The organism is Brucella sp. IR073, assembly GCF_049065735.1.
In the GTDB taxonomy this organism is placed as follows: domain Bacteria; phylum Pseudomonadota; class Alphaproteobacteria; order Rhizobiales; family Rhizobiaceae; genus Paramesorhizobium.
The window spans coordinates 1-449612 of sequence record NZ_JBAKHD010000003.1; the positions used below are offsets into that span (position 1 = coordinate 1).

Consider the following 449612-nt stretch of genomic DNA (forward strand, 5'->3'; position numbering starts at 1 on the left):
CTTCCATATTCAACTGTCAAAGAACCGACACACATCTGTGTCAAACAAGAACCGGAACGAACCGCTCGACCGCCAATCTCAGGTCAAACCCAAGAAGCTTCCGGAGCCTCAAAACCGAACCGGCGAGGCGCGGCTTATGATCGCTTTCGCTTCCGCTGTCAACTCTTTTTTTCAGAGCCGACCGACCTTTCAAGCTTTCGCCACCAGGCCTAAATTCTCAAGTCTTTTCAGACCGTTACGGCAAAACAAGAAACCAGTTTCTCATCCCACCCAAGAGACGAAACATCCGGCCGCCAGTGGCGCCGCCGCCGTCGTTGTGGCGCTATATAGGCCCCACTCCCCGAAACTGTCAACACCGAAAAACACGATTCTTGAAATTTTTTAGGTTACGGAACGGAAGCTCTTCCCTCCCCTCAAAAACAAAACGGACGGGCCCTCGCTGCCCGTCCGTTGTTTCATCGCCCCTTCCCGCCGGCTCGCCACCCGCTAGCTGAGCCGCCCCCTTTTATACAGGATTAGGCGATGACCTGCCCCGCCGCATCGAACCGATAAGTTCTGGCCGGATCGGGCGTCGCATAAAGCGTCGCGCCCGGCTGAGCCTGATATTCTCCGAACAACCGCACCGTGATGAGCCCGGCTTCCTTGCTGTCGAGATAAAGATTGGTATCGGCACCCAGATGCTCGACATGCATGACGCTGCCTGACCAGGTCCCGGATTTGGAATCCACCGTAATATGCTCCGGCCGGACGCCGATGGTCTTCACGCCGTTCTGGCCGAGACGCTCGGCATCGATGAAATTCATCTTGGGCGAGCCGATGAATCCGGCGACGAACAGATTGGCTGGCGCATTATAGAGCTCCATCGGCGCGCCGACCTGCTCGATCTTGCCATTGTTCAACACCACGATCTTGTCCGCGAGCGTCATCGCCTCGACCTGATCATGGGTTACATAGATCATCGTCGCCTTCAGTTCGCGGTGGAGCTTGGCGATTTCCAGCCTTGTGTTGACACGCAGCGCCGCGTCGAGATTGGAGAGCGGCTCGTCGAACAGGAACAGTTTCGGCTCGCGCACCAATGCCCGGCCGATGGCGACGCGCTGGCGCTGACCGCCCGAGAGTTCCGCCGGGCGGCGCGCGAGATATTGCTCGAGCGACAGCATCGATGAGGCCTTCGCCACCCGCGCGGTGATTTCCGCTGCCGGCGTGCCTGCCTGCTTGAGACCCAGCCCCATATTGTCGCGCACGCTCAAATGCGGATAGAGCGCATAGGTCTGGAACACCATGGCGATGCCGCGCTTGGCCGGCGAAATATGCCCGGCAGCCTCGCCGTCGATCAGCACCTCGCCCGAGGTCGCATCCTCAAGACCGGCGATGATTCGCAGCAGGGTCGATTTTCCGCAGCCGGACGGTCCGACGAAAACGACCAGCTCGCCATCCTTCACGTCGAGATCGATGCCCTTCAAGACATCGACCGAACCGAAGGATTTGCGGATATTTTCGAGTTTCAACGTACCCAAAACGATGTTCCTATTTTAAAGCTTGACGGCCTTGCCCGTGCGCACGCTTTCATCCGCCGCAAGGCAGATAGCGAGCGACTGCACGGCGTCGTCCATATGGCGGGTAAGGTCCAGGTCCTCGCGGATCGCCTTCAGCATATAGGCCTGTTCCAGATCGCAGAGCTTCTGATGGTCCGGCTCGCCTTCCATCGAAAGATGCCGGTCGGTTTCCGCCAGATTGCCCTCGCTATCCAGCTTCGCCGGATGGACCCGGATGACAGATGTTTTCGTATGCGTGTCGATATCCGCGGACTTCGCCCGCTCGTCCATGACGATGGAGACGGAGCCGTTCGGCGAGATGACATCCTTCACGAAGAAGGCCGTTTCCGACATCATCGGCCCCCATCCGGCCTCATACCAGCCGATGGAACCGTCATCGAATAGCACCTGCAGATGGCCGTAATTATACATAGCCTCGTCGATTTCCGGCGAGAGCCGCAAGCCCATGCCGCGCACTTCCACCGGCTTGGCATCGGTGATCTGGCACATCACATCGACATAATGCACGCCGCAATCGACGATCGGCGAGGTGCTCTGCATCAACTGCTTGTGCGTCCGCCAATGGTCGCCGCTCGATTGCTGGTTGAGGTTCATGCGGAAGACATAGGGACCGCCCAGCGCCCGCGCCTCGGCGATCAGCCGCATCCAGGAGGGATGATGGCGCAGGATATAGCCGACCACCAGCTTGCGCCCCCTCGCCTTCGCCACCTCCACCACGCGCTTCGCATCGGCGACATTGGGCGCCAGCGGCTTTTCCACGAACACATCCGCGCCCGCTTCCATCGCCTTAATGGCGTAGTCCGCATGCGTGTCGGAATAGGTGGCGATGCAGGCGAGCTCGGGCTTCAGTTCCTGCAAAGCCTCGTCGAAGGAATGGAAGAAAGGATAGCTCCGCAGCTCTTCGGGCAGATCGAGTCGCGAGCGGTTGACGAGGCCGACGATCTCGAAGCCGGGATTGTTGTGATAGGCCAGCGCATGGCTGAGGCCCATATGGCCAAGCCCGGCGACCAGCACCCGGATGGGTTTCGCGTTTTCTCCACTCATTTGACCGCTCCAGCCGTGATCCCGCGAATAAGCTGGCGGGAAAAGAAGAAATAGAGGATCAGCACCGGCAGGATCGCCAGCGACAGCGCGGCAAGCACCGCGTTCCAGTTGGTCACATATTGGCCGATGAACATCTGCGCCCCGAGCGTGACGGTCTTCGTCTCTTCAGCCGGCGCGAGGATCAGCGGGAACCACAAATCGTTCCAGATCGGGATCATGGTGAACACCGCAACCGTCGCCATGGCCGGCCGCACCAGCGGCAGCACGAGGCGGAAGAAAATCCGGTATTCGCTAAGCCCGTCAATGCGCCCGGCATTCTTCAGATCGTCCGAAACCTGCTTCATGAATTCCGACAGGATGAAGACCGCGAGCGGCAGCCCCTGCGCGGTATAGACGAGGATCAGCGATGTCAGCGTGTTGACGAGCCCGCCCGCCACCATCAGTTCCAGAATGGAAACCGTGCCGAGGCGGATCGGGATCATGATGCCGAGCGCCAGATAAAGCCCCATCAGCGTATTGCCGCGAAAGCGATATTCGGAAAGCGCGAAAGCCGCCATTGCGCCGAAGACCAGCACCAGCGCGATGGAGACGACCGTCACGATCAGGCTGTTCTGGAAATAAAGCAGGAAATTGCCCTGGCTTATCACCGTCTCGTAGCCGATGAGGCTGAATGTCTCCGGCGTCGGCACCTGCATCGGCATGCGGAAAATCGCATTGCGCGACTTGAACGAGTTGATGATGACGATGAAGACAGGAAACAGCGCGATCAGCGTATAGGTGATGAGGATCGCGTGGGCGGCGATGGTGCGGGGGAGTGAATGAGTGGCTTTGCTCATCGCCTGCCCTCCTAGAACTGATACCGGCGCAGGCGCCGCTGGATGCCGAAAAGATAGAGGCAGACGCCGACGAGGATGATGAGGAACATCACGGTCGCCACCGCCGCGCCCATGTTCCGGTCGCCCACCTGCAGCTGGAAGCCGAAGAAGGTGCGGAACAGGAAGGTGCCGAGAATATCAGTCGAATAATTCGGCCCCGCCAGCGCGCCTTGCGTCGTGTAGATCAAGTCGAAGGCATTGAAATTGCCCACGAAGGTCAGGATCGAGATGATGCCGATGGAAGGCAGGATCAGCGGCAGCTTGATCTTCCAGAACTGCGCGGGACCCGTGATGCCGTCACATTCCGCCGCCTCGATGATCTCATCGGGGATCGAAAGCAGCGCCGCATAGATCAGCATCATCGGAATGCCGATGAACTGCCAGACGGAGATGAGGCTGACCGCGATGAGGGCAGAGCGCTCCTGTCCGAGCCAGGGCGAGAACAGGCTCTTAAGGCCGACGAGATCGAGCATGTTGGGGGCGATGCCCCAGAGCGGCGAGAGGATCAGCTTCCAGATGAAGCCGACGATGACGAACGACAGGATCGTCGGAATGAAGATCGCCGACCGGTAGAAGGCGCTGAACCGCAGCTTCGGATGGCTCAGCAGCGCCGCCAGCAGGACACCGATGGGGTTCTGCACGATCATATGAATGATAAAGAACCAGACATTGTTGACGAACGCATTCCAGAAGCTCGCCGCCCAGCGCGGATCGCCGAACAGCGTGCGGAAATTGTCGAGGCCGACAAAGGTGGAGACATTGTTTTCGGCCCGGAACAGCGACAATTGCAGCGTGCCGAACAGCGGCAGGATCATCACCGCCGTATAGATCAGAACCGCCGGCGCGAGAAAAACCGCGATATGCCATCGCACGGGCCTGCTCTTTGCGGTGGGTGTGGTCATGCGTTCTGTCAGCCTTCTGACTGTATTTTCATTGGGATGCGGGCGGCGCGTTCGCGCTTCCCTCCCCCTTGCGGGGAGGGTGGCCCGAAGGGTCGGGTGGGGGTGGTGGCGTTCCGCCAAGGTCTCAAGCAGAGGCGCAACGTCACCACCCCCATCCGCCCGCTAACGCGGGCACCTTCCCCGCAAGGGGGAAGGAGGGCACCCTTCCGCGACCCTCCCCGCAAGGGGGAGGGAAAGCGCTCTTCCGCCACCCTCCCCCCGGGGAGAAGGAGGGTGCATCATCACTTCGCCGGCTTATACCAGCTATCCAGACCCTTCTGCAGCTTCTCAGCCGCTTGTTCCGGCGTATCGGTCCCGTTGATCACATTCGCCGACTCGATCCAGGTCTCGTTTTCGAGGTTTGGCGTACCGCGCGACAGGATCTGGTAGGTGGAGCGGATCGTGGGCTTGCACTTCTCGCGCCAGGAGACGAATTCCTGCGCCAGCGGGTCCTGCATCTTCACCGGCGTGGAGGACAGGCTGAAGAAGCCCGGCAGCGCGTTGGCGTAGATTTCAGCGAATTCAGGCGAGGCCACCCATTCGAGGAACTTCTTCGCCGCTTCCGGATGCTTGGTCTTGGCGTTCATGCCGATGCCAAGGTCCGTATGGTCGGAGATGTAGCAGGTGTCGCCGGCTTGTCTCACCGGGGGCGGGAAGGCGCCCATCTTGAACTGCGCTTGCGTGTTGAAGGTCGAGATTTCCCAGGAACCGGCCGGGTAGATCGCGGCACGGCCGAGCGTGAACAGGTTCTGGCTATCGGGATAGGTTTGCGCCTCGAAGCCGTCGCCGAGATAATCCTTCCAGCGGGCGAGCGTCTTGAACGGCTCGACCCATTGCGGATCGGTCAGCTTCTCCTTGCCTTCGATCAGCGCCTTGCGGCCTTCCTCGCCCTTCCAATAGTTCGGGCCGATATTCTGATAGCCCATGGTCGCGGCTTCCCAGAGATCCTTGGTGCCCATCGCCATCGGGATGTAATTGCCGTCTTTCTTGATCGCGTCGAGCGCGGCGAAGAACTCTTCCTCCGTCTGCGGAACCTTCAGGCCGAGCTTGTCGAAGGCTTCCTGGTTATAGATGAAGCCGTGGATGACCGACGCCACCGGCACGCAGAATGTGTCCTTGCCATCGTCAGTGATCCAGGCCGACTTGGCGACAGGGCTGAATTTGTCGATGCCGGGCAGATCGTTGAGCGAGGCAAGCTGTCCCTTCTGGAACAGAGCCAGCGACTTGTCGAACGGACGGCAGGTGATGATGTCGCCCGCCGAACCGGCATCGAGCTTGGCGCCCAGCGCGGCATCATATTCCGTCGGCGCGGACGGGTTGAACTTCAGCTTGATGCCCGGATTCTTCGCCTCGAAGGCCGGAATCAGCTTTTCATTCCAGATCGGCAGGTCGTCGTTACGCCAGCTTTCGATATTCAGCGTCACGTCTTCCGCATTAGCCGCCCCGGCAAAGCCGAGCGTGGCGGAGGCCAGCAACACCGCGATCATTGTCTTGTTCATGATATTTCTCCCCTTTTGCGCCTGATGGCGCGTTGTTCCCGCATAAGCCTAAAATTATGCAGCACACTCTAATAGGAACCGAAATTCCCCTCTAATTCGACAAGCGCCGGACGCAGTTTCTGCCCGTTGCCGTCGAGAAGCTTTTGCGCGGTGCCGATATCCGCCGCGCCCGCCGCCAGAAGAACCGCAGGCTTGACCGCGCCGCCCGCCTCATCGAGACAGGCCACGGCTTTTTCAAGGCCGCAATTCGCTATGGAGGCGACGATATGCGCCGCCCTCGCCTTCAGCTTCTGATTATCCGCATGGAGGTTGACCATGTAGCCGTCATGGACATGCCCCAGCCGGATGGCCGCGAGCGTCGACAGAAGGTTCAGCGCGATTTTCTGGGCGGTCCCTGCGCCCATGCGGGTGGACCCCGCTATGATTTCCGGCGGCGTCGCCAGGAGAATGCCGATATCGGCCTCCTCAAGGATCGGCGCGCCGGGATTATTGGCCATGGCGATGGTTTTCGCGCCACGGCTTTTCGCAGCCTGAAGCGCACCGACCGCATAGGGCGTCGACCCGCTGGCTGAAATGGCAATGAGGCAATCATTCGCGCCGGGATCGGCGGCAAGGACGTCTTCGCGCCCTTTCTCCGCATGATCCTCCGGCGCGCCGGTCAGATTGATGAGACTGTCGACCCCGCCCGCAAGCAGAATGACGATACGGTCACGCGGGATGCCGAATGTGCCGGGCAGTTCCAGCGCGTCGGCCAGCGCCATCAGTCCCGAGCTTCCGGCAGCCGCATAGATGATCCGCCCGCCCTTTTCGAGCGCGTCGGCCGCCAGACCGGCGGCAAGGGCAATGTCACGGGAAACACCGGAAACGACAGCGGCGGCCTCTTCCTGCGCTTTCGCAAGCAGCGAAGCGATCTCATGCGGCTGACGGCAATCGAGGCCGCGCGCCTCCTCATTGAGCTGTTCGGTCCGGTTGAGGGCCATTTTTGTTCTCCCACGCCTTGATAATGCCAAAAAAATACCACTTGTCCAGAGACCTTAACGGTTTCTTGCGATGAAATTTCACCCCACAGAAAAATATCCTTAATTTCCAAAGATTTGTGAATTTGACGCGGCAAGCGGGTTTTGGCTCTTGGCTATTGGTACTTTATTGGTATCATTGGGGAGCAGGAGGCATCAGCGCGTGGAACTATTTCTCGGAATTGACGGCGGCGGCACCGGATGCCGCGCAGCGCTGGCTGACGACACGGGCCGGATCATAGGTCGCGGCAAGAGCGGCGCGGCCAACATTATGACTGATATCGACAGGGCGCGGACGAATGTGCTCGCTGCGGCCGGGCAGGCTCTGGCGGAAGCCAGGCTTGACGAGAGCGCCTATGGCTCGATCTCCGCCGTGCTCGGCCATGCAGGGGCGAACGTCAACAACAATGGCGCGCGCTTCGAAGAGATGCTGCCCTTCGCCCGCGCCACCGTGAAATCCGATGTGATCATCGCGCTGCATGGCGCGGTCGGGGACGGGGACGGCACGGTCGTCGTTCTCGGCACCGGCTCGGTGTTCGTCACGCGCGAGAAGGGCCATATCCGCACCATCGGCGGCTGGGGCTTCAAGGTGAGCGATCTTGCCAGCGGCGCCCGCCTGGGCCGCGATCTGCTGGAGGAGGCGCTGCTGGCCCATGACGGCGTCCACCCCGCCACACCGCTTGCCGAAAAGACCATGGCGCTGTTCGAGAACAATCCGGACAGGATTGTCACCTTCGCCCGCGACGCCCTCCCCAACGATTTCGGAACTTATGCCCCCCTCGTTTTCGAATATGCCGACAAGGGCGATCCGCTCGGGCGTCAGCTTATCGAGCGGGCGGTGAAGACCATCGAGGAAGCGCTCGACGCCATCATGCCCGCGGATAAGGTGCCGCTCTGCCTGATCGGCGGCCTCGGCCCTCTTTACGCGGAGAGGCTTTCGCCCAAATATCGCGAGCGCATCCGCCCGCCCCTGGACGACGCCCTCGGCGGAGCGGTCAAGCTTGCATTTCAACTCTATGGGCGCGAGGCGGGCCATCATGGCTGACTCCATGCAATCCGTTTTCGCCGGCATTGCGGCGCAATCGCCCGGAAGCGGCCCGCTTTACGTTAAATTGAAGCGGATCATCGAGGGCGCCGTGGAGCGCGGACTGATCAAGTCGGGCGACGCCCTGCCGCCCGAGCGCGAGATCGCCAGCATGGCCGACGTCTCGCGCGTCACCGTGCGCAAGGCGGTGCAGGAGCTGGTGAAGGAAGGGCTGCTCATCCAGCGCCACGGCTCCGGCACCTTCGTCGCCTCGCGGGTCAAGCCCGTGGAGCAATATCTGACGCAGCTCACCTCTTTTACCGAGGACATGGCGCGGCGCGGCATGATCGTGCGCTCGGTCTGGCTCGACCGGGGCCTTTATGTCCCCTCCCCCGAGGAAATGGTGACGCTCGGCCTCACATCAGGCGAAAAGGTCGCCCGCATCAGCCGCCTCCGCGTCGCCAACGATACGCCCATGGCCATCGAGCGGGCGGCGCTTTCGCCCGCCGTTCTGCCGCGCCCGGAGGATGTAACCACCTCGCTTTATGCGGTGCTGGCGGAAAACGGCAACCGGCCGGTGCGCGCCATCCAGCGCATATCGGCGGCGATCCTCAGGGAAAACGACGCCCGCCTGCTCGACGTGCAGCCGGGCTCCGCCAGCCTCAATATCGAGCGCATTTCCTATCTCGAATCCGGCAAGGTGGTCGAGTTCACCCGCTCGATCTACCGCGCCGATGCCTATGAGTTTATTGCCGAGTTGCGCCTGAGCGAAGCCTCGGGCCAACAGGCGGAAGCAGCAGGAGCAGTTCTTTGACGAGTGAAGCCACCCTCATGCGTGCCGAAATCAACTCCATTCCGGATGTGGTTGCGCGCTTTCTCGATGCGTCAGACGAAACGATGCGCAAGGCGGGCGACCGTTTGCGCGAGAAGAACCCAGCCTTCCTCGCCTCCATCGCCCGCGGCTCCTCCGACCATGCCGCGACCTATCTGAAATATGTCGCCGAACTCACCGCCGGCATTCCCGTCGCCTCGCTCGGCCCTTCCGTCGCCTCGATCTATGGCGCGAAGCTGAAACTGGAGGGCGCCGCCGCCATCGCCATTTCCCAATCCGGCAAGAGCCCTGACATCGTGACCATGGCGACCATGGCGCGGGAAAGCGGTGCCCTCACCTATGCCATCAGCAACGCGCCCGATTCCCCCTTGGCGCAGGCGAGCGATGTCGCCATCGACATTCTTGCCGGACCGGAAAAAAGTGTCGCGGCGACGAAGACCTTCATCGCCTCCGCCGTCGCCGGTCTTTCCCTTCTGGCACACTGGACCGGCGACACGGAGCTTCTCGCCGCGCTGAAGCAACTGCCGCAATCCTTGAGCGATGCGCTCCATTGCGATTGGTCGCCTCTGGCTGAAGCGCTGGAAGGCCGCGACTCCCTCTATGTTCTGGGACGCGGCCCCTCCTTCGCCATCGCCAACGAGACGGCCTTGAAGTTCAAGGAAACCAGCTCCATCCACGCCGAAGCCTATAGCGCAGCGGAGGTGCTGCATGGCCCCGTCGCCATCGTCGGCGAGGCTTTCCCGGTGCTGGCGCTCGCCGCCCGCGACCAGGCGGAACAATCCGTCTTGGAGACCTGCGACCGCATCGCCGCGCAGGGCGCAGCCGTCTTCGTCACCTCGACGAAGAAAACCGCCGCAACCGCCCTCCCCTTCGTCGCCACGGCGCATCCGCTGACCGATCCGCTGGCGCTGCTCGTCTCCTTCTACGGCTTCGTCGAAAAGCTCTCGCGCCATCGCGGCTTCAACCCGGACCAGCCCCCCCACTTACGCAAAGTGACGGAAACCATATGAGCGAACGATATGCCCTGACCGCGCCGCGCCTTTTCGATGGCGAAGAATGGCACGACGACGCGGCCCTCATCGTCAATGGCGGGCTCATCGAGGACGTCGTACCCGCGGATACGGTTCCCGCAGGTTTACATACAGTCATGTATGAAGGCGGCATGATCGTCCCCGGCTTCATCGACCTGCAGGTCAATGGCGGCGGCGGCGTGCTGCTGAACGAGCAGCCCGATCTCGACGGCATCAGAACCATCTGCGCCGCTCATGCCCAGTTCGGCACGACTGGGCTCTTGCCCACGCTTATCACCGACACCCCCGAGATCACTGCCGCAACCATCGCCGCCGGAGAAGCCGCAACACGCGAAAACCTGCCCGGCTTCCTCGGCCTGCATCTCGAAGGCCCGCATCTGTCGGTGGCGCGCAAGGGCACGCACCACCCCGCCCTCATCCGTCCGATGGAGGATGCCGACCTCGCGCGGCTGATCGAGGCGCGAAAGCACCTGCCGGTGCTGCTGACGACCGTCGCACCGGAAAACACCACCGCCGGGCAGATCAGGACGCTTGCCGAGGCCGGCATCATCGTCAGCCTCGGCCACTCCGATTGCTCCTATGCCACGGCGCGTGAGGCCGCTGCGGCCGGCGCGTCCATGGTGACCCACCTCTTCAACGCCATGAGCCCGCTCGGCCACCGCGAGCCGGGCATGGTCGGCGCGGCGCTCGATATCGGGAGCCTCAATGTTGGCCTCATCGCCGACGGGTTCCATGTCGATCCGGCGGCCATGCGCGTCGCGCTTCGGGGCAAAGCGGGACCGGGCCGTATCTTCCTCGTCACCGACGCCATGTCGACCATCGGCACCGATCAGACGCACTTCACCCTCAACGGCCGCACCATCCATCGCGCAGGCGGCCGCCTCACGCTTGCCGACGGAACGCTGGCGGGCGCGGATCTCGACATGATCTCCGCCGTCCGCTTCATCCACGAGACTATCGGCCTGCCGCTCGCGGAAGCCCTGCGCATGGCCTCGCTCTATCCGGCTGAAAGCATCGGCCTCGGCGGCGAGCTGGGTGCCCTCCGCCCCGGAATGCGCGCCAGCCTCCTGCATCTGGACGATACGCTTGCCGTGACGAGAACGATCATCGATGGAAAAATCGTCTTCGGCCAGCCCCTGAAATAGAATATAAAACACTTGCGGCCAGGCAGTCGAGTTTCTAGGGTCCCGGCAAAATTTGGCGGGAAGCGCATGCTGACGAAGAAGGGTAAGTACGGCCTCAAGGCGATGGTGCATCTGGCCGAAATCGCCGATGGCCAACTGGCATCCGTGCAGGAAATCGCGGCCATGCGCCGGATTCCGCGCAAGTTTCTCGACAATATCCTCGCGGAATTGCGCAATGCCGGGCTGGTGACGAGCCGCAAGGGCAAGGGCGGCGGCTTCCGTCTTGCCCAGCCCGCCAATGAAATTCACATCGGCAACATCATCCGCGTCCTCGATGGGCCGTTGGCGCCGATTTCCTGCGCCAGCAAGACCGATTACCGCCCGTGCGAGGACTGCACGGAAGACGATTGCGAAGTGCGCCGCATGATGCTGGAAGTGCGCGAAGCAGTCGCCGCCATCCTCGACAATAAGACGCTGGCGGAAGCGGGCGCCCCGGTGGTGGATGCGCTGGTGGGGGAGTAGATTTAGTCTTGTAATCTTGGCGCTCTACGGCGCCCGGCTCGCGCCCCCTTCCCCCTTGCGGGGAAGGAGGGTGCGAGTCCCCGTACCCCTATTTCGTCAAACAATTCTTCATCGAATCCGCCAGATTCCGTATCAGCTGCGGATAAAGCTCCGGCCCATCCTTCAACGTAGACCCCAGCGGATCGAGCACGCCGGACTTCGCCTTGGTCCCCTCGATCACCGTATTGACCAGACGCGGCTCGAACTGCGGTTCCGCGAAGACGCAGGTCGCGCCCAGCTGCTCGATCTTGTTGTGGATCTCCTCGACGCGCTGCGCACCGGGCGTGTTTTCCGGATTGACCGTGATCGAGCCCGCCACGTCAACGCCGAAGCGCTTCTCGAAATATTGATAGGCGTCGTGGAAGACGATGAACGGCTTGTCCTTGACCGGCGCAAGCTCAGCAGCCACTTCTTTCGTCAGCGCGTCGAGCTTCTTATTATATGCTGCCGCATTGCTCTTATATTGCTCCGCATGGGCAGGATCGGCTTTTGCAAGCGTCGCTGCGATATCGTTCACCATCAGCTTCGCATTGTCAGGATCGAGCCAGAGATGCAAATCATATTCGCCGTGTTCGTGATCATGATGCGCGTGGCCGGCCTCGCCCTCCTCTTCATGCGCGTGATCGTGGCCCTCGCCGCCATGGTCATGCGCTTCGAACGGGCCGCCTTCGCGGAAAGGAAGCTTGGTCAGGCCAGGCGTATTTTCCAGCGCGACGACCTCCGCGCCTTCACCCAGCGTTTCCAGCGGCTTTTTCAAAAAATTCTCCATGCCGGGCCCCATCCAGAAGATGACCTTGGCGTTCTGGATCGCCTCGGCATCGGAAGGCTTGAGACTATAGCCATGCTCCGAACCCATGCCCTGCACGATCACCGTGGGCTTCCCGACGCCTTGCATCACTGCAGCGACCAGCGACTCCACCGGCTTGATCGAAGCCACGACGCCTTCCCGGCCGGCTGCGAAGGCAGAGCCTGCCGACGCGCACATAGCGGAAGCGAGCAGAAAGGAACGGAAAAGTCTCATGATATCCTCCTTGGTTTGCATGGGACGTGGGGACCGGACACACTGATATGTTATTAAATAACATCAGTTGCGTTACGCTATAACGTCTGTCATAAGGCCTGGCAAGTGTTCGCAGGGGAAAATGTCATGTCAACCTTACCCCCCCTTATTGAGATCCGGCACGCCGGCGTGGTGCGCGGCGGCAGGCGGCTCGTGCGCGACATCAGCCTGCAATTGGCGCGAGGCGAAATCGTGACCCTGATCGGGCCGAATGGCGCGGGGAAAAGCACCACCGCCAAGCTGGCGCTGAAAATCATGAAGCCGGACGAAGGCGAAGTGATCCACGCGCCGGGGCTGCGCGTGGGCTATGTGCCGCAAAAGCTGGCAATAGACTGGACCATGCCCTTGACCGTGGCGCGGCTGATCACCCTGACTGCCTCGCGGACGCAAGATGAAATTGCCGGGGCGCTCGAGGCGGTCGGCATCCCGCATCTGGCGAAGGCCGAGCTGCGCCATCTCTCGGGCGGCGAGTTCCAGCGCGCGCTGCTGGCCCGCGCCATCGCGCGCCGGCCGGATGTGCTCGTCCTCGACGAGCCCGTGCAGGGCGTGGATTTCGCCGGGGAAGCTGCTCTTTACGAGCTGATCGAAAAGGTGCGCGACGCCATCCATTGCGGCATTCTTCTCGTCTCGCACGATTTGCATGTGGTGATGGCCGCGACCGACCGCGTCATCTGCCTCAATGGCCATATATGCTGCAGCGGCACGCCCAAGGATGTGGCGGCAAGCGAGGAATATATCCGGCTCTTCGGTCCCCATGCGGCGGGATCGCTTGCGGTCTATGAGCATCGTCACGATCATACACATCTTGCCGATGGCCGTGTCCGCCACGCCGATGGCACCATTACCGACCATTGTCACGAGCATGACGGGCATCATTCATGAACTGGCATAGCTCACAGCGGGGGACATCATGCTTGACGATTTCTTCGTCCGCGCGCTCATAGCCGGCGTCGGCCTCGCGCTCACCACCGGGCCGCTCGGCTGTTTCATCATCTGGCGGCGCATGGCCTATTTCGGCGACACCATGGCCCATTCGGCGCTGCTGGGCGTCGCGCTCGCCTTCTTTTTCGACATCAACCTGATGATCGGCGTCTTCGCCGTCGCCCTGCTGATCGCCGTGCTGCTTCTGTTCTTGCAGCGCCGCGAATCGCTTTCCACCGATTCGCTCCTCGGCATCCTCTCCCATTCCACGCTGGCGCTCGGCCTGGTCATGGTCGCGTTCATGACCTGGATAAGGGTCGATCTGCTGGGCTTCCTGTTCGGCGACATCCTCTCGGTCTCGAAATCCGATATCGCCTTCATCTATGGCGGCGGGCTTTTCGTGCTGCTGGTCATGGCATGGCTCTGGCGGCCTCTGCTTGCCGCGACCGTCAATGAGGATATCGCCCAGGCGGAAGGCCTCAATCCCGATCGTTCGCGCATGATTTTCATGCTGCTCATGGCCCTCGTCATCGCCATCGCGATGAAGATCGTCGGCATCCTCCTGATCACCGCCCTTCTCATCATCCCCGCGGCGACGGCGCGGCGCTTCTCGAGCACCCCGGAGCAGATGGCCGTCTTCGCCTCGCTCCTGGGCGCGGGCGCGGTCATCGCCGGGCTGTTCGGCTCGCTGCACTTCGACACCCCCTCAGGCCCGTCCATCGTCGTGGCCGCATTAGGGGTTTTTATTTTGAGCCTGCTGCCACTACATATACTTTATCAACCACAACATGCGAGGGACGCGCATTCCAATGACGAGCAGACCTGAGCTTACCCGTAATCAGAGCCTGGTCTTCGATGCACTGGCCAAGGCCGAGGGGCCGATGAGTGCCTATACGATCCTCGACAAGCTGCGCGACGATGGCTTCCGCGCACCGTTGCAGGTCTACCGGGCCCTCGACAAGCTCATGGATTTCGGCATCGTGCATCGCGTCGAAAGCCTCAACGCCTTCGTCGCCTGCGCCCATCCCGAGTGCGGCCAGCACGGCGTCGTCGCCTTCGCCATCTGCGACAAATGCGGCCATGTCTCGGAATTTTCCGATGAGGTCATCGAGGGGCAAGTCCGGGGCCGCGCGAACAGCAACGGCTTCAAGCTTTCCAAAACCACCATCGAAATTCGCGGCACCTGTGCCAACTGTTTGAGTAGCTAGGGTATTTGGTTTTTGGCGGGAGCGATTTGCTTTTCTCTAACCTAGCGGCGGCGGCAGCGTCGAGGCATGGATTCCTGTGACAAGCACAGGAATGACGAATTGCTTGAATGTTCTTGATAACCTTCAACCTCAGTGCATGCACAACGGCTTACATTGGTGAGCCGCCATCCCCACTTCCGTCATTCCTGTGCTTGTCACAGGAATCCATGCCTCGACATTTCCATCGCTACAACGGTGTAAAGGGTTTGAGTGATTCCGTCTGAAAAGCAATTTACTTCAGGATATTTTTTGCGGGCAGAATCGCCCCTCATCCGGCCTCCCGTGCCTCTTCATCTCCTCACGATTGATAGACAATGACCGCCCCAATTCCGGAGCGCCGGGCTCGCGACAGACCCTTCCCCGCCCTGCATTTCCGGAGCAAAACGCACCCCACCGCAGCCACTCCAAGTATTTCAAAACATAAAATATCGCTCCCTATAAATTGGGAGATATTATTTGGAGTAAATATGCGCAATATGAACAAAAACCATTTGCCAACCATCAGTTTATCCGCAAGTTTTATCATGAATTACTACAAATTTAAGAATCCACTTAATTTCGATTTCACTAATGGACGCAACTATCCGCCGCGGGGCGGATAGACCGGTTTTATTGTCGGTATTCCACTAGGCATGACTCGTCGATTTCGCCTCAAGAAAGTCTTAAGGCGATTGAGGAGCAATCATGCTACACTATGTCCACCCCAACCAAAGATTACAATACCGTTCATTGCTTGATGATTACTTTAGGCTTCGCAAGAAAATATTTCATGATAAGCTTGGATGGAGCGTAAAAATTACAGGAGACATGGAAAAAGACGTCTACGACACGATGGACTGTCTTTATATTCTTTCCACTGATGCAAAGGGGAAACTGCTGGGCGGCCTGCGCCAGATGGTCACGACAGGCCCGACCCTGACATGGGAAGCCTTCTCCGATCTCGTTCCTGATCGCACTAGCATCATGTCGCCGCGCGTGTGGGAAACGACCCGATTCTGCGTGTCGCCGGAAGCCTCGCATCTCAAATTCAACAGCGGCGTCAACCGCGTGGCCATCGAGCTTTCGCTTGGTGCCATCGAGTACGGCATCGAGCGCGGCGTTCACCGCCACATCGCCGTCTGCGAGCGCACAGTATTCGAACTGTGCCGCTCATTCCGCGTCCCCTCGGAAATCCTCGGCTCGCGCATCGAGCCTAACGGTTCGGAAATTCTTTGTGTGGCATGGGAGGTCAACGAAGAATCCGCTGCGAGGCTGAAATGGGCAGGATCGATGGCACAGGTGGCATAAAGACAATTTCCCCCGCCGTTTCAGCGCGGGCATCGCTCCGTGCGTGACCCCTCGACAACTGAGAAACGCCGCTCTGAGCGCCGCCGTACGCGGCTGCGCTCGGGCAAGCTCGTCGATTTGAACGGTCGTTTCCTGATCGAATGCCAGATGCACGATATCGCGGGCGAAGGCGCGAAACTGCGCGTCGCCGACCCGCGCAAGGTTCCCGACCGCTTCTGGCTGTTCGACGATTTCTACGCCCGCGCCCTCATCGCCGAAACCGTCTGGCGCAACGGCCTGGAACTCGGCGTCCGCTTCCGCCACAACCCGGAAATCCCCCCGCTCAGCGAGACGCGCCTGGCGGAACTGGCGGGGAAATATTATTCGCTTTGAGCCTGGCTCAGCTTCTTGCCGATCGATTTCATGTTCATTTCGCGGATTTCGTCCGACGACATATAGGTGAACTGCTCCACCAGGAGGTCGCGCACGACAGGCTCGGGGAAATGCCTGTTGATACCGTCGATGACGGATTTCTTCACCGTCTCGAAATGCACCTTCTCGACCTGCTTGGTGTCGGAATAGCTGCCGTAGAATTGCCGGAAGATCTCGTCCTTGACGAAATATTCCAGGGGAACGGTGATGCGTCCCTTCGCCTTTGAATCGATGGTGTAGACGAACTGCGCGATGACATAGCCCGCCACCGCCCCGTCGCTCATGACCGGCACGCTGAACACGTCGGTCTTGTCATATTCCATCCCGCCGAGATAGCTCGCCTTCTCCTCTTTCGCCTCCGATGGCACGCGGCTCTTCACCGTGAAGAACAGCGAGCCGAGCGCGACGGCGCAAATCCACAGGCCGATCAGGACGATGCGGATCATAGGGTTTGACCGGCCCTTGCATCCCGCAGGGTATAGGTCCCATCCGCCTCATGCGTTTCGATGGCGGTGCGGATGATGTCGGAGAGTTCGCCCACCGCGCGCAAGTGCAGTTGCAGCGCCTCGCAATTGCGCTCCAGCTTCTGCCGCAGCCGGTCGAGCAGCGGTTGCAGCGTCCGCAGCGCCGACGCCTCGGCCCGCGCCGATGCCTTGTTCATCGCCCGGGTGAAATCATAGAGCCCCCTGCTCTTGCGGGCGTTGATGTCAGCGAGGTCCGGATGCGCCCCTTCGAGCAGCAGCTGCGTCTCCGTCTCGACCACGGTTTCCAGCCGCTCGATGGCATTGACGACCGGCTTCAGCACGGCTTCGACCTCCGCCTGCTCTTTAAGCGTATCCGCGGGTTCGATGATGGCAAGCATGTTTTCAGATGTCATCAGACGTTTCCTTGAGCTGTCCGCGGCGTCGATTCCGTATCCGCGTCGGTATCCAATTGTTGCTTGATGAGCGCGCGCTCGGCCTGGTGCAGAATGGCGGCTTGCGTGGTTCCGTCAGCCGCCCGCCTGCCCTGCGCCTCAAGCATGCGCGCGATGCCGATGCCGCCCGCATCCGCCATTTTCTCGGCAATCGCTTCGGCCATCATCGATTTCCAATATTCCCCGGCAATGCCCTTCCCGAACACGGCGTTCGCATCCTGCGGCAACATCGACTGCACGAAGGTCTGCAGCATGAACGCCTCGAACTTCGTATAGGCGGAAGCCGGATTGGCGCTTTTCGGCCTAAGCGCATCCGCGGGCACGGCTTCAACGGAGAAGGCCAGCGCGGACGGATCGGCCGTCATCCGCGATGCCGCGATGCTGCGCAGCCGCTCCACCGACGCCCGGTAGGTTTCCGGATCGGCGGCATTGGCCACATCGAGCACCAGATCTGACGGCGGGCTTATCGCCATTGATATCCTCTCATCATGTTTCGCAGCACCTTAAGCGTCCAAACTTACGGCAGGCTTGAGTGAGTTTGTTTCGCCGCAAATTCCTCGATGAGAAGCGCCAGTGTCTTTTTCTCATCCTCGCGCCGGCAGTCCGCCATGCGCCCCTGCAGCATCTCGGTACGGCGCGAGGTCTGGAGCAGGTGCTGCCGCTCCCGCGCCAGTTCCTTTTCCAGTTCCGCCTTCCGGCGCATATTGGTGTTGATCCGCGTCAGGATCGCCGCCGGGTCGATGAACCGTGCCTGCCCGTCATAACGCCGGTCGAGCATCGCGATGAGTTCGCCATTCTCCGCCTCGGCCTCTGCCAAGGCAGCGGTGAGACGCGAGATCGTCATCTCCTGCCGCGCCTTCATCAGCGATTGCACCGCAATCATTTTCTTCAAGCCTTTGGTGTCCATGAAAATCGTCTCTCAAAAGCTGCGCAGATGCTGGCCGATCTCGGCGTTGAAGAAACTCAGCAGTTCCGGCAGCAGGAAATAGATGAGCGTCAGCCCGCCCGCGAGAACGAAGGGCAGCGAGATGAAATAGACCGGAATCGTCGGCGTCAGCTTGTTGATGAGGCCGATGGCGATGTTGACGAGAATCGCGAACACGATGAACGGCGCGGCGATGCGCAACGTCCCTGTGAACGCAGCGGAAAATGCGTCCGTAATATCCACCAGCGCCGCACTGGGCTTGAGCCCGCTATCGATGGGAATGACCGAATAGGAGGCGATGAGCGCGCGCAGCACCTCCAGATGCAGATCGGTGACGAAGAACAGGAACAACGCCGAGAAGGTGATGATGCTGGCGATGATCGCCTGCGGCTCCGTCTCCTCGATGGCGGGGCTCGGGGACCCCGAATAGCCGATGGCCATCGCTACCACATGGGCCATGAATTGCAGCGCCCAGAAATAGATCTGCGCCAGAATGCCGATGAGCCCGCCGACCATGCTTTCCGTCACGATCATCCTGAGCAGCGTCCACGATTGCGTATCCGCCAGCGACCCCGCCATGCGCGGCCCGATCAGCGGCACAACGGCCAGCGAGCAGGCAATGGCGAGAAACAGCCGCACCGACATGGGCACGCGCGGGCTCGACACGCCCGGCATGACCATGAGACACGCCCCGACACGGGCGAAGACGAGGAAGGCGGCGGGGACCATCTCGTTGATGGGGAGGGAGAGGAAGGAGGGCATGGGAACGTTAGCGCTCTACGCGCCCCCCCTATACATTTTGAGCCGCCTCACGAAATCGTCCCCAGCGCCTTCACCTCGACCCCGCGCGCGATTTCCACATGCGACAGCACGGACAGCGTGGCGAACAGGCGCTCGATGATCATGCGGATATAGGGCCGCGCCTCGGGCGAAGCCACCAAGACGAAGCGCTCGCCGCTGTCCATATGCTTACGGATCGCGGCGCTTGCCTCCGTGCCGAACTGTTCCAGCAGACGCGGGTCGATGTCGAACTCGATCACCTCGCCCTTGGCGTCGCGCTTCAGGCTCTGGTGGAACACCATGTCCCAGCGATTGCCGAGCCTCAGCACGTTGAGCACGCCATTTTCCGACAGATCGCCGCAGATCTGCTGCGCCATGCGCATGCGCACATGCTCCACGATCAGCTCCGACCGGCGCACATGCGGCGCGATTTCCGCGATGGCCTCCAGAATGAGGTGCAGATTGCGAATAGACACCCGCTCCGCCAAGAGGAGCTTCAGCACCGCCTGCAAACCGGAATAAGACAGATGCGCCGGGCAGATATCGTCGAGCAGCTTGCGATATTCCGGCCCGAGCCGGTCGAGCAGGATGCGCATGTCCTTATAGGACAGAAGCTGCGCCAGATTGTTGCGGATGATCTCGCTTAAGTGAGTCAGCAGCACCGAGAGATTATCGACCGTCATATAGCCGTCGCGCTTCAGCTCCGCCGCAAAGGTTTCCGGCACCGAATAGGCGCGCATGCCGAAGGCCGGCTCGCGCATTTCCTCGCCTGGCACGGCAGGCGGCGTACGCTCACCCAGCACGACAAGCGTCTCGCCGACGCGAAGCTCATGCGATGCCACCGCCGTGCCATGGATCTTGATCCGGTAGACCTTAGGCGGCAGGCCGATATCGTCGGTCACCTTGATCTCGGGGATGACGAAGCCATATTCCAGCGCAAATTTCTTGCGCATCTTGTTGACGCGGTGGGCGAGCTCCTCCTGCTGCGCCAGGAGCCGGGTGGAAAGCTGCTTGCCGAGGCAAAGCTCGATCTGCGCGGTCTCCAACGAAGCCTTGACGGAGTTGCGCTCCTCGTCCTCCTTCTGCCTCGCCTTCTGAGCCACCTCAGCATCCTCGGCGGCGCGGCGGCGGGCCGCGCGGCGCGGAATGGCGAAGCCGACAAAGGCCATGCCTGCCGCAAGCACGAAGAACGGAAACGCCGGCAGCCCCGGCATCACGCCGAGCACGAAGAGGAGGAGCGCCGCGATAAACAGCGCCTTCGGATAAGCGCCGAGCTGACCGAACACCGCCTGGTCGGTCGAGCCGCGCGTGCCGCCCTTGGAGACGAGCAGACCCGCCGCCAGCGACACGATCAGCGCCGGGATCTGCGTCACCAGGCCGTCGCCAACGGAAAGCTTGGTAAAGACGTCCGCCGCCTGCCCGATGTCCATACCATGCCGGGTAACGCCGATGATGATGCCGCCGAAAATATTGACCGTCGTGATGATCAGGCCGGCAATGGCGTCGCCGCGCACGAATTTCGACGCGCCGTCCATGGAGCCGAAGAAGGAGCTTTCCTCCTCCAGTTCACGGCGGCGATGCTGCGCCTCCTTCTCGTCAATGAGGCCGGAGGAAAGGTCGGCATCGATCGCCATCTGCTTGCCGGGGATGGCGTCGAGCGTGAAGCGCGCACCTACTTCCGCGATACGGGTCGCGCCCTTGGTGATGACAAGGAAATTAACGATGATCAGGATGCAGAAAACGACGAGGCCGATGACAAAATCGCCGCCCATGACGAATTGCGAAAAGCCATGAATGACATGCCCCGCCGCCGTATAGCCTTCATTGCCATGGGTGAGGATGACGCGCGTCGTCGCGATATTGAGCGACAGCCGCATCATGGTCGCGATCAGCAGCACGGTCGGAAAGGCCGAAAAATCGAGCGGCCGCTGAATCCATAGCGCCACCATCAGGATCAGCACCGAAAAGGCGATGGAAAAGGCAAGACCGATATCGAGGATCAGCGCCGGGACCGGCAGGAACAGGACGGTCAGAATAATGACGATACCAGCCGCGAATCCGATATCGCTGCCCGTCAGAAAGCCATTCCCGAACGTTTTCGTCGCGCTCTGCTGCACATCATTCTCCCATGCTGTGAGAGGAGAATAGACAGCGAAGCTTGCGCGAAGGATTTGCTTACAAACGCCGCAATTCGCGCCTTGCATGGCTGCGCGGCGGAGATCACGGGGCCTTGGCTTGGAAAGGATAGGCCATGAAATCCGGTGGCATTTGTCTTCTGTTTGTCGCCCTTGCGTGTCTCGGACAGGCCCATGCGGCGGAAAATCCGGACAGAAATGACCTGTCGGGCTATCTAGATAACCGCGGCGCTGTCATCATGCCCTATACGCTTGACCCCAACGGGCAGATGGAGATCGATGCGGTTCTATGCCCGGCGCGGGAACAATGCCTTGGCGTGCCGCTTCAATTCGATTCCGGCGCTCCGGACAATAATATCAACGCAGCGCTGAAAGAGCGGCTGTCGTTGAAAGGCGATGAAAAAACAATCGCGAAATTCTACCTCGGCGCCCTGCCGCCGGTCAGCGCTTTTCCGGTTTCTTTCAGCAAGGAAGGGATGCGCGGCAGCTATATCGGAGCCGGGTGGATCGAAAAGCTGGGCTTGTGGTTCAATTTCGGAACCCGCGAAGTTTATGGCAAGGTTCCCTCCGGCGCTGTCGCGGATTATGTGAAGGGAAGCGCCCTCAAATACAGAGTGATTCCGCTGAAATCACTCGATGCGTATCGCTATGTCACCGTCTCGATCAATGGAAAGAAGCCGGTGAATTTTCTCATCGACACCGGGGCCGCCGTCAGCCTCATCGACAAGGACTACGCGCAATCATTGAGCCTAGGCTTCAATGACAGGCACTGCCTGACGATGGGCAGTCAGGCGGGCGAGAGCAAAACATGCCTCACGCACGATATTCTCTCCCTCAAGGCCGAAGACGAACCGCTCCCCGCCTATCTGCCCAAGGGCTTCGGCTATCTCGACATGAGCTTCGTCATCCCGCCGCTTAAGATCAAAGGCATTCTGGGACTGGACTGGCTGGAGCGAACCGGCGCTATCATGGCGCTGGCGGAGAACAGGCTGTATGTGCCGGTGACGGATGGTTCGGCGTAAGGGCGAGACAGGACGGTCAGAATAATGACGATATCGCTGCTCGTCGGAAAGCCTTGCAGGGTGTTGCTTTTAACGTGGGGGCTCTACGGCCCCCCCCCTCTGCCCTGCCGGACACCTCCTCCGCAAGGGGGGAGATTAGGCTCTCATAAACGTCCGGCGCCAATAGCCCTAAAATCCCTTCTCGATCCGCGAATAGGCCAGCAGCGTGAAGGAATTGATCTGCGCGCCGACAAAGGGTGCAGTGAAGGCGAGGACGACGAAGATTACCACGATCTTCGGCACGAAGGTCAGCGTGATTTCCTGCACCTGCGTCAGCGCCTGGAAGAGCGCGATACCGATGCCCGCAAGCATCGCGGCCAGCACCGCCGGGCCGGACGCCGCGAGCACCGTCCAGATAGCCGAATTGATGATGTCGAGCGCATCGGCTTCGTTCATTGCTATTTTAAGGGAGTAAGGGAATAGGGGAATAAGGGAGTATGCTGGTCGTGCATATTCCCTTACTCCCCTACTCCCTAATTCCCCTACTCCCTCAACTAATCGTCACTCCGGCGGTGATCGGCAGCTCTTTCCCGTCGGCAAGCTTGGCGAGGAGGCTGCCGTCCTGCTGGATGAGTACGGATTTCACTTGGCCGCTCGTCTTGCCATCGGCGCTGGTGACGGTGTGGCCGATGAGGCTGTCCGCCTGCGAGAGCATGGAATTGCCGAGCAGCTTCTCCAGCTTGCTGTTCATCTGCACCGCCTGCTCGACATTCGAGAACGTCGCAAGCTGCGAGACATATTGCGTCGAATCCATCGGCTGCGTCGGGTCCTGGTTCTTCATCTGCGCCACGAGCAGCTTGAGAAAGGACTGGTAATCCGCCGACGCCGCCCCTGATGTCGCCTCATTGGTCGTCTTGGGCGTGTTCTGCGTGGTGGTGCTGGTATTCGTCGTCGGGTTATAAACGCTTGGTGTCGTCGTCATGCCATTGCCTCCGCGGGCTGAGCTTTCAATTCCGGTTCGCGCTTGCTTGTCCCATTCATGATACGCGCTTCGCCGGGATAGAGCCCGCGCAGCGTCTTCAGCGCCTCGAAGATACGGTCCTGATGGACGAGCTCATCGACGATCTTCAAGCCCTTGAGGATTTCGGCATCCTCGAAGGCATTGAGCGTCGCCTTGAACATGATCTTGAATGTCTCGCGCGCCTTTTCGGCAAGGGCCGGCTCGATCAGCATCGTCTGCGCGGCGAAATAAAGCTGGCGCAGCGGCGTCGTCGTCTGCTCCGGCTGCAGCACATGCGCTTCCAGCAGGAATGTCGCGTTGTTGAGCAGTTCCAGCGAAACCTTGCGGTCGGCGCGCAGCACAGCACCATTGATATAAATCTTCTCGCCCGCCCGGAGCGAAAGGCGAATGGTATTCCTCGGCGTGGGTGCCATTTAAAGACTGTCCCTGATCGTGCGGGTGATATCGATGATCGTGTCGTAATCCTCGGACTGCCCCTGCCTGATCCGCTCCAGCTCCTTGAGGATAAAGATACCGATGGAGATGATCGCGGCGCGCAGCTCCTTCGGCAGAGCGTTCTCGGCGCTGCCCAGATCCTCGATCAGCGTGGTCCACAGCCGCATCGTGTAATAGCTGGCATCGATCGCCTCGTGCGACGATGTGCCTTTTTCGCGCGCCTCCACCAGCATGTCGATGCAGCGGTCGAAGAGCTGGCGCTCGCGCTCTTTGGCGCTCCCTGCATCCTCACTCATCACATCTTCATAGCTCATCTGGTACATGGCATCTCCCGGGACATTTGATAAGAAAACTTGATTCAATACTTTAAGTTACTTCAAGTTTTACTGCAGAATTCATGCAAGTATTACTTATATGACTTGACTCTATATTTCAGGAACTACTTCAAGTAATTGAGAAGACTCAATCCCATCAGCCGCGTGGTCATCGCATAGGAACTTTCGATCTGGGAGGTCAGCGCATTGACACGTGTCGCCGCCTCGTAAGGGTCGACGGCCTCCAGATCGAGAACCGAGCTGTTCAGAATGTTGAGCTGGGCGGCTATGCGGGTATTGGCGCTGTTGGTGCGGTCCTGCGCGATGCCGAGGGTCGATTGCGACTGTGAGACGCCGGTAATGGCTTCGGTCGTGCTCGTTAGGGCCTTATCGACAAGCGCATTGAAGGCCCCGTCGCTGAGGCCGATACCGCCCAGTTCCGCCACCATGGCGAAGCTCATCGCCGCCTTGCGGAACCCTGAATCATTGGCGCTGACGGAGGTTTCGGCGAGTTCCGTCGGGGCGATACGGCTCTTGATCACATCGCTCGATGCCTGCGACCAGTTCTCGCTCCAATTGGCCTCGCTGAACGCGTCCGCAAAGGCCCCGTCGAGGAATTCCGTCATCTGCTCGCCCGTGATGCCGGCCACCTGCGGATCGTCCATGCCGAAGCCGAAATGATCCTCAAATGCCTGCTGGACAGATGCTCGCGCGGTGCTGCCATCGGCATAATAATCAGCGACCGGCTTCACATCCGTATTGACGCCGGAGAAGATATATTCGCCGTTGAAGCTGCTGTTGAGCAGGCCCGTCATCGTCTGCAGCCCCGCCTTGGCGCTTTGTACAATGGCGTTCTTGCCCTCGGGCGTGGAGGTCGCGCCGGTCAGATTGGCGAGATATTTCTGCGATTCCTTGATGACGTCGCTGATCGCCGTCTGCGAGGTCTTCATGCGCTCGCCGGTCAGCTTGTTCATGTCGCTGAGCGAAGTCAGCCGATCATATTCCTTGCGCAGCGAAATGGTCTGGCTGGAACGCGAGCCCAGCGCCAGCCCCACATCGAAGACGGTGCCGGTCGTGGCTTCCTTCTGCGCCTTCAGAAGCTCCGCCTGCGCCTTGGAAACCACCGAGCGAAGGCTGTTGTTGAGTGCGTAGGTGGAGACTGATTGAGCCTTCATGGGCCTTACCTCACCGCATTGAGGAGATCGTCGAGCATCGCGCCGACGGTTGAAAGAATCCGGCTTGACGCGCTGAACGATTGTTCGATTTCGAGCATCAGCGCCATCTCTTCGTTGATATCGACGCCCGTGGCGTTGGAGAGCGCCTCTTCGGCGCGCGAGGCAACGATCGCGTTGTAGTCCTGGTTCTCCGTGACGATCTTGCGCTTGCCTTCAAGCCAGCCGGAGGAGGCAGCGCTGTAATCGACGATGCTCAAATTCGTACCAAGGCCCGCCGCCGGATCGAACGGGCGCTTCTCGCCCATGAGGCCGATCAGCTGCTGCAGCCGCCCGGAGAAGCCAGCCGCGTTGTCCTGGTTGTATATGTCGCCGTGACCGTCGCGCAGCAGTTCCGGATTGCCGCCTTCGGAGCGTATATAGTCTGACGGGACATGGATCGTCCCCGCGACGCCCGGCTTGGTCAGGTCGCCCGTATGGCTGAAAAGCCCGGTCTGCCCGCCCTCCTCCGAGAAGATGCCGACGAGGCCGCGCGCTATTTCATCGAGCTGGCTCTGATAATCAGGCGCGATCTGGTCGCGCAGTTGCAGAAGGCCGGAGAGGCGGCCCGTGCCATAGGGCTGGTCGAACGTGCCATGCGAGAGCGGCACGCCATCCACATAGACATTGTTGCCGCTCGTGCCCGGCGCGAAGCCCGGCGTCGGCTCGAAGCTCACCTGGCGCGCCGTTTTCTCGAACAGCGTCACCCCATTGTCGGCGAAGATCACCATGTCATTGTCGCTGCGCGTCATCGTGGTGATGCCGATTTCGCCCGAGAGGTCCTTCAGGATCGCATCGCGCTGGTCGAGATAGTCGGAAACATCCGCCCCGGCGCGCGTGCCGCTGACGATCTTGTTGTTGACCTCTTCGAACCGGGACAGCAGCTTGTTGATGTCATCGACCGAGGTGGCGATATCCTGGTCCGCATCGGCGCGCAATTGCTGGATCTGCGTCGTTCCCTCATTGAGCGCCTTGGCGAGGTCCACGGCCTTGTTGATCGCCGCGTCGCCCGTCGTCCCCTGCCCCGGCTGCGCGGCATAGGTCGTAAGCGCATCGCGCAGATCGCCGATGAGCGCGGCGGGCGATCCGGCATAGTCGTTGGCGGAGTAGAGCGAGGAGAGACGGTCGAGCCCGGCGGCGAGCGTGTTCGAAGCCGTGGTCTGGCTGTTGGCCTCGATATAGCGCGTCAGCAGCGCCTCATCCGCCGCGCGCCCGGCATTCACATAGACCGAGCCGTATGGCCCCGACACCACCGACGAGATGCGCCGGACATAGTTTGGATCGCTTGCGCCCGCGATGTTCCGGGAGACGACCGCCGTCTTCTTCGACGCAGCGGCCAGGGAATTCTGGGCCGTAAGCAATGCAGAACTAAGTGACATTTTTGATCCAATTCCCGCCAGTATTGGAAGCGTATTGTGGCGAAATCCCGGTATCTGATGGCAAAATCCCGGAGAAATCGTGTCTATAAGAAGGCCGGGCGCCCGCACCCCCGACCTTTAAGCTGTAAAACTATCGCTTGAGGTTCACGAGCACATCCATCAAATCCGCCCCCGTCTGGAAGGCCTTGGAATTGGCGGTGTAGCTGCGCTGCGCCTCGATCATCTCGGTCAGTTCCTCGGCGATATCCGCGTTCGACTCCTCGAGCGCGCCGGAGGAAATGCTGCCAAGGCCGTTATCCCCGGGAAATCCGAGCTGGATGTCGCCGGAGTCGGCGCTCGGCGAATAGACATTGCCGGAAAGCACTTTCATATTGTCCGGGCTCGCCACATTGCCGAGCGGAATGCGGTAAATCTCGCGCTGGCTGCCGTTTTCGTAGAGCGCGATCACCGAGCCGTCGTCGCCGATATCGACGCTCTTGATGGCGCTGGGGCCCTGCCCGTCGATCTTCGCCTCATAGACCGTGTATTTGCCGCTGAGCTGCTTCGTCGCGGAAAGATCGAGATTGAGCGTCTGGCCGCCCGGAATATCGATCTCAAGCTTACCGTCGCCGCCCGTCAGCTTGCCCGAGTTGGCGTCGAACGTCATGGTGGAGGTTGCAAGCGCCGCCTCCGAATAGGGAAACCCGCCGCTGGCCGATGCCTTCGACTGGTCATAAACGGCGACCTGCCACTGATTGTCCGCGGTCTTGCTGAAATAGACGTCGAGGATCACCGCCTTGCCGAGATTGTCGTAGGCGACGAGCGAGGTCTTGTTGGTGTATTTCGAGTTCGCGTCATTGGCCCCGGCCGCAGGCGGCGGCACGATATCGGCATCGGCAGGCAGATTGACCGTGAACTTGCCGTTGCGGCTTGGATCGGCGACCAGATCCATCTGCGCGATGTTGATCTTTTCCAGCCCCTGGAAGCCGTTGGCGACGTTGCTGACCTGCCCGTTCACGACAGGATAGCCCATGAGGTAATAGCCGGCGGTGTTGTAGAGAAAACCGTCCGGGTCCTTCACGAACGAGCCCGAGCGCGTGAGATAGGGCGTCCCGTTCGCATTGCTGACGACGAAGAAACCATTTCCGTCAATGGCAAGATCGGTCGGCGAGTCCGAGGGACGAATGCCGCCCTGTTCGGAAATCCCGTAGCGCACATCTGTCTTCACGCTGCCGGAATTATACTGCCCGTCCGTCGACGGCAGCACCAGCGAAGAGAATTGCGTGCTGGCGCGCTTATAGCCTGCCGTGGAGGAATTGGCGATATTGTCGGCGACTGCCGAAAGCCGGTTCACCTGGGCATTCATGCCCGAAACGCCGGTACGCATCATTCCATAAAGGCTCATAGGTGTCTCCTGGAGCATTCGCGGGCCAGGCAGCGCCTGAGATCGCGGAATGCGGTAAAACCAAATTTGGGAATCCCGGAATCCGAGGCTAGTCCACGGCGCTTGCGTGAACCTGATGCCCCCTCGGGGATTACTCACGATTTACTGGGAAAGCGGTACACGGGCAGGCCGGGAATCCGGCCCGGCGAATTACTCGATGTTGATGCAGTAGCCGAGGAAGCGCTTGGAATCGATGGGGTCGTAACCGAGCCGCTCCCGAAGCTTCTTGCGCAGCTTGCTGATATGGCTTTCGACCACGTTCTCCTCGACATCAGCGTCGAAGATTCCGTAGATGGCGTTGAAGATTTGCGTCTTGTTGAGCCGGCGGCCGCGATTGGCGATGAGATATTCGAGAATGCGCCGCTCGCGCCGGGGCAGGATGAACTCGACGCCGTTGACCTGCGGGTCGCGCCCGTCGGAGAACACCCGGATCGGCCCGACCTGCGTGCCCAGCGCCTCGCCCTTTGCAGCATCGACGCCCGCCCGGCGGCGGATGGCGTTGATGCGCGCCATGATCTCGCGGACATGCACGGGCTTGCGCACCACATCATCGACGCCCGACTGGAACAGCTCCAGCGTATGCTCCAGCGATTGGGTCTCGTTAACAGCGATCACAGGCGCGGGAGAACGCTCGCGGATCTTGGGTGGAAGATGGTTGCGATTGGCGCACTCGCCGATCAGGAAGGCTTCGACCGCCAGAATATCGCTCTGCGCGACGCTGTCGACCCACTCGCCGAAATCATCGGGAGAAAAACCTGTCGTTGAAATGCCTTCACGTCCGAACCACGCGGAATATCCGCTGGTCACAAGGTTGCGTTCGTCCACAACCACAATCATCGGCCCGCCTCCGAATCAGTCTGTGCCCCGTATGGTTAACGGATAACTGGCGCGATGACTCGCCAGCAATCACAATTTATTAGGGGCACTGATTTGGAGAGGTGGGTGAGTCAAAAATGCCACAGGGTCGGAAGGCCGGGAACAAGAAGCACCCGTCATCCTCCCTATATAAAACTGTAACGCGGGATGGAATTCACATTTGTTGACAAATGGTTACCTGACTATCCGAAGCAGAATTTGCGCGCCTGCGCCGTCCAGTTCCCGAAGCCGGTGGCCACCATATTTTCCATCACCCGGCACACATATTTCTTCTGCGCCGGGTTGTTGTTGGGTCCGGCGTGGTAGCGGGCCACCGCCAGCGTCCAGCTTCCCTCGCGTGCGCGGAGCTCCCTAAGGAAGCGCGCCGCGTAATCGACATTGGCGTGCGGCTCCAGCATCTGCGCCACCGAGGGGAACTTGTTCCCGTGAAAGTAGTGGTTGATCTGCATGCAGCCGAGGTCGATCAGCTTCGCCCCCTGCCGCTGCGCTTCGCTAAAACCCATGAGCGCCGCCGAGGCTGAGGGAAAGAATTTAGCCTTCCCCTCGATATTCATCGCATAGGGCTGGAGCGAATTTTTGCGCCCCGTTTCGGTCAGCCCCACCGCATAGAGAATGCCGATGGGGATGCCATATTTGGCCGAGGCCTTGTGCATCTCCCGCTCGCAGGAATTCTCCGCTCGCGCCGGAACCGGAACCAGCAGGCTAGACGACAAGACCGCGAGACAGGCGGCGGCCCTGAGGCGCCTCCACGGTCGCGGACGCCCCGCCCCGCTGGCCCTGCTCGTCATCCATCCATGACCCGCGCTGATCCCTGTTGCCATTCCTCTCTCCCTGCATCTGGGTCTGCGGTTGTCCGCTGCTCCGCCCGCCGGACTGGTCCTGCGCGGCGAAATTCTGCTGCCCCGGCTGACCGTTGCCCATATTCGCCGTGGAAGAATTGGGCCGCTCCGTTACCGTGATGGCGACGACCGCATTGTCGCCGAGACCCGCCGACTGCAGCGCCTTGCCGAGCATGTCACGGTCGGCGGCAAGCCGCTCCGCCGTGTCGCGCCGGTCGGCCATCAGTTCCACCTGCAATCCCTCGGGAACGAGCCGGAGCCGCGCATTGACGGTCCCAAGCTCTTCCGGCTGCAGACGGATGTGAAGCGTTCTGGCGACGCCATAGCTGCGCTCCGAGACGACATCCACGCCCGTGATATGCATGGGCTGCCGCACCGGCTGAGCCGCGCCTGCCGGCGCGTGCGGAGCGGCGGGCGGGCTTGGTGCATTGCTTGTGCCCTGCGTTGCCGGCTGCGCCCGTTCCGCATTGGGGGCCGGCTCGCTGCGTTGAGGCTGGCTCGGCGCGTCCGGCTGCTGCGGAGCCCGCGGCTCGCCCTTCGTCTCCATCTGCGGGCTCGCCGCCTCCGCCTTAGGGGACGCTGCGCTATTCACCGCGGGCGCGTTTCCGCCCGGCTGTTGCGGAGCGACAGCCGTATGGCTGGCCTGCTTCTGCTCCGCCTTTGGCTCTGCCCGCTCCACTGGCTTCACGCGGTCTGCCTTGGGGGCATCAGCGCCCACCTCAATTGCCGCGTCGACAGGAATTTCATCGCCCGCATCGTCGGCGGTGGTCTTCTTCTCCCCTGCCTTCGTTCCCTCTGCCTTCGGCATAAGGGTATCCGCTTCCGCGCTTGCCGCCGCGGTTTCCGTGCTTTTCGTCAGGAACGGATCGAGCGCCAGCATGGCCTGCGCCGCGAACTCCGAAAGCGGATCGGGCTCCCGCGTCTCACGCTTGCCTTCGTCCGTATCCGCCTCCTCCGGCTTCTCAACCCGCTCGCCGCGCGGCTCGATCTTCTCCGCCAACTCGCGCACCAGCGCCTCGAAACCGGCCGCTTCCTTCGGATCGGCCTCCTTCTCATTGGCGTGAAGCGCGTGCTTGCCGCCCATGCGCGCGACGTGAACAGAAGACTGCGTCATCTGCGGCAGGATATCCTTGATTGTCATTGTGTTTTTCCGAGCAGCCGGTCGATTTCGGCCAGCTTCTTCCTTGTTTCGTCCACGGTTTCCGCTACCGCGGGATCAGCGGGCTGGGTTTCAATGCCGGGCTCGATCCATTCGGGGCTCGCCTCCTCCTTGTCAGCCGAGGCCGGAACCGGCTTTGCGCTAGGCTCGCGCACGACACGCCCCGCCATCGCCTCCGCCGCGTCGAGCAGCCGCTGGTCGCGCTCATGCAGCCGGTCCCTCGGTATTTCCGAGAGCGTGCGGATCGCCTCGCCCGCGCCGGTGGAGGCCGCCGTGCTTGCCGCAGAATAAAGCCGTGCCTGCGCGTCGTCGAGGCCCAGTTGCCGCGCCAGTTCCACCGCCTTGGCCGAGGTGAAGCGGGAGCGCTCCATCTGCCCGTCGAGCAGCGCGCCGCGTGCGACGCGCAGGTAAAACGCCCGCTGCGCCATGGGGCTTGCAAACCGCATCAATTCCGCGATGTCGTCGTTGGTGATGCCGTCCTTCAGCTGCATCAGTGCATCGACGAATTGCAGGTAAAAATCCTCCGCATAGGGCGAGCGGGAGAATCGCTGGAGGTAATTGCGCGCCAGCAGCTTCACCTTGTTCGCATCGTTCAAGCGCGCTGCAGTCTTGAGGCTGCGCCGGATCGCCGCCTCCTCGAAAAGCGAGCCCGGCATCGAGACGCGGATCGTATCGAGCCGCTTCATCGCCAGCGCCGGATCGCTGGACGCAAGCGGCGGCGAAGTCACCAGATAGATCGAGGCCACCAGCTCCGGCGGAAGGCCTGGCGGCAGCGGCTCGGCGAACTGCTTCACCGCCTCCGCCGTGTTGGCGTCCGTATAGGCGAGCGCGCCAGCCACCAGCCGGGGCGCAAGCACCTCCGGCGGCGCGGCCTTGAGGATGTTCCGCACGATCTCCGGATTGCCGCCATTCAGGAGGTAAATCACCGCCGCATGGAGGTTATCTGGCCGCGACCACACATCCGAAGGACTCGCCTGCATCTGCCCCGCAATACGCGCCAGCACGCGGTTCAGCATCGCGAGCGCCTCGGGCTTTCCCGCAACGACCTGATCCTGCAGCATGCGCAGCGAGCGGACGAGCTGGTACGGCTCGAGCTTGGGCAAAGGTGACGCGGCGAACGCGCCCGTGGGGAGGAGCGCGGTGGAGGCGGCGAGGAGAAGAATGCGTAGAGGGATAACGATTTTAAGGGAAGCGCTAGGCGCCCCCCTCTGCCCTGCCGGGCATCTCCCCCGCAAGGGGGGAGATTGGCTGTCCCGGCCCAGGGCGCTTGCCTTACAAAGTTGGCGATTGGCGAAAGCGGAGATGAGGGCGTAATCTCCCCCCTTGCGGGGGAGATGTCCGGCAGGACAGAGGGGGGCGCTGTCCCGCCGACCTTCCCGTTTTAATAAGAAATACGCTAGCCAGTGTATTCTCATCACGGCGCCGTCTTCAAAAATATATCGATCCGCCGGTTCTCCGCCGCGTTGGGATCATCAGCCTTCTTCGGCTGCCGGTCCGCATATCCCTCCACGCGCAGCACGCGCTTTTCATCCAGCCCGCCACGCACCAGCATGTAATAGGCCATCTGCGCGCGGGCGGAGGAGAGTCGCCAATTGTCATAGGTGGCGCTCTTGAAGGGGCGCGCATCCGTGTGGCCGCTGATGATCACGTCGCCCTTGCGCTCCGAGATGATCTTCGCGATCTTCTCCATCACCTCGACCACGCGCCGGTCCGGCTTGGCGGAGCCGATGGCGAACATGCCGTAGTCGATCTTGTCGGTAAGCTGGATCATCACACCGCCTTCGGCAGGCACGACGGTGATATCGGGGCTGTTCCCCGTCTTCGCGCCGGCGGTGGCCTCGGCGATGTCCTTCGCCAGCTTTTGCGCTTCCGCCCCACCAGCAGCGTCCGCGCCCTCCTGCGCCGCTTTTGCCGGGCCGGCTTCCCCCTTGGCTTCCTTCGCGGGCTCGTCCTTGGGCTTTTCGGCAGCGCCGTCCTGTTTCTCAGCCTTGTCTTTCCCGGCCTCGCCCGCCTCCTTGGCAGCCTTCGGCGGCGCGGGCTCGGCGATGGCGGGGAAGAGCTCGTCATCGGCGCGGTTCGACCAGTAATCCGGGTTGAACGGGTCGCGATAGGCCTTGCCGCCTTCCGATCCCGTCAGCGGTCCGGCAATGCTCGCGCCACCCTCGCCCGCCTTCGACTGGTTCTGCAAGACGCCGCTCTGATTGGCGATGTCGGCGAGCACCGCATAGGGCTCTTTGAACATCAGCCGCTCCTCAGCCTCCGTCGGCACCTGGGCCTTCTGGTCGTTGATGACCTTGGTGCCGTCCTCGGTCTTGGTGTCGCTCTCGAAGCGGACCTTGCCCTCATTCTGGTCGATTTCCTCGACGCCCTTGCGGCTCGAATGCCGGTCCACCAGCTTGACCGGGTTGAAATAGCTCGCCACCGCCGCCTTGGTTTCCTCATTGGTGGCGTTGATCAGCCACATCACAAGGAAGAAGGCCATCATCGCCGTCATGAAATCCGCATAGGCGATCTTCCACACGCCGCCATGATGCTCGTCATGGTCGTCGCCATGGCCCCGGCGCACGATGATGATTTCACGATCGGTCTCGGGATCCCGGTTCATCGGATCAATGCTTTCAATTCTGCGAGGATAGGCGCGAGCCGCGTTTCGATGATGCGCTCGTCAAGCCGCAGGCTGAGTTCCGCCGCATCCGCCTCGATGGGAATGAAATTTTCGGACGCGAAGCCCTCAAGGCTATGCAGCGCATCGAGAAGATCGCGGGGGCCCCGGATTTCCATGCCCATCGCCGCAGGGAGACAGGCCGTGACCTGCCGCGCGAAATCGGCGACCGCCGCCCGTTCGATATGCGCGGCGATGAGCGGCTCGAGCAGCTCCGCCAACTGGCGCGAGAACGAAGCCTCCAGTGTCTCAAGGGCAGCCTGCATCTGCGCCGTCAGCCGGTCTGCCGTTTCGCTTAAGGCAGCCGCCCTGATTCCGGCGATTTCTTCTTCATGCGCCCGCTGTACGCGCTGCTTTTCCGCCTCGTAGAGCGCATCCGCCTCCGCCCGGCCCGCTTCACGCCCTGCCTCGAAGGCCTGCTTCACCTGCAATTCGGCATCGACCGCCGCTTCGAACGCCTGTTCGGGGCTGGCCTCGTCCAAGGGTTCCGGTTCAGGCTCTTCCTCGCGCAAGGCGGGCAGGATCACCACCCGCTCATCGGGAATCCGGCGCGGCGAAAAGTCGGTGAGAAAGCTGGCGATGGAAACGGCGCTCATCGTCAGGCCGCCTTGCGCTCGGTGGCCTCGGGTTCGAAGCGGCGCTCGACCGGCACCTCCTCATGCACCCATTGCTTCAGCACTGCCGCCACGCGCTCCTCATCCATTTCGATCATCTGCTCCAGCCGGTAGCGCGCCGGAGCCCGCATCCGCTGGCGAAGGTCGCCGAGGCTCTCCTGCGCCTGGGCGGCATAATTCGCCGGGCTCGGCAGCGCCGCCTCACCGGCATTGGCGAGTTGCCCCGTGCCGGTGAAATCGGGAATGGCGACATCGCTGCCCTCGCGCTGGGCGACGGCCTTTACGTTGGAGACGGCCATCTCACGCATCAGCGGCCGCGCGCCGAACCAGAGGATCAGCACCACCGCGCCGATCAGCGCCGCGGCATTGATGAGGCTGCCCGCCTGCGACAGCAGCATCTCCGACACGGGCTTCGACAGCGGCTGCATGTCCTCGCCATTGGCGTCGAGGAAGTTGAGCGCCGTGACATTGACCACGTCGCCGCGCTCCGTGTCGAGCCCCGCCGCCGTGGCGACGAGATCACGGATCTTCGCCACCTGGTCCTCGACGAAATTGGCGGGCGGCGGGTTGGTGCCCGCCGAGGCAAGCAGCCGCGCTTGGTCGACCACCACGGCGATGGAGAGCCGCTTGACGGAATAGCCGTCGCTGACAGTCGAGACCGTCTTGCTGTTGATCTCGTAATTGGTCAGTTCCTCGCGGCGCTCATTCTTTTCCGAAGAGCTTTCGCCGTTCCGGCTCTGGATTTCCTCCTGCGGGATGTTCTGCTCCACGCCGGTGGCATTATCGTCCTTGGAGTTCTGCGAAGCGGCATTCTCCCGCACCACGCGCACCGAGCGCTCCACCCGCGATTCGGGATCGTACACCGTCTCGTTGATCTGCTTGCGGTCGGTGTCGAGCGCCACCTGCACGCTGGTCTGGAAATGGCCGACGCCGAGATAGGGCGCAAGCGCCTTGCGGATATTGTCGTCGATGGACGCCGAGACCTGCGCCTCGAGCGTCGCTGCCGCCACCGCCGCGCCATTGGCGTGATCTTCGCTGGAGGCAAGCAGCCGCCCATTGGTGTCCATCACGGTGACGGAGGAGGCGTCGAGCGAAGGAACCGCCGCGGCGACGAGCTGGCGGATCGATTGCGCCGATTCGGCCGCGAAGCCGCCCTCGGTGCGGATCACCACGGAGGCGGAAGGCTTCTGGTCGCCGCGCCGGAAGCTGCCCTTTTCCGGAAGCACGATATGGACGCGCGCAGCCTTGATGCCCCGGATCGCCTGGATGGTGCGGGCGATCTCGCCTTCGAGCGCGCGCACGCGGGTGATCTCCTGCATGAAGGAGGTGAGCCCGAGCGAGCCCATATTGTCGAAAAGCTCGTAACCGGCATTGTTGCTGGTCGGGAGGCCCTTTTCGGCCAGATGCATGCGCGCCTGCTCCGCCTTGCCGAAGGGAACGAGGATGGAGGTGCCGTCCGATTTCACGTCGAAGGGAATCCCCGCCTCGCCCAGCGCCATGCCCATGCGGTTCACATCGTCGCGGTTGAGGCCGACATAGAGCGTCTCATAGGCGGGCTGGCTGAAATAGAAGCTCGAGAAAAGGATCGTGCCGAAAAGCGCCGCCCCGACGAGGCCGAGCGCGATCAGCCGCTTCGTCCCGAGCCGGGCGAGCGCCCCTGAAAATTGTTCGAGAAACTGCCGGAAATTCTTCTGCATCGCATCCTGCCGCCATATTGCGAGGCCGACAGTAGAGCGCGAAGCTTGCGCGAAGGTGGTTTCGGCAGAAATAGAAAAGGGACCGTGCCCCCCGCACGGTCCCCCGCCCCCCGCTTTAGCCCCCTAAATCCGCAGCTTTAGCCGCGGAACAGCGAGAGGATCTGCTGGTTGCTCGAGTTGGCGATCGACAGCGCCTGGACGCCCAGCTGCTGCTGGACCTGCAGGGCCGAAAGACGCGCCGATTCCTTGTTCATGTCAGCATCGACGAGCTGGCCAACGCCACGATCGATCGAGTCGCTGAGCGAAGAGAGGAAGCTCTTCTGGCTGTCGATGCGATTCTTGGCGGCACCGAGCGTTGCCGCGCCGGTCGTCAGCTCGCTCAAAGCGGTTTCCACCGCAGTCAGCTTTGTGGCGAGTTCCGTGGTGGTAAGGGCAGCGGCGCCCGGTGCAAAGAAGTCAGCTGCAAGCAGGTCGCCAACCATGCCGCCCGTGCCGTCGGCAGCCAAAACCTGGATGTCGGAGGCTTTGACGTCGATCGTGCCGAGCGTCACGGTGTTGTCAGCGGCGCGGCTATAAGATGAAACAACCTTCAAGTCCGACGTGGCGGCACCGTCGCTAACCAGCAGGTTGCTGCCCGCATAATTCGCGCCGTTCGCGAACGACTTGATCTGCTCCTGGATCGCCTTGATCTGCGTGGCGACCTGCTTCTGCTCTGCCAAACCGCTCGGAGCGTTGGACAGAAGGTCTTTCATCTTGTTGACCTCATCCTTGATCTTGTTGATCGCGGAATAAGCCACGTCGACCTTGCCGGCGCCAAGGCCGAGCGAATCCTGAACGGCGGAGACCGCGCCATTGTCGGACTTCATCGTGGTTGCGATGGACCAGTAGGCCGCATTGTCCGAGGCTTCGCTGATGCGCAGGCCGGTGGAAATGCGGTTCTGGGTGGTTTCGAGCGACTTGTTGGTGGAAGCCAGCGTCTGCAGCGCGGTCATGGCTGCGGAATTGGTCAGAAGACTCATGGGTATTGCCCCTGTTCACAGGCATGACCTTCCGAAAGCCATAAGACTTTCCGGACAAAATCATGCGATTTATGGAATGGTTTTCGGGACAGGCCGGATTGATACCGGCATGAGCGGAGCGGCATCATGCCTATTTGCCGGCAACAGCGGCAAATCCGTCATGCCGCTACCCTAGCCGCCAGTTCTTACCAATCATTTAAGCCAGATCAAGAAAACGACCGGATCAGGCTTCCCACCAGAATATTCCAGCCGTCGATCAGCACGAAGAACAGGATCTTGAACGGCAGCGACAGCACGGTCGGCGGCAGCATCATCATGCCCATGGACATGGTGAGCGTGGCGACGACGAGATCGATCACCAGGAACGGCAGCACGATCAGGAAGCCGATTTCGAAGCCGCGCCGCAATTCGGAAATCATGAAGGCGGGAACGAGGATGCGCAAATCCACCACGCCGTCCTCGCCGGTGCGGAAGGATGGATCGGCCAGATCCTCGAACAGGCGCAGATCCTTGTCGCGAACCTGCCGCAGCATGAATTCGCGGAAAGGCGCGGAGATTTCCCGTAGCGCCACCTCCTGGCTGATCTCATTGCGCATCAACGGCTGCACCCCGTTCTGCCACGCCCGGTCGAAGGCCGGGGCCATGACGTAGAACGTCATGAACAGGGCAAGGCTCACCATGACGAGATTGGCCGGTGCGGTCGGCAGCCCCAGCCCCGAGCGCAGCATGGAGAAGGCGATGGTGAAGCGCGTGAAGCTCGTCACCATGATGAGCAGCCCCGGCGCGATGGAAAGCACCGTGAGCAGCCCCAGCAATTGCACGATCTGCCCGCTCGCCGTCCCGCTGCCGGCGGGAAGCAGGCTTTGCAGGGAGGGGGCGGCTTGGGTCTGGGCGGCCGCGGCGGAAGCGCCGAGGAGTAGGAAGGTGGCGAGGAGGGTTAGGGTGGAAGCTGTTTTGGCGAGGGTGCCCGCCCTCTCACCCCCCTCTGCCCTGCCGGGCATCTCCCCCTCAAGGGTGGAGATTGGCTGGCGCGACGCTCCGCTTTCATTCTGCAACGTCAGCGATTGGTGCCGAACGTTGATGAAAGCGTGATCTCCCCCCTTGAGGGGGAGATGCCCGGCAGGGCAGAGGGGGGTACTGTCCCGCCGACATTTCCGTTCCACCATCACTCCACCACCAGCGAGTAAATAAACACCCGCTCCACCTTGCCTTCGGAGCGCATCTTTGCGCGTTCTTCCAGATCGGCCCGCAAATAGGCGAGGCCTGTCGCGCCCTGCAATTGCAACAGACTGGCGCTACGCAGGAAGGCCATGAAATCGTCGGAAATCTTCATTGTCATGTCGGGCGGGATTTCCTCGCCGGGCTTGGCGACCAGCCCCGCCTCCAGCCTGATCCAGGTCGAGGACGGCACGGCGAGATTGGTGAGGATCGGCTTCAGCGCCACCACTGCCCCGAGCGGCTGCGTCTCGGGCTTTTTCTCCGGCGCTTTATCAGCGCTCGCACTGGCCGGCTCTGCGGCCCCGCCGATAAAGCCGCCGAGAACCCAGCCGCCCCCTGCCGCGACGGCGGTCAGCAGCGCCACCGCCGCGATGAGACCAACGAGCGAGCCGCCCGTCTCGCGTTCATCCGATGATTTCGTCGCGCTTGCCATAACTCGCCTTAAAACGGAGAAACCTGGTCGAGGATCTGCTGGCCATAGGGTGGCTGCATGACCTCGCTAATCCGCCCGCGCCCGCCATAGGAAATGCGCGCCTCGGCGATCTTGTCGTAGGAGATGGTGTTATAGCCGGAGATATCGCGCGGCCGCACCACGCCCGCCACATTCAGCACGCGCAGTTCATTGTTGACGCGCACCTCCTGCGAACCGCTGATAACGAGATTGCCATTGGGCAGGATGTCGGTCACGATGGCGGCGATGGAGAGCTTGATCTCCTCCTTGCGCTCCACCACGCCCTTCCCTTCCGAACGGCTGTCGGAATTGGATTTGAGCTGGCCGGCGAAATCGCCCGCCGAGCCGCTGCTCGTCGAGAATTCCCCGCCCAGCCCGTAAAGCCCCGAGGAAACACGCTGGCGGTTACTCTTATTATCGAGATTGGCCTTGTCGTTGATCGAGATGTTTACGGTCAGCACATCGCCAGGGCTCGACGCGCGCGGATCGCGAAAGAAATTGGTCGAGCGCTTGTTCCAGAGCGAGTATTTGCCGCCGCCCGGCTGCGCCGGATAGCCGGCACTTGCGCCATAGCCGCCATAGGACGAGCCGATATCGGTCCTGACGGGCGTCAACTCCGGCGTGCGGTTGACTTCTTTCAGCGAATTGGCGCAGCCGGAAAGCCCAAGCAGCCCGGCATAAACTAATATCATTGTCTTTTTCATTGGATCCGGCCTGCCGTTTCAGGCTTCGTCTTGCTGCTGCGTTTTTCCGTCGATTGCGCGCCGACGATGACGCGCGCCAATTGCGCGGATTTCTCCGCCGGCATCTCGTTGAGGATCACGCTCGAGGTACGCGGGCTGAGTTTGAGAAGCAGCGCTGCCGCCGCCTCGTCATCGATCAGCGTCAACTGCGCCGCCGCCGCATCCGGCTTCATCTTGGAGATGATTTGGACCAGCGAATCCTGCGCCTTTGCGATGAATTCGTTGCGCCGTTGCAGCCAGACCTCATATTCTTTGCGCTTTTCCTCCAGCGCCTTGACCCGCTCATCCACCTGCTTGCGCAGATCGTTGAGTTCCTTCGTCTGGATCGCATGGCGCGCATCGGCGGCATTGTCGGTCAGGTTGCTGCAATATTTCTGAATTTCCTCAACGCTGGAGGGAACCTGTGGAATGGCGCCGGTTTGCTGGGCGTGAGCAGCGGGCGCGAGGGCGAGGAAGATGGCGACGACAGCGCCAAACACCCCCCTCTGCCCTGCCGGGCATCTCCCCCTCAAGGGGGGAGATTGGCTGACACGATTCCCGCTGCCTAATCTCCAACGCCGAGGATTGGTAGATACGTTGATGAAGGCGCAATCTCCCCCCTTGAGGGGGAGATGTCCGGCAGGACAGAGGGGGGTGTCCCCGCGCCAACGTTTCCGAAAATCCACCATCATTGCACCACCAATTCCGCATGCAGCGCGCCTGATGTCTTGATCGCCTGCAGGATGGCGATGATGCCGGTCGGCTTCATGCCGATCTGGTTGAGGCCCTTGACGAGATTCTCCAGATTGGTGCCTGAGAGCACGCCGATCTTCGATTGCTGCTCATTGGCCTCGATATTAGTCGTCGGCACCACCACCGTCTCGCCATCGGAGAACGGCTCGGGCTGCGAGACGACAGGCGTTTCGGTGACGCGCACCGTGAGGCTGCCATGGCTGATGGCGACCTTGGAGATGCGCACCTTCTCGCCGATCACAACAGTGCCGGTGCGCTCATCCACCACCACGCGGGCGATTTCGTCGGTCGCGACCGGCAGCCCCTCGATCTCCGCCAGGAAGCGCGCGGCGGTGATGTTCTTCGGCTTCCGAAGCCGGATCGACTTCGCGTCGCGCTCCTTCGCCACCGGCTGGCCGTAGCGGCGCTTGGCGAAGATGTTGATCGTATCCGTCACCCGGATGGCGGTGGTGAAATCCGGGTCGCGCAATTCGACGACGAGTTCGTCCCGGCCGAAATTGCCCTTGACCTCGCGCTCCACCAGCGCGCCGTTGACGATGCGTCCGCTGGTCGGCACGCCCTGGGTCAGGCTTTCCGCCTCACCCTCCGCCGAAAAGCCCGATACGATCATGTTGCCCTGCGCCACCGCATAGATTTCGCCATCGGCGCCCGCGAGCGGCGTCATGACAAGCGTGCCGCCCTGGAGCGAAGTCGCATCGCCCAGCGAGGAAACCGTCACGTCGATGCGCGAGCCTGCGCCCGCGAAGGCCGGCAGATTGGCGGTGACGATCACCGCCGCCGTGTTTTTGGAGCGCGTCGCGCCGCTGGGCGCGCTGATGCCGAGATTATCAAGCATCGCCCGCATCGACTGCTCGGTGAAGGGCGAGTTGCGAAGCGAGTCGCCCGTGCCCTTGAGGCCGATGACGAGACCGTAGCCAACGAGCTGGTTGTCGCGCACGCCCTGGATGGTAGCGATGTCTTTCAGCCGTGCCACCACGCCGCCCTTGCCGAGATCGGAATAGGCCATTTTCGAAGGCGAGCCGCCCGAGCCGAGCCAATCGGCATCGGCCTCCGCGGCGGTGGCGTAATCCTTGTTGTTGCGCGCCGATTCGTCCGCAGCCAGCGGCGAAATACCCATCAGAAGCGCAAGGCTGGTGGCGACGATCCGCTTCACTGCATTCCCACCTGTATCCTGCCGTCGGAAAGCACGGTTCCCGAAACGACGAGGCCGCTATCGATATTGCGCACCTTGATGAAATCCCCGGCGGCGCCCGGCTCGAGCGGCGCCCCCATCGCCGTAATGGTGAGCCCGCCCGCCGTATAGACGAGCGGCGCGGGCACGCCGCGCTTGACGAGCGAGGGCTCGCTGACCGCGCCGATGAGGATCGGCTTCCCCGGCAGCAGCGTGCGCCGTGCGACCTTGCCCGTCACCTGTTCCGGCGTTTGGGCATATTGCTGGGCGGCTTCGGCGCGGATGGTGAAGGTCTTTTGCAAGAGCGCGGTGTCACCCACCGTCTGGCCGGGGTAGATAACGGTCGAGGGCACGACGAAGGAGATGCGGTCGGCATGGGCCATGGGGATGGCAGTAAGCATTGCCACGCCGATGATCGCGGCAAGCACCCCCCTCTGCCCTGCCGGGCATCTCCCCCTCAAGGGGGGAGATTGGCTGGCATCGCTGCCCCACCCACCCCGCAAACGTCTGCGATTGGCGGTCACGCTGATGACAGCGTAATCTCCCCCCTTGAGGGGGAGATGCCCGGCAGGGCAGAGGGGGGTATGCAAGCGAATTCGCTCAAACATCAGGCGCTACCGCAAATTCTTCGAAACGACCGCCGCCATTTCGTCCGCGGCCTGGATGACCTTCGAGTTCATTTCATAAGCGCGCTGCGCCGTGATCAACTCGGTGATTTCCTTGACCGGATCGACGTTGGAGGCTTCCAAATAGCGCTGTTGCAGCTTGGCGAAGCCGGGGTCGCCGGGGACGCCGACGATGGGCGCGCCGGAGGCTTCCGTCTCGCGAAAAAGATTGTTGCCGAGCGGCTCCAGCCCTGCCTCATTGGTGAACGTGGCGAGCGTCAGCTGGCCGAGATTGACCTGCTGCACCTGGTCCTGCAGCTTGGCGAACACCTGCCCGGTCTCGGTGATCGTCACCTCCACCGCCTCGGGCGGAATGGTGATGGCGGGCTCCACAGGACTGCCGTCGATAGTGACGAGCTGGCCGTCCGGATTGCGGTTGAACGCGCCGGCGCGGGTGTAGAACGTCTCCCCCGTCGGGCTCTGGATCTGGAACCAGCCATTGCCTGAAAGCGCCACGTCGAGCGGATTGCCGGTCTGGTTGAAGCTGCCCTGGATATGCAGATTGCGCACCGCCGCCGTCTGCACGCCAAGGCCCACCAGCGCGCCCTCCGGCACGATGTTCTGGTTCGCCTGGTTTGGCACCCCCGCCGACCGCTCCGCCTGATAGATGAGGTCCGAGAACTCCGCCCGCGCGCGCTTGAAGCCGGTCGTGTTGATATTGGCGATGTTGTTGGCGATGACTTCCAGATTGAGCTGCTGGGCATTCATGCCCGTGGCGGCAATGGTGAGCGCTTTCATGTCTGATCCTAACCCCAACTACAGTGGGTTGAGATTCAGGTCAGGGCGAGTCGAAAATGGTGGCTTTCGAGAACCGGAGCGCAGCGTACTTTAGTACGTGAGCACCGGAAGCGCAGAAAGACGCCATTTGCAGGCCGCCCTCACCTGAATCAGGCCTAAATCTGCATCCGGCTGATTTCGAGATATGCCTGCACGATCTTGTCGCGGATGGCGATGGCGGTTTGGAGCGACTGCTCGGCCTCCATGATTGAGCTGACCACTTCACGCGCCGGCACGTCGCCGGTCATCGAGGAGATGGACGTGGCCTCGGCGGCCCGGAGCTTGTCGCCGGTGGCGCTCGTCAGTTGCGAGAGCACGTCGCCGAAGGAAGCGCCGCTGCCGGATTCAACCGGCTTGGGCGCGACCGCGCCGGTTTGGCCGCCATTGACGACCTCGCTGAGGTTCGACAGCGCATTGCGGGTGGAGACACTCAACAGAGAATCGATCATCACGAGTTCCTCAATAGGTCGATGGTCATGGCGATCATCTCGCGGGCCTGCTTGATCACCTGAAGATTGGCTTCATACGAACGGTTCGCCTCCCGCATGTCGGCCATTTCGACCACCATGTTGACATTGGGATATTTGACATAGCCGCGTGCGTCCGCCGCCGGATGGCTCGGGTCGTACTGCTCGGTGAAAGGCGAGGAGTCGGTGCCGACCTCGGCGACGCGCACCTCCTGCGTGCCCGTCGTATGTTCGAGCTCGGTGCGGAACGAGACGGTCTTGCGCCGGTAAGGTTCGGCCTCCGGCGTCTTGCCCGTCGATTGCGCGTTGGCGATATTCTCGGAAACGATGCGCAGGCGCGTCGATTGGGCCGAAAGCCCCGACGCCGCCACCTTCAACGCGCTGACGATTGGATCGGCCATGGCCCCTACCCCCTTACCGCCGCCAGCATCATGCGGTGAAACGCCTTGACGATGCTGGTGTTGAGCGAGAATTCGCGGTTCACTTCGCCGGCCTTCATCATTTCCTGTTCCAGGTCGACGGTGTTGCCGGAATGGGTCGTCTCGCTTACATCCTCCTGGCGCATCTGCACCGCGCTGATGCCGCTGGCATTGACTTCCAGATGGTGCGGATCGGTCGCGGCCATGCTGAGCTGCGTCTTTTCGAGCACGTCGGTGAAGGGATCGACATCCCGCGCGCGAAAGCCCGGCGTGTTGGCATTGGCCACATTGCCCGCAATCGCCGCTTGCTTCACGGACAGCCACTGCGCCTGCCGCGACGCGAGATCGAAGAGATGGATGGGTCCCATAGAGATATCCCGCCAGTTACCTCATTTACTAAGCGTTAACCTACGCCCCGAATCTTGTGTGAGGCTTGCGCTGAGCTGACGGGCGGTATAGGCAGGGTTCATCTTCACCGCCGACCAGGGAGGTGCGCCGATGTTCAAGGCATTCGAGATGACCGCGCTCGCTGGTTTCGGGCCGAACGGCTGACCGCTTCAGCGAGCATTCCCAATTCATCAAGGCATCAGCTTCACGCCCATCGGACGCGTGAGCCGCCTATCCATTGGAACTGTTACGATGAAACAGAATGAACAGCCTCGCGCTGCGGATACGCCCGTTGTCACCCTCGAGAAAGTGCGGTGGGAAGATTACGAACACATCCTCGCACTCCGTCCCCATGCCCATCAGGCATCTTTCGTGGCGACCAATGAGGAATCACTGGAAGAAGCGGAAGACAATCCCGCCTGCGTTCCGCTCCTCATCCGGGCTGCGGGCGAGCCGGTGGGATTTGCCATGTACGCCCTCGACGCCGACGATGGAAATTACTGGATTTACCGCCTCATGATCGACGCCCGCCACCAAGGCAAGGGATACGGGCGCGCCGCCCTGATCCAGATTCTGGAGTTGCTTTCAAAGCATCCCGATTGCCCCTTCGTCATCCTCGGCCTGCACCCCGACAACACGGACGCGCGCAAGCTCTATGAGCAAATCGGATTCCGGATGACGGGCGAAATCATCGGCGGGGAACTGGTGATGAAATACGAATTCTAGCTGGAGCTTCCAAGGGCGAAGGCGCTGGGCGCGATTCTGAACAAAAGTCTACTGCGCCAGCTCGATCACATCCCCCGCCGATGTCTTGAGCTGCCACGTCCCAGCGCCCTCGCTTCGGCTTACAGCGACAAGCGTGCTTCCATCAGGCAAGAGTGAGCCCTTTTCGACGAACCAATAGCCCGAGGCGTCCTCGATCATTGCCATGCCGCCCACCACCTCGCGCAGGTAGAAGACCGGCTTTTCCGGATAAGGCTGGTTCTCGGGCGACGCCTCGTCCACGCCCGGCGCGCGCGGCTGGCCCTTGCCGTTGGACATGGTGGAGCCGGTCGGGTTGGTGTCGAGCTGCGGGGTGGCGGCGATGGTCTCCGATGGCAGGAATGGTCCCGGCTTGCGGAAAACCGTCTGCTTGGAGCGGTCGAGCGGGTCGCGGATGTTCTTCGGCTCAGCATTCTGCGGCGGTGTGTCCGCACGATCCCAATAGACGATGAAGGGCAGCATGGCGCAGCCCGCCGCCAGCGCCACGCCCGCCGCCTTCAGATAGCCATCGATCACCTTCGCCGTCCCGAACAGACCGGTCACGGAATCGATGGCTGGCTTGATGTTCTCTTCCTCACGGCTCATGCGGCGGACTCCTTACCACGTAAAGCGGCAGCAAGATCGTTATAGGGATCGGTGGAAACCGGCGTTTCCGGCGTCTGCCGCATCGCCTCGTAAATCTTCGGCACCAGCGCCACCGCCTGGTCGAGCAGGCCATCGCTGCCCGCCTGATAGGCGCCGATGGCGCGCAGGTCCCGCGTTTCCTCGAAGCGGGCGATCATTCCGCGCAGCTGGCTGACCAGCTTTTTCTGCTCCGGCGTCCAGCCATATTGCGCCAGACGCGAGACAGAGCCGGGAATGTCCACCGCCGGGAACCGCCCCTGCGCCGCGATGCCGCGCTCCAGCACGATATGTCCGTCGAGCGTGCCGCGAATGGCGTCCGAGACGGGGTCATTATGATCGTCGCCATCGACCAGCACCGAGTAGATGCCGGTGATCGTGCCGCTGCCTTCCAGCCCCGGCCCTGCCCGTTCCAGCAGGCGCGGCAGCTGGCTGAACACGCTCGGCGGATAGCCGCGCGAGACCGGCGGCTCCTCCGCCGCAATCGCCACTTCCCGCGCGGCATGGGCGAAGCGCGTTACCGAGTCGACGATCAGCAGCACATTCTCGCCCCGGTCGCGGAAATATTCGGCGATGGCCGTCGCGGTGTTGGGCGCAAGCCGCCGCATCATCGGGCTCTCGTCGCTGGTGGCGACCACCGTGACTGTCTTGCCGAGCTTTCCGGCCATGGTGTCCTCGAGCATGTCGCGCACTTCGCGTCCGCGCTCGCCCGTGAGCGCCAGCACCACCGTATCGAAATCCGCGGCCTTCGCCATCATGGCAAGCAGTGTCGATTTGCCGACGCCCGACCCTGCAAAGATACCGAGGCGCTGGCCGAAACAGATCGGCGTAAAGATGTCGATGACATTGACGCCGGTGCGCAAACGCTTGTCCACCCGCGCGCGGCGCATGGCGGCGGGCGGCGCGCTGTCGGCAGGCATGGGGGCATCGCCCGGCGTCAAAGGCCCCTTGCCGTCGAGCGGGCCGCCCAGCGCATCGATCACCCTGCCCTTCCACTCCGGCGAAGGCGCGATGCGCCATGCCCCATCGGGAAACACCGGCGCGCCCAGCGCGGGCACCACGCGGTCGTCGAACGGCTTCACCAGCACATGGGTTTCGGCCACGCGGATGACCTCGCCGCGATAGAGCCGCTCGCCGCAGCGCATCATCACCCCGTCGCCCAGCGTCGCCGCCCGCGACAGGCCGCGCACCGCCACCGCCGAGCGCGAGACGTCGCTGACCGTTCCGCCCATGCCGGTAAGCGGCGACGGCGCGGCGCTCTCGCGGCGCATGAAGGCCGCAAGCCGTTGCAAGGGGAGCGAAGCCGCCGTCGTCATTACGCCTTCGAGCCGAGCGTCTTGACCGCTTCGGTCAGGGTGTTTTCCTGCTGCCGGAGCAGCGCGTCCACCTGCTCGAAGGCGCGGCTGACGGCGATGAGCCGCGTCATCTCGGTGACGCCATCGACATTGGAACCCTCGATGGCGCCCTGCACCACACCGACGCTGGAATCGTCCACCACCGCCTGCGCCGGAATATCGGAAATGACGGCGGAATTGCCCGCATAGGTGAGATTGGCTTCCTTCGGAATGGAAAACAGGCCGATGCCGCCCACCTGCGCGCCATTCTGATAGATCACGCCATCGGATGAAATTTTCGGCGCACCGGCATTGGGATTGATGGCGATAGGCTGCCCGCCTGCATCCAACACCGAGTGGCCCATCACGGTGACGAGCTGCCCGTCCGGCGTCATCTGCATGCGCCCGTCGCGGGTGTAGGCTTGCCCCTGCGGCGTCAGGATCGACAGCCACGCCTCGCCCTTGACAGCCACATCGAACGGATTGTCCGTCTGGATGACCGGCCCGCCTTCGGTGCGGATATAGCTCTTGCCGGCGGAAGCGAAAGCGACATCGTCGCTCGCCTTCATGGAGACGAGCGAGTCGAACTTCGTGCCCTCGCCGCGAAAGCCCACGGTGGACATATTCGCCACATTGTTTGCGATGGCGTCCATCCGGCGCTCCAGCGAAATCTGCGCGGAAAGCCCGACATAGATGGAATTTTGCATGGTTATTGCCCCTTTTGTTTAAAGGGAAGCACCGAGAGGTCACCCCCCTCTGCCCTGCCGGGCATCTCCCCGTCAAGGGGGGAGATCAGGCCTTCATCGGCGTTCAGCGCCAATCGCTGACGTTGCAGGACGAAAGCCGAGCCTCGTGCCAGCCAATCTCCCCCCTTGAGGGGGAGATGCCCGGCAGGGCAGAGGGGGGTAATCGGATGAACGCAAACGGTTCCCATGATGCGATTACCTCCCGCCCGGCTTGAAACTTTGCAGCGTGGTGAGAATGTCCATGGAGATCCCCACCGATGATGTGCCGCCCAGAAGTAGCGAGGCGATGGATGAGGTGCTGCCTGCCGATGGATTGTTCATCTCGTACATTGCGGAGAAGCGGGTAAGGAACTTCTCCATTTCCTTGGGGTCCGACAATGATGCGATGTCGAGCCGGTCCTCGATCATCTTGGCCTGCTTGTCGATATCTGCATTGGAGACGAATGAGGGAATGCCGAGCGCCGTCTGCACCACCTGGAGCAGCGCCTTGTCGCCGAGGATTTCATAGGCATTGGTAAGCTTCCCGGCCTTGCGCTGGAAATAGAGCGCCAGCCGCACGCCCTCGTTCTGCTCCCCTGACTCTTCCTCCAGCGTCTGGCGGATATATTTGTCCACCACGCCCTGCTGCGCCTCCTTGGAGGCGGTGGCCTTGTCGCCCAGCCCGGCGAAATCGAAGGTGGTGGCGAATTCCTTGTAGCGCTTGTCGACAAGAGTATTCGCCATGCTCTCGCTGTCCGTGACGCCTTCGGTCAGCACCTTGCGGATGAACGCCTTGGCATAGGCCATGTCCTCCAGCCCATAGGCCTTCATGGCATAGCGATAGAGCCGGTCGTCGGCCATGAAATCATCGATCGTTTTCACATTGCCGATATTTTCAAGATAATAGGCCGTCTCGCGCTCGACCAGCGGCTCCTTCGATACCCGCGTCAGCGACCGCGTCATATTGGACGTGATCATGCGATAGCTTGTCAATGTATCGACCATGCCGCTGCTCCCTTGTGATCGTTTGGGAGCGTTTATCGCCCGGAAAGCTTGCCCGAAGCTGGCTTTCGCATTCAAGCGTCGGCGCTCTACGTCGCCCCCTCTGCCCTGCCGGACATCTCCCCCGCGAGGGGGAAGATTACGCCTTCAGAAGCGCGGCGCCCAATCTCAAACGGTGCAGAGTGAGCGCCGTGAGCCATGCCAGCCAATCGCCCCCCTTGCGGGGAGATGTCCGGCAGGGCAGAGGGGGGCGACGTAGAGCGCCGAGGTGTACCCTTTAAGGCCGCCGCCCCGCGAACAGGTCCGCCTTGCTCTTTATGAACTTCACCATCCGGTCGGCCACGGTGCGGATTTCGCGGCGGTGGCGGTCCTCATTGTTCATGACAAGCCATTGGCTATGGCGCAGCTCACCAATTTCCTCGCCGGCCCGCTCCAGTCGCATGTCCTGATCGCCGATAAAGCAGGGCAGCACCGCCGTCCCCGCGCCCGCCAGCGTGAGGTCGCGCAGCGAGCGGGGCCGGTTGACCGTGACGGTGAGACAATCCGCCCGGTTCTCATGCGGCCAGCGCAAATAAGAGGAGATGGCGTCCTCCTCGCCAACCGCCAGCCATCGGTCCGCCATGGAGGGATGGGCGCTGCGGGCGCGATAGGCGGCATAGGCGACCTCGCCCAGCCGCACCGCCGCCAGATTGGGCTCCTGCGGCTCGAAAGCGCGGATACCGATATCGCTTTCCCGGTGCGCGAGGCTCGCGCGCCGTTCCGCGATGTAAAAGTCGAGGCGGAAATCGTCGCGCTCGGTGCGAATCACCGAGAGGTTCCGCGTCAGGATCCAGGCCAGCCATGTGCCGCAGGCAATGCGCACCAGAGGCGAGCCGCTGCCCTCGCGCCGCCAGTTCTCGATCCGCCGCGCTGCGCCCTCCATCTCAAGGATCTGCGAAAACAGCGCCGAACCGTCAGCGGTGAGCTGATAGCCGGTGCGGCTGCGGACAAAGAGCGGGCGCCCCACCGCCGCCTCGAAATCGAGCATCCGGCGGCTGATCGTGGCAGGGCTGAGACCTGTGACCCCAGCCGCGCCAGACAGCCCGCCATGGCGCGCGACATGCATGAAGAGTTCGTATGCATCCCAACCGGTGTTTTTCATGGATGAAAAACATAGCCGGATTTGCCAGGTACAAAAAGAAGATTTTGGCGCATAGGAAAGACGACGGCTTTTCCAAAAGGAGTTTCCCATGCGTGAGAATGTCGTCGCCTCCCTTCTTAATACCGGACGCCAGCGGGTGAAGAGTGAAATCAGCAATCTACAGGCGGAGGATGCGTTTTATAAAGAGTTCGGCGATCCCTTGCCGCGGTGGTTGAGGGTTTTGGGGCGGTTGCTGGCGAGGCGGTGCTAAAATGATTCCAGATGGAACTGTCGGCGGGACAGTACCCCCCTCTGCCCTGCCGGGCATCTCCCCCCTCAAGGGGGGAGATCGGATATCAGGTCCGCTTTCGCCAATCACAGACGTTGCAGAATAAAGAACCGCCACCGATGCAGGCCAATCTCCCCCCCCCGGGGAGATGTCCGGCAGGACAGAGGGGGGTGAGCGCCGTACGCCTCCGCCAGACTCCCCCGACAAGCTTCGCGCAAGCCGCCCGCTCTATCACTGCGCGTGACCATACCCGCAGGAGAGAAAAGCTTTGGGCATTATCATCGGCCTCGTTGTCACCCTCGGCTGCATGCTCGGCGGCTTCATCGCCATGGGCGGGCATATCAGCGTGCTCATCCAGCCCTGGGAGTTCGTGATCATCCTCGGCGCGGCGCTCGGCACCTTTCTCGTCGCCAATCCGTTTTCTACCGTCAAGGACACGGGCAAGGCCTGCATGGAGGCGTTCACCAATGCCGTGCCGAAGCAGCGCGACTATCTGGATATTCTGGGCGTGCTCTACAGCCTGATGCGCGAACTGCGCTCCAAATCGCGCAACGAGGTCGAGGTCCATGTCGACAATCCGCAGGAATCGCCGATTTTCCAGGCCTTCCCCAGCGTGCTTAAGAACCAGGACCTGACCAACTTCATCTGCGATTATTGCCGCCTCATCCTCATGGGCAATGCCCGCTCGCATGAGATCGAGGCGCTGATGGACGAGGAAATCCAGACCATTTCGCGCGACAAGCTGAAATCCTACAGCGCCATGGTCTCCGTCTCGGAGGGCCTGCCAGCCCTCGGCATCGTCGCCGCCGTGCTCGGCGTCATCAAGGCCATGGGCGCGCTCGATCAGTCACCGGAAGTGCTGGGCCATCTGATCGGCGCGGCGCTGGTCGGCACCTTCGCCGGTATTTTCTTCTCCTATGCCGTGATCGGCCCCATCGCCACCAAGATCAAGACGACGCGCGAGAAGAACAACCGGCTCTATATCGTCGTCAAGCAGACGCTGCTCGCTTATATGAACGGCGCGCTGCCGCAGATCGCCCTCGAATATGGACGCAAGACCATCTCCTCCTACGACCGCCCCTCCATCGACGTGGTCGAGCAGGAGACATTGACCAGCGTTCCCACGCAGCAGGCGGCATGAGATGACCGAATTTGCCGGCACCTCGCCTCAAGGATCGAAGCCCGACGTTCTGGCGGAAAGCATTCTGCGCGCCGCCGGCATGTCGGTGGACGACCTGAAATCGCTCGGCCACGTCTTCAAAGACGCGGCCAGCAGCTTCTCCATCAGGATGAAGGAACTGACCCCCATCGCCGTCGAAACCGAGATATCGGGGATGGAAAGCGTCGAGCGGGCACAGGTTGAGGCGCTGCTTGCCCGCCATGGCATGATCGTACCGGTTGACGTCGCCTCCTGGGGCAGCACGATCCATATGGTCGGCGACCGCGCCTTCGTCTTTACCGGGCTGGAGGCTCTCTTCGGCGCCGGCGCCAATTTCGGCGCTGTCGAAAGCTTCAAGCCCTTCACCAGCATAGAGCGCAAGGTCGCGCGCGAGCTTTTCACCAATCTCGGCGCGGCGCTGGATCACGTCTTTTCTGGCGCGGACGAGCGGATTTTCCGCGTCGGCGAGCCGGTGGACACCAACGCCTTCGACCCCGAGGAATTCGGCCAGTCGCGCATCTTCGCCTGCGCCTTCACCATTCGCGCGGCGGGCAAGACCGGAACCGTGCGCCTGCTGATACCCCGCGCCTGCCATCGTCCGATGCAGGAGGCGATTGCCGAATTGCTGCGCAAGCCCTCGGCGCATTCGGACCCGGCCTGGGCCAAGAAGCTGCGGCTGGAAGTCAGCCGCGCCAAGATCGGCATCGAGGCTTTCATTCATCAGGGCACGATGACGCTGGACGAAATCGCCCGGCTGAAGCCCGGTCAGGTGCTGAAGCTGCCGAAGGACGCCATCGAGCAGGTGCGCCTGCGCTCAGGGAGCCAGGCGCTGTTCAAATGCACGCTCGGCAAGGCCGGCGCAAATTTCACCGTGCGGATTGGCGATCCCGTCAATCAGGAAGAGGATCTTATCGATGAACTTGCTGCTGGTTAACGCGATTTCGGCGGGGCTCTCGCTCGTCTCCATCGCCATCGTCGTCGTGGCGCTGCGCAAGGCGGCGGAGACGATCCGCCTTGGCCGTGCGCTCGCCGATGGCATCGCCGCCTCCTCCGCCGGGCTGGAAAAGGCGCTCGCCGCGCTGCAGGCCGAGCGCGACGACCTGCGCGACGAAAGCCGGAAGCTGAGCGCGCGGCTGGAGGAATCCGCGAAGGCGCAGCGCGAGATCAACCGCTCGCTCGACCTGATGGAGCGCATCCGCGCCGAGTTGCAAGGCGATGTCCGCGCGCTGCGCAGCTCGATAGCCGCACGCCCGGTTGCCACGTCATCCGTGCCGCAGCCTTCGACCGTTCCAGCGGCTCCGGCAAAGCCCGCGCAGGCGCAGCCGTCGAAGCTGCCCGTCTTCGTGCATCGCCGGGTGCAGTCTGCCGCGCCCACGATTGGGGCCGTGCGTTCATGACGGCGTAATCTCCCCCTTCGCGGGGGGAGATGTCCGGCAGGACAGAGGGGGGCGCTGTCCCGCCAGCATTTCAAATTCAGGAAGGTCACGACCATGAACGACGAACTCGACGAAGCGATCGAAGCGCTGAAAAGCGACCAGCCTCGCTCCGGCCGCCAGACGGGCGCGCATCACGGCGCAAGCGGCAAGCCCAATCTCGATCTCATCATGGGCATTCCGGTGGATGTGCAGGTGGTGCTGGGCGGCACCACCATGCCGGTCGCCAATCTCATGAAGCTCGGGCGCGGCGCGGTCGTCACCCTCGACAAGCAGATCGGCGACCCCGTCGACATCGTCGTCAACGGGCGCGTCATCGCCCGCGGCGAGGTGATCGTGCTGGAGGACGATTCCTCTCGCTTCGGCGTCAGCCTGACCGAAGTCATCGGCAAATAAGATGTACGAACAAGAAACGGCAGACGAAGCAGGCGCAAGCGAGGCGGCACACGCCTTGTCCCTGTCCGGCCCGCAGAAGGCGGCGGCATTGCTGGTCGCCATCGGGCGGCCGGCGGCGGCGCGGCTGCTCAAGCATTTCCAGCAGGAGGATCTGCGCCTCCTCGCCGCGCACGCGAAGAAGCTCGACCCGATTTCCGCTGCCGATTTCGAGGAACTCGTCAAGGAATTCGAGGACGCCTTCGCCGACGGCGCATCGCTTTCGGAAGCCGGTTTGCGCTTCGAAGGCCTGCTGCGCGAGGCTCTGCCGCAGGAGGAGGTCGAGGCGCTCTTCGACGACCGTCCGAAGCCCGCTCTGGTCCAGGAATCCGTTTGGGACCAGTTGACGCGCTTGCCCGTCGAAACGCTGCAGGCCTATCTGGCCGAACAGCACCCGCAGGTTATCGCCTATACGATTTCGAAGCTGCCCTCCGACATCGCCGCGCGGCTGTTCATCGCCCTGCCAGCGCGCCTGCGCAGCGCCGTCGTCCAGCGCACGCTCCATATCCGCTCCGTCACCCCGGCGGTGTCGGAAATGCTGGAGGACGTGCTGCGCCGCGAGGTGACCGGCAGCACGGACCGAGGACCCCAGCAGGCCAACCATGGCCAGATCGCCAACATCCTCAACCAGCTCGACAAGTCGGAAATCGCCGACATGCTGGAGAGCCTCTCCGACCTCAACGCCGACGACCTCTCACGGATCAAGGCCAAGCTCTTCACCTTCGACGACATCGCCCGCCTGTCGCAGCGCGCGCGCCTGCTGCTGTTCGATGAAGTGCAGACCGAACAGGTCGCCATAGCGCTGCGCGGCGCGGACCCGGAACTGCAGGAGATGATCCTCTCCTCGCTTTCCACGCGCGGACGCCGCATGGTGGAGACGGAGCTCGCCGCCGCCCAGGGCAACATCACCGCGCAGAACATCGCCGACGCCCGCCGCGCCATCGCCCGCATCGCCATTTCGCTTGCCGAACGCGGACTTATCGACATCGAGGCGGATGGCGGGGCTGAATGAATGACGGCTTCCTTGGCATTTCCATTCAGGTCGCTCGGCTAAGCCATGTCGGAAGCCCCCGATAAAGAAAGCAAAACGGAAGAGGCCACCGAGCAGAAGATCCGTGATGCCGTGGAGAAGGGCAATCTGCCCTTCGCCAAGGAAGTGCCGATCCTCGCCTCCGTCGTCGCTTTTCTCATCATCGCTGTGTTCATCGCGGCGCCGGGGGCGGCCAAGCTCACCCTGTTCCTCGCCGAACTCATCGACCGGCCCGAGGACTGGCAGCTGAATTCCAGCGAAGACGCCGGACAGCTGTTCCAGCTTCTGGGGCTGGCGACCGGCACGGCGCTGCTTCCGATATTGATTATCGTGCCGCTCGCCGGCATCGCCGCCTCCGCCTTCCAGAACGCACCGCGCTTCGTCACCGAGCGCATCCGCCCGCAATTCTCGCGCATATCCCCCGCCAAAGGCTGGGGCCGTATTTTCGGGCGCGCCGGTCAGGTCGAATTCCTGAAATCGCTGTTCAAGCTCCTGGCCGCGAGCCTCGTCGTCTTCTTCGTTTTCTTTAACAGCAATGCGCTCTTCACCGATGCGATCGCCACCGATCCGCGCGCGTTGCCCGAATTCATCCGGCAGAACGTCGTCCACCTGCTCGCCGCCAACGCCGTCGCCATCACGCTGCTTGCCGGGTTCGACATCGCCTGGTCGCGCATCCACTGGCGCAACGAGCTGCGCATGACCAAGCAGGAGGTCAAGGACGAGCACAAGCAGTCCGAAGGCGACCCGCTGGTGAAATCGCGCATCCGCTCGCTCGGACGCGACCGCGCACGGCGGCGCATGATCGCGGCGGTTCCCACCGCCACCCTCGTCGTCGCCAATCCGACACATTTCTCCGTTGCACTGCGCTACCGGGCCAATGAAGATTCCGCGCCTGTTGTGGTCGCCAAAGGACAGGACCTGGTTGCGTTGAAAATACGCGAGATCGCCGAGGCCAACGGCATTCCCGTCTTTGAGAATGTCGAGCTTGCCCGGGCATTGTATAAACAGATGCAGGTGGACCAGATGATAGCGCCGGAATTCTACAAGGCGGTGGCTGAGCTCATCCAGTTCATCAATTCCCGCCAATCGAGACATGCGGTGAGAGCATGAGAAGCACGCAATATTCGCAGACGCGCGAGGCGATCATCGCCAGTCATATGCGCGAGGTCATCGAGGACCTGCGCCTGGTCGATGTGGCTGATTACATCGCCTTCATCCGCTGCGAGCTTTTCGCCAACATCGCCGACATCGTCAATTCGGCGACCGAACTGCATTTCCAGCCGCAGACGCTGCAATTCGGCCACGGCGGCGAATATGAGCTGGACTGGAACCGCCCTCCCCGCATCACCCTCGACATGGAATTCCGCAACGAGGGCGTCTATGCCTATTTCCGCGTGCTGATCGACGCGGAGGGTGCGCAGATCGACCTGAACCACATCGCCTTCGACCACGCGGACGAAAGCCCGGAGCGCAACACGGGACGGCTGGCAGCGGCGTTGGAGAACGCGCGGATTTCGGTGAAAAGCGAGTAGCGGATGGCTATTTGAAAAACGCCAGAACGGTTTGCCAATTATTGAGAATGGTGCCCGCCGCCACGGCGATCACGAACATGCTGGCGAAGGTGGATACGGTCGGAAGGCTCTCGACCCGCCCGCGCAGATGCCCAAATGCTTCCGCGCTGGGCAACGCACCGATTTTCGAATCGACTGCGGATATGCGCGCATCAAGCGCCGATGAACGCGCATCAAGCTTCGCATCGAGTGCTGACGCACGGGCATCGAGCGTTGCCTCAAGGGCAGATACCCGCCCATCGAAACGCACCATATCAAGCCTGAACGAACTCATCTCATCGATAAGCCTGTCCAGCTTGCCGTCGATCTTGTCGAACTTTGCCTCGAGTGCAGTTACACGCGCTTCCATGCCATCTCCAGAAGGCGGCTCTCCACCTTCCGGGAAGTATAGGTAATGTCCGCCGAACTGTCGATTGGTTTCGGATTGTTCCTGGCCACGATTGGCCCCTGCTCATAGTGCCCACCACAACCCTACTATTTCCTACCTCACTGCGACTGTAAATGCGACGCGTCCGGCATCTCGATGATGCCGAGCGAGAGGGCCGTGGCGACCGCCGAGGTGCGGTTGGAGCAGCCGAGCTTGATCTTGGCGTTTTGCAGATAAGTCACTACCGTCCAGCGGGCGATATTGAGGATTTCGGCGATCTCGCCATCGGTCTTGCCGCTCGCCGCCCAGCGCAGGCAATCGATCTCACGGCGGGTGAGCAGGTTCGCCGCCGCGGCCGCCCCGCCTTCCCTCGTGCCGTAGAGCGAGTTGTGGATCAGGCTCGATGCGCTGAGCAGGTTCGGCCGCATCTTGGCGATGAACGCATCCTTGTCGGCGTCACCGACATCGAAAGCGAAAAGCGTCGAGCCTGGAAAGCCGTGGGTGTTAGCCACGCCCACCCCGACGAAAAGATTGCCGAGCCCGTGCTTCTGCGCGTCCTTGATGAAGTCTCTTACCGCTTCGCTGTTTTTCGCATCCTCGTCGAGATTGCGCAGCGTACCCGCCGCGTCAGGCCGCAGAAGCGGAGAATTGTCCTGCATCATCGGGTCGACGCTGAAATAATTCTTGGCCGAATAACGCAATATCCAGCTGGTGGGATAGGTCATCACGACAGACAGGTCCGAGGGGTTGCTCTTCACCGTCTCGTCAAACCGCGTGCGCGAAACATGCCCGATATGCTGGCAGCCGAGTTCATCGCGAATACGGCAAAACAGCTCCAATGTGCCATTCTTGGAAGAAGAACCGAAAAAGCTCTTCTTGAAATTTGGAAAATGCACAAGATCAAGGCTCATTGTACGTCCTTAGCCATCCCCGCCGGAAATGAATGATCGTCTCTCGCAAACCGTTCCATAAACGGCATTGCGAGTGTAAGCGAGTCGAATATTCGACATCGCTACAAGACGCGCAACTGGCGCAAAAGGAAACCGTCATCTCGAACGGATTCAACAACTTCCGCCAGCTTATGCACAGGAAGGAGGGGAATTGTCACGCCGTTGACTTGTGATTGACCATTGCTGGTTGCGCGGCATGTAAAATCTTCATTTTACAGGAGATTTTTCGCTTTTCCGTGATTTCGGCGCATAGCCGGCAAAAAACAGCTCCACCGCCGAGACAACAGCGGTGCGGATCTGTTCTTCGCTCGGCTCCTCGGGCATCACGCCGAACAGCCGCTGCCGGTAGATACCGGCAAGAAACATGTCGCTCAATTGATGGGTCGCCAGTTCCGTATCGGGAATGTCGAGGTGACCGTCCGCGACCTGCCTGTCGAGGAATTTTTTCAGCAGCAACTTGCCGCGCTTTGGCCCCTGTTCATAAAAGCGCGCGCCGACTTCCGGCATCCGCTCGACCACGCCGATGACGATGCGCTGGGCCTGGATGAGGGGCTCCGACGTGATCAGCTTGCCAAGCTTGACACCGAACCGGATAAGCGCATCCCGCCCCGACAAACCCCTTTCGGTATCGGCGAGAAGCTCGTTGAACAGTTCGGCGCGATATTCATCGCACAGCGCCTCGAACAGCTCTTCCTTGTTTGCGAAATAAACGTAGATGGTGCCCTTGGAGACGCCCGCTTCACGCGTGATGTCGTTCATGCTGGCCGCGTCGAAGCCCATCTGCATGAAGACGCGCTTCGCGCCTTCGAGAATCTGCCTGCGCTTTGCCGGGTCTTGTCCCGCGCCCAGCCGTGGCTGGCGCGGACACGCGGCATCGCCGCGATCCCCGCACTTTTCAGTGTGGACATCTCCAGCCTTGCCTCGGCCCCGCAATTTCTTAAACACTTTTCAACGCTCTTTCACATTTTTTCGAACCGATTGGTTCGATTGCCCCTTGATATGGCGCTTGTGCTGATCTAAGTCAACCGTCGAACCAATCGGTTCGTTCGCGGTGAGATTTTTCATAGAAAGCCATCCTCCCCATGTCGACAACGAGAACCGCTGCCAAGCCTGATGAAAGCGGCGAGGTCCGCCCATTTCCTGCACTGAAGCAGGGACATGAGGGTCCGGCGCCCGTGGAGCCTCCCCATGCAGAGCAGCCCGCGCCGCAAGCGCCCGCCGCACAGAAGATCGACGCCGGTAATGCGTCCAGGGCCAAAAAGAAGGGCGTGGGCCGCCGCGTCGTGCTGCCCCTGCTCGCCGCTGTCGCCATCGTCGGCGCAGGCTGGTATGGCTATGATTACTGGACGAACGGCCGCTTCCTCGTCGAGACCGACGACGCCTATGTTCAGGGCGACATCGCGGATATTTCCCCAAAAGTGACGGGCTATATCGAGAAAGTCGCCGTTGCAGCCAACCAGCATGTCAAGGCTGGCGATGTGATTTTCCATCTCGACGATGGAGATTACCGTATCGCTCTCGACGAAGCAAACGCCAAGATCGAAACCCAGAAGGAGACGCTGGCGCGTATCACAGCGCAGATCAGGGCGGCTGAAGCCTCGCTGCAGCAGGCTCAGGCATCGAAGCTCGCCGCTGAGGCCGTCGCGACAAACGCCAAGCTGGCAATGGACCGCGCCCAGCAACTGCACTCGACGCGCTTTGCTTCGCAATCCGACCTCGACAACGCCACCTCTTCGTTCAACCAGGCCAATGCCAATCTGGCCGGCGCGGATGCGCAGATCGCCGCGGCTGAGGCCAATATCGGTGTGCTGCAGGCGCAGTACAAAGAAGCCGAGAGCGGGATGAAGTCACTGGAGCTCGCCCGCGCCAAGGCGGAACGCGACCTCTCCTTCACCACCGTCCGCGCTCCCTTTGATGGCGTGGTCGGCAATCTCAGCGGCAAGCTGGGTGATCTGGTGAGCGCCGGTCAGCGTATCGCTGCCCTCGTGCCGTCCGAGCACCTTTATATCGACGCCAATTTCAAGGAAACACAGCTTGCGGAAATCAAGCCGGGAGAGAAGGTGGAGATTTCCGTCGACGCGCTTGATGGCGAAACCTTCGAGGGCACGGTTGCTTCCGTCGCGCCTGCGTCAGGGGCTGTCTTCTCGCTGCTGCCGCCTGAAAACGCCACCGGCAATTTCACCAAGGTGGTGCAGCGTGTGCCGGTACGCATTTCCATTCCGCGCGAGGCACTCGATACCGGCAAGTTCCGCGCCGGTCTGAGCGTCATCGTGAGCGTCGATACCCGCACCGCGCCGGCTGAGAACACGGTCGCTGCGGCGCAGTAACAAGCACCCCTCCTTCCCCCCTTGTGGGGAAGGGGCCCGCGTTAGCGGGCGGATGGGGGTGGCGACGTTTGCGCTACGATCTTGAGCAGAAGCACAAACGTCACCACCCCCACCCGGCCCTATCGGGCCACCCTCCCCGCAAGGGGGAGGGAGGAGTTCTGCGGCGTCCCGCCTGAACTAAGAAAGTAAACCCCATGGCCGCCACCACCGCCGATATGCCTGCCGTTCAAGACCGTATGGACCCGAAGAAGACCATCGCCTTCTTCGCCATGGTCTTCGGTATGTTCATGGCCATTCTGGACATCCAGATCGTCTCGGCCTCGCTGGCGGAGATCCAGGCGGGGCTTTCCGCCAGTTCCGATGAGATTTCCTGGGTGCAGACCTCCTATCTGATCGCGGAGGTCATCATGATCCCGCTTTCCGGTTTCCTCGGGCGGCTGCTCTCCACCCGCGTGCTCTTCACGGTCTCGGCGGCGGGCTTCACGATTTCCAGTATTCTCTGCGCCACCGCGACGAACATCGATCAGATGATCGTCTACCGCGCCATGCAGGGCTTCATCGGCGGCGGTATGATCCCGAGCGTGTTCGCGGCGGCCTTCACCATCTTCCCGCCATCGAAGCGCGCCGTCGTCTCGCCGATGATCGGTCTCGTCGCCACGCTTGCCCCCACCATCGGCCCGACTGTCGGCGGTTACCTAAGTGACACTTTTTCCTGGCACTGGCTGTTCCTGGTTAACGTCTTCCCCGGCATTCTGGTGACCATCGCCGCATGGAACCTCATTGATTTCGATGAGGGCGACTCGTCGCTCTTCAGCAAGTTCGACTGGTGGGGCCTTGCCGGCATGGCAGCCTTTCTCGGCTCGCTCGAATATGTTCTGGAGGAGGGCCCGCGCAATGACTGGCTGCAGGACGAAGCGATCTTCATCCTGACCATCGTCCTCGTCATCGGCGCCATCGTCTTTTTCTATCGCGCCTTCACGGCGGAAGAGCCGATCGCGGACCTGCGCGCTTTCGCCAATATCAATTTTGCCTTCGGCTCGCTGTTCTCCTTCGTCATGGGCATCGGCCTTTACGGGCTCACCTATCTCTATCCGCTGTATCTCGGTCAGATCAGGGGCTATGACTCCCTGATGATTGGCGAAACGCTGTTCATCAGCGGGCTTGCCATGTTCATGACGGCGCCCGTCGCGGGGTTTTTGTCGACCCGCCTGGACCCCCGCCTGATGATGATGATCGGCTTCCTCGGCTTCGCCGCCGGCACATGGACGATGACGGGGCTGACGGCGGATTGGGATTTCCACGAGCTTTTGCTGCCGCAGATCCTGCGCGGCTGCTCGCTGATGCTCTGCATGGTGCCGATCAACAATGTCGCCCTCGGCACCCTCCCGCCATCACGCATGAAGGGCGCATCCGGCCTCTATAATCTGACCCGGAACCTAGGCGGCGCGGTCGGCCTCGCCATTATCAACACGATCCTATCGGATCGCGCCGACATGCATTACGAGCGCCTTGCGGAGCATATCAGCGCGGGCAATCGCACGGCGGAGGATATGCTCGCCAATATGACGGCGCAATTCAATGCCGCCGGCCTCGATGGCAGCACGATCGCACTCTCCCGCCTCGCCGGCATGGTCCGCCAGCAGGCGACGCTGATGTCCTTCATCGACGTCTTCTTCATCCTGACGGCGCTGTTCGCCTCGCTCGCGCTTCTCGCCATCCTCGTGCGCAAGCCCGGCAAGCCGGCCGGTGGCGGCGGAGGGCATTAAGGAATGCCATCACTTTCCCTTTATCCCCATAAATCGGGAGGCGTTTGTAAGAAATTTTACATCGGCGCGTTTGTCACAGACGCTCTCCGCCCGTCATGAAACGGTAGTATTTCTGTAATGAAATATTGATTTAGCGGCTGTTTCCTCAAAAGGATCAATTGCTAAGCCCCATAAAACATGTTTCACTTCCCCGTGATACGGTGGCCCAGGAAGCTGTGGCGTCTGTCATCCAAATGTCATCCGAGGGGACTATCGGGAGGGCGCGGATGCTGGATCAAGCCAAAGGCGTTCGCCGTTCCAAACAGGGGAGTTTAAACATGCTTGGGTATTCAGCACGCCTGCTGTCTCTTTCGACCGCTCTCGCCTTTCTCGGCACATCCATCGCCGCCGCAGAGCCTTCCGCCGAACTCATCGCCGCCGCCAAGAAGGAAGGTCAGCTGACGACCATCGCCCTTCCCCATGACTGGTGCGGCTATGGCGACCTGATCGCCGGCTTCAAGAAGAAATACGGCATTGAGATCAACGAGCTGAACCCGGATGCGGGCTCGGGCGACGAGATCGAGGCGATCAAGGCCAACAAGGACAACAAGGGTCCTCAGGCGCCTGACGTGATCGACGTCGGCTTCTCCTTCGGCCCCACCGCCAAGGCTGACAAGCTCATCCAGCCTTACAAGGTTTCGACCTGGGATTCGATCCCCGACAGCGCCAAGGACCCCGAGGGTTACTGGTACGGCGACTACTACGGCGTTCTCTCCTTCGAGGTGAACAAGGACATTATCCAGAACGCGCCGCAGGACTGGTCCGACCTCCTGAAGGACGAGTACAAGAATTCAGTCGCGCTCGCTGGTGACCCGCGCGTGTCGAACCAGGCGATCCTCGGCGTTTACGCCGCCGGCCTCTCCACCGGCGCCGCCGCCGGCGAAAAGGCTGGGCAGGCCGGCCTCGACTTCTTCAAGCAGCTGAACGCCAAGGGCAATTTCGTGCCCGTCATCGGCAAGGCCGCTTCGGTGGCTCAAGGCTCGACCCCGATCCTCATCCGCTGGGATTACAACGCTCTTGCCGACCGCGACCAGCTCAACGGCAACCCGAATGTGGAAGTCGTCGTGCCGAAGTCGGGCGTCGTCGCCGGCGTCTATGTCCAGGCGATCAGCGCCTACGCGCCGCATCCCAACGCCGCCAAGCTCTGGATGGAATATCTCTATTCCGACGAAGGCCAGCTCGGCTGGCTCAAGGGCTACTGCCACCCGATCCGCTTCAACGACCTCGTGAAGAACGGCAAGGTGCCGCAGGACCTCCTCGACAAGCTGCCGCCGGCTGCCGCCTATGAAAAGGCCGTGTTCCCGACGCTCGACGAGCAGAAGGCTTCGAACGAAGTGATCACCAAGAACTGGGACAGCGTCGTCGGCGCGAACGTTCAGTAAGTGGCTGTTTCGCCGGGCGGCGGTAACGTCGCCCGGCGTTAGCCGTCGGCCCCATCCCCCAGTGTCTTGATGGAATCGTTCCGAACCATTCTGAATCGTTGCTGGAGCGGGCATGTCGCGGCATTGATTCCTGTGACAAGCACAGGAATGACGGAGGCTGAGATGGCTTACCCCAGCCTAGGCTGTTGTGCAGGCGAGAGGTTGAATGTCGTCCATGACGATCAAGCAACCCGTCATTTCCGTGCTTGTCACAGGAATCCATGCCTCAACGTCTTTCCTGCCCGCCACGGTGGAGGAGCACATGTTGCTTCCGGCTTAAAACAACAATTTGCTCTAAAAGATTGGCACGTCCGCCCATGAGCAGCATCTCTCATACCTCGCCCGCCATCGCGCCATCGCTTGCGCGCCGGCTGCCGCTTGAATGGCTGGGCGTCGCTCCATTCTTCCTTTTCGCCATCCTGTTCCTGATCTGGCCGACGCTGTTTCTCATCGTCGGCGCATTCAGAGACAATGCCGGCAATTTCACTTTCCAGAACATCGCCGATCTGTTCCAACCGACGATCCTGAGCGCCTATTGGATTTCGATTCAGGTAAGTCTCGCCTCCGCCATCGGCGGTGCGATCATCGGTTTCTTCCTTGCCTGGGCGATCGTGCAGGGCGGCCTGCCCGCATGGCTGCGCCCGACGGTGCTGACCTTTTCTGGCGTCGCATCGAACTTCGCCGGCGTGCCCCTCGCCTTCGCCTTCCTCGCCACGCTTGGCCGCATGGGTCTCGTTACCGTGCTGCTGCGAGAATATCTGGGCTTCAACCTCTATGCCACCGGCTTCAACCTCCTGAGCTTCACCGGTCTGACACTCACCTATCTCTTCTTCCAGATCCCGTTGATGGTGCTGATGCTGACGCCCGCCCTTGACGGCTTGAAGAAGGAATGGCGCGAAGCCGCCGCCATCATGGGGGCGACCAATGCGCAATATTGGCGCATGGTGGCGTTTCCCATTCTCTGGCCTAGCCTGATGGGCACGACGCTGCTGCTTTTTGCCAACGCCTTCGGCGCTATCGCTACGGCCTATGCGCTGACCGGCTCGTCGCTTAACATCGTTCCCATCCTGCTTTACGCGCAAATCCGCGGCGACGTGCTGCATAATGAGCATCTGGGCTATGCCCTCGCGCTCGGCATGATCGTCATCACCGGCCTGTCCAACGTGCTTTACATCTGGCTGCGCATGCGCGCCGAAAGGTGGCTCAAATGAAGGCGCAACGCATCGGCGCATGGATCGCATTCGCGATCGGCGCAATCTACTTCCTGGTACCCCTCATCGGCACGTTCGAGTTCTCGCTGCGCATGCGGCGCGGCGAATATTCCTTCGACGCCTACCGGGTGGTTTTTTCCGACCCGACCTTTCAGGCGACCTTCGCCTATTCGGCGGTCCTCGGCCTTTTGACCATCCTCTTCGGCATGCTGCTCGTCGTGCCCACGGCCTACTGGATCCGGCTGCGCCTGCCGCAGATCCGCCCGGTGGTCGAGTTCATCACGCTGATGCCGCTGGTGATCCCGGCCATCGTCATCGTCTTCGGATACTTGCGCATCTACAATTCGTCTTCGATCCTGCCCTTCACGGCATCGGTGCGGATGACGGACCTCTTGCTGATGTTCGGCTACGTAACCTTGTCGCTGCCCTATATGTACCGCGCGGTGGACATCGCCATGCGCACCATCGACGTGCGCACCCTCACGGAAGCCGCCGAAAGTCTCGGCGCCGGCTGGCCGACCATCCTGTTCCGGGTGATCTTCCCGAACGTCATGTCGGGCGTCCTCAGCGGCGCTTTTGTGACCTTCGCCATTGTCATCGGCGAGTTCACCTTCGCCTCGCTCCTGAACCGCCCGGCCTTCGGCCCCTATCTCCAGCTTGTCGGCGCCAACCGCGCCTATGAGCCGTCCGCCCTCGCGGTCATTTCTTTCGCCGTGACCTGGCTCGCCATCGCGCTGATCCAGCTCGTGTCGCGCCTTAACAAATTCAAGCTCCCCAGCTGATTATGCGGCTGAATATCGAGAAAAGTTCCCCATGAGTTTCCTCACCATTTCCCATCTCAAGAAGAACTTCGGGACCAACACGGTCGTCAAGGATTTCAGCCTGAACATAAAAAAGGGGGAGTTCATCTCCTTCTTAGGGCCCAGCGGCTGCGGCAAGACCACGGTGCTACGCATGGTCGCCGGCTTCGAGACGCCGACATCGGGCACCATTTCCATTGCCGGAAAGAATGTGGTGAATCTGAAGCCGAACCAGCGTAATATCGGCATGGTGTTCCAGGCCTACGCGCTGTTTCCGAACATGACCGTGGCGCAGAACGTCGCCTTCGGCCTTCGCGTGTCGCGCAAGCCCAAGGCGGAGATCGACGCGACGGTCAAGGAAATGCTCGGCCTCATCCGCCTCGATCATCTGGGCGAGCGCTACCCCTACCAGCTCTCCGGCGGCCAGCAACAGCGTGTGGCGCTCGCACGCGCATTGGCGACGAAACCGCAGGTGCTCCTCCTCGACGAGCCGCTCTCGGCGCTGGACGCCAAGATCCGCGTGTCGCTGCGTGAGGAAATCCGCTCGATCCAGCAGAAGCTCGGCATCACCACCATCTTCGTGACCCACGATCAGGAGGAGGCGCTGTCGATCTCCGACCGCATCGTCGTCATGCATGAAGGCCGCGCCGATCAGGTCGGCACCCCCTTCGAGATTTACAACCACCCCGCCTCCCGCTTCGTCGCCTCCTTCGTCGGCACGCTCAACATTCTCGAGGGCAAGGTGGATGACGCAGACAAGGGCGTCGTTGATCTCGACGGCAACCGCGTTACCCTGGCAAAGCCCCTCTCCGGCCATAAGAAGGGCGAGACGCTTGCGCTTGCCCTGCGCCCCGAAGCTGTCTCCATCGACCCGCACACCAAGCATGACACGACGATTGAAGGCACGATCGAGGATGTGCATTTCCTCGGCTCCGTCATCCGCACGCGGGTCTCGCTCGGCAAGAACAAAGTCTCCCTCGACATGTTCAACGACCCCGCCTCCCCGCCCCCTGCGCGCGGCGACAAGGTGAAGATCGGCTTTGCCGCGCGGGATTTGCTGGTGTTGGGAGAATAGGCTTGCGACGCTCTACCCACATCCCCACATCTGTGCTAATGTGGGAATGTGTGGATTTATGGAGATTACCCGGATGAGCCGCCTTACCATCGACATAACGGAACAGCAGCACCAAAGCTTGAAAGCGTTGGCCGCATTGCAGGGTAAGACGATCAAGCAATACGCGCTGGAACGTTTATTCCCCGGCGATGCTGACGCAGATCAGGCCTGGCAAGAACTGAAAACCTTGCTCGGAATGCGCATCGAAGAGGCGCTCGCAGGAAAGGTTTCCACCAAAAGCATTGATGAAATCTTGGATGAGGAATTGAACGAGGGGGGTGCTTGACAGGTTATATCCTTGCCAAAGCTGCGGAAACCGATCTGCGCGATATCATGCAATCCACGCGCAAGCAGTGGGGCGCGCCTCAAATGCGCCGCTATATCGCGGCGCTGAAACAAGGCATTACGAGCCTGGCTGCAGGCCGAGGTGCTTCCAAGGATATGAGCGCGCTGTACCCGTCACTTCGGATGGCGCGTTGTGAACATCATTACGTATTTTGCCTGTCGCGTAAGGACGCACCTGCGCTGATCATAGCGATTTTTCATGAACGCATGGATCTGATGACACGGCTGGCCGATAGGCTCAACGATCAGGGTAGCAACTAAGCCGCAAGCCGCCTCACCAGCAGCTTGCGGAGCAGCCAACGCTTACGCCTGAAAATCCACATCCGACCACGGTCCGTGGAAATCTCCCTCCCGATCCACGCGCTGGAACCCATGCGCGCCGAAGAAGTCGCGCTGCGCCTGGATGAGGTTGGCGGTGCCGCGCACCTGACGATAGCTGTCGAAATAGCTGAGCGCGGCGCCGAGCGCCGGTGTCGGCAGGCCCGCGAGGGCAGCGGTGGAGACCACATTGCGCAAAGGCTTCGAGGCCTTGGCCATGCGCTCCACGAAGGCAGGCGCGAGCAGCAGGTTCTCCGGCTGTTCCCGCTCATAGGCATCGGCGATCACGTCGAGGAATTGCGAGCGGATGATGCAGCCGGCGCGCCAGATACGGGCGACGGTGGCGAGCGGAATGTTCCAGTTATACTCCTCCGACGCACCCGCCATCACGGCGAAGCCTTGCGCATAGGCCGCGACCTTGCCGGCATAGAGCCCCTGCTCCAGATCGTCGATGAAGCGCGCGCGGTCCGCCGGCGAAAGTGCCGCCTCGCCGAGCGGATAGGCCTTCGCCGCCTGCTCACGCTGCTTCTTCAAGGCGGAGAGCGAGCGCGCCGCGACGGCGGCTTCGATGGCGGTGGCCGGGATGCCCAGCATCTGCGCCTCGATCGCCGCCCAGCGGCCCGTGCCCTTCTGTCCGGCGGAGTCGAGGATCACATCCACCTCCGCCTTGCCCGTATCAGGATCGACGGCATGGAGCACCTTAGCGGTGATCTCGATCAGGTACGAGTTAAGCGGACCATTGTTCCACTTCGCAAAGACGTCGCCGATAGCCGGGGCGGAAAGGCCGAGCCCGTCGCGCAATATGCCATAGATTTCGGCGATCATCTGCATGTCGCCATATTCGATGCCGTTATGGATGGTCTTGACGAAATGCCCCGCTCCATCAGGCCCGAGCAGCGCGACGCAAGGCTGGCCGTCATATTTGGCAGCGATGGCGTTGAGGACCGGCGCGATGCGGTCATAGGCCTCCTGCGTGCCGCCGACCATGATGGAAGGCCCGTGCCGCGCGCCCTCCTCGCCGCCCGAAACGCCCATGCCGACAAAGGTGGGATCGTTCGGCCCGAGGCTTGCCAAACGCCGCACCGTATCGTGGAAATTGGCATTGCCTGCATCGATGATGATGTCTTCCCGCGCCAGCAGCGGCTTCAGGGCCTTCATTTCATTGTCGACAGGCTCGCCGGCCTTGATCATCAGAATGATCGGCCGCGGCGCGCGGATGCTGTCGGCAAGCTGCGCCAGCGTATCGCAGGGGATGATCCGCTCCTTCAGCTCCCCGGCATTTTCATAAAACTCGTGGGTCCTGTCCGGCGTGCGGTTGTAAACGGCGACGCGATAGCCCTGTTCGGCAATGTTGAGCGCGAGATTGGAGCCCATGACTCCAAGCCCGACCAATCCGATATCCGCTTTTTCCATGACTGTTCCTTGTTGTGGGAGATTGACGGCACGGCCGTGCCGGAATCAGGTTTTGACTATCCGCAACTTATCCATTCTATAAACAGCAAACAAATATGACGTGGCCTGCGTCAGTGCAAAAGGAAGTGAGCATGACCGAAACGATCAGGATCGTCTCGCCCGTCGATGGGTCCATCTATGCGGAGCGGCCCGTGTTGAGCGATTCCGCGCTTGAACGGGCGGTGGAAACCGCGCGGGCGGCCCAAACCGCCTGGGCGGAAATGCCGATAGCCGAACGCGGACGCTATTGCCTCGCCGCCCTTGAGTCGCTGCTTGCCATGAATGATGAGATCGTGCCGGAACTCGCCTGGCAGATGGGCCGTCCCGTGCGCTATGGCGGCGAAAAGGGGGGGGTCGAGGAACGCACGCGCTATATGGTCGGTATCGCCGAGGAAGCGCTGAAGCCGGTTATCGCCGGTGACCGCCCCGGCTTCCGTCGTTATATCAGGCATGTGCCGCTGGGCGTCGTCATGGTCATCGCGCCATGGAACTATCCCTATCTCACCTCCATCAACACCATCATTCCCGCCCTGATGGCCGGAAACACGGTTCTTCTGAAACATGCGGCTCAGACCCTTCTTGTCGGCGAGCGCTTCCAGCAAGCCTTTGATATGGCTGGGATGCCGAAGGGCGTATTCCAGAACATCGTCCTGAGCCATGCCCAGACGGAAAAACTGCTCGCCTCCGGCCGCATCGATCATGTCAATTTCACCGGCTCGGTCGGCGGCGGCAAGGCCATCGAGCGCGCCGCTGCAGGCACCTTCATGACGCTGGGGCTGGAACTGGGCGGCAAGGATCCGGCCTATGTCCTGCCCGACGCCGATCTCGACCATACGGTGGAAAACCTCGTCGACGGCGCGTTCTATAATACGGGCCAATGCTGCTGCGGCATCGAGCGCATCTATGTGCACGAAAAGCTGTATGACAGATTCGTTGAGGGTTTCATCGACCTGACGAAGCGCTATGTCGTCGGCAACCCGCTGGATCAGGCCACCACCATGGGCCCGATGGCGCAGGCCCGCTTCGCTGACCTCATCCGCGAGCAGAAGGCCGAAGCGCTGCGCAAGGGCGCAAAGGCCCATATCGGCATGAAGCTGGACGAAGACCGGCCCGGCTCGCCCTATCTCGCGCCGGAAGTGCTGACCGATGTCGACCACCAGATGAGCGTCATGCGCGAGGAAAGCTTCGGCCCCATCGTCGGCATCATGAAGGTGCGGAGTGACGAGGAGGCGCTGGCGCTGATGAACGACAGCCCCTACGGCCTCACCGCCTCGCTCTGGACCGCCGACCCCGACCACGCCGCCGCGCTGGGTGATCGGATCGAAACCGGAACAGTGTTCATGAACCGCTGCGACTACCTCGACCCGGCGCTGGTGTGGACCGGGGTGAAGGACACCGGCAAAGGCGCGGCGCTGTCGGCGATTGGATACGGCAATCTGACGAGGCCGAAGTCTTATCATCTGCGGGAGAGAATTTAATCCAGCTCGCGCCCTCCTTCCCCCTTGCGGGGAAGGTGCCCGCGTTAGCGGGCGGATGGGGGTTGTGACGAATGTGCTTTTGTTGACGAACGTGGTGCAAGCGTCACCACCCCCATCCGTCTGCTCCGCAGACCCTTCCCCGCAAGGGGGAAGGTGGGCGCATTACTTCACGCCGTCAGCCGCAGCTCCGGCTTTTCGCTCACAACACGCCGCCCGGTCGCAGCCAACACCCCATGCGCGCCGTTAAGATGGCCTTCCCGCAACTCCAGCGCCAGGAACCGCCGCCGCTCCACCGGCCCCGGCATCGCCAGCCCGCCGACCTTCTCGCCCGAAAACCCGAACCGCGCATAATATTCCGGATCGCCGACGAGCAGGATCGCGCCATGGCCGAGCCGTGCCGCTTCCGCCACCGCATGGCGCATCAGCGCCGAGCCGATGCCCTGCCCTTCATAGGCCGGATCGACCGCGAGCGGCCCGAGCAGCAGCGCGGGAACGGAACGCCCCGCGCCATCGCGCCCGGCGCGAATGTCCCACAGCCGAACGGTACCGGTGAGCGTGCCGTTTTCATCGCGCGCGGCAAAGGCAAGCCCGGCCGAGGGCATGCGCCCGCGCCGCAGCTTCTCCGACGATTTGCGCCGCCGCCCCTCACCCATCGCGCGGTCGAGCAGCGCCTCACGCGCCGCCGCATCGTGCGCGGCCTCATCGAGGATGACGAAAGTCTGGTTCTGGCGGATTTCGGAAGTGATCGCGTTCATGGTCGTAACCAATCAAGAGGATGTGTGCGTGCCATCCCTCGCCCGGCATCGCCGGGCGAGATTGAAGGAGCCGGTCTGGCGACTGGCTCAGATCACATAGGATCGGAGGGGCTCGAAGCCGTTAAACGCGACCGACGCGTAAGTCGTGGTATAGGCCCCCGTGCCTTCGATCAGCAGCTCGTCGCCGATGGTTAGCGAAACGGGCAGCGGATACGGGGCCTTCTCATACATCACATCGGCGGAATCGCAGGTCGGCCCGGCAAGGACGCAGGGCTCCGTGCGCTCGCCGTCATGCGGCGTGACGATCTGGTAGCGGATCGCCTCGTCCATGGTTTCGGCGAGGCCGCCGAATTTGCCGATGTCGAGATAGACCCAGCGGACATTGTCATTGTCCGCCTTCTTCGAGATCAGCACCACCTCGGTCTTGATCACACCCGCATTGCCGACCATGCCGCGGCCCGGCTCGATGATCGTCTCCGGAATGCGGTTGCCGAAATGCAGGCGCAGCGCGTCGAAAATGGCCTGGCCGTAGGCCTTTGCCGTCGGCACGTCCTTCAGGTAGCGTGTCGGGAAACCGCCGCCCATATTGACCATCTTCAACTGGATGCCTTCCTCAGCAAGCGCCTGGAAAACACCCTTGGCATCGCCAAGCGCGCGATCCCAGGCGGAAAGATCCGTCTGCTGCGAGCCGACATGGAACGAAACGCCATAGGCGTTGAGGCCCAGCGAGCGGGCATGGCGCAGCACATCCACCGCCATGGCAGGGACGCAGCCGAACTTGCGCGACAGCGGCCATTCCGCGCCCGCGCCATCGGTGAGGATGCGGCAGAACACGCGGGCGCCGGGAGCGGCACGCGCGATCTTCTCCACTTCCTCGACGCTATCGACCGCGAAGAGGCGAATGCCGAGCTCATGGGCGCGCGCAATGTCGCGCTCCTTCTTGATGGTGTTGCCATAGGAGATGCGCTCCGCCGGCGCGCCTGCATCGAGCGCCATCTCGATTTCGGCCACGGAAGCCGTATCGAAGGACGAGCCGAGCGAGGCGAGCAGCCGCAGGATCTCCGGCGCGGGATTGGCCTTCACCGCATAGAAGATGCGCGAATCCGGCAACGCCTTTTCGAAGGCGGCATAATTTTCGCGCACGACATCGAGGTCCACCACCAGGCAGGGACCATTCGGGCGTCGGGTGTTGAGGAAATCGATAATGCGCTGCGTTGCCATCGGTCTCTCCTATGGCGGCCAAGCCGCCGGTCGCAAAAGGCTGCGGTCTGCCGGCTACCCCGCCGGATCGCTACCGCAAGTGGACAAAGTGCATGAAACCGTCCGCCGCGTTGCCAGACTTTGGAGATACTGGAAACACGCGAAAGCTCATGCGGCGATGGAACAACGCTTGCATCCGCGTTACTCCGCTTTGTCTGCCTTGGCTTGGAATTGGGAGAACCGCATCCGCACTGCCGGCAATGAAGGTGTGCCTCTTCAGTAATTTCGGCATTTGGACAGCCGAAAGACACCAGAAAGGCCCGCACCGTCGTTGCTTCAAGATGTCCTCGATTTCAGCGGTTGGCCGCGAGATCGACTGGAGGGGTTAGTTCCAGGTACCTTACCGTTTACCCTCACCATTCGAGGGACGGCGGACACCCACAGGCACGTGCGACTTTGGGCGACCGCGATATAAGGTGAAACTTGTGTCCATTCAATGACAAAAACACCGGGAGCCTAGAAATTTTTTAGGGTGAACAAACAAAGCCAAATCATCTACAAAGACTGAACAATCAGGCGAACAGGTTTCTTATGGACACGCTCACCCGCATGCGCGCCTTCATCGATGTCGTGGAGGCGGAGGGCTTTTCGGCGGCGGGGCGCAAGATCGGCCGCTCCAAGGCGCTGCTTTCCAAATATGTGCGCGAACTGGAGGATGAGCTGGGCGTGCTGCTTTTGAACCGCACCACGCGGCAGTTTTCGCTGACCGAAGCGGGCCATACCTATTACCAGCGCGCCTCGGAGATCATCCGCGACATCGACTCGCTTCAGGATTCCATCAGCGAAACCAGCGGCGACACGCGCGGGCGCATAAAACTTTCCGCGCCGCGCACCTTTGCTGATGCCCCAATAGGACTCTCGCTCATCGATTTCTGCGCCGAGCATCCCGAAATCGTCCTCGATATACGATTGGACGACCGATTCGTGGATCTGGTGGAGGAAGGTTTCGACATGGCGATCCGCATCACGCGGCTGCAGGATTCCTCGCTCATCGCCCGTCGCCTGACCGCCTTCGAAACGGTCCTCGCCGCCTCGCCGGATCTCATTGCGAAGGTGGGAATGCCCGAACGGCCGGAAGGGCTGCATGAGCTTCCCTGCATCATCGACACCAACGGACGCTCCCGCAACAACTGGCATTTCCGCAACACGGATGGCTCGCTCCTGACCGTGCCCGTCAGCGGGCCGGTGGAGGTCAACAGCCCGCTGGCAACCATGGCGGCAGCGGTAAAGGGCCTCGGCTTCTGCATTCTTCCGCGTTTCATCGCGGAGCCGGAGCTTGCCAGAGGGCGGCTCGTGGCCGGGCTCGACGAATTCACCATCAAGGATGGCGGCATCTACGCGGTCTATCCCCACCGCCGCTATTTGCCGATGAAAGTGCGCGTGCTCGTGGACTATCTGGCGAAATGGTTCAAGGAACGGGAAAATGCGTAACGATCCAGTCCCACTTTCGCCCGTTTCGGGGATTGGAATGTGCAATCAAGGAATCAGCATGTCGCAAGGTGAGGCCCGCTTGACCAAACGCCGCCCGGAAATCCTCCTCTCGGCCATTGCTATGGCGTCCCTGCCCTCGCTGGCGGTCGCGCATCCGCATGTCTTCGCCGAAGCGCGGCTGGAAGTCACCGTGGCGCCTGACGGCACGGTGGAAAAGCTCGCCCATGTCTGGCGCTTCGACGATGTTTTTTCCTCGACGGTCATCATGGAATTCGACAAGAATGGCGATCTGAAACTTGACCATCACGAACTCGGTGAATTGAGCAAGACGATCAGCGATTCCCTCGCCGAATATAAATATTTCCAGACTGTCCTTCACGACGGCAAGGACGTGGCGATGACAAAGCCCAAGCATCTCATCGCCGATATGCCGCCCGACAACCAGCTTCTGGTCATCTTCGAATCGAAGCCGGAAAAGCCGTTGAAACTCGAACCCGGCCACACGGTCAGCTTCGGCGTTTACGACCCGACCTTCTACACCGCCATCGACTACGTCAAAGACTCCGACATGCATATAACCGGTGTGCCGAAGAACTGTTCGTCCAAGGTGGTGCGCCCCGATCCCGACGAAGCAATCGCCGCCAACCAGGCGACCCTGACCGAAGCCTTCTTCAACGACCCGACCGGGACGGATTTCTCCAAGATATTTGCGACACGGCTGGAGGTTACGTGTGGGAAATAGGATTTCCGCTTTGACGAAATCGCGAAGCAGAAGGCCCGCCTTCATTGCCGCCATCCTCGCCGCCCTATTCATCACCGGCGAGGCATGGGCCCAATCCTCCCTCGGCATCGGCGCCAGCGAGACGGCGATGAAGCCGGTCGGTCCCTTCGCCCATATCATCCAATGGCTTGCCGCCGAGCAGCGCAATTTCTATCTCGCCATGACCAATGCCCTCAAAACCATGCGCGAGGACCCGTGGCAGGCCGCGATCCTTATCGGATTGTCCTTCATCTATGGCGTGTTCCATGCCGCCGGCCCCGGCCATGGCAAGGCGGTCATCTCCAGCTACATGATCGCTAATGAAACCACGCTGCGGCGCGGAATTCTCCTCTCCTTCGTCTCCTCCCTCCTTCAAGCAATCTCGGCGATTCTCGTCATCGGCGCGGCTTGGTTAGTGCTGCGCGGCACCAGTATCTCGATGAAGGACACAGCGCGCTACATGGAACTGGCGAGCTATGTCCTCGTCATCCTCTTCGGCCTGTGGCTATTGCGGCGCAAGCTGCCGCTGCTGTTTACGAAGAAGAAGCACGAGCCGGAAGTCGCCGCCGCCAGCCTGGCCTTCGCTGCGCCCTCGACGAGCACGGCCTGGGAAGGCTCCCTCTCGCAAAGCGCCCGCACGGCAGCGCCGAACCGTGCGGTACGCCTCAATTATGACACCTCGGCGTCCGGAAGGGCCAGCTTCGATCACGGTTTCATCGGCTCGGGCGAAATCTGCGACGCCTGCGGCACGGCCCATATCGCCGATCCATCTACGCTTGCAGGCAATTTCGACTGGAAGACCGCCTGGTCCGCCATCCTGGCCGTGGGCTTGCGTCCCTGCTCCGGCGCGCTGATCGTGCTCACCTTCGCTCTGCTGAACGGCCTCGTGTTCGGCGGCATTCTCTCGGTCTTTGCCATGGCGCTCGGCACTTTCATCACCGTGGCGGTGCTTGCGACGCTCGCAGTGACGGCGAAGAACGCCGCGCTGAAAATCGCCGGCAGCCGCGCCATGTCGCAGCGCCTTCAGTCGCTCATCGAGGTCGCCGCCGCCTTGTTCATCACGCTGACGGGAATCCTGCTTTTCACCGCCGCCTTATCGATCTGACTTCCGCTGCTGGCGCGCCCTCAGCCAGAACAGGCCGAAAAAGGCGAGCACGAACAGCACCGCGAACACGCCTGCCAAGGCGGGAGATTCCGCGCCGAGCGCCAGCATGATGCGCGGCATCAATATCCAGAGTGCGCCAAACCCCAGGAGGATGACGAGAGCAGCGATTGCCGCGTTACGTGTCTTTGTGTCCTGCAATCTTCTGCCCCTTCGAAATTTGTGTCTTTGCGCGCGGCCGGCGCTCAGGGACCACCCCGTCATGGTGATGATCCGCCTTCCCCGCCACGCCGGGCTCGGTATCGATCTCAATGGTCGCATGGGCGATTCCATGCATCGAGGCGAGCCTCTGCTTGACCCGTGCGACAATTGCCGCCGCATCCGCCTGCGGCGCTATCTCCACATGCATGGTCGCAAGGTTGCTTTTGCCGTCGAGCGACCAGACGTGAATGTGGTGAACATCCTCCACGCCCGGTATGGCGCTTTCGAGATCGCGGGCAATGGTCTCAGGGTCAGCCGTTCCCGGCGCTCCCTCGAGCAGCAATCGCCCCCCATCCCGCGTCAGCCGCCAAGCGCTGGCGAACAGCATCACCGCCACGAGCGCCGAAAGGATCGGGTCGATCGGATACCAGCCTGTGAGGAGGATCACGACGGCCGCCACTATCGCCGCCACCGAGCCGAGCAGATCCCCCAGCACATGCAGGATCGCGCCGCGCATATTGAGGTTCTCCCTGTCGCCGCCATGGAGCACCAGATAGGCGATGACATTGACCGCAAGCCCGGCCACACCGACGCCAAGCATCGGCCCGCCCAGCACGGCGGACGGATGCTCGAACCGCTCGATGGCCTCATAGACGATCCATGCGCCCACGACGAATATGGCGAGACCGTTGGTGTAGGCAACCAGCGTTTTCACCCGGCCGAAGCCATAGCTCATGCTGTTTGTCGCCGGATGCTCTGCCAGATGGAAAGCGTACCATGCCAGCAGCAGCGAGACGGAATCCGTCAGCATATGCCCAGCATCCGCGAGCAGCGCCAGCGCACCGGCAAGGATGCCGCCCACCGCCTCCACTACCATGAAGCCGCTGGTCAGGACGGCGGCAATCAGCACACGGCGCTTGTCGGGCTTGCCATGGTCGTGGTTATGCTCGCTTCGGGAATGCTCATTCGCCATCGCGGTCCTCACTTCGCTAGCGATCCTAAAATCGGGACATCAGCGCTCTACGTCGCCCCCCTCTGCCCTGCCGGGCATCTCCCCCGCATGGGGGGAGATTGGCCTTTCATCTGTGACGGCGCGTTATTCTGCAACGTTGGGTGATTGGCAGGGGCGGACCTGATAGCCAATCTCCCCCTTGCGGGGGAGATGTCCGGCAGGACAGAGGGGGCGCTGTCCCGCCGGCATCACCTTACTTTAACTGAATAACTCCGCCCGAAACGCCTCCAGCCGCCGCTTCTGCCTGCCCTCAGCATCGAAATTATCCGGAGCCAGCCACCTCTCATAGGCCGTCTTCAGCGCCGGCCATTCGCTATCGATGATCGAGAACCAAGCCGTGTCGCGGTTCTTGCCCTTCACCACCCTATGCTGGCGGAAAAGGCCCTCGAATTGGAAGCCGAAGCGCTGCGCCGCCCGTTTCGACGGCTCGTTGTCATTGTTGCACTTCCATTCGTAGCGGCGATAGCCGAGCTCGTCGAAGATATAACGGGCAAACAGAAACTGCGCCTCCGTCGCCGCCGGTTTCCGCGAGACGAGCGGCCCCCAGTAGACATTGCCGATCTCGATAGAACCATGAGCCGGCGAGATGCTCATCAACGACTGCCGCCCGGCCACCTTGCCGCTCGCCTTGTCGATGACAGTGAAAAACAGGGGATCGGTGCTGCCCTCGGCCTCATCGAGCCATGGCTGGAACTGCGCCCTGTCGCCAGGCACTTCATCGAAAAGCCAGGTGAAGCGCGCATCCGCATCCGGCACCGACGAAGCCTCATAGAGCCCGTCGCCATGCTTCGCCGCATCGAGCGGTTCAAGGCGCACATAGGCCCCCTCGAGAACCTTTCGTTCAGGCAGCGGACACGCCGTCCAGTTCGTCAAATTCGCCATTCTTTCCTCCCTGCCGCACCGCCAGATTCTCGAAACTACGGACCGCCCCTAATGTCCGATATGCCGTCCATCGCCGCGTTGCTTTGCCAACAGCACCTGCCGATGGCGTTCGGCATAGCGGGCGCGGTCCTCGTCGGTGCGCTCGTGATAGCAATGGGAGCAGGAAACGCCTTCCTGGTAATAGCGCGACAGGCGCTCCTCAGGCGTGATCGGATGGCGGCAGGCGCGGCAAAGTTCCGTCTCGCCCTCATGCAGGCCATGGCTCACCGAGACCCGCTCATCGAAGACGAAGCACTCTCCGTCCCAGCGGCTTTGCTCCGGCGGCACGTCCTCCAGATATTTGAGAATCCCGCCCTTTAGATGATAGACCTCGTCGAAGCCCAATCCCTTGACATAAGCCGTCGCCTTTTCGCAGCGTATGCCGCCCGTGCAGAACATGGCGATCTTCTTGCCTTCCAGCTTAGCACGATTCTGCTCGATCCATTCGGGGAACTCGCGGAAGGTGCGGGTCTTCGGATCGACCGCGCCGCGAAACGTGCCGATAGCCACCTCGTAATCGTTGCGTGTGTCGATCACGACCGTATCGGGGTGGGAAATCAGATCGTTCCAATCCTGCGGCGCGACATAGGTCCCCGCGCTTTTCAGGGGGTCCACCCCGGGCACGCCCATGGTGACGATCTCTTTCTTGAGGCGCACCTTCATGCGATGAAACGGCATCTCGCTGGCGTAAGAATATTTGAGCTCCAGCCCCTTGAGCGCCGGCTCCGCCTCGATCCGCGCAATTAGCTTATCGATCGCCTCGGCGCTGCCCGCCACGGTGCCATTGATGCCCTCGGCGGCCAGAAGCAGTGTGCCCTTGATGCCCTGGCTGCAGCAAAGCTCGGCCAGCGGCGAGCGCAATGCCTCGTAATGCGGCAGGCGCGCGAAACGATAGAGAGCGGCGACGATGAAAGACGGATTGGTCATGATGATCGAACTAATCCCGATATGAGCGGATTGCAAGATGGCGAAGAATTGCAATCAATAGTACAATCTCGCCAGAGTTGCAGATTTTCCCACGGGACCGATCTTGCGCGCCGAATTTATCCTACACCGGCGCGTTCGGACGAAAATGATTTTCAGCCTGGGCTTTACAGAAATTTTCGAGGGACAGCGATGTTTGAAGATGAAACCATCCAGCAAATCATCATAGCCGCCACCGTATCGGGCGTAGAGCCAGCCGCGCTTCTAGCCGTCGCCGAGGTGGAAAGCGGCGGACAGGCCACCGCTCGGGTCAATGGGCGCGACGAACCGCTGATCCGCTTCGAGGGCCATTATTTTCACCAGCGCCTGACGGGCGAGAAACTTGCCGAAGCCAGGCGGCAGCGCCTTGCCTCACCCAAAGCCGGCGCGGTCAAGAACCCGGCGGCGCAGGCCGACCGTTGGCGTCTGCTCGAGCGCGCCATGGAAATCGACCGCGAGGCAGCGCTCGAATCCGTCTCATGGGGATTGGGGCAGGTGATGGGGGCGCACTGGGATTGGCTCGATTACGAAAGCGTCGAAGCACTCGTCGCCGAGGCGCGCGGCTCGGTGGCAGGACAAATTCGGCTGATGCTGCGCTTCATCGAAAAATCCGGCCTGGTGGACGAGCTGAACGCCCATGACTGGCCAAAATTCGCACGGGCATATAATGGCCCCGGCTATCGCAAATATGACTACCACGGCAAAATGGCCCGGGCCTGGGAAATCTGGCGCGAGCGTCTCTCTTCGTCATCGGTCCCGCCTGACGCAAACATGCCCGTCGCGTGATGGACAAAACAATGCGGCGGGACTAAATCGGTTAAAAAACCGGAGAATGCTGATGACCCAGAAAACCGACCTTCTGCTTCCAATCCTCAAAGGCCAGCCGGTCATTCCGGTTCTGCTGATCGACAAGGCTTCCGATGCGGTTCCGCTGGCACGCGCCCTCGCGGCGGGTGGGCTGCCTGCCATCGAGATCACGCTCAGGACCGCCGCCGCGCTCGACGCCATCCGTGCCGTGGCTGAGGAGGTGCCGGAGGCGATTGTCGGTGCAGGCACGATCCTCAATGCGCGCCAATACGAGGAAGCGGCCAAGGCCGGTTCGCGTTTCATCGTCAGCCCCGGCGTCACCGAGGCGATCCGTCAGGCCGCGCGCGATAGCGACGTCCCTCTCCTGCCCGGCAGCGTTACGCCGAGCGAGATCATGGCTGCGCGTGAAGACGGCTACACCCTTCTCAAATTCTTCCCCGCCGAACAGGCTGGCGGCGCGGCATTCCTGAAATCCCTCGCCTCCCCGCTCGCCGGAACCCTCTTCTGCCCGACCGGCGGCATCAGCCTCGCCAATGCCAAAACCTACCTCTCGCTGCCCAATGTCATCTGCGTCGGCGGCTCATGGGTCGCGCCGAAGGAACTGGTCGAAGCGGGCGAATGGGATAAGATCACCACGCTTGCGCGGGAAGCGGCGGGGTTGGCTGCTTAACCTTCGGGGACTGCGGTTACCCCTCATCCGACCGCGCGTAGCGCGGTCGGATGAGGTACTTGGCCCACCGCCTCAATCCTCCTCGCCAGCTCAGTTCGTCTCCGAAAACTTCGCGATCGACAGGAACGTCACGGCCTTACCGGAGAAGCGATTGGCTTTTTCCGTCGGCAGGTCGCGCTGGAAGCCGGCGGTGTAGACGGTGGTCGGCGCGGCGCGGAGCGCGTCGTTGCGCAGCGCCTTTCCGCCCGCCGGCGCAACCTTGGCGACCGGCGTCGCGGACATTGCCAGGCGCGATACCGGCACCGACGCCGCTGGCTGGACGACTGCCTCAGGCTCCCGCGCCTCGCCCGGATGGGGCTTGGCGCCCTTAGCCGTGGTTTTCACGCCCGTGTCGACCGCTGCGATAGCGCGAGCCTTGGGCGCGGCGTCTTGCAGCACCTTGCGCGGCATGGCGGCGGGCGTCACCGAAGCAACGATCTGGGGCGCGTGGTCCTCCGGCTCATCGGGCACGGGAATCACCTCCTCCTCAGGAGCGGCAAGCGCGACCTGCTGCGGCTGGGGCTGCGGCCTTTCCGGCGCGCTCTGCGGCAACGGATAGGCCGGTGTGTCGGCATGCGCCGCGGCAATCTGCGCAATCGCGTCATGCCTCGGCTCCGGTTCCTGCACGACAGCCTCGGCTGCCGCGGCGGCGGGCGCCGTTTCGGGACGCGGCGCAGGCACGACAGCAGAGGCAAGCGCCAGTGCGGGGTTCTCATGCTTTGGCTTGTTCATCGGCACCGGCACGAAACCGTTCATCAGCGGATTGGGCGTGCTCGCGGCAGCCACCTGCTCCGGCGCGGCGGCGGCATTCGGCGCGCCATCCACGGCGGACGCACTCGGCACATAGCCGGTGGTGCCAGGCGCGGGCGGCTGCAGCGTGTTGGGCGGCGGCGCAACCATGGCAATCGCGGCCTGGGGCTTCTGGCCCGGCAGCGGCACGGCATAGGCAAGCGCCGGCTGCTCCACGGGCGTTCCCTCCGCCACGGCGGCAGCGGGACGCGGCGCGTCGAGCGGACGCGGAACCTCGCGCGGCGGCAGGGCGGCGACAAGCGTCTGTTGCGGCGGTTCAGGCAAAGGCTGGGGCTGCGGCGCCGGGGCGCGGGCGACGGGAGCGGCGGGCTCAGGCGCTTCTTCGGCCATGGGCGCTCTCGGTGCCGTGCGCGTCGGGCGCGCAGCGGAAGCCACCATGGTTCCGCCGCCGGATTCGCTGATATCCTCTTCCTCGTCAGCGCCGCCGCCGAAGAGCATGGCCAGCAGGCTCTTGCTCTTGCGTGGGCTTGCGCTCGCCATCATCACCCCGCTGCCAGACTGGCGGGCCTCATAGGCGGCAAGCGCCGCCTCATAGCCCGGCAATGGCTTGCCGTCGGTCGGCAGATGCAGGGTCTTACCATCGGGGAAGAGCGCCAGCAGCTCGCGGCGGCTCATGCGCGGCCAATGGCGGACGTTGCCGACATCCATATGCACGAAGGGCGAGCCCGAGCGCGGATAATAGCCGACGCCGCCCGACTGATAGCGCATGCCGATGGCACGCAGCTTGGCAAGCGGCACGCCGGGGATATAGAAATCCATCGCCTTGCCGAGCATGTGCTGGCTCTTCTTCGCCACGCCGCGCGTGCGTGAGCGCAGCATCGAGTTGGTCGCGGGCGAGCGATAGGCGGAGACGACATGGATATAATCGCGCGCGCCGCTGGCTTTGTAGACCTGCCAGACGAGATCGAAGAGGCGCGGGTCCATCTTCGTGGGCTCGTTGCGGCGCCAGTCACGCAGGAAACGGTTGAGCTGATTGAGGCCGCTCGGAATGTAGCGCCCGTCCTTCTTGAAGGTAATCTCCGCCCGCTCCTTGGTGTGAACATAATAGAGCTTGAGCGTCCGGGTCTCCGCCGACGCAAGCGAAGGCGCGAGAATTACGGTAAGGAAGGCGATCCATAGCACGCGGCGCGCACGCACCGCTGCATAAATCCCCCTGAGTGCCGAAATACAGTCCGTCAATTGCGTAGCCTTGCCATTCTAGCAGTCCCCGAAGGCTGGACTATCGGATTAATGGTTAATGGACGTTTATTGAAGACCGAATACGTTTATAGAATGGCAAAAAAGGCACACCGCAGCATTCATTTTATACCATGGTAAATGGCTTGTTAACAAGCTTCCGTACGCGCTAATTTGCGCAGGTTATAATCCGCTGCGGGGCGACCGGCATCGCGGTTAGAACGGCTCGTCCGGCGAGCGCTCGGTGTCGGACGAATCCTCCGCGGCCTCGTTCCCTCCTCCCGCATCGATGCCGTAATCCTTGAGCTTGCGGTAAAGCGTCGAGCGCCCGATGCCGAGCCGCCGCGCCACTTCGCTCATCTGGCCGCCATAATGTGCGATGGCGAGGCGGATCATCGCCTCCTCCATCTCGGCGAGTGGGCGCACATGCCCGCGCCCGTCCAGACCCTGCACTTGGCCGAATTTTTCCGCCCCTGCCTGGCTTTCCGCCATGGGCTGGGGTGGCTCCCTCCCCGCCTGCTGCGCAAGCGGCGGCCGCTCTCCGGCAAGCCCGCCCGCCAGCGCCTGTATCTGCGGAAAATCGTCCGCCGTCAGCTCCGTCCCTTCGCACAGCACCACCGCGCGAAACACCGCATTTTCCAATTGCCGGATATTACCGGGCCAGTCATAAGCTGCCAGCAGTGCCAGCGCCGAGGGGGCGATGCCCTTAATATGCGGCCGCCCCTCCTCCGCTGTGAACCGCGCCAGGAAATGGCGCACCAGCACGGGAATATCCTCGCTCCGCTTGCGCAGGGGCGGCAGGGAAATGGGGAATACATGTAGCCGGTAGAACAGATCCTCGCGGAACTGCCCGCTCTTCACCAAATCGATGAGATTGCGGTTCGTCGCCGATATCAGCCTTATATCCACTTTCACCGGCTTCTTGCTGCCGATGGGGTCAACCTCACCCTCCTGCACGGCGCGCAAGAGCTTCACCTGCAGTTCTGGCGATAACTCGCCCACTTCGTCCAAGAACAGTGTACCGCCATCGGCCTCGACGAATTTGCCTAGATGCTTCTCGGTGGCCCCGGTAAAGGCTCCCTTTTCATGGCCGAACAGAATGCTCTCCGCCAGATTGTCCGGGATTGCCCCGCAATTGACGGTGATGAACGGCTTGCCGCGCCGCTCGCCCGAACCCTGGATCGCACGCGCCAGCATCTCCTTGCCGACGCCGGATTCCCCTTCGATGAGAATGGGAATGTTTGAGGCCGCCGCCTTCTGCCCCAGCTTGACGACGCGCTCCATCGCCTCGCTGCGCGCCGCAAGGTCGCGGAAGGTGAGCCGTCCTTCCGCCGAATGGCGGATGCGCTTGATCTCCCCTTCTAACGCTCCCAGCTTCAGCGCATTGCCGATGGAGACCTGCAGCCGCTCGGGCGAAACGGGCTTCACCACGAAATCGAACGCGCCGAGCCGCATCGCCGTGATGACCGTGTCGAGCCCGCCCTGCGCCGTCTGCACGATGACCGGAACGGACACCCCGCCCTCGCGCATGCGCTTGAGGATCGTGAAGCCATCCATGTCGGGCATGACGAGATCGAGGATGACGAGCGAAATCTCTTTGCGGTAGCGCAACAGCCCCAGCGCCGCCTGCCCGCCATCCGCAAGGATGGTTCTATATCCCATGCGCAGCACCGCGGCTTCCAGCAGGCGGCGCTGGACCGGATCGTCATCAACGATAAGAATGGGACCGGCCATGGAATATGTTTTCATCTGACATAAATCGGAACTGGATCAACATGGCCGAGGAATCTAAACAAAAAGCCGCCAGCAACGCTTGCTTTTGACTAAAATGCGTTTCGCATCCCGGCCCTTTCGATTTTGAAATTCGTCTTACGGCCTGTATCGGTTTAATACGGATTTCAAAATCGGGACGCTGGCCGCAGCGCCCATGCACTGAACCATAGTATGAATGGCGAATTTAAGGAACCTCTCATGAATAGCTCCCCGGAACTTGCCCGCCAATCTATAGGGAACGAGGCTGCCGCCGCATGGCCGCAGGCTCAAAATCTGGGCGATCTGCCGGAATGGAACCTCGCCGACCTCTATCCCGCGATGGATTCCGTCGAACTTGCCTCTGATATGGAAAAGGCCGCCCGCGACGCCGCGGCTTTTGAGGAACGCTGGAAGGGCAAGCTCGCAGCGGAAGCGGCAAAGCCCGATGGCGGAGACCTGGCGGAACCCATCAAGGCCTTCGAGGCGCTGGAAGAGCTGATGGGCCGTATCTACTCCTATGCCAGCCTGCTCTATGCGGGCGACACATCCGATCCCAAGCGCGCCAAATTCTATGGTGACGTGCAGGGGAAGATGACGGATGCCAGCCGTCACCTGATCTTCTTCGGACTGGAACTCAACCAGATCGACGATGCTGTAATCGAAAAGGCGATGAACGCCAACCCCGCCATCGGCCATTACCGCCCTTGGCTCGTGGACTTACGCAAGGACAAGCCCTATCAGCTGGAAGACCGCATCGAGCAGCTGTTCCATGAAAAGTCGGTGACCGGCTATAGCGCCTGGAACCGCCTGTTCGACGAGACGATGACGGCGCTACGCTTCAAGGTCGACGGCGAGGAACTGCCTATCGAGCCGACGCTCAACCTGTTGCAGGACCCCGACGGCGCGGTGCGCAAGAAGGCATCCGAGGCGCTGGCCGAGACCTTCAAAGCGAACTTGCGCACCTTCACGCTCATCACCAACACGCTGGCCAAGGACAAGGAGATTTCCGACCGCTGGCGCGGCTTCAAAGACATCGCCGACTCCCGCCATTTGGCGAACCGCGTCGAGCCGGAAGTGGTGGATGCCCTGGCGAAAGCCGTACGTGAAGCCTATCCGCGCCTGTCGCACCGCTATTACGCGATGAAGGCGAAATGGCTTGGCCTGCCGGTTCTCGAAAACTGGGACCGTAACGCCCCCCTGCCCGAGACGCCGCAGGCGGTGATCCCATGGGACGAGGCGAAGGCGACGGTGCTGTCAGCCTATGCCGGCTTCGCCCCTCAAATGGCCGATATCGCTCGAGACTTCTTCGACAGGAAATGGATCGACGCGCCGACCCGACCCGGCAAAGCCCCCGGCGCCTTCGCGCACCCGACCGTGCCCTCTGCCCACCCCTATGTGCTCCTCAACTACATGGGCAAGCCGCGCGATGTGATGACGCTGGCCCATGAGCTCGGCCATGGTGTCCATCAGGTGCTGGCGGGCAGGCAAGGCGCGCTGATGGCCTCGACGCCACTGACGCTGGCCGAAACCGCCTCCGTCTTCGGCGAAATGCTGACCTTCCGCTCGCTGCTTGAGCGTACAACGGATAAGCGCGAGCGCAAGGCGATGCTGGCGCAGAAGGCCGAGGACATGATCAACACAGTCGTCCGTCAGATCGCCTTCTACGAATTCGAGCGCCGGGTGCATACCGAGCGCCGCAATGGCGAGCTGACGGCGGAGCGCATCGGCGAAATCTGGCTCGACGTACAGCGCGAAAGCCTTGGCGACGCCGTGCGGCTCAATCCGGGCTATGAGACCTTCTGGACCTATATCCCGCACTTCATCCATTCGCCGTTCTACGTCTACGCCTATGCCTTCGGCGACTGCCTGGTGAACTCGCTCTACGCCGTTTACCAGAACAGCGAGAAGGGCTTTCAGGAGAAATATTTCGAGATGCTGAAAGCGGGCGGCACGAAGCATCACAAGGAACTGCTCGCGCCGTTCGGGCTCGATGCGTCCGATCCTGGCTTTTGGCAGAAGGGGCTGTCGGTGATCGAGGGGATTATTGATGAGTTGGAGGGGATGGAGGGGTAAAATCCGGATACTTTAAATATGGAAACGCTGGAGCTCTACGTCGCCCCCCTCTGCCCTGCCGGGCATCTCCCCCGCAAGGGGGGAGATTGGCCTTCATCGCTGACAGCGCACAACCTGCAACGCCTGCGATTGGCGAAAGCGGGCCTGATTGCTGATCTCCCCCCTTGCGGGGGAGATGCCCGGCAGGGCAGAGGGGGGCGCTGTCCCGCCAGCGTTTCCAATTAAATGGGGTACCCCTACATCCTCTTCCGCGATGATCCCGCCCAGCGCGAACTCCTCTTCGCCGAGCCATCGCAACTCATAACCGCCGAGAGCGCCAACGATTTCGAACCGGCCTTCGCCGCCTTGCAATCCGCCCATGAAGCGGGAAAATGGCTGGCGGGCTATCTCTCCTACGAAGCGGGCTATCTGCTCGAACCGAAACTCGCCCCCCGTCTCCCTTCCAATCGGCGCGCGCCGCTTCTCTGCTTCGGCGTTTTCGACGGCCCATCGGACCTCGCCCTGCCCGACCGCAAGCCGCGGAACGAGCCATTCCTCACGGAGGCCCGCGCCGCATGGACTTTCGACGAATACGAAAAACGTTTCGCCCGCCTCCACAGTCACTTGCGCGAGGGTGATTGCTATCAGGGCAATCTGACCTTTCCCGTCCATGCAAGCTGGTCGGGCGATCCGCTCGCCGCCTTCGATGCCCTGACCGCCCGTCAGCCGGTGCGCTACGGCGCGTTCTGTAACCTCGGCGGCCCGATCATCCTGTCGCGCTCGCCGGAACTCTTCTTCGACGTCGACAATGACGGCTGGATCGAAACCCACCCCATGAAGGGCACGACGCCGCGCGGAAAAACGCCCGACGAAGACGACCGCCTCCGCGATTTCCTGATCCACGATCCTAAAAGCCAAGCGGAAAACCGCATGATTGTCGATCTCCTGCGCAACGACATATCATTGATCAGCGATCCCGCGAGCCTATATGTGCCGGAGCTTTTCAAGGTCGAGCGCTATCCGACCGTCCATCAGATGGTGTCGAAAGTACGCGCCCGCCTCAACCCGGGCCTCACCCTTCGCGCCATCTTCGCGGCGCTTTTTCCTTGCGGCTCGATAACCGGCGCGCCGAAGATCCGTGCCATGGAAATCCTGTCCGAGCTTGAAGAAGCCCCGCGCGATGTATATTGCGGAGCGATTGGCTGGATAGGGCCGCAGGGCCGGATGCGCTTCAACGTGGCCATCCGCACCATTTCGCTCTATCCTGACGGCAATGCCACTTTCAACATCGGCGGCGGAATCGTGTTCGATTCCACCCCGAAGGCGGAGTATGAGGAATGTCTTCTGAAAGCCCGGTTCGCAACGGGAACGGTCCCGATTACGAACTGATCGAAACGCTGCGATGGGAGCCGCTTTGTGGCTTCCTGCGGCTGCAACGGCATCTTGCGCGGCTGGAGCATTCCGCCCGCGCGCTGGGCTTCCCCTTCGACGAGACGACAATCCGCGCCAAGCTGGAAAGCGTTGCAAGGGGCGATCAGGCGCTGCGCGTCCGCCTGGCGCTCGATTTGGGCGGCACCGTCAGCGTCGCCGCGCAACCTTTCACCCCGCTTTCCCCTGATACGGTCTGGCGCGTCGCCATCGCCCGCACCCGGCTCGACAGGAAGGACCCGCTGCTGCACCACAAGACGACGCGGCGGCAAATCTACGAGGCGGCGCGGGCCGAATTCTCCCGCGATGACGTGGACGAGGTGATCCTCCTCAACAATGAGGGCCGCGTCTGCGAAGGCACCATTACCTCCGTCTTCGCCGACCATGGCGGCACCTGCTGCGCCACCCCGGCGCTCGACTGTGGCCTCCTCCCCGGCATCCTGCGCGGAGAACTCCTCGCCGGCGGCATCGTCCAGGAGGCGGAACTCACCGAAGACGATCTGCGCAAGGCGAAGAACATCCTCGTCGGCAATTCGCTGCGCGGGTTGATCCGGGCGCGGCTGTTGTAAACTGCCCGAAAATTAACGCTCTTTACTCATCTGCATTCAAATGATGCAGGGAGAACGCATTGCCGCACTTTATTGTGACGGCAATCTGTGATTTAGCCGATATGGAACCCTCAAGAAGGACATCCTGCACGAAACATCGAACCCCAGATCGGAGATACTGGAAATGGCGGAAACGAAATGGCCGATTTACGGCGAAATCACCGGCCCTGTTGTTATGATCGGCTTCGGGTCGATCGGGCGCGGTACCCTGCCGCTGATCGAACGCCATTTCAAATTCGATAAGTCGCGTCTGGCCATCATCGACCCCAGCGACGCGAACAGGAAGATCGCCGAGGATAAGGGCTACCGTTTCCTCCAGCAGGCGATCACGCCGGACAATTACAAATCCGTCCTCGCGCCATTGCTGAATGAGGGCGGCGGGCAGGCTTTCTGCGTCAACCTTTCGGTGGATACCTCCTCGCTCGATCTGATGAAATTCTGCCGGGAAGAAGGCGGGCTCTATATCGACACCGTCGTCGAGCCATGGCTCGGCTTCTATTTCGACGACAAGGCGGACAATGCCGCACGCACCAATTATGCGCTGCGCGAGACGGTGCGGGCCGAGAAGAAGAAGCACCCCGGCGGCCCGACCGCCGTCTCCTGCTGCGGCGCCAATCCCGGCATGGTCTCCTGGTTCGTCAAAAAGGCGCTGGTCGATCTTGCCACCGAACTGAAGCTCGATTTCAACGAACCCGGCGTTGACGACCGCGAGGGCTGGGCCAAGCTGATGAAGAAAGTGGGCGTCAAGGGCATCCACATCGCCGAGCGCGACACGCAGCGCGCCAAAGAGCCGAAGCCGCTCAATGTGTTCTGGAATACCTGGTCCGTGGAAGGTTTCATCGCCGAAGGCCTGCAGCCGGCGGAGCTTGGCTGGGGCACGCATGAAAAATGGATGCCCAAGAACGCCCACGAACAGAAGAAGGGCAACAAGGCCGCCATCTATCTGGAGCAGCCCGGCGCCAACACCCGCGTGCGCAGCTGGTGTCCGACGCCCGGCCCGCAATATGGCTTCCTCGTCACGCATAATGAGTCGATCTCGATCGCCGATTTCTTCACCGTGCGCGACAAGAAGGGTGACGTGGTCTACCGCCCGACCTGCCATTACGCTTACCACCCCTCGAACGACGCGGTGCTATCCCTCGACGAGATGTTCGGCGCCGCCGGCAAGCCGCAGCCGGTTCAGCACGTGCTGGAGGAGGGTGAGCTTCTCGACGGCATTGATGAGCTGGGCGTCCTGCTCTATGGCCACGACCGCAACGCCTATTGGTATGGCTCGCAGCTTTCGCTGGAAGAAGCCCGCAAGCTCGCGCCCTACCAGAACGCCACCGGCCTGCAGGTATCGTCCGCTGTGCTCGCCGGCATGGTCTGGGCGCTGGAGAATCCGGAAGCCGGCATTGTCGAAACCGACGAGATAGACTACAAGCGCTGCCTCGAAGTGCAATCGCCTTATCTCGGTCCCGTGAAAGGCTATTACACCGACTGGACCCCGCTCGAAGGCCGCCCCGGCTTTTTCAAGGAAGACCTCGATACCAAGGATCCCTGGCAGTTCAGGAATATTCTGGTGCGGTGACATCAAGCGCTCTCCTTCCCCCTTGCGAGGAAGGAGGACGCCAACCCGTTGCCAAAATACCACACATCTCTTCCCCTCCCCTCAATCGGGCTTGTTTTCGTTAAAATTTGGATACATCAGAGGGGAGGCCCAATCTGAACGGGAGAGCCAAACGATGAAACGCTTCAGCACGGCGGCAGCCCTTGCAGCCATTTCCCTGAGCCTTGCGGCCTGTCAGTCCGCTGGCCCCATTGGCGGCAACGCCCCCACCGTGATCGGTCGTGGCGGCATCGAGGGCAATTGGGTCGATGCGAACGGCATCACTTCCAGCTTCAATTCCGGCGTGTTCGTCACACGCACGACCGACACCAACGAGAAGCTCGCCGAAGGCAGCTACCGCTACGAGAACCCGCAGCTCGTCGCCATCGAGATGCGCTCGCTGGTGCGCGGCACCACCTCGCGCGTCAATTGCGCCGTGGTTTCGCCCTCCCAGCTCAACTGCACCTCCTCCGCCGGCTCGCAATTCTCGCTTACGCGGAAGGCGGCGGGATAGGCTGGTGAACACCGGCGAAAATCGCCTGCTGCATCATTCTCGGGCATGTCCCGAGAATCTGCGACGGGAATAAGAAAAGCAGCTAACATACTGACAAATCACGCCATTGTATATTCTCGGAACAACCCCGGGAATGATGGCTTATATTTTGAATACATCCCCTCTACTAAAAGATTAATAAAATATAACTTTCCACTTGCATAAGACACGGCAAGATGTTTGCATCAGGCATCTCGGTGGGGGCCGAGGTGCTAGCGGGCGAGTTCACAGGGAGACAAGTAGTAATGTCCGCATTCCGTATCCGTGTATTGTTGTGTACCTCCGTTCTTGCGATGTCGGCTAACGCCGCCCTCGCCGATTACAAGCTCACCATCCTGCATAACAACGACTGGCACAGCCGGATCGAATCCATCAACAAATATGATTCCACCTGTTCTGCCGAGGAAGAGGGGAAGAATGAGTGCTTCGGTGGAGCCGCGCGGCTCAAAGCGGCAGTGGATAACCGCCGAAATGCGCTGAAAGGGCAGAACGTCCTGCTCCTTAACGCTGGCGACAATTTCCAGGGCTCACTCTTCTACACCACCTACAAGGGGGCTGCCGAAGCCGAATTCATGAACCTCATGAAATTCGACGCTATGACCATCGGCAACCATGAGTTCGATGATGGCGAGGACGGGCTTGCCGCCTTTATCGGCAAGGCGGATTTCCCCATCGTCAGCGCCAATGTGCGGGCCGACGTCAAGTCCTCCATCAAGGACAAGATCAAGCCTTACCTCATCAAGGAAGTGGGCGGCCAGAAGATCGCCATCATCGGCGCCGTGACGAACGACACCGCCGAGCTCGCCTCTCCCGGCCCGAACATCGGCATCGATGACGATGTGAAGGCCATCACATCGGCCGTAGCGGAGGTGACGAAGCAAGGCGTCGACAAGGTGATCGCGCTCACCCATGTCGGCTATCCGCGTGACATCGCCGCCATCGCCAAGATTCCAGGCGTCGATGTGGTCGTGGGCGGCCATTCCCACACCCTGCTTTCCAACACGGACAGCGCGGCGGAAGGCCCCTATCCCACATTCGTCGAGAACCCCGGCGGCTATTCGGTGCCCGTCGTCCAGGCGCGCTCCTATGGCAAATATCTAGGCGAAATCGCCGTGACCTTCGACGATAAGGGCAAGCCCGTCTCGGCCAAGGGAGACCCGATTCTCGTCGATTCCTCGATCAAGCCGGACGAAGCAGTGCTCGCCCGCGTCAAGGAACTGAGCAAGCCCATCGAGGAACTGAAGGCAAAGGTTATCTCCAGCACGGTCGGCCCCATAGAGGGCGGGCGTGAGGTCTGCCGCGTGGGCGAATGCACCATGGGCAATCTCGTCGCCGATGCCATGCTCGACCGCGTGAAAGGCCAGGGCATCGCGATTGCCATCGCCAATGGCGGAGGCCTGCGCGCCTCCATCGACGCCGGGGATGTGACCATGGGCGAGGTACTGACCGTTCTGCCCTTCCAGAACACGCTGTCCACCTTCCAGCTGAAAGGCGCGGATGTGAAGGCGGCGCTGGAAAACGGCGTTAGCCAGGTGACGGAAGGAGGAGGCCGCTTCCCCCAGGTCGCTGGGCTGAAGTTCAGCTTCGACAAGGCAAAACCGGCGGGCGAGCGGGTTACCGACATCCAGGTGCGGGATGGAAACAGCTGGAAGTCGCTGGATGCGAAAGCCACTTATGGCGTCGTCTCCAACAATTTTCTGCGCAGCGGCGGCGACGGCTACAAGATCTTCGCGACTGCTGCGGTGAATGCCTATGATTACGGTCCAAGCCTTGATCAGGTCGTCGCCGATTATCTCGCCAAGAACCGTCCCTACAAGCCTTATCTCGACGGGCGCATAAAGGCGATCGCGGCGGCGCAGGTGGCGAAAGCCCCCGAACCGACCACGACGGGCACCATCAAGCCGGCCCAGAAGGCCACGCCTGCCGAACCCGCCAACCCGGCGGCAGGCGCTGCCAAACCGGCAAAGTCGATGGAACCTGCGAAGAAGACGGCCGCGGCCAAACCGGCGGAAGAGGCGAAAAAGCCTGCCAAGCCCGCTGCCGCCAAGCCAGCGACGCCAGCAAAGCCTGCGGAAGCGGCAAAGCCTGCCAAGCCGGTGCAGACAATCAAGGCCAAGCCGGTGGAAGCCGCGAAGCCCGTCAAGCCGGCCGCAACTGCCGCGAAGCCAGCCGCAACGCCCGTCAAGCCCGCTGCTCCGGCCAAGCCCGCCCAGACCGTCAAGGCCAAGCCTGCTACCCCGGCTAAGCCGGCACAAACGGCGAAAGCCAAGCCCGTGGAAGCGGCGAAGCCGGCAAAGACGGCCGCAGCGGCAAAACCCGCTACGCCCTCCAAACCGGCTGCATCCATTAAGCCTGCCAAAACCGCGGTTGTCGTGCGGAAGAAACAGGCTGAAACGCGCAAGCCCGTCACTTCGGTGAAACAGGCCGTGGCGGCAAAGAAGGCCGCGACGAAGCAGGCTGCGAAGCCGAAGCAAGACACAAAGCAGAAGCCGGCCAAGCCGCAGACGCTGGCACAATTGCTTGCCAAGCCCGCAAAACCGAAAAAGCCCGTCGTGAAGAAAGTTCACGTCATCAAGGCGGGCGACACCTACTGGGATCTGGCAAAGCGCTACTATGGCGATGCGACGGACTGGCCGAAGCTGCACAAGGCCAACAAATACGCCCCGCGCCGCCTGCCCATCGGCGTAAAGCTGAGCATCCCGGCCTGACCTCGCACCTCACTCTCCCCCTTGCGGGGAGAGTCACCAACGAAGTGAGCGGGGTGGGAGTGGTGAAGGATAGAGCGCAACCATCTCCACCCCCCATCCGTCCGCTAACGGTAGGCACCTTCCCCACAAGGGGAAGGAGGGAGCCGAACCTGCGCGCATTCGCTCAATTGTATTCTTAACCTGAAAACTCTACTTCTCCGCCCGGCTTTTGATTTGGAGCAGGATGCATTTGGTTGCATTCTGCTCTAAATGCCCGAGGGCAAGGAGAAATGACATGAGCGAAGCGGATGAAACTCAGATTTTAAAGGGCGCCATGCCCAAGGTCGGCGTACTTCTGGCCAATCTGGGCACGCCTGACGGCACCGATTTCGCCAATATGCGGCGGTATCTGAAGGAATTTCTGTCCGACCGCCGCGTTATCGAATGGCCGCGCGCCGTCTGGTATCCGATCCTCTACGGCATCGTGCTCAACACCCGTCCGAAGCGCTCCGGGAAGCTTTACGATCGCATCTGGAACCGGGAGAGGAGTGAATCGCCGCTGCGCACCTTCACCCGCGCGCAAGGGGAGAAGCTGGCCACTGCGCTCGCGGACTATCCCAACGTCGTAGTCGATTGGGCGATGCGCTACGGTCAGCCTTCCATCGAAACGGTGCTGACGCGGCTGCGCGAGCAGGGTTGCCAGCGCATCGTCATGTTCCCGCTCTATCCGCAATATTCCGCCACCACGACGGCAACGGTGAACGACAAATTCTTCGAGGCGCTGATGAAGACACGCTTCATGCCCGCCGTGCGCACCGTGCCCTCCTATGAGGACGAACCCGTCTATATCGAAGCGCTCGCCAGCTCCATCGAGAAGCATCTCAAGACGCTCGCGTTCGAGCCGGAGGTGGTGATTGCCTCCTATCATGGCATTCCGAAGAGCTATTCCGAGCGCGGCGATCCCTATCATGCGCAGTGCCTGACCACCACCCGCCTGTTGCGCAAGCGGCTGGGCTGGGACGAAAAGAAGCTGATCAGTTGTTTCCAGTCCCGTTTCGGACCGGAGGAATGGCTCCAGCCCTATACGGACAAGACCGTCGAGCGCCTGGCGCAGGAAGGCGTCAAATCCATCGCCGTCTTCAATCCCGGCTTCGTCTCTGACTGCCTGGAAACGCTGGATGAGATCGGCAATGAGGCGGCCCACAGCTTCCGCGAGAACGGCGGCGTCAATTTCAGCTTCATCCCCTGCCTCAACGATTCCGGCGAGGGCATGGCGGTGATCGAAACGCTGGTTCGCCGCGAGCTGCAAGGTTGGATCTAGCGCAGTGTCACAGTAAGGCAGTATGTTTGCCTTATCAGATACTTACTGCAATACTGCCTATTGCCCTACTTCTTGAGGTAACGCCATGACCGGTTTCGATTTCACGCTTCTCATTCTGGCTGCGCTGGTTCTGGCGACGCTGTTCGCCGGCATCAAGACCGTGCCGCAGGGCTATAATTACACCGTCGAGCGGTTCGGCCGCTACACGCGCACGCTCAATCCGGGCCTCAACCTGATCGTTCCGTTTTTCGACCGCATCGGCGCGCGCCTCAACATGATGGAGCAGGTGCTCGACGTGCCGACGCAGGAGGTTATCACCCGCGACAACGCCATTGTCGCCGTGGATGGCGTGGCCTTCTACCAGGTTTTGAATGCCGCTCAGGCTGCCTATCAGGTGGCGAATTTGCAGAATGCCATTCTCAACCTGACCATGACCAATATCCGCACGGTCATGGGCTCGATGGACCTCGACGAGCTTCTTTCCAACCGCGACGCGATCAATGATCGCCTGCTGCGCGTTGTCGACGAGGCCGCGCATCCGTGGGGCATCAAGATGACGCGCGTCGAGATCAAGGACATCAACCCGCCGGCTGATATCGTCGCCTCCATGGCCCGGCAGATGAAGGCCGAGCGCGACAAGCGCGCGCAGGTGCTGGAGGCCGAGGGCGACCGCAACGCGCAGATTTTGCGCGCCGAAGGCCAGAAGCAATCGCAGATCCTGGAAGCCGAAGGCAAGCTGGAGGCGGCGAAGCGCGAGGCGGAAGCCCGCGAGCGGCTGGCGGAGGCGGAAGCGACGGCAACGCGGCTGGTTTCCGAGGCGGTCTCCACCGGCAATGTGCAGGCGCTGAACTATTTCGTCGCGCAGAAATATACCGAAGCCCTCGGGCAGATCGCCAGCGCCAAGAATCAGAAGGTCGTGCTGATGCCGCTTGAGGCGAGCGCTCTAATCGGCTCGCTCGGCGGCATCGGCGCCATTGCGAAGGAAGTCTTTGGCGATGGCGGCACGCCAGCCGATCCCGCGCCGCAATCCCCCGCCCCCTCGCGCCCGCGCAGCGTCCCATCGGCGGGGCGAGGCAAAGAGTGATTTAACTTTCCATGGCAGCGCTCCGGCAATGACGTCCCAGTTCAATCGAGACCCGTTATGATCGTTGAATTCCTGACCAGCCTCGGCATCTGGAACTGGCTCGTTCTCGGACTGGCTCTGCTTATGCTCGAGATCCTGGCGCCCGGCATCTTCTTCGTCTGGTTCGGGCTTGCCGCGCTGGTGACCGGTGCGCTCGCTTTTTTGCTGGCAGCGGCAGGCTTCGGCTGGCATGCCCAGATCGTTGTGTTTCTGGTGCTTTCCGTCCTCTTCGCGCTGGCTGGCCGCCGCTTCTTCGGCTCTTCGAGCGATAAATCGGACGACCCTCTTCTCAACCGCCGCGGCCAGCAGCTCGTCGGCCAGCGCGCCACGCTGACGGAGCCCATCGTCAATGGCCGCGGACGCATCCGTATCAACGATACGATGTGGCGCGCGAAAGGTCCCGACCTGCCTGCGGGAACGGAAGTCCGCGTGGTCGGGTTCGATCCGGTTTCGCTGGAGATGGATGTGAAGGGAATAAGGGAATAAGGGAATAAGGGCGATATCGCGCAGGTGGCCGGCGGCAAGCACCAACATACTCCCCTATTCCCTTATTCCCCTACTCCCTTTCTTAAGCCACCCCGATCCGCAGCAGATCGTGGAAATGCACCAGCCCCACGGGGCGATTGTCCTCGGTGACGATCAGCGCGCTGATATTATGCTCGTTGAGGATGCTCATCGCAGCGCTGACGAGCATTTGCGGCGCCACCACCTTCGGATGCCGCGTCATGATCTCATCCACATGCGTCGCCGCGAGATTGCGATGGAGATTGCGCGCCAGATCACCGTCCGTGATGATGCCGGCCAGCCTCCCCTCCCCATCGACAATCCCGACGCAGCCGAAGCGCTTGTGCGAGAGCACCTGCATGGCCTCCGGCAAGGGTGTGCCGAGCGGCACCAGCGGCAGTTCGTCGCCGCGATGCATGATATCGCGCACATGGGTAAGGCTTGCGCCCAGGGAGCCGCCGGGATGGAAGGTGCGGAAATCGCCCGCCGTGAAGCCCCGCGCCTCCAGCAGCGCCACCACGAGCGCATCGCCCAGGGCCAGCTGCATCAGCGTCGAAGTGGTGGGGGCAAGACCGTGCGGGCAGGCTTCATCCGCCCGAGGTAAGAGGAGCACGATGTCCGCCTCGCGCCCGAGCGTGGAATTCTCCCGCGAGGTGAGCGCGATCAGCGGAATGCGGAAGCGCCGGGAATAGCTGACGATACCCTTTAGCTCCGCCGTCTCTCCCGACCAGGAAAGCGCAAGGATGACATCGTCGCTGCCCACCATGCCGAGGTCGCCATGATTGGCCTCCGCCGAATGAACGAAATAGGCCGGCGTGCCGGTGGAGGCGAGCGAGGCGGCGATCTTGGTGCCGATATGGCCGCTCTTCCCGACACCCGTCACGATGACGCGGCCGGGGCAGGAGACGATCCGTCCAACCGCTTCGGCGAACGGTTTGGAGAGGCCGTTTTGCAATGCCTCCTCGAGCGCGCTGAGGCCCGCCTTTTCCGTTCCGATCGTACGCAACGCCGACTCGATCGCCGCCGCTGCATCCGCCTTTTTGTCTCTGATATCCTGCATGGGCTGAAGCGTTAGCGCTTCGCCGCGCGTCTGTCCAATATTTGTTGCTTGGGAGGAGCGGCGGCCTCCCTCAACAAACGGTTAAAAGAAACCGTGCGTTAACCATGTGGATTTACGGTCCGGGAACCACGTTTGGAATCGGGTTCCAGTCCAGATCATGCATCACGCCGCATCGCCTGCCGGCAGCCATCTGCCCATAGCCAGCAAGCGCAGGTTCGCCGCGCTGCTTCTGGCCGGCGTTGCCTTGAGTGCCTTCAACCACTCGGCCCTGGCACAGGAGACGCCCCTGCGCGGCTCGCTGCAGGAAGCCGCTCCGCCCCCCGTCCCTTACCAGCCCGCAAGCGCCGGTGCCGTGCCGGACGCGGACACACCGGACAATGGCGGCTATGCCGTCAGTGTTGACGAAAACACGCTGCAGGGCCTGCCGATAGAGCCGGAAGGCCTGCCCGGCGCGCCGCAGGCCGAGGAAAATACGAATCGTCGCCCGGCGCGCGCCGACGATGAGGCTCAGCCCACCAATCTGCGCACCGGGCCGGTAGGCGGCGAGGATATGGGCGACACGGGCCGGATAGCGCGCGATAATCAGCGGGAGCCGCCGATCGACGGCCATCCGCGCACGCGCACCGAGGCCGACCCTTTCGACCCAGAGGGCATCCGCGCCGGCTCCTTCATCCTGCGCCCCAGCATCGAACAGGGCATCCGCGCCACCAGCAATGCCGACAACAGCTCCGACGGCAAGAGCGCGATCCTGTCCGAAACCGCGCTGCAGCTGGGCGTACGATCCGACTGGTCGCGCCATCAGGCGACGATCGACGCCTCCGGCAACATCGTCAAGACGCTCTCGGGACAGAAAGTCGACGAACCGCGCATCGACATCGAAAGCGGCCTGCGGCTCGATTTGAACGACGCCACCAAGGTCAATATCGGCGCGGGTTATCATCTGCGCCGCGAAAGCGCGTCCAACCCTTCGGGCATTGTCGGCGCGCTGAAGCGCCCCATCGTGCAGACGCTGAACGGCTCCCTCGGCGTCGAACGCGATGTGGGCGTGTTTTTCGGCGCCGCCACGGCGAGGGTCGAGCGCTCCGTCTATGGCGATGCCGAAATCTCCGGAGGCGGCAAGGTTACCCAGAAGGACCGCGACGCCAACCTCGTGACCCTGACGCTGCGCGGCGGCTATGAAATCTCCGAAGCGATAAAGCCCTTCGCCGAAATCGAAGCCGGCAAGCGAATCTATGATCAGAAGCGGGACGACAACGGCTATGAGCGCGACGCCACCCGCCTCGGCCTGCGCGTCGGCTCCATCGTCGATATGGGCGAGAAGCTGAACGGCGAATTCTCGGTCGGTTACCTGCGCGAGAATATCGAGGATGAGCGGCTGAAGGATATTGGCGGCCTTTGGGTAAACGCCGCGATGAACTGGTCGCCCGAGCGCGGCACGGATGTGCGGATTTCGGGACAGACTATCGTCGATGGCGGAACCGCTCCCGGCGACAGCGGCAATATCCTCTATCTGGCAAATATCGACGTGAAGCGCCTGATCCGCGCCAACCTGACCTTCGAAACAGGTCTGGATCTGACCCTGCGCGACAATCGCGACGGCACGAGCCTTGATTACGGCCTCGGCGCTGAAATCGGCGCCACCTACTGGTTCAACCGCTTCGTCGGCGTCAACGGACGCCTGCGCCACGAATTCATGAAGAGCGACGTCAGCTGGCGCGAATACACGGCCAACAGCGTCTATGTCGGGGTGAAGGTGCAGAGGTAGTCTAGCGTTTCCTTCCCCCTTGCGGGATTGAGGAGCGTTCGGCCGAAGGCCGAGGAATGCCAACGATTTGGCTTTTCCAGCGACGAAACCCGCGTTAGCGGGCGGATGGGGGTAGTAAAGGCAGCGCGCCGTATTCTCATAGCTCGCAAACTACGCAACCACCCCCATCCGTCTGCTCCGCAGACACCTTCCCCGCAAGGGGGAAGGAGGGCGTTGGCGCTTAACTTCCGACCTTGATCGTCTGCAGCAAGTCCCCGATCGAATACTCGACATTCGGGCGGATATCGCTGCGCCAAAGGGCGAAGGCGACATTGGCCTCAATGAAGCCTTCTTTCGAGCCGCAATCGAAGGTGCGGCCCGTGTAGTGGAAGCCGTAGAAAGGCTGTTCCTTGGCGAGCTTCAGCATGCCGTCGGTCAGCTGGATTTCGCCGCCGGAGCCCTTTTCCTGGCTTTCGAGAATACCGAAAATCTCCGGCTGCAGGATGTAGCGCCCGTTGATGTAGAGGTTCGACGGCGCGGTGCCTTTGGCCGGCTTCTCCACCATGCCGGTGACCTTGAAGCCCTTGCCCACCGGCTCGCCGCGTCCGACGATCCCATATTTATGCGCTTCCGCCGGGTCGCATTCCTGCACGGCGATGACGTTGCCGCCGCTCTCCTCATAAAGCTCCACCATCTCGGCGAGGCAGCTCTTCTTCGACTGCATCACCATGTCGGGCAGCAGCAGCGCGAAGGGCTCATCGCCCACCAGCTCCCGCGCGCACCAGACGGCATGGCCGAGGCCCAGTGGCACCTGCTGGCGCGTGAAGCTCGCCGTGCCCGGTTGGGGCTGAATGCTCTGGAGATGATCGAGAAGCTCGTTCTTGCCGCGTTCAGCGAGCGTCGAATAGAGCTCCACCTGCGCGTCGAAATAATCCTCGATGACGGCCTTGTTGCGGCCCGTGACGAAGATCAGATGCTCGATCCCCGCCTCACGCGCCTCATCCACGACGTATTGGATGACCGGCTTGTCCACGACGGGCAGCATCTCCTTCGGAATGGACTTGGTCGCCGGCAAGAAGCGGGTCCCCAGGCCTGCCACGGGGAAGATTGCCTTGCGGATCTTTTTCTTCGAACTCATTCCTTTTCCAACTCCACGAAAGGGCCTGACAGGCTAGACTTCCAGCCGAATAACGATGAACATCGGTGGAAAGCAACAGAATAAACGATCACGTTGCATATCGGCATAAAACGTGGATTGAGCGCATGAACAGCCCGTCCTGCCGAACTTCAGCCAGATGGTAAACCGATTGCTAACCTGAGGACGATATTTTTGCCGATCATGAAGGGACTGCCGGGTTACGAGGAGTAAAGTATGATTCGAACGCGCCGCGCTTCAATCGGACGGATCGGGAAAACGCTCGCGCAATTCGCTGTGACAATGGCGTTATTATCCGCATTCATGACGCCAAGCGCGCTGGCCGATGCCGGATTCAAACGCTGGATCGCCAGTTTCCGCACCACCGCGCTCAACAGCGGCGTCTCCGCGACAACCTTCAATCGCGCTTTCGCGGGCATCACCGCGCCCGACCCGGAGGTGTTGAAGAAGGCTGCCTACCAGCCTGAATTCACCGCCCCCGTCTGGGATTATATCGACAACCGCGTCAACGAGCATTCGGTTGCGACCGGACAGGCCATGGCGCGCCAATGGGGTCCCTGGCTTCAGCGCATAGAGCAGCGGTTCGGCGTGCAGCGCAGCATTCTTCTCGCCATCTGGTCGATGGAAAGCAATTATGGCGAGATCCTCAAGCGCGACGACGTCATGCGCGACGCCATCCGCTCGCTGGCCACCCTCGCCTATGCCGACAAGGCGCGCGCCAAATATGCCCGCACGCAATTGATCGCCGCGATGAAGATTCTCCAGACAGGCGATATCGACCGCAGCCATCTGACCGGCTCCTGGGCGGGCGCGCTCGGCCACACCCAGTTCATCCCGACCAGCTATCAGGCCTATGCGGTCGATATCGACGGCGACGGCAAGCGCAATATCTGGACTTCGCCTCCCGATGCGCTGGCGACGGCGGCCAACCTTCTGAAACGCAATGGCTGGGAGCCCGGCCAGACCTGGGGCTATGAGGTGGTGCTACCGGCGGGCCGGAAATTCCCCTCGGGCTCGCTGACGCTGGCCGAATGGCAGGCGCTGGGCGTCAAGCGCGCCAATGGCAAGCCCTTTCCGCGCAGTTCGCAGAAGGCTACGCTGAAGCTGCCCGACGGGCGCCAGGGCCCAGCCTTCCTGATGACCAAGAATTTCTTCGTGCTGAAGCGCTATAACAATGCCGATAAATATGCGCTGGGCGTGGGCCTTCTCGCCGACCGCATCTCCGGCTATCCTGGGCTCGTGCAGGACTGGAACCGACCCTTCACGCCAATCTCCATGCGCGAGCGGCAGGAATTGCAGCAGCATTTGCAGGCGCTGGGCTATTATGACGGCAATATCGACGGCAAGATCGGCTCCACCTCGCGCAAGGCCATCGAGGCCTTCCAGCAGCGCAATGGCCTTTCGCCGGACGGCCACCCGAGCAAGGAAGTGCTGTCGGTGCTGCGGCAGCGCTAAAGCATGTCTCCCAAAAGCGGGAACCGGTTTTGGGATAAAGACATGCGCAAAAACAAAAACTTAAAGCGTGTTCCATGAATGCGATGAAATGCAACACGCTTTAGGGTGAAATCGATTTGAGGGAAATGCGACAACGCCCGGCATCATTTCTGACGCTCGTCCTCATCCTCCTCTCGCTGGCGGCGCTGACGATCCTCGCCGTCACCCCGGAAGCAGCGGCGCAGGAGCGCAGGAACCTGTTCGAGATGCTGTTCGGCAGGCGAACGCCTCCCCCGGTTTATGAAGAGCCCCCGCAATATCGCGAACCGGGCCGGGCGAGGAAACGTCCCTCGAAATCGGCCACCCGGCGGCGTCCGCCATCCGAGCGTCCGGCGGAGCGACCCATGCGCTCGCGCGCGCCGGCCGCCACTGGCGCACCGTCGGCCCGCGCAGCTGCCGCCCCCACCCCGCCCGTCGAGAAAACGCCCGACGCCAGGACCGTGCTGGTCGTGGGCGACTTCATTGGCGGCGGGCTCGCGGAGGGCTTGAGCGAAGCGTTTGCCGAGACGCCGGATATCCGCGTCGCCAGCCGGATCAACGGCTCTTCCGGCTTCGTTCGTACCGATCATTATGATTGGGGAACAAACATCAAGACCATCCTCGAAGAAGAGAGGCCGGCCGCCGTCGTGGTGATGATCGGCGCGAATGACCGCCAGCCGATGACGGTGGACGGCGTGACCTACGCACCGCGTACACCGCAATGGACGGCGGAATATTCCAGGCGCGTCGAGAGCTTCGTGGGCACGGTCAAGAGCGCAGGCTATCCGCTGGTCTGGGTCGGCCAGCCGCCCTTCAAGCTGCGCAGCCTGTCACAGGACATGCTGGCGCTGAACGAGATCTACCAAACCGCCACAGAGAACGCCGGCGGCAATTTCACCGATGTCTGGGACGGCTTTGTCGACGAGAACGGCAATTTCGTCCTTTCCGGCGTCGATATCAACGGCCAGACAGCGCGCCTGCGCGCCAATGACGGCATCAACATCACCAGCGCCGGCAAGCGCAAGCTCGCCTTTTACGCCGAAAAGCCCCTGCGGCAATTGCTGGGCGCCACCACCCCCGCTCCCCTCCCCGGCACCCCGGCTGGCCCCAACGCGCCCACAGCCGCCGCGCCCGCCAAAATCGACCGCATCGCGCCGGTGAGCTTGAAGGACCTGGACCTGCAGGGGAGCAATGAGCTCATGGGCGCCGCGGTTGGCCCGGTGCCGGCGAAGCCTGCACCGGACAACACGGTGACCGCCCACCCAGGGCGGGCTGATGATTTCCGCTGGCCTCGATAAAGCGATCACTTATATAATTAGCCAGTCTAGCCAATTGGAGAGAAAAGATGGAATGGCAACTAAAGGACGCCAAGAACCACTTTTCGAAGGTGGTGCAAAAGGCATTAAAGGAAGGGCCGCAAACGGTCATCTTGCGAGGTGAACGCGCCGCCGTGGTGTTATCGGCAGCGGACTATGACGCGCTCGCTGGCAACCAGCCCAACATTGTCGAAGATTTGCTCAGCGGTCCGGCATGGGACGATGTGTTTGTAGACGCAGTCAATACGCGAGCGAAGCATCCCAGCCGCGATCCGATGCTTTTTGCCGGCACCGGAGCCCAGATTATCAATCCATAGGCTCCGGCGTAAACGGGGAAATCAGCGCGGCAGCACACTCGCGCCCATCAGGAACTCGTCCACCGCCCGCGCGGCCTGACGTCCTTCACGGATCGCCCAGACCACCAGTGACTGTCCCCGCCGTACGTCGCCCGCCGCGAACACCTTGTCCACGCTGGTGCGATAGTCGCGGTCGTTGGCTTCCACCGCACGGTTGCCGCGCCGGTCGGTGGCGATCTTCAGGTTATCGCCCAGTTCCTTCACGACGCTGTTTTCCAAGGGGCCGGAGAAGCCGATGGCGATGAAGGCGAGGTCAGCCTTGATGAAGAACTCCGTGCCTTCGATGGGCTTGCGCTGCTCATCCACCTCGCAGCAGCGCACATGGGTGAGCCGGCCCTCTTCACCGATGAATTCGAGCGTCGCCACCTGGAACTCGCGGTCCGCGCCTTCCGCCTGCGATGACGAAACGCGCATCTTCGTCGCCCAATAGGGCCAGACGGTGAGCTTGTCTTCCTTCTCCGGCGGCTGCGGGCGGATGTCGAGCTGCGTCACCTTCACCGCACCCTGCCGGAACGCCGTGCCGACGCAGTCCGACGCCGTGTCGCCGCCGCCGACGACCACGACATGCTTGCCGCCCGCGAGGATGGGGGCAGAAGGCCAGGCCACGGAATCGATATTCTCACGTCCGATCCGGCGGTTCTGCTGGACGAGATAGCTCATCGCGTCATGCACGCCGTCGAGATCAGCGCCGGGGATGCCCGCCGGGCGCGGCGTCTCGGAGCCGCCGCAATAGAGCACGGCATCATAGGCGTCGATCAGCTCCTTGACCGGCTTGTCGACGCCGACATTGACGCCGCAGAAGAAGGTGACGCCCTCGCCCTGCATCTGTGCCACGCGCCGGTCGATATAATGCTTCTCCATCTTGAAATCGGGAATGCCGTAGCGAAGCAGACCGCCCGGGCGGCTCTCGCGCTCATAGACATGCACCTCGTGCCCCGCGCGGCCAAGCTGCTGCGCCGCCGCCAGCCCCGCCGGGCCGGAGCCGATAATGGCCACCTTCTTGCCCGTCTGGGCCTCGGCAGGCTGCGGCACGACATAGCCGGTCTCATAGGCCTTGTCGGCAATCGCCTGCTCGACCGTCTTGATGGCGACCGGCATGTCCTCCAGATTCAGCGTGCAGGCTTCTTCGCAGGGCGCGGGGCAGATGCGGCCGGTGAATTCGGGGAAATTGTTGGTCGAGTGCAGGTTGCGGATCGCCTCGTCCCAATTGTCGTTATAGACGAGATCGTTCCAGTCGGGGATCTGATTATGCACCGGGCAGCCCGTGGGTCCATGGCAATAGGGAATGCCGCAATCCATGCAGCGCGCCGCCTGCTTGCGCACTTCCCCATCCGTCATCGGAATGGTGAACTCGCGAAAATGCCGGATGCGGTCGGATGCCGGCTGATACTTCGCCACCTGCCGGTCGATTTCGAGAAAACCTGTAACCTTACCCATGAACCTTTTCTCCCCTCGCTGTCGAGGTCGATCTTTGTGCGGGAGCCTGTGTTTTAAGACGGAACCGCTGGCGGGACAGTACCCCCCTCTGCCCTGCCGGGCATCTCCCCCTCAAGGGGGGAGATTACGCTCTCATCAACGTCCGGTGCCAATCACAAACGGTGCAGGATGAGGGCGGAGCGTCCTGCCAGCCAAATCTCCCCCCTTGTGGGGGAGATGTCCGGCAGGACAGAGGGGGGTTGCCTCGCGATTCCATCAAAACATTTGCTGGTCTCTCAGCACCCTTGATTGACGATTATTCGGCCGCAATACTCATCCGCATGCGCTCCATCTCTTCCAGCGCGCGGCGGTATTCCACCGGCATGACCTTCACGAATTTCGGGCGGTACGCCTCCCAATTGTCGAGAATGTCCTTGGCGCGCGCCGAGCCCGTATAGTGCAGATGGTTCGAGATCAGCTGCACCAGCCGCTCCTCGTCATGATGCGTCATATTGGCGGAAACGTCGACCCGGCCCTTGTGCATGAGGTCGCCGCCATGATGGTGCAGCTTTTCGAGGATGTCGTCCTCTTCCGGCACCGGCTCCAGCTCGACCATCGCCATGTTGCAGCGCTGCGCGAAGTCACCCGCCTCGTCGAGCACATAGGCGACGCCCCCCGACATGCCCGCCGCGAAGTTGCGGCCCGTCTGGCCGATGACGACCACCACGCCGCCGGTCATATATTCGCAGCCATGGTCACCCACGCCCTCGACAACCGCCACCGCGCCGGAATTGCGCACGGCGAAGCGCTCACCGGCAACGCCGCTGAAATAGGCCTCGCCTTCGACCGCGCCGTAAAGCGCCGTATTGCCGGCGATGATCGATTCCGCCGCGACGATTTTCGCGTCTTCCGGCGGGCGGATGGTAATGATACCGCCCGAAAGGCCCTTGCCGACATAATCATTGCCGTCGCCGATAAGGTCAATCGAGATGCCATGCGCCAGGAACGCCCCGAAGGATTGGCCCGCCGTGCCGCGCAGCGTGATCGAGATCGTATCCTCGGGCAGTCCCTTGTGGCGGTAGCGCTTGGCCACCTCGCCCGAGAGCATCGCGCCCACCGAACGGTCGACATTCTTGACCGGCAGCTCGATCTTGACCGGCGTCTTGTTCTCAAGCGCCGGCTTGGCGAGCTCGATCAGCTTGCGGTCGAGCACATCCTCGATGGGGTGATGCTGGCGCTGCGTCCAGTAAATCTCCTCCTTCGGCGCATCCGGCTTGAAGAAGATGCGGCTGAAATCGAGGCCGCGGGCCTTCCAGTGGTCGATCATCGCCTGCTTTTCAAGAAGATCGGTCTCGCCGATGATCTGCTCAAGCTTGGTATACCCCATCGCCGCCAGATATTCGCGCACCTCTTCCGCCAGATAGAAGAAGAAGTTGATGACATGCTCCGGCGTGCCCTTAAAGCGCTTGCGCAAGACGGGGTCCTGCGTCGCCACGCCTACGGGACAAGTGTTGAGATGGCACTTGCGCATCATGATGCAGCCCGCCGCGATCAGCGGCGCGGTGGCGAAGCCGAACTCATCCGCGCCGAGCAGCGCGCCGACAATGACGTCGCGGCCGGTGCGAAGCCCGCCATCCACCTGCAACGCCACGCGGGAGCGAAGCCCGTTCAGCACCAGCGTCTGGTGCGTTTCGGCAAGGCCCATCTCCCATGGGGAGCCGGCATGTTTCAGCGAGGTGAGCGGCGAAGCGCCCGTGCCGCCGTCATAGCCGGAAATGGTGATATGGTCGGCGCGCGCCTTGGCGACACCGGCGGCTACCGTGCCGACGCCCACTTCCGACACCAGCTTGACCGAGACATCCGCCGCCGGATTGACGTTCTTCAGGTCATAGATCAGCTGCGCCAGATCCTCGATGGAATAGATGTCATGGTGCGGCGGCGGCGAGATGAGGCCGACGCCCGGCGTCGAATGCCGCGTCTTGGCGATGGTCGCATCAACCTTATGGCCGGGCAGCTGACCGCCCTCGCCGGGCTTGGCACCCTGCGCCACCTTGATCTGCATCACGTCGGAATTGACGAGATATTCCGTCGTCACACCGAAGCGGCCGGATGCTATCTGCTTGATGGCCGAGCGCTCCGGGTTCGGCTTGCCGTTCGGCAGCGGGTAGAAGCGATCCGGCTCCTCGCCGCCCTCGCCCGTGTTCGACTTGCCGCCGATCCGGTTCATGGCGATGGCCAGCGTCGTATGCGCCTCTCTGCTGATCGAGCCGAAGGACATCGCCCCGGTCGAGAAGCGCTTGACGATTTCCGCCGCCGGCTCCACTTCCTCCAGCGGCACCGGCTTAACCCCGCGCTCCTCAGCACTCTTGATATGGAACAAGCCGCGAATGCTCTTCGCCGCCGCCGACTGGCTGTTCACCATGTCGGAATATTCCTTGAACGTCTTCGGGTTCTCGGTGCGCACCGCATGCTGCAGCTTCGCCACTGCATCCGGCGTCCACTGATGCGCCTCGCCGCGCATGCGGTAGGCATATTCGCCGCCGACATCGAGCGTCGAGATCAGCACCGGGTCCTTGCCGAAGGCGTCAAGATGGCGGCGCACCGTCTCCTCGGCGATTTCCTCCAGCCCGACGCCCTCGATGGTGGTCGCGGTGCCGGTGAAGAATTTGTCGACGAACTCCGTTTTCAGCCCCACCGCGTCGAAAATCTGCGCGCCGCAATAGGACTGGTAGGTCGAGATGCCCATCTTGGACATGACCTTGAGGATGCCCTTGCCGATGGATTTGATGTAGCGGTAAACGAGCTCATGCTCATCCACCTCAGGCGGGAATTCCTTGCGCCGATGCATCTCCAGCAGCGTGTCGAAGGCGAGATAGGGGTTGATCGCCTCCGCGCCATAGCCGGCAAGGCAGCAGAAATGATGCACCTCGCGCGGCTCGCCCGACTCCACCACAAGCCCGACCGAGGTGCGCTGCCCCTTGCGGATCAGGTGATGATGCACCGCCGCCGTCGCCAGCAGCGCCGGGATCGGGATGCGGTCCGGCCCGACCTGCCGGTCGGAGAGGATGATGATGTTATAGCCGCCATGCACCGCCGCTTCCGCACGGTCGCACAGCCGCTCGATGGCCCCGGCCATGCCCGCCGGGCCTTCCGCCGCGTTGTAGGTGATGTCAAGCGTCTTGGTGTCGAACCGGTCCTCGGTATGGCCGATGGAGCGGATCTTTTCGAGATCGCCATTGGTCAGGATCGGCTGGCGCACTTCCAGCCGCTTGCGCCGCGAGGTGCCGACCAGATCGAAGATGTTCGGGCGCGGGCCGATGAAGGAGACGAGGCTCATCACCAGCTCCTCGCGGATCGGGTCGATGGGCGGGTTCGTCACCTGCGCGAAATTCTGCTTGAAATAGGTGTAGAGCAGCTTCGACTTGTCCGACATCGCCGAAATCGGCGTATCGGTGCCCATCGAGCCGATGGCCTCCTGCCCCGTGGTCGCCATCGGCGCCATCAGGATCTTCGTATCCTCCTGCGTGTAGCCGAAGGTCTGCTGCCGGTCGATGAGGCTCACATCCTTGCGCAGCGCGCGCGGCTCCACGGGGCTGAGGTCCTCAAGGATCAGCTGCGTGTTCTTCAGCCACTGCTTGTAGGGATGGCGCGTCGCGATCTCGGACTTGATCTCATCGTCCGAGATGATGCGTCCCTTGACGAGATCGATCAGCAGCATCTTGCCCGGCTGCAAGCGCCACTTCTTGACCACATGCTTGTCCTCCACCGGCAGCACGCCCGCCTCCGAGGCGAGAATCACGCGGTCGTCGTCGGTGACAATATAGCGGGCCGGACGCAGACCGTTGCGGTCCAGCGTCGCGCCGATCTGGCGGCCATCGGTGAAGCATAGGGCGGCCGGGCCGTCCCACGGCTCCATCAGCGCGGCATGATACTCATAGAACGCCTTGCGGTCTGCATCCATCAGCTTGTTGCCGGCCCATGCCTCCGGCACCAGCATCATCATGGCATGCGCCAGCTTGTAGCCGCCCTGAAACAGGAATTCGAGCGCATTGTCGAAGCAGGCCGTGTCCGACTGCCCCTCATAGGAGATCGGCCACAGCTTGGAAATGTTGTTACCGAACAGCTCGGAATCGACCGACGCCTGCCGCGCCGCCATCCAGTTGTTGTTGCCGCGCACCGTGTTGATCTCACCATTATGCGCGACCATGCGGTACGGATGGGCGAGCTTCCACGACGGGAAGGTGTTGGTCGAGAAGCGCTGGTGGACGAGGATCAGCGCGGATTCAAAACGCGGATCGTTCAAGTCCTTATAGTAAGCACCCACCTGGTTGGCGAGGAACATGCCTTTGTAGACAATGGTGCGCGACGACAGCGACACGCAATAGGCGCCCACATCCTTGTTGTTGTTCTCCGCATAGATGCGGCCGGAGATGACCTTGCGCAGAAGATAAAGCCGCGCTTCATATTCCTCGTCGTCATCGATATCGGGCGTGCGGCCGATGAAGACCTGCCGATGGTAAGGCTCGGCTGCGACGATCTCGGGCGCCTTGGAAAGGCAGGAATTGTCGACCGGCACGTCGCGGAAACCGATGACCGGCAATCCTTCAGACTGCGCCGACTCGCGGATGATCTCGTCAATATGCGCCCGCGCATCCGCATCCTGCGGCATGAACCAGTGGCCGACGCCATATTGCCCCGCCGGAGGCAGGTCGACGCCCTGCTTCGCCATCTCCTCGCGGAAGAAGCGGTCGGGAATCTGCACCAGCACACCCGCGCCGTCGCCCACCAGCGGGTCGGCCCCCACCGCGCCGCGATGCGTCAGGTTTTCGAGCATGAACAGCCCGTCCTTGACGATCTGGTGCGACTTCACGCCCTTCATCTGCGCGATGAAGCCGACGCCGCAGGCATCATGCTCGTTGCGCGGGTCGTAAAGACCCTGTCGCGCCGGCAACCCGGCGAGCGTCGTTCGGTTCGGAGTTCGCGACGTTTTGGCGGCTTTGACCGCACGGTTCTGCACGCCCTCGAGAAGCTCGGGTGATACAGATGGCGTCAAGTCCGTCATCGTCATTTCCTCCTGAAAGGCCCTATCGGGCGGTCGTTCTTGATCCGGGGGGAATATGACCGATTCCACCCCGGCGTCCATGTGGCATATGACTGCAAGAGCATTTTGGACCGCGAGGCAATTCACGTTTTCGCCCGCATGTCCCAAGCGCCATTGCGCCGCGCAAACCGGCGCCGGAGCTGTTGTTCGGCTCCGCCACCGGTCAAATAAGACAGCAATGCTGTCCTATATTCTATGGCAGAAATTATGCCCGATCACAAGATGGAAAAGCAAAATAAAATCGCCAACTTTGTAATATTATTGCGCAAACCGATTTTTCTCCATTGCTGAAATTGCTTATCCAGCGTTTTTCGCCATAAAATTGCCACCGAATAGACAAATTCCCTAGGGAAAAATTGTACGTCTTCGCTCTACCCATTCACCCCTTCTCTCTGGACAGCCGCGCCGTGGGGGTGCAAGAACCCTCGCGATCATCAAGGGTATGCGGGAGAAAGCACATGAATTTCGCATCGGACAATTGGGCGGGCGCACATCCAAAGGTGGCCGAGAGCCTGGTCCGCCATGCGGGCGGGTTTGGGGCGGCCTATGGCGCGAGCGATATCGACCGCGCGGTTGAGAAACGCTTCAACGAATTGTTCGAGCGCGAAGTGGCGGTGTTCTTCGTCGCGACCGGCACGGCGGCCAATTCGCTGGCGCTCGCGAGCGTCAACCGACCGGGCGGCGTTTCCTTCTGCCATCGCGAAGCCCATGTCATCGAGGATGAATGCGGCGCGCCGGAGTATTTCACCGGCGGCGCACGTCTGCATCCGGTGGACGGCGCGCTCGGGCGCATCGACCCGGCCAATCTCCAGCGCGAACTGAAACGCTTCAACCCCGGCTTCGTCCATGCCGGCCAGCCCATGGCCGTCTCAATCACGCAGGCCACCGAGGTCGGCACCCTCTATGGCCTTGACGATATAGCCCGCATCTCCGCCGTCTGCCGCGACCACGGCCTGCCGCTGCATATGGACGGCGCGCGCTTCGCCAATGCGCTGGTTTCGCTTGGGTGTTCCCCGGCGGATATGACCTGGCGGCAAGGCGTGGACATCGTCTCCTTCGGCGGCACGAAGAATGGCTGCTGGTGCGCCGAGGCGCTGGTGTTTATGGACCCGTCGCAGGCCAAGGACCTGCCCTTCATCCGCAAGCGCGCCGCCCAGCTCTTTTCCAAGACCCGCTTCATCGCCGCCCAGTTCGAAGCCTATCTCGACGGCAGCCTCTGGCTGGAACTCGCGACCCACGCCAACGCCATGGCGCAGCGGCTCGCCGGCCATATCCGCGCCTCGCAGCAGCTCCGCCTCGCCTGGGAGCCGCAGGCAAATGAAGTCTTCGCGATCATGAAGAAGAGCGTCTACGAAAAATTGCAGGCGCAGGGCGCCGTCTTTTACGACTGGAACCCGCCGCATTCCGAGATGGACCGCGTGGCGGAAGACGAAACCTTCGCTCGCTTCGTGACGAGCTTCGCTACCTCGGAGGAAGAGGTGGATCGGTTCGGAGCGTTGGTTGCCTGACGCGACGCCCCTCCCTCCCCCCTTGCGGGGAGGGTGGCCCGAAGGGTCGGGTGGGGGTGGTGACGTCGTACCACGATCTCAGAAGAGGTAGAAGCGGCGCCACCCCCATCCGCCCGCTAACGCGGGCACCTTCCCCGCAAGGGGGAAGGAGGGCGCTAAGCTTACTCAGCAGCCTTCGTCTCGATCGCCTTGGCCTTCTCGGAGGAAAGCACCTCCACGGCGATCTTGCGCGGCTTCATCCCCTCGGGGATTTCGCGCTTGAGATCGATATGCAGCAACCCGTTCTTCAGGCTCGCACCGGTGACCTCCACGAAGTCGGCAAGCTGGAAGCGACGCTCGAACGCGCGTGAGGCAATGCCGCGATAGAGGAACTGGCGCTGCTCGCCGCCGTTCTCCTCGGCCTTCTGGCCCTTGATGGTCAGCTGGTTGCGATGAGCCTCGATTTCGATCTCATCCTCGGAAAAACCCGCGACCGCCATCGTAATGCGATAGGCATTCTCACCCGTCCGCTCGATATTATACGGCGGATAGGCGGGCGCGCCCTCGGGTGCGCTAAGCGAATCGAGCATCGTGAAGAGCCGGTCGAAGCCGACTGTGGAACGGTAAAGCGGTGAAAAATCAACGTGACGCATGGTAAAAGCCCTCCTTTAGAGCGACGTTTTGCGTTGTGGCTGAACGATAGTTCCCAATTCGGCGAACCTCTGAGCCAGCGGCCCCATCTGGCGACCGCAACCAAGATTTGGGTTTGGCGTTTTGTGATTTCAAGACCGGAGCACGGTCCCCAAAATAGGCAGACTTTTTGGATCGGATCATGCGACCAGCCAATAAAACAGACAGTCACATTTTTTGTTTGTGCATAGTGCTGAATGCCAGATGAATGCCGCCTTCGGCCTCTATTCAGGAAGCCGGAGCTAGTCTCCAACCATGTCCGGAGCGTTCCGGAATCGAGAGGGAAAAATGATGAAAAAGGCTGTCCTAGCCATTGCCGCCGCCACGATGCTTGGCCTCGGTATTTCCGCCCCTGCTGCCCCCGCCTTCGCGCAAGGCTGGTACGATGATGCCCCTCCCCCGCCGCGCTGGGGCCATGAGCGGCGCGACCGCGACTGGCGCCGTGATCGCGACCGCGATAGCTATGGCCGTCCGCGGATGATGGGCCCGCGCGAGATCGCCCGCTCGCTGGAGCGCCGCGGCTATAATGTCGGCGATATCGACATGCGTCGCGGCACTTATTACGTGAAAGCCTCCCGCCACGGCCGCCGCCTTATCCTCATCGTGGATGCCCGCGACGGCCGTATCCTAGACACGCAGCGCGTCGGCGGCGGCCGTCCGCACCGCACCGGCTTCACCATCGAGGTCAATCCATAACGAAGATACGGCCAGCCGGCTGTAACGTCCCTTCCAGAAGGCTGGCCAAGCCGGAGGTTTCCACACGGAGCCTCCGGCTTATTGTATAAACACAGTTAATCCCCAGCGGGAAACCTCGCCCTCCCCATTTGACCTTTGCCCTTCGCCAGCCTATCGATTGGACACATCATGTCGATGGAAATGCGCCAGGGGCGACACCGCATGACTGATTATCTCTTCGAGAGCGATATCAACCGCGCCCCTGCCGGCACCCGGTCCGGCATGCTGGAGATGCGTGACGGCAAGGTGCTGCGCTATTCCGTCACGCCAGGCGTCGGCGTCTCGCCGCGCGGTACGGTCATCATTCTCCATGGCCGCAACGAATATATCGAGAAATATTTCGAGACCATGGCCGATCTCGCCGCCGGGGGATTGACCGTCGCGACCTTCGACTGGCGCGGGCAAGGCGGGTCGAGCAGGCTGCTCCGCGATCCCTTACGCGGCCATGTCAATAATTTCGATGACTACGTGCTCGACCTCGGCGAAGTCATGCACGATCTCATCCTGCCGGACTGTCCGCCGCCCTATTACATCCTCGCCCATTCGACGGGTGGCCTCATCGCCCTGCTTGCTGCCCCGGCGCTTGCTGGCCATATTCGCCGCATGGTGCTGACCGCGCCCTTTCTCGGCCTTCCCGGCTCGCGCCTTGCGATCGGCGGCATCCGCCTTGCCACCCGGACGGCGGGGCTCGTCGGGCTCGGCGGCTATTACGCCAATGGCCGGCGCGGGGAAGCGCAGCCCTTTGCTGACAATCCCCTGACGAGCGACCCGCGCCGCTTCCTGCGCAACGCCGAAATCATCCGCGATCATCCGCAACTAGGCTTGGGCGGCCCGACGGCACGCTGGGTTTCATCCGCGCTCCGTGCGATGGATCAGGTGCATGACCATCATTTCATGAGCAATTTCAGCATTCCCACCCTGATCGTGGCGGCGGGCGCGGATAAGGTCGTCTCGACGCTCACCACCGAGCGCTATGCTGCCCGCCTACGCAATGGCGCGCTGCTCGTCATCGACGGCGCGCGCCATGAAATCCTGCAGGAAGCCGATTTTTTCCGCGAGCAACTGCTCGCCGCATTCGATGCGTTCATTCCCGGCTCGGATTTCCTCGAAATCGATCAGCCTGCATTCAGGAGTGCATGATCCTGTCCGGGCTAAGCAACTTTACCGGATCACGAGTTTAGCAGTTCCAGCGCTGCCCGGTGAAGCTCCGGCGTGGCGGCGGCGATGATGTCTCCGCCCGTTTCCGCCGGCCCGCCATCCCAGCGCGTCACCACCCCGCCGGCCTTCTCGATAAGGGGAATGAGCGCGACGATGTCATAAGGCTGTAGCCCCACCTCGACGGCGATGTCGACGAAACCCAGCGCCACCATGGCGAAGGCATAGCAATCGACGCCATAGCGCGGCAGGCGTACCACGGCCTCCAGCCGGTCATAGGCGAGTCGCTTGGCCTCCTTATAGAGCGCGGGCGTGGTGGTGAATAAAGTGGCATCTGCAAGCGCGGTGGTATTGCGTGTGCTGAGCCGCCGCGCCTCCCTGGCCTCCCCCGCCCGCTCATAATACGACGCCTCGCCATCGCAATAGAAAAGCTCGCCCGTGAAAGGCTGCGACATCAGCCCGGCTTCCGCCTTGCCATCGACCGTGAGCCCCACCAGCGTTCCCCACACCGGCAGGCCGGAAATGAACGCCCGTGTGCCGTCGATGGGATCGATCACCCAGACATGGCTGTGTTCGAGATTTTCCGCGCCATGCTCCTCGCCCAGAATTCCGTGGTCGGGATAGGCCTCGCGGATCACCTTCCGGATCGCCCGCTCCGCCTCACGGTCGGCTTCCGTCACCGGATCGAAGCCTTCTGCATATTTGTTATGCACTGTTCCGGGCATGCGGAACCGTGGCAGCGTTTCCGCCGTCGCTGCCGCCGCGATCTTCATGAGAAATGACTTTTCGACGGCCGCCATGGCTTCCTCCCTCAATTTGCTCGTGGCTGACTGTTATCAGGGCAGATGGCTACAAATCCAGCCCAAATTTTGAGCACAAAAACTTATTGCCCAAATTATCACATTTTAGCTTGACCGATTTTGCAACGCACCATAATGTGAGCGTCAGACAGGGGCTCCTGTCTATGCCCTCCTTGGGCGTTTCCTCCCTAGACTTTGGACCGCCCACGGGCGGTCTTTTTTTATGGATGGAGGGCGGAGGCTTATTCGGCAGCCAGCGGCGGCTGGCTGAAATGATAGTCCGGCAGCGAGGACAAATCCGCCAGAAACATGTTGATGTCCCTCCGCAGCATGTCAAAGCCCGAATGCTTCTCGAAGCTGCGCTCATTCAGATAGAGGCCGCGATTGACCTCGATCTGCAGCGCATGGAAGCCCTTGGCCGGCTTGCCGTAATGCTCGGTTATGAAGCCGCCCGCGTAGGGCTTGTTGTAGGCGACGGCATAGCCCATGTCGCGCAAAAGCTCGATCGCCGCTTCCGCCAGCGCGCGGCTGCAAGAGAGGCCGAACCGGTCGCCGATGATGAAATCCGGCCGTCCGATTCCCTCCCCCGCCCGGATGCCTGCGGGCATGGAGTGGCAGTCGATAAGCACGCAATAGCCGAACCGGCGCTCCGTATCGGCGATGAGGCGGGAGAGCACCGCATGATAAGGCTTGTAGAGCGTCTCGATCCGCTGCAGCGCCTCGGCAAGCGGCAGCTTGCCGGGATAGATGTCCTGCCCCTCGCCGACAAGGCGGGGCACGGTGCCGAGCCCGCCCGCCACCCGCGCCGATTGCGCGTTGGCGTAAGAGGGAAGCGGCTCGGCGAACATGCGCGGATCGAGCTCATAGGGCTCGCGGTTGACGTCGAGATAGGCGCGCGGAAAATGCGCCAGCAGCATCGGCGCGCCCAGCGCCACGGCCCCGCCGAAAAGCTCCTCGACGAAGCAATCCTCCGAGCGGCGGATGGCATATTCATCGAGCCTCGACGTGGCGAGAAAGCGGGGCGGATAATAGCGGCCGCTATGGGGCGAATCGAAGACAAAGGGAATGCGCTGCTCCGCAGGCGCACGGATCTCATGCGGCGGAACCAGGGAAAACTCGCACTCCGGGGTCATCGGCGGACCGTTTGTGAACGAAACGTCATCCCCCGGAAAGTGCCAGCAGAAGCGCGGCGTGTCTAGTCTCCGCCCTGCCCTTCGGACTGATTCTCTCCTCGACAGGCATATGATTCGGATTCTATGGTTGTCATGCCTTATTCATCCGATATTTACCAAAAGGGCGTTTCTTGAAACGGAACGAATCGCCCCAAAATGCCATTGAAGATGGAGCGGGCACGCCGCGGGTGGCCAGGAAATTTCGGACAGACCAATGAAAAGAATTCTTCTAGCGGAAGATGACAACGATATGCGTCGCTTTCTGGTGAAGGCACTTGAGAAGGCGGGCTATCATGTGACCCACTTCGATAATGGCGCCAGCGCCTATGAGCGACTTCGCGAAGAGCCCTTCTCCCTGCTTCTGACAGACATCGTCATGCCCGAGATGGACGGAATCGAACTGGCGCGCCGCGCGACGGAGATCGACCCCGACCTCAAGGTCATGTTCATCACCGGCTTCGCGGCGGTTGCGCTCAATCCCGATTCGAACGCGCCGCGCGATGCAAAGGTGCTGTCGAAGCCATTCCATTTGCGCGATCTCGTCAACGAGATCGAAAAAATGCTGGTGGCCGCCTGACCGTCGGCCCGGGCATCGAAAGGTGCCCGGATTTTCCGGGCGATGTCACGCCGCCCGATAAAAGTCTTCCACCGGAAAAAGAAAACCGGCGAAACTTCGAAATCAGGCATTGACGGGCGCATTCCGATATGGTGTATGCGCCCTCGTCGGATGGGCGTGTAGCTCAGCGGGAGAGCACTACGTTGACATCGTAGGGGTCACAGGTTCAATCCCTGTCACGCCCACCATCCGAACCCCTGATATCCTTAAATTTTTCGCTCTGTATACATAGTGCCCGGAAGGTTCAATGAACCTAAGAGGCAGCTTCATCCTATTGAGAGCGGCCCCCGCTATAGGATCACCCCATGCATCGAATTGTAATCACGCCAGCGGCCTGCGTCATGATTCTCGCACTAGCCGGGTCAGCCCGTGCCGCTCCGACCTGCGCGAATCAGATTTGCACAATCGACGGTGACACCATCACCATCCATGACGAGCACATCCGAATCGCCAACATCGACGCGCCGGAGATCGGTCACCCTCGATGTGATGCAGAGCGGCGGCTGGGACTGGTCGCCAAACGTCGGCTCGCGGAATTGCTCGCGACCGGCGATCCCGTCATCAAGCGCGGCGACCCGGATACAGGCCGCATCAAGGACCGCTACGGGCGCACACTGGCGACGATATCAGTCAATGGTCACGATGTGGGCGACGTGCTTATATCTGAGCTTCTGGCGCGGCCTTGGAAAGGCAAGCGCCGTGGGTGGTGTGAGTGATCGCGCCATCATAAACGGCACTCCGAAACGACCCCGGTTGACTCTCATTCATGTTGCGAACAAAATGAGAACAAGAAGCCCAACCGGTACAGCCAACTGGGCTAGGTCGGTGATGCATCATGACACGGCACAAGGGAATGCTGTCCAGTTGGCAGATCGACCACGATTTCCCTCATCAGGTGGCGCTCTGTCAGCGCGGAGGTTTCCAAGCGCGAGTTGCAATTCATGAAGTTGCCCGTTCACTTGGCTGCTCGCCGCGCGGGCACAGCGTCCAGCACGAAGACGAATGGTATACAGTCTTTTGTTTCGCCGACGCTGAGAAAGCCCATATCTTCAGGGAGCGATTCGACGGGGTACATTTCAACCCTGCGGACCGAGGCAAAGGTCATCTGTGGTGGAAATGGCGCAAGCTGCCATGGAACCGCGGCATAGAGCTTCGCGAGGTGGCAGAGAGAACGACGCTGCTGGATATCCCGTCATCCGATGATATCTATGCCTATTGCCTGACATGCGGGAATTTGAACAGCTTGGATCGACTTGTTCTACTCGCCCGCATCAACCCAAAAGCCAGAATGCGGTCGTATGAGAGGCGATTGGTTTGCTCCAAATGCGGGCGAGCCGGTGACAGCATCTTCGGGACTGCAACAGTGCAGATGGAGACTAGCATGTGCAATCTATACAACGTGACGACGACGCACGAGGCGATGCGGCGGCTGTTTAAGTTTGGCGCCGACCTAACCAATCGCCTCGACCCGACGCTCGATATCTATCCCGATTATGCCGCTCCCGTGGTCCGGAATAACGGCGCCGAGCGCGAACTGGCGATGGTGCGCTGGGGCATGCCGACCCCGCCGCAATTTTTGAAAAGCGATGTGGATAGCGGCGTGACCAATATCCGCAATGTCGCCTCCCCTCACTGGCGCCGATGGCTTGGCGTTGGGAATCGCTGCGTTGTCCCGGCCACGAGTTTTTCGGAGTATGGACAGGAGCCGGACCCGGTAACCAAGCGCAAGCCGCTGCACTGGTTCGCACTGGACCAAAGCAAGCCGCTCTATGCATTTGCGGGGATATGGACGCCCTGGACTGCGACGCGTAAGAAAAAGGAAGGCCCGGTGGAATGCGAGATATTCGCGTTTCTGACCTGCCAGCCCAACGCCGTTGTCGCCCCGATCCACCCCAAGGCAATGCCGGTGATCCTGACGAGTGAGCATGAGATCGAGATGTGGCTCACCGCGCCGTGGGATATCGCCAAGCAGCTTCAGCGCCCGCTGCCGGATGATGAACTGGTGCTAGTCGAGAAAGCGGCGGCATGAGCGACGATAATACCCTGATCGAGCTACCTAGGACCAAGCCCGGCATTGACGAGCACTGGTGCATGCATCCGGGCTGTAAGAAATGGGGGAGTTTTGGCTTTGGTGGTCGATATGGCGTCGAGTGGTATTGCGGTGATCACCGCGGGGACGCATTAAAAAGGGATGAGCAGAAATAATCGCCGCTCGGAGATGAGCGCGAGATTTTCGCGCTCCATCTGCATCAGGCAGCCTTTGAGGCTTTCTGCGGCTCGGCCAGCGACATCACATAGGCCATAGCCTTCTGGCGTTTCGCGGGGTCGGCGATTTGAAAAAAAGCCTTGACCAGATCTCGGCCCTCTTTGGCCAGTTCCGGCGAATATGCGTTTTCCTGATTGTTCATCCATATCTCCTGTTTTGTTCGCTAAAGTCGTGGGAATCAGCACATGACACTTATAGGTGTCAAATCCGAAATGATATTTCCCGCTAGATCAGTTAACGCGCAGATGGATCAGATCAAGGAGGCGACCTCCGGGTCACCTATATCTGTCGTCCTCGCACTCATTGGCGCTTGACGCTCACCATCCCATTGAGCGTGTCCTCTGCCTCGATCCGGGCCATATCCAGCATGTAGACGAGCATGTCGAGGTTTTCGCTAGCAGCTATTTTCATCAACTCATGGAGCTCCCCAATGATGAAAACCAGCTTTTCCTGCCTGGTCGGCTCCTTAGCCATATTCCGCCCCCTTTTGAAAGATCAGTGAAAGATAACGACATCCGCATTTAAGGTTTGATCGAGCTAATTAAGCAATGGGCGAAGGTTAGCGATCTTATAGTTTGGCTACTTATTGGTGTATCCGGCTGTGTCGATTTTATTAAAAAAGCAAATATGGAGAAATATCTTAATGACCATCACTGCCGAACGTGGACACCTGCCTCTCCGGCAGCATCAATGAGGGCTTGCCTCACGGCATTGGCAGGCTCCTGCCCCTCAAGCACCGCAAGGCATACTCGCAAAGCCTCCTGGTGTCGTCGTCCGCGCTTTTCTGGCCAGCGGTACAGCAGAATTTCCGCCGCCTCTGCTGCCGACGTGACGTTGCGACAAACCCCGATCCGATCAGACGGCAACTCGATACTCACCGGCGGGTGGAAATAACCTCTGTCCATGCCGCCGCAACGCCGGTTTGGGAAATGGGTTCCAAAACGCATAAAGAAGCCCCCAGCGCCGTGAAGCACCGGGGGCGAAATCAGGTGGCGTGAAAGTGGCGTTATATCCGAGGATGCCTTTCATATTGGCCCAGAGTTGGAGATAACCCCTTATCCGGCAGGCCAGACCGGCAGGGCCATGCACCCCAAGGGCTATCGCCCGTTCCGAACCTTGTAATAAATCTGGACCAGCAGCCAGACGATGCCCAGCGCCGAAAGAACTATGGACAGGCCGTGCTCAAGATATGGAAGCCATACGGGGTTGGTGGCCGCACCGGTGGCGACTGCCGCCGTTACTCGATCCGCGATCTGGTCTTTCATCACCAGCACCCCGCCGATTTGCCATAAGCATTATGCCCCGCAATCCCCTGCCCTGCGGTGATATCATTGCCCGCGAGATAGACCGCCGTCGCGGGCTTAAGGCTGATCGGCTCCCACCCGGCGCAGTTGATCGGCGCACTCTGACACCCCGCCGCCAAGCTCAAGGCAGAGGCGATAGCCGTCCATGCCAATAATCTTTTCATCAATGTCACCCCTCTTCGAGATTGCCGCTACCGTTGCCTCTGCCGCCGACAGGGCCGCTTGCTGACGCCCATTCGCCGCGCCGTACAGATAGACAGGACCGGCGGCGAGCAGCGCGCCCACCGCCGCCCCCGCGCCGATCTGCCAATATTTGAGGAGCGCCAGCATTACGCCCCCATCTCCGATTTCAGGTCTTTGACCGCCCGGAAGAGATCGACACGGCGCTTGATGCCGTAGACGGCAAAAGCGACGATAGCCGCGCTGATGAGCAGCTGCGCGCGCCAATCGAGGCCACCGAGAAATTCACCGGCAGCGGAAACGCCAGCGCCAACACCGGCCAGCGCCCACGTCCAAGTGGTCTTGCTCTTGGCCGGGTGCTTTTCCAGCTCGCCGGGGTCGGCCACCACTGTTTCTTTGACGGTCATGGTTTCAGGTGGCGCGACAGGTGCGGCGGCTACGGCCTGCGCGGCCACGCGAACCTTTTCAAGCACAGCCTCCACTTTTGCCGGGGGGACAAGGGCTTTGTTGAGAGGATCGCCGCTGTAATAGGACTGCCCGCGCTTAAGCTGCTGATGCGCGCCCTTGGTCGCGGTAAGCACCGGGAACGAGGCCCACTCCATCGCGAGACGCTTGCCAAATTCCGCCCGGCTGATTTTCCCTGCTGCGAAATCCTCATACCCGCGCCGCTTGAGCAGATGATAGGCGAGCCGATCCTGTAGGTCAGGGTCAAATACCTGTTTGCCGCTCAGACCAAGCTCTTTCGCCAGCCCTTGCAGCGTGGCCCGCATGAACTGGTAGCCGCCGGATGCCGACGATTTGAAGCGCCGGGTAAAGCCCTCCTGCGCGTCCACCAGTTCGCCAATCGTCATGCTGGTGATTGGCTTTGAGAGCTTATCCTGATTGTGTCCGTAGATAACATCGTAAGAGGCCCGATCGCTCCGGCCCGTCTCCGTCTGGCGGATGAAGTCGAGCAAAAGCGCCGCGCCGTGAGGAACGGTTCTGTCCATGATCTTTCCTTTCGACATAAAAAAACCGCCTCAGAGGGCGGTGCGGGTGGTATTTTGGATGTATGGGTATGCTAGGCTTGGTGGGGTGCGAGGTCTTGCTCTATGGCGGCCAGCTTTAGCGCCAACACTTGGTCAAGACGCACTCCGTAGCGGTCCCCGGCTGGGATGGCAGGCTTGATCTCTTTACCCTCGTCGTCAAGTTCGGCCGGCGATGCATCCCATGTGTCGTGGCAAAGCAAGCCATATCGGAAAGCATCTAACCCTTCCGATTCGAAAGCGGCTTTGATTTCTTGCGCTATGACGCCAAAATGCAGGCGCGCTTTATCCTCTCCCTTGAGGGCGATTGCATCACGGAACTGCCAGCGTTTGAACTTCACCTTGCGGATTGCTCGAAGCGCGGCGTCGTCATCGGTCGCGTCGATTATGCCGACCTTTTCCCGCTCGTCAGAAGTGCCGATAGTCGATGTAACGGCGTAGATATTGCGGAGCCTGAAAGACGGATGGCCGACATCGTTAAGATTGTCCATCCCGGGGATAAACCCACCATTGCGATAAATTGACCATCGGATCGCGGTGTTAGCCTTAAAAGATAAGGACTCCGTATCGCCAACTTGCTGTTTCCCAGATGCAATGATGCCGCAATCATTCAAGGCGCTTTTCAGCAGGATGCTGTTGTCTACCGCGTCCCTTGTAGACAGCGTGAGCGTGGCCGGTGCTGTTGGTCGGTAGCGTATGGCCCACGATCCAGTGTCCCAGAAAACGCTCAGGTCAGTCTTGAGCATCTCGAACACTCTTGACTGAGTTATCCCGTAGGCCGGGACGTTAAAGACATTTATGCAAAACGCGGACATCTGATCGTCTGTGAGATTAGCCCCAGATTCCGTCCCCTGCCCTAAAACCCAGTTCGCCTGACCATTGTTCGCAAACAACACCGTTGCGCGGCGATTATCGAGCGCGGTGCGTGTAGGGTCTCCCGGCGCGGCGTATACCGCGTTATTTGAAATAAACAGGTATGGTGGCCATTTGGAGAATATGCGAAGGCCGCCACTATCACTCATTGCCCCCGCTTGGTGCGTTGAGAAGAAGTAACGCACCTGAGCGCCGTCTTTATTTGGTGGGGCATAGCTGGAACCCGGTGAACCATCGCGCACGACCACATCGTTGACGCAGTGCGAAAGGTCAGGATGGGTATCCATCGCGAGCAGTTTATAGCCGTAAGGCTCCCAAATCTCGATCTCCGCGCCGCCCGTGGCGTCAGCCATCGTAATTGCGGCTTGAAGAGCGGCTTTGTTTTGGACGAGTGAACCACCTTTTGACGCGCCGAACCATCGCGCTTGCATCGGTCCATTATATTCCCGGACCCATGCGCCTTGCGAAGCAGGAACGCCATTGGATTTGAGATAAATGCCTTCCTGCGTATCAGCGGCAATCAGCGCGGAATAATCGCCCAATCTCCAGACAAACTTCCCTTCACGCCCCGCTTCCGTCAAGAATGCTGCTGAGAATTGGCTAGTGTCGAGTGCCTTCAGGGTGGGACGGTTGCCCACAGGGAAGCCGTCAAATGCGTTTTTGCTGACCCCGGTTGGATCGTAGGTTGCTTGAAGCATATCGCCAGTGCCGGGGCCATCAAGGCCGCGTTGCCCGCGAATGTTCGTCGCCTCATCTATGTCTTGAGTTAGACCATTCGGGCCAATGTATCCTGTGGGTGGCTTCGCGCCCCAGCCGCCGGTCCAGTCATATATTTCCATCACCCTGTCTTGACCGCGCAGGATGATCCGATAAAGCGGCGTCCAGCTTCGTGGGAAATCGCCAAGCTTGAGCCACGACCCAGACCCGGCGTCTCCCTGCTTCTGGTAAATGCCATTGTTGTTGGGGTCTTGGTCTTCAACAACCCATGCAGCCGTCAATTCCGGGTAGTCGAGATTGGCGTCAGCCTGTGCCTTCGTCTCGAAAACGACAGCGGCCATGATCTCACCTGGGGCCAAACCGAAGGTGAGCACCCGCGCAAATGTTATCTCTGAAATGTCGATTGCGACTGGGTTTGCGGTCGTGACATACCATTCCCCGCTGTTGATTTCCCCGTCAGTGACGATAACCATCGTGCCCTTGCGGACATCGCGGGTGTTGTTGAAGTCCCGCGCCCTACGCCATAAACCAACAGAGGCGACATAAAGGCCATTCGCACGGGCGTCCGTCTGATCCTTGACCAGAACGCGGTCATCTTCCTGAACGGCAATCCCGTCAATGACTTGCAAGCCGCTGAGAATGATGTTCTGTGTCGTGGCGCAACGCACCGGCCCTTTCATGGCCGAAGACGAGGCTAACCCGTCAGTGCGGTCTATGATAATTCCCATGGGTTTCTCCATTGAAAAACGCCTAGATTAGGCGCGCTTGACGACCTCCACTTGTGCTTGTTAGTGGGAGGGCCGATTAACTTTCAAATTTCCCGGAATGAGCGCTGCGCGATGAGTTGGGGCGTCAAGAATATCCTCCCCAGACAACGGCTTTTGCGCGACCTCAGTACGCTTTCGGGTGCCGCAGCATTGGCGCAAATAATCGCGCTGGCGGTCTTGCCGGTTCTGACACGACTATATCCCCCGGAAGCCCATGGGCTGGCAGCCACCTTCGCCTCGATTGTCGGCATAATTGGTGTAGTCAGTTCCCTGCGATATGAATTCGCCATTCCGCTACCCAGAACCGACCGAGGGGCTTGGCACCTAGCGGCCCTCTCGCTCGCATTGCTAATCGCAGTGTCCGTAGTTTCTGGGGTTGCGGCCCTCTGGCTGGGGGGCGAAATGGCCCGCGCGCTTGATATCCCAGTTTGGGTTTTTGCTGCTCTGGTGGCTGTCGGGATAGCAACACTCAGTGCATATAAGGTCGCCAACTATTGGGCCGTGCGGAAATCCGCCTTCGGTACTATCGCGCGCACCCGCATTCAGCAGGGCATTGCCGGCCCCGGAAGCCAATTAGCGCTCGGCTTGATGGGGATTGGTCCATTGGCCCTCGTCATTGGGCAAATAATCGGCCAATGCGCAGGGCTGTCACGACTCGCCATCCAAATGATTGCTGACAATCGACGTCGCGGCCTCGCAGTTCGTCGCCGCGGAATTGCATGGGCGGCGAAGCGCTACCGAAAATTCCCCCTTTATGACAGTTGGGCTGGGCTTCTCGACATAGCAGGCGCTCAAGCCCCTATATTGCTGCTTGCAACCCTATTCTCCCCCATTGTGGCGGGGTACTACACGCTTGCCAACCGCGTATTCACGGCCCCCTTGAGGCTTGTTGGTACGGCCCTTTCCCAAGTCCTTCAGCCACGGATCGTTGAAGCGCAACGCACCGGTACTACCGCGAAATTGCTGGAAGGCCTTATCCAGCTTCTGACCGTGATGGCGCTTCCCCCGTTTGCAATCGCGGCCGTCATTATTCCCGACTTCGTTTCCACCCTATTTGGTAAAGAGTGGGCGGATGCCGGATGGGTGGTGGCGTGGACGGCGACATGGGCTGGCTCTCAGTTCGTCGCCGCTCCTCTCGGGGTTGTACTTATTGCCGTCGAGGCCCAAAAACTCAACATGGCATTGCAAGCGTCATTAGTGGCGGTCCGGGTTGCGGCGCTTCTCGTCGGAGCCGCGCTCGGTTCGGCATACATCGCGATAGTTCTATTCTCGGTTGTAAGCGCTATTGGATATATGGCTATTACCGCAGCATCTGGCATTCTCGTTGGCCTCACAATGAATCGCATGGTTGTCGCAGTGTGGCGTCCGGTGTTGCTTGCATCCTTTGGCGCGAGTATTGTTGCCCTCATTCGACCGGAATTTTCAGCGGTGCGATATTTTCTTGTAATCCTCATAGGAGGGTTATGGGGGTGGCAGATGTGGGCTTCGGCATCACGGTTTCTGCGTCAAGGGTAATAAAGAGAGGCCGTGGGGAGCCGTAAAGTAGCATGCTTCATACCGATGTATCTTCAAGAAACTCCCAATGGTGGAAGCTTCTTCCAAGCACTATTTTTCTCCCTGCTGAAAAACTTCCATTCATAGAATCCCTATTTCTGGTTGCGGTGCTGCTTGGGCCAGCCATAGCATATTCCAAGCTCTATCTTTTTCACTTGGTATTGCTCGCGCTCCTGATCCGCACGGCTATATCTTTATTCAGGAATGGCATCATTCTGCCCCCTAAATCCCTTCGATGGGATGCTGCCTTTTTTATCTTCTTCCTCGGATGGTATGGCCTATCCATCCTTTGGTCGCCTAACCGGCTATATGCGCTTCAATATTGCGTCTACGTGGGCATGGGCGTTCTTACTGTATATTATACAGCTGAAATATGCCGTACGGTTGAACGATTGCGCTCAGCCCTCTTGGTCATCATGGCGACGATTTCGATAGAAATAACGATCTCGATCATGGAGGGGCTGAGATTTTTTAGGCTCCCATCTTCACCATATTCGCCTTTACGCTGGATTGTCGGGCAAGAGCCCATCAGTTTCGCCGGGCAATCACCCCGGCAAATCTATGATACGCTCGGGTGGCCCACCGGCTTCACAGGAAACCCTAACAATCTTGCAGCAACGCTTGTTCTCATGCTTCCGTTGTTTCTGCTTACCGGGCGCTGGTGGATAGCTGTTCTCGGCGCTCTCTCCACATACTGCGTGGTCAGCATGACAGATGCACGGGCTGGGGCTATCGGGTTCGCTATTGTAATCGCATTATGGGCGCTACTTTTCATTGCCCACAGACTTGGATTTTATGGCAAAATGCTACTTGGCGCGACGATTATTGCAATGATGATCGCGGGGCCCGCCCTAGTGGGAAGCCATATACAAGCGCTAGCCGACCCAAGCCGTGGAGAACGTCTCGGTTCATATGATGTTCGCATCCAACTCATTCGCAATGGGCTCAATGCACTCTACGAAACCTATGGCCTAGGCGTAGGGGCTGGTGGCAGCATAGCAGTCCAGGAAAGAGCGGCTGACGCAGTAATCGGCAACATTCGATCAATGCACAATTTTTGGATAGAGTTGCTGGTTGATGGCGGCGTTGTGTTCGCGGCGCTGTTTTTTATCTGGGTCTGTTCTCTCGTCTGGCGGCTCTGGGGAATCGGGCGGTCATCTAGTGACCATACCCTACGCTATGTTGGGAGCGCCCTGGTTCTCAGTTTTGCGGGCTTCTCAATCGGTGCTATTGGTCCATCTTCCGTCATCTATATGCTGCCCATGTGGATGGTAATAGGTCTCGCGCTGGCTGCGGTTCGTCTGAATGATAAAATATCCCGCGAGCCCAGGCTCTATGCGTGACGCTGTAAACATGAAAATTCTTCTCCTCGCGGCCGCCTCAAGTATACACACCGTGCGTTGGGCAAACAGTCTTTCCCGGGCGGGGGTTGATATTGTACTTGTAAGTCAGCATGCCCCGCTGAGAAACCTAGACCCAGCGGTCAAAGTGAAGCGACTGCCCTACTCTGGAGAAGTGGGGTATTTTCTAAATGCTGGCGCACTACGCTCGATCCTTGCTGAAGAGCGCCCCGACCTGATGAACGCTCATTATGCATCGGGTTATGGCACGACGGCGCGGATGGCTCATTTCCATCCTTACATCCTCTCAGTTTGGGGAAGCGACGTGTACGATTTCGCGGGAAAGTCCCCCCTTCATAGGTGGCTCTCCAAGCGCAATCTTCTGGCAGCTGACCAGATCGCCAGCACGAGCTACGCAATGGCTGATCAAGCCCGACTTGTCGCCCCCCTTGGGGATATCGAGATCACGCCATTTGGCGTTGACACACGTCTGTTTACTCCAAGAGAAGAGGATGACAGCACCTCGCACGGCACAATCGTTATCGGCACCGTTAAAGGTATGGCCGCTCATTATGGCGTCGATATATTGATCGACAGTGTTGCCCTCCTCGTGGAAGAATTGAATCATAGCAACCCAGAAACGGCTAAGCGAGTTCGTCTTCGTCTGGTAGGCCATGGCCCACAAATGAACGAGCTAAAAACCCGCGCTCACAATCTCGGCATTTCCGGTATTGTCGAATTTGTTGGCCAGGTTCCGCATGAGGCGGTCCCAGAGCACCTACGCCAGTTTGATATCTACGCCGCTCTTAGTCGGCGCGAGAGCTTCGGTGTCGCGATTATCGAGGCTGGCGCTTGCGGCCTTCCTGTCGTGGTTTCGGACGTGGGCGGCTTGCCCGAAGTTGTTGTCGGCGGAGAAACCGGATTTGTGGTGCCGCCTGAGAGCCCGCGAGAGGCTGCCAAGGCGCTTCGCCAGTTGGTGCTCGATCCGGCCTTGCGGCGTCAGATGGGTGCTGCCGGGCGCGCGCGAGCCGTTGCGTGTTACGAGTGGCGTGATAACGTGGATACTATGGTAGCCCTCTATCAAAAAGTCCTCGCATCCAACTCTCATAAATCGGTTGCAGGAGTTGTAGGTGAGAGAGGCCACAGTCTTCCTGCTCGATCCCTACCCCGTTGATGTCCACCCCCCCCGCTTCGGCGGGTCGGCAGGAGGCTTTTACGTCCCACGCGCTTCAACAGCTTTCGGCAAAGCTACTGAAGCGTTCGCATTCCCCGTACTCTTTCATCGTCGGGCCAAGCGAAAACGTTGCGCCCAGAAAGATGAGCGCGACGAGTGACCCCACGGCTATCCGCCAGCCTTCAGATCGGTCTACACCGCCCCACGCGAAGACAAATCCAGCGATAGATGCAGCCATCAGGAAAAACTGCGCGACCAATCACTTATTCCTTGTTTCAGGGAGGCCAAGACTGTCGCCAGCGGCTTCCTCTACCTGGTTAAAGAGCCATCGAACGTAGAACAGGTTCTGCATGGGGATCAACTGCCGCGCCTTCCTCAGGTCACTTTTTGTTGTGTCTCCCGCAAAGATAGACCCAGATATCTGGAAAATATCAGCAATAGCATCGGGGGTCGGTCCGAGAAATGCGCCGGTGACGTTTCTGCTTGCATACCTCGATACCTGCTCTCCGGTGACGGCGGATAGCCCAACCCTTCCCCGTGTTGCCTTTTCGGCGGCATTGTTGGCTTCCATCAGCCAGCCGACCAACCCAGATTTGTCAAAGGCTTCAACGGCCCATTGGGCAGGATTATCAGATATGGGCTGCCCAGAAACGACCTGCTTGGCCCAATAGCTGAACGCCCCGAGCGCAAGGGACACCATAACCCCATTCAACACCGCTGCATCCCGTTGCTGCAATCCCGCCAATGTAACGCGCTGCATTGAGGAAATGCCGAAAGATTTGAACTGTCCGACGGTCTTTCCGAGTTCGGTGCTCATCCAGAGCGGTTTATCCTGCCCCGGGGTGACGACAATGCGGTCCACATCTCGGACAACAGCGGCACGGAAAGCCTCCCTCGCCTGCTTGTCGGACCAGTCAGCGGCTTTTGCCAGCAATACCCCATCTTGATTATCGCCGTGCTGCGTGAACTCTTTGGCAATGCGCTGTGCAAGGTCTTCATTGATGCCTGATGCGGCAAGCTTCCGAATGTCGTCCGGGGATGCGGTGCCATCTGCCACGCGCCGTGTAGCCTTCAGTACTTGAGACATGGTGACCACACCGGAAATTTGCTTCACCGTGGCATTCCAGGGGGCCATCAGCGATACGAGGCCAAACCGTGAAGAAAGGGACTGTATTCCTCGTTCAAATTTAGAATGTCTGCCGAACTCGCCCGTTATGTCGGCTATCGCCATAGCGCGCGTGTCGAGTTTCATATCAAGCGCGGTCCCGGTATCCTTCACCTCGTCCGCTGCCAAACGAAACGCTCGAAAGTTACGCACCATTGGCAAGAAGCCATCCCCAAAGGCGTTCGTTAGGCCATGGACCGTGATGACGCGGCCCAAATCGGGGATCGCAGAAACCGTCATGCCGCCGAGAAGCCGGAGATAGTTTAGGTTTCTCGCAACGCGCCCGGCGCGAAGAACCAGCCCATCCGGGTTTGACGGGAGCGCATATTGGCCGCGCAGACGGTCACGGATGCCTTCAATATCCCGGATCGCCGCTTTGCGCTGCTTGTCCAGCCGAGTGCGTTCCTTCTCTTTGGCCGCGTCATCCAGATCAGCCCTCCCATCGACCTGCGCAATCTTCCGGTTCGCCTCGTCATTGACCTTGCGGATTTCCTCCGCCATGGTCGGATCACCGAATTTCTTGGCGATTTCCACGTCAGCCGACATGGTGCGCACCTGGGCGTGAAGCACCAGTTCGATATCGAGTTCAAGAAAGTCCTGTATCTTGGCGCTTTCGATATGAAGGAGGCGCTCTTTCAGCGGGCCGCGCGGGCCGGAAACGATGCTGTCATAGGGGATACGACCATCCGCGTTACCGAGAATGGTGTCAATCGTCTCGTCAACGATGTCCCTCAACTCTTCATCGGACAGCCGGCCAAAATCGGCAAGCTTCCTATCTGCCTTGTCCGCCGCGCCGTTCGCGCCTCGAGCAACATCCTCCGTATTTCCGATACGCGCCGCCTCGTCCCGTTTTGTGATGAAATAGTCATTGAGGATGCGGGCGAACTCACTGCGGCGCGCAATGATCTTGTCCTTGTTGTACATGCGGAAAAGGTGGGAAAGATCCTCCATTACCGCGACATTTTCAGGAAAAAGCCGTGCCTCAATTGCGGCCTTCTTCATCGCCTCATCGATTCGCCGATAGACTTTTGCCGCTTCCGCGACGGCCGGTATGGGATGCTGCTCTGCGTTAAATGCGGCTTTCCCGACCTCTTCCTTGAACTGCTTGTAGGTCAGCTTCGTGCCGCCCGTTATGCGCTGCATTTCAGCTTTGATAGGCGAAAGGCGCGTTTGCCATGCCGTGGGGTCAGGCGCGTCATTGAAGTATCTGGCGTAAAGCGTGTCGATATCGGTAAGCGATTTCGCGAGAGGCGCATTCCACATTTTCATGCGCGTTTCGACCGAGCCGCCAATTTCCGTCGCAACGCCGCGAGCATTGTCAGCATATTCCAGCGGGGTTTCCGCAAGCTGCCTCACCGTCTGCCGCGCCGTGTCCAAGTCGGACAATTGCAGCCGGATCAATGGGTCTTGCCGGTTCACCAATGGGATATTCTTGATGATCGCCTCATCCTTGAGAACCAGCGGCCCGGTATCGCGGGCAGCGGCACCAGCAGACGCGGGTTTACCGGCGGCGATGAATGCGTTGTCGAACTCATCATATCCGCGCTCTTGCCCTTCGATCTTTCGGGACAGACCTGACGCGGCCTCATTCGAGAGATAGCGCCCCGCCAGCGTGCCAAGCGCACCCCCAAGAAGAATTGAGCCTCCAACGTTATAAACGGTTTCCTCGCCGGTCCTCGTGACCTGCGTGAGGTGTAGCCCCGCCTCGGAAACACTCGCGTCTATGCCCGCGCCGATGGCGGCTCCGGTAGCCGTCCGCAGAAGCGAGCCGCCAGCGCCGAGGACGCCGCCCCCTACCGGAAGGAGCGTGGGCAGATCGAACACGCCAGCGCCCATCGCCGCAATGACGCCCATGGCTCCCGCCGCGTCTATCGTGCGTTTGTCTGCAAGCTCTCGCTTAATTTGCGCCTTTTGTGCGTCTGCGGCCTTCTTGTTGAAAATGCCCGCGAAATCGTCCACGTAGGCCGAAAACTCCGGATCATCCTTCACATAGTCAATCGCGTTGAACCCCTCTTCCACCTCATACGGGTCAGCATGACCGCTCGACGCGAGATATGAGCCGATTACGTTCTCGGTTCGAAATGCTGCGCCGAAAGTCTCGAGCAATGACGGATCGTCGGGCGGATCGAGCGGCGCGATATTGGCGAGATTTTGCGGAGTGCGCCGCTCATCGATGAAAGGCATTACTGCACCTGCCCTGTCAGCGGATTTCCGTCGAGGTAGTTGTCAAGGGTCGCATCACGATCCTGACCAGGGATAATATTCTCTCGATATGTTTGGTCCTGCTCGCGAGCGGATTTTACCGCTTCGTCCTGCTGCTCCCTGATGGACCGCTCCACATTGGCGATGTCAGGTCGCCATAGTTTGCCCGGCATTGTTTGAAGGGAGCCGTTCTTATCGGGATATAGCACCGCATATGCTGGCATCTCGCCACGCTTGATCATGGCATCTGTTTCGGGCGTGGTCACGAGTTGTATCTTTGAGCGCTCAATTTCGGGGTCAATCGCATAGAGGTCTTGGAATAACTGCTGCTTTGCGTATTGGAACGGATCACCGGAAACGGCCGTGTTAGGTGGCCAGTATCGTTCAGGCGGATGCTTCATAACGACCTTGCTGCCGGTCAACTCCGTCACGCCATAAAGGCGCTTCATGTGCTGCTGCGCACGATTCTTCGCCACATCCGGATTGCCATTGGCCTGATAGAATTGCTCCTCGGCTATGGCCTGATATTCGGCCTGCATACCAAGCGCCTGCGCTTCGTTGAACCCCACCTTCGGGTCATTGAAGGGCAACCAGCTTTCATCGAACATCGAGCCGATGTCGTCATTCTCGATCTGCTTGACGAATTCCTTAGCCGCCGGGGCGAGTGCCTTGCGCTCTCGCTGCTTTGCCGGATCGCGCATGTCCATGATCTTCTGCGCGGCCTGTTCTGGCGACAAATTCAATGTGTTGACGTAAAAGCCGAAATCGTCGGCCACGTTCTGGACGGATGCGCCTCCCTCTCGGCGCGAAAGCGCCTGTGGGCTTATCTGGGCTATGCGGGATGCGGTCTGAGCTGCCGCAACAACTTCCGACACATTCTGGCTTTCAAGCCCACCACGGATTGAATTAAACGTGTTCTGTGGGACAAGGCCAGTCTGCCGAACAAGGCTTTCTGTGACCGCCTGCTGACGATCTGCCGGAACGGATTTTTCGATCTCCTTCCCGATGAAATCAACAGCCTTCTTTCCTTCGCTCGAATATGGATCGACCTGGAGCGTTCCGTTGGCAAATGCCTGAACTGCCTCCGCTCCTGCGAAGGCATCCTTGCGCGCGGTGTTGTAGGTGTTGATCAGGGCCGCCTTGTCGCCATCGTCAATGCGCGCATCGCTGAGAATGTCCTGAGGTGTAAGCGTCGGGTCATTCGTCGCGATGCGTAGATTATAGGTATCTCGCGTTGCAACCTGCGTTGCCTTAAAATCGGCTGCTTCGGCGGCGGCGCGCTGACGTTCAACCGCCTCCGCTATGTCAAAGGTGGCCTCCCTTTCCTCTGGAGAAAGGTCCTTCATCCACTGCGGGTTAGGGTCCATCCCCGCCGCTTGGCTGGCGAACTTTAGTCGGCCCTTGAAATTGTGCGCGCCGGTCGGGTTATCGGGAGACCAGCCTGCCGGGCGCTCATAGCCCGCGAATGCTGCGGTTGCTTGGTGAACATCGCGCGCATTCTTCAGAGCTTGTGCTGCCGCGCTTTCGGACCCCTCCAATTCGTGCTGGACGAAGGCGAGTTGAACGTTGAAATCGCGCCAGTCCCCACCATTCGCCGCGGCGAATTGCTTCAGGGCCTGAGCGCGAGGGCCGTTCCATTGACCAAGCCCAATTGAGTCTGACCCATCACGCCCGTCGCCGGGGTTGCGGGCTTCCGTCCTAAGATTGCTTTCGGCTATCAGGTTGCCGACGATCCCTGCCGCCTGCTCTTTCGTCCATCCCTTCGATTGAAAGAACGCAACCGCCGCCGCCGCGCGGTCGGAAACTTCTTTTGGCGCGGGTCTGGTTATGGCGGTTGGGTCTGCCTCGGCTAGAAGCTTTGCACGGCTAAAATTCGCGTTCCTGATATATTGCTGCTTACGCTGGTCAGCCTGATCCGGCGTGAATATCCCGGTTTGTGTCGAGACCTCGATGGTCCCCTGAATGTCGGAAAGGGCCTTTTGCTTTTCCTCTTCCGTCGTGTTCGGATCGACATAAATGCGCCGCTGCGCTTCGAGCGTTTCATCAATGCTCGCGATGGTGGCCTGCTTACCCAACGCGTCGGCTTTCGCATCAATGGCAGCCATGGTTGAAGCGGCATCAACCTTTGCACCCTCTATCCAGCGCTGTCGCAAATTCGGATCGCGGATGAACGATGCCGCCTTGTTCACCAATTCATTGGTGGATTTCCCGTACCGCTCTCCATATGTGCTATAATCCGGGTCTTCATCGGCGGCGCGGCGCGTGTCTATTAGCCCAGTCTTCAGAGTTGACTCAGCCTGTGCAAGGCCAAGCGTATTTTCTTGCTGCTTCAACTGGTCCCCGAGCGCCGTGAGGCCTGCCCCAGCCTGCGCGATACCAGCACCAATAGCCGTCGTATCCTGCACGGCAATCTTGCGCCCGCTACGCAAAGACTCAGGTCCGGATAGATCGTATTTTGTCGGCAGTCTCGCCATTACTTAAATCCCTTGACCGCCTGCCCGAAGCCGCCCCCAATGGAGCCGAGAAGGGAGGCGGTACCGCTCCGCCTCCTAGCGCGGGCTGACGCCTCAAGACCACGCGCCCGTTGCTCGCCGCCATAAAGTACGGTGCGCGCATTGTAGTCCGCCTGCCCGGCGGTATCAGTCATCAGCTTGACGATGGTTGGAGCATCGGTCCCAGCCCCAGCGCCAGAGGCGGCGGCAAGAGCCTGTTGACGAGATTGCACCAAGGCCCCTTCCCGGCGCTTTTGCTGCGCTTCCCTCGACGCTGCTGCCCTCTCCTCTGCCGCCTGCTGCTGTTCTTGCGCCGCGACGAAATCAGCGTCACGCTTGGCAGCCACGCCAGACAGGACAGTTCCACCGGCAGACGCAACGGTTCCGATGGTCGAAAGCGTGCTTCCTAGGCCAGCGCTCGCACCAGTCGCCGTTCCTGCCGTCGCCCCGCCGCCGAGCAAGAATGCGCCTATTGTTTCGAGTCCTGCCATCGCCATATCTCCTGCTCGCCTTCCATGGCGAAGAATTCAAATCCAAGGATTTTCAACAGCTTTTCCGATGACGCATATTGAGTGTCGCGAGGCGTATAGACCTCCGTTTCCCCAAGCTGGACCGCGCTACGAAGGCATTTGCGCCCCTCGCGGCGCACAAGGAATGCGTACCCCGGACGGTAGTTCTCGACCTGCAACCACGCCCAACAGCGACCGCCGCCCCATGCGAGGCCAAAACACCCGAGCGGCGTGTCATCCTCCAAGACGATTTTTGCAAAGACAGGCATGTCGATTTGCAGGCCGGAAGCCTTCACGATCTCCCTGCCGTCAACGGTAACGATCTGGATCATGCCTACCCGTTCGTCGTAACCGCGACAGTCATCCCCAACAGGGTCGCCGTGTAGGGGCTGGACCATTCAATGCAGACGCGGGAATCAAGGCCCCACGATCCGCCGAGGGTGAAGGGGCATTCGTCATGAACATCACCCAGCACAATATCCGGGACTTCCATTCCGAACACCTTGGAGGGAAGATCATAGAGGCTATCGAAGCTGGACCCGGCCTTGACGCCCCATCGTGTGAAATCGGTCATGATGAGGCCAAGTTCATCCACGCTTTTCTTCTGGAGCATGGCCGTGCCGCCCTCCGCGCCATAGGCGAGGCGAGCTGATTTATATTGAACGGTGTATGGAAGCCCGGCGATCCAGTTCGTTACTGCGTAGGGTAGCGTGATATTGCCATTTGCAGCCACGGTGAATTTCGCCGCTTGCCCCTTCGCGGTCTCCACGGGTTTCCCATCCGCCCAGACGACGACATTTTTACCGGCGACGTGCGTTCCTACATTGATAGTCGCGCTCGCCACCGGGGTGGAGCCGACCCTATACGCGTCCATCACCTTGGCTAGCGTCGAAGGCACAACCTCTTCATCCATTGCCATCTTTTCGATGTAACGAACTGTCTGACCGTTCACCGTGCGCCTGATGGAGAAATACACCCGGTCCTGATCGACAGCAGGGAGCACAGCAACGCTTTCAAATGCGCCATCGGTCTGGATCGGAACGAAGGCCATCACCTCCTGGTCAGGCTCATAGACGCAGCAGATGCAATTCCCGTCATTGGTGATGATCCAGATACGGGTATCCGGTCGGCGCTGGACGGCGAGTTCTCGGACCCCGCTGGAAAATATCTTCGTGGTCAGCTTCGACATCTGGACGGATTTGTAATCAGCCGATCCAGCGTCAAAGACAACTTCGACCACTATACGGCCCGCGCGCTCAATGGTCAGGCCGCGATTGTCGATCTTGGCTGGTTCGACCGGCGCAACGCCGAGCGTGGATGATTCCTTGATCGTAAACTGGTCGACCGTCAGTGGCTCATCAAGGGATGATGATTTGGCAACTGCTATAGCCCCCTCGGTGCCAATGACGAGCCGCTGAAGGGACATGAGCCATTGTGTATCATTGATGCCGCCTATGGCGATGGATCGTAATATCGGGGCGGAATCGCCTTCATAATCCTCATCAAAGCTGTGAAAAGCGTCCGAAACCGACCCCCAAATCCGGTCCTCTCCTGACCACCACAGACGCCCATCAGCGAAAGCAACCGCCGAAGGCCACACGCCATCCGCCGACCATTCACCGCGCCGCCAATCTGCTGTAGGATTAACAGATGTGAAAGGCTTTAGAATTTCGATGGCAACCGATGTCGGGCTATTGAAGCCTGTGACGCGGCATATACCGTATCCGCCCCCGCCCTTATAGGTGAAATTCACATTGGCAACGCCAGAGACGTAATCGCCGGGAAGAAACCCCGCGCGGTAATATAGCACCACGTTATCATATCGTTCGCCGGGGTCTATCTCGTATCTACCATTCTCAGTGAATTTAAGCGTATTCTGGTCGATGAATCCAGAATCCGGTCCGTCATAAGACCACTGAACTGTTATGGTGCCTGACCATGTACCGCTAAGCGTAAGAAAAGCCTCATTGTCACCCTCGATGCCAGAGGCGCGAACTGCATCGGAATACTGATCGTCTCCCGCAAGCTGATTTGTGAAATTGTACCCGCTGTGGAAGAGCCGGAACATCGCTCCGACATCAGACGGCTTGAAGAATGGCGCGCTTGCGGTAAGCGTCCCTCCACCCTCGGTCTCGCTCGGTGTCAGCTTTATGGCGTTATCTGTGGCTACTGCGAATGGTCCATCGTTCGAAAGATATAGAACGACTGACCAGGAGCGTGGAGAACGTCTTTCAATGCGGCGCTGCTGGTATCCGCGACAGGCGACGAACACCACATCAGCAGACTGGGAAAAGCGCATCAATCCCATATCTCCAGCCGCCCATGGGGTAGGAAGCTCCAATACTCCCGCAGCCTCAACATTGATGGATTTTACGATGGAGAGATTGGGCGATTCCGTTTGGAAGGAGATGTAAAAGCTCCCCGTCGTCGGCACAAATGCAAGAGAATGCGTTCCCACTGTGAGGCCGGTATCGGCAATGTATTCATCCCCTCCCGGCGTCGATCCGCATCGAAAGTTGACAGGGCCTAGATTGATGACGATCCTGAGGGCATGCTCGACGCCTTGTTGATTGACAGTCACCTGCTGGTCAGCTGAAGCGCTTGCCCCCCTCGCCTGCGCGCGCATTTGCAAGGTATTGCCGGTGATTACGCAAGTCGCCCCGGCTGTTGCATCAAGGGACCACCCGGAACTTGACCCGAAGTTCCCGTTCACGACGGATGCCGTAACCGCCGGTCGGGTAATCAGCTGATCGTTGACCCGAACCCGAAGGGATTGATCCGAGAATTCCATCAATGCCGCGTCTGTCGCGCCAAAGACGAACTCTTTCAGGCGCGTGACCTGATTGCCCTTCGTAGATGACAGAAACCCCAAGCCCGGGCGAGTGAACGCGCGGCCAACGGCCAGAGGCAGGAGGTTGGTTTGCACCTCCGCCGCAAGGCGCATCCTCTCCAGATCGACGCGCGGGAGGGCAACCGCATCCTGCACACCGGCATTCCATGCGTGTTGGTAGACGTTGAGTTTTCCCACGGGTTAACCGCCCCCGTAGCCCATATAGCCGCGATAGCCCCACCGGTTGAACCGGTTACGCACCATTCTGCCGGGTGCCGCGTACTTCACGGATTCATCGAATGCATCGACGGCCTTCGCGCGCTTCAGCTCATCCTTGTAGAGGGCATAGATATCATTGCGGTTGCCCCGATCATTCGAGACCGGCAGCCCGCTTTGAAAGGCCAGATACGCCGCCAGTGCATTAGCAAAGGGCTGCCGCCATTTGCCGATATTCAGCCCATACTCAGGCAGCGTGGAGGTATAGCGCACATAGAGCGGGTCCCAATTGGCGAACCAGCTCAGTGTTTCATCCGTATAGCTTTCAAAGCCTGACTGGAATGTCGGCTCATTCGAAATGCCGACTGTTCGGATATAGTCGTCAGGTTTGCGAAACCCGAACTGATAGCCGAACAGAGGCTCTACATCATCGTCATGGCTGATCTCGACCGAGCGAATGGCGAAGTTCCACAGGCCCTGAGTGAGCAGGAAGGCAACAGCCCCATCCCACGCATCGTCAAGCTGATAGCGCTCCGGCCTGTTATCCGTGAGCGTTTTTAGCTCATGAGGGCCGAGCAGGCGAAGCGCCGCTTTGTAAATCGAGAGTTTGTCAGCCATGACGGCTCCTATACGGCTTCCTGAACGTGCTCACGCGCCCATTCAATGGCGTCGTCCTTGTTGTGGCCGTGGGACATCACTTCCCCATCGGACTTTCGAACAACACGCCATTTGTGCACCGGGCCGCCCCACCCGACGTAATAGCCGGGGACGACCTCCTCGCCGTCCTCGTTCTTTGCCTTGGATGGCTTCTTCGCTTCCTTGGAAAAGGTGACGATGAAGATGCATTCGCAGTAGATGGCAAGACGGCCAGCCTTGTAGACGATAAGCTCCGCGTACCAGGTCTCGTCTTCTGCCCACAGTTCAATCTTGTCCCGCGCCTTGATCTGGTAGGCGACGTGCGCCCAGAAATCCGGCTTCAAGGCGTCCTCGAGCGTGACGCCGTGCGGCGCGACAACAACATGGATTTGACGTGCGTATTCGGCCAATTTCACGTTGGCGCTGGTGATCTGTTTCATAGGATTGCCTCAGTTGGTGGGGGAGCGGTTCGGGGCCAGCCCGAAGGCCAGCCCCACGACCGCAGCGCAAGAGGCGTACACCGCGACCGTAAGGCCGCGATGCCGCTTAGACGACCGTAGCGGCGCGCGTCGTCTCGTCTACCGTGCTCACGATGGCGAGCGTTGCCAGAGGCGTGGTGGTGTCGAGGATGACAACTTCGTCACCGACACGCATCCCGAGATCAGCGCCATTGGTGAAATAGCCAGCGCCTTTAACGGTCGCCGCGGTGTCGGCAGAGCGATAGAGAAACTTGGCCGGCCCATCACCGATACGCTGGAAGGCATTCACGGGAGGATTGGTTACATCATATGCCATGGTTCATTCTCCTTAAGACGCGGCGAAGGCAGAGCCGTCGTGGTTGATCTTCACAACGCCGGGGTTCTGCAGGAGCTTCGATCCCATGAAGATGCTGGTGCGAGCCCAGTAGTAATCATCTTCCTCGTTGTAGCCCGCAGCGACCATCATCTCGCCCGTGTTCACCGCATGGCCGATAGCGTCACGGTGATAGGCAAAGCAGACTTCGTTCGCGGTCCCCTTCCCCGGCAGGCCCTGATGGAATATCCAGTTGAAGCCCGCCCAGCGGCGCACACGGATGGAAGGCCCGTTGAAAGGCTTCACATCGACATACAGCGCATTGGCGAATTCAGGGATTTGCATCAGGTAGGCGCGGAAAGCGCCCGTGGCGACGAACCACATATTGTCTTCGTCTTCCGTCTGGACGTTGTTGTTGTCCAGAATGGTCATCGCCTTCATGACCAGCGAAAGCGAAGCCGTGGTAGCCGCACCAGTGTTCACCGTCGCGGTATTGAGCGCAGAGATGATGTCGTCATCGATCTTGCGGTTCATCACCTTGCGGGTGCCTTCCTGCATGATCCGGCGACCATCGCCCTGCGAGGCGAAGATGTTGAAGTTGGTGCGGCGTGGCTTGTCATGCCACTCGACCAGCGTTGCGGTGTGCTGGTTCAGATCGTCGGCGCGGGACGGAATGAGACCGTTTACGCCACGAGTGACCGGCTGTGCGTTGTTGGTGTCGGCAACGAGGAATACCGCCTCGTTACCCTTGAAAACCGCCTCGGTTACCGTGGTCGGGCGAAGAAAGCTCTGCTTCCGCTCGAAACCCGCGATGAACTCTTGGCGGTATTGGACCTGAAAAGCTGTCTCAGCCATTTCTCAATACCTTTAGGTTGCTGGGTTGGGAGCCGCAGGCGTGTAGGGAGGCCGCTATCGCTTCGGGGCTGCTTACGCAGGGAGGCCGAAGACCAAACGGGGCTTCACGTCCTATAGGCGTGGGGTTGGATGCCGGGAGCCGGGGCCGTTGCCGGGGATGCCGACCGGGCATAAAAAATCCCGCCGAAGCGGGTTATGGTTTCGCTGAATTGCTCAGACGAATGGGGGCTATGAGCGCCGCTTTTGCTCGCGCTCAAGGATTTCACCATATTCCTTGCTGAGGCCTTCCCGCCAATATCGGTCGGGGTCACTCTTAAGGATACTTTCGATCTCCGCCTTGCGAGAGTTGTGACGGCTCTCGGCGTCTGGCGTCGCAAACACGGAGTCGCCAAACCGGTCGCGGCCCATCTCCGCAGCCCACAGAACAAACTCTGGATCGGAGCCAAGGAGGCGACCGTCAGGAAGGCGCGCTTCGGCCCATGCCGCTCCAACACCTGGAACGCTCTCAACAAAGCGCTTGGCGAGGGTCACCGTGGATTTATATTCACCCGGGGCCAACTCCTTACGAAGCGCATCTTCCGCCGCTTCCCTCGCCTCGGTGTCTTCCGCGATTTGCTTTTCCGCCGCCTGCTCCGACATGGTGACATACCATTCAGAGGCAACATCGATGACAGCCTGTGACGCACCCTTCTGGTGGGCGAATTCCGTGAAGCTCGCAAGAAGCGGCTTGTCGGCGTCAGTCAGGCGCTTGGTGACGGTCTCCGGCAGCTTGTAGCCGGTGGGGTCTTCTGGAACACCGTGCTCTTTCCGCCATTCCGCCATTGCCTTTTCGTCTGACGGATCGGGCATGTCACGCTTGAGTTTGCCCGAACGAATGGTCGCCTTGGCCTCTTTTAGCGCCTTGAAGACGCCCTTGGGCGAGTTGTAGCGCTTGATCTCCTTTAGGAGGTCTTCATCGCCATCGGCCCACAGCTCGCGCCAATTGTCAGGGAGCGTGAATTCCTGCTCAGCATCCGGCTTCTTGCCGGTGTCCGGTGCGCCCTTGCCGTCGTCGGCCTGCTGGGAATTGTCGGTCTCCGGCGCGGTGTTATCTGCTACGCCGCCAGTATCGACCGCCGTGTCGTTGACCTCTGGCGCGGGTGCTTCTGGCGTGACGATCTCAGCCTCTTCGCTCATTCACTTGCCTCTTTCGGTTTGCCTCTGGTCTTTGCGGGGCGCTCAACAAGCTTCATCGCCTCATCCAGCGTCATGCGGATGATCTGGTATCCGACGAAGCGACGGCCCTCATGAAAAGCCGTGTCGTAGGGGTCGCCCTTGCCGTAGCTCATCTTGCCGTAACCGGATGCCTGCTCGACAATCCACGCCATAGCGGCCTTCTGCTGGCCCTCACTGGCGGTCCCGGCGATGCAAGCCCGAATGGCAAAGATGATTTGCTTGTCGAATTGAGCCGGGCGGCTTGCCGGGGTGCGAAAATCATCGGAGCGGTTTGCTTCCATTGTCACGTCAGCCCTGCCTCCTTGAGTGCAACGCTTGCGCCTGCCACATCCTGAGCCACCATTGAGCCTTGCTGGAGCATCGCCGCCGCCTGCTGGAGGCCAGCAATCGTCCGCTGCTGTTCTTCCTCGCTCGCCTGCACCTCGTCATCGTTGAACCAGTCAGCCAGCGCGCCAGTACCCTTGATGGCGTCGTGGGTCGCCTGCTTGAGGTCGAGGATAGACACCGCCGACTGATCGAACTGGACCGCCGCGCCGAGTATCTGAATGCTCTCCTGGTATGCCTGCACGGCCTTTCTGCCATCGGCAGAACTCAGCGGGCTATCGAAGGCGAATGTCACCTCAGCGTCTGACAGCGCTTCAGGCATTTCGCGAATATCGAACAGATCGTTGCGAACCGCCATCTGGAAGGCAGTATCCAGCAATGGAAGGTGATATTCATGCTCAATCGGCCCGAAGAACGGCAGCACCGCGCGCCGGAACTCAGCAACGCGCTGCTCTGTCTCGAATGCGGTCATCGCCCGTTCGGACGGCAGCATGAGCTTGTTGAGCAAGAAGGATTCCGAAATCAGGTTGCGGACATCAGCCTGCATGTCGCGGCCAACGCCCATCCCCGTTTTCGCATCTTCGAACATCATCGCTTCGCGGATGTCCTGATCGCCCTCAAGATCGAGAGTGGTGAAGCCGCCCGCATATCGGTTGAGACCGTCCCGGAAAATATCGCCCTTACCGTATAGCGGCGGATCGACTGCCTTCTCCCCCTGCTCGATCATGATCCGCGCCAGCGTCTGGAGCATCCGGCCATCAGGCAATGACGTGATGGAGGCCGGGGAAAACCCTTGCGGCCAATCCGAAAGTGTTCTCCAGCGGGGAATGACGTAGTTGAATACCGGCGATCCGCGCTCGCTCAGGATGGTCTGGTGATCTGCGTCAACATAGAGCGAGACAAACGGCATATCACGGTACTGGCGGCGCTTGGCCTTGTCGTCGCCGTAAATCTCATCCATCGGCAGCATGATATGGCGAAGGTTGAATTCTGACCCCGGATCACGCTGGTACGCCTGCTTGATCTCAGGGTGCGCGTTCTTCGCCCATTCGCGGCGGTTCATGATGCCGCGCGCCGTCATCTTGATCTTGCGCTGATTGTGGTCGATCTTGCCGATACCGTTTTCCATCCATGCGCAGTCCTTCGGATGCCATGCACGGAATAGAAAATGATCCCGACTAGGAGCCTCTTCGACGGACAGGATCGGGTTGCCGAACGCTACCCAATCAAGGTCTGCTTCGTTGGTAGCTCGAAGGAAATTGGTGCGGCGATCATAGATGTGATTGCGGAAACGCTTTGTTGCGTATTCCAGCCAGCGCGCATTGGTCGGGTCTTCGTTGATCTCGTCATTGGTGGTTCGCACCTTGAACCAGTCGCCCTGACGCAGCATGGCAGAAGGTGCATCCCCAAGCAGACGGCAGGCCAGCACCGGAAACGAGTCCATGATGCCAGTCGCAAAGTCATAGCCAAGCGACCACGAGGCAATGAAATTGGCCCGCAGCGGGTAGAAATTCTCCGCTATCTCCTGACACAGGGAATCCCATGGCAGCTTCTTGGCGAACAACGTGTCGCCAATGCGGACCAACTCACGAGCGCGGCTATCCATGCGTCAAATCACCGTGATACGATGGAAGGAGCCGAGATGGAAAACAGCATCCTCGGGAGAACCGGACGAGGCCCACTTAGCAACGACACTATGGCTGATATCGTTGCCGGGGCGCTGATCTGGGTTGTCTTTCAGGCGGTACACGCGATATCGAAGCTTTCGGCCAAGGCAGCCAATCTCTTGATCGCGAACCACGTTGAACGAACCGCCCTCGACATAAGAAGGATTGAGCATCAGTTTGCCTGCCCGAGAAAGCTGTTACCGTAGGCAGTCGTGCCGGGGCTGGCAGACCTGCTGCCATTCTGGCGTGAGAGCATGGTAGAGGTCCGCCCGGAGCGAGCCGCGATCTGCCGCCGACGCTGCGCTTCAGCCTCCTGCGTCTGAGGGTCTTCTTCGTCCGGCATGCGGACAGGCTCAGGCTTGGGGGGCTTCTTGAACAACGAACCCATGAGGGAATCCTTTCAGACTAGGAGGAAGATACCGGCAACGGCACCCGTGAACCACGAGGCCGAGGTCAATAGGACAAACATGCGATAAGCAATGTCGCGGCCAGTGATCTGGTAATATTCCCATGCCTCACCGCCGAGAAACGCCAACGCCGCCGTGACGGCGGCGAACCGCCAAGCATCCGGGACGCCAAGAGCGAGGCCAGCCGCCGCCACAATCCCGATGTAGGTCACGCTGAAAATCGTGTGGTTCATTAGCGCCTCTTCTTCATGTTCGAGTACCCAAGGTTGACGGTTGGTCGCTTGGCATATGCCGATGCAACTCGGACACGCGCACTCACGCTGTCCTCGCCGTAAGACCACGCGTTCACCACGCAATCGCCCTTGTCGGGTGAGCGGCCAAGCCGCTGCTTGATGTTTTCCTTTGGTTCAACTTTGATCCCGCGCGGGGTGAGCGACCATGTGGGGGCCGTGAGGTCTGCCAGCAGTTCGGGGTCAGGCGGCAGCGCTACAGGCTCGCCAAGGTTAGGCTCCAGCGCCTCGCGGAACTTCCACCACACCTCTGCCCGCTTGTTCGCAAATTTCAGCTTCTTATCGCGGGTGCGCTTCGTGGACGTTTCCGCGCCATTGTGTCCGAATAGCTTGATGTTCTGGACGTTTTGCTTGAGGTGTGAATAGACGCCAGAGCCGTATCCACCACCCATGTCGATCACGACAGGACAGCCGTCGCGCATCAGCATCACATCACGCGCGGCCAGATCGATTGGGTCCACGTGGCCGCTCAGGCGCTCCAGAATGACCTCATCGTACCAATGGCCGTGCCGTCGTGCGAACGCATTGCCATCCCCGCCTCCGAGCGCCACGTCGTGGCTGAGGACGGACATGCCGACGCCTTCTGGCGGCTTTGGCGTCCATCTCGCCTGCGCAGCCCGCACCCATTCGGTCGGGATCACCTGAAATTCGTTATCCTTGATTTCAGCGTCAAACCGGCCATCGCGAAGGCGAATGCGCAGCTCTTCGGGCATGGCCTCGAGAACAGCCGCGTAGCCCGTTGCCATCAGGTCTGGGTTGTCTTCCAGATTTGCCGGAATGAAGGTGCGACTGCGAGGCTGCACCATCTTGCCGTTCACCTCGACAGGATCAGGCCCGTTGCACTCGACATCCTGCCCGTCAATGGTCGTAAACCAGCGCAGTTCGCCCGGTTTGGCCGGCTTCGGGTGCGTCTTGTCGAGCCACGGTGCCCAATAGCGGACCACCCAATAGCCTTCCGGCGTGACCGGCGGATTGCCTGTGGCAATAACGCGGCACCTCTGCCCCGGCTTCGTGGAGCGCGTCCAGCCGATTAGAAAGCGATATTGCGCCTCGCTGAAATGGGTGATCTCGTCAAAGCCCTTGAGATCGTGAGCGCGGCCCTGGTATTTCTCCACATCCTGCTCATGCGGGACTGAGCCGAATTCGAGGATATTTCCCTTCGGCAGACGCCAAATCTTGTCCTGCGAATTGTAGCCCTGACGCGAACCGAGCATTCGCGCGACCTCATCCTCAAGCCCTTTGATCTGAGGATATTCGCGCCGGAAGATGATCGAACGATCATGGTCATCAATCGCGGTCCCGCAAAGGAGGGCTGATTTGCCGCCTCCTGCCGAACCGCCGAAAAAGGTCTCATCCGCGAGGGAATGGAGGCAATCTGTCTGCGGTCCGGGATTGGGTATAAAAAAACGGCCCTGAGTGGCCGCGCTTGCATCCTTTATGATCTGGTCTTGTACATCCTTCGGGAGCGCGTTGAAGCGCCCAAGAATGTCATCCAGCAGACTTGTCATTGCCACTCAATGCGAAGGCGATACGGCGAGCGAGGTCATAGCCGGAGACGTCTTCCGTCTTGATGGGACCGCCGTCTTTGCCGGTCAGTTCGCTCTTGTCGGCAAGTCCGAGGTCGCGGGCGATGATGTTCGGGTTGAGTAGGTCCGCAGCAGCTCCCGCGAACTTCTGGTCACGGATGATGTCCTCTACGCGCGTTGTGACCTCACCATAACCTTCACGCTGCCGATATTCGGACCACGCCTGCTGGCTGATATCGAGGAAGACGCAAAGGCCCGATATCGTCATTGCGCGCATCTTGGCGACCGGCTCATGCGTTGCGGCACCCTGAAAGGTGACAAGCTTATCTTCCCACAGCGGGTTTGCCTCAACCCACTCAAAATACTCGCAACACGCGTCCCATAGCTTATCGGGGTCGGGGAAAATCGGCTTTCGCCCATGCGAGCTGCGAGCCTTCCAAAATTGGTTCCCCTTAGGCGCGGCCATTTACGGCCTCCAGTCGCTGTAAAAGAACATCCCGGTATACAGCCCAGAACGTGGAGCGGAACTCGTTTTTTGCGGTGTGAACTTCGTGTTCAGCCGACATGCGAACCCCCAAATCAGCCACTTCAATGAGAAAGTTGATTTCATCTGCGGGCCTACCGGCTGGCATTGGGATCACGCCTTGAGCGCAGCCATGATGGCGTTCACCTTGGCTTGCAGGTCCGCCAGATTGTTGTTGATTGCCGTGATCGATGCATTCACGCTTGTGAGGGTTGGGAGTGTTGCTGTGTCCGCTCCTGTGGCAGCAGCAGTTGCAGCCGGAACAGCCGTCATCGCGTCGTTCGCTGTCCCCACGGTGCCGGTGAGATTGGTGAGGGCTGCAATTTGCGTCTTTGCCTTCATCGCCGCCGTCACGGAAGCCGGGTCGGCCGGGAACGTGGACGGCTTACCCGTCACATCGGCCCACGCGACGGATTCGGAGCCGCCAGACATTGCAACAGCGGTACCATCAACCAGCAACTCACCATCAGCCGATAAGCCAACGCGGTTGCCGTGGATGCTTACGAGCACATCAGCCATGGGTAATCTCCTGAAATTGGCGGTTAACTAAAGAGCTTGGTCGAGGCGGTCCAAGACATTCAGCGCGTGCTTAAGCTGCGTTTCGGCCAACATCGCTTGATCGCGCAAGAGAGCAAGTTTCCCGATAGGGGCGCTCAGCGTGTCGTGCACGTCGCCATACGTAGGCGATGGGCCAAGAAGACGATCAGATAAACTCTCCAAGCGGCTGATGAGCGTCGTGAGGTTAGCGAAAACGGTGTGCGCGTAGTCGATGGCCGTTTGTTCTGTTTGTGGCAAGCCAATGCCCACACCTAGGCTTTGGGGGTAATGAGCCGCGCGGGCTTCTGAGGGGTACGCCATATCAGTTTTTCCTGTTACGAGAGGGTTTTTGGAATTGGAGTTAGCTTAGCGCCCCGGTGACGACGCCGTTCGCAACGGTAAGTGTGAGTGTCGTTCCCGCGCCGGTCACAGGTATGGTCTGCCCGTCCGAGACAAGCGCATCGGTGCCGTTTGTAAGCGGGAAATTCTGCCAATTGCCTTGATCGACGGCGAATGTCGCCCCCGCCGTCTTCCCAGCTTGGTCAACAACGGTGCAAGGCGCGGCGTTGATGGCTACCTTCGTGGTGGAGTTGGCGAGCTGGACGTTCCCGGTGTTACCGCTCACACGCGCAATCCCGGCTACCTGACCGCCCCCAGACCCGTAATCCAGAATATCGATGCTACCCACGCCGTCCTGTATGAGCGCATAATTCGCGGGGAGTGCAACGCTCTCGAATGTGTTGGTATCAGCCGGTACATGCGCTGTTACCATCGCCAGTAGGCCGGTGTTATCAGCCTTGGAGAGCGGCTTTGTCGCACCGTCGCCCACGACATCATTTTGAGGTGGCAGACGCACAGCCGTCAGAAAACCGCTATTAACGAACGCGGCACCGTTGCCCCGGCTATCATCACTGGCGTTCCAGAGCGGCACCGATTGACCGTCAGTCACCGCAGCCGCACCGGCAGGCGTCACCTGCACCGGGTTACCGTCCCCATCGACCAGAATGACATAGGGGATATTGGCATCGCCAATTGCTTTGTAGTCAGCCAATTTCGTTCCCCTGCTCGTCTATCGCGATGATGTAAGGGAGGCTCGCGCCGTCGATTGCCTTGCGCTCTCCGGTGATGCTGGCTTGGATTGGGTTGCCGTACACGCGCTTATGGCTTTCGCCCGGCGTCGTGCCGGTGCCATCCCAAATAATCATGTAAGGGATGCTGGAACCACCGATCCCCTTGCGCTCACCAGTAACGGCCATGGCTCAGTCCTTACGGATTTTACCCAGCGTTTCCGCCAGTTGGGCGCGGCGGCGCGTCGTGGCGCTGTGGCTGTCGGCGAACTTATGGAGGTCGGCCCGCGTCAAAGGCTCGTTACCCTTGATCAAGCCATCGCGCTTTGCAGTCGCGCGGAGAGAACCGGGCTTTTTTATAGCGCCCGCAATCCAATCTTCTGCCATGATATTTACCTACTCGGTTAGTCGTGGGTGATACAGCGGACGCGGCCGAAAGCGCTGGTCCCGTGTTCAATCGCCGCCTCAATCGCAACCTGCGCGGAAGCACCTGCATATAAAGCACCGAAAGCCGCTACCGAGCCGCCGCCGATGGCGAAATATGGCGCTTCGGGGTAATGCTCCTCTCCGAATGCGGTGAGGACGCGGACACCCCTTCCGGCAGTCGCCATTAATACGATGAAATCACTCTCTGCATCGGATGTGGCGGCAGGCTCTGGTCTCGCGCCTTGGTAGCCTCCCCTCACCCAATCCAGAAAGGAGAAGCATTTTGCAGCACGGCCAGAGGTGCCGTAAAGAACGCCATCCGGCCCCTTGGCGATTTTCTCAGCCCATCCGTGGCTAGCGTCCCCGGCCCAACAGCCGCTATCTGCCGCCATTATGCCGTCACGATACGCGATAGTTGTCATCCGAACTCTTTCAAGATCTCCACCTGCCGCTCCAGGTATTCGATCAAATCCCGCATCTGCATGGAGGTGGCAGCGAGGTTTATAGCGCACTCGATAAACTGCATGGATTGCTCGCGGTGAAATTGCTCAGTCGCCGCTTGGGCCAATGCGTTGAGAGCATCGTGCTCGCTTTTCTCGCCCATCGCAGCCTATCCCTCGTTAATGTCGTTGAAGCTCTTGGCGCGCGGTTCCTGATCATGCGGCCCACTGGCAAACACAATCGTGTCGCCGTCCGCTATTTCTCGCCGCGCTCTCAAATCCCATCCGCGATGAATGAAATCAGGATGGCCGAAAACCTTGACGGCTGAATGGTATTCGTCGCCACGGAAGCCAACGAAATGGACGCAAGGTCGCACCTACTCCACCGCCTCATAGGTGGCTTCGAAGATATCCGGCTTGCATGGGTAGAACTCGCCCTTCACGCCTTTGATGATCCAGTCGCCGTGACGGGCGATGTGGTCGCATTCCAGCGTCGGGATGGTGATCTCGATATATGGGCTGACGCGTTCGCCGCATGTGTCGGAATAGGTATCGACGGATCGCGCCGGGTTTTCCGGGCCGATGATCCCGCCGAGGAATTCGCACACGTCGCTCCAGTTCCGCCAGTTCAGCTGAACGGCCTCAATCACCACCGGCTTTTTGCGAAAGAGCTGCGCCATTCACCCCTCCATAAAAAAAGCCCCGGCGAACCGAGGCTTCATCAAATAAAATGCACAAATATGGGAATTATCTCTTGCACTCATGCACAAATATGTGCATATTAAACTCATGAAAGGCGGACATGGTGTCCACCTAGCAGAGGAGAAACCCTGATGAGCTACGAAACTCTCAGCCTTCTCTTGCAAGCTTTGGAAGTGGCGATTGCTTTGGCCGGCCTTATCGCCACTCTCCTGAAGTAAGCAAGCTTCCGGGGGCGCGAATGCTCCCGGTTGCTGCCACAAAGATAATCCCAATCGAACCAAAATCCAAGAGGCTTACATGACCCCCGAAGATTTCAAGGCATGGCGTGAGCGGATGGGGTTCAACCGCGTCCAGGCAGCAGAAGCCCTAGGCGTCTCCAGGAACATGCCCCAGCGCTATGAGGATGGTCACGCGGAAATTCCGCTCTATATCGCGCTGGCTTGTGCCGCGCTGGTTAGAGGAATCGCCCCTTGGCCGAAATAAGCGAGGCTTAACGTGTGCAGGCTTTGCACGGGGTGGGCGACTACACCGCCGCGTGGTTGATCATCGCAGCGTCTTCCCACCGCTCGACCGGAAGTATGCCGTCAGCCACGACCCTGAATTCTACCGGGGCAAACTGCCCGATGGCGCTCTTGCGCTGATTGGATCGCGGCCACCATGCGCACATCATGCCGCGAAAGCCCCACACAGCCCGATAGACGCGGCCTGACGGCATCTTAACGTCAGCCACGGTACCGTAGCGGACGCAGAGTGCCTCGCTGATCGGTCGCCACTCGGACATCGATCACCCATGAAACAGCAAAGCCAGAGACCGGCGAACCGAGGCTCTGACTTGTTTGCGCTTTCTGCAAAGAATGGTCAGAACGGGCCGGACGCTACCCCGGCTTGGGGCCGTTATCGTTAGGCTACCCAGGTACTGGATTTGCACCAGACAATGTTGCCCGCAGGCACATAACCTATCTATGGACCGCGCTTCTGCTTTCAGCGCCGCCGTTCTGATTTGGAGAGAGGGGCGGCGTTGCAACGTTACCTCGCGGTCGGGAAACCCCAACCCCTTGGAACCGCGCCTCTCATTTGGTGTGGTAGGCCCCGGCTCCATTTTCGTTCAGAATTGATAGGCCGCTTCCATATGCGACCATACTCTGAATAAGCCACTTTCGTGACGTGAGTGCCCGGCGTTCCTACCCGTTGCGATGGCCTTTGCCATCGAGGATTGGATATCACTCTCCCCGACAACTACAGTAAGGCGTCCCCACCGACGGTTAAGCCCCATCGCATTTGGTGCGGGGCGGAACTGCTGCCGGTGGAAGGCAACCTATGCAGATCCATACGGTTCCGCCGCCTCGCTTTCCGTTGAGGCTGCGCCTCGAATTAGTGCCGATGCTGCTCTTTGCGTTCCGTCGGCTCGAGACTTCATGACGCTTGTGCAGCGAAGCTTCCCGGCCTGTTAAGGCTTTGTCACGGGGCTGGAATCAAAAAGCGGCTCGTAAGCCGCTTCGTCAGGCGCAAATCGGCACCCTGAAATTAAGCGCAGAATATTCGGGTTTGGGTGATTTGGCAAGCCCAATATTGTTAAAAAAAAATCATCCCGCCCCATTTTTCTGTTGACAATATACGTATGGGTACGTATATTCAAACCATCAGCAAGGCGCTGATACGGGTTGTCTCCCCGAGGCAAGCAGACAGGGAAAACGAAAATGACCTATACCGCTGAAAACGTCGCCAATATCAAGCGCGCTGGCAATCTCGATGCTTACATCGCTCATGAGCGCCAGTTCATCGAGACACTGGAAAACGCGGAAATCCGCTACAATACGCATGGTGACCGCACAGTTTCTTATGGTCACCTTTACGGTCGGTATGGTTTCGATGACGAAACCGCGGAGGTTGTTGCATACAAGGGGTGGGGGGATTGGGAGGACCGCCGTCCGGTTGCATCTTTTGATGGCGACGGGAACCGCGCTCTGGCCTATGCCCGGACTGCCCTTGAAAATCACCTCACCGAACTTGGTAAAGAAGTGCTCGAAGAGGCCCGCTTACGTCTGATTGCTCTCGAAGCGGCCCAATAATGCAACACGCTGGAGGTTGTTACGCGGCCTCCGGCGTATCTTTACCGGCTAAAGGTGATGACGCATGTCCGCCGATGATGATCCTCTCGGACTTTCTGCCCTTACCGATGATCAGCTTGTCGAAATGGCGCGCCATGTGGCGGTCGAGTTAGGCAAGAGGCACTATGACGTAATGGCCGCTGCGCAGGCGGCCATACTCTCCGAACACGACAAAGCGAAACTAGCGCTGGAGGCGGCGGAGAAAGAAGCCGCCAGGCTGCGTAAAGAAGAAGCCGAACGAGTCGCGCGCGAGGCGGCGGACAAAGTGCGGGCCGAGATGGCCAAGGCCAGCATCGCAAAAACTCAAAAAAATTGGGCGAAGAAAAAAATTCTCGCCATGATGGTCTCGGAAACGCTTGGGCCGGGCTGGTACATAACAGTCTGGAACCGCGATGGAGATGACAAGCGCGTCTACATCGATGGACCCGGCAAAGGCCAAAATGAGCGCGGGTACACCAAGGACGCCAAAATCACTTATTACGTCACCGGCAACTCCTCTACAGCGCCGGGAAAATTGGTAATTCTGCAGCTCCCTAACGCGGACGAAAAGCTTATCCGCGTGATATGCGAGCAAGCCTCGCGCGACTGGAACCGGCTACAGCAGGTCAATTGCGACGACGCAATACAAAGTCCTGTCAGCCCAGCGCCCTACCCCCAATCCTACCTCGACGCCAAGGAGGCGAAGAATGTCTAAGGCACTTACCAATCCCCTCGCCGGGATCGTCGCGGCGGCAAGTAAAAAGCTCCCTGCAAAAACCGGCGCAGTGCAGGAACATGCTCACCGCGTTGCCACGGGAGCCGATGTTGTGATCCTTGCTGACACGTCAGGCTCGATGTTCGAAATGGCCGGTCGGCGGCGCAAGATTGATATCCTGTCCGAAGCACTGACTGTTGTGCGCGGCGATCTGCCAAGCGCCACCACGATTGCGTTTGACAGCCTACCAAAGCGCCTCGCGCCGCATGAGCCGTTACCTGCCCCTGACGGCGGCACCGCCCTCCACCTCGCTATCGATGAGGCGGCGCGTCTGCGCCCCCGCAAAACCATTGTCATTACAGATGGGCAGCCTGACAATGAGCGTCAGGCCATATCTTCAGCGGGTCGGCTGACAGGCACGATTGATGTGATCTATTGTGGTAATGACAACGATACGCAGGCCATCGACTTTTTGCGCCGCCTCGCCGCCGCAGCAGGGGGAACGATTATTGTCCATGACCTTAAGCGGTACGGGGAGGCGAGCGTCAAAGCCATCGCCAGCGCAGCCGCCACGCTGGCATTGCCTGCTCCCAAACACGGGGCATAGCGCGTCCAATAAGAAGTTTCGATCCACGCCCGATGGGCGACGAGGCCATGGTTAGCATAGCCGTACGAAAAGGCAACAACTCAAAGCTTGCGGACGACATATGAGTTACCTCTATTTTGTTACTCTCAACACCGGCTCTACCAGCACCATGGACGCGCCCGATGCCACCGTGACGCATTCGGCTGCGCTTGACCTTGGGCGGGCCTTACGCGACGGGCGCGCTCCGATAACCGCCCATAATGGCTATGATCTGGCGGTGCTGACGGTGGGGCGGTCAATGCTCTGTACCGTCTATAAGGGCAACTCCCCGCTGGCGACGTTTGGCGTTGCGGCTCAGGCGCGTGGCGCGGCGAAGCTATGGCATATGATGCATGAGACCGCGCCGAACTACGGGCTTAAAACGGATGCCAACAATCCTCCTGCCCTCCCATGGTGCGCGGTGCGCGTGGAGCCGGGGTTGCTCAAGGACTTCGGCGCGTCCCGCTGGCTTGCGTCATACGAACTTGAGATTGCGACGGCGTGGATAGAGAGGAGGCATAGGGATGAAGCATGACTACGAGACAGACCCGCGATCCTTCGCCGATTGTCTCAAGGACTTCTCCTTGCGCATTAATGGCGGGAGCGCTTATGGATCACGTCAAAAAGCGGCTGAAGAGCTTCGCGTCCCGGCTACGAGAATCAACGATTGGATGCTGGGGCGCACCTGCCCCTATGAGCAAGCGTTCCGCCGCCAAATGACGCTCATATCGGAGATGACAAGGAGATAACATAAGCCGCGGCTATGCCGCTCTCCTTCGATTATGCGTGAAAAAATGTCGGTGCAACGCATTGAGGGCGAGACGGATATCACCAAGCATGTGCGGGAAATATGCGTCCCGCTCCAGCATGTAGTCAACAGCTGCCCATAGGTTGCCGACGCGAGTTTCCTCCTGCGCTGCCTCAATCGCCTTTCTCGCATCATCGTATGACTGCTTCGCGCGCCTTACCCACGCGTCATACTCATCGGGGTCAGATGCACCCACCGCGCCATTTTGATCATAGTGTGCTGCCGGGGACAGATCGGCCTTACGATAATCGTTCAGCACCTCACGATATCGCTCTGCCGCCTCGTATTGGTCCGCGCTAATACCGTCAGTTTTGTCACGCTTCCATGCAAGGTGCAGGCGTCCGAGATTGTCCCCCGCCAGATCGCTCAATGCTTCGGATGCCGTCATCCCGAATATCCTCATCCTTGCCTGTTGCGCCACCTTTGCCGGCGGCTCCTTCGCTCGCGATATCTGCCCGGAGGGTGTACGGAGCGCGCCCTCCTTCCGTGGTCTTCCTCGTTTCGCCTTGAGCTTCGCCGCTTTCGAATAGCTTTTCATTTAAGTCCCCACACAATAAGCATCAGCAGCAGTAAGAGGCGGATGTCGTGAAGCAGATCGATGATTTGGATCGTTTCGGGTTGATCGCTCCTGTCGTGCCAAATCCAGTTATTCGGCCATAGTTTTGCCGGGTGCGTCTTTCTGTTCCGTTCGCTTCTCTCTGCGCGCGTCATCATCCTCTCCTATGCCGCTCTCTTGCGCAGACGCGCCATTGTGGCCTCTCTGCCGTGTGCTCTGATAAATGCCGCCGCCTGTGACCGGCTCTCGAAGCCAAAACGGTTTTTCGCATGGAGGATCGTGGTGTGGTCCCGGCCTCCGACGCGCTCAGCAATTTGCGGCAGGCTTAAATCCGGACGCAGCGCCCAAACGCAAAGGATCGCATAATGACGGGCATCAACCAGTGTATGCGCGCGCCGCGAGCCGATGATATCTTCATAGGTAAATGGCGTTCCCTGAATGGCGGCGCTGAGAATGGTGCGGATAGGCAGACGCTTTGCCGGTCTGCCAAGCTCCACCTCGTGAAACGCGGCGATGATCTGACGATAGCGCTCTTCCGCTTTCTGCTTGGCCTCCTCTTCTCGTGCCTCTTTTACCCGCTCCGATTCCGCAATGTGCTGCTTCATCCGTGCGATTTTGGCTTCTCGCTCGATCTTCGCGCGCTTTTCCTCTGCCTTGCGCTTGGCGATGACAGCCGCTGCTGCGCGGTTGGTGTGGATTGCTGATACTGCGAACATTATGCGCTCCTCTGGATAGGCCCGTAGACCGTCGCGGTTTTGGCCACCCACAGCGCGCCGGTTGGATATTCCTTGCGCTTGGCGAGCCAAGTCAGATGGTCTATTCCGGTCGCCACGACGGCGCGGCCCTTCAAATGGTCCCGCTCGCCTCGCCTCTTACGAAACTCCAAAATTTCGGCCTGCTGTGCCCGTAGCTCCTGTTGGTAAGCCAGCCGGTCAATGATCGGCTGCATGATACGCTCGCACTCACGGCGCAGCTCTGGCGGCGACGGCATGAAACCATGCGTGAGGCCCGAATGGCCCTGAATGATATCGTCCACCGCAACGTTGAGGCTGTGGCGAGTGACGCCACGAAGCGCCCGGAGATAGACCTCTCTTACCAGCTTGCGGTCAGCTGGCGCGCGCGACGGCAATGCGGAGAGGATGTACATTGCCTTCTCGATATCCTCCGCCGTCACCAGCATCGAGTATGTGTCGTTCGTAGCCATCTGGTTCATCGGTGAAAATCCCTCTTTCTCGCAGCGCTTCGGCCCAAATGTCGGTATGCGACACAGCGCGCTTTGGAGGCGGTTCGGCGCGTTTGACGGTCGGCTCATCGAGCCAGCACTGTCCGTTGAGCCACGTGGCCGCGTGTTTCGTGAATTCCGGGTTCTCGCCTCGGCGCTCGTCGGCATAGCGACGTAGGCCAGTGAGGATTTCTGCGAGATCGGCCTGCTTGCGAGCTGACCGGTAAGCCTTGATGGCCTGCCCCTTCCCGACTTTGCGAGGATAGGCCGGCCAAAACTGTTGCTCGAACTCGGCTTCGAGCGAAACTGAGGAAGCGTTAGCTTCCGAAGTCGTGGAAGGGGTTATTTTTTCTTTAGGGGGTGTGGGGGAGGTTTCTTTTTTAGGGGAAACCATGTCACATGCTGTCACGTCCTGTCCCGTGACGTCACGTGACATCCCGTGACGTTGGCGAGCCTTCCGTTCACGATCAGACGCGCGACGGGCTTCAATGGCGTGGCCGACTTCATCCTTCGTCGCCTGCTCAACAGACGACAGCATTTCAGCGACCGCGCGCGCTTGCTCCTCGGTAAGGCCAATGGTCGCCATTTTCATGAGAACTGTAGGGGGTATCATGCCGCCAGCGCCTCCTCGGCGCGTTGCAAAATGACGACGCACTCATCCTTCAAACCGGCATCCCACGTCATGGTGAGCCGCTCACAGAGGTTGTCGTTCTTGATGACCTGGTAGTGCTGGAGAACGTCGAGAATGGCCTTGGCGCGATTGTCGAGGTCCATGCGCTTGTTCGGGCGCTTAAGCGCCACGCACAGCGAAAACGGCTCATCCACGATGGCATTGCGCCCACGGATGAAATAGCCGCAGTCCGCGCGCCATTTGGCATAGGTTGGAGAGTGGCGGCGCGATTTGCCCCACCCAACGTAGATTTCCCACACAGAAGGCGGGAAAGGCAGGGCGAGCATGATCATGCCGCCTCGCTTTCCGCCTGACGGCCGGCAATCTCTTTTTTGATGAGGCTCACGACTTGCCGGCGATGCTGGAGGATTTGCTCCTGCTGCAAAAACCACGCCTCCCCGCGCGTCTTCTTGCGGCGGTGAAACGCAATGAAGTCTTCCAGCGAACTGACCTCGCCTATCGCCGTGGTGAGCATGGTGCGCAGAGGAAGCATGCGTCACCTCACGCCAGCCGGTATGTTTGCGGACATTCCGGTAAAAGGCCTATGCTGTCCGGCGTCATTACCTCGTGCTGCCTGAGCCAGCGGAAGGCTGCCCCCCCCTACCGGCCTGCTGTCGCGAGATGTGAAATATAGATAACCGTCAATGGCTTCCTTGCTTTCCGAAAGCTGGCATACGATCACGTCGCCAGAATGCAGGCGACCGAGAACGGGCTTGACGTAATGCGGGATTTTCTGCTGCTCTTGAACGGCGCTCATCTGTCACCTTTCTCTATCCGGGATGGGAACGACTTCTCGTCCTTCTCGCGCCGAACTCGCCTCAACCAGTACCGGCGTAATTTCTGCCAAGCCGTCACTGACAGGCGCTCCAGCCAAAGCATCAGCCATGCCAAGAAGTTTCGAATGACGTGCATGTGCTAGCTCCCTCTCGGCCTGGTATGCTTTTTCTGATGCTTCGCGCGCGGCCCTGTACGCGCGAGCGATTGCCGCATAAGCGGATACAGGCATGTCTTTGATTGACCGGTAGCGCAGCCGGTGCATCCACGCGGCTGGAGCGCCATAAAGACGCTCGGCGCGATACATTGCAGCCTCCAGCGTGTCGCCCGGCCCCTGATAGGCGGCCTTAAGGATGAAGTCGCTCATCCCCCGCGCGCTGCTGACAAACTCGACACTCATTTTGTCAGATCCTTCAAAACCTTTGTCGGACATTTCAAAGCTCTCCAGCTACGTTTCAGGACAGCGACGAACTGGAACGCAACGATCTGGAGAGGTTGGATTTGGAGCACATTGGGATGGCGGCTTGGCGAGTGCTTAAGAAGGCTCGCCAAGCCGCGATTGCCAGACACGCACAACAGGAGACTGGCGAGATAGGCGCGGATGCGGAAAGACGTGGCCCGGTTGCGTTTGTGACGGGAGAGATAGCCACGCGCCAGCACGTCGCACCCGCTGCTACGGGAGACCGTGCTGAACTTCAAAGAGCGCGCATGAAGCGCCCCGTAGGTCTCTGAAATGGAATACGAGCAAGGCTTAACCATCGCCGCCTCCACAGCCTTGCTCAGATGGAGCCGCGCTGGAACGCGATACATTTCCAGCGCGGCTCCCTTGGTCCGCCGCTTGGGAGGAGGACGGGGTGGCGGACAGGTGGAACCCACGATCAGCGTAGGCGAGGTCGATGAATTTACGGTCTGATTCTTTCAAACCAGAAATTATCTCCTGGACGGGAGCGCCGCTCTTCACCATTGAAAGGAGGGATATCGTATTGAAATTAGCGGCTGCTTCCCTCACAGCCTCCCTCAGTGTCGAGGGAAGTGCATCGAAAGCATCCATCCTTTCTTTCGGAGGTATGGGGCGCTTTGTGTAAGCGAAACCAGAAACCTTTTCGCCGGAGTTGCTCGTTCTCATGCCTCAGCCCTCCATGCGAGAGCCGCGACAACGGCAACGGTGAAGCTGATGCCATCAACGAAGAACGAAATGGCTTCCCCGCTGTGCAGGCCAAGAGCGAGCATCGCGGCGGCACAAACGAAATTGCAGAGCGCCATGAACATCATGCGGCCCTCTCAGTGGAGGGCGTGTGCTTGAGGGCGATCGAGCGCGGGATTTCAACGGGCCACGGGGTGTTTTCCGGCCACTTCGCTGAGAACCGCCTGACAACCTCGTCATATTTGCGAGCGGTAAAGGTGGTCGCACCTTCACGGATACGAATGAAGAATTTCCCGTCCGAAGCGATATGCTTCCCAACGGTGGTTTCTTCAATCTCTTTGGCTGCGCCGTAAATTGTCGCGAGCGTGAGGAGGTTTTTGGCGAGCTGTGTTTCCATAGCTCGGCATAATAGTAGGATGTTTCCTACTTTTCAATGGGAAACTTCCGATTTCCATTCCAGTGGGGAAAAATCCTATTCTAGTCGCTATGATGAACCTGAAAGAAATTGTCTCTGAGCGCTTAAAGCAGCTCGGCATAGGCCCCGTGGAAGCGGCTACCGCTGGCGGGATCGAGCGAACATATATCCGCGACATTATCGAGGGGAAAAAGAAATCCGTCCGCGCTGATAAACTGGCCGGATTAGCGAAAGCTCTAAAGTTGGACGCCTCGGCCCTCGCAGAAGGACGGATGGTACCCACCGATGAAGGCAGCCCCTCCGCTCCTCTCAAAGAAGAATTTGATGATCTTTTTTCTAGGGCAAGCGAAGAAGATCAAGAGGCAGTTTTGCAGCTAATGCGCCGACTCGTTGCCTCAAGAAAAGGATAGCCGCCCGCCGTTCATCCTCTGTCATTGTCGACCAAATCACCCCGGCCTCCGCCTTTTTATCCACGATACCCGCCGCCCTCTCCTCTGGACCTAAACCCGCGCCATCTCCAGAACCTGCTCTGGTAGATTCTCCCCGTGGGCGAATATGAGCTTAGGTTCATCATAATCGCCAGTATCTGGATCGCCTGTATTTGCGAAGGCGACCACCATGGGCTTTGTCGCCGCGAGCCGTTCGGCAGTCCGGCGCGCATGGCCCGCGTCCTTCGCGATAAACGGTGCGTCTGCCGATAGCTTGCCCCTGTCGCCCTTACGCGCGGTATACGACTGCACCACGTATTGAGTGTTCATCCCCATATTGCCCTCTCCTGTGTTCTCCTGATGTGCGTCATCCTGACTCACCGATGAGAACAAATCAAGAACTGAATGTTCCGGTTTGGTTAAGGCGAACGGCACCCCAGATGTAGCGCGCGCAGCCAGAACGAACCGCAAGAGAGCCTGTGGAAAAGTTTTGTTTCTGGTGCGTGGAAGCACACCCACCCTCCCCTCGTTTATTCCCCATTGCTGAAATGTTACCCAGCGTCATTTCTCTCGTCTAGCTGGTAAAGTGTCCATTTTGGACAGTTCGCCACATAGGCGCGAACCAATACGCTCAAGATCGCGGTAAAATAGTTTTGTCTCGGGAAACTCGATATCTGGGAGCCGGAGAACTGAGCGGCGACCGTTCTTCTCGATCCGGACCCGCCCTTGAGCTTCCAAAGAATGCACATGCCGGATGACAGATGTTCTCGGTATCTGGATGATATGGGCTATTTCCGACGCATTGACCGGCCTCCCCTCATACTCACCGAGCCGGATAGCCAGTTGGATAAGGGTTTCCTCTGCCGGCCTTTTCCGAGCAACGAAAAGGGTCCGGATATCCATCACCATCCGGATAAGAGCGCATCGGGTTCGCCGGTCTCTGCTTCGCTCACTAGGCACCGGATATCATCTACAATTTCTCTGACATATCCTACGCATAGCAAGAAAATGGGACCACTTTGCGGAAAGTGGCCCCATTTCGAGAGGTATGCCTTTCTGCCATAAGATTGACATGCCCAAGCTGCGGAATCCCAAACCTAACCCCAAACAATTCAGGCTGCGTATGTCGCCGGAACTCGTGGCGATTCTCGATGATGCCAGGGGCGCAAAGAGCATGAACCAGCAGATCAATGAATGGCTCTGGAGCAAGGCGCAGGGCGATAATGCCGACCGGCTGGCCAATGCGCTCCGACCGGCACTTGCCTCATTGTCGGATGAAGAGTTTGAGGCATTCACGGCGAACACCATTGCGGCCATCGAAATATTGACGAGAAGCAGAAAGCGTGCATAGCGCTATCCCTAGCGAGGGGCGCCATGACACCAGCCACATTACAGCAATGCCTTGAAGATATGGGCTGGACGCCTGACATCTTGGCGCGGCAGTTGGGATGCCATGTGTCCATGGTCGATGCGTGGCTGGATGGCGACATTGGAATCCCGCCCAAGGCTGCGGCTTGGATAAACATCCTCGCAGAGTGCCATCGTGCGGCGGAAAGCGGAAAGCCGGTTTCGCTTAAGGGGAAATACGGGCCGATTTAGACCGGAGCGGCCTGTATATGGGCCGCTTTTTGAGGTGAGGCAAACGATTGTGCCATCTCGCTTTCCGGGGCGGGTATTTTCTGAAGCATAAACGTAATAACGCTCTGCGACATCCCGATAATAGATATGGCTTCTTCCAACTCTATCGAAACGTCCGGGTGCGCAAGCGGATTTCTATGAAGATCTTTAATTTGCTGTAGTGCGGATATAACGTTTGGGTCGCCTATTTTACCCTGCTTCATCAAATGGAGGACGCCGCCCAAGCTTCGCTTGTCTTCAGGAATTTCTGCATCACCAGATAAAGCTGTATAATACCTTCTCAGCACGCTTTCCACGATTCGGAAGGTGTGGAAACCGCAGGCAGTCGGCAGTTCAAAAGCCAATGCCCTCGCCGCCTCTTGAACGTCAAGTTTTGCCTCGGGCACTTTCGTTACCAAATGAGCGGGGAAAATTGCTTCGCCATTCATCAAAAGCGTGTGTGTGTCGAAGCCTGCTTTCTGCGTGACGAAATAGGAAGGGAAAACTCCCACCTCAGCAAGAAAGGCCGCTTTGAAAGTCTGATATGCTGTAGTTATCCCCGCGATTGCAAACTCATCCACCACTTCTGTCATTTGATGGCTTTGAAGCTGAAAGTGAAGACGGGCGGTCAATTGATCCCCGGCAACGCGGGAACTGCGAATGCTTGATGAGAAAAAGCTTCTATTGAGCAATTCGTCAAGAGCTTGATCGGCAACGAACATCGGAAATATTATGCTGCTTCTTGGGCCAGGGGCCAATTGAGATAACCCCTCCAGCCTCATCACCGTATCGAAAAGATATGGCATATAAATACGCTGCACAGCTGCCCCCTCCATTACGAATCTTGCGGCGATTATATCATCTTCCGCAGCGCCCATGCCAATCTCTCCCTCTCCGATTTTAGCACGAGACTGATTCTAGCACCGTCGCGCGGGGTGCGCAAAAATAAAGTAGGAGGTTTCCAACTTTCCTATTTACAAGTGGGATTTTTCCTACTACATTCCTCCCATAACCACTTGGGAGACAGCCCCGATGAACACCGCTTACCAAACCACCGTTGCAGGCATCGCCAACGCGCTGAATGGGCTGCTGGTTAAGCCGACTTCCGCCAAGCGCCCCGCGCCATCCATCCACACCGAAGCCCTGAAAAGAGCTTGGGCTGAATACCGCGAATGGGAAGCTATGTGGGAGAATGAATACGGCGAGAAGCGCACCCGCTTTCATCGCCCGCAGTTCGGCATGTTCTTGCGCAATGCCTATCAGTACTTCCGCATTTGCGCTCGTGGCCCCGTCTACATCACGGACAATGAGGCGCGCTTCATCGGCTCTGGCAGCAGGTGGCGGTGATCATGATCCGCGCCTTTCTCATTGAGCTTCCCGCCTTCCTATCCATGGCGGCATTCATCTTCACCTTTTCCCTGATTATCGGAGCATTGTCATGATCGATTTCTATTTCCACGACGTGGAGTCAATCGAACTCGAACGTTCCTTTGTCGAGAACAGCAACTGCCGAAGGGTCCGCGTCCGCACCAAGGACGGACAGAATGCCATCTTCACCTTCTACGGGAAAACAGACGCTCTTGAAGCGCTCCCGAAGGCCGAGGATTTCGTAGCGCTCAAGCCGAGGATCGTGGCATGACCGCGCAAGCTCTTGATATCCAGCACACCGAAACTCAACCAGCGTCATTCAGCGAAGTTCCCGCACCCTATTTGTCTCCGGACCAGATGGCTTACCAGTTGATCCGTAGCGGGGCCGACTTCCAGTCGGTGCGCGAGATGGTAGCCCTTGCAAAAGAGATTGCAACCGATAAGGCACGAAATGCCTTCAATGAGGCTGTTGCGCTGGCAAAGGCTGAAATCCCTGTCATTTCCAAGAATGCCAAGGGTCACAATAACAAAACATATGCGAACTTTGCCGCATATGCCGCTGTGGTTGATCCGATCATTGCAAAGCACGGCCTTCGTTACCGCTTCAAAACAGAGCAGGCGGACCGCATTACGGTCACATGCGTTCTGTCCCACAAGGACGGTCATTCCGAAGAAAACAGCCTTTCAGGCCCCACGGATACTAGCGGAAACAAGAATGCCATTCAGGCAATTGGTTCGACGCTGACATATTTGCAGCGCTACACGCTCATTCAGGCGCTAGGGCTGGCTGCGTCAGACGATGATGACGGCCAATCGCACGATAGGCCGCAGGCAGAGCCAGAGCGCATCACCGCCGAGCAGCTGCAAACCATCCGCCGGCTGATCGAGGAGACCGAAACCGATATCGTGAAGTTTTGCGAACTCGGCGGCATTGAGGCTTTGCCTGATATGCTGGCGAAGGATTTCCCCGATGCCGTCCGTCTCCTTGAGCAGAAGAAGAAAAGGAAGGCGAAATGATCCAGGTATTCAGCATGGATCAAGGCGGCGACGAGTGGCTCCAAGCTCGCCTTGGCATTCCTACCGCTTCGAAGTTCGCCACCGTCATGGCGAAAGGCGAAGGCAAGATACGCTCCGAGTATATGCGGAAGCTTGCCGGGGAGATCATTACCGGAGAACCGGCTGAGACATTCTCGACCGCTCACATGGAGCGCGGGAAGATGATGGAGGATGAGGCGCGCCGGACTTACGCCTTCATCCATGACGTTGAGCCGGAACAGGTAGGGTTCATCCGCAACGGTTCGAAGGGCGCAAGCCCGGATAGCCTGATCGGAGAAAATGGCGGCTTGGAGATCAAAACCGCGCTGCCCCACATCCAGATCGACCGTCTTGAGCGCGACCGCCTGCCGCCGGAGCATAAAGCCCAGGTACAAGGCAACCTCTGGGTTTCGGAGCGCGAATGGTGGGATTTCGTCTCCTACTGGCCGCGCCTGCCGATGCTTTGCGTCCGCGTCTACCGCGACGAGGAATATATCAAAACACTCTCAGATGAAATCGACCGCTTCAACGACGAGTTGGCGGCCTTGGTCGAGCGCATCTGTGCCTACGGGCAAGACCCCCGGAAGGAGGCTGCATGACCACGCGCGTCATTGAAACCCCATGGGATCGGCAGTTGCTGTTCAAATACATTGAGCAGCAGAAAGGCCCGATCACCGTCACCATCACGAAAGGCAAGCATCGCACAACGGACCAGAACCGGTTGCAGCGCCTTTGGGTGAAGGAAATCGCAGAGCAGAGGTGCGAGCCAACCGAGGACGTGCGCGCCTATTGCAAGCTCCACATCGGCATTCCGATCCTTCGCAACGAGAACGAGGGGTTCCGGGCCGAATACGACGCTGTAATCCGCCCGCTTCCCTATGAAACAAAGCTGCGCATGATGAAAGTGCCGCTTGATTGGGCTGTGACGCGCCTCATGACCACGAAGCAGCTTACGGCCTATCTGGACGAGGTGCACCGCACATTTTCCGAGCAAGGCATTGTTCTCACCAATCCCGAAGATCGACGCTGGGAAACCGCGAGGGCCGCAGCATGAACGCCCTCACCCGTATCGACCTATCAAACCACATCAAAGCCATGCCGCCTAAATCCCGTGGCCGACGCCCGCTTGAGAGGTTCGTCAAGCAGCTCACCAACGAAGAGCTTTTGGACTGGATCATCCATCGCGAATGCGTCGATGAGCTGGAGCGCGTTCTGTCCTGCACCGATTTCTCGGAGGCGCACGACGATGGCGCGCATTGAATTTCCTCGGAAGGTAAAGGCTCAGATCATCGCCCGAGCCAACGGCAAATGCGAAAAGTGCGGCGCAAAGCTCAAGACAGGCGAAGGAGAGGTAGATCATATCCTCCCCTGCGCTCTGGGTGGCGAGGCGACCGTTGCCAATGGCCGGCTTATTTGCCGCGTTTGCCATGCGGAGAAAACGGCGAACGACATTCGCACGATCCGCAAGGCAGACCGGCAGCGTGACAAGCGCGACGGTGCTATCCGCCCGAAAGGCACCCTCAAGAGCCAAGGCTTTCCCTCGTCCGGCAAAGCTCCGCGCATCGATAAGTCAGCCATCCCCTCTCTTCCCCGCCAGAGCCTTTACAGGCCGGTACAGGAGCAACGCACATGAGCGAAGCAGCAAACCACACGCCGGGACCGTGGAAGATCGAGCATCCCGACGAGAGGACCCAACGCATCTGGATCAACGCAGAGACCAACGCAGGCATCGCAATGATCGAGCCGTGTGATTATGGCGATGGCCTAGGCGAGCGGTTGATCGATGAGGACTACGCCAACGCCTGCATAATCGCCGCCGCGCCCGATCTGCTGGCCGCGCTGCGATATGCCCGCAATCTCACCGGCCCGGACGAAATCATTGACGCAGCCATCGCCAAGGCCGAAGGCCGCTCCACCGAGGGAGACTCCCATGCCAACGCTTAACCCCGACACGGCGGCAATCCCCGAGGAGATCAAGAGGGAGGCGCAAACGGTGTGCGCGCCATCCTACAGCGGCGCAACGCGCGTGGACGACGCGCAGCATGTGCTGGATGTAGCCCGCGCCCTCATGGCCCGAGACCAGCGCGCGGCGCGGAAGGTCAGTTCCCTTCCATGGCACGTAAAAGTCTCCAAGCATCATGTGCGCGCCCGGAGATCAGACGAGTACGCCGCCGCCATCCTCACCTACGGAGGCGACGATGCAGACGCTTAATCGGTTTGAGGATGTGGTAGACGCCACGCGAAAGATGATCCTTGCATTCCGGCGTCACCACATGAAGCCGCCAGCAGCCATCCTGCTTTCAGATAAGCAGGATGCTTTCGCGATTATACACGACATGCGGCTCACATCGCCCGAGTACGTGATTGACCCATCCGTTATGTCCGCATCGAACGTTGTCGAGTTCGACGGCAAGCCGTGCGGCACGATGGAGATTTGCGGCGTCAAATTCTATTGGCCTCTCCAACCACTCGCGGACAAACAGGGAGGGTATCACTATGGCTGATCAAAATTCCCCGCTCGCCTCCCCCACATCAACGCCGGTTGCCGCGATCCGACAACAGGCGCTCGAAGAGGCAGCGCGGTATCATGATGATCTTGCCGCGCAACACGAAGCCTTCCGAGAGGACGATGCAGGCACGGCAGTCGAATTCCACGGTCGTCAAGCAAGAGCGCATATCCGATATGCCGCTGACATCCGCGCGCTGAAATCAACGCCGGTTGCCGAGGAAGATAAGACCATGGAGGAAGACGACGACACATGCACAGCCTGCCACGGTACGGGCTGGTACGAAAGCATGGAGCGGTACTGCGACTGCGCCGACGGCATTTCATCGAGTGGCCGGTCTAGCCGCGACTACGGCCTCGAAGAAGCAGCGCGCTATCACGAGGAAGAGGCCGAATATTACGAAGCCCGGAGAGGCGACAAGGACGGCATACCCTTTCCCATCGTAGCCGGTTGGCATCGGCTCAATGCGGAGCGGCTCCGCTCTCGGAAATCAACGCCGGTTGCCGATATCCCCGCGCCCGCAGACAAGGGGCTGGTGACGGTGGCGTGGGAGCGTGAAGATCCGCAATACGGCTGGGGCCTTGCCAACCCTGCCCTCCTGGGGACTTATCGTGAGCGCGGAACACCTATCCGCGCCCTCACGCCCCAAGCCGACGCCGAGCGCGAGATAGCGGCGCGGGATGAGCGGATGGCGGTAATTAGGGGAGCGAGAAACTACTGGCGCGAGCGCGCCGAAACCGCCGAAGGCCGCGTGAAGGAGCAGGACGCGGAGATCGAAAACGCCCGCAACCACGTGGCCGAGCTTGAAATGGAGCGCGATCAGCATCTTGCGCGGATCGGGGAGCTTGAGGAGCAGAACGCGGCGATAAATGGCCGTGCCGATGACGTCGAGCGGCAAATAAACGACATCAAAGCCAAATTCGCCGCTCTGCGCGAGGAGGCTTTGCGGATCGTAAATGCATGTGAGAGCCGGATTGTCGGCCTCTATCGGGGGATAACGCCCCACGCGAACTATGACGACGAACTGACTATCAATGGCCATGTGAGCGGCAATCGAACCGCCGACCAGGACGAAGTTGTCCGCGCCGCCCGCGACTTCTGCAAGAAATTGGAGGGCGGCGATAATGGCTAGGCGAACACTTGTTGCTCTGACGGATGCGCAAATCGGCGTGCTCAATCGGGTTTTCAAAACGTTCGAGGAGGATGGAGATGGCCTCCCCGAGCACGACCCGGCAATCCGCCACATCGAGAATATCAAGCGTCAGATACGGCGCGAATACACACCATCCGAGCGCACGGCAATTTTTGAAGAGGCGGTGCGCATTTCGAAGGAGGCCCACAATGCCGGCAAATGACAAGGCCGTTAAATCCAATCTCTTGCCGCATGGGTACAGCCTGGATCAGGACGACGACGGCGATTGGATATTGTCGCCACCCGAGAGTGTCACGATTTTCAGCGCGCCTGGCGAAGGTTTGCTCATAGGACAGTGCGACCGCAACACAGCGTTGATGGACGCGCTCGATCACTTGGCAACGGTAGGAGTCCCCCGATGCAGGTAAATGACAAGGCCGTTGAGGCGGCAGCCCGCGACTTAGCCGAATATGATGGGCAAGACCCGGATGAATTAGCTCCGCTCTCCGTCATGTGCACTGCTGATAACAAGCAAGTACCTTGGTGGGTAGTGTTCGAGGAACAAGCTCGTATAGCCCTTGAAGCCGCTCAACCCGCGCTCGCCCATGACGAGCCGGTGGCGGTAGACGGTGTTGGATACGCAATGGTTCAAGTGAACACACCTCCCGATGTAAACGGCTGGTGCCTTTGCACCCCGTTTAACCACCCCGAAGATGTAGCTAAAGGTCATGTCGAAGGGGAACTGGCTGTCGGATCACAATTTTTCGGGCAGGTGTTCGCGGCCCCGCAGCCGAGCGGGCCGGTGCAGGTTGAGCCGCTTAAATGGCACCGCAGGAAGGGTAGAGGGGAATGGTACGCCGACACACCTGTTGGCCGCTATGAAGTTGGAGTTATCGGAGCATTCTGGGTCGCCACTCTCCGATCCATCAAAGATGGGCAGTGGGAAGATGATGTTGTCGCTCGCAAATTATCGCCGATGGCCGCCAAAGCCGCCGTGCAAGCCGATTACGAGCGCCGCATCCTCGCCGCCATCGCCCAAGCGCCAGCGCCTGTAGTGGCGGATGCGCCGGGAGCCGTCGAAGCTTTCAACGCGCTCGATCTGGCAGACCGCCTCATTGAGCGCGGATACGGCACCGACACCCCTAAAGAGTGGCACGACGCATATAAGGCCGTCGCCCGCGCGAGGAGGGCAAAGCGCCCCCACCCCGCAAGCAAAGCTGATGAGTTGGCCGCAGCGCGCACCGAGATCGAGCGGTATCAGGGAGCGCTAGAAGCCATATCATCGCGCTCCGCGCACCAGTCGGACCCGCAGTTGCACAATGAGAACCGGTGGGATGGCGACATGTCGGAAGCATTTTTCGACGGAGAAGCGCAGGCGAATTACGAGTGCGCCGTCATCGCCCGCGCCGCCCTCAACACAAACGCCAAGGGAGGGGAGCGGTGAACAACGACGAACGAAAGCTAACCCGCGAGATATTCGAATATGGCGAGATCGAGCGGGATGCGGCGCGGACGGCTGATTTCACTCGGCACGGCGGCTTATGGTTCAGGTTCTTTAAGTGGATCGAACGAGTTTGCCGCGAGGAACGCGAGGCACGCATAGAAGAGCGGAAAATTGCCAAGGGAGGGGAGCGTCCATGACCGAACTATCCTGCGAAGCACAGATGCGGGCGTTTAAATACTTGATCGCTCAAGGCGCACAGGACGACGGATCGAGCGCACTCCCCATTATCGCCGCTCTCATCATCGGCGTCGTCATAGGCTGGGCCGTAGGCGCAATCGCGGCATTCGAACTGGTGAAGCGTAATGGAGGGCAATGGAAATGAAAATCTCGGAAGCCATCAAAACCCTGCAGGAAATCCAAGCGCGCTTTGGCGATATCGCCATCACCGGCGGCTATTTGCAGGATGACACCGAGCTAACCCAAATCAGCGTGACGGACACGGACGGCTACGAGGTGTGGCCGAACGGGGAATACGGGGACGCTGGCAAGATCGACGGAGTGTTTCTGTCATGACCCCACGAACTGACCTAATAGCGCGTCTGGAAGCGGCGAGCGGGCCGAATAGGGAGTTGGATGCGCTCATCGCAACGATTATCGGCGGATACACCTACGAAAAGCGTGGGCGAGATCAAAAGCCGTGGTTTTATCCCGAAAACGGAAGCTGGCGGCGGCAACTGGTTTCATACGGCCCCGACAGGCTCGACAGCTACACCGCCTCCCTCGACGCCGCCAAAGCGCTGGCGGAGCGGGTGTTGGGGCCGCACACAACTGAGGTGCACGCATGGCCGGACATAACGAATGTTTGCATCAAACTTCTAGACGATACGGGGTGGTTTGTCTCCGAGGATGCAAGAGGCGATGCCTTCCACAAATCCGAGCCGATAGCCCGGATCATCGCAATCCTCAAGGCAAAAGAGGCGAGCCATGACAACGCCTGACGATCTCGTAGAGCGCGTGGCGCGAATGATGGCAGAGAACGATAGCGGTCCGGAAGGGTCGGCGTTGTTTGATATCCATTGGACCGAATTTGGCGAAGGGTACAAGGCATCCGCTCGTGTCGCCATCGCTGAAATCCGCGCCGCGCTGGATGAGCCGACCGAGGCGATGCTTGCGGCAGCGCGCCGGATCAATCACGCGACGGACGCCGAGATTTGGCGCGCAATGCTCGCCGCCAGCCCGCTAGGAGGATCGGAATGAAGCTGACGTTTGCACAGACCGCATTGCTGAACGAGGTGGTCAGCGGCGAAGACCGCGTTGACGAGGCATTCAAGCCTGCCATCAAACTGGTCGATCTCGGACTTTGCACTTGGGCGCTTCCTTGGACTGGCGATAAGCGCAATCGGCTCATTCCGACGCCTGCCGGACGCCAAGCACTGCGAGAGGGGGAGAGAGGATGACGGCGGCATCACCCCGTGTAGCGACTCGGGTATTTCGCCCGCTCAGCATCAGCGTGGTGGACTATCAGGCCGATGCTCCTGCTGCCGCACCGGCTGCACTTAAGCCGAGGCACCAAATCGTTATGCAACGCGCCATGGTCCGGGCCGAGCTTTGCCGCCAGGGCTTCGAGATCGAGTTGCACCGAGTGCCGACACGAATTGCAGTAGGCCGTAATCCGGTGACCGCTGGCGATGCAGCCACCCAACGTCGCGTTCGTGCTGTAGACCATAACCGCCTCCTTATCGGGCGGTTATTACGATGAGAACGTTTATGGAACAAATCACAAATATGACGCAGGCCATTTACACCCCGGCAACCCTTGCCAAGAGATGGGAATGCTCCGAAAGGCATATCCGCAATCTTGTAGCATCAGGTGAGTTGCCATCCTTCCGCCTTGGCGGCAAACTGCTGCGCATCCGGGGCAGCGACGTGGAGAATTTCGAATGCCGGAATGGCGCATCACAAGGCTTAGAGGAAAGCTCGCCCTCACTTTCGAGAAAGATGGAAAGCGCCATCGCTATTCACTCGGAACCGATGATGCGCGCAAAGCTCACGACATTGCGCCAGCACTCTACGCGGAGCTGACGCGCCCGACCGGCATTACCGTGCGCGACCTATGGCAAGCATATTGCCGAGACAAGCACGGTAAAGCCATCCTCTCCACCATGGAACACACGTGGAAGGCACTAGAAAAACGCTTCGGGGATCGTGACGGAGACCGGATTACCATTGAGGACTGTCGTGCGCATATCGCGGAACGGCGAAATCAGCGGACTCCTCAATGCCCGAACGGCGTCCAAGATGGCACGATCCATACTGAGCTGGGTCACCTTCGCACGGTGCTGAAATGGGCTGAGGACAACGGGCTGATTTCGAAAGCCCCCAAGATAGAGCGACCGTCCAAACCGGACCCGAAAGAGCGACATCTGACCAGAGAGGAAGCGCATAGGCTACTTGCGGCAGCTAAAACGCCGCACCTACAAACGGCCATTCATCTGATGCTAGGGACGGCGGCGCGCATCACGGCGCTTCTGGAACTCACTTGGGACCGCGTTGATTTTGACCGGAAGCTCATCTACCTGCGCAACCCCGACGATAAGACGAGGCGGAAGGGACGCGCGGTCGTTCCCATCAACGCAACCCTCCTGACCGTTCTCAGGGAGGCGAAACAAGGGGCGCTGACTGATTATGTGATCGAATGGGCTGGCCAGCCTGTAAAGAGCCTCAAGCGCAGCATAGCGACGGCGGCGAAAGATGCAGGTGTTGAGAATGTGTCTGCCCACGTCTTCCGGCATACCGCCGCTGTATGGATGGCGGAAGCCGGAGTGCCGATGGAAGAAATCAGCCAGTACCTCGGTCATAGCAATGTCGAGATAACCCGGCGCGTCTACGCCCGCTATTCGCCTGACTATCTCAGGGGTGCGGCGTCGGCTCTTGAAATGGGGCTATACGTAGTTCCCGGTGGCACGATTGAACCTGCAATGAAGAACACAAAATGAACACCATGCCGAAAATGCCATTTACGAAGCGCTCACTTCCCCGAATTTCCGGGCTTTCCAGCGCGGGCGCTTCCTTGACATCGTAGGGGTCACAGGTTCAATCCCTGTCACGCCCACCATCCTTTCAAAGACCTATATCCCGGTTCAGCCAGCCAATTGCCGTGGCACGCTTGAAAGCCGCCGGTTCGACCCGGTCAGTTTTTCATAGACATAGGCCGCGACATAAAGGTCCAGCATCGGCAGGCCGACGCAGGTGATGTGGATCGGCTTCTCCGGCTTAAAGTCCGGATTCTCCATCACATCCGGCAGCGAACGGATGCCGAGCGGCGGCGCCAATTGTTCGAGCGTAGCGCCACGACGCGAAAAATAGGACGCAAGGCTTTGCGAGGCTCGATGCGACACCATTTCCACATCGTCGCAAAGAACGGTTCCGCTTCTGATGGCGCGCTGGATATAGGCATCCGGCGTTTCATCGCCGCCTAGATGGAGAACCAGCACATCTCCGATTTCGTCGGCTTCGAAGACCGGTGCGCTGGCGTTCGAAGCGGTTATGACGAAGTCGCATTCCCGTAGCGCGTGATTGTCGGGAACGATGACGATCTCATAGCTGACTTTTTTGGCCAGCGCAGCCACGAGCTGCGCCGCTGATTTTCCGGTCCGGCTGCGCACGAACAACCGCCTCACCATTTGCGGGCAGCAGCGGTCGAGCGCCAGGACGATCTTTTCTGCAATCGGCCCCGCACCGAACAGGAAAAGCTGCAGGGCGCTGCGCCCGGCGAAGAAGCGCTCGGCCACCAAGGTCGCGTAGCTCGCCGTTCGCGCCGCCGATATTTCCGTGCCGTCGAGCACGCAGAGCGGGGTGAGCGTGAACTTGTCGGAGAGCACGATTGTCGAGCGCGAGCGCGGCAGGCCGAGACGGCGGTTGAGCGCATTGGCGCCGACAATCTTCACGCCGCCATACCGGCTGTTGACGCTCGACAGACAGTTCAGCTTCCAGCCCAACCGCTCGCCGGGCATCGTCGTGTCGGTCAGCCACGGATGATCGGCGATCTCTTCAGGGTGAATGGCAAGCACGGATTTGATGCCATAGGCGCGGCCAGCGCAGATATCCCTCCACGCTCGCTTCGCTATGTCATGCACCGTTTTACCGTCGAGGAGATGACCCTGCGCCGCGATGTCGGCGGCGGAGTAGCATTTGAAAACCGGAAATTCCGGGCATTTGCGATGTTCGTCCATTTCCTGCTCCGAAGTCCCCCGGGTTGAGGAGCCTCCAGAAGGAAGCGAAATGGTTAACGCCGATTAAGAAATATTGGTTCCGGTGATTTATCGAGGCCAGAGGCCTGATCCGCCCCTACTCCGCTGCGTTCAGGGCGAATTCCGGGACCGGCGTCACGAATGGCGCCACTTCTCCCACGGCCTGGGCAATGCGGGCGTGGATATTTGGCGCGCTGATTTCCTCGCCGGCAAAATCGCCCGGCGCAGCGTAGACGCCGGTGGGCAAGGTATGCGCCATGAAGAACGAGAAAAGCGGACGCAGATGATGCTCGATGATCAGCGCATGCCGCTCGCTCCCGCCCGTTGCCGCGAGCAGGACAGGCTTTCCCTTGAGCGCCATGGGATCGATCAGATCGAGGAAATGCTTGAACAGGCCCGCATAGCTGCCCTTGTAGGTCGGGCTCCCGACGACCAGGATTTGCGCCGAAATGATCTTCTCCGCTATCGCCCTCGCCGGAGGGGCAAGATCGGAAAACTGCCGCGCCGAACCGAGCGAGGGCTCCAGGTCGCCAAGATCGAAAATCTCTGCCGTCAATCCGTGGGTCTGGCTGGTCTCAAGGACGATCCGTTCCACCAAAGCGCGCGTCCTCGAAGGGCGTCTGAAATTGCCGGAGAAGCCGACGACCGTCGAATTTGCCATGAGGGGAATCCGTTGCTGCTGCTTATGCGTGGTGCCGGTTCCAGCCTAACCAAAGGCGGGGCATTTAAGAAGAAAGCGGCGGACTTGAGACTTGCGAATCGGAGCATATTTTTCTCAATGACCGTATCCTCCTGAAATGGGCATCCGCAATTCGCGTGATAGAGCCTGACGGAGCGACCAAAAGGTTTCGCATTGAGGCCTCCATGTCTATTGTTCAGCCGAATTGGAGGCCGGAATCATGACAGAGCATTCCCCTTCACCGCTCATCATCATCGGCGGCGGCGCGAGCGGCGCCATCATGGCTGCGCATCTTCTGGCATTGCCGCGCCCGGACCTGCGCATCGTCCTCATCGAAAAGCGCCCATCCTTCGGCAAGGGCATCGCCTATTCTACCGAGCTGCCCGCCCATGTGCTCAACGTACGCGCCAGCAGGATGAGCCTTTATGCCGACGATCCCGGCCATTTCTGGCGCTGGCTGCGGGAAAGCAGGCTGGCCGGTCCCGGCAATTCGGAGGCAAGCTTCGTCCCGCGCATGTTTTATGGGCGCTATCTCGCGGAAACCTTGCACAGGCTGAGCGAACAGGAGCGTGGAACGGGCCGCCTCCAACTCCTCCACGACGAGGCGATCTCGGTCACGCCCAGCGCTTCGGGCGTCGAGATCCGTCTCGCCAGCGGAGCGCGTATCGCCGGACGCGCTGTGATTCTCGCCACAGGACATGAGGACCAGCCTTCGCCGGAGCGATGCTTTTCGGTTCGTCCCGGCTCATCATCGGACACGCCGGTCGGCCCCGACGACCCTATCCTCATTCTCGGAACCGGCCTCAGCATGGCCGATACCTTGCTGCTGCTGGAACAGAGCGGGCATCGCGGCCCCGTCACCGTCCTCTCCCGTCGCGGTCTCATCCCCTTGCCGCATGGCGAAAGCAATCCGGTCGTGTTCGGCGAGGCCGATATTCCTTTCGGCGCGCAGCCATCCCGCTTCATGCAATGGCTGCGCGACACGATCCGCCGGAGGGCCGTCCAGGGCGGCGACTGGAGAGACGTCGTCGACGGGCTGCGGCCTTTCAACCAGCGCATCTGGCGCAGCTGGCCCATGGCCGCCAGAAGCCGCTTTCTGCGCCACGCCAAGGCCCGCTGGGATATCCACCGCCATCGCCTGCCGCCATGGGTGCATGGGCTCATCGTGGAGCAGATTCGATCAGGCCGCGTCCGCCTGCTCGCCGGGCGCGTTCTGGATGTCCGCAAGCACGGCGAAAATTGCGAGGTCCGTATCCAGCAAAGCCATTCTCATGCGCCGGAAACATTGACCGCCGCCCGCATTTACGATTGCACCGGCCTTGCAAGGAATCTCTCGGCGAGCTCGAACAAGGCAGTAAGATCAGTGATCGATGGCGGCCTGGCGCGTCCCGACCCGCTGCACCTCGGGCTCGACGTCACCCCGCAATGCGCTGTCATAGCTAAAGACGGCAGCGTTTCCGGCAAGATGTTCGCCATTGGACCGCTGACGCGGGGAACATTTTTCGAGATCGACGCGGTTCCCGACATCCGCATCCAATGCGCCGAGCTCGCCCGGCAGCTCGCTGGATGACCAAAGCAAGTCAATCACAGGAATAATTGCCAAGGCGTATAGCCCGGCCCAATCCCGGTTGAGCTTGGCGGCGAAACGGCTTAGGCTTCGCTCGGGGCTGGCGGCTCTTGGAAAGGGCTGAAATGCAACGGGCATTGCTTCTTTGCGCGCTTTCGCTCCTCATCGGCTGCACGTCCAGCCGGGATGGCCGGGCCGGTATGGCCAATCCGGCCTCTGTCTATTGCGTCGATATCGGCGGCAAGCTGGAAATCCGCGACACCCCGCAGGGCCAGGCGGGCTACTGCCACCTGCCCGACGGGCGCGTCATCGATGAATGGCGGCTTTTCAGCGCGCACCGCCAGCTCGAAATGCGAAAACGGACCATGCCTGCGCCTTGAGCGGAAATTTCGTAGAATCGCTCCTTCTGGAATCTCCGTGCAAGCGAAGCGCGCCAAACGGAATAATATTTCTTGTTTATCTTCGGCCTGATCGAAATTATGAAGTCCCATAAGCGTGGGGGGCAAAAAGGGTTGCCTGACCTTCACGGGGCTGAAACGCTACTCAAGGAAGAAAGAAAATGAACTCGTCCTCTCCTAAATCGCCGGCGCGCCGCGCCGGCCTCAAGGCTCTTCTGTTTTCGGCTGTCGCCTTCGCCGTGGGCTTCGGCGCTCCGGCCTCCGGCTTCGCCCAAGATAAGGTCGTCAAGGTCGGCATCATGGGCGGACAGGATGAGGATATCTGGAAGGTCGTCGCCGCCGAAGCCGCCAAGAACGGCCTCAAGGTCGAGACGGTCAACTTCGCCGACTACACCCAGCCGAATGAGGCGCTGGCTCGCAAGGAGATCGACGCCAACGCCTTCCAGCACAAGCCCTATCTCGACGCGCAGATCGAGCAGCACGGCTACAAGATCGAGCCCGCCGGCTTCACCGCCGTGTTTCCCATCGGCGTCTATTCGCGTAAGGTGAAGTCGCTGAGCGAACTCAAGGACGGCGCTTCCATCGGCATCCCGAACGATCCGTCCAACGAGGGCCGTGCGCTGCGCGTGCTTGAATCGCAGGGCCTGATCAAGCTCAAGGACGGCGCTGGCATCCTGGCGACGCCGATCGACATCGCCGAAAATCCGAAAAAACTGGAGATCAAGGAGCTTGACGCCGGTGTCGTCGGCCGCTCCATCGACGATCTCGACGCCGCCATCGTCAACAATGACTGGGCGCTGAAGGCGGGCCTCGATCCGGTGAAGGACGTGATCGCCCGTGAGTCGAAGGAAAACAACCCCTACAACAACTTCATCGCCATCCGCACCGAAGACAAGGACGCCCCTTGGGTGAAGCCGCTCGTCGCCGCCTTCCAGAACGACGCTGTCAAGGCCAAGCTGCTCGAAGTCTACAAGGGCACGGCGCAGCCGGCCTGGTAAGATCGGCCCAGCGCAAAGCCATACGGTTCGGATATTCGCATATCCGAACCGTTTGTTTTATAGAGTCCCGAGAAAACTCGAGGCAGACGTGAACACGCAGGCAATCAACATAGCGCTAGACACCACCAGCGCGCCTCCCGGCGACACCATCGTCCGGCTCACCGATGTGCGGCGCGCCTTTGGCGAGACGCCGGCGATCGACGGCATTTCGCTGGAGGTGGAGCGCGGCGAGATTCTCGGCATCATCGGCCGCAGCGGCGCGGGAAAGTCCACGCTCATCCGCTGCCTCAACGGGCTGGAGCGTCCCGATTCCGGTTCCGTCCTCGTGGAAGGCCAGGAGATCACCGCGCTCGATGAGCGCCGCCTGCAGCCCGTGCGCCGCCGCATCGGCATGATCTTCCAGCATTTCAACCTGCTCTCCGCCAAGACGGTGGAGGACAACATCGCCCTGCCGCTGAAGATCGAAGGGCAAGGCCGCGAGGAGCGCAAGCGCCGCGTGGCGGAGCTGCTCGATCTCGTCGGCCTCTCGGACAAGGCGAAGCATTATCCCGCACAGCTCTCCGGCGGCCAGAAGCAGCGCGTCGGCATCGCCCGCGCCCTCGCCGCCAAACCCTCGCTTCTGCTTTCCGACGAGGCGACCTCGGCGCTCGACCCCGAAACGACGCAATCGATCCTCGCGCTGCTGAAGGACATCAACCGCCAGCTCGGCCTCACAATCATGCTCATCACCCATGAGATGGAGGTGATCCGCCGCGTCGCCGACCGCGTCATCGTGCTCGACAAAGGCCGCATCGTCGAGGAAGGCCCGGTCTGGCGCGTCTTCGCCAATCCCGTGGCCAATACCACCAAGAGCCTGTTGCAAGTGCTGACCCCGGAACTGCCCCCCTCGCTCAAGACCCGGCTCAACCCGGCGGCAGGCGACATCGCTGTTGTCAGGGTCCAGCTTTCGGGCGACGCCGCGCGCCGTCCCGTCTTCAACGATCTGCCCGGCGTCACGCTCCTCCATGGCGGCATGGACACGGTGCAGGGCGAGCCGGTGGGCACGCTGTTCCTCGGCCTCCCGGCCCGCGACAAGGCTGCATTGCAAAAGGCTGTGAACGATCTCACCGCGCAGGCGGACCATCTGGAGGTGCTGGGCTATGTCTCAGGCGATGCTTGATCTTCTCTGGCAGTCCTTCTGGGAAACCATGATCATGACCGGCTTTTCCGGGCTGATCTCCCTCGTCGCAGGTCTGCCGCTGGCGCTGCTTTTGATCCTCACCGATCGCGGCGGTCTTGCCGAAAATCTCTGGATCAACCGCACCCTCGGCTGGATCATCAACGGGTTTCGCTCAGTGCCGTTCATCATCCTGCTGGTCGCGCTGATCCCGGTGACGCGCTTCATCGTCGGCACGTCGCTGGGCACCTGGGCCTCCATCGTGCCGCTCTCCATCGCCGCCACGCCCTATTACGCGCGTATAGCGGAAGTCTCCTTGCGTGAAGTCGACCGCGGTCTCATCGAAGCCGCCCGCGCCATGGGCGCGACGCGCTGGACGATCATCAAGGAAGTACTGGTGCCGGAAGCGCTGCCAAGCCTCGTGGCCGGCTTCACCGTCACGCTGGTGACGCTCGTCGGCGCCTCGGCCATGGCCGGAGCCATCGGCGCAGGCGGGTTGGGCGACCTGGCGATCCGCTACGGCTATCAGCGCTTCCAGACGGAAATCATGCTCGCCGTGGTCGCGATCCTGATCGTGCTTGTCTCGGTGGTGCAGTGGGTAGGCGACCGGCTGGTGGAACGGCTGGACCACCGCATCGTGAAGCGGTGAAGGGCGGCGCTCCGCGCCGCTCTACCAGGATTACATCATGTCCAGATCAGCGCACCGACCCTTTGTCAGCACGCTGCCGTTACTTCTCCACCGCCTCCAGCATCCTTTCCGCGCTCTCCTCATCGGTGATGAACACCGTCGGGCGGATCAGCTTCATCGCCCCCAGCAGCGCCGGAATCTTTTCCCGCCCGCCTGATGTCAACACCCGTGCAGGCGCTTTCTGCAGCGTTTTCACGCTCACCGACATCACGCCGTCCTGGATCGGATGGTTCACCAGCTTCCCGTCAATATCGTAGAAATGATAGAGCAGGTCGCCGACCGCCCCCATGCGGACCAGTGAATCCCTTTGCTCTTCCGTGATATGGCCGACGCGATAGGAGGTGGTGGCGTTTTCGATGGCGCCGACACTCAGGAGCACCAGATCGAGATTCTCGGCCATCTCGAACACATATTTCAGCCCGCAGCGCTCGATCAGCGCCCGCTTGGTCTCGACACTGTCGACCAGCGCAGGCGCAGGGATGAGATAGCCCTCGCCCTGGAAGGTTTCGGCGAACTGCCAGGCGAATTCCGCCGGGTTGAAGCGCCGCGGCTGGCTGATGCCGCCCAGCAGCGAAATGACAGTGAAATCATTGAGCGAGCGGGCATTGATATAGGATAGCGTGCTGAACAGCGTGCGCCCCCAGCCGACGCCGACGCGCATCCCATGCCGCATCACATCGGAGAGGTAATTGCCCGTCGCGGCGGCAATGGCGTTGATCGGATCGTTGCCCGGCGCGGAAAGCGGCGCGACGATGGCGCGCTCCAGGCCGAAAGCCTTCTCCAGCCGCCGTTCGAGGCCGATAAGGCTCGCGACCTTGCTGTCGATGGAAATCTTGACCTCGTTGCGCGCCCGCGCCTCGGCCAGAAGCCGCACGATGGTGACGCGGCCGACACCGAGCACATCGGCAATGTCGTTCTGCGTCATCTGCTCGATGTAATACATCCACGCCGCGCGAGTCCGCAGCCGGTCAGTCCGGCTTTCAGCCGCCGCGCTATTCGTCCCCGCATCGCCCGCCTGGCGGTTGCCCTGCGCCGGCTTCGCTTTTCCAGTCTGCCGTACCGCCAATGCCGTCCCTCCTCACCCGCTGATTCAAATTTTCGACGACAAATCGAAACTATTGATTTTAATAACCTACCGAAGCAGATTCTGGCAAAATCGGCTACCTCACGACACGCACAAATGGTATAAAGCCGAAATAGGGAAACCGTTAAGATGCTGCGCCATTTGAACGATGAAATCGTCGGCAATTTGAAGGATGGCCTGCGCGGCGTTCGCCATGTCATCCGTGCCCGGCGGCGTGACCGGCTCCCTCCCCTTCGCCGCCCGCAAACGCCCTCCGAACTGCCCGGCATGGTCCTTGGCACTGCGGCTGCGGTCATCGACACGGCCTTGAGCCTGGCGCAATCCGTCTCAGTGCCCCTGATTTACGAGGATATGGACGCCGCGAGCCGCTCCGGGCGAGCGCGAAGCCTCACGCGCTATTTTGCGCAGCCCGATGGCAGCCGCCTGTTCCGCCGCGAGATGTATTATCTCACCAGGGAGTTGTTGCAGCGCAGCCATGAGGAGGCGGTCTTCGTCCACGAAGCCGTCTTCGCGGACATCCACCTGCATCTGGAAAGCCATCACAAAAAAGTGTTAGCGCAAGCCGTGAGCCAGGCTGCTTCCGATGGCGACATTGCCCGTGCCTGTGCAGCCTTCGCCATCGAATCGATCCGCCGCCATCCCGCGCGGCGGATCGGGCGCGGCGCGCCACTGCCCGTCACGTCGCCCCTCGACACGCATATGGAGATCATCGTCTTCTCCGCGCTCGCCCTCGCCTGCGCGCTGGGAACCGCGCAACACCGCGACGGTCTGGGGGATGACGGTGCGGACCTCATCGAAAGCGCGCTGCTTGCCGTTTCCGCGCAGGAGGATCGCTTCCTCGCCGCGTTTGAATCGGATGATCCTCACGATGCCCTGGCCGAGCGCTTCTCCGGCCTGATGGCGTATCTGCCCTAGAGTGCTTCATGTTTAATCGGAAACGCTGGGGGGACAGCGCCTCGCGATTCCATCAAAACATGAGCCTTTCTAAACTTTCGCGCAAAAAACGTCAGCTATTCATAACCAACCCGGCAATACACTTCTTCGCCCGCGGGATGGACGCCGGGCTCATGCTGAGTTCGGTCAGCCCCATGCGGATAAATTCCGGAATGAGCTCCGGACGGCCCGCTGCCTCGCCGCACATGCCAACCATAATCCCAGCCTCGACGCCCGCCTTCGCGGTCATTTCGATCGCTGCCATCACGGCGGGGTTCGCGACGTCGTTCAGTGCGGCAACAGTCGGGTTAAGCCGGTCCGCCGCCATCACATATTGCGTCAAATCGTTGGTGCCGATGGAGAAGAACGAGACCTCCTTTGCCAGCCTGGGCGCGATCAGCACCGCCGCAGGCGTTTCGATCATCACGCCGAGTTCGAACCGGCGGTAATCCCTCCCCTCTGCGCGAAGCTCCGTCTCGCATTCCTCGATCAGCGCCTTGGTTCGCGTGACCTCGGATAGCGCGGACACCATCGGCAGCATCACTTTGACATGGCCATGCACGGCGGCGCGAAGCAGCGCGCGCAATTGCGGCTTGAAGATATCCGGCCTGTCGAGGCACATGCGAATGCCACGCCAGCCGAGAAAAGGATTCTCCTCTACCGGAAACTCCACCCCCGAGACCGGCTTGTCGCCGCCGACATCGAGCGTGCGCACAATCACGGGATAGGGGGCAAAGGCCTCTGCGAGCCTGGCATAAATATCCGCCTGCATGTCCTCGGAAGGCAGGTGCGTATGGCGCATGAACAGAAGCTCGGTGCGGAACAGGCCGACGCCCATCGCACCCGCCTCCTTCGCCGCCTCGATCTCCTCGAGCGAGCCGATATTTGCCGCGACCTCAATGACCACGCCATCGGCGCGGCGCGGCATGACATCACGATAGGCCGTCAGTGCCGCCCGTCCCTCATCCTCCGCGCGGATGCGCGCCTCGAACCGCGCCGTCGTCTCTTCGTCCGGATCGGGAAACACCTCGCCCGTCCCGCCGTCGAGCGCAACACGCGCAAGAGAACGCAATTGCTGGATGCCGTTCCCCAAGCCCAGCACCGCCGGGATACCATGCGCCCGCGCGATGATCGCCACATGCGAGGTCGCCCCGCCATGGCCGCAGATCACGCCTCGGATGCGCTTCAACGGCGCGCGTGCCAGATCCCACGCGCCAATATCATCAGCAATGAGGATGGCGCCCTCGGGTATGCTCTCCAGCGATGCCTCCTCGCGCCCCAGCAGCGCCAGGCACAATTGCCGGCCGACCGCCTGCAGATCATCCGCGCGGGCTTTGAGGTAGGGATCGTCCACCGCACTGAATTCACCGGCAAGCTTGGCTGCGGCTCCGGTCACCGCCGTGACCGCATCCATGCCGCTGCGGATCAGCGAAAGCGTCTCATGAGCCAGCGTTTCATCCGCCGCTATGTTCTTGAGCGCGGTGATGATGCCCCGGTCGCTTGGCCCCAGATTATCGGCCTCAAGCGATGCGTCCATCCGCCTTTGCACCATAGCCACAGCATCGTGGAACCGCGTCAGCTCCGCATCGATCTCGTGAGGAGCGAGCTTTCGATCCTCGAATATGATTTCCTCAGGAAAGAACGGATAGGCGGCCCCAAGCGCCACACCCTCGCTGGCGGCAACCCCTTTCAGCGCGCCATTGGCCGGCGCCGATATCACGGCCGCTTCACGCGTGGGTTCTGTCGTTGCCTGATGTTGGCCCGCATCTTCCTCAAGACCGGCATTCGGATTTTCCAGATAGCCGATCAGCATCTCCACGGCCTCTACGGCGTCCGCCCCTTCCGCGCGCACCGTGACCGCGTCATTTTCCTTGACGCCGAGCAGCATCAGCTTGACCGCGCTCTTGGCGCTTGCGGATTTGTCGCCTTTCACCAGATCGATGGCCGATTCGAAGCTCTTGGCGAGCTTGACGAAACGGGTGGCCGGGCGGGCGTGCAAGCCCTCAAGCACTCTGACGATGGTCGAGCGTTCCATGGTGTCTTCCGGATGTTGCGAAGCTCAGCTGCCGATGGTGATGATGGTATCGGCCTTCAATGCCGTCACCAGGCGCTCCGGCGCGATGGCTGAGGCAGCGATTTCGCCGGGCCGCTCCACCTCCGCCGCGCCGTTGAAATTGATCACCACATGGCCGATATCGCGCACCTTCTGCCAGGCATAGTCGCCGATGGCAGTGATCTCCGCGGAAAGGTCTCCAATGCGGATTGGCGTGCCCACGGCGGGACTGGCATCGCTCGGGCCGTCCTCCACCGCATGGAGGATCGAGACTTCAGCGAGTTCTGGCGGCGCGCCGTCGGCGAACAGGATAACGACGCCGCCCTCCGCCAGATCCGCCACCTCCGGGCCGATTGCCGTGATCCGCGTTTTCAGAAGTACCGACATGAGGCGTATCCTTTCCTGTTCCTTGGACGGGAGCGCCGTATGGGCGGCGCCCCCTTTGTTTTTGTTAGAGCGTGATGTGATTAAGCCAGTCCAGGCATCACGCTCTAACTCTTTGTTTTGCCGCATGATCTTGACCGAAAAGTCTGCAACTTTTCGGGATCATGCTCTAGAGCACCACCAGGCTCACCAGCCAGGCGATGAGCACCGAAACCGGCCCCATGATCTGGCGGCTGAGAAGCACGGCGGGAACGCCGATCTCGATGGTCTTCGGCTTTGCTTCGCCGAGCGCCAGGCCGACAGGCACGAAATCACACCCCACCTGCGTGTTGTAGGCAAAGAGCGCCGGCAGCGCCATCGCCGGCGAAATCGTGCCATTGGCGATCTGCGGGCCTATGATGGCAACGCCGATCACCTGTGCGATCACCGCACCCGGCCCGAGAATGGGCGAGAGGAACGGCAGGCCGCAAATGGCCGAGATAATCAGCAGTCCGATGATATTGTTGGCGAGCGGCCCCATGGGCTGCGCGAGAATATCGCCAATGCCCGTATAAAGGATGAGGCCGATCAGCATCGTCACGAACGCCATAAAAGGCAGAACGTTACGGATCACCTGATCGATGGTGCGCCGCCCGGCATTGAAGAAGATGCCGACGACGCGGCCCATCACCCGCCCGATGGTGCTGATGAAGCCGATCAGCCCGCCCTCGCCCTGCTCCGCTTGCGCTGCCTTCGCGCTCGAGGGGGCGGCGGACTCCGGCGCCGGAACGACCCCGGCCACCGTTGCCGCCTCCGATCCGTCCGCCGGCACGATTGTTTCCGGCGTGACGCCGGAGACATAGATATCCTCGGTGATGAACTGCGCGAGCGGACCTGCCTGCCCCACCGGCGTCAGATTGACGGTCGGGATGCGCTTGCGCGGATAGACGCCGCAGCGCGCCGTGCCGCCGCAATCGACCACCACCACTGCCATCTCGCCTTCCACGGGCGGCGAGCGAAACCCGTCCACGGCCTCCGCGCCCGTCAGTTCCGCGATGCGCCGCGCCACTGGATGAATGCCGCCGCCGGTGACGGAGACGATCTTGTTGCGCTGCATGGTCGGCTCGATTACGAGCGGACCGCCCCAGCCGCCGGGGCCTCTGGAAATCTTCACGGCTTTATATGTCTGAGCCATTTTATTCTCCTCCCCTCCCACGCATGATCCCGAAAAGTTGCAGACTTTTCGGATAAGACATGCGGAAAAAAACTAGAGCTCGACGCCCTGGCGGCGCGCCATGATGGCTGTAATGCGCTCCGTCAGCATGCCCTTGAGCAGGATGATCAGGAGGCCCACAATCGCGTACCAGATGGCGACCTTGATCGGATAACCGGCGGCGATGGCGCCTTTCCGCTCCAGCTCCTGCAGGGCCACCAGAATGCCGCCCCAGACGAAATATTCGCCCGGATTGACATGCGGGAAGAGACCGAGCGGCGGATGCACATAGGAAACCGCCGCGTCATAGAAGGCAGGCTTGTGCTTTTCCTCGAGGAACGAGCCGAACGTATAGGCCATCGGATTGGTGAGGAAGAACACCGCCAGCACCGGCAGCACGGTGTAGCGCGTCAGCGCAATACGCCCTGCCCCGCGCGCGACGCCATGCACACGCTTTTCCCCGACGAGCTCGGTCAGCGCATAGAAGGCGGTCATCAGCACCACTAGCGTCGGGATGATGCCGGTAACGAAGCCTTTGAAGACCTCTCCGCCCTTTTCGAAAATACCGATGAAATATTTGCCGATATTGGCGAGCCAGCCCAGTTGCTCCACCTGCTGGACATGTTCCACCTGGTCGCGGAACTGGTCGACGGTGATATCGCCCCCGCCCGCCTGGGCAAGAACGACGAGCCCGTTTCCGGACTGCTCACCGGCATGAAGAATGGCTGGTTTCCCGTATAATGCGGCATCTGAGACCAGCGCCCCTGCCTGCGACAGGTGCTGCATGGTCACGTCGGCGTGTTGCGCCAACATTGCGGCTATGGACATTTGCTCCTCCTCCATAAGCATGATCTCGAAAAGTTCGGAACTTTCCGGATCGGATCATGCGGCTTCTCCCTTGAGCCACGGGCGGAACTCCCCCTCCTGCCCGCTCTACTTTTTATGCATTTATCGGCTTCAGGCCGGATAGACCCGGCTTCTCCTTTGGCTCGGCCCTCATGCGGTCGATCTGCTCCACCGCCCGCTTGATCGCCTCTGCGACACCCGCCTCCGCCTCTCCCGGCGCGCCGGCATAGCGCCGGAGCGCATCGAGGCTCATTCCCTCGAATTCCTCGCGGCGCTTGAACTTGGCGAACACCGAGCGGCCGCTCATCTCGAGAAGCCGCCGGACGGTCAGATCCGGCGTCACCACGACAAGCACAATCACACCTTTGCCGAGGCGTCCGCGGCAATTGCCCGCCCCGGCGTAGCCGTCATTATATTTGCTGGTGATGCCCTTCAGCACATCCTGATAATGCCGCATCTGGAACCACACCCCAAGCGATTGCAGCGCCCAGACGGCGGCCAGAGCCAATAGACCCCATTGCCAGATTGCCATAAGGTTTCCTCCCCTGACGGCTCGCGCGGCTTCCCGCCGCCTCGATGCCCGATCGCGGCCTCCTTCGGGATTTTTCGCCCGCCGCAATCTTTCATCGACAATCAATCAGAGAACATTTGTTTTTGCAAATGTCAATATGTATCGTTATGACCGCAACCGGCTTTCGGCAACAGCGCGCAGTTTCTTGGGCTCTGCGGCTCGTTGTGGTAGGATTAGCTGGGGTCAAGAGGCGGCAGTGATGAAGATATTGTTGAAGAGTGAGCTCGTTTCCATGCCGGACCTGCGCCACCGCCTGCGCCAGTTGCGCTGGTTTCGGGCCTCGTTCCGCACCAATGCACGGCTGGTGACGCAGACCTACGGCGTCTCTTTCGAAATCGACGAGAAGAAGCTGACGCGCGCTTTCCTCGGCTGGGTGGAAACCGTCAACGCGCAGAAGACCTATGCCGGCATCGACCGCAAGGATTTCATCGTTTTCGCGGCAGGCCTGGTCCTGTCCGAACTGATCCGCGAACAGCCGGCCAAAGCCCTCCCCCGCCGCACGGAGGAAGCGGTATATGCCGATACGCCGATGCGCGAGATCGTGGACTTCTGGCCGGAAGGCTTTCTCTACACGAATTTCTGCATTGGCGCGGTCGCCGCGATCTTCCAGCAGGAGTTCGGCGAGACGAGGTCCATCGATAAATGCGCCGACGAATTGCGCACCTGGTGGTCGTATAAGGAAAACAGCTCGGAGATGCCGAGTTACGCCATCGCCTTTCTCGACAAGTTTCTCGGCATGGAAGCCAACTGGAACCTCCCCGCCATCGCATCCGAGAGGGCAGCGATCCGCAGGACGCTGGCCATGGAACCGGATTGAAATGAGAGGTCAGCCCCAGATTTCCCGGAAACCGACCTCGATCGTATTACCATCCGGATCGAACACGAGCGTCGCGTAATAGCCCATTTCTTCCGGCCCCTGATAGCCGGGCGGCTCGCTGTCGACGCCGCCTGAGGCAAGCGCGGCGGCGTGGAAGGCCTCCACCGCATCCCGGCTCAAAGCCGCAAACATCAGGTGCAGATGATCCCCCGGCCTCTCGGGCGCTCCCGTTGGAACTGCGCCGCCCGCACCAGGCATTCCGCTGACCCAGATGAACGGAACCGGCGCCCGCTCTCCCCCGCTGACGAAGAAAGAGCCGTCGGCATTGCGCATCACCTCCAGCTCCAGCACCGGCATGGAGCCTTCATAGAAGGCAAGGGAGCGATTGAGATCTGGAGTCAGAAAACCAATGTGATCGAAAAGTGACATGCACGCCAATATAGGCCGCTCGACGGCGAATAAAAGGCTGACGCTTCCAATATGGCGAGGCCACCCAGCCCTCCGTCCGCTACGCGGGGACCGCTCCTCACCCCCGCGTCCTCTCCAGCCCGTCCTTCGCCGGCTTGTAGTGCGGATCGAGCTGGGCCGCGCGCGCATAGGAGCGGGCCGCCTTGGCCTTGTCGCCGCGATGCTCATAGACCAGCGCCTGATTGGCCCAGCTTTCCGCGACATTGCCGTCCAGATTGATCGCCGTGTTGAAATCGTCGAAGGCGTTATCGTAGTCGCCGAGCGCGGCATAGGAAACGCCGCGGCCATTATAAGGCTCGGGCGCATTGGGCTGCAGCGAGATGGCCGTCGCGAAATCCTCGATGGCCCGCTTATGATCGCCGCGCGCCTGGTAGATCAGCCCGCGATTGTGATAGGCGCGTCCATCCGTCGTATCGAGCTGGATGGCGCGGTTGAAATCGTTAAACGCCTCATCGAGACGCCCCGCCTGCCGGTAGACATTGCCGCGTCCGATATAAGCGACGTCATATTGCGGGTTGATCTGCAGCGCGCGGTTATAATCCGACACCGCCTCCGCAGCCTCGCCCATGAAGCGGTAGATCAGCGCCCGGTTGGCATAAGCCTGGTAAAAATTCGGATTGAGCTGCAGCGCCGTATTGAAATCCTTCAGCGCCTCCTTGTACTGCCCCGCCTTGCCATAGGCCGAGCCGCGCACATTATAGGCTTCCGGGTCGCGCGGATTGCTCTGAATCACGGCAGTGAGCGAGCCGATATTCTGTTCCGACCCTTGCGCCTTGTCGACGGGTGCGAGAATGCTGCTGGAGCTGGTCTGGCAGCCCGCAAGCGCCAAAACCGCCACTGACGCAAGGGCATAAAGGCTCGTACGGACGTTCGACTGGGCATTGGTAAAGCGGCGCATCGGCAAATCCATTGTTCCTTCCAATTTCCCCCGGGCCTAAGCACGATCTCGAAGGCTGCAGCTGTTTCGGATAGATCGTGCGTCAAAAAACTGAGTGATTTCCCAGCCAGAAGTCCCTCTGGCACGGCGGCGTCTCATTCGTCGCAAGAGAACGCGCAAAAAAGGTGGCGGCGACGCTGATCACCCCACCTTTCCCACATTTTTCTGATGGTGCGCGGCGCTAGCCCCAAAGCGCCGGCGGCTGCCGATCAACGGGCAGCGACGCGGCCGCCGGCGACCAGACCTTCGCGCTGAGCGCGCTTGCGAGCCAGCTTGCGGGCGCGGCGAACAGCTTCGGCCTTCTCGCGGGCGCGCTTTTCCGACGGCTTCTCGTAGTGGCCGCGCATCTTCATTTCACGGAAGATGCCTTCACGCTGCATCTTCTTCTTGAGAGCGCGGAGAGCCTGGTCGACATTGTTATCGCGGACGAGTACCTGCACGTGTAATCCCGTTTCAGTTAGAATTTCGATTGAGCCCGGCTTATGATCCGTACATCCAAACGCCAAGGCTTCGCAACGGTTATCCGAAGCAAATTGGAGTTGGCTGATACCAGAAAGCTCGGCGAATGTCCACAGCGAAGCGCATCGCTCAGCGGCTTTTTCCACCGCACCGCAGCCCCTAATGGAAGCGCAAGCGCCACGAATGGTCGCAAAGAAGCAAAATATGACAGGCCCGATGTTCTAGTGATGGGAAAAAGATGATATGGCGCTGCCGCGAGCGGCAGTATCCGAAGGGCAGAACATGCGTAAGTTTTCGGTTTTCGCCATCGCCCGTGAGGCGATGCGCGGGCACAAGGGCTGGGAGAAGCAATGGACCTCGCCCGAGCCCAAGTCGGAATATGACGTCGTCATCATAGGCGCTGGCGGCCACGGCCTTGCGACGGCCTATTATCTCGCCAAGGAACATGGCATCACCAATGTCGCGGTGCTGGAAAAAGGCTGGCTTGGCGGCGGCAATACCGGGCGCAACACCACCATCATCCGCTCCAACTATCTCTATGACGAATCGGCGGGCATCTACGAGCATGCCGTGAAGCTGTGGGAGGGCCTGAGCCAGGACCTCAACTACAACGTCATGTACTCCCCGCGCGGCGTCATGATGCTTGCGCATAATGTTCATGACGTGCAGGTCTTCAAGCGCCACATCCACGCCAATCGCCTCAACGGCATCGACAATGAATGGCTGACGCCGGAGGAAGCGAAGGAATATTGCCCGCCGCTCAACATATCGCAGACCGCGCGTTATCCCGTCGTCGGCGCCGCCCTGCAGCGGCGCGGCGGCACTGCGCGCCATGACGCGGTTGCCTGGGGCTATGCCCGCGCCGCTTCCGACCGCGGCGTTCACATCATCCAGAATTGCGAGGTCACCGGCATCCGCCGCTCACCCACCGGCGCGGTGACTGGTGTCGAGACGACGCAAGGCTATATCGGCGCGCGCAAGATCGGCGTCGTCGCGGCGGGCCACACCTCCGTCCTGATGAACATGGCGGGCGTGCGCATGCCACTGGAAAGCTATCCGCTGCAGGCGCTGGTGTCCGAGCCGGTGAAGCCCGCCTTCCCCTGCGTGGTCATGTCGAACACCGTCCACGCCTATATCTCGCAATCCGACAAGGGCGAGCTGGTGATCGGCGCGGGCACCGACCAGTACACCTCCTATTCGCAGACCGGCGGGCTCCACATCATCAACCACACGCTCGATGCGATTTGCGAGATGTTCCCCATCTTCACCCGCATGAAGATGATGCGCTCCTGGGGCGGCATCGTCGATGTCACCCCCGACCGCTCGCCTATTCTGGCCAAGACGCCGGTTCCCGGCCTTTACGTGAACTGCGGCTGGGGCACCGGGGGCTTCAAGGCAACGCCCGGTTCCGGCCACGTCTTCGCCCACACCATCGCCCGCGACGAGCCGCATAAGATCAACGCGCCCTTCACGCTGGATCGTTTCCGCACCGGGCGGCTGATCGATGAAGCGGCAGCGGCGGCCGTGGCGCATTGAGGGGGAATAAACTTTGATGGAATCGCTTGCGCTCACCCCCCTCTGCCCTGGCGGGCATCTCCCCCTCAAGGGGGGAGATTACGCCTTCATGAACAACCGGCACCAATCGCCAACTTTGCAAAATGGAGGCGGAGAGAAGTGTCAGCCAATCTCCCCCCTTGAGGGGGAGATGTCCGGCAGGACAGAGGGGGGTTGCCTCGGGCCATCGTCTTCATTTCTGCGTGAAATGCTTCAGGAGCCCACCCCATGCTTCTAATCCACTGCCCCTACTGCGAGGAAGAGCGCCCTGAACTCGAATTCCGCCATGCGGGCGAAGCCCATCTCGTGCGCTCCCCCGACATCGCCAATCAGGGCGAGCTGGAGTTCGAGGCCTATCTCTATCTGCGCCAGAACCCCAAGGGCATCGCCATGGAGCGCTGGCGGCATATCCATGGCTGCGGGCGCTTCTTCAATGCCGTCAGAGACACGGTGAGCGACCGCATCTTCACCACCTACAAGGCGGGCGAGCCGATGCCTGACATCGATAAGGTGCTGGCCGACGCTGAACACACTGCCCCCTCCGGAAAACCGCTCCCGGCTCACACCCGCAAAGCAGGGACCTGAAACACATGTCTTTCGCTTCGAAATCAGGCAGCAACCGTATCCCCGGCGCGGGCCGCTTGACCCCCGCCAGGACCGTTCGCTTTACCTTTGACGGCCAGCATTTCACCGGGCTCGAAGGCGACACGCTCGCCTCGGCGCTTCTGGCCAATGGCGTGCATCTGGTCGGACGCTCGTTCAAATATCACCGCCCGCGCGGCATTCTTTCGGCGGGCAGCGAGGAGCCGAATGCGCTCGTCGGTATCGAGCGCGACGCCACCCGCCGCCAGCCGAATGTCCGCGCCACGGTGCAGGAGGTCTATGACGGCCTCAAAGCCGTGTCGCAGAACCGCTGGCCGTCGCTCGGTTTCGATATCGGCGCGATCAACGATCTCGCCTCGCCGCTCTTTTCCGCCGGCTTCTATTACAAGACCTTCATGTGGCCGCGCATAGCGTGGAAGCGCCTCTACGAGCCGCTCATCCGCAACGCCGCCGGCCTTGGTGTCGCGCCCGATGAGACCGACCCCGATCACTACGCCAACCGCTACGCCCATTGCGACGTGCTGGTGGTGGGCGGAGGCGTGGCCGGTCTTGCGGCAGCGCTGGCAGCGGCGGAAACGGGCGCGCGCGTCATTCTCTGCGACGAGCAGGCGGAAATGGGCGGCGCGCTCCGGCACGAAACCGATGTCCAAATCGAAGGCCAGCCGGGCTGGGACTGGGCGCAGGCGACCACCCGCAAGCTGGCGGCGATGGATAATGTCCGCGTGCTCACCCGCACCACCGCCTTCGGCTATTACGCCCAGAATTTCGTCGGCCTTGTCGAGCGCATCACCGAGCATATGGCGCGCCCCGCATCGGACCTGCCGCGCGAACGGCTCTGGCAGGTACGCGCCAAGCGCGTCATCCTCGCCACAGGGGCCATTGAGCGCCACATGGTCTTCGCCAATAACGACCGTCCAGGCATCATGCTGGCGGGCGCGGCGCGGACCTATCTGAACCATTACGGCGTCGCCATCGGGCGCAAGGTCGGCGTCTACACGGCCCATGATTCCGCCTATCTCGCGGCCATGGACATGAAGCGCGCGGGCATTCATATTCCTGTTATCATCGATCTGCGCGACGCGCCCTCGCCCGAGCTTGTCCGGCAGGCGCGTGAGCTTGGCATCGAGGTGCTGGCCGGCCATGCGGTGCAGAAGGTGGGCGGCACGCGCCGCGTTTCCTCCATGACCGTCATGCCGCGTACCGGCGGCAGCACGCGCTCGATCGCCGTCGATGCGCTCATCACTTCCGCCGGCTGGACGCCCTCTGTCCACCTCTTCTCCCAATCGCGCGGCAAGCTCAGATGGGACAAGGAGAACGAGCGCTTCCTGCCCGATGTTTACGCGCAGAACGCCACCTCGGTCGGCGCCTGCAACGGCACGGACGGCTTGCAGCAAACGATTGACGAGGCGCTGGCCGCTGGCGAGCGCATGGCCCGTGAGGCTGGCTTTACGTCGAAGGCGAAAGCCGCGCAGCTCACCGTAACCGGCGGCACGGACTGGACCGGCGGCATGATCGGCGCTGCTCCCGGCGCGGGGCATGACACGACGGTCAAGGCCTTCATCGATTTCCAGAACGACGTCACCGCCAAGGATATCAGGCAGGCGGTGCGCGAGGGCATGCACTCCATCGAGCATGTCAAGCGCTTCACCACCAATGGCATGGCGACCGACCAGGGCAAGACGTCGAATTTGCACGGCCTCGCCATCGCTGCAGAGATGCTGAACCGCGACATTCCGGAAGTCGGGCTCACCACCTTCCGCCCGCCCTATACCCCCGTCACCTTCGGCGCGATCGTCAACCACGCGCGGCATGAGCTCTTCGACCCCACCCGCCGCACGCCGATCCATGCGTGGCATGAGGCGCATGGCGCTGTGTTCGAGGATGTCGGCCAGTGGAAGCGCGCATGGTACTATCCGCGCCCCGGCGAGGACATGCAGCAAGCGGTCAACCGCGAATGCGTGGCGGTGCGGAACGCGGCGGGCATTTTCGACGCCTCGACCCTCGGCAAGATCGAAGTGGTCGGCCCGGACGCGGCGAAGTTTCTGGAACTGCTCTATACCAACCCATGGGAGAAGCTGGGCGTCGGGCGCCTGCGCTATGGCGTGATGCTGCGCGAGGACGGTTTCATCTATGATGACGGCGTGGTCGGCAGGCTCGCGGGAGACCGCTTCCATGTGACCACCACCACCGGCGGTGCGCCGCGCGTCATGCATCATATGGAGGACTATCTCCAGACCGAATTCCCGCATCTCGATGTCTGGCTCACCTCCACGACGGAGCAATGGGCTGTTATCGCCGTGCAGGGGCCGAAGGCGCGGGACATCATTGCGCCGCTGGTCGAAGGCATCGATTTATCGACGGAAAGCTTCCCGCATATGAGCGTGCGCGAGGGAAAAATCTGCGGCGTGCCGACCCGGCTGTTCCGCATGTCCTTCACCGGCGAGATGGGCTACGAGATCAATGTCCCCGCCGATTACGGCAAGGCGGTCTGGGAAGCGATCTGGGAGAGCGGCAAGCCGCACGGCCTCACGCCCTACGGCACCGAGACCATGCATGTGCTACGCGCCGAAAAGGGCTATATCATCGTCGGCCAGGATACGGACGGCACCGTTACGCCTGATGATGCCGGGCTTGGCTGGGCCATTGGCAAGAACAAGCCGGACTTCGTCGGCATTCGCGGGTTGAGGCGGCCCGACCTCACTGCCGAAGGCCGCAAGCAGCTTGTCGGCCTCAAGACGCGCGATCCGAAGATCGTTCTGGAAGAAGGCGCGCAGATCGTCGCCGATCCGAAACAGGCGATTCCCATGACCATGATCGGCCACGTCACCTCCTCCTACTGGTCGCAGAATTGCGGCCGGTCAATCGCGCTCGCCCTCGTCGCTGGCGGCGTGAAGCGCATGGGTGAAACGCTCTATGTGCCGATGCCCGATGGCGTGATCGAAGTCGAGGTTACAAGCACCATATTCATCGATGAAAAGGGGGAACGCCTCCATGGTTAAACCCGCAATATCCCCCTCCACCCCCCGCAATATACCCCTTAAGGGCCGTCATGGGGGTACTGGTCTCGTCTCGATCCTCCCCGCCGAACCGGCGTTCCGTATATCCTTGCGCGCCCGTACCGACGCGGTGGATGCGCTTTCCATGGCGCTAGGCGTCGAGCTTCCGACGAAGCCGAAAACAACCGTAACGGCGGGTACGCGCTCGGCTCTTTGGCTCGGCCCGGATGAATGGCTGGTGATAGATACCGGCAGCAACGACCCCGCCGCCGATCTGGCTAGGACAAATATCCTACATTCCGCCGTGGACATATCCCACCGTAACACCGCCATCCTCGTCTCCGGCCCCGCCGCCGAGGCAACGATCAATGCCGGCTGCCCGCAGGATCTGTCCCTCGCCGCCTTCCCCGTCGGCGCGGTCTCCCGCACGGTGCTTGGCAAGATCGAAATCGTGCTCTGGCGCACCGGCGAGGACGCGTTTCGGATCGAGTGCTGGCGGTCGTTTTCAGACTATGCCTTCACCTTCCTGAGCGAGGCGGCGAAGGGCGCAGCAGTCTGATTATTTCCCTTCGGCCATAAAAAGCCCTAAGTGATGCCTCAATCGCGGGTGCAAACGCGCCCCCGCGCCACATTTCTCATGCTATAAACAGCGTAATGACCGTCAAAAAGCGCCTTGTCCTGAACTTCACCGGCTATGAGGGCCTCCATCCCGGCGCCGTGCGTGGCCGCCACATGCAGGCGCTCGCCGATTTCGACAAGCTATGGCATGTCCGCACCAAGGCCTCGGCGATGAAAGCCGAAGAGGCCGGCTGTGGCGTTATGGACGTGACGGCTGAAGGGGCGGACTGGGAAACGCAAGTCGAGTTCTGCCAGCTCGGCACCGCCGATATCTTCGACGATTATGCCCGCCGCTCCACCCTCGCCCGCCTCGCCACGGGCATGCGCGCCTTCCTCAATATTCTCTTCACCGGCACGCTCTGGCGCTATGCCATGACGAGCTGGCGCTTTGTCGTGTTCTTCCTCTGGCCGTTCGGGCTGACACTGGCGATCCTCGCCCTGGCCGCGCTCATCGCCGCCCTGCCCGCCATTCTGAGCCTTAACGCTTTGAATTTCCTTTGGTCGCTGCCGCTGGGGGTCACTGCCGGAGCGGCGCTCGTACGCTGGCCGGGGCGTAAATTCTTTCTCTCCTATCTGCTGGACGATTGGTCCGCCGCCTATGACCGCATCTATGCCACCAATCCGAAGCTCAACGCCCGCCGCCAGGAATTCGCCGGCCTCGTGGCCCGCAAGCTGCGCGAGACCGATGCCGATGAAGTAATCATCGTCGGCCATAGCCTCGGCACGGTTCCCGCCGTCGAAGCCATCGCCGACATCGCCCGCGACAACCCTAAACTGTTGAAAAAACAGCCGGTTTCCCTGCTCTCCATCGGCTCCTGCCTGCTGATGATCGCCTTCCACCCCAAGGCAAAATCACTGCGCAAGGATATCCGCCTGGTCATTCAGGAGACGCCGGTTCTCTGGGCGGAATTCCAGGCGCTGACCGATATCATCCATTTCTATGACTCCGACCCGGCGGCGGCGCTGAAGATCGCCCCGGTGAACCCGCCCGTCATCTCGCATATCCGCTTCAAGCATGTGCACAGCGAAAGCCGCTACAAGCGCGCCAAGGGCAATTTCTTCAAGATGCACCTGCTCTTCCTGAAGGGCGCGCAAAAGCGCAATGCCTACGATATCGGCATGTTCCTGCACGGGCCTTTCGCCCTGCGTGAACTCGTCACCCGCTATAAAGGCAAGCCCGCTCCGCTCGATGGAGAAGGTCGGCTCGGCAATTCGCCTCTCCCGCGGGAAGCGGCTGCATAATAGCGAGAGGATCCCCCTACCCCTCGGCCATCTCCACCACGGCGATTGTCAGCCAGGTCGCCGTCAGCGCCGGTTTCAGCGAGTTCTCGACCTCCAGCGTCACCTCGTAATGGTTGACCACCCGGCCCGAGGGGCGGATGTCCGCGTCCGCCAGCTTGAACCGCGCGCGCACCCGCGCGCCGCTCTTGACCGGGGCCATGAAGCGCACCTTGTCGAAACCGTAATTGATCCCCATCGTTGCGCCCTTGATCATCGGCAGCGCCTCGAAAGCCAGCGTGGATAAGAGCGAGAGCGTGAGAAAGCCATGCGCGATGGTGCCGCCGAACGGCGTTTCCTTCGCCGCCCGTTCCGGGTCCACATGGATGAACTGATGATCGTCAGTCGCATCGGCAAATTTGTCGATCATCTCCTGGGTAACCACCCGCCATTCGGAGCAGCCGATCTCCGTGCCCACTGCTTCCCGTAACTGGTCGAGCGTAATTGCTTCTTTCATATCCCGCCGCTTCTCTCGTGGAGGGAGCCTAAGCTCCTGATTTGCTTCTTAAACGCTGTTTACCAATTTGGGATGACATGACAAACCGCAGCGGTTGATAACCTGAAAAAGCCACGTGACTGTGGCAATTCAGCCAAGAATGTAACCCGATATTTCTTCCCAACTTGAATAAACGGCGGCAGCGCCCTTTTCCGCCAGCCTTTCCGCATGGCCTGCATAGCTGTGGCCACCGCCGGTATAGCCGATGGCCGTCATGCCCGCCGCCACCGCGCCTTCGATGCCATAGGGAGAATCCTCTATGACGACGCAGCGGCCGGGATCCGCCCCCATCTTGTCGGCAGCATAGAGAAACAGGTCCGGCGCAGGTTTGCCGCGCTTCACCATCGAGGACGAATAGATCGCATCGCCGAAAAACCCGCGCAACCGCGTGACGCCGAGACTGAACTCGATCCGCTCCATGGAGGAAGACGAGGCAACGCAGCGCGGGATTTGCAGCCTTTTCAGAAAATGGGCAATGCCCGCGGTCGGCTGCAGCGATTCGGCAAAAAGCGACCGCGTCTCCGGCCACAGATTGGCCTCCGCCGCCTGCGGGAGATGATGCCCGGTGAGCTTGGCGATCAGGAGAATGATATCGGCCTGCTTCATGCCGACGCCATGCGCCACTGTGCCCTGCGGGATCGGCATTCCTTCCTTTGCATAGACATTGTGATAGGCAAGAGCGGCGAGCGGTTCGCTATCCACCAGCACCCCGTCGCAATCGAAAATCACCAGGTCGAAAGGATTGAGCCCGCTTTTCATTCATCTGTCCCTAACATCGCATAATCTGGCGCACGAAACCGCTTCGCATTTTTCGGCCTCCTGCTCCAGATGAAATCTTCGTAACGCCTCGCCGCATTGCACATAGGTATTGACAAGGATACAAATGTTCAATAGGCATTATATCAACAAGGGGCATTCGCCCCGCATAAGAATCGGGCGCTTCATCGGCGCATCGAGGAGGAACCTTCAATGGCAACCAATGTGAGTTTGACCGGTCTTGCGCGTGACATGCAGGCGCGGGCAGATAGCGGCCGGCCGATCCGTATCGGCCTGATCGGCGCCGGCGAGATGGGAACGGACATCGTCTCCCGCGTCGCGCATATGCCCGGCATCGAAGTCGGCGCGATTTCGGAACTGCGCGTCCCCAATGCCGTCAAGGCCGTCGATATCGCCTATCAGGAGACGGGCCATGCGAAGGAAGTCGCTACTGCCTCGGACCTGACAAGCGCGATGGAAGCCGGCCGGATCGCCGTCACCGACAATGCCGATCTCATCTTGGAAAATGGCCTGATCGACGTGGTGATCGACGCCACCGGCGTTCCCGCCGTCGGTGCGGAAATCGGCCTTCGCGCCATGGAGCATGGCAAGCATCTCGTGATGATGAATGTCGAAGCGGATGTGACCATCGGCGCTTACCTCAAAAGCGAGGCCGACCGGTTGGGCGTCACCTATTCGCTGGGCGCCGGCGACGAGCCTTCCGCCTGCATGGAGTTGATCGAATTCGTCACCGCGATGGGCCACCCCATCGTCGCCGCCGGCAAGGGCAAGAACAATCCGCTCAATATCGACGCCATCCCTGACGACTATGCCGAGGAAGCCGCCCGCCGCAACATGAATGTGCGCATGCTGGTGGAGTTCGTGGACGGCTCCAAGACCATGGTGGAGATGGCGGCCATCGCCAACGCCACCGGCCTTGTGCCCGACAAGCCGGGCATGCATGGCCCCATGGCAACGGTAGGCGAACTCAACAAGACGCTGATCCCGGAAAAGGACGGCGGTGTGCTGTCGAAGGTGGGCGTCGTTGACTACTCCATCGGCAAGGGCGTCGCCCCCGGCGTCTTTGTCGTCGCCGAAATGTCGCATCCGCGCATTCGCGAGCGCATGGAAGATCTGAAGATGGGCCACGGCCCCTACTTCACCTTCCACCGGCCCTATCACCTGACCTCGCTGGAAGTGCCCCTCACCTGCGCCCGCGTCGTGCTCTACGGCAAACCCGACATGGTGCCGCTGGCAAAGCCTGTCGCCGAGGTCTGCGCCGTCGCCAAGAAAGACCTGCAGCCAGGCGACAGGCTCGACGCCATCGGCGAATACACCTACCGCGCCTGGATCATGACCACGCCGGAAGCGCGCGCCGCCAACGCCATCCCATGTGGATTGCTGGAACGGGGTACGGTCACGGCGCCGATCCGGAAGGGTGAATTGATCACTTACGCGAATGCCGCCGTCGAGCCGGGATCGAAGATCGCCGAGCTCAGGGCGAGGCAGGATCGGCTGGTGTATGGGGTGATTGATTGAATTGAAAATGTCGGCGGGACAGTACCCCCCTCTGTCCTGCCGGACATCTCCCCCTCAAGGGGGGAGATTACGCCTTCATTGACGCTCGGCACCAACCGCAAACGTCGCAGAATGTAGGCGGAGCGTCGTGTCAGCCAATTTCCCCCCTTGAGGGGGAGATGGTCGGCAGACCAGAGGGGGGTTGCCTCGCGATTCCGTTGAACTGGGAATGCTCCAAATGGACGAAGCCAGCGTAACAGCAGCACCAGAAGCAGGCACCCACAACCTGCCCTTCGCCTTCCGCCATTACACGCCTGACCAACTCAAGGAAGCCCTCCGCAAGATGTATCTCATCCGCCGGTTCGAGGAAGGCGCGGAGGAGAGTTATATGCGCGGCCTGATCCATGGCACCATGCATCTTTCCATCGGCCAGGAGGCGAGCGCGGTCGGCATATCCTTGCCCTTGACCGACGATGACCTGATCACATCCACCCATCGCGGCCATGGCCATTCCATCGCCAAGGGGGCGGATGTCGCGAAGATGTTCGCCGAATTCTTTGGCAAGGAGACGGGCTATTGCCGCGGCCGCGGCGGCTCCATGCATATCGCCGATGTGTCCAAGGGCAATCTGGGCGCAAACGGCATTGTCGGCGGCGGCATTCCCATCGCCGTCGGCGCCGCCCTTTCCATGAAGAAGCAGAAGACGGGCCGCGTCGTCGTCTCCTGGTTCGGCGACGGCGCCAATAATGAGGGCGCATTTCACGAAGCGCTGAACATGGCCTCCGTCTGGAAGCTGCCGGTCGTCTTCGTTTGCGAGAACAACGGCTACGGCATGTCCACGTCCACCAAGCGCTCCACCGCCGTTCCCAATGTCGCCGACCGCGCCGGCGCCTATGCCATGCCCGGTGTCATCGTCGACGGCAACAATCTGTCCGAGGTCGCCGAAGCCTCCCATCAGGCGGTCGAGCGCGCCCGTGCGGGCGACGGCCCGACCCTGATCGAGTGCAAGACCTACCGCCACCGCGGCCACTCCAAAAGCGACCGCAACCGCTATCGCACCAAGGAAGAGATCGAGGACTGGATCAGCAACCGCGACCCGATCCGCCGCTTCGAGGAGGAATTGCGCGAATACGGCATCGCCGACCTCGCCGCCATCGAAGCGATCCGGACCGATGTCGAACGCGAGATTGCCGAAGCCATCGAATTCGCCAAGGCGAGCCCCGCCCCCGAAATCGCCAGCCTCACCCGCGACGTTTACACGGAACTTGCCTGAAATGGATACCACGGTCCGAGAACTGAGCTACGCCCAGGCCATCCAGGAAGCGATGGCCATCGCCATGGAGCGCGATGAGCGCGTTTTCCTGATGGGCGAGGATATCGGCATCTATGGCGGCGCGTTTCAGGTGACGGGCGATCTCGTCCATCGCTTCGGCGAGGACCGGGTGATGGATACGCCGATCTCGGAACTTGGCGGCGCGGGCGTTGCCGTCGGCGCGGCGATGACCGGCATGCGCCCGATTTTCGAATTCCAGTTTTCCGACTTTGCCGCCCTCGCCATGGAGCAGATCGTCAACCAGGCCGCCAAGATACGCTATATGCTGGGCGGCGCGGTGTCGGTCCCTCTCGTCATGCGCTTTCCCGCCGGCTCCGGCACAGGGGCGGCGGCGCAGCATAGCCAGAGCCTCGAGGCATGGCTCGGGCATGTGCCGGGCCTGAAGGTAGTGCAGCCGGCCACGCCGCATGACGCGAAGGGCCTGCTGCTGGCGGCTATCGAAGATCCCGACCCGGTCATGATCTTCGAGCACAAGCTTCTCTACAAGATGAAGGGTGCGGTGCCCGAAGGATATTACACCTCGCCCATCGGCAAGGCCAATATCTGCCGCGCGGGCAAGGACGTCACCATCGTCGCCACCGCAATCATGGTGTCGAAGGCGCTGGAGGCAGCGGAGACGCTTGCCGCTGAGGGCATTGACGCGGAAGTGATCGACCTGCGCACCATCCGCCCGATGGACCGCGAGACAATCATCGAAAGCGTCAAGAAAACCTCGCGCCTCATCTGCGTCTATGAAGGCGTCAAGACGCTGGGCGTCGGCGCTGAGGTCAGCGCCATGATTGCCGAAAGCGACGCCTTCGATTTCCTCGACGCCCCGATCGTGCGGCTGGGCGGTGCCGAAGCCCCCATTCCCTATAATCCCGAGCTGGAAAAGGCGGCCGTGCCGCAGGTGCCGGACATCCTGAAAAGCGCCCGGGACCTGGTGAGCGGAGCACGCTGACGATGCCGGTCGAAGTCATTCTCCCCAAGGTGGACATGGATATGGAAACGGGCCGTATCTCCCGCTGGTACGCCAGGGATGGCGAGGCGGTGACCAAGGGCCAGCTCCTGTTCGAAATCGAGACCGACAAGGCCGCAATGGAAATCGACGCGCCGGCCACCGGCACGCTGCGCGATGTCTCGGCGGCGGAAGGCGTGAGCGTGCCGGTGGGGAAGGCCGTGGCGTGGATTTTTGCGGAGGGGGAGGAGTATAAAGCGCCCTCCTCCCCCCTTGCGGGGGAGGTGTCCGAGGAGCGGACGGAGGGGGGTGGTAAAGGCAGCGCGCTTCGATTGCCGGTTGATGCACACCCGGCGCCACCCCCACCCGGCCCTACGGGCCACCCTCCCCGCAAGGGGGAGGGAGAAGTCCGCGCCACGCCCCTCGCCCGCCGCCTCGCTGCGGAAGCGGGGTTGCAACTCTCCGACATCCCCGGCAGCGGCCCGAAAGGCCGCACCACACGAAAGGACGTGGAAGCGCATATTGCCGCCCTCGCTAGCCTTTCGAACTCCACAGCTACACAAAGCAGGACGGACGCGGCGCCGACGCCCCCCTCTCCCCGCGAGCAGAGAACGGATAAGGGTGAGGGGCGATTCACAGCGACGGAAACACCGCCCCTCCACGCCGTCTGGCTGCGCGAGGGCAGCGATGTTTCCGCCATACCCCTCGTCCTCCTCCACGGCTTCGGCGCTGATTTGAACAGCTGGCGTCCGCTCTTCGCCGGTGTGCGTATTCAAAACCCGGTGCTCGCCATCGACCTGCCGGGCCACGGCCGCTCGCCGCGTGACATTCCCGCAACCCTCTACGATATCGCTGAATCGGTGGAGCAAACACTCCTCGCGAACCGGATCGGCCCATTCGTCCTCGCCGCCCACTCCTTTGGCGGCGCTGTGGCGGCGACGCTCGCGGCGCGAGGCAATGTGGATATCCATGCGCTGGCGCTGATCGCCCCCGCCGGTCTCGGCCCCCAGATCAACGGCGCATTTCTTGACGGCTTCGTTCGCGCCAGGAGCGAGGCGAGCCTGATGCCATGGCTGAAGCTGCTCGCGGCGGATAAGAGCGTGCTGACCCGGCCCTTCATCAACGCCACCCTGAGCCACAGCGCCGACGAAGAATTACGCGCCGCGCAAAAGACGATCATCGACCGCTATTTCCCCGACGGTACGCAAGTCTTCGATATCCGCCCCGCCCTCGCCTCGCTGCGTATCCCCACGCGGGTCATCTTCGGCGCTGCCGACCGCATCATTCCGGCCTCGCAGGCGGCAGGATTGCCCGGCGAAATCGCCACCCACATCTTCCCCGCCACCGGCCACATGCCGCAGATCGAGCGCCGCGAAGAGGTCTTGCGGATTATTCAGGAACTCGCCCGCGCTGGGGGATAAACAAAAGGCGGCCTCGCAGCCGCCTTTCTTCATAACGTCTACCCAACCGTCCTCAATGATCCAGCGCCTTCACGATATTCTCCACCATCTTCTTGGCATCGGCGAACAGCATCATCGTGTTGTCGCGGAAGAACAGCTCGTTCTCCACGCCCGCATAGCCTGAGCCCATGCCGCGCTTGATGAAGAGCACCGTGCCGGCCTTGTCCACATCGAGGATCGGCATGCCGAAGATCGGCGATTTCGGGTCGGTCTTCGCCGCCGGATTGGTCACGTCGTTCGCGCCGATGACGAAGGCCACATCGGCCTGCGCGAATTCCGAATTGATGTCCTCGAGTTCGAACACCTCGTCATAGGGCACATTCGCTTCCGCAAGCAGCACATTCATATGACCCGGCATGCGGCCTGCAACGGGGTGAATGGCGTATTTCACCTCGACGCCTTCCGCCTTCAGCTTGTCGGCCATTTCCCGTAACGCATGCTGCGCCTGCGCCACCGCCATGCCATAGCCCGGCACGATGATGACTTTCGACGCATTCTTCATGATGAAGGCCGCGTCTTCCGCCGAGCCCTGCTTGACCGGACGCTGCTCGACCGCGCCGCCCGCCGGCCCAGCCGTTTCACCGCCGAAGCCGCCAAGGATGACCGAGAGGAACGAGCGGTTCATGCCTTTGCACATGATGTAGGACAGGATCGCACCCGACGAGCCGACCAGCGCGCCGGTGATGATGAGCGCCAGATTGCCGAGCGTGAAGCCGATGCCCGCCGCAGCCCAGCCCGAATAGGAGTTGAGCATGGAAACGACGACCGGCATGTCCGCCCCGCCGATCGGGATGATGATCAGCCCGCCCAGGATGAGCGACAGGATCACGATCAGCCAGAACACCGTATGGCTTTCCGTATTCACCAGAATGGCGATGAGCACGACGATGGCGATGGCCAGCGCCGCATTGATGACATGGCGCGAGGGCAGGATGATCGGCTTGCCGGACATGCGCCCGTCGAGCTTCAAGAAGGCAATGATCGATCCGGTAAAGGTGATCGCGCCGATGGCGACGCCGAGCGACATCTCGATCAGCGCCTGCCCGTGGATCGACCCCACTTCGCCGATGCCGAAGGAGCTTGGCGTATAGAGCGCCGCGGCTGCCACCAGCACGGCGGCAAGGCCGATCAGCGAATGGAACGCCGCCACCAGCTGCGGCATGGCGGTCATGGCGATGCGCCGGGCGATATAGGCGCCGATACCGCCGCCGATGGCGATGCCCAGCACGACCAGCATCAGCCCGCCGAAGCTCGGTCGCGCCAGAAGAAGCGTGGTGAGGATGGAAATGCCCATGCCCACCATGCCGTAGAGATTGCCCTGACGGCTGGTGGTCGGGTGAGACAAGCCCCGCAATGCCAGGATGAACAGCACGCCGGAGACGAGATAAAGGAAGGCTGCCAGATTAGCACCCATAGGTCAGCCTCACTTTTCTTTCTTCTTGTACATAGCGAGCATGCGCTGCGTGACGAGGAAGCCGCCGAAGATGTTGACGCTCGCCAGCACCAGCGCGATGAAGCCGAAGCCGGTGGCCCAGCCCGAAAGCGACAATCCCACCGCCAGCAGCGCACCCACCACGATCACCGACGAAATGGCGTTGGTGACGGCCATCAGCGGTGTGTGCAGTGCCGGGGTCACCGACCAGACGACGTAATAGCCGACAAAAATCGACAGGATGAAAATGGCGAAGCGGAAGATGAAGGGATCGACCGCGCCGCCCGTCGCCGCATGGGCTGCCGCGCCTGCGGCATCGGCCATGGCTGGCGCGCCTTCCGCCGCCTGCCGCACCGCCTCGACCGCCTGGTTGAGCCCGTCGAGGGCTTTTTCGAGTGCTGGATTCGCCATTATGCCTCCCCTCCCGTGGTAGATGTGTCAGCCTTCGCGCCTTTTGTAGACCTGGCCTTTGCCGGCGCCTTGCGCACCGGCTTTTCGGCGGGCACCGCCTCCATCTCAGCGGCGGGCGCTGGATCAGGAACCGCTGCTGCAGCCGCTTGTGCAAAGGCGGGATGCACCACCGCGCCGTCATGGGTCAGCAGCGTCGCCTTGACCAGCTCATCCTCGGGGTTGATCTTCAGCGCCTTCGTTTCCTTGTCCACGAGCGTCTCAAGGAAGGCGACCAGATTGCGTGCATAAAGCTGCGACGCCGTCGCGGCGATGCGGCCCGGCACGTTGAGATGCCCGACGATCTTGACGCCGCCGATCTCCACCACCTTGCCCGGCTCCGCGCTCTCGACATTGCCGCCGCGCTCCACCGCCAGATCGACCACGACGGAGCCGGGACGCATCGCCGCCAGCATTTGCCGAGTCACGAGGCGCGGTGCGGGACGGCCGGGAATGAGCGCGGTGGTGATGACGATATCCTGCTTGGCGATATGATCGGCGACGAGCGCCGCCTGCTTCGCCTGATACTCTTTCGACATCTCCTTGGCGTAGCCGCCCGCCGTCTCCGCAGCCTTGAACTCGTCGTCCTCGACGGCGATGAACTTCGCGCCGAGCGAGGCGACCTGCTCCTTCGCGGCGGGGCGCACGTCCGTCGCCGTCACCACGGCACCCAAGCGCCGTGCGGTAGCGATGGCCTGCAAGCCCGCGACGCCCGCGCCCATGACGAACACCTTGGCGGCAGGAACCGTGCCCGCGGCGGTCATCATCATCGGCAGCGCACGGTCATAGACTTCCGCCGCGTCGATTACCGCCTGATAGCCCGCCAGATTGGCCTGGGAGGACAGCACGTCCATCACCTGCGCCCGGGTAATGCGCGGCATGAACTCCATGCTGAAAGCGGAAATCCCCGCATCGGCAAGCGCACGCACCGCTGGATCATTGCCATAGGGATCGAGCATGGCGATGAGCGCCGCGCCTTTTTTGTAATTCTTGAGTTCCGCAGCGGTTGGCCGGCGGACTTTCAGAACCACATCCGCCGATTTCGCATCCGCGGCTGCGCCGATCTTCGCCCCAGCAGCCTCGAACTCGCCGTCGGGAATGCGGGAAAGCGTTCCCGCGCCTTGCTCCACGATCACAGAAAAGCCGAGGCCCACGAGCTTTTTCACCGTTTCCGGCGAAGCGGCGACACGCGGTTCGGCCGGATCCGTCTCCTTGGGAATGAATAATGTTTGTGCCAAGCCCGCTCCCTCCACTTTCGCGCTAAAAATTCAAGCGGCGGTTATGGATATGCTATGCGCAAATCCAGTGAAAGTGCAAAGGGAGAAAATGAGGAATCGTTTTATTGGTAAAGGCGAAAACGTTGGCGGGGTAGCGCCTCCTTCCCCGCAAGGGGAAGGAGGGCGCAAAGCTGACTAACGCAGCAGGAACCACGCCGCCGCGCAGATCAGAACGAAGAGGATCGTCGCGGAAAACCAGCCGCCGGCGAAGAAGCCGAAGGCCATCGCGGCGAGGATCGCGACGACCGCCACCGTCCCCCATTTGCAGACCGCGAGAAAGCCCGCATAAGTCTTTTCATGCTCGGCATAGTCCATGGGCGCGCCCAGTTCCGCCGGTCCGGTATTGCTGTGTTTGGCCATGTCAAAACCCCTTCCCAAGCATTTGCAGCCAAGTGAAACATTTGGCGTCGCACAATGCGCCTCATAAAGCTTTTGAAAACGCCATAGCGAAAAGCTTGATCCAGCGCAATGCGGCGGGTGACCGCGCCCTGCTCTACCCGGCAGACTTAGGCGAACAGATTCGGAAACAGCCCGACGAGGCCGATAAAAATGAGATAGAACGCCACGATGTAATTCAAAAGGCGCGGCATGATCAGGATGACGATGCCGGCGATGAGCGAGACGAGCGGCGTAAGGTGCGGAACCATATTTCTCTCCGAGAGTGAGTTATCTGGGTAATCTAACTCAGGCACCAAGACCTGTATACTTCGCTGTCGGCAGGATCGTCAGGGGAACGAGCCCGCCCTCCTCGACACTGGCGAACATGCTGCGCCGCTCATGCGGCTGCGACTTGAAGAAGGGATAGCGGATCGCCACCATATCGCGGATCGCCCGGATCGGTGCGCCGCCAAGCCCGATCCGAACGTTAATCCCATCATGTTCCCTTGCCTCAGCCATCGGCTGCGAGCCGAATATGCGCTTGTAAAATGCCGCATGCTCCGGCTTGACCGAGGCCAAACAGAAATCGGCGGCGAAATATTCCGAAGCCATTGCCGCGATTCGTAGCGTCAGATAGGGAATGGCCGGATATTCGGAAAGAAGCGCCGGCTCGCTGGCAAAGCGGGTTGGGTCAACGAAGCTCATGCCCTTATCCAGCATCGGCCCGAGGACTTCGGGAAAAAGCTTGAAGCTGGTGCCTATTCGGTGCTCCGGGGTAATGTGGTGGATGCGAAGGGTGCTGACCAATTGCTGGTCAATATAAACGCCATAAACATAGGCATGGCTGTCCCGATCCAGATCGTCGATAATCGCCCCGCCGAATTCGTCGTCCAGCAGCTTGTTTGTCATGTAGGAACGGTACCGCAGCTGTCCGATTTCCTCGAAATCCTCTGCGCTGACGATACGGCGATATTCCACACGGTCGAGAAAATTCAGTAGCTGCTGCGCAAAATTCGATATCTGCAGATCGCCCGAGACGGCCGTCGCTGCACCCATGGTCCCCACTCCAATTTGCCCGCCAGACCAAATCAGTCGGCAAAGGATAAGCCGTTTTCGCTCACCGTAAAAGAGACTTCAACAATTTGAATTTAACTTTACTAATTTATTAAGTTGCCCTTGCGGAAGCATATTCCAAGAAATTGGGACGCCCGCAGGAGGCCCAGCAGTGGGCTTGGCGGAGGATTTAGAGCATTTCACTTTTTGATGGAAACGATTGCCTATTCTTCCTCGTTGCGGCAGCATAGCTGTTGAGGCATGGATTCCTGTGACAAGCACAGGAATGACGGGCTGCTTTGCTGTTGGCGCCCAGTTTCCAACCTCTCGCTTGGCAAGAATGGTTTTTGGTGACGCGGAAAAATCTCCACCCGTCATTCCTGTGCTTGTCACAGGAATCCATGCCTCAACAGCTCCGTTACAACAACGGTGCCAAAGGGTATTCAGTGTCCATCAAACATGAACGACTCTAACCGACGCAGCGAGAGCAGCGCTTACATGGCGTTGGTAAGCTTGCTGCTGGCCCCGAGAGGGAAGCTCCTGTCGATGAGGGATGAGATCGCCTGCGCGGGAAGCGGCGCGCCCAGCAGATATCCCTGCACAAGGTCCGCGCCCGCCGCGCCCCTGATCAGCGCCAGTTGCTCCTGCGTTTCCACGCCTTCCACCGTCACACCGAGCCCCATTTCATGCGAAAGCTGAGTGACGCCGCGCAAAAGCATCAGCGAGCGCCTGTCCTCGGTGATATCGCGCACGAAGGAGCGGTCCATCTTCACCTTTGTCAGGGGAAGCGTATTGAGATAGCTGAGGCTCGAATAGCCGGTGCCGAAATCATCGAGCGCCACATTGATCCCGGCGTTTTTCAACTGTTGCAGCACATTGCTGGTTTTGTTGCGGTCGCTGATGATCGCGCTCTCCGTCACTTCGACTTCCAGCAGATTCGTCGGCAGCCCCGAATGTCTCAAGGCGCTCGCGATGATGTCAGTGATGTCGCTGTTTTTCAGATCGATGGCGGAAAGATTGACCGATACGCCGATGCGCCCGCCCCAGTTCATGCAATCCATGCAGGCCTTTTCCAGCATGAAGCGGGTGATGTCGGTGATGACGCCCATTTCCTCCGCAAGCGGAATGTAATCGGCGGGGGAAATCGGCCCCAGTTCCGGATGATCCCAGCGCGAGAGCGCCTCGCAGGAAACGATGCGCAGGGACTGGGCGCTGACGATCGGCTGGTAGACCACCTTGAGCGCACCATTGAGGATCGCCCCGCGCAAATCGTTCTTGAGACGCTGCCGGCTGCGATAGCGGATATCCATCGCCTCCTCGAACAGCGCCCAGCTGCGGTTCTCGTTTCCCTTCGCCTCGTAAAGAGCGAGGTCCGCCTTGATATGCAGGTTTTGCAGGTCGAAATGGCCCATCGGTGCCAACGCGACACCCGCATTGACGTCCACTTCGACGCTATGGTCCAGCAGTTGATAGGTGCCCGACACGGCGGAAACCAGATTGTCCATCACCGCATCGATCTGGGCATCGGAACCGACATCAGGAACGAAGATCACGAACTCATCGCCGCCGAAGCGGGAGGGGATGAAGCGCATCGGATCCATTTCCCCGAGACGTCCCGCGAGCTTGCGCAGCAGCTGGTCGCCGACATGGTGGCCCAGCGTGTCGTTGACATGCTTGAAATCGTTGATATCGAGCACGACCAGCGCCATCCGCTTGCCATGCGCGCGGCGCGCCAGGAGCGATTTGATCAGCGTTTCGAAATGTGCGCGGTTCGGGAGTCCCGTCAGCCCGTCATAGCGGGCCATATGCTGGATTTGCGCTTCCGCCTCGATGCGCTGCGTCACGTCCTCGAAAATCAGCACCGCGCCCTCGTCCTGGCGCTGGCTGCAGCTGAACTCGATATAGCGCCCATCGGAGAACTGAAACAGGTCGCGTTCACGCCGCCCGGCGAGCAGATCCTCGATGAGTCTGCGTATGCTTTTGAGTTTGGTACGCGGAAAGAGCCCATGCAGGGAAGAATAGCGCAGCACCGTTTGCAGCGAGCGGCCGGTAAGATCGGTACCCGGCGATATTCTCAGCAGCGACACCGCCTTGTTGTTGACGACCACGAGCTTTCCGTCGCCGTCGAACATGATGAGGCCTTGCGGCATGTTGTTGAGCGCCGCATCGAAACGGCTCGCCACGACTGCCAGTTCCCGCCGTCCCATCACCGCTGCGAACAGGGAGTCCCGTAGGCCGCTGGCCATCTGAATGTTGCTCAGAGAATAAGGAATGAGAAGGAAACCGATGATGATGTGAAATGTACTGCCCGCCAGCAAAAATCCGGCAAGCACCGGAACGAGACAGCAGACCGAGAGGACAATGACGGCAGACCGCGAGGCATAATTGCGCCCGACGATGGAGACGCTCGATGCAAGCAGAACCGAAAGGCTGGCAAGCTCGGCAAAGGAATCTTTGATCACATAGGTGCTGTAGAAACACAGCGCCCCCAGCGTCGTGCTTACCGCCGATGCGCCGAAGAGATAGCGGAACTCCCATTGGCTGATCTCGAAATGTGAGGGGTCCGAGCGCAGCACCCGGTCAAAGCGGCTCATGTCGAAAAGCCGCGCCAGCGCAATAAGGGTAAATACCGCAGCGAAGACGACGAACGCATTATTGCCCGTCTTCAGATAGATAACCGCGCAAGCCACCACATGCGCCAGCATCCCGAACCAGAGCGTCGCGCGATTCCCATACAGGGACCGCACGAAAGAGAGACGGATATCAACTGGAATGTCTGTTCGTCGGCGCCAAGCCATATTCGATATGCCGTCCCTTTTCCCTCGGAACATATTATTACAGCAATGACTTAATAATATATTTCCCTAAAATAAACCCTTGGTTGCGTATACTCGCGTTAATTGAGCGCACTATACTTGAACAGGCCGCGTAAATAATAAGATAGCCCGAAGCGATTAAATCTTGATCCTATAGTTTAATTTCAATTCGCGAGAATAAGTACTGTGTTTTACTTTACTATTTTCCAGTTACCTGAATCGAAGCCTGAATTACTTGAATCCAATTCTCAAGACTGCTGTTACCATCCCGCCGGAGGACGGAAGCCGGCACATATATCCTATCTATCCGCCCACATTCCCATCTTTGCGGCGGATTCACAATGCGTTTATGCCCGGTTTCCACGAAAATTCGAGACAGCTCAAATGCTGTGGCCGCCGTCGATTGTCACGATTGCCCCCGTCATATAGCGGCTCGCATCGGAAGCGAGCATCAGCACCGCGCCGTCCAGATCCTGCGCCTCACCCAGCCTGCGCATCGGATTGAGCCCTTTGAGGAAATCGCCAGCCGGTCCGTCAAGGACCGCATCATTGAGCCTGGTGGGAAACCAGCCGGGCGCGATGGCGTTAACGCGAATGCCGTGCGAGGCCCATTCGAGCGCAAGCGCCCGCGTCATGTGTGAAACCGCCGCTTTTGACATGGCATAGGCTGCGGCGCCCTTGAGCGGCCGTTCGGCGAGAATGCTGGTGGAATTGACGATTACCCCGCCACGGCCCGCCGCGATCAGCCGCCGGGCTGCCTCCTGCGCCACGCAGAACGCGCCTGCGACATTGACCTCGAAAGCCCGTTGCAGCATCTCCCGCGTCGTATCGAGTGCCCGCGCCATTTGCGCCACGCCCGCATTGTTGAAAACGACCGTCACCGTACCCAGCCGCGCCTCGGCTTCATCGAAGGCCTGCTCCACTTCGCGAGGACATGTTACATCCGCCATGATATCGATGATCTCGCCGCCTCCATTGCGGGGCTCGCGATTGGGCACATGCGCCCGGGAAATCGAAATCACATTGGCGCCGTGGCTGGCGAGCATTTCGACCATGCGCGCTCCCAGGCCGGACGAGCCGCCCGTCACCACGATTGTCTTGCCCCTTACGGAAAAGAGTTCCCCAGCAGTCATGAAAATCACGCAGGCCTTGGCTCAAATAGTAGAAGAGTCAGCCTTCACTTTTTAGAAGTAGCAATGTCTTATGACAACTGCAGTAATGACCTGCTACGAATATTTCTATCTTCTTCCGTGAATCTCATCCAACGAAACGCATTGGAAAATCGCGAGGGAGAGTCTAAATAAGCTTGGCCCAGAAAGCACTCACCACCTCCCCCTCCCGGGGTTTTCGGAAAGAACCCATGTCTACGCCATCGAAACCCCTCATTGCCGTCACCTCCGATATACGCAGCTTCGATATTTACACCTGGCACGCCGCGCCGGAGCAATATCTCGCGGCGGCGATCGACGGCGCGGGGGTAACGCCGCTGCTCGTTCCCTGTTTCGGCGATGCGCTCGATCTCGATGCGATTCTTGCCGCTGTCGATGGCGTGCTGATAACCGGATCGAAATCCAATGTGCATCCCTCGCTTTACGGCGTCGAGCCGACCGAAGCGCATGAGCCTTTCGACCACGCGCGCGACGCCACCTCGCTGCCGCTCATCCGCCGCGCCATCGAACTGGGCGTACCGCTGCTCACCATCTGCCGGGGCTTCCAGGAGCTGAACGTCGCCCTTGGCGGCACGCTGGCGACGGAGATTCAGGAGTTGCCGGAGCGCATCGATCACCGCGCCCCGGACACCGGTAACCAGGCCGAACGTTTCGCCCTACGCCACCAGGTATTGATCAAGCCAGGCTCCTGCCTTGCTTCCATCGTCGAGGAGGATACCGTTCAGGTGAACTCCGCTCACCGGCAGGGGATCGATACCCTTGCCCCACGCCTGGAGATCGAGGCGCTCGCCGAGGACGGCACTATCGAAGCGGTCTCGGTAAAGGATGCGAAGGGCTTTGTCGTCGGTGTACAATGGCACCCGGAAATCTGGGTGAAGACCGACAGCCCCTCGCGCAAAGTCTTCGCCGCCTTCGGCGACGCCGTCCGCGCCCACCGCGCCGCGCGGTTGGCGGTCGCGGCAGAGTAGATTATTTCATGGCCTGCCGCTGGCGCTCGCGTTCCCTGTCGAAGCGGGCGGTTTCGCGCTGCTGCAGCTTGAGAATGATATAACACATTACCAAGACTCCTGCGGGATAGGTAAGAAAGACTAACAGCTCTGACCACGTCATCCTCTTAAGTCCTTCAATGAAAATCTTGCCCAGTAATGTAATGCTGCCGCGCCAAAAAGACAATTCGTCATACCAAAAATGGGCAGCCACGATGGCGGTCGATCGCCATAAAGCATTGTAAACAATGGCGCGAAGCCACCCACTGCAACCAGAGCGACGGCAAAACCGTTAAACAATGTTGCGGTTAATTTTAAGCGCTCATTATGAACGGTGGCGGAAAGGTCAGCCATTATCGGATCGTCCCCCTATTTTTTAACTCCCCTCCCCATATTATTGGCCGTCTCCCGCACCGGCGTCAACGCCGCGCCATCCTTGAACCAGCTGACGAGATTATCCACCACCAGGTCGGCCATGGCGCGGCGCGTTGCCTGGGAGGCGGAGGCGACATGGGGCAGCAGCGTGGCGTTCGGCAGGTCGATCAGCGCCTGCGGCACACGCGGCTCATCCGCGAACACATCGAGACCGGCGGCGGCGATGGTGCCACTGCCAAGCGCGGCGATGAGCGCCTCTTCGTCGACAACGCTGCCGCGTCCGATATTGATGAGCACGCCATCGGGACCGAGCGCGCGCAGCACTTCGGCATTCACGGCCTTCTCCGTCCCCGCCCCGCCCGGCGCCGCGACGATGAGCGTGTCCACGGCTTCCGCCAGCGCAAGCAGGCTGGGGTAATAATCATAGACGACGTCATCGGCCCGGTGGCGATTGTGATAGGCAACGGAGAGGCCGAAAGCTTCAAGGCGACGGGCGATGGCCTTCCCGATCCGCCCGAGCCCGAAAATGCCGGCGCGGCGGCCGCGCAGCGACAGCTTCGTCAACGGATAATTGCCCTCCGTTTCCCATTTGCCCGCCCTCAGCCAGGCCTGCGCCTGCGGCAGCTCCCGCACCGTGTCGATCAGCAAACCCAACGCCGTATCGGCAACCTCCTCCGTCAGCACATCGGGCGTGTTGGTCACCATGATGCCGGTCTTGCCCGCATGGGCGGCATCCACATTGTCATAACCGACGCCGAAATTGGCGACGATTTCGAGGTTTGGCAACGCGTCCATGAAGGCTGCATTGAGCGCCCCGCTGACGGCGACGCCGCGAATGCGCTGCGCCAGCTCCGGCGTCACCAGCGCCGGGTCGCCCTTCTCCACCCGCTCCGTCGCAAAAATATCGCCGATGCGCTCGACCGCGTGGGGGTGCAGCTTGCCGACCACGAGAATGGTCGCTTCATGCTTGTCCGTCATGATCGTTCAATTCCTCCCTGACTTGATGATTTCAGGCTAACCGGTTTTTCGGTTTTGCCGTGGATTGCCGGATGCGCAATTCCGGCTTGATCAATTCCTGGCGCGGCGGATGGCCCGCGCCGTTGAGCTGGTCGAGCAGCGCCCGCGCCGCGCGAAGCCCTACCTCGCGCTGGCCGTTCCAGACCGTCGTGAGCGCCGGGGTGGCGATCGCCGCCTCCTCCAGATCGTCATAGCCGGTCACGGAAATATCCTCGCCTGGCACAAGGCCCGCCCGCGCGATGCCGTTCATGAGGCCGATGGCGGCCAGATCGTTCCAGCACACCGCCGCTGTCGGCTTGTCTTTCAGCGCCAGGAATTGCGGAGCCACCTCGAAACCGCCCTGCTTGGTGCGCGGGCCCGGAATGCGCCATTCCGGATTGACCGGCAGACCGGCCTTTTCCATCGCGCTCACATAGCCCTGATACCGGTCGCGCCCGGTGGAGGTCTGGTCCGTGCCGCCGACCATGGCGATGCGCGTATGCCCGAGCGAGATCAGATGATTGGTGGCAAGGCCGATGCCGTAGGAATCGTCGCCGCGGAACACCGGCACCTCCGCCCCCTCGACCGTGCGCGCGATCAGCACCACCGGCAGGCCATTGTCTTCCGCCATCTGAATGTCCGCAGCGGGCGTGCCGATGGCAGGCGACATGATCACGCCATCCGCACCCAGCTGCAGCAGCGTATCGATGAAGGTGCGCTGTTTTTCCAACTGATCGTAATGGTTCGACAGGATGAAGGTCTGGCGCGAGCGGTCGAGCTCCGTTTCGATGGAGCGCAGGATCTCGGCGAAGAACGGGTTCATGATGTCATGCACCACGACGCCGACGATCCCCGAGCGCGAGGTTCGAAGGCTCGCCGCGCGGCGATTGTAGATATAGCCGATGGTGCGGGCGTGTTCCTTGATCTTCTCGCGTGTCTGGTCGGCCACCAGCGGGCTGTCACGCAAGGCAAGCGAAACCGTCGCGGTCGAAACCCCCAGCGCATCCGCTATGGTCGAAAGCTTGATCTTCTGGGCCAACGCGCCTCCCGCATCCCTTTGCGTCGATAATACAGGCGTTTATGCCATCGGCACCGGAGAATTGGAAGGTATTTCGCTGGGCTGGAGAAAGCGCCCCGCTAATCGGCGAACTCCTCGTCGGATACGCTTTCGGCACTCTCCTCCGCTTCGACAGGTCCCGGCGCCGAGAGATTGCCCTCGAGCCGGCTCAAGAGTTTCAGCAGCGTCTTGCGCTCTCTCTTGTCGAGCCCGCGCAAGGCGTCCTTCTCGGTCTTGCGGATCGACTTTTCGATGACACGGATCACATCGCGCCCGCTCTCGGTAAGAAAGACATGCGCCTGCCGCTGGTCCCGCTCGGAAGCCTGCTTGGTGACGAAGCCTTGCGATTGCAGCCGCGCGATGGTCTTGGTCACCGTGGGCGGACGCACGCCCAGCCGCTGCGCCAGCACGCCGGGCGGCAAGCCGTCCTCCGCCGCCAATTGCAGCATGATGGCGTCCTGCCCGGCATAAAGCCCGTGCTCCAGGAGCCGCGTCGCCAGCGACGTGCGCCCCAGCCTCGCCGCGGATTGCAGCCGATGCAGGATGACCGGTTTGCGTTCTTTTGTCATGAAAGGCTCTCCCCACCAAGCCGTGATCCGCAGGACCATAAGCCGGCTTTCCGCTTTGGGCAACGCAAGGTTTGCTTGCCCTTGGTTTTTCACTTCATTACGCTGGCTTACGAAGATGACAGGAGAATAACATGGGTGCCGTGCGCGACAATAAGACCATAGCCGTCCTGCCGCTCGGCGCCCATGAGCAGCACGGGCCGCACCTGCCGTTCGAGACCGATACGATCATCGCCGAAGGCCTCGCCGCCCGTATCGCCGCCGCCCTGCCCGCCGATCTGGACGTGCGCTTCCTGCCCGCGGAACCAATCGGCTATTCGATCGAGCATATGGATGTGCCGGGCACGAAGACCCTTACCTTCGATGAAGCGGTGAAGCGCTGGATCGGCATCGGCGAAAAGCTCCATGCGGAAGGCATCCGCAAGCTGGTGCTGCTCAATGCCCATGGCGGCAACTCCCCCCTCCTCACTATCGTCGCAACCGAACTGCGCGTCCGCTGCAACATGCTCGCGGTCGCGACGAGTTGGCCGCGCTTCGGCCTGCCCGAGGGGTTGCTGACGCCGGAGGAAAAGGCGCTCGACATTCATGGCGGCTTCATCGAAACCAGCGTCATGCTGGCGCTGCGCCCCGATCTGGTGGACATGGAGAAGGCCCGCAACTTCCCCAACGCGCAATCCGCCTTTGCGGAAAAATTCAAGCACCTGCGCGCCTACGGCCCCCACGCCTTCGGCTGGAAAATGCAGGACCTCAACACCGAAGGCGTCGCCGGCAACGCCGCCCGCGCCAGCGCAGAAGCGGGGGAGAAGATAAACGCCCACGCGGTCAGGGGATTTATTGAGCTTCTGCAGGATGTTGACCGGTTCGATATGGCGTTTTTTCAGAGCGGCTCCTGACGAACGCTGGCGGGCCAGACCCCCCCCCCCCTCTGCCCTGCCGGGCATCTCCCCCACAAGGGGGGAGATTGGCTGTCAGGACTGCTTTCGCTAATCGCCTGCGTTGCAGGATTAAGTGCCGTCATAGATGAAGGCCAATCTCCCCCCTTGTGGGGGAGATGCCCGGCAGGGCAGAGGGGGGTGAGCGCCGACGTCAAACATAAATAGCGCCATGGCGCGAACGTGATACACCCACATGTAATATTATAGCATTGCGTATGGCATTCGCCCTGCCCTTCCCTTATATGAATTTCCCAATCCAGAATCTCCCGCTAGCTGAGCGTCGTAACGCGAAAGAGGCATGAGAATGAGCCAAGCCCAAGCCACCGAATCCGCCACCGCCCCTGAGGCCACCGCCCAGATCCCCGTCACCGTGCTGACCGGCTATCTCGGCTCCGGCAAGACGACGCTTTTGAACCGAATCCTCACCGAGAACCACGGCAAGCGCTATGCGGTCATCGTCAACGAGTTCGGTGAGATCGGCATCGACAATGACCTCATTGTCGAGTCGGACGAAGAAATCTACGAGATGAACAATGGCTGCATCTGCTGCACGGTGCGCGGCGACCTGATTCGCGTCGTGGAAGGCCTGATGCGCCGTCCGGGACGCTTCGACGCCATCATCGTGGAGACGACCGGCCTTGCCGATCCCGTGCCCGTCGCCCAGACCTTTTTCATGGATGACGATGTCCGCGCCAAGACCTCGCTCGACGCCGTCGTCGCGCTGGTCGATGCCAAGCACCTGCCTCTGCGCTTGAAGGACAGCCGCGAGGCGGAAGACCAGATCGCCTTCGCCGATGTGGTGCTATTGAACAAGACCGATCTGGTGACGCCGGAAGAAGCCGACAAGGTGGAGGCCACCATCCGCGCCATCAACCCCTACGCCACCATCTATCGCACCGAACGCGCCGCCCTCCCGCTCGATCATGTGCTTGATCGCGGCGCATTCGACTTGAAGCGCGCGCTGGAGAACGACCCGCATTTCCTCGACCATGATCACCCCGATCATGTCTGCGGTCCGGATTGTGACCACGACCATCACCATCATCACCACCATGATCATGATCACGACCACCACCATCATGATCACGGCCATGCCTCGCCGATCCATGACGTGACGGTCACCTCTGTGTCGCTGCGATCAGGCGAGGTCGATCCGGCGAAGTTCTTCCCTTGGGTGCAGAAGGTCACACAGGAGCAGGGGCCGAACATTCTTCGCCTTAAAGGCATCATCGCCTTGAAGAACGACCCGGACCGCTATGTGGTGCAGGGTGTGCACATGATTATCGAGGGCGACCACCAGCGCGCCTGGAAGGATGGCGAGGCACGCGAGAGCCGCCTCGTCTTCATCGGGCGCGAGCTTGACCGCGACGCGCTGAAAGCCGGCTTCGAGGCTTGTAAATAAACGATGCCGACGATTGCCCCGCTTGATCTGACCGGCCATTGCGTTCTCGCGCGCTTTGTCTCCGGCATTCCCTTCTTCGCGCTTGCCGATGGCACGATCCACCGCCTCGACAACGGCCACAAGGTAACGGAAGCCCATGACGGGCTTTTGTCCGCGACGCGCTCACTGGATGGCAAATCGCTGCTGACGGGCGGCGAGGATGGCCGCATCTGCCGCACGAATGCCAATGGCGACCCGGAGGAGCTCGCCTCCTTCCCGCGCAAATGGATGACAGCAGTCGCCTCCGGCCCGCAGGGAACCGTGGCCTTCGCCTCGGGCCGCAGCGCCTGGATGCGCGAGGCTAACGGCAAGCTGAAGGAATTCCAGCACCCGCGCAGCGCCGAGGGCGTCGCCTTCGCGCCGAAGGGCATGCGTCTCGCCGTCGCCCGCTATAATGGCGTGACGCTGCACTGGGCGGCGGCGGAGGGTAAGCCGGTGGAACTGGAATGGAAGGGCGCGCATATCGGCGTCACCTTCTCGCCCGATGGCCGTTTCCTCGTCACGTCCATGCAGGAAAACGCGCTGCATGGCTGGCGGCTGGAAGACAACAAGCACATGCGCATGACCGGCTACCCGTCAAAGGTCAAGGACTGGTCGTGGAGCGTTAAGGGAAAATGGCTCGCCACGTCGGGCGCGCCCGCCGCTGTCATCTGGCCGTTCTCCGGCAAGGATGGCCCGATGGGCAAGGCCCCGCTGGAATTGGGCTTCCGCGGCGACGTCATGGTCAGCGCCGTCGCCTGCCACCCCATCGAAGACATCGCCGCCATCGGCTATTCGGATGGCATGATCCTCGTCGTCCGCTTTAGCGACCAGAAAGAAGTGCTTCTCCGCCGCCCCGGCAAGGGAGCCGTCACCTCCATGGATTGGGATGACACCGGGCGGCGGCTCGTGTTCGGGTCGGATAAGGGGGATTGCGGGGTGGTGGATATTTCGGCTTGAAGGCTTGGCGCCCTCCCTCCCCCTTGCGGGGAGGGTGGCCGCGTTAGCGGACGGGTGGGGGTGGCGACGCCTGCACTATGGTCTTCGAAGCAAGCGCACGCGTCACCACCCCCATCCGCCCGCTCCGCGGGTTTCGTCGCTGGAAAAGCCAAATCATTGGCTTTTCCTCGGCTGCGGCCGACCGCTCCTCAATCCCCGCAAGGGGGAAGGTGGGCGTCAGCGCTACACCAGCTCCGGATAATCGATATACCCCTTCGCCCCGCCGCCATAGAAGGTGGTATTATCAGGCGCATTCAGCTCCGCCTTCTCCTTGAACCGGCGCACCAGGTCCGGGTTGGCGATGAACGGCTTACCGAAGGCGACGAGGTCGGCGTATCCTTTCGCCACGGCCTCTTCCGCCATCTCCCGCGTATAGCCATTGTTGACAATCCACGCGCCCGTGCCGCCCGCATTGCGATAGGCCGCCTTGAAGGCCGCATAGTCGAACGGCTTGTCGCCCTGCTGGTAATCGCGCTCGCCGCCGGTCGCCCCCTCGATCACATGCACGAAGGCAAGGCCAAGCGGCCCAAGCTTGCCCGCGACATAATCGAACAGCGGCTGGGGCTCGGGATCAGAAATATCATTGGCCGGCGTTACCGGAGAAAGACGGATACCGGTGCGGCCGCCGCCGATTTCTTTGGTAACGGCGTCCACTACTTCGAGAAGGAACCGCGCCCGGTTCTCGATCGAGCCGCCATATGCGTCGGTACGGTGGTTGGTACCAGAGCGCATGAACTGGTCGAGCAGATAGCCATTGGCGGCATGGATTTCGACGCCGTCGAAACCGGCCTCATCCACCGCCGCCCGCGCCGCGCGGCGGTAATCCTCGATAATGCCGGGCAGCTCACTCGCTTCCAATGCGCGCGGCTCCGAGGTTTCGACGAACCCGCCGCTGCCATCCGCATTGATGATATAGGTCTTGGTCTTGGCCCGGATCGCCGAAGGCGCGACCGGCGCGGCTCCTCCCGGCTGCAGCGAGGTGTGCGACACGCGCCCCACATGCCAGATCTGCGCGACGATCTTGCCGCCCTTCGCATGCACCGCATCGGTCACCTTGCGCCAGGCGGCAAGCTGCTCCGCCCCGTAGAGGCCCGGCACGTCCGCATAGCCCTGCCCCTGCTGGGTAATGGCCGTCCCCTCGGAAATGAGCAACCCAGCCGTGGCGCGCTGCGTGTAATAGGTGATGGCGAGCTCGGTCGGCGTCGCATTGGGCGAGCGGTTGCGCGTGAGCGGCGCCATGGCAATGCGATTGGCAAGTTCGAGATCGCCGGCCTTGATGGGGTCGAAAAGGGTCGTCATTGCTATTCCTTCGTTTGGGAGAAGCTAGAGATCGGAGAGCGATTTGAGAAAAGCCGCGATGGTTTCCTCATTGCGCTTGTAAAAAATCCATTGCCCGACACGCCGCGAGGTCACGAGGTCCGCTCGCGAAAGCGTCGCCAGATGCGCCGACACCGCCGATTGCGACAGACCGCAATTGCGCTCAAACCCGCTGGCGCACACGCCCATCTCGAACGGGTGCTCCTGGGTGAAATGCCTCTCCGGCTCCTTCAGCCAGTTCAGCATGTCGATCCGTGTCGGATGCGCCAGCGCTTTCAGGATTTCGTCGCGGTTCATGATCCCCTCTATATATCGGGCCAAGGCGATATATAGATCGTGTTTTGGTGATATATATGATGAACCGCTTCACATTGCCGTGATGGATTGCCTTTCGTCCCTTTCCTGTGGAACACGCCCCCTCCCCGCGCTGCCTTGATTGCGCCCATGAGCGGCCCGACTATGGTTGCCCTTCCTTTATCAGCACGAGATTCATATGGCAGAAGATATCCGTCGCCTCGCCCCGCTCATCGCAGCCGAGATCAACGCGCGCCCCGATCAGGCCGCCGCAGCGATTACGCTCCTCGACGAGGGGGCGACCGTTCCCTTCGTCGCCCGCTACCGCAAGGAGGCGACGGGCGGCCTTGACGATACGCAGCTGCGCCTGCTTTCCGAGCGCCTCGCCTACTTAAGGGAGCTGGAAGCCCGGCGCGTCACCATCCTCGAATCCATCCGCTCGCAGGGCAAGCTGACGCCGGAACTGGAAGGCAAGATCGCTGCCGTTATCACCAAGGCGGAGCTGGAAGACATCTACCTGCCCTATAAGCCGAAGCGCCGCACCCGCGCCGAAATCGCGCGCGAGCGCGGGCTGGGGCCGCTCGCCGAAGCCATCCTCAACGACCGCAAGCTCGTGCCCGCCGAAATCGCGCAATCCTACATCACCGACGATGTGCCCGACGTGAAGACGGCGCTGGAAGGCGCGCGCGACATCATCGCCGAGGGCATGGCCGAGAATGCCGATCTCCTTGGCCGCCTGCGCAACCATATGAAGGACCGCGCCGTCCTGCGCTCTCGTGTCGTGGACGGCAAGCAGGAGGCGGGTGCGAAATTCTCCGATTATTTCGACCACGCCGAACGCTGGGCCACCGTCGCCGGCCACCGCGCCCTCGCCATGCTGCGCGGACGCAACGAGGACATTCTCTCGCTTGAAATCGAGGTGGATGCCGACGACACCTCGCCAGTGAAGCCCGTGGAGCGGATGATCGCCGCCGCCTATTCCATCGGCGCGACCCTGCCCGGCGACCGCTGGCTGATGGAAGTGGCGGGCTGGACCTGGCGCGTGAAGCTGTCGCTGCATCTCTCGCTCGACCTGATGCGCGAGCTTCGCGAACGGGCGGAGGAAGAGGCGATCCACGTCTTCGCCCGTAATCTGAAAGACCTGCTCCTCGCCGCCCCCGCCGGCGGACGCGCCACCATGGGCCTCGATCCCGGCATCCGCACCGGCGTCAAGGTCGCCGTGGTCGATGGCACGGGCAAGCTGCTGGCCACCTCGACGGTCTATCCCTTCCCGCCGAAGAACGATCTGCGCGGCGCGCAGGCCGAGCTTGCCAGCCTCATTCGCAAGCACAAGGTCGAACTCATCGCCATCGGCAATGGCACGGCGAGCCGCGAGACGGAGCGCGTCGTCGCCGATATGCTAGCGGATATGCCTGCACCCAAGCCGCTGAAAGTCATCGTCTCGGAGGCCGGCGCATCCGTCTATTCTGCCTCACAGACCGCGGCAAACGAATTCCCAGATCTCGATGTTTCCTTACGGGGCGCAGTGTCCATCGCCCGCCGTTTGCAGGACCCGCTGGCCGAACTCGTCAAGATCGAGCCGAAATCTATCGGCGTCGGGCAGTACCAGCATGATGTCGACCAGTCCCGCCTCGCCCGCGCGCTCGATGCTGTCGTGGAGGATGCGGTGAACGCAGTCGGCGTTGACTTGAACACCGCTTCCGCCTCGCTGCTCGCCCGCGTCTCGGGTCTGGGCGCGTCGCTGGCGGAAGCCATCATCGCCCACCGCAACGAGACCGGCCCGTTCAAGAGCCGCAAGGAACTTCTGAAAGTCCCGCGCCTCGGCAACCGCACCTTCGAGCAATGCGCCGGCTTCCTGCGCATTCCCAATGGCACGGAGCCGCTCGACGCCTCATCGGTTCACCCGGAAGCCTATGGCGTGGCGAAGAAGATCGTCGCCGCCTGCGGTCGCGACCTGCGCTCGCTGATGGGCGACAGCGCGGCCCTGAAAGCGCTCGACCCGCGGGTGTTCGTCGATGAGCGCTTCGGCCTGCCCACCATCAAGGACATCATCGCGGAGCTCGAAAAGCCGGGACGTGACCCGCGCCCCGAATTCAAGACTGCGACCTTTGCCGATGGCGTCGATGACATCAAGGATATGAAGCCCGGAATGCTGCTCGAAGGCACTGTCACCAACGTCGCCGCCTTCGGCGCTTTCGTCGATATCGGCGTCCATCAGGACGGCCTCGTCCACGTCTCGCAGCTCGCCGACAAATTCGTGAAGGACCCGCACGAGGTGGTGAAGGCCGGCGACGTGGTGAAAGTCCGCGTACTGGAAGTGGACGTCCCGCGTAAGCGCATCAGCCTCACCATGCGCAAGGACACTGAGGCCCCGGCCCCCCGCGGCAATGACCGCGGCGCGCACCAGCCCAAGGGCGGCAAGAACTTCATGCAAAAGCCGCAGGAGAAACCGGCGATGGGCGGGTTTGGCGCTGCGCTGGCAGAGGCGATGAAGAGGAAGTGAGTTTTATATCTTGAAACGTCGGTAGGACACAGAGGGGCGACGTAGAACGCCAGCTTCTCCATTTGGACCGAATGCTACGTCAACCCCTCCAACAACGCCTCCTCCATCCTCGCCTCCCCAAACCAGTTCAACCGGTTCACGCAAACATACCCCCGGTCGATCAGATCATTCTCATCTCCCGGCCTCGTCGCATGCGCGCGTCCGCGTGGGACGATCAGCACCGTCTTGCCCTCTTCCTCCGAGACCACCTGCGCCGTCGTGCCGATCTTGTCGCGCCCGATGTGGGGCTGGGCGACCGGCGCGGGCAATGTGGCGGGCAAATTCACGCTGAGCCAATGCCCCTCGAGCGCCCAAACCTCGCGCTCTTCCCAAAGCCTGCGAATGAACCGGGCAAGAAATCCCGCATCCTCCGGCTTTACATCCGGGTTCTTCACTCTCGAGAACCCGACAGCCGGAATGCCCCAGAACGTCGCCTCGCGGGCGATTCCGAGTGTGCCGGAATAGGCGATGTCCTCCGCCACATTGCGCCCATCATTGACGCCGGCGAGAACCAAATCAGGCTTCGGCCCCTCGGCAAAGAGCCACGTCATCGCCGCTACCACGCAATCCGCCGGTGTGCCGGAGCAGGCATAGCGGTTTTCCCCGTGATGCTGCATGGTCAGCGGCCTGCCGATAGTGATCGAAGCACCCGCCGCCGTGCGCTTGCCGTCAGGCGCGGCGACCCATACCTCGTCCGACAATTGCCGCGCCACCTCTTCGAGCAGCGCCAGCCCCGGCGCATCGATGCCGTCATCGTTGCAGACAAGAATGCGCATATCGTCTCTTTCTCTTCTAACCCGGAATCACCCAGCCGCCCCGGATGGCGAGCCGCGCTTCCGCCCCTTCCTCCAGCCTCGCCGGATCGGGCAGGTCGAAATGCAGGTCTATATCCGGCCTCTCCAGTGGAAAAGCCTCGATGCGCGAACCGCCGCCGCGATAGATCGCGCGCTTGACGCGGATGGCGATGCCGCCAGCCTCGACGATGTCAAGATCCGCCGCGCGGACGCACACTTTCGCCGCCTCGTGCGGCGTCTCGTCCGCCCGGCAACGCAGCACCGCCTCCTGCCCAAGTATCCGCGCCCGGCAGCCCCAATCCTGCGCCTCCGTCAGAACATCGGCGGGCAGGACCATGCCTTGCGCGATAAAAGCGGCAACCATTTCGTTTGCCGGTTCCTCATAGAGCGTCCGCGGCGTGGCGAACTGCATGAGCCTGCCATGGTCGAGCACGGCGATCCGGTCGGCGAGCGCCATCGCCTCCGCCTGGTCATGGGTGATGTAGACGATGGTGGTTCCGGTGCGCTTGTGGAAGGCGGCGAACTCGTCCTCCATCGCCGCGCGCAAATGCACGTCGAGATTGGCAAGCGGCTCATCGAACAGCACCAGCGACGGCGCGGCGACGAGGCACCGGGCCAGCGCCACGCGCTGCCTTTGCCCGCCCGAAAGATTGGCCGGGCGGCGGTCGCCGAAGCCAGTGAGATTGACGAGCGCCAGCGCCTCCGCAACCCGCCGCTCCCGCACCGCCCTGTCCACCTTCGCCACCCGCAAGCTGTAGCCGACATTCTCCGCGACCGTCATATGCGGCCACAGCGCATAATTCTGGAAGACGATGCCCACCTTGCGTTTCTCGGGCGGCATGTTGACGCCACGGCCCGCCATCACCTTGCCGCCGATGACGATCTCGCCTTCGTCCGGCTGTTCGAAGCCCGCCACCATGCGTAGCAGCGTGGTCTTACCGCAGCCCGAAGGGCCGAGCACCGCGACGAACTCGCCATCCGCGACGTCGAGCGAAACATCTCGCAAGGCGGTGAAATCGTTGAAGCGCTTGGTGATGCCGCCGATCTTCAATCCCGCCATGGCAGAACTCCGCTGGGAAGATGCCGCGCGAACAGATTGGTCGCCAGCATCAGGATAAAGGTAATGGCGACGACCAGCACCGAGACCGCCGCCGCATAGGAAGAATCCCCGCCCTGCTCGAAAGAGAAGATCACCACGCCGATGGTTTCCGACCCCGAGGCCCAGAGCAGCGCCGAAACGGTGAGTTCCGAAAACGCCGTCATGAAGATGAGCACACCGCCCGCAAGCGTTGCAGGCGCAACGAGGGGAAAGATAATGGTGCACATTCGCCGCATCAGCCCCGCGCCTGCCACTTGCGCCGCCTCCTCCAGCGCCCGGTCGATCTGGTGCAGCCCGCTGACGGTGGGCCTGAGCGCCAGCACCAGGAAACGCGCGAGATAGGCGTAGAGAATGATCCAGACGGTGTTGTAGATATGCAGCCCGATCACCGGCACCGGCTTCAGAAACATGAGCAGCGCGGCGATGGCAAGCACCACGCCCGGCAGCGCGTAGGGCAGTTCCGCCGCAAGATTGAGCAGCTTCGTCCACCAGCGCTCCCGCCAGGTAACGAGATAGCCGAGCGGCACGGCAAGCACCACCGCGAAGAGCGCTGCGGTGAGCGACAGGCCGATGCTGTTGGCAAAGGCACGGGCCGCCGCCCCATGCTCGAAAAGCACGAAACGGAAATTGGCTGATGTCGCGGTCTTGAAGCTGAGCGGCACGCCATAGGCCGGCACGAGAGCGGTCAACAGCAGGCCCAGAAGCGGCAGCACCAGCACGAAAAGAATGAGCAGCGCCAGCCCTGCTTCAACTGCGATCCGCCAGCGCCGAAGCGCGAAGGGCTGCGCCGGCAGCGAGGTGGAAACGATGCGGTAATCGCGGCGGCGGGCCGCATAGTCCTGCGCGACGATACCGGCCATGGCGATGATGCCGATCAGCATGGAGAGCACCGCCACTTCCGACAGCACGGAAGGGCCGGCCCCGGCAAGCCGCTGATAGATCAGCGTCGGCAGGACGAGATAATTCGCGGGGATGCCGAGAAAGGCGGGAATGCCGAAATTGCCGACGCAGGAGACGAAGGCGAGCGCCGTCGCCCCGATGATCGAGGGCGTCATCAGCGGCAGGATGATTGTGCGAAGCACCGTCCATTTGCCCGCGCCGCTGCTCAAACCCGCCTCGACCAACTCGCGCGGCAATTTGCGCAGTCCCGCGCGCACGATCAGAAACACCAGCGGCGCATATTGCACGCCGAGCAGCAGGATGATGCCACCGGTGGAATAGAGCGGGTTGCGGCTGCCGAGCGGCGGCGCAAGCCCGACGATTTTCAAAAGTGGGCTCGCCGGGCCGAACAATTGCAGCCACGCCAGCGCCGTCACTTGCGGCGCGATGAGCAGCGGCGCGACGAAGAGCAGAATGAACGTCCCGCGAAAACGGATGTCGGTGAGGCTGACGACAAGCGCCACCGCCGTTCCCAGCACGACCGCCAGCGCCGTGCCGCCAATGCCCACCTGCAAGGAATGCCAGGTCGCGGTCCATGTGGCGGAACTCGAAAGCGTCGATTGCAGCGCGGTCGTCGAGAGGCTGCCCTGCGGCGCGATGATCTCCAGCGCAAGGCGCAACATCGGCAAAAGCGAGAGCAACGCAACGAAGAGCGCAACGATCGCGATCAGGACTGTCTCGTTGCGTTGGCGGTTCCGTATGGATTTCATTGAAACGTTGCCAGGTTCCCTCCTCCCCTTGCGGGGAAGGTGCCCGCGTTAGCGGGCGGATGGGGGTGGTGAAGGTTGCACTCTAGATCCAATCGTAGCGCGCTGCCTTTACCACCCCCACCCGGCCCTTCGGGCCACCCTCCCCGCAAGCGGGAGGGAAAGAGGCGGCACCCTACCCCCCAAACATCTCCGAAAACCGCTTCTTGTCCGCCTCGGTCTGTCCAAGCACCTTCTGCACATCGATCGGCATGATCTTCACATTCACGCCCTCGGGCAGCCAGGCGGGGCGGCCGACGGAGGCCTTGGCGGGGAGATAGCCCTGCTCCAGCGCCAGTTTCTGCCCCTCGTCGGAGAGGATGAAATCGACGAACTTCTCCGCACCGGCCATATTCTTCGCCGTCGCCATGATAGCCACCGGCTCGGTCACGGCGGGGACGCCCTCGGACGGGAACACGAACTCGACCGGCGAACCCTTGGCCTTGGCGTTGAGCGCCATGAAATCGACGAGGATGCCATAGGGCTTCTCGCCGCTCGCGACCGATTTCAGCACCGCGCCATTGCCGCGCACGCTGACGAGCTCATTCGCCTTCAGCTTTTCGAAATAGTTCCAGCCAAGCTCGGGATTGAGCACGAAGCCCGAAAGCAGATAGGCCGCCGCGCCGGAATAAAGCGGGCTCGGCATCACGATCTGGCCCTTATATTCCGGCTTCGCGAGGTCGGCCCAATGCTGCGGCTTCTCCTTGGCGGCGGAATTATAGGCGATGCCCGTCGTGATCAGCTTCGAGCCGAAATAGGTCTTGTCCGGATCGTAGGCGTCGGCGGGAAAGCCGGTCACATCGGCCTTCTCATAGGCGCGCAGGCGCTTGTCCTTCTTCAACGCCTCCATCGACACTGCGTCGGCGATGAGCAGCACGTCCGGCTGCGGCGCGCCCGCCGCGAACTCGGCGGCAAGCTTGCTCAGGATGTCGCTGGTGCCGGAGCGGTAGATCTGAACCTCGGTGCCGGGATTGGCCTTGCGGAACGCCTCGACAGTTTTCGCCGCATCGGCTTCCGGCTGCGACGTATAGAGCGTCAGTGTATCGGCCTGGGCGAAGCCAAGCGATGCGGCAAGAATCAGGGAACCGGCGAACATCCCCTTGAGAGTGGTCTTCATGTTCATTTGTCACCTCTGAAGCACATATGATCGGAAGACCGCTTAAGCGCAATGCGCTTCAGATATATGACAGTTCAGCTCAACATCTCCGCTGACGCATCGTCAGAACAAATGCGCGATTTGTGAACCGGCCTCGTAATAGGCCTCTCGCAACGCGCGGAAACTCTGTTCCTGCGGGTCGGTGACCGGCAATGGCAAATCAGCTTCGTGAAGCTCCCCGCTGATGTGCCGCGCCAGCACCTGCCCGAACACCGTTCCGGGCGCGATGCCGCGTCCGTTATAGCCGCTGAAACCGATGACGTTGCGCGCGAGGCGGTGGAATTTCGGCAGCGAATCGGCTGTCATGCCGATCTTGCCGTACCACTCCGCCTCAAATTCCACCTCGCCGATCTGCGGGAAGAGGCGCTTCAACGCCCGCTTCGCCCAGGCGCGATGCACCGCCGTGCCGGTGCCACGCAACGCGCCGACACTCCCCACCACCAGCCGGCCCTCGGTATCGAAGCGGAAGGAGGACAGCACCTCCTTGGTATCCCACGCCCCCTGCCGCTCCGGCAGGATGGTCGCGCGGACATTTCCAGACAACGGCCGGGTGGCGAAATTGAAGTAGGGCAGATGCACGAGCTCCGCCCGCACCTGCGGCCAAGGCGCCTTGGTGTAGGCGTTGCTGGCGACGACGATCCAGTCCGCCGTCACCGCGCCCTCAGGCGTCGCCAAGCGCCAGCGCATGCCTTGCTCGTCGACGGAAATGACCGGACTGCCTGTGAAAACCTTGGCACCCGCTGCGATGGCCGCCCGCGCGAGCCCTCGCACATAAGCGAGCGGCTGGATCGTCCCGGCGCGCAAATCAAGCAGCGAGGCCGCATAGGCGCTGGAGCCGACCTTTCGCGCGGTTTCTTCCGCATCCAGCAGCCGCACCGGCGCGCCGCGTCTTGCCCATTGCTCGGCCCGCTGTTCCAGTTCCTTCAACCCCGCTGCCCCGACACCGCAATGAAGCGTACCGGCGCGTACGGCCTCGCATGCGATGCCGTGTTTCGCGATGAGCTCGAAGACGAGATCGGGCGCATTACCCAAGAGCTGGAGCAGCCGCCCGCCATACTCCGCACCCAGCACGCCGGGCAAATCATCCGGCATCACCCACATCCCCGCATTGACGAGACCGACATTGCGCCCCGAGCCGCCGAAGCCGATTTCGACCGCTTCCAGAACGGCAACTTTCGCGCCTCGCTCCGCCAGATGCAGCCCCGCCGAAAGCCCTGTGAACCCGCCGCCGACGATAACCACATCCGCCGCAAGCTCACCTTTCAGGGCTTCCGTACGCGGCGCGGCGGGCGCTGTCTTTTCCCAGAGACCGTGAGAGCGGGGATCGTCGAACATCGGGCTTTTCGCTTTCAGTAATGCAGGGTACACTCAATGTCTTACCGGTATGGCGCGCGGGAAGAAACGCTATTTGCGAAAGAGATCATGCCTGACTGGAATGAACCAGCGCGCTGTAGTCGCTCTTCCCCACCTGCCCCGATATCCAGTCGCAGAAGGTCTGCGTCAGCGGGTTTTCGTGCTTTCCCTCGGGCACGACGAGATAATAATCATTTTCCGTCCTGAGCGGCTGGTCGAAGACGATCACGAGGCGTTTCTCGCGCAATTCCTGCTCGATGAGATAAAGCGGTAGCAGGGCGAAGCCCAGCCCTGCCAGCGCCGCCTCGATCACCATGGAGAACTGGTCGAAGCGATGGCCGCGATAGGCCGACCGCGCCTCGACGCCGCAACTCTCGAACCATTGCGCCCAGATCTTGGGCCGGGTGGCGAGATGCAACAGCGGCTCGCTCTCCAGCGCTTGCGGCCCCTCGACCGGATGGCGCGCGAGCAAACGCGGGCTCGCCACCGGGGCGATCACCTCGCTGCACAGATAGCGGCAGGTGGCGTGCGCCCAAACCGGCTGGCCATAGTGGATGGCAAGATCGAAGGGCTGCTCCTCGAAATCGAACGGTGCCGAGCGCGAGGCGACATTGAGCGCCACGCCCGGATGTGCGCCGACGAAATCCGGCAGGCGCGGCATCAGCCAGCGGCTGCCGAAGGTCGGCAGGGTGGCGATGGAGAGCGAGGAGGTAGATTCCGCCGCAGCCATGGCGCGTAGCATCGTGTCCTCAGTCTGGGTGAGCAGCCGCCGCACTTCAGGCAGGAATTTGCGTCCGGCATCAGAGAGCAATATGCGCTGGCGCACCCGCTCGAACAGGAGCACGCCCAATTGCGCTTCGAGATCCTTGATCTGGCGGCTTACCGCGCTCTGCGTCAGGTTCAGCTCATGCGCGGCCTGCGTGAAGCTGCCATGCCGCGCCGCGCATTCGAAGGCCTGCAGGGTGGCAATGTCTGGAATGAGCCTGCGGCTAAGTTTCATTCCCGCCTCGCATCAACATAGTCGCATCCATCGCCATCGCGCCTCAAAAAGTCCGGATATGATCTGCTTTCTGCATAACGTAACATGCATAATGCGAGGCGTTCGACGATGAAAGAAGAGAGTTTCGTTTCGGCAGACGATATCCGCTCGGCCTTCTCCGCGGCCATGTCGGCCATGTACCGCAAGGAAGTGCCCGCCTATGGCACGCTGCTCGATCTGGTGGCCGAGGTCAACAAGGCGACGCTCGACGCCGAGCCGCATCTGCGCGAGCGGCTGGAACTGACGGATTCGCTCGACCGCATTTCCGAGGAGCGCCACGGCGCCATCCGTCTTGGCACGGCGGAAGAGCTCAGCCTTATGCGCCGTGTCTTCGCCGTCATGGGCATGTTCCCCGTCGGCTATTATGACTTGAGTTCCGCCGGCGTCCCCGTGCATTCCACCGCCTTCCGCCCCATTGGCGACGCGGCGCTGAAGCGCAATCCATTCCGCGTCTTTACCTCGCTCCTGCGGCTGGATCTCATCGCCGACGAAACCTTGCGCAGCGAGGCCGGGCGCATCCTCGCCCAGCGCCGCATCTTCACGCCCCGCGCGGTGGAGCTGGTGGAGAAGGCCGAGGCTGAGGGCGGGCTTGGCCGCGAGGACGCCGCCGAATTCGTCGCTGAAGTGCTCGAAACCTTCCGCTGGCATGACAAGGCCAATGTCAGCGCCGAGCTTTATCGCCGCCTGCACGACGCCCACCGCCTCATTGCCGATGTGGTGTCCTTCAAGGGGCCGCACATCAACCATCTGACCCCGCGCACGCTCGACATCGACGCCGTGCAGCGGCTGATGCCGGAGCGCGGCATTGCACCGAAAGCGGTTGTCGAGGGGCCTCCGACACGCGCCTGCCCGATCCTGCTGCGCCAGACCTCGTTCAAGGCGCTGGAGGAACAGGTCTCCTTCATCAGCGAGGACGGCACGTGGAAGCCAGGCTCGCACACCGCCCGCTTCGGCGAGATCGAGCAGCGCGGGATCGCACTGACACCGAAGGGCCGCGCGCTCTACGACCAATTGCTGGATGAAACCCGCGTTCGCGTCCGTCCCGCGCCCGACGGCTCCAACGCCGCGGAATACGAAAAAGCGCTTGCCGAAGTCTTCCGCGCCTTCCCCGACGATTGGGCGGAAATCCGCAAGCAAGGCCTTGGCTACTTCGCCTATTCCCTCGCTCCCGGTGCGGCAAAGAAAGCGCTGCCCGAGACGGACGATCTTGAAGCCCTCATCGCGGCGGGCGTGGTCTGCTTCGATCCGATCACCTATGAGGACTTCCTCCCCGTCAGCGCCGCCGGTATATTCCAGTCCAATCTCGGTGACGATGAGGCCCAGGAATTCATCGAAAGCCCCAACCAGAAGCGGTTTGAAAGCGATCTGGGCGCAAGCGTCCTCAACGAATTCGACCACTACGCCCGCATCGAACGCGACTCGGTTGAGGCGGCGCTGCAGGCGATGAGGGCGGTTGAGGCGGCGGAGTAAGTAGGACAGTAGAGCACATATTTTGAAGAGTGCGCTGGATACCCCCCTCTGCCCTGCCGGGCATCTCCCCCTCAAGGGGGGAGATTACGCCTTCATCAACGCTCGGCACCAATCGCAGACGTTGCAGAGTGGAAGCGGAGCGTCGTGTCAGCCAATCTCCCCCCTTGAGGGGGAGATGCCCGGCAGGGCAGAGGGGGGTGTTACAGCTCAAACATCCGAACCAGAATCGAACAACAAGAGGCAAACCCCATGGACACCCCCACCACCAAAACCGACGTGAAGCGTGAGACGGCGGCGCTTCTCGATAAGCTCGGCGTAAACCCCGCGGCCTATACCGGCGGAACCCTCGCCTCCTTCACGCCCGTCACCGGCGAGCAGATCGCCAGCGTCAAAACCCATTCTGCAGCTGACGCGCAGGAGATCATCGACAAGGCCGATGAAGCCTTCCGTCAGTGGCGTCTCGTCCCCGCGCCGAAGCGCGGCGAATTGGTGCGCCTGTTCGGCGAGGAACTGCGCCAGTTCAAGAGCGAGCTCGGCCGGCTCGTTTCCATCGAGGCGGGCAAGATCCCGTCCGAGGGGCTGGGCGAAGTGCAGGAGATGATCGACATCTGCGATTTCGCGGTCGGCCTGTCGCGCCAGCTTTACGGCCTCACCATCGCCACCGAGCGCCCCGGCCATCGCATGATGGAAACCTGGCACCCGCTCGGCGTCGTCGGCGTCATTTCGGCCTTCAATTTCCCCGTCGCAGTCTGGTCGTGGAACGCCGCGCTGGCGCTCGTCTGCGGTGACGCGGTGGTGTGGAAGCCCTCGGAAAAGACGCCGTTGACGGCGCTTGCCTGCGATGCGCTCTTCGCCCGCGCAATGAAGCGTTTCGGCGACGCGCCGGAAGGCCTGTCGCAGCTTCTCATCGGCGACCGTGCCATCGGCGAGGTGCTGGTGGATCATCCCAAGGTGCCGCTCGTCTCCGCCACCGGCTCCACCCGCATGGGCCGCGAGGTCGGGCCGCGCCTGGCCAAGCGCTTCGCCCGCTCGATCCTGGAGCTCGGCGGTAACAATGCCGGCATCGTCTGCCCCTCCGCCGATCTCGACATGGCCTTGCGCGCCATCGCCTTCGGCGCCATGGGCACAGCGGGCCAGCGCTGCACCACGCTGCGCCGTCTCTTCGTGCATGAGAGCGTCTATGACGCGCTGGTCCCGCGCCTGAAGAAGGCCTATGCCAGCGTCTCGGTCGGAAGCCCGCTCGAAACCTCCGCGCTCGTCGGCCCGCTGATCGACAAGGCGGCCTTCGACAATATGCAAAAGGCGTTGAAGGAAGCGGCTCACGATGGCGGCAACATCACCGGCGGCGAGCGCGTCGATACCGGCTATGCCGATGCCTACTATGTGAAGCCCGCACTGGTGGAGATGCCGAAGCAAGTTGGCCCCGTGCTGGAAGAAACCTTCGCGCCGATCCTCTACGTCATGAAATACAGCGATTTTGACGAGGCGCTGCGCGAGCACAATGCGGTCGGCGCGGGCCTCTCCTCCTCGATCTTCACGCTGAACCTGCGCGAAGCCGAGCGCTTCCTTGGGCCCGACGGCTCGGACTGCGGCATCGCCAATGTCAATATTGGCACCTCGGGCGCGGAAATCGGCGGCGCGTTCGGCGGCGAGAAGGAGACGGGCGGCGGCCGCGAATCCGGTTCCGACGCCTGGAAAGCCTATATGCGCCGTGCCACCAACACGGTGAATTACTCCACCGCCCTGCCGCTGGCGCAAGGCGTGTCGTTCGACATCGAGTAGTCGAAGCCATCTCTCACCCGGCCTGTCATGCGGCCGGGTGGGACTGAACTGATACAACTGGGCCTATGGAAAAATGGTGCCCCTGGCCGGGATCGAACCAGCACTCCTTGCGGAACTCGATTTTGAGTCGAGCGCGTCTACCAATTCCGCCACAGGGGCCCGCACGCGAATAGCGTCGGATGCGCCGGACTATAATTAGAAGTGCCTTCCCGTCAACAGGAGATCGCAATAAGCGGCATGAATAGTTTCGCGGGCGGCGATTGCCTGACGCGGCGTTAAGCTCTAGACAAGCAAGACGAACCCGAACTTCAGGACCGCCGATGCTGCGCAGGCTTTACGACTGGACCCTCTCGCTCGCTGCCAGAAAATCCGCCGAATGGTGGCTCGCCTTCATCGCCTTTGTCGAAAGCTCGGTCTTCCTTGTGCCGGCGGATGTGCTGTTCCTGCCCATGGCGCTGGCGAAGCCGGAACGCGCCTATCGTTATGCGCTGGTCGCCACCGTCGCCTCCGTCCTCGGCGGCATTGCCGGCTGGTATCTGGGCTACCACGCTTATGAGACGGTCGCAAAGCCGGTGCTCGAAATGTATGGCAAGCTCGACACGTTCGAGCAATTGCGCGGCACCACCAGCGCCGATGCCATCCTCCTGATGCTGATTACCTCCGGCTTCGCCCATTTGCCGCCGATCAAGGTGGTGACGATCCTCTCCGGAGCGGCGGGCATCAATATCTGGCTCTTCATCGTCTCCGCCATTGTCGCGCGCGGCGCGCGCTTCTTTTTCCTCGCCTGGCTGCTGCGGCGCTATGGCGAGCCGATCCGCGAATTCATCGAGAAGCGTCTGGGCCTCATCGCCGGCGCAGTATCGGTTGCCTTGATCCTGCTGTTTGTCGCGATCAAGTATTTACACTAGGGAATGCCGCCATGTCCTCGCTTCTCGCCCCCGCCGGACGCATCCAAACCCTCGCCGCCGCCTTCCTGGCAGTCGCCATGGCCGCCACTGTCGGCGGCGCGCTCGGCTTCGAGCATTGGGGCGGCTACATGCCCTGCAAGCTCTGCCTGGAGGAGCGCACGCCCTATTATATCGGCGCGCCGCTGATGCTCGTCGCAGCGCTCTCGGGCAGCCTGAAATGGCCCGGCTGGCTCACGCGCGGCCTTCTCCTCATCGGCGCATTGCTGATGAGCTACGGCCTCGCGCTCGCGGTTTATCATTCGGGCGTCGAGTGGAAGTTCTGGCCGGGACCCACCGATTGCTCGGCGGCGTCGATGTCGATTACCACCAATGCCGGGAACCTGCTGAGCGATATAAACTCCGTCCACCCCCCCGCCTGCGACCAGGCAGCAGGACGGTTCCTGGGGCTTTCCTTTGCCGGTTGGAATGCAGTGGCGAGCCTGATTTTGCTGGCGGTTGGGTTTTATGCGGCATTCGCGCGGAGTGGTGAGAGGGCGTAGGAAGATATGTGGAGCCTTGGCGGGACAGTGCCCCCCTCTGCCCTGCCGGGCATCTCCCCCTCAAGGGGGGAGATTGGCCTTCATTGATGACGGCGCTTATCCCTGCCACGTCGGCGATTGGCGAAAGCGGTCCTGACAGCCAATCTCCCCCCTTGAGGGGGAGATGCCCGGCAGGGCAGAGGGGGGTGCGAAACTTGGCACCAAACTCTACGGCTCCAGCTCCACATCCCAGTACAGATAATCCAGCCAGCTCTCATGCAGGAAATTCGGCGGGAACAGCCGGCCATTATTGTGCAGATCGTGCACGGTCGGCGCGAAGGGCGTCTGGCGCGGCCACATCTTGGCCTCCGCCGGCATCATGCCGCCCTTGCGTAAGTTACAGGGCGAGCAGGCGGCCACGACATTTTCCCATGTCGTCTCGCCGCCATGCCGGCGCGGGATGACGTGATCGAAGGTCAGGTCGTCATGCGAGCCGCAATATTGGCATTCGAAGCGGTCGCGCAGGAAAACGTTGAATCGCGTGAAAGCCGGATTGCGCGTCGGGCGCACATAGGTTTTAAGGCACACCACGCTCGGCACGCGCATGGCAAAGGACGGCGACGATACCTCGTGATCGTATTCGGCCACGATGTTCACGCGGTCAAGGAAGACCGCCTTGATCGCGTCCTGCCAGGACCAGAGCGACAAGGGATAATAGCTCAGCGGACGATAATCCGCATTTAATACCAGGGCAGGCAACGCCCCGGGCGAGACGGCTACCGTCACGGAATCACCCTCCTTTGGAGCGAAGTCCGGGAAAAGTGCGAAGCGGTTTTCCGGAACTTGCGTAAAAGAATCCAACCAGCCGACGCTAATAATGTAAGCCTGAGGTGACACTAATGTGAAGCATAAATCGAGAACGAGGCCCTCAGGCCTATCAAATCCTCGTTTGACTAGAGGAGAGGCGCGGCCTCGCGCCCGCGAATGACCGCGTAATAAGCCCAGAACAGCCGCGCCGCCACGCCGCGCCAGGGCGACCAGATCTCGGCAAGGCCACGCAGGGTTTTGACATCAGGACGCACCTCATGGCCGAAGGCATGGCCCACCGCCGCCTGCAACGCCACATCGCCCGCCGGAAACACATCCGGGTGCCCCGCCGAAAAGAGCAAATAAACCTCCGCCGTCCACGGGCCAATGCCCTTGATAGCGGTCATTGCCGTAATCGCCTCGTCAGCCGGATGGTCGCAAAGGCCGAGGAGATCGAGCTTTCCCTCCAGCACCGCCTGCGAAACATGAACGAGCGCCACCTGCTTGGGACGCGACAACCCGGCAAGGCGCCAGGCCTCCTCGCCCTGCCGCAGATAATTCTCGGGCGTCAGCGGATCGACATGCATCTTCAGCCTCGCCCATATCGCCGCCGCGCTCGCCGTGGAAACCTGCTGCGCGACGATGATCGAGGCGAGGCTCTCGAACCCCGGTTCGGAACGGCGCAGCGGTATGCCCTGAACCACAGCGCGGATGCGGGCCAGCCTTTCGTCCGCAGCCACCAGCGCCCGAACGCCCTCTTCGATATCGTCAAGCGTATCGATGCGCCGCATTTGTCTTTCCTTTTGCGCTTCCGTTCGTTTTAAATCGGGGCGAACCCTATCGCGAATTCGTCACGATGAAACCCGTTTTCCGCTTCGCCCCCAGCCCCAACGGCCTGCTGCACCTCGGCCACGCCTATTCCGCCCTGCTCAACGCGCGCATTGCGGAGGCAAGCGGCGGACGCTTTCTGCTGCGCATAGAGGATATCGACCGGGCGCGCTGCACACCCGAGCTGGAGCATCAGTTGGCGAGCGATCTCCGCTGGCTGGGGCTTTCATGGGAAGAGCCGGTGCGCCGCCAGTCGGAGCATCTCGAGGATTACCGGCAAGCGCTCGATACGCTCATCGAGGGCGGGCTGGTCTATCCCGCCTTCATGAGCCGGGGTGAGGTTCGCGCCCGCATCGAGGAATGGACGCGCGACGGGCGCGAATGGCCGCGTGATCCTGATGGCGCGCCGCACTACCCCACCGACGAGCGCACCATGCCGGAAGCCGAGCGCCGCCGCCGCATCGCCGCTGGCGAGCCCTTTGCCTGGCGGCTCGACATGGATAAGGCCATGGCGCGCTATGGCCGGGATCTCTCCCGGGATGAAACCGGCGCGGGCCCCGAAGGCGATACGGGCCGCATCCCCGCGCATCCCGCCCGTTGGGGCGATGTCATCATCGCGCGCAAGGAAACGCCGACCAGCTATCACCTCTCCGTGGTGGTGGATGATGCGTTGCAGGGCGTCACCCATGTGGTGCGCGGCCGCGACCTGTTCCACGCCACCGCGGTGCATCGCCTTTTGCAGGAAATCCTCGGCCTACCCGTGCCGCTCTACCACCATCACGATTTGATCCTGGGCGACGATGGGCGCAAGCTCTCCAAGAGCCGGGGCGACACGGCGCTGGCCAGTCTGCGCGAGGCGGGGATGCAGCCGGAAGACATAAGGCGGATGGTAGGGCTATAATGCCAAGCGATTTTTGCCCTATCATTGAAAATGATGTTCATCTTTGACGGATTGACGAAACTCGTCGCATGGGTTTCAACCGTCTGGAGCATAGAGATAATTCCCGCGAAGGAGCACCTGCCATGAGCGAGCGCATCGAGATCGACGGCCTGAAGGTCGCCAAGGAACTCTACGATTTCATCAACGAGGAAGCGATGCCCGGCACCGGTGTGGCGCCCGCATCCTTCTGGTCCGGCTTCGCGGAAATCGTGCGCGATCTCGCGCCGAAGAATCGCACCCTGCTTGCCAGGCGCGACGAATTGCAGGCGAAGATCGACGATTGGTACAGGACCAGGCGCGACACCGGCTACACGCAGGAGGAATATCAGAGCTTCCTCAAGGAAATCGGCTATCTCCTGCCCGAAGGCGAGCCCTTCACCGTCTCTACTGCGGATGTGGACCCGGAAATCGCCGCTCTTGCCGGCCCGCAGCTCGTCGTGCCGGTCATGAATGCGCGCTATGCCCTCAACGCCGCCAATGCCCGCTGGGGTTCGCTCTATGACGCACTCTACGGCACCGACGCGATCCCGGAAACGGACGGCGCGGAACGGGGCAAGGGCTACAACGCCAAGCGCGGCGAAAAAGTCATCGCCTGGGCCAAAGCGTTTCTTGATGAGAGCGTGCCGCTGGCATCAGGCAAATGGGAAGACGTTACCGGCTTTGCCGTGGAGAACGGCACTCTGACCCTTAAGCTTGCCGATGGTTCCACGACGCGCCTCAAGGATACCGGCCAGTTTGCCGGCTACGGCCATTCGCCCGAGCAGCTTGAAGAGATCATGCTGGTCAGGAACGGCCTGCATATTGATATCGTCATCGACCGCGACCACCCCATCGGCAAGACCGACAAGGCCGGCATATCCGATGTGATTCTCGAGTCCGCCCTCACCACGATCCAGGACTGCGAAGACTCCGTGGCCGCCGTCGACGCGGCGGACAAGGTGCTCGTTTACCGCAATTGGCTCGGCCTCATGAACGGTACGCTCAAGGCGACCTTCGAGAAGGGCGGCAAGACCGTCACCCGCGAGCTTGACGACGATGTGCGCCTCACCGCGCCCGATGGCAAGCCGCTGGTCCTGCCGGGCCGCTCGCTGATGCTGGTACGCAATGTCGGCCACCTCATGACCAATCCGGCAATTCTCGACGCCAATGGCGATGAAATCCCCGAAGGCATCATGGACGCGGCCTTCACCGCGCTCATCGCGCTCCACGATGTCGGGCCGAACGGACGCCGCAAGAATTCCCGCGCCGGCTCCGTCTATATCGTCAAGCCGAAGATGCATGGGCCGGAAGAAGTCGCCTTCGCCTCGGAGCTCTTCGCCCGCGTCGAAAAGCTAATCGGCATGAAGCCCAACACGCTGAAAATGGGCATCATGGACGAGGAGCGCCGCACCACTGTTAACCTCAAGGAAGCGATCCGCGCCGCAAAGGAGCGCGTGGTGTTCATCAATACCGGCTTCCTCGACCGTACCGGCGACGAAATCCACACCTCCATGGAAGCGGGCCCGATGATCCGCAAGGGCGACATGAAGCAGGCCGCCTGGATCGCCGCCTATGAGCAATGGAACGTCGATATCGGCCTCGAATGCGGGCTTTCCGGCCATGCGCAGATCGGCAAGGGCATGTGGGCCATGCCCGACCTGATGGCGGCGATGCTGGAGCAGAAGATCGCTCATCCCAAGGCTGGCGCCAACACCGCCTGGGTGCCCTCCCCCACGGCGGCGACGCTCCACACCACGCATTACCACAAGATCGACGTGGCCGACGTGCAGGCGAAGCTGAAGAGCCGTCCGCGCGCGAAGCTGGAGGACATCCTCTCCGTCCCCGTCGCCACCCGCCCGAACTGGACGCCCGAAGACATCCAGCACGAGCTCGACAACAATGCGCAAGGGATTCTCGGCTATGTCGTGCGCTGGATCGACCAGGGCGTCGGCTGCTCCAAGGTGCCCGACATCAACAATGTCGGCCTGATGGAAGACCGCGCTACGCTGCGCATCTCCTCCCAGCACATCGCCAACTGGCTGCACCACGGCGTGGTGACGGAGGAGCAGGTAATGGAGACGATGAAGCGCATGGCCGCTGTCGTTGACAAGCAGAACGCCGGCGACCCGAACTATCGCCCCATGGCTCCGAATTCCGACAACTCCATCGCCTTCGCCGCCGCCTGCGATCTCGTCTTCAAGGGCCGCGAACAGCCGAATGGGTATACGGAACCGGTGCTGCACGCGCGGCGGCTGGAGCTGAAAGCGAAGGGGTGAATATCAGCGGATCGAAATCCGGTAAGCCCTTCCCACATTTCCAGCCAAAATAACCCGGCATATTACTCTACAGAACAGTACCCACGCTCGCCGGTTTGGCATCCTCCTCCCATCGTCATCCTCGGGTCAAGCCCTCGAGGATGACGACAGTTCTGCGGATGTACACATATTCGTCTGCTTGACATTTCCCGTCATCATTTTAATTTAGAATTATTCTAAACAGAGATACCCGCCCATGCTCAGCCGCTTTTTCCGCACCGGTCGCCGTCCCTTTTCATCGCTCTCGGAACAGGAAATCCTCGCCCTCGCCATCTCCTCGGAGGAGGATGACGGACGCATCTATCTTTCCTATGCCGATGGCTTGAAAGACGAGTTCCCCCAGACGGCGAAGATATTCGAGGAGATGGCGGCGGAGGAAAACACCCACCGCGAGCGGCTGATCGAGATCTATCGCAAACGCTTCGGCGAGCGTATTCCGCTGATCCGGCGCGAGCATGTGAGCGGCTATTATGAGCGCAAGCCCGACTGGTTGGTCCGCCCCCTCGGTATCGACAAAGTTCGCCGAACCGCTGAGGAAATGGAAGACCAAGCCTATCGCTTTTATACAGAAGCCGCCAAGCGTGTGACCGACGCCTCCACCCGCAAGCTCCTGGGCGACCTCGCTCTTGAGGAAAAGCAGCATGAATCGCTGGCGAGCCGTTTGGAACGCGCGCTCACCCCAGCGAATGTGCAGGAGGAAGAGCGCGAGACGGAGCGGCGGCAATGGCTGTTGACCTATGTCCAGCCGGGCCTAGCCGGGTTGATGGACGGTTCCGTCTCGACCCTCGCGCCCATCTTCGCTGCCGCGTTTGCGACGCAGAACACCTGGTCCACCTTTCTGGTCGGCCTGTCGGCATCCGTGGGCGCGGGCATATCCATGGGCTTCACCGAGGCAGCGCATGACGATGGCAAGCTCTCAGGGCGCGGCTCGCCTTTGAAGCGCGGCATTGCCAATGGCGTGATGACGACGCTGGGCGGCCTCGGCCATGCCCTCCCCTACCTCATCCCGCATTTCTGGACCGCGACCAGCATCGCCATCGCAGTGGTCTTCGTGGAACTATGGGCCATCGCCTACATCCAGAACCGCTATATGGAAACGCCGTTCCTGCGTGCCGCCTTCCAGGTGGTGCTGGGCGGCGCGCTGGTCTTCGCCGCCGGCGTGCTCATAGGCAATGCCTAACCCTCATCCGGCAGGACAATATTGCTTTTACCCTCTTCGACCTGATCGATGACGAGCAATTCGAGAAGGGTCGAGCCGATATTGGCCCCTCGGTGCCATTGATTGATCGATTCCACAATAAATTCACCTGTATGAAAGACCCTGCTGCTTTTGGTGTCCTCATTGGAAACGCGAAGCGTGCCCGCCAGCACATAGCCATAGCGGGGAAAGCTATGCTTATGCATCGGCAACTCCAGCCCCGGCGGGATTTCGTATTTCGCGACGATAACCTGGGCGTTTCCCTGCGGCAGCAAAATAGGCTGCCCGCTGGTTGTTTTGCTGGTATCGAGAACAGGCTTTATAATCACGTCTTTGCCCTTCTTTACTCCTCGTCATGAAGGAGAAGCGAAAGAATAAGCATCTATATATGTCAGTAATATTCAATTGCTAGCATTAAGAGCATTTTATGGTAAATATGGCGAATTATCTATTTACGGTTGTGTATCCGTTCGTAGAGCCTGCGGACAATCCCGCTCGCCGTCGTCTCGAACAGGAACGGCAGGAAAGCATGGATCATCGCGGCAAAAGCCGCGGCGAAGAGCTGCATGGAAAAGCTGGTCGCGAAAGCCATGTGCTCAAAATAGGTCTCGTCCACCGATGCAGGATGATCGGTAAAAAGATGGGTGATGCGGTTCGACATTTTGACCTCCCAAGTTCTCCATTTTCCTGATCTTACCGCCGCCACTCGGCCCTGATATCCCAATTTATCCTTGATATCTGCAGATTATTGGGACAATCATCCCAAGCATGATCGTGGAACTCGATGAAATTGACCGCCGAATCATCGGCGAACTCCAGCGCGACGGCACCCTCTCGGTGGACGCGCTTTCGGAACGGGTGAACCTTTCCCGCAATGCCTGCTGGCGGCGGGTGAAGCGGCTGGAGGAGGAAGGCGTCATCACGAGCCGCGTTGCGCTCATCGACGCCGACCGCGTCGGGCTTGGCCTATCGGTCTTCATTCTGGTCAGGACATCCAACCACGACCCTGACTGGCTGAAGCGATTCCGCGAGGCGGTTTTGACCTTGCCGGAGATCGTCGGGGTCTACCGCATGACCGGCGATCTCGATTATGTGCTGCGCGCCCGCGTCGCCGATGTGAAGGCCTATGACCGGCTCTATCAGCGGCTCATCGCAAAAATACCGCTTTCGGATGTTTCCGCCTCCTTCGTCATGGAGGAGATCAAGGAAACGACGATCGTGCCATTGGAAATCCGCTGACGATCCTTTATTGCGCTTGCGATTTTACGCCTCTGCTGAAAAGGTCCACCGCATGTCTACCACATCGCTCTCCACCGCTCCGCGTCTCGGCATCGTGCGCCTTCAGCACGCCAACGGCCTCGACCTTCCCTCCTATGAAACCGCCGGCTCCGCTGGTCTCGACCTGCGCGCCGCCGTGCCGGAAGACCGGCAGATCGTGCTTCTGCCGGGCCGCCGTGCGCTGGTGCCGACCGGCCTCATCTTCGAACTGCCCGAAGGCTACGAGGCGCAGATCCGCCCCCGCTCCGGCCTTGCCTTCAAGCACGGCATCACCTGCCTCAACACGCCCGGCACCATCGATTCCGATTACCGCGGCGAGATCAAGGTGCTGCTCATCAATCTGGGCGACGATGATTTCCGCATCGAGCGCGGCATGCGCATCGCCCAGGCCGTCATAGCGCCGGTGGCGCAGGCGATCATTGAAGAACGGGAAAGCGCCGGTGAGACCGCACGCGGCGCAGGCGGGTTCGGCTCGACCGGGACGGCCTAAGCGCGCCCACCTTACCGATTTGTAAGTATGATTTTCCGTGATCCGCCGTAAATATGCGTGGCGGATCATGTTTTTTTGATCTGTATTTGATTGTAACGGTACTCCGAATGTCTCGCCCTTCCCCCGAGCCCCATGACGCAACATCCAATCGGCATTCGCCGGGCGCCTCGCCGCGCAAGCGCCGCCGCCGCGTCTGGCCGTGGATTGCTGTGGTGGGCGTGCTGGCAGCGGGCGCGGGGCTAGGGATTCTCCCTCGCATCGAGGGCGAAAAGAGCGCGAATATCCTCACCGAGGCGGTAACACGCGGCGATATCGAGAATGCCGTCACCGCCGTGGGTAAGCTCACGCCGGTCAAGGACGTCAATGTCGGCGCACAGGTCTCCGGCCAGCTGAAATCGGTGCTGGTCGAGGTCGGCGACAAGGTCGAGGCAAACCAGCTCATTGCCGAGATCGATCCCCGCTCCATTGAGACCAAGGTGGAGATCTCGAGCGCGCAGGTCGATAATCTCAAGGCGCAACTTCAGAGTAAGCAGGCGCAACTCGTCCTCAAGCGCGCCAATGCGGAGCGCCAGAAGACACTTCTGGCGACGCGCGGCGTCTCGCAGGCGACCTACGATCAGGCCGCCGCCGACCTTGCCGCCGCCGAGGCGGATGTGAAAGCGCTGCAAGCGCAGATCAAAATGCAGGAAGCCACGCTCGAAGGCGACAAGGTCGATCTCGGCTATACCAAGATCTACACGCCGATGGCCGGAACGGTTGTCGACCAGACGGCGAAGGAAGGCGAAACGCTCAACGCCAATCAGACGACACCCACCATCGTCACCGTCGCCGACCTCTCCACCATGACGGTGGAAGCGCAGGTCTCCGAGGCCGATGTCGGCAGGCTCAAGCTTGGCATGCCCGTCTATTTCACTCTGCTCGGCCAGCCCGGCAAGCGCTTCGAAGGCCGGCTGCGCCAGATCAAGCCGAAGCCCGACACCACCAACAATGTCGTGCTCTATTACGCGCTGTTCGACGCGCCCAATCCCGATGGCGAACTGATGGTCGATATGAGCGCACAGGTCTATTTCGTTCTGGGCGAGGCCAGGAATGTGCTGCTGGTGCCTACCGCCGCGCTCAACACGGCGCGCGGTTCTAATGGCAAGCCGCAAACGACGGTTAAAGTCGTCAACGCCTCGGGCGCAACCGAAGAGCGCGTGATCGAGACCGGCCTTCGCAACCGCGTCCAGGCGGAAGTCAAAAGCGGCCTCAAGGAAGGCGACCGGGTGGTCGTGACGTCGGGCGGCGGCACGCCACGGCCCGAGCGGGGCGGACGCGGCGGCATGAGAATGCGGATGTTCTAGCATGATCCCGAAAAGTTGCAGACTTTTCGGATAAGATCATGCGGAAAAACAAAGAGTTAGAGCGTGATGCCCGCACGGGCTTAATCGCATCACGCTCTAAGCATGACGCGCCAGATAAAGGGATGCCCATGACCACCCCGCTCATCCGCCTCGAAAATATCCGCAAAACCTATTCGAACGGCGACCTCGCCGTCGAAGTCTTGCACGGTATCTCGCTCGACATCGAGGCGGGCGAATTCGTCGCCATCATGGGTGCGTCGGGCTCCGGCAAATCGACGCTGATGAATATTCTAGGCTGCCTCGACAGCGCCACCAGCGGTCAATATCTGCTCGACGGTGAGGATATATCCGATCTCAGCGCCGACGAACTCGCTGCCCTGCGCCGCCGCACCTTCGGCTTCGTCTTCCAGAGTTACAATCTCATCGCCACCTCCACCGCGCGGGAGAATGTCGAAGTTCCGGCCATCTATGCCGGAACGCCCGCCGCCGAACGCCAGGCTCGCGCTGCGGAACTCCTGACCGCGCTTCGCCTCGGCGACCGGTTGGATCACCGCCCGAACCAGCTTTCCGGCGGCCAGCAGCAGCGCGTCTCCATTGCCCGCGCGCTGATGAATGGCGGGCGCGTCATCCTTGCCGACGAGCCGACCGGCGCGCTAGATAGCCAGAGCGGCGAGGAAGTGATGGCGCTGCTGCGCTCCATGCATGAGCAGGGCCATACCATCATCGTCATCACCCATGCGCGTGAAGTGGCGGAGCAGGCCGACCGGCTGATTGAAATCCGCGACGGCCACATCCTCTCCGACCGAACCGAGCGCCCTGTGTCTGACCGCGCGGCGCCCGAACAGTTGCGGCAAGCCTCGGGCGGCGGCACGGCGGCCATCGCCGATTTCTCCGAGGCGGTGAAGATGGCGCTGCGGGCGCTCCGGGCCAATCTTTTCCGTACCATCCTGACGCTGCTCGGAATCATCATCGGCGTCAGTTCTGTCGTCGCCATGCTCGCCATCGGCTCGGGCGCGCAGAAATCCATCCTTGATCGCATCAACGCCATGGGATCGGACCTCTTGCTGATCCGGCCAAGCATGGCGAATTTCCGCGGGTCCGGCTCCATCGTCACCCTCGTGCCGGCGGATGCGGATGCCATCAAGGAATTGCCTAATGTCGCCACCGCTGTGCCGGAAGTCGGCGGGTCGGTGACCGTGCGCTACGGCAATGTCGATTATCAGACGCAGGCGAACGGCACCACGCCCGCCTTCACCACCGCAAAGTCGTGGAAAGTGGAGCGTGGCGATTTCATCAATCAGAGCGATGTGGATAGCTATGCCCCGGTCGCCGTCCTCGGCACTACGGTGGTAAAGACGCTGTTTCCTGACGGAGCTGACCCAATCGGCAAATACATCCTTGTGCAGAAGATTCCGTTCCAGGTCATCGGCGTGATGGAATCGAAGGGCGCCGGGGCCGGCGGCAACGATCAGGACGATGTGGTGATCGTGCCGCTTTCTACCGCCAATCTGCGGCTTTTCGGCCAGAAGCACCTGCGCAGCATCACCGTGCAGGTGAAGAATGGCGATTTGATCGACGCGACTCAGGACCAGATTCAGGCACTGCTCGACACCAGGCACAAGGCCGAAGATACAATGATCACCAACATGTCGTCGATCCGCGAGGCCGTGACTCAGACCTCCAACACCATGACGCTGTTTCTCGGCTCCGTGGCCGCGATTTCGCTGCTTGTCGGCGGCATCGGCGTGATGAACATCATGCTCGTCAGCGTCACCGAGCGCACCCGCGAGATCGGCGTACGCATGGCGACCGGCGCGCGCACGCGCGACATCCTGCTGCAGTTCATCACGGAAGCGCTCACCGTCTCCGCCATCGGCGGAGCGCTCGGCGTGGCGCTGGGATTGGGGATCGGCGGCATCGCCCGCTATTTCGGCATGCCCATCGCATTCAGCCTCGGGCCCGTGGCGCTCGCCTTTGCCTGCGCTTTCGCCACGGGACTGATCTTCGGCTTTCTCCCCGCCCGCAAGGCCTCCCGCCTCCAGCCAGCGGTCGCGCTATCGTCGGAGTGATAAAGCACGATCCCGAAAAGTTGCAGACTTTTCGGATAAATTGCATGCGGCAAACAAAGAGTTAGAGAGTGATGCCCGGATGGGCCAATCGCATCACGCGCTAACATTACTTGAAACGGACCGGCACGGTGAACTGCATCCGCGACTTAGCCAGCGCCGGTGGCGGGGCGGGAACAGGTGACGCGCGGCGCACCATTTCTTCCGCCAGGCTGGTGAGCGCCGGATCGCCGGATGCCGCGCGCACAGAAAGCACATTGCCCGTAGGATCGATGCTGAAGGTCACGCGGGCCGTGCCCGTGGTCCCCGGCGAGCGGCGCTGCAGATAACGCTTCTGGCGTTCGAGATGCGCCTGCAGTTTGGCTTGCCACCGGTTGGAGCTTACGCCCGGATTGCCTGACGTGTCGCTGTTGCGGTTGGCGGCCACCGTGCGCCCTTCCGCCGCGTCCACCTGCGGCGCAGCCGCCACTTGCTTCTTCGGCTTCGGCTTTTCGACCTTCTTCGGCTCGACCTTTTTAAGCGTTTCCGGCTTCGGTTTCGGCTTCTCGGCAACCTTCGGCTTTTCGACTGGCTTCGGCGCGACGACTTCCGGCTTCTCCGCCTCGACCAAATCGGGCACCGGCTCTTCTTCGGGCTGTTCGACTTCCTCGACCGGCTCCGGTTCCGCCTGGGCAACTTCTTCCGGCAGTGTTTCCGGCTGCACTTCCTCTACCGGCTCGGCAGCCTCGGTCTGTTCCGGCTCAACCGGCTCTTCCGTCGCCTCCTCCGCCTCGGCGACGGGCGCGAGCGCGGCCTCTTCCACCATGGGGGCCATCGGCTCCGGCGCGAGTTCCATCATGATCGCCGGAGGAGCCGATCCCTCGGTCTCCGGCGGCGCGGGTTGAAGCTCGCTCAGTGCATAGGCTCCGGCGGCATGCGCCATCAACATGACAAGCCCTGCCCCACCCCACAGCGCGACGTCGCGCCAGCCGGTGCGCTGCGGATCGTCGGAATGCGGCGGAACCGGGGGATGGCCTTCCGGCAGGTCGGGATGGGAGGAACGGGTCATTGTGCAGGCGCTCCTGCCGGCGCACTTGGCACCGTTTCAAGCCCCACCAGCGCGATCTTGAGATAGCCCGCCTGGCGAAGCGTGTTCATCACATTCATCAAATCGCCATAGCCGACCGCCTTGTCGGCGCGCAGGAAAATGCGCGTGTCCTTGTTTGTCTGCGACAGGCGGTCGAGCGTCGCGCCCAGCGTCTCGCGCGTCGCCGGATCGTTGCCGACATTGAGCGACAGATCCTGCTTCAGCGTTACATAGAGCGGCTTGTCCGGCCTAGGCTGCGGCGTCGCGGCGGATGCCGGCAGGTCGACATTGATATCGACGGTCGCAAGCGGCGCCGCGACCATGAAGATGATCAGCAGCACCAGCATGACGTCGATAAAGGGCGTCACATTGATCTCATGGTTTTCCTCGAGCTCTTCGCCGCCGCCTTCGCGTATTCTTGCAGCCATGGTTCTTACTCCGCCGCCGCTCTCGCCTCATGCGCCGGCACCGCATGGATGCCCGCCGCGCGGAAGTCGATATCGCGGCTCACCAGACGCTCGATGCCCGCCGAGGCATCCGCCAGAAGCTGCCGGTAGCCGGTGATCGACCGGGCGAAGACGTTGTAGATCACGACAGCCGGAATAGCCGCGACAAGGCCGATGGCGGTGGCAAGCAGCGCCTCCGCAATACCGGGTGCGACAACGGCGAGGTTGGTCGTTTGCGCCTCGGAGATGCCGATGAAGGAGTTCATGATGCCCCAGACCGTGCCGAACAGGCCGACGAAGGGGGCCGTGGAGCCAATGGTCGCGAGCACACCCGTGCCCTTCGACATGCGCCGCCCGGCGGCCGCCTCGATGCGCGACAGGCGCGAGGCGACACGCTCCTTGAGGCCTTCACCATGGCCTTTGATCGCGCCGGCGGACAGCCGCACTTCCTCTTCCGCCGCCCGCACCATCAGCGCGCCCGTGCCCTTTTTGGCGTGCAGCGCGCGGAAGGCGTCTTGCAAGCTGCGCGCCTCGGTAATCTCTTTCAGCGCCCGCTTGGCCATCATCCGCGCGCCCGCAAGCTCAAGCGACTTGGCGAGCCAGACTGTCCATGTAATGAGCGAGGCGAAGGCGAGACCGGACATCACGGCTTTAACCACCCAGTCGGCGGCCATGAACATGCCCCAGGGCGAAAGATCGTGCGGAAGTTCCACCTTCGCCGCCTCATCGCCCGCGGCAGCCACCGGCTGTCCCGCTTCCGGCGCGGGCTGGGGAGCCTGCTCACCCTGCGGGGCCGGAGCCGCCGCTGGCTGGGCTGCCACCGGCGCAGATGGCGCGGCAGGCGCGGTTGCGGCAGGCTGGGGAGCCGCCGGCTCCACCTGTGCCTGAACCGATGGCGGAAGGAGGATGACCGCGAGGCAACCGAATGCCACCGCCCTGAATTTTGCCTTGAACACGTCCTGCGCCCTCTTTAGAGCATGACCCCACAATTTGCAGACTTCCTGGATAGGATCACGCGGCTAAAAACCTAAGTCCGGATTTCCAGAAACTCTTAACCACTCATAACATGATAGTGCAAGTCATGTTTTGCGTTTCGTCATGCCATATGCGTTTTTCACAGGCCGGCTTCCTGGCATGATCCCGCGCCGGGCGCTTGCGGCCTTCCGCTTTCCCCTATATCGACGCCCAAAAACGACCGTTGCGCTTCGCTTTTGCGGCAACACCCCTGCCCCGCCCCGACTATCGTTGCGCGGATCACAGCTCAAGTACCCGGAGGACCCATGGCCGACCATTCTTACATCCTGACTCTCGTTTGCGAGGATCAGCCGGGGATCGTCGCGGCGGTCACGACGGAGCTGGCGGGCATCGGCGCGAACATCGCGGAATCGAACCAGTTCTGGGACCGCCAGACCAACCGCTTCTTCATGCGCATCGCCTTCACCGCCCCTGCCAGCATTTCGAAGGACGATATCGAGCGCGGCATCAAGCCCGCCGTCGAGCGCTTCTCGATGAAAACAGCGATTGTCGATCAGGCCCGGCGCCCGAAGATCATCGTCATGGTGTCGAAATTCGACCATGCCATGCTGCATCTCCTCTATCAGATCCGCGTCGGCTGGCTCGATGCCGAGGTCGCGGCCATCGTCTCCAACCATGAGGATTCCCGCCGCACCGCGGAGCTGGAGGGCATTCCCTATCATTATTGGCCGGTGAACCGGGAAAACAAGACCGAGCAGGAGGAGAAGCTGCTGGCGCTCGTCAAGGAAACGGGAGCCGACCTGGTTATTCTCGCCCGCTACATGCAGGTGCTTTCAGACAATCTGTCGAAGCGGCTTTACGGCAAGGTGATCAACATCCACCATTCCTTCCTGCCGTCCTTCAAGGGGGCAAAGCCCTACCACCAGGCGCATGAGCGCGGCGTGAAGCTCATCGGCGCCACCGCGCATTACGTGACGCCCGATCTCGACGAGGGGCCGATCATCGAGCAGGAGACCGAGCGCGTCACCCATGCAATGACGCCGGATGATTTCGTCGCCACCGGCCGCGACATCGAAGCCCGCGTCCTCGCCCGCGCCGTCAAGCTGCATCTGGAAAGCCGGGTGATGCTGAACGGGCACAAGACGGTAGTGTTTGGGTAGGCGATTCCTACCCTTCCACCAGCACCGCCCGCAAATCGTTGACATTCGTTCCCGTCGGACCGGTCGCGAACAGGTCGCCTACCGCCTCAAACGCGCCCCACGCATCGTTGTCCGCCAGCAGCGCCGCGCCGTCACGGCCCAGGCCCAGCAGCCGCGCGACGGTCGTGCCATCGGCAAAGGCCCCTGCATTATCCTCCGAGCCATCGATACCATCGGTATCGGCGGCAAGCGCGGTGATGCCGTCGAGGCCGTCGATGTCGAGCGCGAAGGACAGGAGAAACTCCGTATTGCGCCCGCCCTTACCCTTGCCGCGCAAGGTTACCGTCGTCTCGCCGCCGGAGAGCAGCACCACGGGCTTGCGGAACGGCCTGTCCTTCAGCAGCACCTCCCGCGCCAGCGCCGCATGGACATGCGCGACCTCGCGCGCCTCGCCCTGAATGGCGTCGGAGAGGATCACCGCCTCGACGCCCTGCCGCCGCGCTTCTTCCGCCGCAGCCTCCAAGGATAGGGCGGCGGAGGCGATCACCCGCACTTCATGGCCGGAAAAACGCGGATCGTCCGGCTTCGGCGCATCCGCCGCCGCGCTTTCAAGATGGCGCAGCGCCGCTTCCGGCAGCGGCAGGCGGTAGCGCTCGACGATGCCAAGCGCATCCGCGCGGGACGTCCTGTCCGGCACGGTCGGCCCTGATGCGACGAAGGCCGGGTCGTCGCCGGGAATATCGGAGACGATGAGCGACACGACCTTGGCCGGATTGGCCGCGGCGGCGAGCCGTCCGCCCTTGATGGTGGAAAGATGCTTGCGTACGGCGTTCATCGCCGCGATCGGCGCGCCGGAGGCGAGCAGCGCCCTGTTGACCGCGATTTCATCCTCCAATGTCATGCCGTCGGGCGGCGAAGGCAGCAGCGCCGAGCCGCCGCCCGAGATGAGCGCCACCACCAGATCGTTCCCGGTGAGGCCCGATACCGCCTCGAACAACCGCTTGCTGGCCGCAAGCCCCGCCTCATCGGGCACGGGATGCGCCGCCTCGATGATTTCGGTCTGCCGGCACTCGGCGCCGTAGCCATAGCGCGTCACCACAACGCCCTCGAGCGGACCGTTGCCCGCCCGCTCCCATGCCTTTTCGAATGCCCGCGCCATCTGCGCCGAACCCTTGCCCGCCCCGATGACGATGGTGCGCCCCTTCGGCCTTTGCGGCAGGCAGGCGGCGATGGCCTGTTCCGGATTGGCGGCGGCCACCGCTGCATGGAACAGGGATGCCAGAAAAGTCTTCGGGTCGGCAATGATCATCGCGTTCCTCCTTTTATTGCCCATCCATAGTAAATCCGCGCCCAAATGGGAACCGAACCGGCGATGGGCCGTTACTTGGACGATAGTTCGCCCTCCATCACCCAAGGAGAGAAACCATGGCTCAAGTATCGCCCACACTCCGCCAGCCCAAGGACATCCTCAAGGATAGCTCCAATGGCGGGGAGGACACGACCGATCTGCAGGCTCAGATAAGCCGTCTCAAGGAGGATATTGCTGGCCTTGCCTCGGCGATTACGGATCTGGGGTCGGAAAAGGTGCGCGAGGCCAGCCGCAGCGCCGCCAAGACCTATAATAGCGCGCGCCGCACCGGCGAAGACACCGTCAACCAGCTTCACGACCAGCTGGCCCAGTCCGCCCGCGAACGCCCCCTGACCACCATCGCCGCGGCGGCGGGCATCGGCTTTTTGCTGGCGCTGATGGCTCGCCGCTGATGTTGCACCTTCTTCTCCCCTTTTTCGGGCAGGAGCTGGGTGCGACGATACGGGGTTGGAAACATAAGAGCGCCTGGATTGCCGTGATTGCTTTTTTTACGCTGGTAGGCGTGAGTTTCCTGCTGGCGACGGCCTATCTGGCGCTCTCAATGGTGCTGGGAAGCGTCTATGCCGCGCTGATCATCGCACTTGGATGTTTCGCCATAGCCATAATCGGTGTCTTCGTCCTCAAGATGTCTGAAGCCCGGCGGCAGCGCCGGATACGCGAACGCCGCGAATCGGAGGGATCGACGATGCTGATTGCAACCGCCCTCGCCGTTCTGCCCAGCCTGACGAAGCGTCCCATCATCGCGGCTGCCCTGCCAATTATCGCGCTCGCGGCTTATGGTCTGATGTCTGACGGAGCGGCGGCGAGAAACAAGGATCGCAGCGCTTCCCCACAGAACTAGGGATTCATCCCTTCTCCGCTTCCAGCGACGGAAAGCGGATTACCGCCTTCGTGCCGCTGGGAGTATTGCTGCCGAAATGCGGCGAGTCGCCGAATTGCAGGCAGAGCTGCTCGATCACCAGCATCCCCAGGCCCTGATGATTGCTCCGGCGGCCGGGGCGTTTGCCTTTCCCGTAGCCCACGCCATCGTCGGCCACCGTAAGCGCCAGCGTTCCGTCCTCGCCTCGGCCGAAGCTGATAGACACCGTCCCCTCCCGGTTATCGGGAAAAGCGTGTTTGACGGCATTGGTGACCAGCTCGCCCAGGATGACGCCGATGGTCGTGGCATCGCGCGCATTGAGGTTGACAGGCGAGAAATCCGTCTGGAACTTGATCCGCCCGCCGGAAGTCAGAGCCAGCGTGAGGTCTTCCATGACCGATTGCAGGAACTCATCCGCGCGGACGGATTCGAGATCCTCGCCAAGTCTGAGGCGGCGGTGTGCCGTCGAGATCGTCTGTACGCGGTCGCGCGCGGCGATAAGCACCCGCCGTGTATCCTCATTGGTTGCCTGCCCCAATTGCAGGCTGAGGAGCGAAGCCACTGTCGCAAGCGAATTCCCGATGCGGTGGTTGCTGTCCTGCAGGAGCACTTCAACACGCTCGCGCTCGCGCTCGGCGACGGCGCGCGCATGTTCCAGTTCCACCGTACGCTCCCTGACGGCCTGCTCCAGAAGCACATTTTCGGAAAGCAGCGCGCTCTGCCCCTCGCTCAATTGGCGCGCATAGCGCTGCACCCGGCTGAACAGGAAATAGGCCAGCATCACCGCGCTGCCGAGCGCCGCCAGCGAAGTAACTGTCAGCCAGTCGCGGGTACGGGTCACGATTTCATTGCGCTGAATGAGCCGGCGGTCCTCCTCATCCATGAAGGTGCGGATCGCCTTGCGCAAATCGTCCATAAGCATCTTGCCCTTGTCGCTATGGACCTCTTCCAGCGCTTTCCCGAATCGTCCCTCGATTGCCAGCTCGACCGTCTGCCTCACCCAGGTCTGGATTTGCGCGGTGAGGCCGGCGATTTCCTGAACGCGCGCTTCCTGCTCCGAATTGCTGCGAGCCATCCCAGCGAGCCGCCCGATGGATTCATCGATGGAGAGCGAGGCCGCGTGATAGAGATCGAGATAGGAGCGGTCCAGCGTCAGGAGGTAACCGCGCTGGCTCGTTTCCATATTGGTGACGAGCAGGAGCGTTTTATTCGCCTGATGGAGGAGCTGATAGGTGTTGGAAACGTCGGCGATCTGATGGTTAATGCCTCGTGTGAGAAAAACTGTGGAAGCCGCCGTCAGCAGCACCAGGGCGAGTGAGATAATGACTGCAAGCTGCCGCCAATAGGCCACCCGTATCCGAGGTTTCGGCACTTGTCGCGAAGTTGTGTTCATCTGACCCGCTAAAAGGAGTTACAGCCTTTACGAGCCAGATCATACGCTTCTCTTACCGAAAAGCGAAATCCCACATTTTTGGCCGGGTTCAATCCCGAACCGAAGATTGCTGCAACAAGAGACAGCGGGCGTTCGGATGAGCTTGTTCAGTCGGAATTACCTCATGCAAAGGAACGGGTCGTTACCGGCGCGGACACCGCATCGGGGCCATAATCGGACTCCCCATTGACGCCAAGCAGTTCCTGGAGTCGCGTGCGCGCCCGGCTGACCCGGCTTTTGATGGTGCCGACGGCGCAGCCGCAAATTTCCGCCGCCTCTTCATAGGCAAAGCCCGATGCACCGATGAGAATGATCGCCTCGCGCTGGTCGGCGGGCAGCTGGTCGAGCGCCTTGCGGAAATCCTGCAGGTCGAGCGCGCCATATTGCGACGGATGCACGGCAAGCTGGCTGGTGAACGTGCCTTCGCTGTCCTGCACCTCGCGGCCGCGCTTGCGCATCTGACTGTAGAACTCGTTGCGCAGGATGGTGAAGAGCCACGCCTTGATATTGGTCCCGATCTCGAAGGACTCCTGCTTGGCCCACGCCTTCATGATGGTATCCTGGACGAGATCGTCAGCCTTGTCCTGCTGGCCGACCAGCGAGACGGCGAAGGCGCGCAGGCTGGGAAGCGCCCGCAACAGATCCTTCTTAAATGTAGTGCGGGTTTCCATGTCGATCACTCCATGACCGGGACGTTGATTTGGGCGTCCTCGGCGGGTTGGCCGGTCGATTGGCCACGCTCAGCCTGATCCAGTTTTTCGAGAAGATCGAGGAACCGCTCGGGGATGGTCTCTTCCTGGATGGAGGTGTAGAGGGCCTTCAGTTTCGAGCCGATCTCGCTATTGGGGCCCAGTTCGTCCCGCCCGTGGGCAGACTTTCCGTCCGGGGTTTCCGCACGCGGACGAAGATTGGATTTTTCGCTCATTTTGTCCCAGCCATTCTCTTTTCAAGCCCAATGACAGGCCGCATGTTTATGCCGCATTTCGATCCTATAATGCGGGTCGCTGTAAAAAGTTCCGTGTACGAGGAACTTTTTTCCCTCGGATGCGTTTATCAACGGCAGTACCGTGACTTATACGGACTTGAAGGGAGCTCAAGCATGACTTTATCGACGCGCATCGCGCCGCATCTTCCCTATCTTCGCCGCTTTTCCCGTGCCGTGACCGGCTCCCAGACCTCAGGGGATGCCTATGTGGCGGCCACATTGGAAGCGCTCATTGCCGATATTTCAATTTTTCCCGAATGTTCTTCCGACAAGATAGGTCTTTACAAGCTTTTCTCCAGCATGTTCGAAACGACAGCCATCCGGGTTCCCGAGGCGACGTCGGACTTAAGCTGGGAAGCGCGGACCGCGGCCAATCTGGGCGGCATAGCGCCCAAGGCGCGGCAGGCTTTCCTCCTCGTCTCCGTGGAGGCGTTCAGCGAGAAAGAGGCCGCCGAAATCCTCGATGTCAGCGAAGAGGAGCTGATGGCCCTTCTGTCCGAGGCGTCGCAGGAAATCTCGCGGCAGGTGGCGACGAGGATTATGATCATCGAGGACGAGCCTCTGATCGCCATGGATATCGAGCAGATGGTGCAGAGCCTCGGCCATGAGGTCGTGGGCATAGCCCGTACGCATAAAGAAGCGCTGGAGTGCTACCATTCCGCCAAGCCGCGCATGGTGCTGGCCGATATCCAGCTTGCCGATGGCAGCTCCGGGCTCGATGCTATCAATGAAATTCTCCAGACGAGCACCATTCCGGTCATCTTCATCACCGCTTTCCCCGAGCGGCTGCTGACAGGAGAACGCCCCGAGCCGACCTTCCTGGTCACCAAGCCCTTCAATCCTGAAATGGTGAAGGCGCTGATCAGCCAGGCGCTGTTCTTCGAAGAAAAATCGAAGCTGGCCGCCTGAACAATCGAGCATGACCCCGAAAAGTTGCTGACTTCCAGGTGAGATCATGCGGCAAACGAAGAGTTAGAGCGTGAGGCCCGCATAGGCTTAATCGCATCACGCTCTAAAACAATAAGGCAATAAAGCAGCACGTTTACGTCTTGTTTCCTTTTTCGGGGGAAATAGATTGTCATGCTGCCTTATTGCCCTACTGCGCTCTGAAGAGGGAACTTATCTTACCTTTTCGCGTTTCGGACCTCGGACGCGATGAAAAGGAGCGCCGGTGGGGTCACCGGGGGATTGCCATGCGATTGGAAAAAGCGCGTCACGCGAAAATTAACGACCGCACGGACGGCGTAAGCTACGCCGGAAAACTTATATGATGGCCGCCACCCTGCCCCCTGAGATCAAGTCCGAAAACAAGGATAGCGTGCGATTGCGTTCGCTGGTTCAGGCGATCCGTAACAGCGATGTTTTTGTGCTCTACCAATCCCCCGATCTGTCCTATGTCTGGGCGGAAAACCTGCCCGAGGTCTGGAGCGACCTCTGGCGCGAGGGCATCCAGGACGAGGACCTGGTTCAGGAGGCCGTCACGGCGAGGCTCGCTGCGGCCAAGCAGGCGGTGCTCGAAACCGGCGGGTTGCAGCGGGTGGAAATCTGCCTTTCCCATGGCGACGAACTTCGCTGGTTCGAACTCTCCATCGACAGCGACCGCGACGAAAACGGCGCGATCATCGGCATCGTGACGACAGGCGTGGATATCACCGAGCTCAAGCGGCGCGAGCAGGTACTGAAGACCCTGCTGCGCGAGGTCAGCCATCGCTCGAAGAACCTGCTTGCCATCATCCAGAGCATCGCCATGCAGACGGCGCGCTTTACCGAGACGATCGACGATTTCCTCTCTCGCTTCCGCGGACGTGTGCAATCGCTTTCCTATTCGCAGGATCTGGTGACCGATTCCAACTGGCGCGGCGCGCGATTTCACGAGCTGGTCCGCTCCCAGATGCAAAAATATGTCGATATTTCCGACCCGCGCTTTACTTTGTCCGGCGCCGATCCATATATCTTCCCCGGCGCGGCCCTTCACATCGGCCTTGCCCTTCATGAGCTGATCGTCAACTCCGCTGCCTATGGTGCCCTCTCGAACAGCGATGGCCGGGTCGCCGTGTCCGGCCGGTTCGAAAACGCCGGCACGGATACTATGTCGCTTTCGATCAGATGGGATGAAACGGTTCCCGGTGCGCTCAAAGGTCCGGATCCCAATGCCCGCTTCGGCAGCGCCGTTCTGGAGCGCATCGTGCCGATTTCGGTGGATGGCACCTCGACCTACCGCATCGAGCCCAATGGCGTGACCTATTCGCTCGACGTGCCCCGCGCGCACTTCGATTTCTGATCCTCTCGATTTTCCAAAAAACGACCGCACGCACAAAAAAGAATCGCCACGGGCCAGCGGTGCTGGAGCCCGGGGCGATCCGATTTCACGCCTTGGGACGAGTGCGCGTCCTGGCGTAAACGGCTGCAAGGTTAGGGGGGCGCTTGCAGCCCGATGCCTGACATCTTTCGTGAGGGGGGCGGGGTGTGTCAGGCATCGATAGCCAAAGAACGTGCAAGCCTGCGAGTGGTTCCACGGGAAAGAAGATTTTTCTCAATTTTTTGCAATCCCGTCAGCGACATCTACACACAAGGCAGGCATGGTCTCCTCTCGGGGAGCCTTCGATGAAAACGGAACTGCATACATGCATTATCCGTTAACTTCGTCAAAGGAGTTGAAGCCATGCAACATCTGGCTGCCATCATGCTCTTGGTGACGTGCTCGAACGATATGGCCGCGTGCAATGTCCAGCCCGCGCCGACTGTTTCCTACGAGACGATTGCGACATGCAAGACCGAGTTGAAGCCGGCGCTCGACAATCTCGCGGCGGAAAGCACAAAGGCCTACGGTAAATGCGTGGAGGTCGATCCTGAACTCATGGAGCAAGACGCCGCCATTTATTGGGAAATCGACAAGAACGACGAATTGCAGGTCACGATCCTGGACGAACACGAAGATCCGGCGGAGACCGCGCAAAGCGTGTCCGGATAGGCTCGCAATCCACGCCCGATTGGGCTAGAAACGGCTGCCCGCAATTGCCAGCGAAGAAGAGGCAGCCTTGAACCGCAATTCCGCTTCCCATCCCTTTCTCGATCCGCTCTGGCGCCGCGTCGTCCTCATCGGCTTCTGTGCCGCCTGGAGCATTGTGGAATGGACGAGAGGTGATTCCTTCTGGGGAACGTTGACGGCAGGCGTGACGGTTTACGGCGCGTGGGCCTATCTGTGGAAATACCAGCCTGCGGAGGCGAACAAAGAGACAGGCGAATAAGAGCCTCCTATTTGCTTTCTTTCCTCTTCCGCCCGTAAAGCTCCAGCCTGTGATGCACGATATCGTAGCCAAGCGAGCGGGCGATCTCTTCCTGCAGTTTTTCGATGCTGTCGGAATGGAATTCGATAACATCGCCGGTTTCGATGTCGATCAAATGGTCATGGTGGGAACTGGCCTGCTCGAAACGCGACGGCCCTCCGGCGAAGGCGTGGCGATGAATGGCGCCGCGCTCTTCCAGAAGCTTCATCGTGCGATAGACGGTTGAAAGCGAAATACTCTTGTCCACCGCGACAGCACGGCGAAAAATCTCCATCGCGTCGGGATGGTCGTCCGTGGCAGACAATATGTCGAGAATGACCCGCCTCGGCCGGGTGATCCGCACCCCCGCCGCACGCAATTCCTTCTCATAATCTGGCTTCTGATTCATCCTACCCATAGAGCGGATTATGCGCCAGTTGACAAGGTTTTGCAAAATTTGCGTCCGTCCTCTCTACCCGAGCGCGTGATGCGGAATGCCGGACGATAGGTAATCAGACATCGAAAGGATGATGGAGAAATAAATGGCACGCCCAAGGGGAATCGAACCCCTGTTTCCGCCGTGAGAGGGCGGCGTCCTGGACCGCTAGACGATGGGCGCGCAGCAGCGCCGATATAGCCAAGCGCGAATGAAAGCGCAACGGCTAATCGGCAAAATAATTTCACTCTATGGGACCGAGGCGCATCCGGGCGACGATCCGGGATTTCTTGTAGTCGTAAACGACGATCTCCGTGCCGCCATCGGGCAGCAGCGTTTCGAGCGAAACGAGATCGCCGGAAATGCTTTGCGACAGGAGGCGGGTGCCCGGAGCGAGCGGCACCTGGCTTTCAATGACGGCGGGCGGCGTCTCCGGCACGGGAGCAGCCTGCTGACCGGGGATGTCGGTTCGCACTTCAGGGGTTTCCGGCTCGCTGGGCTGGTTGATCTTGTAGACAACCGCCGCCAGCACGGCCATAAGGCCGACAAGCATGATGCCGATCGAAACCGCCAGCAGCCGCATCATCTTGCGGCGAACTTTTTCCATGGCGGGGTCGAGCGGCGCCTCCGCCGGATACCCCGCCGGATAGGCCTGGCCCTGATGACTGTGATAGGCCTGGCTCTGATGGTCCGGATAGGTCTGGTGATCAGGATAATCCTGATGATATCGATCCTGCATCGAATTATGGTCTCCGGTTCACGCATGAACCCCGAAGTGAGGCATCATGTGGACAAATATGCGGCAGGCCGCGTGATAACGAAGGGAAGTGACGATTGAAAGAGCTAATTGCCGATGCCGATGCCGCGGGAAAGCGCCTCGACCAGTGGCTGGCGGGTGAGCTTGGCCCGGATTTGTCGCGCAGCCGCATCCAGTCGCTAATTTCAGACGGTCAGGTGACGGTGGACGGCAAGCCGGTGCTCGAGCCGAAGGCCAAGCTGCGTGAAGGCATGGTAATCCGCCTTCAAATGCCCGAGCCCGAGCCCGCCGAGCCCGAGGGCGAGGATATCCCGCTCGATATCCTCTACGAGGACGACGACGTCATCGTCATCAACAAGCCGGCTGGGCTCGTGGTCCATCCCGGCAACGGCAATTGGACCGGTACGCTCGTGAACGCGCTGATCCACCATTGCGGCGACACGCTTTCCGGCATTGGCGGCGTCAAGCGGCCCGGCATCGTCCACCGCCTCGACAAGGAGACGACCGGTGTCATGGTTGTCGCCAAGAACGACCGCGCTCATCGTCACCTCTCCGCCCAATTCGCCGACCACGGCCGCACGGGGGAACTCGAACGCGCTTACCTCGCCCTGGTCTGGGGCGCCACCGGCCGCACCCATGGCACGGTGGATGCCCATCTCGGCCGCTCGCATAAAGACCGCACGCGGCAAGCGGTGGTGAGCGAGGCCCGCGACGATGCCCGCCATGCCGTCACGCATTATTCGGTGGTGGAGAAGTTCGGTGCCAGGGAAGACGCAACCGCGCTCGCCTCGCTCATCGAATGCCGCCTTGAAACCGGGCGCACCCACCAGATTCGCGTCCACATGGCCCATATCGGCCATCCCCTGGTGGGCGATATGGAATATGGCAGCGCCTTCAAGACCAAAGCCAACAAGCTGGTGGAGCCGCTGAAACAGATCGTGACGGAATTCCCCCGCCAGGCGCTCCACGCTGAGCTTCTATCCTTCGTCCACCCGGCACGTGAAGAACTCATGACCTTCGAAGCGCCCTTGCCCGAGGATATGGCGGCGTTGGTTGAAGCCTTTCGCATTCACGCAGGATGATGTATAAGGCTTCATCTTCATGTTGCTTGTTCGGATTTGAATTTCTTTTTCGCGAAAAAAGTGAAACTTCTGACGTGATATTTCCGTTCACTTAAGTGTGACGGATTGTTTCCCATCTTAAGGCATCGTGTTTTCGCCAAAATGGTGATTATATAGGTGTCCTTATGCCCCGAGTTGCGAAGGGCAAGCGGGGCGTACCGGGTCTGCCCATGGTGGGGGGCCCGCAGTTCCAAAGAGGAGGGTGCTATATGGCCCAGACCAGTCTTCCAAGCCTTGTTTCCGGCGATGGTGGTCTTACGCGCTATCTGGAGGAAATCAGGCGTTTTCCCATGCTTGAGCCGCAGGAAGAATACATGCTGGCCAAGCGATATCTTGAACATGGCGACCCGCAGGCCGCCCACAAGCTCGTGACGAGCCATTTGCGTCTGGTGGCGAAAATCGCCATGGGCTATCGCGGCTATGGCCTGCCGATAGGCGAAGTCATTTCCGAGGGCAATGTCGGCCTGATGCAAGCGGTCAAGCGCTTCGAGCCGGAGCGCGGTTTCCGCCTCGCCACCTATGCCATGTGGTGGATTAAGGCCTCGATCCAGGAATATATCCTGCGCTCGTGGAGCCTTGTCAAAATGGGCACGACCGCCAATCAGAAGCGCCTGTTCTTCAACCTGCGCAAGGTGAAGAGCAAGATCCAAGCGCTGGATGAAGGCGATCTCAACCCCGAGCAGGTCAGCGAAATCGCCACGCGGCTCAATGTCAGCGAGGAAGAGGTGATCTCGATGAACCGCCGCCTCTCCGGCGACGCCTCCCTCAACGCGCCGATCCGCGCGACCGAAGGCGAATCGGGCGAATGGCAGGACTGGCTCGTCGATGACAGCTCCAGCCAGGAGCAGATTCTGATCGAGCAGGACGAGCTGGAAAACCGCCGCTCCATGCTGTCGGGCGCCATGGCCTCGCTCAACGACCGAGAACGCCGCATCTTCGAAGCGCGCCGCCTCACCGACGAACCGGTGACGCTGGAAGATCTCTCCGCCGAGTTCGGCATCAGCCGCGAGCGCGTGCGCCAGATCGAAGTCCGCGCCTTCGAAAAGGTGCAGGATTCGGTCAAAGCCGCCGCGATCAGCCAGCAGAAGGCGCTGGCGCAAGCCGGGGCGTGATCGTTTCGATTGATTTTTCAAAGCTCCGCCGTTTCGGCGGGGCTTTTTTACGTTTAGCGCCCAGCGAGCAAGCCGCCTCGATGGCGGCGCAGCGCGCAACTCCTACCCCCCCACGCCCCAAGCCCTCAGCACATCATTGAAGACCTTCTCACCCGGCACGCCCTTCTCCACCGTGATCAGCGCGCGGCGCCCGGTGCGGTAGGTGATCGGAATATCGATCCACTGCTGGCGGCGCATAAGCGTCATGTTGGTGTCGATCGCCGTGCGCGCGTCATTCAGCGCCACGATGAAGAGATTGTCGGCGATCTTGTTCGGAATGGCGATCAGCGGGCTGCCCGCCGATTGCTCCGTGTCCTTGAAAGTCACGCGCTGCACATTGTCGATCGCCCCGCCCGGGAAATTCTGCGGCACGGAGAAGATCATCTCGATCAGATGGCTCGCGGGCAATGATTTGTCGGTATTGCGCCGGATAGTCATGCGCAATTTGATGTTGTTCTCCGGGATGGTCACATCAGCGCGAATCGCCGGTTCCGCCGGCTCGCCATCACCGGGCGAATCCTGCACCTCCGACCAGACGACCGATCCCTTCTTTGCCGAGCCTGCCTCCTGGCCGCTACGCTCCTCATAGAAGAAGGCCTGCTGCCCGACGGGAATGGCCGCCTGGGGTGTCTGACCAGTGGCAGGCTGCGGCGCCGCTTGGCTGGTCGCCTCGGCGACGGAGGTGCCCTCGCCCACGCCGGGCTTGTCACCGGCGGGACCTGGGTCCATCTCCGTTCCGTCAGGCATGAGTCGCTGTGTCAGCTTCGCCGGTGCCTGCGGCTGGTTATTGCTGGGGCCGGCATTGCTCGGCGCGGGGGCAGGCTTCTGAGCCGGGGGCGTCGTGGCGGCAGGCTGAACCGCAGCGTCCTTCTCGCCCTCGAACTGAGCCATCAGATTGGCCAGATAGGTCTGTAGCTGATCCTGATTGCTCCAGGCCGCATAGCCCGCGCCGCCGAGGAGCAGCAGCGCGATGAGGCCGTATACGAGCCCCCTGCCGCTGCGGCGGCGTTCGCCGCCATAGGCCGGATCGCGCGCAAAGCTCTCTTCCTCCTCGCGATCATTCTGCCATTCGTCCCGCTCGTTCTCTTCGAGTTCCGGCTCCGCTCTACGGGAGGGCTTCTTGCGCCCACCGGGCGCACGGGACTGTGTGAAGTCCGGCGCCGGCTCAGCCGCAGCAGCGGAGCGCGAGGCCGGGCGGGCGCCTTTTAGAAAATCATCGAGCGGATCGGGACCCGGCTCCGGCTCCCTGGCGAGTGCGCGTCGCGGCGCACGCGGTTCCGGATCCGGCATGGCCGGCTCGACGCGAGGTTCCACGCGGGCGGGCTTCGGCGCTGGCGCGACCGGTCTCGGCGCGGCTTTGGGCGGCACAGCGGGTGCGGGCGGCGCGACGGGCCGCGGCGCCGGTTTCGGCTGGGGCGTTCGGGCAGGCTGCGGCTGGCTTGCAGCGGATGCTCTCGGCGATGGCCCATATTCCGCCTCGATTTGCGCGATGGCGTCTTCCAGCGCCTTGCGTTGCTTGGCGGCGACGGCAGCCGGCGCATTGGCGGCGGCGAGCTTCTGCTCGATCGTCGCGCGGGCCTTGTCGTAGACGCGCTGCCGCAACTCGGGCGTCGGGTCCGCCTGCGCGTCGATCGTCTTCTTCAGTACCGCTGCAAAGTCCGCCATGCCGTGCTGCTCACATTTTGTGAGGTTTTACTACCATCACTCTAATAGTCACAATAAACCATCAAAAGCAAAATCGCGTCGAGATTATGCTTTTGATGGGAATAACTTTGGGACACTCAATCCTGGAAGGGATCCGTCACCAATATGGTATCCTCTCGCTCGGGACTCGTCGAGAGCATCGCGACGGGCGCGCCGATCAGTTCCTCGATATAGCGAACATATTTGACCGCCTGCGCCGGAAGCTCGTTCCACGACCGCGCACCCGCCGTCGTCTCCGACCAGCCGGGCAGCGTCTCATAGATCGGCTTGACGCGCGCCTGCGTGCCCATCGATGCAGGCAGATAATCGATCCGCTTGCCGTCAAGCTCATAGGCGACGCAGATCTTGATCTCTTCCAGCCCGTCAAGCACGTCGAGCTTGGTGAGCGCGATGCCGTTGATGCCGGACGTGCGCACGGTCTGGCGCACGATGACCGCGTCGAACCAGCCGCAGCGGCGCTTGCGTCCCGTCACCACGCCGAACTCATGGCCGCGCGTGCCGAGGAAATTGCCGATCTCGTCATGAAGCTCGGTCGGGAAAGGCCCCTCGCCCACCCGCGTCGTATAGGCCTTGGTGATACCGAGCACATAGCCGATCGCCGTGGGGCCGAGCCCCGAACCGGCGGCGGCCTGCCCGGCCACGGTATTCGATGATGTTACGAACGGATAGGTGCCATGATCGTTGTCGAGCAACGCGCCCTGCGCACCCTCGAAAAGGATGCGGTCGCCTGCCTTGCGGCGCTCATCGAGCACGCGCCAGACCTGATCGATATAGGGCAATATCTCCTCGGCGACAGAGGTGAGCTCGCGCATGATCGCGCCGACCTCGATTTCCTCCAGCCCCATGCCGCGCCGCAGCGCATTGTGATGCGCAAGCAGGCGCTCCACTTTCGGCTCCAGCGTATCGGGCTCGCCAAGGTCGATGACGCGGATGGCGCGACGTCCCACCTTGTCCTCGTAAGCCGGGCCAATGCCGCGCTTGGTTGTGCCGATCTTGAGGCCCGAATTCGAGCCCTCGCGGATTGCATCGAGGTCGCGATGCAGCGACAGGATCAGCGGCGCGTTCTCCGCGATACGCAACACTTCAGGAGAAATGTTAACACCCTGCCCGCGCAGCTTTTCCACCTCGGCGACGAAGTGATGCGGATCGACCACCACGCCATTGCCGATGACGCTGAGCTTGCCGCGCACGAGCCCGGATGGCAGTAAGGAGAGCTTATAGCTGACGCCGTCGATGACGAGCGTATGGCCGGCATTATGGCCGCCCTGATAGCGCACGATCACATCGGCGCGCTCCGACAGCCAGTCGACGATCTTACCCTTGCCCTCGTCGCCCCACTGCGACCCGACGACAACCACATTGGCCATAAAGAAACTCTCCGCTCCGGGCGGAAGCACGCCCGCCATAAAATGCAAACGTGGGCTTCTATAGAGCCTTAGGCTCTTATTGGGAACCATTCTTTACGCTGACAGCGTAAAAGCTATAAGGCGGAAATCACTCGCACCATATAGCGCGCATCCTCAGAATAACTAAGGAGCTTGGCCGTCAGCTCCGGCACATCCGCAATGGCAAAACCTTGTTTCTGCCAGTAGCCCGGCGACCCATTGACCGCCACGAGCGCCATGGAATTAAAACCGTCACGCTCGGCCTGCTTGGCCATCATCTCGATGACGCGGGAGGCGAAGCCGCCGGAGCGGGCTTCAGGCATGAGAGCGATGTCGTGAAGATAATAGATGTCCGCATCATCAGGCAAACGCCCAAGCAGCGTATTCAGCGCCGGTATGCGGTATTTGGTCCAGGGGTGGCTGATGCCATAGCCGGCAATTTCCCCTGCTCTTTCAAGGACGAAGCAGCCCGCGGGATAAAGCGTGAGCCGCTCGGCGAAGACTGCATTGCCCTCGAAGAAATCCGTATGAACGGCAGCCGCAATGGCGCTGACGGCGGGCATATCCTCCCCGCGCATCGCTCGCCATTGCAGCCCATCCGTCATATCAAGCCTCGCCGACATCGAACTCCAGCGGACGTGCGGAGATAATCGCCGTATTGGCGCGCAAATCCTCCAGCACATGTTCCGGAATGCGCTCATCAAGGTACAGCAGCGCGATGGCATCCCCGCCCGGATGGTTACGGCCGAGCGAGAAATTGGCGATATTGACGCCATGCTTGCCGCACACCGTGCCCAGCATGCCGATCATGCCCGGCGTATCGTTGTTGGTGGTATAGAGCATGTGCCGCCCGACTTCAGCGTCGAGATTGATGCCCTTGATCTGGATGAAGCGCGGCTTGCCGTCAGAGAAGCAGGTTCCGGCGATGGAGCGGGTGCGCTCCGTGGTCTTGACCGTCAGCTTGATATAGCCGTCGAACACGCCCGACTTGTCGCGCTTGACCTCGGAGACGATGATGCCCCGCTCCTTCACCATGATCGGCGCGGAGACCATGTTGACATCCGACATCTGAGGCCGGATCAGCCCCGCCAGCGCCGCCGAGACCAGCGCGCGGGTATTCATCGTCGCGGTGATGCCGTCGAACAGCACTTCCACTTCCTGAATCGGCTCGTCCGTCACCTGCCCCACGAATGCGCCCAGCACTTCGGCAAGCTTGACGAAGGGCTTCAGGCGCGGCGCTTCTTCCGCCGTAATCGAGGGCATGTTGATGGCGTTGGAGACAGCGCCCTTGACGAGGTAGTCTGACATCTGCTCGGCCACCTGCAGGGCGACATTTTCCTGCGCTTCCGAGGTCGAGGCGCCCAAATGCGGCGTGCAGACCACATTCGGCAGGTTGAACAATTCGTTCTCCGTCGCCGGCTCCACCTCGAACACGTCAATGCCCGCCCCGGCGACCTTGCCGGACTTCAGCCCTTCGACCAGATCCTTCTCGACGATCAGACCGCCGCGCGCGCAATTGATGATGCGCACGCCCTGCTTCATCTTGGCGATGGCTTCGGCATTGATGATGTTGCGGGTCTTGTCGGTGAGCGGCGTATGCAGCGTGATGAAATCGGCGCGGGCGAAGAGATCGTCCAGTTCCACCTTCTCCACACCCAGCTCCTGCGCACGGGCTTCCGAGAGGAACGGATCAAAGGCGATGACATGCATCTTCAGCCCGACGCCGCGCGTGGCGACGATGGAGCCGATATTGCCGCAGCCGATCACGCCCAGCGTCTTGCCGGTGATCTCGACGCCCATGAAGCGGTTCTTCTCCCACTTGCCGGCGCGGGTGGAGACATCCGCCTCCGGCAGCTGGCGGGCGACGGCGAACATCAGCGCAATGGCGTGCTCGGCTGTCGTGATCGAATTGCCGAACGGCGTGTTCATGACGATGATGCCACGGCGCGATGCGGCCGGAATATCGACATTGTCGACGCCGATACCGGCGCGGCCAATGACCTTGAGGTTTTTTGCGGCAGCGATCAGCTTTTCCGTGACCTTGGTGGCCGAGCGGATGGCAAGACCATCATACTGATCGATGACTTCGAGCAGCTTTTCCTTGTCCTTGCCGAGGTCCGGCAGGTAATCGACCTCGACGCCGCGATCCTTGAAGATCTGCACGGCGGTGGTGGAGAGTTTGTCCGATACGAGTACGCGGGGCATAGGTGATATCCTCTGAATGTCGATGCAGAAAACCCCTCATCCGACCGCTTCGCGGCCACCTTCTCCCACAAGGGGAGAAGGAAGAGCGCCCAGCCTTCTCCCCTTGTGGGAGAAGGTGGCCTCGCGAAGCGAGGTCGGATGAGGGGTATCGAGGCTAATTGAGAAAAATCAGGCCGCTTGTTTCAGCGCGGCCTTCTGATTGGCAAAGGCCCAGTCGAGCCACGCGGTCAGCGCTTCGAGATCGGAAGCCTCCACCGTCGCGCCGGCCCAGATGCGCAGGCCCGAAGGCGCGTCGCGATAGGCGCCGATGTCATAGGCGACGCCTTCCTTGTCGAGCGCCGAGACGATGCCCTTGGCGAAAGCGGCTTGCGCATCCGCATCGAGCGCGGTCACATCGGGATCGACGATGCTGAGGCAGACGGAGGTGTTGGAGCGCGTCTCCGGCTTCACCGCCAGATTGGCGATCCACGGCGTCCGCTCGACCCATGCGTTGAGCACGGCGAAATTCCTGTCCGCACGGGCGATCAGCGCGTCAAGCCCGCCGATCGACCTCGCCCAATTCAGCGCATCGAGATAGTCCTCGACGCAGAGCATGGACGGCGTGTTGATCGTCTCGCCGACGAAGATGCCTTCGATCAGCTTGCCGCCAGAGGTGAGACGGAAAATCTTCGGCAGCGGCCAAGCGGGCTTGTAGGTGAGGAGCCGCTCGACGGCGCGAGGTGACAGGATGAGGATGCCATGCGCACCCTCCCCACCCAGCACTTTCTGCCAGGAGAAGGTGACGACATCGAGCTTGTAGAAATCAAGACGCTGCGCGAAGGCGGCGGAGGTGGCATCGCAGATGGTCAGACCCTTGCGATCTGCCGGGATGAAATCGGCATTCGGCACACGCACGCCCGAGGTCGTACCATTCCAGGTGAAGACCACGTCGCGGTCGAAATCGACTTGTGCGAAATCGATGATCTCACCATAGGGCGCTTCGAAGACACGCGCATCGGCGAGCTTCAACTGCTTGACCACATCGGTGACCCAGCCCGCGCCAAAGCTTTCCCAGGCGACCATGTCCACGCCGCGCTCACCGAGCAGCGACCACAGCGCCATCTCCACAGCGCCGGTATCGGACGCTGGCACGATGCCGATGCGGTAATCGGCGGGCACCTGCAGCACTTCGCGGGTAAGGTCGATGGCGTCCTTCAGCTTGGTCTTGCCGATTTTCGCGCGGTGCGAACGGCCAAGAGGCGCGTCGGCGAGCGCCTGAAGCGACCAGCCGGGATGTTTTGCACAGGGACCGGAAGAAAAATTGGGATTGGCCGGACGCTGGTCCGGCTTCGCGAGATCAGTCATGTTGTATCCTATCCTCTCAGATAGCACGCCTTTCGGTGGGGAAAGGTGGCCCGCTGATGGAGGTATGGGAAACGTCGCTCGCGGTCAAGAAATTTGTTTGGCTGCGACAGCTTTGCACAGGTGAAACGTGGATTGATTTCCACCAATGGTTAAAGTTTAATTCGATTTATCGCAGACAGAAGCAGCAGCATGCGGTGACGTGAACCAGGGCATGCAATCCGGCGAATAGGCGTCCGGACTGAGGCAGGACACAGCCTTGCCTGCGATAGGAGTCGATATCATGTGGTACTGGTTCACGCCAACGCCGCTTTATATCACCCTTACAATACGAAAGACCCGCACGACCTGGCAAGTCACCGTGCGGGTCCAATTCGTCGCGTAAGTGGCAAACGGTTGGCAGGGCTTCGGCCCTGTCAGCCTACTCCAAATATATACTTCATTCCCTTGGAATTTTCAAGCCAACGCCAGAGTGACCCTCCGCGTCTTCAATTCTTATAAACCAGCGCCGGCTCGCCATAGGCCGGCAGCGGCTCGGGCTGGTAGGCTGCTTCCGGGCCGCCGAATTCGTAGCGCAGGCCGACACGGACCTGATGCACGTCGAAGCCCTTGTCGTAACCCTGCACGCCGGTCGCGCCCGCGGCGATGTCGGACGCATCCCAGCCGAAAGCCTTGCCGCCCTTGATGTGCGAATAGCGATAGCCGAAGTCGAGCTTGGTGCTGGAGGTGATATCGACGCTCATGCCGGCCATCAGCGCCCAGGTAAAGCGCGTCGAGGAGAAGCCGCCATGGTCGGCCCAGTAGCTGTCACCGCAGACATTGACATCATGACACCAGGACCGGTTCTTCATCGTGCCGTATTTCAGACGCGTGACGCCAAGACCGCCGCCGATATAGGGCGTGACCTTGCCCCAGGTAATAAGGTCGATATAGGCATTCGCCATCATCTCCCAGGCGCTGACTTTCGAGGTATCATCGAAGGTGACCGCGCCGCCGAACGCCTCGCTCGAGCCGAACACATCCCGCTTCCAATAGCCGAGCGTCGCGTCAGCGCGCAGATATTGGTTGAAGCGATAGCCGACACCGACGCTGAAATCCGTGTTGCCGCGCAGTTCTATCTCGTCATAGTCGAACTCGGTTTTGGTATGGCTGGCCTCGTCCCAGACGCCGTACCGCCCGTCACCCTTGGCGTCGAAACTATGTCCCACATCGCCCCGCAGATACCAGCCGGACACGGCCGCGACCGGCTCCGCGGTAACCGGGGTCTCCACCGGCACCGGTCCCAGGTCCGCGGCAAATGCCGGCGCGGCCAGAAGCGGGCTGGATAATGCTGCTATGAAAATGCGCTTGATGCGTTTCATCTCGAATCCCCACGCGGCAGACAGCTTCTGCCTTTACGTTTCTCGATCATTAACCAAAAATCTTAAGCTGCCGTTAAGCGTGGCTACGCGCGAAAAAGCCCGGCTGAGCCGGGCTTCTGCAAGAAACGATGAGCCAAAGCTCACTTGTAAATGGGCAGCGGCTCTGGCGCATATCCAGCCGACGGAGCGCCGAACTGGTAACGCAAGCCGACGCGGACGTCATGAATGTTCAAGCCGTCATCATGCCCATCGCCGATCCATTGACCGCCGTCGAACATCTTGCCGCCATTGACATGACGGTAGCGGTAACCGGCATCGAGCTTCAGATTCTGCGTGAGGTCGAACGCGACACCCGCCATAAGCGCATAGGTGAAGCGCCAGTTTGCTGCGCCTTCCTGCGTGGTGCCATTCTTGTGATCCACCAGATCATCCCATTTCACACGTGTGCCGCCGATACCAGCGCCGACATAGGGCGTGAAGCCGTTGAAATTCCCTAGATCCACATAAGCATTGGCGAGAATGGAGAGCGCGCTCAGCTTCGAGCGGTCATCAGAACATCCGGCCGGAGAGCACGAACCGCCTTCGAATTTCGACCGGAACATATAATCAGCGGTCAAATCCGTGCGGAAATAATCCGTTACCTGATAGCCGATACCGCCGCCGGCAAGGAACGAGCCCTTGAGGTCACCGTCGAGCGATTTCTCGACGAACGCACCGCACGTGCCGCAACCATTGTTGGGAACGTCATAGGTCGTCTCGCGGAACTTGGACCAGGAGTAGCCGATATCGCCGCGCAGATACCATCCCCCGACCGCGGGTGGCACGACCTCCGGAATAGCAGGCGCTTCCGGCATGGGCGGCGCCAGATCGGCCGCAAGCGCGGAATGAGAGAACCCGGCGGCGGCGAGCATGACCGCACCGGCAATGATGTTTTTGAATTGATGCTGCATGGTGGCTTTTCCCATCCCGAACGTGCCGGCGCTTCGATTCTCGCGCCGAATTCCCACTGACTTCGATCGCGAAAAATAGATGGGAAAGGTTAAACCGTGCTTAACCCTGTTTATTAAGGGAATAGGGGAATAGGGGAATAGGGGAATAGGGGAATAGGGTATCGCGCAACACGGTTATGGCAATAGCCACATACTCCCTTATTCCCTTACTCCCCTACTCCCTTAAGCGGCAGTGCGTATCCCCGAGATCACATTGACGATGTCGTTCACCACCGTCTCGACCAGGGTCCGGTCATCGCCTTCCGCCATGACGCGGATAAGGGGCTCGGTGCCGGAAGGACGGATGACTAGGCGGCCTCCATTGCCCAGGCGGTCGCGTGCATCCTCGATAGCGCTCTTGACGGTGGTGTCCTCCAGCGGCTTGCCGCCCTTGGTGCGCACATTCTTCAAAAGCTGCGGCACCGGGTCGAACTTGCGGCAGACCTCGCTCAATGGCCGGCCCTGCTCCTGCATAACGGCGAGGATCTGCAGGGCCGAAACGAGCCCGTCGCCGGTGGTCGAGAAATCGGAAAGCACGATATGGCCGGACTGCTCGCCGCCGACATTGAAGCCATGCTCGCGCATGTGCTCGACCACATAGCGGTCGCCCACCTTGGTGCGCGCCAGCGACAGGCCCATAGCCGCAAGGAAGCGCTCAAGGCCGAGATTGGACATGACGGTGGCGACGATGCCATTGCCCGTCAACCGGTTCGTTTTCGCCCAGGATTCGGCAATGACGGCCATCAGCTGGTCGCCATCGATGACATTGCCGCCCTCGTCCACCATCAGCACGCGGTCGGCGTCGCCGTCGAGCGCGATGCCTAGATCGGCCCGCACTTCATGCACCTTCTTGATCAGGCCGATAGGATGCGTCGAGCCGCAATCCTCGTTGATGTTGACGCCGTTCGGCTCGTTGTTGATCGTCACGACTTCTGCGCCAAGCTCCCAAAGCGCCGAAGGGGCGACCTTGTAAGCCGCGCCATTGGCGCAATCGACGACGATGCGCAGGCCCGCCAGCGAAAGATTGCGCGGCAGCGTGCGCTTGGCAAACTCGGTGTAGCGATAAATATCGCCCTCGACGCGCTTCGCCCGCCCGATATCGCCATTGCCGGCGAGCTTGGCGTACATGTCCTCCTCGATGAGCTTTTCGATCTGCAATTCCAGCTCGTCGGAAAGCTTGAAGCCGTCAGGCCCGAACAGCTTGATGCCGTTATCATAGTAAGGATTGTGCGAGGCGGAGATCATCACGCCGATATCGGCACGAAGCGAGCGGCAGAGCATCGCCACCGCCGGCGTGGGAATGGGGCCGAGCAAGAACACGTCCATGCCGGTTGCCGTAAAGCCCGCAACCAGCGCATTCTCCAGCATATAGCCGGAACGACGGGTATCCTTGCCGATCACCACACGCTTGCCCTGGCCCGTCTCACGAAAGAGGAGACCGACGGCCATGCCGACCTTCATGGCAATGTCAGGCGTCATGGGAAAGCTGTTGGCTCTTCCGCGAATACCATCCGTTCCGAAATATTTCCGACTCATAACCACGCCTTATCTAAGCGAACCCCAAACCTCTATGCTTTATCGCAAAAACAGCGGGGTCCTGCAATTCCGCTCACACGGGTAGCACCATAATAACTTGGAGGGGTGAAAAAGAGGCAAACAAAGGCGGCGGAGCGATTTCCCACTCACTTTGCATTTATAAATGAAACAGCCGGGCAATACCCGGCTGTTCTAAACAGTATCGAAATGTCCGCGTCAGGATTGCGGCTGCGGCTCCATGCCGGTGTCCGGCTCGTTGCCCGATGTCTTGCGCTTGCGCGTCGTGCCACCGGCCTTCGGCACGCTAGACCCGCGCGATGGCGGGGTATCGTCACCGAGGTCGCGGGCCGGCTTCTGCCCGGCGCACAGCGCCTTCAGTTCCTCGCCCGTCAGCGTCTCATATTCTAGCAGACCTTCGGCAATGGCGATCCAGTCCTTCTTCTTCTTGGTCAGGATCGTGCGCGCTTCGTTATAGGCATTGTCGATGAGCTGACGCACTTCCGCGTCGATCAGCTGCGCCGTTTCCTCCGACACGTTCTGCTGGCGGGCAACGGAGTGGCCGAGGAAGACTTCTTCCTGGTTCTCGCCGTAGGCCACCTGGCCCAGCTTGTCGGAGAAGCCCCAGCGCGTCACCATGGCGCGGGCAAGCTTGGTCGCCTGCTCGATGTCGGAGGAAGCGCCGGAGGTGATGTTCTCCTTGCCGAACTTCAATTCCTCGGCAACGCGCCCGCCCATCATGATCGCGAGCCGGGACACCATCCACTTATAGCTCATCGAATATTTGTCGCCTTCCGGCAATTGCATCACCATGCCGAGCGCGCGCCCGCGCGGAATAATGGTTGCCTTATGCACGGGATCGGCGACCGGCACGTTCATGGCAACGACCGCATGGCCGGCCTCGTGATAGGCGGTCAGTTCCTTCTCGGCCTGCGTCATGGCGCTGGAGCGGCGCTCCGCGCCCATCATCACCTTGTCCTTGGCATCCTCGAATTCGAGCATGGTGACGAGGCGCTTGTTGCGCCGCGCCGCCATCAGCGCCGCCTCATTGACGAGGTTCATAAGGTCCGCACCCGAGAAGCCCGGCGTACCGCGCGCCAGCACCTTCAGGTCCACATTGGGCGCCAGCGGCACATTGCGGACGTGAACCTTCAAGATCTTCTCGCGGCCAGCCACATCCGGGTTCGGCACGACAACCTGACGGTCGAAACGGCCCGGACGCAGCAGTGCTGGGTCGAGCACATCAGGACGGTTGGTCGCGGCGATAAGGATGATGCCTTCATTGGCCTCGAAGCCGTCCATCTCGACCAGAAGCTGGTTCAGCGTCTGCTCGCGCTCGTCATTGCCGCCGCCGAGACCGGCGCCGCGGTGACGGCCCACCGCATCGATTTCGTCGATGAAGATGATGCAGGGCGCGTTCTTCTTGGCCTGCTCGAACATGTCGCGGACACGGCTCGCGCCGACGCCGACGAACATTTCGACGAAGTCGGAACCCGAAATGGTGAAGAACGGCACATTCGCTTCGCCGGCGATGGCGCGCGCCAGCAGTGTCTTACCCGTTCCCGGAGGGCCGACGAGCAGCACGCCGCGCGGAATGCGCCCGCCGAGGCGCTGGAACTTCTGCGGATCGCGCAGGAATTCGACGATCTCTTCGAGGTCTTCCTTGGCCTCATCCACGCCCGCCACGTCCTGAAAGGTGACGCGGCCATGCGCTTCGGTCAGAAGCTTGGCCTTAGACTTGCCGAAACCCATCGCCCCGCGCGAGCCGCCCTGCATCTGGCGCATGAAGAAAATCCACACGCCGAGGATCAGGATCATCGGCAGCCAGGAAAGCAGGATACCGACGAGAGAGCTGGAGCCATCCGTCTCGGGCCGGGCCGTGATTGCGACGCCCTTGGCTTCCAGACGAGAGACAAGCTCATTATCGCCCGGAGAGTAGGTCTGGAAGGACGACCCGCTGTCCGAATAGGTCCCCGTGATCCGCTCGCCGGTGATCGTGACCGATTTGACCCGTCCGCCCGAGACATCGCTGATGAACTGCGAATAGGGAATCTCGCGCGATGCCGTACGCTGCGCCGGGCTCTGGAACAGGTTGAAAAGCGCAATCAGGAGAAGGGCAATAATCGCCCACAGGGCGAAGTTGCGATAGTTGGGATTCATAACGGGTCCAATCGGTCAACACTTCCGCCCCAAAACCCGGGAACGGCGATTTTGAACTAACATAGGTTCGAAGCGAGGCCTTGCCAAGGCAAGCATGAAGCGTAGCATCAAATCTTATAGCACTGGTTTACAAACGCGTTGCGTAGCCGAGCATTTTCCAGCCGGGCGAACCTTGGCACCGCACAAATGCAGCTAAAATAATGGCGGTGCGGGATAACAAGCCAAGCCGAACAGACGCCGGACCGCATTGGCGAGCATGATATCGTGACCCGGCAAGACCTCGTCATACAGGGCGATGCGACGCTTTAACTCAACCCCCTCGGGCAGGAACCGTCCTCTCGTCAGGGCGGGAACATCCGTGAGAGCGCCATCGATCGTGACAGCCGGCCCCGCCAGCACCGCAGCGCGGCGGAAATGTGCGCGCTCAATCCCCTTCTCGCGGCTGAAACTTTCAAATTCCGAAGCAGAAGGCGGCGCGATTCGCAGGGCTTCGCCACCCAGCAGATGATTGGCAACCGCAAACCGCCCGTCCCAGATGCCGCTCTCTCCCGGCATCAGCTGCAATTCCGGCAGGCCGCGCGCCTCCCGCCAGATGAGATGCCGCCGCGCGCCGCGCTGAACGATGGCACGGCTGAGCGCCAGTCTGGCCGACCCCTCCCCCTTGAGATGCAGGAGAAGACGCTCCCGCTCCCCCGTACCGGGTAGGAAACTGCGCCCGCCCATGACCGCCGCGAGAACGCCCAGCGCCAGCGCAGCGACATCTTGTCTCGCCTCCCTCAAGCCTCCCGCATCGATGCTTGCCACCTCGCCCGGCTCGATGGAGACGCTCGTGGAGAGAAAATCCGCAACCGCCTCGCTTTGGGTCTGGCGGGTTGCCGCCATCGAAGCGATCTTGTTCAGAAGCGCCTCAATATTTCCGTCATACCAAGCGCCCTCGCCCTTCGAGGCTCGCTGCGCGAGCACCTCAGGATGAGGGCTACTGGAACGCCGCACTTCTTCACCCCCCTCACCCTCAAGCCGCGCACCGTCCTCCTCAATATAGCCGCCAGAGCGCCGAGGCCCTTCACCCTCATCCTGAGGTGCTCGCGCAGCGAGCCTCGAAGGGCGAGGGTGAAGGGAGGGATTGGCCCCTATAGCGGCGCGAACCCTCGGGCGCTCGAATGCCGGATTTTCATTCGTTGGATCGTCGAACCACCCAATCTTCCGCTCGGTCAGAAACGTCCGCAACGCCTGCCTTTTCACATCCAACAGTGGCCGCACCAGCCAGAACTGCCCACCAAGCAAGGTAACATCGGCCATCCCTGCCAGCCCGCGCCCTTCCCCGCGCGCTTCGCGCATGAGGAATGTTTCGATCTGGTCGTCCTGCGTGTGGCCGGTGAGGATGATCCGCGCTCCCGCCTCCCCCGCCGCTTCGGTCAGAAGCTGGTAGCGCGCCGCGCGGGCCGCAGCGGGAATGCCGGTGCGGGGCTTCTCGCCTTCCCAGCGCATAATCCGATGCTCGATGCCATGCTCCCGGCATAGCCGCGCGACTGCCCTCGCCTCGTCAGCCGATTCGGGCCTGAGGCCGTGATCGACGGTCACCGCGATCAGCCTTGGCGCATCCGCGCGCGTCGAAAAATAATCCCTGAGAAGAAAGAGAAGCGCGAGCGAGTCCCCGCCGCCCGAAACCGCCGCCACGACCGCCTCATTACCGCCGAAATCGAACGGCGAGAAGATCGTGGCTGGATCGAGATCAGCAGCGGTTCTTGGCACGCTCTTCCGTCACACGTTTCAACACGGCCTGCGATGCGCCCGGATAGCGCACGGGCACTTCGGCGAAGGTGGCGCAGGCGACCTCATGGTCTTTCATCTTCGACAGCGTCATGCCGAGCTTCAATAGGTTTTCCGCGCCGCGCTTCGAATCCGGATAATCGCGCTGCGTATCGATGAAGACGGTCGCCGCTTCCGGATAGCGCTCCTGCCCGTAGAGCGATTCGCCCAGCCAGAACCGCGCGTCTGATGTCATCGGGTCGGCGGGATAGCGCTTGATATGCTCGCGAAATCCCTTTTCCGCCGCACGGTAATCGCCGGACAGGATGTTCTGGTAGGCGAATTTGTAAAGCTCGTTGGGATTGTCCGTTTCCGGCAGCGCGGCGATGGTGTTGCCGCCCGCCGGCACCGAAGGCGCCGGGCCGCTGCCCTGGGTGGCGGCCTCATCCATCGTCTCGCCGATTACATTGCCATTGGCGTCGAAGCGGATCGAACCCAGGGAGCGGGGCGGAATGCCCGTACCGTTCGATGTGCCTTGCGGATCAATGGCGATGGAATCGGCGCTCGCGGACGAGCCCGAAGCCGATGGGGAAGCGGGAGCAGCGGGCGAGGCATCTCCCGATGCCTCGCCGTTCGCCGCGCGGGAAGCGGACGCGACCGCCCTGTCCTGGCGGCCGCCCGCATCCGAGCGCTTGTTCTTCTCGAGTTCCTGAAAGCGGAACTCATTGTCTTCCTGCACCTTGCGCATCTGCTCCTGCATCTGGAGGATCTGGAAGTTCAGTTCCTCGATCTTGCCGGTCAGGTTGCGCACCTGCTCCTCGAGCTGGCTCACGCGCGGGTCGGCCACCTGCGCGAACACCTGCCCGGCAAGCAGCGGCAGAAGCGCCAGGCCCAGTATCAGTTTCTTCAGCGATCCATTCATTCCACTTTGCCCCTTCGGTACCCCTATCCCTAAGCATGATCTCCGAACTGCCGGACAGAACCATGCAGCCAAAAGAAAAATACAGCCTCGTCGGCCCGGCTCTTTATCGGTCCCTACCCTACTGGAGGCAAGCAAGTTCGTCCAAAATTTGTTTAAAACGAAAAAGCGGCCGGATGGCCGCCTTTCCTTTATTCGCTGTGATGTTTTTGCAAGCCCGCTTACGCGGAAGCGCAATCAGCTACCGGCGCCGTTGAGCACCGTGACGGCGCGGCGGTTCTGCGACCAGCACGAGTCGGCGTCGCAGACAGCGACCGGACGTTCATTGCCGTAGGAGATCGTGCGCATCCGGCTGGCAGGAATGCCGCGCGAGGCGAGGAAGTCGCGGGTAGCGGCGGCGCGGCGCTGGCCGAGCGCGAGGTTGTATTCACGCGTGCCGCGCTCGTCCGCATGGCCTTCGATGGTGATCGAATATTGCGGATAGCGCTGCAGCCACTGCGCCTGCTTGGCGAGCGTCTGCTGCGCGTCGGCACGGATCACCGAAGAGTCGAGGTCGAAGAAGATACGGTCGCCGACATTGACCGTGAAATCCTGCGATGAGCCGGGGACTGCTCCATTTGCCCCTGCGCCTGCGCCTAATCCGAGATCGCCGGCATTATTGGGCAAGTTCTTCTTGGAGGCGCATCCGGCAACGGCAAGCGACATGAAAAGGGCGACAGCGATCGGGCTGCGTGCAATTGACTGGATACGGCGCATGGGCCGGGGCTCCTTAGGTAAATTTGAACTGTTGCAGTGAACAACGAGTAACCATATCGAGGTTAAGGCGCGCTCAAGAATTATGGTTAATATTTTCTTGCGCGTTGCCCCGTCCCCGAGGGCTGTTAGCTCGCACATTTAAGTGACAATGCGGCGGAATGACGGCTGAAATGGCCATCGTCCCGCCAGATTGTCGCATCCCTTCGTCTTTCCGCGGGTTCAATCCAGCAAAGGCGACCAGGCCGGGTCGGAAGCAAAGTTCGGCGTCTGGATTTGCCGCTCGTTGCGCCCGGTGACGTCGATGGTGAAAAGCTTGGGGCCCCCGGCGCCCGCCGCCTTGCGGAAGAACATCAGCACACGGCCGTTCGGCGCCCAGGTCGGCCCCTCATTGTGGAAGCCGGTGGTGAGCACGCGCTCACCCGAACCATCGGTCTTCATCACGCCGATGGAAAACTGACCGCCGGACTGCTTGGTGAAGGCAATGAGGTCACCGCGCGGCGACCAGACCGGCGTGGAATAGCTGCCATCGCCGAACGAGATGCGGCGCGGATTGGAGCCATCCGCCCCCATCACATAGATCTGCGGACGTCCGCCGCGGTCCGACGTGAAGACGATCTGCGATCCATCGGGCGAATAGGAGGCGCCGGTGTCGATGGCCGAGCTGCTCGTGAGCCGGGTCGTCGTACGGCTGCGCAAATCCATGGTGTAAATGTTGGCGCTGCCGTCATCCTGCAGCAGGCTCATGATCACCTTCTGCCCGTCGGGCGAGAAGCGCGGTGCGATGGTCATGCCCGGGAAATTGCCGACAATCTCGCGCTGCCCGGTATCGAGCTGCAGCAGATAAACGCGCGGCCTGCCGCCCGCAAACGACATATAGGTGATCTCCTGCCGGTTGGGCGAGAAGCGCGGGGTCAGCACCAGGTCGCGTCCATCGGAGAGATAGATCGTGTTCGCGCCGTCCTGGTCCATGATGGCGAGGCGCTTGACGCGCTGCTGCGCCGAGCCCGACTCATCGATGAACACGATGCGCGTGTCGAAATAGCCCTTCTCGCCGGTCAGCCGCTCATAGATGGCATCGGCGATGATATGGGCGATGCGCCGCCAGTTCTCGGGCGAGGTGTAGAATTGCTGCCCGGCGAGCTGCTGGCCGGCAAAGGTGTCCCACAGGCGGAACTCCGCCTTGAGCCGCCCATCCGCTTCCTTGGTGACGCGGCCCGTGACCAGCGCCTGCGCATTGATCACCTTCCAGTCCTCGAAGCGCGGTGCGGCGTCGGGATTGGAAATCTTCTCGATGAACGCGCCCTTGTTGATCGGCGCAAACAGGCCGGACCGCTCCAGATCCGCCGCGATGATGGAGGAGACTTTCGCCCCCATCTGGTCAGCCGATAGGAAATCGGTAATCGCGATCGGTAGCGGCTCGACATTGCCCTTGTTGATGTCGATCTCCACGACGGCTTCGGCAGGTCCGACACCCACCGTATTGGCCGCCACGAACATGGCGAGGGCTGAGAAAAACGTCCGGATCACTCTCTTCATAATTTCGGGGACCTCATTTGTCCGCGCCATTCGATTGGCAAACAGGTTCAAGCATCAAAACATTTCACTGGGGTCAAAGTTCGCTATAACTTCTGACCAGGCATCATATTTGTCGCGTGGCAGATTATAGGGCGCGCAGCGCATGACGGCACGTCGCGCGCTTTCAGCCGCCGCGCGGCTGACCGAGGAGTCGCCGCCGCCGCTGGAGGTGACCTCCGGCGCGCCTTCGATCTCACCCGTCTCGGTGAGCCTCATCTTCACCGTCACGCGCAAGCCTTGCGCATCCGCCACGCCGGCGGGCACGTTCCAGCATTTCGAAATCTGGCCGCGCAGCGCATCCATTTCGCTCTGGCTCAGCTTCGAGCCGCCGGTGTTCTTCTGGCCGCCGAGCGAAGCCTGCTCCGTCGAGCGCTTCGCGCCGCCGCCCGAAGCCTTCTCCCGGTTGAGAAGCGCCCTCACCTCGTCGGCGATGGCATTCTTGTCTTCCGACGTGTTCGTGGCCGCAGATGCGGTCTTCTGCGTATCCTCGGTCTGCTTGCGGTCCGGCGTCTTGGCCGTCTGTGCCTGCGGCGGCTTCGGCTTGGCGTCGGGCGCAGGCACCTTGTCGGGAAGCTTCATCGCTTCCGCGTCGGGGCTTTCGGATTGCTTCTCAATGGCCTCGGCCACCGCGTCCGGCTTCACTTCCTGCTTGGGCTCAGGCTTCGGCTGCACCTCGGTTGCGGGAACCGGCGTCGGCTTGGGCGCGGGCTTCGGCTCGGGCTTTTCCTCCGGCACGGGATCAGGCTTCTCGACCGGCTTTGGCTGCGGCTTCGCCTCCTGCGCCGTTTCCACCGGCTTCGGCTTCGCGTCCGGCGTCGGCGGCGTTTTCATATCGATATCGTTGTCGCCAACATTTTCGGCATTTTCCACCGGCGGCTTCGGCTTGGTGCTGGGCTTGGGCGCGGACTTTTCCTTCATCGGCGCCTTCTTGTCACCCTGCTGGATCTGCGTGATGGATTCGATCGGCACGATATCCACCGGCAACGCCTCAGTATCCGAAATCTCGAAAGGCTTCGGCGACGAAAAGGTAAACAACCCCCATCCGATGATGACGGCGTGCAGGATCGCGGAGGATGTGAGGCCAGCCTTCATGATGGCGTCAGCTATTCTGCTCCTGGAGTGTCACAAGGCCGATATTCTTGAACCCGGCCGCCGAAATCCGCGCCATCACCTTCATGACGGTGCCATAATCCGCCGACTTGTCGCCGCGCACGAAGATGCGCTCGTCATAGCCGGTCTTGGAAATGGCTTCGAGCTTCGGCACCACTTCGTCGAGGCCGATCTCGGTTTCTTGAATATAAATCTGGCCCTTGTCGTTGACCGAAACGGTGATCGGCTGGGTCTGCGCGTTCATCTCCTTGGCCTGGGTCTCAGGCAGGTCGATGGGCACGCCCACCGTCAGCATCGGCGCGGCGACCATGAAGATGATGAGCAGCACCAGCATCACGTCCACGAAGGGCGTGACGTTGATTTCGCTCATCAAGGCCTTCTTGCGCCCACGACGGCCACGACGGCCGCCCGACTGTCCCTGATTTCCCACCGACATGCCCATGGCTTGTCTTTCCCTCTATTTTACGCTCGGAGCATGATCCCGAAGTTGCGAACGTTCCGGACGGATCATGCGGCGACCCTACCCACGCGGCGCGAGCTTCTCATCGATTTGCCGCGAGAGTATGGCGGAAAACTCATCGGCGAAGCCTTCCATGCGCGCGCTGATCTTGCCCGCGTCGGCTGAAAGCTTGTTGTAAGCGATAACGGCCGGGATAGCGGCGAGGAGGCCGATTGCCGTTGCCAGAAGCGCCTCGGCAATACCCGGCGCCACCACCGCCAGATTGGTCGATTTCGACGAGGCGATGGCCTGGAACGAGGTCATGATACCCACGACCGTACCGAAAAGGCCGATGAACGGAGCAGCGGAACCGATGGTCGCGAGGAAGCCGAGACGGGCTTCGAGCTTGTCGTTTTCCCGCGCCAGCGCGACGTCCATGGCCTTGTCGATGCGCATTTGCAGCGCGATGGGCGAGCGAGCGCCCTTCTCGAAAGACTTCTTCCACTCGCGCATCGCCGCCATGAAGATGGCGCTCATACCCGTAGTGCGGCGGTCGTTCAGATTGCGGTAGAGCTCTTCCAGCGATTGGCCGGACCAGAACACCTGCTCAAAACGGTCGATGGCACGGCGTGCCCGGCCATAGCCCAGCGTCTTGTCGACGATGATCGCCCAGGTCCAGACCGACGCGCCGAGAAGTCCGAGCATGACGAGCTTGACCACCCAGTTCGCCTGCATGAACAGGCCCCAGAGGGTAACATCGGCTGCAGGTGCCGCAAGCGCTACGTTTTCCATAAGTCCACCATCCTCGAATCCAAACGCCCGGCACGGGACCGGGCGGCAAGGGTCGCATTCGTCGTCGCAATCGCCGCATTTGTAAAGAGGTTAAAGGTCCCTTAATGCGGCTTCTTGCGGCTAAATTTGGTGAAAGGAAGGCGCGGCAAGCAGAACGCTCCCGCCCCTCTTTCATTCACGCGCATTCATGGAATGTTATGGTTAAGGATGGGTTAGGATTTCGGCGCCCGGCTGGAGAATATCTTTCCATTCTTTTGGAAAGCGGCGCGGCCGCCCCTCATTGTTTATGAGCGCCGCCTCAACCTTCGCCGAAATCAGCAGGATGTTGTCGCGCAAAATCCGCTGCCGCATGTAGATGCGCGCACCCGAGATACTTTCAATGGCGGTCTCGATCATCAATATATCGTCGATGCGCGCCGGGGCGCAAAAGTCGAGCTCCATCCGCCGCACGATCCAGAGAAGTTCCTCGCCATGCAAGCCCTCGGCAAGCGCGGAATGGTGGATGCCGATGAGGCGCAGATAATCGGTGCGCCCGCGTTCCAAGAACTCGACATAACGTCCATGATAGACCACGCCGGAGAAATCCGTATCAGCATGATAGACCCGTGCGAGAAGCCGATGAACGCCCTCCGTCACAATGCCGGAAAGCGACGTTTCATCCACGCTTCTTGCCTTGTCCACCGTAAACTGGTTTGCTCTGTCCATCCCCGCTTGATCCTTTGAACACCCTTGTTGACGACGGGATGGCACTCTTGCCCCGCATATTCAAGCCGATCCTTTCCGGTAAAACGCTCCTCCCCCTGCTGCTGGGGCTGATGCTCGCCTTGTCGCTTTCCTGGCCCGCGGGGGCGGCCGCCTTCAAAATGAAGCGCGGCGTCAATATGGAAATCTGGACCACCTGGCCGGACGAAAGCCGCTGGAGCGATGAGAGCGTTCTTCTGCCCTACCCGGAATGGCGCAAGAGCATGAGCGAACAGGATCTGGTCGCGATAAGAAAGGCCGGGTTCGATTTCGTCAGGGTCACCGTCGATCCAGCGCCGCTGCTTTCCGAAAAGACCGCCGCCTTTCGCGGCAAGCTTTACGACAGCATTCTGGAATCCGTTCGCCTCGTGAATAAGGCCGGACTGAAGGCGGTGGTGGATCTTCATCTTTTTCCCACCGAGCGCAGCGTCAGCATGACCAATGTCGTGTCCGATCCCGCCCTCTTCGAACGCTATCTGCAGACGGTGCGGACCATGGGCCATCTGCTTTCGAAGCAAGCGCCTGACCAGGTCGCCTTCGAACTGATGAATGAGCCGGTCATCGATTGCGAGGCGGCTTCCTCCCCTCGCTGGCCGAAAATGCTGAAGCAGCTTTTTGCCGCCGCGCGTTCACCCGCTCCCAAGCTCACGCTGGTGCTCTCGGGCGCATGCTGGGGCAATGCGGATGCGCTGGCGCGGATCGATCCCAGAGAGATTGCCGACGACAACATTATCTGGAGCTTCCACACTTACGAGCCGTTTCTACTCACCCATCAGGGCGCGCTTTGGGCCGGCGATTTCGTGCGCTATGTCACCGGCATCGCCTATCCGCCCTACAGCGTATCGCCCGCCGAACAAGAGAAAGTGCTGGAGGAAATACGCCAGCGCATCAAGGACGATGCACCGCTCTGGCGCCGCGCCGGAATGCTCGCCTATCTTGACGAGCAATATGCCGAGATCGACACGCCGGAGAAGCTTGCCAAAGTCATCGAAGCGCCTTTCAAGACCGTCGATGCCTGGGCAAAAAAATATAATGTCCCGAAGGCGAATATTTTCCTCGGCGAGTTCGGCATGATCCGGCAGGAATACCAGAACCCCTACCGCATGCCCACCGCATGGCGCGCTGCATATCTCCACGACATCACCGCCCTGTCCGAGCGTTATGGCTACGCCTGGGCCGTCTGGTGCCTGGGCGGCGCCACTTTCGGCATCACCACCGACGATACGGGTTACAAACTTGACCCAGAACTTCTGGAGGCCATGGGTCTTAAACCAACGAAATAAAAGGCCGTTATTCCCCGCCTTGTATTTTATTAAGACGACTTATTACTTAATCTATATTCTAGTTATTCCCATGAATATTTATAATTATCATCATCTTAACCAAGATGATTAATCTATATGATAAGTATATTGATATTATACTTTAAGTAATCTGCATGTGCTTCTAATCGTCGTCCTCAAACAACCCGATCTGACTCTGGGCAATATCCGACGGCGCGGTCAATCCGAGATGCCGCCAGGCATTGACGGTGAGAACCCGTCCGCGCGGTGTGCGCTGGATGAAGCCCTGCTGGATCAGATAAGGCTCGATAATATCCTCGATGGCATCGCGCGGCTCGGAAAGGCCCGCCGCGATGGTCTCGATGCCGACTGGACCGCCGCCGAAATTTCGCGCGATCATGTCGAGATAGCGCCGGTCGAGCTGGTCGAGGCCGAGGCTGTCCACTTCAAGCCGAAGCAGTGCCTCGTCGGCTATTCTTCTGTCCACAGTGTCCGCCCGTGCCACCAGCGCGAAGTCGCGCACCCGCCGGAGCAGCCGTCCCGCAATGCGCGGGGTACCGCGAGCGCGCCGCGCAATCTCCACCGCGCCATCGTCCGAGATGGGAAGACCCATGATCCGCGCGCCCCGCCGCACGATATGCTCCAGCTCTTCGACGGTGTAAAAATTGAGCCGCACGGGAATGCCGAAGCGGTCGCGCAGCGGCGTGGTAAGCAAGCCCAGCCGCGTTGTCGCCGCGACAAGGGTGAACTTCGCAAGATCGATCTTCACCGAACGCGCCGCGGGCCCCTCGCCGATAATGAGATCGAGCTGGAAATCCTCCATTGCCGGGTAGAGGATTTCCTCTACCGCCGGATTGAGCCGGTGGATTTCGTCGATGAACAAAACATCGCGGTCTTCGAGATTGGTGAGCAGTGCTGCGAGGTCGCCCGCCTTGGCGATAACGGGGCCGGAGGTGGAGCGGAAATTGACGCCCAGTTCCTTCGCCATGATCTGCGCCAGCGTCGTCTTGCCCAGCCCTGGCGGCCCGACGAAAAGCACATGATCCAAGGCTTCCCCGCGTGTCCTCGCCGCCTCGATGAACACCTTCAAATTGGCGCGCGCCGCCGCCTGCCCGACGAAATCGTCGAGCGTCTGCGGCCGCAGCGTATTGTCGATATCCTCACCCCGCTTGTCAGGCGAAATCAGGCGGCGGGCATCGCTCATGCCGCATTCCTTTGTCTGTTACTCAACTCATGCCCCTACTCGCTTAACTACCGCGACAATTCCTTCAAGCCCAGCCGGATGAGCTTCGCCGAATCCGCGTCTTCGCCCGCCTGCTTCAGCGCGGCGGCAACGGCATTGGCGGCCTGGTCGCGCGAATAGCCGAGATTGCTCAATGCCGAAACCGCATCGGCGACGGGCGCGGAGGCCACCCCCTCGCCCAGTTCCTGCTTCAGCCCGATAGTGCCAGAAGCCTCGCCTGCAAAGGCAGGCGCCTTGTTCTTCAATTCGGTGACGATGCGCTCCGCCACCTTCTTGCCGACGCCGGGTGCGCGGCTCACCATGGCGATGTCGCGCAGCGCAATGGCATTGGCAAGTTCCGAAGGCGTCAGCGTGCTCAGCACTGCAAGGGCCACCTTGGCTCCGACCCCCTGAACATTCTGCAAAAGGCGGAACCATTCGCGCTCCAGCGGCGAGGCGAAGCCGTAAAGCCGGATCATGTCCTCGCGCACATAGGTCTCGATGAACAGCACCGCCGCTTCGCCCGGCGCCGGCAGATTGCCCAGCGTGCGCGCCGAGCAATAGGCGACATAGCCGACGCCATGCACGTCGATGATTGCGTGATCTTCCTCGATCTCCTCGACCATTCCCTTGAGCTTGCCGATCATGCGATTGCCGCGAGCCTCCCGCTGACACTTTGCCGGTTGTGAGCATGGCATATGGCGATGGCCAACGCATCCGCCGCATCGCTTGAATCGAAATCCGCCTTCGGCATCAGCACTTTCACCATCATGTGGATTTGCTGCTTCTCGCCATGCCCGACGCCGATGACTGCCTTCTTCACCGCATTGGGCGCATATTCCGCCACGCGCAATCCCGCTTGCGCCGGAGCCAGCATCGCGATACCGCGCGCCTGCCCCAGCTTCAGCGTCGCCGACGCATCCTTGTTGACGAATGTATGCTCCACCGCCGCCTCATGGGGCATATATTGGTGCAGCACCGCCGCAAGCCCTTCATGCAACTGGCAGAGCCGCGAGGCCAGATCCATTTTCTCGTCGGATTTGACTGTGCCGGCCGCGACAAAGCGCAGAGAATTGCCCAGCGTCTCCACCACCCCCCAGCCCGTGCGCCTCAGGCCCGGGTCAATGCCGATAATTCGAATCGCTTCTTTCATGTGCCGACCTTACCGTTTGCAAGGCGCACTTGACAGCAGAAATGTGAACAAAAGAGAAACACCGCTCACAGCGAGCGGGTAGAAATTTCGCTTTCGCTGCAACCATCTCTATTTGCTTTGATGAAGCTTTGGATATGATCATTTCGCCGGACACCAATCCGGCAGATGAAAGGAGGTGAGGCGCGTGAAAATCAGGAAGGTTAAGTGGAAGGTTAGTTTTCTCGGAGTCGCATTCGAAATGGAACTGACCTTCGCATCCTAACTTAAAGGGATCGGGCCTCGGCCCGGTCCTCCTGATCAAGAAGCGCCTCACCTCCTTTTCAGAATATTACCACGATACCTCGCAAATTCAAGGCAGCACCATATCGATCGCAGAAGGAATACGGGGAGCAGAAATCCTTCTGCTCCCCGTAATGATCCCTCTTATCCTGGAATCTTACCGACCGCCGAACGCCGTCTGCAACAGCACCAGCTGGTCCGACACCGGATTGTTGTTGGCGGCGAAAACCGGCGCGCCGTAGATCTCATCATCCATGCGCCGCACCCGCTCCTGCAGGCGCAGGGAGCGCTCGACGATGTCGATGAAATCAGCCGGCATCTGCGCCCAGCCCGGCAAGGCTTCAGCCGCTGAGGAAGTATCGAGGCGAACCTTGGATTTTTCCATCGCCACCTGCTCGCGGGTCAGTTCGCCATTGCGCGCGGCGCGCTGCAAAAGAAGCCAGGATGCGATCTGCATGAGGCGCGTCGTCAGCCGCATCGACTCGGCGGCGTAGAATGTCGCGGCCGAACGTGGCAGTGCCTTCGATTCGTCACGGCCCGGGCCGTCGAGATAAGCGGCCGCTTCCTCGACCAGGCTCATCCCTTCCCTGTAAAGCGGCTTGAACGAATCGGAGAAGACGACGCGTTCGGCCAGCCTTATCGTGTTGTTCCGGTACTCGTGTTCGATCATGTCAGTCTTCGCAACCCCACGCTGCCGCCGTCCCGGCAGCCATCCATAAATCTGAGTCGGCCTCATAAAAGTCCATCGCGGGGTTCGATCACGAACCGGCGAGAGACGAAACAGGCCTTGTCATGAATTCCACCGCAAACTGCATCGCAATACACCGTGGCGCAAGATTATGTTTAAGAAAGGGTTAACGCAACCGCCAATCCCATAAAGTTGTGAACAAAAAAAGAGCCGCGGAAGGCGGCTCTCAGGAGTTTAACAGGGAGGCGTCAAACAGAGTGGCGAAACCACTCGGTAAGTATCCAGGAAAACTGGATATCAACCATTTAACACGCTTAGCGTTAATGGATGGTTAATGCGTCGGGCATGAGTCCGAAAACGTCCCTTTTCAGGCACGGGCCGGTGAATATCTCAGGCCGGCTGAAGCACAGGCTTTGCAATGGCGCCTGCTGAATGCATGGCCGCCGCCGGCTGCACCGGCGCTGCTTTCGCCGCAGCCTTGCCGCCCCAGCCGATACGCGGCAGCCATTCGAGATAATAAGCCAGCGCGAACTGCACCACGATACCAGTGGCGATCAGCAGCGTGTCATAGGGAAGACCGCCCGGGTTGACGAGCTTCATCACCTGCGCCGCCATGGCAAGCAGCGTGCCCGCGATAAACACCGGCAAAGAATGCTTGCCGAGAATGGCGAGCGGGTGATCGGGCGCCGTGCGGGCCAGGTTCGAAATCGCCGGGATCGCCACGATGAGATAGCTTGCCGCCAGCACATGCAGCAGGCGCGGCGTCGAAAGGAACGTCTTGTCGAAGCCCGTGAGGACGGCGGGAAGTCCCATGGAGACATCGATTCCCCACAAGGGCAGCCGCACCCAGGCGAGCGCCAGCAGAAGATAGGCGAGCGACGCGCCTATGAGCCACGGATTGGCCGGAATGCGCCCTCCATTGCGGATATGCAACGTACCGGCGATGCCGATCACGAACAGGAACTGCCAGGACAGCGGATTGAGGAACCAGACACCGGCCGTCGGATAATTGGGAGGCGCAATGTGATAGAGGCCGGAAAGCAGCCACAGCATACCCGACACGCCCACCATCAGCCCGAGGCTGACGCGCGCCAGCATGAGGAACACCGGCGCCATAAGCAGCAGCACAGCATACATGGACAGGATGTTGTTGTAGCCCAGTTGATGGCCCAGCGTGACAATGCCGAACAGCGCCTCCACCGGATGCTCGACCACCGGCTTGATATTGATCTGCGAAAGAAACTCCGGCCGCTTAAGGAAGATGGCCGTGCCGCAGAAGATGGCGAGCGTCGCCATGGTGGTCATGATGTGCGTGGTGTAGAGCACCCCCGCCCGCCGCCACATCTTGAGCCCGGTCAGCAAACGGCTGCCAGGCTGGAACTTCGCCCCGTAGGCGAGCCCGACCGCGATCCCCGAGATAAGAACGAAGGCTTCGGCGGCATCCGAGAAACCCAGATTACGATGCGTCAGATGCTCGTAGATCGTACCGGGCACATGGTTGACGAAGATCGTCAGCAGCGCCAGCGCCCTGAATACGTCGATGCGGGTATCCCGCTTGAATTGAGCCTGCATTCTTATCTCTGCATATTTAAGAAGAACTTGGGGACACCAAGTTCAGGTGGAGCGAAACCGACACACCGGGGATCGGAACCTACATAATCCGTACAAGGGACCAAACGAAGCCGACAAGCACATGTTCCCCCGAAAAAGGACCGAATTCGGCACGATATGGGATCAACTTTCTTGTCCCTTTAAAACATAGCGGCAACACCGTCATAAACGAGCTTCACGCCGGTCAGGAAAACCATCGTATAGATAAAGGGATAGAAAACCTCCGGCTTCATGCGTCGCACGATCCATGCTCCGGCGAAGGGCGCGGCGAAAGCGAGCGGCGCGAGGACGGCGGAAGCCGAAAGATTGGTCGCGTCGAACTGGCCAAGCGCGAAATAGGGAATGACCTTCACCGCGTTCATGATGGCGAAGAAGATGACGCTGGTGCCGTTGTAAACCTTCGGGTCCTGTCTCAGCGGCAGCGCATAGATCTGGTAGGGCGGCCCACCGGCATGGGCGACGAAGCTCGTGAACCCAGCCACCGCCGACCAGAAGGTCGCCGCAATGAAATTCTGCGGTCTCGCCTGCGCCCTCCCCGCAGCCCCTGCAAGAACATAGCGCAGCACGAACAGCACCGCGACCGCGCCGACGATGAGCTTGACCATGTCGCTCGTCACCACCGCCGCCATCAGCCAGCCAATGGCGATGCCGATGATCCCGCCTGGCAGCATATATTTCAGCGTTTTCACGTCGCGATAGCCGCGCCAGCTCCACAGGCTCGCGACATCCATCACCAGCAGAATCGGCAGCATGATCGCCGCTGCCTGCACCGGGGGCATGATGAGCGTCATCAGCGGCACGCCGAGTTGCCCCATGGCGCCGCCGAGCCCGCCTTTGGAAAGGCCGACAAGGATGACCGCCGGGATGGCCGTTGCGTAGAACCAGGGATTGACGAGAAGTTCGGGCATGAAGAAGCCTTGCGGGGAATTTTCGTTTCATACCGCCCTTGAGCGCCAATGGCGAGATGAAACTTGCCCTCCACGTCCATCGAGGGGGCTGTTCAATCGGCAAGCCATGATCTATGCCCGAATTCGATCATTATCTTTCGTTTTAAGCTTTATCCCATGACCGCGCAGAACCAAGCCAACCGCTGCCGTATCGTTCTCATCGCCCCGCCGCTGGCCGATAGCGATGCACTCGCCAGCCTCCTGCGCAAGGCGCTATCGGGCGGCGACGCGGCGAGCGTCATTCTCGATTCCACCGGCCTCGACGAGGCCGCCTATCAGGCAGCGGCGCAGAAGGCCGTTCCCGTCATCCAGCAGGCAGGCGCGGCGGCGCTTATCCTCAACGACACCCGTATCGCCGGTCGCGTCGGCGCTGATGGCGTGCATATCGAGGGCAGCATTGCCGATCTGGCCGAAGCCATCGAACGCCACGCGCCGAAGCTGATCGTCGGCATGGGCAATCTGCGCGACCGGCATGGCGCGCTGGAGGTGGGAGAGCTGCAGCCGGACTATGTCCTCTTCGGCAAGGTTGGCGCAGACAAGAAACCTGAGCCGCATTCGCGCAATATCGGGCTTGCAGAATGGTGGGCCGCGATGGTGGAAATCCCCTGCATCGTGCAGGCCGGAAACACGCTGGCAAGCATCGAAGCCGCAGCGGCCACGGGGGCGGAATTTGTCGCTCTTGGCGCTGCCATATTTGCGAGCGATGATCCGGCTGCGGCTATGCGTGAAGCCAACCGATTGCTTGACGAAACCGCGCCGCGTTTCGAGAATTGAACGATGAAGCGACTGCCGATCATAGCGCTTGCGATATCCGCCGCCCTGCCCGGCACGGTGGCCGAGGCGGCACAGACTGCTGACAAGGATGACAAGCCGGTGATGCTGCAGCAACCGGCCTCGACCGATTCCCTGCCGACTTTCGACCCCAACCGTTTCGGCGAGAAACCGGCGGACGAGGCGTTCGGCGCATTCCAGCGCGGTCTTTATCTGACGGCGCTGAATCTTGCCCTGCCCCGCGCGGAAAAGGGCGACCCGGCGGCGCAGGTATTGGCTGCGGAGATTTATTCGCGCGGGCTTGGCGTCCCGGTCAATCCGCTCGAGGCGGCGCGCTGGTATGAAAAGGCTGCAGCGCAGGGCGTCACCGAGGCGCAGTTCCGCTATGGCGCGATGCTGCTTTCCGGCAAGGATATTCCCCGCGACAAGGTCAAGGCGGAAAAGCTGATGCTGGCGGCAGCGGAAGCGGGCAACCCGATGGCGCAGTTCAATTACGGCCAGTTGATGATGGCCAATCATCCCGGCGAAACCGGGCTCGACAAGGCGTTTCCCTGGTTCAGACGAGCCGCGGAAGCACGGCTTGCCGATGGCGAATATGCCGTCAGCCAGATCTACGCCAACGGCACGCTGAAAATTCCGCGCGACGACAAGAAGGCGCGGGAATATCTCGAACGGGCGGCCCGGCAGAACTACGACACGGCGCAGCTCGATCTCGCCAGCTGGTATATTGAAGGACGCGGCGGCCCGCGCAATTACGAAGCCGGCTTCCGCTGGATGCATCGCGCCGCAGTCACCGGCAATGTCGCGGCCCAGGCCCGCCTCGCCCGCCTCTATCGCGACGGCATCGGCACCGAAGGCAACTCCATCGAGGCCGCCGCCTGGTATATCGTCGCTCGGCGCGCCGGGCTCTCGGCCCATGATCTCGATTCCTTCATGGACGGCCTCGATGACAACCAGATCAAGGAAGCAATCGCCCGCGCCGGCAGGCTTCGGTGAGATAGACCATCACCTTTTACCGCCGCGTCTTGCGTAAATCGCCGTTTTATGGTCTTGGAAGCCCGATTGCCGCGGCTTGCGCCATCACTGGCTCAAGCGCGCCCCTTATTCAAACGATCCGGAACAACCCATGAAGATCAACGGAAACGAAATCCGCCCCGGCAACGTCATCGAGCACAATGGCGGCCTGTGGGTCGCGGTGAAGACCAACGCGGTGAAGCCCGGCAAGGGCGGCGCCTACAATCAGGTCGAACTGAAGAACCTCATCGACGGCACCAAGCTCAACGAGCGCTTCCGCTCCGCCGAGACCGTCGAGCGCATCCGCCTGGAGCAGAAGGATTTCTCCTTCCTCTACGAGCAGGGCGACGCGCTGATTTTCATGGACACGGAAACCTATGAGCAGCTCGAGCTGCAGAAGGATTTCGTCGGCGACCGCGCCGCCTTCCTGCAGGACGGTATGATGGTCACCGTCGAGCTTCACGAGGAACGTCCCATCGGCATCCGCCTGCCGGACCAGGTGACGCTTGCGATCACCGAAGCCGACCCGGTCGTGAAGGGCCAGACGGCTGCCTCGTCCTATAAGCCGGCAGTCCTCGAAAACGGCATCCGCATCCTCGTCCCGCCCTTCATCGAATCGGGCGAGCGCGTGATCGTCGATACGAACGAGCTGACCTACGTCCGCCGGGCGGATTAAAAACAGCCATCGAAACCCTCGGCRGGACAGTACCCCCCTCTGTCCTGCCGGACATCTCCCCCTCAAGGGGGGAGATTACGCTCTCATATACGTGCAGCACCAATCGCCAATGTTGCCAAGTGAGAGCTGCGAGCCGTGTCAGCCAATCTCCCCCCTTGAGGGGGAGATGTCCGGCAGGACAGAGGGGGGTGTCTAGAACCGACACAGCAATTAAAAGGAAATATCCCAAATGGCGCGTTCGGCGATCCTCAATGTCATGGTCCAGGCCGCGATGAAGGCCGGGCGTTCCCTGGCGCGCGATTTCGGCGAGGTGCAGAACCTGCAGGTGTCGCTCAAGGGGCCGGGCGACTATGTCAGCCAGGCGGACAAGCGCGCCGAGGATATCGTCTATAGCGAACTGAAGCGGGCGCGGCCCGACTACAGCTTCCTGATGGAGGAATCCGGCGAGATCGAAGGCCGCGACAGCCAGCACCGCTGGCTGGTCGATCCGCTCGACGGCACCACCAATTTCCTCCATGGCATCCCCATTTTCGCGGTTTCGATCGCGCTGGAGCGCCAGGGCCAGATCGTCGCGGGCGTCATCTACAATCCCGCCATGGACGAGCTTTACACCGCCGAGCGCGGCGGCGGCGCGTTCCTCAACGACCGCCGCCTGCGCGTCGCCGCCCGTTCCAAGCTGCAGGATGCTGTCATCGGCACCGGCGTGCCGCATCTGGGCCGCGGCCACCATGGCAATTATCTCTTGGAACTGCGCAACGTCATGGGCGAAACGGCGGGCATCCGCCGCCTGGGCGCCGCCGCACTCGATCTCGCCTACGTCGCCGCCGGACGTCTCGACGGCTTCTGGGAAGACGCGCTGTCGCCTTGGGACATCGGCGCAGGCATCCTCATGATACGCGAGGCGGGCGGCTTCCTCTCCGACAAGCACGGCGGCCAGAACATGTTCGAGACGAAATCGCTCGTCGCCGGCAACGAGGCCATCCACGCCGCCCTGCTGCAAGTGCTGAAAAAGCCTGTCTAATCCGCGTGACGGCTGCCATAATTTCGGTTAGGCTCCGCACCGTCAAAACCGGGTAATCGGGGTGTGGAATGGCGAAGGCAAAAGCATCGAGGGCGGATTTGGACATCGGATCGGAATTCGATCCCTACCGGCTGTCGAGTCCGCGCATAGTCGTCCTGTCGATGGTGATCTTCCTCATCATCGTCGCCTTCCTCGCCGCGGTCCTGACACGCCAGATCCAGACCTTCTTCTTCACCAATCCGGGGCTGAACGGCCTCATCCTCGGCGTTCTCCTCGTCGGCATCATTCTCGCTTTCGGGCAAGTGGTGCGCCTTTTCCCGGAAATCCGCTGGGTCAACTCGTTCCGTGGCGGCTTCGAGGAGCGCGGCAGCCGCGAGCCGGTGCTGCTTGCGCCGATGCGGGCGCTGATCGGTCGCCGCCAGTCGATGGCACTCTCAACGACGTCGATGCGCTCGATCCTCGATTCCATCGCCACACGCCTCGATGAAAGCCGCGATATCTCGCGATATCTGATCGGGCTCCTGGTGTTCCTCGGCCTGCTCGGCACCTTCTGGGGCCTGCTCGAAACCATCGGCTCGATCAGCCAGACCATCCAGGCGCTCGACCCCAAGGGCGGCGATGCCAGCGACATGCTGGATGCGCTCAAGACCGGCCTGCAAAGCCCGCTGCGCGGCATGGGCACCGCCTTTTCCTCCTCGCTCTTCGGTCTCTCCGGCTCGCTCATCCTCGGCTTCCTCGATCTTCAGGCCGGTCGCGCCCAGAACCGCTTTTATACGGAACTGGAAAACTGGCTTTCCTCCGTCACCGACCTCGGCTCCGACCTAATCGCCCAGGAAGGTGCGTCCGGAACGACCGAGGAACTGCGCGCCCTCGCCGAGCGCCTGCAATCGATGCAGACATCGGGCGCGCCGGGCCAGCGCACCACCGCCGCGCTCGCCAATCTGGCCGAAGGCATTCAGGGGCTCGTCAAGAACATGCGCAATGAGCAGCAGATGATGCGTGACTGGGTGGAGGCTCAGGCCGAGGAGCAGAAGGCGATGCGCGCCACGCTCGAAAAGCTTAGCGCCACCATCGCCCAGCGTGAGGGGAAGTGACATGGCCCTCGCCCGGGGACGCCGCCAGCAGCGCCATGTCGATTACTGGCCGGGCTTCGTCGATGCCCTGTCGACGCTGCTTCTCGCCATCATGTTCCTGCTCTCGGTTTTCGTGCTGGCGCAGTTCCTGCTCTCCCGGGAGGTGACGGACAAGGACGAGGTGCTGAACCGCCTCAACAGCCAAATCAACGAGCTGACGCAGCTTCTCTCGCTGGAGCGCAGCAGCAAGCAGGATCTGGAGGACAACATCGCGGATTTGCAGGCCTCGCTCAGCGCCGCCGAAAGCGAGCGCTCCCGTCTGCAATCGCTTCTGAGCGCCGGGGCCGGCGCTGGCGCGGCGGCGGAAGCGCGCATCGGCGAGCTCTCGACCAACCTCGCCGCTGAGAAGGAAGTAAGCGCCCGCGCGCTGTCGCAAGTGGAATTGCTCAACCAGCAGATCGGCGCGCTGCGCCGCCAGATCGCCGCACTCGAGGAAGCGCTCAATGCCTCCGAGGCGCGCGACAAGGAGTCGAACGCCAAGATCGCCGATCTCGGCAAGCGGCTCAACGTCGCCCTCGCCCAGCGCGTCCAGGAATTGAACCGCTATCGCTCCGATTTCTTCGGGCGCCTGCGCGAAATCCTCTCCGACCGCGAGAACATCCGCATCGTCGGCGACCGCTTCGTCTTCCAGTCGGAGGTGCTCTTCCCCAGCGGCTCGGCCGATATCAGCCCCGCCGGGCAGGAGGAAATGAAGAAGCTCGCGGCAGCGCTGATCGAGCTCAACAAGGAAATCCCTGACGATATCAACTGGGTGCTACGCGTCGACGGCCACACGGACAATGTGCCCCTCACCGGCGCCGGCCGCTTCCGCGACAATTGGGAACTCTCCTCCGCCCGCGCCACGGCGGTGGTCAAGTTCCTCATCGCCAACGGCGTCCCCGCCAACCGCCTCGTCGCAGCGGGTTTCGGCGAATACCAGCCGCTCGACCCCGCCGACACGCCGGAAGCCAGAAGCCGCAACCGCCGCATCGAGCTGAAGCTGACGGAGCGGTGAGTATCGATAGGATAACGAAATATCGGCAACGGAAGAGGGGAGCGACATGGAGCGCCAGCGTTTCCGTCGTAGGAATTAAGAGTGACCGCCTTTGGGAGAGGGCGAAGGGAGGGGGAGAAAAATGGCAGCCGATGCGGACGTCATCGTCGTGGGCGCGGGATTGGCCGGGCTTGTTGCCGCGGCGGAGCTGGCGGATGCCGGCAAGCGGGTGATCATTGTCGAGCAGGAAGGCGATAACGCCATCGGCGGGCAGGCCTTCTGGTCTCTGGGCGGTCTCTTCATGATCGACACGCCCGAGCAGCGGCGCATGGGCATCAAGGACAGTTTCGAGCTTGCCCGGCAGGACTGGTTCGGCTCCGCCGGTTTCGACCGGCCCGAAGACCACTGGCCGAAACAATGGGCCGAAGCCTATCTGCAATTCGCCGCCGGCGAAAAGCGCGCCTGGCTCCATTCGCTGGGGCTGCGCTGGTTTCCTGTGGTCGGCTGGGCTGAACGCGGCGGCAGCCTTGCCACCGGCCATGGCAATTCCGTGCCGCGCTTCCATATCACCTGGGGCACAGGCCCCGGCGTGGTCGAGCCGTTCGAGCGGCGGGTGCGCGAGGCGGTAGACAAGGGCCGCATCGTCATCAAATACCGCCACCGCGTAAGCCGCATCCTCAAGACGAACGGCGCCGTCACCGGCGTATCAGGCGAAATCCTCGCGCCCTCGGCGACGAAACGCGGTGAGAAATCGAACCGCGACATCGCAGGCACGTTCGAATTCTCCGCAGGCGCTGTTATCGTCGCCTCCGGCGGTATCGGCGGCAATTTCGATCTGGTGCGCAAGAACTGGCCGCGCGAGCGTCTGGGCGAGCCGCCCGCGCATATGGTCTCCGGCGTCCCCGATCATGTTGATGGCCGCATGATCGGCATTGCCGTGGAGGCAGGCGGCGCGACCATCAACACCGACCGCATGTGGCATTATACGGAAGGGTTGAAGAACTGGTCGCCCATCTGGCCCAATCATGGCATCCGCATCTTGCCCGGTCCGTCTTCGCTCTGGTTCGACGCAAAAGGCAACCGCCTCCCCTCCCCCTGCCTGCCGGGCTTCGATACGCTCGCCACGCTCAGGCACATCCTTTACACCGGTCATGATTATTCCTGGTTCGTGCTGACCCAAAAGATCATCGAAAAGGAATTCGCGCTGTCAGGCTCCGAGCAGAACCCGGACCTGACAGGCAAGGACTGGAAACTTCTCCTCAAAAGCCGCCTCGGCAAGGGCGCGCCGCCGCCGGTGGAAGCGTTCAAGAGCCGAGGCGAGGATTTCATCGTCGCACGAAACCTTCCCGACCTGGTCGAGGGCATGAACCGGCTCATAGGCGAAAAGCGCATCGATCTCGAGCACCTGCGCATCCAGATCGAGGCGCGCGACCGCGAGATCGCCAACAAATATTCCAAAGACGCACAGGTCACCGCTATCAGAGGCGCACGCAATTATCTCGGCGACCGGCTGGTGCGCACGGCAAAGCCGCACCGCATCCTCGATCCCGAAGCCGGCCCCCTCATCGCCGTCCGCCTCCATATCCTGACCCGCAAGACACTGGGCGGCCTCAACACCAATCTGCAGTCCCAAGTGTTGGATGGTTCCGGTGTGCCCGTCCCTGGCCTCTACGCTGCGGGAGAAGCGGCGGGATTTGGGGGCGGCGGGTATCACGGCTACAACGCGCTGGAAGGCACGTTTCTGGGCGGGTGCCTATTTTCGGGGAGAGCAGCGGGCCGGGCGGCGGCGAAGGTTTGACGACGGTTCAGGATAGGCGGAAAAATTGTATCGCTCGCCATCGCGATAGATGCAACGCAGGGCTTAATCTGCTCGTGGTCGCCAAGGGGCTGGTTTCTATGCTTTCACCTGTACCAATGGTTTGGCGCTGAATCCGCTACTTTTGGCAAGTCATTTGTATCCAGGCGCGGCACAAGCAAGGGATCATTTTTCTTGCTGTTCGCCACATTCACCTCAGTTGTAAACGCGAGCTTGCATCCTTTTTCACTGAGAGCCTTCGCTACAAAGTCACTTGAGGATCCATACGGATAGCACGCAGTCCAGTTTTCATTATATGCGCCGATCGATTTGAGAAAATCTATGGATTGATCGATCTCGCGCTCAAGCGCAGAAGGCTCCAGCGCATTCCACCAATAATGATTGTAGCCGTGGCTGCCGACATGCATTCCGTCCGAAACCATATGCGTCAGTTGATCTTTCGTCATATAAATTTCGCTGCAAAAAGCCTCCTGGGACATGCCGATATATTTATCGAAAAGGGCCGAACATATCCGCCCTCGCAAATCTTCCGGGAGAGCCACCTGTAAAAATCTCTTGACGAAAATGACTTCCTTCGGATCAAACCTATTGGCTACCGCAAGTTCAGAATAATATTCCTCGAATGGCTTCAGCTGATATTCCGCGCTGTGCAGTTCGAAAAGCGAGCGGACATCGTCAATAAGCCTTTCTATGTCAGCGCACGACGCAAGAATGAAGTGAATCTTATTTACATCCAGGACATCGTTTTCCTGTATGGCTTTACCAGGAGCGTAGAATAGCCCCTGCATGCCATTCTTCTTAAGGACCGGGTAAGCGTATTTGAAGTGATCGGAATAGGCGTCGTCAAACGTCATGAGAATGGCGTTAGGCGGCAGATCGACGCCATCATGGAAGCTGGCAATAACCTCGTCCACGCTCACCGGGTTATAGTTTTTCCTTATGAAGGCAACCTGTTCCTTGAAATCATCGAGCTCAAGACCCTTGATCGCTGGAAACCGGGATTTAGCGATGGGCCTTACATAATGATACATTACGACGGTGAGATTGCTCATGGCTTCATTCCGTAAATCGTCGGACGGTCAAAATCAGCGTCCTGCTTCGTGATATGAAGCCTTGAGGTGTCAAGGAAATCAGCCAATCCTTCTTTGGCCCAAAGTATAAGCGATGTTGTCGCTGGATCCCTTATCTCCACGGGATGGAAAAGATGGGGGAACTTGAAAAAATCATGATCCAAAGTCGAAAAAAGTCCCATTGCGCCAAGAACCGCATTCAACCGTGCGTTCGTTGAGAAGAAGTCGATGGCGCTCGCTCCCTGCTCTCCAGCGTAGTGAATGGCGGCGCTCACCGCCGATGGATAGCTGGCTGCGTCTCCGAAAATATCGACGCAGTGCGCCATAACAAATCCGTCCACATCTTTGTCAATGCGAACGCAGACATGGCACGAGCCATTCACTATAAAATGGGAATATTTGAAATACGGATGATTATCATACCGCCATTTTATGTCTTCGTGTTTCCTTGAAAAGGAATTATGCTCCTTGGAAAAATTATCATAGATCTTGTCGACATCCCCGGGATCAAAATCGCGGGATAAAGCAAAATCTGCGAGCAAAATCTGCGCCTTTGCATATTTATAAGCTAAAGGATCTGCCTTTATCGCGTCCTTTATTGTGTCCCAATGAATAACATGAACATGCCTGGGTATCGCCTTGATATACCTGAAACCGCTCCTCAGGTACACGGGAAGGGCGGCATGGGAAATGCCCATCCCGATCATGACGTCGAAACGGTTTTTTAAATAGCCGATCATTGCGGGCCCGGAACCTTTGTTCCTGTGCTCTTCGGCGACCACCCACGTCGTTAGTTCTGCTCCATCCAGCTTTTTACCGCCAGCATAGAAATCACGCGCATTCAGCCCCATGACGCCTACGATCTGGTCATCCAGGACGGCGACGCAGCATTCGTCGATGCCGGTGTTGACGGGCGTATCTATGAACTGCCAGCGATAGAATGCGCTATCTCCGAGCGCTATTTTTCTTTTCCAGTGTTCGTTATAAAATCTGCAAACATCATCAACTTCAAAACCGAAGTCGCTTGGTTTACCAATTTTTATAGGCATACCCTACCTCGAGGATTACAGGTGCCGATGATTCGTTGGCTCCAAACTCATAATGTAATCGTGACAAGCGAACCATCGTTATTGCGCCGCCCCGTTAACGCGACAGCGCCCCCTCCGCCCTATTGAGCAGAGGGAGCTTTTTGTGATTTTCCGAAACGGAATGCGCGCCAGCCAGCCCGCCCTAAACGCTGCTTAATCCATCTGGATCTTCGCGTTCTCCACCACCGGCTTCCACTTCGCCAGCTCCGCCGTCACATGCTTGCCGAGCTCCTCCGGCGTCGAGCCGACGATGGTGGCGCTGAAATCCTTCATCCGCGCGACAACGGCCGGATCTTTCAGCGCCTTGTTGGCGGCTTCGTTCAGTTTGGCGACAACCTCCGGCGGCGTACCGGCTGGCGCAAAGAGCGCATTCCAAGTGTAGGTCTCATAGTTGGGAATACCGGATTCGGCGACCGTCGGCACGTCCGGGAAGGAAGCGGCGCGTTCCTTCGTGGTGATCGCCAGCGCCCGCAGCGTGCCGGCCTTGATGTGTCCTGATGAGGACGGCAGATTGTCGAACATGATGGGCACCTGATTACCGATCACGTCGTTGAGCGCCGGGCCCGCCCCTTTATAGGGCACATGCTGCATGTTCACGCCAGCCATACTCTTGAACAATTCGCCGGAGAGGTGCAGCGGCGTGCCGTTGCCTGACGAGGCATAGGCATAGCCCTCGGGGTCGGCCTTCAGCAGCGCCAGCAGTTCCTTGACATCCTTCGCCGGCAGCTTCGGGTTTACGACAAGCACATTCGGCACGAGGACCAGCAGCGAGACCGGCGCGAAATCCTTCTCCGCGTCATAGGGCTTGGTCTTGAAGATGAGCGGGTTCAGCGCGTGGGTGGCCACCGTCCCCATCAGGATCGTATAGCCATCCGGTTCTGCCCGCGCCACGCGGTCCGCGCCGAGGCTGCCGCCCGCGCCGCCGACATTCTCGACCACCACCTGCTGGCCGAGCCCTTCCGCCATCTTCTCCGCGACGATACGCGCAACCACATCCGTCGAGCCGCCCGCCGAAAACGGCACGACGAGCGTAACGGGCCTTGACGGAAACTGCTGGGCGCCAGCCGGCGCGCCGAGCGCCAAGGAAGCCAGCACGCTTGCGCCGAGCGCAACAAGCGCGCGGCGGGTCATCTTCGAAAATGCCATGGTCTTCTCCTCCCAAGAATAAGGCAACATTCTCAGGATAGACCGGTGGGATCAGGACGCAAGGCGGATAATGTTATCCGGCGACGCTCCGCCGCGCGGCGGGACGGGCGACGGCGACGGGCTAGCCTACCAACCGTGCAGCCTTATCGAGATCTTTCTCCCGCCCGAACAGGCGAAAGATAGCGACCTGTTCCTCGGACGATGGGATATAGACACCATGGACCTTTTCCCGAGTGACAAGCCGCAGGGATTTCCACGCCTCGCCGTGCTTGACTTCGAGATTACCCATCAGTTCGATGCGCAGACAGCCCGGTAAATAGATGCTGGTAAAAGGATCGGAGCGGAACTGCGGATGGGTCTTCGGAACGGCAGGCTCCACTTTCCAATAACGAAGAAACCCCATGGCCGTTTCGCGAGAGGCGAATATATCGACGTCGTCGGGTGCAACGTCCGTATAGCCTGAAAGATGCATCGCGGTGCTACCGATGATCCACCAGTCCTCCGCACCATCAGGAGCCGCTTCAGCGATAGCTGCTAGCGTCCGTTCCAGCGGTGCCGCACCCGTCATTTCATCCCTCCTTTGAACGCATCCGCCCCCGCTTCGAACTGTAACCGCGCCAGACGGGCGTAAATTCCATCTTGCCCGACGAGGCTGGCATGCGTGCCTTCCTCGACGATCCGCCCCTCGTCGAGCACGAGAATGCGGTCGGCCTTGAGCACGGTGGCGAGCCGGTGCGCGATGATGAGGGTCGTGCGCCCCTCCATTAGATGCTCCAGCGCCTTTTGCACCAGCATCTCACTGGAGGCATCGAGCGCGGAAGTCGCCTCGTCGAGCAGCAGCACCGGCGCATCGCGCAATATGGCGCGGGCAATGGCGATGCGCTGGCGCTGGCCGCCTGACAGCGTCACGCCGCGCTCGCCGACTTGCGTGTCGTAGCCATTCTCCAGCGCCAGAATGAAATCATGCGCGAGAGCCGCCTTCGCCGCCGCCTCGATTTGCCTCTCATCGGCACCAGGCCTGCCGAAGGCGATATTGTCACGGATCGACGCGGCGAAGATCGCGACATCCTGCGGCACCACGGCGATGCGCTCGCGCAAATCGATGGGGTCCGCATCGCGCAGATCCACGCCATCAATCGTTATCTTGCCCGATTGCGGATCGTAGAAGCGCAGGATCAGCGAAAACAGCGTGCTCTTGCCCGCGCCGGACGGACCGACGATGGCGATGGTTTCGCCGGGCTTCACGGCAAAGCTGACATCGTTGAGGGATGGCGCATCGGGCCGTCCCGGATAGCTGAAGCGCACATGATCGAAGGCGAGCGCGCCCTGCGCCGGCTTGGGCAGCGCCACCGGATCGGCGGGCGCGGCAATCGCCGGCTTTTCGGCGAGAAGCTCCGTCAGCCGCTCCGTCGCTCCCGCCGCCTGCGCCAGGTCGCCCCATACTTCCGACAATGCGCCAAGAGCGCTCGCCGCCAGCACCGCATAAAGCAGGAATTGCCCGAGCGTCCCCGGCGTCATCGCGCCCGAGAGCACGTCGCGCGAGCCGAACCACAGTACTGCCACGACGCTGGAAAACACCATGAAGATGGCGACCGCCGTGAGAAACGACCGCGCCAGGATCGACGCGCGCGCTGCGACGAAGGCATTGTCCACCGCATCGGAAAATTGCCGCGTCACCAGCGCCTCGTTGGTAAAGGCCTGCAGCGTGCGCACGGCGGAAATCTGCTCGCCTGCATAGGCCGTGGCCCGCGCCAGCATGTCCTGCGCCGCGCGGGACCGCCGCCGCACCGAACGCCCAAAGGCGATGAGCGGCAGCACGATGAACGGAATGGCGGCGATGACGAGCGCCGAAAGCTTCGGGCTGGTGACGACCATCATCGCCACCGCGCCGAGCCCGAGGATCAGATTGCGCAGCGCCATCGACGCCGTCGCGCCCACGGCGGACTTGATCTGCGTCGTGTCGGCCGCCAGCCGCGAGACGATCTCGCCCGACAGGGTGCGATCGAAGAAATCGGGCGATAATGTCGCCACATGGGAAAACACGTCACGGCGCAGCGCCGCCACCACCCGCTCGCCAAGCGTGATGACGAAATAATAGCGCGCGGCGGAAGCAACCGCCAGAACCGCCGCCAGCGCCACCAGCATGCCGAAGTAATTGTTGATGAAATGGCTATTGGCGGCGGTGAAGCCGTGGTCCACCATGCGCCGCACCGCGAGGGGCAGCACGAGGGTCGCCGCAGCGGCAACCACAAGCGCCACGAGCGCGCCCGCGACCGTCGCCTTGTAGCGGGCGAGATAGGGCGCGAGCCGTTTGAGCGGCGCCACCTTCCGCCGGTCTCGTCCGGCTGGCTTGCCCTCGGTCCGCTCCGGCTTTTGGGAAAATGTCTCGGCCATTGTTTCCTGATGTTTGGGATTGTTATTGCCGCCCGGCTGATGTATAGGCTCGCCAACGCTTTTGGAAGCCGTGGGCTCATGGTCTGCGGCTTCAAGTTTGCCAGTGGGCGGAAGTGCCGCAGTTTCGATCCGTTCGGGACGTGGTTAACGCCACAATTCTTCAGGAATGTGACCGATGAAAGCCAATATCCATCCCGATTACCACACCATCAAGGTCGTGATGACCGACGGCACCGAATATTTCACCCGCTCGACCTGGGGCAAGGAAGGCGACACGATGAATCTCGACATCGATCCGACCACCCATCCGGCCTGGACGGGCGGCTCGCAGACCCTCGTCGACCGCGGCGGCCGCGTCTCCAAGTTCAAGAACCGCTTCGGCAATCTCGGCATCTAAGCATGATCCCGAAAAGTTGCAGACTTTTCGGATAAGATCATGCGGTGTAACGAGACCGGATAGCCAGCAAGACTATCGAAAACCCCGCTCCGGCGGGGTTTTTTGTTGCTATAATGGGAAGATGAAACAGTCCGGTTCAGCCATATTCATCACCGGCAGCTCGCATGCCGGCAAAACGACGCTGGCGGCCCGGCTTGGCGATAGGCTGGGCTGGACGCTCATCTCCACGGACAAACTCGCCCGCCACCCCGGTCGCCCATGGCCCGATATTCCTCCCGCCATTGCCGAATATTATTCGAGCCTGTCGCTTGAAACCATTTACTGGTTCCTGCGGGTGCATCACGAAAATATGTGGCCTTTGATCAGGCAGACGATCGAAGCCGAGTGTCCTGCTGGGAAGCCTTTCATCATGGAAGGCTCCGCCTTGCGGCCGGAATACATTGCCACGCTGGATGGGATCGCAGTGTGCTTGTGGGCTGATACAGATTTCCTGCGCGACCGGATTCGCCGCGAAGCCGGATATGTGGACGCCGATGCGTACCAACGGGTACGGATCGGCAAATTCATCGAGCGATCCCTCCGCGATAATAGCGAAATGCGGGCAGCGGCGGAGAAACACGGCATGACGATTGTAGATGTTGCCGATGCCGGTGCTGTGGAAAGGCTGTTCGATATGCTGGTGAAGAAGGCGACGGCTTAGGCAGTGGGATAGACCGGAGAGGCTGGCGACGCTCAAATTGAAAACGAACTGTTCGGCCCAATAAAAAAACTCCCGGGCTTCCACCCGGGAGTTTTCATACATCCCTGTATGTTTAAAAATCAAGCGCTCAGCTTTTCCATCACTTCGTCGCTGACTTCGAAATTCGTGTAGACGTTCTGCACGTCGTCATCGTCTTCAAGCACATTTAGCAGCTTCAGCAGCGAGCGGGCTTTTTCCTCGTCGAGTTCGGTATTGGTCTGCGGCTTCCAGATCGTCTTGATCGATTCCGCCTCGCCGAGCGATGCTTCGAGCGATTTCGACACCTCGCCGACATTCTCGAAGGCGCAAATGATGACGTGGCCGTTTTCGTCCGATTGCGCGTCGTCGGCGCCGGCCTCGATGGCCGCTTCCATGACCTTGTCGGCATCGCCCACTTCCGGCTTGTAGACGATCTCGCCCACGCGGTCGAACATGAAGGAGACCGAGCCGGTTTCACCCAGCGACCCGCCGGCCTTGGTGAAGGCGGCGCGGACATTGGAGGCGGTGCGGTTGCGGTTATCGGTCAGCGCTTCGACGATGACCGACACGCCGCCGGGGCCGCGGCCCTCATAGCGCACCTCTTCATAGTTCTCGCCCTCATTGCCCGAGGCCTTCTTGATGGCGCGCTCGATATTGTCCTTCGGCATCGATTCCGCCTTGGCGTTCTGGATCGCCAGACGCAGGCGCGGATTCATCGCCGGATCGGGCAGGCCCTGCTTGGCGGCTACCGTGATTTCGCGCGAGAGCTTGGAAAAGATTTTCGACCGCACGGCATCCTGCCGGCCCTTGCGGTGCATGATGTTCTTAAACTGTGAATGGCCAGCCATGGCACCCCTGTCAATTTCGAGCATTTTGCAGCCGGACGAACCTCCAGCCTGGCATAATGCGGCTAAAGCAAAGAATCCCGGCCTTATAGAAAAAATGCCCGCGCGCGTCCAGAAAAAGCGAAATCACCAAACCATGTCACCTCGACAGGCACATGGCCGTAAATTATCGATAATTCATGGCCAAGGAAAAAGACGACACCATAGCAATCAGGATCAGCCGCGTTCTGGCGGACCGGATCATAGCCGGAGCGATCGACCCCGGTACGAAACTGCGGCAGGACCACATAGCGGAAGAGTTCGGCACCAGCCATGTGCCGGTTCGCGAGGCCTTGCGCCGCCTTGAGGCGCAGGGTCTTGCCGTCAGCGAGCCGCGCCGTGGCGTGCGTGTCGCCTCGTTCGACATCCGTGAGATAAGGGAAGTCGCGGACATGCGCGCCGCGCTGGAAGTGCTGGCGCTGCGCAATGCCGCACCGCATCTCACCAGGGCCATTCTCGACGAAGCCGAGGAAGCAACCAAGGCCGGCGATAAATCCCGCGATGTCCGCTCATGGGAGGCAGCCAACCGCCGTTTTCACCGCCTGATCATTTCTCCGTGCGCAATGCCGCGGCTCCTCGCCGCCATCGACGATCTGCACGCCGCGAGCGCCCGCTTCCTGTTCAGCACCTGGCGCTCGGAATGGGAAGCGACGACAGATTACGACCATCGCGCCATCCTGGCGGCGCTGCGCCAGGGCGACATCGACGCCGCCGCCACAATCCTTGCCCGCCATGTGAAACGGATCGGCCAGAAACCGGTCAAGACCGCTTCCGGCCATACGCGCGAAAGCTTCGCCATCATCGGCTGACCTATTCTCCGTTCAAATCCCCCTGAAAGCGCCGCTCAAAAACCGGTGCTTGATTTTTGTCGCACGCTGTGGACTCATTAATAGATCGAATCTCGATTTTATCTATAATTTTGGAAAAGGAGCCGACCATGCATGAAATGACATCCTCGACCCCCGCCGCATCCTTCAGCCCCTTGCGGCTAGACAGCCGTTCCACGGCCACGAAGATCATCGCCGTACTCGCCGGTACGCTCGTTCTTGGCCTGACCTCGCAGATCGAGGTGCCGATGATTCCCGTCCCGATCACGCTGCAAACGCTCATCGTGCCGCTGATCGGCGCACTCTATGGCTGGCGGCTGGGCACGCTCACCGTCCTCGCCTGGCTCATGGAAGCCGCCATGGGCCTTCCGGTTCTCGCCGGCGGCGCTGGCGGACTCGCCTATTTCATCGGCGACCCGACGTCTGGCTACCTCGCCTCGTTTCCGATCATCGCGGCTATCACCGGCTGGTTTGCGGAATGCGGCTGGAACGGGCGCAACGTGCTTCTCGCCTTCGCCTCTTTCCTCATTGCCAACGCACTCTGCCTTATCATCGGCGCGGCATGGCTCGCGACGCTTATCGGTTTTGATCAGGCCATTGCCTTCGGCGTCACGCCCTTCCTCGTCGGCGCGCTCATCAAGTCTGCGCTCGGCGCGGCAATCCTGAAGGCCGCTACTCGGTGACCATACGCCTTCGCGCGCATCATCTTCTCTGCATGCTGACTTATGTCGGCAAGGGCTACAGCCCCGCTTTCATCGCCAATTACGATGAAATAGCGGGGCGACTGGCTGAAGGAGAGGATATTCTTTTGGTGGCGGGGCCGGATGATATCTGCGCCCCGCTGCTCGGCACGGACGATTGCCACTGCTTCAACGAAAGCGTCACGGAGCGTGATGCCAAGGCACTCGACGCGGTGTCCGCGCTATTGCGCCAGCCACTCGCGCCCGGCGACCATATCAAGCTCGACGCCCCCATGCTCGCCACGATGCGCAACGCTTTCGCCACCGGGCAGACCCGCGAGGCCTGCCGGGATTGCGAATGGTTCGAGCTTTGCTCAAGCGTGGCGGAAAGCGGCTATGCCGGGGTGCGGATTGCGCCCGCATGATCCCGAGAAGCTGCAGACTTCTCGGGTAAGATCATGCGGCCATAAATGTATCACTTCCCCGCCTTGCGCTTGCGCCGCGCCAGCATGTTGAGGCCCTCGACCAGCGCCGAGAAACCCATCGCCGCGTAGATATAGCCCTTCGGCACGTGGAAGCCGAAACCATCCGCGATCAGCGTCATGCCGATCATCAGGAGGAAGCCCAGCGCCAGCATGACGATGGTCGGGTTGTCGTTGAGGAAGCGCGACAGCGGGTCGGCGGCAAGCAGCATGACGGTCACGGCGGCGATCACTGCGATTACCATGATGGCGACCTCATCGGTCATGCCGACGGCCGTGATGATCGAATCGACGGAGAAGACGAGGTCGAGCAGCAGGATCTGGCTTATTGCCGCGCCCATTGTGAGCTTCACCGCGCCGCCGACCATGGTCTCCTTATGGTCTTCCGGATCGACCGAATGATGGATTTCCTTTGTCGCCTTCCAGACCAGGAACAGGCCGCCCGCGATCAGGATCAGGTCGCGCCAGGAGAAGCCATGGCCGAACAATTCAAAAACCGGCTGGGTCAGCCGCACGATGATGGAGATGGTAAAGAGCAGCGCCAGCCGCAGGATGAGCGCCGCGCCGATGCCGAGCCGCCGCGCGCGGGCCTGCTGCTCGGGCGGCAGCTTGTTGGTGAGGATCGAGATGAAGATGAGGTTGTCGATGCCAAGCACGACTTCCATGACGACAAGCGTGGCGAGCGCTGCCCACCCCGCCGGCTCGGAAAGAAACGACAAATGCCCGGCAATCATATCCATGCTCGTCCCCACGAAAACGCTTCAGTTCGCGGTTAAGTAGGGAGCATATGGTCTGCCGTCAATCGCGCGGCTACCAGAAATCCGGCATAGATTCCTGCAAGCGCGGGCCGATGCGCAAGGGCGCGATCTTTTCGGCAAGCCCGGTGCGGTCGGATATCTCTACGCAAACGCCGGAAATGGTGGCCGGGCCGCTCGCCGCCTCGAAACGGCCCTTCGGCACCTTGGAGAGGAAGCGATTGAGCGGCTCCTCCTTGTCCATGCCGAGCGAGGAATCGTAATCTCCGCACATGCCCGCATCCGACATATAGGCCGTGCCGCCATTCAGGATTTGCCAGTCGGCGGTCGGCACATGGGTATGCGTGCCGACGACAAGGCTCGCGCGGCCATCGAGGAAATGCCCGAAGCACTGCTTCTCGCTCGTCGCCTCGGCGTGGAAATCGAAAATAACCGCATCGGCCTGCTCGCCCAGCGGGCAGGCGGAAAGGATGTCCTCCGCCGCTTGGAACGGATCGTCGAGATCAGGGTGCATGAATACCCGGCCCATGATGTTGGAGACGAGCACCCGAGCGCCGTTGCGGGCGAGATAGACGCCCGAGCCCTTGCCGGCGGTGCCCTTGGGGAAATTGGCGGGACGCAGAAACCGTTCCTCGCGCCCGGCGAATTCAAGCGCCTCGCGCTGGTCCCAGACATGGTTTCCCGTGGTCACCACATCCGCGCCTGCTTCCAGCGTATGGCGGAAAATCTCCTCGGTGATGCCGAACCCGCCCGCGGCGTTTTCGCCATTGACCACCACGAAATCGAGCTTCAGGTCGTTGATCAGCCCCGGCAGCTTTTCATATACCGCCGTGCGCCCCGACCGGCCCACCATATCGCCAAGAAAAAGAAATCTCATCGCCTGCCTTTATCAGGCGGAGCCGACCGCGCGCAAGCCGCTCTCGGTGAGGATCTGTGAAAGCCTGATATCATGCGGCTCCTGCGGCACATGCGCGACCTCCTGGGCATCGAAGGCAAGACCGATCAGAACAGGAACAATGTTCCGTTTCGCCATCCACCCAATTGCCCGGTCATAATGCCCCGCGCCATAACCGATGCGCCCGCCATGGGCGTCGAAAGCGGCGAGCGGTACGAGCATGATGTCAGGATCAAGCAGCGCCGCCTCCGGCCCCGGCCCTTTGGTGCCGAAGCCGGTGTCGATGAGAGCCGTGTCCGGCGCGTATGCGCGAAAAACGATGGTTTCCCGATCGAGCACGACAGGAAGGCAAAGCCGCGCGCCGCGCTCATGGAGTATCGAAAGCAGCGGTCGCGGATCGATCTCGGAGCGGATCGGCCAGAAGCCGGAGATGACGGTTCCGGGCGAGATCGGAATCGCCGCGCCATGCTCCGCCGCCAAGCGCGACGCTTCCGCGCGATAACCGGCATCGAGCGCATCGCGGCGGCCAAGCGCAGCACGCCGGAGTTGGGCTTTTTGTTCCTTGTTTTCCACGCTATCCCCTCGCCGTCATTCTCGGGCTTCCGAGAATCTACCATAAGAAGACGAAAAGGCGACTACCGTCCCGCTCGAACGACGCGTTACAGATTCTCGGGACAAACCCGAGAATGACGGTTGATGAGGAGAAGTGGCGACCACGACAACCGATGGAGAGATTGATCCCGGGTACCTACAAAGTAGGTGGGCGCCGTGTGGAAAAGCCCACGGGCCTTTCCAGGGACAGCTCCCTTTGAGATCAATAAGGCCCCGGGGATAAGTTACTCCTGTCGCGAAGCGCAGTACGCCGGTGCCCAATATAGGATGGCCTGTTCCGGCAGGCTAGGGCATTTCGCCATTAGATGAAAAAGATGCGCTTGTTTTTATCGCAGCGACCGCGAGACCGCTTGCATACCTAGAACTGAATGGTATATATACCTCGAATAAAAAGGTATCGAGGTGAATGTTTCATGCCCAATACACGAACGAACCCGAATTTTATGAATGGCGTTCCGGAACTCCTGCTCCTCAAGCTTCTCGCGGAGCAGGAGATGTATGGCTATGAGGTGGTCCAGGCTATTCGCCACCGCACCGCAGACATCGTCACGCTCGGTGAGGGGGTGATCTATCCCGTACTTCATAGTCTGGAGCGCGAGGGGGCCCTCAGTTCCCGCCGCCAGACCGTGAATGGCCGCAGCCGGATTTATTATTCGATCACGCCTTTAGGCCAACGGCGGCTGTCCGATCTCACGGGAAGCTGGATCAGGCTTGTCGCAGCCATTCAGGATGTCGTCAGAGGAGAAAAACATGTCCCTGCTGTTTGACCCGCTTCGCGAGCAGCTGCTGCGCGCCGGTATCGCTCCGCGTTATATCAATCGATATGTGATGGAGCTGAAGGAGCATTTCGAGGATATCACGACCGCTCTCGTGGCAGAAGGGTTCGATAAGCAGGAAGCGGAGGTCTGGGCCTATGCGCGGCTCGGAAACCAGGAAGACCTGGTTCAGGCGATGATCGGCCGCAGCGAACTGCGATCCTGGAGCGCCCGCGCTCCTTGGATGACCGTCGTGCTCGCGCCCTTGAGCCTTGCCGTCGGCCTCGCCGCATGCATCTTGTTGTTGATCGCCGCCCAGATTTATGGAGTGGAACCCGGCAGTCATTCCGTCCCCACCTGGTTTGCAGGCCTGACCGATGCGGTCAAAATTCTATCCAATCTGATCCTGCCGATCCTATGCGGTTGGGGCATAGCCGCCATCGCCATGCGGCAGCGCCTGCAATCGATCTGGCCGGCGATTGCACTGGTTCTTGTGGCGCTGCTCGGCAGTGCGCTTCAATTGGATGTCACGCTGCCGTCGGCTTCCGGCAGCGCGGGTAGTATTCAGGCGGGCTTCAGCGGTCTCCCGGATTCTCGCCTCGCTCTCAATCTGCTGCTGGTCCTGTCGCCTTATCTCGCCTGGCGAAATTGGGTGATGCCAACCTATCGATGATCCCTGAAAAATGACGGCGGCGGTGTCATTCGCGGATGCTGCCGCGGGACTCCTACCTTTGGTCCGCCGCGACTTTCGAGTTGAGCTATAGCCTGTGAAGGAATTATCCGCATGAAGACAAGCCTCAACGCTCCGGCGCGGCTGGCCCTTTGGGCGGTTGGCGCTGCCGCATTGCTGCTGATTGCGCCTGCTCAGGCCATGCCGGTCAGCGAGTTCGTCGCCCGCTCGAAAGCCGTCGAGAAATTTGGGATTTTTGCGCAGCTTGCTCCTGATACGCAGCGTCTTGCCGGCGCGCTTCGTGAAGCTCTGAAGAACTATCGCGCCGATGTGGAGCGGTCGGCGGCCGAGGGCAAACCGATCAGTTGTCCTCCGCCCGACGGTCAAGCCAAAATCGAGGCCAAGCCGCTGCTCGATTATCTCAGCAGGCTCTCACCCGCCCAACAGAAAATGGAACTTAAGGATGCGGTCTATGCCTATCTCGCAAAGACCTATCCCTGCCCATGACCAGTCAAAGGGGTTGAACCATGGCACATATGGACCGGCCTACGATAAAGAAGACCGGTACGGCGCTGTTCACACGAAGCAACGTGCTCAGAGGTCTTACCTGCGTTGTCGTCGCGACAGTGGCCGCGCTTACCGCGCACATATTCGTGCAAGGATGGGCGCAGAATATCATCGGTCCAATAATGCAGGGTCTCGTTCCTCCGAAGGACGGTTATCCCAGCGTCGTGGTCGTGGCGGCCTACGTCACGGCGCTGATACCGACGGGAACCGTGGCCTTCGTCTACTACTGGACCGCGGACCGGTTGCCGATCGTGAGCCGCCCGCTCAGGACACTCGTCATCGCCGCGATTCTGCTCGCGCTTAAGGGCGATCTCATCCGCCAGCCGCTCATGAACGCGATCACTTATATGTATGTCTTTGCCAAGCCGGGCGCGCCTGTGCCAGTCGAGGCAGGGCTTCTCCTGCAAGCCGATAAATGGGCGGCCAATCTCGTGCTGGCGTTCTGTCTCGTCTATTTCTGCCCCATCCGGAAGGATCTCGTGCGTCGGCAATAGGGCCGAAACCGGTGCATGTCACAGAACTCCATGCCTCGAGCCACCCACAACAACGGTGCGAAAATCGATCCCGGCTAACCCACGCCTCCCGGCTTCGGCGCGAGCTTCGCCGCCAGCGCCTCGATGCGCTGGGCCATGCCGTCGAGCACGCCCGCCAGCACGGCGTCATTGTTGTCGGCACGGTTCAGCGCTTCGTCGCGGGAGCGGCGCAGCGTTTCGGCTTCGCTCTCCAGCCCCTTCAGGCGCTTCTGCAATTCGACCAGCTCATCCATCACCATGATGCCGGCCATCACGGTCACGCGCTGGTCGCCGATTTCGCCGAAGGAGGATTTGAGATGCGTGACATAACGATCAAAACGCTCGGCAAGGCCGGTCAGGTGCGCCTCCTGCCCTTCGTCGCAGGCCATGCGGTAGGCCTTGCCATCGATCGTCACCGTGACCGTCGCCATCCAATCCCCTTTAACCTTTCCACCTTGCAAGCCCGCGCGAAATCAATTCCCGCTTCCCAAAGCCTGCCTATCGATCCAGCACGGCGCGGATCGTCTCCATCGCCGTGACAAGACGCCGCGACACCTCCCGGTTCGCCGCTTCCAGCCGCTCGGCGCGCGCCTCCGAAATGTCGAGCTCCTGCGCAAGACGGCTGCGGTCGGTGTTCATGCGCTGCACTTCCTCCTCCGCCTCCGCATAATCGCCCTCTTTCTCGAGCCGGAGATCGACGGCTTCCTCCAGCGCGCCCAGCGCCCTATCCAGCCTGTCCATGACTTGCCTGAGGGTCGTTTCCGCTGCCATGCCTGCTTTTATCCCCTAACCCTTTATCTCAATTTTCAGCGCAAACCTATTGCTTGAAAACGGCTCTTTACAAATATTAGTGCGTGCTTTGATTACGCGCAACAAATCATGCCGCCATGAAAAAGTCATACACTGCTTATGGCTTCATTATGACTTTTTGCTGGCAACGTACAGGCCCGCCCGGGCGCGGCGCAAAGCCACCGGCAAAAGGGAACCTTGAGGGCATGGTTTTGTTGACTCCACCTCCCTACCTGCTATGTGTCGCGTGCTTTCCCAAATTGCCGAAACCGGCACCCCCAGCCTTATCCAAACGAGGCCAGACCCATGACGAATTCCGAAAAACAAAACCAGATGGCAAACGCAATCCGCTTCCTTTCGATGGATGCGGTGGAGAAGGCCAATTCCGGCCATCCCGGCCTGCCGATGGGCGCGGCCGATATCGCCACGGTGCTCTACACCCGGTTTCTGAAGTTCGATGCCAAGGACCCGCATTGGCCCGACCGCGACCGTTTCGTGCTTTCGGCCGGTCATGGCTCGATGCTGCTCTATTCGCTCCTTTACCTCACCGGCTATGAGGACATGAGCATCGATGACATCAAGAATTTCCGCCAGCTGGGATCGAAGACCGCCGGCCATCCCGAATATGGCCATGCCAGCGGCATCGAGACGACCACCGGCCCGCTCGGACAGGGGCTTGCCAATGCGGTCGGCATGGCGCTGGGCGAGCGCATCCTCAATGCGCATTTCGGCGACGATCTCGTCGATCACTACACCTATGTGCTCGCCGGCGACGGCTGCCTCATGGAAGGCATCAGCCAGGAAGCCCTCTCGCTTGCCGGGCATCTGAAGCTCAACAAGCTCATCGTCTTCTGGGACGACAACAACATCACCATCGACGGCCCCGTCTCGCAGGCGGACAACACCGACCAGTGCGCGCGCTTCGCCGCCTCGGGCTGGAACACGCTGCGCGTCGACGGCCATGACCAGGAAGCCATTGCCCAGGCCATCGAAACGGCCCGCGCCTCCGACAAGCCGACGCTGATCGCCTGCAAGACGACCATTGGCTTCGGCGCGCCCAACAAGGCCGGCACCAACAAAGTGCATGGCTCGCCGCTCGGCGCGGAAGAAATCGCCGCCACGCGCAAGGCGCTCGGCTGGCCCTCGGAAGCCTTCACCGTTCCGTCAGATATTCTCGAAGCCTGGCGCGCCGCCGGCAGCGCCGGCGCGACGCAGCGCCAGGCATGGGAGAAGCGTCTGGCTGCCGCCGATGCCGAGGCCCGCGCAGAATTCGAGCGCCGCATGCGCGGCGACCTGCCTGAAGGATTCGAGCAGGCGATTGCCGAATACAAGAAGAAGCTCTCCGCCGAAAAGCCCAAGGTCGCGACCCGCAAGGCCTCGGAAATGGCGCTTGAGGTCATCAATGCCGTCGTCCCTGAGACCATCGGCGGCTCTGCCGACCTGACCGGCTCCAACAACACCAAGACCAGCCAGACCAAGTCGATCGTGCCGGGCGATTATAGCGGCCGCTATGTCCATTACGGCATTCGCGAGCATGGCATGGCCGCGGCCATGAACGGCCTGACGCTGCATGGCGGCATCATCCCCTATGGCGGCACGTTCCTGACGTTCTCGGATTATTGCCGCCCGGCCATGCGCCTCTCCTCGCTGATGGGCATTCGCGTCGTCTATGTCATGACGCATGATTCCATCGGCCTTGGCGAAGACGGCCCGACCCACCAGCCGGTGGAGCAGTTGGCCGCGCTGCGCGCCATCCCCAACCATATGGTGTTCCGTCCCGCCGACGTGGTGGAAACCGCCGAATGCTGGGAAATCGCGCTGAAATCGACGAAGACCCCTTCGACACTCGCCCTCACCCGCCAGAATCTGCCGACCGTCCGCACAGAGCATACGGAGGAGAACCTCTCCGCCCGTGGCGCCTACGAACTCGCCCCGGCGAGCGGTGAGGCCAAGGTGACGATCTTCGCTACCGGCTCGGAAGTGGAAATTGCGCTGGGTGCCCGCACGGCGCTTGAAGGCAAGGGCATTCCGACGCGCGTCGTCTCGGTCCCCTGCTTCGAACTTTTCGACCGGCAGCCGGAGGCGTATCAGCAGGCGACCATCGGCAATGCCCCGGTCAAGATTGCCGTCGAGGCGGCGATTTCGCTCGGCTGGGAACGCTTCATCGGCGAAAACGGCGTCTTCATCGGCATGAAGGGCTTTGGCGCCAGCGGCCCCATCGAGGACCTCTACAAGCATTTCGGCATCACGGCGGAACACGTCGTGGCAGCCGCCGAAGCGAAGCTGAAGGCGTGAGCCTCTAGCTCAAATCAAGCATCTACGCTCAAGTAGGAGAGAATGGAAATGGCAGTTCGCGTCGCAATCAACGGGTTTGGCCGCATCGGGCGCAATATCCTTCGAGCCATCGTGGAATCCGGCCGCACCGACATCGAGGTGGTGGCGATCAACGATCTTGGCCCCGTAGAGACCAACGCGCATCTGCTGCGCTATGATTCGGTCCATGGCCGCTTCCCGGCCAAGGTCACGGTCGAGGGCGATTCTATCGTTATCGAGGGCTACAAGCCGATCAAGGTGACGGCGATCAAGAACCCGGCTGAACTGCCGCATAAAGATCTGGGCGTCGATATCGCGCTGGAATGCACCGGCATCTTCACCTCGCGTGAAAAAGCCGCGGCGCATCTGGAAGCCGGCGCCAAGCGCGTCATCGTTTCCGCCCCGGCCGAGGGCGCCGACCTGACGGTTGTCTACGGCGTCAATGACGACAAGCTGACCAAGGATCATCTGGTCATCTCCAACGCCTCCTGCACGACCAACTGCCTCGTGCCGGTCGTCAAGGTGCTGGACGACGCTGTCGGCATCGACCATGGCTTCATGACCACGATCCACTCCTACACCAACGACCAGCCCTCACTCGACCAGATGCACAAGGATCTCTACCGCGCCCGCGCCGCGGCGCTGTCGATGATCCCGACGTCCACCGGCGCTGCCAAGGCCGTCGGCCTCGTGCTGCCGCATCTCAAGGGCAAGCTCGACGGCACCTCGGTGCGCGTGCCGACCCCGAACGTCTCGGTCGTGGACTTCAAATTCGTCGCCAAGCGCAACACGAGCGTTCAGGAAATCAACGACGCCATCAAGGCCGCCGCCACCAACGGCCCGCTCAAGGGCGTTCTGGCCTATACCGAGGAGCCGCTGGTTTCGCGCGATTTCAACCACGATCCGCACTCCTCGATCTTCGCGATCGACCAGACCAAGGTCATGGAAGGCAATTTCGTGCGTATCCTCACCTGGTACGACAATGAGTGGGGCTTCTCCAACCGCATGGCCGACACGGCAGTGGCGCTTTCCAAGGTGATCTAAGCCATGTTCAGAGCCCTCCCCCCGAAGACGGTGCGCTGGCGTTCCACCGAGGGGGAGGGCCTTGAACACCTCGTACTGACGCCGCTCGATGGCGGCATCCACGCCGACAGCGTGGTGATCGGCGAGCGGGGCGGCCTCCCCTACGGCATCCGCTACCGCATCTATTGCGATCCCAACTGGACTGTCCGCGCCTTCACCATCGAGTCGATGACCGGCCAGCATCTGGCCCTGATGTCCGATGGCGAGGGCCATTGGCGCACCCCGGCAGGCGAGGCACAGCCGCAATTCGACGGCTGCATCGATATTGACCTCTCGGGCACGCCCTTCACCAACACATTGCCGATAAGACGCCTGAGCCTCACCCCGCAGGCGGGCACGGCAAAACTCACCATGCTCTACGTGCCGTTCGACAGTTTCGAACCATTCCGCGACGGGCAGCATTACACTTGTCTGGAACAGGAGCGGCTCTACCGCTACGAAACCGAGGACCGCAGCTTCACCGCCGATCTGCCCGTCGATGAGGATGGCCTCGTTTTGGATTATCCCGGCCTGTTTGAGAGGCTGAAAGCGTAAACATACGCCAACAAAACCGGAGAAAACCGATGACCTTCCGTACCCTTGATGATGCCGATCTCGCCTCCAGGCGCGTTCTTCTCCGCGTCGATCTCAACGTTCCCGTGGCCGATGGCATGGTGACGGACGCAACCCGCATTGAGCGCGTTGCCGGCACCATCATCGAGCTGGCCAATAAAGGCGCCAAGGTCATCCTGCTTGCCCATTTCGGCCGCCCCAAGGGAGAGCCTTCGGCGGAATTTTCGCTGCGGCAGGTGGTGAAGGCGCTGGAAGGAAAGCTTCATAAGCCCGTTCACTTCGCCGAAGATTGCATCGGCGAGAAGGCCGCCACTGCCGTCAGCGCCATGAAGGACGGCGATATCCTGCTCCTCGAAAACACCCGCTTCCACAAGGGCGAGGAGAAGAACGACCCCGAATTCGTCAAGGCGCTCGCCGCCAATGGCGATATCTATGTCAACGACGCCTTCTCGGCCGCCCACCGCGCCCATGCCTCGACGGAAGGCCTCGCCCATGTGCTGCCCGCCTATGCCGGCCGTACCATGCAGGCGGAGTTGGAAGCGCTGGAGAAGGGCCTCGGCAACCCCGCCCGCCCCGTCGTGGCAATTGTCGGCGGCGCGAAGGTGTCTTCCAAGATCGATCTCCTCAACAATCTCGTCGAAAAGGTCGATGCCCTCGTCATCGGCGGCGGCATGGCCAACACCTTCCTCGCCGCGCAAGGCATCGGCGTCGGCAAATCGCTCTGCGAACACGATCTCGCCGACACCGCCCGCCAGATCATGGCCAAGGCGGAAGCCGCCAAATGCGCGATCATCCTGCCCATCGACGCCATCGTCGCCTGGCACTTTCAGGCGGACGCGCCGAGCCATGCCTTCGGCATCGACGCGATTCCCGCCGATGGCATGATCCTCGACGTCGGTTCCCAATCCATCGAGCGCATCCAGGGCGCCATTGACGATGCGGCAACGCTGGTCTGGAACGGCCCGCTCGGCGCCTTCGAGCTGCGCCCCTTCGACAAGGCCACCGTCGCCGCCGCCCGCCACGTCGCAGCCCGCACGAAGGAAGGCAAGCTCGTCTCCGTCGCCGGCGGCGGCGACACAGTCGCGGCCCTGAACCATGCAGGCGTGGCGGATGATTTCAGCTATGTTTCAACCGCCGGCGGCGCCTTCCTCGAATGGATGGAAGGCAAGCCATTGCCGGGCGTGGATGTGCTGAAGAAGCAAGGATGATTGAGTCGGCCAATAGCGAAGGGTAGCGTTTCCCAAGAGAAACCGTGAACTTCTTTTGTCGATACAGCAACGTCACCCTCGAGGCATGGATCCCAGTGACAAGCACTGGGATGACGGGGTGGTGACGTTGCTCCACGACGAATACCGTTCTTGCCAAGCGGAGAGGCATAAGGTTGGCTGCCAACAGCCATGCAGTCGTCATCCCAGTGCTTGTCACTGGGATCCATGCCTCTCCTTCTCCATTACAGCAACGGTCCCAAATGAAGCTCAGCCGGTGACCCCGTTTTAATATTCCCCCACCTTAACCCTCCGTCGAAAAAAGTGATCAGCCTAAATCGTTTGAAATAAATTCAATCGTTTCAATAACTTGCCCTCACGTTTCGCTTGCCCCACTCTTTTGTTATGGCCATTTTCAGCCTAACCTAACGAGTGGAGCTCCGATCTATGACCGAACGTCTTCAGGATATCGCTATCGCCATGGTCGCCGACGGCAAGGGCATTCTTGCCGCCGACGAAAGCTCGGCCACCATCAAGAAGCGGTTCGATTCGATAGGCCTCGCCTCCACGGAAGAGAGCCGCCGTGACTATCGCGAAATGCTGTTCCGTTCCCAGGATGCGATGAAGAATTACATCTCCGGCGTGATTCTCTATGACGAGACGATCCGCCAGAACGCGGCGGACGGCACGCCGCTTGCGGAAATCATCAAGCAGGCAGGCAGCATCCCCGGCATCAAGGTGGACGCGGGCGCAAAGCCGCTGGCGGGCTTCCCCGGCGAAACCATCACCGAAGGTCTCGATGGCTTGCGCGAGCGCCTCGCCGAATATTATGCGCTTGGCGCGCGCTTCGCCAAATGGCGCAGCGTGATCTCCATCGCAGACGGCCTGCCGACTTGGGGCGCTGTCAAGCAGAACGCGCAGGCCCTCGCCCGCTATGCCGCGCTTTGCCAGGAAGCCGGCATCGTACCGATGGTGGAGCCCGAAGTGCTGATGGACGGCAAGCCGGGCGACCATTCCATCGACCGCTGCTACGAAGTCACTGAATGGGTGCTGAAGACGGTTTTCACCGAGCTTTACGATGCCCGCGTCGTGCTCGAAGGCATGATCCTGAAGCCGAACATGGTCATCGACGGCAAGAATGCCCGCAAGGCTTCTGTTGAGGAAGTGGCCGAAAAGACCGTGCGCTGCTTCAAATCCACCGTCCCCGCCGCCGTGCCGGGCATCGCCTTCCTCTCCGGCGGCCAGACCGACGAGGAAGCGACCGCCCACCTCTCCGCTATGAATGCCGCCTTCGACATGCCCTGGAAGCTCACCTTCTCCTATGGCCGCGCCTTGCAGGCGGCGGCTTTGAAGGCCTGGGGCGGCAAGCCGGAAAACGTCGCCGCCGGCCAGCGCGCCTTCGCCCACCGCGCCCGCATGAACGCCCTCGCCGCCACCGGCGGGTGGCAGCCGGACCTCGAAAAGGCGGCATGAACCTCTCCGCGGCGTCATTCTCGGGCTTGTCCCGAGAATCGACAACGCTGCGTTCAAGCGGGACGGTCATTGCCTTTCCTTCTTCTTATGGCAGATCCTCGGGACAAGCCCGAGAATGACGAAGTTGCGCGGAAGCCCGGATCAGCCGATCCGGGCTTTTTCGTTTGAAGCGCCAAGCTCCTGACAGATAGCTGTCAGGAGGGGTATGCGATGATGCTTCCATGAAAGATTGGAAGGAGAAGAGACATGGGCATCGTCATACCCCCCATCATGAGTGCAATCCTGCACGTCCAGCGAAAGATTAGGGAGCGGCGTGACCGCGCGCGCACCCGCCGCCTGATCAACAATCTGCCGGGCTATGTCCAGAAGGACATCGGCTGGGCTGGCAGTTGCGAGGAATGGCAGCCCGCCAACTGGCAGCTGTCCCAGCGCAGGAAAAAGCGGTAAAATAGGCTGGGAAACCAACAGGAAAGCGCGGAAATGACAGAAACCAAGACGATTGGCCTCGTTTTCATCGAAGGTTACGCTGATTGGGAATTTGGCTTTCTCTCCGGTTCTGCCGTGGAGATGTTCGCCGCGCGCATCATTGCGCTTTCGCCCGAAGCGATGGCGGTCACGTCGATCGGCGGGCTGAGGCTGACGGCGGAACGGGGCGTTTCGGCCAATGAGAATACGGACCTCGACGCCGTCGCTGTCATCGGCTCCGAGGGCTGGTTCGGCGACACCCCTCCTGACATTGCGCCCTTGCTCCTGTCGGTCCACGCGCGCGGCGGGATTATCGGCGGCATCTGTGCCGGCACCCTCCCCCTCGCCCGCGCCGGCCTGTTTTCCCCGAGGCCCCACACCAGCAATGGCGAGAACTGGATCGAAGGCAAGATCGGGACTTACCACGGCGCGGAGCATTATCGTGACGTGCCGCACGCCGTGAGCCATGACCGCGTTGTCACCGCTCCCGGCACAGCGCCGGGGACCTTCGCCACGGCCTTCCTCGAAGCGCTCTATCCTGATGAGACCGCCAAGCTCCAGGACCTCGCCGGGATGCTGTCCCGCGAATATGGGCGGGTGTAAGCCATGCGGCGCGCCGACCGTCTGTTTCAGATCGTGCAGCGTCTGCGTGGCGGCAGGCTGGTGACCGCGCGGCAACTGGCCGAGCGGCTGGAAGTCTCCGAGCGCACCATCTATCGCGACATTGCCGACCTGCAATCGACCGGGGTTCCCATCGATGGCGAGGCGGGCGTCGGCTATATCCTGCGCGAAGGCTTCGACCTGCCGCCGCTGATGTTCACGCGTGACGAGATCGTCGCCCTTGTGGTGGGCGCGCGGCTGGTCCGCGCCTGGGGTGGCGCATCCATGGCGCGTGGCGCAGAAGAGGCTCTTATCAAGATCGAATCGGTTTTGCCGAAGGAAGACCGCTCGCGCATCGCCAACACGCAGGTCCACGCCCCCGCCGCTTACCTAAGCGAACACGAGCGCCGCATCATCGACATCGTCGAGCGCGCCGTCGATGGCGGCAATGTTCTGACGATCCAGTACCGCGACCTCGAAGGACGCGAGAGCGGCCGTGACATCCGCCCGCTCGGGCTTTGGTTCTGGGGAAAGGTCTGGACGGTCATCGGCTGGTGCGAATTGCGCACCGCGTTTCGCACCTTCCGCACCGACCGCATTTCGCTCGCCGCCGACTCCGGCCGCCGCTTCCGCCCCGAGCGCGGAAAGACGCTGGCCGATTTCTACCGGCAGATGGAAATGCGGGAGTTCAATGTGTATCGGGATCAGTATTGATCCCCACCCTCCCCCTTGCGGGGGTGAGGAGCGGTCGGCCGAAGGCCGAGGGAAAGCCAACGATTTGGCTTTTCCAGCGACGAACGGCCCGAAGGGTCGGGTGGGGGTGGTGACGTTTGGCGCCACGATCTTCGAAGCAAGCGCAGGCGTCACCACCCCTTCCGCCCGCTAATGCGGGCACCTTCCCCGCAAGGGGGAAGGTGGGAGCCGAGCCACTACTCCTCGTCCTCATCCTCGCTGCGCGAGCCCTTGAGCGAGGACAGCTTCGCAAACACCTTGTCGGCGTCGAGCTCCTCTTCCTCGCGCGGCGAGAATTCATCGCGATAGTCGAAATTCTCCGTCGCGGAAGCGGGCAGCAGCGTGTCGCCGGTATCGACCACCGCCGGGCGGTTCTTCGAGGCGCGTTCGACTTCGAGGTCGAGGTCGATCTGCGAGCACAGGCCAAGCGTCACCGGGTCCATCGGCTGCAGGCTGGCGGAGTTCCAGTGGGTGCGGTTGCGGATCTGCTCGATGGTCGATTTCGTCGTGCCGATGAGGCGCGAAATCTGCGCATCCTTCAGTTCCGGATGGTTGCGCACCAGCCAGAGAATGGCGTTCGGGCGGTCCTGGCGCTTCGACAGCGGCGTATAGCGCGGGCCCTTGCGCTTGGCTTCCGGAACGCGCACCTTCGGCTCGGAGAGCTTCAGCTTGTGATTGGGGTCTTTCTCGGCGCGCGCGATTTCCTCGCGCGTCAGCTGACCGGTGATGACGGGGTCGAGGCCCTTGATTCCCTGCGCGGCCTCGCCATCGGCAATCGCCTTGACTTCGAGCGGATGCAGCTTGCAGAAATTGGCGATCTGGTCGAAGGACAGCGCGGTATTATCGACAAGCCAGACGGCCGTCGCCTTCGGCATAAGAAGCTGGGTGGCCATTAGATATAGTCCTCTCGTTCGTCCGCTCCGGGGGCGCGGGCCGTGGGGTAAACCACAAATTTCCGGGAAATCATTGCTTATATAGCGACGTTTTGCGCATGGGGCAAGAATGTAGCCCGAACGAATGCGGTGGACGGCCCGCCGCTTTCATCAAACTGTCACGAAACCGTCATCCCACTGAAATGAAGCTGCATGAGGAGTGGGCCGAAATCAGAGGGAGCCTCACTCATGCAACGCCGTTCCATCCATCTTGCCATTTTGACCGCGCTTGGCGCTTCCGCCGCCTTCCCGGCGCTGGCTGAGCCGGTCTTCAACCGCATCGCCACTTTCCCGGTCGCGAAGAACCTGCCCGCCGATGCCGACAAGAAGGCGACCACCTCGTCCGAGATCATCGCCGCGACGCCGGATGGCAAGACGCTGGTCTATTCCGACAGCCCCTATGGCGCAGTCGGCTTTGTCGACATCACCGACCCGGCAACGCCCAAGGCGGGCGGCCTCGTCAAGATGGAAGGCGAGCCGACGTCCGTGACCGTGGTTGGGAGCAAGGTGCTTGCTGCCGTCAACACTTCGGAAAGCAAGACGAAGCCCTCAGGACGTCTCGATGTCATCGACATCGCCAGCCGCAAGGTCGAGGCGAGCTGCGATCTCGGTGGTCAGCCCGATTCGGTCGCCGTGTCGCCGGACAATGCCTTCCTCGCCATCGCCATCGAAAATGAGCGCGACGAGGATCTGAACGATGGCGAACTGCCGCAGCTTCCGGGCGGTGATCTGAAGATCGTGCCGCTCAAGGACGGCGCGCCCGATTGTGCTGGCATGAAGACCGTCGCGCTCACCGGCCTCTCCGAAATCGCCCCTGAGGACCCGGAGCCGGAATTCGTCTCCTTCAACAGCAAGAATGAAGTTGCCGTCACCTTGCAGGAAAACAACCACATCGCCATCGTCGATGCGGCGAGCGGCAAGGTGGTTTCGCATTTCTCCGCCGGCAGCGTCGATCTCGACGGTATCGACGTAAAGTCCGATGGCGCACTCACCTTCGACAAGAGCCAGAAGGGCGCGCTGCGCGAGCCGGACGCCGTGAAGTGGCTCGACGACAACCGTCTCGTTACCGCCAATGAAGGCGATTACAAGGGCGGCTCGCGCGGCTTCACCATCTTCAGCCGCGACGGCAAGGTGCTCTTTGAATCGGGCGCATCGCTGGAGCGCAAGATCGCGGCGATAGGTCATTATCCCGAGAAGCGCTCTTCCAAGAAGGGCATCGAGCCGGAAGGCATCGAAATCGCCACCTTCGGCGGGACGAAATATATCTTCGTCGCCTCCGAGCGAGCCTCCATCGTCGGCGTATACAAGGATACCGGCGGCGAGCCGGAATTCATCCAGTTGCTGCCCTCGGGCGTCGGCCCTGAAGGCCTCACCGCCATTCCTGAGCGCAACCTGCTTGTCACCGCCAATGAGAACGACCTCGTGGAAGACGGCGGCGCCCGCTCGCATGTGATGGTCTACAAGTTGGAAGAGGGCAAGCCCGCCTATCCGACCATCATCTCGGCAAACAAGGAAGACGGTTCGCCGCTCGGCTGGGGTGCGCTTTCCGGCCTCGTCGCGGATGAGAAAGAAGCCGGCAAGCTCTACGCCGTCTCCGACTCCTTCTATTCGTCGTCGCCCACCATCTTCACCATCGACGCGACCAAGCAGCCGGCCGAAATCACCAAGGCGCTGACCGTCACCCGCGGCGGCCATCCGGCGCAGAAGCTCGATCTTGAAGGCATCACCACCGATGGCGATGGCGGCTTCTGGCTCGCCAATGAAGGCGACGCCAAGAAGCTCGTCCCCCATGCGATCTTCCAGGTAAACGGCAAGGGTGAAATCAAGCAAGAGATCTCCCTCCCCGAGGAAATCTTCGCCGGCCAAACCCGCTTCGGCCTCGAAGGCATCACCCGCACCGGCGAAGGCGACGACACGACGCTGTGGATGGCCGTGCAGCGCGAATGGGCCGACGATCCCAAGGGCACCGTCAAGCTCCTCGCCTACAAGCCGAAGGCCAAGGAATGGGCCGCGGTGCGCTACCCGCTCGACAAGACAGAGTCCGGCTGGGTCGGCCTCTCCGAAATCACCGCCCATGACGGCCAGCTCTACATCGTCGAGCGCGACAACCTCATCGGCGACAAGGCCGCGCTGAAGAAGCTCTACCGCGTCTCGCTTGACAGCCTGAAGCCCGCCAAGCTCGGCGGCGAGCTGCCGGTGGTCGAGAAGACCCTGGTGCACGACTTCCTGCCGGACCTGAAAAAGGCAAACGGCTACGTCATGGACAAACTCGAAGGCTTCGCCATCGACAAGGACGGCAACGGCTATGCCGTGACCGACAATGATGGCGTGGACGATTCGGCCGGCGAAACGCTGTTCTGGACCATCGGCAAGGTCCAGAAATAACACTCCGCTCCTCCCAAGCGGAAAGGCCGCGCTCAGATGAGCGCGGCCTTTGCTTATATGCTTTTTAGCTGAAACGTCGGCGGGACAGCGCCCCCCTCTGTCCTGCCGGACATCTCCCCCGCAAGGGGGAGATTACGCTGTCGTTTCCGTTTTCGCCAATCGCATACCCTGCAAGATAAGCGCTGTGGCCCATGAAGGCCAATCTCCCCCCTTGCGGGGGAGATGCCCGGCAGGGCAGAGGGGGGCGCCTAGAACCGGCGTATCCGGCTTTCCTCACGCCACATCCAGCACGATCTTCCCGATATGCCGCCCGTCCTCCATGCGCTCATGCGCGCGCCAGGCGTCCCGCAGCGGGAAGATCATGTCCATGACAGGCGCGACGCGGCGTTCCTCAAGCAGCGGCCAGACTTTCGCCTCCAGTTCCCGCGCGATGCCCGCCTTGAATTCGACCGACCGAGGGCGCAGCGTCGAGCCGGTATGGGTCAGGCGCTTCGTCATCAATTTCGACAGATCGACCATCGCCTTCGCCCCATGGAGAAAGGCGATCTGCACGATGCGCCCGTCGACCGCCGCCGCCTCGTAATTGCGGGTGACGTAATCGCCGCCGACCATGTCGAGAATGACATCGGCGCCCTTGCCGTTCGTCGCCTCCCCGACGATCTCTACGAAATCCTCCTCGCGATAATTGATCGCCCGGTCCGCGCCGATCTTGAGGCACGCCTCGCATTTGTCCGCCGATCCCGCCGTCGCGATGACATAGGCGCCGAAGGCGCTGGCAAGCTGGATCGCCGCCGTGCCGATGCCCGACGAGCCGCCATGCACCAGCAAGGTCTCACCCGGTTTGAGGCCGCCGCGCTCGAAGACATTGTGCCAGACGGTAAAGAAGGTTTCCGGGATGGCCGCCGATTCTACATAGCCGAAGCCCGACGGCAGCGGCAGGGAGTTGCTTTCATCCACCACCGCGAATTCCGCATAGCCGCCGCCGGGCAGCAGCGCCAGCACTTGGTCTCCCGCCTTGAAGCGCTTGACCTCCTCGCCCGTCTCGGCCACCTCGCCCGCGATTTCCAGCCCCGGAATATCGGACGCGCCCGGCGGCGGCGCATAATGGCCCTGCCGCTGCAATATGTCCGGACGGTTGACGCCCGCCGCCCGCACCCGCACCAGAATCTCGCGCGGCCCCGGCTTCGGCACCGCGCGCTTGACCGGTTTCAGCACATGCGCACCTCCCGGCTCGGCAATTCCGATTGCCGTCATCTGGGAAGCTGGTTTGAGAGCCATGGGTCGCTCCTTTTCGAATGATTTGCATTTAAACCCGCTTGAAATGTATTGTTTAAGCCATGTTTGGCAATGGGCCGGGGCGGGGAAAGCGAGAGGAGATCGATATGGCGCTTTTCGACGACGAACTGCCGGTGAGGAAGACCAATCACGAGATCGGGCAGGATCTCTCCCTGTTGTCGGTGGCGGAACTGGAAGAACGCATCGCCGCCCTGCGCGTCGAGATCGAGCGTCTGGAAGCCGACCGCGACAGGAAGGATGCAAGCAAGGCGGCAGCGGAGGCGCTGTTTCGGTAAGGTTACTCCCTCCCCCTTGCGGGGAGGGTGGCCCGTAGGGCCGGGTGGGGTGGTGATGCGCGCGCCACGTTCTTCAACAAAGCGCATACGTCACCCCCCCATCCGCCCGCTAACGCGGGCACCTTCCCCGCAAGGGGGAAGGAGGGTGCGAGCCGATGCCCCGCGCAACCATTTTCATCTTCCGCCATTATTCGGCCATGGGGGCTCTTTTCCCTCAATAAAATAGGATTCGGGGGAGCATTTTGTTCAAGTCATTCATTCAGGTTTTCGCGCTGCTCTGCGGCACGGCGTTTCTTTTGGCCGGATCCGGGCTTCACGGCCTTTTGCTTCCCTTGCGCGGCGGGGCTGAAGGCTTTGCCATCAGTTCCCTGGGTCTTCTCGGTACCGCCTGGGCAGGCGGATTCATCACCGGTTGCCTGCTGGCGCCAAGGCTGGTGCGCCGGGTGGGCCATGTCCGCGCCTTCGGCTTCTTCGCCTCCTCCGCCGCGATCATCGCGCTCCTGACCGGGCTTTTCGTCGATTCCGTCATCTGGATCGCGCTGCGGGCCTTCACCGGCTTCGCCATGGCGGGCGCATTCATGGTCATCGAAAGCTGGCTCAACGAGCGCGCCACCAACGAAACCCGCGGGCGCATCTTCGGCCTTTACATGATGGTCAACTACGGCGCCGTCATGAGTGGCCAGATGATGGTCGCCGGCGGCAATGTGCGGGGCGACAGCCTTTTCATGGTATCGGGGATCCTGTTCTGCCTCGCGCTGATCCCCACCGCCATCTCCACCGCCACCAGCCCCAAGCCGCTGAGCAGCGTGGAACTGGACTTGAAGGCCCTCTACCGCAACTCGCCCGTCGCGTCCGTCGGCTGCATTCTCATCGGCATCGCCAATGGCGCCTGGGGCACGCTCGGTGCGGTCTATGGCGCCGATTCCGGCATCGACACCACCATGATCGCCCTCATGGTGAGCTTCACCATTCTCGCCGGCGCGCTCTCGCAAATCCCCGTGGGACGCCTTTCCGACATGACCGACCGCCGCTTCGTGCTGGCGGGCGTGGCGGGCGCGTCCTCGCTCATTGGCCTCACCATCTTCCTGATCGCGCCCACCGACGCCGTCACCATCCTTGTCCTCACCGCAATTTACGGCGGGCTCGCCTACGCGCTCTATCCCGTCGCCGTGGCCCACGCCAACGACTTCGCGGCATCGGAGAATTACGTGAAGATCTCAGGCGGCCTGCTGCTGCTCTACGGCTTCGGCACCATGATCGGGCCGCTCGTCGCCGCCTTCGCAATGGAATATCTCTGGCCCGCGGCGCTCTTCGCCGTCACTGCGCTGGCGCATATGTCCATCACCGGCTACGCCATCATCCGCTCGCGCCAGCGCCCTGCCCCCTCCCGCGAGGAGAAGGAAAATTTCCAAAGCCTCCCCGAGCGCGCCGCGACGCCGGAGGGATTAAAGCTTATTCCGCGTGCGGAGGAGCAGGGATGAGATAGACCCCTCTTGCCATAATTTGAGAGACTGGCGGGACAGCACCCCCCTCTGCCCTGCCGGGCATCTCCCCCTCAAGGGGGGAGATTACGCCTTTATCAATGCCCGGCGCCAATCACAAACGTCGCAGAATGAAGGCGGAGGGTAGCGTCAGCTAATCTCCCCCCTTGAGGGGGAGATGTCCGGCAGGACAGAGGGGGGTGCCTTGCAAGCCGCTAATCGGTGTTCCAGCTCAGTGGCGCGTCACCTGCACCCTGAGCTTTTCAATCTGGTCCTTGAGCATCAGTTTCTTGCGCTTGAGATCCGCGATGTGGAGATTATCCATCGCCGGGCAGGCCATCGCCTCGGCGATCTCCCTGTCCAGGGCGCCATGCTTCTTCTCCAGCGTAGCAAGATGGGTCTCAATGGCCATGATTGGATCTCCTTTGGGTTGGTTGTCGTCAACAGGACTCACGGAACCGGCCGGATAGCGAGGCCGGGTCATGAAGCAGCCTTTGGAAGCCGCCGCACCAATATATGCTCAGAAGCTAATCAGGCGATTTTCCGCCGTTTCCGAACGTCTCCCGTCAACTAAGCGGGAGCCGGGAACCGCCTCTGCCTGAAGTCTTCGTGACAGAGCGATGACAGTCTGCCACGACTTTGCGAGGAAGTCGATTTCGGAATAGTAGCATTTTCTATTCTGGCGAAATGTGATATGGGCTGCGCCGGGGCTAGATATCCTGAAAATAGATAATCAGAACGGGACAAACCGGATGTCCGATCAGGAACAGGCAGATATCAGACTGGCCGTGGCACGTCTGAAGCAGGAACATGCGGACTTCGATGCCGCCATCAATGCTATGATCGAAGTGGGCTGCGATCAGTTGCGCATCCAGCGCATGAAAAAGAAGAAGCTGGCCATCAAGGACAAGCTTCAGGAACTGGAAGACCAGATCATTCCCGACATCATCGCCTAGCGTCCGGTTCATCCCAGACCTTGCCTTGCGGGACGGGGGCTTTTCGGTTAAGTGCCTTTCATCCAACGATAAAAGGAAAGCGGCGATGGCTGAGACACGGGCCGATGTGGCGATCATCATGGGCAGCCAGTCCGATTGGCCGACAATGCGCCACGCCGCCGAGACGCTCGCCGCGCTTGAGATACCTTACGACGCCCGCATCGTTTCCGCCCATCGCACTCCGGACCGCCTCGTCGCCTTCGCCAAGGGCGCAAAGGCCGAGGGCTTCAAGGTGATCATTGCCGGAGCCGGCGGCGCGGCGCATCTGCCGGGCATGGCCGCTTCGATGACGCCCCTGCCCGTTTTCGGCGTCCCAGTGGAATCGAAGGCGCTTTCTGGTCAGGATTCGCTTCTTTCCATCGTTCAGATGCCCGCGGGCATCCCGGTCGGCACCCTTGCTATCGGCCGTTCCGGCGCTGTCAACGCCGCGCTTCTTGCCGCCGCTGTGCTGGCGCTTTCCGATGAAGCGCTTGCGAGACGGCTGGAGATTTGGCGGGAGGTTCAGAGCGCAGGCGTTGCCGAACGCCCCAAGGACGAGGCATGACGATGCTGAAGCCGGGATCGACGATCGGCATCATCGGCGGCGGGCAGCTCGGCCGCATGCTGGCGCAGGCGGCGGCGCGCCTCGGCTTCCGCACCATGATTCTGGAGCCGCAAGCGGACTGCCCTGCCGCGCAGGCCGCGAACCGGCAAATCGTCGCGGCTTATGATGATAAGGCAGCGCTGGCGGAACTGGCGCAAGCCTGTGACGTCGTTACCTATGAGTTTGAGAACGTCCCGGTCGGGGCGGCGCAGAAGCTGGCGGAAGAGAGATTGGTCTTCCCTCCTCCCATCGCGCTCGAGGTTTCGCAGGACCGTTTCCGCGAAAAAGCCTTCCTCAACGATTGCGGCATCGAAACCGCCCCCTGGCATCTCGTTGGCGATCCGCAAAGCCTTGCCGCCGGCCTCGCGGCCATTGGCGGTCCCGCCATTTTGAAAACGCGGCGCCTCGGCTATGACGGCAAGGGACAGGTGCGGCTCAAGGGCGATGGCAGCGACGATCTCGACGCCGCGCTCGATGCCATCGGCCATGCGCCCGCGATTCTCGAAGGCTTCGTGCCGTTCGAGCGCGAGGTCTCGGTCATCGCCGCCCGCGACCGTGCCGGCAATGCCCGCGCCTATGACATCGCCGAGAACGTTCATTCCAACGGCATTCTAGCGACCTCCACCGTGCCATCGGCCATCGCGCCCGCCACAGCTGATATGGCGCGCGAGGCGGCGGAAAAGCTCATGCATGCGCTCGATTATGTCGGCGTCATGGGCCTTGAGTTCTTCGTGCGCGAGGACGGCACGCTGCTTGCCAACGAATTTGCGCCGCGCGTCCACAATTCCGGCCATTGGACGGAAGCCGCCTGCGCCATTTCGCAGTTCGAGCAGCATATCCGCGCCATCGCCGGTCTGCCGCTGGGCGACACCACCAGGCATAGCGATTGCGTGATGGAGAATCTCATCGGCGACGATGTGGCGCGTGTGCCTGAGCTCCTTGCCGAGCCGCAGGCGGTGCTGCATCTCTATGGCAAGGCAGAGGCGCGTCCGGGCCGCAAGATGGGACACGTCACCCGCATAAAACCCAAAAAATAGAGTCAGTTGGCGGCGATCTTTTACGTCGCCGGGAGTTGACAACCGCCGCAATCCTTGGCTATTTCGCGCCAACCTTTCTTGGGCGTGCCTCGCGCGCCTTCATTGATGCCCGGCGACGGGCCAACCAGACCGGTGACTGACATGAAGATCAAGAACTCGCTCAAAGCGCTCAAGGGCCGTCATCGCGACAACCGCATGGTTCGCCGCAAAGGCCGCATCTATATCATTAACAAGACCGCCCCACGCTACAAGGCGCGTCAGGGCTGATCACGCGATGGTGAGGCTATTCCGCTTCACGGAAGGCCTTATCCTGAAATTCGCATTTGACGTTTCGCTGCGTATGAGTACCTTCATGCGCATGCGGAACGTTTTTGCCATTCTGACTCTCGCCTTGTTCCCCGCCGCCTCCGTCCCGGCGGCAAATGCGGCGACGCCCCAGGAACCCGCTGCCGCCGCCCCGGAAAACCCCGCAGGGGCGACCGAAGCGCAGAAGCGCAGCGCCCGGCTCGACCGGCTGTTTGGCGAATTGCGTAAAGAGCGGGACGAAGCCAAGGCCAAGCGCATCGCCAGCGAGATTTACGGCCTGTGGAACCAGTCCGGCAGCGCCACCATCGATCTGATGATGGGCTGGGCGAGCGACGCCATCGCCGAAAAGAAATATCCGGTCGCGATCGATTTCCTGAACGAGATCGTCACGCTCAAGCCCGACTATGCCGAGGGCTGGAACCGCCGCGCCACGCTTTTCTTCCTGATGAACGATTATACCAGCGCCATGCGCGACATCGACCGCGCGCTGCGGCTGGAGCCGCGCCATTTCGCGGCGCTGACCGGCATGGGCTCGATCCTGAGGGAAACAGGCCGCAAGGAACTCGCCCTGCGCGCCTACGAACGCGCCCTGGCCGTCTACCCCATGCTGCGCGACGCGCAGAAGGAAGCCGGCGAGATCACGGACGAGCTGACGGATACGCGGACTTGAGGGAACCCCCTCATCCGGCCACGCTTCGCGTGGCCACTTTCTCCCACAAGGGAGAAGGCTGGAGCATTGCATTACCGCTCCCGCCAATCGCAACCGTTTGTGATTGGCATTAAGCGTTATGCCAAGCACCCTCCCTTCTTCCCTTGTGGGAGAAGGCGGATGAGGGGTGGCGCGCAAGCCGCCTCGATGGCGGCGCAGCGCGCAGGACTGCTCAAATCCCCGTCAGCCCATCCGCACCGATATACGCAATGCGCAGCATATTGGTCGAACCGGGCGTGCGCAGCGGCACGCCTGCGGTGATAATCACGCGGTCGCCCGGCTTGGCGAAGCCTTCGCGGAAGGCGATGTTGCAGGCGCGGTCGACCATGTCGTCGAGATCGCGCGCGTCCTCGGTGACCACGCAATGCAGTCCCCAGACGAGGGAAAGCCGGCGCGCCGTCTCCACGATGGGCGAGAGCGCGATGATCGGCGTCTGCGGACGCTCACGCGCGGCGCGCAGGCCCGTCGTTCCCGACGCCGTATAGGTGATGATGGCCGACAGCTTGAGTGTCTCGGCGATCTGCCTTGCGGCGAGCGAAATCGCATCCGCGCCCGTCGCCTCCGGCTCGGAGCGCTGCGCATGGATGATGCCCGGATAGGTCGGATCGCGTTCCACCTTCTCGGCAATCCGCGCCATGGTGGCGACCGCCTCGACCGGATATTGCCCGGCCGCCGATTCGGCGGAGAGCATGATCGCGTCCGCACCCTCGAACACGGCGGTGGCGACGTCCGAAACCTCCGCGCGGGTCGGCACCGGCGCCGTGATCATCGATTCCAGCATCTGGGTGGCGACGACGACCGGCTTGCCGGCGCGGCGCGCGGCGCGGGTGATCTGCTTCTGGATACCGGGCACCGCTTCGAGCGGCATTTCCACGCCCAGATCGCCGCGCGCCACCATCAGCGCGTCCGAAAGCTCGATGATCTCATCGAGGCGGGCGACCGCCTGCGGCTTCTCGATCTTGGAGAGAAGCCCGACGCGCCCGCGCGCGATCTTGCGCACCTCCGCCAGATCCTCGGGCCGCTGGATGAAGGAGAGCGCCACCCAGTCGATCTCTTCCTGCAATACCGCTTCGAGGTCCTTGCGGTCCTTTTCGGTGAGCGCGCTCACGCCCAGCGTCGTGTCGGGCAGGCTCACGCCCTTGCGGTCGGAAATGACGGTGCCGGAAACCACGCGGCAGCGGATCGACTTGCCATCCGCCTCCTCAGCGACGAGCGCCAGGCGGCCGTCATCGATCAAGAGCCGATGCCCCGGCTCGACCGACTGCAGGATCTCGGGATGCGGCAGGAAAACACGGGTGTTGTCGCCAGGCACATCCTGATCGTCGAGCGTGAAGCTCTGGCCAGGCGTCAGGCTGACCTTGCCATCCCTGAACTTGCCGACGCGCAGCTTCGGTCCCTGCAGATCGGCGAGGATGCCGATGGGCCGGCCCATTTCCCGCTCGACATTGCGAATGCGCTGCACGAGGGCGCGCATCAGATCGTGGTCGGCATGGCTCATATTGATGCGGAAAACATCAGCCCCGGCCTCGTAAAGCTTCCGGATCACCGCTTCCTCCGATGAGGCCGGTCCAAGCGTTGCGAGAATTTTGACCTTGCGGCTGCGTCTCATGGATTATTCGTTCCTGTCACTGTCGGATTTTCGGGAGGGGTCTCATCGGTCAGCTGGACCATCCAGCTCGACTGCTCTCCCGTGTCGTATTCCTGAAAGCCGGCGCGCTGGAAGCCCCGTGCGAAGCAATCGTTGACGCCGGTGATCTTGAATTCCCTCTCCGCGACGCACATGTTGACCGGGCCGTCCCAACGGCCTCCCCCTTCGGCATCCTCGGCATAGAGATAGTAATAGCGCTGCGAAAGCGGCCCTTCGATCAGCGTCTTGCAGGTCGAGCCGTTGATGTGCCACCAGCCTTCGGTGATCCATCCGGTCTTGGCGCGATAGCCGATCGCCACGCCGACGAGATTCTGTGTCGTGTTGCAAACGCGAAAATCGGCATGAGCCGCCGTGCCCATCAGCATCATGCCAAGGACGAGAGCGCCGGAAAAAACGGTGAGGTGTTGAGCGCGCATTCGCGAGCCTGTCACGCTTGAATATCCCATTTCGGTTGCCCTCTTTTCGGCAGTTTCGCTTATGATGTCAACGCGTTTGGAAGGTGAGGAACCGGGAAAACTTCGGACGCCCGCGGTGGGGCAAAAGAATGGCGGGACTGGCCGTCACGGACAATCCAGCTGGGGACCGATAAGGCGGCTCACCGATTATAAACCATATCGCTGACAAGATAGGCTGCGAATGACGCGCATCGTGGTCTTGACCCGCCGCGCTGCGTCGGGCATCGACGTGTTCAAATCCCCCAACCGATCTGGAGAACGAATCCGTGGACGATATCACAAGTGACACCGCACAGACGGTAGCCGTCGGGCAATTGCGCGCTTTCATCGAGCGCATCGAGCGGCTTGAGGAAGAAAAGAAGACGATCTCCGACGATATCAAGGACGTCTACGCCGAGCTGAAGGGCTCTGGCTTCGATGCCAAGGCGGTCCGCACCGTCATCCGCCTGCGCAAGAAGGAAGAGCATGAGCGCCAGGAAGAAGAAGCGATGATTCAACTCTACAAGGACGCGCTTGGGATGAGCTGAGGGCTCGCTGCCAGCCCGGAGCGATTCCTGTTTCGCTGAATATTTGCGCTGTTGCGGCAGTGAAACCGTCGAGGCATGGATTCCTGTGACAAGAACAGGAATGACGATAAATTTACTGTTGCGGCCAACCTTATACGTTTCCGGCATGACTCGCCTTTGCTTGAAACGGTTCTCATAGAAGAAAATACGTCTCCGTCATTCCTGTGCTTGTCACAGGAATCCATGCCTCGACGGTGACGCAGCCACACCGATAAAAAGCTGGCATTTTCTCACAAAACGAAACGCCGTAGCTGAAATCGACAACGCAAAAATGGCCGCACCGTTTCCGATGCGGCCATTTCCGTTTGATGACCCAGTTGCTAGGGAACACCGTCCCCCACAAATCTTACGCTGCTTCGGCCTCGTCTTCCTCGATCTCGGCTTCCGCGTCGGCCTTGGCGCCGCGCTTCGGTCCCTTTGCGAGGTTGACTTCGATCAGGCGGACGGCTTCGGTTTCCGACATCTTGTTGACGGCGGCGATTTCACGCGCCATGCGATCGAGCGCGGCTTCGTAAAGCTGGCGCTCCGAATAGGACTGTTCCGGCTGGTTTTCGGCGCGGTAGAGATCGCGCACCACCTCGGAAATCGCGATCAGGTCTCCCGAATTGATCTTTGCATCATATTCCTGCGCGCGGCGCGACCACATGGTGCGCTTCACGCGCGCCCGGCCCTGCACCACTTTCAGCGCGCGGTCGACATAATCAGTCTCCGACAGCTTGCGCATGCCGATGGTCGACGCCTTGGCGACCGGCACCTTGAGGCGCATTTTGTCTTTCTGGAAATCGATCACGAAAAGTTCAAGCTTGTGGCCCGCCACTTCCTGCTCTTCGATAGCCACGATCTGGCCCACGCCGTGGGCGGGGTAAACGATGAATTCGCTCGTCTTGAAACCCTGCCGCGTCGCGGGCTTTTTCTGCTGGGATGTCATACGCTTCATACTCCCTGTTGTGCCCGGCGGCCCCCGCCGGTTAACACATGGTAAGCCGGCTCCCCTCGTGCAAGGGAAGGTCCGGTCTGCCGACCTTTGTTCTGGATAGGCGAAAATCAAGGAAACGCGAAAAATCTCGCCCGGAAACGGGGCCTGATGTGGGCCTTTGGCCGCACAATTCCACCGGCACCCGCTAAAGACCGGAAAAAGAAAAACAGCCTTTCGGTGATTAACGCATATGCGCCACGAGTTGACGTCCAGCCATCGACATTTATGAAGGAACTCTTAACACAAAAAGCTGAAAGAATCAACAATTTGCCGCATGTGCTAAAAATAAGTCAGCGAAGACGGTCTTGAGGAGACCGTCTCGCCGCAAATTCTAGTCACCCTCCCCCGGCTCGGGAGAGAAAAATTTCTCGAATTTGCCTTCCACCCCGTCCATTTCCTTGGCTTCGGGCATTTCCGGCTTCTTCGCGGTGAGGTTCGGCCATTTAACGGCATATTCGGCGTTAAGTTCCAGCCATTTGTCGAGGCCCGGCTCCGTATCCGGCTTGATTGCCTCGGCGGGGCATTCTGGCTCGCACACGCCGCAATCGATGCACTCGTCAGGATTGATGACGAGCATGTTCTCGCCTTCGTAGAAACAATCGACCGGACAGACCTCGACGCAATCCGTGTATTTGCAGCGGATGCAGTTGTCGGTCACGACATAGGTCATATCAGGGACTCCTGAGACGGCTTTACGCATGATCCCGAAAGTTGCTTCACTTTGGATAAGATCATGCGATCAAATGAAATATGGCTGTGAGCTAACGCTTTTGTCGCCGCCTTGCAAGAGGAGGCACCAACCCACGCGGCACTACACCGCAGAACGCGAAATCATATCTGCTTGGGTGTGGAAAGGGGGAATATTTTACCGGAGTGCCAGGCATATGAGGGTTGGAAACGTCGCGCTCTACGTCGCCCCCCTCTGTCCTGCCGGACATCTCCCCCGCAAGGGGGGAGATCAGTCTTCATCGATGGCGGCGTTTAATTCTGCGACGTTGACGATTTGGCGAAAGCGGACGTGCCAGCCAATCTCCCCCCTTGCGGGGGAGATGTCCGGCAGGACAGAGGGGGGCGTGCCGGACACAACCTTCACGCTCTCACTCCAACTCCAAAGCGCCTACTCCATCTCCCCCCGCAGCCGATCGATCTCCCGCCGCTCCCGCTTGGTCGGACGCCCGCTGCCCGGCTCGCGAACCGGCGGAAGTTCCACCGCCGGGTCCTCACGCGGAGCAGGCTGCGGCGATATGTCCTCGTAGAGAAGCCGGGCTTCCTCTGCCGGGCCGCGCCGGTGGCCGGTGTCGAGCACCTTATAGACAAGAATGCGCCGGTCGAGCGTGACGGTCAGCACATCGCCGACCTTCACCAGATGCGACGCCTGATCGATCTTGTCGCGGTTGACCCGCACCCGGCCGCCCGCTGCGAGCTTCGCTGCAAGCGAGCGTGATTTGACGACGCGCGCGAAGAACAGCCATTTGTCAATGCGCTGCTTTTCGCCCACTGCCGTCATGATTTTATTTCTTCAGCTGCTCCCGGAGCGCCGCGAGCTTGGCGAAGGGTGAATCCGGATCGATCTTCACCGGGCGCTCCTGCCGTTGTTCGTGACGCTTGCCGCCGTCGCGGTTCTGATGATGCGGCTTGCCGCCATGGCCGCTCTTGCGCTGGTCGCGGCTGTCAGGCCGTTCTTCACCGCCCGGTGCCTTGTGGAAGCGCTTGCCATCCTTACCGCCCTGCTGCGGGCCTTTCTTGGCCCGGAAGTCGCGGCGCGGCTCGCCCTCGGCTTTCTCGCCGCCTCCGGCAGAACGGTTCTGATGGCCGCGCTGCCGGTTGCCCGCATGCTCTGGGCGACGCCCTTCGAAGCGGCCCTGCCGCCACAGGAGTACCGGCTTCGCTTCCTCCGCCACCGCTTCGGATGCGGCGGCAGACGTCGCTTCGATAGTTTCCGTGACAGGGGCAGGCGCCTCGGCCTTTTCCTCAGCCACAACGGGCCAATCACCCACCGGTTCCGCAGGCGGAACGGCGGGCTTGCCCGCGGCAGCGCCTGCCGCCTTGGCGGCTTCCGCTGCGGCCACGGCATCGAGCTCCGCCAGCTTGGCTGCGACCTGCGCCGCTTCCATCGGCTCGTTGCGATAGCCGAGGCCTTTCAGGATTTCTTCGATGTCGTCGGCGGTCGCGCCGAGAATGGACATCATCGGCGGCGTGACGATGAAACGGCTGCCGTCATAGGCCCCATCCGGACGCGGCCCCGAACCCGGCCGCCAGGCAAGCGCCGGACGGATGAGATCGGCGAGGCGCTCCAGAATATCGATGCGCACCGCGCGGCGGCCAAGCATGCGGAAACCTGCGAGCCGGTAGAAGGAAGGATCGAAAGAGGGATCGACCACGACGGAGGTACGGCCCGCCGCCAGCGCATGGACGACATCGCCATAGCCGGGACGCTCGCGCGCGTCTTCCTTCAGCGCCCAGAGAAGCGTGATCAGCCCTGCCGGGGCGGGCTTCAGCAGCGCCGGCACGAACACATGATAGGCGCCGAAGCGCACGCCAAGGCGACGCAGCGCAGCGCGTGAATCCTGATCGAGCCCGCGCACCTCTTCCGCCACATCGCGGCGCTGCAAGGTGCCGAAATTCTCGACAATGCGGAAGGCGAGCCCGCGCGTCATGCCGGTCAGCGCGTCGGCATTGGCAAGATCGAACAGCGGCTTCAACACCGTTTCCAGATGATGCGCCACGAAGCGGTCCACCCGCGCGGCGACCTTTTCGCGCGCCGGGCCCGTCAATTGCTCGTCCGCCAGCAGCACCGCGCGCGGCTTGAGCGGATCGTCGCCCGCGACAAGCATCGCCACGGTCGCGCCGATCCAGCGCAGCGCGCCATCGGAGCCAAGCGCGAAATCGCCATTGGCCGATGCGGCAAAGCGCTCGGCCCGGCGTTCGAACTCGGCGGCGAGCGCCTTTTGCGCGGCTTCCTTCAGCGCCTTGGCGTCGGCCCCCTCGGCCTTCGTGTCGGCGGTAAAACGGAACCCTTCCAATTGCCCGACATGGTGGCCTTCCACAAGGACATCACCGGACGGGCTGATTTCGGCTTCAAGCATGGCATTCTCTCTCAGGCGCTTCATAAGCACGCTTGTCCTGCGGTCTACAAAGCGTTTCGTCAACCGTTCATGTAGCGCATCGGACAGTCTGTCCTCTATTTCGCGCGTCTTTTCCTGCCAATGTGTCGGATCGGCAAGCCATCCGGGCCTGTGCGACACGAAAGTCCAGGTGCGAATCTGCGCGATGCGATGTGACAGCGTGTCGATCTCGCCATCGGTCCGGTCGGCCAGCCGCACCTGCTCGCTCATGTAGTTTTCGTCCACATGGCCGCGCCGAACGAGATCCTGATAAATCGAAGCGATGATGTCGGCATGTTGCGCGGGGGCAATCTTGCGATAGTCGGGCAAAGCGCAGGCATCCCATAGCTTCTCCACCCGCTCGGGCCTGTCCGCCAGCCGCGCGATGTCATTGTCGCGCGACAGATAATCGAGCGCCTGCGCATCCACGGCGGGCAGAGCGCGTACCAGCCCTTCCACCGGCGCCGGCACATCGATGGAGCGGCGCAGCGCCTCGATGGAGGAAAAATCGAACCGCGCCGTGCGCCATTGCAGCACCTTCACCGGATCGAAGGCATGGCCCTCGATCTTTTCGATGAGTTCGTTTTCGAACGGGTCCACCTGGCCGGTCACGCCGAATGTGCCGTCGCGCACATGCCGCCCGGCCCGGCCCGCAATCTGGCCAAGCTCGGCGGCGGTCAAATCACGGAACTGGTAGCCGTCGAACTTGCGGTTCTGGGCGAAGGCGACGTGATCCACATCGAGATTGAGGCCCATGCCGATGGCGTCGGTCGCGACCAGAAAATCCACATCGCCCGACTGGTAGAGCGCAACTTGCGCATTGCGGGTGCGCGGAGATAGCGCGCCCATCACCACTGCCGCCCCGCCGCGCTGGCGGCGGATGAGCTCAGCGATGGCATAGACCTCGTCCGCCGCGAAGGCGACGATGGCCGTGCGGCGCGGCAGGCGAGTGATCTTCTTCGAGCCGGCGTAAGCAAGGTGCGACAAGCGCGGGCGCGTGACGACGGAAATGCCGCGCAGCAGCTTTTCCAGAATGCCGCGCATGGTGGCCGCGCCGAGCAGCAGCGTCTCCTGCCGCCCCCGCAAATGCAGGATACGGTCGGTGAAGATATGGCCGCGTTCGAGATCGCTCGCGAGCTGTACCTCGTCGATGGCGACGAAGGCGGCATCGGTCGTGCGCGGCATCGCCTCGACGGTGCAGACCGAATAGCGCGCCCCCGGCGGCACGATCTTCTCCTCGCCCGTCACCAGTGAGACATTGGCCGCCCCTGCCCGCTCGACGATGCGGCCATAGACCTCCCGCGCGAGCAGCCGCAGCGGCAGGCCGATAATACCGCTTTCATGCGCCAGCATCCGCTCGATGGCCAGATGCGTCTTGCCCGTATTGGTCGGCCCCAGCACGGCGGTAACGTCGCGGCCGGAGAGGATGAGAGGCAATTCGTTTGCGGGATGATGGTTCATGACTCGAACGACCAAAATTCTACTCGTGCCCTCTGCGTAGCACTATCGGCGGCGCGCCGAAACCCATGATTGCGCGCTCACATCGCCTGTCGTTAAGAAACGGAACGTGAACGGAACGAATCGGCGACGAATCATTGACTTGCATCGATTCCCGCTTTGTTCACGGCGATATGTGGTGGAAGTCGAGCCTTGCATCACCAGATGCTGAATCGCGGGACGGCAGGAGAGGTCATGGGCGGGTATGGCCATTAACCTTTGACGTTTGCCTGTTGGTACAAAATTTTCCGCTGTTTCAAATTTTAGTAAAATCGCAATAATCCCTTATGGAAGATTAAAGCCACGAGCGATGAGGATGAGCTGTCCCGTTAACCCCTCGACCAAACGCCGAACGAATCGGCGACGAATCGGCTTTTCATCCATTTTCTTGGTTTGTTCTCACTACATATAGTGCGCCGATGGCGGGGTATTGGTATAAAACAGCGACGATTTCGCGCTGGCGGTCATTTCCAGCGAGCCGGGCGTTAACCACTTGTGCCGTTTTGGGGCAGATAGCGCCGACGCCCTCCCTCCCCCTTGCGGGGAGGGGAAGGCGCCGGCGCCCTCAAACCATATACTGCCCGCCATTGGCCGCGATGGTCGACCCCGTAATAAACCCCGCCTCATCCGACGCCAGAAACACCGCGATCCGTGCGATTTCCTCCGGCTCGCCGAGCCGCCCCACCGGAATATGCGGCAGGATGCGCTCGTTGAGCACCGTCTCGTCGATGGCGCGGACCATCTCCGTGCCGATATAGCCGGGCGCGATAGCATTGACGGTGATGCCCACCCGCGCGCCTTCCTGCGCCAGCGCCTTGGTGAGGCCGATATCGCCAGCCTTGGCGGCGGAGTAATTCGCCTGCCCCGCCTGGCCCTTCTGGCCGTTGACCGAGGAAATGTTGATAATACGGCCAAATTTACGCTCCCGCATGCCCGGCCAGACCCGATGCGCCATGTTGAAGACGCCGTTGAGATTGGTGTCGATTACCTCTTTCCACTGCTCCACCGTCATCTTGTGGAACATCGCGTCGCGGGTAATCCCGGCATTGTTGACAAGCACTTCGATAGGTCCGATCTCTGCCTCCACCCGCGCGATGCCGCCCACGCAAGCTTGATAGTCCGAAACATCCCAGCGGTAGATCGGAATCCCGTTTTCCTTGCTGAAGCGCTCCGCCATATCGTCATCGCTGAAGTAATTGACCGCGACCCGGTAATCGGCCTTGCGTAACGCGATTGCGATGGCCGCGCCGATCCCGCGCGAACCGCCTGTGATAAGTGCGACTCGTTGCATTTTTCTTCCATTTTGGCCGTCTATGCTACCGGCATTCTGGCAACAATGAGTCTTTAAAATGGCGCTTCAGAGACGCTCGACGCATAGCGCGATGCCCATGCCGCCCCCGATGCAGAGCGTCGCGAGACCCTTCTTCGCCTGCCGACGCCTGAGTTCATAAAGCAGCGTGGTCAGAACCCGAGCCCCCGACGCGCCGATGGGATGGCCGATGGCGATGGCCCCGCCGTTCACATTAACTATGTCTGGATCAAGTCCGAGCTCGCGCACCACCGCGCAGGATTGCGCCGCGAAAGCCTCATTGGCTTCGACGAGATCGAGATCTCCGACGCCCCAGCCCGCCTTTTCGAGCGCCTTCTTGGTCGTCGGAATCGGCCCCGTCCCCATGATCGCCGGATCGACCCCAGCCGTCGCCCACGAGACGATGCGCGCCAGCGGCTCGATCCCGCGCCGTTCCGCTTCGGCCTCGGTAAGGAGAACAACCGCCGCCGCCCCGTCATTGATTCCGGACGCATTGCCCGCCGTCACCGAGCCCTGCCCGTCGAAGGCCGGCTTCAGCTTGGCGAGCGTATCGAGCGTCATCCCATGACGGATATGCTCGTCCTCGGACACCACCGTCTCGCCCTTGCGCGTCTTCACCGTGAAGGGCACGATCTCGTCGCGGAACCGCCCCTCCTTCTGCGCCGCTTCCGCCTTATGCTGCGAGGCGAGGGCGAATTCATCCTGCTCCTCCCGGCTGAGCTGCCACTGCCGGGCGATGTTTTCCGCAGTGATTCCCATATGATAGCCATGGAAGGCGTCGGTGAGGCCGTCTTTCAGCATGGTGTCGACCAGCTTGAAATCGCCCATCTTCACCCCGCCGCGCAAATGTGCTGCATGCGGCGCCATCGACATGGATTCCTGCCCGCCCGCGACGACGATCCGCGCATCGCCCAGCGCAATCTGCTGCATGCCCGCCGCGACCGCGCGCAGGCCCGAACCGCAAAGCTGGTTGAGCACGAGGGCGGTGGCTTCCTTGGGCAATCCCGCCGCCATTGCCGCCTGCCGCGCCGGATTCTGCCCCTCGCCCGCCGTCAGCACCTGGCCGAGAACCACCTCATCCACCTCATCAGCCTCGATGCCCGCGCGCGCCAGCGCCTCCCGGATCGCCGCGGCGCCCAGCTCATGCGCGAAGATATTGGCGAAAGCGCCGTTGAACGAGCCGACGGGCGTGCGCACCGCGCTGGCGATGACGACATGGCCGTTTCCGGTCTTATGCATGAAATTCCTCCTGTTTTGGGACCCAAGATGAAACGGGAAAGGGCGGCTTGGCAAGGGCGGCGCACAATAGAATGGCGCTCATCGGTCTCGCATCGCACAAACGCTTTGATCTATGCGGATTTTAGCCCTATTCTTCGTTCCGGGGAGAATTTCAGCTTCATGGGGTGCGGGGGAGGTTGAGTGTGACAAAGACAGGCCAAAAAACTGGCCCAACCATCATCAAGAAATACGCCAATCGCCGGCTCTACAACACCGGCACGAGCACCTATGTCACGCTGGAAGATCTGGCGGCGATGGTGAAGAAGGGCGAGGAGTTCACCGTCCAGGACGCCAAGACCGGCGAAGACATCACCCATAGCGTGCTGACGCAGATCATCTTCGAACTGGAGAACGACAAGGACAGCCAGTACATGCTGCCCATCTCCTTCCTGCGGCAGCTGATCGCTTTCTATGGGGACCAGATGCAGATGGTCCTGCCGAGCTATCTGGAACAATCCATGGCTGCCTTCTCCAAAGAGCAGGAGCGGATGCGCGAGCAGATGGCGTCGACTTTCGGAAAGTCCTCGACCGATTTCATGCGCAACTTCCCCACCAAGCTGATCGAAGAGCAGGTGCGCCGGAACACCGAGATATTCGCCCAGGCGATGCGCATGTTCAGCCCCTTCCCGATGGGCGACGCGCCCAATGGCAGGGCAGAGCCGAAGAAGGACGAACCCGAGACGGCCAGGCCCTCCAGCGACGAACTGCGCGAATTGAAGGAACAGATCGCCGCCATGCAGCGCAAGATCGACGAGATCGCGAAGTAGTTTTGCGTCCTGCGACAAACAGTTTTTCCATCGGCTACCGGATTTTGCCGTGCAATCGCCGCCGCGCGCGATAAAAAGCTGAAATGGAAATGTCGGCGCTCACCGTCACCCCCCTCTGTCCTGCCGGACATCTCCCCCATAAGGGGGGAGATTGGCTGGGAGTTCTGCTTTCGCCAATCGTCAATGTTGCAGAATGATGTGCCGTCTTCGATGAAGGCCAATCTCCTCCCTTGTGGGGGAGATGCCCGGCAGGGCAGAGGGGGGTGTTCCGCGCAGACCTATAAATATCGCATCCTATAAAAAAGGAGAACACCATGCACCTCACACTCGACAAGGCCAATGAGATCATCACGGGCGCGTTTGCCAAGGCGAAGGCGTTGGGGCTGAAGCCGCTCGTCGTCGCCGTCTATGATGCCGGCGGTCATTTGAAGGCGTTTCAGCGGCAGGACGGCACCTCGATCCTGCGTTTCGAGATCGCCTCGGGCAAGGCTTTCGGCGCACTCGCCGTAGGCGCGGGCTCGCGCTGGCTGCACAACCAGGCAAAAGACCGCCCGCATTTTCTGGAAGGCCTCTCCGGTGTCTCGGGCGGCCGCATCGTGCCGGTGCCGGGCGGCGTGCTGATCAAGGACGGTTCGGGCGAGATCCTCGGCGCGGCGGGCATTTCCGGCGACACGTCGGATAATGACGAAACGGCTGCAGTCGCGGGGATCGAGGCGGCGGGGTTTGTGGCGGACGCGGGTTGAGATATCGCGCCCCTCCCTCCCCCTTTGCGGGGGTGAGGAGCGGTCGGCCGAAGGCCGAGGAAAAGCCAACGATTTGGCTTTTCCAGCGACGAACGGCCCGAAGAGTCGGGTGGGGGCGGTGACGTTTGCGCGACGTTTGTCAGCAAAAGAGCCAAGCGTCACCACCCCCATCCGCCCGCTGACGCGGGCACCTTCCCCGCAAGGGGAAGGGAGACGCGCCAAGCCGACGAACCGTCAAACAAAAAAACCGGCCCCAAGGGCCGGTCTTTTCATTCGTCACACCAGAATCGAAACTCAGTCCTTCGGCGTCAGCACCTGACGGCCGCGATACATGCCGGTCTTCAGGTCGATATGGTGCGGGCGGCGCAGTTCGCCGGAGTTCTTGTCCTCGACATAGGTCGGGGCCTTCAGCGCATCGGCCGAACGGCGCATGCCGCGCTTCGACGGAGAGGTCTTTCGTTTAGGTACAGCCATGGATTCAGCTCCACTGATCGGTCAACAAAGGTCCGGCCCGGCCCCGGCGGAGCCTGTCACATCGGACAAAATTCCGGAAAGTCCGCGTGCCTATACACGCAATATGTGGCCTTGACCAGAGTGCCGCTTATTTTTTTGCGGTAAATCCGTGCATTATTGCACACAGCCGACATAAGGCCCCGCGTCCCTTGCTCGCGCCTCGATGATACGGGCGATCCGCTGCATTCCGCGGCTGGGCTTTGCCGGGTTGCGCAGGATCGGATTGGGCAATGTCGCGGCCAGCAGCGCGGCCTGCCGCGCCGTCAGCCGCGCGGCGGAACGGCCGAAATGATGCTGCGCCGCAGCCTCCGCGCCATAGATGCCCGGCCCCCACTCGGCAATGTTGAGATAGATTTCCATCACCCGCCGTTTGGGCAGGATGGTATCGGCGGCCATCGCCAGCGGAAACTCCAGCGCCTTGCGAAGATAGGAGCGGCCATTCCAGAGAAAAAGATTCTTCACCGTCTGCATGGTGATGGTCGAGGCGCCGCGCGTCCGCTCCCCTTCCGCCGCCTGGTCCAGCACCAGATCGAGCTGGCGCCAGTCAATGCCCGCGTGACGGCAGAACTGGCCGTCCTCCGACATCATCACCGAATTGACGAGCACGGGCGATATCTCGTCGATGGGTGTCCATTGCCGCTCATAGCCGCCCAGCACGACCGCATCGCGCAGCATGAGCGTGGAGACCGGATGAACGAAGGGAATGAGATAGACGAGAAGAAGCAGGAGCGGAGCGAAGAAGACAACGAGCAAAAGCCTCCCGAACCCACGCAGCAGCCGCGTGTGAATCGGATCGGCCAAATATCCTCTGCCCCCCCTCTCCCTGATCACCACTTTCGCCACGCGCCTTGCCCATCTGCAACCCTCTCCCGCATAGAACATTCCAATCGAAGATTGAACCCGTCGCCGGCGAAAAGCCCTGATTATTGGGAGTATAACGTCCTTATGCCGAATTCGATCACGTCTGATTGATAAGTTTTCCCGTCACGCGACAGTTCGATGAAAAAAATCGGGCCCCGCAACGGACCGGTTGACCGGCGCGCGGCTTTCGTCCATGCCGGACGGATGGCTACTGATATCCTTCGCCCCGATTTCGCAACCGCTTTGGCCTCGCGCGCCCGTCTGGTGGAAGCCGCGCTTGAGACGCTGCTAGACGCCCACGCGCGCAATGGCGAGATCGCCAGGCCTGACCGGCTCATGGCCGCGATGCGCCATGGCGTCCTCAATGGCGGCAAGCGCCTCCGTCCCTTCCTGCTGATGGAAAGCGCCGCCCTCTTCGCCGCCGACAAGGAGCCGGCGCTGCGCGTCGCCGCCGCGCTTGAATGCATCCATTGCTATTCGCTCGTTCATGACGATCTGCCGGCCATGGACAATGACGATGTCAGGCGCGGCCAGCCGACCGTGCACAAGGCCTTCGACGAGGCGACAGCGATCCTCGCGGGCGACGGCCTGTTGACCTATGCCTTCGAGATCGTCGCCAGCGAAGAAACCGCCCTGCCCGCGCAGACACGGGTGACGCTCGTCGCCGCCCTTGCCCGCGCAGCGGGGCTCGGCGGCATGGCTGGTGGCCAGATGCTCGACCTCTCGGCTGAAACCCGCAAGCCCGATGAAAGCGGCATCATCACGCTGCAGGCGATGAAGACCGGTGCGCTCATCCGCTTCGCCTGCGAGGCGGGCGCCATCATCGGCAATGCCGTTCCCGAAGACCGCGAGCGCCTCGCCGAATATGGCAGCGCCATCGGCCTCGCCTTCCAGCTCGCCGACGATCTTCTCGACGTGACATCGGACGCGGCAGCGATGGGTAAGGCAACCGGCAAGGACGCCGCGGCAGGCAAGGCCACGCTCGTCTCGCTGCACGGCGTCGACTGGACGCGGAAACAATTGCGCGGCCTTGTCGAGCAGGCTGAGATGCTGCTGGAGCCGTTTGGGGCGGAGGCGGCGCTGTTGAAACAGGCGGCGCGGTTTATCGCGGATCGGGAGAGTTAACCCGTCGTGACAAAACCCCGCTCCTGAAAATACCGCTCCAGCGGCGGCACATCGGCTGACGGCTCCGCGAGCGCGACATAGGTATCGGGCCGCAGCAGATAGGCGGCATCGCGTTGCAATCCCGCCGCGCCATGCCGCTCGGTCCAGCCGAACACGCGCAGCGCTATGGCGCGCGTCTCACACCATGCCGCAAGTTCCGGCTTGGCTTCGCCATAGACATGGACCTGCCAGCCAATCGCTGCTAGCGGCTCGTAATTGTCTTTTCCATCAACCCGCACGAATGGCAAACGGTCGCCGCCGCTCACCTTTCCCGCCGTCCCGGCGCTGAGCGGGCTCTCGGGATAGCTGATCATGGTTTGCGAGACGAGGCGGAATATCATCTCGCGCGTGGGTTCGAAACCATAGGCGATCTTGGCGAATATCGGAGCAATCCGCGTCCGCACGAATTCGGCGAAGCTGCCCCTCGCGGTGACAAAGGTGAACGCCCGGTCAGTGGTTTCGACCAGCTTGCGCGCGAAAACGGCGCGCTCGGCCTCGTAACTGTCGAGGAGGCTATCGGGAGCCTCGCCCTTGATGACCGCAGCGAGTTTCCAGGCAAGATTGATCGAATCGCCGATGCCCGTATTCATCCCCTGTCCGCCCGCCGGGCTGTGCACATGAGCAGCGTCGCCCAGCAGAAAGACATTGCCATGGCGAAAGCGATCGGTGACGCGGTGGTGGACATGGTAGGTCGAGAACCAGTTGACCTTTTCCACCTCGATATCAAGCGCGCGGACCGCCCCGAGCCCGACATCCTCGAAGGTCAGGGTTCCGGCGCCTCCCACGCGCTCCGGCAGCACGGTGCCGACAAAGCGCAGCTTGCCGGGCTCGCCATAAGGCGCGACCAGAACGAAATCCGGTCCTTCGAAGCTGATATTGATCTCGCCATTGGAAAGGCTGGATTTGCCGTCGACATCCGCGACATAGAAAAGCTGCTCATAGGTGCCGCCCTCGAAACCGGCGCCGAGAACATGGCGCACGGTGGAACGCGCGCCATCGCAGCCGGCCAGATAACGGGCCCGGCACTTTGCTTCGCTGCCATCGGGCAGCCTTACCCGTGCTTCGACACCCGTTCCTTGATCGACAAAATCTAGGAGCTCCGTCTCCCGCTCAACCACAATCCCCCTCGCCGCGAGCCGCTCGACCAGAAAGCGCTCGTGTAAATCCTGCGGATAGATCAAGACATAAGGATATGGCGTGATATCCTCGCCGGCATCCATGAAGGCAATAGTCGCTCGACGCTTGCCATTGGTCCATATCTGCAAGCCTTCGGTTTTATGGCCCCCGGCAATGACACCATCGGCGAGATCAAGTTGCCGGTAGAGCTCCAGTGTTCGGGCCTGAACGACCATCGCGCGGGAGGTAGCGCCGGGCCCGCTGGATTTATCGATGATGCGCACCCGCGCGCCCTGCGCATCGAGCCACAGGGCGAGGGCAAGCCCGGTAGGACCTGCCCCGACGATCAAGACATCTGCCTGCGTCATGCCCTCTCCTTCCCACTTCTGTTGCGGAGAAATGACCCGCGTTCTCGCGAGAGGAACAGGCAATATGCTATATCGTCCTTACCCCCTCGTTACGTCGAAGCCAAACAGGCCACCCGGTCGCCTACTCGTCCTCTTCCCGCACCTTCACGATAACCACATCGTCGGCTGTCAGCAAACGGCCGTCCTGCGCCCGCACATTGAGCGGCGCGACTTCCTGCCCGGTGAACCGGTCCACCAGACGGGAATGCTCCTCCTCGGGCATAAACAGATATTTCTCGCCCCATTGCCGCAAGGCGACGATGACGGGCAGCAGATCGCGGCCCTTGAGGGTGAGCCGGTACTCCTGATGGGCGCCGCCCTTCGGATCGTCCGCCATCTCCAGAATACCTTCGCCCGTCAGCTTGCGCAGCCGGTCCGCCAGAATATTCCGAGCGATGCCGAGATTTTTCTGGAACGCGCTGAACCGCGTCACCCCGTCGAAGGCTTCACGCACGATCAAAAGCGACCACCAGTCGCCGATGACATCCAGCGACCGCGCGCTCGGGCAGTAATCCCCTTTCATGCTCTTCTTGCGGACCATCGCGGCTTCCCTCATCGCAATAATGGTTGCATTATAAAACTGTTTTCGCTACAAGCAAAATGGTTTCATTTTAAAACCAAATTGCGGGAGTCTATCATGTCCGGTCCATATCACGCGGCGGCAACGCCGGCCGCGAACCCTGTCGCACGTCCATCACTCTCCTCCGCCACGCTGTTGCTCTTCGCCGTGGCGAGCGGCCTCGCGGTCGCGAATGTCTATTTCGCTCACCCTCTCCTCGATGTCATGGCTGACGATCTCGGCCTCGAGCGCGCCACAGCGGGGCTGATCGTCGCCGCCAGCCAGGTTGGCTACGCGCTCGGGCTCATTTTCCTGGTGCCGCTTGGCGATCTCTTCGACCGCCGCAGGCTCATCATCGGCCATTTCCTGCTTTCGGGTTTCGCCCTCTCGGCCATCGGCTTTGCTGGAAATTCCACATTGCTGCTCATGTCCATGGCGGCGATGGGCCTGCTCGCGGTGGTGACGCAGGCGCTGGTCGCCTATGCCGCCAGCCTCGCCGACCCGGCGCGGCGCGGCCATGTGGTCGGCATCGTCACCAGCGGCATCGTGCTCGGCATATTGCTTGCCCGCGCCGTCGCAGGCGCGCTGACCGACATTGCCGGCTGGCGAAGCGTCTATTTGAGCTCGGCCATCCTCACGCTCCTGATCGCCTTGCTTCTCTGGCGCAACCTGCCACGCCAGAAGCGGAATCCCACCGCCCTTTCGTATCCGGCGCTGATCCTGTCGCTCGCGACGCTTTTCCGGCAGGAGCCGGTGCTGCGCATCCGCGCCATCATCGCCATGCTGATTTTCGCCAACATAACCACGCTTCTCGCCCCGCTGGTGATGCCGCTGAGCGCCCCACCCTTCGAACTGAGCCATGCTGAAATCGGTCTCTTCGGCCTTGCCGGCGCGGCAGGCGCACTCGCCGCCTCGCGGGCGGGCAGCGTAGCCGACCGCGGCCACGCCCAGCGCATGACGGGCATCGCGCTTCTGCTGATGCTTCTTGCCTGGGGACCGATCGCCTTGCTGGGACACTCGCTGCTGTGGCTGATCGCCGGGGTGCTGGTGATCGATTTCGGCTTGCAGGCGGTGCATGTCACCAATCAGGCGATGATCTACCGCGTACGCCCCGACGCGCAAAACCGCCTGACCGCAGCCTATATGGTCTTTTATTCCATCGGCAGCGCCAGCGGCTCGGCCATTTCCACCTGGGTTTACGCCCATGCGGGCTGGAACGGCGTCTGCCTGCTTGGCGCAGGGATCAGCCTTGCCACACTCTCCTTCTGGGCAGCAACCCTCAGGGCGACGCCGGAAGCCGCCACGCGCCCTTTATCAAGCCACTAATCAGTTCTGGCCGGAAGCGAGCTTCTGGCCAATACCGAAGCGGTTCTCGATATAATCCGCCACCATCTTCTGGAATTCCTGCGCGATGCCGGGGCCGCGTAACGTCGTCACCTTCTTGCCATCGACAAACACCGGAGCCGATGGCGTCTCGCCCGTGCCGGGCAGCGAAATGCCAATATCGGCATGTTTCGATTCGCCGGGTCCATTGACGATGCAGCCCATCACCGCCACCTGCAACGCCTCGACACCGGGATATTTCTCCCGCCACACCGGCATATTGGCGCGGATATCATTCTGGATCGTCTGCGCCAGTTCCTGAAATACGGTGGAGGTCGTGCGCCCGCAGCCGGGGCAGGCCGCAACGATGGGCACGAACTGGCGGAAGCCCATGGTCTGCAAGAGCTCCTGCGCCACCTGCACCTCCCGGGTGCGGTCGCCGCCCGGCTCCGGCGTCAGCGAAATGCGGATCGTGTCGCCGATGCCCTGCTGCAGGAGAATGCCCATCGCGGCGGACGAAGCGACGATGCCCTTGCTGCCCATGCCGGCCTCGGTCAAGCCCAGATGCAGCGCATGGTCGGAGCGCTTGGCAAGTTCCGTATAGACCGCGATCAGGTCCTGCACCTGGCTGACCTTGGCCGACAGAATGATCTTCGAGCGCGGCAGGCCGATTTCCTCCGCCAGTGCCGCCGAGATGAGCGCCGATTGCACGATGGCCTCGCGCATGACTTCCTGCGCCGTCAGCTTCCAGCCTTCGGTCTGGTTGCGGTCCATCAGCGTGGTCAGGAGTTCCTGATCAAGCGACCCCCAATTGACGCCGATGCGCACCGGCTTGTCATAGCGGATCGCCATCTCCACGATATCGGCGAACTGCTTGTCCTTCTTGTCCTTGAAGCCGACATTGCCGGGATTGATGCGGTATTTCGCCAGCGCCTCGGCACAGGCCGGATGATCGGCCAAGAGCTTGTGGCCGATATAGTGGAAATCGCCGACAAGCGGCACATCATGGCCCAGCCGATCCAGCCGCTCGCGGATTTTCGGCACCGCCGCCGCCGCCTCGTCGCGGTCGACGGTGATGCGCACGATCTCCGAGCCCGCGCGATGCAGCGCGGCCACCTGTGCCACCGTCGCGTCCACATCCGCCGTATCCGTATTGGTCATCGACTGCACGACGACAGGTGCGCCGCCGCCGACCATCACGCCGCCGACCATCACGCCAACCGAGGTGCGGCGGGGGAACGGGTGGGAGAAATAGCTTGGAGTTTCAGGTGCCATGGGTCGCATTCATCTATTCGGCATGTCTGAACGCCGTTCTATACTCTTTGAGCGTCCTGCGCCACCACCTCATGATGCTCGCCCGCATCCGCATAGCGCGCGAGGCGTGAGAACACCAGCACCACCGCCTGCAACAGCGGCAGCGCGGCGAACACCGCCGAAAACCCGGTATGCTCAGCGATGAAGCCGATGGTGGACGGCGCGAACAGGATGCCCGAATAGCCGAGCGTGGTGGCGATGGAAATACCGACACCCGGCGCCATGCCCGGCAGATTGCCGGCGATGGAGAAGACGATGGGCACCATGTTGGAAATGCCGATGCCGCAAAGCGCGAAGCCGATGATAACCATGGTGGGATCGGAGGCAAACGCCGCAAACAGCATTCCCGCCATGGCGATGAGCGTGCATACCCGCAGCGTCTTCACCGCGCCGAACCGGTCGCGCACCAGATCGCCCGCAAAGCGCATGATCGCCATGGTCAGCGAGAAGGCCGCGAAGCCGAGGCCAGAGACGGCCGCCGTCGCACCCAGATCCTGCGTCAGGTAAAGCGCGCTCCAGTCGAGCACCGCGCCCTCCGGAACCATGCAGAACAACGCCATCGCGCCCACCAGCCAAGGCAGAGGCTTTAGCGGTAGCCTCGCGCGCGCCGGGCCGCTCTCTTCCTTCGCCGGACGATCCATGAGCACGATGGGCCACGCGATGGCAAGCACGATGGCCGCAATGACCGTCGCCACCATGGCATGGATTGCGGTGCCGGAATGCTCGATGAGGAACCCGCCGAGCCCCGCGCCGAGAAGACCGCCAAGGCTCCAGAAGGCGTGACAGGACGACATGATGGCGCGGCGCATCTTGCGCTCCACCGCCACGGCATTGGCGTTCATCGCCACGTCCATCGCCCCGACGAACCCGCCGAAGAGAAGGATCGCAATGGCGGCGGCCCATACGCTTTGCGTGAATGTGAGCGCCAGCAACGACGGAAGCAGCAGCACCGCCGTCACCTTGGAAACCATAGCGCTCCCGAACCGCGCGATCTGCATGCCCGCGACGGGCATCATGGCGAGCGAGCCGAGGCCGAAGGCGAAAATCATCAGCCCGAGCTCAGTCTTGCTAAGCGCGAGCCGCTCAGCGAACTCAGGAATTTTCGGCGCCCAGTTTCCCATCATGAAGCCGTTCATCAGGAAGAGCAGCCATATGGCCAGCCTCTCCTTCGGCAGATAGCCCGACCGCGCCGCCTCGCCCGGGGCGGTTTCCACGCGCATTTCCATGTTTCTCTCCCAACTCAAGCCTTGCCGGCCTTGATGATATCGACGCCCAGCGCCGCAATTGTTTCGATGATGGCGCCGTCCGCATCCGCTTCGACAATGAGCCGCCCGCATTCGCTCAAATCGATCACATCATGCGGCGCGGCGGTGCCCAGCTTCTCGTTCGTCGCAGTGGTCATCACCGAGCGGCTGCGCCGGGCGATGGTCCGCTTGAATTCGGCATCCTCCAGATGGAACGCGGTGATCCCCGCTTCTGCATCGACCCCGCAAGCGCCAAGAAGGCAGAGATCGGGCCGCAGCCGTTCCGCATCAGCCAGCGCCCGGCTCCCCAGCGCCCCGCCGACGCGCCGGTCGATGGCGCCGCCGATGAGGATGACATCGACGCTTTCCATCAGCACCGAGGCGATGGGCGGCGCATTGGTCACCACCGTAACGCCGGGCACACCCAAAATTTCCCGCGCAATGGCGAGATTGGCCGAGGATGCGTCGAGGAAGACCAGCATCCCCGGCTCAATGAACTGCATAGCCGCTTGCGCCAGCGCGCGCTTACGCTCCGGCTGTTCCGCCGCCCGCTCGGTGAAAGGTGCTGTGGGCGGAATGGCGAGCGCCCCGCCATAAACCCGCCGGCAAAGCCCCGCCGCCGCCATCTCGCGCAAGTCCCGCCGGATCGTGTCTTCCGAAACGGAAAACTCCGTCGCCAGCTCACCCGCCAGCACCTTCCCCGACGCCGCCAGTTTCTCCGCGATCCGCGCCTGCCGCTCCTGTAACAGAAAATCCGATCCGCTCATGCCAGCCCTTAATCATGCATGAACATGCATGAACATGCATGAACATGCATGACGCATAGCGGCATTGGGCGTGGCTGGCAAGGGCCCATCGAAATAATTCCCGATCACCGCCATCTGTGATAGGGTTCAATCCTGACAGGCTGTTTCAGATGAGAGGCCCCATGCGCAGCACACAGCAGTTGAAAATCACCCTGCCGGACGACATGGCGCAAATGGTGAAGGACAAGGTATCCTCGGGCGAATATGCCAGCGAGAGCGAGGTTATCCTCGACGGATTGTACGCCTTGCAGGAACAGGAAAGCCCTCACGAGGGCGACCCGGCGTTTGAACACTGGCTGCGGACGGAAGGCGTTGCGGCTTATGACGAGATGAAGGCGGACCCATCAAGGGGAGTGACGGCGGAAGAAGTGTTGGCGTCGTTGGAGGCTGCGCGTCAGTCAAGAGCCTAGTCTAAAAGATTACGTTTGAAGGAATCGCCTGCACGGCATTTTTGCCGTTGTTGTTATGGATAGGGAGAGGAATGGATCCCAGTGACAAGCACTGGGATGACGGATGGGGTGGCTGTTCTCGATAATCTCCGACCGTTCCGCATGCCACGACGGTTGCCAGTTGGGCAAATACCTCTCCACCTCGTCATCCCAGTGCTTGTCACTGGGATCCATTCCTCTACGGTACAGTTACCACCAACGACGAAGATCAAGCTTCGTTGCTTCCGTCTGAAAACAAAATGCTTTAATTGACGGGAGCATGAAGCGCCCCGCGCGGCGCGGATCGGTTCGCACTCTCCTTCCCCCTTGCGGGGAAGGTGCCCGCGTTAGCGGGCGGATGGGGGTGGTGACGACTGTGCTTTTTTTGACGAACGTGGTGCAAGCGTCGCTACCCCCATCCGTCTGCTCCGCAGACACCTTCCCCGCAAGGGGGAAGGAGGGCGCGAGCCGCCTCACCCAAACACCACCAGCAAATCCTTCGCGTCGATCTGGTCGCCCGTGCGCACCAGCACCTCGGCGATCACGCCGTCCTTCTCGGCATGAATGGCCGTTTCCATCTTCATAGCCTCGATGGAGACGAGCACGTCGCCGGCCTTCACCGTCTGGCCCGCCGCCACAGCCACGGTCGAGACGATCCCCGGCATCGGCGCGCCGATCTGGGCTTCATTGCCGGGTTCGGCCTTGCGTCTGACGCCATTGCCCGCCGCGCCCTTGGCCCGGTTCGGCACCTTCACGCGGCGCGGCTGGCCGTTGAGTTCGAAGAACACGGTGACCATGCCCTTTTCATCCGTTTCGCCCATCGCCTGGTTGCGGATGACCAGCGTCTTGCCGCGTTCGAGATCGACGAACACCTCCTCCTCAGGCGCCAGCCCGTAGAAATAGACCGGCGTCGGCAGCACGCTCGTCGGGCCATAGGTTTCCTGAGCCGTCGCGTAATCGGTGAACACCTTGGGATACATGAGATAAGAGGCGAACTCGCGGTCGCTGACCTTGCGCCCGAGCTTTTCCTCGATCTCCTTGCGCTCCTTGTCCAGATCGGCCGGCGCAAGCAGCGAGCCGGGCCGCACCGTAAACGGCTTCTCGCCCTTCAGCACCTTCTTCTGCAAAGCCTCCGGCCAGCCCGAGGGCGGCTGTCCCAGATCGCCGCGCATCATCGAAACGACCGAATCCGGAAAAGCGATGTCCTTTTCCGGGTTCTCCACATCGGCAACGGTCAGATCCTGGCTCACCATCATCAGCGCCATGTCGCCCACTACCTTGGAGGACGGCGTGACCTTGACGATATCGCCGAACATGCGGTTGACGTCGGCATAGGCCTGCGCCACCTCGTGCCAGCGGGTTTCCAGCCCCAGCGACCGCGCCTGCTCCTTCAAATTGGTGAACTGGCCGCCCGGCATTTCATGGAGATAAACCTCCGAGGCCGGCCCCTTCAGATCGCTTTCGAAGGCGGCGTATTGGTTGCGCACCGCCTCCCAATAAAAGGAAATCTTGCGGATCCATTCGGGGTCGAGGCCGGGATCGCGGTCCGTGTCGCGCAGCGCCTCGACAATGGAGCCGAGGCAGGGCTGCGACGTGTTGCCGGAAAGCGCGTCCATCGCCGCATCGACCGCATCGACGCCCGCCTCCACCGCCGCCAGCACCGTCGCGGCGGAAATGCCCGATGTGTCATGGGTATGGAAATGGATCGGCAGATCGGTCGCCTCGCGCAATGCCTTAAAAAGCGTCTTCGCCGCCGCCGGTTTCAACAGCCCGGCCATATCCTTAATGGCGATGATATGCGCGCCCGCCTTCTCTACTTCCTGAGCAAGCCCGACATAATATTTCAGATCATATTTCGGCCGGGCGGCGTTGAGGATATCGCCGGTATAACAGATCGCCGCCTCGCAGAGCTTGTCCTCTTCGAGGATCGCATCCATCGAGACGCGCATATTCTCGACCCAGTTCAGGCTGTCGAACACGCGGAACAGGTCGATGCCGCCGCGCGCCGCCTCCCGCACGAAATACTTCACCACATTGTCGGGATAGCTCTTGTAGCCGACGCCGTTCGCCCCGCGCAGCAGCATCTGTAGCAGGATATTCGGCGCACCCTCGCGGATGAGCGCCAGCCGCTCCCACGGGTCTTCGGTGAGGAAGCGCATGGCCACGTCGAAGGTCGCCCCGCCCCAGCATTCGAGCGAAAAGAGATCGGGCAGCGCACGGGCATAGGTTCCGGCGATACGCGCGATGTCATAGGTGCGCATGCGCGTGGCGAGCAGCGACTGGTGCCCGTCGCGCATCGTCGTGTCGGTGATGAGCACCCGCTTCTCATTGCGCATCCATTCGGCGAAGCGCTTCGGCCCCAGCGCATCGAGCCGCTGCTTCGTGCCCTCTCGCAGCTTGCCATCGGGCACATGCGGCACCTTCGGCCAGGCGGCGTCCGCCGGCGGCCGGGCGCGGCCCTTGGTCTCGGGATGGCCGTTGACGGTGACATCGGCGAGATAGGTCAAAAGCTTAGTGGCGCGGTCCTGCCGCTTCACCTGCTCGAAGAGTTCGGGCGTGTTGTCGATGAACTTCGTCGTATATTCATTCGCGCGGAACTGCGGATGGGTGATGATCGCTTCGAGGAAAGTAAGGTTGGTTGCCACGCCGCGAATGCGGAACTCGCGCAGCGCCCGGTGCATCCGGTCGATGGTCTCATCCGGCGTCGGCGCCCATGCGGTGACCTTCTCCAGCAGCGGATCGTAGAAACGCGTTATCACCGCGCCCGAATAGGCCGTGCCGCCATCGAGCCTGATACCGAAGCCGGTCGCGCCGCGATAGGCGGTGATGCGGCCATAATCCGGGATGAAATTTTGCTCCGGGTCTTCCGTGGTGATGCGGCATTGGAGGGCATGGCCGTTCAAGCGGATGTTCGCCTGATCGGGCACGCCCGATTCCGGCGATCCGATGGCCGCGCCTTCCAGAATGCGGATTTGCGCCTTGACGATGTCGATACCCGTCACCTGCTCGGTGACGGTATGCTCGACCTGAATGCGCGGATTGACCTCGATGAAATAGAATTTGCCGGTATCGGCATCCATCAGGAATTCGACCGTCCCCGCGCCGATATAGTCCGTCGCCTGGGCGATCTTAAGCGCGTAGCCGGCAAGCTCCTTTCGCTGTTCGTCGCTGAGATAGGGTGCAGGCGCGCGCTCCACGACCTTCTGGTTGCGCCGCTGGATCGAGCAATCGCGCTCGAAGAGATGCACGGCATTCCCGTGCGTATCGCCGAGAATCTGCACCTCGACATGGCGGGCGCGTTCCACCAGCTTTTCGAGATAGACCTCGTCCTTGCCGAAGGCTGCCTTCGCCTCGCGCTTGGCCTCGGTCACCTCCTTGGCGAGATCGTCGGCGGAGCGGATGACACGCATCCCCCTGCCCCCGCCGCCCCAGGAGGCCTTGAGCATCACAGGATAGCCAATCTTCTCGGCCATTGCCTTGACCGCATCCATATCGTCAGGCAGCGGCTCAGTCGCGGGCACGACGGGAACGCCGATCTCGATGGCGAGATTGCGCGCCGCCACCTTGTTGCCCAGCCGCCGCATCGTCTCGGGGCTAGGCCCGATGAAGACGACGCCATTTTCGGCGCAAGCCTCCGCAAACTCGGGGCTTTCCGACAACAGACCGTAGCCCGGATGGATGGCATCCGCGCCGGAAAGCTTAGCCACCCGGATCACTTCGTCAATCGACAAATAGCTTTCGATCGGCCCGAGATCGCGCGGCAAATGCGGCCCTCGCCCGACCTGATAGCTTTCATCCGCCTTGAAGCGGTGCAGCGCGAGCTTGTCCTCCTCCGCCCAGATGGCGACCGTTTTCAGCCCCAGCTCATTGGCCGCGCGAAAGACGCGGATGGCGATTTCGGACCGGTTGGCGACGAGGATCTTCTTGATCGGCAAGGCAGGTCTCCCAAACTGCAAGCATGACTATAGGCTTGGCAGGCGAGACCGACTCCGGACATGTTTTATTGTTATCGGTTTCGGGCGAAACCGGTCCCCGCTAAAGCCGGCTTCATGCTTACACGTAAAATGCTGCAGCGCAAACGGAGTGTGAGGGGGCGAGCTCTTTTTCGTAAAACGCCCGCTGGGCGGTGCTCCGCGCCCTCCCTCCCCCCTGTGGGGAGGGTGGCCCGAAGGGTCGGGTGGGGGTGGTGACGTTTCGCCACTGCCTCCAGCAAAAGCGCAAACGTCACCACCCCCATCCGCCCGCTAACGCGGGCACCTTCCCCGCAAGGGGGAAGGAGGGCGCCCGCCCGTATAACAAAATGCCCGGCGCAATGGCCGGGCATCTCATTAATCCTCAGGTAGCAACTTACTGCTGCACGTAGGTATACTTCCCGTCCGCGCCCTTCTGCCACTTGTACATGACATAGCCCGGGAGCTTCGGGTCGCCCTTGGCGTCGAAGGAGATATCGCCCAGAACGGTCTTGAAGGTGCCGCTCTTCAGCGCCTTCGCCACTTCCTGCGGGTCGTTCGACTTGGCGGCCTTGGCAGCCTCGGCAATCGCCTGCACGCCGGCATAGGAGTAGAGCGTGTAGGCTTCCGGCTCGAAACCGGCGTCGCGGAACTTCTTCACCAGCTCGGCATTGGCCGGGTTGGTGCGGGGATCGGGACCGAAGGTGTTGAGCGTTCCGGCAACCGCGTCACCGGCGATCGAGGCCAGCTCGTTGGAGACGATGCCGTCACCGGAGATGAACTGCACTTTCAGACCCTGATCGGCGAGCTGGCGCATGATCAGGCCGGCTTCGGTGTGGAGGCCGCCCCAGTAGAGAACGGTCACGCCCGCCTGCTTCAGCTTGGCAATGAGGGCCGAGAAATCCTTCTCGCCGACATTCACGCCTTCATAGACCGCTTCCTTGATCCCGGCGCCATTGAGCGCCTTCTTGGTTTCGTCGGCAAGGCCCTGGCCATAGGGGGTCTTGTCATGGATGACGGCGATCTTCGCATCCTTGAAATGGTCGGCGATATATTTGCCGGCAATGGTGCCCTGCTGGTCGTCGCGGCCGCAGGTGCGGAAGGTGTTCCACAGGTCGCGGTCGGTATAGACGGGGTTGGTGGCGGCGGGAGACATTTCGAGAATGCCGTTTTCGGCATAGACTTCCGAGGCCGGGATGGAGACGCCCGAATTGAAGTGGCCGATGACGAACTTCACGCCCTCTGCAGCGAATTTGTTGGCAACCGAGATGCCCTGCTTGGGATCGGAAACATCATCGCCGATGGTGATGGCGATCTTCTCGCCATTGATGCCGCCAGCGTCGTTGATCTCCTTGATGGCCGCCTCGGCGCCCTTCTGGATCTGCGCGCCATAGACGGCGTTCGGGCCGGTGATCGGCGCGCCGATGCCGAACAGCACGTCGGCGAAGGCGCTGCCGCTGAACGCCACCATGGCCGCCAGCGCCACGCCGGAAAACAGTGATTTCTTCATGCGAATGACTCCCATTCTTTTGACACCCCATGCGACGCCCCACGCATCGCTTGGCTCACAGATTTGCCGATTTCCCGGCCCTTGTCACGCTGATTCCACTCTAACAGCGCGATTCGTTAAATGCGGTTCAGGTCCTCTTTTCCCGCCAGGACAGGGGCGAGGCCTTTTCGTAAAGCCAGCTATATTGGCGCACCATCTGATTGGTGCGGGTATAACGGTATCCGATCGTGCCGATGATCAGGAGAACGATGGTGTCGACAATATAATAGTGCAGCGACAGCATGGTCCCGTCGAACAGCGCGTGATGGATGAAGCGCACGGCAAAGCCGAGCGGGATCATATAGAGAAGGAACGCCGGATAGCTGCGCCAGGTCTGGGCGCAAGCCCGTCCCGTCATCCATGCCGCCCAGCCGCCCAGAATAACGGTGACGAACAGGAAGAGCCAGAATGACGGTTCTTCATAGAGAATGCCTTGCATATCCATCCCTCCTAATGCCTTCCGCCTTCGAGATAGGCGGCGCGCACTTCCGGATTGGCGAGAAGGTCCTTGCCCGAGCCGCTCATGGTGATGGAGCCGTTGACCATGACATAGCCCCTGGTTGCGAGCTTCAGCGCGCCGAATGCATTCTGCTCCACGAGGAAGACGGTCAGCCCCTTTGTGCGGTTCAACTCCTTGATCGCCTCGAAGATCTGCTTGACGATCAGCGGCGCAAGGCCAAGCGAAGGCTCGTCCAGCAGCAGCAGCTTCGGCCGCGCCATCAGCGCGCGGGCAATCGCCAGCATCTGCTGCTCGCCGCCCGAAAGCGTGCCGCCCCGCTGGTGGATGCGCTCCTTCAATCGCGGGAACAATTCGAAGATCATCCGCGAATCTTCATCGAAATATTTGAGATTGTCGAGGCTCGCGCCCATCTGCAGATTTTCCATGACGCTCATGCGCGGGAAAATGCGCCGCCCTTCCGGCGACTGGGCAATGCGCAACCGGGCGATCTCATGCGGCGGCATCCGGGTGATATCCTGCCCGGCGAAAATGACCCTGCCGCTGCGCGCCTGCGGGCTGCCGCAGATCGTCATCATCAGCGTCGATTTGCCGGCGCCGTTGGCCCCGATCAGCGCGACGATCTCGCCTTGGTCGACCGTGATGTCCACGCCCTTGAGCGCGCGGATATTGCCGTAATAGGTCTCGACATTCTCGACCTTGAGAAGCGTATTGTCGGTCGCCATTATTTGCTCCCCTCGGCAGGCTTGGCCTCGACGGCTTCCTCAGCCAGCTGCGCCACCGCGGCATCCACAGGATTGGCAGCGTCGGCAGCCTCCGCCCCCTCGATCACCTCCGCGATTTCCTCATCCTCGACACCGAGATAGGCGGCGATGACCCTCGGATCGTTGCGGACCTCTTCCGGCTTTCCATCGGAGATCTTCGTGCCATATTCGAGCACGATCACATGGTCGGAGATTTCCATCACCACCGACATATCGTGCTCGATGAGCAGCACCGAAGTGCCCGTCTCGCGGCGGATATCGAGAAGCAGCTTGTTCAGCTCCGCCGACTCGCGCGGATTGAGGCCCGCCGCAGGCTCGTCGAGGCAGAGCAGTTCCGGGTCCGTGCACATGGCGCGGGCGATTTCCAGCCGACGCTGGTCGCCATAGGGCAGGTCGCCCGCCGGATCGTCGGCCCGGTCGATCAGATTGATCCTTTCCAGCCAGTAGCGCGCCTTGTCCGTGGCCTCCGCCACCGCCCGCTTATAGGCCGGGAGGCCGAGAAGCCCGAGGATCGTATAGCCCGATGACTTCATCAGCGGGTTATGCTGCGCCACCAGCAGGTTTTCCAGCACCGTCAGGCCAGAGAACAGGCGGATATTCTGGAAGGTGCGCGCCACCTTCGCCTTGTCGGTGATGAGATGGCCGGGCAGCCGTTCGAGAAGGAATTTCTCGCCGTTCTTCCGCGTCATCGTCAGCATGCCGCCGGTCGGCTTGTAGAAGCCGGTGATGCAGTTGAAAACGGTGGTCTTGCCCGCGCCATTGGGGCCGATGACGGCGGTGATATCGCCGCGTTTCGCCTCGAGGCTTAGATCGTTGATGGCTACCAGCCCGCCGAACTTCATCGACAGATGTTCCACCTTGAGAATTGGGTCCATTTGAGTTTGCCCGGTCATGGATTCTGTCGCCGCCATCAGCCGTGCCCTTCCTTGGTGAAGGAGCCGGAGACCATCTTGCGCTTGTGCAGGAAGGCGCTGGGTTCGCGGTGCCCGACGAAGCCGCGCGGCTTCCACACCATGACCACCACCATGGCAAGGCCGAAGATCAGCATGCGATAGAGCTCAGGCGTGAAACTCGGCCCGAAGACAAGCTTCAGGAAGCCCATCTCGCGCAAAATTTCCGTGCCGCCGATCATGACAACCGCCGCGATGGCGATGCCGATCAGCGAACCCATGCCGCCGAGAACCACGATGGCGAGGATAACAGCGGACTCGAGGAACACGAAGGATTCCGGGGAAACGAAACCCTGACGCGCGGCGAAGAACGAACCGGCGAAGCCGCCGAACATCGCGCCCGTGGCGAACGCCGTGAGCTTGGTCGTCGTCGTGTTGATGCCGAGCGAGCGGCAAGCAATCTCATCCTCGCGCAAGGCTTCCCACGCACGGCCGATGGGCATGCGCCGGAGGCGGATCGTCACCCAAGCGGTGAGCAGCGCCAGGAACAGGATGACATAATAAAGGAAGATTTTGTAATAGGCCGCCGACATCGGCAAGCCGAACGTCGCCGCGAAGCCATCCTTGCCGGCTGTGAAGGGAATGCCGAACAGCGTCGCCTTGGCGATGCCGGAAATGCCGAACGTGCCCTTGGTCACCTCGGTCCAGTTGATAAGGACAAGGCGGATGATCTCACCGAAAGCAAGCGTCACGATGGCGAGATAATCGCCGCGCAGGCGCAGCACCGGAAAGCCGAGAATGACGCCCCAGGTCGCCGCGAGAATGCCCGCCACCGGCAGCAGCACCCAGAAGGACAGGCCGTAATAGCTCGACAGCAGCGCATAGGAATAGGCGCCCACCGCATAAAAGGCGACATAGCCGAGGTCCAGCAGGCCAGCGAGGCCGACGACGATATTGAGACCCCAGGCGAGCATCACATAGATGAGAATCTGGATGCCGAAATTATCCACCCATTTCAGCGAGCCCTGCATGCCCACCGTCGAGACGATGAGGATGGGGTAGACGATGAGAAACGCCACGGCGATCTGCGAGAAATGACGGCGGAAGAAGGAGGGCTCCGCATGCGCGTCGGTCGCGATGCTTGCCTTTTGCGCCTTGCGCGCCGCCAGCCAGGGCGCAAGAAACGCCGTGAAGAGGAAGCGGCCCACGGCGGCGATGGCCACCATCGTGGCAAGCAGCCAGGGACGCTCGGTCAGGATGAGCTCGTTGCTGATATTCGTATCGACGCGGAAGCCGATGATCAGCACGAACAGGCCGAAGGCGAGGAGGCCGGCGATAACGGCCTCCTTGATGGCTTGGCCGAACACGGATTCCGTGCGGGTGTTGGAGCGTTCGGCCATGATCACACCTTTTCCACTTCAGGACGGCCAAGAATGCCGGATGGCATGAAGATGAGCACGATGGCGAGGATGGAGAATGCCGCCACATCCTTGTAGTCGGTCGAGAAGTAGGCCGACCAGAGGGATTCGATGAGGCCGATGAGCAAGCCGCCGATGACCGCGCCGGGCAGCGAGCCGATACCGCCCAGCACCGCCGCGGTGAACGCCTTGACGCCCGGAATGAACCCGTCCGAGAAGGAGATCACGCCGTAATACATCAGATACAGCGTGCCGGCGACGGCGGCGAGCGCCGCGCCCATGACGAAGGTGAGCGAGATGGTGCGGTCGACATTGATGCCCAGCAGCGCCGCCATCTTGCGGTCCTGCTCGCAGGCGCGCTGCGCCCGCCCGAGCGAGGTGCGGTTGACGAGATACCAGAACGCCGCCAGCAGCAATGCGGTGATCACGACGATCACGATCTGCTTGAGCGAAACGCTGATGCCCGTGCCCCAGATCGTGTAGTTCTGGTTGATCATCTGCGGGATCGGCTTGTTGCGCGGGCCCTGCGTGACCTGCACGAAATTGGAAAGCGCGATGGAAACGCCGATGGCCGTGATCAGCGGCGCGAGGCGGAACGATCCGCGCAAGGGCCGGTAGGCCACGCGCTCGATCGTCCAGCTCCAGAGGCTGGTAAGGCACATCGCCACCAGCATCATCAGGAAGAGCGCCAGCACCACCGGCACGCCGCCGATAAACGTCGTCAAGATTAGGAAGACGATCAGCGCCATGAAGGCGCCGAGCATGAAGACATCGCCATGCGCGAAATTGATCATGCCGATGATGCCATACACCATCGTATAGCCGATCGCGATCAGGCCATAGATCGAACCGAGCGTCAGCCCGTTGATCAGCTGCTGCAGAAAATATTCCATCGATAAAGCCACCCTTTTCGGTTCGGGACGTTATTTCCTGCCCTTCTGGGCGGTTCCCTTGTTCCCCGATCCGTTTTACACCTAACCGCTGCCACGCGGAAAGCAACCGTTTTTATCTCAGACGAAGGGCTGATAAGGCAGCCATTCGCGTTTATAGCGATTTTGTCCAAGAAGACGGGAACTTTCCTTTTTATCCCCTAGCCTGTTGCATTTAAACGCGTTTTCCGCACCGTTTCGTGATTGACATTTTCGCTATCCGTTGCCGTCATCCTCGGGCTTGTCCCGAGGATCTGCCCACGTCGCCGCCACAAAACCGAGAATGACGAAGGCGCTATCACGCCACCACAAACCCATGCGCAAACGGATCGCGGTCGTCGATGAAGATCGTGTTGTAACCCGTCATCCGCGCCCAGCCGGCGATAGACGGCACGATGGCCGGGCGGTCCGCCACTTCGGTCGCCTTCTCCACCCGGCCATGGAACAGCGACCCGATGATGGATTCATGCACGAACTCGTCGCCCGGCTTCAACTTCCCCTTGGCGGCAAGCTGCGCCATGCGCGCGGAGGTGCCGGTGCCGCAGGGCGAGCGGTCGATGGCCTTCTCGCCATAGAACACGGCGTTGCGTGCATGCGCCTCAGGCTTGGTAGGCTTGCCCGTCCACAGGATATGCGTCAGGCGGTTGATATCGGGCAGTTCCGGATGCTGGAACTTGTATTTCTCGTTGAGGCGCTCGCGCAGCACCGGGCTCCAGCCGACGAGCTGCAGGGCGCTGTAATCCGCCATGTCGCTGTAGTTTTCCTGAGGCTCGACGATGGCATAGAAATTGCCGCCATAGGCGACATCCACCTTGATCGGCCCGAGATCGGGGCATTCGACTTCAAGCCCCTCCGCATAGAGGAAGCCCGGCACATTGGTGAGCCGCACGCGCTCGACATATTGCCCGTTCTGCTCATATTCGATGGCGACGAGCCCGGCGGGCGTGTCCAGATTGAGCCTGCCCGGGGTCTTCGGCGTCACCAGCCCCTGCTCGATCGCCATCGTCACCGTGCCGATGGTTCCATGGCCGCACATGGGCAGACAGCCTGAGGTCTCGATGAACAGCACCGCCACGTCGCAATCGGGCCGCGTCGGCGGATAGAGGATGGAGCCGGACATCATGTCATGCCCGCGCGGCTCGAACATCAGGCCCGTGCGGATCCAGTCATATTCCCGCAAGAAATGCGCCCGCTTCTCCATCATGTTCGCGCCCTGAAGGTTCGGGCCGCCGCCTGCCACCAGTCTCACCGGATTGCCGCAGGTATGCCCATCGACGCAGAAGAAGGAGTGCCTGGCCATTTTGGTTAGAACCTCAAAAACGTTGCGGATTGAAGGGTTGGAGATCGATTGCCGGGTTTTGCCCTGAAATCAAATCACGGATCAGGCGTCCGGTCGCGGCGGATTGGGTGAGCCCCAGATGACCATGGCCGAACGCATAATAGACATTGGGCGCATTCCTGGCCCGGCCGATGGCAGGGAGAGAGTCCGGCAACGACGGCCTGTAGCCCATCCATTGCCGCCCGCCCTCGGTCTTGAGACCAGGCAGGAACTGCGCCGCCTTTTTCAGCATCGCTTCGGAACGTGCATAATTGGGCGCAAGATTGAGTCCGCCCAGTTCCACCGCGCCACCCACCCGGATGCCTGTGGAAAGCGGCGTGATGACGAAACCATGGCCGCCGAAAATCAGCTGCCGCCGGAGGTCGAAACTCTCCACCGGCAGGGTGGTGTTGTAGCCGCGCTCGGTCTCGAGCGGTATGGCATCGCCGCATTGCCGGGCAAGATGATGCGACCATGCTCCCGCCGCGATGACAATCTTATCCGCAGGCAGCGCCCGGCCATCCGCCAGCCGGATCGAGGTCTTGCCGCCGGATGGCTCAAGCCCTCTCACCTCGCCTTTCATGAACCGCGCCCCGGCGCGCTCCGCATAAGCCCAGAGCGCCTGCCCCAGAAGTTTGGGATCGCTCACCGTCTTCCAGTCCGGCACGAAGCTGCCGACCACGAAGCGTGGGGAAATGCCCGGCTGATACTCCGCCAGCTCCTTGCCCCTGATATGCCAATAGGCGATGCCGGCCTTTTCCCGCGCGTCCCAGCCGGGCTGCGCCGCCTTCAGCTCCGCCTCGCTTTCATAGAGTTCGAGCGAACCGTCCTCGCGCAGCATGGAGAGCACGCCGGCGCGCTTCATCAGGCCCAGCATTTCCTTTTCGGCAAGCCGCATCATCGCCGCCTGCGCAGTCATGCACGCGGCCTGCGCCTCGTCGCCGCTGGCCCGCCAGAAACGATAAAGCCACGGCACGAGCCGCGGCAGATAGGAAGGACGGATGGTGAAGGGCCCGAGCGGATCGGCGAGCCATTTGGGAAGCTTCGCCAGCACCCCCTTGGAGGCCAGGGGCAGAATATCCGAGAAGGCCAGCGCCGCCGCATTTCCGGAACTCGTCTCCTCGCAAATGCCGGTGCGGTCGATAACGAGGACCCTGTGCCCTGCCTCGGCAAGATGGGCGGCGATACAAATGCCGATGATGCCCGCGCCGATGACGATGGTTTCCTGATCCTGCGTCCCGCTAACGGACATTGCGCCGCGTCCCCATTCTCCGTCGAATGCCGCAATGGCATTCCCTCCACACGGCTTTCGATAATTGATATATCAGTGATATATCTGTACGCTCCGCAGCGGTCAAGCATGGGAGGTTGCGTTTGGCGATATTCGAGAACCTGAACGGGGAAAGCCTTGCCGAGCAGGCCTATCGGACGCTCGAGCGGCTGATCGTAACGCTCGTGCTTGAACCGACCATGGTCGTCAACGAGCGCGCGCTGATCGAACTGACCGGCATGGGCCGGACGCCGGTTCGCGAGGCCATTCAACGGCTGGCCTGGGAAGGCTTGCTTGAGGTGCGGCCCCGTTCCGGCATCGCCATCACCCCGCTCGACCCGCAGGATTTCGGTAAGGTGCTCGATGCCCGCGAAGGCGTGGAACAGATCCTCGCCCGCGACGCGGCTCGCTTCGCCGGGTCGCGTGACCGGGAGCGGCTTGAAGCAACCGCGGATGCTATGCGAAGGGCGGCGCGGGACAACGATGTCGGCCAGTTCCTTGATGCCGACAAAGCACTGGACGCGGTGATGGGCCACGCGGCGGCCAATCCTTTCGCCGCGCGCCTCGCCGCGCCGCTCCAGACACACAGCCGGCGCTTCTGGTTCCGTCTCAAGCATGACGACGGCATCGCCGCCTCTACCGAGGCGCACATCGCCATGATCGACGCCATCCTTGCCCGCGCGCCGGAGGAAGCCATGTCCGCCGCCGCCGGGCTGATCCATCATTTGCGCACGCTGATGCAGTAGCATGACCCCGAAAAGTTCCAGACTTTTCGGATAAGGTCATGCGGAAAATAAAGAGTTAGAGCGTGATGCCCGCGCGGGCTTAAGCGCATCACGCTCTAGCACCCTGCCTCCCCTGAAACCAGGCAAGGCAGATCGCGCGGCTTATTGGTTGCCGTTCATGCCGGCGGGAGCAGAGGTAGCCGGAGAGACATCATCGGCATAGTGGGTGCCGTTGTAATTGTCATCGGAAGCGACCACGACAGGCTCCCCCTTTTGAACGGCCGGATGGTCGCCGGGACGCAGGGCGAAAGTCGAACCGTTGTCGAGCGTAATCGTCTCGGCATTCGGATCATAGGACTTCACCGTGCCCTGAGTGAACTGCTCGGCCTGCGCGCCATAGGCGCTGAGGGCGAGGATGATGGTGGCTGCGGAAAGTATCTTCATGCCCATGGGAAAGCCCTCCATAAGCGGCGGACGCGCTTCAAGCCGGCGCCCGGTCGGCTGCGCATGAACGCGGGACAAATCATGCGCTTGACTGATCCCTCGGGCGGCACCCGAAAGCTCAGACGCAGCAATATCACCCGGCTGGAAAAGCTTTTCCATGACCGGTTCAATCACTTGTCCTCAAACCTGCGCGACTACAGTGCGCTGCCATCCGTTCAAACTCACCAATCAACAAACACAAAAAGCGGCCACAGGGGCCGCTTTTCGAAAATCATATAATAGGACGATCAGGCTGGCAGGATCGCGCCTTCGAGCGTCATCAGCTGGTGCAGGAACTGCTCGGCCTTGGTGCGGTGCTCGTGCGAGGTCGCCTCGTCCAGTTCTTCCCGCGCGGCCTGGATGCGGCGCTTCAGGTCCTCGCGGTTGAGGTCGTCCACATGCACAGCGGACTCTGCCAGAACCGTGCAGCTCTCCTGCGTGACATCGGCAAAACCGCCGAACACCACATAGGAATCGTCCTTGCCGTCGGCCTGCTTGACCTTGATGACGCCCGGCTTGATGGTCGCCATCAGAGGAGCATGGCGGGCCATCACGGTCATGTAGCCCTCGCTTCCGGGAATCACGACTTCCGTGACCTTGGCGGAAAGCAGCAGACGCTCCGGCGACACCAGTTCGAATTGGAAGGCTTCAGCCATGTTCGTTTTAGTGAGTAGGGAATAGTGAGCAGTGATTAGGAACCGGGAGTTCCGCCATTCACTATCTCACTATCTCACTATCTCACTACTCCCTTTGATTTATGCCGCTTCCGCCGCCAGACGCTTCGCCTTCTCGACGGCTTCCTCGATGGAGCCTACCATATAGAAGGCCGCTTCCGGCAGATGGTCGTATTCGCCGGCGCAGAGGCCCTTGAAGCCCTTGATCGTGTCCTTCAAGTCCACCAGTTTGCCCGGCGAGCCGGTGAAGACTTCGGCGACGAAGAAAGGCTGCGACAGGAAGCGCTCGATCTTGCGGGCACGGGCCACGGTGAGCTTGTCCTCTTCGGAAAGCTCGTCCATGCCCAGGATCGCGATGATGTCCTGCAGCGACTTGTAGCGCTGGAGGATCGACTGCACCTGGCGGGCCACCGCGTAGTGCTCCTCGCCGACGATCATCGGGTCGAGCATGCGCGAGGTCGAGTCGAGCGGATCGACGGCCGGATAGATGCCCTTTTCCGCAATCGAGCGCGATAGCGTGGTCGTTGCGTCAAGGTGGGCGAACGAGGTCGCCGGCGCCGGGTCGGTCAAGTCGTCGGCGGGCACGTAGATGGCCTGCACCGAGGTGATCGAGCCCTTGGTGGTGGTGGTGATGCGCTCCTGCAAGGCGCCCATGTCAGTGGCGAGCGTCGGCTGATAGCCCACCGCCGAAGGAATGCGGCCCAGAAGCGCCGACACCTCGGAACCCGCCTGCGTGAAGCGGAAGATGTTGTCCACGAAGAACAGCACGTCCTGGCCCTGGTCGCGGAAATATTCGGCAACCGTCAGACCGGACAGCGCAACGCGGGCGCGCGCACCGGGCGGCTCGTTCATCTGGCCGTAGACGAGCGCGGCCTTGGAGCCTTCGCCGCCGCCGGGCTTGTTGACGCCCGACTCGATCATTTCGTGATAGAGGTCGTTGCCCTCGCGGGTACGCTCACCAACGCCGGCGAACACGGAGTAACCGCCATGCGCCTTCGCGACGTTGTTGATCAGCTCCATGATCAGAACGGTCTTGCCGACGCCCGCGCCGCCGAAGAGGCCGATCTTGCCGCCCTTCGCGTAGGGAGCCAGCAGATCGATGACCTTGATGCCCGTGATGAGGATCTGCGCTTCGGTCGACTGCTCGATATATTCAGGCGCATTCTGGTGGATGGCGCGCTTGGCGGGCGCATCGATCGGGCCCGCTTCGTCCACCGGCTCGCCAATGACGTTCATGATGCGGCCGAGCGTGGCTTCACCGACCGGAACCTCGATCGGAGCGCCGGTGTCGGTGACTTCCTGGCCGCGCACCAGACCTTCGGTCGAGTCCATGGCGATGGTGCGCACGGTGTTCTCGCCCAGATGCTGCGCCACTTCCAGAACCAGGCGGTTGCCGAGGTTCTCGGTTTCGAGCGCGTTCAGGATCAGCGGCAGATGATCATCGAACTGCACGTCGACGACGGCGCCGATGACCTGCTTGACGCGGCCCACACGGCCCTTGGCCTCATTGGCGGCCACGGGTGCTTTCGCTGCGGCGGCCTTGCTGGTCCTTGCTGCCGCGGCCTTGGGCGCGGCCTTTTCTGCCGGAGCCGGCGTGGCCTCGGCGGTCGTTTTCGGGGTCGCTGCTTTTGCCATCGATCCTTACCTTCCGTTAGCATGATCGGCCATGTTGGACCGGATCATGCGGCAAACCTAACTTTCGTATGATCCCGAAAAGTTGCAGACTTTTCGGATAAGATCATACGTTAACCTAGAGCGCTTCCGCGCCCGAAATGATTTCGATCAGTTCCTTGGTAATCTGCGCCTGACGCTGGCGGTTATAGGTGATCGACAGCTTGTTGATCATGTCACCGGCATTGCGCGTCGCATTATCCATGGCACTCATTTTGGCGCCCATCTCGCCGGCCACGTTTTCCAGAAGCGCCCGGAAAATCTGCACCGAGATGTTGCGCGGGATCAGCTCGCCGAGGATGACGCTTGGGTCCGGCTCATATTCGTAGAGGGCCCCCTGAGCGTCCGTCGCCGCCGCCTCGACGCCGGCGGACGCCGGGATCAACTGCTGCGCGGTCGGCACCTGGCTGATGACCGACTTGAATTCCGAATAGAACAGGGTGCAGACGTCGAACGCGCCTTCCTCGAAAAGCGCGATGACCTTGCGGCCGATCTCGTCGGCATTGGCGAAGCCGATCTGCTTGACTTCGCGCATGTCGAAATGCGCGATGAACATCGAGGCGAATTCACGCTTCAGGATGTCCGCGCCTTTCTTGCCGACAGTGATGAACTTCACCGTCTTGCCTTCTGCGAGGAGCTTGCGCGCATGGTCGCGCGCCAGACGCGCGATCTGCGAGTTGAAACCGCCGCAAAGGCCGCGTTCCGCCGTGCAGACGACGAGAAGATGCACATTGTCCGCGCCCGTGCCGACCATCAGCTTCGGCGCATCCTCGCCGCTCACATTCTGCGCGATATTGGCGAGAACCGCGCCCATGCGCTGCGAATAGGGCCGCGCGGCCTCCGCAGCTTCCTGTGCGCGGCGCAGCTTCGCCGCGGCGACCATCTGCATCGCCTTGGTGATCTTCTGCGTCGCCTTGACCGAGGCGATACGGTTTTTCAGATCCTTGAGTGAAGGCATCCGTTCGTCCTGTCAGAAGCATGATCCCGGAAAGCCCCATGACTTTCCGGAACGATCATGCGGCTAAAACCTTAGGCGAAGTTCTTGGCGTAGGCGTCGATTGCCGCCTTGAGCTTTGCCTTGATGTCGTCGGTGAGCTGCTTCTCGGTGCGGATCGAGTCCAGCACGTCCTTGTGCTCGCTGCGCAGATAGGCGAGCAGCCCGTTCTCGAACTTGCCGACCTGATTGACGGCGAGCTTGTCGAGATAGCCGTTGACGCCGGCATAGATCACCGCGACCTGTTCTTCCGTCTTCAGCGGCGAGAATTGCGGCTGCTTCAGAAGTTCCGTCAGGCGCGCGCCGCGGTTGAGAAGGCGCTGCGTCGCCGCATCGAGGTCCGAGCCGAACTGCGCGAAGGCCGCCATTTCGCGGTACTGCGCCAGCTCACCCTTGATCGAGCCCGCGACCTGCTTCATCGCCTTGATCTGGGCGGCGGAGCCGACGCGCGACACCGAGAGGCCGACGTTCACGGCAGGACGGATGCCCTGGTAGAACAGGTTCGTCTCGAGGAAGATCTGGCCGTCGGTGATCGAGATCACGTTGGTCGGAATATAGGCCGACACGTCGTTCGCCTGCGTCTCGATGACGGGCAGAGCGGTCAGCGAACCGGCGCCGTTCTCGTCATTGAGCTTCGCCGCACGCTCCAGAAGGCGCGAGTGCAGGTAGAACACGTCGCCCGGATAGGCTTCGCGGCCGGGCGGACGGCGCAGCAGCAGCGACATCTGGCGGTAGGCGACGGCCTGCTTCGAGAGGTCGTCATAGCCGATAAGGGCGTGCATGCCGTTGTCTCGGAAATATTCGCCCATGGCGCAGCCCGCGAACGGCGCGAGGAACTGCATCGGCGCAGGATCGGAAGCGGTCGCCGCGATGATGATCGAATATTCGAGCGCGCCGCGCTCTTCCAGAACCTTCACGAACTGCGCGACGGTCGAGCGCTTCTGGCCGATAGCCACATAGACGCAGTAAAGCTTGTCCTTCTCGGAACCGGCGTCGTGGATCGGCTTCTGGTTCAGGATCGTGTCGAGGATGATCGCGGTCTTGCCGGTCTGACGGTCGCCGATGATCAGCTCGCGCTGACCGCGGCCAACAGGGATGAGCGCGTCCACAGCCTTGAGGCCGGTCGACATCGGCTCATGCACCGACTTGCGCGGGATGATGCCGGGCGCCTTCACGTCCACGCGGCGGCGTTCGGTCGCCTGGATCGGGCCTTTGCCGTCGATGGGGTTGCCGAGCGCATCAACCACGCGGCCGAGCAGCCCCTTGCCGACCGGGACGTCCACGATGGAGCCCGTGCGCTTGACGGTGTCGCCTTCCTTGATGTCGCGGTCGGAGCCGAAGATAACGACGCCGACATTGTCGCTTTCAAGGTTCAGCGCCATGCCGCGAATGCCGTTCGGGAACTCGACCATTTCGCCCGCCTGGACGTTGTCGAGGCCGTAGACGCGGGCGATGCCGTCACCGACGGACAGAACCTGACCGACTTCGGAGACTTCAGCCTCCTTGCCGAAGTTCTTGATTTGCTCTTTCAGGATTGCGGAAATTTCCGCAGCGCGGATGTCCATCAGCCGACCTCTTTCAGTGCAAGCTTGAGAGAAGAAAGTTTGGTGCGAAGGGAGGTATCGATCTGGCGCGAGCCCATCTTGACGATGAGGCCGCCGAGGATCGACGGATCGACGGTGACATGGATCGTCACGTCCTTGCCGGCCACGCTCTTGAGCGTCGCCTTCAATTCATTCTGCTGCGTGGCAGTCAATTCATGGGCGGCGGTCACCTTGGCGGAAATCTCGCCGCGATGCTCTGCCGCGATCTGGCGGAACGCCTCGATCATGCCGGGCAGCACGAACAGGCGGCGATTGCTGGCGACGACGCGCAGGAAATTTCCGACGAGGCCGGTGATGCCCGCCTTGTCCGCGACGGCGGCAATCGCCTTCTCCTGCTCATCGGTCGCAAAGACCGGGCTCGTGACCAGACGCTTGAGATCGTCGCTGCCATTCAAGAGAGCCTCGAACCGGTCGAGGTCTTTTTCCACAGCGGCGACGGAATTTGCTTCCAGAGCCAGATCGAACAGCGATCCGGCGTAACGCCGCGCGACACCTGAAATGAGCGATGAACTTTCCGTCACGGACAACAGGCTCTCTTGGTTAGCGTCAAGACTTGGGGCCTGAGGGACAGGTCAACCTAAATCATTGACTTTATTGATTTTTCCCAGCGCATATTAGATGTGCTGAACATCCCCGCTGAAATTCGTTTGCCCTCTAGCATGAACGAACGGGACTCGCAACACGCGAATCCCGCTGTTTTTGGTCAGCTTTGTCGCAATTGCGGGGATTCTTGCGGCTTCAGGCGATGAATCCGAAGGCAAAAAGCAGCGGCGCGGCGGCAAGCAGAAACTCGATCAACGCCGCCAGCCAGTTGTAAATCGTGTTGCCCTTGTCCGACATCATGGAGATGAGCCGCCCGAAAAGGGTGAAGCCCCATGCGGCGCCGAGCGCCAGCCAAAGGAAGGGCTGGGCGAAAATGATGCAGGAAAGGCCTAAGCCTATGTGAAATCCCGCCATTGTCGCGCGGATCGAGGCGAAAGCCTCAGGGCGTTCGTTTGATGGCGCGAGGCGCAGCAGCTTCATCGACAGGCCGGGCGCGAGAAACAGGAACAGCCCGAACAGCACCGTAACAAGCGCCGAAGCCCACGCCATCCACTCCCCATCGCTCGCCGGCCAATAAAGGTCCATGCCATTTCCCCTTGCGTCGAAAATCGGTGCGCGCTCTATAAGGCAGGTTTGAGAAAAGTGCGACAAAAAGCGCTGGTGCCGCTTTTGTTTTGAACCGCCGGAGTGACGGAGATGTAGAGGAATGGATCCCAGTGACAAGCACTGGGATGACGAGGTGGAGAGAGCTTCGCCCTAACGAACACCGTTTGGAGGAGGAAGGCCCGGAGATTGTCCACAACGCTCACCCCATCCGTCATCCCAGTGCTTGTCACTGGGATCCATTCCTCTACGCTTGCGACAACCACAACAGAAAAAATATCTGCACAGATACTCGGACGTGAAATTTACAAAAAGCTCTGCGGGTCGATATCCACCTGCACCCTCACCGATCCCCGCTCTTTCGGCCCCGCCGCGAGCAGCGCGCGAATAAATGCCTGAATATCCGCCCGCTTCGTCCCATGGATCAGCAATCGAAACCGATGCCGCCCGCGAATCAGCGCAAGCGGCGCCTCCGCCGGCCCAAGCACGGCGATTTCCGATGATGACGGCGCGGCCCTCCGCAATGCGCGCGCATGGCTCTCCGCCTCGGCGCGCGAATTGGCCGAAACGATCAGCGCCGCCAGTCGCCCGAAGGGTGGCAAGCCCGCTCGCTCGCGCTCCTCGATCTCGCGCGCATAGAAAGCCTCTGCATCCCCCGAGACGATGGCGCGCATGACGGGGTGCTCCGGCTGATAGGTCTGAAGCAGACCGATACTCTTGCGCCCTGTCCGCCCTGCCCGTCCCGTCACCTGATTGAGCAACTGGAATGTCCGCTCCGCCGCACGCGGATCGCCATTGGCAAGGCCAAGATCGGCATCGATCACGCCCACCAGCGTCATGTCGGGAAAATTATGCCCTTTCGCCACAAGCTGCGTGCCGATGACGATATCCGCCTCGCCCTTGGCGATGGCCTCCAGTTCCAGCCGCAACCGCTTCACCCCGCCGAGAAGATCGGAAGACAACACGATGATCCGCGCATCGGGAAACGCCGCCGCCGTCTCCTCCGCAATGCGCTCCACCCCAGGCCCGCAGGCCACGAGATGGTCGAGCGTGCCGCAGGATGGGCAAGATTGCGGCACCGGCTCGTGATAACCGCATTGATGGCACATCAGCTGGCCGCGAAAGCGGTGTTCCACCAGCCAGCTCGAACAATCCGGGCATTGAAAGCGGTGACCGCAGACACGGCAGAGCGTCAAGGGCGCATAGCCCCGGCGGTTGAGGAAGAGCAGCGCCTGCTCCTTCCGCTCCAATGTCTGGGCGATGGCTCCCGTCAGCACCGGCGACAGGAACCGCCCTGGCGGCGGCGGCGAGCGGCGCATGTCGATGGTCTTCAGGTCCGGCATCGCCGCTTCGGCATAGCGGGAGGAAAGCCGGATGCGCTTATAGCGCCCCTGCTCCGCATTGACTTGGCTTTCGACCGACGGCGTCGCCGAGGCGAGCACGACCGGGAAACCTCCAATATGCCCACGCACGACAGCCATGTCGCGGGCATTATAAAAGACGCGATCCTCCTGCTTGTAGGCGGGATCGTGCTCCTCGTCGACCACGATCAGCCCCAACTCGCGGAACGGCAGGAACAGCGCCGAGCGCGCTCCGGCCACCACTTTCACCGCGCCTTCCGCCACCTGCCGCCAGACGCGCTCGCGCATCTTCGGTGGCAAGTCGGAATGCCATTCGGCGGGCTTCGCCCCGAAGCGATTGTGGAACCGGTCGAGGAATTGCTGCGTCAGCGCGATTTCAGGCAGCAGAATCAGCACCTGCCGCCCCTGCTCGATAGCTTTTGCCATAGCCTCGAAATAGACTTCCGTCTTGCCCGAACCGGTCACGCCGTCGAGCAATGAAACGGAGAAACCCTGCTTCTCGACATTCTCCACCAGCATGTCCGCCGCCGCCTGCTGATCCGGCGAAAGATCGGCGCGGGCGTAATCGATATCGGGCGCGGCCACCACCGGCGGCGGCGGAATCATCACCTCCTCGAACACGCCCTGCACCTTCAGCCCTTCGACGACCGTCGTCGAGACCCCGGCTGCGTGGGCAAGGCCGGAGCGCGTCCACGCCATGCCGTCCTCGACAAGTTCCATCACCCGCGCGCGCGCATCCGTCAGCCGGTCCGGCTTCTGCCCGGCATAGCGCAAGCCCGGAATCGGCGGCTCGGGGTCGAAGGCAGCAGGGACGCGCAAGAGCATCCGCGCCACCATGCCAGGCGGCGACAGCGTATAATCCGCCGCCCAAGCGACGAAGCGCAGCATGTCCGGCTCGACCGGCGGGCAGTCGAACACTTCTGAAATCGGCCGCAACTTCCTGGCATCCACCGCATCCGTCTCGCCCCCGGTGACGATGCCCGCCACCTCGCGCGGCCCCAGCGGCACCCGCACGATCGAGCCCGGCACGACGCTCATCCCATCAGGCACGGCATAGGAATAGGGCCGTTCTGCGGGCATAGGAACGAGCACGGGTACGATCCTGCGGGGTAGGTGCGAATCTTTCGACATGATCGCGTGACCTTGGCTTGGCTTTGGAGTAAAGAAAACCCACCTTAGAGGATAAGAAGGATGGGACTTTTAAAGGCCAAGCCCGATACCTCGCCAGCCAGTATATGGAGGATGCAGAAATGAAATTCTTTGTCGATACCGCCGATGTGAAGGAAATCCGCGAGCTGAACGATCTCGGCCTCCTCGACGGCGTAACCACCAACCCCTCCCTGGTGATGAAGTCGGGCCGCAACATTCTCGAAGTCACCAAGGAAATCTGCGATATCGTCTCCGGCCCGGTTTCGGCTGAAGTCACGGCGCTCGACTATGACGGCATGATGAAAGAAGCAGCGGTTCTCTCCAAGATCGCGGACAATATCTGTATCAAGGTGCCGCTGACGCTCGACGGCCTCAAGGCCTGCAAGGCGCTGACCTCGGAGGGCCGCAAGGTCAATGTCACGCTCTGCTTCTCTGCCACCCAGGCGCTTCTCGCCGCCAAGGCGGGCGCGACCTTCATCTCGCCCTTCATCGGCCGCCTCGACGACATGGGCATCAACGGCATGGAGCTCATCGCCGAAATCCGCACCATCTATGACAATTACGATTTCAAGACCGAGATCCTCGCGGCCTCGATCCGCACCGTGAACCATGTCAAGGACGCCGCCCTCATCGGCGCCGACGTCGCCACCGTCCCGCCTGCCGTGTTGAAGGCGCTCGCCAAGCACCCGCTGACGGACAAGGGGCTCGAGTCCTTCCTCGCCGATTGGGCGAAGACGGGGCAGAAGATCGTCTGATAGTTCGGGCGGGGGTGCCAGGCGCCCTCGCTCTTCGTGGCTCCGCTGCGCTTCGCATCTTGGGCATGGAACCACAGGGGTGAAGAGGATCACCCTTTCACCACCGTCTCCCCCTCCTCTCGCATAACCGTTACAGGCCTTGCTCCGGTCTCCGCCCGAATGGCGTCGGCAAGCGCCGTGGAATGGGTCACCACCCAGACCTGAGCGCGCTCCGCCGCCTTGCCTATCATGCGGGCAAGCGCCGGCAGCATGGATGGATGCAGACTCGCCTCCGGCTCGTTGAGCGCGATGAGCGGCGGCAGGCGGTAGGAAAGCAGCGCCCCGGCAAGCGCCAGGAACCGGATCTGCCCGTCTGAAAGTTCCTCCGGCCCAAACACACGTTGCGGAAATTCGGGCAGCATGAGCCCGAAGCTCGCCCTGCGTTCAGGCGGTGGAATGCTCAATCTCGCCCCGCCCAGAGCGTCCGCCACACATCGATTAAGATCGACCGTATCGCCTCTGATATAAGCCAGCGTCGCGAAGACGGCAGCAAGATTGCTGCCATCTTCGTCCAGTAGCGGAGACGTCACCGCAATCGAAGGCCGGCGCACGGGCGAGCCCCGATCCGTCCGAAAGCCGTGATAAAAGCGCCATCCCCGCAAATTCGCGCTGAGATCGCCGATTTCAGGATAGCGCCCCGCGTCTGCGAGCAGCGAAAGCGCCGTTTCCGACGCCAATATCGGCGACGGATGCCGGACACGCTTTCCTTCACCGTCGCGCGCAAAGACCGCCGGCCCCTTGCGGCTCATCATATCGACGGACCGGCGGCCGGTATCGAGGCTCAGATCCTCCTCTTTAATGTGCGGCTCGTATGCGAAGCCCGCCGAGGCGGGCGGCGGAAGCCCCGCCTCGATGTGATAAGCGGAGCGCGCTGCCGTCTCACCATCCTCGAAACGCGCTTCAAGGATGATCCGCGCCGGCTGACCTGCCCGCCGCGGCCCCGTCCAGAGCGCCGACTGCATGCCGCCTTCACTGGCGATCTCGCTGGCAAGCGTCCCGGTGGACGATGTCTTTATGAGTTGCAAGGCGCGATAGAGATTGGATTTTCCCGCCCCATTCTCGCCGACGAACAGGGACACCCGCCCGATCTCAAGATGAATCGAGCGAAGCGATCGGTAATTTTTTGCCGAAAAGGATGTCAGCCGCATCATGTCGCGCCCTTAATCAAGCGAATCAGGCGCGACGGCGGAACGCGCCTCGACTCATCAAGAGCGCATGGCGCTAATGCTGTCGCGCCAGATCCTGCGCCACGGCCAGCATGATCTGCTCCGCCAGTTCCTGCGCCGCGCGGTCCTGCGCGTCGCGCTCGGCGCGAAGATTCGCGAATTCCTGGCGCGGGCGGTCGAAGGAGGCGCTCACCGCCCGCCTGCCCCTAGCAATCGGCTTCCCCGCGGCGTCACGTAGCACGTAGTTCGACGATACCCGCACCGTGCCGGCGGAAGGACGCCCTGTCCTATCCGTCGAATCGCCGACATCGACGCTGACGGCAGAAGTCGTCACCGAGGTCACGCCGAGCGACAGGCGATAGGCCGGCGTCGTTGGCTCACCCGCACCGCCGCTGAAAAGAAAGATCAGCTTGTTGCGCACTTCCTGCCCGTAGCGGGTCGTCGCCGGTTCGATCTCGATCGAGGCGAGCTTGTCGCGCATACCCGGCTGAACGCTACCGCCGATGGCCGCGCCCGCGCCGCCGCCCGAATAGAGCGGCTGCACGGTGCATCCCGAAGCAGCGAGCGTGCCCGCCAAAAGCGCAAGGAGCGCGAAACGCTTCCGCGTGGCCAAAAAAGCGCGATCAGGCAACGACATTGACGATCCTCTGCGGCACCACGATGATCTTCTTCGGCGGTTGTCCCTGAAGGGCCGACTTGATGAAATCAAGCTCGAGCACCGCCTTCTCCACGGTCAGTTGATCCGCATCGCGGGCGATTGTCAAATCCCCTCTCTTCTTCCCGTTGATTTGCACAGGAAGCGTGATCTCGTTCTCCACAATCAATGCCGGATCGAAGGCCGGCCACGCCGCCGTGGCGGCGAGACCCTCGACGCCCAACTCCGCCCGGCAGGCTTCCGCCAGATGCGGCATCATCGGCGCGATCATGGCGATGAGCATATCCACCGCCTCGCGCAACGCCGCAAGCAGGACCCCATCCGCCTTGCCGTTCGCTGCTGCCTGCAGCGGCGATGCGAGCGTGTTGGTAAGCTCGTAAAGACGGGCCACCGCCCGGTTGAAGGAAAGCTTCTCGATGTCCTCGCCAACGGCCTTCAGCGTCTTGTGTGCCGCCTTGGAAATCGCGCCCGCCTTGCCTTCGGCGGCGGATTTCGGCTCCACAGCCTTCAGTACCGGCGCAGCCTCCGAGATGAGCCGCCAGATGCGCTGCACGAAGCGGTGCGCGCCCTCGACGCCCGCCTCGGTCCAGATCACATCGCGATCCGGGGGCGAATCGGAGAGCATGAACCAGCGCGCCGTATCCGCGCCATAGGAAGCGATGATATCATCGGGGTCGACGACGTTTTTCTTCGACTTCGACATCTTCTCGATGGAGCCGATTTCCACCGGCTCGCCGGTCGAAATCAGCGTGGCCTTGCGCTGGCCGTCGCTTTCCTCGATGCGGATGTCTGCGGGCGAAACCCAGCCATTCTTGTCCCGGTAGGTCTCGTGAACCACCATGCCTTGCGTGAAAAGGCCCTGGAAAGGCTCTTCGACCGCGTTGACATGCCCGGTCGCCTTCATCGCGCGGATGAAGAAGCGCGAATAGAGCAGATGCAGGATCGCATGCTCCACGCCGCCGATATACTGGTCGACAGGCAGCCATCCGGTAGGCCCGTCGACAGCGGCAAGCGTCGTCGGCTGCTTCTCGTTCCAGGGATCGGTGAAGCGCGCGAAATACCAGGACGAATCGACGAAGGTGTCCATCGTGTCGGTGTCGCGCCGCGCATCCTTGCCGCAATGGGGGCACTTCACATGCTTCCAGCTCGGGTGATGATCGAGCGGATTGCCGGGCTTGTCGAAGCTGACGTTATCGGGCAGCAGCACCGGCAGGTCGCTGTCCGGCACCGGTACTGCGCCGCAATCGTCGCAATGGATCACCGGGATCGGGCAACCCCAATAGCGCTGGCGCGAAATCAGCCAGTCGCGCAGGCGGAACTGCACCTTACGCTCGGCTTGCGGACGGCCATCGATGGTGATGTTTTCGAGGCGGTTTGCCACCTCCTGAAAAGCCTGCTCGGGCTTCATCCCGTCGAGGAAGCGTGAGTTGATCATCACCCCGTCATCGGTGAACGCCTCTTCCGTAATCTGGAACGTCGCGGCATCAGCCCCGTCAGGCATGACAACAGGCACCACCGGCAGACCATATTTATGGGCGAAATCGAAGTCGCGCGGGTCGTGCGCCGGGCAGCCGAAGATCGCGCCGGTGCCATAATCCATCAGCACGAAGTTCGCGACATAGACCGGCACCTTCCAGTTCTCGTCGAACGGGTGGATGGCACGGATGCCCGTGTCGAAACCCTTCTTCTCTGCCGTCTCCAGCGCGGCGACCGAGGTGCCGATACGTCGGCATTCCTCGGCGAAGGCCGCGAGTTCGGGATTGGCTTCCGCAGCCTTCTTCGCCAGCGGATGATCCGGCGAGATCGCCATGAAGGACGCGCCGAACAGCGTGTCCGGCCGAGTCGTATAGATTTCGAGTTCGCTCTCCCCCGCAGGCGCAGTAGCCTCGTCGAGCGCCCAGCGGACAAGCAAGCCTTCCGACCGGCCGATCCAGTTCTGCTGCATGACGCGGACCTTCTCGGGCCAGCGGTCGAGTGTCTCGAGGCCATCGAGCAGCTCCTGCCCCATCGAGGTGATCTTCAGGAACCATTGCGTCAGGTCGCGTTGCTCCACCAGCGCGCCGGAGCGCCAACCGCGCCCGTCGATGACCTGTTCGTTGGCAAGCACCGTCATGTCGACCGGGTCCCAGTTGACCTTGGCCGATTTGCGCTCCGCCAGGCCGGCCTTCCAGAAATCGAGGAACAGCTTCTGCTGATGGCGGTAATAACTGGGGTCGCAGGTCGCGATTTCACGCGTCCAGTCGAGCGAGAGGCCCATCTTGCGCAGCTGGCCCTTCATCGTCTCGATATTGGCATAGGTCCACTGGCGCGGATTGACCTTGTTGTCCCGTGCCGCGTTTTCCGCCGGCAGGCCGAACGCGTCCCAGCCCATCGGATGCAGCACATTGAAGCCCTTGGCCCGCTTGTAGCGCGCCACCACGTCGCCCATCGTATAATTGCGGACATGGCCCATATGGATGCGGCCCGACGGATAGGGGAACATCTCGAGGACGTAATATTTTTCCCGCGGGTCGTCATTCCGGGTCTCGAAGATTTTGGCGTCTTCCCAGACCTTCTGCCAATGGGTTTCCGCGGCGCGCGGATTGTAGCGTTCGGTTGCCATGACCGTATTTCTCTTGCAAAGAGGATTTTGAATCTTTGGGCGGACCTTCACCATGGAATGGCGGGGGCGTCAACCTTCGCCGCTCGTTGAGCGTCCCAAACCGTATAAATTTAAGGAAATGAACGTCATGAGCGATGCCGTCAATGCCGTCGAGCGCCTGGAAACCGTCCGTGCGAGAATCGCGGAAGCGACACGTGAGGCGAAGCGGACGGAAGGATCGGTGGCGCTCGTCGCCGTGTCCAAGACCTTCGGCGCGGACGATATCCGCCCGGTGCTGGACATCGGTCAGCGCGTTTTCGGCGAAAACCGCGTGCAGGAGGCAGAAAGCAAATGGCCGGAGCTGCGGCAGGCTTATAACGGCATCGAATTGCATCTGATCGGCCCGCTGCAGTCCAACAAGGCCGCCGAGGCGGTAGCCCTGTTCGACGTTATCGAAACCGTGGACCGTGAGAAGATCGCAGCGACGCTCGCCGCCGAGATGAAGAAACAAAACCGTTTTCCTAGGCTCTATGTACAGGTCAACACCGGGCTGGAACCGCAGAAGGCGGGCATCGCGCCGACCGAAGCCGTGGCCTTCGTCGAGCGTTGCCGCAATACCCACGGCCTCGCCATAGAGGGACTGATGTGCATTCCGCCTGCAGAGGAGAATCCGGGGCCGCACTTCGCGCTTCTGGAAAAGATCGCCCGCGCGGCCGGCGTCGAGAAGCTTTCCATGGGCATGTCCGGCGATTATGAAATCGCCATCGCCTTCGGCGCGACATCCGTCCGCGTGGGCTCCGCCATTTTCGGCAGCCGTTAGAGTCACCCTCCGTCATTCTCGGGCTTGTCCCGAGAATCTCCCAGAATGACGACAAGGGCTAAGCCCTTGGTCTTGTTGCGAAGAGGTCAGAAAACTTACATAATCAGCACTTAACGCTGGCGGGAGGAAGGCTGGCGCACACCGGAGGAGTTTCATGTCAGAAAAGATTTATCCCGTCCTGCCGGACGCGAAGGCGAATACGCTTATCGATGATGCGACCTATCAGGAATGGTATCGCGAAAGCGTCGAGAACCCGGAAGGCTTCTGGGCCAAACACGGCAAACGCATCGACTGGTCCAAGCCCTTTACCAAGGTAAAGAACACCTCCTTCACCGGCGATGTCTCGATCAAATGGTTCGAAGACGGCGAAACCAACGTCTCCTATAATTGCATCGACCGGCATCTCAAAAAGCGCGGCGATCAGGTGGCGATTATCTGGGAGGGCGATAACCCCTATTTCGACAAGAAGATCACCTATCGCGAGCTCCACGCCGAAGTCTGCCGCCTCGCCAATGTGCTGAAGAAGCACGGCGTCAGGAAGGGCGACCGCGTCACCATCTATATGCCGATGATTCCGGAAGCCGCCTATGCGATGCTCGCCTGCGCGCGCATCGGCGCGGTCCATTCGGTGGTGTTCGGCGGTTTCTCGCCCGATGCGCTGGCCGGGCGTCTCGTCGATTGCCAGTCCACCTTCATCATCACATCAGATGAGGGCGTGCGCGGCGGCAAGCCGATCCCGCTGAAAGCCAACACCGATACCGCCATCGGCATCGCGGCCAAGCAGGGGCTGGGGGTCAAAAACGTTCTCGTCGTACGCCGCACCGGCGGCAAGATCGGCTGGGAGCCGGGCCGCGACCTCTGGTACCACAAGGAAACCGAAGCGGCGGAAGCCGATTGCCCCGCCGAGCCGATGAATGCGGAAGACCCGCTCTTCATCCTCTACACCTCAGGATCGACCGGCAAGCCCAAGGGCGTACTCCACACCACGGGCGGCTATCTCGTCTATGCCTCGATGACGCATCAATATGTCTTCGATTATCACGACGGCGATATCTACTGGTGTACCGCCGATGTCGGCTGGGTGACGGGTCATTCCTATATCGTCTACGGACCGCTCGCCAACGGCGCGACGACGCTGATGTTCGAAGGCGTGCCGAACCATCCGGACTATGGCCGGTTCTGGGAGATCATCGACAAGCATAAGGTCAACATCTTCTACACCGCCCCGACCGCGATCCGCGCGCTGATGGGCGCGGGCGACGAGTTCGTCAAGCGCTCCTCGCGCAAGAGCCTCCGCCTGCTCGGCTCCGTCGGCGAGCCGATCAATCCGGAAGCCTGGGAATGGTATTACCATGTGGCGGGCGAAGCCCGCTGCCCCATCGTCGATACCTGGTGGCAGACGGAAACGGGCGGCATCCTCATTACCCCGCTGCCCGGCGCGACGAAGCTGAAGCCCGGCTCCGCCACACGGCCCTTCTTCGGCGTTCAGCCACAACTGGTCGACCAGGAGGGCAATGTGCTGGAAGGCGCTGCGGACGGCAATCTCTGCATCGTCGATAGCTGGCCCGGCCAGATGCGCACCGTCTATGGCGACCACCAGCGCTTCGTGGACACCTATTTCTCCACTTACAAGGGCAAATATTTCACCGGCGACGGGTGCCGCCGCGACGCGGACGGCTATTACTGGATCACGGGCCGCGTCGACGACGTGCTCAACGTCTCCGGCCACCGCCTGGGCACGGCGGAAGTGGAATCGGCCCTCGTCTCCCACCACCTCGTCTCCGAGGCCGCTGTCGTAGGCTATCCCCACAATCTCAAGGGACAGGGCATCTATTGCTATGTCACTCTGATGGCCGATGCCGAGGAAAGCGACGATCTGCGCAAGGAGCTCGTCGCCCATGTGCGCAAGGAAATCGGCCCTATCGCCACGCCTGACAAGATCCAGTTCGCCCCCGGCCTGCCCAAGACCCGCTCCGGCAAGATCATGCGCCGCATCCTGCGCAAGATCGCGGAGGACGATTTCGGCTCGCTGGGCGATACCTCGACGCTGGCCGATCCCGGCGTGGTGGAAGGGCTGATTGAAAACAGGCAGAACAGGCAGGGGTAAGTAAGGAAGGGCCGGGTAACTCCGGCCTTTTTCTTTTGCGAACAATTCTGGCCCGGACATTTAATTGAACCGTGTAGCGCTACATGCTACAGTTCGACATGATTATAAGCTTTCGGCATAAAGGACTTGAAGCCCTCTTCAAAAAAGGCTCGTCACGGGGTGTGCAGGCCGCGCATGTGCCGAAATTGCAACGTATTCTCGCTTTTCTAGACATCGCCACCACACCGGCAGACATGGACTATCCGGGTTACAAATTACACCTTCTCAAAGGCGATATGAAAGGCCATTGGTCTGTTTGGGTGAACGGTAATTGGCGTGTCACGTTCCGATTTATCGGAACTGATGTGGAATTGGTCGATTACAAAGATACCATTGAGGAGAATGAATATGATGAAAAACCATCCTCATCCCGGAGAAATGCTACGAGAAGACGTGCTGATCCCACTCGGGCTTGAAGTGACGGATGCAGCGCGGCGTCTCGGAATCGCCCGTACGACTCTCTCCCGCGTGATCAATGGGAAATCTGGTATCAGTTCCGATCTTGCAGTCCGCTTGGAGCGTGCAGGAGTAGGGACGGCACGCGCCTGGATGGCGCTGCAAGCCAATTACGAGTTATCCAAAGCGCTTGAGCGGGAGTTGCCGGATGTGAAGCCGTTTAAATCGGCGGCGTGAAGGCAACGCTCCGCCTTGATCATGCCGGTTCGCTAAAAATCGATCGCCCGGCCTTTGATTTCCCAATCGCCGAATCGCGCCGGGTCCTTGCCACCGCGCCCGCCGATTTCGCGCTGGGTCTGCTTTTCGGCAGCTTCCGCCGCGCGCCGCTCTTCCGCTTCTTTCAACGCGCGTTCGGCTGCGGGCGGAATATCCTTTTTCTCGCTCATCTCGTTTCCTCGATATCCTTTGCTCACACATTGAAGCTTGGCGGTTTCGATACCATCATATAGGCGAACGCTATAAAGCGGCAAATCAGGCTTTAATTCGCAACGGAGACGACGATGAACATGATGCGTACTGCCATGTTGCTGGCCTTCATGACGGCGATGTTCATGGCCCTCGGCTATCTCATCGGCGGCACGGGCGGCATGATGATCGCGCTCGTCTTCGCCGCCGGGATGAACCTGTTCAGCTACTGGAATTCCGACAAGATGGTGCTGCGCATGTATGGCGCGCATGAGGTGGATGAGCGCAATGCGCCCGAGTATTACCGCATCGTCCGGGAATTGGCTGAGCGCGCCGGCCTGCCGATGCCGCGCGTCTATATCATCGATGAGGCGCAGCCCAATGCCTTCGCCACCGGGCGCAACCCGGAAAACGCCGCCGTCGCCGCCACCACCGGCCTGCTCAACCGCCTCACCCCGCAGGAACTGGCAGGCGTGATGGCGCATGAGCTTGCCCATATCCAGAACCGCGACACGCTAACCATGACGATAACAGCGACGCTCGCCGGCGCCATTTCCATGCTCGGCAATTTCGCCTTCTTCTTCGGCGGCAATCGCGAGAACAACAATCCGCTCGGCTTCGTCGGCATGCTCGTTGCCATGATCGTCGCGCCCCTCGCGGCCATGCTGGTGCAGATGGCGATCAGCCGTACCCGCGAGTACTCCGCCGACCGGCGCGGCGCGGAAATCTGCGGCCATCCGCTCTGGCTCGCCTCGGCGCTGCGCAAGATCGCCATGGGCGCGCACGATATTCCCAACGCGGAGGCGGAGCATAACCCCGCCACCGCGCATATGTTCATCATCAACCCGCTGCATGGGCAGGGGGCGGACAATCTCTTTTCCACCCATCCCGACACTCAGAACCGCATCGCTGCCCTGCAGACGATGGCGGCGGAATTCGGCCAGTCCGGTTCGGCTTTCAGTTCCGTACCCGGCGGTACGCGCCCCTCTTCCGCCTCCCGCTCACCCCTTTGGGGCGGGGAACCGACCGCGCTTCACCCCTGGGGCAGTCCCGGCGATGACGAGGATCGGACTCCGCCGAAAGGCCCGTGGTCGTGAGCGGCGGAACGGCGCTACGCCGGAGCAAGCAAAAACAAAACCCTCGGGAAAACCTACAAAAGCCGGGCCTCGCCGCGCGCCAATGCGCCGCAAGGCTCTTGAGCGCGGTCATCGAAAAGAAGACCTCGCTCGACGGGCTCACCGATGTCAAGCACGGCCATCCGCAATATATGGCGCTCGATGACCGCGATCGGTCACTGGTCCGCGCCATCCTCGGCGCGGCGCTGCGCCATCGCGGCACCATCGACGCCCTGCTGAGCCAGTTGCTCGACCGTCCGCTGCCGGAAAACGCGGCTGCGCTGAAGGCCCTTCTGCACATCGCCGCCGCGCAGATTCTCTATCTCGATATCCCCGACCATTCCGCCGTCGATCTGGCCGTCACCGCCGCCAATGACGATCCGCGTAACCGGCGTTACACCGGTCTCGTCAATGCGCTCCTGCGCCGCCTCTCTCGTGACAAGGACAAGCTCTCCACCGGCGCGCCTAACGCGCCCGCCTGGTTTGCCGAAAGCCTCGTCAAAGCCTATGGCGGGGAAAAGGCCGCCTCCATTCTGGCCATGCATGCGCTGGAAGCGCCGCTGGACCTGACCGTCAAAAGCGACCCGCAAGGCTGGGCCGAACGCCTTGGCGGCATCGTGCTGCCGAACGGCACGGTACGGCTCGCCAAGCTGGAAGGCGCTCTCACCGAGCTTCCCGGCTTTGAAGATGGCGAATGGTGGGTGCAGGACGCCGCCGCAAGCCTCCCCGCCCGCCTCCTTGGCGATATCAAGGGCAAGCGCGTCGCCGACCTCTGCGCCGCGCCCGGCGGCAAAACCGCGCAACTGGTGCTCGCCGGCGCGGATGTTACCGCGCTCGACATTTCCGCCAACCGCCTCGCCCGCCTCAAAGGCAATCTGGAACGGCTGAAACTGCAGGCGCACACGGTCGAGGCCAATCTCCTGCAATACCAGCCGGACGAGCCATTCGATGCCGTGCTGCTCGACGCCCCCTGCTCCTCCACCGGCACGGTGCGCCGCCACCCCGACGTGCCCTGGACGAAATCGCCCGAGGACATCGCCAAGCTCACCGCGCTGCAGGCTGAGTTTCTCGCCCGCGCCGTAGACATGGTAAAGCCCGGCGGCACCATCGTTTTCTCCAACTGCTCGCTCGATCCGGCAGAGGGGGAGGCGGTGGCAAGGCATGCCCTTGAACACAAGCTGCTTGAAGCTTATCCTGTATTGGAAAATGAATTTCCGGGCCTTGAAGGCCTGGTGACGCGGGAAGGTTTTTTACGATCGACCCCGGTGGACTATCCCCATCCCAACCCGCGCTTGGCGGGGATGGATGGTTTTTTTGCGGCGCGGTTCCGCCGGATTTCTGCTTAAGTTTTGAACGAAATACTGAATTCGAATGATGAAGTATGGTTAACAAAAGCTTTACTATTAGTGAATCATAATTTGTCCAAGGACCGGACGTTCGTCATAAACCTGCGGGGGACAAGGAGATAAAACGCGTGACGGTCGCGCTCAGCGAAACGCCGCATCTCTGGGGACTGGCCGCGGCGCAGATGTGGCGGCGCATGCGCCGGCGCGTGCGCATGGGGCCGCTGTTCCGCTGGCGTTTCACCGGGTTCACGCCGGAGCGCGTGCTGATCGCCCCGCCCGACCTTCGCATCGCCGACCCGCAGATCGCGCAGGAATTCTACCACGGCCGTTTCTCCTTCGCCGGGCGCACGATCGAGACCGGCGGCCGCTCTCCCTTCGCCGCGGAGCCGCCAAGCGCGGCCTGGGAGGCGGAGCTGCATAATTTCGGCTGGCTTCGCCATCTGCGCGCGGCCAGCAACGAGCTTGCCACGGTCAATGCCCGCGCGCTTGTCGATGACTGGATCGCGCTCTATGGCCGCCGCATGGGCGGCACCGCCTGGGCGCCCGAGATCACCGCGCAGCGCATCATCGCCTGGCTGCAATATTCCAACCTCATCCTTGCCGGGTCGGAGCTTCGCGCCTACCGCAAGTTTATGCGTTCGCTGGCCTTCCAGGTCCGTTATCTACGCACCGTCGCCGCCGTTATGGACGATGGCGAGGAAAAGCTCCGCGCCCGCATTGCGCTGGCGTTCGCCTCGCTGGCGTTACCCGTTTCGCCCTCCACCGCCCGCGCCGCGCGGCGGCATCTGGAGCATGAGCTGATCCGCCAGATCCTGCCCGATGGCGGCCATATCTCGCGCAACCCCATGACGGTGCTGGAACTGTTGGCTGATCTCCTGCCGCTGCGCCAGACCTATGCCAATGGCGCGGAAGCCCCGCCTAAGGCGCTTATCGAAGCGGTGGAGCGCATGCTGCCCGCGCTGCGTTTCTTCCGTCATCATGATGGCAGCCTTGCCTTGTTCAACGGCGTCGGCCCGACCTTGCCCGAGCGCATCATCGCCGTCCTCCGCCATGACGAGACGGCGGGCTCTCCGCTCACCCACGCGCCGCATTCGGGCTATGAGCGCATGTCGATGGGCTCGACCACCATCATCGCCGACACCGGCCTGCCGCCGCCCGTTACCGCCTCGCGCGATGCGCATGCCGGCTGCCTCGCCTTCGAAATGTCGTCCGGACGGCAGCGCTATGTGGTCAATGCCGGCATCGACCGCTACGGCCCGCCGGAATTCCGCCCGCTCGGCCGTTCCACCGCCGCCCATTCCACCGCCACCGTCAACGATACCTCCTCCTGCCGGTTCAGCCTCTCGTCCAGCCTTTCCAACATGCTCGGCACACCCATCATCGCCGGGCCGACGAAAGTGCAGATCAAGCGCATCGAGGGCATGGACGAGCAGGGCTTCACCGCCCGGCACGACGGCTATGCAAGGCTTTTCGGCATCTATCACGAGCGCTCCATCGTGCTCTCGCACAATGGCAGCGTCATCGAAGGCCGCGACCGGTTTCTAGGCGCCGGCGACAAGCCGCCTCGCAACAACGGCCGGGACAACGTCACCATCCGTTTTCATATTCACCCCGCAGTGGATGTCGGCTTCGACGAGGACGGCTTGCTTATTCTCTCCGCCGACCGCGACGACACCTGGGCCTTCTCCTGCATCGAAATCGCGCCGGAGCTGGAGGATTCGATCTTCTTCGCCGGCTTCCGTGGCCCGGTGCGGACCAAGCAGATCGTGCTGGCCTTCCCCGCCTCGCAGCTTCCGGAGGTGAACTGGCGTTTTACCCGGATAGCATTGGGTAGTTATGTGTGAGCGCCGTCCTTCCCCCTTGCGGGGAAGGTGTCTGCGGAGCAGACGGATGGGGGTGGTGGCGTCCTTTGCAAGCTATGAGAACATGGCGCGCTGCCTTTACCACCCCCACCCGACCCTACGGGCCACCCTCCCCGCAAGGGGAGGGAAGGCGCTAGGATTCCCCACCAGCCTGTGCTAACCCGCGCGCTATCCTCCCATCCGACAAGAGACATGACCCATGGCCGTCACCTCGAAACATATTCCCGCCCCCGATCTTTATCCCGTGCGCCGTGCGCTTCTGTCCGTCTCCGACAAGACCGGGCTCGTCGAGTTCGCCCGTGCACTGACGGCGCATGGCATCGAGCTCATCTCCACCGGCGGCACGGCGAAGGCGATTACGGCGGCGGGCATTCCTGTGCGTGATGTCTCTGACATCACCGGCTTCCCCGAGATCATGGATGGCCGCGTCAAGACGCTTCACCCCGCCGTCCATGGCGGCCTGCTCGCGGTGCGCGACGATCCCGAGCACGCTGCGGCGATGGAAGCCCATGGCATCGGCGGCATTGATCTGGTGGTAATCAACCTCTACCCCTTCGAGGAAGTGCGCAATCAGGGCGCCGATTATTCGACCATCGTCGAGAATATCGATATTGGCGGGCCCGCGATGATCCGCGCCGCCGCCAAGAACCACGCCTATGTCGCCATCGTCACCGACCCCACCGACTATACGGACGTGCTGGCGGAGCTCGACATCAACAAGGGCGCGCTTCCCTACGCCTTCCGCCAGAAGCTGGCGGCGAATGCCTTTGCCCGCACCTCCGCCTACGATACCGCCATTGCAGGCTGGTTTGCCCAGGCGACGAATGTGGGCGCGCCCTCCTGGCGTGCCCTTGCCGGAAAGCTCCACTCGGAAATGCGCTATGGCGAAAATCCGCATCAGATGGCCGGCTTCTACCTGACGGGCGAGAAGCGCCCCGGCGTCGCCACCGCGACACAGCTTCAGGGCAAGCAGCTATCCTATAACAACATCAACGACACCGATGCCGCCTTCGAACTGGTCGCCGAGTTCGATCCGGCGCGCACCGCCGCCGTCGCCATCATCAAGCACGCCAACCCCTGCGGCGTGGCGGAAGGCGAAACGCTGAAAGACGCCTATCTGAAGGCGCTGGCCTGCGATCCGGTATCGGCCTTCGGCGGCATCGTCGCGCTGAACCGCACGCTCGACGCGGAAGCGGCGGAGGAAATCGTCAAGATCTTTACCGAGGTCATCATCGCGCCCGACGCCACGGAAGAGGCGAAGAACATCGTCGCCGCGAAGAAGAATCTGCGCCTGCTGGTCACCGGCGGCTTGCCCGACCCGCGCGAGCCCGGCCTTGCCGCCAAGACCGTGGCCGGCGGCCTGCTCGTCCAGACCCGCGACAATGGCACGGTGGATGATCTCGAGCTCAAGGTCGTGACGAAGCGCGCCCCCACGGAAAAGGAAATGGCCGATTTGAAATTCGCCTTCCGCGTCGCCAAGCATGTGAAGTCGAACGCCATCGTCTATGTCAAGGACGGCACGACGGTAGGCATTGGCGCCGGCCAGATGAGCCGGGTCGATTCCGCCCGCATCGCCGCGCGCAAGGCGCTCGACGCCGCCGAGGCAGCCGGCCATGCCGAGCCGCTGACCAAGGGCTCCGTGGTCGCTTCCGACGCCTTCTTCCCCTTCGCCGACGGGCTGCTCTCCGCCATCGAGGCGGGCGCGACGGCGGTGATCCAGCCGGGTGGCTCCATGCGGGATGAAGAGGTGATCGCCGCCGCCGACGAGCATGGCATCGCCATGGTGTTTACCGGGATGCGGCATTTCCGGCATTGACGTTTCAAGGCTCGCGCCTTCCCTCCCCCTTGCGGGGAGGGTGGCGCTAATCCCTCTCCGTCGCGGGATAAGGCGTCCCCGCCAAAATCGCCAACCCGGCCACAAAGAACGCAATCAACACCGCCATGCCGAGCCGCGGTGAGCCGCTCAACACCGTCACGCTCGCCACCAGAAACGGCGCGACGAAGCTCGTTGCCCTTCCAGCCAGTGCATAGATCCCGAAATAGCGGCCTGCCTCATCGACGCTGACGCTACGCGCCAGATAGGAGCGCGACGAGGCCTGCACTGGCCCGAAGGCAATGCCGATCAGCAGACCGAAAACCAGATAGGCCTTTTCGGCTGATGTGGCGAACAGCCCGCCGCTATCCGCATCTGAAAACCGCAACGCCCCGAACAACGTAAAATCCTTGCCCGTCGAGACAATACCGATGGTGGCGGCAAGAAGCAGGATGAGCGACAGCATCACCACCCGCTTCGAGCCGAACAGCGTATCGAGCCGGCTTGCGGCGAGGCACGCGAAAATCGCCACCACATTGAGGATGATGCCGAAAAGCCCGATCTCGGTGATCGACCAGCCGAACATCGCCGCCGCGAAGCCGCCGCCCAGTGCCAGCAGCGCATTGACGCCGTCCTGATAGATCATTCGCGCGATGAGAAAGCGGAATATATTGGCGCGCTGCCGCACTTCGCTGAGCGTCGCCCTGAGTTCGGCAAGACCGCGTGTCACCGCTTGAGCGAGCGGCAGGCCCCGCTTCACATCCGGCGTGAACAGGAACATCGGCAGGACGAAGACAAGATACCAGAGCGCCGAGAGCGGGCCGGAAGCCCGGGCGTCCTCTCCTTTCGCCGGATCGAGCCCGAACAGCGGATGCAGCCCTGCAATGGTTTTTCCCGTCTGCGGCGAGGCGGCAAGGCACGTCACCACGAAGATCAGCGCGATCATGCCGCCGAGATAGCCGAGCCCCCAGGCGACATTGGAAACGCGCCCGATTTCGTCCTTCGAGACGAGGCGCGGCAGCATGGAATCGTTGAAGACGATGGAAAACTCCGCCGCCACCGCCGCCGCCGAATAGGCAAGGAGCACGAGGATGAGGCTGGAGCCGGGTGCGGCGAACCAGAGAAGCGAGAGGCTGACGATCTGGATGACGGCGAAGAAGGCGATCCACGGCTTGCGCGCGCCGGTCTCATCGGCAATCGCGCCCAGCACCGGCGAGAGAATGGCGATGAAAAGCCCGGCAATCGCCACCGCATAGCCCCACGCCGCCTGCCCCATCGCCGGGTCGGCAACCATCCGCGAGATGACATAGGGGCCGAAGATGAAGGTCGTGACGACAGTAAAAAAGGGCTGGGCCGCCCAATCGAACAGCATCCAGCCCCAAATGCCGCGCCTGTCCGCGCGTGCGGGCAGTGTTTCAGTGATGGCCATGGCTCCCCCTCCCTCTGCCGGTTCGCGCGCCCTTCCCCCTTGCAGGGAAGGAGGGTGCCTCTCATTACCCCACCAGATCAGACATCAATCCCGCCGCGACCGCAAGCCGCGAAACGGTCAGTTCTCCCCCTTCCACCAGCGCCGTCATACGCTGGCGCGTGGTCATCACACTGGCGTTGCCGCTTTCGAGCCAGGCCGCTGCCGGGTCCTTCTCGCCGCCGAAGCGGGTGAGCGCGGTGACCGCAATGGCCCGCGTGGCTTCGGCGATGGTGTCGTTGGCTCGCGCCAGCGCCATCCCGTCATAGTAATCGGTGATGGGAATGGCCCGCGCCGCCTCTTCGATCCGCCCGATGCGGAAGGCCTCGGTGACGGTGAAATAGGCCTTCGCCGCCGCTATCAGGTCCGATTTCGCGCGGTTTGCGACGAGCGCGATGTCGGGCACGACGGAAGCGAACTGCAACTGGGCGAGCCGTGTCGCCAGCGCCGCCGGGGCCCCCATCGCTGCGAAGCCGTCCGTATCCTGTGCGATCACGCCCGTCATGAACTCAGGCATCAGCTTAGGCAGGCGCGGTTCCAGCGCGTGACGGGCCTGGCGGATTGCTTCCACGAAATCGCCGAGCGGGACATTGGCATTGTGGTTGCGCAGCACCCAGGCGGTCGTCCGGTGCAGCATGCGCGAAACCTGCGCGTAGAACTCGTTCTGCGTGGCCCCGGGCACCTGATTGTCGAGCTTGTCGATGGCGTCATAGACATCGCCAAGCTCGAAGCCGTCCCGCACCGCCACATAGGCGCGCAGGATTTCCCCCGGCGTCTTGCCGGTCATATCCTGCAGGCGGCTGATGAAGGTCGGCCCGCCGCGATTGATCGCGTCATTGCCGAGCAGCGTGGCGATGATGTCCCGTCGCAGCCGGTGGCTCGCAATCTCCGCCGCATAGGGCTTCACCATGCGCTTGGGGAAATAGCTGAAGAGCTCCGGCTCGAAATAGGGATCGTCAGGCAGATCGCTCGTCACGATCTCCTGCACCAGCACCAGCTTGGCGTAGGCGAGCAGCACCGCCAGCTCGGGCCGGGTGAGAGCCTGCCCGCGCGCCTCGCGTTCCTTCAAGGCGTGTTCGTCGGGCAGCGTCTCGATCCGCCGGTCGAGCAGTCTCTGCCGCTCCGTGTCGGTCATGAACCGGGCCTGATAGGGCAGATCGGCCAGGCCGCGCCGCTCCGCCAGGGAAAGCGCCAGCGTCTGCAGATAGTTGTTGCGCAGAACCAGCGCCGCCACCTCGTCGGTCATTGCCGCCAGCAACTTGTTGCGCGCCGGGCGCTCCAGCTTGCCCGCCCGCATCGCCGCCGCGAGCGCGATCTTGATGTTGACCTCGACGTCCGATGTGTTGACGCCGGCCGAATTGTCGATTGCATCGGTGTTGCACCGCCCGCCGAGAAGCGAGAACTCGATGCGTCCGCGCTGCGTCACCGCGAGGTTCGCGCCCTCCCCGATCACCTTGGCGCGCACATCGCTGCCGGTGATGCGGATCGCGTCATTGGCGCGGTCGCCCACCTGCGCGTCGCTCTCCGTGCTGCCGCGCACATAGGTGCCGATGCCACCGAACCAGAGCAGATCGACCGGCGCCTTCAGGATGGCACAGATCAATTCCTGCGGCGTCACATGCGTCTTGGTGATGCCGATGGCCTGCGCCGCCTGCGGCGACAGGGTGATGGTCTTCAGCGAGCGCGAATAGACGCCGCCACCCTCGGAGATTTTCGCGCGGTCGTAATCCTGCCAGCTCGAGCGCGGCAGGTTGAACAGGCGCTGGCGCTCGGCAATCGCAACCGCCGGATCGGGATTGGGATCGATGAAGATGTCACGGTGGTCGAAGGCGGCGACGAGCTTGGTCTGGCTGGAAAGCAGCATGCCGTTGCCGAAGACGTCGCCCGACATGTCGCCCACGCCCGCCACGGTGAAAGGCGTCGTCTGGATGTCGATATCCATCTCGCGGAAATGCCGTTTCACCGCCTCCCATGCGCCGCGCGCGGTGATGCCCATCTTCTTGTGATCGTAGCCCGCGGACCCGCCTGAAGCGAAAGCGTCGTCAAGCCAGAAATCATCCGCCTGGCTGATGGCATTCGCCGTGTCGGAGAAGGTCGCCGTGCCCTTGTCCGCGGCGACAACGAAATAAGGATCGTCGCCATCATGCCGCACGACGCCATGCGGGTGCGCCACACGCTCACCGACAATATTGTCCGTGATGGAAAGCAGCGTCGAAATGAAGGTGATATAGGCCTGCCGCCCTGCCTCGAAGATGGCATTGCGGTCGCCCGAAGGCAGGCGCTTGGGATAGAACCCGCCCTTGGCGCCGACAGGCACGATGACAGCATTCTTCACCTGCTGCGCTTTGACGAGGCCCAGCACCTCGGTGCGGTAATCCTGCGCCCGGTCCGACCAGCGGATGCCGCCACGCGCCACCGGGCCGAAGCGCAGGTGAACGCCTTCCACCTCAGGCCCATAGACGAAAATCTCCCGCCACGGACGCGGATCCGGCAGTCCCTCCACCTCATGCGGGTCGAGCTTGAAGGCGAGCGTCTTGCGCGGGCTGCCATCGGTTTCAGGCACAAAGGCATTGGTGCGCAGCGTCGCCTCGATGAGGTTGAGGAAACGGCGCACGATCTGGTCGTCGTCAAGGCTGGGGACGGACTGCAATTCCAGATCGATCTCATCGCGGAACTTCTTTTCCGCGCCCGTCTTCTTGTCCTCGCTCACGCGCGCCGGATTGAACCGCAGGTCGAACAGATTGAAGAGATTGCGAGCGATTGCCGGATAACGATTGAGCGCCCCGGCGATGAAGCCCTGCGAATAGGCGATGCCGGCCTGCTGCAGATAGCGGCCATAGGCGCGCAGAATGGTGATTTCCCGCACCGAGAGCCGCGCCGTCTGCACCAGCGCGTTATAGCCGTCATTGTCGGCGGCTCCGTTCCAGATGGCGCGGAACGCTTCCTCCAAAAGCGCACCGTCGTCCTTCAAATCCACCGGAACGGAGAAGGCGTTGACAAGCTGCATGTCATGCACATGCACCCTGCCGCCATCCGCGCCCGGCAGGTCAAAGGTCTGCTCGCTGATGACGCGGAAGCCCATATTTTCCAGGAGCGGCACGCGCTGCGAAAGCGCCAGCGCCGCGCCATAATGATAGATCTTCAGCGACACCGCATCGGGCCCGTCGCTGCGGTGCTTGTAGAAATCGACATAGAGCGGATTGTCGGGCGAAAGCGTCGCAATCCGTTCGGCATCGATAAGCGCTTCGTCAGCCGCGAAGCTCTCGCGGTAGGAGTCGGGAAAACCTGAGGCCAGCGCCACGATGTTGCGCCCGGCAGAAGCCATGGTTTCTGCCGCTTCCTGCACCGCGTCTTCCCAGGTGCGCACGATGGCGCGGATCTCGGCTTCCAGCGTTTCGCGCGCCACCTGAGGCACGGTGCCCTCATCGCGCCGGACGATGAAATAGATGCGCGTCAGCGTCCCCTCGGGGAAGGAAGGCTGGAATTCGACGCTCTGCCCGTCATAGACACGCATCAGATATTGGGAAATCTTCTCGCGGACGATGGAATCGTAGCGGTCGCGCGGCACATAGACCAGCACCGAGACGAACCGCCCGAACGGATCGATGCGCGGCAGAGCGCGCACGCGCGGCCGCTCGCCCAGCGCCAGAATGCGCTCGGCATTGGCCACTAGCGTATCCACATCGACCTGGAAAAGCTCGTCGCGCGGATAATCCTCGAGCACGTTGATGAGCGCCTTGCCGGAATGGTCCTGCGGGTTGAAGCCGAGCCGCTTGATAACCGCATCCACCTTTGGCCGCAGGAACGGGATTTTGGTGACCGAGCGCGTGTAGGCGGTGGAGGTGAAAAGCCCCACGAACCGCAATTCGCCCGTCACCTCTCCTTCCTTGTCGAACAGCTTGATACCGACATAATCGAGATAGACGCGCCGGTGGACACGCGAACGCGCATTGGCCTTGGTGACGATGAGCGCCTCCGGCCCTTCGAGGAAGGCAAGGATCTCGCTCGTCGCCGTCGTGCCTGTATCTCCGCGCCGCAGCACGCGCACCGCGGGATCGCTCAATATGCCGAGCTGCGGCTTGTCGGCATAAACGAGTTCCCGCGTCTTGCCCTTGCGGCGATAGTCATATTCCCGCATGCCGAGGAAGATGAAATTGTCGTCGCGCAGCCATTCGAGAAACTCGATGGCTTCAGCCACATCCTTCTTCTTTCCGGGCGGATTGGTTTTGTAGGCCTTGATCGCCTGGTCGAGCCGCGCCAGCATCGGCTTCCAGTCGCGCACCGCAGCACGCACCTGCGCGAGGACGGCTTTCAGCGCGGCGGCCAGCTCCTCACGCGCCGCCTGGTCCAGCATCGGGAGATGAATCTGCATGACGCTGACGCGGTCCGTACCCTTGGGTTCCGGGCCGGACGCCTCGCCATGAACGCTGATGCCGTTCTTGCCATGCGTCACGTCGAGCACGGGATGCAGCACCAGATAGACCATGCTCACCCGCTCGGCGATCTCGCCCAGCACCGAGTCGAGCAGGAAGGGCATGTTGTCGTTGACGAGCGTCACGATGGTGACGGGCCTTCCGGCGCGCAGCACCTTGTTGACGCCGTTGACCGAGACGATGCTGTCACCCTTGCGATAATCGCACAATTCCGCGAAGGCCAGACGCGCGGATTCCTCCAGGGCGGAGTTGTCATATTCGGCCAGATCTTCGGGCGGCGCCCATTCGTAGAACAGGGCCGAGAACGCCTTCAGCGCCTCCTTGTCGCCTCCCTTATCCGTGAGCCCACCGACGTCGCGTTGCTGCCTGGCTGACACTTCCAAACTCCCAAGGAATGAATCTCTGCGAAAGCCTATCAGATCGGCATACGCTTTCGACCCAAAACTGCCCTGAAACGGTGAACTTCCCGTGACAAAGCAACAAAATGAGCCAAAAATTGCCAGGATTGAAAGAAAAAGGCGCCTCAAGTCGCTAAATCGCGCTGATATCTCATCAACGCGGCGTTACTCTCTCACAGCTCCACCAGGTGATCCGCCAGCTCATTGAGATTATCCCCTGTCGCCGGGAAATGCCGGGCGAGCAGCTTGCCGGATTTTTCAATGGCCGCGACAAAGCCGTCCGCGACTTCGGCCCGTGAGGCGTGCTTGGTCAGGAGGGAGACGATGGCGTTCCAGTCCTTCTGCTGCACCTTGGCATTGATGCCCGCATCGGCGATCACCTCGGCATAGCGCTCGGCCAGCGAGACGAACAGAAGCACTCCGGTGCGCTGCGATGTGACATGGATATTGCGCGCCAGGAACTGCTGGACCGCGTTCAGATGGGCGCGATGATAGCGGATACGGTGCGGCACCAGCGCGAAGCGCACCGCAGGCACGAACCACAGGACGAGAATGACACAGATGAAGGCCGCGAGAATGGCAAGGCCGAACAATGGCAGCGACACCTCGTACCAATACCAGTGCGCCAGAAACGCCGCCACGATCGAGGCGATGATGACGCCGCAGGCGGCCACGAACCCGGCGGCGAAGAAATAATCGTCGCTGCGATGCGCCAGCACCGCATAGATCTCGCCGCTGGTCTTTTCTTCCGCGGCGCGAATCGCATTGGCGATGCGCGTGCGGTCGTCAGCGTCTAAAAATGGATGCACGGACATTCTTCCCCCTACCAACTCGCCGATGCGCCGCCGCCGCCGGATGAACCGCCGCCGCCCATGAAGCCGCCGCCGTCAAATCCGCCGCCGCCACCGAAGCCCCCTCCACCGAAACCGCCGCCGCCGAGTATCAGGCCGGTGCCGTAGCCCGCCAGCGCCCCACGCGCGGCGCTGCCGCCGGTGGTCATGCCCAGCCATTGATAGCGGCCCGGCCCGATCTTGCGCCCGAATATCCGCGACAGCAGCGAGAAGAAAAGGCCGCCGAAAAAGATGAAGAGCCAGAAGGCGAGGAAGATGAGCGACACCCAGTCGATTCCGCCGCCGGAGGACTGCGCCTGCGCCTCCTGCTGCGCCTGTGCCTTGATATCGGCGCCATCACCGCCCAGCACCGCCAGCATGCCTTCCACGCCCTTCGAAATACCGCCCGAATAATCGCCCTGCCGGAAGGCTGGGATGATTCCATTGCGGATGATGATGCTCGAAAGCGCGTCGGTCAGCGTGCCCTCGAGGCCATAGCCCACCTCGATACGCACCTTGCGGTCATTGGGCGCCACCACCAGCAGCGCGCCATTGTTTTCTTTCTTCTGGCCGAGAGCCCAGCTGCGAAACAGCCGGTTGGAGAAATCGTCGATATCGTCCCCATCAAGGCTTGGCACCGTCACCACCGCCACCTGATCGGAGGTTTTCGCCTCGAAATCGGCAAGCCGTTGCTCAAGCGCCGCCTTCGTCTGCGGATCGAGGATATTGGCGTCATCGACCACCCGGCCGGTGAGCGCCGGCAGCGGCGCATCCGCCGCCGCGACGACCGTCAGGGCGAGAAGCGCCAGCACCATCCCCGCCATGAGGCGAAGCAATCGTGCGGGACTTCGGAGGCCCGGCATATTATCCGTCATGATCACGGCGGCTCCGCCCGTCAATTGTTGAACTGGACTTTCGGCGCCTGCTCAGCCTGCTCGCTGATGGTGAAGGTCGGCAGGGGCTTCTTGTCGCGGAACCAGATCAGCCGCCACAGCATGGTCGGCAGGGTCTGGAGCGAGGTGTTATAGACCCGCACTGCCTCGATATAATCGCGCCGCGCCACCGCGATCCGGTTTTCGGTGCCTTCGAGCTGCGATTGCAGGGCGAGGAAGTTCTGGTTCGCCTTCAGGTCCGGATAGTTTTCCGCCACCGCCATGAGCCGTCCCAGCGCGCCCGTCAGATTGGCCTGGTTCTGCTCGAACTGCTTGAAGAGATCGGGATTGCTGAGCGCGTCGGGCGGCAATTGCACCGTTGCCTGCGTCGCCTTGGCGCGCGCCTCGACCACATCGGTTAAGGTCTTCTGCTCATGCGTGGCATAGCCCTGGACCGTCGCCACCAGATTGGGGATCAGGTCGGCGCGGCGCTGATATTGGTTGAGCACCTGGCTCCATGCGGCCTTGACCTGTTCTTCCTGGGTCGGGATGGTATTGAAACCACACGCCGACAGCAACGGCGCCAACAGCACCAAAAGAAGCACCGGCAAAAGACGGCGACCGGCAGGCCGCGAAATGGTATCGGCAATCATGCAAATCTCTCCTGATATCGGCTCTCGAATGGTGCCATCCCCAGCACGGTATACGAGAGTAATCATATCAGGGATATAAAGAAACAACAAAGAATTGCTGAAAAGAAGCGCAAATAAGCAACTAAAACGCCCTTATAGTGGAGATAGCGATGGAAGAAAGGGAGAATAAGGACGAGGCAGGCAAGGAAGCCCGCCGTATCCTGAAGCGGGTAGAGCGCGAATCGAATGCAGACCATGGCATGGTCGGCCGAGCGAAACGGCATCTTTCTGCCGCCGATGCCGACCAGGCGGACGCTATCGAGCTGTGGGGCACGCGCATAGGGCGGGCGCTGAGCCTCGTCCTGATCGCCGCGGCGATTGTCTGGCTCCTGACTTATCTTGGCAAAGCGTCTTGAGTAGAGGTCTCTCACCTGTCACCATCAAGGCTGCAATGACAGCATGAGTCGTATGTGCAATGTCTAATTCAGCTGATGCCAAAGCCGTTCTCGTCATATCGAGCCATGTGGTGCGCGGTTCGGTCGGCAATCGCGCTGCCGTTTTTGCACTGGAAACGCTGGGCCACCCGGTATGGGCGGTCCCGACGGTCGTCCTGCCATGGCATCCCGGTCACGGCCCCGCCAAGCGCATCGTGCCCTCGCAGGAGGAGTTCGACGCCCTCATCGCCGATCTCGAACGCGCGCCTTGGCTCGATGAAATAGGGGCGGTGCTGACAGGCTATCTCGGGCAAGCGTCGCAGGCCGCCAGCATTGCCAGGCTCATCGAGACCATCAAGGCGAGGAATCCACACGTTCTCTACCTTTGCGACCCGGTTATCGGAGATCAGGAAGGTCTTTACGTTCCCGAGGCGACGGCCATAGCCATTCGCGACCGCTTGCTGCCGCTCGCCGACATCGCGACGCCCAATCGCTTCGAGCTTGCTTGGCTGACGGGCGTGCCTCTGGAGGACAACAAGACCATCATGGAGGCGGCCCTCGATGCCGGTCCCGCCACCATGCTCGTCACCTCTGCGGTGCCGATGATGACGGGCAGCACCGGCAATCTCCTGCTCACCCCAACCTTGGCGATGATGGCCGAGCACCGCCATGTCGACGGCCCCTCCAATGGGCTGGGCGACCTGACCTCGGCCCTTTTTCTTGCCCGCACCATGGCGGGCCTTCCGCAGGAGAAAATCCTGCAGGCAACGACCGCCGCCGTCTTCGAGGTTCTGGCCCGCGCAGCCAAGCGCGGCGCGGATGAGTTGATGCTTGAGGCGGATGCCGCGAGCCTCTCCAACCCCATGGCCATGGTTCAGGTCCGCCGCCTCATGCATCCCACCAAGGGGTTGCGAGCGTGACGGACAATCCGGAAAAGCCGGGCGCAATCGCGTCCGCGAGACCTGCGCGCCAGCAAAGGACTGGACCGCCGCGCATACTCTATTAAAAAAGGGCCACCCCAACCCAAGGGGCCTGCTTAAAACGATTTGATCTTCCTCCCAACCAGAGCTATGGCACAGGTATGAACGATCTTACCCCAAATGATCTTCCCGCCGCCGGTAACCTCCCCGAGACACTCCTCGCCGGTTACCGCAATTTCATGTCCGGGCGTTTCGCCGACGAATCCCTGCGCTACAGGGAACTGGCCGAACGGGGCCAGACGCCGGAGACCATGGTCATCGCCTGCTGCGATTCCCGCTCCGCGCCCGAAACCATCTTCGATACCCATCCCGGCGAGATTTTCGTGCTGCGCAACGTCGCCAATCTCGTCCCCCCCTATGAGCCGGACGGTGAATATCACTCCACCTCCGCCGCGCTCGAATTCGCGGTGCAGAGCCTCGAGGTCAAGCACATCGTGGTGATGGGCCATGGCCGCTGCGGCGGCATCAAGGCCGCGCTCGATTCCGAAAGCGCGCCTCTCTCACCGGGCGATTTCATCGGCAAATGGATGAGCCTCGTCGCCCCCGCCGCCGAAACCGTCGCAGCCAACACGCTGATGACCTCCACGGAGCGGCAGACGGCGCTGGAGCGTATCTCGATCCGCTATTCCATCGCCAATCTGCGTAGCTTCCCCTATATCGCCTCCCGCGAAAAGGAAGGCCGCCTTACTCTGCACGGTGCCTGGTTCGATATTTCGACGGGTGAACTGTGGGTGATGGATCACCAGACCGGCGATTTTGTGCGTCCGTAAGCAGAATAGAGCACCCTCCTTCCCCCTTGCGGGGAAGGAGGGCGCGAGTTCTTACCCGTCGATCTTCTTCCCGATAATCGCAATTGCGCGCTGATAGACGCTGGCGTCGTTCCAGCCCTGAAGTGCGGTGAAGTTGGCCTCGCCCTGCTGGTAGCCCGCGCCGCGCTGCCAGCCATGGCCGACGAGGAAATTCGCCGTTGAGGCCAAGGCATCGGCCTTGGAGCGCGCCATGTCGATATGGCCGCTGCCGTCGCCATCGACGCCGAATTTGAGCACATTGGCGGGCAGAAACTGCGTCTGGCCGATCTCGCCATGCGCCGCGCCAACCGCCGACGGGCTGAGATCGCCCCGGTCGATGAGCTGCAGCGCGGCATAGAGCTGGTTGGTGAAATAGTCGGAGCGGCGGCAATCATAGGCAAGCGTCGCCACGGCAGAAAGCGTGTTCTGGTTGCCCATGAACGCGCCGAAGCCGGTTTCCATGCCCCAGATGGCAATCAACGGGCCGGCAGGCACGCCATAGCGCTTCTCGATGCTGGAGAAGAGGGCAGCGTTTTGCTGCTTCAGCTTCCGCCCCCGGTTGACGATGGTATCCGCGCCGCGCTTCTTCATAAACTCGTCGAGCGAAAGCTTGAAGCTCTTCTGGTTGCGGTCGGCATAGATCGTCTTGGTCGCATATTGGGTGCCGTCGAGCGCATTGAGCGCACGCGGGCTGACGCCCTGCGCCACCGCTTCCTTCTTGAATTGCTGCACCCAGGCCGGATAGCCCGCCGCGGTGTTTCCGCACTGCGCAGCCTGAGCGGCGGCAACCGGCGCCATGAAAGCGGTCAAAAGCCCAGCTAAACTCAAGCCTATGCTGCTCCTGCGGAACAAGCGTGCCATCATATTCTCCTCGATTGGTCGATTCTGTTGCGGAATTCCGGCTGAACGCGGGGAATACACGAGTAGATTGCGCAATCCAAGCCGGAACGGGCAGTGGAGGGAGCCCGAAACGGCCCCATTCTCAAGCTTTTGCCGCCGAGCGGTTTTCGCGCAACACCTCGCATGGCGCATGTTCTGTCACCAAAACAATTGACTTTCCGTTCATTTTGCTCTTAAAGCCCATGAAACTCCGCGAAGAGCCTTAGACTCGAAGCAGCCGACCAGGACCCATTTGGTGTAAACAGATCCTGGAGGTCCACACCCGACAGCGCAATGCGCCCTCGGGTGCCGTTTTGCTTTGGCTATGGATTTCGGCGCGGGATAGCTTACCTTCGGCTGAAAGGTCGCAAAGGTAAAAGGGAAAACGGATGTTTGAAACGTTACAGGAGCGCTTGGGCGCGATATTGAACGGCCTTACCGGCCGCGGCGCCCTATCCGAGCAGGACGTTTCGGCGGCACTGCGCGAAGTGCGCCGCGCGCTGATCGAGGCCGATGTCGCGCTCGATGTCGTGCGCTCCTTCACCGACCGCGTCCGCGAGAAGGCTGTCGGCGCGGAAATCCTGAAAAGCATCAAGCCCGGCCAGATGGTCGTCAAGATCGTTCATGACGAGCTGGTCGAGATGCTGGGCGCCGAAGGCGTCACGATCGACCTCAACGCCCCCGCCCCTGTTGTCATCATGATGGTCGGCCTGCAGGGCTCCGGCAAGACCACCACCACGGGCAAGATTGCGAAGCGCCTTTCCGAGCGGCAAAAGAAGAAAGTCCTTATGGCCTCGCTCGACACGCGCAGGCCCGCCGCGCAGGAGCAGCTTCGCCAGCTCGGCATCCAGACCGGCATCGACACGCTGCCCATCATTGCCAGCCAGTCGCCGGTGGAGATCGCCTCGCGCGCTGTACAGGCAGCGAAGCTGGGCGGCCATGACCTGGTGATCCTCGATACCGCCGGCCGCACCCATATCGACGAGCCCCTGATGGTCGAGATGGCCGAGATCAGAAAAAAGGCCAATCCGCACGAGATCCTGCTGGTCGCCGATAGCCTGACCGGCCAGGACGCCGTCAATCTCGCCCGCTCCTTCGATGAGCGCGTCGGCATATCAGGCATCGTTCTGACCCGCATGGACGGCGACGGGCGTGGTGGCGCGGCCCTCTCCATGCGCGCCGTCACCGGCAAGCCGATCAAGCTCATCGGCACCGGCGAAAAGATGGATGCGCTGGAGGAATTTTTCCCCCGCCGCATCGCCGACCGCATCCTCGGCATGGGCGACATCGTCTCGCTGGTCGAGAAGGCCGCCGAAACCATCGACGCCGAAAAGGCCGCGGCGATGGCAAAGAAGATGCAGTCGGGCAAGTTCGACCTGAACGACCTTGCCGACCAGCTGCGCCAGATGCAGAAGCTGGGCGGCATGGGCGGGATCATGGGCATGATGCCCGGCATGGCCAAGATGAAGGATCAGGTCGCCGCCGCAGGGCTCGATGATTCGCTGTTCAAGCGCCAGCTCGCCATCATCGGCTCGATGACCGCAGCGGAGCGCGCCAACCCGGACATTCTGAAGCACAGCCGCAAGCAGCGCATCGCCAAGGGCTCCGGCACCAGTGCCGCCGACATCAACAAGCTCCTGAAGATGCACCGCCAGATGGCCGACATGATGAAAGCCATGGGCGGCAAGGGCAAGGGCGGCATCATGAAGCAGATGATGGGCGGCCTCGCCGGCAAGATGGGCCTTGGCGGCATGGGTGGAATGCCAGACCTTTCGAATATGGACCCCAAGCAGCTTGAAGCGCTCGCCAAGCAGGCGGAAGCGGCGGGCCTCACCAAGGGCGGCGGCTTTCCGGGCCTCCCCGGCGGCGGACTGCCCGGTGGCCTCCCCGGCCTTGGCGGACCGAAGCTGCCGGGCCTCGGTGGATTGGGCGGTCTTCCCGGCCTGCCGAAGAAGAAGTGACGGCGATGAACGACAAGACAGTGCCCGCCGAACTCGCCGCCTTGCGCGCCTCGATCGACAATATCGATGCGGCGCTCATTCATATGCTTGCCGAGCGCTTTCGCTGCACGAAGGCAGTGGGCATCCTCAAGGCCGAGCATAATCTTCCCCCCGCCGATCCCGCGCGGGAGAAAGCCCAGGTCGAGCGGCTGCGCCGTCTGGCTCAAGACGCGAGCCTCGACCCCGATTTCGCCGAGAAGTTCCTGAACTTCATCATCAAGGAAGTGATCAGGCATCACGAAACGACAGCCGCCGAACATAACGGCCGCTAAACAACCTAACAGGAGAATGAAATGTCGTTGAAAATCCGTCTGGCCCGCGCGGGCTCGAAAAAGCGTCCTTACTACCACATCGTCGTTGCCGACGTGCGTGCGCCGCGCGACGGCCGCTTCATCGAAAAGATCGGCGCCTGGAATCCGACGCTGCCGAAGGACGCCGAGCGCGTCACCATCGACGCCGACCGCATGAAGCATTGGCTGGGCCATGGCGCGCAGCCGACCGACCGTGTGCTGCGCTTCCTCGATCAGGCTGGCCTCGCCAAGCGCCCGGCCCGCAACAACCCCGAGAAGGGCGTCCCCGGCAAGAAGGCGCAGGAGCGCATCGCCCTCGCCAAGCAGGCCGAGGAAGAAGCCGCCGCCAAGGCCGCTGAAGCTGCTCAAGCCGCCAGCGAATAATCCACTTCCAAATAAGTTAGGCATTGAACGGCAGCCCTCGGGCTGCCGTTTTATTTTTAGGGCCTTCATTCCCACAGCGGGAGAAACCGGGAAAGGAACCATATGGTCCCCCGCGCGTTTGGACCAAGCCTTCTGTTTCAGCACAAGCGCATCATAGTCTCAGCCAAATGCGTTCAGGAGAACGTTTCATGCAGCAGCTTGCCGAAAGCCGTTCCCCCCTCCCCCGGCCTTCCGGCCAATCCCGGATAGCCCTCGACCAATCAATGATGCGCAACGCCATGACCGCGCCCTATCTCGGGAGGGACGAGGAAAGGGAGCTCGCCGTCCGCTGGAAGGAAAGCCGCGACCAGGAGGCTATGCAGCGGATCACCTGCGCCCATATGCGGCTGGTGATCGCCATGGCAGCGCGCTTTCGCAAGTTCAACCTGCCGATGAGCGACCTGATCCAAGAAGGATATGTGGGGCTGCTCGAGGCAGCGCTCCGCTTCGATCCCGAGCGGGAGGTGCGATTCTCCACTTATGCCACGTGGTGGGTGCGCGCCGCCATGCAGGATTATATCCTGCGCAACTGGTCCATCGTGCGCGGGGGCACCAGCTCGGCGCAGAAGGCGCTCTTTTTCAATTTGCGCCGGCTGCGCGCGCGGCTCGCCCATGGCGATGAAGAACTCTCCCCTGCGGATATATATAGCCGTATTTCCGCCCGGCTCGGCGTTCCCATTGCCGATGTGGAGATGATGGATTTCCGCTTTTCCGGCCCCGACACCTCGCTCAGCACGCCGATTGCGGGCGATGAGAGCGGCAATTCGGAAGGCATGGATTTTCTCATGGACGACAACCCGCTGCCCGATGAGATCGCCGAAGAGGCGATCGATTCCGAACGCCGGTCCTCATGGCTCCGGCAGGCGCTTTCCGTGCTCAGCGAGCGCGAGCTGCATATCATCCGCACACGCCGCCTGGAGGACGAGGGCATAACGCTGGAGGCGCTGGGCGAACGGCTCGGCATTTCGAAGGAGCGCGTGCGCCAGATCGAAAGCCGCGCGCTGGAGAAGCTCAAAACCGCGCTTTTGAATAAGCACGAGCTCTCGGCCTATCAGGCCTAAAGCATGATCCCCAAAAGTTGCAGACTTTTCGGGATCATGCGGGAAAACAAAAACTTAAAGCGCGTTGCGTGAGTGCGCTCAAACGCAACGCGCTTTAAGTTCTACTCGCTGATTATCTTCACCCGGTCGCCCACCGAAACCGTTCCGCCCGGCGGGATGGCATTGAGCAGGCGGAAGAGATCGAGCTTGCGGTCGGTCCCCTGCATCTTGCCGGCCAGCGTGCCGATGGTCTCGCCCGGCTTCACCGTCACGACCCGTATGCGAAGCGGCTTCACCGCCTCTTTCTCAGCCGGCGTCAGCAACTTGAAACTGCTGGTGACGGCCTGCGACGTCGGCAGCAGCGCTGCGCTGCCCTTGGGCGCGGCGGTCAGGAAGCGATAGACCTTCCCTCCGGCGCTTATAACCACGATATCGAACTGCCAGCGGTCGGCGCTTGCGCGGGCGGTCGCCGCGGGCAGGCCGTTCAGCGTCGTCGCGCGGACGGTCGATTCGTCGAGGCCCGACACCCAGCCGCTCTTGATATAGTCGGTGAGGCTCGCTCCGGGCGCCAGTTGCGCGCCGTCGAACCGCACAGCGACCTCGCCCGGACCGGTCGCCATGACAGCATCCGCCGAATTGTCGATGGTGAAATTATCAGGCACGGTGAAGGCGACACCGAGCTTCGGATGAATGAAGGTGCGCCCGCGCACATAGCCTTCATCAGGCGTTTCGCCGTAAAGCAGCCCGTCTATGCCGTTGAGAAAGGCATCGCGGTCGGTCGTGCCGACCCCCGGTGCGCCGATCTGGCGGGCATGCCTCATGGCCAACTCGACGCGTTGCGGCGTCGCCGGGTGCGAGGCCAGGAAGTCGAGGCTGGCATCGGTCGCGCCGGAAACGGAGCGGAAGCTTTGATAGGCCTCCATGGATTGCAGGAAACGGGCGGCGGCAAAGGGATCATAACCCGCCTCACCGATGGATCTGATGCCAACGGCATCCGCCTGCAGTTCCTGATTGCGCGAGAATTGCGCCAGTCGCAGCTTGCCGCGCAGCAGCGCCTCGCGCCCCGCCATATCGTCATGTAGCACTTCGGACACGACGCGCCCGGCAATGGCGGCCTCCGCCTCCTTCTGCTGGCGCTGGACGCCATGATTGGAGGTGACATGCGCCATCTCATGCGCGATGACGGCGGCAACCTCCGCCGAATCATTGGCAAGCCCCAAAAGCCCGCGCGTAACATAGACCCACCCGCCCGGCAGGGCGAAGGCGTTGATATTGGGCGAGTTCAGGATCGTGATGCGGTACGCCTGGTTCGGATTGTCCGAAACCGTCGATAGATTGCCGACGATCTTGGCGACCATGCGCTCGAGCTTCGGATCGTTATACTGGCCGCCATAGGTGGCGAGGATGCGCGGATGCTGCTCAGCGCCGATCTTGACCAGCCGGTCGTTGCGCGTGACGGTGTCGACCGTGATCGGATTGGCGGAGGGCCCCAGCGCGGCGTCCTCCTTGCTGAGATCGAGCGCTTGGCAGCCGGATAAGAAGGCAAGCATATAGATGCCGGGAACAAGGGTTCCCGGCGGCAACAATCGTCTCGTCTGGCGCATTGGCGCGCATGGTTCCGACTGCGAATTCAGTCTCTTGCCCTCGTCCGTGATCTGCCGTTCCGCGCCACGCATTCCTTACTAAGCAGGTGCGAAAAACACTTCGCACTTTTCCGCACCTGCTTAGCAGAGAGCGCGCGGCGCATGAAGAGCGCATCTCCTGTCGTCGCCGCTTCTTGCCGCCGATTGGGGGCAAAATATGTCAATTCCGCCGCATATGCGTCCAAATGGACACGGAGTAAGTATTATCGCGACTCCGTCCCCATATAGCGCTTCAGCGCCGCCGGACCACTGTCCGAGAGTAGCTTGCGGGCCGTGCCGCTGGCGGTCACCGTGCCGTTTTCGAGGAAAAACAAGAGGCTTTCGAGGTGCAGCGCGTCTTCCGGATGATGCGTGACCATCAGGATCGTCATCGCCGTTTCCTTATGCACGTCCTGCACCAGATCGAGCATTTGCAGCCGCAGCGCCGGGCCGAGCGAGGCGAAGGCTTCATCCAGCAGCAGAACCGGGCGATTGCGCACCAGCGCGCGGGCAATCGCCACACGCTGCCTCTCGCCGCCGGAAAGCGCCTGCGGCTTGCGCTTCTCCTTGCCCGCAAGGCCGACGCGGGCGATGGCGCTCACCACGTCGGCACGATCCGCATCGGTCAGTTTCAGTTTTGGCGAACGGCCGAGCGCGACATTGGCCTCGACATCGAGATGCGCGAAGAGATTATTCTCCTGAAACACCATCGAGACAGGGCGTTCGGCAGGCGGGGTGCCGATGACATCGATGCCGCCGACAAGGATCTGCCCCGATTCCGGCGTCTCGAAACCGGCGATCAGATTCAGCAGCGTCGATTTGCCGGAACCGCTGGGACCGATGATGGCGGCGATCTTCGCGGGCGGGACGGTCACGTCGAAATGCATGCGCATCTCGCCATAGCTGAAGCGAACATCTTTCAGCGCGACGTCCGCGCCCTTTTTCCTGGCCGTCATGGCGTCTCTTCTTTTCGCGCCGATCCACGATCGGCCAGCATCATCAGCCCGAGGCTCAAGACACCCAGAATCAGCGCCAGCCCCGCCGCATCCACTGTGCGGTAGCTGCCCATGCGCTGCAACAGGAGATAGGGCAAGGTCTCGACCGCATCGCTGCCGAAAAGGGCAATGGTGCCGAGATCGCCAAGCGAGAGCGCCATGGCAAACGCGAAGGCCACGCCCAACGGGCGGCGCAGCACCGGCCAGTCGATCAGCTTGAGCCGCGCCCAGCCGGCGATGCCAAGCTGCGCACAAAGCCGGTCGTGCCGCGTGCTCATCGTGTCCCAGACCGGCCGCAGGATCCGCACGGCAAAGGGTGTTGCCATCGCGGCGTTGACCGTGATCACCATGGGAGCGGCAAAGTCGAACGGATCGGCGAAATGGCGCAGCAGGATGAACCAGCCCGCGCCGATGACGATGGGCGGGACGACGAGAATGAGGCTCGCGCCGGTGTCGAGCGCTCGTTCGAACAGGGACCGTGCACCGCCATTGGCCACTGCCTTGCGCGCGACGACAAGGGCGAAGGAGACGAGCACAGACAGGAGCGCGGCAGCGGCGCCGAGGGTGAAGCTGGTGAAAATCGCCCGCCATACGACCCATTCGGTCAGGAGCCTTCCGAAATCCGCGGAAAGACCCGAAACAATCATCCCTGCAATAGGCACGGCGACGAACAGGAAGGCGAGCAGCATCACGGCCATATCGGCCACCTTCTCGCCCCGCGTCAGCTTCTCGTAGCGCCTGATCGTGATAGCGAGCGAAAAGCCTTCCTCCGTCGGCCTGCCGGTTAGGCGGAAGAGCGAGAGGATGGCGAGGGTAAGGGTGAGCTGGGTAAGCGTCAGGGCGACCGCCTGGCCGATGTCGAAATCGAAATGGAGCGCCTGATAGATTGCCACCTCCAGCGTCGTCGCGCGCGGGCCGCCGCCCAGCGTCAGCACGATGGTGAAGGAGGTGACGCAGAGCATGAAGATGAGTCCCATGATTCCAGGCAGATTGCGGATCATGGCCGGCCATTCGATCAGGCGAAACCGCGCCCAATTGCCCATGCCGAGCTGCGCCGACAGCTTCCAGTAATCGGGGGGAATGGAATCGAGCCCGGTGAGAAGCAAGCGTACGGCAAGCGGTAGATTGAAGAAGACATGGGCAAGGAGAATACCGGTGAGGCCGTAAATATCGGGGGTGAAATCGAGGCCGAGAGAATGCGCCGCTTCGGCGATCAGCCCCGCCCGCCCGTAAATGCTGGTGATGGCGAGCACCGCAACGAGCGCCGGCAGCGCCAGCGGTAGCGCGAAAAGCCTCAGCATGAAGGCCCGTCCGGGAAAGTACCGGTGCGCATGAAGCGCACGCGCCACCGGGATAGCCAGAGCGACAGACAGAACCATCGAAAGCAGCGCCTGCCACAGCGTGAACCGCGCGACACGCCAAAGGTAAGGATTAAAGGCAGCAAGGGTGTTGCCCGTCTCGCGCGATGCTTCGAGGCCGAGCGAGACCAGCGCCCCTACGGCCAAAAGCGTGAGAAAGGCGAGCGCGAGAAAGCCGGCGAGGGGTTTGGCCGCTAACCGCATGGATTTGGGGCTGGAACACCCCCCTCTGCCCTGCCGGATCGGCTCGCGCCCTCCTTCCCCCTTGCGGGGAAGGTGCCCGCGTAGCGGGCGGGTGGGGGTGGTGACGCGTGCGCTTTTGCTGACGAACGTCGCGCACGCGTCACCACCCCCACCCGACCCTTCGGGCCACCCTCCCCGCAAGGGGGAGGGAGGCGCGAGCCGGTATCCGACAGCGAAACCATTGCCATCATCAGCGACTCATCGCCGCGAGCCATTCCTCGATCCACGCCTTGCGGTTCTTCGCCACCTCGTCCGATGGCAGTTCCAGCGTTTTCACGGGCTTCACCAGCGTATCGAACACCGGATCGAGCGGCTTAGACATTTTCCCGGCAGGGAACATCCAGTTGGTTTCAGGGATCACATCCTGGAAACCCGGCCCCGTCATGAAAGCCAGGAACTTCGCCGCAAGCGGGTTCTCCGCGCCTTTCTTCGTCTGCGCGGCAAGCTCAACCTGGAGATAGTGCCCTTCGGAGAAGGAGGCGGCCTTGTAGCGCTGCTCCTTGTCAACGATGATATGATAGGCGGGTGAGGTCGTGTAGGAGAGCACCATCGGCGCTTCGCCCTTGGTGAACAGGCCATAGGCCTCCGACCAGCCGGGCGTAACCGTCAGCACGCGCCCCCGGAGCTTCGCCCACGCATCTGCGGCTTTGTCGCCATAGATAGCCTTGACCCAGAGGAGCAGGCCGAGCCCGGGCGTGGAGGTACGCGGGTCCTCGATCACGATCTTCTGTTTGGGATCGCCCTCGACCAGTTCCTTCATGCTTTTCGGCGGGTTGGGCAGGGACTTGCTGTCATAGACCACGGCGAAATAGCCATAATCATAGGGCACGAACATATCGTCCTTGTATCCATCAGGCACATGGATATCGGAGGTATCGATGCCATGCGGCGCGAAAAGGCCGCTCTGTCGCGCCTCGGTCGTCAGATTGTTGTCGAGGCCCAGCACGATGTCCGCCTTCGAATCCGCGCCTTCAAGCTTCAGGCGGTTGAGCAGTGCCACGCCATCGGCGGCGGACACCCATTCGACCGTGCAGTCGCACTCTTTCTCAAAATTCGCCTTCACCTTCGGCCCCGGACCCCAATCGGCGACGAAGCTGTCATAGGTATAGATGATGAGCGTGTCCTTCGCCGCAGCCGGCACAGCGAGGCCGAGCATCAGGGCGGCGGTGAGGGCGAGAGCGTGCAGAGTCTTCATCGGCCTTTCCTTCTCTTCGTGGCTAGGATCGAGCGCCGTGGAAAGGCAGCGTCTAATCCCTCCGCCGGTTTTAACCGGATCAGGTTCCGCGGGTTGACCTTTAAAAAGGTCTCTCAGCCGGTTCCCCGGCACCCCGTTAGAGCGGAATCAACAATAATTGAGGCAAGTTACGACCGCAAGCGATCAGGGGCTTTCCTGCCGGTTCAGCCACATGATATGAGCCGCTTCATGAGCAAATTCCTCATTCTTCTTGGCGGCCACCTCACCGTCACGGACCGGCTGAAGCGCCAGATCGAAGGCGCGCGGATTCTGGCAGCCGATAGCGGCATCCGCCACGCAGGCGCTCTTGGCGTCGAGCCGGAGCTCTGGCTGGGCGATTTCGATTCGACGTCCCAGGCCCTTGCCCGGCGCTACAAGCAGGTGCCGCGCCGCACCTTTCCCGCCGCCAAGGACATGACCGATGGCGAGCTGGCGCTGGAGCAGGCCTTCGCGCTCGGCGCCACGAGCATCATCCTCGCGGGCGCGTTCGGGGGCGAGCGCACCGACCACACCATGCTCCACCTCACCATGGCTGCGGGACTGGCGGCGCAGGGCCGCAACATCTTCCTCTCCAGCGGCACGGAGGAAGCCTGGCCGATTCTCCCCGGCACTCATGCGCCCGATCTGCCCGACGGTACGCTCTTCAGTCTCATCGGCTTTACCGAGCTGGAAGGCCTGACGATCACGAGTGCCGAGTGGCCGTTAAATAAAGTGAAGGTTCCCTTCGGCTCATCACTGACGGTTTCGAATATTGTGCGCGGAACTCTAGGGCTTCAACTGCGTTCCGGATGCGGTGTCCTGATCGCCACTCTGGAGGAGAAGCTGGTCTAGCGAGACGGCCTATTGTCAATTCAACGAGATGATGCCACTTTGTTTCGCCGCATTGGGGACGCAACGTTGGCCGCATTTGATTCTTGAACGGGAGATATCTCCATGAAAAAACTGTCAATGATCGCAGTCAGTGTACTGCTTGCCCTTTCGACCGCTGCCTGCACCACTGCAGATCAGCGCACTGCCGGATACGGCGTGGGTGGCGCGGCTCTCGGCGCGCTCGCCGGTGGCGCCATCGGCGGCAACACCCGCGGTGCTCTCGCCGGTGCCGCGATCGGCGGCCTCGCCGGTACGCTGATCGGCGCTTCTCAGTCCCGCCAGGGCTACTGCCGCTATCGCGACCCGTATGGCCGCGTCTACGAACAGCCCTGCCAGCAGTAAAACTGCCAGTATGGATTTCGGACAGGCCGGGGCAACCCGGCCTGTTTGTTTTTCGGGCCGCTTTCATTGACACCAGCGCCATTCTCGCGGACAAGCTGCGCGATATCTAACAGCATCCGCAGAAAACCATGGCCCCTCCGCTTCTTCGTCTCGACCAGATCAAGCTGACCTTCGGCGGCACGCCGCTTCTGGAGGACGCCGCGCTTTCAGTGAGCGAAGGCGAGCGCATCGCGCTTGTCGGGCGCAATGGCTCGGGCAAATCGACCCTGCTGAAGATCGCCGCGGGGCTTGTTGAGCCGACATCAGGCGAATTGTTCCGCCATCCCGGTGCGACCATCCGCTTTCTGCCGCAGGCGCCCGACATGGAGGGCTTCGCCAATGTGCAAGCCTATGTGGAAGCGGGGCTTGGACCGACCGACGATCCCTACCGCGTCACTTATCTCCTCGAGCATCTGGGCCTGACCGGCAATGAGAAGCCGGGCCATCTCTCGGGCGGAGAAGCGAGGCGCGCGGCGCTGGCGCGGGTGATCGCGCCGCAACCCGACATCCTGCTTCTCGACGAACCGACCAACCATCTCGACTTGACCACCATCGAATGGCTGGAAGACGAACTGCGCCAGATCCGCTCCAGCCTCGTCATCATCTCGCATGACCGCCGCTTTCTGGAAAATGTCAGCCGCTCGACGATCTGGCTCGACCGGGGCGTGACGCGGCGGATCGAGCAGGGCTTCGGCCATTTCGAAGAATGGCGCGACAAGATATTGGAGGAGGAAGAGCGCGACCTCCACAAGCTCGGCCGCCAGATCCAGCGCGAGGAGCACTGGCTGCGCTATGGCGTGACTGCGCGGCGCAAGCGCAACATGCGCCGGCTCGGCGAATTGCAGGCGATGCGGCACGAATTCCGCACCCATCGCCGGGCGCAAGGATCAGCCGTTTTGCAGGCGAGCGACAGCAAGGAATCCGGCAAGCTCATCATCGAGGCGAAGGGTTTGAGCAAAACCTATGACGACCGCGCGTTGGTGAAGGGTTTCTCCACCCGCATCATGCGCGGCGACCGGGTCGGCCTTGTCGGCCCCAATGGCGCGGGCAAGACGACGCTGCTCTCCATGCTGACCGGGCAGCTCCAGCCGGACGAAGGAAGCATCCGCCTCGGCGTCAATCTCGAAATGGCGGTGCTCGACCAGAAGCGCGACAGCCTCGACCTCAATGAGACGCTGGCGCATTATCTGACCGACGGACGCGGCGAAAATGTCGTCGTGAATGGCGAGCAGCGCCACGTTGTCTCCTACATGAAGGACTTCCTGTTCCAGCCGGAACAGGCGCGCACGCCGATTCGCGAATTGTCGGGTGGCGAGCGGGCACGGCTGATGCTCGCCCGCGTGCTAGCGCGCCCGGCCAACCTGCTGATCCTCGACGAGCCGACCAATGATCTCGACATGGAGACGCTCGATCTCCTGCAGGAACTGGTGACGGGCTTTGCCGGGACAGTGATTCTGGTCAGCCACGACCGCGATTTCCTCGACCGCACGGTCACTTCGGTGATCGCACCGGAAGGCGACGGGCGCTGGCTCGAATATGCCGGCGGCTATGCCGATATGATGGCGCAACGGCGCGAAATGGCGCTGGCGAAGCGGGAGGTGAAGGCGGCTCAACCGCGCGGAACTTCACCCGACGCCGCGTCCCCCGCGCCGAAGCGCGAGGACAAGCGCAAGCTCTCCTACAAGCAGAAATTCGCGCTGGAAACGCTGCCGGCCAAGCTGGAAGCGATTGGTGCGGAGATCGCGGAACTGGAAAAGAAGCTTGCCGACCCGCAGCTTTATGCCAAGAACCCCGATCTTTTCGCCAAGACCGCTGCGGAGCTGGAAAAGAAGCGCGAAGCGCAATCCGCCATGGAAGAAGAATGGCTAGAACTGGAAATGCTGCGCGAGGAAATCGGGGAGTAAGCCTCCCCGTTCCTTCTTTAGGATAATGGAGGGATCAAACGATCCCCCCGCTGCCGCCCTTCACCGCCGGGCGCTCCTTGCCGACCTTCTGCCGATACCCGCTCGCCCGATAAGCAGTGACCGGATCAATCGCCCCACCCGCGCGACGCCGCGCTTCGGCGAGGATTGGCTCTACATCGGTGCGATAGGCCCGCTTCAGCGTCTCGGACGCCATCAGCGCATCATTCTCGTCCTGATAGCTCCCCAAAGCCTCACGATCCACCAATAGCGCCTGCGCATAGGCGCGACGGATTTCGTTGGCGCTGGAGATGAGGCTCTCGATTGGATCGGTGACATTGTGCGACTGGTCGATCATATGCGCAGGGTGAAAATCCTTCACGCCGCGATGTTCCGCATCGACCAGTTCGTTGAAGACGAGGAACAGCCGGTAGGGCTCGATGGCGCCGGCATCGAGATCATCGTCGCCATATTTGGAGTCGTTGAAGTGGAAACCGCCGAGCTTGCCGAACTGGATGAGGCGCGCAACGATCATCTCGATATTGGTGTTGGGCGCGTGATGGCCGAGATCGACCAGGCAGAACGCCTTTTCGCCCAGCGTCGAGGCGATGAGATAGTTCGTCCCCCAATCCTGCACGACCGTCGAATAGAAGGCCGGCTCGTACATCTTATGCTCGGAGAAGATGCGCCAATCGTCGGGCAGTTGTTTGTAAATCTGGCCCATCGAATCGAGATATCGTTCGAAGCTTCTGGTAAAATTGGATTGCCCCGGAAAATTCGAGCCATCGCCGATCCACACCGTCAGCGCCCTGGAGCCGATGGCCTCGCCAATTTCGATGCACTCGATATTATGCTCGATCGCCTGCGCCCGGACGGCAAAGTCCACATGGCTGAGCGAGCCATATTTATAGGAATGCGTCTGGTCCGGCGCATCGGAAAAAGTGTTGGAATTCATCGCGTCGAAGCGCAGCCCCAGCGCATCCGCTTTGGCCTTCAGCTCCTTCGGATCAGCCTTATCCCACGGGATATGCAGCGAGACGGTGGGCGTCGCCCGCGTCAACTCATGGATGACGGCGCAATCGTCCAGCTTGTCGAAAATATTGCGCGGCTCGCCGATACCGGGGAAGCGGGCGAAGCGCGTTCCGCCCGTCCCGACGCCCCAGGAGGGGACCGCGACGAAGAATTCTGCCACCTTTGCTGTGATGGCTTCGATATCGATGCCGCGACGGGCTAGATGTTCGCCCAGCGCTGCGTAATCGCTCTTCAGCGCATTTTCACGCGCGGCGTTTTCAGCGGCGATAAGATCGCCGGAAATTCTCTGTTCTGACATCGGTTCCTCCCTCCAGATGGCCCCTTACCGCGTAAAACTCTGCGCATTCCCCGCATCGACATTGATGATATTCCCCGTCGACTTAGCCGAAGCATCCGACGCGAGAAAATAGATCGCCTCGGCGATATCCTCCGGAAACACATTCAGCTTCAGCAGCGAGCGATTACGGTAATGCTCCTCCAGATCGCTCACCTCGATCTTCGACGAGGCTGCGCGCTGCTCGCGCCATTCGCCGTTCCAGATCTTCGAGCCGCGCAGTACCGCATCCGGGTTGACCGTGTTGACCCGGATGCCCGCATCCGCCCCTTCCAGCGCCAGGCAGCGCGCGAGATGAATCTCCGCCGCCTTGGCCGTGCAATAGGCCGACGCGCCGGGCGAGGCGGCGAGCCCGTTCTTGGAGGCGACGAACACCACATTGCCGCCGAGCTTCTGGCGGCGGAACAGGCGGAACGCCTCGCGCGAGACGAGGAAATATCCAGTCGCGAGAATGTCGATATTGCGGTTCCACATCGAAAGCTCCGTCGCTTCCACCGGCGCGGAAGAGGCGATACCCGCATTGGACACGAGAATATCGAGCCCGCCGAATTCCACCGCCGCCTCCGCGAAGGCGGCGATGACGCCTGCCTCGTCTGTGACATTCAGCACCACGCTGCGGATCACATCGCCGCCGAAGCGCTTGGCCAAATCCTCATGCGTGGTTTTGAGCGACTCCGCGTCGATATCGGCAAGCACAATGCACGCCCCCTCGCCCGCCAGCCGCTCTGCCGTGGCGCGACCGATACCGCCCGCACCGCCGGTGACCAGCGCCACACGGCCCGCAAGGCTCTTCGGCTTCGGCATACGCTGCAGCTTCGCTTCCTCCAGCAGCCAGTATTCGATGTCGAAAGCCTCCTGCTCCGGCAGGCCCTGATATTCGGAAACGGACGACGCGCCTCGCATCACATTGATGGCGTTGACATAGAACTCACCCGCAATCCGCGCCGTCGCCTTGTCACGCGCAAACGACAGCATGCCGACGCCGGGCACGAGAAAGATCACCGGGTTGGGATCGCGCATGGCCGGCGAATTGTCGTGCTTGCATGTCTCGTAATAGCGCGTGTAGTCGGCGCGGTAATCTTCCAGCGCCTTTTCCAGCCCCGCCAGCACGGCATCGACATCGGGCTTCGCCGGATCGAAATCGATGACCAGCGGGCGGATCTTGGTGCGCAGGAAATGGTCCGGGCAGCTGGTGCCTAGCGCGGCCAGCGGACGCAAATCCCTGGAACTGACGAATTCGAGCACGGCGTCCTGATCGTCAAAATGGCCGAGCTTGCGTTCCGCCTTGCCGATGAGCCCACGGATGACGGGCATCAGGCGGGCGGCGATGGCGCGGCGCTCAGCCGGTTCGAGGCTTTGGGCAACCGCCCCGCCGAACGCCGCCTTGCCTTCGGTCTTTTCCGCCAGCCAGCGGATTGCCCTGTTGATCACATCGAGCGTGAGTTCATAGCAGGCCTTGGCGTCGTCTGCCCAGGTGAAGAGCCCGTGGCTTTCCAGCACCACACCCTTGGCCTGCGGGTTCGCCTTGACGAAGGCTTCCAGATCGAGCCCCAACTGAAAACCCGGCCGTCGCCACGGCAGCCAGCCGATCTCGTCGCCGAAGATTTCCTTAGTCAATTCCTTCGAATTCTTCGAAGCCGCGATAGCAATGATCGCGTCCGGATGCATGTGATCCACATGCTTGTACGGCACAAAACCATGCAGCGGCGTATCGATGGAGGCCGCGCGCGGGTTCAGGTTGAACGTGCAGTGCGGCAAGAAGCCGACCATGCGGTCCTCATCCTCGACACCCTTGTAGATACCCTTCAGCGCATCGAGCTTTTCCTGATAGAGCGTCGCGAACCCGTCGAGCTTGATTGTGCCGACATCGCCCCCCGAGCCCTTGACCCAGAGCACCTGAACCGGCTGACCGGTCAGCGGATCGGTTTCCGTCACCTTGGCCGAGGTGTTGCCGCCGCCATAATTGGTGATGCGCTTGTCAGCCCCCAGCAGATTGGAGCGATAGAGCAGCTTGCCCGGCTCATCCAGCCCCGCCGCCTTTGCGTCATCCCAACGGTTTTCCAGAAGCCGAACCGCCATGTCTATCTCCTCCCGGTGGTATTTTGGTGAGAGGAGATATGCGTAAGCGCTCATTCACTGTCAATCGAAATCGATCATAAACACTCATGCTGCAGCGCACATATGAAAATTCATGATTGAAGATGATTGACAAAAACCGATCATTTGCAGAATAGATAGACAGAGGGAGGAACCATGCACGAGCGCGAACGCCACCGCATCATCCTGAGCGCTGTTCAGGAAAAGCCGGTCGTCACCATTCAGGATATCGTCGAGCTGACCGAGGCATCGGAAGCGACGATCCGGCGCGACATCGCCAGCCTGCATGTGCAAGGGCGCCTTCGCCGGGTGCGCGGCGGCGCGGAAGCGGTGCATCCGCCGCAGCTTGCCAGCCTCGCGGGCCGTCCATTCCGCGTCTCGGAATCCGAGAATATCGACAAGAAGCGGGCCATCGCGCGCGAGGCCGTGGCGCTGTGCGAGGAAGGCGATGCCGTCATCATCAATGGCGGCACGACCACCTTCCAGATGGTGCATTATCTCGCCGCGCGCCGCCTGCAGGTGCTGACCAATTCCTTCGCCATCGCCGAGCATCTGGTAAAACATTCCAAGAGCACGGTCATCGTCCCCGGCGGCGCGATCTATCGCGAGCAGAGCCTGATCCTCTCCCCCTTCGACAATGACGTGACGCGCAATTTCTATGCGCGCCGCATGTTCATGGGGTCGCAAGGCATCGGGCCGCTGGGGGTGATGGAATCCGACGCGCTGATTATCCAGAGCGAGCAGAAGCTGATCAATCAGGCGGACGAACTGGTGCTGATGGTGGATTCGACCAAGTTCAATCGCCGCTCGAGCCTGATCCTCTGCCCGCTGACGCGCGTGACGACCGTCATCACCGACGACGGTGTAACGGAGGCCGCGCGGCGCATGGTGGAGGATGCGGGCATTGAACTGATCGTGGCGCAAACCGCCGCCGGAAAACAGGAGGATTCCTCGTCGGTTGCATAGAGCATGATCCCGAAAAGTTGCAGACTTTTCGGACAAGATCATGCGGCTAAACTAGGTGGCCGAGGAGGCGGGAATAACCAAGGGAGGACTACGCATGAAATTATTGAAGAAATTGGCGCTTGGCTTGGGCCTCGCCGTATCCGTATTCGCCGCACAAGCCCATGCCGAGCCGGTCAAGATCGCGCTCGTCGTCAAATCGCTGGGCAACGGCTTCTTCGAGGCGGCCAACAAGGGCGCGCAGGAAGCGGCAAAGGAACTGGGCGATGTCGAGGTGATTTATACCGGCCCGACCACCACGACGGCCGAGGGTCAGATCGAGGTCATCAACTCGCTGATCGCGCAGGGCGTCGACGCCATCGCCATTTCCGCCAACGATCCCGACGCAGTAGTGCCTGCTTTGAAGAAAGCAGCGCAGCGCGGCATCAAGGTCATCTCGTGGGATTCGGGCGTCGCGCCCGCGGGCCGCATCATGCACCTGAACCCGTCGTCTAACGAACTCATCGGCAATATGTGCCTGAAGCTCGCCGCCAATCATCTGGGGGGCGGCAAAGGCGATTTCGCCATCCTTTCGGCCACCACCACCTCGACCAACCAGAATATCTGGATTGACGAGATGAAGAAGCAGCTTTCGAAATATCCGGGCCTCAACCTCGTCACGACCGTCTATGGTGACGATCTGGCCGACAAGAGCTACCGCGAGGCGCAGGGGCTCCTGACCTCGCAGCCGAACGTCAAGGTCATCGTCGCGCCGACGACGGTGGGCGTGCTCGCCGCCTCGCAGGCGGTGAAGGATGCCGGCAAGATCGGTCAGGTCTATGTCACCGGCCTCGGCCTTCCCTCGGAAATGGCCGGCGCGATCAAGTCCGGCGCGACGAAGGAATTCGCAATCTGGAATCCGATCGATCTCGGCTATTCCGCCACGCAGATTGCCTATCACCTTGTAAAGGGCGATGCGGACGGCAAGCCCGGCACGGAAGTCGATGCCGGCCGCATGGGCAAGATCAAGATCGGCGAGAATGGTGAAGCCGCGATGGCCGATCCGTTCGTCTACGACGCCAAGAATATCGGCGAGTTCTCGAAGGTGTTTTGATTGATAGGCTTGGCACCCTCCCTCCCCCTTGCGGGGAGGGTGGCCCGTAGGGTCGGGTGGGGGTGGTAAAGGCAGCGCGGTGTAGTTGCTCGTTGAGGCACGTCACCACCCCACCGCCCGCTAACGCGGGCACCTTCCCCGCAAGGGGGAAGGAGGGGCGCGAGCCGATCCTCGCCGAGGCAGAAGGCACACCGCTACCAACGTTCAGCGTAAAAACAATAAGTTTGGGCCCAGTATGAACCCAGCCGTCCAGCCCCCGCTTCGAGATACGGCAACACCCCTTCTCGAAATGCGCGGCATCTCGAAATCCTTCCCCGGCGTGCGGGCACTCGACCAAGTCAACATCGCGCTCTACCCCGGCACGGTGACCGCGCTGATCGGCGAGAACGGCGCGGGCAAGTCGACGCTCGTCAAAATCCTCACCGGCATCTACGAGCCGGATGAGGGCGAAATCCTCGTCAATGGCAAGCCGGTAACCTTCGCCACCGCCCAAGCCGCGACCGACCATGGCGTCACCGCCATCCATCAGGAAACCGTGCTGTTCGATGAACTCTCGGTCGCTGAAAACATCTATCTCGGCCACGCGCCGAAAACGCGCCTCGGCCTTGTCGATTGGAAAGCCCTCAACGCCCGCTCCCTCGCGCTGCTGCACTCGCTGGAGACGACCGTCGATGTGCGCGCCAGACTGAAAGAGCTTTCCATCGCGCAGCGCCATCTCGTCGCCATCGCCCGCGCGCTTTCGGTGGATAGCAACATCGTCATCATGGACGAGCCCACCGCCGCCCTGTCGCGGAAGGAAGTGGACGACCTTTTCAAGATCATCGAGCGCCTGAAAAATCAGAACAAGGCGATTCTTTTCATCAGTCACAAATTCGATGAGGTGTACGAGATCGCGCAGAACTACGCCGTCTTCCGAGACGGCCGCGCCGTCGGCCATGGTGCGCTCAAGGACACCAGCCAGAACGAAATCGTCCGCCTCATGGTCGGGCGCTCGGTCGAGCAGGCTTTCCCCAAGATAGACGTGACGCCGGGCGAAACCGTCCTCAAAGTCGAGAACTATTCGCACCCGACCGAATTCCGCGATATTTCCTTCGAACTGAAGCGCGGCGAAATCCTAGGCCTCTACGGTCTTGTCGGTGCAGGCCGTTCCGAGTTCTGCCAGTCGCTATTTGGCGTGACGCGCCCGTCAAGCGGCACCCTCACACTCGAAGGCAAACACATCACCATCCGCTCGCCGCGCGATGCCATAAACCACGGCATCGTCTATGTCCCGGAAGAGCGCGGACGCCACGGCGCCGTGCTGCAAATGCCGATCTTCCAGAACATCTCGCTCCCCTCGCTCGCCCGCACCTCCCGCGCGGGGTTCCTGCAGTCGGCAGAAGAATTCGCATTGGCCCGCCGCTATGCGGAACGGCTCGACCTGCGCGCCGCCGCCCTCTCCGTTCCCGTAGGTACGCTCTCCGGCGGAAACCAGCAGAAAGTCGTCATCGGCAAATGGCTCGCCACCAGACCCAAGGTTATCATTCTGGACGAGCCGACCAAGGGCATCGACATCGGCTCCAAGGCCGCCGTCCACGCCTTCATCAGCGAACTCGCGGCGGAAGGGCTCAGCATCATCATGGTTTCATCCGAACTGCCGGAGATTCTGGGTATGTCCGACCGCGTCCTCGTCATGCGCGAGGGTCTGGCGGCGGGTCTCTTCGACAGACAATCCGCCGATGCGGAAACCCTGGTGCGCGCCGCGACAGGAAACGCCTGACATGAACCGCATCCTCAAAAACCGCGAAATCCTGCTTTTTGCCATCATCACCATCCTCGTGGCGGCATTCTCTGCCCGCGCGCCCGGCTTCGCCTCGCCGGGCAATCTCGCCAACATCTTTAACGACACCTCAATCCTCATCATCCTGGCGCTGGGTCAGATGGCGGTGATCCTCACCAAATCCATCGACCTCTCCGTCGCCGCCAACCTCGCCTTCACCGGTATGGCGGTAGCGATGCTCAACGCCGCTCATCCCGATTTGCCGCTGGCGGCACTCGTCATCATCGCCGTGGGCATCGGTGCGTTTCTCGGTTCGCTCAACGGCCTGCTCGTCTGGAAGCTCGGCATTCCGCCCATCGTCGTAACGCTGGGTACGCTCACCATCTATCGCGGCATGGCCTTTGTCCTCTCGGGCGGCGGCTGGGTCAATGCCCACCAGATGACGCCGGAATTCCTCAACACCCCGCGCCATGTCCTTCTCGGCCTGCCCATCCTCGGCTGGATCGCCGTCGCCATCGTCATATTTATATACATAATGATGACGCGCAGCTTCTTCGGCCGCGCGCTCTATGCCTCGGGCGGCAACCCCACCGCCGCTGTCTATGCCGGCATCGATGTCGGGCGCACGCGCTTCTTCGCCTTCGTGCTCTCAGGCGCGCTCGCCGGGCTTTGTGGCTATCTCTGGGTCTCGCGCTATGCCGTCGCCTATGTCGATATCGCTGCCGGCTTCGAGCTCGACAGCATCGCCGCCTGCGTCATCGGCGGCATCTCGACCCTTGGCGGCATCGGCACGGTCGCGGGCACCGTGCTCGGCGCGCTGTTTCTCGGCGTCATCAAGAATGCCCTCCCCGTCATCGATATTTCGCCCTTCTGGCAGATGGCGATCTCGGGCGCGGTCATCATCCTCGCCGTCATCTTCAACGCGCGGGCGGAGAAACGCGGTGGCCGCATCATCCTGCGCGACAAGGCAGCCAAGACCTTCGAGGAAGCCAACGCATGAGCACCCTCCCGGAAAAACGTCATATCCCAGATAGGCTCGGCACCTCCCTCACCCGCCTGCTCTCCAGTTGGGAGGTGCTGCTCCTCGGCGTGGCAATCGCGATTTTCATCGCCAATTCCTTCGCCTCGCCTTACTTCCTCAACGCCTGGAACCTCTCGGACGCCACCTTCAATTTCACCGAAAAGGCGCTCATCGCCTTCGCCATGGCGCTCTTGATCATCTCGGGCGAGATCGACCTATCGGTCGCCGCCATCATCGCGCTCGCCTCCACGGCGATGGGCGCGGCAGCGCAGATCGGCATCGGCACACCGGGGCTGGTTGCCATCGGTATCGGCGTCGGTCTCCTCTGCGGCGCCTTCAACGGCTTTCTGGTGGCGGGGCTCGGGCTGCCTTCCATCGTCGTCACAATAGGCACGATGAGCCTCTTCCGCGGCATCTCCTATATCGTGCTGGGCGATCAGGCCTATGGCAACTATCCGGAAAGCTTCGCTTATTTCGGGCAGGGCTATGTCTTCTGGGTCATTTCCTTCGAATTCATGCTCTTCGCCCTTTGCGCCATCTTCTTCGCCGTCCTCCTCCACGCCACCAGCTTCGGCCGCCGCGTCTACGCCATCGGCAACAATGCCTTTGCCGCGCGCTTCTCCGGCATTCCGGTGGAGCGGATCAAGTTCATTCTGTTCCTCCTGACCGGCCTGATGAGCGGCATCGCCGCCGTATGCCTGACCTCGCGCCTCGGCTCCACCCGCCCCTCCATCGCGCAAGGCTGGGAGCTTGAAGTCGTCACCATGGTGGTGCTGGGCGGCGTCTCGATCCTCGGCGGCTCGGGCACCATCGGCGGGGTGGTCATCGCCGCCTTCGTCATGGGGCTCGTCACCTTCGGGCTGGGGCTGCTGAACGTGCCGGGCATCGTCATGTCGATCTTCATCGGCCTGCTTCTGATCGTCACGATCTCGCTGCCGATCCTCTTCCAGCGCCTCAAGGGTAAGAAAACCACATGAGCGAAAAATACGCCTTCAAGATGCGGCTCAATCCTGGCATGGAAGCGGAATATAAGCGCCGCCACGATGAGATATGGCCCGAGTTGGTGAACCTCCTGCACGAGGCCGGTATCTCCGATTACTCCATCCATCTCGACCCTGAGACCAATACGCTTTTCGGCGTGCTGACGCGCCCGGCGGATCATCACATGGCCGATCTTCCAAACCACCCTGTGATGAAGAAATGGTGGGCGCACATGGCGGACATCATGGTGACGAATCCGGACAATTCACCGGCTCAGTCCGATCTCGTGACGCTGTTTCACCTGCCATGAACATCGCCGTCCTCGATATCGGCAAGACCAATGCCAAGGCCGTCATCGTTGATACTGCGACGGCCACGGAAATAGCCGCCCGTACCACGCCCAACCGTGTGCTGTCAGGCCCGCCCTATCCGCATTACGACATCGAAGCGCTGTGGGCATTCTTCCTCGAATCCCTCACCGCCTTCGCCCAAACGCCTGGCTTCGACGCGGTCTCGATCACCACCCACGGCGCATCCGCTGCGCTCCTTGGCGAAGAGAACCTCGCCATGCCGGTGCTCGACTACGAGCACACCTACCCCGACCACATCCGCGAAAGCTACGCGGCGCTCCGCCCGGATTTCAGTGAAACCTCGTCACCGCTTCTTTCCGGCGGGCTCAATCTCGGCGCGCAGCTTCATTACCAGAAGACCGCATTCCCCGATCTTTTCGCGAAGGTGCGGACCATCCTCACCTACCCCCAATACTGGGCGTGGCGGCTGACCGGCATTGCTGCCTGCGAAGCCACATCCCTCGGCTGCCATACCGACCTCTGGAATCCGCCAAACGCAACCTTCTCTTCTCTGGTCGATGAGCTGGAAATCCGGCCGCTTCTCGCCCCGGTCCGCTCCGCCTTCGACGCGCTCGGCCCCCTCTTGCCCGAAATCGCCCGCGAAATCGGGCTGAGCCATCCCGTCCCCGTCCATTGCGGCATCCATGATTCCAACGCCTCGCTGCTGCCGCATCTGATCCGGCGGGAGCCACCCTTCGCCGTCGTTTCGACCGGCACTTGGGTGGTCATCTTCGGCGTCGGCTGCCATGCGGGCGATCTCGACCCGCAGCGCGACACGCTCGTCAATGTCGATGCCTATGGTCGCCCCGTCCCCTCCGCCCGCTTTATGGGCGGAAGGGAGTTCGAACTGCTGATGAAGGGCAGCCCTTCCACCCTCGATGAGGCCATCGCCGCATTGCCGGAAGTGCACTCGCACCACACCATGGTGCTCCCCAGCGTCGTGCAAGGCTCCGGCCCATTCCCGACGCGCGAAATGGAATGGCTCAACGCCGAAAACCTCACCCCAGCCGCGCGCTACGCCGCCGCCTCGCTCTATGCCGCGCTGATGACCGATGTGAGCCTCGGCCTCGTCAGTGCCGATGGCCCTGTTATCATCGAAGGCCCCTTTGCAAAAAACAAAATCTACACCGCCGCCCTCGCCCATTTGACCGGGCGCGAAGTGCTGGCACTCCCCGGCTCCACCGGCACCAGCCTCGGCGCTGCCATGCTCGCAGGGATGCGGCCTGGCGCGAGTGCGCCCGAGCCCAATGATCTGACGATGCTCAAAACGTTCACCGCTTATGCGGAGAAATGGCAAGGGCTCGTTATCCCATGTCAGTTGAGCGCTCTCGCTCATTGCTGACGAAACAGGCTTGTACCGCCCCCATCATTTCACCTGTTTCACTGCCTCGTAAACGGCCCGCTCCAATTGCGGATCTGAGCCACCGGCGTAAGGTAGCGGACGTTCAACCACGATATCCGGCTCGACACCCTTTCCCTCCAAAGCCTCGCCGTCCACACGAATACCCGCTACAGCGACATATAAACCGCCGCCATCTGGAAGCGGGAAGAGCGAGCCGGCGGCTACGGCACCTGCCGTCCGACTGCCCACGAGCAGCGCCAGCTTTTGCTTTTTGGCGGCATAAGCCATGATCTCGGCGGCACTGCGCGTGTGGCCATCGATAATGATCACCAACGGTTTGCCGTAAGGCATGACTGGATAATCAGTCCACCCCTCCTTTTGCCGTCCCTTGAAGCTCACAGCAATTCGAGGTCCAAAATATGTTTGTAAGATATCCATCCCCCCACCGCCGATCCGTCCACGCGCATCGAGAATAACTGCATCGGCACTGGCGAAGGGCCCGCTCAATGCCGCCCGCAATGCCGTTGCGGGACCGCCGGTTCCGTCACGTGTCAACATGGCCCAGCCGCGCAAATAGCCGATCTTTACACCGTCACGCTCAATCAACCGCACACTGTTTTCCGTTGCATGGCTCAGCACCCGCAAGGCATCGTCGCTGATAAGTTTCATTGTCCGGCTTTGAATGGGGCCATCCTGCGTCCGCCGGAATTGCACGGTCGTCGTTTCTGGGTCCGTCATCGTTTTTCGATCCGGCCAGCGTGCGGCGAAAACCGCAAGGCCGGGCTGCACCAACTCGTCGCCTTCTTTCAGGCCAGCCTTTTCCGCCGGACTGCCATCAAGGATATTTTCGATGAAAAGACGCCCATCGATCAACTTGGCGAAAATACCCGCTCCACGCAATTGCGGCGGCCCGAGATGCTCCGCAAGAACCGTCTTGAAACGATCCAGCGAGCCGTAAACCGAATAGACGATAGCGAGGCTCGGATCGGTTGGTCCATAATAGGCGGTATGGGATATCTTCAGTTGCGCCGGTAAATTCGCAGCAATCTTCCAGAATTGCTCATCGCTTTTGGCCGCTTGCGCCTGACGGCGGCTTTCGTCGCAAGCCGCTGACCAATCGACACCCGTCATACCGGGGTCGAAGAAATTCTCGCGCAAGGTGGTGCATATCGCATTGATCGTCCCCACACGCGTCGCGACCATGTTTGCGGATTCGCTGGAGAAGGCTGGCGTACTCGCAATTAATGCGATCGCCGCCGTGAATTCACGGCAAGAAGAGCGCATGACATAACCTTTAAATCACCAATAAATTATCAGGCTGCTCTAAAGGAGAGGCCATTTTATGGCGCACTTGCAAAGGAATTACTTGATCCGGTCCAGCGCCGCGCGCTGTTCATGCATCGTGAGGAAAATGCGGTAATCGCGGTCGAGCGCCGTGCGCGTTTCCGGCGAGGGCTTGCATTCCAGCCCGCCCTTCTGCATTCCCGTGCAGGCGGCTGCCAGATCCGGATAAAGCCCGGCGGCGGTGGCGGCCACCATGGCGGTGCCGAGCAGCATGGCGTCCTCCGCCTGCGGCACGATCACCGTGCAGCCCGTCGCGTCGGCATAAAGCTCCATCAATAGCGGGTTCTTGATGTGGCCGCCGGTCACATGCAGCGTGTCGATAGTGTAGCCCCTGGCGTTGAGCGCCTCCAATATGTGTCGCACGCCCAGCGCAATGCCGACGGCAGTGCGCCAGTAAAGACGGCAGAGGTTATCGAAAGAGGCGTCCAGCGTCAGCCCGCTGATGACGCCAACGGCGTGCGGATCGGCCAGCGGCGAGCGGTTGCCGTGGAAATCCGGCAGCACATGCAGGCGCCGGGCAAAATCCGCGCCCTCCTCGGCGCGCAATTGCTGCACCCGCTCGACGATGCGCTGGTGCATGGCCGCGTTCGGCTCGCCGCCCGCGCCGTGCCAGCGGATGATATGGTCGAGCAGCGCACCGGTGGCCGATTGCCCGCCTTCGTTGAGCCAGCAGCCATCGAGCACCGCGCCGTAATAAGGCCCCCAAACGCCGGGTGTCGGGCGCGGCGTTTGCGAAAGCGCCATCACGCAGCTCGATGTCCCCGCGATAAGCGCCAGATGCCGGTCGATTTCTTCTGGTTTTCCCGCATAGCCGCCGAGAACGCCAAGCGCACCCGCATGGGCGTCGATCAGCCCCACGCCAACGCGGCAGGCCGTGGTCAGCCCCAGCTCCGCCGCGGCAGCTTCGGTAAGAGGGCCGAGATTATCGCCGATGGGGCTTGCCTTGTCAGGCAGCGCTCCCTTCTCCCGCATGTCGGCAATGCCGACTGTCTCGAAGAAGTCCGTCTGCCAGCCAGGCTCCTCATGCGCTAGATAGGCCCATTTGCAGGTGAGCGTGCATTGCGAACGCTCCAGCGAACCGGACGCCCGCCAGGTGAGATAATCGGCAAGATCAAGGAAATATCCCGCCTGCTCCCACGTCGCGGGCATATTCCGCTTCAGCCACATCAGCTTCGGCGTTTCCATCTCGGGCGACATGACGCCGCCGATATATTCGAGCACGCGATGGCTCGTCGCCGTACATTCATCCGCCTCGGCCAGCGCCCGGTGGTCGAGCCAGACGATGGTGTCCCAGCGGTTCTCGCCGGAGGGCGAGACGGTGAGTTGATCGCCCTCGCGGTCACGCACCACCAGTGAACAAGTGGCGTCGAAGCTGATGCCCGCCACATCTTCGGCTGCAACGCCCCCCTTGGCCAGCGCCGCCCGCACCGCATGGCACACCGCCTTCCAGATATCGTTGGAATCATGCTCGGCGAAATCCGGCTTCGGCCGGTTCATCAGGATCGGGTGTTCGGCGCGAGCCAAAAGATCGCCGTGACGCGAGAACACACCCGCCCGCGCGCTTCCCGTGCCGACATCGACCGCAACAATCTTATCCATCACCAGCCTCCCACCGATTCCGCCGGAACATAGCGCATCGATGGGAGAGTTGGGAATTGTTTAGGCGCGCTTTGTTGGGAAGGTTCACATCACCAGCAGGTATACCCCCCATCCGCCAGCACGATAGACCCTGTCAGCAGACTTGCCGCATCGGAGGCAAGGAAATGCACCACCGAGGCGATCTCGTCCGGCTGGCCGACCCGCCCCATAGGAGTCATTTCCAGCCACACCTTGTACATGTCGGGATTTTCATTAATTCCAAAGGAAGTAAGCGGGGTTTCGATATAGGTCGGCGCAACGGCATTGACGCGCACGCCGCGTGCGCCCCATTCGGCGGCGAGCGATTTGGTCAGATGGTGCACCGCCGCCTTGGAGGCATTGTAGAACGCCTGCGGCTGCGGCTTGTTGACGATGAAGCCGGACATGGAGCCGATATTGACGATGGCGCCCTTGCCCTGATCCAGCATTTGCCTACCGAAAGCGCGGCAGCACCAGAACAGCCCGTCGACATTGACATCCATGTGGAAGCGCCAGTGCTCGTCGGTGGTATCCTCAGCGCGCACATCGCTGACCGCGACACCGGCATTGTTGACTAGGATATCGACGCGGCCATGCTGCTTAACCACTTCGCTGGCAACCGCGTCCACATCCTTGGATTTGGTCACATCGAGGGTCACCCCATGCGCTTTCAGGCCCAATCTCGTCAGTTCCGCAACACTCGCCTCCACCCGCTCGGGCTTGAGTTCCGCGACGATGACGGTCGCGCCCGCTTCGCCCAGCGCCCGCGCGCAAGCCGCGCCGATGCCCTGCCCGCCTCCGGTCACCACAGCCACACGTCCATCGAGTTTCAGTTTGTCCATATACATTGGGTCTGCCTTTTCAGTTCGTCATTACGCCGGCCTTGGGACACCGGCATGCGTTTCATGCAATCCGGACGGAAGCTGTTTCCCGGATCGCTCACAGCGCCTCGCCATTTTCTCCGAAGCGGTGCAGCTTGCTGGCCTCGGGGGTGAGAAACACCTGCTCGCCATGCCCGACCGAAAATTCGCCGGGCGCGCGGGCCGTCATCAGGCCCATTCCATCCGCATCGACATGGATGAATGTGTCGGAGCCCAGATGCTCGACCACCGTCACTTTTCCCGGCCATGCCCCTTCCGTCTTCGAGACTTGGATGTGCTCGGGCCTCACGCCGATGGTCGTGGCATTTTCCTTCGCCGCCGCCGCTCCGCCGACGAGATTCATCTTCGGCGAGCCGATGAAACCGGCAACGAAGAGGTTCTTCGGATTGCGGTAGAGTTCGAGCGGCGAGCCCACCTGCTCGATGCGCCCCGCATTCAGCACCACGATCTTGTCCGCCATGGTCATGGCTTCCACCTGGTCATGGGTGACATAGATCATCGTGGTCTTCAGCTGATGATGCAGCTCGCTGATCTCCAGCCGCATATTGACCCGCAGTGCCGCATCGAGATTCGACAGCGGCTCGTCGAAAAGAAACGCTTGGGGCTGGCGCACGATGGCCCGGCCGATGGCGACGCGCTGGCGCTGCCCGCCGGAGAGTTGGCGCGGCTTGCGGTCGAGATAGTCGGTGAGGTTCAAAACCTTCGCGGCGGCGCGCACCTTGGTGTCGATAGTGGACTTCTCCTCGCCCGCCATTTTCAGCGGAAAGGCGATATTGCCGTAGACGCTCATATGCGGGTAAAGCGCATAGGACTGGAACACCATGGAGAGCCCGCGCTTGGCCGGCGCCTCGCGCGTCACGTCCGCCCCGTCGATGCGGATCGTGCCATCGGTCACATCTTCCAGCCCGGCGATGATGCGCAGCAGCGTCGATTTTCCGCAGCCCGAAGGCCCGACAAAGACCACGAATTCCCCATCGGCGATGTCGAGATCGATCTGCGGAATGACCTTGGTGGTTCCGAAGGATTTCGAGACCTTTTCGAGTGTTATGCTTCCCATGAAACCCTCCTTTTTTCAGAAGCATGATCTTGTCCGAAAAGTCTGCAACTTTTCGGGATCATGCTTTATTTCACCGCCCCGAACGTCAGCCCGCGCACCAGCTGCCGCTGTGAGAACCAGCCGAGCACGAGGATCGGCACGATGGCGAGCGTCGATGCCGCGGAAAGTTTGGCCCAGAACAGCCCCTCCGGGCTTGAATAGGAGGCGATGAAGGCGGTGAGCGGCGCGGCATTGGCGGCAGACAGATTCAGCGTCCAGAACGCCTCGTTCCATGCGAGGATGATGTTGAGAAGCAGCGTCGAGGCGATGCCCGGCACGGCCATCGGCGTCAGCACATAGACGATTTCCTTCATGAGCGAGGCGCCATCCATGCGCGCGGCTTCGAGGATCTCGCCCGGGATTTCCTTGAAATAGGTGTAGAGCATCCAGACGATGATCGGCAGGTTGATCATGGTCAGCACGATGACGAGCCCGAGCCGCGTGTCTAACAGCCCCCAATCGCGGAAGACTAGATAGATCGGCACCAGCACACCCACCGGCGGCAGCATCTTGGTGGAAAGCATCCACATCAGGATGTCCTTGGTGCGCTTCGTCGGCGAAAACGCCATCGCCCAGGCGGCGGGAATGGCGATGGCAAGGCCGATCAGCGTCGAGCCGAAGGACACGATCACCGAATTCATCACATGCTTGAAATAGTCGGAGCGGCTCTGCACCGCGTGATAGCTCTCGAGCGTCCAGTCGAAGAACAGGAAATGCGGCGGCGAGGCGATGGCTTCGCCCTCTGACTTGAAACTGGTCAGCACCGTCCAGAGGATCGGGAAGAAGATGACAAAGCCGACGATCCAGCCGATGACGGTGAAGATCGCCTTTCTGCGGGGTGAAATCGCGCGGGCCATTGGGAATCACGCCTCCAGATTCTTGCCGATGAGGCGGATGAGGAAGATGGCGACGATATTGGCGAGCACCACCGCGACAATGCCGCCCGCCGACGCGCCGCCCACATCGAACTGGAGGAGCGCCTGCGCATAGACGAGATAGGTGATGTTGGTGCTCTCATTGCCCGGCCCGCCATTGGTGGTGACCAGAATTTCGGCGAAGACGCTGAGCAAGAAGATCGTCTCGATCAGCACCACCACGGTCATGGCGCGCGAGAGATGCGGCAGCACGATATAGATGAAACGCGAGATGGAACCTGCCCCATCCATCTCGGCGGCTTCCTTCTGCTCCTCGTCGAGCGATTGCAGCGCGGTGAGCAAAATGAGCGTGGCGAAGGGCAGCCATTGCCAGGCGACGATCATGGTCACCGAGAACAGCGGCAGATTGTTGAGCCAGTCGATGGGCTGCAGGCCGAAGAGCCGTGCGATCCAGGCGAAGATGCCATAGACCGGATGCATCAGCATGTTCTTCCACACCAGTGCCGAAACTGTCGGCATCACGAAAAACGGCGCGATGACCAGCAGCCTGACGATGCCCTGCCCGAAAAACGGCTGATCAAGCAGCAGCGCCAGCAGCGTGCCGCCGACGATGGTGATGAGAAGCACCCCGCCCACCAGTAGCAGCGTGTTGAGCAGCGCGGTGCCGAAGGCCGGATCGGTGAGGAAATAGCTGTAATTCAGCGTCCCCGCCCATTCCTCCATCCCCGGCATCAGAAGATTGTACCGCAGGAACGAGAAATAGACCGTCATTGCCAGCGGCACGATCATCCACAGAAAGAGCAGGATGACTGCCGGGCTCATCATCAGACGGGCGGCGGACCGCGTTTGCAGCGTTGCCATGGGTGGTTCCCATTTCTCGGTTATAGATGTCTTGCAATTCGGGAGGACGCCAGCGGGACAGCGCCTTCCCTGCCTGCTTGCTTGGCATTCCTCCCTCCCCTCCGTCATCCTCGGGCTTGACCCGAGGATCCACGGCTAGGGAGCACTGACCTTTCCGCATGCCTCGGCGCATTCCAGCGAGCGGAAAGGTCATTTTAGTGTTGATATCAGCCTGAAGGGCCATGATCCCGAAGCGGGCGATAGTACCGTCTCCGCCCCCTTTGCCGTGGATCCTCGGGTCAAGCCCGAGGATGACGTAGGAGAGGTGGAGAAGATGCGCTAAATCCTGCACCACCCCCACCCGGCCCTTCGGGCCACCCTCCCCGCAAGGGGGAGGGAAAGAGCGGCGGCGCTACTTGATATACCCGCCCTTCGTCATCTCGCGCTCGCTCAGCTGCTGGGCGTTCTTCAGCGCCTGATCCACCGAAAACTGCCCCGCCAGCGCCGCTGAGAACTGCTGCCCGACCGCCGTGCCGAGGCCCTGGAATTCAGGAATCGCGACGAACTGCACGCCGACATAAGGCACCGGCTTCACCGTCGGCTTGGTCGGGTCGGCGGCGTTGATCGAGTCGAGCGTCATCTTGGCGAAGGGCGCGACCTTCAGATACTCGGCGTTTTCATAAAGCGAGGTGCGCGTGCCGGGCGGTACGTTGAGCCAGCCATCCTTGGACGCGACGAGATTGAGATAATCCTTCGATGTCGCCCAGTTGATGAATTTCTCCGCCGCTTCCGCCTTCTGCGAACCCGCCGGAATGGCCAGCGTCCACGCCCAGAGCCAGTTGCCGCGCTTGCCCAATCCCTTGTCTGGCGCCAGCGCGAAGGCCACCTTGTCGGCCACCTGGCTTTCCTTGGGATCGCTCACGAAGGACGCAGCCACCGTCGCATCGATCCACATGGCGCATTTGCCGGTCTGGAACAGCGCCAGATTCTCGTTGAAGCCGTTGGAGGAAGCTCCCGGAGGGCCGGCATCCTTCATCAGGTTCACGTAATAATCCAGCGTCGCCTTCCATTCCGGCTGGTCGAATTGCGGCTTCCAGTTTTCGTCGAACCAGCGCGCGCCGAAGGAATTGGACATGGCGGTCAGCAGCGCCATGTTTTCGCCCCAGCCCGCCTTGCCGCGCAGGCAGATGCCGTATTGCTCTTTGCTCTTGTCGGTCAGCTTGCGCGCGGCCTCGCCGACGAAATCCCAGGTCGGCGCGTCGGGCATTTTCAGCCCCGCCGCGTCGAACAGATCCTTGCGATACATGACGAACGAGCTCTCCCCATAGAACGGCGCGGCATAAAGCTTGCCATCCTGCGTGAGACCGCTGCGGATCGGCGGCAGCAGATCGTCGACGGCATAATTCTTGTCCGCCGCCAGCTTGTCGAGCGGCAACAGCCAGCCCTGCTTGGCCCAGATCGGAACCTCATAGGTGCCGATGGTCATGATGTCATACTGGCCGCCCTTGGTGGCGATGTCGGTGGTGACGCGCTGGCGAAGGACGTTCTCCTCAAGCACCACCCATTGCAGGTCGATATCCGGGTTCTTGGACTTGAAGTCGTCGGCAAGCTTCTGCATGCGCACCATATCGCCATTATTGACGGTGGCGATGGTCAGCGTCTCCGCTCGCGCGAAGCCGGCCATCGCGACCAGCGAGCAGGCGCCGAGCATGAGTGATTTCAGTCTCATCTGTTCCTCCCAGACATTAGAGCACCAAAACGGGCATTTGCTATTTCGTTGAGCAATTACTCAACATACGGCGCGCCGTGTCAAGAGCCATTCGTCGCCGCGATGCAGCAATCAGCCATCCGGCTTCGTCATCCTCGGGCAAGTTTTTGACCGAAGTAGACATTTACTGGAGGTGCAAATTTGAAGCCTCATTTATGGATGCCAACGCTCTCCTACGGCCGCCCGCTCATCCTGGCGGCGAGCGTCCCATTTGTAGCCTTTGGCAATCGAGACGAGCAGTGCTGCAACACGCGGATGGGAGTTCCCATATCGCGCAGCAAGTTCGCGATATCGCCCAGCTAGTTTACGTTCCTGTTCGCCACCATCATATGGCCCGCGAGTCGTAACACCGCGCGCATTCTGGACGCCTAGATCAAACTTTTCACGAAGCCCGCCGTTTTCAGCACGATCCAAGAAATCCAGTATCGTCAGCGGCAGCCATTCCTCCCAAGGACGGCGGCGCGCAAAGCGTGCTAACAGCGCGCCGAAATGTGTTTCGGCCACGTTTTTGCGATCTGCTTCAATTGCTTGCCGCATGGCCTCTTCAGCCCACGCTATGAAATCCTTCTCGACAATATTCCCGTCGTTGTCCAATCCTGGCAGCCTATTCCATCCCTCCAGCGCATGATATGCAAGTTCCGACAGGAACTTCTGGCGCTCTGGCAGCATTTCCTGCTGCCCTGGATCGTCTTTTCCGTCACTACGATGGTAGCGCCAACAAAGTAGCTGGACAAACGTAGATGGGTCGCGGGCCAGTTCCCTATGCACCGCGAGCGTTCTTTCATGGTGGCGGTGCCCATAGCTGCAAAGAAGCGGAACGAAGGGAAGTTCCAGCATTGCAATGCGTTCATCGGAGAAGTTGTCAGCTTCATCCAGGCGCTTGAAAACTTCGTCTAAGCGATACGCATCTGGCAGCACTCCATCAGGCTCTTGGCCGTATGCAATGGCTTGGAGAATCTGCTCCCATTGCTCGGGAGATAGCCTATTGGGCCACAGGCCGATGGCAGCAAACGCGGAACGTGGACGCTGCGCATCAAGCAGCTTTGCTATGGCATATTCGATTTCTTGCGATGGCGTGTCGTCCCATATTCTGATCGACACGGTGCTCCAATAGGTGGCAGCGGCGTCATTTCCTATTTCTTCAGCAGCTGTCCAGCCTGAGACGCTGCCAGGAAGATGCTCAGCGAGCCGATGCTGAACGGCGATATTCTCCAAAATGCCACTCTCACGAAGAATATGAAGGACGGCCCGGAGGTCGTTCCGCCCGGCGGTCCAAAGTACCTGTCGAAGGAAAGTATTGGCCGCTTCGCTTGGTTGATGTTCAAGAGCACGAGCAATCCATTTGGCCGCAATTTCAGGAGAAGCGTCTGGCGGTACCAACACCTGGGCAACGAGATCGGGCTGCTTGACGCTAAGGCCAAACTCGAAGACTTGATCCTCGCCCAATTCCTCTTGAATTTCCGCGATGGCCTCTACGCGCTTCTGTCGCACGCGAGCGTCGCGCTCCTGCCACGATAGATGGCCTTCTCTCTCTTCTTCAACAAGGAATCGCCATTCGACATATGCGCTTTCGAACAGCCAGCGATGACGGGCAGTCGCAGTTACCGGCTCCAGTGCAGTTTCTATCCTACGAAGGGAAACGACCAACTCGTCTTCGTCTTCACCATCTTGGTAGGCACGCATCATTTGCCGACGACGGAAGTCATGGCAGAGTTCCGCCTTTTCTTCGTCATCAGCATCTACCGCCCACTGCTCAATCTCCCCAACCAAGCGGCTCAAATCGTGCGGGTGCAAGCGAGGCGCAATTTGCAGCAGTTTTTCCAACTCGGCCTTGTTGAAGGGGGCCAAATCTAACAAAAGGCAGCTGGCTTCAATCGCGGCATCTCGTACGTCAATGTTCGTCGGGACAGGCACTTCCTGCTCCAGCGCGCGCCACTGAGGCCTTGCGGGCTTTATGGCGAACCCCGGACCTCCATCCGGAAGCAGTGAGATGCAGACATCCATTGACGCGCTACGGAATTGTCCAGACAGGTTCCGCAACACGCGCATTCGCTCTGGAACATCTAATGAAGTTGCCGGAAGCCAGACGCGGAACAGTGAGCGCGCGGTGGATATCGGGGAATTCGACCAATTATCCTTTATCTCAAACCGCTGAAGGTCAAACACAATACCGGCAGCGCGCGAGAAATAAATGGGATGCCAAGCTAGCAGTTCAAGAGCCCAAAGCAGATCGGTGCGAAGGCACTCCCCTCTGCTTGGTCCTCCTGTGGTTCCCATGATTGCGTTGATAGTCGGCTCAGGCCGTCGAAGTTCTTCTTCCAAGCAATCAAGAAATGTATTTGGCGACGCCTCCGCAAGCGCTCGCAAATGATCGCGAATTGAAAGCCAGCGCTCCTCACCGGCATTTTGCATAAGGGAACGCACGACCTGACTGGCGCGGTACGCTAAGTCTATTTGCAGCCTATTTCCGCAGACCTCTGCTCCATGGATCGCAAAAATACACAGAGTATCGCCAAGCCCGGATAGAAGCGCTCCGGAATAGCTGCGTCCTTTACCCAGGACATTTGCCATCCACCATTGGTCCTGGGGTAAATCCAAGGCCGGGTCCCGTTCGCCGAGCAGTTCGGGCACGAGCTGAAAGAAGCGATCCAAATCGGTAAGCTCGATATAGGGCCCTATCGCGAAGAGAGCATCAAGCTGAGAAACAACAACATTGACGTTGCCATATTTCGCGATCGGCGCGTCGTCGAGCGTTAACAAAGTATCTCGAACGTGTTCTGTTTCGCCATCGGCAAACTCACCGAGAAGCTGGAGGACTATGCCGTCATGGAAGTGCTCCCTTTCAACCCAGGATCCTGTCAGAGCGAAAGGGAGAAGCTGTTTGGCTGATGCCCGATCGCGGGCCCACACCGGGCGCCGTACTTCGGGATCAGGGGAGCGTTGGCGCCGCAGCACAGGAACGGAATGGCCCGTCTTCCGGGCAAGGCTCTCTGCCTCATCCTCCGCCAATCCCATAGCCTCAAGCTCAGAACGAAAAGTTTGGGACGGCACATGAGAAAGCTGCACGGACTCCTGAACGTCCACGCGGCCTCTGGAGTACGCCCTGACAATTGTGATATTGCGCCTGTCCCCGAAATCGGCTTCCTGCCCTTCCGGAATATCTGCTATTGCGATCAAACGGGAAGCACCGGCTGTCGGGATTCTTATTCCGCCGGAGGTCACGACCAATGTGCGGTCAAGCAGATCAAGCGCATCTGCCTCGATTAGAGCCGCGACAACAAATGCGATCGCCTCACTTCGATCGTCAGCCTGGACGGCTACGACGGGGGCGCCGTCTCTGAGCTTTTTTAGGAGTGTGTTGGCTTCGTTATGCCTCCGAGTGGCGACTAGTCGCCTAGATATCGGTGGCACGGAGGCCGTTGACCATTTTTGCCACCACTCTTGAGGCGTTAACAAGCCTAAGCTGGCTACCCCAAGGAGCTCACCCAGCCAGCGAGATGTTGCAGGTGCTTCTTCGAGCCAAGTTTCGAGATCGATAGCGTCGTAGGCATAGACTGCCGACCAAGAACCTTCTCGGCGGCGTTTCTCTAGCCATTCATCCTTCGTGTGCCAGCGTCTGGGGGTAACAAAAACAAAGCTACTATCCGCCAGCTCATCCTGAGGGGTTTCCGCAGTTCGTTTCTCATAATCACCGTCTGCCTTACCCCGCGGCTCTTGGTTGCATCCCATCTCCCAAACGCTTCGTCCCTGCGGGACCCAAGCCGTCGCATATTCAGCTTCGCACCGACCATCAAGACCGGGTAGATCAATGGCTTCGTTGCCCGGAAAGCGCAGCGATGACAGAGATGGTGTAGTCTCGCGTATCAGTCGACGGACAAGGAGCGGCAAGCTCCTTCTACACTCGTGACGATCTGCCCATTGACGAATGATCGTTTCATCGACCGACATAAAATCCTCGGTTCAAACTTTCTTTCAGCATAGATATCGCGTTCCTATCGTACTTTGAATAACCGCCGAAACGTTCACCTCTCTTCGTTGCTTCAATCCGGTACCAACCAGGCACCGCCGCCGTTGCAGCGTGGCGGCTGGTCCCGAGGAGCTGCTATAGTAATTGCCGTTATCGCTGAACGCCCCGCTGTAGATTCTCGGGACAAGCCCGAGAATGACGTCAGGGTTATTCCGCGTCTTTCAACAATGCCGCCGCCGTCGCCTCATCCGTGATCAGCCCATTCACCAGCCGCCCTTTCACCGCCGCCGCTATCGCCGGCTGTTTCCTGCGGCCCTTGGCGAGCGCGATGACCAGCGCATCGCCACCGCCCGGAATCGGTGCGCTGGCGACGTGCTCATTGGTCAGCCCCTCCAGCAACCGGCCGTCGCTGTCGAAGGTCCAGCCCAGAATTTCCCCGACGGCCCCAGCCTTCCGCAACGCCTTCAGCTCTGTCTCGGTCACAAACCCGTCGACATAGAGCGGCGCGTCGTCGCCTAGATCGCCGATGCCGAGAAAAGTTACATCCGCCTTCGCCGCGAGTTCGAGCACCGGGCGGATCATGGCTTGGGCATGCAGCAATTCGCGCTCCTCTGGCGAAGCGGCGATGACCGGCAGCGGCAGGGGAAAGCTGCGCGCATGGATCGCATCCGCGATGTTGAAGATGACATTGTAGAATGCCGCCGATCCATCCGGCGCGATGCTGCCAGCGAGCGAAACGATCTTGTGCTGCGGACATTCCATCGGTGACAATTGCTCGATGGCCGCCTTCAGCGTGCGCCCGGTGCCGATGGCCATGACGATGGGTTGCGGCGATTTCAGCCAGCGCGCCATCTCCTCCGCCCCCGCCTCCGCCACGCCCAGCGTGGTGGAGGAGGACGCCGGATCGGTCGGCACCACCTCGGCGAAACGCAGGCCGAACTGTTTCTTGAGGCGGGCGGCAAGGTCGAGGCAATTGGCGATGGGGTGTTCCAGCCGAACCTTCACCAGCCCCTCGGAAACCGCGAGCGAAACCATACGCTGCGCCGACTGGCGCGAGACGCCGAGCTTGGCGGCGATCTCGTCCTGCGTGTTGCCTGCAATGTAATAAAGCCACCCGGCCCGCGCCGCGTCGTCGAGCTTCGTATTGTTGTTGTCGCGTCTTGAGCTCACCGGTTACCCCGTCAGTTTGCGTAGTACAAAATGGAACAGGCTAATGACGGGTGCAACTCCCTTGGATTGGAACTGAACCGTAGAGCGCCACACTCAGCACCCAAAATCTTGACTTCCGCGCCCATCTTTTGTTTCCTCCTCGCCATGACGTTCCACCCCCAGATGAAGAGCAAGGTCGAAGGCGTTTCCATTGTGGAGACCTTGCGCTGGCGCGCGTGGAATGGTGTCCTTGCCGATGTCTGGTCGGTGATGTGCGCCGAGGGTGCGAGCGGGGAATATGTCTCCCGCGCGCCACGCCTGTTCGTGGTGCTGGACAATCAGGGCGTCGGCCGCTTCGCGCTGCGCCAGAGCGAGCGGCAGCAGCCCGTGCCGAAAAGCGCCGCGCCTTACCGGATGAGCTATATCCCCGCGGGAATGCCGATCTGGAGCGAGGCGGAAAACACCGGCTTCCTGCGTCATCTCGACCTGCATTTCGACATCGAGACGCTGGGCCGCCGCTTTGCCGGCGTGCTCGATATGGAAAAGCTTGAAGTCCCGCGCCTGATGTTTTCCGACGAGCGCATCGCCGCCCTGGCCAGCCTCATCGCCGCCGAATGCCTGAACGACGACCCGTTGCACGATCTCTACGGTGACGGGCTGGTGACGGCGCTGTTCGCCGATCTGTTCAAAATCGGACAGGTGCAGCCGAGGAAGCGCAGCCAGCTTTCGCCGAGGCAGCTGCGCCGCGTGGTCGATTTCATCGAGGAGAACTGCCTGCGCTCCATCCGGCTGAAGGAATTGGCCGATCTCGCCGGTCTTTCGGAAACCCATTTCAGCCATGCCTTCAAGGCTTCCACGGGCGTGCCGCCGCATCAATGGCAGATGCAGGCGCGCATCCGCAAGGCGTGCGAGCTGATGAACCGCACGGCTCTATCGCTCACCGCAATCGCCTCGGCCACCGGCTTTTCCGACCAAGCCCATTTCACCCGCGTGTTCAAGCGTTGCCTGGGCGTCACACCGGCTGTCTGGCTGCAATCCCATAAAGGATAAGCCCAAAACCGTTCAACAAGCCGCAAAAAGCGACAATCCACGCAAAGATTCTTGAGGTAAAGGCTCATCTTATTTTCGACAGGGTTGACGGGTTTCCCAAGGGCGTCTCGCCATCAGGGAAATCCGGGGTAGCAGGGGTTCATAGTCATGGTCACATCGCGCCGGAAGGCCACGCTCCGCATTCTTTTGAGTGGCGCAGCCGCGCTTCCCGTTTTCCTCTCATCGGCTCAGGCACAGGAAAACCGCGGAACCATCGAACTCAAACAGATCACCGTCGAAACCGGCAAAGCCAAGCTGGGAAGCGCCACCGGCCCGGTCAACGGCTTTGTCCCTGAGGACACCGCCACCGGCTCCAAGACCGACACGCCCATCGAGCAAATTCCGCAATCCGTCTCCGTCGTTGGGCGCGAGGAGATGGACGACACCGGAGCGCAGAAGCCGGACGAGGCGCTGCGCTACACCGCCGGTGTCTTCGCCCAGCCCTTCGGCCCGGATTTCGACACCAACTGGCTCTATATCCGCGGCTTCGATGCCACCCAGACCGGTACTTATCTCGATGGGCTGCAGAATTTCGGCTATGGCTTCGGCGCGTTCCTCACCGACAGCTTCGGCCTCGAGCGCATCGAAGTGCTAAAAGGCCCTGCCTCAGCGCTCTATGGCGGCAGCAATCCCGGCGGCATCGTCAACTATGTCAGCAAGCGCCCGACCGGCGAGCGCATCCGCTATCTCGAGGCGGGCATCAACTCCTTCGGCAATGGCTATACGGGCTTCGACATCGGCGACAAGGCGTCTGATGTGGTCAACTACCGTGTCAACGGCGTCATCGGCGGCGGCGATGGCTATACCGATTTCGAAGAGAATTTCCGCGGCGTCATCTCGCCTAGCATCTCCTGGAGCCCGGACGAGGCGACAAAGCTGACCGTGCTCGCCAACTACACCCATCTCGACGGCACCCACAATGGCGGCGCCTTCCTGCCCTATTTCGGCACGGTGGTAGACGCGCCCTTCGGCAAGATTTCCCGCAAGGCGAACTTCACCGAGCCGTCAATCGATAGCTACGACCGTGAGCAGGCTTCCATCGGCTACGAGCTGGAGCATACGTTCGACAATGATTGGACCGTGCGCCAGAACCTGCGCTACGGGTTTGCGCATGTGAAGGAGCATAGCCTTTATGCGTTCGGCTATGAGCCCTTCTCGCCGCAACCCATAGACGGCAATTACAACCTTTCCCGCATCAATTTCCGCCATGACACGACGGTCAACACCTTCCTCGTCGACAACCAACTAGAAGGCAAAGTGACGACCGGCGCTATCGAGCACACGCTGCTTTTCGGCGTTGAATATAAATATTTCAACATTGACCACATGCAGCAGACGGGTGGTGCCACCCCGATCAACGCCGTCGATCCGATCTATGGCCTGCCGCAGGGGCCAATGTGGGATCCCTATATCGACCAGGATATGAAGCGTAATCAGATCGGCATCTATGCGCAGGACCGGCTCCGCTTTGGCGACGGCTGGATCATGACGCTCAACGGCCGTTATGACTATGTGTCGGACAAGTCCGAAGGGCTCCCCGCATTCCGCGATCACGAAGGCAGGGCGAGCGGCCGCTTCGGCCTCGGCTATGAGTTCGACAATGGCCTGACGCCCTATGCCAGCGTCGCCAGCTTCTTTACACCCATTCTCGACACGGTCGGCTCCGCCACGCTCGGCACCGTCGAGCAGGCAAAGGCCGAAACCGGGCAGCAATATGAAGTGGGCGTCAAATACCGTCCGCAAGCCTTCGACGGGCTTATCACCGCTTCGTTCTTTGACCTGACCAAGCAGAATGTGATCACCACCAACCCTGCCGACCCAGTGGGCACGAAGCTGCAGATCGGCGAAGTCAATTCGCGCGGCTTCGAGATCGAGGCGCAGGCGAACATCACCGATGCATGGCGTGTGACGGCGGCCTTCACCACCTACCAGCTGGAAGTGACTAAGGACGGCAATGCCGCGATCATCGGCAACCGGCCCGTCCTGCTGCCGGAAACGCAGGCCTCCGTGTTCGCCCAATACACCTTCCTCGACGGCCCGGTTGAAGGGCTGCAGCTCGGCGCGGGGGTCCGCTATGTCGGCTCCTCCTATGCCGATGCGGAGAACAAATACAAAGTGCCGAACGTGGCGCTGGTCGACCTGAAGCTCGGCTATGCGAAGGACAATTGGGGCGTCGACCTCAATGTCACCAACCTTTTCGACAAGGACTATGTCGCAGGCTGCCAAGGCATCAACAATTGCGGCTATGGCGAAGGCCGCAAGGCGCTGCTCAAGGCGCATGTGAAGTGGTGAGGATGGCTGCCTGAGTATAAATGGAAGTGTTGGATGACGCCCCCCTCTGGCCCGCTTGGCGCCCTCCTTCCCCCTTGCGGGGAAGGTGCCCGCGTAGCGAGCGGATGGGGGTGGTGACGCCTGCGCCACGTTCTTCAGCACAAGCGCAAGCGTCCCCACCCCCACCCGGCCCTTCGGGCCGCCCTCCCCGCAAGGGGGAGGGAGGGAGCCAAGTCATCACCCGGCGCGCCATGCTCGCCCTCGCGGCGGGCATACTCGCGTCTCCCAGCACGCTTCGCGCCGGCCCTCTCCCCCGCATCGCGGCCATCGACTGGGCGATGTTCGAGACGGCGCTTGCCATCGGCGCGGTGCCCGTCGCGGCGACCGAACTCATCCAGTTCCGCGAAATCGCCATCGAGCCGGAAGTGCCGCCTGATGTCGTGGATATAGGCCTGCGCGGCGCGCCCAATATGGAACTGCTGCGCATCATCGCGCCGGACCTGATCCTGAGCTCCAATTTCTACGAATACCGCCGTCCCGCCTTCGGGCGCATCGCGCCCGTCTTTTCCCAGACGATCTATGAGGCCGGCGTTCCGCCCTTTGAGCCGGCGCGGAACGCCATGCTGGCGCTCGGCCGGAAGCTCGGGCTGGAAGACACCGCGCATAATTACATCGCCGCGACAGAAGCCGACATCGCCACTTTACGCGAGCGCATCAAAACACGCAGCCGTCCGGTTTTCCTCATCAGCATCGGTGACAGCAGGCATTTCCGCGCATTCGGCGGCGACAGCATGTTCGGCGACGTGCTCGCCCGCCTGGGGCTTGCCAATGCCTGGAAAGGCGCGACCAGCTATTCCGCCACCGCCCCGGTCGGCATCGAGACGCTGGCGGATGTGCCGGAAGCCGACATCGTGGTGATCGGCCCTGTCCCGCCCGAAGCGCGGGTGATCCTGCCTGCCAGCCCGATCTGGAACGCGCTTCCGGCTGTCAGCGAAGGCCGCGTGGCGATGCTCGCCCCCATCGACCATTTCGGCGCCCTCCCCGCCGCCCGCCGCTTCGTTCGGCTGCTGGGGGCGGCTGGTTCGTTCCCTGCAAATGCCAATGGTTAGACCTATCTGCTCTGTGAAGAAATCAGTGATGCCGTGGTTCTACCGCCCCATCCTCCTTTGGTCGCTCCTCGCGCTTGTCGCCGCCGCACTCTGCGCGATCATCATCGCTCAGCACCTGACGCCCGGCGCGGCAACCCCAGATCTCCAACGCATCATCCTCTTCCATGCCACCCTCCCCCGCGCAGCGATGGCCATTCTCTGCGGCGCGGCACTCGGCCTTTCCGGCCTCCTTCTCCAGCGGGTGCTACGCAATCCGCTGGCGGAGCCTTCGACGCTCGGCATATCGGCGGGAGCGCAGTTGGCCATGGCGGCGGCCGCCATTTATGCCCCCGCATTGCTGGAAGCCGGGCGCGAAGGTGTGGCGCTGGCGGGTGGGCTGGCAGCGGTCGCCTTCGTGCTGGCGCTCAACTGGCGGCGCGATCTGGAGCCGGTTTCGGTCGTGCTGGCCGGCATGATGATATCTCTGACGGCCACCGCCGCCAGTGCCGCGCTCATTCTCGCCAATGGCGAATATATGTTCTCGCTCTTCATCTGGGGCGGCGGAACGCTCAGCCAGCAGGGCTGGGAACCCACGATGGCCATTGCGCTGCGGCTGGCGCTGGTGGCGGGCGGTGCGCTGCTGCTCCTTCGCCCGCTCACCATTCTCGGCCTCGACGAACGCAACGCCCGCAGCCTCGGCGTCGCGCTTTACGCCACCCGCCTGATGGTGATCGCGCTGGCCGTCTGGCTGGCGGCGAGCGTGACGGCGGAAGTCGGCATCATCGGCTTCGTTGGACTAGCCGCACCAGCCCTTGCGACTTTAAGCGGCGCGCGCACCCCGCGTCAGAAGCTCATCGCCGCGCCACTCATCGGGGCAATCCTGCTTCTCCTTGCCGATGGGCTGGTGCAGCTTTTTGCCGGTTCCGGCGGCGAGCGCATTCCCACCGGCGCGGCGACAGCGCTGCTCGGCGGCCCGCTGCTTCTCTGGCTGCTGCCGCGCCTGCGGATGCTGGAATGGCCCTCGCTGAGCGCCAAGCCGCCCGCCACCCGCCGCGCATCTCGCCCGCTCCTTCTGCTCACCCTCCTCGTCATCCTCACGCTCGCCATCGGGGCGCTCGCCCTCGTTCTCGGACGCGGGCCGCATGGCTGGAACCTCGCCCATGGCGCTCTTCTCCATGACCTCGCCGCCTTCCGCGCGCCCCGCATCGCCATCGCCGCCGCTTCTGGCGCGATGCTTGCCGCGGCAGGCACGATCATGCAGCGGCTGACCGGCAATCCGCTCGCGAGTCCGGAGATACTCGGCATCGGCACCGGCGCGGGCGTTGGCCTCGCTGCTGTCCTCTATTTCAGCGCCATGCCCGGCCAGGGCCTGCAACTCATTGGCGCAAGCGCCGGGGCGCTCGTCACCCTCCTTGTCATGCTGTCGCTCGCCGCGCGCGGCGGCTTCGGGCCGGAGCGCTTGCTGCTCGCCGGCATCGGCATGGGGGCGCTGTGCAGCGCGGTGCTGACAGCCATCATCGCCACGGGCAACCGGCAGGCCTTCCGGCTATTGGAATGGCTGAGCGGCACCATCAGCGAAGTCTCGGCCGGAGAGGCCCGCATCGCCTGCCTCGCCGCCATCCTCCTCATCGCGCCGCTGTTCCTCACCCCGCGCTGGCTCGATATTCTCCCCCTGGGCAAGACCGCCGCCCGCTCGCTCGGTCTGCCCTTGGCGGGAAGCCGCCTCCTGCTCATCCTCCTCTGCGCCGGGCTTACGGCTTCCGCCTCGCTGCTCGTCGGGCCGCTGAGCTTCATCGGCCTCATCGCCCCGCATCTGGCGCGGCTCATCGGCCTCCACCGCCCACTGCCCGCGCTGCTGGGAGCCGTTTTCATCGGCAGCGGTCTCATGATCCTCTCCGACTGGCTATCGCGCATGGTGGCGTTTCCCTACCAGCTTCCGCTCGGCCTGTTCGCGTCACTCATTGGGGGTGCATATTTAATCTTTATGCTTGGCCGGGGCGAAAGCCGCGAAACCACCTGAAATTCTGCGTGTTTATTCCTATATGTCGCCAAAACAAGCGGGTATGGAGAATGGGCATGAACATCGGAGAAGCCGCCAGCGCATCGGGCGTCTCGGCCAAGATGATCCGCCACTACGAAGCGATCGGACTGATCAAACCGGCGGAGCGCACCGCCTCGGGCTATCGAGTCTATTCGGCCAATGAGACCGAAACCCTGCGTTTCATCCGCCGCAGCCGCGATCTGGGCTTCTCCATAGAGCATATCCGCACGCTGCTGGCGCTCTGGCAGGACCGCGAGCGCGCCTCGGCGGATGTGAAGCGCATCGCGCTCCAGCATGTGGCGGAGCTGGAGGCAAAACAGCGGGAGTTGCGCGAAATGGCCGATACCCTACGCCATCTGGCCGACCATTGCCATGGCGATGCCAGGCCCGATTGCCCGATCATCCAGGATCTGGCCCATGCGGAAGCGCCGCCGGCGATGCATCGCCGGTCCGGCGCGCTCAAGGGTGCGCTCGCGGGTTGAACGCGGGGCGTATTCACCGGAAATTTATCCGATTGCACCCTGACGGCGATCTGCTCTACCACTAATCTCGTTTGGTCAAACGGAGGAATGATCAGTGCCTGTTCGTACGGTTGTGTGGGGTGAGAACATCCACGAGAATACTAATGCTCTCGTCCGCGAGATTTATCCTGATGGCATGCACGCGACGATCGCCGCCGCGCTCAACCGCGACCCTGATATCCATGCCACCACCGCCACGCTGCAGGAGCCAGAGCATGGCCTTCCCGAAGACCAGCTGGCCGAAACAGACGTGCTTGTCTGGTGGGGCCATCAGGCGCATGGCGAGGTCTCGGACGCAGTCGTGGAGCGCGTCGCACAGCGCGTCTGGGAGGGCATGGGGCTGATCGTGCTCCATTCCGGCCATTTCTCCAAGATCTTCAAGCGGCTGATGGGGACACCCTGTGCGCTCAAATGGCGAGAGGCGGGCGAGCGCGAGCGCGTATGGGTGATCAACCCGCGCCATCCCATCGCCGCGGGCCTTGGCGAAAACTTCGTCCTCGAGAATGAGGAGATGTATGGCGAGCAGTTCTCCGTGCCTGAACCGCTGGAGACCGTGTTCATCTCCTGGTTCCAGGGCGGCGAAGTGTTCCGGTCCGGCATGACCTGGCGGCGCGGCGCGGGCAATATCTTTTACTTCCGCCCCGGCCACGAGACATACCCGACCTATCACGACGCCAATGTGCAGAAGGTGCTGATCAACGCGGTGAAATGGGCGCACAATTCCGAAGACGCGCAGAAGAACATCGCCGACGCACCGAATGTCCCGGTCGAAAAAGCGCCCGAACCCATCGTCGAGCGCGGACCCAAACTGCATCAGCCCGGCGAAGCCGGTTACAGATAAAGCATGATCCAGACTGAAGGTCGGCTTTAGCAAGAAATGCGAAGCGATTTTCGGATAAGATCGCGCTCAACTGAGGTAGCACATGAGATTGATCGTTGTTGGCACAGGTTCGATGGCGGTGAACCAGGCGAGCCATTTCAAGGCGATTGACGGCGTAAACATCGTTGCCGCCGTCGATCCCGATCCGGGCCGCCTGACCGAATTCGCTGACCAGTTCGGCATTGAAAAGCGCTTCCTCTCGCTGGAGGAAGCCATCGCCTGGGGCGAATTCGACGCCGCCACCAATGTCACGCCCGACCGGATGCATCACGCGACCTCGCTCGCGCTGATCGCCGCGGGCAAGCATATCCTTTGCGAAAAGCCGCTTGCGGAAAATTATGCCGACGCTCTTGAAATGACCGAGGCGGCGGAACGCGCGGGCGTTATCAACATGGTCAACCTCACCTACCGCAACGTGCCACAGCTGCAATATGCCCGGGGCATGGTGCTGGCGGGCGAGCTCGGCACGATCAGGCATGTCGAGGCGTCCTATCTGCAAAGCTGGCTCGTCTCCCGGGCATGGGGCGACTGGAAGACCGAGTCGCGCTGGCTCTGGCGGCTTTCGACGGGACACGGCTCGAACGGCGTTCTCGGCGATGTCGGCATCCATATCCTCGACTTCGCCTCCTATGGCGCGGCCACGGATATCGACCATGTCTTCTCGCGCATGAAGGCCTTCGACAAGGCCCCCGAAGGGCGGATCGGCGAATATGTGCTTGACGCCAATGACAGTTTCACCATGTCGGTGGGCTTTTCGAATGGCGCGCTCGGCGTCATCCATGCCAGCCGCTGGGCGACGGGACACCTGAACGAGCTGAAACTGCGCATCTATGGCGAGCGCGGCAGCCTCGAAGTCATCCACCGCCCGGACGAGTCCGAGCTGCGCGGCTGCCTGGGCGATGACATCGAAACCGCGACCTGGCGGGTGATCGACGTTCCCCCTGTGCAGACCAATTACGAACGCTTCGCCGAAGCGGTCAGGACGGGCCGGCAGGGCGACCCAAACTTCCGCCACGCCGCCGATCTGCAGAAGATCATCGACCGGGCCATGGATTCGGAAAAGGAGCGCCGCGAGTTCACCCTGCTTCCGCCGGTGGAGATGGTGCCCGTGCCGGAAATGCAGGCCGTCGAGCTCGCAGTCGCACCCGTCAGCGCCAGCGCCGAACGGCCCCGCAAACCCCGCCGCAGACGCTGGGGCACACGGGCGGTATAGGAATAAGACAGGAATGTCCGCCTCCTCGCGCCAATCATTCCGTCATCCTCGCCACGAGGGCGAGGATGACTGCCAAATTAACCCCGCCACTGATATTGCTCAATCGACTCCGGCTTCATCTCAATGGAGAACCCCGGACGCGAGGGCGGCATATAGGCCGCGTCGCGGATCACGCAGGGGTCAACGAAATGCTCGTGCAGATGGTCGACATATTCAATGACGCGGCCGTCCTTGGTACCGGACACCGCGATGTAATCGATCATCGAGAGATGCTGCACATATTCGCATAACCCCACCCCGCCTGCATGCGGCCAGACCGGCAGGCCGTATTTGGCAGCGATGAGCAACACGGCCAGCACCTCGTTCAAACCGCCCATGCGGCATGAATCGATCTGCACGATGTCGATGGCGCCCTCGGCGATGAACTGCTTGAACATGATGCGGTTCTGGCACATCTCGCCGGTCGCCACCTTCACCGGGCCGATGGCTTCGCGAATCTTGCGGTGGCCTGCCACATCGTCGGGGCTGGTCGGCTCCTCGATGAAGTAGGGATTGCAGAAGGAGAGTTTCTTCACCCAGTCGATGGCCTGATCCACTTCCCACACCTGATTGGCGTCGATCATGAGATAGCGGTCCGGGCCGATGGCCTCGCGGGCGATGGTAAGCCGGCGGATATCGTCCTCCAGATCGCGCCCGACCTTCATCTTGATATGGTTGAACCCGGCATCGATGGCTTCCCGACAGAGCCGCTTCAGCTTCTCGTCGGAATAGCCGAGCCAGCCCGCCGATGTGGTATAGCAGGCATAACCCTCGCGCTCGAGCGTGGCGATGCGGTCAGCTTTCCCCGCTTCCGCTTTCTTGAGGATCGCGAGCGCCTCCTCGGGTGCCAGCACATCGGTCAGATAACGGAAATCGACGATGCGGACGATCTCTTCCGGCGTCATCTCACCGACGAGTCGCCAGACCGGCTTGCCCGCCTGCTTGGCGAGGAGGTCCCAGACTGCGTTGACCACCGCGCCCGTCGCCAGATGCATCGCGCCCTTGTCCGGGCCGATCCAGCGCAGCTGGCTGTCGCTGGTCAAATGCCGCCAGAACGCGCCCGGATTTTCGCTGATTTTATCGAGCTCCCGCCCGACGACGAGATGCTTCATCGCTTCGATGGCAAGGCAGACGATATCGTTGCCGCGCCCGATGGTGAAGGTCAGCCCGTGGCCCTCAAGCCCGTCCTCATCGGTATCGAGAATGACATAAGCGGCGGAATAATCCGGGTCCGGATTCATCGCGTCCGACCCGTCGAGACTTTGCGACGTCGGGAAACGCAGATCGAAAACGCGGAGATCGGTAATGCGGGCCACGGGGCACCTCTACTTTGATATGTTGGTGTTTACCCCCCTCTGCCCTGCCGGGCATCTCCCCCTCAAGGGGGGAGATCACGCCTTCATCGCGGCTCGGCACCAATCGCAAACATTGCAGATTGGGGGCCGAAAAGTCGTGTCAGCCAATCTCCCCCCTTGAGGGGGAGATGTCCGGCAGGACAGAGGGGGGTACTGTCCCGCCAGCGTTTCCGGCTACAGGCGAGCCGCTCTAGAATCCGACTAAATATCCGCCTTCACATTCTGCCTCTGCTCACCCAGTCCCTCGATACCCAATTCAACCACATCCCCCGCTTTCAGATAGCGCGGCGGCTTCAGGCCCATGCCGACGCCGGGGGGCGTGCCGGTGGAGATGATGTCGCCCGGATGCAGCGACATGAACTGGCTCAAGTAAGAGACAAGGTAGCGCACGCCATAGACCATCGTCCTGGTCGAGCCGTCCTGCATCGTCTCGCCATTGACCCTCAGCCACATGGAAAGGTTCTGCGGATCGGCCACCTCATCCTTAGTGACAAGCCAAGGGCCGGTCGGGCCGAACGTGTCGCAGGACTTGCCCTTGGTCCACTGGCCGGAGCGTTCTGTCTGGAAGGCGCGCTCGCTGACATCGTGCAGAACACAATAGCCGGCTACATAATCGAGCGCATCTTCCTCGCTCACATATTTCGCGGTCTTGCCAATGACGATGCCAAGTTCCACTTCCCAATCGGTCTTTTCTGAGCCGCGCGGGATGATGAGATCGTCATTGGGACCGACGATGGCCGAGGTCGCCTTCATAAAGATCACCGGCTCAGGCGGCACCGCCATGCCGGACTCCGCGGCATGATCGGCATAATTCAAACCGATGCAGATGAACTTGCCGGTCCCGGCGACGCACGGCCCGAGACGCGGATTGCCGGAAACGAGCGGCAGGCTCTGGATATCGATTTCGCCCAGTTTCGCCAGCGCATCCGGCGCCAGCGCCGCTCCGGCAATATCGGCCACATGGCCCGAGAGATCGCGAATATTGCCCTCGGCATCGAGAAGCCCCGGCTTCTCCTGCCCTGCCTCGCCATAACGCAGCAGCTTCATGTATTTAACTCCTTATTCCTGGGAAAGCTTAATTGACCCACCCGCCGTCGATGACATAGGCCTGACCCGTCGTATAGGTCGCGCTTGCCAAATAAAGCGCGAGATCGGCGATTTCTTCCGGCGTACCTAAGCGGCCCATGGGCTGGCGGGCGATGAAGGCTGCGCGTGCCGCCTCATAGTCCCCCGTAGCTTTCAGCCGCTCCTGCAGCGACGGGCTTTCCACCGTACCGGGGCAGATCGCGTTGCAGCGTATGCCCTGCCCGACATAGTCAGCCGCGACCGATTTGGTCAGCCCGATCACCGCCGCCTTGGTGACGCTATAGGCGAAGCGATTCGGCACGCCCTTGATGCTGCTCGCCACTGACGACATATTGAGGATCGCCCCGCCGCCCCGCTCGATCATGCCCGGCAGCACGGCGCGGATGGTACGCACCATCGAGCGGACATTCAAATCGAAGGCGAAATCGAGATCGCCGTCGGGCATATCGAGGATCGTGCCGGAATGAACGAAGCCGGCGCAGTTGAAGAGCACATCGACCGCGCCGATATCAGCCACGGCCTGCGTTACGCCAGCATCGTCCAGCACATCCAGCTTGCGCGTCGAAATGCCCGGCTCGCCGCTCAGCGCCGCAAGCGCGTTCTCGTTGATATCGGTGGCATGCACAGTTGCACCAGCCCGCGCGAAGGCGAGCGCCGTCGCCTTGCCGATGCCCTGCCCTGCCGCCGTGACCAGAACCGTCTTGCCGGTAAAATTCTCGCTCATTTGACTTTCCTTTCGACGATCAGGATATGGTCGGCGGCGAGCACCACCTCGCCGCGCTGGTTGATCACCTCGCAGCGTTCGATGACGCGGCCATGGGTGGGGCGCTTGGGGTCATCCTCCTTGGCGGCGATGATGACACGGGTGTGAATAGTATCGCCGATGAACACCGGACGCACAAAGCGCAGCCGGTCATAGCCGTAGGAAAACGCAACCGGATTGATCAAGCTCGCCGTCAGCCCCACGCCGATGGAAAACACCATCGTCCCATGCGCGACGCGCTGGCCAAACGGCGTCGACTTCGCAAACTCGGCATCCATGTGATGCGGGAAGAAATCGCCCGTATGCCCGGCATGGACGATGAAATCCGTCTCCGTGATCGTGCGACCCGTGGTGGTGCGCACATGGCCCGGTTCGTAGTCTTCGAAATAGATGGTCTGTTCCATGTGTATGCCTTACGGTCTCGGATCGAGCGGCGTCGCGGGCTGGGCGCTCGACCGATAGGCGCTTTCGACCAGCGCCATCGTGTACCACGCGTCTTCCACGGAGCTGACGAGTTCCTTGTCTTCGCCCGCCGCGAAGCGCTGGAGATTGGCCATACGCCCGACGAACGCATCCGGGAACCACGCCCCCTCCAGCGGCACGTTGACCCAGCCATCGCCGCCCTTCGGATAGATTTCGAGAATATCCGGCTCGCCGCGCGGATAATCGAGATTGACGCCCAGCTTCACATAGGCCGCGCCCTCGGTACCGCAGATACGGAACTCGCAGGCCTGATACTTCCGCCCGAACTTATGGTCGTGATTGATCGAAAGCGAGCAGCGCACCGTGTCGCCATAGTCGAGAATCGCGCTGGTTCGCGTCTGCGCCACCTTATGGTTCGGGTGCCCCATCGTTTTGGCGTGGACGCCGCGCGGATCGCCCAGCACCTGCCGGATCAGATCGAGATAATGGATCGAATGCATGGCAATCTCGACCCTAGGCAGCCCGTTCAGAAACGGCCAAAGCTGCCACGGCGTATCGAGCGCCAGCCAGGCGTCGAAATCGATCACCTCGCCGAGCCAGCCCTTGGCAATGGCATCCTTCAGCGCCAGCATCATCGGCGCGAAGCGAAGCTGAAAATTGATCGCCGCGATGAGCTTCTTTTCCCGGCAGATGGCGAGAATTTCCCGCGCCTCTTCCAGCGTATTGCCCATCGGCTTCTGGATCAGCACCGTCGCGCCATCCGGCAGCGCCCTCAGCACCTCGGCATGACGCCCCGGCGGGGTCGCGAGGTCAAACACCGCATTCTCCACCGCCGCCGCTTCCCCGATGGAGGAAAACGTCTTTACGCCCCAGTCATCCGCCAGCTTCTGCGCCTTGGCCTGATTGGGATCGAAAAGCCCGGCAATCGGAAAGCCGCCCTTGCGATAGGCAGGATAATGCGCATCGCCAACGATGGACCCCGCGCCGAAGGTGACGATCGGGCGGGGATGAGTTGGCCGCGGCCAACTTTGGGTAAGGCTTGCTGGGTCAAAGCTCATCGAACGCTCGTCAATCAAGATGAAACACCTCGTCCATCATCGCCCACCACTCGCCTTCCTTGCGGGTAGAAAGCGGCACCTGGCAGGGCATGCAGACCGACCACCATTCCTGGTTTTTCGGATCGGCGGCCATTTTCGCCATGTCGGCTTCAAAGTCGGTTCCGTGATATTCCCAATAGCCGAAGAGCAGATTCTCCGGCTCGCGCAGGAAGATCGAATAATTGCGGATGTTGCAGGCGGAAATCAGCGCCAAAATCTCCGGCCACACCGCCGCATGCAAGCGCTTATACTCCGCCACCTTCTCCGGATTGAGCCCGATGACCATTCCCATTCTCTGCATGGCTCAGGCCCTTATTTCGGTGGTGAATTCGGAAATGCTGCGGGCGGCGACTGCCTGCCAGTCCCAGTCGATGCCGGTGCCCGGCGCGTCAGGCGCGATGGCGTGACCGTCCTCGATCCGCATGGGCGTGCCCGTCAGATCGTCCAGTTGCGGGATATATTCGACATATTTCCCGTTCGGCACCGCGCAGGCGAGGCTCACATGCAGTTCCATCAGGAAATGCGGGCAGACGGGAATGTCGAAGCTCTCCGCCAGATGCGCCACCTTCAGCCATGGCGTGATGCCGCCGATCCGCGCCACATCCACCTGCACGATGGAGCAGGCTCCCTTCTGCATATATTCGCGGAAATGCCGGATCGAATAGAGCGATTCCCCCACCGCGACAGGCGTGCTGGTCCGTTGCGACAGCCTGATATGCCCATCGATATCGTCGGCGGGAAGCGGCTCCTCCAGCCAGGCAAGATCGATATCCCGCAGGGTATGCGAACGCCGGATCGCCTCATCGAGCGTAAAACCCTGATTGGCGTCGGTCATGATTTCGAAGCCGGATCCCAGCGCGGCGCGCATGGCCGACAGCCGGTCCAGATCCTCCGACCCATGCGGCCGTCCGATCTTCACCTTCGAGCCGCGAAAACCTTTCTCCTTCGCCGCCAGCGCATCCTCGATGAGCGCCTGTTTCTCGATATGCAGCCAGCCGCCCTCGGTCGTATAGAGCGGGCAGCGGTCCTTCGCTCCGCCCGCAAGCTTCCACAGCGGCAGCCCCTGCTTTTTCGCGCGCAAATCCCACAGCGCCGTGTCGATGGCCGCCAACGCCAGCGCGGTGATCGCGCCCACGGTCGTGGCATGGGTGGCGAATTCCAGCTTGCGCCAGATCGCCTCGATGCAATCGGCATCATCGCCGAGAATGCGCGGGGCGAGATGGTCCGACAAAAGCCGCATGACGGACGAACCGCCCGTGCCGATCGTATAGCTGTAGCCCGTTCCCGTCGCCCCATCGGAATCGGTGATGGTGACGATGGGCGTTTCCTGACTGACAAAACTCTGGATCGCATCCGTCCGCAGCGTCCTAGGCGGCAGATCCACCATGCGCAATTCGATTTTTTCGATACGCGCCATGTCAGCCCCGCAGCGTCCGGCCGGTTTCGGCGGAGAAGAGATGCGCCTGCGACAGGTCGAGGCTCATCGTCACCTTTTCTCCCGGCGCGAGCGGCTTCGGGTTGAGCATGCGTGACACCCAGTCGCGCCCGTTGAAGCCCACCGACACCAGCGTCTCGTTGCCGAGCGGCTCCGTGATCGAAACCGGAAGATCGACCTGATGAATCTGCGTCGCCTCGCCGGACGCAAGACCATGCCCGGTCGGGTAGAAATCATCGGGCCTGAGGCCGAACACCACCTTTTGCCCGGCCGTTACGCGCTCACGGAACTGCACCGGCAGCGGCAGGCTCTCGCCCGAAGCGAACACCAGCCTGCCGTCATCCACCACCGCCTCCTCCAAATTCATCGGCGGCGAGCCGATGAAACCGGCGACAAAGCGCGTGGCGGGAAAGCGGAACACCTCGTCCGGCGTGCCGACCTGCTCGATATAGCCGTCGCGCATGATGACGATGCGGTCGGAGAGCGTCATCGCCTCCACCTGGTCATGCGTCACATAAATGATGGTCGATTGCACCTTGGCGTGCAGCTTCTTGATCTCGGTGCGCATCTGCGTCCTGAGCTTGGCGTCGAGGTTCGACAGCGGCTCGTCGAACAGGAACACTTCCGGCTGGCGCACGATGGCGCGGCCCATGGCGACGCGCTGGCGCTGACCGCCCGAAAGCTGCGACGGGCGGCGCT

General features: G+C 61.3%; 451 protein-coding genes, 3 tRNA genes, 1 other RNA gene, 7 pseudogenes and 1 riboswitch (1 of these 463 running past the window's edge). Of the genes and pseudogenes, 203 read left to right on the forward strand and 259 right to left on the reverse strand.

Annotated elements, in window-relative coordinates; all coding sequences use genetic code 11:
- A partial coding sequence (locus ACOWVG_RS06555) for a hypothetical protein (RefSeq protein WP_420960824.1) occupies window positions 1-385 on the forward strand: 385 nt, incomplete at its 5' end.
- A gap of 130 nt (window positions 386-515) precedes the next feature.
- On the opposite strand, the gene ACOWVG_RS06560 is transcribed toward ACOWVG_RS06555, so the two are convergent.
- The 6 genes from ACOWVG_RS06560 to ACOWVG_RS06585 form a co-directional block, all read right to left on the reverse strand.
- Window positions 516-1517, reverse strand: coding sequence for an ABC transporter ATP-binding protein (locus ACOWVG_RS06560; RefSeq protein WP_420960826.1), 1002 nt, complete (start codon window positions 1515-1517; stop codon window positions 516-518).
- Window positions 1518-1532: 15 nt separating this feature from the next.
- On the reverse strand, window positions 1533-2600 hold the full coding sequence (locus ACOWVG_RS06565; RefSeq protein WP_420960830.1) for a Gfo/Idh/MocA family protein: 1068 nt from the start codon (window positions 2598-2600) through the stop codon (window positions 1533-1535).
- On the reverse strand, window positions 2597-3436 hold the full coding sequence (locus ACOWVG_RS06570) for a carbohydrate ABC transporter permease (protein ID WP_420960832.1): 840 nt from the start codon (window positions 3434-3436) through the stop codon (window positions 2597-2599). The genes ACOWVG_RS06565 and ACOWVG_RS06570 overlap by 4 nt, the downstream gene beginning before the upstream one ends.
- Before the next feature lie 11 nt (window positions 3437-3447).
- On the reverse strand, window positions 3448-4377 hold the full coding sequence (locus tag ACOWVG_RS06575; RefSeq protein WP_420960834.1) for a carbohydrate ABC transporter permease: 930 nt from the start codon (window positions 4375-4377) through the stop codon (window positions 3448-3450).
- A gap of 281 nt (window positions 4378-4658) precedes the next feature.
- The gene (locus tag ACOWVG_RS06580) at window positions 4659-5915 is read right to left on the reverse strand and encodes an ABC transporter substrate-binding protein (RefSeq protein ID WP_420960836.1); all 1257 of its coding nucleotides are present in this window, start codon (window positions 5913-5915) and stop codon (window positions 4659-4661) included.
- Between the two features lie 68 nt (window positions 5916-5983).
- On the reverse strand, window positions 5984-6895 hold the full coding sequence (locus ACOWVG_RS06585; protein ID WP_420960838.1) for an N-acetylmuramic acid 6-phosphate etherase: 912 nt from the start codon (window positions 6893-6895) through the stop codon (window positions 5984-5986).
- 199 nt (window positions 6896-7094) lie between these two features.
- Here ACOWVG_RS06585 and ACOWVG_RS06590 point away from each other — a divergent pair, with 199 nt between their 5' ends.
- The 5 genes from ACOWVG_RS06590 (at window position 7095) to ACOWVG_RS06610 (ending at window position 11464) form a co-directional block, all read left to right on the forward strand.
- On the forward strand, window positions 7095-7976 hold the full coding sequence (locus ACOWVG_RS06590; protein ID WP_420960840.1) for a BadF/BadG/BcrA/BcrD ATPase family protein: 882 nt from the start codon (window positions 7095-7097) through the stop codon (window positions 7974-7976).
- The gene (locus ACOWVG_RS06595) at window positions 7969-8769 is read left to right on the forward strand and encodes a GntR family transcriptional regulator (RefSeq protein WP_420960842.1); all 801 of its coding nucleotides are present in this window, start codon (window positions 7969-7971) and stop codon (window positions 8767-8769) included. Before ACOWVG_RS06590 ends, ACOWVG_RS06595 begins: the two co-directional genes overlap by 8 nt.
- Window positions 8770-8786: 17 nt before the next feature.
- Entirely contained in the window at window positions 8787-9797 is a 1011-nt protein-coding gene (locus ACOWVG_RS06600; RefSeq protein WP_420960844.1) for an SIS domain-containing protein, read from the forward strand.
- The gene (gene nagA, locus ACOWVG_RS06605; protein ID WP_420960846.1) at window positions 9794-10963 is read left to right on the forward strand and encodes an N-acetylglucosamine-6-phosphate deacetylase; all 1170 of its coding nucleotides are present in this window, start codon (window positions 9794-9796) and stop codon (window positions 10961-10963) included. The genes ACOWVG_RS06600 and nagA overlap by 4 nt, the downstream gene beginning before the upstream one ends.
- Before the next feature lie 66 nt (window positions 10964-11029).
- Window positions 11030-11464, forward strand: a complete 435-nt coding sequence (locus ACOWVG_RS06610) for an RrF2 family transcriptional regulator (protein WP_420960848.1) — start codon at window positions 11030-11032, stop codon at window positions 11462-11464.
- A gap of 88 nt (window positions 11465-11552) precedes the next feature.
- On the opposite strand, the gene znuA is transcribed toward ACOWVG_RS06610, so the two are convergent.
- Window positions 11553-12524, reverse strand: coding sequence for a zinc ABC transporter substrate-binding protein ZnuA (gene znuA, locus ACOWVG_RS06615; RefSeq protein WP_420960850.1), 972 nt, complete (start codon window positions 12522-12524; stop codon window positions 11553-11555).
- A 126-nt stretch (window positions 12525-12650) separates the two neighbouring features.
- Here znuA and ACOWVG_RS06620 point away from each other — a divergent pair, with 126 nt between their 5' ends.
- The 5 genes from ACOWVG_RS06620 to ACOWVG_RS06640 all read left to right on the forward strand — a co-directional run bounded on the left by ACOWVG_RS06620 (window position 12651) and on the right by ACOWVG_RS06640 (window position 16390).
- Window positions 12651-13445 (forward strand): ATP-binding cassette domain-containing protein, encoded by a 795-nt coding sequence (locus tag ACOWVG_RS06620; protein ID WP_420960851.1) that lies wholly within the window; start codon window positions 12651-12653, stop codon window positions 13443-13445.
- Window positions 13446-13473: 28 nt separating this feature from the next.
- On the forward strand, window positions 13474-14310 hold the full coding sequence (gene znuB / locus ACOWVG_RS06625; protein ID WP_420960853.1) for a zinc ABC transporter permease subunit ZnuB: 837 nt from the start codon (window positions 13474-13476) through the stop codon (window positions 14308-14310).
- Window positions 14294-14692, forward strand: coding sequence for a Fur family transcriptional regulator (locus tag ACOWVG_RS06630; RefSeq protein ID WP_420960856.1), 399 nt, complete (start codon window positions 14294-14296; stop codon window positions 14690-14692). The genes znuB and ACOWVG_RS06630 overlap by 17 nt, the downstream gene beginning before the upstream one ends.
- Window positions 14693-15415: 723 nt before the next feature.
- A complete protein-coding gene (locus ACOWVG_RS06635; protein ID WP_420960858.1) occupies window positions 15416-16018 on the forward strand; it encodes an acyl-homoserine-lactone synthase in 603 nt (200 codons plus the stop codon).
- 39 nt (window positions 16019-16057) lie between these two features.
- Window positions 16058-16390: a PilZ domain-containing protein gene (locus tag ACOWVG_RS06640; RefSeq protein ID WP_420960861.1), complete on the forward strand. Its 333-nt coding sequence runs from the start codon at window positions 16058-16060 to the stop codon at window positions 16388-16390.
- Here the strand turns inward: ACOWVG_RS06640 and ACOWVG_RS06645 are convergent.
- The 6 genes from ACOWVG_RS06645 to flhA are packed head-to-tail and all read right to left on the reverse strand — an operon-like array spanning window position 16378 to window position 21167.
- A complete protein-coding gene (locus tag ACOWVG_RS06645; protein WP_420960862.1) occupies window positions 16378-16875 on the reverse strand; it encodes a hypothetical protein in 498 nt (165 codons plus the stop codon). The two genes, ACOWVG_RS06640 and ACOWVG_RS06645, sit on opposite strands and share 13 nt — an antisense overlap.
- Window positions 16872-17306, reverse strand: coding sequence for a flagellar protein FlgN (locus ACOWVG_RS06650; protein WP_420960863.1), 435 nt, complete (start codon window positions 17304-17306; stop codon window positions 16872-16874). Before ACOWVG_RS06650 ends, ACOWVG_RS06645 begins: the two co-directional genes overlap by 4 nt.
- Window positions 17306-17818, reverse strand: a complete 513-nt coding sequence (locus ACOWVG_RS06655; protein WP_420960865.1) for a rod-binding protein — start codon at window positions 17816-17818, stop codon at window positions 17306-17308. The genes ACOWVG_RS06650 and ACOWVG_RS06655 overlap by 1 nt, the downstream gene beginning before the upstream one ends.
- A 44-nt stretch (window positions 17819-17862) precedes the next feature.
- Window positions 17863-18252, reverse strand: a complete 390-nt coding sequence (locus ACOWVG_RS06660) for a hypothetical protein (RefSeq protein WP_420960866.1) — start codon at window positions 18250-18252, stop codon at window positions 17863-17865.
- A gap of 12 nt (window positions 18253-18264) precedes the next feature.
- On the reverse strand, window positions 18265-19032 hold the full coding sequence (gene fliR, locus ACOWVG_RS06665; RefSeq protein WP_420960868.1) for a flagellar biosynthetic protein FliR: 768 nt from the start codon (window positions 19030-19032) through the stop codon (window positions 18265-18267).
- Window positions 19033-19079: 47 nt separating this feature from the next.
- Window positions 19080-21167, reverse strand: coding sequence for a flagellar biosynthesis protein FlhA (flhA, locus tag ACOWVG_RS06670; RefSeq protein ID WP_420960869.1), 2088 nt, complete (start codon window positions 21165-21167; stop codon window positions 19080-19082).
- A 134-nt stretch (window positions 21168-21301) separates the two neighbouring features.
- On the opposite strand from flhA, the gene ACOWVG_RS06675 reads away from it, so the two are divergent.
- Window positions 21302-22207, forward strand: coding sequence for an aspartyl protease family protein (locus ACOWVG_RS06675; protein ID WP_420960871.1), 906 nt, complete (start codon window positions 21302-21304; stop codon window positions 22205-22207).
- Window positions 22208-22375: 168 nt separating this feature from the next.
- On the opposite strand, the gene fliQ is transcribed toward ACOWVG_RS06675, so the two are convergent.
- From fliQ to flgB, 25 genes are all read right to left on the reverse strand, one after another.
- Complete coding sequence (gene fliQ, locus ACOWVG_RS06680; RefSeq protein ID WP_420960872.1) at window positions 22376-22642, reverse strand: flagellar biosynthesis protein FliQ; 267 nt, start codon at window positions 22640-22642, stop codon at window positions 22376-22378.
- Window positions 22643-22736: 94 nt separating this feature from the next.
- Window positions 22737-23168 carry a flagellar hook assembly protein FlgD gene (gene flgD, locus ACOWVG_RS06685; RefSeq protein WP_420960873.1) on the reverse strand — a complete coding sequence of 144 codons (432 nt, stop codon included), beginning with the start codon at window positions 23166-23168 and terminating at the stop codon, window positions 22737-22739.
- Window positions 23165-23620 carry a flagellar biosynthesis repressor FlbT gene (flbT, locus tag ACOWVG_RS06690; RefSeq protein ID WP_420960874.1) on the reverse strand — a complete coding sequence of 152 codons (456 nt, stop codon included), beginning with the start codon at window positions 23618-23620 and terminating at the stop codon, window positions 23165-23167. Before flbT ends, flgD begins: the two co-directional genes overlap by 4 nt.
- Complete coding sequence (gene flaF, locus ACOWVG_RS06695; RefSeq protein ID WP_420960875.1) at window positions 23621-23965, reverse strand: flagellar biosynthesis regulator FlaF; 345 nt, start codon at window positions 23963-23965, stop codon at window positions 23621-23623.
- Between the two features lie 116 nt (window positions 23966-24081).
- Window positions 24082-25131, reverse strand: coding sequence for a flagellar hook-associated family protein (locus ACOWVG_RS06700; RefSeq protein ID WP_420960877.1), 1050 nt, complete (start codon window positions 25129-25131; stop codon window positions 24082-24084).
- 5 nt (window positions 25132-25136) lie between these two features.
- Entirely contained in the window at window positions 25137-26546 is a 1410-nt protein-coding gene (gene flgK / locus ACOWVG_RS06705; protein ID WP_420960879.1) for a flagellar hook-associated protein FlgK, read from the reverse strand.
- A 130-nt stretch (window positions 26547-26676) separates the two neighbouring features.
- Window positions 26677-27930, reverse strand: coding sequence for a flagellar hook protein FlgE (locus ACOWVG_RS06710; RefSeq protein WP_420960880.1), 1254 nt, complete (start codon window positions 27928-27930; stop codon window positions 26677-26679).
- A 189-nt stretch (window positions 27931-28119) separates the two neighbouring features.
- Entirely contained in the window at window positions 28120-28806 is a 687-nt protein-coding gene (gene ftcR / locus ACOWVG_RS06715) for a flagellar transcriptional regulator FtcR (protein WP_420960882.1), read from the reverse strand.
- 221 nt (window positions 28807-29027) lie between these two features.
- Complete coding sequence (locus tag ACOWVG_RS06720; RefSeq protein WP_420960883.1) at window positions 29028-29498, reverse strand: transglycosylase SLT domain-containing protein; 471 nt, start codon at window positions 29496-29498, stop codon at window positions 29028-29030.
- Between the two features lie 49 nt (window positions 29499-29547).
- Window positions 29548-30825 (reverse strand): flagellar hook-length control protein FliK, encoded by a 1278-nt coding sequence (locus ACOWVG_RS06725; protein WP_420960885.1) that lies wholly within the window; start codon window positions 30823-30825, stop codon window positions 29548-29550.
- The gene (locus ACOWVG_RS06730) at window positions 30822-31946 is read right to left on the reverse strand and encodes a chemotaxis protein MotC (protein ID WP_420960887.1); all 1125 of its coding nucleotides are present in this window, start codon (window positions 31944-31946) and stop codon (window positions 30822-30824) included. The genes ACOWVG_RS06725 and ACOWVG_RS06730 overlap by 4 nt, the downstream gene beginning before the upstream one ends.
- 311 nt (window positions 31947-32257) lie before the next feature.
- Window positions 32258-33448 (reverse strand): MotB family protein, encoded by a 1191-nt coding sequence (locus ACOWVG_RS06735; RefSeq protein WP_420960889.1) that lies wholly within the window; start codon window positions 33446-33448, stop codon window positions 32258-32260.
- Window positions 33445-34101, reverse strand: coding sequence for a hypothetical protein (locus ACOWVG_RS06740; protein WP_420960890.1), 657 nt, complete (start codon window positions 34099-34101; stop codon window positions 33445-33447). The genes ACOWVG_RS06735 and ACOWVG_RS06740 overlap by 4 nt, the downstream gene beginning before the upstream one ends.
- Window positions 34102-34103: 2 nt before the next feature.
- Window positions 34104-35816, reverse strand: a complete 1713-nt coding sequence (gene fliF, locus ACOWVG_RS06745) for a flagellar basal-body MS-ring/collar protein FliF (RefSeq protein WP_420960892.1) — start codon at window positions 35814-35816, stop codon at window positions 34104-34106.
- 137 nt (window positions 35817-35953) lie between these two features.
- Window positions 35954-36835, reverse strand: coding sequence for a flagellin (locus tag ACOWVG_RS06750; RefSeq protein ID WP_420960894.1), 882 nt, complete (start codon window positions 36833-36835; stop codon window positions 35954-35956).
- A 206-nt stretch (window positions 36836-37041) separates the two neighbouring features.
- Window positions 37042-37836 (reverse strand): flagellar type III secretion system pore protein FliP, encoded by a 795-nt coding sequence (gene fliP, locus ACOWVG_RS06755; RefSeq protein ID WP_420960896.1) that lies wholly within the window; start codon window positions 37834-37836, stop codon window positions 37042-37044.
- A 164-nt stretch (window positions 37837-38000) separates the two neighbouring features.
- Complete coding sequence (locus ACOWVG_RS06760) at window positions 38001-38486, reverse strand: flagellar basal body-associated FliL family protein (protein ID WP_420960897.1); 486 nt, start codon at window positions 38484-38486, stop codon at window positions 38001-38003.
- Window positions 38487-38494: 8 nt separating this feature from the next.
- Complete coding sequence (gene flgH, locus ACOWVG_RS06765) at window positions 38495-39208, reverse strand: flagellar basal body L-ring protein FlgH (protein WP_420960898.1); 714 nt, start codon at window positions 39206-39208, stop codon at window positions 38495-38497.
- The gene (locus ACOWVG_RS06770) at window positions 39205-39726 is read right to left on the reverse strand and encodes a MotE family protein (RefSeq protein WP_420960900.1); all 522 of its coding nucleotides are present in this window, start codon (window positions 39724-39726) and stop codon (window positions 39205-39207) included. The genes flgH and ACOWVG_RS06770 overlap by 4 nt, the downstream gene beginning before the upstream one ends.
- Window positions 39727-39914: 188 nt before the next feature.
- Complete coding sequence (locus tag ACOWVG_RS06775) at window positions 39915-41096, reverse strand: flagellar basal body P-ring protein FlgI (protein ID WP_420961653.1); 1182 nt, start codon at window positions 41094-41096, stop codon at window positions 39915-39917.
- 32 nt (window positions 41097-41128) lie between these two features.
- On the reverse strand, window positions 41129-41551 hold the full coding sequence (flgA, locus tag ACOWVG_RS06780) for a flagellar basal body P-ring formation chaperone FlgA (protein WP_420961655.1): 423 nt from the start codon (window positions 41549-41551) through the stop codon (window positions 41129-41131).
- A gap of 213 nt (window positions 41552-41764) precedes the next feature.
- Entirely contained in the window at window positions 41765-42553 is a 789-nt protein-coding gene (flgG, locus tag ACOWVG_RS06785; protein ID WP_420960902.1) for a flagellar basal-body rod protein FlgG, read from the reverse strand.
- A 155-nt stretch (window positions 42554-42708) separates the two neighbouring features.
- Entirely contained in the window at window positions 42709-43041 is a 333-nt protein-coding gene (locus ACOWVG_RS06790) for a flagellar hook-basal body complex protein FliE (protein WP_420960904.1), read from the reverse strand.
- Entirely contained in the window at window positions 43041-43460 is a 420-nt protein-coding gene (gene flgC / locus ACOWVG_RS06795; protein ID WP_420960906.1) for a flagellar basal body rod protein FlgC, read from the reverse strand. Before flgC ends, ACOWVG_RS06790 begins: the two co-directional genes overlap by 1 nt.
- Before the next feature lie 5 nt (window positions 43461-43465).
- Window positions 43466-43846, reverse strand: coding sequence for a flagellar basal body rod protein FlgB (flgB, locus tag ACOWVG_RS06800; protein ID WP_420960908.1), 381 nt, complete (start codon window positions 43844-43846; stop codon window positions 43466-43468).
- Between the two features lie 271 nt (window positions 43847-44117).
- Between flgB and ACOWVG_RS06805 the strand changes: the two genes are divergently transcribed.
- On the forward strand, window positions 44118-44591 hold the full coding sequence (locus ACOWVG_RS06805; RefSeq protein ID WP_420960910.1) for a GNAT family N-acetyltransferase: 474 nt from the start codon (window positions 44118-44120) through the stop codon (window positions 44589-44591).
- A gap of 48 nt (window positions 44592-44639) precedes the next feature.
- On the opposite strand, the gene ACOWVG_RS06810 is transcribed toward ACOWVG_RS06805, so the two are convergent.
- The 5 genes from ACOWVG_RS06810 to ACOWVG_RS06830 all read right to left on the reverse strand — a co-directional run bounded on the left by ACOWVG_RS06810 (window position 44640) and on the right by ACOWVG_RS06830 (window position 49450).
- On the reverse strand, window positions 44640-45212 hold the full coding sequence (locus tag ACOWVG_RS06810) for a hypothetical protein (protein ID WP_420960913.1): 573 nt from the start codon (window positions 45210-45212) through the stop codon (window positions 44640-44642).
- Window positions 45209-46564, reverse strand: coding sequence for a flagellar protein export ATPase FliI (gene fliI / locus ACOWVG_RS06815; protein WP_420960914.1), 1356 nt, complete (start codon window positions 46562-46564; stop codon window positions 45209-45211). The genes ACOWVG_RS06810 and fliI overlap by 4 nt, the downstream gene beginning before the upstream one ends.
- Complete coding sequence (flgF, locus tag ACOWVG_RS06820; protein ID WP_420960916.1) at window positions 46564-47289, reverse strand: flagellar basal-body rod protein FlgF; 726 nt, start codon at window positions 47287-47289, stop codon at window positions 46564-46566. Before flgF ends, fliI begins: the two co-directional genes overlap by 1 nt.
- A 234-nt stretch (window positions 47290-47523) precedes the next feature.
- The gene (locus ACOWVG_RS06825) at window positions 47524-48312 is read right to left on the reverse strand and encodes a DUF1217 domain-containing protein (RefSeq protein ID WP_420960918.1); all 789 of its coding nucleotides are present in this window, start codon (window positions 48310-48312) and stop codon (window positions 47524-47526) included.
- A 274-nt stretch (window positions 48313-48586) separates the two neighbouring features.
- Window positions 48587-49450, reverse strand: coding sequence for a LysR family transcriptional regulator (locus ACOWVG_RS06830; protein WP_420960919.1), 864 nt, complete (start codon window positions 49448-49450; stop codon window positions 48587-48589).
- Between the two features lie 88 nt (window positions 49451-49538).
- Here ACOWVG_RS06830 and ACOWVG_RS06835 point away from each other — a divergent pair, with 88 nt between their 5' ends.
- The 8 genes from ACOWVG_RS06835 to ACOWVG_RS06870 all read left to right on the forward strand — a co-directional run bounded on the left by ACOWVG_RS06835 (window position 49539) and on the right by ACOWVG_RS06870 (window position 55304).
- Window positions 49539-49700, forward strand: a complete 162-nt coding sequence (locus ACOWVG_RS06835; protein WP_420960921.1) for a hypothetical protein — start codon at window positions 49539-49541, stop codon at window positions 49698-49700.
- Between the two features lie 286 nt (window positions 49701-49986).
- On the forward strand, window positions 49987-50859 hold the full coding sequence (gene motA, locus ACOWVG_RS06840; protein ID WP_420960922.1) for a flagellar motor stator protein MotA: 873 nt from the start codon (window positions 49987-49989) through the stop codon (window positions 50857-50859).
- 1 nt (window position 50860) lies between these two features.
- Window positions 50861-51811, forward strand: a complete 951-nt coding sequence (locus ACOWVG_RS06845; protein ID WP_420960924.1) for a FliM/FliN family flagellar motor switch protein — start codon at window positions 50861-50863, stop codon at window positions 51809-51811.
- On the forward strand, window positions 51792-52274 hold the full coding sequence (locus ACOWVG_RS06850; protein ID WP_420960926.1) for a BAB2_0123 family type IV secretion system effector: 483 nt from the start codon (window positions 51792-51794) through the stop codon (window positions 52272-52274). The genes ACOWVG_RS06845 and ACOWVG_RS06850 overlap by 20 nt, the downstream gene beginning before the upstream one ends.
- A gap of 93 nt (window positions 52275-52367) precedes the next feature.
- The gene (fliN, locus tag ACOWVG_RS06855) at window positions 52368-52706 is read left to right on the forward strand and encodes a flagellar motor switch protein FliN (RefSeq protein WP_420960927.1); all 339 of its coding nucleotides are present in this window, start codon (window positions 52368-52370) and stop codon (window positions 52704-52706) included.
- Window position 52707: 1 nt separating this feature from the next.
- Window positions 52708-53754, forward strand: coding sequence for a flagellar motor switch protein FliG (locus ACOWVG_RS06860; RefSeq protein ID WP_420960929.1), 1047 nt, complete (start codon window positions 52708-52710; stop codon window positions 53752-53754).
- Window positions 53755-53799: 45 nt separating this feature from the next.
- Window positions 53800-54882: a flagellar biosynthesis protein FlhB gene (flhB, locus tag ACOWVG_RS06865; RefSeq protein ID WP_420960931.1), complete on the forward strand. Its 1083-nt coding sequence runs from the start codon at window positions 53800-53802 to the stop codon at window positions 54880-54882.
- Window positions 54879-55304 carry a hypothetical protein gene (locus tag ACOWVG_RS06870; protein ID WP_420960933.1) on the forward strand — a complete coding sequence of 142 codons (426 nt, stop codon included), beginning with the start codon at window positions 54879-54881 and terminating at the stop codon, window positions 55302-55304. The genes flhB and ACOWVG_RS06870 overlap by 4 nt, the downstream gene beginning before the upstream one ends.
- Before the next feature lie 7 nt (window positions 55305-55311).
- Here the strand turns inward: ACOWVG_RS06870 and ACOWVG_RS06875 are convergent, their stop codons facing one another.
- From ACOWVG_RS06875 to ACOWVG_RS06885, 3 genes are all read right to left on the reverse strand, one after another.
- Window positions 55312-55692, reverse strand: coding sequence for a hypothetical protein (locus tag ACOWVG_RS06875; RefSeq protein ID WP_420960934.1), 381 nt, complete (start codon window positions 55690-55692; stop codon window positions 55312-55314).
- A 137-nt stretch (window positions 55693-55829) separates the two neighbouring features.
- Complete coding sequence (locus ACOWVG_RS06880) at window positions 55830-56621, reverse strand: helix-turn-helix transcriptional regulator (RefSeq protein ID WP_420960935.1); 792 nt, start codon at window positions 56619-56621, stop codon at window positions 55830-55832.
- A 246-nt stretch (window positions 56622-56867) separates the two neighbouring features.
- Entirely contained in the window at window positions 56868-57605 is a 738-nt protein-coding gene (locus ACOWVG_RS06885) for a TetR/AcrR family transcriptional regulator (RefSeq protein WP_420960937.1), read from the reverse strand.
- A 137-nt stretch (window positions 57606-57742) separates the two neighbouring features.
- Here ACOWVG_RS06885 and ACOWVG_RS06890 point away from each other — a divergent pair, with 137 nt between their 5' ends.
- The 8 genes from ACOWVG_RS06890 (at window position 57743) to ACOWVG_RS06925 (ending at window position 65944) form a co-directional block, all read left to right on the forward strand.
- Complete coding sequence (locus tag ACOWVG_RS06890) at window positions 57743-58987, forward strand: HlyD family secretion protein (RefSeq protein ID WP_420960939.1); 1245 nt, start codon at window positions 57743-57745, stop codon at window positions 58985-58987.
- Window positions 58988-59181: 194 nt separating this feature from the next.
- Entirely contained in the window at window positions 59182-60753 is a 1572-nt protein-coding gene (locus tag ACOWVG_RS06895; RefSeq protein ID WP_420960941.1) for a DHA2 family efflux MFS transporter permease subunit, read from the forward strand.
- 317 nt (window positions 60754-61070) lie between these two features.
- Window positions 61071-62174: an ABC transporter substrate-binding protein gene (locus ACOWVG_RS06900; RefSeq protein WP_420960943.1), complete on the forward strand. Its 1104-nt coding sequence runs from the start codon at window positions 61071-61073 to the stop codon at window positions 62172-62174.
- 356 nt (window positions 62175-62530) lie between these two features.
- Window positions 62531-63424: an ABC transporter permease gene (locus ACOWVG_RS06905; RefSeq protein WP_420960945.1), complete on the forward strand. Its 894-nt coding sequence runs from the start codon at window positions 62531-62533 to the stop codon at window positions 63422-63424.
- Window positions 63421-64206, forward strand: a complete 786-nt coding sequence (locus ACOWVG_RS06910; protein ID WP_420960948.1) for an ABC transporter permease — start codon at window positions 63421-63423, stop codon at window positions 64204-64206. Before ACOWVG_RS06905 ends, ACOWVG_RS06910 begins: the two co-directional genes overlap by 4 nt.
- A 31-nt stretch (window positions 64207-64237) precedes the next feature.
- Window positions 64238-65299 (forward strand): ABC transporter ATP-binding protein, encoded by a 1062-nt coding sequence (locus tag ACOWVG_RS06915; protein ID WP_420960949.1) that lies wholly within the window; start codon window positions 64238-64240, stop codon window positions 65297-65299.
- Between the two features lie 73 nt (window positions 65300-65372).
- Entirely contained in the window at window positions 65373-65624 is a 252-nt protein-coding gene (locus tag ACOWVG_RS06920) for an antitoxin (protein WP_420960950.1), read from the forward strand.
- Window positions 65621-65944, forward strand: a complete 324-nt coding sequence (locus ACOWVG_RS06925; protein ID WP_420960951.1) for a type II toxin-antitoxin system RelE/ParE family toxin — start codon at window positions 65621-65623, stop codon at window positions 65942-65944. Before ACOWVG_RS06920 ends, ACOWVG_RS06925 begins: the two co-directional genes overlap by 4 nt.
- Before the next feature lie 42 nt (window positions 65945-65986).
- Here ACOWVG_RS06925 and gndA read toward each other — a convergent pair whose 3' ends face one another.
- Window positions 65987-67414: an NADP-dependent phosphogluconate dehydrogenase gene (gndA, locus tag ACOWVG_RS06930; RefSeq protein ID WP_420960952.1), complete on the reverse strand. Its 1428-nt coding sequence runs from the start codon at window positions 67412-67414 to the stop codon at window positions 65987-65989.
- A 131-nt stretch (window positions 67415-67545) separates the two neighbouring features.
- Here gndA and ACOWVG_RS06935 point away from each other — a divergent pair, with 131 nt between their 5' ends.
- Window positions 67546-68931, forward strand: coding sequence for an aldehyde dehydrogenase family protein (locus ACOWVG_RS06935; RefSeq protein ID WP_420960954.1), 1386 nt, complete (start codon window positions 67546-67548; stop codon window positions 68929-68931).
- Between the two features lie 167 nt (window positions 68932-69098).
- On the opposite strand, the gene ACOWVG_RS06940 is transcribed toward ACOWVG_RS06935, so the two are convergent.
- Entirely contained in the window at window positions 69099-69686 is a 588-nt protein-coding gene (locus ACOWVG_RS06940) for a GNAT family N-acetyltransferase (protein ID WP_420960956.1), read from the reverse strand.
- Window positions 69687-69773: 87 nt separating this feature from the next.
- On the reverse strand, window positions 69774-70907 hold the full coding sequence (odc2, locus tag ACOWVG_RS06945) for an ornithine/lysine decarboxylase (protein ID WP_420960959.1): 1134 nt from the start codon (window positions 70905-70907) through the stop codon (window positions 69774-69776).
- Window positions 70908-71477: 570 nt separating this feature from the next.
- Between odc2 and ACOWVG_RS06950 the strand changes: the two genes are divergently transcribed.
- The 3 genes from ACOWVG_RS06950 to ACOWVG_RS06960 are packed head-to-tail and all read left to right on the forward strand — an operon-like array spanning window position 71478 to window position 74242.
- On the forward strand, window positions 71478-72377 hold the full coding sequence (locus tag ACOWVG_RS06950) for a LysR family transcriptional regulator (RefSeq protein WP_420960961.1): 900 nt from the start codon (window positions 71478-71480) through the stop codon (window positions 72375-72377).
- 58 nt (window positions 72378-72435) lie between these two features.
- Entirely contained in the window at window positions 72436-73119 is a 684-nt protein-coding gene (locus tag ACOWVG_RS06955; RefSeq protein WP_420960963.1) for a DUF1007 family protein, read from the forward strand.
- A 10-nt stretch (window positions 73120-73129) separates the two neighbouring features.
- Entirely contained in the window at window positions 73130-74242 is a 1113-nt protein-coding gene (locus ACOWVG_RS06960) for a nickel/cobalt transporter (protein ID WP_420960965.1), read from the forward strand.
- Here the strand turns inward: ACOWVG_RS06960 and ACOWVG_RS06965 are convergent.
- The 4 genes from ACOWVG_RS06965 to ACOWVG_RS06980 all read right to left on the reverse strand — a co-directional run bounded on the left by ACOWVG_RS06965 (window position 74231) and on the right by ACOWVG_RS06980 (window position 77300).
- Window positions 74231-74440 (reverse strand): hypothetical protein, encoded by a 210-nt coding sequence (locus ACOWVG_RS06965; RefSeq protein ID WP_420960966.1) that lies wholly within the window; start codon window positions 74438-74440, stop codon window positions 74231-74233. The genes ACOWVG_RS06960 and ACOWVG_RS06965 overlap by 12 nt on opposite strands.
- Window positions 74418-75413: a cation diffusion facilitator family transporter gene (locus tag ACOWVG_RS06970; protein ID WP_420960968.1), complete on the reverse strand. Its 996-nt coding sequence runs from the start codon at window positions 75411-75413 to the stop codon at window positions 74418-74420. Before ACOWVG_RS06970 ends, ACOWVG_RS06965 begins: the two co-directional genes overlap by 23 nt.
- A 237-nt stretch (window positions 75414-75650) precedes the next feature.
- Window positions 75651-76334 (reverse strand): GNAT family N-acetyltransferase, encoded by a 684-nt coding sequence (locus ACOWVG_RS06975; protein ID WP_420960970.1) that lies wholly within the window; start codon window positions 76332-76334, stop codon window positions 75651-75653.
- Between the two features lie 48 nt (window positions 76335-76382).
- Entirely contained in the window at window positions 76383-77300 is a 918-nt protein-coding gene (locus ACOWVG_RS06980) for a rhodanese-related sulfurtransferase (protein ID WP_420960972.1), read from the reverse strand.
- Between the two features lie 189 nt (window positions 77301-77489).
- Between ACOWVG_RS06980 and ACOWVG_RS06985 the strand changes: the two genes are divergently transcribed.
- Together ACOWVG_RS06985 and ACOWVG_RS06990 are read left to right on the forward strand one after the other, a co-directional pair.
- Entirely contained in the window at window positions 77490-78122 is a 633-nt protein-coding gene (locus ACOWVG_RS06985; RefSeq protein ID WP_420960974.1) for an N-acetylmuramidase family protein, read from the forward strand.
- A gap of 52 nt (window positions 78123-78174) precedes the next feature.
- Window positions 78175-78813, forward strand: a complete 639-nt coding sequence (locus ACOWVG_RS06990; protein ID WP_420960976.1) for a 2-dehydro-3-deoxy-phosphogluconate aldolase — start codon at window positions 78175-78177, stop codon at window positions 78811-78813.
- Window positions 78814-78903: 90 nt separating this feature from the next.
- Here the strand turns inward: ACOWVG_RS06990 and ACOWVG_RS06995 are convergent, their stop codons facing one another.
- Both ACOWVG_RS06995 and ACOWVG_RS07000 read right to left on the reverse strand, forming a co-directional pair.
- Complete coding sequence (locus tag ACOWVG_RS06995) at window positions 78904-80799, reverse strand: DUF882 domain-containing protein (RefSeq protein WP_420960978.1); 1896 nt, start codon at window positions 80797-80799, stop codon at window positions 78904-78906.
- A gap of 255 nt (window positions 80800-81054) precedes the next feature.
- Window positions 81055-82572 (reverse strand): sigma-54-dependent transcriptional regulator, encoded by a 1518-nt coding sequence (locus ACOWVG_RS07000; RefSeq protein ID WP_420960980.1) that lies wholly within the window; start codon window positions 82570-82572, stop codon window positions 81055-81057.
- Window positions 82573-82884: 312 nt separating this feature from the next.
- Here ACOWVG_RS07000 and ACOWVG_RS07005 point away from each other — a divergent pair.
- The 9 genes and pseudogenes from ACOWVG_RS07005 to ACOWVG_RS07045 form a co-directional block, all read left to right on the forward strand.
- Window positions 82885-84663 (forward strand): annotated as a pseudogene (locus tag ACOWVG_RS07005) (M3 family oligoendopeptidase); the annotation flags it as partial.
- A 225-nt stretch (window positions 84664-84888) separates the two neighbouring features.
- Entirely contained in the window at window positions 84889-86031 is a 1143-nt protein-coding gene (locus tag ACOWVG_RS07010) for an aminodeoxychorismate synthase component I (protein WP_420960982.1), read from the forward strand.
- Window positions 85980-86639, forward strand: a complete 660-nt coding sequence (locus ACOWVG_RS07015) for an aminotransferase class IV family protein (RefSeq protein WP_420960983.1) — start codon at window positions 85980-85982, stop codon at window positions 86637-86639. The genes ACOWVG_RS07010 and ACOWVG_RS07015 overlap by 52 nt, the downstream gene beginning before the upstream one ends.
- Window positions 86640-86802: 163 nt before the next feature.
- Entirely contained in the window at window positions 86803-88248 is a 1446-nt protein-coding gene (locus ACOWVG_RS07020; protein WP_420960984.1) for a homospermidine synthase, read from the forward strand.
- Window positions 88249-88402: 154 nt separating this feature from the next.
- Window positions 88403-88780, forward strand: a complete 378-nt coding sequence (gene omp10, locus ACOWVG_RS07025) for an outer membrane lipoprotein Omp10 (protein ID WP_420960986.1) — start codon at window positions 88403-88405, stop codon at window positions 88778-88780.
- Window positions 88781-89064: 284 nt separating this feature from the next.
- A pseudogene (locus tag ACOWVG_RS07030) lies at window positions 89065-90951 on the forward strand (bifunctional metallophosphatase/5'-nucleotidase); the annotation flags it as partial.
- 850 nt (window positions 90952-91801) lie between these two features.
- On the forward strand, window positions 91802-92827 hold the full coding sequence (gene hemH / locus ACOWVG_RS07035; RefSeq protein ID WP_420960987.1) for a ferrochelatase: 1026 nt from the start codon (window positions 91802-91804) through the stop codon (window positions 92825-92827).
- A gap of 85 nt (window positions 92828-92912) precedes the next feature.
- The gene (locus tag ACOWVG_RS07040) at window positions 92913-93911 is read left to right on the forward strand and encodes an SPFH domain-containing protein (protein WP_420960989.1); all 999 of its coding nucleotides are present in this window, start codon (window positions 92913-92915) and stop codon (window positions 93909-93911) included.
- Window positions 93912-93968: 57 nt separating this feature from the next.
- A complete protein-coding gene (locus ACOWVG_RS07045; protein WP_420960991.1) occupies window positions 93969-94436 on the forward strand; it encodes an NfeD family protein in 468 nt (155 codons plus the stop codon).
- A gap of 82 nt (window positions 94437-94518) precedes the next feature.
- Here the strand turns inward: ACOWVG_RS07045 and ACOWVG_RS07050 are convergent, their stop codons facing one another.
- Window positions 94519-95514 (reverse strand): KpsF/GutQ family sugar-phosphate isomerase, encoded by a 996-nt coding sequence (locus ACOWVG_RS07050; protein ID WP_420960992.1) that lies wholly within the window; start codon window positions 95512-95514, stop codon window positions 94519-94521.
- 157 nt (window positions 95515-95671) lie between these two features.
- Here ACOWVG_RS07050 and ACOWVG_RS07055 point away from each other — a divergent pair, with 157 nt between their 5' ends.
- Window positions 95672-97279: an outer membrane beta-barrel protein gene (locus tag ACOWVG_RS07055; protein WP_420960994.1), complete on the forward strand. Its 1608-nt coding sequence runs from the start codon at window positions 95672-95674 to the stop codon at window positions 97277-97279.
- A 220-nt stretch (window positions 97280-97499) separates the two neighbouring features.
- On the opposite strand, the gene galU is transcribed toward ACOWVG_RS07055, so the two are convergent.
- Window positions 97500-98396, reverse strand: coding sequence for a UTP--glucose-1-phosphate uridylyltransferase GalU (gene galU / locus ACOWVG_RS07060; protein WP_420960996.1), 897 nt, complete (start codon window positions 98394-98396; stop codon window positions 97500-97502).
- 330 nt (window positions 98397-98726) lie between these two features.
- On the opposite strand from galU, the pseudogene ACOWVG_RS07065 reads away from it, so the two are divergent.
- The 3 genes and pseudogenes from ACOWVG_RS07065 to ACOWVG_RS07075 form a co-directional block, all read left to right on the forward strand.
- A pseudogene (locus tag ACOWVG_RS07065) lies at window positions 98727-99869 on the forward strand (lytic murein transglycosylase); the annotation flags it as partial.
- 125 nt (window positions 99870-99994) lie between these two features.
- Window positions 99995-101185, forward strand: coding sequence for a DUF459 domain-containing protein (locus ACOWVG_RS07070; RefSeq protein ID WP_420960997.1), 1191 nt, complete (start codon window positions 99995-99997; stop codon window positions 101183-101185).
- A gap of 47 nt (window positions 101186-101232) precedes the next feature.
- Window positions 101233-101520 carry a type II toxin-antitoxin system Phd/YefM family antitoxin gene (locus ACOWVG_RS07075; protein ID WP_420960999.1) on the forward strand — a complete coding sequence of 96 codons (288 nt, stop codon included), beginning with the start codon at window positions 101233-101235 and terminating at the stop codon, window positions 101518-101520.
- A 21-nt stretch (window positions 101521-101541) separates the two neighbouring features.
- Here ACOWVG_RS07075 and ACOWVG_RS07080 read toward each other — a convergent pair whose 3' ends face one another.
- Complete coding sequence (locus ACOWVG_RS07080) at window positions 101542-102996, reverse strand: glutamate synthase subunit beta (protein ID WP_420961002.1); 1455 nt, start codon at window positions 102994-102996, stop codon at window positions 101542-101544.
- A 295-nt stretch (window positions 102997-103291) separates the two neighbouring features.
- Window positions 103292-108037: a glutamate synthase large subunit gene (gene gltB, locus ACOWVG_RS07085; RefSeq protein WP_420961004.1), complete on the reverse strand. Its 4746-nt coding sequence runs from the start codon at window positions 108035-108037 to the stop codon at window positions 103292-103294.
- A 497-nt stretch (window positions 108038-108534) separates the two neighbouring features.
- On the opposite strand from gltB, the gene ACOWVG_RS07090 reads away from it, so the two are divergent.
- A complete protein-coding gene (locus ACOWVG_RS07090) occupies window positions 108535-109584 on the forward strand; it encodes a threonine aldolase family protein (RefSeq protein WP_420961005.1) in 1050 nt (349 codons plus the stop codon).
- 161 nt (window positions 109585-109745) lie between these two features.
- Here ACOWVG_RS07090 and ACOWVG_RS07095 read toward each other — a convergent pair whose 3' ends face one another.
- Window positions 109746-110216 carry an Hsp20 family protein gene (locus ACOWVG_RS07095; protein WP_420961006.1) on the reverse strand — a complete coding sequence of 157 codons (471 nt, stop codon included), beginning with the start codon at window positions 110214-110216 and terminating at the stop codon, window positions 109746-109748.
- Between the two features lie 328 nt (window positions 110217-110544).
- On the opposite strand from ACOWVG_RS07095, the gene ACOWVG_RS07100 reads away from it, so the two are divergent.
- A complete protein-coding gene (locus tag ACOWVG_RS07100; protein WP_420961008.1) occupies window positions 110545-110949 on the forward strand; it encodes an antifreeze protein in 405 nt (134 codons plus the stop codon).
- Between the two features lie 201 nt (window positions 110950-111150).
- The gene (locus ACOWVG_RS07105; protein ID WP_420961009.1) at window positions 111151-112128 is read left to right on the forward strand and encodes an alpha/beta fold hydrolase; all 978 of its coding nucleotides are present in this window, start codon (window positions 111151-111153) and stop codon (window positions 112126-112128) included.
- 29 nt (window positions 112129-112157) lie between these two features.
- Here the strand turns inward: ACOWVG_RS07105 and hisN are convergent, their stop codons facing one another.
- Both hisN and ACOWVG_RS07115 read right to left on the reverse strand, forming a co-directional pair.
- Complete coding sequence (gene hisN, locus ACOWVG_RS07110; RefSeq protein ID WP_420961012.1) at window positions 112158-112943, reverse strand: histidinol-phosphatase; 786 nt, start codon at window positions 112941-112943, stop codon at window positions 112158-112160.
- Between the two features lie 242 nt (window positions 112944-113185).
- Entirely contained in the window at window positions 113186-114076 is an 891-nt protein-coding gene (locus tag ACOWVG_RS07115) for an N-formylglutamate amidohydrolase (RefSeq protein ID WP_420961013.1), read from the reverse strand.
- A 253-nt stretch (window positions 114077-114329) separates the two neighbouring features.
- On the opposite strand from ACOWVG_RS07115, the gene cpdR reads away from it, so the two are divergent.
- From cpdR to ACOWVG_RS07140, 5 genes are all read left to right on the forward strand, one after another.
- The gene (gene cpdR, locus ACOWVG_RS07120) at window positions 114330-114692 is read left to right on the forward strand and encodes a cell cycle two-component system response regulator CpdR (protein WP_183433078.1); all 363 of its coding nucleotides are present in this window, start codon (window positions 114330-114332) and stop codon (window positions 114690-114692) included.
- Between the two features lie 152 nt (window positions 114693-114844).
- Window positions 114845-114919 (forward strand) — tRNA-Val (locus ACOWVG_RS07125).
- A gap of 117 nt (window positions 114920-115036) precedes the next feature.
- The gene (locus ACOWVG_RS07130; protein WP_420961015.1) at window positions 115037-115447 is read left to right on the forward strand and encodes a thermonuclease family protein; all 411 of its coding nucleotides are present in this window, start codon (window positions 115037-115039) and stop codon (window positions 115445-115447) included.
- Window positions 115448-116112: 665 nt separating this feature from the next.
- The gene (locus ACOWVG_RS07135; protein WP_420961657.1) at window positions 116113-116760 is read left to right on the forward strand and encodes an SOS response-associated peptidase; all 648 of its coding nucleotides are present in this window, start codon (window positions 116113-116115) and stop codon (window positions 116758-116760) included.
- A 62-nt stretch (window positions 116761-116822) separates the two neighbouring features.
- Window positions 116823-116936: a hypothetical protein gene (locus ACOWVG_RS07140; protein ID WP_420961658.1), complete on the forward strand. Its 114-nt coding sequence runs from the start codon at window positions 116823-116825 to the stop codon at window positions 116934-116936.
- 44 nt (window positions 116937-116980) lie between these two features.
- Here ACOWVG_RS07140 and ACOWVG_RS07145 read toward each other — a convergent pair whose 3' ends face one another.
- The 7 genes from ACOWVG_RS07145 to ACOWVG_RS07175 all read right to left on the reverse strand — a co-directional run bounded on the left by ACOWVG_RS07145 (window position 116981) and on the right by ACOWVG_RS07175 (window position 121824).
- The gene (locus ACOWVG_RS07145) at window positions 116981-117139 is read right to left on the reverse strand and encodes a hypothetical protein (protein WP_420961017.1); all 159 of its coding nucleotides are present in this window, start codon (window positions 117137-117139) and stop codon (window positions 116981-116983) included.
- Between the two features lie 158 nt (window positions 117140-117297).
- Window positions 117298-117471, reverse strand: coding sequence for a hypothetical protein (locus ACOWVG_RS07150; protein ID WP_420961020.1), 174 nt, complete (start codon window positions 117469-117471; stop codon window positions 117298-117300).
- 176 nt (window positions 117472-117647) lie between these two features.
- Window positions 117648-117944, reverse strand: a complete 297-nt coding sequence (locus tag ACOWVG_RS07155) for a DUF982 domain-containing protein (protein ID WP_420961021.1) — start codon at window positions 117942-117944, stop codon at window positions 117648-117650.
- A gap of 150 nt (window positions 117945-118094) precedes the next feature.
- On the reverse strand, window positions 118095-118262 hold the full coding sequence (locus ACOWVG_RS07160) for a hypothetical protein (protein WP_420961023.1): 168 nt from the start codon (window positions 118260-118262) through the stop codon (window positions 118095-118097).
- A 96-nt stretch (window positions 118263-118358) separates the two neighbouring features.
- Entirely contained in the window at window positions 118359-118631 is a 273-nt protein-coding gene (locus ACOWVG_RS07165; RefSeq protein ID WP_420961026.1) for a hypothetical protein, read from the reverse strand.
- Window positions 118631-119470, reverse strand: coding sequence for a hypothetical protein (locus ACOWVG_RS07170; protein ID WP_420961028.1), 840 nt, complete (start codon window positions 119468-119470; stop codon window positions 118631-118633). The genes ACOWVG_RS07165 and ACOWVG_RS07170 overlap by 1 nt, the downstream gene beginning before the upstream one ends.
- A gap of 71 nt (window positions 119471-119541) precedes the next feature.
- Window positions 119542-121824 carry a tail fiber domain-containing protein gene (locus ACOWVG_RS07175; RefSeq protein ID WP_420961029.1) on the reverse strand — a complete coding sequence of 761 codons (2283 nt, stop codon included), beginning with the start codon at window positions 121822-121824 and terminating at the stop codon, window positions 119542-119544.
- A 111-nt stretch (window positions 121825-121935) separates the two neighbouring features.
- Here ACOWVG_RS07175 and ACOWVG_RS07180 point away from each other — a divergent pair, with 111 nt between their 5' ends.
- Genes ACOWVG_RS07180 through ACOWVG_RS07190 form a run of 3 tightly spaced genes read left to right on the forward strand, consistent with a single transcriptional unit; the run spans window position 121936 to window position 125931 of the window.
- A complete protein-coding gene (locus ACOWVG_RS07180; protein WP_420961031.1) occupies window positions 121936-123378 on the forward strand; it encodes an oligosaccharide flippase family protein in 1443 nt (480 codons plus the stop codon).
- Between the two features lie 32 nt (window positions 123379-123410).
- Window positions 123411-124760, forward strand: coding sequence for an O-antigen ligase family protein (locus tag ACOWVG_RS07185; RefSeq protein WP_420961034.1), 1350 nt, complete (start codon window positions 123411-123413; stop codon window positions 124758-124760).
- Between the two features lie 10 nt (window positions 124761-124770).
- Complete coding sequence (locus ACOWVG_RS07190; protein WP_420961037.1) at window positions 124771-125931, forward strand: glycosyltransferase; 1161 nt, start codon at window positions 124771-124773, stop codon at window positions 125929-125931.
- 55 nt (window positions 125932-125986) lie between these two features.
- Here the strand turns inward: ACOWVG_RS07190 and ACOWVG_RS07195 are convergent, their stop codons facing one another.
- The 26 genes from ACOWVG_RS07195 to ACOWVG_RS07320 all read right to left on the reverse strand — a co-directional run bounded on the left by ACOWVG_RS07195 (window position 125987) and on the right by ACOWVG_RS07320 (window position 146730).
- Window positions 125987-126190: a hypothetical protein gene (locus ACOWVG_RS07195; protein ID WP_420961039.1), complete on the reverse strand. Its 204-nt coding sequence runs from the start codon at window positions 126188-126190 to the stop codon at window positions 125987-125989.
- Window positions 126191-129280, reverse strand: a complete 3090-nt coding sequence (locus ACOWVG_RS07200) for a hypothetical protein (protein ID WP_420961041.1) — start codon at window positions 129278-129280, stop codon at window positions 126191-126193.
- Window positions 129280-131772 (reverse strand): phage tail tip lysozyme, encoded by a 2493-nt coding sequence (locus ACOWVG_RS07205; protein WP_420961043.1) that lies wholly within the window; start codon window positions 131770-131772, stop codon window positions 129280-129282. Before ACOWVG_RS07205 ends, ACOWVG_RS07200 begins: the two co-directional genes overlap by 1 nt.
- Window positions 131772-132281, reverse strand: a complete 510-nt coding sequence (locus ACOWVG_RS07210) for a hypothetical protein (RefSeq protein WP_420961046.1) — start codon at window positions 132279-132281, stop codon at window positions 131772-131774. Before ACOWVG_RS07210 ends, ACOWVG_RS07205 begins: the two co-directional genes overlap by 1 nt.
- Window positions 132260-132631, reverse strand: a complete 372-nt coding sequence (locus ACOWVG_RS07215) for a hypothetical protein (RefSeq protein WP_420961048.1) — start codon at window positions 132629-132631, stop codon at window positions 132260-132262. Before ACOWVG_RS07215 ends, ACOWVG_RS07210 begins: the two co-directional genes overlap by 22 nt.
- A gap of 2 nt (window positions 132632-132633) precedes the next feature.
- Entirely contained in the window at window positions 132634-135327 is a 2694-nt protein-coding gene (locus tag ACOWVG_RS07220) for a hypothetical protein (protein WP_420961050.1), read from the reverse strand.
- Between the two features lie 3 nt (window positions 135328-135330).
- Window positions 135331-135963, reverse strand: a complete 633-nt coding sequence (locus ACOWVG_RS07225; RefSeq protein WP_420961052.1) for a hypothetical protein — start codon at window positions 135961-135963, stop codon at window positions 135331-135333.
- Window positions 135964-135971: 8 nt separating this feature from the next.
- Complete coding sequence (locus ACOWVG_RS07230) at window positions 135972-136421, reverse strand: hypothetical protein (protein ID WP_420961055.1); 450 nt, start codon at window positions 136419-136421, stop codon at window positions 135972-135974.
- A gap of 106 nt (window positions 136422-136527) precedes the next feature.
- On the reverse strand, window positions 136528-136776 hold the full coding sequence (locus tag ACOWVG_RS07235; protein WP_420961058.1) for a hypothetical protein: 249 nt from the start codon (window positions 136774-136776) through the stop codon (window positions 136528-136530).
- A 12-nt stretch (window positions 136777-136788) separates the two neighbouring features.
- Window positions 136789-137628, reverse strand: coding sequence for a phage capsid protein (locus tag ACOWVG_RS07240; RefSeq protein WP_420961059.1), 840 nt, complete (start codon window positions 137626-137628; stop codon window positions 136789-136791).
- Between the two features lie 228 nt (window positions 137629-137856).
- Entirely contained in the window at window positions 137857-138804 is a 948-nt protein-coding gene (locus tag ACOWVG_RS07245) for a hypothetical protein (RefSeq protein WP_420961061.1), read from the reverse strand.
- Complete coding sequence (locus tag ACOWVG_RS07250; RefSeq protein ID WP_420961063.1) at window positions 138801-139130, reverse strand: hypothetical protein; 330 nt, start codon at window positions 139128-139130, stop codon at window positions 138801-138803. Before ACOWVG_RS07250 ends, ACOWVG_RS07245 begins: the two co-directional genes overlap by 4 nt.
- A complete protein-coding gene (locus ACOWVG_RS07255; RefSeq protein ID WP_420961064.1) occupies window positions 139127-140773 on the reverse strand; it encodes a portal protein in 1647 nt (548 codons plus the stop codon). Before ACOWVG_RS07255 ends, ACOWVG_RS07250 begins: the two co-directional genes overlap by 4 nt.
- A 3-nt stretch (window positions 140774-140776) precedes the next feature.
- Window positions 140777-141007, reverse strand: coding sequence for a hypothetical protein (locus ACOWVG_RS07260; RefSeq protein WP_420961066.1), 231 nt, complete (start codon window positions 141005-141007; stop codon window positions 140777-140779).
- Window positions 141007-141222 (reverse strand): hypothetical protein, encoded by a 216-nt coding sequence (locus tag ACOWVG_RS07265; RefSeq protein WP_420961067.1) that lies wholly within the window; start codon window positions 141220-141222, stop codon window positions 141007-141009. The genes ACOWVG_RS07260 and ACOWVG_RS07265 overlap by 1 nt, the downstream gene beginning before the upstream one ends.
- A 12-nt stretch (window positions 141223-141234) precedes the next feature.
- Entirely contained in the window at window positions 141235-141474 is a 240-nt protein-coding gene (locus tag ACOWVG_RS07270) for a hypothetical protein (protein WP_420961069.1), read from the reverse strand.
- Window positions 141474-143039 (reverse strand): terminase large subunit domain-containing protein, encoded by a 1566-nt coding sequence (locus tag ACOWVG_RS07275; RefSeq protein ID WP_420961070.1) that lies wholly within the window; start codon window positions 143037-143039, stop codon window positions 141474-141476. Before ACOWVG_RS07275 ends, ACOWVG_RS07270 begins: the two co-directional genes overlap by 1 nt.
- Window positions 143020-143523 carry a DNA-packaging protein gene (locus ACOWVG_RS07280; protein ID WP_420961072.1) on the reverse strand — a complete coding sequence of 168 codons (504 nt, stop codon included), beginning with the start codon at window positions 143521-143523 and terminating at the stop codon, window positions 143020-143022. The genes ACOWVG_RS07275 and ACOWVG_RS07280 overlap by 20 nt, the downstream gene beginning before the upstream one ends.
- 171 nt (window positions 143524-143694) lie before the next feature.
- On the reverse strand, window positions 143695-144099 hold the full coding sequence (locus tag ACOWVG_RS07285; RefSeq protein WP_420961073.1) for a hypothetical protein: 405 nt from the start codon (window positions 144097-144099) through the stop codon (window positions 143695-143697).
- Window positions 144100-144126: 27 nt separating this feature from the next.
- Entirely contained in the window at window positions 144127-144438 is a 312-nt protein-coding gene (locus ACOWVG_RS07290) for a hypothetical protein (protein ID WP_420961074.1), read from the reverse strand.
- A gap of 40 nt (window positions 144439-144478) precedes the next feature.
- The gene (locus tag ACOWVG_RS07295; protein WP_420961076.1) at window positions 144479-145168 is read right to left on the reverse strand and encodes a hypothetical protein; all 690 of its coding nucleotides are present in this window, start codon (window positions 145166-145168) and stop codon (window positions 144479-144481) included.
- The gene (locus ACOWVG_RS07300; protein WP_420961078.1) at window positions 145161-145373 is read right to left on the reverse strand and encodes a hypothetical protein; all 213 of its coding nucleotides are present in this window, start codon (window positions 145371-145373) and stop codon (window positions 145161-145163) included. Before ACOWVG_RS07300 ends, ACOWVG_RS07295 begins: the two co-directional genes overlap by 8 nt.
- A gap of 3 nt (window positions 145374-145376) precedes the next feature.
- Window positions 145377-145571 carry a hypothetical protein gene (locus tag ACOWVG_RS07305; protein WP_420961080.1) on the reverse strand — a complete coding sequence of 65 codons (195 nt, stop codon included), beginning with the start codon at window positions 145569-145571 and terminating at the stop codon, window positions 145377-145379.
- Window positions 145572-145588: 17 nt separating this feature from the next.
- On the reverse strand, window positions 145589-146032 hold the full coding sequence (locus ACOWVG_RS07310) for a hypothetical protein (protein ID WP_420961081.1): 444 nt from the start codon (window positions 146030-146032) through the stop codon (window positions 145589-145591).
- Entirely contained in the window at window positions 146029-146214 is a 186-nt protein-coding gene (locus ACOWVG_RS07315) for a hypothetical protein (protein ID WP_420961083.1), read from the reverse strand. Before ACOWVG_RS07315 ends, ACOWVG_RS07310 begins: the two co-directional genes overlap by 4 nt.
- Before the next feature lie 213 nt (window positions 146215-146427).
- On the reverse strand, window positions 146428-146730 hold the full coding sequence (locus tag ACOWVG_RS07320; protein ID WP_420961085.1) for a hypothetical protein: 303 nt from the start codon (window positions 146728-146730) through the stop codon (window positions 146428-146430).
- Between the two features lie 319 nt (window positions 146731-147049).
- On the opposite strand from ACOWVG_RS07320, the gene ACOWVG_RS07325 reads away from it, so the two are divergent.
- Complete coding sequence (locus ACOWVG_RS07325) at window positions 147050-147235, forward strand: helix-turn-helix domain-containing protein (RefSeq protein ID WP_420961086.1); 186 nt, start codon at window positions 147050-147052, stop codon at window positions 147233-147235.
- A 40-nt stretch (window positions 147236-147275) separates the two neighbouring features.
- Here ACOWVG_RS07325 and ACOWVG_RS07330 read toward each other — a convergent pair whose 3' ends face one another.
- Entirely contained in the window at window positions 147276-147533 is a 258-nt protein-coding gene (locus ACOWVG_RS07330; RefSeq protein ID WP_420961087.1) for a hypothetical protein, read from the reverse strand.
- A gap of 916 nt (window positions 147534-148449) precedes the next feature.
- On the opposite strand from ACOWVG_RS07330, the gene ACOWVG_RS07335 reads away from it, so the two are divergent.
- The 5 genes from ACOWVG_RS07335 to ACOWVG_RS07355 all read left to right on the forward strand — a co-directional run bounded on the left by ACOWVG_RS07335 (window position 148450) and on the right by ACOWVG_RS07355 (window position 150928).
- A complete protein-coding gene (locus tag ACOWVG_RS07335; RefSeq protein ID WP_420961089.1) occupies window positions 148450-148821 on the forward strand; it encodes a hypothetical protein in 372 nt (123 codons plus the stop codon).
- A gap of 64 nt (window positions 148822-148885) precedes the next feature.
- Window positions 148886-149554: a hypothetical protein gene (locus ACOWVG_RS07340; protein WP_420961090.1), complete on the forward strand. Its 669-nt coding sequence runs from the start codon at window positions 148886-148888 to the stop codon at window positions 149552-149554.
- Window positions 149547-150161: a hypothetical protein gene (locus ACOWVG_RS07345; protein WP_420961091.1), complete on the forward strand. Its 615-nt coding sequence runs from the start codon at window positions 149547-149549 to the stop codon at window positions 150159-150161. The genes ACOWVG_RS07340 and ACOWVG_RS07345 overlap by 8 nt, the downstream gene beginning before the upstream one ends.
- Before the next feature lie 100 nt (window positions 150162-150261).
- On the forward strand, window positions 150262-150714 hold the full coding sequence (locus tag ACOWVG_RS07350) for a hypothetical protein (protein ID WP_420961093.1): 453 nt from the start codon (window positions 150262-150264) through the stop codon (window positions 150712-150714).
- Window positions 150704-150928 (forward strand): hypothetical protein, encoded by a 225-nt coding sequence (locus ACOWVG_RS07355; protein ID WP_420961094.1) that lies wholly within the window; start codon window positions 150704-150706, stop codon window positions 150926-150928. Before ACOWVG_RS07350 ends, ACOWVG_RS07355 begins: the two co-directional genes overlap by 11 nt.
- Window positions 150929-150940: 12 nt before the next feature.
- Here ACOWVG_RS07355 and ACOWVG_RS07360 read toward each other — a convergent pair whose 3' ends face one another.
- The 10 genes from ACOWVG_RS07360 to ACOWVG_RS07405 all read right to left on the reverse strand — a co-directional run bounded on the left by ACOWVG_RS07360 (window position 150941) and on the right by ACOWVG_RS07405 (window position 155750).
- Window positions 150941-151525, reverse strand: a complete 585-nt coding sequence (locus ACOWVG_RS07360) for a hypothetical protein (RefSeq protein WP_420961095.1) — start codon at window positions 151523-151525, stop codon at window positions 150941-150943.
- Between the two features lie 182 nt (window positions 151526-151707).
- A complete protein-coding gene (locus tag ACOWVG_RS07365; protein ID WP_420961096.1) occupies window positions 151708-152259 on the reverse strand; it encodes a helix-turn-helix domain-containing protein in 552 nt (183 codons plus the stop codon).
- A complete protein-coding gene (locus tag ACOWVG_RS07370; protein ID WP_420961098.1) occupies window positions 152259-152756 on the reverse strand; it encodes a hypothetical protein in 498 nt (165 codons plus the stop codon). Before ACOWVG_RS07370 ends, ACOWVG_RS07365 begins: the two co-directional genes overlap by 1 nt.
- The gene (locus ACOWVG_RS07375) at window positions 152650-153378 is read right to left on the reverse strand and encodes a hypothetical protein (protein WP_420961100.1); all 729 of its coding nucleotides are present in this window, start codon (window positions 153376-153378) and stop codon (window positions 152650-152652) included. Before ACOWVG_RS07375 ends, ACOWVG_RS07370 begins: the two co-directional genes overlap by 107 nt.
- A complete protein-coding gene (locus ACOWVG_RS07380) occupies window positions 153375-153728 on the reverse strand; it encodes a RusA family crossover junction endodeoxyribonuclease (RefSeq protein ID WP_420961102.1) in 354 nt (117 codons plus the stop codon). Before ACOWVG_RS07380 ends, ACOWVG_RS07375 begins: the two co-directional genes overlap by 4 nt.
- Window positions 153725-153928, reverse strand: a complete 204-nt coding sequence (locus ACOWVG_RS07385; RefSeq protein ID WP_420961103.1) for a hypothetical protein — start codon at window positions 153926-153928, stop codon at window positions 153725-153727. Before ACOWVG_RS07385 ends, ACOWVG_RS07380 begins: the two co-directional genes overlap by 4 nt.
- Window positions 153929-154195: 267 nt before the next feature.
- Window positions 154196-154642: a hypothetical protein gene (locus ACOWVG_RS07390; RefSeq protein ID WP_420961105.1), complete on the reverse strand. Its 447-nt coding sequence runs from the start codon at window positions 154640-154642 to the stop codon at window positions 154196-154198.
- The gene (locus ACOWVG_RS07395; RefSeq protein WP_420961107.1) at window positions 154606-155019 is read right to left on the reverse strand and encodes a hypothetical protein; all 414 of its coding nucleotides are present in this window, start codon (window positions 155017-155019) and stop codon (window positions 154606-154608) included. The genes ACOWVG_RS07390 and ACOWVG_RS07395 overlap by 37 nt, the downstream gene beginning before the upstream one ends.
- 312 nt (window positions 155020-155331) lie before the next feature.
- A complete protein-coding gene (locus ACOWVG_RS07400) occupies window positions 155332-155481 on the reverse strand; it encodes a hypothetical protein (protein WP_420961108.1) in 150 nt (49 codons plus the stop codon).
- Window positions 155478-155750 carry a hypothetical protein gene (locus ACOWVG_RS07405; RefSeq protein WP_420961109.1) on the reverse strand — a complete coding sequence of 91 codons (273 nt, stop codon included), beginning with the start codon at window positions 155748-155750 and terminating at the stop codon, window positions 155478-155480. The genes ACOWVG_RS07400 and ACOWVG_RS07405 overlap by 4 nt, the downstream gene beginning before the upstream one ends.
- Window positions 155751-155842: 92 nt before the next feature.
- Here ACOWVG_RS07405 and ACOWVG_RS07410 point away from each other — a divergent pair, with 92 nt between their 5' ends.
- A complete protein-coding gene (locus ACOWVG_RS07410; protein ID WP_420961111.1) occupies window positions 155843-156178 on the forward strand; it encodes a hypothetical protein in 336 nt (111 codons plus the stop codon).
- A 90-nt stretch (window positions 156179-156268) separates the two neighbouring features.
- On the opposite strand, the gene ACOWVG_RS07415 is transcribed toward ACOWVG_RS07410, so the two are convergent.
- Window positions 156269-156709 carry a hypothetical protein gene (locus ACOWVG_RS07415; protein WP_420961112.1) on the reverse strand — a complete coding sequence of 147 codons (441 nt, stop codon included), beginning with the start codon at window positions 156707-156709 and terminating at the stop codon, window positions 156269-156271.
- A gap of 559 nt (window positions 156710-157268) precedes the next feature.
- Between ACOWVG_RS07415 and ACOWVG_RS07420 the strand changes: the two genes are divergently transcribed.
- A complete protein-coding gene (locus ACOWVG_RS07420) occupies window positions 157269-157547 on the forward strand; it encodes a hypothetical protein (protein WP_420961114.1) in 279 nt (92 codons plus the stop codon).
- Between the two features lie 23 nt (window positions 157548-157570).
- Window positions 157571-157795: a hypothetical protein gene (locus ACOWVG_RS07425; protein ID WP_420961116.1), complete on the forward strand. Its 225-nt coding sequence runs from the start codon at window positions 157571-157573 to the stop codon at window positions 157793-157795.
- On the opposite strand, the gene ACOWVG_RS07430 is transcribed toward ACOWVG_RS07425, so the two are convergent.
- Window positions 157792-158691: a hypothetical protein gene (locus ACOWVG_RS07430; protein ID WP_420961117.1), complete on the reverse strand. Its 900-nt coding sequence runs from the start codon at window positions 158689-158691 to the stop codon at window positions 157792-157794. The genes ACOWVG_RS07425 and ACOWVG_RS07430 overlap by 4 nt on opposite strands.
- Before the next feature lie 154 nt (window positions 158692-158845).
- Between ACOWVG_RS07430 and ACOWVG_RS07435 the strand changes: the two genes are divergently transcribed.
- From ACOWVG_RS07435 to ACOWVG_RS07535, 21 genes and pseudogenes are all read left to right on the forward strand, one after another.
- Window positions 158846-159160, forward strand: coding sequence for a hypothetical protein (locus ACOWVG_RS07435; RefSeq protein WP_420961119.1), 315 nt, complete (start codon window positions 158846-158848; stop codon window positions 159158-159160).
- Between the two features lie 91 nt (window positions 159161-159251).
- Window positions 159252-159452 carry a hypothetical protein gene (locus tag ACOWVG_RS07440; RefSeq protein WP_420961120.1) on the forward strand — a complete coding sequence of 67 codons (201 nt, stop codon included), beginning with the start codon at window positions 159252-159254 and terminating at the stop codon, window positions 159450-159452.
- Window positions 159449-160198 carry an ERF family protein gene (locus ACOWVG_RS07445; RefSeq protein WP_420961122.1) on the forward strand — a complete coding sequence of 250 codons (750 nt, stop codon included), beginning with the start codon at window positions 159449-159451 and terminating at the stop codon, window positions 160196-160198. Before ACOWVG_RS07440 ends, ACOWVG_RS07445 begins: the two co-directional genes overlap by 4 nt.
- Window positions 160195-160815 carry a lambda exonuclease family protein gene (locus ACOWVG_RS07450; protein WP_420961124.1) on the forward strand — a complete coding sequence of 207 codons (621 nt, stop codon included), beginning with the start codon at window positions 160195-160197 and terminating at the stop codon, window positions 160813-160815. The genes ACOWVG_RS07445 and ACOWVG_RS07450 overlap by 4 nt, the downstream gene beginning before the upstream one ends.
- The gene (locus tag ACOWVG_RS07455; RefSeq protein WP_420961125.1) at window positions 160812-161270 is read left to right on the forward strand and encodes a hypothetical protein; all 459 of its coding nucleotides are present in this window, start codon (window positions 160812-160814) and stop codon (window positions 161268-161270) included. The genes ACOWVG_RS07450 and ACOWVG_RS07455 overlap by 4 nt, the downstream gene beginning before the upstream one ends.
- The gene (locus ACOWVG_RS07460; RefSeq protein ID WP_420961127.1) at window positions 161267-161476 is read left to right on the forward strand and encodes a hypothetical protein; all 210 of its coding nucleotides are present in this window, start codon (window positions 161267-161269) and stop codon (window positions 161474-161476) included. The genes ACOWVG_RS07455 and ACOWVG_RS07460 overlap by 4 nt, the downstream gene beginning before the upstream one ends.
- On the forward strand, window positions 161463-161849 hold the full coding sequence (locus tag ACOWVG_RS07465) for an HNH endonuclease (RefSeq protein WP_420961129.1): 387 nt from the start codon (window positions 161463-161465) through the stop codon (window positions 161847-161849). The genes ACOWVG_RS07460 and ACOWVG_RS07465 overlap by 14 nt, the downstream gene beginning before the upstream one ends.
- Window positions 161846-162160, forward strand: a complete 315-nt coding sequence (locus tag ACOWVG_RS07470; protein ID WP_420961131.1) for a hypothetical protein — start codon at window positions 161846-161848, stop codon at window positions 162158-162160. Before ACOWVG_RS07465 ends, ACOWVG_RS07470 begins: the two co-directional genes overlap by 4 nt.
- Complete coding sequence (locus ACOWVG_RS07475; RefSeq protein ID WP_420961132.1) at window positions 162147-162428, forward strand: hypothetical protein; 282 nt, start codon at window positions 162147-162149, stop codon at window positions 162426-162428. The genes ACOWVG_RS07470 and ACOWVG_RS07475 overlap by 14 nt, the downstream gene beginning before the upstream one ends.
- On the forward strand, window positions 162415-162720 hold the full coding sequence (locus tag ACOWVG_RS07480; RefSeq protein WP_420961134.1) for a hypothetical protein: 306 nt from the start codon (window positions 162415-162417) through the stop codon (window positions 162718-162720). The genes ACOWVG_RS07475 and ACOWVG_RS07480 overlap by 14 nt, the downstream gene beginning before the upstream one ends.
- On the forward strand, window positions 162713-163855 hold the full coding sequence (locus tag ACOWVG_RS07485; RefSeq protein ID WP_420961135.1) for a hypothetical protein: 1143 nt from the start codon (window positions 162713-162715) through the stop codon (window positions 163853-163855). Before ACOWVG_RS07480 ends, ACOWVG_RS07485 begins: the two co-directional genes overlap by 8 nt.
- A complete protein-coding gene (locus tag ACOWVG_RS07490; RefSeq protein ID WP_420961136.1) occupies window positions 163848-164078 on the forward strand; it encodes a hypothetical protein in 231 nt (76 codons plus the stop codon). Before ACOWVG_RS07485 ends, ACOWVG_RS07490 begins: the two co-directional genes overlap by 8 nt.
- A gap of 195 nt (window positions 164079-164273) precedes the next feature.
- Window positions 164274-165299, forward strand: coding sequence for a hypothetical protein (locus ACOWVG_RS07495; RefSeq protein ID WP_420961137.1), 1026 nt, complete (start codon window positions 164274-164276; stop codon window positions 165297-165299).
- Complete coding sequence (locus ACOWVG_RS07500; protein WP_420961139.1) at window positions 165296-165496, forward strand: hypothetical protein; 201 nt, start codon at window positions 165296-165298, stop codon at window positions 165494-165496. Before ACOWVG_RS07495 ends, ACOWVG_RS07500 begins: the two co-directional genes overlap by 4 nt.
- Window positions 165493-165681 carry a hypothetical protein gene (locus ACOWVG_RS07505; RefSeq protein WP_420961141.1) on the forward strand — a complete coding sequence of 63 codons (189 nt, stop codon included), beginning with the start codon at window positions 165493-165495 and terminating at the stop codon, window positions 165679-165681. The genes ACOWVG_RS07500 and ACOWVG_RS07505 overlap by 4 nt, the downstream gene beginning before the upstream one ends.
- Window positions 165672-165872, forward strand: a complete 201-nt coding sequence (locus ACOWVG_RS07510) for a hypothetical protein (RefSeq protein ID WP_420961143.1) — start codon at window positions 165672-165674, stop codon at window positions 165870-165872. The genes ACOWVG_RS07505 and ACOWVG_RS07510 overlap by 10 nt, the downstream gene beginning before the upstream one ends.
- Window positions 165873-165928: 56 nt before the next feature.
- Window positions 165929-166297, forward strand: coding sequence for a hypothetical protein (locus tag ACOWVG_RS07515; RefSeq protein WP_420961144.1), 369 nt, complete (start codon window positions 165929-165931; stop codon window positions 166295-166297).
- A complete protein-coding gene (locus ACOWVG_RS07520) occupies window positions 166284-166556 on the forward strand; it encodes a hypothetical protein (RefSeq protein ID WP_420961145.1) in 273 nt (90 codons plus the stop codon). The genes ACOWVG_RS07515 and ACOWVG_RS07520 overlap by 14 nt, the downstream gene beginning before the upstream one ends.
- Window positions 166553-166756 carry a hypothetical protein gene (locus ACOWVG_RS07525; protein ID WP_420961146.1) on the forward strand — a complete coding sequence of 68 codons (204 nt, stop codon included), beginning with the start codon at window positions 166553-166555 and terminating at the stop codon, window positions 166754-166756. Before ACOWVG_RS07520 ends, ACOWVG_RS07525 begins: the two co-directional genes overlap by 4 nt.
- Window positions 166757-167084: 328 nt before the next feature.
- Window positions 167085-167225, forward strand: a pseudogene (locus ACOWVG_RS07530) (helix-turn-helix domain-containing protein); the annotation flags it as partial.
- A gap of 14 nt (window positions 167226-167239) precedes the next feature.
- On the forward strand, window positions 167240-168295 hold the full coding sequence (locus ACOWVG_RS07535; protein ID WP_420961147.1) for a tyrosine-type recombinase/integrase: 1056 nt from the start codon (window positions 167240-167242) through the stop codon (window positions 168293-168295).
- Window positions 168296-168439: 144 nt separating this feature from the next.
- Here the strand turns inward: ACOWVG_RS07535 and ACOWVG_RS07540 are convergent, their stop codons facing one another.
- Both ACOWVG_RS07540 and msuE read right to left on the reverse strand, forming a co-directional pair.
- The gene (locus ACOWVG_RS07540) at window positions 168440-169531 is read right to left on the reverse strand and encodes an ornithine cyclodeaminase (protein WP_420961149.1); all 1092 of its coding nucleotides are present in this window, start codon (window positions 169529-169531) and stop codon (window positions 168440-168442) included.
- Window positions 169532-169646: 115 nt separating this feature from the next.
- Entirely contained in the window at window positions 169647-170210 is a 564-nt protein-coding gene (gene msuE / locus ACOWVG_RS07545; protein ID WP_420961151.1) for an FMN reductase, read from the reverse strand.
- A 238-nt stretch (window positions 170211-170448) separates the two neighbouring features.
- Between msuE and ACOWVG_RS07550 the strand changes: the two genes are divergently transcribed.
- From ACOWVG_RS07550 to ACOWVG_RS07570, 5 genes are all read left to right on the forward strand, one after another.
- Window positions 170449-171798: an FAD/NAD(P)-binding protein gene (locus ACOWVG_RS07550; RefSeq protein WP_420961153.1), complete on the forward strand. Its 1350-nt coding sequence runs from the start codon at window positions 170449-170451 to the stop codon at window positions 171796-171798.
- Between the two features lie 122 nt (window positions 171799-171920).
- Window positions 171921-172175, forward strand: coding sequence for a DUF333 domain-containing protein (locus ACOWVG_RS07555; protein WP_420961154.1), 255 nt, complete (start codon window positions 171921-171923; stop codon window positions 172173-172175).
- A gap of 179 nt (window positions 172176-172354) precedes the next feature.
- Window positions 172355-173191 (forward strand): MetQ/NlpA family ABC transporter substrate-binding protein, encoded by an 837-nt coding sequence (locus tag ACOWVG_RS07560; protein ID WP_420961156.1) that lies wholly within the window; start codon window positions 172355-172357, stop codon window positions 173189-173191.
- Window positions 173192-173294: 103 nt separating this feature from the next.
- Window positions 173295-174350 (forward strand): methionine ABC transporter ATP-binding protein, encoded by a 1056-nt coding sequence (locus ACOWVG_RS07565; RefSeq protein WP_420961659.1) that lies wholly within the window; start codon window positions 173295-173297, stop codon window positions 174348-174350.
- Complete coding sequence (locus tag ACOWVG_RS07570) at window positions 174331-174996, forward strand: methionine ABC transporter permease (RefSeq protein WP_420961158.1); 666 nt, start codon at window positions 174331-174333, stop codon at window positions 174994-174996. Before ACOWVG_RS07565 ends, ACOWVG_RS07570 begins: the two co-directional genes overlap by 20 nt.
- Before the next feature lie 79 nt (window positions 174997-175075).
- On the opposite strand, the gene ACOWVG_RS07575 is transcribed toward ACOWVG_RS07570, so the two are convergent.
- Entirely contained in the window at window positions 175076-176101 is a 1026-nt protein-coding gene (locus ACOWVG_RS07575; protein ID WP_420961160.1) for a sugar-binding transcriptional regulator, read from the reverse strand.
- Window positions 176102-176248: 147 nt separating this feature from the next.
- Between ACOWVG_RS07575 and ACOWVG_RS07580 the strand changes: the two genes are divergently transcribed.
- Window positions 176249-177034: a hypothetical protein gene (locus tag ACOWVG_RS07580; protein ID WP_420961162.1), complete on the forward strand. Its 786-nt coding sequence runs from the start codon at window positions 176249-176251 to the stop codon at window positions 177032-177034.
- A 91-nt stretch (window positions 177035-177125) separates the two neighbouring features.
- Here ACOWVG_RS07580 and ptsP read toward each other — a convergent pair whose 3' ends face one another.
- The 5 genes from ptsP to ACOWVG_RS07605 all read right to left on the reverse strand — a co-directional run bounded on the left by ptsP (window position 177126) and on the right by ACOWVG_RS07605 (window position 182059).
- On the reverse strand, window positions 177126-179087 hold the full coding sequence (gene ptsP / locus ACOWVG_RS07585; RefSeq protein WP_420961163.1) for a phosphoenolpyruvate--protein phosphotransferase: 1962 nt from the start codon (window positions 179085-179087) through the stop codon (window positions 177126-177128).
- Between the two features lie 24 nt (window positions 179088-179111).
- Window positions 179112-179492: a PTS glucitol/sorbitol transporter subunit IIA gene (locus ACOWVG_RS07590; protein ID WP_420961164.1), complete on the reverse strand. Its 381-nt coding sequence runs from the start codon at window positions 179490-179492 to the stop codon at window positions 179112-179114.
- Window positions 179493-179658: 166 nt separating this feature from the next.
- Window positions 179659-180663, reverse strand: coding sequence for a PTS glucitol/sorbitol transporter subunit IIB (gene srlE, locus ACOWVG_RS07595; protein WP_420961165.1), 1005 nt, complete (start codon window positions 180661-180663; stop codon window positions 179659-179661).
- A gap of 72 nt (window positions 180664-180735) precedes the next feature.
- Complete coding sequence (gene srlA / locus ACOWVG_RS07600; RefSeq protein WP_420961167.1) at window positions 180736-181509, reverse strand: PTS glucitol/sorbitol transporter subunit IIC; 774 nt, start codon at window positions 181507-181509, stop codon at window positions 180736-180738.
- 112 nt (window positions 181510-181621) lie between these two features.
- Window positions 181622-182059 carry a transcriptional regulator GutM gene (locus ACOWVG_RS07605; RefSeq protein ID WP_420961168.1) on the reverse strand — a complete coding sequence of 146 codons (438 nt, stop codon included), beginning with the start codon at window positions 182057-182059 and terminating at the stop codon, window positions 181622-181624.
- Window positions 182060-182297: 238 nt separating this feature from the next.
- Between ACOWVG_RS07605 and ACOWVG_RS07610 the strand changes: the two genes are divergently transcribed.
- A complete protein-coding gene (locus ACOWVG_RS07610) occupies window positions 182298-182915 on the forward strand; it encodes a hypothetical protein (protein ID WP_420961169.1) in 618 nt (205 codons plus the stop codon).
- A gap of 9 nt (window positions 182916-182924) precedes the next feature.
- Here the strand turns inward: ACOWVG_RS07610 and ACOWVG_RS07615 are convergent, their stop codons facing one another.
- The 3 genes from ACOWVG_RS07615 to rpsU all read right to left on the reverse strand — a co-directional run bounded on the left by ACOWVG_RS07615 (window position 182925) and on the right by rpsU (window position 184760).
- Window positions 182925-183344: a VOC family protein gene (locus ACOWVG_RS07615; RefSeq protein WP_420961170.1), complete on the reverse strand. Its 420-nt coding sequence runs from the start codon at window positions 183342-183344 to the stop codon at window positions 182925-182927.
- 97 nt (window positions 183345-183441) lie between these two features.
- Window positions 183442-184293: a tetratricopeptide repeat protein gene (locus ACOWVG_RS07620; RefSeq protein WP_420961172.1), complete on the reverse strand. Its 852-nt coding sequence runs from the start codon at window positions 184291-184293 to the stop codon at window positions 183442-183444.
- Between the two features lie 236 nt (window positions 184294-184529).
- Window positions 184530-184760 (reverse strand): 30S ribosomal protein S21, encoded by a 231-nt coding sequence (gene rpsU / locus ACOWVG_RS07625; protein WP_420961660.1) that lies wholly within the window; start codon window positions 184758-184760, stop codon window positions 184530-184532.
- Between the two features lie 301 nt (window positions 184761-185061).
- Here rpsU and ACOWVG_RS07630 point away from each other — a divergent pair, with 301 nt between their 5' ends.
- The 5 genes from ACOWVG_RS07630 (at window position 185062) to ACOWVG_RS07650 (ending at window position 191792) form a co-directional block, all read left to right on the forward strand.
- Window positions 185062-186315 carry a sarcosine oxidase subunit beta gene (locus tag ACOWVG_RS07630; RefSeq protein WP_420961174.1) on the forward strand — a complete coding sequence of 418 codons (1254 nt, stop codon included), beginning with the start codon at window positions 185062-185064 and terminating at the stop codon, window positions 186313-186315.
- 246 nt (window positions 186316-186561) lie between these two features.
- Entirely contained in the window at window positions 186562-186918 is a 357-nt protein-coding gene (locus tag ACOWVG_RS07635) for a sarcosine oxidase subunit delta (RefSeq protein WP_420961175.1), read from the forward strand.
- Between the two features lie 5 nt (window positions 186919-186923).
- Window positions 186924-189935: a sarcosine oxidase subunit alpha gene (locus tag ACOWVG_RS07640; protein WP_420961177.1), complete on the forward strand. Its 3012-nt coding sequence runs from the start codon at window positions 186924-186926 to the stop codon at window positions 189933-189935.
- Window positions 189928-190491 carry a sarcosine oxidase subunit gamma gene (locus tag ACOWVG_RS07645; RefSeq protein ID WP_420961179.1) on the forward strand — a complete coding sequence of 188 codons (564 nt, stop codon included), beginning with the start codon at window positions 189928-189930 and terminating at the stop codon, window positions 190489-190491. The genes ACOWVG_RS07640 and ACOWVG_RS07645 overlap by 8 nt, the downstream gene beginning before the upstream one ends.
- Before the next feature lie 95 nt (window positions 190492-190586).
- Window positions 190587-191792: an alpha/beta hydrolase gene (locus ACOWVG_RS07650; protein WP_420961180.1), complete on the forward strand. Its 1206-nt coding sequence runs from the start codon at window positions 190587-190589 to the stop codon at window positions 191790-191792.
- Between the two features lie 16 nt (window positions 191793-191808).
- On the opposite strand, the gene ACOWVG_RS07655 is transcribed toward ACOWVG_RS07650, so the two are convergent.
- Window positions 191809-192285, reverse strand: coding sequence for a MaoC family dehydratase (locus ACOWVG_RS07655; RefSeq protein WP_420961181.1), 477 nt, complete (start codon window positions 192283-192285; stop codon window positions 191809-191811).
- Between the two features lie 129 nt (window positions 192286-192414).
- Window positions 192415-193083, reverse strand: coding sequence for an HAD family hydrolase (locus ACOWVG_RS07660; protein ID WP_420961182.1), 669 nt, complete (start codon window positions 193081-193083; stop codon window positions 192415-192417).
- Window positions 193084-193293: 210 nt separating this feature from the next.
- Here ACOWVG_RS07660 and ACOWVG_RS07665 point away from each other — a divergent pair, with 210 nt between their 5' ends.
- The 4 genes from ACOWVG_RS07665 to ACOWVG_RS07680 all read left to right on the forward strand — a co-directional run bounded on the left by ACOWVG_RS07665 (window position 193294) and on the right by ACOWVG_RS07680 (window position 198289).
- Window positions 193294-194619: an NAD(P)H-dependent oxidoreductase gene (locus ACOWVG_RS07665; protein WP_420961183.1), complete on the forward strand. Its 1326-nt coding sequence runs from the start codon at window positions 193294-193296 to the stop codon at window positions 194617-194619.
- 217 nt (window positions 194620-194836) lie between these two features.
- Window positions 194837-195871: a thiamine pyrophosphate-dependent dehydrogenase E1 component subunit alpha gene (locus tag ACOWVG_RS07670; RefSeq protein ID WP_420961184.1), complete on the forward strand. Its 1035-nt coding sequence runs from the start codon at window positions 194837-194839 to the stop codon at window positions 195869-195871.
- 1 nt (window position 195872) lies between these two features.
- Entirely contained in the window at window positions 195873-196871 is a 999-nt protein-coding gene (locus ACOWVG_RS07675; RefSeq protein WP_420961185.1) for an alpha-ketoacid dehydrogenase subunit beta, read from the forward strand.
- Window positions 196872-196873: 2 nt separating this feature from the next.
- Window positions 196874-198289, forward strand: a complete 1416-nt coding sequence (locus ACOWVG_RS07680; protein ID WP_420961186.1) for an acetoin dehydrogenase dihydrolipoyllysine-residue acetyltransferase subunit — start codon at window positions 196874-196876, stop codon at window positions 198287-198289.
- A gap of 52 nt (window positions 198290-198341) precedes the next feature.
- Here the strand turns inward: ACOWVG_RS07680 and ACOWVG_RS07685 are convergent, their stop codons facing one another.
- From ACOWVG_RS07685 to ACOWVG_RS07720, 8 genes are all read right to left on the reverse strand, one after another.
- On the reverse strand, window positions 198342-199742 hold the full coding sequence (locus ACOWVG_RS07685) for an NAD(P)(+) transhydrogenase (Re/Si-specific) subunit beta (RefSeq protein WP_420961187.1): 1401 nt from the start codon (window positions 199740-199742) through the stop codon (window positions 198342-198344).
- A 9-nt stretch (window positions 199743-199751) separates the two neighbouring features.
- A complete protein-coding gene (locus tag ACOWVG_RS07690) occupies window positions 199752-200171 on the reverse strand; it encodes a proton-translocating transhydrogenase family protein (protein ID WP_420961189.1) in 420 nt (139 codons plus the stop codon).
- Window positions 200171-201445, reverse strand: a complete 1275-nt coding sequence (locus ACOWVG_RS07695) for a Re/Si-specific NAD(P)(+) transhydrogenase subunit alpha (RefSeq protein ID WP_420961191.1) — start codon at window positions 201443-201445, stop codon at window positions 200171-200173. Before ACOWVG_RS07695 ends, ACOWVG_RS07690 begins: the two co-directional genes overlap by 1 nt.
- Window positions 201446-201619: 174 nt before the next feature.
- Window positions 201620-201844, reverse strand: a complete 225-nt coding sequence (locus ACOWVG_RS07700; protein WP_420961192.1) for an aa3-type cytochrome c oxidase subunit IV — start codon at window positions 201842-201844, stop codon at window positions 201620-201622.
- Between the two features lie 146 nt (window positions 201845-201990).
- Window positions 201991-202131 carry a DUF3096 domain-containing protein gene (locus ACOWVG_RS07705; RefSeq protein WP_420961193.1) on the reverse strand — a complete coding sequence of 47 codons (141 nt, stop codon included), beginning with the start codon at window positions 202129-202131 and terminating at the stop codon, window positions 201991-201993.
- 37 nt (window positions 202132-202168) lie between these two features.
- Window positions 202169-202918, reverse strand: coding sequence for an N-acyl amino acid synthase FeeM domain-containing protein (locus ACOWVG_RS07710; protein WP_420961194.1), 750 nt, complete (start codon window positions 202916-202918; stop codon window positions 202169-202171).
- A 491-nt stretch (window positions 202919-203409) separates the two neighbouring features.
- Entirely contained in the window at window positions 203410-205713 is a 2304-nt protein-coding gene (locus tag ACOWVG_RS07715) for a putative bifunctional diguanylate cyclase/phosphodiesterase (protein WP_420961196.1), read from the reverse strand.
- Window positions 205714-206111: 398 nt separating this feature from the next.
- Window positions 206112-206864, reverse strand: coding sequence for an SDR family NAD(P)-dependent oxidoreductase (locus ACOWVG_RS07720; RefSeq protein WP_420961197.1), 753 nt, complete (start codon window positions 206862-206864; stop codon window positions 206112-206114).
- Between the two features lie 227 nt (window positions 206865-207091).
- Between ACOWVG_RS07720 and ACOWVG_RS07725 the strand changes: the two genes are divergently transcribed.
- Window positions 207092-207868: a gamma-glutamyl-gamma-aminobutyrate hydrolase family protein gene (locus ACOWVG_RS07725; protein WP_420961199.1), complete on the forward strand. Its 777-nt coding sequence runs from the start codon at window positions 207092-207094 to the stop codon at window positions 207866-207868.
- A 138-nt stretch (window positions 207869-208006) separates the two neighbouring features.
- Here the strand turns inward: ACOWVG_RS07725 and ACOWVG_RS07730 are convergent, their stop codons facing one another.
- The 4 genes from ACOWVG_RS07730 to ACOWVG_RS07745 all read right to left on the reverse strand — a co-directional run bounded on the left by ACOWVG_RS07730 (window position 208007) and on the right by ACOWVG_RS07745 (window position 210883).
- A complete protein-coding gene (locus ACOWVG_RS07730; RefSeq protein WP_420961201.1) occupies window positions 208007-208240 on the reverse strand; it encodes an amino acid transporter protein in 234 nt (77 codons plus the stop codon).
- 15 nt (window positions 208241-208255) lie between these two features.
- Complete coding sequence (locus ACOWVG_RS07735) at window positions 208256-209239, reverse strand: 2-hydroxyacid dehydrogenase (protein WP_420961203.1); 984 nt, start codon at window positions 209237-209239, stop codon at window positions 208256-208258.
- Between the two features lie 31 nt (window positions 209240-209270).
- Window positions 209271-210296 carry a LacI family DNA-binding transcriptional regulator gene (locus ACOWVG_RS07740; protein WP_420961205.1) on the reverse strand — a complete coding sequence of 342 codons (1026 nt, stop codon included), beginning with the start codon at window positions 210294-210296 and terminating at the stop codon, window positions 209271-209273.
- Window positions 210297-210394: 98 nt separating this feature from the next.
- The gene (locus ACOWVG_RS07745) at window positions 210395-210883 is read right to left on the reverse strand and encodes a MarR family winged helix-turn-helix transcriptional regulator (RefSeq protein WP_420961206.1); all 489 of its coding nucleotides are present in this window, start codon (window positions 210881-210883) and stop codon (window positions 210395-210397) included.
- A 131-nt stretch (window positions 210884-211014) separates the two neighbouring features.
- Between ACOWVG_RS07745 and ACOWVG_RS07750 the strand changes: the two genes are divergently transcribed.
- The 3 genes from ACOWVG_RS07750 (at window position 211015) to ACOWVG_RS07760 (ending at window position 214195) form a co-directional block, all read left to right on the forward strand.
- The gene (locus ACOWVG_RS07750; protein ID WP_420961208.1) at window positions 211015-211773 is read left to right on the forward strand and encodes a creatininase family protein; all 759 of its coding nucleotides are present in this window, start codon (window positions 211015-211017) and stop codon (window positions 211771-211773) included.
- Window positions 211774-212119: 346 nt separating this feature from the next.
- A complete protein-coding gene (locus ACOWVG_RS07755) occupies window positions 212120-213217 on the forward strand; it encodes a CobW family GTP-binding protein (protein WP_420961209.1) in 1098 nt (365 codons plus the stop codon).
- A 3-nt stretch (window positions 213218-213220) separates the two neighbouring features.
- Window positions 213221-214195 carry a WD40 repeat domain-containing protein gene (locus ACOWVG_RS07760; RefSeq protein ID WP_420961211.1) on the forward strand — a complete coding sequence of 325 codons (975 nt, stop codon included), beginning with the start codon at window positions 213221-213223 and terminating at the stop codon, window positions 214193-214195.
- 222 nt (window positions 214196-214417) lie between these two features.
- Here ACOWVG_RS07760 and ACOWVG_RS07765 read toward each other — a convergent pair whose 3' ends face one another.
- Together ACOWVG_RS07765 and ACOWVG_RS07770 are read right to left on the reverse strand one after the other, a co-directional pair.
- A complete protein-coding gene (locus ACOWVG_RS07765; RefSeq protein ID WP_420961212.1) occupies window positions 214418-215533 on the reverse strand; it encodes an alkene reductase in 1116 nt (371 codons plus the stop codon).
- A gap of 24 nt (window positions 215534-215557) precedes the next feature.
- Complete coding sequence (locus ACOWVG_RS07770) at window positions 215558-215848, reverse strand: ArsR/SmtB family transcription factor (protein WP_420961213.1); 291 nt, start codon at window positions 215846-215848, stop codon at window positions 215558-215560.
- Window positions 215849-216044: 196 nt separating this feature from the next.
- Here ACOWVG_RS07770 and ACOWVG_RS07775 point away from each other — a divergent pair, with 196 nt between their 5' ends.
- On the forward strand, window positions 216045-218348 hold the full coding sequence (locus tag ACOWVG_RS07775; RefSeq protein ID WP_420961215.1) for a Tex family protein: 2304 nt from the start codon (window positions 216045-216047) through the stop codon (window positions 218346-218348).
- A 74-nt stretch (window positions 218349-218422) separates the two neighbouring features.
- Here the strand turns inward: ACOWVG_RS07775 and surE are convergent, their stop codons facing one another.
- The 6 genes from surE to ACOWVG_RS07805 all read right to left on the reverse strand — a co-directional run bounded on the left by surE (window position 218423) and on the right by ACOWVG_RS07805 (window position 225474).
- Window positions 218423-219163, reverse strand: coding sequence for a 5'/3'-nucleotidase SurE (gene surE, locus ACOWVG_RS07780; RefSeq protein WP_420961217.1), 741 nt, complete (start codon window positions 219161-219163; stop codon window positions 218423-218425).
- Window positions 219164-219179: 16 nt separating this feature from the next.
- Window positions 219180-220241, reverse strand: coding sequence for an ABC transporter ATP-binding protein (locus tag ACOWVG_RS07785; RefSeq protein ID WP_420961219.1), 1062 nt, complete (start codon window positions 220239-220241; stop codon window positions 219180-219182).
- Window positions 220229-221929 (reverse strand): ABC transporter permease, encoded by a 1701-nt coding sequence (locus tag ACOWVG_RS07790; RefSeq protein WP_420961221.1) that lies wholly within the window; start codon window positions 221927-221929, stop codon window positions 220229-220231. Before ACOWVG_RS07790 ends, ACOWVG_RS07785 begins: the two co-directional genes overlap by 13 nt.
- A gap of 172 nt (window positions 221930-222101) precedes the next feature.
- Window positions 222102-223082, reverse strand: a complete 981-nt coding sequence (locus tag ACOWVG_RS07795) for an ABC transporter substrate-binding protein (protein WP_420961223.1) — start codon at window positions 223080-223082, stop codon at window positions 222102-222104.
- Window positions 223083-223184: 102 nt separating this feature from the next.
- The gene (locus ACOWVG_RS07800; RefSeq protein WP_420961225.1) at window positions 223185-224456 is read right to left on the reverse strand and encodes an NAD(P)/FAD-dependent oxidoreductase; all 1272 of its coding nucleotides are present in this window, start codon (window positions 224454-224456) and stop codon (window positions 223185-223187) included.
- 85 nt (window positions 224457-224541) lie between these two features.
- Window positions 224542-225474 (reverse strand): LysR family transcriptional regulator, encoded by a 933-nt coding sequence (locus ACOWVG_RS07805; protein ID WP_420961226.1) that lies wholly within the window; start codon window positions 225472-225474, stop codon window positions 224542-224544.
- 108 nt (window positions 225475-225582) lie between these two features.
- Here ACOWVG_RS07805 and ACOWVG_RS07810 point away from each other — a divergent pair, with 108 nt between their 5' ends.
- Together ACOWVG_RS07810 and ACOWVG_RS07815 are read left to right on the forward strand one after the other, a co-directional pair.
- Window positions 225583-226983, forward strand: coding sequence for a VOC family protein (locus ACOWVG_RS07810; RefSeq protein WP_420961227.1), 1401 nt, complete (start codon window positions 225583-225585; stop codon window positions 226981-226983).
- 249 nt (window positions 226984-227232) lie between these two features.
- Window positions 227233-228765, forward strand: a complete 1533-nt coding sequence (locus ACOWVG_RS07815) for an aldehyde dehydrogenase family protein (protein ID WP_420961229.1) — start codon at window positions 227233-227235, stop codon at window positions 228763-228765.
- A gap of 74 nt (window positions 228766-228839) precedes the next feature.
- Here ACOWVG_RS07815 and ACOWVG_RS07820 read toward each other — a convergent pair.
- Window positions 228840-228924: transfer RNA gene (locus tag ACOWVG_RS07820), tRNA-Leu, on the reverse strand.
- 161 nt (window positions 228925-229085) lie between these two features.
- Between ACOWVG_RS07820 and ACOWVG_RS07825 the strand changes: the two genes are divergently transcribed.
- Window positions 229086-229673 carry a YqaA family protein gene (locus tag ACOWVG_RS07825; RefSeq protein WP_420961231.1) on the forward strand — a complete coding sequence of 196 codons (588 nt, stop codon included), beginning with the start codon at window positions 229086-229088 and terminating at the stop codon, window positions 229671-229673.
- Window positions 229674-229684: 11 nt separating this feature from the next.
- Window positions 229685-230212, forward strand: a complete 528-nt coding sequence (locus ACOWVG_RS07830; protein ID WP_420961232.1) for a disulfide bond formation protein B — start codon at window positions 229685-229687, stop codon at window positions 230210-230212.
- Between the two features lie 207 nt (window positions 230213-230419).
- On the opposite strand, the gene ACOWVG_RS07835 is transcribed toward ACOWVG_RS07830, so the two are convergent.
- Complete coding sequence (locus ACOWVG_RS07835) at window positions 230420-230977, reverse strand: HNH endonuclease (protein WP_420961234.1); 558 nt, start codon at window positions 230975-230977, stop codon at window positions 230420-230422.
- Between the two features lie 167 nt (window positions 230978-231144).
- Window positions 231145-231789, reverse strand: a complete 645-nt coding sequence (locus ACOWVG_RS07840) for a DNA-3-methyladenine glycosylase family protein (protein ID WP_420961236.1) — start codon at window positions 231787-231789, stop codon at window positions 231145-231147.
- A 65-nt stretch (window positions 231790-231854) separates the two neighbouring features.
- Between ACOWVG_RS07840 and gluQRS the strand changes: the two genes are divergently transcribed.
- The 3 genes from gluQRS to mbfA all read left to right on the forward strand — a co-directional run bounded on the left by gluQRS (window position 231855) and on the right by mbfA (window position 236240).
- On the forward strand, window positions 231855-232727 hold the full coding sequence (gene gluQRS / locus ACOWVG_RS07845) for a tRNA glutamyl-Q(34) synthetase GluQRS (RefSeq protein ID WP_420961238.1): 873 nt from the start codon (window positions 231855-231857) through the stop codon (window positions 232725-232727).
- 122 nt (window positions 232728-232849) lie between these two features.
- Window positions 232850-235021, forward strand: a complete 2172-nt coding sequence (locus tag ACOWVG_RS07850; protein WP_420961239.1) for a malate synthase G — start codon at window positions 232850-232852, stop codon at window positions 235019-235021.
- A gap of 235 nt (window positions 235022-235256) precedes the next feature.
- Window positions 235257-236240, forward strand: a complete 984-nt coding sequence (mbfA, locus tag ACOWVG_RS07855) for an iron exporter MbfA (RefSeq protein ID WP_420961241.1) — start codon at window positions 235257-235259, stop codon at window positions 236238-236240.
- Here mbfA and ACOWVG_RS07860 read toward each other — a convergent pair.
- The gene (locus ACOWVG_RS07860) at window positions 236237-236587 is read right to left on the reverse strand and encodes a cupin domain-containing protein (RefSeq protein ID WP_420961242.1); all 351 of its coding nucleotides are present in this window, start codon (window positions 236585-236587) and stop codon (window positions 236237-236239) included. The genes mbfA and ACOWVG_RS07860 overlap by 4 nt on opposite strands.
- 119 nt (window positions 236588-236706) lie before the next feature.
- Window positions 236707-236919 carry a DUF6356 family protein gene (locus tag ACOWVG_RS07865; protein WP_420961244.1) on the reverse strand — a complete coding sequence of 71 codons (213 nt, stop codon included), beginning with the start codon at window positions 236917-236919 and terminating at the stop codon, window positions 236707-236709.
- Window positions 236920-237026: 107 nt separating this feature from the next.
- Between ACOWVG_RS07865 and ACOWVG_RS07870 the strand changes: the two genes are divergently transcribed.
- From ACOWVG_RS07870 to ACOWVG_RS07885, 4 genes are all read left to right on the forward strand, one after another.
- A complete protein-coding gene (locus ACOWVG_RS07870) occupies window positions 237027-237497 on the forward strand; it encodes an Lrp/AsnC family transcriptional regulator (RefSeq protein ID WP_420961245.1) in 471 nt (156 codons plus the stop codon).
- 52 nt (window positions 237498-237549) lie between these two features.
- Window positions 237550-238026, forward strand: coding sequence for a dUTP diphosphatase (gene dut / locus ACOWVG_RS07875; protein WP_420961247.1), 477 nt, complete (start codon window positions 237550-237552; stop codon window positions 238024-238026).
- A gap of 107 nt (window positions 238027-238133) precedes the next feature.
- The gene (locus tag ACOWVG_RS07880; protein WP_420961248.1) at window positions 238134-239369 is read left to right on the forward strand and encodes an efflux RND transporter periplasmic adaptor subunit; all 1236 of its coding nucleotides are present in this window, start codon (window positions 238134-238136) and stop codon (window positions 239367-239369) included.
- A gap of 122 nt (window positions 239370-239491) precedes the next feature.
- Complete coding sequence (locus ACOWVG_RS07885) at window positions 239492-241438, forward strand: MacB family efflux pump subunit (protein ID WP_420961250.1); 1947 nt, start codon at window positions 239492-239494, stop codon at window positions 241436-241438.
- 106 nt (window positions 241439-241544) lie between these two features.
- Here the strand turns inward: ACOWVG_RS07885 and ACOWVG_RS07890 are convergent, their stop codons facing one another.
- The 3 genes from ACOWVG_RS07890 to exbB are packed head-to-tail and all read right to left on the reverse strand — an operon-like array spanning window position 241545 to window position 243903.
- Window positions 241545-242483 carry a TonB family protein gene (locus ACOWVG_RS07890; protein WP_420961252.1) on the reverse strand — a complete coding sequence of 313 codons (939 nt, stop codon included), beginning with the start codon at window positions 242481-242483 and terminating at the stop codon, window positions 241545-241547.
- A complete protein-coding gene (gene exbD / locus ACOWVG_RS07895) occupies window positions 242480-242929 on the reverse strand; it encodes a TonB system transport protein ExbD (protein ID WP_420961253.1) in 450 nt (149 codons plus the stop codon). The genes ACOWVG_RS07890 and exbD overlap by 4 nt, the downstream gene beginning before the upstream one ends.
- A gap of 5 nt (window positions 242930-242934) precedes the next feature.
- The gene (gene exbB / locus ACOWVG_RS07900; RefSeq protein WP_420961255.1) at window positions 242935-243903 is read right to left on the reverse strand and encodes a tonB-system energizer ExbB; all 969 of its coding nucleotides are present in this window, start codon (window positions 243901-243903) and stop codon (window positions 242935-242937) included.
- 324 nt (window positions 243904-244227) lie between these two features.
- On the opposite strand from exbB, the gene purU reads away from it, so the two are divergent.
- Window positions 244228-245082: a formyltetrahydrofolate deformylase gene (purU, locus tag ACOWVG_RS07905; protein ID WP_420961257.1), complete on the forward strand. Its 855-nt coding sequence runs from the start codon at window positions 244228-244230 to the stop codon at window positions 245080-245082.
- 7 nt (window positions 245083-245089) lie between these two features.
- Here the strand turns inward: purU and ACOWVG_RS07910 are convergent, their stop codons facing one another.
- Window positions 245090-246370 carry a glycerate kinase type-2 family protein gene (locus tag ACOWVG_RS07910; protein ID WP_420961259.1) on the reverse strand — a complete coding sequence of 427 codons (1281 nt, stop codon included), beginning with the start codon at window positions 246368-246370 and terminating at the stop codon, window positions 245090-245092.
- Between the two features lie 116 nt (window positions 246371-246486).
- On the opposite strand from ACOWVG_RS07910, the gene ACOWVG_RS07915 reads away from it, so the two are divergent.
- Window positions 246487-246822: a DUF883 family protein gene (locus ACOWVG_RS07915; protein WP_420961260.1), complete on the forward strand. Its 336-nt coding sequence runs from the start codon at window positions 246487-246489 to the stop codon at window positions 246820-246822.
- A complete protein-coding gene (locus tag ACOWVG_RS07920) occupies window positions 246822-247271 on the forward strand; it encodes a hypothetical protein (protein ID WP_420961261.1) in 450 nt (149 codons plus the stop codon). The genes ACOWVG_RS07915 and ACOWVG_RS07920 overlap by 1 nt, the downstream gene beginning before the upstream one ends.
- A gap of 4 nt (window positions 247272-247275) precedes the next feature.
- On the opposite strand, the gene ACOWVG_RS07925 is transcribed toward ACOWVG_RS07920, so the two are convergent.
- The 3 genes from ACOWVG_RS07925 to ACOWVG_RS07935 form a co-directional block, all read right to left on the reverse strand.
- Window positions 247276-248682 (reverse strand): sensor histidine kinase, encoded by a 1407-nt coding sequence (locus tag ACOWVG_RS07925; protein ID WP_420961262.1) that lies wholly within the window; start codon window positions 248680-248682, stop codon window positions 247276-247278.
- Window positions 248683-248843: 161 nt separating this feature from the next.
- Window positions 248844-249392: an RNA polymerase sigma factor gene (locus tag ACOWVG_RS07930; RefSeq protein ID WP_420961263.1), complete on the reverse strand. Its 549-nt coding sequence runs from the start codon at window positions 249390-249392 to the stop codon at window positions 248844-248846.
- Between the two features lie 5 nt (window positions 249393-249397).
- On the reverse strand, window positions 249398-249646 hold the full coding sequence (locus ACOWVG_RS07935; RefSeq protein ID WP_420961264.1) for a NepR family anti-sigma factor: 249 nt from the start codon (window positions 249644-249646) through the stop codon (window positions 249398-249400).
- 174 nt (window positions 249647-249820) lie between these two features.
- Here ACOWVG_RS07935 and ACOWVG_RS07940 point away from each other — a divergent pair, with 174 nt between their 5' ends.
- The 4 genes from ACOWVG_RS07940 (at window position 249821) to ACOWVG_RS07955 (ending at window position 252954) form a co-directional block, all read left to right on the forward strand.
- On the forward strand, window positions 249821-250615 hold the full coding sequence (locus tag ACOWVG_RS07940; RefSeq protein ID WP_420961266.1) for a response regulator: 795 nt from the start codon (window positions 249821-249823) through the stop codon (window positions 250613-250615).
- 361 nt (window positions 250616-250976) lie between these two features.
- Window positions 250977-251987 carry a sensor histidine kinase gene (locus ACOWVG_RS07945; RefSeq protein ID WP_420961662.1) on the forward strand — a complete coding sequence of 337 codons (1011 nt, stop codon included), beginning with the start codon at window positions 250977-250979 and terminating at the stop codon, window positions 251985-251987.
- 381 nt (window positions 251988-252368) lie between these two features.
- A complete protein-coding gene (locus ACOWVG_RS07950; protein ID WP_420961267.1) occupies window positions 252369-252677 on the forward strand; it encodes a hypothetical protein in 309 nt (102 codons plus the stop codon).
- 67 nt (window positions 252678-252744) lie between these two features.
- Window positions 252745-252954, forward strand: coding sequence for a DUF3329 domain-containing protein (locus tag ACOWVG_RS07955; RefSeq protein WP_420961269.1), 210 nt, complete (start codon window positions 252745-252747; stop codon window positions 252952-252954).
- Between the two features lie 7 nt (window positions 252955-252961).
- Here ACOWVG_RS07955 and ACOWVG_RS07960 read toward each other — a convergent pair whose 3' ends face one another.
- The 3 genes from ACOWVG_RS07960 to ACOWVG_RS07970 form a co-directional block, all read right to left on the reverse strand.
- Window positions 252962-253390 carry a Fur family transcriptional regulator gene (locus tag ACOWVG_RS07960; RefSeq protein WP_420961270.1) on the reverse strand — a complete coding sequence of 143 codons (429 nt, stop codon included), beginning with the start codon at window positions 253388-253390 and terminating at the stop codon, window positions 252962-252964.
- 125 nt (window positions 253391-253515) lie between these two features.
- Window positions 253516-253591: transfer RNA gene (locus ACOWVG_RS07965), tRNA-Glu, on the reverse strand.
- Between the two features lie 61 nt (window positions 253592-253652).
- Window positions 253653-254147 (reverse strand): hypothetical protein, encoded by a 495-nt coding sequence (locus tag ACOWVG_RS07970; RefSeq protein ID WP_420961272.1) that lies wholly within the window; start codon window positions 254145-254147, stop codon window positions 253653-253655.
- Window positions 254148-254242: 95 nt separating this feature from the next.
- Between ACOWVG_RS07970 and ACOWVG_RS07975 the strand changes: the two genes are divergently transcribed.
- Entirely contained in the window at window positions 254243-255247 is a 1005-nt protein-coding gene (locus ACOWVG_RS07975) for an RluA family pseudouridine synthase (RefSeq protein WP_420961273.1), read from the forward strand.
- A gap of 248 nt (window positions 255248-255495) precedes the next feature.
- Window positions 255496-256398 carry an RNA polymerase sigma factor RpoH gene (gene rpoH, locus ACOWVG_RS07980; RefSeq protein ID WP_420961275.1) on the forward strand — a complete coding sequence of 301 codons (903 nt, stop codon included), beginning with the start codon at window positions 255496-255498 and terminating at the stop codon, window positions 256396-256398.
- A 102-nt stretch (window positions 256399-256500) separates the two neighbouring features.
- Here rpoH and ACOWVG_RS07985 read toward each other — a convergent pair whose 3' ends face one another.
- The 17 genes and pseudogenes from ACOWVG_RS07985 to ybgC all read right to left on the reverse strand — a co-directional run bounded on the left by ACOWVG_RS07985 (window position 256501) and on the right by ybgC (window position 277160).
- Window positions 256501-258102, reverse strand: coding sequence for a transcriptional regulator (locus ACOWVG_RS07985; RefSeq protein ID WP_420961276.1), 1602 nt, complete (start codon window positions 258100-258102; stop codon window positions 256501-256503).
- 116 nt (window positions 258103-258218) lie between these two features.
- Window positions 258219-259508 carry an adenylosuccinate synthase gene (locus ACOWVG_RS07990; RefSeq protein ID WP_420961277.1) on the reverse strand — a complete coding sequence of 430 codons (1290 nt, stop codon included), beginning with the start codon at window positions 259506-259508 and terminating at the stop codon, window positions 258219-258221.
- A gap of 113 nt (window positions 259509-259621) precedes the next feature.
- Window positions 259622-260149: a GNAT family N-acetyltransferase gene (locus ACOWVG_RS07995; RefSeq protein WP_420961279.1), complete on the reverse strand. Its 528-nt coding sequence runs from the start codon at window positions 260147-260149 to the stop codon at window positions 259622-259624.
- Window positions 260133-261731 (reverse strand): phosphoglycerate dehydrogenase, encoded by a 1599-nt coding sequence (gene serA / locus ACOWVG_RS08000; protein WP_420961281.1) that lies wholly within the window; start codon window positions 261729-261731, stop codon window positions 260133-260135. Before serA ends, ACOWVG_RS07995 begins: the two co-directional genes overlap by 17 nt.
- A 168-nt stretch (window positions 261732-261899) precedes the next feature.
- The gene (locus tag ACOWVG_RS08005; RefSeq protein ID WP_420961283.1) at window positions 261900-263075 is read right to left on the reverse strand and encodes a phosphoserine transaminase; all 1176 of its coding nucleotides are present in this window, start codon (window positions 263073-263075) and stop codon (window positions 261900-261902) included.
- Between the two features lie 485 nt (window positions 263076-263560).
- The gene (locus ACOWVG_RS08010) at window positions 263561-264433 is read right to left on the reverse strand and encodes an outer membrane protein (protein ID WP_420961284.1); all 873 of its coding nucleotides are present in this window, start codon (window positions 264431-264433) and stop codon (window positions 263561-263563) included.
- A gap of 140 nt (window positions 264434-264573) precedes the next feature.
- Window positions 264574-265383: an outer membrane protein gene (locus ACOWVG_RS08015; RefSeq protein WP_420961285.1), complete on the reverse strand. Its 810-nt coding sequence runs from the start codon at window positions 265381-265383 to the stop codon at window positions 264574-264576.
- A 222-nt stretch (window positions 265384-265605) separates the two neighbouring features.
- A complete protein-coding gene (glmM, locus tag ACOWVG_RS08020; RefSeq protein ID WP_420961286.1) occupies window positions 265606-266958 on the reverse strand; it encodes a phosphoglucosamine mutase in 1353 nt (450 codons plus the stop codon).
- A gap of 216 nt (window positions 266959-267174) precedes the next feature.
- On the reverse strand, window positions 267175-269115 hold the full coding sequence (gene ftsH, locus ACOWVG_RS08025; RefSeq protein WP_420961288.1) for an ATP-dependent zinc metalloprotease FtsH: 1941 nt from the start codon (window positions 269113-269115) through the stop codon (window positions 267175-267177).
- 1125 nt (window positions 269116-270240) lie between these two features.
- Window positions 270241-270867, reverse strand: a pseudogene (tilS, locus tag ACOWVG_RS08030) (tRNA lysidine(34) synthetase TilS); the annotation flags it as partial.
- Window positions 270848-271786: a tol-pal system protein YbgF gene (gene ybgF, locus ACOWVG_RS08035; protein WP_420961289.1), complete on the reverse strand. Its 939-nt coding sequence runs from the start codon at window positions 271784-271786 to the stop codon at window positions 270848-270850. The gene ybgF and the pseudogene tilS, both read right to left, overlap by 20 nt.
- Before the next feature lie 234 nt (window positions 271787-272020).
- Window positions 272021-272539: a peptidoglycan-associated lipoprotein Pal gene (gene pal, locus ACOWVG_RS08040; protein ID WP_420961291.1), complete on the reverse strand. Its 519-nt coding sequence runs from the start codon at window positions 272537-272539 to the stop codon at window positions 272021-272023.
- Window positions 272540-272758: 219 nt separating this feature from the next.
- Window positions 272759-274105: a Tol-Pal system beta propeller repeat protein TolB gene (tolB, locus tag ACOWVG_RS08045; RefSeq protein ID WP_420961293.1), complete on the reverse strand. Its 1347-nt coding sequence runs from the start codon at window positions 274103-274105 to the stop codon at window positions 272759-272761.
- A 24-nt stretch (window positions 274106-274129) separates the two neighbouring features.
- Window positions 274130-275206 carry a hypothetical protein gene (locus ACOWVG_RS08050; protein ID WP_420961295.1) on the reverse strand — a complete coding sequence of 359 codons (1077 nt, stop codon included), beginning with the start codon at window positions 275204-275206 and terminating at the stop codon, window positions 274130-274132.
- 7 nt (window positions 275207-275213) lie between these two features.
- On the reverse strand, window positions 275214-275666 hold the full coding sequence (gene tolR, locus ACOWVG_RS08055) for a protein TolR (protein ID WP_420961296.1): 453 nt from the start codon (window positions 275664-275666) through the stop codon (window positions 275214-275216).
- Between the two features lie 78 nt (window positions 275667-275744).
- Window positions 275745-276455, reverse strand: coding sequence for a protein TolQ (gene tolQ / locus ACOWVG_RS08060; RefSeq protein WP_420961298.1), 711 nt, complete (start codon window positions 276453-276455; stop codon window positions 275745-275747).
- 201 nt (window positions 276456-276656) lie between these two features.
- Complete coding sequence (gene ybgC, locus ACOWVG_RS08065) at window positions 276657-277160, reverse strand: tol-pal system-associated acyl-CoA thioesterase (RefSeq protein WP_420961300.1); 504 nt, start codon at window positions 277158-277160, stop codon at window positions 276657-276659.
- 47 nt (window positions 277161-277207) lie between these two features.
- On the opposite strand from ybgC, the gene ACOWVG_RS08070 reads away from it, so the two are divergent.
- Window positions 277208-278479, forward strand: coding sequence for a glycoside hydrolase family 5 protein (locus tag ACOWVG_RS08070; protein ID WP_420961301.1), 1272 nt, complete (start codon window positions 277208-277210; stop codon window positions 278477-278479).
- Between the two features lie 163 nt (window positions 278480-278642).
- Here the strand turns inward: ACOWVG_RS08070 and ruvB are convergent, their stop codons facing one another.
- From ruvB to ACOWVG_RS08100, 6 genes are all read right to left on the reverse strand, one after another.
- A complete protein-coding gene (gene ruvB, locus ACOWVG_RS08075) occupies window positions 278643-279683 on the reverse strand; it encodes a Holliday junction branch migration DNA helicase RuvB (RefSeq protein ID WP_420961303.1) in 1041 nt (346 codons plus the stop codon).
- Window positions 279684-279730: 47 nt separating this feature from the next.
- Complete coding sequence (gene ruvA, locus ACOWVG_RS08080) at window positions 279731-280348, reverse strand: Holliday junction branch migration protein RuvA (protein ID WP_420961304.1); 618 nt, start codon at window positions 280346-280348, stop codon at window positions 279731-279733.
- Entirely contained in the window at window positions 280345-280854 is a 510-nt protein-coding gene (gene ruvC, locus ACOWVG_RS08085; RefSeq protein ID WP_420961305.1) for a crossover junction endodeoxyribonuclease RuvC, read from the reverse strand. The genes ruvA and ruvC overlap by 4 nt, the downstream gene beginning before the upstream one ends.
- A gap of 436 nt (window positions 280855-281290) precedes the next feature.
- Window positions 281291-281803 (reverse strand): DUF1465 family protein, encoded by a 513-nt coding sequence (locus ACOWVG_RS08090; protein WP_420961306.1) that lies wholly within the window; start codon window positions 281801-281803, stop codon window positions 281291-281293.
- 408 nt (window positions 281804-282211) lie between these two features.
- Complete coding sequence (locus ACOWVG_RS08095; RefSeq protein ID WP_420961308.1) at window positions 282212-283393, reverse strand: OpgC family protein; 1182 nt, start codon at window positions 283391-283393, stop codon at window positions 282212-282214.
- Window positions 283394-283572: 179 nt separating this feature from the next.
- Window positions 283573-284340 carry a sulfite exporter TauE/SafE family protein gene (locus tag ACOWVG_RS08100; RefSeq protein WP_420961310.1) on the reverse strand — a complete coding sequence of 256 codons (768 nt, stop codon included), beginning with the start codon at window positions 284338-284340 and terminating at the stop codon, window positions 283573-283575.
- A 156-nt stretch (window positions 284341-284496) separates the two neighbouring features.
- Between ACOWVG_RS08100 and ACOWVG_RS08105 the strand changes: the two genes are divergently transcribed.
- The 7 genes from ACOWVG_RS08105 (at window position 284497) to ACOWVG_RS08135 (ending at window position 291765) form a co-directional block, all read left to right on the forward strand.
- The gene (locus ACOWVG_RS08105; RefSeq protein WP_420961311.1) at window positions 284497-285153 is read left to right on the forward strand and encodes a thiamine phosphate synthase; all 657 of its coding nucleotides are present in this window, start codon (window positions 284497-284499) and stop codon (window positions 285151-285153) included.
- Window positions 285154-285156: 3 nt separating this feature from the next.
- A complete protein-coding gene (locus ACOWVG_RS08110) occupies window positions 285157-286146 on the forward strand; it encodes a tetratricopeptide repeat protein (protein WP_420961313.1) in 990 nt (329 codons plus the stop codon).
- A 130-nt stretch (window positions 286147-286276) separates the two neighbouring features.
- On the forward strand, window positions 286277-286840 hold the full coding sequence (gene efp / locus ACOWVG_RS08115) for an elongation factor P (RefSeq protein ID WP_420961315.1): 564 nt from the start codon (window positions 286277-286279) through the stop codon (window positions 286838-286840).
- Between the two features lie 229 nt (window positions 286841-287069).
- Window positions 287070-287861, forward strand: a complete 792-nt coding sequence (locus tag ACOWVG_RS08120) for an inositol monophosphatase family protein (RefSeq protein ID WP_420961317.1) — start codon at window positions 287070-287072, stop codon at window positions 287859-287861.
- A 68-nt stretch (window positions 287862-287929) separates the two neighbouring features.
- Window positions 287930-288955, forward strand: a complete 1026-nt coding sequence (locus ACOWVG_RS08125) for a MotA/TolQ/ExbB proton channel family protein (RefSeq protein WP_420961318.1) — start codon at window positions 287930-287932, stop codon at window positions 288953-288955.
- A gap of 1 nt (window position 288956) precedes the next feature.
- Window positions 288957-289988: a peptidoglycan -binding protein gene (locus ACOWVG_RS08130; RefSeq protein ID WP_420961320.1), complete on the forward strand. Its 1032-nt coding sequence runs from the start codon at window positions 288957-288959 to the stop codon at window positions 289986-289988.
- A 121-nt stretch (window positions 289989-290109) separates the two neighbouring features.
- Complete coding sequence (locus tag ACOWVG_RS08135; RefSeq protein WP_420961323.1) at window positions 290110-291765, forward strand: FAD-binding dehydrogenase; 1656 nt, start codon at window positions 290110-290112, stop codon at window positions 291763-291765.
- 104 nt (window positions 291766-291869) lie between these two features.
- Here the strand turns inward: ACOWVG_RS08135 and ACOWVG_RS08140 are convergent, their stop codons facing one another.
- From ACOWVG_RS08140 to ACOWVG_RS08160, 5 genes are all read right to left on the reverse strand, one after another.
- Window positions 291870-292835 carry a polysaccharide deacetylase family protein gene (locus ACOWVG_RS08140; protein WP_420961324.1) on the reverse strand — a complete coding sequence of 322 codons (966 nt, stop codon included), beginning with the start codon at window positions 292833-292835 and terminating at the stop codon, window positions 291870-291872.
- The gene (locus ACOWVG_RS08145; RefSeq protein ID WP_420961325.1) at window positions 292832-293902 is read right to left on the reverse strand and encodes a GNAT family N-acetyltransferase; all 1071 of its coding nucleotides are present in this window, start codon (window positions 293900-293902) and stop codon (window positions 292832-292834) included. Before ACOWVG_RS08145 ends, ACOWVG_RS08140 begins: the two co-directional genes overlap by 4 nt.
- Before the next feature lie 192 nt (window positions 293903-294094).
- On the reverse strand, window positions 294095-295087 hold the full coding sequence (locus tag ACOWVG_RS08150) for a Bug family tripartite tricarboxylate transporter substrate binding protein (RefSeq protein WP_420961327.1): 993 nt from the start codon (window positions 295085-295087) through the stop codon (window positions 294095-294097).
- A gap of 121 nt (window positions 295088-295208) precedes the next feature.
- Entirely contained in the window at window positions 295209-295655 is a 447-nt protein-coding gene (locus ACOWVG_RS08155) for a hypothetical protein (protein WP_420961329.1), read from the reverse strand.
- Window positions 295652-297481: an ABC transporter transmembrane domain-containing protein gene (locus ACOWVG_RS08160; protein ID WP_420961330.1), complete on the reverse strand. Its 1830-nt coding sequence runs from the start codon at window positions 297479-297481 to the stop codon at window positions 295652-295654. The genes ACOWVG_RS08155 and ACOWVG_RS08160 overlap by 4 nt, the downstream gene beginning before the upstream one ends.
- Before the next feature lie 175 nt (window positions 297482-297656).
- Here ACOWVG_RS08160 and rpmE point away from each other — a divergent pair, with 175 nt between their 5' ends.
- Entirely contained in the window at window positions 297657-297878 is a 222-nt protein-coding gene (rpmE, locus tag ACOWVG_RS08165) for a 50S ribosomal protein L31 (protein ID WP_420961332.1), read from the forward strand.
- 121 nt (window positions 297879-297999) lie between these two features.
- Window positions 298000-298578, forward strand: a complete 579-nt coding sequence (locus tag ACOWVG_RS08170; protein ID WP_420961334.1) for a hypothetical protein — start codon at window positions 298000-298002, stop codon at window positions 298576-298578.
- Between the two features lie 119 nt (window positions 298579-298697).
- Here the strand turns inward: ACOWVG_RS08170 and ACOWVG_RS08175 are convergent, their stop codons facing one another.
- Window positions 298698-299444: a YebC/PmpR family DNA-binding transcriptional regulator gene (locus ACOWVG_RS08175; RefSeq protein ID WP_420961335.1), complete on the reverse strand. Its 747-nt coding sequence runs from the start codon at window positions 299442-299444 to the stop codon at window positions 298698-298700.
- Between the two features lie 176 nt (window positions 299445-299620).
- Between ACOWVG_RS08175 and ACOWVG_RS08180 the strand changes: the two genes are divergently transcribed.
- From ACOWVG_RS08180 to ACOWVG_RS08190, 3 genes are all read left to right on the forward strand, one after another.
- Window positions 299621-300289, forward strand: coding sequence for a GntR family transcriptional regulator (locus tag ACOWVG_RS08180; protein ID WP_420961337.1), 669 nt, complete (start codon window positions 299621-299623; stop codon window positions 300287-300289).
- 137 nt (window positions 300290-300426) lie between these two features.
- The gene (locus ACOWVG_RS08185; protein WP_420961663.1) at window positions 300427-300990 is read left to right on the forward strand and encodes a biotin transporter BioY; all 564 of its coding nucleotides are present in this window, start codon (window positions 300427-300429) and stop codon (window positions 300988-300990) included.
- On the forward strand, window positions 300987-301412 hold the full coding sequence (locus tag ACOWVG_RS08190; protein ID WP_420961339.1) for a DUF1284 domain-containing protein: 426 nt from the start codon (window positions 300987-300989) through the stop codon (window positions 301410-301412). The genes ACOWVG_RS08185 and ACOWVG_RS08190 overlap by 4 nt, the downstream gene beginning before the upstream one ends.
- A 50-nt stretch (window positions 301413-301462) precedes the next feature.
- Here the strand turns inward: ACOWVG_RS08190 and ACOWVG_RS08195 are convergent, their stop codons facing one another.
- From ACOWVG_RS08195 to ssrS, 4 genes are all read right to left on the reverse strand, one after another.
- Complete coding sequence (locus ACOWVG_RS08195) at window positions 301463-302209, reverse strand: TerC family protein (RefSeq protein ID WP_420961340.1); 747 nt, start codon at window positions 302207-302209, stop codon at window positions 301463-301465.
- A 70-nt stretch (window positions 302210-302279) separates the two neighbouring features.
- The gene (locus tag ACOWVG_RS08200) at window positions 302280-303101 is read right to left on the reverse strand and encodes a TIGR00282 family metallophosphoesterase (RefSeq protein ID WP_420961342.1); all 822 of its coding nucleotides are present in this window, start codon (window positions 303099-303101) and stop codon (window positions 302280-302282) included.
- 12 nt (window positions 303102-303113) lie between these two features.
- Window positions 303114-303692 carry a 5-formyltetrahydrofolate cyclo-ligase gene (locus ACOWVG_RS08205; RefSeq protein ID WP_420961344.1) on the reverse strand — a complete coding sequence of 193 codons (579 nt, stop codon included), beginning with the start codon at window positions 303690-303692 and terminating at the stop codon, window positions 303114-303116.
- A 134-nt stretch (window positions 303693-303826) separates the two neighbouring features.
- Window positions 303827-303983: non-coding RNA, 6S RNA (gene ssrS, locus ACOWVG_RS08210), on the reverse strand.
- Window positions 303984-304144: 161 nt separating this feature from the next.
- Between ssrS and ACOWVG_RS08215 the strand changes: the two genes are divergently transcribed.
- The 4 genes from ACOWVG_RS08215 to ACOWVG_RS08230 all read left to right on the forward strand — a co-directional run bounded on the left by ACOWVG_RS08215 (window position 304145) and on the right by ACOWVG_RS08230 (window position 306217).
- Complete coding sequence (locus tag ACOWVG_RS08215) at window positions 304145-304498, forward strand: PadR family transcriptional regulator (RefSeq protein ID WP_420961345.1); 354 nt, start codon at window positions 304145-304147, stop codon at window positions 304496-304498.
- Window positions 304482-305159, forward strand: coding sequence for a hypothetical protein (locus ACOWVG_RS08220; RefSeq protein WP_420961347.1), 678 nt, complete (start codon window positions 304482-304484; stop codon window positions 305157-305159). The genes ACOWVG_RS08215 and ACOWVG_RS08220 overlap by 17 nt, the downstream gene beginning before the upstream one ends.
- A gap of 111 nt (window positions 305160-305270) precedes the next feature.
- Window positions 305271-305663, forward strand: a complete 393-nt coding sequence (locus tag ACOWVG_RS08225) for a hypothetical protein (protein WP_420961349.1) — start codon at window positions 305271-305273, stop codon at window positions 305661-305663.
- Between the two features lie 20 nt (window positions 305664-305683).
- Window positions 305684-306217, forward strand: a complete 534-nt coding sequence (locus tag ACOWVG_RS08230; protein ID WP_420961350.1) for a hypothetical protein — start codon at window positions 305684-305686, stop codon at window positions 306215-306217.
- A 74-nt stretch (window positions 306218-306291) separates the two neighbouring features.
- On the opposite strand, the gene ACOWVG_RS08235 is transcribed toward ACOWVG_RS08230, so the two are convergent.
- Both ACOWVG_RS08235 and ACOWVG_RS08240 read right to left on the reverse strand, forming a co-directional pair.
- Window positions 306292-306666 (reverse strand): cell division protein ZapA, encoded by a 375-nt coding sequence (locus ACOWVG_RS08235; protein ID WP_420961352.1) that lies wholly within the window; start codon window positions 306664-306666, stop codon window positions 306292-306294.
- Between the two features lie 67 nt (window positions 306667-306733).
- Complete coding sequence (locus ACOWVG_RS08240) at window positions 306734-307006, reverse strand: DUF4164 domain-containing protein (RefSeq protein WP_420961353.1); 273 nt, start codon at window positions 307004-307006, stop codon at window positions 306734-306736.
- Window positions 307007-307330: 324 nt separating this feature from the next.
- On the opposite strand from ACOWVG_RS08240, the gene tkt reads away from it, so the two are divergent.
- The 8 genes from tkt (at window position 307331) to ACOWVG_RS08280 (ending at window position 315429) form a co-directional block, all read left to right on the forward strand.
- Window positions 307331-309319 carry a transketolase gene (tkt, locus tag ACOWVG_RS08245; RefSeq protein WP_420961354.1) on the forward strand — a complete coding sequence of 663 codons (1989 nt, stop codon included), beginning with the start codon at window positions 307331-307333 and terminating at the stop codon, window positions 309317-309319.
- 48 nt (window positions 309320-309367) lie between these two features.
- The gene (gene gap / locus ACOWVG_RS08250; protein ID WP_420961355.1) at window positions 309368-310381 is read left to right on the forward strand and encodes a type I glyceraldehyde-3-phosphate dehydrogenase; all 1014 of its coding nucleotides are present in this window, start codon (window positions 309368-309370) and stop codon (window positions 310379-310381) included.
- A gap of 3 nt (window positions 310382-310384) precedes the next feature.
- Window positions 310385-310954 (forward strand): putative glycolipid-binding domain-containing protein, encoded by a 570-nt coding sequence (locus ACOWVG_RS08255; RefSeq protein ID WP_420961356.1) that lies wholly within the window; start codon window positions 310385-310387, stop codon window positions 310952-310954.
- Window positions 310955-310983: 29 nt separating this feature from the next.
- Complete coding sequence (locus tag ACOWVG_RS08260; protein ID WP_420961357.1) at window positions 310984-312180, forward strand: phosphoglycerate kinase; 1197 nt, start codon at window positions 310984-310986, stop codon at window positions 312178-312180.
- 444 nt (window positions 312181-312624) lie between these two features.
- Window positions 312625-313650 carry a class I fructose-bisphosphate aldolase gene (locus ACOWVG_RS08265; protein ID WP_420961358.1) on the forward strand — a complete coding sequence of 342 codons (1026 nt, stop codon included), beginning with the start codon at window positions 312625-312627 and terminating at the stop codon, window positions 313648-313650.
- Window positions 313651-313896: 246 nt separating this feature from the next.
- On the forward strand, window positions 313897-314097 hold the full coding sequence (locus tag ACOWVG_RS08270; RefSeq protein WP_420961359.1) for a hypothetical protein: 201 nt from the start codon (window positions 313897-313899) through the stop codon (window positions 314095-314097).
- Between the two features lie 33 nt (window positions 314098-314130).
- The gene (locus ACOWVG_RS08275; protein WP_420961361.1) at window positions 314131-314718 is read left to right on the forward strand and encodes a DJ-1/PfpI family protein; all 588 of its coding nucleotides are present in this window, start codon (window positions 314131-314133) and stop codon (window positions 314716-314718) included.
- Between the two features lie 3 nt (window positions 314719-314721).
- The gene (locus ACOWVG_RS08280) at window positions 314722-315429 is read left to right on the forward strand and encodes a helix-turn-helix transcriptional regulator (RefSeq protein WP_420961362.1); all 708 of its coding nucleotides are present in this window, start codon (window positions 314722-314724) and stop codon (window positions 315427-315429) included.
- Between the two features lie 215 nt (window positions 315430-315644).
- On the opposite strand, the gene ACOWVG_RS08285 is transcribed toward ACOWVG_RS08280, so the two are convergent.
- Window positions 315645-316340, reverse strand: a complete 696-nt coding sequence (locus ACOWVG_RS08285; RefSeq protein WP_188824510.1) for a DUF1013 domain-containing protein — start codon at window positions 316338-316340, stop codon at window positions 315645-315647.
- Between the two features lie 228 nt (window positions 316341-316568).
- Between ACOWVG_RS08285 and ACOWVG_RS08290 the strand changes: the two genes are divergently transcribed.
- Window positions 316569-318764 (forward strand): esterase-like activity of phytase family protein, encoded by a 2196-nt coding sequence (locus ACOWVG_RS08290; protein WP_420961364.1) that lies wholly within the window; start codon window positions 316569-316571, stop codon window positions 318762-318764.
- 273 nt (window positions 318765-319037) lie between these two features.
- Here the strand turns inward: ACOWVG_RS08290 and ACOWVG_RS08295 are convergent, their stop codons facing one another.
- Entirely contained in the window at window positions 319038-320042 is a 1005-nt protein-coding gene (locus ACOWVG_RS08295) for an NAD(P)H-quinone oxidoreductase (RefSeq protein WP_420961365.1), read from the reverse strand.
- A 104-nt stretch (window positions 320043-320146) separates the two neighbouring features.
- On the opposite strand from ACOWVG_RS08295, the gene ACOWVG_RS08300 reads away from it, so the two are divergent.
- Window positions 320147-320335 (forward strand): DUF1192 domain-containing protein, encoded by a 189-nt coding sequence (locus ACOWVG_RS08300; RefSeq protein ID WP_420961366.1) that lies wholly within the window; start codon window positions 320147-320149, stop codon window positions 320333-320335.
- A gap of 242 nt (window positions 320336-320577) precedes the next feature.
- Entirely contained in the window at window positions 320578-321816 is a 1239-nt protein-coding gene (locus ACOWVG_RS08305; RefSeq protein WP_420961367.1) for an MFS transporter, read from the forward strand.
- 232 nt (window positions 321817-322048) lie between these two features.
- Here the strand turns inward: ACOWVG_RS08305 and ACOWVG_RS08310 are convergent, their stop codons facing one another.
- On the reverse strand, window positions 322049-322231 hold the full coding sequence (locus tag ACOWVG_RS08310; RefSeq protein ID WP_420961665.1) for a YdcH family protein: 183 nt from the start codon (window positions 322229-322231) through the stop codon (window positions 322049-322051).
- Window positions 322232-322568: 337 nt separating this feature from the next.
- Here ACOWVG_RS08310 and ACOWVG_RS08315 point away from each other — a divergent pair, with 337 nt between their 5' ends.
- From ACOWVG_RS08315 to ACOWVG_RS08335, 5 genes are all read left to right on the forward strand, one after another.
- On the forward strand, window positions 322569-322772 hold the full coding sequence (locus ACOWVG_RS08315; protein ID WP_420961369.1) for a YdcH family protein: 204 nt from the start codon (window positions 322569-322571) through the stop codon (window positions 322770-322772).
- An 85-nt stretch (window positions 322773-322857) separates the two neighbouring features.
- Complete coding sequence (gene purE / locus ACOWVG_RS08320) at window positions 322858-323355, forward strand: 5-(carboxyamino)imidazole ribonucleotide mutase (protein WP_420961371.1); 498 nt, start codon at window positions 322858-322860, stop codon at window positions 323353-323355.
- The gene (locus tag ACOWVG_RS08325; protein ID WP_420961372.1) at window positions 323352-324431 is read left to right on the forward strand and encodes a 5-(carboxyamino)imidazole ribonucleotide synthase; all 1080 of its coding nucleotides are present in this window, start codon (window positions 323352-323354) and stop codon (window positions 324429-324431) included. Before purE ends, ACOWVG_RS08325 begins: the two co-directional genes overlap by 4 nt.
- Window positions 324432-324572: 141 nt before the next feature.
- The gene (gene ykgO, locus ACOWVG_RS08330; protein WP_188824503.1) at window positions 324573-324698 is read left to right on the forward strand and encodes a type B 50S ribosomal protein L36; all 126 of its coding nucleotides are present in this window, start codon (window positions 324573-324575) and stop codon (window positions 324696-324698) included.
- Between the two features lie 73 nt (window positions 324699-324771).
- Window positions 324772-325407, forward strand: a complete 636-nt coding sequence (locus tag ACOWVG_RS08335) for a tetratricopeptide repeat protein (RefSeq protein WP_420961667.1) — start codon at window positions 324772-324774, stop codon at window positions 325405-325407.
- A 211-nt stretch (window positions 325408-325618) separates the two neighbouring features.
- Here the strand turns inward: ACOWVG_RS08335 and pyk are convergent, their stop codons facing one another.
- The gene (pyk, locus tag ACOWVG_RS08340; protein WP_420961375.1) at window positions 325619-327055 is read right to left on the reverse strand and encodes a pyruvate kinase; all 1437 of its coding nucleotides are present in this window, start codon (window positions 327053-327055) and stop codon (window positions 325619-325621) included.
- Complete coding sequence (locus ACOWVG_RS08345; protein ID WP_420961668.1) at window positions 327052-327462, reverse strand: DUF1036 domain-containing protein; 411 nt, start codon at window positions 327460-327462, stop codon at window positions 327052-327054. The genes pyk and ACOWVG_RS08345 overlap by 4 nt, the downstream gene beginning before the upstream one ends.
- A 353-nt stretch (window positions 327463-327815) precedes the next feature.
- On the opposite strand from ACOWVG_RS08345, the gene ACOWVG_RS08350 reads away from it, so the two are divergent.
- A complete protein-coding gene (locus ACOWVG_RS08350; RefSeq protein WP_420961377.1) occupies window positions 327816-328076 on the forward strand; it encodes a DUF2312 domain-containing protein in 261 nt (86 codons plus the stop codon).
- A 385-nt stretch (window positions 328077-328461) separates the two neighbouring features.
- Here ACOWVG_RS08350 and ACOWVG_RS08355 read toward each other — a convergent pair whose 3' ends face one another.
- The 6 genes and pseudogenes from ACOWVG_RS08355 to ACOWVG_RS08380 all read right to left on the reverse strand — a co-directional run bounded on the left by ACOWVG_RS08355 (window position 328462) and on the right by ACOWVG_RS08380 (window position 336240).
- A complete protein-coding gene (locus tag ACOWVG_RS08355; RefSeq protein ID WP_420961378.1) occupies window positions 328462-329043 on the reverse strand; it encodes a CarD family transcriptional regulator in 582 nt (193 codons plus the stop codon).
- Between the two features lie 379 nt (window positions 329044-329422).
- Complete coding sequence (fdxA, locus tag ACOWVG_RS08360) at window positions 329423-329761, reverse strand: ferredoxin FdxA (RefSeq protein WP_420961380.1); 339 nt, start codon at window positions 329759-329761, stop codon at window positions 329423-329425.
- Between the two features lie 447 nt (window positions 329762-330208).
- Complete coding sequence (locus ACOWVG_RS08365) at window positions 330209-330598, reverse strand: RNA-binding S4 domain-containing protein (protein ID WP_420961381.1); 390 nt, start codon at window positions 330596-330598, stop codon at window positions 330209-330211.
- A gap of 189 nt (window positions 330599-330787) precedes the next feature.
- A pseudogene (locus ACOWVG_RS08370) lies at window positions 330788-333656 on the reverse strand (helicase-related protein); the annotation flags it as partial.
- A 601-nt stretch (window positions 333657-334257) separates the two neighbouring features.
- Window positions 334258-334983: an acetoacetyl-CoA reductase gene (gene phbB / locus ACOWVG_RS08375; RefSeq protein WP_420961383.1), complete on the reverse strand. Its 726-nt coding sequence runs from the start codon at window positions 334981-334983 to the stop codon at window positions 334258-334260.
- A gap of 66 nt (window positions 334984-335049) precedes the next feature.
- Window positions 335050-336240: an acetyl-CoA C-acetyltransferase gene (locus ACOWVG_RS08380; protein ID WP_420961384.1), complete on the reverse strand. Its 1191-nt coding sequence runs from the start codon at window positions 336238-336240 to the stop codon at window positions 335050-335052.
- Window positions 336241-336422: 182 nt separating this feature from the next.
- Between ACOWVG_RS08380 and phaR the strand changes: the two genes are divergently transcribed.
- Together phaR and ACOWVG_RS08390 are read left to right on the forward strand one after the other, a co-directional pair.
- Entirely contained in the window at window positions 336423-337046 is a 624-nt protein-coding gene (gene phaR / locus ACOWVG_RS08385; protein ID WP_420961386.1) for a polyhydroxyalkanoate synthesis repressor PhaR, read from the forward strand.
- A gap of 314 nt (window positions 337047-337360) precedes the next feature.
- Complete coding sequence (locus ACOWVG_RS08390; RefSeq protein ID WP_420961388.1) at window positions 337361-337789, forward strand: GlcG/HbpS family heme-binding protein; 429 nt, start codon at window positions 337361-337363, stop codon at window positions 337787-337789.
- A gap of 294 nt (window positions 337790-338083) precedes the next feature.
- Here ACOWVG_RS08390 and rpmF read toward each other — a convergent pair whose 3' ends face one another.
- Together rpmF and mtgA are read right to left on the reverse strand one after the other, a co-directional pair.
- Window positions 338084-338263: a 50S ribosomal protein L32 gene (gene rpmF / locus ACOWVG_RS08395; protein ID WP_188824491.1), complete on the reverse strand. Its 180-nt coding sequence runs from the start codon at window positions 338261-338263 to the stop codon at window positions 338084-338086.
- 153 nt (window positions 338264-338416) lie between these two features.
- Window positions 338417-339145 carry a monofunctional biosynthetic peptidoglycan transglycosylase gene (gene mtgA / locus ACOWVG_RS08400; RefSeq protein WP_420961390.1) on the reverse strand — a complete coding sequence of 243 codons (729 nt, stop codon included), beginning with the start codon at window positions 339143-339145 and terminating at the stop codon, window positions 338417-338419.
- 222 nt (window positions 339146-339367) lie between these two features.
- Here mtgA and ACOWVG_RS08405 point away from each other — a divergent pair, with 222 nt between their 5' ends.
- Entirely contained in the window at window positions 339368-340288 is a 921-nt protein-coding gene (locus ACOWVG_RS08405; protein WP_420961669.1) for a polyprenyl synthetase family protein, read from the forward strand.
- On the opposite strand, the gene ACOWVG_RS08410 is transcribed toward ACOWVG_RS08405, so the two are convergent.
- Both ACOWVG_RS08410 and ACOWVG_RS08415 read right to left on the reverse strand, forming a co-directional pair.
- Window positions 340285-341811, reverse strand: a complete 1527-nt coding sequence (locus ACOWVG_RS08410; protein WP_420961392.1) for an FAD-dependent oxidoreductase — start codon at window positions 341809-341811, stop codon at window positions 340285-340287. The genes ACOWVG_RS08405 and ACOWVG_RS08410 overlap by 4 nt on opposite strands.
- Before the next feature lie 121 nt (window positions 341812-341932).
- On the reverse strand, window positions 341933-342391 hold the full coding sequence (locus tag ACOWVG_RS08415; protein WP_420961393.1) for a winged helix-turn-helix transcriptional regulator: 459 nt from the start codon (window positions 342389-342391) through the stop codon (window positions 341933-341935).
- Window positions 342392-342487: 96 nt separating this feature from the next.
- On the opposite strand from ACOWVG_RS08415, the gene ACOWVG_RS08420 reads away from it, so the two are divergent.
- Window positions 342488-343735, forward strand: coding sequence for an MFS transporter (locus tag ACOWVG_RS08420; protein WP_420961394.1), 1248 nt, complete (start codon window positions 342488-342490; stop codon window positions 343733-343735).
- On the opposite strand, the gene ispG is transcribed toward ACOWVG_RS08420, so the two are convergent.
- From ispG to ACOWVG_RS08435, 3 genes are read right to left on the reverse strand one after another with little or no spacing between them, the layout of a single operon-like run.
- Window positions 343736-345007 carry a flavodoxin-dependent (E)-4-hydroxy-3-methylbut-2-enyl-diphosphate synthase gene (gene ispG, locus ACOWVG_RS08425; protein WP_420961396.1) on the reverse strand — a complete coding sequence of 424 codons (1272 nt, stop codon included), beginning with the start codon at window positions 345005-345007 and terminating at the stop codon, window positions 343736-343738.
- Between the two features lie 38 nt (window positions 345008-345045).
- On the reverse strand, window positions 345046-346272 hold the full coding sequence (locus ACOWVG_RS08430) for an MFS transporter (protein ID WP_420961397.1): 1227 nt from the start codon (window positions 346270-346272) through the stop codon (window positions 345046-345048).
- 14 nt (window positions 346273-346286) lie between these two features.
- Window positions 346287-347057, reverse strand: coding sequence for a DeoR/GlpR family DNA-binding transcription regulator (locus tag ACOWVG_RS08435; RefSeq protein ID WP_420961398.1), 771 nt, complete (start codon window positions 347055-347057; stop codon window positions 346287-346289).
- Between the two features lie 161 nt (window positions 347058-347218).
- Between ACOWVG_RS08435 and ACOWVG_RS08440 the strand changes: the two genes are divergently transcribed.
- Window positions 347219-347506: a ribbon-helix-helix domain-containing protein gene (locus ACOWVG_RS08440; protein WP_420961400.1), complete on the forward strand. Its 288-nt coding sequence runs from the start codon at window positions 347219-347221 to the stop codon at window positions 347504-347506.
- A 491-nt stretch (window positions 347507-347997) separates the two neighbouring features.
- On the opposite strand, the gene pyc is transcribed toward ACOWVG_RS08440, so the two are convergent.
- The 9 genes and pseudogenes from pyc to ACOWVG_RS08485 all read right to left on the reverse strand — a co-directional run bounded on the left by pyc (window position 347998) and on the right by ACOWVG_RS08485 (window position 360051).
- Window positions 347998-351459, reverse strand: a complete 3462-nt coding sequence (pyc, locus tag ACOWVG_RS08445) for a pyruvate carboxylase (protein WP_420961402.1) — start codon at window positions 351457-351459, stop codon at window positions 347998-348000.
- Window positions 351460-351871: 412 nt separating this feature from the next.
- Complete coding sequence (locus ACOWVG_RS08450; RefSeq protein WP_420961404.1) at window positions 351872-352984, reverse strand: branched-chain amino acid ABC transporter substrate-binding protein; 1113 nt, start codon at window positions 352982-352984, stop codon at window positions 351872-351874.
- A gap of 127 nt (window positions 352985-353111) precedes the next feature.
- Window positions 353112-353462 (reverse strand): DUF6867 family protein, encoded by a 351-nt coding sequence (locus ACOWVG_RS08455; RefSeq protein WP_420961406.1) that lies wholly within the window; start codon window positions 353460-353462, stop codon window positions 353112-353114.
- Between the two features lie 11 nt (window positions 353463-353473).
- Window positions 353474-354205 carry an ABC transporter ATP-binding protein gene (locus ACOWVG_RS08460; protein ID WP_420961409.1) on the reverse strand — a complete coding sequence of 244 codons (732 nt, stop codon included), beginning with the start codon at window positions 354203-354205 and terminating at the stop codon, window positions 353474-353476.
- An 11-nt stretch (window positions 354206-354216) separates the two neighbouring features.
- Window positions 354217-355155: pseudogene (locus tag ACOWVG_RS08465) on the reverse strand (ABC transporter ATP-binding protein); the annotation flags it as partial.
- Complete coding sequence (gene livM, locus ACOWVG_RS08470) at window positions 355155-356534, reverse strand: high-affinity branched-chain amino acid ABC transporter permease LivM (protein ID WP_420961410.1); 1380 nt, start codon at window positions 356532-356534, stop codon at window positions 355155-355157. The pseudogene ACOWVG_RS08465 and the gene livM, both read right to left, overlap by 1 nt.
- Window positions 356535-356536: 2 nt before the next feature.
- On the reverse strand, window positions 356537-357445 hold the full coding sequence (locus ACOWVG_RS08475) for a branched-chain amino acid ABC transporter permease (protein ID WP_420961412.1): 909 nt from the start codon (window positions 357443-357445) through the stop codon (window positions 356537-356539).
- Window positions 357446-357779: 334 nt separating this feature from the next.
- Window positions 357780-358781, reverse strand: coding sequence for a 4-hydroxyproline epimerase (locus ACOWVG_RS08480; RefSeq protein ID WP_420961414.1), 1002 nt, complete (start codon window positions 358779-358781; stop codon window positions 357780-357782).
- Between the two features lie 13 nt (window positions 358782-358794).
- The gene (locus ACOWVG_RS08485) at window positions 358795-360051 is read right to left on the reverse strand and encodes an NAD(P)/FAD-dependent oxidoreductase (protein ID WP_420961416.1); all 1257 of its coding nucleotides are present in this window, start codon (window positions 360049-360051) and stop codon (window positions 358795-358797) included.
- A gap of 71 nt (window positions 360052-360122) precedes the next feature.
- Here ACOWVG_RS08485 and ACOWVG_RS08490 point away from each other — a divergent pair, with 71 nt between their 5' ends.
- Window positions 360123-360815 carry a GntR family transcriptional regulator gene (locus ACOWVG_RS08490; protein ID WP_420961671.1) on the forward strand — a complete coding sequence of 231 codons (693 nt, stop codon included), beginning with the start codon at window positions 360123-360125 and terminating at the stop codon, window positions 360813-360815.
- A 141-nt stretch (window positions 360816-360956) separates the two neighbouring features.
- Here the strand turns inward: ACOWVG_RS08490 and ACOWVG_RS08495 are convergent, their stop codons facing one another.
- The 8 genes from ACOWVG_RS08495 to ACOWVG_RS08530 form a co-directional block, all read right to left on the reverse strand.
- Window positions 360957-361244 (reverse strand): hypothetical protein, encoded by a 288-nt coding sequence (locus tag ACOWVG_RS08495; RefSeq protein ID WP_420961417.1) that lies wholly within the window; start codon window positions 361242-361244, stop codon window positions 360957-360959.
- Between the two features lie 281 nt (window positions 361245-361525).
- A complete protein-coding gene (locus tag ACOWVG_RS08500) occupies window positions 361526-361933 on the reverse strand; it encodes a F0F1 ATP synthase subunit epsilon (protein ID WP_420961418.1) in 408 nt (135 codons plus the stop codon).
- A gap of 99 nt (window positions 361934-362032) precedes the next feature.
- Window positions 362033-363586 (reverse strand): F0F1 ATP synthase subunit beta, encoded by a 1554-nt coding sequence (atpD, locus tag ACOWVG_RS08505; protein ID WP_420961419.1) that lies wholly within the window; start codon window positions 363584-363586, stop codon window positions 362033-362035.
- A gap of 115 nt (window positions 363587-363701) precedes the next feature.
- Window positions 363702-364580 (reverse strand): F0F1 ATP synthase subunit gamma, encoded by an 879-nt coding sequence (locus tag ACOWVG_RS08510; protein ID WP_420961420.1) that lies wholly within the window; start codon window positions 364578-364580, stop codon window positions 363702-363704.
- A gap of 71 nt (window positions 364581-364651) precedes the next feature.
- On the reverse strand, window positions 364652-366181 hold the full coding sequence (atpA, locus tag ACOWVG_RS08515; RefSeq protein ID WP_420961421.1) for a F0F1 ATP synthase subunit alpha: 1530 nt from the start codon (window positions 366179-366181) through the stop codon (window positions 364652-364654).
- On the reverse strand, window positions 366181-366741 hold the full coding sequence (locus tag ACOWVG_RS08520) for a F0F1 ATP synthase subunit delta (RefSeq protein ID WP_420961423.1): 561 nt from the start codon (window positions 366739-366741) through the stop codon (window positions 366181-366183). Before ACOWVG_RS08520 ends, atpA begins: the two co-directional genes overlap by 1 nt.
- Before the next feature lie 217 nt (window positions 366742-366958).
- Window positions 366959-367348, reverse strand: coding sequence for a DUF4345 family protein (locus ACOWVG_RS08525; RefSeq protein WP_420961425.1), 390 nt, complete (start codon window positions 367346-367348; stop codon window positions 366959-366961).
- A 323-nt stretch (window positions 367349-367671) separates the two neighbouring features.
- Window positions 367672-369858: a primosomal protein N' gene (locus ACOWVG_RS08530; RefSeq protein ID WP_420961427.1), complete on the reverse strand. Its 2187-nt coding sequence runs from the start codon at window positions 369856-369858 to the stop codon at window positions 367672-367674.
- A gap of 119 nt (window positions 369859-369977) precedes the next feature.
- Between ACOWVG_RS08530 and fsa the strand changes: the two genes are divergently transcribed.
- Entirely contained in the window at window positions 369978-370631 is a 654-nt protein-coding gene (fsa, locus tag ACOWVG_RS08535) for a fructose-6-phosphate aldolase (RefSeq protein WP_420961428.1), read from the forward strand.
- 89 nt (window positions 370632-370720) lie between these two features.
- Here fsa and ACOWVG_RS08540 read toward each other — a convergent pair whose 3' ends face one another.
- From ACOWVG_RS08540 to leuS, 3 genes are all read right to left on the reverse strand, one after another.
- Entirely contained in the window at window positions 370721-371818 is a 1098-nt protein-coding gene (locus tag ACOWVG_RS08540) for an AAA family ATPase (protein WP_420961672.1), read from the reverse strand.
- Between the two features lie 73 nt (window positions 371819-371891).
- Window positions 371892-372473, reverse strand: a complete 582-nt coding sequence (gene lptE, locus ACOWVG_RS08545; RefSeq protein ID WP_420961429.1) for an LPS assembly lipoprotein LptE — start codon at window positions 372471-372473, stop codon at window positions 371892-371894.
- Window positions 372460-375093, reverse strand: a complete 2634-nt coding sequence (gene leuS, locus ACOWVG_RS08550) for a leucine--tRNA ligase (protein ID WP_420961430.1) — start codon at window positions 375091-375093, stop codon at window positions 372460-372462. The genes lptE and leuS overlap by 14 nt, the downstream gene beginning before the upstream one ends.
- A 127-nt stretch (window positions 375094-375220) precedes the next feature.
- On the opposite strand from leuS, the gene ACOWVG_RS08555 reads away from it, so the two are divergent.
- From ACOWVG_RS08555 to ACOWVG_RS08570, 4 genes are all read left to right on the forward strand, one after another.
- Window positions 375221-375892: a YggS family pyridoxal phosphate-dependent enzyme gene (locus tag ACOWVG_RS08555; RefSeq protein WP_420961431.1), complete on the forward strand. Its 672-nt coding sequence runs from the start codon at window positions 375221-375223 to the stop codon at window positions 375890-375892.
- A gap of 154 nt (window positions 375893-376046) precedes the next feature.
- Window positions 376047-377999: an acetate--CoA ligase gene (gene acs / locus ACOWVG_RS08560; RefSeq protein ID WP_420961432.1), complete on the forward strand. Its 1953-nt coding sequence runs from the start codon at window positions 376047-376049 to the stop codon at window positions 377997-377999.
- A gap of 98 nt (window positions 378000-378097) precedes the next feature.
- Window positions 378098-378454, forward strand: a complete 357-nt coding sequence (locus ACOWVG_RS08565) for a type II toxin-antitoxin system RelE/ParE family toxin (RefSeq protein ID WP_420961673.1) — start codon at window positions 378098-378100, stop codon at window positions 378452-378454.
- Window positions 378387-378671 carry a HigA family addiction module antitoxin gene (locus ACOWVG_RS08570; protein ID WP_420961434.1) on the forward strand — a complete coding sequence of 95 codons (285 nt, stop codon included), beginning with the start codon at window positions 378387-378389 and terminating at the stop codon, window positions 378669-378671. The genes ACOWVG_RS08565 and ACOWVG_RS08570 overlap by 68 nt, the downstream gene beginning before the upstream one ends.
- A 32-nt stretch (window positions 378672-378703) precedes the next feature.
- Here the strand turns inward: ACOWVG_RS08570 and ACOWVG_RS08575 are convergent, their stop codons facing one another.
- Window positions 378704-378880, reverse strand: a complete 177-nt coding sequence (locus ACOWVG_RS08575; protein WP_420961436.1) for a DUF1674 domain-containing protein — start codon at window positions 378878-378880, stop codon at window positions 378704-378706.
- A 114-nt stretch (window positions 378881-378994) separates the two neighbouring features.
- Here ACOWVG_RS08575 and htpX point away from each other — a divergent pair, with 114 nt between their 5' ends.
- The 4 genes from htpX to purH all read left to right on the forward strand — a co-directional run bounded on the left by htpX (window position 378995) and on the right by purH (window position 385038).
- Window positions 378995-379996, forward strand: a complete 1002-nt coding sequence (gene htpX / locus ACOWVG_RS08580) for a zinc metalloprotease HtpX (protein WP_420961438.1) — start codon at window positions 378995-378997, stop codon at window positions 379994-379996.
- Entirely contained in the window at window positions 379987-381360 is a 1374-nt protein-coding gene (locus ACOWVG_RS08585; protein ID WP_420961439.1) for an RsmB/NOP family class I SAM-dependent RNA methyltransferase, read from the forward strand. The genes htpX and ACOWVG_RS08585 overlap by 10 nt, the downstream gene beginning before the upstream one ends.
- Before the next feature lie 128 nt (window positions 381361-381488).
- Window positions 381489-383204: a heparinase II/III family protein gene (locus tag ACOWVG_RS08590; RefSeq protein ID WP_420961441.1), complete on the forward strand. Its 1716-nt coding sequence runs from the start codon at window positions 381489-381491 to the stop codon at window positions 383202-383204.
- Window positions 383205-383421: 217 nt separating this feature from the next.
- Complete coding sequence (gene purH / locus ACOWVG_RS08595; RefSeq protein ID WP_420961442.1) at window positions 383422-385038, forward strand: bifunctional phosphoribosylaminoimidazolecarboxamide formyltransferase/IMP cyclohydrolase; 1617 nt, start codon at window positions 383422-383424, stop codon at window positions 385036-385038.
- Between the two features lie 46 nt (window positions 385039-385084).
- Here the strand turns inward: purH and ACOWVG_RS08600 are convergent, their stop codons facing one another.
- From ACOWVG_RS08600 to ACOWVG_RS08620, 5 genes are all read right to left on the reverse strand, one after another.
- A complete protein-coding gene (locus ACOWVG_RS08600) occupies window positions 385085-386464 on the reverse strand; it encodes an MFS transporter (RefSeq protein ID WP_420961443.1) in 1380 nt (459 codons plus the stop codon).
- A 64-nt stretch (window positions 386465-386528) separates the two neighbouring features.
- Entirely contained in the window at window positions 386529-391310 is a 4782-nt protein-coding gene (locus ACOWVG_RS08605) for an NAD-glutamate dehydrogenase (RefSeq protein ID WP_420961445.1), read from the reverse strand.
- Window positions 391311-391504: 194 nt separating this feature from the next.
- Window positions 391505-392146: a TPM domain-containing protein gene (locus tag ACOWVG_RS08610; RefSeq protein WP_420961446.1), complete on the reverse strand. Its 642-nt coding sequence runs from the start codon at window positions 392144-392146 to the stop codon at window positions 391505-391507.
- Window positions 392147-392154: 8 nt separating this feature from the next.
- A complete protein-coding gene (locus ACOWVG_RS08615) occupies window positions 392155-392985 on the reverse strand; it encodes a TPM domain-containing protein (protein WP_420961674.1) in 831 nt (276 codons plus the stop codon).
- Between the two features lie 71 nt (window positions 392986-393056).
- Window positions 393057-393686, reverse strand: a complete 630-nt coding sequence (locus ACOWVG_RS08620; RefSeq protein WP_420961448.1) for a LemA family protein — start codon at window positions 393684-393686, stop codon at window positions 393057-393059.
- Window positions 393687-393835: 149 nt separating this feature from the next.
- Between ACOWVG_RS08620 and ACOWVG_RS08625 the strand changes: the two genes are divergently transcribed.
- The 3 genes from ACOWVG_RS08625 to ACOWVG_RS08635 all read left to right on the forward strand — a co-directional run bounded on the left by ACOWVG_RS08625 (window position 393836) and on the right by ACOWVG_RS08635 (window position 395849).
- Window positions 393836-394081, forward strand: a complete 246-nt coding sequence (locus ACOWVG_RS08625) for a hypothetical protein (RefSeq protein ID WP_420961450.1) — start codon at window positions 393836-393838, stop codon at window positions 394079-394081.
- A gap of 59 nt (window positions 394082-394140) precedes the next feature.
- A complete protein-coding gene (gene pdxY, locus ACOWVG_RS08630) occupies window positions 394141-395019 on the forward strand; it encodes a pyridoxal kinase PdxY (RefSeq protein ID WP_420961452.1) in 879 nt (292 codons plus the stop codon).
- Between the two features lie 161 nt (window positions 395020-395180).
- Window positions 395181-395849 (forward strand): carbonic anhydrase, encoded by a 669-nt coding sequence (locus ACOWVG_RS08635; protein WP_420961454.1) that lies wholly within the window; start codon window positions 395181-395183, stop codon window positions 395847-395849.
- A gap of 51 nt (window positions 395850-395900) precedes the next feature.
- Here ACOWVG_RS08635 and ACOWVG_RS08640 read toward each other — a convergent pair whose 3' ends face one another.
- Window positions 395901-396665 carry a lytic murein transglycosylase gene (locus ACOWVG_RS08640; RefSeq protein WP_420961675.1) on the reverse strand — a complete coding sequence of 255 codons (765 nt, stop codon included), beginning with the start codon at window positions 396663-396665 and terminating at the stop codon, window positions 395901-395903.
- Window positions 396666-397135: 470 nt separating this feature from the next.
- On the opposite strand from ACOWVG_RS08640, the gene ffh reads away from it, so the two are divergent.
- From ffh to ACOWVG_RS08660, 4 genes are all read left to right on the forward strand, one after another.
- Window positions 397136-398707, forward strand: a complete 1572-nt coding sequence (gene ffh, locus ACOWVG_RS08645) for a signal recognition particle protein (RefSeq protein WP_420961455.1) — start codon at window positions 397136-397138, stop codon at window positions 398705-398707.
- A 5-nt stretch (window positions 398708-398712) separates the two neighbouring features.
- Complete coding sequence (locus tag ACOWVG_RS08650) at window positions 398713-399018, forward strand: chorismate mutase (protein ID WP_420961457.1); 306 nt, start codon at window positions 398713-398715, stop codon at window positions 399016-399018.
- Window positions 399019-399039: 21 nt separating this feature from the next.
- On the forward strand, window positions 399040-399420 hold the full coding sequence (rpsP, locus tag ACOWVG_RS08655) for a 30S ribosomal protein S16 (protein ID WP_420961458.1): 381 nt from the start codon (window positions 399040-399042) through the stop codon (window positions 399418-399420).
- 188 nt (window positions 399421-399608) lie between these two features.
- Window positions 399609-400520 carry an RNA polymerase factor sigma-32 gene (locus ACOWVG_RS08660; RefSeq protein ID WP_420961459.1) on the forward strand — a complete coding sequence of 304 codons (912 nt, stop codon included), beginning with the start codon at window positions 399609-399611 and terminating at the stop codon, window positions 400518-400520.
- 101 nt (window positions 400521-400621) lie between these two features.
- Here ACOWVG_RS08660 and ACOWVG_RS08665 read toward each other — a convergent pair whose 3' ends face one another.
- The 4 genes from ACOWVG_RS08665 to thiB form a co-directional block, all read right to left on the reverse strand.
- Window positions 400622-402103 (reverse strand): M48 family metalloprotease, encoded by a 1482-nt coding sequence (locus ACOWVG_RS08665; protein ID WP_420961461.1) that lies wholly within the window; start codon window positions 402101-402103, stop codon window positions 400622-400624.
- Between the two features lie 242 nt (window positions 402104-402345).
- Window positions 402346-403077 (reverse strand): ATP-binding cassette domain-containing protein, encoded by a 732-nt coding sequence (locus ACOWVG_RS08670; protein WP_420961462.1) that lies wholly within the window; start codon window positions 403075-403077, stop codon window positions 402346-402348.
- Window positions 403074-404678: a thiamine/thiamine pyrophosphate ABC transporter permease gene (gene thiP / locus ACOWVG_RS08675; RefSeq protein WP_420961463.1), complete on the reverse strand. Its 1605-nt coding sequence runs from the start codon at window positions 404676-404678 to the stop codon at window positions 403074-403076. Before thiP ends, ACOWVG_RS08670 begins: the two co-directional genes overlap by 4 nt.
- Window positions 404679-404907: 229 nt before the next feature.
- Complete coding sequence (gene thiB, locus ACOWVG_RS08680) at window positions 404908-405912, reverse strand: thiamine ABC transporter substrate binding subunit (RefSeq protein WP_420961464.1); 1005 nt, start codon at window positions 405910-405912, stop codon at window positions 404908-404910.
- A gap of 39 nt (window positions 405913-405951) precedes the next feature.
- A riboswitch (TPP riboswitch) is annotated at window positions 405952-406058 on the reverse strand.
- 82 nt (window positions 406059-406140) lie between these two features.
- On the opposite strand from thiB, the gene ACOWVG_RS08685 reads away from it, so the two are divergent.
- The 3 genes from ACOWVG_RS08685 (at window position 406141) to ACOWVG_RS08695 (ending at window position 409106) form a co-directional block, all read left to right on the forward strand.
- A complete protein-coding gene (locus ACOWVG_RS08685) occupies window positions 406141-406782 on the forward strand; it encodes a thiamine diphosphokinase (protein ID WP_420961465.1) in 642 nt (213 codons plus the stop codon).
- Between the two features lie 102 nt (window positions 406783-406884).
- A complete protein-coding gene (locus tag ACOWVG_RS08690; protein ID WP_420961467.1) occupies window positions 406885-407163 on the forward strand; it encodes a glycine zipper domain-containing protein in 279 nt (92 codons plus the stop codon).
- A gap of 128 nt (window positions 407164-407291) precedes the next feature.
- Window positions 407292-409106, forward strand: a complete 1815-nt coding sequence (locus ACOWVG_RS08695; RefSeq protein ID WP_420961469.1) for an ABC-F family ATP-binding cassette domain-containing protein — start codon at window positions 407292-407294, stop codon at window positions 409104-409106.
- A gap of 34 nt (window positions 409107-409140) precedes the next feature.
- On the opposite strand, the gene rhaI is transcribed toward ACOWVG_RS08695, so the two are convergent.
- Window positions 409141-410433 (reverse strand): L-rhamnose catabolism isomerase, encoded by a 1293-nt coding sequence (gene rhaI / locus ACOWVG_RS08700; protein WP_420961471.1) that lies wholly within the window; start codon window positions 410431-410433, stop codon window positions 409141-409143.
- A 24-nt stretch (window positions 410434-410457) separates the two neighbouring features.
- Window positions 410458-412548: a bifunctional rhamnulose-1-phosphate aldolase/short-chain dehydrogenase gene (locus ACOWVG_RS08705; protein WP_420961472.1), complete on the reverse strand. Its 2091-nt coding sequence runs from the start codon at window positions 412546-412548 to the stop codon at window positions 410458-410460.
- Between the two features lie 174 nt (window positions 412549-412722).
- Between ACOWVG_RS08705 and ACOWVG_RS08710 the strand changes: the two genes are divergently transcribed.
- From ACOWVG_RS08710 to ACOWVG_RS08740, 7 genes are all read left to right on the forward strand, one after another.
- Window positions 412723-413532 carry a DeoR/GlpR family DNA-binding transcription regulator gene (locus tag ACOWVG_RS08710; protein ID WP_420961473.1) on the forward strand — a complete coding sequence of 270 codons (810 nt, stop codon included), beginning with the start codon at window positions 412723-412725 and terminating at the stop codon, window positions 413530-413532.
- Window positions 413533-413626: 94 nt separating this feature from the next.
- Window positions 413627-414622: a rhamnose ABC transporter substrate-binding protein gene (gene rhaS, locus ACOWVG_RS08715; RefSeq protein ID WP_420961474.1), complete on the forward strand. Its 996-nt coding sequence runs from the start codon at window positions 413627-413629 to the stop codon at window positions 414620-414622.
- 235 nt (window positions 414623-414857) lie between these two features.
- Window positions 414858-416381, forward strand: coding sequence for a sugar ABC transporter ATP-binding protein (locus tag ACOWVG_RS08720; RefSeq protein WP_420961476.1), 1524 nt, complete (start codon window positions 414858-414860; stop codon window positions 416379-416381).
- Window position 416382: 1 nt separating this feature from the next.
- Complete coding sequence (locus ACOWVG_RS08725) at window positions 416383-417381, forward strand: ABC transporter permease (protein ID WP_420961478.1); 999 nt, start codon at window positions 416383-416385, stop codon at window positions 417379-417381.
- A complete protein-coding gene (locus ACOWVG_RS08730) occupies window positions 417378-418379 on the forward strand; it encodes an ABC transporter permease (protein ID WP_420961480.1) in 1002 nt (333 codons plus the stop codon). The genes ACOWVG_RS08725 and ACOWVG_RS08730 overlap by 4 nt, the downstream gene beginning before the upstream one ends.
- Entirely contained in the window at window positions 418376-418693 is a 318-nt protein-coding gene (gene rhaM / locus ACOWVG_RS08735; RefSeq protein WP_420961481.1) for an L-rhamnose mutarotase, read from the forward strand. Before ACOWVG_RS08730 ends, rhaM begins: the two co-directional genes overlap by 4 nt.
- Window positions 418690-420075: an FGGY-family carbohydrate kinase gene (locus ACOWVG_RS08740; protein WP_420961483.1), complete on the forward strand. Its 1386-nt coding sequence runs from the start codon at window positions 418690-418692 to the stop codon at window positions 420073-420075. The genes rhaM and ACOWVG_RS08740 overlap by 4 nt, the downstream gene beginning before the upstream one ends.
- Window positions 420076-420099: 24 nt before the next feature.
- Here the strand turns inward: ACOWVG_RS08740 and ACOWVG_RS08745 are convergent, their stop codons facing one another.
- The 9 genes from ACOWVG_RS08745 to ACOWVG_RS08785 all read right to left on the reverse strand — a co-directional run bounded on the left by ACOWVG_RS08745 (window position 420100) and on the right by ACOWVG_RS08785 (window position 433633).
- On the reverse strand, window positions 420100-421278 hold the full coding sequence (locus ACOWVG_RS08745) for a S41 family peptidase (protein ID WP_420961484.1): 1179 nt from the start codon (window positions 421276-421278) through the stop codon (window positions 420100-420102).
- 159 nt (window positions 421279-421437) lie between these two features.
- Window positions 421438-423018 carry an FGGY-family carbohydrate kinase gene (locus tag ACOWVG_RS08750; RefSeq protein ID WP_420961485.1) on the reverse strand — a complete coding sequence of 527 codons (1581 nt, stop codon included), beginning with the start codon at window positions 423016-423018 and terminating at the stop codon, window positions 421438-421440.
- Window positions 423019-423107: 89 nt separating this feature from the next.
- Window positions 423108-423884, reverse strand: coding sequence for an SDR family NAD(P)-dependent oxidoreductase (locus ACOWVG_RS08755; RefSeq protein WP_420961487.1), 777 nt, complete (start codon window positions 423882-423884; stop codon window positions 423108-423110).
- Between the two features lie 91 nt (window positions 423885-423975).
- Window positions 423976-424974, reverse strand: coding sequence for an ABC transporter ATP-binding protein (locus tag ACOWVG_RS08760; protein ID WP_420961488.1), 999 nt, complete (start codon window positions 424972-424974; stop codon window positions 423976-423978).
- 65 nt (window positions 424975-425039) lie between these two features.
- On the reverse strand, window positions 425040-425870 hold the full coding sequence (locus ACOWVG_RS08765) for a carbohydrate ABC transporter permease (protein ID WP_420961489.1): 831 nt from the start codon (window positions 425868-425870) through the stop codon (window positions 425040-425042).
- 6 nt (window positions 425871-425876) lie between these two features.
- Window positions 425877-426749, reverse strand: coding sequence for a carbohydrate ABC transporter permease (locus ACOWVG_RS08770; RefSeq protein WP_420961490.1), 873 nt, complete (start codon window positions 426747-426749; stop codon window positions 425877-425879).
- 391 nt (window positions 426750-427140) lie between these two features.
- Window positions 427141-428457: an ABC transporter substrate-binding protein gene (locus tag ACOWVG_RS08775; protein WP_420961491.1), complete on the reverse strand. Its 1317-nt coding sequence runs from the start codon at window positions 428455-428457 to the stop codon at window positions 427141-427143.
- Window positions 428458-428649: 192 nt separating this feature from the next.
- The gene (locus ACOWVG_RS08780) at window positions 428650-432444 is read right to left on the reverse strand and encodes a hypothetical protein (protein WP_420961493.1); all 3795 of its coding nucleotides are present in this window, start codon (window positions 432442-432444) and stop codon (window positions 428650-428652) included.
- Window positions 432445-432670: 226 nt separating this feature from the next.
- On the reverse strand, window positions 432671-433633 hold the full coding sequence (locus ACOWVG_RS08785) for a sugar-binding transcriptional regulator (protein ID WP_420961494.1): 963 nt from the start codon (window positions 433631-433633) through the stop codon (window positions 432671-432673).
- Window positions 433634-433777: 144 nt separating this feature from the next.
- Between ACOWVG_RS08785 and ACOWVG_RS08790 the strand changes: the two genes are divergently transcribed.
- From ACOWVG_RS08790 to ACOWVG_RS08820, 7 genes are all read left to right on the forward strand, one after another.
- Window positions 433778-434662, forward strand: coding sequence for a helix-turn-helix domain-containing protein (locus ACOWVG_RS08790; protein ID WP_420961496.1), 885 nt, complete (start codon window positions 433778-433780; stop codon window positions 434660-434662).
- A 147-nt stretch (window positions 434663-434809) separates the two neighbouring features.
- Entirely contained in the window at window positions 434810-436993 is a 2184-nt protein-coding gene (locus ACOWVG_RS08795) for a TonB-dependent siderophore receptor (RefSeq protein ID WP_420961498.1), read from the forward strand.
- Between the two features lie 230 nt (window positions 436994-437223).
- The gene (locus ACOWVG_RS08800) at window positions 437224-438081 is read left to right on the forward strand and encodes an ABC transporter substrate-binding protein (RefSeq protein ID WP_420961500.1); all 858 of its coding nucleotides are present in this window, start codon (window positions 437224-437226) and stop codon (window positions 438079-438081) included.
- A 28-nt stretch (window positions 438082-438109) separates the two neighbouring features.
- Window positions 438110-440080 (forward strand): Fe(3+)-hydroxamate ABC transporter permease FhuB, encoded by a 1971-nt coding sequence (gene fhuB, locus ACOWVG_RS08805; protein WP_420961501.1) that lies wholly within the window; start codon window positions 438110-438112, stop codon window positions 440078-440080.
- A 56-nt stretch (window positions 440081-440136) separates the two neighbouring features.
- The gene (gene cueR / locus ACOWVG_RS08810) at window positions 440137-440583 is read left to right on the forward strand and encodes a Cu(I)-responsive transcriptional regulator (protein WP_420961503.1); all 447 of its coding nucleotides are present in this window, start codon (window positions 440137-440139) and stop codon (window positions 440581-440583) included.
- 94 nt (window positions 440584-440677) lie between these two features.
- Window positions 440678-441463, forward strand: a complete 786-nt coding sequence (locus ACOWVG_RS08815; RefSeq protein ID WP_420961504.1) for a ThuA domain-containing protein — start codon at window positions 440678-440680, stop codon at window positions 441461-441463.
- 82 nt (window positions 441464-441545) lie between these two features.
- Window positions 441546-442715 carry a Gfo/Idh/MocA family protein gene (locus tag ACOWVG_RS08820; protein ID WP_420961506.1) on the forward strand — a complete coding sequence of 390 codons (1170 nt, stop codon included), beginning with the start codon at window positions 441546-441548 and terminating at the stop codon, window positions 442713-442715.
- A 77-nt stretch (window positions 442716-442792) separates the two neighbouring features.
- Here the strand turns inward: ACOWVG_RS08820 and ACOWVG_RS08825 are convergent, their stop codons facing one another.
- The 8 genes from ACOWVG_RS08825 to ACOWVG_RS08860 all read right to left on the reverse strand — a co-directional run.
- Window positions 442793-444070, reverse strand: coding sequence for an L-fuconate dehydratase (locus ACOWVG_RS08825; protein WP_420961508.1), 1278 nt, complete (start codon window positions 444068-444070; stop codon window positions 442793-442795).
- Between the two features lie 240 nt (window positions 444071-444310).
- Window positions 444311-445156 carry a fumarylacetoacetate hydrolase family protein gene (locus ACOWVG_RS08830; protein WP_420961509.1) on the reverse strand — a complete coding sequence of 282 codons (846 nt, stop codon included), beginning with the start codon at window positions 445154-445156 and terminating at the stop codon, window positions 444311-444313.
- Between the two features lie 28 nt (window positions 445157-445184).
- On the reverse strand, window positions 445185-445919 hold the full coding sequence (locus ACOWVG_RS08835; protein WP_420961510.1) for an SDR family oxidoreductase: 735 nt from the start codon (window positions 445917-445919) through the stop codon (window positions 445185-445187).
- Window positions 445916-446362 (reverse strand): MaoC family dehydratase, encoded by a 447-nt coding sequence (locus ACOWVG_RS08840; RefSeq protein ID WP_420961511.1) that lies wholly within the window; start codon window positions 446360-446362, stop codon window positions 445916-445918. The genes ACOWVG_RS08835 and ACOWVG_RS08840 overlap by 4 nt, the downstream gene beginning before the upstream one ends.
- A gap of 9 nt (window positions 446363-446371) precedes the next feature.
- Window positions 446372-447439 (reverse strand): Gfo/Idh/MocA family protein, encoded by a 1068-nt coding sequence (locus ACOWVG_RS08845; RefSeq protein ID WP_420961512.1) that lies wholly within the window; start codon window positions 447437-447439, stop codon window positions 446372-446374.
- Window positions 447440-447449: 10 nt separating this feature from the next.
- Window positions 447450-447779: an L-rhamnose mutarotase gene (locus ACOWVG_RS08850; RefSeq protein ID WP_420961514.1), complete on the reverse strand. Its 330-nt coding sequence runs from the start codon at window positions 447777-447779 to the stop codon at window positions 447450-447452.
- Between the two features lie 3 nt (window positions 447780-447782).
- Window positions 447783-448895, reverse strand: a complete 1113-nt coding sequence (locus tag ACOWVG_RS08855) for a mandelate racemase/muconate lactonizing enzyme family protein (RefSeq protein WP_420961516.1) — start codon at window positions 448893-448895, stop codon at window positions 447783-447785.
- 1 nt (window position 448896) lies between these two features.
- A protein-coding gene (locus tag ACOWVG_RS08860; RefSeq protein ID WP_420961517.1) for an ABC transporter ATP-binding protein crosses the window boundary here: on the reverse strand, window positions 448897-449612 show its 3' portion. 382 nt of this gene lie beyond the right edge of the window; 716 of the gene's 1098 nt are visible here — the last part of the coding sequence; the start codon falls outside the window, past its right edge; the stop codon is at window positions 448897-448899.

Bases quoted from the DNA above. Each gene is read 5' to 3' on its own strand.
- rpoH (WP_420961275.1), top strand. From the start codon at position 255,496: ATGGCCCAGACCAGTCTTCCAAGCCTTGTTTCCGGCGATGGTGGTCTT.
- pyk (WP_420961375.1), bottom strand. From the start codon at position 327,055: ATGAGACGCAGCCGCAAGGTCAAAATTCTCGCAACGCTTGGACCGGCC.
- ACOWVG_RS07310 (WP_420961081.1), bottom strand. From the start codon at position 146,032: ATGACAACTATCGCGTATCGTGACGGCATAATGGCGGCAGATAGCGGC.
- ACOWVG_RS07705 (WP_420961193.1), bottom strand. From the start codon at position 202,131: ATGGTTCCGCACCTTACGCCGCTCGTCTCGCTCATCGCCGGCATCGTC.
- ACOWVG_RS07440 (WP_420961120.1), top strand. From the start codon at position 159,252: ATGATCGATTTCTATTTCCACGACGTGGAGTCAATCGAACTCGAACGT.
- ACOWVG_RS07560 (WP_420961156.1), top strand. From the start codon at position 172,355: ATGAACTCGTCCTCTCCTAAATCGCCGGCGCGCCGCGCCGGCCTCAAG.
- flgG (WP_420960902.1), bottom strand. From the start codon at position 42,553: ATGAAAGCGCTCACCATTGCCGCCACGGGCATGAATGCCCAGCAGCTC.
- ACOWVG_RS08775 (WP_420961491.1), bottom strand. From the start codon at position 428,457: ATGAGACTGAAATCACTCATGCTCGGCGCCTGCTCGCTGGTCGCGATG.
- ACOWVG_RS07155 (WP_420961021.1), bottom strand. From the start codon at position 117,944: ATGCGTTTTGGAACCCATTTCCCAAACCGGCGTTGCGGCGGCATGGAC.
- ACOWVG_RS07890 (WP_420961252.1), bottom strand. From the start codon at position 242,483: ATGACCCGTTCCTCCCATCCCGACCTGCCGGAAGGCCATCCCCCGGTT.
- ACOWVG_RS07830 (WP_420961232.1), top strand. From the start codon at position 229,685: ATGTCCTCGCTTCTCGCCCCCGCCGGACGCATCCAAACCCTCGCCGCC.
- ACOWVG_RS07210 (WP_420961046.1), bottom strand. From the start codon at position 132,281: ATGGCAGGACTCGAAACAATAGGCGCATTCTTGCTCGGCGGCGGGGCG.
- ACOWVG_RS07815 (WP_420961229.1), top strand. From the start codon at position 227,233: ATGGACACCCCCACCACCAAAACCGACGTGAAGCGTGAGACGGCGGCG.
- ACOWVG_RS06595 (WP_420960842.1), top strand. From the start codon at position 7,969: ATGGCTGACTCCATGCAATCCGTTTTCGCCGGCATTGCGGCGCAATCG.
- ACOWVG_RS06580 (WP_420960836.1), bottom strand. From the start codon at position 5,915: ATGAACAAGACAATGATCGCGGTGTTGCTGGCCTCCGCCACGCTCGGC.
- ACOWVG_RS07300 (WP_420961078.1), bottom strand. From the start codon at position 145,373: ATGGCCGTTACTGGTGAGCGCAAGGGGATCGGTGGTTCCAGCATCCCT.
- flbT (WP_420960874.1), bottom strand. From the start codon at position 23,620: ATGGCACCCACGCCGAGGAATACCATTCGCCTTTCGCTCCGGGCGGGC.
- ACOWVG_RS07665 (WP_420961183.1), top strand. From the start codon at position 193,294: ATGGCAACCAATGTGAGTTTGACCGGTCTTGCGCGTGACATGCAGGCG.
- ACOWVG_RS08260 (WP_420961357.1), top strand. From the start codon at position 310,984: ATGACCTTCCGTACCCTTGATGATGCCGATCTCGCCTCCAGGCGCGTT.
- ACOWVG_RS07095 (WP_420961006.1), bottom strand. From the start codon at position 110,216: ATGCGTCACGTTGATTTTTCACCGCTTTACCGTTCCACAGTCGGCTTC.
- ACOWVG_RS07785 (WP_420961219.1), bottom strand. From the start codon at position 220,241: ATGGCGGGATTGAAGATCGGCGGCATCACCAAGCGCTTCAACGATTTC.
- ACOWVG_RS08720 (WP_420961476.1), top strand. From the start codon at position 414,858: ATGAACCCAGCCGTCCAGCCCCCGCTTCGAGATACGGCAACACCCCTT.
- ACOWVG_RS06710 (WP_420960880.1), bottom strand. From the start codon at position 27,930: ATGAGCCTTTATGGAATGATGCGTACCGGCGTTTCGGGCATGAATGCC.
- ACOWVG_RS08555 (WP_420961431.1), top strand. From the start codon at position 375,221: ATGAGCGATGCCGTCAATGCCGTCGAGCGCCTGGAAACCGTCCGTGCG.
- ACOWVG_RS07865 (WP_420961244.1), bottom strand. From the start codon at position 236,919: ATGTCGAACCGCATCACCCATCTTTTTACCGATCATCCTGCATCGGTG.
- ACOWVG_RS07670 (WP_420961184.1), top strand. From the start codon at position 194,837: ATGGACGAAGCCAGCGTAACAGCAGCACCAGAAGCAGGCACCCACAAC.
- galU (WP_420960996.1), bottom strand. From the start codon at position 98,396: ATGAGTTCGAAGAAAAAGATCCGCAAGGCAATCTTCCCCGTGGCAGGC.
- ACOWVG_RS07240 (WP_420961059.1), bottom strand. From the start codon at position 137,628: ATGGCTGAGACAGCTTTTCAGGTCCAATACCGCCAAGAGTTCATCGCG.
- ACOWVG_RS08050 (WP_420961295.1), bottom strand. From the start codon at position 275,206: ATGAAGGCTGGCCTCACATCCTCCGCGATCCTGCACGCCGTCATCATC.
- ACOWVG_RS07365 (WP_420961096.1), bottom strand. From the start codon at position 152,259: ATGTTCGCAGTATCAGCAATCCACACCAACCGCGCAGCAGCGGCTGTC.
- ACOWVG_RS07620 (WP_420961172.1), bottom strand. From the start codon at position 184,293: ATGGATTTGCCGATGCGCCGCTTTACCAATGCCCAGTCGAACGTCCGT.
- dut (WP_420961247.1), top strand. From the start codon at position 237,550: ATGTCTACCACATCGCTCTCCACCGCTCCGCGTCTCGGCATCGTGCGC.
- ACOWVG_RS08640 (WP_420961675.1), bottom strand. From the start codon at position 396,665: ATGGCGCCGGTTGCCGCCGCTCAGGCTGCGCAGTGCGGAAACACCGCG.
- acs (WP_420961432.1), top strand. From the start codon at position 376,047: ATGTCAGAAAAGATTTATCCCGTCCTGCCGGACGCGAAGGCGAATACG.
- purH (WP_420961442.1), top strand. From the start codon at position 383,422: ATGGCCGTCACCTCGAAACATATTCCCGCCCCCGATCTTTATCCCGTG.
- tolR (WP_420961296.1), bottom strand. From the start codon at position 275,666: ATGGGCATGTCGGTGGGAAATCAGGGACAGTCGGGCGGCCGTCGTGGC.
- ACOWVG_RS06790 (WP_420960904.1), bottom strand. From the start codon at position 43,041: ATGATCGATTCTCTGTTGAGTGTCTCCACCCGCAATGCGCTGTCGAAC.
- lptE (WP_420961429.1), bottom strand. From the start codon at position 372,473: ATGTCGTTGCCTGATCGCGCTTTTTTGGCCACGCGGAAGCGTTTCGCG.
- ACOWVG_RS07480 (WP_420961134.1), top strand. From the start codon at position 162,415: ATGCAGACGCTTAATCGGTTTGAGGATGTGGTAGACGCCACGCGAAAG.
- ACOWVG_RS07255 (WP_420961064.1), bottom strand. From the start codon at position 140,773: ATGGATAGCCGCGCTCGTGAGTTGGTCCGCATTGGCGACACGTTGTTC.
- ACOWVG_RS08420 (WP_420961394.1), top strand. From the start codon at position 342,488: ATGTCCGGTCCATATCACGCGGCGGCAACGCCGGCCGCGAACCCTGTC.
- ACOWVG_RS07335 (WP_420961089.1), top strand. From the start codon at position 148,450: ATGACCTATACCGCTGAAAACGTCGCCAATATCAAGCGCGCTGGCAAT.
- ACOWVG_RS07265 (WP_420961067.1), bottom strand. From the start codon at position 141,222: ATGGGTTCGTTGTTCAAGAAGCCCCCCAAGCCTGAGCCTGTCCGCATG.
- surE (WP_420961217.1), bottom strand. From the start codon at position 219,163: ATGCGCATTCTTGTCTGCAACGATGACGGCATCGATGCGCCGGGGCTG.
- ACOWVG_RS07940 (WP_420961266.1), top strand. From the start codon at position 249,821: ATGACTTTATCGACGCGCATCGCGCCGCATCTTCCCTATCTTCGCCGC.
- ACOWVG_RS07505 (WP_420961141.1), top strand. From the start codon at position 165,493: ATGACCGAACTATCCTGCGAAGCACAGATGCGGGCGTTTAAATACTTG.
- ACOWVG_RS08840 (WP_420961511.1), bottom strand. From the start codon at position 446,362: ATGGAACAGACCATCTATTTCGAAGACTACGAACCGGGCCATGTGCGC.
- ACOWVG_RS08265 (WP_420961358.1), top strand. From the start codon at position 312,625: ATGACCGAACGTCTTCAGGATATCGCTATCGCCATGGTCGCCGACGGC.
- ACOWVG_RS08765 (WP_420961489.1), bottom strand. From the start codon at position 425,870: ATGGCCCGCGCGATTTCACCCCGCAGAAAGGCGATCTTCACCGTCATC.
- ybgC (WP_420961300.1), bottom strand. From the start codon at position 277,160: ATGGACAGAGCAAACCAGTTTACGGTGGACAAGGCAAGAAGCGTGGAT.
- ACOWVG_RS06735 (WP_420960889.1), bottom strand. From the start codon at position 33,448: ATGAACCGGGATCCCGAGACCGATCGTGAAATCATCATCGTGCGCCGG.
- ACOWVG_RS07915 (WP_420961260.1), top strand. From the start codon at position 246,487: ATGGCTCAAGTATCGCCCACACTCCGCCAGCCCAAGGACATCCTCAAG.
- ACOWVG_RS07340 (WP_420961090.1), top strand. From the start codon at position 148,886: ATGTCCGCCGATGATGATCCTCTCGGACTTTCTGCCCTTACCGATGAT.
- ACOWVG_RS06620 (WP_420960851.1), top strand. From the start codon at position 12,651: ATGTCAACCTTACCCCCCCTTATTGAGATCCGGCACGCCGGCGTGGTG.
- flhB (WP_420960931.1), top strand. From the start codon at position 53,800: ATGTCGGAAGCCCCCGATAAAGAAAGCAAAACGGAAGAGGCCACCGAG.
- ACOWVG_RS08665 (WP_420961461.1), bottom strand. From the start codon at position 402,103: ATGCGCCAGACGAGACGATTGTTGCCGCCGGGAACCCTTGTTCCCGGC.
- ACOWVG_RS08240 (WP_420961353.1), bottom strand. From the start codon at position 307,006: ATGGCAGCGGAAACGACCCTCAGGCAAGTCATGGACAGGCTGGATAGG.
- ACOWVG_RS08410 (WP_420961392.1), bottom strand. From the start codon at position 341,811: ATGACGCAGGCAGATGTCTTGATCGTCGGGGCAGGTCCTACCGGGCTT.
- ACOWVG_RS06910 (WP_420960948.1), top strand. From the start codon at position 63,421: ATGAAGGCGCAACGCATCGGCGCATGGATCGCATTCGCGATCGGCGCA.
- ACOWVG_RS07455 (WP_420961125.1), top strand. From the start codon at position 160,812: ATGACCACGCGCGTCATTGAAACCCCATGGGATCGGCAGTTGCTGTTC.
- ACOWVG_RS06880 (WP_420960935.1), bottom strand. From the start codon at position 56,621: ATGAGCCTTGATCTTGTGCATTTTCCAAATTTCAAGAAGAGCTTTTTC.
- ACOWVG_RS06630 (WP_420960856.1), top strand. From the start codon at position 14,294: ATGACGAGCAGACCTGAGCTTACCCGTAATCAGAGCCTGGTCTTCGAT.
- ACOWVG_RS07770 (WP_420961213.1), bottom strand. From the start codon at position 215,848: ATGAACCGCGACGAAATCCTGAAAGCGCTGGCGCATCCGACACGGATC.
- ACOWVG_RS08255 (WP_420961356.1), top strand. From the start codon at position 310,385: ATGTTCAGAGCCCTCCCCCCGAAGACGGTGCGCTGGCGTTCCACCGAG.
- ACOWVG_RS07090 (WP_420961005.1), top strand. From the start codon at position 108,535: ATGAATTTCGCATCGGACAATTGGGCGGGCGCACATCCAAAGGTGGCC.
- flgD (WP_420960873.1), bottom strand. From the start codon at position 23,168: ATGACGACGACACCAAGCGTTTATAACCCGACGACGAATACCAGCACC.
- ACOWVG_RS08530 (WP_420961427.1), bottom strand. From the start codon at position 369,858: ATGTCGAAAGATTCGCACCTACCCCGCAGGATCGTACCCGTGCTCGTT.
- ACOWVG_RS08835 (WP_420961510.1), bottom strand. From the start codon at position 445,919: ATGAGCGAGAATTTTACCGGCAAGACGGTTCTGGTCACGGCGGCAGGG.
- ACOWVG_RS06955 (WP_420960963.1), top strand. From the start codon at position 72,436: ATGTCGCAAGGTGAGGCCCGCTTGACCAAACGCCGCCCGGAAATCCTC.
- ptsP (WP_420961163.1), bottom strand. From the start codon at position 179,087: ATGGAACGCTCGACCATCGTCAGAGTGCTTGAGGGCTTGCACGCCCGC.
- ACOWVG_RS07725 (WP_420961199.1), top strand. From the start codon at position 207,092: ATGTCTACGCCATCGAAACCCCTCATTGCCGTCACCTCCGATATACGC.
- ACOWVG_RS08215 (WP_420961345.1), top strand. From the start codon at position 304,145: ATGCCCAATACACGAACGAACCCGAATTTTATGAATGGCGTTCCGGAA.
- ACOWVG_RS08460 (WP_420961409.1), bottom strand. From the start codon at position 354,205: ATGGCGACCGACAATACGCTTCTCAAGGTCGAGAATGTCGAGACCTAT.
- ACOWVG_RS06975 (WP_420960970.1), bottom strand. From the start codon at position 76,334: ATGGCGAATTTGACGAACTGGACGGCGTGTCCGCTGCCTGAACGAAAG.
- ACOWVG_RS08125 (WP_420961318.1), top strand. From the start codon at position 287,930: ATGGCGAAGGCAAAAGCATCGAGGGCGGATTTGGACATCGGATCGGAA.
- ACOWVG_RS08010 (WP_420961284.1), bottom strand. From the start codon at position 264,433: ATGAAACGCATCAAGCGCATTTTCATAGCAGCATTATCCAGCCCGCTT.
- ACOWVG_RS08130 (WP_420961320.1), top strand. From the start codon at position 288,957: ATGGCCCTCGCCCGGGGACGCCGCCAGCAGCGCCATGTCGATTACTGG.
- ACOWVG_RS06850 (WP_420960926.1), top strand. From the start codon at position 51,792: ATGAACTTGCTGCTGGTTAACGCGATTTCGGCGGGGCTCTCGCTCGTC.
- ACOWVG_RS07190 (WP_420961037.1), top strand. From the start codon at position 124,771: ATGAAAATTCTTCTCCTCGCGGCCGCCTCAAGTATACACACCGTGCGT.
- ACOWVG_RS08295 (WP_420961365.1), bottom strand. From the start codon at position 320,042: ATGGCTCTCAAACCAGCTTCCCAGATGACGGCAATCGGAATTGCCGAG.
- ACOWVG_RS07870 (WP_420961245.1), top strand. From the start codon at position 237,027: ATGATCGTGGAACTCGATGAAATTGACCGCCGAATCATCGGCGAACTC.
- ACOWVG_RS07760 (WP_420961211.1), top strand. From the start codon at position 213,221: ATGCCGACGATTGCCCCGCTTGATCTGACCGGCCATTGCGTTCTCGCG.
- ACOWVG_RS07750 (WP_420961208.1), top strand. From the start codon at position 211,015: ATGGGTGCCGTGCGCGACAATAAGACCATAGCCGTCCTGCCGCTCGGC.
- ACOWVG_RS08005 (WP_420961283.1), bottom strand. From the start codon at position 263,075: ATGACTGATCTCGCGAAGCCGGACCAGCGTCCGGCCAATCCCAATTTT.
- ACOWVG_RS08635 (WP_420961454.1), top strand. From the start codon at position 395,181: ATGAACGATCTTACCCCAAATGATCTTCCCGCCGCCGGTAACCTCCCC.
- ffh (WP_420961455.1), top strand. From the start codon at position 397,136: ATGTTTGAAACGTTACAGGAGCGCTTGGGCGCGATATTGAACGGCCTT.
- ACOWVG_RS07305 (WP_420961080.1), bottom strand. From the start codon at position 145,571: ATGGCAGAAGATTGGATTGCGGGCGCTATAAAAAAGCCCGGTTCTCTC.
- ACOWVG_RS07380 (WP_420961102.1), bottom strand. From the start codon at position 153,728: ATGATCATGCTCGCCCTGCCTTTCCCGCCTTCTGTGTGGGAAATCTAC.
- ACOWVG_RS08440 (WP_420961400.1), top strand. From the start codon at position 347,219: ATGCGCAGCACACAGCAGTTGAAAATCACCCTGCCGGACGACATGGCG.
- ACOWVG_RS07885 (WP_420961250.1), top strand. From the start codon at position 239,492: ATGCCCATGACCACCCCGCTCATCCGCCTCGAAAATATCCGCAAAACC.
- ACOWVG_RS08285 (WP_188824510.1), bottom strand. From the start codon at position 316,340: ATGGCCACCCAGCTTCTTATGCCGAAGGCGACGGCCGTCTGGCTTGTC.
- ACOWVG_RS08525 (WP_420961425.1), bottom strand. From the start codon at position 367,348: ATGGACCTTTATTGGCCGGCGAGCGATGGGGAGTGGATGGCGTGGGCT.
- thiB (WP_420961464.1), bottom strand. From the start codon at position 405,912: ATGAAGACTCTGCACGCTCTCGCCCTCACCGCCGCCCTGATGCTCGGC.
- ACOWVG_RS08685 (WP_420961465.1), top strand. From the start codon at position 406,141: ATGAGCAAATTCCTCATTCTTCTTGGCGGCCACCTCACCGTCACGGAC.
- ACOWVG_RS08355 (WP_420961378.1), bottom strand. From the start codon at position 329,043: ATGACATCCCAGCAGAAAAAGCCCGCGACGCGGCAGGGTTTCAAGACG.
- gap (WP_420961355.1), top strand. From the start codon at position 309,368: ATGGCAGTTCGCGTCGCAATCAACGGGTTTGGCCGCATCGGGCGCAAT.
- ACOWVG_RS07460 (WP_420961127.1), top strand. From the start codon at position 161,267: ATGAACGCCCTCACCCGTATCGACCTATCAAACCACATCAAAGCCATG.
- ACOWVG_RS06860 (WP_420960929.1), top strand. From the start codon at position 52,708: ATGTACGAACAAGAAACGGCAGACGAAGCAGGCGCAAGCGAGGCGGCA.
- ACOWVG_RS07285 (WP_420961073.1), bottom strand. From the start codon at position 144,099: ATGGCTGATGTGCTCGTAAGCATCCACGGCAACCGCGTTGGCTTATCG.
- ACOWVG_RS06760 (WP_420960897.1), bottom strand. From the start codon at position 38,486: ATGGCAAGCGCGACGAAATCATCGGATGAACGCGAGACGGGCGGCTCG.
- ACOWVG_RS06810 (WP_420960913.1), bottom strand. From the start codon at position 45,212: ATGAGCCGTGAGGAAGAGAACATCAAGCCAGCCATCGATTCCGTGACC.
- ACOWVG_RS06970 (WP_420960968.1), bottom strand. From the start codon at position 75,413: ATGGCGAATGAGCATTCCCGAAGCGAGCATAACCACGACCATGGCAAG.
- tkt (WP_420961354.1), top strand. From the start codon at position 307,331: ATGACGAATTCCGAAAAACAAAACCAGATGGCAAACGCAATCCGCTTC.
- ACOWVG_RS08090 (WP_420961306.1), bottom strand. From the start codon at position 281,803: ATGATCGAACACGAGTACCGGAACAACACGATAAGGCTGGCCGAACGC.
- ACOWVG_RS07920 (WP_420961261.1), top strand. From the start codon at position 246,822: ATGTTGCACCTTCTTCTCCCCTTTTTCGGGCAGGAGCTGGGTGCGACG.
- ACOWVG_RS07435 (WP_420961119.1), top strand. From the start codon at position 158,846: ATGAACACCGCTTACCAAACCACCGTTGCAGGCATCGCCAACGCGCTG.
- ACOWVG_RS07805 (WP_420961226.1), bottom strand. From the start codon at position 225,474: ATGAAACTTAGCCGCAGGCTCATTCCAGACATTGCCACCCTGCAGGCC.
- ACOWVG_RS08155 (WP_420961329.1), bottom strand. From the start codon at position 295,655: ATGACGGGTGCGGCACCGCTGGAACGGACGCTAGCAGCTATCGCTGAA.
- ACOWVG_RS07215 (WP_420961048.1), bottom strand. From the start codon at position 132,631: ATGATCCAGATCGTTACCGTTGACGGCAGGGAGATCGTGAAGGCTTCC.
- ACOWVG_RS08790 (WP_420961496.1), top strand. From the start codon at position 433,778: ATGACGTTCCACCCCCAGATGAAGAGCAAGGTCGAAGGCGTTTCCATT.
- ACOWVG_RS06725 (WP_420960885.1), bottom strand. From the start codon at position 30,825: ATGACAATCAAGGATATCCTGCCGCAGATGACGCAGTCTTCTGTTCAC.
- ACOWVG_RS07790 (WP_420961221.1), bottom strand. From the start codon at position 221,929: ATGAAATCCATACGGAACCGCCAACGCAACGAGACAGTCCTGATCGCG.
- ACOWVG_RS08365 (WP_420961381.1), bottom strand. From the start codon at position 330,598: ATGACGGCAGTGGGCGAAAAGCAGCGCATTGACAAATGGCTGTTCTTC.
- ruvB (WP_420961303.1), bottom strand. From the start codon at position 279,683: ATGAGCGATGCCCGCCGCCTGATTTCGCCTGACAAGCGGGGTGAGGAT.
- ACOWVG_RS06940 (WP_420960956.1), bottom strand. From the start codon at position 69,686: ATGAACGCGATCACTTCCGAAATCCGCCAGAACCAGACTTTCGTCATC.
- mbfA (WP_420961241.1), top strand. From the start codon at position 235,257: ATGCTCAGCCGCTTTTTCCGCACCGGTCGCCGTCCCTTTTCATCGCTC.
- ACOWVG_RS08485 (WP_420961416.1), bottom strand. From the start codon at position 360,051: ATGTCCGTTAGCGGGACGCAGGATCAGGAAACCATCGTCATCGGCGCG.
- ACOWVG_RS06980 (WP_420960972.1), bottom strand. From the start codon at position 77,300: ATGACCAATCCGTCTTTCATCGTCGCCGCTCTCTATCGTTTCGCGCGC.
- ACOWVG_RS08415 (WP_420961393.1), bottom strand. From the start codon at position 342,391: ATGGTCCGCAAGAAGAGCATGAAAGGGGATTACTGCCCGAGCGCGCGG.
- flgA (WP_420961655.1), bottom strand. From the start codon at position 41,551: ATGCTTACTGCCATCCCCATGGCCCATGCCGACCGCATCTCCTTCGTC.
- ACOWVG_RS08300 (WP_420961366.1), top strand. From the start codon at position 320,147: ATGGCGCTTTTCGACGACGAACTGCCGGTGAGGAAGACCAATCACGAG.
- ACOWVG_RS06895 (WP_420960941.1), top strand. From the start codon at position 59,182: ATGGCCGCCACCACCGCCGATATGCCTGCCGTTCAAGACCGTATGGAC.
- ACOWVG_RS07385 (WP_420961103.1), bottom strand. From the start codon at position 153,928: ATGCTTCCTCTGCGCACCATGCTCACCACGGCGATAGGCGAGGTCAGT.
- ACOWVG_RS07260 (WP_420961066.1), bottom strand. From the start codon at position 141,007: ATGCTCAATCCTTCTTATGTCGAGGGCGGTTCGTTCAACGTGGTTCGC.
- ACOWVG_RS07925 (WP_420961262.1), bottom strand. From the start codon at position 248,682: ATGAACACAACTTCGCGACAAGTGCCGAAACCTCGGATACGGGTGGCC.
- ACOWVG_RS06660 (WP_420960866.1), bottom strand. From the start codon at position 18,252: ATGGACACCAAAGGCTTGAAGAAAATGATTGCGGTGCAATCGCTGATG.
- ACOWVG_RS06740 (WP_420960890.1), bottom strand. From the start codon at position 34,101: ATGAGCGCCGTTTCCATCGCCAGCTTTCTCACCGACTTTTCGCCGCGC.
- ACOWVG_RS07990 (WP_420961277.1), bottom strand. From the start codon at position 259,508: ATGGCCAATGTGGTTGTCGTCGGGTCGCAGTGGGGCGACGAGGGCAAG.
- ACOWVG_RS07145 (WP_420961017.1), bottom strand. From the start codon at position 117,139: ATGAACAATCAGGAAAACGCATATTCGCCGGAACTGGCCAAAGAGGGC.
- ACOWVG_RS08780 (WP_420961493.1), bottom strand. From the start codon at position 432,444: ATGTCGGTCGATGAAACGATCATTCGTCAATGGGCAGATCGTCACGAG.
- purU (WP_420961257.1), top strand. From the start codon at position 244,228: ATGGCCGACCATTCTTACATCCTGACTCTCGTTTGCGAGGATCAGCCG.
- ACOWVG_RS08405 (WP_420961669.1), top strand. From the start codon at position 339,368: ATGGCTACTGATATCCTTCGCCCCGATTTCGCAACCGCTTTGGCCTCG.
- ACOWVG_RS08120 (WP_420961317.1), top strand. From the start codon at position 287,070: ATGGCGCGTTCGGCGATCCTCAATGTCATGGTCCAGGCCGCGATGAAG.
- ACOWVG_RS06675 (WP_420960871.1), top strand. From the start codon at position 21,302: ATGAAATCCGGTGGCATTTGTCTTCTGTTTGTCGCCCTTGCGTGTCTC.
- purE (WP_420961371.1), top strand. From the start codon at position 322,858: ATGGCTGAGACACGGGCCGATGTGGCGATCATCATGGGCAGCCAGTCC.
- ACOWVG_RS07010 (WP_420960982.1), top strand. From the start codon at position 84,889: ATGGGGTACCCCTACATCCTCTTCCGCGATGATCCCGCCCAGCGCGAA.
- leuS (WP_420961430.1), bottom strand. From the start codon at position 375,093: ATGGCAACCGAACGCTACAATCCGCGCGCCGCGGAAACCCATTGGCAG.
- ACOWVG_RS07175 (WP_420961029.1), bottom strand. From the start codon at position 121,824: ATGGGAATTATCATAGACCGCACTGACGGGTTAGCCTCGTCTTCGGCC.
- ACOWVG_RS07330 (WP_420961087.1), bottom strand. From the start codon at position 147,533: ATGTCCGAGTGGCGACCGATCAGCGAGGCACTCTGCGTCCGCTACGGT.
- ACOWVG_RS08185 (WP_420961663.1), top strand. From the start codon at position 300,427: ATGACATCCTCGACCCCCGCCGCATCCTTCAGCCCCTTGCGGCTAGAC.
- ACOWVG_RS08475 (WP_420961412.1), bottom strand. From the start codon at position 357,445: ATGGAATATTTTCTGCAGCAGCTGATCAACGGGCTGACGCTCGGTTCG.
- ACOWVG_RS08195 (WP_420961340.1), bottom strand. From the start codon at position 302,209: ATGGATATGATTGCCGGGCATTTGTCGTTTCTTTCCGAGCCGGCGGGG.
- ACOWVG_RS08220 (WP_420961347.1), top strand. From the start codon at position 304,482: ATGTCCCTGCTGTTTGACCCGCTTCGCGAGCAGCTGCTGCGCGCCGGT.
- ACOWVG_RS08830 (WP_420961509.1), bottom strand. From the start codon at position 445,156: ATGAAGCTGCTGCGTTATGGCGAGGCAGGGCAGGAGAAGCCGGGGCTT.
- ACOWVG_RS07360 (WP_420961095.1), bottom strand. From the start codon at position 151,525: ATGAAAAGCTATTCGAAAGCGGCGAAGCTCAAGGCGAAACGAGGAAGA.
- flgF (WP_420960916.1), bottom strand. From the start codon at position 47,289: ATGCAAAATTCCATCTATGTCGGGCTTTCCGCGCAGATTTCGCTGGAG.
- ACOWVG_RS07765 (WP_420961212.1), bottom strand. From the start codon at position 215,533: ATGACGACCCTTTTCGACCCCATCAAGGCCGGCGATCTCGAACTTGCC.
- ACOWVG_RS08315 (WP_420961369.1), top strand. From the start codon at position 322,569: ATGTCCGATCAGGAACAGGCAGATATCAGACTGGCCGTGGCACGTCTG.
- efp (WP_420961315.1), top strand. From the start codon at position 286,277: ATGAAGATCAACGGAAACGAAATCCGCCCCGGCAACGTCATCGAGCAC.
- ACOWVG_RS07420 (WP_420961114.1), top strand. From the start codon at position 157,269: ATGCCCAAGCTGCGGAATCCCAAACCTAACCCCAAACAATTCAGGCTG.
- ACOWVG_RS07605 (WP_420961168.1), bottom strand. From the start codon at position 182,059: ATGGCAATCTGGCAATGGGGTCTATTGGCTCTGGCCGCCGTCTGGGCG.
- ACOWVG_RS08105 (WP_420961311.1), top strand. From the start codon at position 284,497: ATGACCGCGCAGAACCAAGCCAACCGCTGCCGTATCGTTCTCATCGCC.
- ACOWVG_RS08095 (WP_420961308.1), bottom strand. From the start codon at position 283,393: ATGCAGGCTCAATTCAAGCGGGATACCCGCATCGACGTATTCAGGGCG.
- ACOWVG_RS08575 (WP_420961436.1), bottom strand. From the start codon at position 378,880: ATGAGCGAGAAAAAGGATATTCCGCCCGCAGCCGAACGCGCGTTGAAA.
- ACOWVG_RS08390 (WP_420961388.1), top strand. From the start codon at position 337,361: ATGCACCTCACACTCGACAAGGCCAATGAGATCATCACGGGCGCGTTT.
- ACOWVG_RS08710 (WP_420961473.1), top strand. From the start codon at position 412,723: ATGCACGAGCGCGAACGCCACCGCATCATCCTGAGCGCTGTTCAGGAA.
- ACOWVG_RS08600 (WP_420961443.1), bottom strand. From the start codon at position 386,464: ATGGCCATCACTGAAACACTGCCCGCACGCGCGGACAGGCGCGGCATT.
- ACOWVG_RS07325 (WP_420961086.1), top strand. From the start codon at position 147,050: ATGACCCCCGAAGATTTCAAGGCATGGCGTGAGCGGATGGGGTTCAAC.
- ACOWVG_RS07135 (WP_420961657.1), top strand. From the start codon at position 116,113: ATGTGCAATCTATACAACGTGACGACGACGCACGAGGCGATGCGGCGG.
- ACOWVG_RS08015 (WP_420961285.1), bottom strand. From the start codon at position 265,383: ATGCAGCATCAATTCAAAAACATCATTGCCGGTGCGGTCATGCTCGCC.
- ACOWVG_RS08135 (WP_420961323.1), top strand. From the start codon at position 290,110: ATGGCAGCCGATGCGGACGTCATCGTCGTGGGCGCGGGATTGGCCGGG.
- ACOWVG_RS08290 (WP_420961364.1), top strand. From the start codon at position 316,569: ATGCAACGCCGTTCCATCCATCTTGCCATTTTGACCGCGCTTGGCGCT.
- ACOWVG_RS06635 (WP_420960858.1), top strand. From the start codon at position 15,416: ATGCTACACTATGTCCACCCCAACCAAAGATTACAATACCGTTCATTG.
- ACOWVG_RS07720 (WP_420961197.1), bottom strand. From the start codon at position 206,864: ATGACTGCTGGGGAACTCTTTTCCGTAAGGGGCAAGACAATCGTGGTG.
- ACOWVG_RS06845 (WP_420960924.1), top strand. From the start codon at position 50,861: ATGACCGAATTTGCCGGCACCTCGCCTCAAGGATCGAAGCCCGACGTT.
- ACOWVG_RS06575 (WP_420960834.1), bottom strand. From the start codon at position 4,377: ATGACCACACCCACCGCAAAGAGCAGGCCCGTGCGATGGCATATCGCG.
- ACOWVG_RS08200 (WP_420961342.1), bottom strand. From the start codon at position 303,101: ATGAGATTTCTTTTTCTTGGCGATATGGTGGGCCGGTCGGGGCGCACG.
- ACOWVG_RS07075 (WP_420960999.1), top strand. From the start codon at position 101,233: ATGGAATGGCAACTAAAGGACGCCAAGAACCACTTTTCGAAGGTGGTG.
- ACOWVG_RS07810 (WP_420961227.1), top strand. From the start codon at position 225,583: ATGAAAGAAGAGAGTTTCGTTTCGGCAGACGATATCCGCTCGGCCTTC.
- ACOWVG_RS08275 (WP_420961361.1), top strand. From the start codon at position 314,131: ATGACAGAAACCAAGACGATTGGCCTCGTTTTCATCGAAGGTTACGCT.
- ACOWVG_RS07825 (WP_420961231.1), top strand. From the start codon at position 229,086: ATGCTGCGCAGGCTTTACGACTGGACCCTCTCGCTCGCTGCCAGAAAA.
- pal (WP_420961291.1), bottom strand. From the start codon at position 272,539: ATGCGCCGTATCCAGTCAATTGCACGCAGCCCGATCGCTGTCGCCCTT.
- ACOWVG_RS07100 (WP_420961008.1), top strand. From the start codon at position 110,545: ATGAAAAAGGCTGTCCTAGCCATTGCCGCCGCCACGATGCTTGGCCTC.
- flaF (WP_420960875.1), bottom strand. From the start codon at position 23,965: ATGTACCAGATGAGCTATGAAGATGTGATGAGTGAGGATGCAGGGAGC.
- ACOWVG_RS07525 (WP_420961146.1), top strand. From the start codon at position 166,553: ATGAAGCTGACGTTTGCACAGACCGCATTGCTGAACGAGGTGGTCAGC.
- ACOWVG_RS08510 (WP_420961420.1), bottom strand. From the start codon at position 364,580: ATGCCTTCACTCAAGGATCTGAAAAACCGTATCGCCTCGGTCAAGGCG.
- ACOWVG_RS08170 (WP_420961334.1), top strand. From the start codon at position 298,000: ATGAAACAGTCCGGTTCAGCCATATTCATCACCGGCAGCTCGCATGCC.
- ACOWVG_RS06805 (WP_420960910.1), top strand. From the start codon at position 44,118: ATGAAACAGAATGAACAGCCTCGCGCTGCGGATACGCCCGTTGTCACC.
- ACOWVG_RS07645 (WP_420961179.1), top strand. From the start codon at position 189,928: ATGGTTAAACCCGCAATATCCCCCTCCACCCCCCGCAATATACCCCTT.
- ACOWVG_RS07395 (WP_420961107.1), bottom strand. From the start codon at position 155,019: ATGTATCGCGTTCCAGCGCGGCTCCATCTGAGCAAGGCTGTGGAGGCG.
- ACOWVG_RS08500 (WP_420961418.1), bottom strand. From the start codon at position 361,933: ATGGCTGAAGCCTTCCAATTCGAACTGGTGTCGCCGGAGCGTCTGCTG.
- srlA (WP_420961167.1), bottom strand. From the start codon at position 181,509: ATGTCCATAGCCGCAATGTTGGCGCAACACGCCGACGTGACCATGCAG.
- ACOWVG_RS07355 (WP_420961094.1), top strand. From the start codon at position 150,704: ATGAAGCATGACTACGAGACAGACCCGCGATCCTTCGCCGATTGTCTC.
- ACOWVG_RS08230 (WP_420961350.1), top strand. From the start codon at position 305,684: ATGGCACATATGGACCGGCCTACGATAAAGAAGACCGGTACGGCGCTG.
- ACOWVG_RS06570 (WP_420960832.1), bottom strand. From the start codon at position 3,436: ATGAGCAAAGCCACTCATTCACTCCCCCGCACCATCGCCGCCCACGCG.
- gltB (WP_420961004.1), bottom strand. From the start codon at position 108,037: ATGACGGACTTGACGCCATCTGTATCACCCGAGCTTCTCGAGGGCGTG.
- ACOWVG_RS08280 (WP_420961362.1), top strand. From the start codon at position 314,722: ATGCGGCGCGCCGACCGTCTGTTTCAGATCGTGCAGCGTCTGCGTGGC.
- ACOWVG_RS07520 (WP_420961145.1), top strand. From the start codon at position 166,284: ATGACAACGCCTGACGATCTCGTAGAGCGCGTGGCGCGAATGATGGCA.
- ACOWVG_RS07490 (WP_420961136.1), top strand. From the start codon at position 163,848: ATGGCTAGGCGAACACTTGTTGCTCTGACGGATGCGCAAATCGGCGTG.
- ACOWVG_RS06700 (WP_420960877.1), bottom strand. From the start codon at position 25,131: ATGAAGGCTCAATCAGTCTCCACCTACGCACTCAACAACAGCCTTCGC.
- ACOWVG_RS07800 (WP_420961225.1), bottom strand. From the start codon at position 224,456: ATGTTCGACGATCCCCGCTCTCACGGTCTCTGGGAAAAGACAGCGCCC.
- ACOWVG_RS08455 (WP_420961406.1), bottom strand. From the start codon at position 353,462: ATGCAAGGCATTCTCTATGAAGAACCGTCATTCTGGCTCTTCCTGTTC.
- ACOWVG_RS07580 (WP_420961162.1), top strand. From the start codon at position 176,249: ATGCTGCGCCATTTGAACGATGAAATCGTCGGCAATTTGAAGGATGGC.
- ACOWVG_RS07280 (WP_420961072.1), bottom strand. From the start codon at position 143,523: ATGGCCGCGCCTAAGGGGAACCAATTTTGGAAGGCTCGCAGCTCGCAT.
- ACOWVG_RS06825 (WP_420960918.1), bottom strand. From the start codon at position 48,312: ATGGTCGATACATTGACAAGCTATCGCATGATCACGTCCAATATGACG.
- ACOWVG_RS08145 (WP_420961325.1), bottom strand. From the start codon at position 293,902: ATGCCTATAAAAATTGGTAAACCAAGCGACTTCGGTTTTGAAGTTGAT.
- ACOWVG_RS08845 (WP_420961512.1), bottom strand. From the start codon at position 447,439: ATGAGCTTTGACCCAGCAAGCCTTACCCAAAGTTGGCCGCGGCCAACT.
- ACOWVG_RS07270 (WP_420961069.1), bottom strand. From the start codon at position 141,474: ATGAACCACACGATTTTCAGCGTGACCTACATCGGGATTGTGGCGGCG.
- ftsH (WP_420961288.1), bottom strand. From the start codon at position 269,115: ATGAATCCCAACTATCGCAACTTCGCCCTGTGGGCGATTATTGCCCTT.
- ACOWVG_RS08770 (WP_420961490.1), bottom strand. From the start codon at position 426,749: ATGGCAACGCTGCAAACGCGGTCCGCCGCCCGTCTGATGATGAGCCCG.
- ACOWVG_RS07935 (WP_420961264.1), bottom strand. From the start codon at position 249,646: ATGAGCGAAAAATCCAATCTTCGTCCGCGTGCGGAAACCCCGGACGGA.
- ACOWVG_RS08175 (WP_420961335.1), bottom strand. From the start codon at position 299,444: ATGGCTGGCCATTCACAGTTTAAGAACATCATGCACCGCAAGGGCCGG.
- ACOWVG_RS07475 (WP_420961132.1), top strand. From the start codon at position 162,147: ATGCCAACGCTTAACCCCGACACGGCGGCAATCCCCGAGGAGATCAAG.
- ACOWVG_RS07910 (WP_420961259.1), bottom strand. From the start codon at position 246,370: ATGATCATTGCCGACCCGAAGACTTTTCTGGCATCCCTGTTCCATGCA.
- ACOWVG_RS06835 (WP_420960921.1), top strand. From the start codon at position 49,539: ATGCGTGAGAATGTCGTCGCCTCCCTTCTTAATACCGGACGCCAGCGG.
- ACOWVG_RS07995 (WP_420961279.1), bottom strand. From the start codon at position 260,149: ATGTCGGCGAGGCTTGATATGACGGATGGGCTGCAATGGCGAGCGATG.
- ACOWVG_RS06990 (WP_420960976.1), top strand. From the start codon at position 78,175: ATGACCCAGAAAACCGACCTTCTGCTTCCAATCCTCAAAGGCCAGCCG.
- ACOWVG_RS07735 (WP_420961203.1), bottom strand. From the start codon at position 209,239: ATGACGGACAAGCATGAAGCGACCATTCTCGTGGTCGGCAAGCTGCAC.
- ACOWVG_RS08270 (WP_420961359.1), top strand. From the start codon at position 313,897: ATGGGCATCGTCATACCCCCCATCATGAGTGCAATCCTGCACGTCCAG.
- flgK (WP_420960879.1), bottom strand. From the start codon at position 26,546: ATGTCACTTAGTTCTGCATTGCTTACGGCCCAGAATTCCCTGGCCGCT.
- ACOWVG_RS07465 (WP_420961129.1), top strand. From the start codon at position 161,463: ATGGCGCGCATTGAATTTCCTCGGAAGGTAAAGGCTCAGATCATCGCC.
- ACOWVG_RS07165 (WP_420961026.1), bottom strand. From the start codon at position 118,631: ATGCTGGCGCTCCTCAAATATTGGCAGATCGGCGCGGGGGCGGCGGTG.
- atpA (WP_420961421.1), bottom strand. From the start codon at position 366,181: ATGGACATCCGCGCTGCGGAAATTTCCGCAATCCTGAAAGAGCAAATC.
- ACOWVG_RS08660 (WP_420961459.1), top strand. From the start codon at position 399,609: ATGCAGCAGCTTGCCGAAAGCCGTTCCCCCCTCCCCCGGCCTTCCGGC.
- ACOWVG_RS08800 (WP_420961500.1), top strand. From the start codon at position 437,224: ATGCTCGCCCTCGCGGCGGGCATACTCGCGTCTCCCAGCACGCTTCGC.
- omp10 (WP_420960986.1), top strand. From the start codon at position 88,403: ATGAAACGCTTCAGCACGGCGGCAGCCCTTGCAGCCATTTCCCTGAGC.
- ACOWVG_RS07105 (WP_420961009.1), top strand. From the start codon at position 111,151: ATGACTGATTATCTCTTCGAGAGCGATATCAACCGCGCCCCTGCCGGC.
- ACOWVG_RS06830 (WP_420960919.1), bottom strand. From the start codon at position 49,450: ATGAAAAACACCGGTTGGGATGCATACGAACTCTTCATGCATGTCGCG.
- ACOWVG_RS07245 (WP_420961061.1), bottom strand. From the start codon at position 138,804: ATGAGCGAAGAGGCTGAGATCGTCACGCCAGAAGCACCCGCGCCAGAG.
- ruvA (WP_420961304.1), bottom strand. From the start codon at position 280,348: ATGATCGGCAAGCTCAAGGGAATGGTCGAGGAGATCGAGGAAGATCAC.
- znuB (WP_420960853.1), top strand. From the start codon at position 13,474: ATGCTTGACGATTTCTTCGTCCGCGCGCTCATAGCCGGCGTCGGCCTC.
- ACOWVG_RS08705 (WP_420961472.1), bottom strand. From the start codon at position 412,548: ATGGCGGTTCGGCTTCTGGAAAACCGTTGGGATGACGCAAAGGCGGCG.
- ACOWVG_RS08140 (WP_420961324.1), bottom strand. From the start codon at position 292,835: ATGAGCAATCTCACCGTCGTAATGTATCATTATGTAAGGCCCATCGCT.
- ACOWVG_RS08110 (WP_420961313.1), top strand. From the start codon at position 285,157: ATGAAGCGACTGCCGATCATAGCGCTTGCGATATCCGCCGCCCTGCCC.
- rhaM (WP_420961481.1), top strand. From the start codon at position 418,376: ATGAGCGAAAAATACGCCTTCAAGATGCGGCTCAATCCTGGCATGGAA.
- ACOWVG_RS07950 (WP_420961267.1), top strand. From the start codon at position 252,369: ATGCAACATCTGGCTGCCATCATGCTCTTGGTGACGTGCTCGAACGAT.
- ACOWVG_RS07115 (WP_420961013.1), bottom strand. From the start codon at position 114,076: ATGACCCCGGAGTGCGAGTTTTCCCTGGTTCCGCCGCATGAGATCCGT.
- rpmE (WP_420961332.1), top strand. From the start codon at position 297,657: ATGAAAGCCAATATCCATCCCGATTACCACACCATCAAGGTCGTGATG.
- ACOWVG_RS06905 (WP_420960945.1), top strand. From the start codon at position 62,531: ATGAGCAGCATCTCTCATACCTCGCCCGCCATCGCGCCATCGCTTGCG.
- gndA (WP_420960952.1), bottom strand. From the start codon at position 67,414: ATGGAAAAAGCGGATATCGGATTGGTCGGGCTTGGAGTCATGGGCTCC.
- ACOWVG_RS07570 (WP_420961158.1), top strand. From the start codon at position 174,331: ATGTCTCAGGCGATGCTTGATCTTCTCTGGCAGTCCTTCTGGGAAACC.
- ACOWVG_RS06720 (WP_420960883.1), bottom strand. From the start codon at position 29,498: ATGCACAAGGCCTCGGCCAAATATGGCATCCCCATCGGCATTCTCTAT.
- ACOWVG_RS07130 (WP_420961015.1), top strand. From the start codon at position 115,037: ATGCATCGAATTGTAATCACGCCAGCGGCCTGCGTCATGATTCTCGCA.
- ACOWVG_RS07550 (WP_420961153.1), top strand. From the start codon at position 170,449: ATGACAGAGCATTCCCCTTCACCGCTCATCATCATCGGCGGCGGCGCG.
- gluQRS (WP_420961238.1), top strand. From the start codon at position 231,855: ATGAAACCCGTTTTCCGCTTCGCCCCCAGCCCCAACGGCCTGCTGCAC.
- ACOWVG_RS07635 (WP_420961175.1), top strand. From the start codon at position 186,562: ATGCTTCTAATCCACTGCCCCTACTGCGAGGAAGAGCGCCCTGAACTC.
- ruvC (WP_420961305.1), bottom strand. From the start codon at position 280,854: ATGAAAGAAGCGATTCGAATTATCGGCATTGACCCGGGCCTGAGGCGC.
- ACOWVG_RS08380 (WP_420961384.1), bottom strand. From the start codon at position 336,240: ATGCATAAGACCGGAAACGGCCATGTCGTCATCGCCAGCGCGGTGCGC.
- fsa (WP_420961428.1), top strand. From the start codon at position 369,978: ATGAAATTCTTTGTCGATACCGCCGATGTGAAGGAAATCCGCGAGCTG.
- ACOWVG_RS07510 (WP_420961143.1), top strand. From the start codon at position 165,672: ATGGAAATGAAAATCTCGGAAGCCATCAAAACCCTGCAGGAAATCCAA.
- odc2 (WP_420960959.1), bottom strand. From the start codon at position 70,907: ATGGCAACGCAGCGCATTATCGATTTCCTCAACACCCGACGCCCGAAT.
- ACOWVG_RS07315 (WP_420961083.1), bottom strand. From the start codon at position 146,214: ATGGGCGAGAAAAGCGAGCACGATGCTCTCAACGCATTGGCCCAAGCG.
- ACOWVG_RS07970 (WP_420961272.1), bottom strand. From the start codon at position 254,147: ATGCAGGATCGATATCATCAGGATTATCCTGATCACCAGACCTATCCG.
- srlE (WP_420961165.1), bottom strand. From the start codon at position 180,663: ATGGCTCAGACATATAAAGCCGTGAAGATTTCCAGAGGCCCCGGCGGC.
- ACOWVG_RS07345 (WP_420961091.1), top strand. From the start codon at position 149,547: ATGTCTAAGGCACTTACCAATCCCCTCGCCGGGATCGTCGCGGCGGCA.
- ACOWVG_RS06775 (WP_420961653.1), bottom strand. From the start codon at position 41,096: ATGGGTATTTCGCCGCTGGCTGCGGACGAATCGGCGCGCAACAACAAG.
- ACOWVG_RS08610 (WP_420961446.1), bottom strand. From the start codon at position 392,146: ATGTCCGTGCATCCATTTTTAGACGCTGACGACCGCACGCGCATCGCC.
- tolQ (WP_420961298.1), bottom strand. From the start codon at position 276,455: ATGGAAAACGTAGCGCTTGCGGCACCTGCAGCCGATGTTACCCTCTGG.
- ACOWVG_RS06585 (WP_420960838.1), bottom strand. From the start codon at position 6,895: ATGGCCCTCAACCGGACCGAACAGCTCAATGAGGAGGCGCGCGGCCTC.
- ACOWVG_RS07650 (WP_420961180.1), top strand. From the start codon at position 190,587: ATGACCGTCAAAAAGCGCCTTGTCCTGAACTTCACCGGCTATGAGGGC.
- ACOWVG_RS07755 (WP_420961209.1), top strand. From the start codon at position 212,120: ATGAGCCAAGCCCAAGCCACCGAATCCGCCACCGCCCCTGAGGCCACC.
- ACOWVG_RS07640 (WP_420961177.1), top strand. From the start codon at position 186,924: ATGTCTTTCGCTTCGAAATCAGGCAGCAACCGTATCCCCGGCGCGGGC.
- ACOWVG_RS07235 (WP_420961058.1), bottom strand. From the start codon at position 136,776: ATGGCATATGATGTAACCAATCCTCCCGTGAATGCCTTCCAGCGTATC.
- ACOWVG_RS07850 (WP_420961239.1), top strand. From the start codon at position 232,850: ATGAGCGAGCGCATCGAGATCGACGGCCTGAAGGTCGCCAAGGAACTC.
- flgB (WP_420960908.1), bottom strand. From the start codon at position 43,846: ATGGGACCCATCCATCTCTTCGATCTCGCGTCGCGGCAGGCGCAGTGG.
- ACOWVG_RS07040 (WP_420960989.1), top strand. From the start codon at position 92,913: ATGACCGGTTTCGATTTCACGCTTCTCATTCTGGCTGCGCTGGTTCTG.
- ACOWVG_RS08725 (WP_420961478.1), top strand. From the start codon at position 416,383: ATGAACCGCATCCTCAAAAACCGCGAAATCCTGCTTTTTGCCATCATC.
- ACOWVG_RS06610 (WP_420960848.1), top strand. From the start codon at position 11,030: ATGCTGACGAAGAAGGGTAAGTACGGCCTCAAGGCGATGGTGCATCTG.
- ACOWVG_RS07430 (WP_420961117.1), bottom strand. From the start codon at position 158,691: ATGGGCGCTGCGGAAGATGATATAATCGCCGCAAGATTCGTAATGGAG.
- ACOWVG_RS08160 (WP_420961330.1), bottom strand. From the start codon at position 297,481: ATGGCCGAGACATTTTCCCAAAAGCCGGAGCGGACCGAGGGCAAGCCA.
- ACOWVG_RS06870 (WP_420960933.1), top strand. From the start codon at position 54,879: ATGAGAAGCACGCAATATTCGCAGACGCGCGAGGCGATCATCGCCAGT.
- ACOWVG_RS08180 (WP_420961337.1), top strand. From the start codon at position 299,621: ATGGCCAAGGAAAAAGACGACACCATAGCAATCAGGATCAGCCGCGTT.
- ACOWVG_RS07730 (WP_420961201.1), bottom strand. From the start codon at position 208,240: ATGGCTGACCTTTCCGCCACCGTTCATAATGAGCGCTTAAAATTAACC.
- ACOWVG_RS07445 (WP_420961122.1), top strand. From the start codon at position 159,449: ATGACCGCGCAAGCTCTTGATATCCAGCACACCGAAACTCAACCAGCG.
- ACOWVG_RS08150 (WP_420961327.1), bottom strand. From the start codon at position 295,087: ATGGCATTTTCGAAGATGACCCGCCGCGCGCTTGTTGCGCTCGGCGCA.
- thiP (WP_420961463.1), bottom strand. From the start codon at position 404,678: ATGCGGTTAGCGGCCAAACCCCTCGCCGGCTTTCTCGCGCTCGCCTTT.
- ACOWVG_RS07450 (WP_420961124.1), top strand. From the start codon at position 160,195: ATGATCCAGGTATTCAGCATGGATCAAGGCGGCGACGAGTGGCTCCAA.
- ACOWVG_RS07535 (WP_420961147.1), top strand. From the start codon at position 167,240: ATGCCGGAATGGCGCATCACAAGGCTTAGAGGAAAGCTCGCCCTCACT.
- ACOWVG_RS07080 (WP_420961002.1), bottom strand. From the start codon at position 102,996: ATGGGTAAGGTTACAGGTTTTCTCGAAATCGACCGGCAGGTGGCGAAG.
- ACOWVG_RS07840 (WP_420961236.1), bottom strand. From the start codon at position 231,789: ATGCGGCGCATCGATACGCTTGACGATATCGAAGAGGGCGTTCGGGCG.
- ACOWVG_RS08225 (WP_420961349.1), top strand. From the start codon at position 305,271: ATGAAGACAAGCCTCAACGCTCCGGCGCGGCTGGCCCTTTGGGCGGTT.
- ACOWVG_RS07410 (WP_420961111.1), top strand. From the start codon at position 155,843: ATGAACCTGAAAGAAATTGTCTCTGAGCGCTTAAAGCAGCTCGGCATA.
- fdxA (WP_420961380.1), bottom strand. From the start codon at position 329,761: ATGACCTATGTCGTGACCGACAACTGCATCCGCTGCAAATACACGGAT.
- ACOWVG_RS07470 (WP_420961131.1), top strand. From the start codon at position 161,846: ATGAGCGAAGCAGCAAACCACACGCCGGGACCGTGGAAGATCGAGCAT.
- atpD (WP_420961419.1), bottom strand. From the start codon at position 363,586: ATGGCAAAAGCAGCGACCCCGAAAACGACCGCCGAGGCCACGCCGGCT.
- ACOWVG_RS07405 (WP_420961109.1), bottom strand. From the start codon at position 155,750: ATGGAAACACAGCTCGCCAAAAACCTCCTCACGCTCGCGACAATTTAC.
- ACOWVG_RS08345 (WP_420961668.1), bottom strand. From the start codon at position 327,462: ATGATGCTGATGGGCACGGCGGCTCATGCCGATTTTCGCGTTTGCAAC.
- rhaS (WP_420961474.1), top strand. From the start codon at position 413,627: ATGAAATTATTGAAGAAATTGGCGCTTGGCTTGGGCCTCGCCGTATCC.
- ACOWVG_RS08695 (WP_420961469.1), top strand. From the start codon at position 407,292: ATGGCCCCTCCGCTTCTTCGTCTCGACCAGATCAAGCTGACCTTCGGC.
- flgH (WP_420960898.1), bottom strand. From the start codon at position 39,208: ATGAAAAAGACAATGATATTAGTTTATGCCGGGCTGCTTGGGCTTTCC.
- hemH (WP_420960987.1), top strand. From the start codon at position 91,802: ATGAGCGAAGCGGATGAAACTCAGATTTTAAAGGGCGCCATGCCCAAG.
- ACOWVG_RS07985 (WP_420961276.1), bottom strand. From the start codon at position 258,102: ATGGCGGACTTTGCAGCGGTACTGAAGAAGACGATCGACGCGCAGGCG.
- tolB (WP_420961293.1), bottom strand. From the start codon at position 274,105: ATGGCGCGGACAAATGAGGTCCCCGAAATTATGAAGAGAGTGATCCGG.
- ACOWVG_RS06650 (WP_420960863.1), bottom strand. From the start codon at position 17,306: ATGACATCTGAAAACATGCTTGCCATCATCGAACCCGCGGATACGCTT.
- ACOWVG_RS07930 (WP_420961263.1), bottom strand. From the start codon at position 249,392: ATGGAAACCCGCACTACATTTAAGAAGGATCTGTTGCGGGCGCTTCCC.
- ACOWVG_RS07320 (WP_420961085.1), bottom strand. From the start codon at position 146,730: ATGGCGCAGCTCTTTCGCAAAAAGCCGGTGGTGATTGAGGCCGTTCAG.
- ACOWVG_RS08570 (WP_420961434.1), top strand. From the start codon at position 378,387: ATGATGAAAAACCATCCTCATCCCGGAGAAATGCTACGAGAAGACGTG.
- ACOWVG_RS06890 (WP_420960939.1), top strand. From the start codon at position 57,743: ATGTCGACAACGAGAACCGCTGCCAAGCCTGATGAAAGCGGCGAGGTC.
- ftcR (WP_420960882.1), bottom strand. From the start codon at position 28,806: ATGATTGTGGTTGTGGACGAACGCAACCTTGTGACCAGCGGATATTCC.
- znuA (WP_420960850.1), bottom strand. From the start codon at position 12,524: ATGAGACTTTTCCGTTCCTTTCTGCTCGCTTCCGCTATGTGCGCGTCG.
- msuE (WP_420961151.1), bottom strand. From the start codon at position 170,210: ATGGCAAATTCGACGGTCGTCGGCTTCTCCGGCAATTTCAGACGCCCT.
- ACOWVG_RS06875 (WP_420960934.1), bottom strand. From the start codon at position 55,692: ATGGAAGCGCGTGTAACTGCACTCGAGGCAAAGTTCGACAAGATCGAC.
- ACOWVG_RS07610 (WP_420961169.1), top strand. From the start codon at position 182,298: ATGAAGATATTGTTGAAGAGTGAGCTCGTTTCCATGCCGGACCTGCGC.
- ACOWVG_RS07590 (WP_420961164.1), bottom strand. From the start codon at position 179,492: ATGTCGGTACTTCTGAAAACGCGGATCACGGCAATCGGCCCGGAGGTG.
- ACOWVG_RS08745 (WP_420961484.1), bottom strand. From the start codon at position 421,278: ATGGTCGCGACGCGTGTGGGGACGATCAATGCGATATGCACCACCTTG.
- ACOWVG_RS07375 (WP_420961100.1), bottom strand. From the start codon at position 153,378: ATGATACCCCCTACAGTTCTCATGAAAATGGCGACCATTGGCCTTACC.
- ACOWVG_RS07555 (WP_420961154.1), top strand. From the start codon at position 171,921: ATGCAACGGGCATTGCTTCTTTGCGCGCTTTCGCTCCTCATCGGCTGC.
- ACOWVG_RS07140 (WP_420961658.1), top strand. From the start codon at position 116,823: ATGCATCCGGGCTGTAAGAAATGGGGGAGTTTTGGCTTTGGTGGTCGA.
- ACOWVG_RS07230 (WP_420961055.1), bottom strand. From the start codon at position 136,421: ATGAAACAGATCACCAGCGCCAACGTGAAATTGGCCGAATACGCACGT.
- fliI (WP_420960914.1), bottom strand. From the start codon at position 46,564: ATGACGACGGCGGCTTCGCTCCCCTTGCAACGGCTTGCGGCCTTCATG.
- ACOWVG_RS08620 (WP_420961448.1), bottom strand. From the start codon at position 393,686: ATGATTGCCGATACCATTTCGCGGCCTGCCGGTCGCCGTCTTTTGCCG.
- flgC (WP_420960906.1), bottom strand. From the start codon at position 43,460: ATGGCCGATCCAATCGTCAGCGCGTTGAAGGTGGCGGCGTCGGGGCTT.
- exbD (WP_420961253.1), bottom strand. From the start codon at position 242,929: ATGGCTGCAAGAATACGCGAAGGCGGCGGCGAAGAGCTCGAGGAAAAC.
- ACOWVG_RS08335 (WP_420961667.1), top strand. From the start codon at position 324,772: ATGAGTACCTTCATGCGCATGCGGAACGTTTTTGCCATTCTGACTCTC.
- ACOWVG_RS07180 (WP_420961031.1), top strand. From the start codon at position 121,936: ATGAGTTGGGGCGTCAAGAATATCCTCCCCAGACAACGGCTTTTGCGC.
- ACOWVG_RS06900 (WP_420960943.1), top strand. From the start codon at position 61,071: ATGCTTGGGTATTCAGCACGCCTGCTGTCTCTTTCGACCGCTCTCGCC.
- ACOWVG_RS08760 (WP_420961488.1), bottom strand. From the start codon at position 424,974: ATGGGAAGCATAACACTCGAAAAGGTCTCGAAATCCTTCGGAACCACC.
- ACOWVG_RS08750 (WP_420961485.1), bottom strand. From the start codon at position 423,018: ATGGATAAGATTGTTGCGGTCGATGTCGGCACGGGAAGCGCGCGGGCG.
- ACOWVG_RS07775 (WP_420961215.1), top strand. From the start codon at position 216,045: ATGGCAGAAGATATCCGTCGCCTCGCCCCGCTCATCGCAGCCGAGATC.
- ACOWVG_RS08820 (WP_420961506.1), top strand. From the start codon at position 441,546: ATGAGATTGATCGTTGTTGGCACAGGTTCGATGGCGGTGAACCAGGCG.
- ACOWVG_RS06985 (WP_420960974.1), top strand. From the start codon at position 77,490: ATGTTTGAAGATGAAACCATCCAGCAAATCATCATAGCCGCCACCGTA.
- glmM (WP_420961286.1), bottom strand. From the start codon at position 266,958: ATGAGTCGGAAATATTTCGGAACGGATGGTATTCGCGGAAGAGCCAAC.
- ACOWVG_RS07000 (WP_420960980.1), bottom strand. From the start codon at position 82,572: ATGGCCGGTCCCATTCTTATCGTTGATGACGATCCGGTCCAGCGCCGC.
- ACOWVG_RS06920 (WP_420960950.1), top strand. From the start codon at position 65,373: ATGAGCCGCCTTACCATCGACATAACGGAACAGCAGCACCAAAGCTTG.
- fliN (WP_420960927.1), top strand. From the start codon at position 52,368: ATGAACGACGAACTCGACGAAGCGATCGAAGCGCTGAAAAGCGACCAG.
- ACOWVG_RS07795 (WP_420961223.1), bottom strand. From the start codon at position 223,082: ATGAAGACCACTCTCAAGGGGATGTTCGCCGGTTCCCTGATTCTTGCC.
- serA (WP_420961281.1), bottom strand. From the start codon at position 261,731: ATGCCCCGCGTACTCGTATCGGACAAACTCTCCACCACCGCCGTGCAG.
- ACOWVG_RS08690 (WP_420961467.1), top strand. From the start codon at position 406,885: ATGAAAAAACTGTCAATGATCGCAGTCAGTGTACTGCTTGCCCTTTCG.
- ACOWVG_RS07070 (WP_420960997.1), top strand. From the start codon at position 99,995: ATGCGACAACGCCCGGCATCATTTCTGACGCTCGTCCTCATCCTCCTC.
- ACOWVG_RS06915 (WP_420960949.1), top strand. From the start codon at position 64,238: ATGAGTTTCCTCACCATTTCCCATCTCAAGAAGAACTTCGGGACCAAC.
- ACOWVG_RS07275 (WP_420961070.1), bottom strand. From the start codon at position 143,039: ATGACAAGTCTGCTGGATGACATTCTTGGGCGCTTCAACGCGCTCCCG.
- ACOWVG_RS07400 (WP_420961108.1), bottom strand. From the start codon at position 155,481: ATGATGTTCATGGCGCTCTGCAATTTCGTTTGTGCCGCCGCGATGCTC.
- htpX (WP_420961438.1), top strand. From the start codon at position 378,995: ATGAACATGATGCGTACTGCCATGTTGCTGGCCTTCATGACGGCGATG.
- ACOWVG_RS07045 (WP_420960991.1), top strand. From the start codon at position 93,969: ATGATCGTTGAATTCCTGACCAGCCTCGGCATCTGGAACTGGCTCGTT.
- ACOWVG_RS07150 (WP_420961020.1), bottom strand. From the start codon at position 117,471: ATGGCTAAGGAGCCGACCAGGCAGGAAAAGCTGGTTTTCATCATTGGG.
- ACOWVG_RS07050 (WP_420960992.1), bottom strand. From the start codon at position 95,514: ATGCAGGATATCAGAGACAAAAAGGCGGATGCAGCGGCGGCGATCGAG.
- ACOWVG_RS06645 (WP_420960862.1), bottom strand. From the start codon at position 16,875: ATGATCCGCATCGTCCTGATCGGCCTGTGGATTTGCGCCGTCGCGCTC.
- ykgO (WP_188824503.1), top strand. From the start codon at position 324,573: ATGAAGATCAAGAACTCGCTCAAAGCGCTCAAGGGCCGTCATCGCGAC.
- ACOWVG_RS08450 (WP_420961404.1), bottom strand. From the start codon at position 352,984: ATGAAGAAATCACTGTTTTCCGGCGTGGCGCTGGCGGCCATGGTGGCG.
- ACOWVG_RS08100 (WP_420961310.1), bottom strand. From the start codon at position 284,340: ATGCCCGAACTTCTCGTCAATCCCTGGTTCTACGCAACGGCCATCCCG.
- ACOWVG_RS07945 (WP_420961662.1), top strand. From the start codon at position 250,977: ATGGCCGCCACCCTGCCCCCTGAGATCAAGTCCGAAAACAAGGATAGC.
- ACOWVG_RS07370 (WP_420961098.1), bottom strand. From the start codon at position 152,756: ATGAACCAGATGGCTACGAACGACACATACTCGATGCTGGTGACGGCG.
- ACOWVG_RS08615 (WP_420961674.1), bottom strand. From the start codon at position 392,985: ATGGCGGGGATGGTGCTGGCGCTTCTCGCCCTGACGGTCGTCGCGGCG.
- ACOWVG_RS07200 (WP_420961041.1), bottom strand. From the start codon at position 129,280: ATGCCTTTCATCGATGAGCGGCGCACTCCGCAAAATCTCGCCAATATC.
- ACOWVG_RS06750 (WP_420960894.1), bottom strand. From the start codon at position 36,835: ATGAGTCTTCTGACCAATTCCGCAGCCATGACCGCGCTGCAGACGCTG.
- ACOWVG_RS07015 (WP_420960983.1), top strand. From the start codon at position 85,980: ATGTCTTCTGAAAGCCCGGTTCGCAACGGGAACGGTCCCGATTACGAA.
- ACOWVG_RS07160 (WP_420961023.1), bottom strand. From the start codon at position 118,262: ATGAAAGACCAGATCGCGGATCGAGTAACGGCGGCAGTCGCCACCGGT.
- cpdR (WP_183433078.1), top strand. From the start codon at position 114,330: ATGAAAAGAATTCTTCTAGCGGAAGATGACAACGATATGCGTCGCTTT.
- ACOWVG_RS08795 (WP_420961498.1), top strand. From the start codon at position 434,810: ATGGTCACATCGCGCCGGAAGGCCACGCTCCGCATTCTTTTGAGTGGC.
- ACOWVG_RS08565 (WP_420961673.1), top strand. From the start codon at position 378,098: ATGATTATAAGCTTTCGGCATAAAGGACTTGAAGCCCTCTTCAAAAAA.
- ACOWVG_RS08625 (WP_420961450.1), top strand. From the start codon at position 393,836: ATGGAAGAAAGGGAGAATAAGGACGAGGCAGGCAAGGAAGCCCGCCGT.
- rpmF (WP_188824491.1), bottom strand. From the start codon at position 338,263: ATGGCTGTACCTAAACGAAAGACCTCTCCGTCGAAGCGCGGCATGCGC.
- cueR (WP_420961503.1), top strand. From the start codon at position 440,137: ATGAACATCGGAGAAGCCGCCAGCGCATCGGGCGTCTCGGCCAAGATG.
- ACOWVG_RS06655 (WP_420960865.1), bottom strand. From the start codon at position 17,818: ATGGCGATAAGCCCGCCGTCAGATCTGGTGCTCGATGTGGCCAATGCC.
- ACOWVG_RS07540 (WP_420961149.1), bottom strand. From the start codon at position 169,531: ATGGACGAACATCGCAAATGCCCGGAATTTCCGGTTTTCAAATGCTAC.
- ACOWVG_RS08670 (WP_420961462.1), bottom strand. From the start codon at position 403,077: ATGACGGCCAGGAAAAAGGGCGCGGACGTCGCGCTGAAAGATGTTCGC.
- fhuB (WP_420961501.1), top strand. From the start codon at position 438,110: ATGCCGTGGTTCTACCGCCCCATCCTCCTTTGGTCGCTCCTCGCGCTT.
- ACOWVG_RS08650 (WP_420961457.1), top strand. From the start codon at position 398,713: ATGAACGACAAGACAGTGCCCGCCGAACTCGCCGCCTTGCGCGCCTCG.
- ACOWVG_RS07225 (WP_420961052.1), bottom strand. From the start codon at position 135,963: ATGGCTGACAAACTCTCGATTTACAAAGCGGCGCTTCGCCTGCTCGGC.
- pdxY (WP_420961452.1), top strand. From the start codon at position 394,141: ATGTCTAATTCAGCTGATGCCAAAGCCGTTCTCGTCATATCGAGCCAT.
- nagA (WP_420960846.1), top strand. From the start codon at position 9,794: ATGAGCGAACGATATGCCCTGACCGCGCCGCGCCTTTTCGATGGCGAA.
- ACOWVG_RS07660 (WP_420961182.1), bottom strand. From the start codon at position 193,083: ATGAAAAGCGGGCTCAATCCTTTCGACCTGGTGATTTTCGATTGCGAC.
- ACOWVG_RS07170 (WP_420961028.1), bottom strand. From the start codon at position 119,470: ATGGACAGAACCGTTCCTCACGGCGCGGCGCTTTTGCTCGACTTCATC.
- ACOWVG_RS07690 (WP_420961189.1), bottom strand. From the start codon at position 200,171: ATGGCGAATCCAGCACTCGAAAAAGCCCTCGACGGGCTCAACCAGGCG.
- ACOWVG_RS06600 (WP_420960844.1), top strand. From the start codon at position 8,787: ATGCGTGCCGAAATCAACTCCATTCCGGATGTGGTTGCGCGCTTTCTC.
- ispG (WP_420961396.1), bottom strand. From the start codon at position 345,007: ATGGCACCTGAAACTCCAAGCTATTTCTCCCACCCGTTCCCCCGCCGC.
- ACOWVG_RS07745 (WP_420961206.1), bottom strand. From the start codon at position 210,883: ATGACAAAAGAACGCAAACCGGTCATCCTGCATCGGCTGCAATCCGCG.
- fliR (WP_420960868.1), bottom strand. From the start codon at position 19,032: ATGCCCTCCTTCCTCTCCCTCCCCATCAACGAGATGGTCCCCGCCGCC.
- ACOWVG_RS07350 (WP_420961093.1), top strand. From the start codon at position 150,262: ATGAGTTACCTCTATTTTGTTACTCTCAACACCGGCTCTACCAGCACC.
- ACOWVG_RS07485 (WP_420961135.1), top strand. From the start codon at position 162,713: ATGGCTGATCAAAATTCCCCGCTCGCCTCCCCCACATCAACGCCGGTT.
- ACOWVG_RS06565 (WP_420960830.1), bottom strand. From the start codon at position 2,600: ATGAGTGGAGAAAACGCGAAACCCATCCGGGTGCTGGTCGCCGGGCTT.
- ACOWVG_RS07655 (WP_420961181.1), bottom strand. From the start codon at position 192,285: ATGAAAGAAGCAATTACGCTCGACCAGTTACGGGAAGCAGTGGGCACG.
- ACOWVG_RS08235 (WP_420961352.1), bottom strand. From the start codon at position 306,666: ATGGCGACGGTCACGGTGACGATCGATGGCAAGGCCTACCGCATGGCC.
- ACOWVG_RS08435 (WP_420961398.1), bottom strand. From the start codon at position 347,057: ATGAGCGGATCGGATTTTCTGTTACAGGAGCGGCAGGCGCGGATCGCG.
- ACOWVG_RS08430 (WP_420961397.1), bottom strand. From the start codon at position 346,272: ATGGAAATGCGCGTGGAAACCGCCCCGGGCGAGGCGGCGCGGTCGGGC.
- ACOWVG_RS08755 (WP_420961487.1), bottom strand. From the start codon at position 423,884: ATGTATATGGACAAACTGAAACTCGATGGACGTGTGGCTGTGGTGACC.
- ACOWVG_RS07960 (WP_420961270.1), bottom strand. From the start codon at position 253,390: ATGGGTAGGATGAATCAGAAGCCAGATTATGAGAAGGAATTGCGTGCG.
- ACOWVG_RS07615 (WP_420961170.1), bottom strand. From the start codon at position 183,344: ATGTCACTTTTCGATCACATTGGTTTTCTGACTCCAGATCTCAATCGC.
- ACOWVG_RS07710 (WP_420961194.1), bottom strand. From the start codon at position 202,918: ATGGGTGCAGCGACGGCCGTCTCGGGCGATCTGCAGATATCGAATTTT.
- ACOWVG_RS07700 (WP_420961192.1), bottom strand. From the start codon at position 201,844: ATGGCCAAACACAGCAATACCGGACCGGCGGAACTGGGCGCGCCCATG.
- ACOWVG_RS08850 (WP_420961514.1), bottom strand. From the start codon at position 447,779: ATGCAGAGAATGGGAATGGTCATCGGGCTCAATCCGGAGAAGGTGGCG.
- ACOWVG_RS08740 (WP_420961483.1), top strand. From the start codon at position 418,690: ATGAACATCGCCGTCCTCGATATCGGCAAGACCAATGCCAAGGCCGTC.
- ACOWVG_RS08495 (WP_420961417.1), bottom strand. From the start codon at position 361,244: ATGGGCATGAAGATACTTTCCGCAGCCACCATCATCCTCGCCCTCAGC.
- ACOWVG_RS07495 (WP_420961137.1), top strand. From the start codon at position 164,274: ATGCAGGTAAATGACAAGGCCGTTGAGGCGGCAGCCCGCGACTTAGCC.
- ybgF (WP_420961289.1), bottom strand. From the start codon at position 271,786: ATGAATGGATCGCTGAAGAAACTGATACTGGGCCTGGCGCTTCTGCCG.
- ACOWVG_RS08855 (WP_420961516.1), bottom strand. From the start codon at position 448,895: ATGGCGCGTATCGAAAAAATCGAATTGCGCATGGTGGATCTGCCGCCT.
- phbB (WP_420961383.1), bottom strand. From the start codon at position 334,983: ATGCAACGAGTCGCACTTATCACAGGCGGTTCGCGCGGGATCGGCGCG.
- ACOWVG_RS07390 (WP_420961105.1), bottom strand. From the start codon at position 154,642: ATGTCCGACAAAGGTTTTGAAGGATCTGACAAAATGAGTGTCGAGTTT.
- ACOWVG_RS08540 (WP_420961672.1), bottom strand. From the start codon at position 371,818: ATGCGGCTGACATCCTTTTCGGCAAAAAATTACCGATCGCTTCGCTCG.
- ACOWVG_RS06935 (WP_420960954.1), top strand. From the start codon at position 67,546: ATGACCGAAACGATCAGGATCGTCTCGCCCGTCGATGGGTCCATCTAT.
- hisN (WP_420961012.1), bottom strand. From the start codon at position 112,943: ATGGCGGCCGTCGAAAAGTCATTTCTCATGAAGATCGCGGCGGCAGCG.
- fliQ (WP_420960872.1), bottom strand. From the start codon at position 22,642: ATGAACGAAGCCGATGCGCTCGACATCATCAATTCGGCTATCTGGACG.
- ACOWVG_RS06950 (WP_420960961.1), top strand. From the start codon at position 71,478: ATGGACACGCTCACCCGCATGCGCGCCTTCATCGATGTCGTGGAGGCG.
- ACOWVG_RS07205 (WP_420961043.1), bottom strand. From the start codon at position 131,772: ATGGCGAGACTGCCGACAAAATACGATCTATCCGGACCTGAGTCTTTG.
- fliP (WP_420960896.1), bottom strand. From the start codon at position 37,836: ATGCCCGGCAGGGCAGAGGGGGGTGAGAGGGCGGGCACCCTCGCCAAA.
- ACOWVG_RS08325 (WP_420961372.1), top strand. From the start codon at position 323,352: ATGACGATGCTGAAGCCGGGATCGACGATCGGCATCATCGGCGGCGGG.
- ACOWVG_RS07630 (WP_420961174.1), top strand. From the start codon at position 185,062: ATGCGTAAGTTTTCGGTTTTCGCCATCGCCCGTGAGGCGATGCGCGGG.
- ACOWVG_RS07055 (WP_420960994.1), top strand. From the start codon at position 95,672: ATGCATCACGCCGCATCGCCTGCCGGCAGCCATCTGCCCATAGCCAGC.
- rhaI (WP_420961471.1), bottom strand. From the start codon at position 410,433: ATGTCAGAACAGAGAATTTCCGGCGATCTTATCGCCGCTGAAAACGCC.
- livM (WP_420961410.1), bottom strand. From the start codon at position 356,534: ATGGCCGAACGCTCCAACACCCGCACGGAATCCGTGTTCGGCCAAGCC.
- ACOWVG_RS07880 (WP_420961248.1), top strand. From the start codon at position 238,134: ATGTCTCGCCCTTCCCCCGAGCCCCATGACGCAACATCCAATCGGCAT.
- ACOWVG_RS07290 (WP_420961074.1), bottom strand. From the start codon at position 144,438: ATGGCGTACCCCTCAGAAGCCCGCGCGGCTCATTACCCCCAAAGCCTA.
- ACOWVG_RS08480 (WP_420961414.1), bottom strand. From the start codon at position 358,781: ATGGCCAGGCACTCCTTCTTCTGCGTCGATGGGCATACCTGCGGCAAT.
- ACOWVG_RS07425 (WP_420961116.1), top strand. From the start codon at position 157,571: ATGACACCAGCCACATTACAGCAATGCCTTGAAGATATGGGCTGGACG.
- ACOWVG_RS07675 (WP_420961185.1), top strand. From the start codon at position 195,873: ATGGATACCACGGTCCGAGAACTGAGCTACGCCCAGGCCATCCAGGAA.
- rpsP (WP_420961458.1), top strand. From the start codon at position 399,040: ATGTCGTTGAAAATCCGTCTGGCCCGCGCGGGCTCGAAAAAGCGTCCT.
- ACOWVG_RS07020 (WP_420960984.1), top strand. From the start codon at position 86,803: ATGGCGGAAACGAAATGGCCGATTTACGGCGAAATCACCGGCCCTGTT.
- ACOWVG_RS07685 (WP_420961187.1), bottom strand. From the start codon at position 199,742: ATGGGTGCTAATCTGGCAGCCTTCCTTTATCTCGTCTCCGGCGTGCTG.
- fliF (WP_420960892.1), bottom strand. From the start codon at position 35,816: ATGCAGAAGAATTTCCGGCAGTTTCTCGAACAATTTTCAGGGGCGCTC.
- ACOWVG_RS07680 (WP_420961186.1), top strand. From the start codon at position 196,874: ATGCCGGTCGAAGTCATTCTCCCCAAGGTGGACATGGATATGGAAACG.
- ACOWVG_RS07185 (WP_420961034.1), top strand. From the start codon at position 123,411: ATGCTTCATACCGATGTATCTTCAAGAAACTCCCAATGGTGGAAGCTT.
- ACOWVG_RS08730 (WP_420961480.1), top strand. From the start codon at position 417,378: ATGAGCACCCTCCCGGAAAAACGTCATATCCCAGATAGGCTCGGCACC.
- ACOWVG_RS07715 (WP_420961196.1), bottom strand. From the start codon at position 205,713: ATGGCTTGGCGCCGACGAACAGACATTCCAGTTGATATCCGTCTCTCT.